Genomic DNA, 396,383 nt, shown 5'->3' with positions numbered 1-396,383 from the left:
CCAATCAACTTGTCAATGAAAAAAGAGCCTTAGTTTTTAAAATTTGGCTGCCTTTTTTCAACAAAGGCTTGAACTCCTTCTTGTCCATCTTCAGAAACGAAGACTTTTCCGAAGTACTCGGATTCTTTCTTTGCCCCCTCGCTGTACTGTCCACGAGCCGCATACTGCAAAAGCTCGAGGGTGTAGCGAATGGACAAGGAACTCTTCGCTGCCGCTTTCGACGCCAGGCTGTAAGCCTTTTCAAAAAGCTCTGCATCAGGATAAGCGGCAGTTGCTAACCCCCATTTCACTGCTTCCTCTCCGGTAATCGGGTCAGAAGTAACGAGCATTTCGGCCGCTTTAGCAGTTCCTACGTATCTTGGAAGTCTTTGTGTCCCAGCAAAACCTGGAATCAATCCAAGCTGCAGTTCCGGCAAGCCAAGCTTGGCTTCACTGGAAACGAGCCGGATATGGCAGGCCATCGCGAGTTCAAGTCCCCCGCCCAGTGCTGCACCGTGAATAGCTGCGATAATCAGCTTTGGATAATTTTCCATTCGGTCAAAGAGCTGCTGTCCAAAAGCCCCCAAATCAGCAAAATCGGCTTCATTTTCAATCGTTGTAAATTCTTTAATATCTGCTCCAGCCGAAAAGAACCGGCCTTCACCTTTGATCAGGATGACTTTTGTTTCGCTGTCATTCTCCAGTTCTTCAAAGACCGCGGACAATTCGCGGATCAGCTGGGTGGACAACGCGTTCGCCGGTGGACGATTCAGTTGAATTGTGGCTATTTTATTCTCTTTTTGAACCTGTAAAAATCCCACTCTCTCACACTCCTTAGTTGAATCTATTCTTGCGCGGGGATAGCCCCTGCATTGTTGCTTAAACCATTAACAAGCATTCGATGTACAGGCTGAGCAAGTGACGGCAAATCATACCTATGATCATTCATAACCCAGTTTGTGGCGGTTTCATCAATGGTTCCAAAAATCATCTGTCGTGCCAGCCGGGTATCCATGTTCTTGTCAAAAGCCCTTTCCTCCATCCCTTCTTTCAGGATGAGGTCGATCAGGGATAAATATCGTTTAAGCACTTCCCCAATCTTTGCCCTTAACGCCCTGTTAGTCTGCCGAAGTTCCAGCTGTGTTACGATAGAAAGCTGGTGGTCAGCATCCAACAGGCAAAAATGCATTTCAATCAGGGTTAACAGTTTTTCAATCGCCGACCCTTTGCTTTTCAGCTCGTTCCCCGTTCTTTCGATAAAGGTTCCCATTTTTTCATTAAAAACAGAAACAAGCAGATCCTCTTTATTTTTAAAATAGAGATAGATCGTCCCATCTGCTACAGACGCCTGCTTTGCAATTTTAGACACTTGGGACTGATGATACCCATGAACTGCAATAACACTAACCGCGGCATCAATTATTTTGTCGTACTTTGGGCCTTTACGTTTCACGATAATCTCCTCACTTCAAAACGAGCTGCTGTAAACTGAATGATTGTTCATTCATAATTTAATTGTAAAACAAGTCGTTTTTTTCTGTCAATTCTATTATTCCTTTGTTTTAACAAAAAAACAAGGACCTTTTTAAAAAAGGTCCCTATATCTCTTGTGTTTGCCGCTCTTTCGCTTTCTCTTCCTCCAATAAAACTCTTCTTAAAATTTTTCCGACCATCGTTTTTGGAAGCTCGCTTCTAAATTCATACACCCTTGGTACCTTAAAGGCAGCAAGGTTTTCTCTGCAATATTTGTTAAGCTGATCCTCCGTACAAACGGCGTTCTCTTTCAACACGACAAAAGCTTTTACAGTTTCACCGCGGTACGGATCCGGGATACCAACAACGACGGCTTCCTTTACCGCTTCATGCTCATAAAGAACTTCTTCAATTTCGCGGGGATATATATTATATCCTCCTGCAATGATCAAATCTTTCTTCCGGTCCACGATATAAAAATATCCATTCTCATCCATATATCCCATATCACCGGTCATGAGCCAGTCATTTTTAAAAACAGCAGCTGTTTCCTCCGGCTGATTCCAATACCCTTTCATCACCTGAGGCCCCCGCACCAATAACTCGCCAACTTCCCCAATTTCCGCAAACTCTCCGCGCTCGGTGGAATAGATGGCCGCTTCCGTATTCGGCCACGGAAGACCGATACTTCCTTTAATCTGCTTTCCATAGATCAGATTGGCATGCGTTACAGGTGAAGCTTCTGTGAGGCCATAGCCTTCCACAAGACTTCCAGAGATAATCGACTGGAACTTCTGCTGAACTTCCATCGGGAGCGGTGCAGAACCACTGATGCAAGCCTGGATGGAAGAAAGGTCATACTTCATCAAATCAGGATGGTTCAGCAACGCAATATACATGGTCGGTGCGCCAGGGAACAATGTTGGACGCTGTTTATGGATCGTCTGCAGCACTTGTTTCGGATCAAAACGCGGAAGGATGATCAGTTTTGCCTGTGTCATGATCGCCTGATTCATCACAACCGTCATGCCATACACATGGAAAAAAGGCAATGCAGCCAGCACAACTTCTTCTCCAACCCGGTGCTTATAAATCCAGATGCTGCATTGTTTCGAATTGACGACCAAATTAGCATGTGTCAGCATCACACCTTTTGCAGGGCCAGTCGTTCCTCCTGTATACTGCAGCAATGCCACATCCTCTTTTGGGTGGACGTCAACAGGGATTCGCCGGTTTTCGCTTTTGCTGATCAGTTCTTTAAACGAGTGGACACTTCCGCCATACTGAACATCAACCACCGTAAATGGCTTTTGTTTTTTCTGAACAAACGGATAGAGCACATTTTTTGGAAATGGCAAATAATCTTTAATGCCCGTCACAATCACATGCTTCAGCTGTGTCAATTCTTTTACAGCAGCTACCCTCGAAAAGAGCTGATCCAGACAAACGATAGCCGTTGCCCCGCTGTCCTCCAGCTGATGGCTCAGTTCTCGTTCCGTATAAAGGGGATTGGTCTGGACCACGATTCCTCCAGCGAGAAGGATGCCATAATAAGCAATAACCGCCTGCGGACAGTTCGGCAGCATAATCGCCACCCGGTCGCCCTTGCCGATTCCGAGTGCAGACAGTCCGTTGGAAAACCGGACAGCACTTTCGTAAAGCTGTTGATACGACATTTCTTTACCTAAAAAATGAAGAGCAACCTTTTCTGGGTTTTTAGTAGCTGCTTCTTCTAAATACGTGAATAAAGGTTGTTCTTTATACTCAACCTCACTGGGGATTTCTGGTGGATAATGGTTAAGCCATCTTCTTTCCACTTTTATCTCCTCCTTAATTCACGCCTTTCTTAAAAAAACTCTCTCATACTTCATTATAAATGAAAACGCATTCAATTTAATATATTTTTTTAAAAATTAAAAATTTTATAGTGCTTTTGGCACTTTTTTGCGGGGATGATGCAGTTTTTCCCGCTGCATACTAAACAATAAAGCAAAGGAGGGAACAGTATGACTCATTCAAAAGCGAGAAGAGATGGGGCTTTGAAAGCCGGTAAAGAAACACAGAATCCACATGGCAAAATCAAATCACAGCAGGAAATCTCGAGTGAAATCGGCATGAAAGACACCAATCAGCTGACCGCACAGCCAGCAGATTATGATGAAATCGAATACTGAGTAACATCGGCAGGTTTCGCTTTCCTTCGATCCCGCACGGTTTACTATAATCATGTTTTGGCGGGTAAAATGTTCGTTTGGCGAGTAAATTTTTATTTTGGACAGTATTTTCTTTATTACGGCGGGTAAATGCCTCATTTTCGCGGGTATTTCCACTGCCACTTAAAAAAAAAACCAGCCTAGAGGCTGGTTTTTTGCTAAAAAGCAGCAGAAATGCAGCTTTCATTCAATTCCATTCCATTATGATAAGAAAAGTAAATAAACGATGCCGAAAAGAATAAAAATTCCGCTGCAAATGAATAAAACTTTCCATAACGTATCCATTGATGCTTCACTCCTATTCAATCCCTGAACCGATCACGAACGACAGGCCAATGGATATGACCATGGAGATCAGGCCCACTGCGCGATTATCGTTTTCGATCTCTTCATCAATGTTAAATCTCGGGGTTAAAAATTCAAAGATAAAATAACCGGCAAGAAGCAGAACAAATCCGAACAGACCCCAAGCCATCATCTGAGGAAGTGAATCGTTCTGTGCGATGGAATAGCGAAAAATATTGGCGATGCCGAATATTTTCCCTCCGGTTGCCATCGCTACGGCCAGGTTGCCTTTTTTAATCTCCACCCAGTTCTCATACCGGGTGACCATTTCAAATACTGCCAGAAAAATAACGAGGAACAGTACGACTACGCTGTAATATGCCGCCGTTTGGATAAACGGATTGTGGGATACGTCCATCTCTAACCTCCAATTATTTTAATAGCGCAACGGTTATGCCGCTTCCACCTTCATTTGCCGCTCCCATGCGTGTCGATTTAACGTTGGGATGTGATTTGAGCAGCTGCTGAACACCGGAGCGCAGAGCACCGGTTCCTTTCCCATGAATAATAGAAACTTGAGGATATCCGGCTAACATCGCTTCATCCAAATACTTATCCACTTCTAGCATCGCATCCTCATACCGCTTGCCGCGGAGATCAAGTTCAGGACGGACCGAGTCATCGCTTCCCTGCACTTTTACAAACGATCTCGGCTCTGGTTTTTTCTCTTTCGTCTGTTTGATCAATTCAAGGTCGCTGAGTGATACGTTCATTTTTAAAATACCGATCTGTACCTGATATTCGTTGTTGCTGACTTTATTGATAATATGGCCTTTTTGGCCGAAACTCAGCACTTTCACTTCATCGCCTGGTTTAAACGAAGCAGATTTCGGTTTGGAAGCTGCTGCCTTTTTCTTCTTCGACCGAAGAGCAGGCGTTGCTTCCTCCAGCTTTTTACGGGCATCGATCAATCGGTGTTCCTTCACATTGCCCGCTTCTTTCTGATATTCTTTAAGTTCTTTAATGACTTCTTCAGCGGTCCTTCGTGCATTCGCTACAGCTTCTTCCGCTTTTCGCTCCGCTTCTTCAAGCAATCGGTCACGATCCCGCTCCAGATGCTGAAGTTCTGCTTCCAGCTCAGCTTTTAGCTGTTCGGCTTCCTGCCTGATTTTAATGGCATTCTCCCGTTCTTCTTCTGCACGCTTTTGGTTATCCTCAAGCGAACGGATCATGTTATCAATCTTGTTGTCCTCATCACTGATTTGCGATTTTGCTTCATCAATAATGGAGGGCTCCAAACCGAGGCGTCTGGAAATCTCAAAGGCGTTGCTTCTGCCCGGAACTCCGATCAGCAGTTTGTAGGTCGGCCGCAGCGTCTCCACGTTAAATTCAACGCTCGCATTGATGACGCCATCGCGGTTATAAGCATAAGCTTTCAACTCACTGTAGTGGGTGGTTGCGATTACTTTCGCTCCCCGTTCAAACACATAATCAAGGATGGAGATAGCAAGTGCCGCTCCTTCCTGTGGATCAGTTCCAGCTCCAAGTTCATCAAACAGAACCAGGCTTTTAAAATTCACTGTTTTCAGGATATCGACAATGTTCACCATATGAGAGGAGAACGTACTTAATGACTGTTCAATCGATTGCTCATCACCGATGTCGGCATGAATGGCTTCAAACACCGTCATCTCAGACTCTTCTTCTGCAGGAACCTGAAGTCCGGATTGGGCCATTAACGATAACAGGCCGATCGTTTTTAAAGTAACCGTTTTACCCCCTGTATTGGGACCGGTAATGATCAATGATTGAAAAGCACCGCCAAGCTCCACATCGATTGGTACTACAGCGTCCTGATCGATGAGCGGATGCCTCGCTTTACGGAGAGAGATGTATTCTCTGTCGTTCATGATTGGTTTCGTCGCCTTCAGTTCACGGCTGTACTGCGCTTTTGCAAAAATAAAATCAATCTCTGCCAGAATCTTCACATTATGGGCTAAAGCTTCAGCTGATTCCCCGACCAGCAATGAAAGTTCTTTTAAAATCTTTTCAATCTCTCTTGCTTCTTTAGCTTTCGCATCTTTCAGCTGATTATTGATCGCAACGACAGCTTGAGGCTCAATAAAGAGTGTGGCTCCTGAAGAGGACTGGTCATGCACCATACCACCAAAGCTGCCGCGGTATTCCTGTTTAACCGGCAGCACGAAGCGGTCATTTCGAATCGTGATGATCGCATCGGATAGCATTTTTTGATAGCTCGAGGAACGGACCATACTTTCCAATTTCTCACGCACTCTAGCCTCGAACGTGCGCAGCTGGCTTCTAATTGTACGCAAAGCCGGACTGGCACTGTCCATAACATGGCCGTTGTCGTCTATGCAAGCTTTAATCTCCTGCTCCAGTTCAATCAGCGGTTCAATCTGCGCAACAAGGCTGTCAAGGATCGGCAGTTCAATTCCATCCTCCGCCATTCCCTCTGTAAACCGCTTAAAGCGCCTTCCGCCATATATTGTAGTCGCAATATCGAGAAGTTCATCCGTATTCAGCAGCCCGCCAATCTGCGACCTCTTCAGGCTTGCACGGATATCTCGTATTCCACCAAGCGGTGCCTGCCCTTTTAACCGGAGGACTTTTGCACCTTCATCTGTGCTGTCCTGCCAATGGCTGATCTCGGCAAAATTTACAGAAGGCTGAAGCTGTTCAACCTTTTGTTTGCCCAGACTTGAACTTGCGTGTTTTTTTAACTGCTCAATGATTTTTGTATATTCTAAGACTCGAAGTACTCGTTCTTGCAAAATTAGTTCCTCCTCCCAGGAGACGTTCTATTCTTTTTTATCATTTCGTTTTAAAAAGGAAGTTAACTCATCAAGTGTCATTGCGTTCAGGACGTTTTCCCGTCGAATATAGCCCTTTCTCGCCACAGAAACTCCTATGTCCATATGCCCCAGAGTATCACGGTAATGGGCATCCGTATTGATCGTGATTTTTACACCTTTATCCTGTGCTTTCTTAAGCCATTCAGGGGCCAGATCGAGCCGGCTCGGATGAGCGTTCAGTTCAAGGGCTGTATTGGTTTCAGCTGCTACATCGATGAGCATCTCCAAATCAACATCATACCCGGGACGCCTTCCGATAATTCTTCCCGTCGGATGGGCAATAATATCCACATGATGGCTTTTGAGCGCTGTCTTCATCCTCTTCATGATCGTCTCTCTGTTTTGAGAAAAAGATGAATGGATGGAGGCGATCACAAGGTCCATTTCGGCCAGGAGTTCGTCATCAAAATCGAGTGTTCCATCCGGCAGAATGTCCATCTCAACGCCTGCCAGAATTTTAAAATTACTATATTTCCCGTTCAGCCTGTCAATCTCTTTCCGCTGCTCACGAAGCCGCTCTGCTGTAAGGCCGTTGGCTACCCTTAAATACTGAGAATGATCGGTAATTGCCATGAACGAGTATCCTTTTTCCCTTGCTGCTTCTGCCATTTCTTCAATCGTGTTGGCCCCGTCGCTCCATGTGGAGTGCATATGCAGATCTCCTCGGATATCCTCCGGTTCAATCAGCCGCTGAGGTTCACGAAACTTTTCAAGTTCATCCCCGCCCTCACGCACTTCCGGCGGAATCCACTGAAGTCCAAAGTGTCCATAGAATTCTTCTTCAGTGGAAAAGGTCGTTATCTCACCTGTTTCTGTATTTTCAACACCATATTCGCTGATTTTTTCATTGCGTTCTTTCGCCAGCTGCCTCATCTTCACGTTATGTTCCATGGAACCGGTAAAATGATGCAAGGCAGAGGCATACTGCTCTTGGGATACGAGCCTGAAATCGACTGAAACAGGATAATCATAATGAAATTGGAGTGAAACTTTTGTATCTCCTTTTGCGATGATATCCGTAACGCCTTCCAGCTGGACGAGCTGTTTTTTCACTTTAGCCGCATCGGAAACTGCGAGAATAAAATCCAGATCCTTGATCGTCTCACGAAAACGGCGGAGGCTGCCTGCCAAGGAAAACTTCAGAATACCTTTTATATCTTTCAGCTGTTCTTCAATTTTTTCTGCGACCGGAAGCATAAATGCAATCGGAAGCCGTTCAGGGCGCTTACCGAGTTCCTCGATCGCTGCCAGTATTTTCTCTTCTGTTTTTGTTCCGAATCCTGCGAGACCTCTAACTTTTTCTTTTTCACACGCTTCTTTAAGGCCCTTGATGTCCGTTACTCCGAGCTCCTGATAAAGCTTCGCAATTTTTTTCCCGCCAAGCCCCGATATGTCGAGCATGGTCAGAAGGCCTGAAGGAACCGCTGCCTGCAATTCTTCAAGCAGCGATGATTTGCCTGTCTCAAGAAGTTCAGTAATGACAGTAGCCGTCCCTTTTCCAATTCCTTTTAATTTGGACGGATCCCCGATCTGCTCCATGTTCCGGTCATCCGATTCCAACGCTTGAGCCGCTCTTCGGTAAGCCGAAGTTTTAAAGGAGTTCTCGCCTTTGATCTCTAAATAAACGGCGATCATTTCAAGTACATTAACAACCTGCTTCTTATTCAAATGAACACCCACTTTCACAAGACTTGTACCACATTGCCGATTACTATGGACGGTAAAAAAACTTCTCTGTTAAAGAGAAGTTTTACCCCATATTTTTTGACCATAAATCTTTAATCGTTTCAGAGAATACTGGAGTATTTTCAACCATTCCCTGTCCGATAAAGGAATCCTGGTAAGCCGTATGGATGGAACCAGACGGAATCAACGAAGCGACATATAGCAATAAGAATAAAATCAGATAAACTTCGATAAATCCCAGGACTCCTCCGAGCCAGCGGTTTACCGTGCGGAGCAGCGGCAGGTCAGCAATAAAGTTAAGCATGTTTCCTACGATCTGCAAGATGATCTTCGTTCCGAAAAACAAGAGAGCAAAGGCGATGGCACGATAGTATACATCCTCTAAGGAAATGCTGCTCAGTATCGTTGACATCGGGCTGTCATTACCGATCGAAGGATATGGAATCCACAATTTTAAATGAGGCGCCAAGTCGTCAAAATATAGATAAGCCACGACGTAAGCCGCTATAAACCCAACGAGATGGACAACCTGCATGACCAAACCTCGTTTCAGTCCGATAAAAAAACCGGCAATCAATATAACAATTAAAATAATATCTAGCATTTATTTATCCTCTTTCCTAATCTGCTGTTGCAATTTTTCCAGCTCTTCTTTAGTCTTTAAGTATTCGTTCATCAGATTAACAGCTGTCAGAACGGCAAGCTGTTTCGTATCCAATACTGCATTATATTGCTGGATATCCCGCATCTTTTCGTCAACCATAGCAGCTACCGAACGAATGTGGCTGGAAGTCTCAGTTCCTATTACTGTGTATTTTTGACCAAAGATTTCTACAATGGTCCTTGCTTTCATATTGTCTTCCGCCACGAAATTACCTCCAATCATAGTTCCACTTGCAAAAAAGCTATGAACTCTAATCATTATCTTAACAGAAAGCGAACGGTTATGAAAATATTTGTTCTAAAACCAGCTATCATTTTATCCAAATTCTACTAAAAAATAAAACGAAAGAAAAGGAACATGAAGATGGCAAATACTGTATTAAAAGTAACATCCCAAGAGATCAATAAAATGAAGGAAGCTTACCAAGCATACATCCAGCCTTCTTCCCCGCCTGGCAGCATATTTACGGCTAAGCCTGCAGGCTGCACGGTAACGGCCTATAAATCAGGCAAGGTTCTTTTTCAGGGAAAGACAGCTGAAATCGAGGCTGGAAAATGGGGTTCTCCTCTACCCGCAGCTTCTCCGAAACCAGCTAAAGCAAAGCCGCCCCATGCCTTTGCTCCTCCCGAAAACGTGAGTACACTCTCTCTTATTGGAAGCGATGAAGTGGGAACGGGAGATTACTTTGGCCCGATTACCGTCGTGGCCTCCTATGTTCCAGCGGCACAGCTTGAACTGCTAAAAGAACTTGGAGTAAAGGATTCAAAATTTCTGAACGACAAACAGATCGAATCCATCGCCAAGGACCTTCTGCATACCATCCCTTACAGCCTGCTCGTCCTTCCCAACAGGAGGTACAATGAACTTCAGGCAAAAGGGATGAGCCAAGGAAAAATGAAAGCTCTTCTGCATAATAAAGCTCTTCTTAACATGCTGGAAAAAACAAAAGACTTCCACGTGGACGGTATATTGATCGATCAGTTCTGCGAGCCGGGTGTTTATTATAATTATCTCTCAAGAGAGGGAAACATCGTAAAAGACAAAGTGTTCTTTGCTACAAAAGGCGAATCGCTTCATCTGTCCGTGGCCGCCTCATCCATTCTCGCCCGCTATGCTTTTATTAAAGAGATGGATAAAATCAGTGCTAAAACAGGCATTGAGATCCCGAAGGGCGCCGGCAGCAAAGTGGATTTAAAAGCAGCGGAAATGATCCGCAAGTATGGTGCAGATTATCTGACTGACATCGCAAAGATTCATTTCGCCAACACAAAAAAAGCACTCAATCTAGCAAACGGCAAGCGGAGCTAAACTTTATTTTCATAACAAAACCCGCAGTCTCAAGAGAGACATGCGGGTTTCTATTTGGCTTACTATTTTCGAAGCTCAGCTCCAAAACGTTCTTCCAGACTGCGCAGGATGTTATCATGAGCTTTTGTCACTTCTTCATCCGTAAGTGTACGTTCCGGATCAAAATATTTCAAAGAAAAGGCGAGTGATTTTTTGCCTTCTTCCATATGTTCTCCTTCGTACAGATCAAACAGGCTGCTTTCCTTGAGGAGAGCTCCTCCCGCTTCATAAATCACAGTGTTTAAGTCTCCTGCAGGCAGGTTCTTATCAACCACCAATGCAATATCCCGTGTAATGGAAGGGAATCTAGGAAGCGGGTGATAAACGGTAGGTTCTACCGTGGCCTGGATAAGCTGATCCAGATCCAATTCAAACACGTACGTCTCGTTTAAATCCCACTCTTTTTGAGTTCCAGGATGAATCTGGCCGATCAAGCCGATGGTGATGCTGTCGAGTTTAATTACTGCTGTTCTTCCAGGATGCATCCCTTTCAAACTTTCGCTTTCAAAGGTGATACGGCTGTACAATCCGAGTTCTTCGAATAACCCTTCAAGGATTCCTTTTGCAACAAAGAAGTCTGTTTTCTTCTTTTCACCTTGCCAAGGATGGATATTCCACAAGCCTGTCAGTGCACCGGAGAGATATGTTTTCTCTTCAGGCAGAACAGAGATCTGCTGTTCGTAGGCAAAGAAGACAGAACTGATTTCAAAGACACCTACATCATCAATTGAACGGTGATGATTGTGGCGCACTACTTCAAGAAGCTGCGGAATCAGTGTACTGCGAAGAGTGCTGCGCTCCTCGCTCATCGGGTGGGAAACCGAGATGGGTTGAACGTTTTCCTGCTCCTCCTTCACAAAAGAGAAACTGGTTGATTTTTCAGGGGTCGTCAGTGCATATGTTACAGCCTGATAGAGCCCGGCGCCTTCAAGATAACGCATAACCTTTCTGCGAGCTGCCTGATAGGGGCTCAATCCTCCTGGACGGCCTTCCGTTACAAGATACGTTGTCGGAATACGGTCATAACCGTAGATTCTTCCCACTTCCTCTACAAGATCCGCATCGATGGTAATATCCGGCCTTCGGGCTGGAACGGTAACCTTGAATGTTTCTCCTTGTACCTCAAATTGGAAACGAAGTCTCGTAAAGATTTCACTGATCTGTTCGTTTTCAATAGAAGTTCCGAGCAAGCTGTTAATCCTTGTTTGGGTGACTTCAGCTCTTCCTTCACTTACCAAGCGTTCGCCATCTTCTACGATGCCTTCTGCCACTTCTCCTCCGGCATATTTCGCCATTAAGGAAGCAGCACGTTGAGCAGCCTCATATACACGGTTGCGGTCGATGCCTTTTTCATAGCGTGCACTTGCTTCACTTCGAAGTCCAAGATCCTTGGATGCTGCTCTTACACGCTGTCCTTCAAAATAAGCAGCTTCCAGCAGTACAGTCGTCGTATCTTCCTGAACTTCTGATGTTGCTCCGCCCATTACACCGGCCACAGCAACAGGTACTTCTCCATTGGTGATCACAAGATGGCTGCTGTTTAAAATTCGTACTGCATCATCAAGCGTCACAATTTCTTCTCCGTCTTTCGCCCGGCGGATAACTACTTCCTTTGATCCGAAACGGTCATAGTCAAAGGCGTGGAGCGGCTGTCCGTATTCGAGCAATACGTAGTTCGTTATATCGACCACATTATTGATTGGACGGATTCCTGCTGCAATCAAACGGTTTTGCAGCCAAAGAGGTGATGGCGCGATCGAAACATTCTTGATCACCATAGCTCCGTAGTAAGGATTATCTTCTTTTGCATCAACTTTTACCGAAATATAATCTGAAGCTTTTTCAGCTGTATAATCTACGGAAACTTCAGGAAGACGAAGCTCCTCATTTAGAATGGCAGCAACCTCGTAAGCCACACCAATCATGTTTAAGCAGTCGGCACGGTTTGGTGTCAATCCGAGCTCAAGAACATAGTCATCCAGGTTCAAATAACTCAAGGCATCGCTGCCAACTTCCGCATCGGAAGGCATAACGAAAATCCCTGTTGAATACTCTTTCGGCACCAATTTCGTTTCCACACCAAGTTCAGTTAGTGAACAGATCATTCCATGAGACGCTTCTCCGCGAAGTTTCGCTTTCTTAATCTTGAAGTTTCCAGGAAGTACAGCACCTACTTGCGCTACCGGCACTTTTTGGCCAGCAGCCACGTTTGGAGCACCGCACACGATTTGTACCGGGTCTTCTTCACCGATGTCGACTTTACAGACACGGAGTTTATCGGCATTTGGATGCTGAACACATTCCAGAACATGTCCGACGACCACTCCTTTAATCCCTTTGTTGAGTGATTCCACGATTTCTACTTCAATTCCGCTTTTCGTAATTTTTTCACCAAGCTCTGCAGCACTGATATTAATATTTACATACTCTTTCAGCCAGTTATATGAAACTAACACAGGGTTCCCCTCCTTATGCCTTTTTAAATTGTTTTAAGAAACGAAGATCGTTTGTGTAAAAATGACGGATATCATCAATGCCATACTTCAGCATCGCAATCCGTTCAGGGCCCATTCCAAATGCAAACCCTGTGTATTTCTTTGAGTCGAAGCCTGCCATCTCCAATACGTTCGGATGGACCATACCTGCTCCAAGGATCTCAATCCAGCCAGTATGCTTACAGATCGAGCAGCCTTTTCCACCACATTTAAAACAGGAAATATCCATCTCGACAGACGGTTCTGTGAATGGGAAAAAGCTTGGGCGCAATCGGATTTTGCGCTCTTCGCCGAACATTTTTTTAGCGAAGGTTTCAAGAACACCTTTTAAGTCACTCAAGCGGACATTCTCATCGACGACAAGTCCTTCGATTTGCATGAACTGATGAGAGTGAGTCGCATCATCGTCATCCCTTCTGTACACTTTCCCCGGAGAAATTATTTTTACCGGGCCTCTTCCGTGATGTTTTTCCATCGTTCTTGCCTGCACCGGAGAAGTCTGTGTACGAAGCAGAATGTCTTCTGTAATAAAGAATGAATCCTGCATGTCTCTTGCCGGATGTCCTTTCGGAAGGTTCAGTGCTTCAAAATTGTAATAATCGGTTTCCACTTCTGGGCCTTCTGCCACCGTGAAGCCCATCGTTAAGAAAAGATCTTCAATCTCTTCAACGACTGCCGTTAACGGATGGGAGTTCCCCTTTCTGACCGGCCGGCCCGGAAGTGTAACATCGATCGATTCTTTTTTCAGCTTTTCTTCAATAGCAGCCTGTTCCATCTGGCTGATTTTCGTATCAAGCGCAGCTGTGATCGCATCCCTTACTTCATTCGCATAAGCCCCAATAACAGGACGTTCTTCCGGAGATAGTTTCCCCATCCCTTTCAGTACTTCTGTGATCGGCCCTTTTTTACCCAAATAAGATACTTTTATGTCCTGTAATTCTTTCAGCTCATTTGCTTGCTGAATTTTCACCAATGCTTCTTCCTTTAATGCCTGCAATCGGTCCTGCATAACATCTTGCCTCCTTTAGAAATAAAAAAACCCCGTCCATAAAAGGGACGAGGATTCGCGGTACCACCCAGATTAATCAAGAATTCAGGCCAACGCCATCATACTTGTTCACTTCGTTTTCATAACGGACTTGGTCCGGTCCACCCTACTTGTAGGTTCAGGCGACTGCTCAGGAGCGAATTCGATAAATTCTACCGGAGAAACACTTTCAGTCAAGGTGTTTCCTCCCTTTGCCGGCGAGCTCTTATTTACTACTCTCCATCGATGCATTTTATTCATGCAGTTGTCTTCTTATTATAGTTGAACTTCCTTATCTGTGCAATTGCCAATCTATTTTATAATGTATTCCTTTTTGTTATTTCCTGTTCTTCTGAAGTTCATACAGCATGATTCCAGCCGCAACAGCAACGTTTAGTGATTCAGCATTCCCGAACATCGGGATATAGACAAGCTGATCTGCGGATTCCATAATTTCCATCCTCACTCCGCTGCCTTCGTTTCCTACAACGAGCGCAAACGTTCCTGAAGATTGCACGTCATGCAATGATTGGGCACCTTTTAGTGCAGAAACGAAAACAGGTACCTGTTCCTGTCTGCATGCTGCGATCCAATCCTGAAGATTTCCTTTTACAACGGGAAGATGGAACAGCGAACCTTGTGTAGAGCGAAGAACCTTGCTGTTATAAACATCGACAGTTCCTTCACCAAGCACAATCCCGTCCAGACCTGCAGCGTCTGCGGTTCTAATTATTGTACCAAGGTTTCCAGGATCCTGAACGCCGTCCACAAGCAGGTATTTTCCGCCGGTTTTTACTTGTAACTCCTTTGAACTCATACGGCAAATTGCCAAAACTCCCTGCGGTTGTTCAGTATCACTTAGGATTCCCATGATTTTTTTAGAAACTACCCATGGGTCCAGGCGAAGCTGTTCCCATTCATTCGGCATCGGGTAGGATTCCTCTATAATCAGATGAGCAATCTGGACGTTATGGTTCATTGCTTCTTCAATCAGATGAGGCCCTTCAATAATGTATTGTCCTAATTTATCCCGTTCTTTTCTCGTGTATAGTTTTTTCCATTGTTTTATGGAAGCATTTTGTTCTGATTCAATCCGTTTCATTTGGTTCAACCATCCTTTAATCTCTTTCAACTTTTTTTATTATATCTTCAAAATGATACATAATCCATCGGCCCTTAATAAAAACTAGGAAATAGTCACAAACTTAATGAAATAAATCTGTTTGAGGTGATAATGATGGATATCGATATCCGTAAAGCAGTTCTTGCCAATGTTTCCGGAAACAATAAAGAACAATTGGAAAGTACAATCGTTGATGCGATCCAAAGCGGTGAAGAAAAAATGCTTCCTGGTCTTGGTGTACTGTTTGAAGTGATCTGGAAAGAATCCGACAACCAGAAAAAAGAAGAAATGCTCTCAACCCTTTCCAGCGGTTTGAAATAGTAAAAGTCCCGGGAGATCCTCCCGGGATTTTTACTATTTAATACCCTTCATCCTGACGCTGATGATTGATTTCATTCTTTTTGTAGTAACCATCCACGATATTTTCTACCGAAAAGCCAAGAAGCTGGCCGAGGCCAATGAATTCAGAAAACAATTGGCTAAACAGGGTTTTGTCTTTTTTGCCTTGCAGGCCGCTGATGAGCCGGTAAAGTGATAGGAATTGGCCTGTCAGGTCTTCATTGATTGCAACTGTATGGATTTCTATGTCATCCATCCCCATGTCAAGCCCAACCGACAGGATAAAATGAAGTCCGTCAACATATTCCTCAAGAATGACCCTGTCTGATGATGCAGGTTTAACACTCCAGTATTTAAAACAACGGGTTTCATTGGCCAGCTCCCCTAGCTCGACAAGCAGGGCGAGCAGACGCTGATCATAAAGGTCATCGTTATGTAAACCATGCTCTTGTATAATTCGATCATTCAGATGCTTCTGCATTTCAAATAGTTCTTTAAAACCCACGATATCCACTCCTTTCGCTCATTATAACAAACATACGATTTCCTTAAAAACACACCAAAAAACCCCAGGTTGGAGTCCCCTGAGGCTGGATCGCGTTATCATGCACTTTTCGCAGGTGTATTCTCTTTTTTTTCAAAAAAGTCCTCCCATTTGACAATCCATTCTTTCTTTCTCAGGAGATGAAACAGGACGAGCATCATGGCTGCAATTCCGATTCCCCAAACCACAGAGAGATGAAAGATATAATGGCCGAACGTAGAGTACATGAAGGCAAGCGGAACGTTGGATACCACGCTTGCTTTTGTATATTCCTTAAAACTTTTCGTTATCTCCAGGACAAACAGAGAGAGCAGGGAAAAATGGATGAAAGGAATTAGCTTTAAAATTGCGATTTGGCCCAATGAGAACTGCATTCGTTTGCCTACGATTTTCCGCTTGATTTTCATGAACCGGTTGAGCGACTTCGGCATTTTTCTCAGCAGTCCGTAGAACAGCAAACTGGACAGGGTAATGCCGATTATCGAATAAAGCGTCCCATAAACCGACCCGAACAAGACCCCGCCTGCCATACAGATCAAACCTACTGGCAGAAAAAGAAACTGCCTCATCATATGGAGCAGAATGAAAAAGACAGGAGCAAAAATACCTGCAAACTTCAAAATTCCAAGGATCTCTGTGAGCTCATGCTGCATGATTCAACCCTCCTTTATCGCCATCTTATGACATAAGACGAGCAGTTATGCTCTTCCTTCTTCCAGATCCATGAATATTTCCATAACTTTTATGACAGGTTAAAGATTAGAAAAGCTGGTTTTCTTTTACAGATAACCATTAGGTTGAGGAGTGGTTTTCATGGATACAGTCGTGTTGGCTCGTGCTTTTTTCGGAACGTCTCTTGCCTTTCATATCATTTTTGCAACGCTTGGTGTTGGTATTCCCCTCATGATCGTCATCGCAGAAATTCTTCATCAAGTAAAAAAAGACAATGATTATGCCATAATGGCTAAACGCTGGACAAAGGCCTTTGCTGTTCTGCTCGGTGTGGCTATCCCTTCAGGAACGATCGTCGGGGTCCAGCTTTCTTTGCTTTGGCCAGGTTTTATGGAGATTGTAGGAAAGGTTATCTCGCTTCCTTTCCAGATTGAACTTTTCGCCTTCTTTATTGAAGCTTTGTTCATGTCCATCTACGTTTACGCAGCAGACAGGCTGCCAAAGTATTTCAGGATCATCTCTGTCATCTTGGTGGCGTTTGGAGCTGTAGCATCCGCCATTCTAATCACCGCTGTCAATACGTGGATGAATACACCTGACGGATTTAAGATTACAAAGGACGGCACTATTTATGATGTCAATCCATGGGATGCCTTTTTCAATCCGAGTTTTCTTTCAACAGCCTTCCATGTATCAGTGACTGCGTATATGACTGGCGGTTTTGCCCTGGCTTCTGTAGGGGCTTATAAGCTTTTAAGAGGGAATCTTACGAAGAAAGAATCTGTCTATCATAAAAAAGGATTTTTAATGGCCATTGTCGTTGGTTTGATTTTTTCATTGATTTCAAGTTTTTCAGGTCATCACTCTGCACAGATCCTGCATGAACACTCACCCGAGAAGCTAGCCGCAGCCGAAGGCTTATTTGAAACCCAGCGATATGCTCCTCTTGCGATCGGAGGTTTCACCGATCCCAAAACAGAAGAAGTGAAATATGGAATTGAGATCCCATGGATGCTCAGCTGGCTCGCTGCCGGCAAGTTTGATACCGAAGTCAAAGGCCTCTATGAATTCCCGCGTGAAACCTGGCCTCCTTTTTATGTGCACACCCTGTTTAATATCATGGTTGGGATTGGGTTTTTCCTGTTGGGACTGGCTGCAGTCGCTTTGTTTTTCTGGTGGTATTACGGCAAAAGAAAACAGAAGCCTTTTCCAAAATGGCTTCTGTTCACCTTAATCTTTTCCGGTCCACTTTCCATGCTTGGCATCGAATTCGGATGGATTTTCAGCTGCAGCGGAAGACAGCCCTGGACGATTTACAGGGTCCAGACCACAGCAGAAGCAGCTACACAATCAGAAAATCTTGCTCCCTTGTTTCTATTGTTCATCGGTCTCTACCTGCTTCTGAGCGTCCTGACGATCCTGATTCTTACAAGCTATTTTAAACGGCATCCGGTATCCAAGGACTTTGAAAAATACTCTGGCTATTAAATGACGAAAGAGGGAGCATAATGAACGAAGAAGTTATTGCCATATTGGTCTTATGGACCTTTATCTTCATCTATAGCATTTTTGGATCGATTGATTTCGGGGCAGGATTCTGGGCGATGATCTACAATGACCATCGGACCTTTGCAGGAAAAATAGCCAACCGATTTCTTTCACCGACCTGGGAAATTACAAATGTTTTTCTTGTTCTTCTCGTAGTCGCCTTTGTCGGTTTTTTTCCGAAAGGCGCCTTTACACTCGGAACCGTGCTGCTGATCCCGATTTCGCTGATCTTGTTTCTGCTTTCCATACGGAGTGCCTTTATGGTTTTTTCTTATTCCGTTCAAGGATACAGAAAGACGATGTTCTTTATTTCCGGTGTGTGCGGAGTTTTGATACCGGCACTCCTGATCACGGTACTCCCTGTAAGCCAGGGTGGTTTTATTGAAGGTATGAACGGAAAAGATACCCTTCTCCTTGGAAAGCTGTTTACGAGCCCTTCCTTATATATGTACATTTTGTTCGGGCTTACTTCTGAACTATTCTTGTCATCCTTGTTTCTCGCGGATTACTCAAGGGTCTCTAAACAAGAAGGCGCCTATAGGCTCTACAGGGGGAACGTACTGATTCTTGGCCCCTCCACCCTTCTTGCTGCTGTGATCACACTGCTGGTCATACAGCCTGAGGCCGGGTGGCTGCTCGATAATCTGTATGATCAAAGGATATGGTTCATCCTTTCCACCCTGGCATTCATCGTCGGCTATGCCTCTCTATGGCTCAGTAACAAAGATGGGAAAGCAGCAGGTAAACCCCGTGTGGCTCTGCTCGCAACTGTCGCACAATACGGCTTGGCGAGTTACGGATATGGAATGGCTCACCTGCCTTACATCGTTTATCCGAGCCTGACCATATACGATGCCTTTACAGCGAAAGAAACCTTCTATTCGCTCATGATCATGTATGCTGTTGGTTTAGCGATCCTTACTCCCGGCTTTTATGTGTTTTGGAGGCTCTTCCTTAAGGATAAACGCTATCTGCAGCAGGATTAAGAGTGCAGATTAAATGAAGTACCTGGCAATGATGAAAATGTCGGCAAGCACAAGCAATGGCACTCCGACTTGAAAGCTTGGATGCTTTGTTTTATGCCGAAATTGCACCATCCCTGCCCAAATCCCGCAGGCGCCTCCTATGATCGCAAACAGCCACAGGCGGCGTTCCGGCGTCCGCCACTTCCCTGCCTTGGCCGCTTCCTTATCATGATGCATCAGCCAAAAGGCAATAACGTTAACGAGAATTAAATAAATGTAGATCATACAAACTAAATCTCCTTTTATAGAAAAAAGCCATTTCCTTCATGGAAAATGGCTTTTTGGTTCTTAATTTATGCTTTTAGGCTGTCTTTTGCTTTAGAAGCAAGTTCACCGAATGCTTTTTCATCAGAAACAGCGATTTCAGCAAGCATTTTACGGTTGATGTCGATGCCTGCAACTTTTAGGCCATGCATTAAACGGCTGTAAGAAAGACCGTTTGTGCGAGCTGCCGCGTTGATACGAGTGATCCAAAGTTTACGGAAATCACGTTTCTTTTGACGGCGGTCACGGTATGCATACATAAGAGATTTGAAAACTTGCTGTTGAGCAACTTTAAATAACTTATGTTTGGATCCGAAATAACCTTTAGCTAACTTTAATACTTTTTTACGACGACGACGTGACACATAGCCACCTTTTACTCTTGGCATTTTAAAACCCTCCTAGATATATACGATCAGTTATTATTATTTTTTCTTGTAAGTTAATAGTGTACGGATACGTTTGTAATCTCCGCTTGTAACAATCTTCGCTTTGCGAAGTTTACGCTTGGCTTTAGTAGATTTGTTAGCGAACATATGGCTTGTAAACGCACGTGCACGCTTAAGTTTACCTGTTCCAGTCTTTCTGAAGCGCTTTGCAGCACCTTTATGTGTTTTCATTTTAGGCATGATTGGATTCCTCCCTGGTAAGTAATTATTTTTCGGTTGTTGGTGCTAAAATGAGGAACATGCTTCGGCCTTCCATTTTTGGTCGAACTTCAACCGTAGCAACGTCTTCACATTCTTTAGCTAATTTTTCAAGCACAGTTTTTCCGATCGAGGAGTGCGTGATGGCACGGCCCCGGAAACGAATGCTTGCTTTCACTTTATCGCCTTTTTCAAGGAACTTGCGGGCATTTTTAAGCTTTGTGTTAAAATCATGCTCCTCAATTGTAGGGCTTAAGCGAATTTCTTTCGTTGTAACAATCTTTTGATTCTTACGTGCTTCTCTGTCTTTTTTCTGCTGCTCAAACTTAAACTTACCATAGTCCATGATACGGCACACTGGCGGTTTAGCGGTTGGTGCAACAAGTACAAGATCAAGATTGGCATTTGCCGCAATATCAAGAGCTTCATGACGTGTTTTAATCCCTAGCTGGCTGCCATCAGCCCCGATAAGTCTTACTTCACGAGCACGTATGCCCTCATTGACAGACATGTCCTTACTAATAGTAAGTCACCTCCAAGAAATTTATGTGAGTAGTCATTAACTCAGCACTTTGTAAACAAATAAAAAAAGCGTCGGCACATACTGCACCCACACGACCTCATCATCATTTCTGAAAGTTCGGTTGACCAGCCAACAGCACAATGCGTTGATCAGGTGAGAAGCGGGTGCTTCTGCTTTTGTTCGAAACTCAACTTATTTAATTACCTAAATTAATATACCATTGACAAGAACCTCTTGTCAACTAATGTTCTTTGTTCTTCACAACAGAATTTATTTTACAGTACTACTTGTTGTTTTGCAAGCACTAAAATAGTTTTTTCCTCGCACTCAAGTGATTAAAGAAGGGAAAATCAATTTACAGGCCAAAATTGATATTTACCCGCCGAAAAGAAGGATTTACCCTCCAAAACATCAGGCTTTACCCGCTAAAACTCAGTTATGTAAACAGGGTGCCAGGCACCGCTAAGGGGCTGCAAAAAAAAGAACTGCGAATGAATTCGCAGTTCTCTAATTTTATCCTCTTTTATTCACTTGCTCAAGAATGCTTGATTTGAACGCATCAAAGGATACAGTTTCTGATTTTTGCTCACCGTATTTACGGACGTTGACGGCTTGATCGGAAATTTCCTGATCACCGAGCACGAGCATGTATGGGATTTTTTGCATTTGCGCTTCACGGATTTTATATCCCAGCTTTTCATCGCGGTTGTCGACTTCGACGCGAATGCCTTCTTCCAGCAGTTCCTCACTAATCTTTCTTGCGTACTCTTCATGAACAGTGGATACAGGAATAATCTGTACCTGTACAGGAGCAAGCCATACCGGGAACGCACCCTTGTATTCCTCGATCAGGAAGGCGACAAAACGTTCCATTGTGGAAACGACTCCGCGGTGGATAACGACCGGACGGTGATCCTTTCCGTCGCTTCCTTTGTACGTTAGGTCAAAGCGTTCAGGCAAGTGGAAATCAAGCTGTACAGTAGATAGCGTCTCTTCTTTTCCGAGCGCAGTCTTCACCTGAACATCAAGCTTCGGCCCGTAGAACGCGGCTTCCCCTTCTGCTTCTATATAATCCAAGTCCATATCTTCCATAGTTTCTTTAAGAAGAGCCTGTGCTTTTTCCCACATCTCATCGTTGTTTACGTATTTTTCTTTGTCCTCAGGATCACGGTAAGAAAGACGGAACCTGTATTCTGTAATGCCAAAGTCTTTGTACACACGCTGGATGAGCTTTACTACGCGGATAAACTCATCTTTTAATTGATCCGGGCGGGCAAAGATATGAGCATCGTTCAATGTCATGGAACGGACACGCTGAAGGCCAGCCAATGCTCCTGACATCTCATGGCGATGCATCGTTCCAAGCTCAGCAATACGGATTGGAAGATCACGGTAGCTGTGCATGCTGTTCTTGAACACCATCATGTGATGCGGACAGTTCATCGGACGAAGAACAAGCTGCTCGTTGTCCATTTCAATCGCAGGATACATATCTTCTTTATAATGATCCCAGTGTCCTGATGTTTTATAGAGCTCTACACTGCCTAGATGAGGAGTGTAGACATGGTCGTAGCCAAGTCTTACTTCTGTGTCGACAATATAACGCTCGATGATACGGCGGATCGTCGCACCCTTTGGAAGCCAGACCGGCAAACCTTGTCCAATCTTTTGGGAAACAGTGAAAAGATCCAGCTCTTTTCCAAGTTTCCGGTGATCTCGCTCTTTCGCCTCTTGAAGGTAGACAAGATGCTGATCCAGCTCTTTCTGGTTAAGAAAAGCTGCTCCATAGATGCGCTGAAGCATCTGGTTATCGCTGTCTCCTCTCCAATAAGCGCCTGAGATGCTCATCAATTTAAAGGACTTGATTTTTCCAGTGGATGGAAGATGCGGCCCGCGGCAAAGGTCAAAAAACTCGCCTTGTTCGTAAATGGTAATAACCGCATCCTCCGGAAGATCACGGATGAGCTCCAATTTTAAATGGTCGTCAATGCCTTCAAAAATCGCGATGGCTTCTTCCCTGGTCACTTCTTTTCGGATGATCGGCAGGTTTTCGCTTACGATCTTTTTCATTTCCTTCTCAATCTTAGGCAAATCTTCCGGTGTTAAAGCTTCTTGAAGATCGATATCATAATAAAAACCGTTCTCAATGACTGGCCCGATGCCGAGTTTGACATCCTTATAGATGCGTTTGATCGCCTGTGCCATCAAATGGGCTGTACTGTGGCGTGTCATCTCGAGTCCTTCAGGTGAATCTTGTGGAACGATCTCAATGGATGCATCCGCCTCGATCGGACGTGTGAAATCGTACAATTCCCCGTTTACTTTACCGGCAACGGACTTTTTCTTCAGGCTGGAGCTGATGGATTCTGCTACTTGTTCTGCAGTGATTCCTTTCGGATACTCACGGATAGAACCATCAGGAAAAGTAAGCTTAATGTCTGTCATTCATAATCTCTCCTTGTTCAAAATAAAATACAAAAAACACCCGTCCACAAAAAGGGACGAGTGTTGTACTCGTGGTTCCACCCTTGTTCCACTGCAGGATTCTGCAATGGCACTCGGTCAAGATTTAACGGCTTTGGGCCGTCAGCGATTACTCTGCCTTCACCGCTGAAGTTCAAAGGGGGTAAGACATTTTTCCGTGTTAGAATGCTTTCAGCCTCAGGCATCCCTCTCTATAAACCGTAAAAAATATCCGTTGTCCTTATCTTTACTGATTTTGGTATCCAATTTATACAATTATTATATTCATACTATCCTGCAAAATCAAGAGCAATCCTTATCTACCGTCCATCTTTTCGATAAATTTGTTTCTTGAACCATAAAACAGCTGAAGGGGCCTTTTAATCAGTCTCTCCTGGAATACGTTCTGCAATGTATGTATCATGCCGTGATTTTCTTCTTCCAGGTACAAATACAACACTTCCGGAGCTAAACCCATGATCGGACCCAGCACTTTTTCGTCGAGATTAAACTCCTTGGTCAGAACCAATGCTCTTTCATGCATAAGCTGAAGCATTTTTTCACTGTATAGCCGGTATTCCTCATCATACAGCTTAAATTTGCCGTCGAAGGCTACGTGAACCTCGGCTGTGAGAAACGGCTGATCGGCTGCACACTTACGCAATTGATCGATGAAGGACTGGTATTCAAGCTCGAGTTTGTATTCATCGATCGCACATTCGACGTAAATTTGTAGAAGATCAAGGTACTCCCGTAAACGGAACTGTACAAAAGACTCAAATGTAAATGATAGCCCTTCTTCGGTTAAGATTTTTCTCCAGGCTTCTTTCACATGATAATCGCACGTATCCAGATCTTTTACCGCCGGCACTTCCTCCCGTTCCTGTTCGATAAATTCCTTGGCGATCGCTGCAATTTCTGCTTGCTCCTGCTTATCCGTGAAATAAAAAAAATGTTCAATAAAAAACAGGATTCGTGATTCCTCCAGTTTTTTACGAGTATAGCAAGCCAGCACCTGAACAATTGAATCCAGATGCTCTTTTGTATTAAATAATAATGAACGGCTTTCGGATTCTAAAAAGGAAGGTTTTATGTTAAGTGATCGAGCCATCTGCTTCAGTTCCTTTTGTAATTGGTTACATTCTTCATGATCTGCAAATATAAGTTCTGCCAACCCTGTCCCTCCCCCAAACACTCGATGTTACACTATATGGGACAACGTCATGAAAAATGAACTCTTTTAAAAGATTAATAAAAAAACAGCAGGTTTCCCTGCTGCCGGTTAATCCAGTGCATATTTGCGTTCAAGAAAGTTTAGCAGTTGTGTCAACGTAAGAGTAAGAATCAGATAAATAAGCGCTACCGTCAAAAAAGGTTCCCAAGGACGATAGTATTCTCCCATCATCGCTCTTCCCCAGTACATCAGTTCTTCAGTCGCAATGACGGCTGCCAGTGAAGAATCTTTAATTAAAACAATGAATTCATTTCCTAAAGGAGGAATCATGCGTTTAGATGCCTGAGGAATGATAATATGCCTCATTGTCTGTCTATGCGTCATCCCCAGCGAACGGGCCGCCTCGGTCTGGCCTTTATCAATAGATTGGATACCCGCCCTAAAGATCTCCGCGATGTAGGCCGCTGCATTTAAGGAGAGAGCCGTAATGGCAGAAACAAGTGCAATAGGAGGCTTCATGAAAAGCGGCATGACCGCAAAGTGAATCAAGAAAAGTTGAACAAGTAGCGGTGTTCCCCGAAAAAAGTTTATATACCAAATGAACGGCTGCCGAATCACCTGGACTGAAGACATTTTTCCGAGTGCGATGAATAGTCCCAAGAGGGTTCCGAAAATAATGCTCGCAACTGAAATTTCGATTGTAACCCATGTTCCTTTAATAAAAAAAGGTAAATATTTCTCTACGAGATCAAATTTATAGAAATCCATGTGTTCCTCCGGTCATTCTGAGTAGGTTTATTTTTTCAGCACATCCAGGTTCGGTTCTACTTTAAACCACTGTTTATAAATTTTGGTGTAGGTTCCATCAGCAATGACCTTCTTCAAAGCTTTGTCAACTTTTGCTTTATCTTTGCTGCCCTTAGGAAAAGCAATACCATAGAATTCAGATTCAAAGTTTGTTTTATCATTTACGACTGAGAGCTTTTTGTCCGGATTGTTTTTTGCATACTCATCTACAACGGTGTTATCAGCAACAACCGCATCCACTTCACCGCTTATTAGTGCCTGAATAGCCAACACATTACTGTCGTATTTTTTGACATTGGTATTTTCTTTCCCAAATTTCTTTTCCAAGGCAGCTTGTCCGGTCGTTCCATTTTGAACACTGACCTTCTTTCCTTTTAAATCATCCACACTTTTTATCGGTGACCCTTCTTTTGTAAGAATCTTATTAATGGACTCAAAATATGGAGATGAGAAGTCATATGATTTTTTTCGATCATCATTAATGGTTATCGCTGAAATACCAGCCTGGACCTGTTCGCTTTGTAAAGAGGTAAACAGAGGATCCCATCCTGTGTTTTTCAACTTATAATCCAGCTTTGCTTCCTTCATAACGGCCTTGAGCAAATCAACATCAAAACCGACAATCTTCCCATCTTTTAAATACTCAAATGGAGCATATGCAGCATCTGTTCCTACAACCAATTTCTCAGACGGGCTTCCTGACGTGGATTTCCCTCCACATGCTGCCAATGTCAGCAAACTCCCAAGCAATAATAACAACACTACTTTTTTCATCTTTGTCCCCCTTAAATTATGTAATCCTCTTTATTATAACAAAATTATCAAAAATGAGAATATTCCAATAATTAATTGCGCAAAAAAAACCCAGCCCTCTACAAGAAAGGCCGGGATTCTATGTTTTTCTATCAGTTCTGCATGACAAAGTCTTTTTCTGCGGTTTCTTCTTCGTCGAACACACGCAGCGTTTCGTATTTGGTGTTGCGCTGTGCCGGGATTTTACCCGCTTCCCGTATGAGGCGCAGTGTCAGATTCGTATTGACTTTATGGGTCGTTCCGGCAGCTGAGACCACGTTCTCTTCCATCATCGTGCTTCCGAAGTCGTTGCAGCCGTAATGAAGAGACTTTTTGCCGACCTCAGGTCCCATCGTCACCCAGGAAGACTGGAAGTTTGAAATGTTATCCAAGAAGAGGCGTGAGATTGCCACATTTTTAAGATATTCTCTTGGCGTTGTTTTCTCACCCTTTAAGTTCGTGTTATCTGGCTGGAACGTCCATGAGATAAAGGCTAAGAAACAGTTGGTCTCATCTTGAGCATCACGGACACGCTGAAGATGCAATGCTCTCTCTTCAAAGGTCTCGCCGAAACCGATAACCATGGTAGCCGTGGAATGAAGACCGACTTTCTTCGCCGTTTTCATGCAGTCGATCCACTCTGTCCATGATCCTTTTAAGCGGCTGATTTTTTTCCTCGTACGGTCATCAAGGATCTCGGCTCCGCCGCCAGGCAGAGAGTCAAGTCCTGCATCCTTCAGCTCTTTTAGGACTTCTTCCAGTGAGAGGCCTGAAACTTCGACCATCTTCCAGATCTCAGCCGGAGAGAAGGAGTGCATCGTAACATCAAAGCGCTTTTTAATATTGCGGAGCAGATCAGTGTAATAAGAGAACGGCAGATTCGGGTTTGTTCCACCCTGCATCAAGATCTCTGTTCCGCCTACATCGATCGTTTCCTGGATTTTTTGGAAGATCACTTCATCATCCAACACATAACCTTCCTTGCTTCCAGGCGGACGGTAGAATGCACAGAAACGGCAGTATGTATCACAAAAATTAGTATAGTTCACGTTTCGCCCGATAACAAAAGTAGTAATCGGTTCTGGATGCCACCGCTTCATGATGACGTCGGCCGCCTCACCCATTTTTTCAACTTCATCACTCTCATACAGAGCAACAGCATCCTTAACGGTCAATCGTGTACCATCAAGGGCTTTCTGCAAAATCGCATCAATGCTCATCTATATTACCTCCAGTTACGGACATCTTATGTAGCATTCTATTATCCTATCACATTTTAAAAAATTTTGCGAAATGAATACAGCTGCAGGAATGCAATGATAAAAGAGAAAGACAAACCGAGCAAGCCGGTTTGTCTTAGTTCGTTTCATCTTAATTATTTAAGGCTTATCCACGGCCTGCCTGGAAAGAAGGATATAATGTCATTCCTCCATCAGCAATGAGCGTATGTCCTGTTACATATCTTGATTCCTTGGAAGCGAGCCACACGGCGACAGAAGAAATTTCGTCAGGTTCAGCGATATAGCCCATTGGAATTAGTTTTTCTACATCCGCTTTTTTGCCAGGATCTGAAAACTTTTCGGCATTGATTGGTGTGTTGATGGCACCTGGCGCAATGGCATTTACCCTGATTTTCTTTGGTGCATATTCCATCGCTAGCGTCTGAGTCATGAGCTTTACACCGCCCTTACTCGCTGCGTAGTGCACAAAGTGCGGCCAAGGGATGATCTCATGAACGCTCGACATGTTAATAATACTTCCTTCAATGTTATTCTTCAGAAAATACGAGATTGCTTCACGGCAGCCAAGAAATTGCCCCGTCAAATTCGTGGAGATAACCTTATTCCAATCTTCAAGAGATAGCTCGTGTGACGGAACCTCATTTTCAATCCCCGCGTTGTTAATCATAATATCCAGTCTTCCAAAGGATTCCACTGTGCGTTCGACCAGATTTTTAATATCTTCTTCCTTTGTCACATCTCCCTGAACGGCGATCGCTTCTCCGCCGAGATCTCTTAATTCCTGGAGAAGTTCTTCCACTTCATTACCCTTTTCACTAAAATAATTTACAGTGATCATTGCTTTTTCTTTTGCAAAACGTTGGGCACAGGCTTTTCCGATTCCTGTACTCGCTCCTGTGATAATGACTGCTTTTCCTTCTAGATCTGTAAACATGTTTTTCATCCGCTCCTTAACGTTTTGTAATCCCGAGCATAACACCGCCCGCGATAATAAGTAGACATCCTGCAATAACGAAGATGATCTGCCGTTTTGATTTCTTTTCTTTTAAAATAAAAATTCCGCCGAGAGTGGAGATGATGATTCCCGTTTGTGAAAGCGAAAAACTTGTCGCTACACCAATCTTCGGCAATGAAAGCAACAAAGTGATGTTTCCTGTACTCCATAGAATTCCGGTTAAAATATTTCTTACAGCAAATTTATTAAACGGTTTACCTGTAAAAGTGAGAAGTAAACCGCCGATAAACATACCCGCTGCCTGTGGAAGTATCGCTTCCCATCCTCCAACCTTAAACCAATTGACAATAACCACATAGCCAACATAGCCTGCGGTGGATAGCAGCAAGATAAGGTAACCTCTTTTATAATTGGTCCCGCCGTCCTCTTTGTTGTTCTTATCCCTGATCGATGTAAAGACGGCTCCTAAAATGATAACAACGATAGCGATGATTCCAATAATGATCTCTGTTTTTGTTTTCCACTCATGAAACACGAGTACGCCAAAGAGTGTTGTCCCAAATAGCTGCATACCCGTTGAGAGAGGCACCGTTTTTGCCACACCGAGGTGATCAACAGTCGCAAATTGAAACCGTTGGCCGACAACCCATAAGGCACCCGAAATCGCTCCTACAATGATTACAAGAGAGTTCATATCAGGTTGAACGATAAAAAATGTAATTACCGAAAAGACAAGGGCACCGATGGTCATCCCCAATGTCTGGCTGTATGAATCTCCCCCCAGTTTTTGGCTGACCAATACAATGCTTCCCCAGCAAACTGCTGTGATGACTGCAAGAATTATTCCCATATTCATTTCCTTTCTGTCTGCTGATTCTATAGGTAGTATTTGCATCTTCCCGAAGATTCATCAGACTAAACAAAAAACCTCTATCTTTTATGATAGAGGTTAATCAAGTGTATCTATTTTACTGAAAAGTTCTGAAGTTTTTATCTCCACCGATAAAGATCGGCACGGCAAGATGGCGAATACGCTCCATGATCCGTTTTGCTTTTGCTTGCTCGAGGCCGCCTTTTTGCGAGTAGGAAAAATGCTCTTCAAGCAAGGTAAAATCATAATTGGAGGAGTACAGCGTCGGCAGCCTCTCCATCATACGATATTGAAGTATGACACCAATGATTTCATCCCTGACCCAATTTGTCATGTTTTCGGCACCAAGATCGTCTAGCATGAGGACAGGAACGGTTTTGAGCAGCTCCATTTTTTCGTTGAAACTTCCGTCAGAAAGGCTGCTTTTCATCTCCCGCAAAAACTCGGGAGTATGAACGAGCAATGAAGGAATCTGCCGCTCAGCCAACGCGTTGGCTATCGCACCCAGCAGATAGGTCTTTCCAACACCAAACTTGCCGTAAAAGTAAATCCCTTTCGCCCCTTCTCCAGAAGAAGCCGCTTTGACAAAATCCCATGCAGCACCAATCGCTTCTCTTCTGTCTTGATCAATGCTGTGAAGACGGTCAAAGGATGCCTGCAGGATATCTTTCGGGATAAAATAGCTTCGGATGAGGGCACTCATCGACTTCTGCTTTTCATCCTGTTTTTTCAGCGAACATTTTTCATAATAAATCTCGATCGTATTTCTTTCTGCCGCCAGTTCCGGCTGATACCCTTGCATCAGGTTTGGGCAAAGATTCAGCCCTGGGCAATTGGAACAATGGTTCTTTTCCTTGGAATATTCATAGAGCTTGGTCAATCCTTTTTCAATGCTTGATTGATTCAAATCAGGGTTCTGCTCCAGGAATGAGATAACATAAGGATCTGTGAGTACATGCTGCTTAATTCGGTCATATTCCTTTTTAAGCTGACCGTACCCTTCCATTTTTTTAACGGCGTCCATAATCGATTCCATTTTCGTTCCCCCCTTTAGATTTCTTTAAGCAGGTTTTCAAGCCATTGCTGGTTTTGCTCTTCAAGCTCATTATTATTATTGTTCTTTTCTTTTTTCTCTGCCGTTGCCTCTTCGTCCTTCAGCCAGTCTGGCAGACGGGCGCTCTTTTTCTGGGTTCCATTACGCTTATAATTTGTATTCTTACGCTCCTGCCACTCTTTGTACTTCTTCTGTTCTGAACGAGCTAGCGCCATGGCTTCCTGAACGGTTTGTACTTTTTTCCTGGCCCAGTGGCTCGCAATTTTTTCGACGAATGAACGTGTAAGTTTTAGATCATTGGTTTTCAGTACATAGTCGATCAAAACATTGACCACACCCGGAGTCATTTTTTGCTCAAGCATGAGATACGTAACAATATTCAAATCCACTTCCGCCGGCTTTGTTCCAGATTGGAGTTCCAGCAATTGAAAAGGTGATACTTCTTCAAAGAATTTTATCACTTTTTCTTCTTCTGTGACAGGCTCTCTGCCTGCAGCTGATTTTAAGCTCTGCGGCTGAGTACGGAGAGCCATCTGCGGCAGCTGGTTGTTGTTTTCAATCCTGTACCATTTTTGAACTTCCTTCCGGAGATTTTCGGCAGTCAACTCTCCATGAAGATGGTACGCGTTTTGGATTTGCCTGCTCATCTCAAGCGGTCCCATCTGGTAAACGTATGCCAGTTTAAGGATGGATTCCCTTATGGAAGGAGTTATGACTTCTTTCGGAAGAATAAAGCTTGAAATGCTGGAGATCAACAAATCAAAATCAAAGTCCTCAGAAGTGATGGACAACGGATTGCCTGGTTTTCTTTCTGCCAGACTTCCGCCTGATCCCTCCTGAATTTCCGAATATGTCCCTGCTGTCATTTCAGAGGGATGAAGCGATACGAAAACATCATTAAATGATGACGTCATCTCCACGTATTCTTCCATCTCAGTTTCTTCTTGAATAAAATGGTCTCGCATCTCGCAATATTTTGTTTTGCCTAATCGATTATAAAGATAGATGTTCAAGACCCCATCGTTGAAAAATTCATCCGGTGACAGAGGGGTTTGCAATTCATATAAGTAAACCCTCGAATCTTCTTTATCCCGTTTATAAGTTTTCAGCAGGCCGATGGCTTCCAGCTTTTTTCGGGCGGCAATAATATCCTTCAATGAAAATTGGGTCACATTCATGAGCCTCTGATGCGTCTGCTCTTTTGGCGTTTTCATTTCGGCATCACACCAAAATGTCATATATAAACTATAGGCAAAAGCGCCTATTAACGGCTGGTACAGCATGGTCAATACTTTGCGGTCTATATTATGGAGATAGCCGCTAAATTGAACCTCATATGTATCCACCGGGACAATTTCTTTCCAGTGTACACTCATGGTTCTCACCTTTCAAAAAAAAGTTTTTTTCTAAGTCTATAGAGAAAAACAAGCATTCCGATAAAAAAAAGCGTAAAACTGGTACTGTCTTACGCAAGTTAGTGCTCGTCTTTTTTTATTAATTCTTTCAGTTCCTGTATGAATACATTGATGTCCTTAAATTGCCGGTAGACCGAAGCAAATCGGACATAAGCTACTTCGTCCGTGTCCGCAAGATAATCCATGACTTTTTCGCCGACTTCTTTGCTGTTTATTTCAGAAACCCCTTGGTTCCGCAGGTCCTTTTCTATGTTGTCCACGATATTTTCAAGAACTTCTAAAGGTACAGGGCGTTTCTCACAAGCTTTTATAAGTCCGCGAAGAATTTTTTCACGGCTGAATTCTTCCCGGGTACCTTCCTTTTTCACAACAATCAGCGGTATTTCTTCAACCGTTTCAAAGGTTGTAAATCGATAGGTGCATGACTCGCATTCCCGCCTGCGGCGAATCGATCTCCCCGAATGGACCGGTCTAGAATCAAGCACTTTTGTACCGTTATACTGACAGGACGGACAACGCAAAGCAGATCAACTCCAAAAATTAATTAACCTCTATTATAATTCTATCTTAGACAAAAGGAGGGCATGTGACAAGAATTAATTGTTTTCAAGCAGAGATGTGCCAATAAATTCAAGCTTTCCTTTCAATCCTTCATTAATAGCAAGGATCACCTTTCTGCTGTATCCAAAATCGATCGGAAGCGGCGATTCAGACGTGACATTAATATCGACTGCCGTTTTAAATGGTCTGAGAGAGGTCGCAGTGATCACGGCAAAAGCCTTCCTTGGAGCTGTAACTTCAAAAGATAGCTCGCCCCGTTCTTTTGATGATCCAAGCAGTTTATAATGGCTTTGCTGCCGGACAAGCTCTTCAACGGCATCCATGACTTTTGTGCGGTTCGCTTTGAAATAATGGGTTTGCAGTAAAGGATCTTGGTGGTTCTCGGAAGTTTCCGAATGATTCTTCAAGATATTTTGCAATTGTCTAAGCATGGTACCCCTCCTCTAAACTCCTCCATGCAAAAGCGGAAAGTAAAAAAAGAGGTGCAAATAACACACCTCTTTTTCGACTTAGCATTCATTTTTATTTATTAGCAGCAACTTTATTTTTAGCAACTTTAACAGGACCCATTCCACGTGGAACTTCTAAATTTTCACGGCTGTTCGCTTCCAAAGCCTGTGAAATGTAATCAGCAGCCACATTTGGATCAATACGATCCCCACAAGTGTATACGTCAATGCTTGCATAACCATGCTCTGGAAAACTGTGGATTGTCAAATGTGATTCAGAAATAATAACAACCCCACTCACGCCATGCGGCGCAAACTTATGAAAAGCAACCTCACGAATTTCTGCACCTGCTTTAAGGGCAGCGTCAACAAACGTCTCTTCAATAAACCTCATATCATTTAGCTTTTCACTGTTGCATCCCCATAGTTCAGCAATTACGTGTCTTCCCATTGTATCCATATTAGCATAGTCCCCCTTAAAAATTTTTCATGCCTTCAAGCATGCGGTATTGAACATCTACCACGGGGGAAAGTTAGTCCTAAGAGGTCCTAACCCTTTAAGTAGAATCCAACGCCTTGGTTTGCTTTATTTGAAGTTCACGAATCATAGTATACTTGTTTTATTTTTCATTTGCAATAATTTGTTTGAAATTTCCCTCTAAATTTTCATATGAAAACTAATGACATAAAATGGGTGGATTTTGTTTAAAAACAAAAAGAACGGACAGCGCCAGAAACCGGCTCCATCCGTTCTTTTTTAATTATTGGTTTTATGAAGGAATCCTCATATCCGCCTTTTGAGCTAAACCTGCAGCAACAAGACCTGCCAGATCAACAACACGGCAAGAATAGCCCCATTCATTGTCATACCAGGCAAGCACTTTTACTTTTTTATTCTCAATAACCATTGTTGATAAACCATCAATGATTGAAGAATTCTCATTACCGTTATAATCAATGGAAACCAGCGGCTGTTCGCTGTATCCAAGAATACCGTTTAATGCACCCTCAGACGCAGTTCTTAAAGCCTCATTTACCATCTCTTCTGTCACATCCGTTTTTAGATCGACCACTAAATCAACTAATGATACATTTGGAGTCGGGACTCGGAGTGCCATTCCATTCAATTTTCCTGTGAGATGAGGAAGAACCTTGGAGATTGCTTTTGCCGCCCCGGTAGACGTTGGAATGATGGATTGGCCGCAAGCTCTTGCACGTCTGAGGTCCTTATGCGGGTTATCAATATTTTTTTGATCATTTGTATAGGAATGTACGGTAGTCATCATTCCTGATTCAATCCCGAACTGTTCATCGAGTACTTTTACTACAGGTGCCAGACAGTTCGTTGTGCATGAAGCATTGGATAAGATATGATGTTCGTCCGCTTTGTAATCGCTGTCATTTACACCCATAACTATCGTGATGTCTTCATCTTTTCCAGGTGCAGTAATAATAACCTTCTTCGCTCCAGCTTGCAGATGGTAGCCCGCCATTTCCTTTGTTTTGAATTTTCCAGTGGCTTCAATCACGATATCGATGCCGAGCCCTTTCCATGGCAGTTCTCTTGGGTTGCGGGAATTAAGCAGAAGCACTTTTTGCCCGTCCACCATTAAGTAGCCTTCATGGGCACTAACTTCACCATCAAACATTCCGTGAATTGAGTCATACTTAATCATATGTGCTAACGTTTCAGGAGGATAGCTTGCGTTGATTGCTACAACCTCAAACTCGTTATTTTCCTCCATCATCTTACGAAATACCATTCTTCCGATCCGCCCGAGTCCATTAATCGCTACTTTTGCTTTCATGGTGTGCTCCCTCCATATATGTTATACTTTTTTGCCTCTTTTTCTACAATTAGTATAGCATATTTAAATAAAAAAAGAACATCATTTTATAAAAACGGGCAAAAAATAAACCCTCTGCCTAGACAGAGGGCTAAATAATATTCCATTCCTTAAGCTGAGCATCCAGTTTCACTTTGAGCTCTTCCAAAGATCCATTGTTTGTGATCACCGCATCCGCCAGCTTTACTTTATCTTTAAGGGGCATCTGGGAAGCAATCCTGCTCCTTGCCTCATCCTCCGTGAAGTGGTCTCTCATAACTAATCGGCTGAACTGGACTTCTTCATCAACAAAGATCAGGAGTGTGCGGTCCACCATATGGGTCAAATCGCTCTCAAACAACAGAGGAATATCCATGACCACATGGCTGAATCCATCATTAAGATAATGTGCTGCCTGGCTCTTCATTTCATGCCGTACAGCCGGATGAACAATCTCATTCAGCACCTTCCGTTTGGCAGTATCATTGAATATGACGCTGCCAAGTTTTTTTCGATCGAGGTTCTTTTCTTCATCTATTACTTCTACCCCAAAGTTCTCGACAATTTTAACGTAGGCGGGCTGGCCTTGCTCCACAACCTGACGCGCGATTAAATCTGCATCAACAACAGGTATGTTATAGCTCCGCAAAAGATTGGAAACTGTGCTTTTTCCACTGGCAATCCCGCCGGTCAGGCCTATGATCATGATTTTACGATCCTCCTGTTACATTTTCAGTAATCCTATAATAATCAGTAATATCCCTGGAAGGAAGGTAAGCTTCTTCATCCACGTAATCCTGGACACTGCAAACCCTAATTTCATGCCACCAAGTACAAATATCGAGCTCATGGAGGCTACCGTAAATGCTGTAAGAAAAGGAGGCATATCAACCATCGCTGCTCCGATTCCCGCTCCGAAAGCATCCAATGAAAGCGCGACGCCCAGCAAGACCGCCTCCCAGCCATTGATAGAGCCGGATTTATCAAGATCTGCGATTGTCGGCTTACTTAAGATTTGAATCATGATTCCCAGAGATTTTATTTCTAATTTTACAATAGTCTTCTCTTCAGGTACAGCCGCGGCCTTTTTTTCAGGCTTGGCTACTTGGTACAAAAAATATGAACCGAGACCTAAAAGGATCAAGCCGCCTGTTACCTGCCCGGCATGCGGCGATAAAAAGCGTTCTAAAAAATGGCCGGACCCCATTGCAATAAAAAAGGTAATGGCCGAACATGAGGAAATGATAATGACCGATTTTAACGGAATCTTTATTTCCTTCATGCCATACGTCAGCCCCGTACCAAAGCTGTCAAGACTTACTGCAAACGCCAGTAAGAGCATCGAAAAGGACACCATAACGGCAAAAGCTCCTTTCATACCACGTTCTGTAGTATATGAAAGGAGCTTGGAAACTGTTATTTTTGGCAGCTGCTGCAAAAATGAGTGCCTCGTCCTGCAACAACGGATCTAGTAATTTCACGGCCGCATTTTTTGCATGGCTCTCCCTTTTTTCCATAAACAAAAAGCTCCAGTTGAAAGTTACCTGCTTTCCCTTCGGAATTCACATAAGAGCGAATCGTACTGCCGCCTTTTTCGACCGACTCTTTCAGGATCGATACCATGTTTTCCTGCAGCTTTTTTAATCGCTGCAGCGATAATCCGTTCGCTTTTTGTTCGGGGTGTATACCCGATGCAAAAAGAATTTCATCCACATAGATGTTTCCCAGACCTGTTATGAGAGACTGGTCCAGCAGGACTGCTTTCACCGGCCTGCTTGTCTTTGAGAACATCTTCTTTAAAAGAGATGGAGTAAGTTCTGCGGAAAAAGGCTCATAACCGAGTTTGGATAACGGCTGCCGCTGTTCTTCTTCCCCTTTTGGATACAGATGCATCGTACCGAATTTCCTGACATCCCGGTACCGGAGTTCACTTCCGTCAGTAAACTCAAAGAGAACATGCGTATGTTTATCAAACGGTTCTTTCTTTTGGTTTAACGCATACTTCCCCTCCATTCTCAGATGGGAAACAAGAACGTCATCATCAAGAAAAATCTTAAGGAACTTGCCTCTTCGCTCTACATGTTCTATGGTCTGGCCGCTGAGCCGGATTTTGAATTCATCGAGCTCAGGATGTTTAATAATATTGCTCCATAAGACTCTAACTTCTTTAATCGTTTTTCCGCCAACCAGTCTGTTCAGTGTGTTTTTTACGTTTTCTACCTCTGGCAATTCAGGCATATCTTTCACCTCAAATCAAACGGAAAACAGCCAAATCGGCTGTTTTCTCTTCTCTTTTTTTTATTTTGCGTCGTACCATGTATCTCCGTAATTCAAATCAACTTTTAATGGAACATCAAGGCCGAGTGCAGATTCCATCACTTGCGGAACGAGAGTACACAGCTTTTCAATTTCATTTTCCGGTACCTCAAAGATCAGCTCATCATGCACCTGAAGCAGCATCAAGGATTCCAGATTTTCGTCTTTCAGCACCTGATCCATTTCAACCATCGCCTTTTTAATAATGTCAGCCGCTGTTCCCTGAATCGGAGTATTCATGGCTGTACGTTCAGCAAAACTTCTTAAATTGAAGTTTCTGCTCGTAATCTCTGGCAGGTATCGGCGGCGGTGCATAAGCGTTGAAACATAGCCGTCCTGTTTCGCCTGTCGGACGATCGATTCCATATATTCTTTTACACCAGGGAAAGTTTTCAAATACTGTTCAATGAACTCTCCGGCTTCTTTTCTTGTAATATTCAAGCTTTGCGACAAGCCATAGTCACTAATTCCGTATACGATACCGAAGTTAACTGCTTTGGCATGCCTTCTCATTTCTGAGGTCACTTCATCCATCCCCACATGAAAAACATCCATCGCGGTCTTCGTATGAACGTCCATTTCCTTTTTAAAGGCTTCCATCAGGTTTTCGTCCTGTGAAATATGGGCAAGGACACGAAGCTCAATTTGAGAATAGTCAGCGGCAAGAATTTTCCAGCCTGGTTTTGAAGCAACGAAGGCTTCCCTGATCTTTCTTCCCGCTTCAAGCCTTATCGGGATATTTTGCAGATTTGGTTCTGTTGAACTCAGCCGTCCTGTTTGAGTCAGCGCCTGGTTAAAGCGTGTGTGGATCTTATCAGTATCTTCGTCGACAACCTTCAGAAGCCCCTCAATATAGGTAGAGCTTAATTTTCCAAGCTGGCGGTAAACAAGGATTTTCCTGATGATCTCATGCTTGCCTTCCAGTTTCTCAAGCACATCCACCGAAGTACTGTAACCGGTCTTTGTCTTTTTAATGGCCGGCAGATTCAGCTTTTCAAACAAGATCTCTCCTAACTGTTTCGGAGAATTTATATTAAAAGATACTCCGGCAAGTTCATGAATCTCTCCTTCAAGTATTTTCAGTTGCTCTGTGAGCTCGTGTCCCATCGCTTGAAGCCTGCCGACGTCCACCTTCACTCCTGTTGTTTCCATTTCACCCAGCACCAGTGATAATGGGAGTTCAAGATCGGCAAAAAGTTCATACTGTTCGTTTTCCTTCAGTTCTCCAGAAAGCTTGTCCTGAAGAGAAAAAATAGCATTCGCTTTGCGAACGAGATGTTCGGATAGAATTTCTTCTTCAGGCACCTTTCGTTTGGCACCTTTTCCGTACACCGCTTCTTCTGTATCAGTGTCATGTATACCGTAGCGTTTTGCAATTCCAGCTACATCGTCCCCGGACTCGGACGGATTCAGCAGATAAGAGGCGATCATTAGATCAAATTCTACACCCTTCAATGAAATACCGTTCCAGTCCAATGCGACGTACGCTCTTTTGGCGTCAAACACGTATTTAATTTTACTTTCATCTTCCGCCCATTCCTTAAACGATGCTGAAGAGAGCGCTGTTTCAGCAGGAATAAAATACTTTCCGTTGCTGTTTACGATCGCCAGCCCGTTGACCGGAGCTTTATGGTAGGTTTCCGGTGTTGTTTCTACTATAAGAGCGGCAGGTGATGATAAGATTTCATGACTGAGTTCTTCAGCCTTTTCAAAGGAAATCTCTTTTTTTTCCTGTCCGCTCAGCTGTGTTTCTTCACTGTCCCCGCCGATTCGTTCCAGCAGCGAGTTGAAGCCAAGATCTTTAAAGAATGGAATCAGCTGTTCTGTTTGGTACCCTTCGTAAAGAGAATCGTTTATGGAGATTTCAATTGGTGCCTCATGCGTGATCGTTGCCAGCTCTTTGCTCATCAAGGCCTGTTCCTTATTGTCCTTGAGTTTCTCCTTCAGCTTTGCACCTGAAACCTGATCAATTGATTCCAGCGTTTCTTCCAGAGTGCCGAACTGTTTGATTAGTTTAATGGCTGTTTTTTCCCCGACTCCCGGAACTCCAGGGATGTTATCGGATGGATCGCCCATGAGGCCCTTCATGTCGATAATCTGGTGAGGAGTTAAGCCATATCTCTCTTCCACCTGTTGAAGGTCATAAGCCTCTACTTCCGAGATCCCTTTGCGGGTCAGTGCAACATTGACGTTTTCTGTTACAAGCTGAAGCAAGTCCTTATCACCAGTAAAGACTTTAACGTCCCAGTCACCATTTTCAGCCTGTTTAGAAAGCGTGCCGATAATATCATCCGCTTCATAATTTTCAAGCTCGTACCGTTTAATTCCGAACCCGTCCAAAAGCTGGCGGATCAGCGGAAATTGTTCGGAAAGCTCAGAAGGAGTTTTCTGGCGTCCTCCTTTATATTCGGTAAACGTTTTATGCCTGAAGGTTGTTTTCCCCGCATCAAATGCAACAAGCACGTGGCTGGGCTTTTCATCTTCCAATATTTTAAGCAGCATCGTCGTAAATCCGTATACTGCATTTGTATAGACACCTTTATCATTGTTGAGCAGAGGAAGCGCGAAGAACGCACGATATGCGATACTGTTTCCATCAATCAAAACTAATTTATTTGCCAAAATAATACCCCCTGATCGGTTGTTTTCTAATCTTTATTGTACCATTCGGCTATAAGAAAAGAAAATTGGCCAGCCAGCGTCTGTTCAAAGATTAGAACAAAAAAAGAGAGAACCCGTAATGGATTCTCTTAAAGGGGGTACTGAAAAAGGATACTTAAAGCATAACGATAAACTGTTAAGCTGGCACGAATGCAGTGTTAATAGTTTGTAAATTCAATCATTAAATTCTTTTTTGAAAACAAGCGTGAATGTCGAACCTTCTCCCGGCTTGCTTTTCACATGGATACGGCCCCTGTGGGCTTCTACCAAGTGCTTGACGATCGCAAGGCCAAGCCCCGTACCGCCAGAGTTCCTGCTTCTCGCTTTATCCACTCTGTAGAATCGTTCGAAAATACGCGAGACTTCCTCTTTATGGATACCAATACCGGTGTCGGATACACTGAAAGTTACTTTTTCACTGCTTTCCTTCAGGCGGATCGTAATCCTTCCGCCTTTTGGAGTGTAGTTTAAGCTATTGTTTATAAGGTTGATGAAAACCTGCTTTAATCTCGGTGAATCACCTTCAATCATGGTGTTCCCTTCTGCAGAATACTTGATCGTTATCTCTTTTTCCTGCGCTTTTGTTTCAAGCATGACGATCACTTCTTCTACGATCGTCGACAGGCTGACTTTTTGCAGGTTCAAAGAAAATCCTTGTTCCACCTTAGAGAGATCAAGCAGATCTTGAATGAGGTGCTGCAGCCTGTCGCTCTCATTCCACATGATTGTAAGAAATTTTTTGCGGATTTCCGGATTGCCGTCCGCTCCATCCAGCAGCGTTTCAGCAAAACCTTTCAAAGAAGTGACCGGTGTTTTCAATTCATGGGATACGTTGGCAACAAAATCCTTTCTCATCTGTTCAAGTTTTTTCAATTCCGTAATGTCATGAAAAACGAGAACAATGCCGCGGAGCTTCCCGAGACTGTTGAGGACCGGTGCGCTGTAAACATCAAAGTTCTTTCTCTCAATATGAATAGGAAGCACGACTTGTTTCCGTATGTTGGTTTCCATAATAAATGTATCTTCAACGATTTCTTTAATTTCTTTATATGGAAAGACTTCATGAAACAAGTGGCTCGTCCAGGAGTCGGTGTACTCTTTAAAAATTTCCTTAAAGGCACGGTTAACAATCGTGATGTAGCCATCAGAATCGATGAGAATGAGACCGCTGCCCATGTTCTCGATCAGTGTCTTCAGACGGTCCTGCTGCGATTCATAGGACTTTGTCATCTTCTCAAGGTTTCTTGCAAGCACATTTAAAGAAAAGTTCAGTTCACCGACATCTCCCTTATATTCATAAGTTCTTGCCTTAAAATTCCCTCTCGCCAGCTCCTTCGCTGTGCTCGTTGCCTCTTCTACTGGTTTAACAATCCGATTCAGCACACGGATTGAGACAAAGAGTATGATGACCAGGCTGATGAGAAAACCAAGAGACATGGCAAGCCAAATGGATCTCTCCGTGCTGTTGGCTGTCTTTTCAGGAATAACTAGCTGGACATACCCTTCAAGTGAACCGGATGTTTGATTTTTAACCGGCAGTGTATAAACGAGACGGTCCATATCTTTCGTTGAAACCAGTGAACTGCCTTTATATTCGTCCAGTCCATTTAAAGGCTGATCAGGAACAGCTTCTTTCTCACTTTTTGATTGCGCCAAAACTTTGCCTTTGGGAGATAAATAGAGAAGTTTTCCACCTAAATCTTTTTCAGCCCGATCCAACTGCTTTTCCAAGAGGCCAGTATCCTTATTAACAGCAGCAAGGGAAACAAGCTGGAGCTCACTTTGGTAAGATTGCAGACGCTTTTCCTTTACGTTATAATGCACCAGACCTCCGACAATTAGAGCAAGCAGGATAAAAACAAGCATAATTCCAACCAGGAAAAAAGAGAGTACCCGGTTTTTAAAATCTGGCATTATTGCGGAACCTCAAGCTTATAGCCCATTCCCCTGATGGTTTTAATATAGACCGGTTTTCTTGTATTCTCTTCTATTTTTTCCCGCAGGTGGCTGATATGCACATCAACAATCCTTGTGTCGCCGACAAAATCATAATTCCATACAGCAGACAGAAGCTGTTCCCTGGTGAGTACCCTGTTTTTATTCTTTGAGAGGTACACCAGCAGTTCAAACTCTTTCGGAGTCAATTCAAGTGCTGTCCCTTTATAAAAAGCTTCATAGTTCTCGGGATAAACTTCTACTTCTCCAATCGTCAGCTTTTCCGATTCCTCTGCTTCTTGAGCAGGTTCCTCAATAGCCGCCTGCTTGGTACGCCGAAGGATGGCTTTCACCCGGGCAACCACTTCACGGGGACTAAACGGCTTTGTCATATAATCATCTGCTCCTAATTCCAATCCTAACACCTTATCAAATTCATCGTCTTTTGCAGTCAGCATGAGTATGGGAATAAAAAGCTGCTTTTGTCTCAAGTTTTTACAAACCTCGAGACCATCCATTTCAGGCAGCATAAGATCAAGAACCATTAAATCCGGTTTTTCCATTTCAGCCAATTCAAGGCCCTTTCGTCCATCCATTGCGGTGATCACTTCAAAACCAGCTTGTTCTAAATTAAATTGCAATAATGTTGAGATCGATAATTCGTCCTCGACTACCATGATTTTCTGGCTCATCTTTTCCCACCCTTTTTTAGTTACGTTTCACCTTATTCATTACAATCATACTATTTTTTTCTTCCAAGCACAAAAGGGTCAGATTAAAGATTTCGTAAAGTTTGTAAATTTTTAAAAAGAAAAGCTGAAGCGCCCAAAGACGAAATGTGTTTATATTTCGTCCTTCGAGGACCTAAGATGAAATAAGACTCATATTTCATCATTTAAGACAAAAATAGAATTCAATTTTCATCCTCGGGCGCTAAAGCTAGACACTGCTTCTATGCCAACAAAATCTTATACTTTCCTTCAATAAAAAAGGCTGTTTTCGTAACCTTTGTTGCTCTTAGGAGTAGTTGATTTCCGTTTCAGGATGCTCGCTTTCCGCGGGGCGCGCGGTGAGCCTTTACCGGCGCCAGCGCCTACTTTCTCGGCGCTTAGCGCTTGTGGGTCTCACCTGTCCCGCTTCTCCCGCAGGACAAGGAAGGCTTCGGCAGCGTTATATCGCACGAAGAAAATGTGAAATTCATTTTCGAGGAGTCTCTGCACCTTGCACTACAATCAACTTGTCAATGAAGACTCTTTACAAAAATGACCCAAAAGCAACAATCTTTTAGAAAAGAGCCATAAAAAAAGACCGGCTGCCCGGTCTAGAAGTTGTCCAACGTGTTGGAGGTTATGGATTTCGGCTGATATGGAGGGCATATTTCAAGATCCCCTTCCATTACCAGCTCGCTTTTTTCATTTTTCCCCTCAACCCTCATCTTGATGGAATGAGCTTCCTGGTCAATGTCTGTCACCTGAAACAAAAAATGAACTTTGCCGTAATGATAAACAGGTTTTGGAAAAGATAAAGATTGTTTTTTAATGCTGCTTCCTGGTCCAGGTAAATACTTGGACACCGCAGCTGTTACCATGCCAATAAGCATAACCTGCGGAACAATTGGTTTTTTAAATGGCGTCATGGATGCATAATCATGTTGAATGAATAAAGGGTTGTTGTCATTGGTGAGTCCGAGGTACAAAAGCAAATCCTTATCTTCAATCGTTTCGGAAAGTTCGAGTTTTTCCCCTGTTTGGATCTCTTCTATTTTTCTGCCCAGTTTACGCTTTTTTCCTAACAACATACAAGACCACCCCTCATTAAGCCCTAAGTAAACGCTTACATTTGTGAAGTGATAAAAAGATCCGGAAAAACCCGAACCTTTTTACCTAATGATTTATGCTAATACGTTCATTACGCTTTTCACAGATTCTGCAGAACGGTCTAGCGCTGCTTTTTCATCTGCTGATAATTCAAGCTCAATGATTTCTTCAAGGCCGTTTCCGCCTACGATTGTAGGAACGCCAAGGCAAATTCCATCATAGCCGTATTCGCCTTCGAGGTAAGCGATAGTCGGAAGAACACGTCTTTGGTCTTTCAATACCGCTTCTACCATTTCAACCAATGAAGCAGCAGGAGCGTAATAAGCGCTTCCGTTTCCAAGAAGGTTTACGATTTCTCCTCCGCCTTTGCGAGTACGTTCAACAATCGCATCCAAACGTTCTTGTGGAATTAATTTTTCTAATGGAATTCCGCCTGCATAAGAGTAGCGTACGAGCGGCACCATGTCGTCCCCGTGTCCGCCAAGAACAAAACCGGTAATATCTTTTACAGAGAGGTTCAATTCTTGAGAGATGAACGTACGGAAACGAGCAGAATCAAGGATACCGGATTGGCCGATTACACGGCTTTTCGGGAAACCGGATTCTTTAAGAACTGTGTAAGTCATCGCATCAACCGGGTTAGTTAGAACGATGATTACAGTGTTCGGAGAATATTTCACGATTTCCTGTGTAACGCTTTTCATGACTTTTGCATTTGTGTTCACAAGATCATCACGGCTCATACCTGGTTTACGTGCAATTCCTGCAGTGATAACTACTACATCGGAATCTTTTGTATCTTCATAGTTGGAAGTACCAATGATGTTCGCATCGAATCCTTGTACAGGGCTTGCTTCAAGCATGTCCAACGCTTTTCCTTTAGTAGGATTTTCTGCTTGAGGAATGTCAACAAGCACTACATCCCCAAGTTCTTTTTGTGCTGCGATAAATGCTGTTGTTGCTCCTGTAAAACCTGCACCAATGACTGAAATCTTTTTGCGTGTGTTCACTGCCATAAAGAATCCCTCCAAATTATCCTGGTTCTATTTAGAAATGCGCAAGCGCTCCTTTTTTGGTTTGACAAGCGCTGGAGCTAGACTTGACTTCCTTGATTTAAACAGTGGCCCCGGCGAGCCGGGGCCATCTTTTATTACATGTTGCTGATGAGTTCGTCGGCAAACTCAGAACATTTCACTTCTGTAGCGCCGTCCATCAAACGAGCGAAATCATAAGTGACTACTTTGCCGGCAATCGCTTTTTCCATAGCATTTGTAATGAGTTTAGCTGCTTCTTGCCATCCAAGGTGTTCAAGCATTAATACACCTGAAAGGATAACAGAAGAAGGGTTAACTTTATCCAAGCCCGCATATTTAGGAGCTGTACCATGTGTAGCTTCAAAGATCGCATGTCCAGTTTCATAGTTGATGTTTGCTCCAGGAGCAATTCCGATTCCGCCTACTTGTGCAGCAAGTGCATCAGAAATGTAGTCTCCGTTAAGGTTCATTGTCGCTACAACATCGAACTCTGCAGGACGAGTAAGGATCTGTTGAAGGAAGATATCAGCAATAGAATCTTTTACGATAATTTTGCCAGCAGCTTCTGCATCAGCTTGTGCTTTATTCGCAGCATCTTTTCCTTGATCTTCAACAATACGGTCATATTGAGCCCAAGTGAATACTTTATCGCCGAATTCTTGTTCAGCAAGCTCGTAGCCCCAGTTTTTGAAAGCACCTTCTGTAAATTTCATGATGTTTCCTTTGTGGACAAGTGTTAAGCTCTTGCGTCCTTCGCTGATTGCATACTGAAGGGCAGCACGAACAAGACGTTTTGTCCCTTCAGAAGAAACCGGCTTAATTCCGATACCTGAAGTTTCAGGGAAACGGATTTTCTTTACTCCCATTTCTTCCTGAAGGAAAGAGATAACCTTCTTCACTTCATCAGAACCGCTCGCATATTCAATTCCAGCATAGATATCTTCTGTATTTTCACGGAAGATGACCATGTCTGTGTCTTCCGGACGCTTAACAGGTGAAGGTACACCTTGGAAATAACGAACCGGGCGAAGACAAGTGAATAAGTCCAGCTCCTGGCGAAGCGCCACGTTTAATGAACGGATACCTCCGCCAACCGGCGTTGTAAGAGGTCCTTTAATTGCGATTATGTAATCGCGGATCACATCAAGTGTTTCTGACGGAAGCCATTCACCAGTTTCGTTGAATGCCTTTTCTCCGGCAAGAACTTCTTTCCAGACGATTTTCTTTTCACCGTTGTATGCTTTGTCTACTGCTGCTTCAAGAACACGTGATGCTGCCGCCCAAATATCAGGGCCAGTCCCATCTCCCTCAATAAAAGGAATAATTGGCTGGTTAGGTACGTTTAATACCCCGTTATCTACTGTAATACGCTCTCCATTTGACATGTTGCTCGTCCTCCTATCTAAAATCTCTTACTTTTCTATCCTACTAAAATAACTTTCAAAAGAGAAGAGTAACCCCTCTTCTCTTTTCTTTCTAAGAATTAGCGTTCAGAAAGCGGTGTGTACTTTTGCATGGATGGTCCGGTATAATCTGCACGCGGACGAATCAGACGGTTATTCTCATATTGTTCCAGAATGTGGGCAATCCAGCCGGATACACGGCTCACCGCAAAAATCGGTGTGAAAATATCGTGAGGGATGCCTAGGCTGTGGTATACGCTTGCAGAATAGAAGTCTACATTCGGAAGAAGTCCTTTTTCTTCTTTCAGCAGCTCTTCTAATTTCACAGACATGTTATACCATTTTTCTTCACCTGTTGTTGTTGTCAGCTGTTTGCTCATTTCACGAAGATGTTTCGCGCGAGGGTCCCCGCTCTTATATACACGGTGCCCAAAGCCCATGATCTTTTGTTTGTTATCGATCGCATTTCTTAAGTAGCTTTCCACGTTCTCTTCACTTTTGATTTCGCTGAGCATTTTCATAACTTGCTCGTTTGCTCCTCCGTGAAGAGGTCCTTTTAGGGCACTGATTGCTGCAGTAACACCAGAATACATGTCAGATAATGTAGCGACCGCAACACGTGCTGTAAATGTTGAAGCATTTAGCTCATGGTCCGCATGAAGAACCAAAGCCTTGTTAAACGCTTCCACTGCAACTTCGTCTGGCTCATTGCCAGTAAGCATGTATAGGAAGTTTGCCGCGAGACCGAGATCCTTGCGCGGAGCAACCGGTTCTTTTCCTTCACGGATCCTTGCAAACGCTGTGACAACTGTTGAAATCTGCGCTTGAAGTTTTACCGCTTTTCTGTAATTTCCTTCGGTAGACATATCCTCAGCATCTTCATCATACATTCCAAGCATGGAAACCGCTGTACGAAGAATGGCCATTGGATGTACACCTTTTAAAGGAAGCGATTTCAAATGTTGGATTAAATCATCAGATACAGCGGCTTGCTCAGCAAGCTCTGCTTTGAATTGATCAAGTTCCTTTTCATTAGGAAGTTTTCCATTCCACAATAAATATACTACTTCCTCAAATGTTGCGTGGTCTGCCAAGTCATCAATACTGTACCCTCTGTATGTCAGTACATCATCAATGATTGAGCTGACAGATGAGGTTGTGGCTACTACACCTTCTAATCCTCTTGTTGCTGTCATGGTTATCTCTCCCTTTCTAAATTCTCTTTCTCCTTTAATAGAAAAGCACAAAACCAAAAAACTCTTATAAGTAAGAGCTTACATTTCTAGCATATAAAGAAATGTAGACTATTTAAAGGAATTGGAACATATAAGTCAATTATAAACAATAAACAGGGCTTTGTGAATGGAAATGGCTTTTTTCGTTGTTTACGCACTGAAAAATTCGACAACTTTCATTGCCATATACGCAATTCCTGCCCCGATTAATGGGCCTACAGCAACTCCGTTTAAGAAAGCTACAGCAAGAATGGTGCCGAAAACAAGAGCTGCTGTTATATGCGGATCATCTTGAAGAAGGGTGATCCCTTTTGATGCGATGATGGCTACAAAAATTCCTGAAAGCAAGGCAATCCACGCAAAGGAGGACTTCAAAGCTTCCTGAAGCTGCTTAAATCCGATGTCACCTGTAGCGATCGGAATCAAAACGGCAATCGTGATTATCGTAACGCCCCAATTGATGCCTTTCTGTTGAATCAGCGGAAAGACCTTATCTCCAATGCCTGTAAATTTAAGGACAAGCAGTACAGAGAGAGCAATAATCAGGGACTGATTTTTCGCTATGATTCCAATGGCCAGCAAGATGACCAAAAATAATGTTGACTGCATGATGGGTAGCCCTTCTTTCTATTTTGCTAGTGACCGGGAACGGATGGTGAAGATATGAACAATGAGTATTTGCACCGAATTCTGCGCTTCTTCCTCATAGTATGTTTATTTTCCATTGTCTTACTTGCCTGTTTTTTTCTTTCCAAAGTGACGTACCCTTTTATCCTTGGTGGAATCATCGCCATGTCGATCAATCCATTCGTTAATTTTTTAGAAGAAAAGGGTAAAATGCACCGGGGATTTGCCGTTTTTACAGCTCTTCTGCTTCTTATTGCAGCACTTGCAGGAGCGGTTTTGCTCCTGATGCGAGAAATTTTTTCAGGTTTCGCCTACTTGGCACATGTTCTTCCTGATTACAGTAAAACGCTGGTACAATACATGGAAATCTATTTCAAAAATAAAATCCTGCCGCTTTATAATGACATCAACCGCATGTTTAACAATCTCGACAACGGCCACCAGCAGACAATCATGAAAAATATCGATGAAGTCGGAACCCACATTACTACAACAGTCAGCAACCTGGCGCAGGATACCGTCAACCTGATATCTGCTGTTCTTGTCAGTCTTCCAAGCCTTGTTTCTGTGCTCGTATTTTCAATTCTCGCTGCTTTTTTTATTTGCAAAGACTGGTATCGTTTTTCCGGATATCTCCGAAAGATTTCTTCCGATAAGTGGATAGCGAGTACCCGGACCGTCTATATCGAGCTCCGCAAAGCACTGTTTGGTTTTGCAAAAGCTCAATTGACGCTCATATCCATTACAGCCTTTATCGTATTAATCGGCCTATTGCTTCTTCGGATAGAATATGCCATTACGATTGCTTTGTTAATTGGTGCGGTGGACCTGCTGCCCTATTTAGGAACAGGAGCGGTATTCATGCCCTGGATCGCCTATACTTTTGTTTCCGGCAATTACCCGTTAACTGTCGGGCTTTCCGTCCTCTATGGCGTGGTCATCATCCAGCGTCAGCTGACTGAACCAAAAATCCTTTCCTCGACCATAGGGCTCGATCCTCTTGCCACACTCATTGTTCTGTTTGTCGGGTTCCAATGGTTCGGATTCCTCGGCCTTCTGATTGGACCAGCCTTCCTTGTTATCATCCGTGCCCTGCACCAGGCTCAGTTCTTTCATGAAGTGTATTATTTTATTAAAGGGAAGAGCTGAAACGCCTGTTTCGGGTTGGTTGTTTACTATAAACGTGTTTTGGCGGATAAAAGAACGATTTTGGCGGGTGAATTTTTAATGTTGGAGGGTATTTCGGCGGGTAAACCTCTCATTTCCGCGCGTATTCAGATGACGCTCCAATTTAAACCCCAGCCAACACCTTGAATAAACTTATTTGTTCAAAAAACAAGAAGAGAGCCTCCGAATGGATGCTCTTTTATCGTTTCCAATAGAAATTATACTGTCCGGACTTAATTTTCCGCTGAAAATAACGCAATAGCTGAACTTTAGCTATTGAACGAGTCGGCGGAAAAAGCAGCAGGAAGCCGAAAATGTCAGAGATGAACCCTGGGGTGAACAAAAATACGCCTCCCGCAAGGATACAGATACCGTCAATCAGTACGGTGCCTGGCACCTGGCCGTTTTGCAGCTGGCTCTGTGCATTTCTGAGAGCGTTAAGCCCCTCTCTCTTGGCCAGCCATGCTCCTAAAAGGCCTGTGAAAATGATTAATGCTACGGTAGGAATCGGGCCAATCAGATTCCCTACCCACACCAATATTCCTATTTCAGCGGCGGGTATGATCAGCAGCAATACAAATAAGATCCTGAACATAAAGGTTGCTCCTTTTAGAAAGGTTTCCATTTTGAAAATCAACAATTTGGATTAACAAAGCCTAAGAAAAAAGAGAAGGATGGACTCCTTCTCTTTTTATTATAAATTATAGAACGTTTTTATGCCCGTCGTAGATATCGCCTTTAGAAGCGTCAACTGTAATTTCCTGTCCGTCTTTTAGAAGCTTTGTAGCGTCTTGAAGGCCGACAATAACTGGTTTGCCCAGGCTGATGCCGACTACTGCTGCATGGCTGGTCAAACCGCCTTCTTCAGTAATGATCGCCGCAGCTTTTTCTATTGCTGGCATCATTTCACGGTCTGTTCCGATGGTTACCAGGATGTCGCCTTCGTTAACGTTTGAAGCTTCTTCTGAATTTCGTGCAATAACAACCTTACCAGTTGCAGATTGCTGTCCGATGCCTTGTCCCTTAGCAAGTACATCACCGATAACGTGAACTTTCATAAGGTTGGTTGAACCTGTTTTGCCTACAGGAACTCCAGCCGTAATTACGACTATGTTTCCATGTGCAACCAGGTTGCTTTCAAGTGAAGAATCGATTGCAATCTGGAACATTTCATCCGTAGTATTGGCTTTCTTCCCTTTAACAGGGTGTACCCCCCATACGAGTGATAGCTTTCTCATTACATCTTCATGGCTTGTCACCGCGATAAGAGGTGCCTTAGGGCGGTATTTAGAGATCATGCGTGCTGTCATTCCGCGTTCAGTCGCAGTGATTACCGCATCTGCTTCAAGATTTAAAGCTGTAAAGGAAACCGATTGAGAAATGGCATCGGTGATCGTTGTTTTGCTTTCCTTGCTGCGCTGAGATAGGATGTTTCGATAATCTAATGCAGATTCTGCACGTTTAGCAATCTTATGCATCGTTTGAACCGCTTCAACAGGATACGTTCCTGCAGCTGTTTCACCAGAAAGCATGATCGCATCTGTACCGTCAAAGATTGCATTAGCCACATCACTTGCTTCTGCACGTGTCGGACGAGGGTTGCGTTGCATGGAATCAAGCATTTGGGTTGCTGTGATGACAGGTTTCCCTAGTTCATTACATTTTTTGATCAGCATTTTTTGTACAAGAGGCACTTCCTCAGCAGGAATCTCCACGCCTAAGTCACCGCGGGCAACCATCAAGCCGTCAGATACTGCCAGAATCTCATCAATATTTTCGACACCTTCTTGGTTTTCGATCTTAGGGATGATTTGAATGCTTTGTGCATTGTTTTTTTCAAGGATCTCACGGATCTCTAGAACATCTGTTGCACGGCGTACAAAGGAAGCAGCGATGAAATCAATTCCCTGCTCGATACCAAACTCAATGTCCTTAGCGTCCTTTTCTGTAATACCCGGAAGCTTCACGCTTACGTTTGGAACGTTTACGCCTTTTTTATTTTTTAAAGTTCCGCTGTTCAAAATCTTTGTCGTGATTTCTTTGGAACCAACGTGTGTAACTTCAAGCTCAATCAAGCCATCGTCAAGCAGGATTTTAGAGCCGACATGAACATCATCAACAAGTCCCGGGTAGGTTACAGAAATCTTCTGGCTTGTCCCCATTACTTCTTCCATAGAAATAACAAGCTCTTCACCTGACTGAAGTTCCGCAACTCCGCCTTCAAGTGTTTGTGTACGGATTTCCGGGCCTTTTGTATCTAAAAGAATCGCAACAGTCTTACCAAGCTTGGCAGACGCTTCTCTAATATTTTTGATACGCGCCCCATGTTCTTCAAAATCTCCGTGGGAAAAGTTTAGACGAGCTACATTCATACCTGTTTCAATGAGCTGTGTTAACTTCTCCACACTTTCACTTGCAGGTCCGATCGTACAGACTATTTTTGTTTTACGCATGGGTCTTCCTCCTGTATTTTGCACTTCATAAAACATGCATTTAGTTAAATTAGATAGATAGTTCTTGAGACAGACGATACATGCCTTGGTCGATCTGGTGTTTGCTTGCCAATACTTCTGTAATGTCATGATCTACCAAAACATTTTTTTGCACACCAACTGTTCGCCCGGCTTTGCCTTCGAGCAGCAATTCAACAGCTCTGGCGCCCAGACGGCTTGCAAGCACGCGGTCAAATGCCGTAGGAGATCCTCCGCGCTGGATGTGCCCCAACACCGTAACCCGTGTCTCAAGGTTTGTTTTTTCTTCGATCTGCTTGCCGATCTCAACGCCGCTGCACACACCTTCAGCCACAATGATAATACTGTGCTTCTTGCCACGTTCAATTCCAAGTTTCAATCGATTGATAATCTGTTCCATTTCATGCTTTTCTTCAGGTATAAGAATGGATTCTGCGCCATCGGCAAGACCAGCCCATAAAGCAAGGTCCCCCGCGTCACGCCCCATAACTTCAATAACATAGGTTCTGTCATGAGAAGTTGCAGTATCACGAATTTTATCAATCGCTTCAATGATCGTGTTTAAAGCAGTATCAAATCCAATGGTAAAGTCGGTGCCCGGAATATCGTTGTCAATCGTACCAGGAAGTCCAATCGTAGGAAAACCGTGTTCAGTGAGTTTCCTCGCCCCTTGGAACGATCCGTCTCCGCCGATCACGACAAGGCCTTCAATACCATATTTTTTTAGCTGTTCAATCCCTTTAGCTTGTCCTTCATGTGTTTTGAACTCTTCACATCGTGCGGTACGAAGCATCGTGCCTCCTCTGTGAATGATATCCCCAACAGAACCAACCTCAAGCTTTGTAATGTTACCAGCGATTAATCCTGCATAACCATTGTATATGCCATAAACTTCAAGATCATGAAAAATCCCCTTACGAACTACAGCACGAATGGCAGCGTTCATACCTGGTGAATCTCCTCCACTTGTAAGAACCCCAATTCGCTTCATCTAATTTCCACCTCTCAAGTATTCTCATCTTATTAAAATATCATGTTCAAAACTTCAGCACAATAGACAACAAAAGACAAAAAATGCGCTCTCTCACTAGGGAGAGAGCACATTCCTTATTTCATTGCAATGGAACCGTTTACAAACGTAAATTGTCCCATTTTTTTGTATTTTTCATATCGCTGTTCAACAAGCTCTTCTTCTGACATTTTTTGGAGGTCGGAGAGTGATTGCTGTAAAACAGCATCGATACGCCTTGCCTGTTCAGCGGAATCATGATGGGCGCCGCCTTTAACTTCTTCGATCACTTCGTCGATTACACCAAGTTTCTTTAGATCAGGAGCTGTAATTTTCATAGACTCTGCAGCCAATTTTGCTTTTGTAGAATCTTTCCAAAGGATTGAAGCGGCTCCTTCAGGAGAAATAACGGAGTACCAGGAGTTTTCCAGCATATGAACATGATTCCCTACTCCAAGGGCTAAGGCCCCGCCGCTGGCTCCTTCACCGATGATGATGCAGATGATCGGTACAGTAAGCCCTGCCATCTCTATAAGGTTCCTTGCGATCGCTTCGCTCTGTCCTCTTTCTTCAGCTGACTTCCCGGGAAATGCTCCTTTCGTATCAAGAAGGCAAATGACCGGGCGGGAAAACTTTTCAGCCTGTTTCATCAATCGAAGAGCTTTGCGGTAACCTTCCGGATGCGGCATCCCAAAGTTTCTTCTGATGTTTTCTTTCGTATCTCTTCCGCGCTGCTGTCCGATCACCGTTACCGGCTGGCCATGGAACATTCCGATACCGCCGACAATGGCTTCATCTTCACCAAACAGACGGTCCCCATGAAGCTCAATAAAGTCTGTAAACAGGGAAGGGATGTAGTCTAGTGTTGTTGGACGCTCAGGATGGCGGGCAACTAGTACACGGTCCCATGGAGTCATATTCTCATACGTATCATTTTGAAGAGCGCTCAGCCTCTCTTCCAAAGAGCTGATTTCATCAGTTAAATCGATGCCTTTTTCCTGCATGAATGACTTTAACTCAGCGATTTTCTTTTTAAGCTCTGTGATAGGACGTTCGAATTCTAATTCTCCGACCATGTCTATTCCCCCCTTCCTGAATGGATTTTTAATACTGTAGTCAATGTATCTTTCATTTCGTCTCTTGGAATAACTTTATCGAGCTGTCCATGCTTAAGCAAGAACTCTGATGTCTGGAAATCTTCTGGCAAATCTTCGCGAATGGTCTGTTCGATGACCCTGCGGCCGGCAAAACCGATCAATGCCTTAGGCTCTGCAAAATTATAATCTCCAACCGATGCAAAGCTTGCGGAAACGCCGCCGGTAGTCGGATGCGTCATGATCGATATAAATAACAGTCCCCGGTCGCTCAGCTTTTTAAGTGCCACACTTGTTTTGGCCATCTGCATTAAGCTAAGAATTCCTTCCTGCATCCTGGCTCCTCCGGAGGCAGTGAAAATGAGAAATGGAATCTCTTTTTCAATGGCTTGTTCGATCGCTCGTGTAATTTTTTCTCCAACGACCGATCCCATGCTGCCCATCCTGAAGCGTGAATCCATGACAGCGATAACGGCCGGATAGCTGTTTATCGTGCCGTCACCTGTAACAACAGCTTCGTTTATCTTTGTTTTTTTTCTGTCACTGTCTAATTTTTCAAGATAACCCGGAAATTCAAGCGGGTTTACTGAGACCATATCCTGATCGTATTCTGTAAAGCTGCCTTCATCTACAAGGCTTCCAATTCTCTCATAAGAGGACATCGGATAATGATAGTTGCAGGATTGGCATACGAGCAGATTCTTTTTCAGCTCTTTTGTGTACATAATGTGTTTGCATTCAGGACACATGGTCATGAGTCCCTCAGGCACATCCTGTTTCATTTTTTCGGTTGGAATTGTGGCATATTTCTTCTTCTTGGCGAAAAAATCCTTTAACAAAATAACACCACCTATACTATAAACTTAATGTCACAATTCACTAGACATTAGCTGAATGACTTTCTTGCTGTCCCCGTTTATTAAATGCTCCACAATCTGTGAGCATTCCCCTGAGTCAAGAAGAAATGTATTCCCATGCAGCGATGAACCATAACCGGACAATTCAATCCAGAGCCTGTAAAGCAAATGATTATCGCATAATTTAATCACAGTATCCTTAAATTGATAAGAAAGCTGCTGAAGTTGATCGGGATGATCCACTTCGTTTATTTGGTGAAGCAAATCATTCAGGCTTTCAACATCTGCATCATTGATTCGTTGTACAGCAAGTTCTATACAATCACGGATGATAATCGATTTTGTTTCTAAGAGATCCTGCTTCGCTTTTTTGTCGTGCAAAATAAACGAAGCAAGAACCTCTACAAGCCGGTGGCCTGTAGCGGGCTTTATGAACGTGCCCTCTCCCCTTCTCGTTTCAATCAGTCCAAGAAGCTCCAGAGACCTTAAAGCTTCTCTTACGGAAGACCGTCCAACATGCAGACGGTCTGTGAGTTCACGTTCTGACGGCAGCTTGTCACCGGCCTGAAGGTTATCTTCTTCAATAATCGTTTTAATCTTCTTTATGATCTCAACATAGACTTTTTCAGATGTGCCTGACAACTGTCCAGCCTCCCCTGAGAACCTTTTATTCTTTTCCAATCAATGAAAGCTGCATCGTTTTTTCAGCAATTTTCTCAGGATCTACTTTAATCCGTGCAACTCCTGTTTCCATAGCTGCTTTGGCAACGGCTGCTGCAACAGCAGGCGCAACACGCGGATCGAATGGAGCCGGAATCACATAGTCCGGATTTAATTCACTTTCGGCAACAAGATTAGCAATCGCGTTAACTGCGGCAATCTTCATTTCTTCGTTAATGTGCGTTGCTCTTACGTCAAGAGCACCCCGGAAAATCCCTGGAAAGGCTAGCACGTTATTAACCTGGTTAGGAAAATCGGAACGACCTGTACCAATTACCATCGCGCCTGCTGCTCTGGCGTTCTGCGGCATAATTTCCGGATTCGGATTAGCCATCGCAAAAATGATCGGGTTCTCATTCATGGAACGGATCATCTCTTCAGTCAGTGCTCCCTCAACGGATACTCCGACGAATAGATCGGTTCCGTCAATAACCTCTTTAAGTGAACCTTCTTTTTTGGAACGATTAGTAAACTTGGCCACTTCGCTTTTTACACTGTTCATTCCAAAAGGACGGCCTTCGTAGATCGCACCTTTAGTATCACACATCACGATGTCTTTTACACCGAAACGGTCCAGCAGCTTAATGATAGCGATACCTGCAGCTCCGGCGCCGTTAACGACAACTTTAATCTCTGACATCGAACGATTAGAGAGTTTAAGAGCGTTAACGAGACCTGCCAATGTAACGATCGCTGTACCATGCTGATCATCATGGAAGATCGGAATATTGGTCTCTTTTTTCAGACGTTCTTCCACAAGAAAGCAGTTAGGGGCCGCGATATCTTCCAGGTTTACACCGCCGAATGTAGGCTCAAGAAGCTTTACGGTCTCAACAATTTTATCCACATCTGTTGTGTTCAGACAAATCGGAAACGCATCTACGCCCGCAAAGCTTTTGAAAAGAACTGCTTTTCCTTCCATGACCGGCAATGCTGCTTCCGGACCGATATTTCCCAGTCCGAGAACAGCTGTACCATCAGAAACTACAGCAACAGTATTGCCCTTCATCGTATATTCATAGACCTTGGACTTGTCATCATAGATATCTTTGCACGGCTCTGCCACTCCCGGAGAGTAAGCAAGACTCAAATCCTTTGCATTTCTGACAGGAACTTTAGGAGTAGATTCCAGCTTTCCTTTGTTCACTCTGTGCATATGCAGGGCTTCTTCTCGTAAAATAGACATCATTTCATCTCCTAATTTTATTAAGTTAAGTAATATCAAATGGTTTGGTGAAGCAATGTCCTTAATCGGCAATGTGTGCTTATATCCATCATAAAACAATCTAATTGGTGGTCAGACCACCATTCATTGACTTATTTATTATAACAGATGCATGCAGGCTGTAAAGACATTACTTCCCTTTTAAAACCACGTTTTCAGCCCCAATAAGCTCTTTAATTTTCGAGAGAAGCTCTGTGGTGGGGGCAATCAATTGGGATAGCTTTACGCTTTTGCGGTCCTGTTCATAATACAGAATGACTTCGGCATTTCCATGGCTGGAACGCAGAAGATCCTTGAGATGATTCAAGCGGGTAGAAGACGGATTCTCTTGTATTTTTAAATACAGCACTTGCTGTTGTTCTTGAACTTCTTCCCGTTCATTGAGGGAGGAGAGCAGTCCCGCTTTATTAAGCAGTACCTGCCTTGCTCCTTCCTTCTCCTCAAGAGTACCTTCAACTAGCAGAAATTCACCTTTCTGCAAAAGGTCGTGATAGGCTTTGTAAACCTTAGGAAAGGCGACAAATTCTATTTCTCCAGACTCATCGCTTCCCGATAAGAAAGCCATCAGTTCGCCTTTTTTCGTCTTAATGGTTCTTGCTTTGGTCACCATGATGCCTAAACGTACTGCGGATTTGGCACTTTGCCTTAGCGCCTGCCCGATCGAAACGGCACTGAATCTGCCAAGGACAGGCTGATATTTTTTCAGAGGATGGCCGGATAGATAAAACCCGAGCGCCTCTTGTTCAAACTTCAAGCGTTCTGTCTCTTGAAAAGGAGGAACTTCCACATATTCCGGCTTCCTGATGCTGTCCTGTTCTTCAAACAGCTGAAATTGATTTTCTTCACGATAAGCCTGCACTTTATCTCCATACTCTATCGCCCGGTCCAAAGAGGCGAGAAGACAAGCTCTATCCTGTCCAAAATCGTCAAGCGCTCCCGCGAAGATCAACGATTCGAGCGTGCGCTTGTTTACAGCCTTGGCAGGAGAAAAGGCACAAACATCGAACAAATCGTGAAACGGATGCTGTTCCCTTGCGGCAATAACATGTTTAATTGCTTGATAACCGGCGTTTTTTATGCACAACAGACCAAATCTAACACAATCTCCTTCAACAGTAAAATGGAGAAAACTGCTAATAATCGAAGGAGGCTTTACCGTGATGTTTTTCTCTGCACATTCTTTAATGTATTGTTCAATTTTTTCAGGATTGCCGGTGACGCTTGATAATAGAGCGGCCATAAAGTAGAGCGGGTAATTGGATTTTAGATAAGCAAGCTGGTAGGCGATGACACTGTATGCTGCAGCGTGGCTTCTATTAAACCCGTAATCCGCAAACCGGACGATTAAGTCATAGAGGCCGTTCGCGGTATGCTCATCATGTCCTTTTGTTAGACAGCCCCGCACAAAGTGCTCCCGTTCCCGATCAAGTACATCCCGCTTTTTTTTACTTACCGCTCGCCTCAGAAGGTCAGCTTCACCAAGAGAGAAACCTGCCATTTCCGAAGCAATTTTCATGATCTGTTCTTGATAAACGATAACTCCGTAAGTGGGTTTCAGGATCGGTTCAAGATCGGGATGGCGGTACTCCACACTGCGCTGTTTATGTTTTCCGGCAATATAATCCGGGATGTTCTGCATCGGACCCGGCCTGTAAAGCGCATTTACTGCCACGATGTCTTCAAATTCTGTCGGCTTTAATTGCTGAAGCACCCTTCTCATCCCGTCTGATTCCAGCTGAAAAATGCCAGTCGTATCTCCTTTGCTCAGCATTTCAAATGTAGATGAATCATTAAAAGGAATTTCGCTAAGATTGATCTTCCTTCCTGTTCCTTTCTGTACCAGCGAGCATATTTCTTCCAGCAAGGTAAGATTTCTCAGTCCAAGAAAATCCATCTTCAGCAGTCCGATCTCTTCAAGCCATTCCATGCTGAATTGAGTCAGAGGAATTCCTTCATTTCCAGCCTGCAGAGGAGTGTATTCGGTTAACGGCCGGCCGCTGATAATAACGCCCGCCGCATGGGTGGAAGCATGACGGGGCAGCCCTTCGAGCGTGCCTGCAACTTCAAGGAGTTTTTGGACCTGCGGTGATTCTTTTATCAGCTTCTGCAGTCCGAATGATTCCTCTGCTGCCCTTGACAGGGTCATCCCTGGACGAGAAGGAATCTGCCTGGATACCGAATCCACCAAGTTTCCCGGCAAATTAAGCACTCTTGCTGTATCACGGATCGCTGCTTTTGCCGCGAGTGTCCCAAACGTAATAATCTGTGCTACACGCTCATTCCCATACTTTTCTTTTACATATTGAAGCACTTCATCTCTTCTGATGTCCGGAAAATCAATATCGATATCGGGCATCGTGACCCTTTCAGGATTTAAAAACCGTTCAAACAGGAGATCATGCTTAATCGGGTCAACGTCCGTAATACGCAATACATAAGCTACGAGCGACCCTGCTGCTGATCCCCGCCCCGGACCGGTTATCATTCCTGATTCATGGGCAAATTTCATAAAATCCCAGACGATTAAAAAGTAATCATCGAACTTCATCTTATGGATAATGTCCAGTTCATAATTGAGCCGTTGAAGTACCTTTTCATTTGTTTCACCGTATCGTACTGCTGCACCCTGCAGACAAAGCTCTCTCAAATATACTGAAGAATCAGTGCCTTCAGGAAGTGGAAACTCGGGAATCAGCTGCTGGCCGAACGCCAATTCCACATTACAGTCGGCAGCAATCTTCGCGGTTGCGTCAATGGCACCAGCCAGATGATTAAACCGCCGTTGCATTTCCTCAGAAGAGATCAAATAGAACTCCTCTGTCGGCAGAACTTCCCGCTCTGGTTCATTGAGCTTCTGCCCGTTCTTGATGCAGAGCAGCACTTCGTGTGATTCGGCTTCTTCTGGATGAATGTAGTATGTTTCATGGGTGGCTGCGAGAAGAATATTTTCTTCTTTCGAAAAATGTTCAATCTCAAAATTTATATTTTTTTCTTTTCCTGTTCCATGGTCCTCTACCCCTAGATAAAAATGAGGGCCAAACCAATTCCGGTATAGCCGGCAAGCCTCTTTCGCCCTGTCTTCTTCTCCCCTTGCGATAAACTGCTGAATTTCCCCTTCTGCTCCGGAAGAAATGGCCAGAAGCCCGCCATTATGGCCCTTCAGCACGTCTTTTTGCAATGTGGGCACCGCAGACGTTTCTTGCATGAGTTTCGTGCTGATCTTCAATAAGTTCTGATATCCTTCATTATTTCTGGCGTAAAGCAGGAGCTTGCCGATCTCCGGTTTTTGCCGTTTGTCAAACACTGGGCTGAGCAGGAGATTTACCTCAAGCCCAATAATCGGTTTGATGCCCTGCTTCATACATTCTCTATAAAAAGGGATAACCCCGTACATGTTCAGCTTATCCGTGATGGCAAGAGCACGGAATCCAAGTTCCTTTGCCCGATGAATAAGCGGCTTCAGCCGGCAGGAACTTTCAAGCAAACTGTATTCTGTATGTATATGCAACGGAACAAATGTCATTGCACCACTTCCTAACATCTCATTTAATTCTTATTATAATACATCATCCTAACGTATAGAAAACATGCATATTCCCTTCAGCGTGTCCATAAAAATAATACAAAAGGGAGGATGGCGTATGAGGGATTTTCTGTCCACGATCATTATTACTTTTTTTATTGCATTCGGCGTCATTCTTGGAGGAGCCATCATCGGCGGCCTTGCTTCTTTTCTTGTTGGAAAAGCCCCCTTGATGGAAACAGTCGACCTGGCCAAAAAGCTGAAGATCTGGGCAATTGTTGCTGCAATGGGCGGTACGTTTGATACCATAACAAACTTTGAGCGCAGTTTTTTAAACGGTGCTACCTATGAAATTGTGAAACAGCTGGTCATCATTTTCATCGCGATGGCAGGTGCCAACACAGCGATGCTGCTGCTGCAATGGCTGACTCAGGAGAATTTGAACTAACATGAGAATTCCTCCTTATTTCAACCGAAAAGGCTATCAGCGTTTCTTTTCAGGAATAATGCTGGGATTCATTATCGGATGGCTCTTTTTCTTAATGCAGTACGGTATGACTGTCGAACATTACGTCAGCACGATAAAGGAACAATCCCATCATATCGCTGATCTTAAAGAGCAGATCGCCCAGTGGAAGAGCACCTATGAAAAAAGCAACGAAGACAATGAAAAAAAGCTGCGCGTACAAAAAATAAAAGTATTCGTCACCAACAATCAAACACTTAAACTTTCACAATTAACGATTTACGAGATCTCTGAATCTGTGCAGGATCAGCTTGAAAACCTGCTTGGAGAAGATATTGAATCCATTTATAAAACGCGGATGCTCCTCTATAAGGCGATTGAAAACAAGAACTATGAAGTTGATGGCGAAAAATACAAAGTTGTCGTCGATCAGTTATTTTTATACACAACCGTGGATGTTCATGTGAAAATCATACCCGAAGGATGAACCGGCATGTCCTGAAAATAATCCAGTTTTACTGTTTTGTGACAATTCAAACAATCTGATAGCATTTTTATGCAGGATTGTTTAAAATATAAGAAAAGAAAGCAAGACAGAGGGGGTATTTTGCTTGATTATTAATCGTAAAGAAATCGCGCGTGAGCAGGTCAAAAAAATACAGAACGGTTTTTCTGCCTTTGCCGAAACAAAAGAAGTAGCCGAACTCATAAAAAAAGAACTGATGAAGCTGAATATTCCCGTTCATGAAGATGTGACGGATATCGGTTCATGGTTCATCCCGGAAAAATCCTAAACAAGAAGACCCTGACTAGCAGGGTCTTTTTGTTTGCTTTCATTTTGCAGATTGATAATCTTTGCATAGCTTTACCAGGTCTTGGACCAGCCGTTTTGATTCTTCTTCACTGTAGATGGTAGCACCTGATGCTCTCGGATGCCCTCCCCCGTTATAACGCATCGCAAGCGTATTGATCACTGGCCCTTTAGAGCGAAGCCGTGCTCTGATCTGTCCGGGCTCGTCAACGAAAAACACCCACGCCAGCATTCCTTCCACATTGGCAAACGCGTTGACAAGCAAAGAAGCTTCACTGACCGTAACGCCATACTCTTTTAAAATCTCCGCCGGCAGATGAATATACCCTGCGCATCCATCAATAATTTTAAAGTTCTGCAGAACATAACCATTCAGCCTTGCCGTATTCTCATGAACTTTATAAAGATTTTCAAATATCTCCTGAGGATTGATCCCTTTCTTTACGAGTTCTCCTGCTGCATAATAGGTTTTCACAGTCGTATTGCTGTATAAAAATCGGCCGGTATCACTTACAATTCCCGCGTACAGCAAACGTGCAGCATCCTTGGTTAAAACCAGTCCTTTTTCCTTCCCATGTTCGTACCATTCATAAATCATCTCGCTCACGGAACTGGCCCCCGTATCGACCCATATCTCATCGCCGTATGGATCTTCATTCGGATGATGATCGATCTTAATCAGTTTCTCTCCCAGTTTAAACCGTTCATCACTGATTCGTGGTGAATTTGCTGTATCACAGACAATGACCAGCGCACCCTTATAGGTCTCATCTGTAATCTCATCCATTTTCACGAGAAAGGTTAGTGAAGGATCTTCCTCACCAGTTAGATAAATTTCTTTTTTCGGAAAGCTTGCTTTGATGATCTCGGCAAGTCCTCCCTGTGAACCAAGTGCATCCGGATCTGGCCGTATATGCCGGTGTATAATGATTTTATCGTAAGCTTTAATCATTTCCAGTATCTTGTCTTTCATCGAATATCTCTCCCTTTTCTTTCCTAAGCTTCTGGCAATTCTTTTCTTCAACGATTACAATGGAATAGGATTACTAACATGGAGGTCAGAAGAAATATGCCGTTATTTGTAATTTTAATTGTGGTTTCTCTTTCATTTTACATCTTTTATAAAGTAAAAGAAGTCCGATCTAAAGCTTCCTATGAAAAAAGCTGGATTGGTTCTAAAGCAAAAGTGGCACTGGGCGTATTCTTACTTTCATTCGGACTGAATGAATTCACGATGGTGGATGACAAAATCCAGCTTTGGATCGCTATCGTTTTTTCAGTGTACGGCTTGTTTATGATGGTTGCCGGATATAAAATGTACAAGCATTTTCTTCCCCTGGCCATTGAGGAAGCAGAGAATTCCCGTTCGGTTCAATGAATAAAAAAAGGGTGACTCAAGTGAATACAAGCTTGAGCCATCCTTTTTTTGAATTTAAGACAAAGAAGTAGTGTCCAGCTTCAGCGCTTGCCGGACCAAAACATGAACGCTTGCGCTTTTCTTATTATGACCGGTGACCGATCAATTGTGCCAGGAGCAGCGCCTTGCCAACGACCGCTCCATCATGATAGAGCTCAACATCCACTTTTCCAAACTTTCTGCTGACCTCAAGTACCCGCGGAACAATCTCAATCATACTTTCCATCTGCACAGGTTTGATAAAATAGAACGTTAGATTCTCGACGACAATGTCGCCTTTTTTTATCTTTCTCAGTGCCCGGCTTGCCCCTTCAATAACCAGTGTTGTCATAACGCCGTAGGATACCGTCCCCAGGTAATTCGTCATCTGCGGAGTCACTTCGAATTTATACCTTGGGCCTTGTCCATCTTTAACCTCTGAGATGGAAGCGGTGATCAGATCGTCAAAGGTTTCACCGACCTGAGGCTGCTTTTGAATCATTTGCAAAGATTTCAGGACATCTTGCCGTGTCAAAATCCCAAGCAGTTTTTGGCTGTTATTAACTACAGGTAAAAGCTCGATCCCTTCCCAGATCATAATGTGAGCGCAGGAAGCTACCGAAGTCTTATGGTTCACTGTGATCGGTGAACGGGTCATGACCTTGTCAACTGGCGTATACCTGTCCATTCCAATAATATCCTTTGACGTAACAATGCCGACTACCTTCATCTGACTGTCAATGACAGGGTACCGGCTATGCTTGGTTTCATGATTCAGCTCATACCACTTTTCTATGTCATCTGCGGTGGTCAGTAAATGGGTGTTCTCAGCCGGTATCAAAATATCGGAAGCCAAAACGATTTCCTTTTTGATCAATTGGTCATAGATGGCTCTGTTGATCATGGTTGCTACTGTAAATGAATCATAGCTCGTTGAAATGACAGGAAGCTTAAGTGAATCAGCAAGCCTTTTCACCTCTTCTGTCGTGTCAAACCCACCCGTGATCAGTACAGCTGCACCGGCGTTCAGTGCCAGCTCATGGACTTTCTCCCGGTTCCCGACAATCAGAAGGCTGCCCGGGTCGACATATTTCATCATGGCATCGAGCTTCATCGCACCGATGACAAATTTGTTCAGTGTTTTATGTAATCCTTCCCTGCCGCCAAGCACTTGGCCGTCCACAATATTAACAACCTCGGCAAAGGTCAGTTTTTCAATGTTCTCTTTTAACTTCCGCTCAATCCGTATCGTCCCCACTCGTTCAATCGTGCTGACGACTCCCTGATTCTCAGCTTCCTTGATCGCCCGGTAAGCTGTACCTTCACTGACAGATAAGGCTTTTGCTATCTGCCGGACCGAGATTTTGGAACCGATCTCAAGAGACTCAATATATTCAATAATTTGCTCATGTTTGGTAGCCACGTTTTTCCACCGTTCCTTTGGCTTCTGTTTTATCTGTTCTACTAAGATTGATTAATACAGATTATACAGACATTAAAACAGAAACTCAATAATTCTTAAGGCGGGTTTCCCTAGAATCCTCATTATATTCACTCTTGCGCTGTTTTGGATCTTCCGATAATTCCCCCAGTGCCATCCAAAAACCTTTCGTCTGTGCTATAAAAGCAATGCAAGCAAATGTGAGCCAAATGACAGAAAATACAAAAGAAGGACTGCCGGACTTTGAAAAATGCAGGTGGGGTATTCCATATACAAGAAGCGCCAACAGACATAAAGCTTTTAACGTACGGTTACTGGCCATAATAAAAACCTCCTTATCTCAGCTTATGCATCATGACAAGGAGGCAGACTAAACATACAGCTATCTTTCGATGGATTCACCCGGTTTCAGAACTTTACCTTCCACTTTTAAAGAAGATACAAACTGATCCGCATCCTGCTCAATGAGTGGGAACGTATTATAATGAATCGGCACCGTAAGCTTGGCGTTCACCCATTCAGCAGCCGTGGCAGCGTCTTCCGGCCCCATCGTAAAATTGTCACCGATCGGCAAAAACGCCACATCAACATTATTTCTCTCACCAATCAGCTTCATATCCGAAAATAAAGCTGTATCACCTGCATGATAGATGGTCTTTCCTTCAGCAGTAAATAGGATACCTGCAGGCATCCCGGTGTATACGACCGTGCCGTCTTCTTCCGTAAAGCTGGAGCCGTGGAAAGCCTGGGTCCATTTCACATGGCCCCACTCAAATTGATGGCCGCCTCCGATGTGCATCGGATGGACGGTCAGCCCCTTGGTTCCAAAATATTCAGCCAGTTCAAATGGGGCAACAATTAGACTGTTATTCTTTCTTGCGATTTCTTCCGCATCGCCTGCATGGTCATTGTGTCCATGTGTCAGCAGGATGACATCCGGCTTTACATCCTCAATATCCACCACAGCAGTATCATTGCCTTTAATAAAAGGATCAATCCAGATGGAATGTTTTTCGGTCTGGATCTCTACCGCAGATTGTCCGTGAAAAGTCAGCTTCATGTTCAACATCTCCTTTTACTTTCTCATTTCTACAATTCGAAATAGTACCTTCATTTCCTTCTCATTTCCGTTTTTTCTGCTTCTTAAACGCCGCTTTTCTTGAGGGGCTTCGTTTACATCCCATATCCATAGTGATACATTGAAAGTATAGGATATCTCCACCGTTACCAATATAATCCGTCATACATAAGAAAGGAAGATAAAGATCATGCAAAAAATTGAAGCACTCTCAACTTGGCTGAAAGAACAAAATATTCAAGGGGCTTTTGTTACGTCAACGGCCAATGTTTACTATTTGTCCGGTTTTCGGTGTTTTCCACATGAGCGCCTTCTAGGAGTTTTTGTTTTCCAGGATAAAGAACCAATTCTTGTCTGTCCCGGAATGGAAGAGCTGCAGGCAAGAGACGCCGGATGGAAGCACGAGATTATTGGTTTCTCAGATACTGACAACCCTTGGGAGATGCTTTCTGAACGCATCAATGACCGAGGCATTACTTCAGTGGATTCCATCGCCGTTGAAAAAGAACACCTTTCTTATCATCGCGGCATGCAGCTGTTGAACCTGTTCCCCAATGCATCCCTCGTTTCAGTGGAGCATGAACTGAACGCCATGCGGCTGATCAAAAGCGAGGACGAAATCTCTATTCTTCGTGAAGCAGCCCGTCTTGCTGATTTTGGAGTAGAAACGGGCATTGCTGCTATCGGAAAAGGCGTTACTGAACTTGAACTCGTTGCTACCGTGGAATACGCACTTAAGAAAAAGGGAGCAGCAGAAATGTCGTTTTCAACCACCATTCTGGCAGGGGAAAAATCGGCCATGCCTCACGGAAACCCTGGAATGAAAGAGATCCAGCCCGGAGATTTTGTCTTGTTTGATCTTGGTGTAGTCGTGGACGGATATTGTTCAGATATTACAAGAACAGTCGCTTATCAGTCTGTTTCTGAAAAGCAAAAAGAAATTTATGAAATCGTTAAGAAAGCACAGCAGGCATCTCTTGATCTCAGTAAACCAGGCACCCGTGTCGGAGATCTCGACCTGACCGCAAGAAAAGTGATTGAAGATGCCGGCTATGGCCAATATTTCCCGCATCGCATCGGCCACGGCCTTGGTCTTGATGTTCATGAGCATCCTTCCATGAACGAAAAAAATAACGATAAGCTGACCAAAGGCATGGTCTACACGATCGAACCAGGGATTTACCTCCCAGAAGTTGGCGGCGTCCGAATTGAAGATGATGTGTATATCACTGAAAACGGCCATGAGTGCCTCACTCAGTTTACGAAAGAACTGGTAATCGTTAAATAAGAACAGACATAAAACGGGGCTGTCCAGAAAGTCGAANNCCGCCGGTGCTTGCACCAAGAAGCTCACCGCACGCCCCGCGGAAAGCGAGCAGCCTGGAACGGAAATCAACAGCTTACAGACTTCTTGAACAGCCCCTTTCTTTATTTATCAATAAACTCGTGCACAGATTTATATTCCAGTCCATGAGCTTCTGCTACGGCTTCGTATGTGACATACCCTTCCAATGTATTGATTCCTTTTAAAAGAGCTTCATTTTTCCGGCAAGCTTCTTTATATCCCAGATTGGCGATCTGCACGGCATATGGGACGGTTACATTCGTAAGAGCGATTGTTGAAGTTCTAGGCACCGCTCCAGGCATATTGGCTACAGCATAATGAAGAACACCATGCTTTTCATAGGTTGGATTGTCATGCGTCGTGATCTTATCTACCGTTTCAAAAATTCCGCCTTGGTCAATGGCTACGTCAACTATCACTGATCCCGGCTTCATGGATTTGATCATTTCCTCAGTAACCAGCTTTGGTGCCCGAGCTCCCGGAATAAGAACTGCACCGATCACCAGGTCTGATTCACTGACCGCCAGTGCGATATTTAAAGGATTGGAGATCAGGGTATTGATTTCCGCACCAAAAATGTCATCCAGATGTCTTAGCCTTTCAGGGCTTAAATCAATGATCGTAACATCTGCCCCGAGACCCATTGCAATTTTTGCTGCATTCGTTCCGACGACACCGCCGCCGATAACGGTTACTTTTCCTCGTTTTACTCCCGGTACGCCGCCAAGCAGAATTCCTTTTCCGCCTTTTGGCTTCTCAAGGAATTGAGCACCGATCTGTGCAGACATCCGTCCCGCCACTTCACTCATTGGCGTCAAAAGAGGAAGTGAACGGTTGGGCAATTGTACCGTTTCATAAGCAATGCCCACTACTTTGTTATCAATCAGCGCTTTTGTTAACTCAGGTTCAGGAGCAAGGTGCAGGTAAGTGAAAAGAATGAGTCCTTCCCTAAAATATCCGTATTCCTCAGGAAGAGGCTCTTTCACCTTCATGACCATATCCATGGACCAAGCCTGATCTGCGGTCTGAACAACCGTACCTCCTGCCTTTTCATACTCGCTGTCATGAAAACCCGAACCTTCTCCCGCACCGGTCTGAATGTATACCTCATGGCCGGAAGCCACTAAGTTCAGGACGCCTGCGGGTGTCATTGCCACACGGTTTTCATTATTTTTCACTTCTGTAGGAACACCGATCTTCATTTTTTCAGCCTCCTCATTGTATGCCAATGATTATTTATGTAAAAACTTGTCAATGTCTATTGTTAACATACCACTAAAAAAATAATATAAAAACCAATTAATTATTTACGATGCCTATTGATCACATCGAGCCCCCCGGTAGCTGAAATGATGCTGCCTGTTACCATGTCTGAGTTCTCTTCGCAGAGAAACGCGATCAGGCGGGCGATATCCTCCCCTGTACCAGAACGTCCAATCGGAGTGTCTTTATCTTTTAAAACTCTCGCTTCTTCAATTCCGGCTTCCTTCATGTCACCGATAATATTTCCTGGACAGACCATATTTGCCGTTATGCCATGTTCTGCTTCCTCTAGCGCGATCGTTTTTGTTAAAGATACGAGACCCACTTTCGCTGCGCTGAAGGCTGAACGGTACACCCAGCCAGGAGTATATTCTGCATCCTGGAATCCATAGGTGATGATGCGGCCAAAGCCATTTTTTCTCATCACAGGAATTGTTAATTTGAGGAAATGGTATACGGAGCTCAGATTGCCATCGATCATCTCATACCATTCATGGTCTTCGTAATCGGCAAGTTTTTTCCGTTCAAACACATAAGGACCTGCATTATTGATGAGATAGTCGATGCGTCCAAACCTTTCCATTGCGGATTCACAAATGTGCCGGATATCTTCTTTTTTTGTCACATCACCTTTTATAAACTGTATCCGGTCCTCATCGCTTTTCCATTCCCGCTTTAGCTGACTCACCGCATTTTCATCACTTCGATAGTTTACAGTGATGGAACACCCCTGCTTGATTAGCTGTTCTGACACTTTTTTGCCCAGTCCTTTAGATCCTGCTGTAACAATGGCATGCCTCACCGTTCCACCTCCCAGAAGCCTCGTGTAATAATAATGTCTGAATGTCTTATCTTACTACTTCATTATCATTGTAACCATTTCCACATAACTAAGTCTATTCAGGACCATAGCGATCCGATATTAAATACAGACAAAAAGGTAAATTAAAAAAAGCAGAATGACAAAGGTCATCCTGCTTTTTCTGTCTTTCTAATTATTGGAGGCTTTCTTCATCTTCAGCTTTTGATTCAGACTTTCCTTGATCGAGGTAGTCCACTACCCCGCTTTGGTAGGATTCGTTGATCTGCTGCTGTACGGTAATTTCATTTTCCTGATCAAAATCCACAAATGATGCTGGTTTTTTTTCTGGCATGCTCATCCTCCTTCATGATTTTAACCATATTGTTCTCTAATGAAGGAGAAAATAGTGTGCCACAATCTGGGTAATCAGATCTTAGTTTTAGCAATCTCAAGCGCAGCTCGAACGGCTTCAAACCCTGTTCCGCCTGCGGAATTTCGTCTAGAAACAACGGTCTTCGCCTGAAGGACATCAAACACATCCTTTTCAAAACAAGATGAAGCCGCTAGGTATTGATCAAACGAAAGATCCAGCAGGTACACGTTCTTCTGGATACAAGTCAGCACCAGTTTACCTACAATTTCATGCGCCTCACGGAATGGGATGCCTTTGTTAACAAGATAATCAGCAAGTTCTGTCGCATTGGAAAAATCGGATGAGACCGCTTTTTGCATGTTTTCCTGGCGGACCGTAATGCTCTCTATCATGCCGGTAAAGATGGACAATGAACCCTTTAATGTTGTAACTGCATCAAATAAAGGCTCTTTATCCTCCTGCATATCTTTGTTGTAAGCAAGTGGAAGTCCCTTCAACACCGTAAGCAATGTGGTAAGGCTTCCATATACACGGCCTGTTTTGCCGCGGATCAGTTCAGCCATATCCGGGTTCTTCTTCTGCGGCATCATGCTGCTTCCTGTTGCAAAGGAATCACTGATCTCAACAAATTGAAATTCCTGAGATGACCAAAGAATCAGCTCTTCGCAGAATCGTGACAAATGCATCATCACAAGGGAAGCATTACTGCAGAACTCGACCAAAAAGTCACGGTCGCTTACTGCATCTAGGCTGTTTTGATAGATATCTTCAAAGCCCAGAAGCTGAGCTGTGAACGCTCTGTCGATCGGAAAAGTCGTTCCCGCAAGTGCACCGGCACCGAGAGGACATAGATCGATACGCTTCATGCTGTCAGAAAGACGTTCCTTGTCACGCTGAAACATCCAGAAATAAGCCATAATATGGTGAGCAAAGGATACAGGCTGAGCTCTTTGAAGATGTGTATAACCTGGCAAGATGGTTTCCACGTGCTCTTCAGCAAGAGACACTAATACTGTTTGAAGCTGATTGATCTGCTCTATGAACGAAGAGACCTGCTTTTTCATGTAGAGGTGGATGTCAGTGGCTACCTGGTCATTCCTGCTTCTTGCGGTATGAAGCTTACCGCCAACAGGGCCCACCTCGTCTGTCAAAAGCTTTTCCAGGTTTAGATGGATGTCTTCATAGTCCACTTTGTACTCCAGTTCACCGTTTTGTGCTTTTTTTAACAGCGTCTGTAGTCCGCCTCTGATTGTCTCTGCTTCTTCCTCTGTAATGATTCCGCATTTGGAAAGCATTGTAACATGGGCAATGCTTCCCGCGAGATCTTCTTCTACTAGTTCTTTATCAAATGAAATGGAAGCACCGAATTCATCGACCCATTGTTCAGCCGCTTCGGTAAATCTTCCTCCCCATAATTTAGTTGTCATACTTTCACCCCGTTATGCTGCACCTTGCTGCTCACTTTTGTGGGAAGCCCCCATAGGGAGATGAAACCAACAGCATCCTGATGGTTAAATGTATCCTGTGTTGAGTAGGTTGCAAGTTTTTCATCATAGAGAGAGAACGGTGACTTACGGCCTTCTACGATGGCATGCCCTTTGAACAGCTTAACTCGTACAACACCAGTCACATGTTTTTGTGTTTCCTGTAAAAAGGCTTGCAGTGCCTGGCGGATTGGAGAGAACCAAAGACCTTCATAAATAACTTCTGTAAGCTTCTTCTCAACGACCGGTTTAAAGTGTGCCACTTCTTTCACAAGCGTGATGTCTTCCAGCTCACTGTGTGCTTTCAGCAATGTAACCGCAGCAGGACATTCATATATTTCTCTTGATTTAATTCCCACCAAACGATTTTCCACATGATCGATACGTCCGATGCCATGGGCTCCGGCCACTTTATTCAATTGCTGGATCAGCTGTTCCAAGCTGTAAGGAATGCCATTTAAAGCTACCGGAACACCTTCTTCAAATGTAATTTCGATCATATCCGGTGTGTCAGGTGCTTCCTCCAGAGGAGCCGTTAAATCATACGCATCCTCTGGGGGAGCCACCCATGGGTCTTCCAATATTCCGCATTCGTTGGCTCTGCCCCAAAGGTTTTGATCGACAGAATAAGGACTGTCCAGTGTGGCAGGAATCGGGATGTTATGTTTTTTTGCATATTCAATCTCTTCATCACGCGACCATCCCCACTCACGTACAGGAGCAATGACTTCAAGATCAGGGTTCAACGCAGAAATGGAAACTTCAAATCGAACCTGATCGTTTCCTTTCCCGGTACAGCCATGGGCCACAGCATGAGCTCCGTACTGTTCTGCAACCTCGACCAATTTTTTAGCGATCAGCGGTCGGGAAAGCGCTGAAAGTACAGGGTATTTCCCTTCATACATTGCATGGCCTTGAAGAGCCGGCAGTACATAGTCCTGAGCAAACTCTTTTTTTACATCTAAGCTAATGGATTCGATCGCTCCAACCATCAGAGCCTTCTCTTTAACAAACTCCAGGTCCTTTCCTTCTCCTACATCAAGACCAAGTGCGATCACATCGTATCCTTTTTCTTGAAGCCATTTAATTGCTACTGAAGTATCCAAACCGCCTGAATACGCTAATACCACTTTTTTATTTGCCATCTATAAAACCCCTTTGCATTAAAATACTTAGTTATAAATTTTTATACATTCATAAATAAAAATAAAAGAAGCTGCTCACTGCAACTTCAGATTATATCTTCTGAAACCACTATAACAACATTTAAGTATTTTTTCAATAATTATTTATCAAAATGTATAAATATTAGTTTTTGTTCATTCGCAGCAACATGCTTTTTCATGTAAAATAAAGAAGAGGTGATACACGTGGCAACCGAATTTGTTTTTAATGAACGGCTTGGCATTGAGCTTCCCTTATTGCAAAAGGCTTGGGAAGACTACGCTCCCGCCAGACAGGAAGGAATATTGGCACAATGGGAATCCATACGGGGTACCATTCCTGACCGTATCCACGACATTGAACAGATCATCAATAAGAAACAGGATCAGCTCGGTGTTGAAGAAAACTTCGAACGCTCATGCAAACTCAATTGGGAGATCGCTGAACTAGCATCTGTAATTAATGATTTATGGCTTTGGTACAGAACCCATCAAGATATTAACTTAAAGCTGCATTTATAAAAAAATAGCACAAATGCCCTGTTAAAATCCTCGCAATGGAGTTATCCATTACATCATTGGATACAAAAACACCCGGATATTGATTCCGGGTGTTTTTGTATGATGTATGCATACTAATTATGATTGTTTCTCCAAGAGAAAACGCTTTTGATAAAATTTTTGAGCGAATTCTGTTACTTCTCTGGACTTTTGATAGTTCATGGCAGCTCCAAACAAAACACCAAGCAAAGGAATACCCTGTACCATCTTTTTCTTGAGCATGGTAATAATGATTCCCTTCATTCCCTGTTTTAGCGGCATAGAAAGCCAGGATACATCGGCAACGGATTCATCACCAACATAAAAGAACGAATCACGCTCACCGTTCGAAATCTCCTCAAGGAGTTCGTTCCAGCTTTCATACTGATACCGTTTTGGAAGCGTGGAAGCATGAAATACCTTCAACGACATCATCATTTCAGACGGTTTCTGTATATCATATCCGTAATTCATTGCGATGTATTGTATGGAACGTACTTGCAAAGCAATCATTGCCGGAATATCCATCCCGAGCAGCAAGAGTCCCCCTGTTCCAGAAAGCCCCCCTTGCGCTAAAGAAAGCATCCGGCTTCTTGCGATTTGCTGCTGCGCAATATATGTAAGCTGATCAATCGTACATGATTGTAAATCTTCAATAATCTCCACTTCGGGATTAAAAATACGTGCTTCTGACAGCAGCCTCTCTCTTACATCCGTTTGGTATCTTGAATTCTGAATCAATGCGTGAACATGAAACAATGCAGAATCAATGAAATTATTCATTTTTTCAATGAGTGCCGGGTTCAGTTGGTTCAGCTGATTTTTAATCCATCGTTCATAGGTCGCTTCAAAATCTGTCGGCTCATAATCAAAATAACTGGACTCCCACTGGGTGATGGATTGCCATACTTTTTCCTCTCTTGAAGTTAAGCTCACAATTCAACCTCCTGCCATTTGCACATTTATAAGATGATATCTGTCGAAGTGCTGTCTAGCTTCAGTGCCTAGGGCAGAAAACATGTTTCTTGTTTTCTGCATTGGTCCTCGGAGGACGAATTGAACAATTCGTCTTTGGTCGCTTCACTCTTACCCCACAACACAAAAAGCGTGTTGCTGTGTAAGAGTTCCAGCGCTTGTCGGACCTAAGCAAGGCACTTACGCTTTTCTTAATAGTATTATACATTCTTTTGATCCATAAAAACAAAAAAACGGCAGAAGAGTGTTTTACCAACGCCTCGTATCCCAACATGAAAAGTGAAAGCTGGATACCTATAAAAAAAGAGCTGGTACCTGATACCAGCTCTATAAACATTATTATTTAGATAGTCTTACTGTATCTCTTGCGATCATCACTTCTTCATTCGTAGGTATGATAATAACCTTAACCGGTGAATGAGGATAGCTTATGAATGCTTCTTTTCCGCGTACTTTGTTTAATGCAGGGTCCCAGTATACGCCCATAAATTCTAAACCGCGAAGAACACGCGCACGAACGGTATCACTGTTTTCACCAATTCCAGCTGTAAAGATAATCGCATCGATGCCAGCCATACGAGCAGCATAAGAACCGATGTATTTATGGATTCGGGAAGCAAAAACTTCCAGAGCAAGTTCTGCTCTTTCATTTCCTTCATTTGCCTTCTGCTCAATATCACGAAGATCAGAAGAGAAGCCTGATACACCTAGCATTCCGCTCTTATTATTCAAAACGTTTAGTACCTCTTCAGCCGTTTGGCCTGTTTTTTGCATGATATAAGGAATCAATGCTGGGTCAATGTTTCCAGAACGCGTTCCCATCGTAACACCCGCCAATGGCGTGAAGCCCATAGAAGTGTCAATGGATTTTCCGCCTTCAATGGCAGCAATACTCGCACCGTTACCTAAGTGGCAGGATAGAAGGCGAAGCTGTTCGACCGGACGGCCAAGCAGTTCAGCTGCACGTTCTGTAACATACTTATGAGAGGTACCATGGAAACCATATTTACGGATGCCGTACTTTTCATAATATTCATATGGTAAACTATACAAAAATGAGAGCTCAGGCATGGATTGGTGAAACGCCGTGTCAAAAACAGCCACAGCCGGTACGTTCGGCAAAATTTCTTTGAACGCTCTGATACCGACAACGTTAGCCGGATTATGAAGAGGTGCCAAGAAAGACAGTTCCTCAATTTCCTCCAAGACCTGGTCAGTGATTACAGCTGAATCATTGAACTTTTCACCGCCATGAACAACACGGTGTCCGATCCCTTCAATCTCATCATAAGAAGAGATGACCTGGTGGGCCGCCGTCAATTTTTCAAGCAGCATTTTAACCGCTACCCCATGATCAGGAATATCTGTTACTTCTTTTATTTTTTCTCCATTTACTTCAATGGTAAAAATGGAGTCATTTAATCCGATACGCTCAACTACACCTTTTGTTAGAACTTTCTCTTCAGGCATTTCAAGCAGCTGAAATTTCAGTGAAGAACTCCCAGCGTTGATTGCGATAATTTTAGCCATTCTTTTTAGCTCCTTAACTGCAATGAAAAAAGAAGTGCATGAATGACATGAACTTCTTTCCCATTATAAATTCATAATATCCTTAACCATTTAAACACCCTTGCACACTTATTTCAAGTTTGTTAAACGTTTTCCAGGCATATTCATTATATTCAGAAATGAATTCGTTTCCACGGAAGGAGTTTTTCATCATTTTTATTATGAACGTTTTAGTTCAGAGCTAAACCACGCATTCATCTGGCTCATTATGCTCCCCATCGCTTGCTTTTTAGAAAAGGATGGCAAATTAACAAGGAGTGCCTGTTTTGGTTTGATGGTGTGTTCTCCGTTTTTTTGCAGCAGCAGAATGCTTTTTGCATGGCTTTCCTGTTTAAAGAGCGACATTGGCAGCTGGATCATGCCTAAAATTACTGCACGTTCCTTCAGCATGTCTTGAAGCAAATGAGCTTGTTCGCTCGAAAACAACGAATTAGGAACGAGGAAAACGCCAAAGCCGGATTCTTTTAAATAATTGATGCTTTGTTCGATGAGTAAATGATGTGCGTACGTATGGCCCTTCTCTGCAAATACCTTGAATTCTTTCGCAGTTTCATCCCCTGGATAAAAGCCAACAGGCAAATCCGCAACAACGATATCTACAGGATCTACATACAAAGGCTTAATGCTGTCCTGATGATATAATTCTACATTATGTTTCTGCAAATTGGCGACGATCCAAGCTAATCGCAGCAACGTCTCATCCACTTCAACACCAAAGCTTTGAACTTCTTCGCCAAACTGGTTCAAAACGGTTGTAAGCAGGTTGCCCGATCCGACTGCGGGATCCAAAAGCACAAATTCTTTCTTCTGCTGCATGAGTTTTTGTACAAGGTACCCAACAAAGAGACCTACAGCATCCGGTGTCATGGCATGATGCGGCTGTATGGCTTCTTTCATTCCTTTTAAGACGGCGAGCTGGAATGCTTTCCGAATTTCTTCCGCTCCCATCGTATCGAGATTGATTTTCGCGTATTCTTTTTCTAAAAAAGCTTTTGTCACTTGTGATACGTCTTCCGGTATCTCTTGATGAAATAAGTTTTCACCTGTATCCACAAGCGCCTCAAGATAGGTTAATTCTTCTTCTTGTTTAATTCTCTCAGATGACTGATCAATAACCGTAAAAAGCTTCTCTACATTCGAAAGGCTGCTCATATTACTTCCTCCTATATCCTTACCCCGCATTCAGCATGCGTTTCGTTATATATTAATCAATGAAGCGTTACATGGGAGATGGAACACCGTTAAAAAACTCCGGAGCATGCCTCCGGAGTTTTTCGTTTAATTAGCAGCTTTTGCAGCTTCGATGGCAGCTTCATAATTTGGATGGTTGGTCACTTCATCCACATATTCCACATAAGTGACTTTGTCTGAACTGTCTACGACGAAAACAGCCCGTGCAAGGAGGCGCAATTCTTCAATCGCCACTCCGTAAGCTTGGCCGAAAGACAAATCACGGTGATCAGAAAGTGTCTGCACGTTCTCTACACCAGCAGCGGCGCACCAGCGTTTTTGAGCGAATGGAAGATCCACTGAGACAGTTAAGATCTTAACATTATCCAATTTCGACGCTTCCTCGTTAAAACGGCGAGTTTGCGCATCACAAACGCCTGTATCAACGGAAGGTACGGCAGAAATCAATCGAACAGATCCTTTAGAATCCGCTAGTGTCACTTCTGACATGTCGTTGGCCAGAACCTTAAAATCTGGAGCCTGGTCACCAGCCTTTACTTGCTTCCCTGCTAACGTAACCGGTTTTTCCTTAAATGTTACTCCCATGAAAAAGCCTCCTTTATTTGATTATGTACATGTTTCATAATATAGCGAAGAAAGCGATTGTGCAAATAATAAAGAAAAGCTGAAGCGCCTGGTTAGAGACGAAAGGCACTGGAGGTCTCTGCCATAAAACGCTTTTTGTTTTCTGGCAGAGAGCGAAGTGACCTAGTCTCTAGGTGCTGAAGCTGGATCAAGTAATGCTGAAACGGCCGTTGAAAAGCGTGAGGCGTTGGAACTCTCAAACTTCAACACGGTCTTTGTGTTGGGGTGAGAGAATGAAACGACCAAGCTTTTGGCCAGTTGAAGCTGGATAAAGAAAAGCTGAAGCGCCTGGTTAGAGACGAAAGGCACTGGAGGTCTCTGCCATAAAACGCTTTTTGTTTTCTGGCAGAGAGCGAAGTGTCCTAGTCTCTAGGCGCTGAAGCTGGATCAAGTAATGCTGAAACGGCCGTTGAAAAGCGTGAGACGTTGGAACTCTCAAACTTCAACACGGTCTTTGTGTTGGGGTAAGAGAGTGAAACGACCAAGCTTTTGGCCAGTTGAAGCTGGATCAAGTAATGCTGAAACGGCCGTTGAAAAGCGTGAGGCGTTGGAACTCTCAAACTTCAACACGGTCTTTGTGTTGGGGTAAGAGAGTGAAACGACCAAGCTTTTGGCCAGTTGAAGCTGGATCAAGTAATGCTGAAGCGCCTGGTTAGAGACGAAAAGCGGTAAAGATGAAAAGAAAAAGCTAACTGATGGACAGTTAACTTAAAAAGGGTTTTGCTGTTGATTTTGCTGTTGATTTTGATTTTGCTGTTGATTTTGATTTTGCTGCTGATTTTGGTTTTGCTGAACGTTTCTTTGTCTGTTTCGGTTGTTCATCATATGCTGAATCTTTTCCACAACACTTGGAGCCAAATCTAGAAGGCGTTCATAAAGATGAGTGCTGTTATCCAAGTGAATGGTTTTGATACCTGTTGAACCAACGATTAAAAAAGCAATCGGAGTGATGGAAACACCGCCGCCGCTTCCTCCCCCAAACGGAAGTTCTTCACCGGAATCCTGCTGGCCCTGCTGGCCTCCACCCTGGCTTTGATGATCACCGCTGCTGAATTCACTTCCTCCTGCTGCAAAGCCAAAACCTACTTTGGAAACAGTTAAGATTACACTTCCATCAGGCGTTTCTACCGGATCGCCGATAATGGTATTCACATCGATCATTTGTTTTAGATTTTCCATCGCCGTTTTCATAAGGCCTTCAATAGGATGCTCAGACATGTGATGTTCCTCCTGCTATATATTTTTTTGATTTTTTACTTTTGCTGGAGCTTATTTTTCTCCAATGTTTCAACATCTGTAACATGACGACAATAGCATGCCCGATTTTAAAAGAAATCATACAGGACAGCCTGGTTTGCGTAAGAGTCCCTCGATAAACAGGTATGACCTGAATGGAAGGCACTCCTTTTAAAGAAACAAAGTGCGACAGCATGCCAAGGGCATTGCCTTTTAAAGCCCAGACCATGCCTGATGCAACAGCTGTTGAAGCCGCATCTCCAAGGCCGAACCGGCTGTCCCACCTTACCTGTGAAATTGTAACTTTCTTTAAGAATCGGCGAAGAATTCTATAAAAGCCCGTCACATGGACAAGGAGCCTGCTGTATTTCCTGTAGCTTTCCTTAATGGTCTGTACGGTGATTTTTGTTTTCTTCCTTTTGACCCCTGCAGCCCCATTTGATTTTTTTTTAGCTTCAATCTTTTTTTCGGAAGTATTGACTTTAACTTCGGGCACCACTACGGAATAGGAGATCACTTTCCACAGGGAAACTTTAATACGCAAAAAATCATCGTCCCCTTTGTGTGTGTATAAAAAGGAAACGTGTACTGTTGAAAAAAGCAGAATGATAAATAAGAGCAGTAAAATAATGAGTACGATAAAAAAAATCATCACAGGCCATACTTCCTTTCATTACCATTATGGTCGGCATAAAGAAAAATAAACCTGTTTCGATTCACAAAAGGATTTACAAAGTGAAAGAGCAATGAGAGAAAGCTGACATTTAAGTTTGAACAGGACAATAACCAGTACCCGATCATCGGCATTGATAATGAAGCACTAAGCATCAGGCATTCAGAAGTGATCCGTTTTGAGCTGTCCGATCGAAAAGTAAAAACGGTTAAACTCAAAGACAACTCGTTTTGGCGTAAAGTCAGGAGAAGTTTCTTATAAGCTCAAAGATAGCTTCTAACAAAAAACAACCAGCCCGGTAGTTGCGGGCTGGTTGTTTTTTTATATGGCTTAGTGGTGAAAGGCGCTGAATTCGATCGAATTATCAATGATCGTATAAAGGACTTTTGCTTCGAGGATTTCATTCGGATCACTGGCAAGGATATCTCTGTCCAGCACAGTAAAATCCGCTTCGAATCCCGCTTCGATCCGTCCTCTTGTATGTTCTTTGCTGATCGCATAAGCACTTCCCGCGGTATACAGTTGAACCGCCTGGTAGGCTGTAAGTTTTTCTTCCTTCTGATACCCTTCATGGTTCTCATCCGGTTTTTTCCTTGTCACCGCAGCGTAAATTCCCTCTAATGGATTCACTGCCTCTATTGGAGCATCGGAACCGCCTGCACAGTGAAGCCCATGATCAATGAGGGTTTTCCATGCTAATGCATACGGTATTCTTTCCAGGCCTAACCTTTCGATCAGCCATGGAAAATCAGACGGAACAAAGCTTGGCTGTATATCGATAACGATCGGCAGCTGTTTCATTTGCTCAATCAGATCAGGCCTGACGAGTCCAGCATGAATGATCCGGTCCCTCTTCTCGGTTAAGGCCGGATGTGCCCGGATCGCCTCAAGTGTGTATTCTAATGAAAGATCACCTATCGTATGGACAGCGACAGCCATCATATGATTTCTTGCAAGGTGAACAAGTTCTTTTAACTCTTCCGGCCGATGGATTGCAACACCTGAAGTATCCGGAGCGTCGTTATACGGTTTGCTTAACAGCGCGGTTCGGCCTCCGAACGCTCCGTCACTGAAGATTTTCATTGCCCCAAATTCAATATACGGAGAATCTGTTTCGGAAAGCTTTGATTCTTGATAATCACTGACCACACTATGATGAACAAGAAGATGTGCTTTAAATTTTATAGAATCACCATTCAGCACTCTCCTGAATGCGGACACCGTCTTTTCAAAGCCGCCGTAATACCCTAAGTCTTCGGTATGTCCTCCGGTAAGCCCTAATGAGAGCAAATCATGCACAGAAGAAGTTAGGGCATTCGATATGTATTTTTCTGTCACAGGCGGCACAGCCTTTTTGACAAGGTCTGCAGCGCTGTCCAGGAGATAACCTGTTGCCTCACCGTTTACATCACGGACGATAATGCCTCCCGGAGGATTTTCTGTTTCTTTCGTAATTCCCGCAAGTTCCAAGGCTGCACTGTTGGCCAAAAAAGCATGTCGGCAAACACGTGAAAGGAGCATTGGATGATGAGGTGACAGCTCATCAAGCTCAAGCCTATGGAAGATCTTTCTGTCCAAAAAATTATTTTCATTCCATCCATCACCGAAGATCCAATTTCCTGGCTTTTCTTTTTCTGCCTCGCTTTTTAGATAGTCTCCCATCTCTTCTGCTGAAGTAAAATGAGACAGATCTCTTCTGATCAGCTTCTCTCCATGTCCGATGATGTGAAGATGGCTGTCTACAAACCCAGGAAACATCACAGCCCCTCCCAGATCAATAGATGAATCAATTTCATCGCTGTACTTTTTTAATAACGACTGAGCTGTTCCAGTTTCTTTTATTGTTTTGCCTGCTACATATACCGCTTCCACGGTCTCACCTTCTTGAGCAAGCGTGTAAATGATGCCATTCGAATATAACGTTCCCATGCCACACCTCTTTATGTCTAAGCTTTCCCTTATTTAACCACAAATTTAGCACGCCGCGGTATTTTTCCGCACATAAAAGGGCAGGCCTTTTGCCTGCCTTCATTTTCAGCTGCCTTTTACTTCTTTTTGCCGCAGTTCGATGCGCCGTATTTTTCCAGACGTCGTTTTTGGCAAATCTGAAACAAATTCAATGCTGCGCGGATATTTATATGGAGCTGTTAATGACTTCACATGCTCCTGCAAATCCTTTATTAAAGTCTCCTGATTTTGTGGTTTCTCATCTTTCAGCACCACATAGGCTTTCACAATATGGCCTCTGATCTCATCAGGGCTGGCTACAACCGCACATTCTTTAACCGCAGGGTGTTTAACAAGAGCATCTTCTACCTCAAACGGCCCAATCGTATAACCTGAACTGATGATAATATCATCACCCCTTCCTTCAAACCAGAAATATCCGTCAGCGTCTTTCTTCGCCTTGTCTCCCGTTAAGTAATATTCACCGCGGAACGCCCTTTTCGTTCTTTCCGGATCTTTATAATAGGTTTTAAAAAGAGCTGGTGAACTTTGATGCACCGCGATATCTCCTACTTCGTTAATTCCGGCAGGCACCCCATCCTCATTAATGATGTCCACCCGATTCCCAGGCGTCGGTTTCCCCATAGAACCTGGGCGGAGCTCCATTCCGTCCATCATGCCGACAAGAAGTGTATTCTCCGTTTGACCGTATCCATCTCGTACAGTGACATTGAAACAGCGGACAAACGTGTCAATCACTTCTCGGTTCAATGGCTCTCCTGCAGAAACCGCACTGCGGAGATGCGGCAGCGAGTACTGTTCGAGGCCATCGGCTTTCGCCATCAGTCGGTATTCTGTCGGTGTACAGCAGAGAACAGAAATTTCTTGTTCCTGCAATAAGCTGAGATACGTTGAAGGATCAAACTTCCCATTATATACAAACCCTGTCGCTCCGCAGCCCAACACAGACACAAAGGGGCTCCAAATCCACTTCTGCCAGCCTGGTCCGGCTGTCGCCCACACTTTATCTCCTTCTTTGATGCCAAGCCATCCTTTTGCGGCTGTCCTTAAATGAGCAAAAGCCCAACCATGTGTATGTACAGCACCTTTTGGCTGGCCTGTCGTTCCGGATGTATAGGATAAAAAGGCCATATCATCTTTTTCGGTTTTCTCCCTTTCATAGAAACCGTTTTCATTCTGTGATAAATCATCAAGTGAGGCCCAGCCGTTCGCATGTCCGCCAACAGACAATTTGTGTTGAAGAGAAGGCAATTCATCTTCGATGGCGTCGATACTGGAAAGGAAAGCAAGGTCCGAGATGACAGCCTTTGCTTCACTATGGCTGATGCGGTAGCTTAAATCCTTTGGCCGAAGCATTTCTGAAGAAGGAATGACAACAATACCTGCTTTCAGGCATGCCAGATATACAACATACGTTTCAATCTTTCTCGGCATCACAACAAGAGTTCTGTCACCTTTAGACAAACCGAGCTTTTTAAGTGCATTTGCCGTTTTGTTGCATGCTTCAAAGAGAGCTTTATAGGTCAATTCTTTGATGGTTCCTTTATCGTCTTTCCAGATCAATGCTTTGCGTGAAGCATCCTGTGCGAATTTCTCCATTTCCTCTGTTACATTATAGACAGGCGGTGCTTGTAAATCTAAAAGATTCTCCATTTCCGTAATCCTCCTCTATGTATGCAAACCGTGTTCTTCTTCTTTAGTATACAATATTTTTGGAATATTTTTAACATTTACTGCAGCAGAAACATAAATGGAGCGGGCAGCAGCCCGCTCCTAAGCCATCTTGTATTCAATTGGTTATTTTTGTTGAGATCCGCTGAATTGCTGCTGAGACATTGCCACTAAGCGTTTTGTGATCTCTCCTCCTACAGAACCGTTAGAACGGGAAGAGTTGTCAGCACTAAGGTTTACACCTAATTCAGAAGCGATTTCGAATTTCATTTGATCAATCGCCTGTTGTACACCAGGTACAAGAAGTTGGTTTGAGTTGTTGTTTGCCATGTTGTTTCACCTCCTGTACCTATAGATTGTGAAGGAAACAAGGATTGCAACCGTGGTAAATATTAAATGAAGTACCAAAAAAAAACCTGCAGAGAGATTCTGCAGGCTAAAATAAATCTTCAAATTCCTTAGCTTCTTTTTGTTCTTCAAACGAGATGGTTTCGATCGTAGAAAGCGCTTCTTCAATCAGCTCTTCCATGTTTTCGATATTCTGCTCAAAACGATTGGCTTTTTCGCGTTTCGGCTTTGTTTTAGGAGCAGCTGGAACAAAAATAGTGCAGCAGTCTTCATAAGGGCGGATGGAGATATCATAAGTCCCGATTTTCTGAGAAATGTCAATGATCTCGAGCTTATCCATCGTAACGACCGGCCGTATGATGGGAAGGTTGGTCACTTCGTTGATCGTATGCATGCTGTACATCGTCTGGCTAGCCACTTGTCCAAGATTTTCTCCGTTTGTGATCGCCATCGCATTTCGTTCCTCAGCCAGCCGCTCAGTAATGCGAAGCATCATGCGCCTCATAATGGTCATGCTGTAGCTTGCTGGAATTTTGTCTTTTATGATTTGCTGTATTTTTGTAAAGTGAACCACATGCAGTTTCATCTTACCGCCAAAGCGTGTTAATTCCTGCATCAAATCTTCTGCTTTCTGTTTGGCGCGGTCGCTTGTGAACGGGGGGCTGTGAAAATGGACAGCTTCTATACGCACTCCGCGTTTCATGGTCAAATACCCGGCAACAGGGCTGTCAATTCCACCAGACAGCATCAGCATCGCTTTCCCGCCAACTCCGATTGGCAATCCTCCGGCACCAGGATAGGTTTTGCAGCTGATGAACGTACCGTTATCTTTAACTTCTACTTTAACTTCAACATCAGGATGATGGACATTGACAGAAACATTTTCTGTGTGAGTTAAAATATAACCGCCGACTTGACGGTTGAGCTCCATCGAACCGACCGGGAAATGCTTATCACTTCTGCGTGCAGACACCTTAAATGTCTTTGGAGCAGCCCCGTTTTCAAGGAAAGCGGCTAATGCCGCTTCCTTGATTGCTTCAATTTCACTCTCCGTTCTGATCGCCAGGCTGATGGCATGAATCCCAAAAACCTCCTGCAATTTAGCGATCATCTTCTCGTGATCTTCTCCATTGATCTCTACAAGAATCCGGTCATATGATTTTAGAACCACTGCATTTGGAAATACAGATAACTTTCTGCGTACCGTTTCCCTAAGCTGGCTCTCAAAATGTCTTCGGTTTTTCCCTTTTAATGATAACTCACCAAAACGGATAACAATGTGATTATATTGCATTCTATTTACCCCATTACTGTTTGCAGCTGAACCACTGCGTTTTTTAATTCTTTAAGCACAACTTCTGCTTCGTCTAACGTATTATCGAACGACAGGCTCATCCGTATAGCTGTACCTGCCTTCTTCTCCCCAAGCCCCATTGCGAGCAGAATCCGGCTCGCTCCTGCCTGTTTAGATGAACAAGCAGAACGGGTGGAAACATAAATTTCCTTTTGATCAAGGGTATGGATCATTACCTCTGGCTTTACTCCATGAATCGAAAAATTGATGATATGGGGAGCAGAGTTTGATGGTGTATTGATCGTTATACCTTCCATAACAGACAGTTCATCCATCATTCTTTGTTTAACCGTCTCCATAGACCGTATTCCGTATTCCATGCGATCAAACGTCATGCGCAGCGCTTTCGCGATGGAAACAATACCCGCGACATTTTCAGTTCCCGCACGCACGCTGGCTTCTTGCTCTCCACCAGTCAGAAGGGGTGAAAGGGTAACACCTTCTCTTTTGTAAAGGATACCCGTTCCTTTTAAACCGTGGAATTTATGCCCAGACATCGTGCAAAGATCGATTGCTGCTTCCTTAAATGGCAATGGTACTTTTCCAATTCCCTGAACATGGTCGACATGAAAAAATACCTTAGGAAAATTCTTCAGGATTTTCCCTGCACCCACGATTGGCTGTATCGTGCCGACTTCATTATTTACATGGATCAGTGAGACTAGAATTGTATCTTTTCTGATGCTCTTCTCCAGTTCTTCCAAGGAAATTTCTCCAGAAGAGTTTACCGGCAGATAAGTCACTTCAAAGCCAAGCGACTCCAGATAATGAAATGTTTCGTAAGAGGAAGCATGTTCTACCTCACTTGTAATCAAATGTTTGCCGCGCTCCTGATGCTTTAATGCAATTCCTTTAATGGCTGTATTATTGCCTTCCGTTCCTCCGGAAGTAAATATAATTTCGGCTGGTTTTACTTTCAGCAGTCCTGCTACAGTTTTTCGAGCCTGGAATATAAGCCGTTCTGTTTCTCCACCCTTGGAATGAATGGAGGATGGATTGGCGAAATAATTCTGAGAAACAGTAACAAATGCATCCAGTACTTCTTTATATGGTTTCGTTGTTGCACTATTGTCAAAATAAATCATGGTTGACTCCTCCGCCTAGCTCACTTATTCTACACATCAATCTATAATACCACAACCGAATAAAAGAAAAAATTGTATTTTAAACAGAAAACTGTTTTTGCATATCTCTCTTTATCCTTCCATAAATCCCTCTAAATTAATGGATGGCATCAATGAATTCAAAAAGATATTTTGATTTTCAGAATCCGATTTCCTCAAGCTGCTGTACTCATTCTATTACGCACAGAAAAAGCTGGAACTTTGAGGTCCCAGCTTTTACATCAAATCTTTTGCTTTAAATTGATTTCCATTTCTTTTAGGATTCCCGGCTGTACGCTTTCGATGGCAGTTCCTGCAATGGTAAGTGCTTCTTCATATTGGTAATTACGGAAAGCAATTTCCGCTTCGATGAGACGTACTGAAACAGATGAATAAGAGCTTCTGTACCGGTTTCCATATTGGATAAGCTTTTCTGCCAGCAGCGCTGTTTCGATAATCTCAGCAGTTTCCCTGTAGCCCTCTTCAACGGCTTCCAGTGCTTTTTCGAGAACTTCTGTTACATCTGCAATTTCCAAAGGCTTATCATCAAGCCGTTTAGAAACTTCTATAATATAGCTTTCAGCTTTTTCAATCGTGACCAGATAGTGATCAGGAAGTCCTGGCAGGTTGCTTTTTTGTACCATTCTTCTTGCCTCAAGCAGCTTCCTGCGGAGTTCTTTCAGCCTTTCTTTTGTCTGTAGCTCATCTTTTCTCAGGCTGATCAGTTTTTCTTGATACTCATGGTTTGATTTTTTCACATCTTCCAGCTGAACCGCCATCTCTTCCATCATTTCACGGATGACCGAATACGAGTCCTTCTTTTCTTCGATAGACTGTTCAATGATGGAGAACCTCGTTTGGAGCTTAGTGAACAATTTTTCTAATCGCTTATGAACTTCTACATCGGAGTGATCAAGCTGGTAGCTGAGCGCTACCATATCAGCTTCGGCACGGATCTTTTCCATATCCAGCTGAAGATCAGAAAGTGATTGAAGGATGACTTCCTTCTCTTTAATCACAAACTGCTTTGAGACCACTTCATTTTCAAGAAGATCGTACAATTGATCGATTTCGGCGTTTAATTGTTCAATGCCTTTTTGCGTTTCATCGATTTCCAGTGCGTATACCTTCTCGAGCAATTTGGTGATCGTCTCATTCATCGCTGTGATTTCTTTATCGATCCCAATGTGATTGAGAACATAGCCTTGCTGTTCCATATCAAAGAATCCATCCTGAAGATCCTTAAGGCTTGAAGGCAAATCAGATAAAAGCATGACTAGCAGTTCAGGAACTGATTCCATTTTCGATCTGGCTTCTTTTAATTTTTCAATACTTTCAACGAGAATTTTTCGGGCTTCGAGGTGGTTGCCCTGTGAGGTCAATTCATCAAACTGAACAAATTTTGCATTGACTTCTGTAAACTCCTCTTCAAACAGTACGGCTGTTTTCCCCAAAGACCGGGAATGTGTCAGAAAGTACTTCTTTGCCTCACTGAATTGTTCCTTGGCCTCAATAATGTCTTCCCTGTTTAATTCTTCGCTTGTGATCAGTTCGTCAATCTCAGCTGATATTGCTTTGATCCGCTCTTCCATGGCTTGCATCCGGGATTCAATATGATGCAGAATCCCTTTTGCCTTTCCAAACCGGTATTTGTCCGCACTTTCCTCGGCATCAAACAGAGCCTCTTCCATATTTGGAAGTTCAACTGTGACCATCTCATCCCAGTCGCTGCGCCATGACTCAAATTTCTCTTCTGTTTCACCAACCATTGTAAGCCCTTTGACCTTTGAAATCTCTTCTGTTAGCGGACGGTTCATGATATCCATTTTCCAGGATTCCAGACGGTCAATCTGCTTATAAATCCGTTTGCGTGAAAAGGAGCCAAAAACAACGACAGCTATTAAAACAACTACTGCGGCAATTATGTATGTCATAGGAAGCACCCTTTCTTCCTTTCTGCAAAACTGCAAAATCTATGTAATAATGATGTTACAATTGTTTAATTTTAATTGTAATAATTAATGAGTGCAATTTTTTTATTGAATGCCAGTGTTTTACAGTGCTTTTCACTTGTCCAAAGCTAACTCAATGTTCTTATGATAACATGTAAAACTGAATTTTGACTAAAAAAAAATGAAAAAAACCATAATTTTTTTCCATAAATATCAAAGCTTTCTTATCCTTTAACAAAACTCAGGAGGTTAACGATGTCTACTTTTTATGATGGCCATGTCCATACCCCGTATTGTCCGCATGGCACCGCCGACCCGATTTCTCTATATATTGAACGGGCAATTGAATTAGGATTATCCGGAATGACCTTTACCGAACACGCCCCCTTGCCTTCAAGGTTCATTGATCCGGTACCAGAAAAAGATTCAGGCATGGAATTAAGCAGGCTATCTTCCTACTTGGACGAACTGGGAGCTGCAAAACAATATTACAGCAAGACGATCTCCATAAATATCGGATTAGAGGTAGACTTTATTGATGGATTTGAAAAGGAAACAAAAGATTTTTTAAATGAAGTCGGTCCCCGGCTTGATGATGCCATTCTTTCCGTCCATTTCATTAAGCAGGAAAGCTCCTATTTCTGCATTGATTACAGCGAGGACATGTTCGGTGAAATGGTTCGTTCATTCGGCAGCACAGACAAGGTGTACAGTGCCTATTATAAGACACTATCAAAGTCCATCACATCAGACTTGGGAAATTACAAGCCAAAACGGATCGGCCATATGACCCTTGCCCAGAAATTTAAGAAGCAGTATCCAACGGATCAATCTTATCAGGAAGAAATCCGAACGATTTTGGAACTGATTAAGCTGCACGGCTATGAACTTGACTACAATGGAGCGGGATTATTCAAGCCATTGTGTGGAGAGTCCTATCCTCCCCATTGGGTGATTGAGGAGGCCATAAAACAGAAAATCCCTTTTGTCTATGGTTCAGATGCCCATAGTGCAAAGGGATTGGGACAAGGCTATGATATACTCATCCACCAAGATCTTTTATCCGTTCCACTTTCCCTGCAAAGAAAATAGCGGATTCTGCACAGCAGACAGAAGCGGATTCTTTTTAGGCGGGATACAAACCGACTGCTCCAGCCATTTATTGATGAAACTCACATAAGACGTAACGAATAAGGGATCATGTGGAGCCGTATAGAAGACTTCAGATATATATAACGGATGAAGGAAAGGCATGATGAGCAGATTTCTCAGCTGCATGGTCAGGAGCATGACAGGCTGTTTATGAAACTCCCTTTGTTTCATGCCTTTTTCAAATAGGGTGTCATAAAAATATTTTTCTTTAGAGAGGTAAGTGGTCATCACTTCCCTTACTAATGTAGAATCAAGCGTCATTTCCCGATGGACAAAACGTGACAGATCAGGCTGCTTCAGCTGGTAATGCAAGACACTTTCAATCATGGTCAAAAGCTGATCTTTAACTGTATAGTCCATCGATGTATGGTACACCACTTCAATCTTGCGAATATACCCTTCATAAAATGATGAAATCAGCTCTTCAAGCAAGCCTTGCTTCCCGCCAAAATGATAGGAAACGAGAGCAAGGTTAACACCAGCCCTCTTGGCAATCTGCCTGACCGAGGTGCCCTGATACCCCTGGTTTGTAAACAATTCAATCGCAGCTTCGGCAATTTTAATTTTGGTAGCCATCTGATCTCTTGACATTTAGTATCCACCACCCTTCTTATTACTTCTTTTTCGTTGGAAAACCTGATATACCCTTTAATAATCGCTCGACAAATACACCTGTTCGGATGTAATCTTCTACAATTTTTGATAAGATAGGGAAAGACGGCTAGCATAAAAAGGGGGATGTTCATGTTTACAGTCGAAAAATACAGTCAAAATCGCGAAGAGGGATACGATCTGCTCCTCAAGCAGCTCCGTGCTCTTTTAGAAGGCGAGACAAGCATTACCGCTAACCTGGCGAACGCCTCAGCGCTTTTAAACCAGTTCCTCCCCGCTATTAATTGGGTTGGATTTTATGAATATGAAGAACTGTCAGACCAGCTCGTCCTCGGACCGTTTCAAGGACTGCCGGCCTGTGTAAGAATCCCTTTGGGAAAAGGTGTCTGCGGTACGGCTGCAAAAGACCAGCAATCACTGGTTGTGGAAGACGTTCACCAGTTTCCCGGGCATATCGCATGCGATGCTGCATCCCAATCTGAGATTGTTGTGCCCATTGTAAAAAATGGCCAGCTGTTTGGCGTGCTTGATATTGACAGCCCTGAAAAAAACAGGTTTGATGAGATCGACAAAGTATGGCTCGAACGGTTTGTTGATGAACTGAACAAGCATATATAGAAAAGAGTAAGCGACCTAAGACGAATTGTGAGTTATTAGATCGTCCTCCGAGGACTAGGGATGATTTCATCATTATGCTGAAAACAAGAAACACGTTTTCAGCCCTGGGTACTGAAGCTAGACATTACTTCTATGTGAAAGAACGGCTCCGGAAAACTTCCGGGCCGTTCTTTTTTTTATCTTACGACCTGATTTTCTTTTTGATAAACACTCTGAAGAGCCTGCTCGAGATCTGCCCATATATCCTGCCAGGCTTCAAGCCCCACGGATAAGCGCAGCAGATTCTGTTTGATCCCCATCTTCTCCCGTTCCTGTTCAGGCACTACGGCATGTGTCATCGTCGCCGGATGCTGGATAAGCGTCTCAGCGTCCCCAAGACTAACAGCAATTTTGACAAGCTTTAATGCATTCATTATCTGCTGAGCTTCCGGCTTGCCTCCTTTTATCAAAAAGCTGATCATTCCGCCTGCCTTTTTCATCTGCCTCTTCCCTGCCTTATACTGAGCAAAGTCCGGATCTCCCGGAAAAAAGATAGACTCAATAGAGGGATGGCGTTTTAAAAGAACAGCGACCCTTTCGGCATTATCACAGTGGCGGTCCATTCTGACAGGCAGCGTTTTAATGCCCCTTAAAAGCAGCCATGCTTCAAAAGGGGACATGATCCCACCGATATCCTTCTGGGCGGTCATTGCAATCTGCTGCATCACGTCCTGCCTTCCAACTGCAACGCCTCCGATGACATCTCCATGGCCGCAAAGATACTTCGTCGCACTGTGCACGACAATGTCACAGCCCTTTTTCAGAGGCTGCTGCAAATACGGAGAACAAAACGTGTTGTCCACAATGACTGGAATGTTCTTTTCTCTGGCAACTCTAGACACCATTTCTAAATCTACAAGTTTCATTGTCGGGTTGATCGGCGACTCGATGTAAATAAGTGAGGTGTTAGGCAAAATCGCAGCTTCTAAAGCGGCTTCATTCTCCATTGGAATAAGGGAGTGCCCGATCTGAAGATGATCTTCCATATATTGCAGAAGCCCGAAGGTACATCCATAGACCCCTTCCGAACAAAGGATATGGTCCCCTGTTTTCAACAGGCCGAGCAATACTGCTGATACTGCGGCCATACCGGATGCAAAAGCCAGACCCTTCTCCCCGCCTTCCAGTTCTGCCATTCGCTCCTCAAACATAACCACTGTCGGATTTTTCAGCCGGGAATAAACATATCCTGCTTCATTTCCGGCAAATCTCCGCTCGCCCGTTTCTGCATCCGGAAAAACAAATGTCGAGGTCTGGTAGATCGGCGGAGACAGACTTCCTCCATGCTTGCTGACCTCATACCCAGCGTGTATGGCATTGGTTTCAAAATACTTGGACTTCATAGATATGCACCCCTTTTTTATTTGTAAGCGCTTTCTATAAACTTTCTCCCACAGAAACGCAATTCCTTCCACTTTGCCATTATTGTATTCAGCCATCACTGCCATGGCGCCTTTATATTAAGACTAGCCCTTGACTTGTTTCCCGAAAAAACATATACTAATCTTTGTGTAAAATAAAGCGGCACTGTGTTCGTCATTTGTTTTATTTTGTTACATGTTTGAAGAAGCATGGTATATCTCGTAGCTTCAAAGGCTGCTGAAGTGAAGGTATAGGCAAATAAAATATGCAGATGAAAAGAAAACAGTCACTGTTGTGTTTTACTAAAACAAAACAAGTGAAGGAGGAGTCATTCATGGCTCGATATACTGGCTCTACATGGAAGATTTCCCGTCGTTTAGGTATTTCCCTAAGCGGAACTGGAAAAGAATTAGCAAAGCGTCCTTACGCTCCAGGACAACATGGTCCTAACCAACGAAAAAAACTTTCTGAATACGGTTTACAATTACAAGAGAAGCAAAAGCTTCGTCATATGTATGGTGTAAACGAGCGTCAATTCCGCCGTATCTTCAACGATGCAGGCAAAATGACAGGAATTCATGGTGAAAACTTCATGATCCTTCTTGAGTCTCGTTTAGACAGCATCGTTTACCGTCTTGGTCTTGCTCGCACTCGCCGTGCAGCTCGTCAATTGGTAAACCATGGCCATGTTACTGTAAACGGAAAGCGCGTTGATATTCCATCTTTCCGCGTAGCACCTGGTTCAGTTATCGGTGTTCGTGAAAAGTCACAAAACCTTAGCGCTATTAAAGAAGCAATCGAAGTGAACAACTTTGTTCCTGACTTCTTGACTTTTGACGAAAACAAACTAGAAGGTACATTCACTCGCTTACCAGAGCGTTCTGAATTACCGGCTGAAATTTCAGAACAGCTTATCGTTGAGTACTACTCTCGTTAAGTTTAAGAAAACGCTCCGTTTTTACGGAGCGTTTTTTTTATTGCAAATATGAGCAAACAGCGAAGAACTGCAGCAGTTCGACTTTTTAGGATCATTTTTTAAAAAAATCGAACCCTTTCATGAGAAGTTTTAAGTGTGCACCTAATAATTCGGCCCTCATTTTGCTAAAAATCCGCCCTTTTGAAGCGAATTTAGTGACAAATCCAGTCCAAAATATAGCTCTCACCCTTCAATAGTGGCATCTCTTTGCATTTATTATCGAAAACGCACTTTTTATTATCGAACACAAAAAAACCGGCCCATTCACAAGGGCCGGTTCTTCTTATTCAGCATAATTAGTATCGGATCAAGAAATATTTCTTCTTCCCTCTTCTGATGACGACGAATCGATCATCAATACGAGAGCTTCTTCCCACCACTTTTTCAAGGTCCTGGCAACGTTCGCCATTGATTGAGATCGCTCCATTGGTTATATCCTCACGAGCTTGGCGCTTTGATGGAGAAATTTTGCTTGCTACAAGCAGGTCGATCAGACCGATATCCTCTTTAGACTCCATTTCAAAGGAAGGCACGTCTTTAAAGCCTTGCTCAATTTCAGCTCCAGTCAATTCAGAAAGCTGTCCGCTGAACAGTGCCTGAGAGATTTTGATGGCTTGTTCCAATGACTGTTCTCCATGCACAAGAGCAGTCAGTTCTTCTGCAAGCGCCTTTTGCGCAGCCCGTTTTTCAGGTGCGCTCTGCACTTGTTCAATAAGTTCGTTGATCTCTTCATGGCTCTTGAATGAGAAGTACTTCAAGAATTTAATCACATCACGGTCATCCGTGTTGATCCAGAATTGATAGAACTCGTAAGGAGTGGTTTTCTCCGGATCAAGCCAGATCGCTCCGCCTTCTGTTTTCCCGAATTTCGTTCCATCACTCTTCGTTACGAGCGGGATGGTTAATCCGAATGCTCTCTCTTCTTCTCCGGCTTTGCGGATCAATTCCAGACCAGCTGTGATATTGCCCCATTGGTCGCTTCCGCCAAGCTGCATCCGGCACCCTTCCTGGCGGTACAATTGAAGGAAGTCATAAGACTGAAGGATCATGTACGTAAACTCTGTAAAAGAAATCCCAGCTTCCAAACGGGATTCTACGGAGTCTTTTGCAAGCATATAGTTCAGCGGAAAGTATTTACCTACATCACGCAAGAATGAAATAACGTCCATGCTGCCGATCCACTCATAGTTGTTGGCGATTTTCGCAGGATTATCCTGAGCGTTAAAGTCCAAAAACTTAGAAAGCTGCTGTTTAATTCGTTCGCTCCATTGTTGAACCACACCGGCCTCATTTAACGTCCGCTCTGCCTTCTTCCCGCTTGGGTCCCCAATCATTCCTGTCGCTCCTCCCACAAGAGGGATCGGCTGATGGCCTGCCTGCTGAAGGCGCCGCATCGTCATGATCACAAGCAGATGGCCCACATGCAGGCTGTCTGCTGTCGGGTCAAAACCGCAATAAAAAGGGGTTTTTCCGCTCTGCAGCTTTTCTTCCAAACCTTCCCGGTCAGTCACTTGATTGATGAGACCTCGAAATTCCAAGTCTTGTAAAATTGTCATTATAGTTGCTCCTTTCAGTTTCTGGATGAAGACAAATAAAAAACGCCCCTGTAATAAGGGACGTGATTACCGCGGTACCACCCTCGTTGAAGGAAACGTATTTCCTCCCACTCATATCCATTAACGGCTTTTCAACCGGTCTTTGCTACTTTCATTTCACAAAGAAAGCTCCAGGGTGTAATTCATAAACAGTCTATGTACTGGTTTGCAGCGGCCACCAGCTTTCTGTAACAGGGAGACGGTTACTACTAAATCCTATCTTCGCTTCTGCTTTATCCAATTGACATATATTCTTCATTTTTACCACAGGTTATACGCATTGTCAATTCCTCATCCACTGACAAAATTGTCTTAAGTCCCCCTTCAAACGACATGGGATATGATATAATTAGTCAGATAGGGGGGAATTTACAAATGTCTCATCTAGAGGAAATTAAGGAAAAATGGAGGCGCTTTATTGCGTATCTAAATGAGAAAAAAATTATACAGGCCGCAGATAAAACATACACATTCACCTGGAACTTATTCTTAATTATCGTGGTATTGTTCTTGCTTGGCGGCTGTTTGGCTGCTGGAGCAGGGGCTGGCTTTCTGGCCTCGCTTGTAAAAAACGAGCCAGTCAGAGCTTACAGCACCATGAAGGATGACATTTACAATTACGAAGAAACGAGTACGATGTATTTTGACAAAGATCAACTGATCGGCAAGCTGCGTGCTGACCTTGACCGCCAGGAGGTTCCTTTAAAGGATATCTCACCATACGTAAAAGATGCCGTTATTTCAACGGAGGATCAATATTTCTATGAGCATGACGGCATTGTTCCAAAGGCTATCCTCCGGGCAACGCTTCAGGAAGTAACAGGCTCCGATAACCGATCGGGCGGGAGTACTCTTACTCAGCAGCTCATTAAAAACCAGATCTTAACGAACGAGGTTTCCTTCGACAGAAAAGCGAAAGAAATCCTGCTCGCACTCAGACTCGAGCACTTGTTTACAAAAGAGCAAATCCTTGAAGCATATTTAAACATCGTTCCATTCGGACGTAACTCATCCGGCAGAAACGTAGCCGGCATCCAGGCGGCCGCTCAGGGAGTTTTCGGTGTTGACGCTGACAAACTGAACTTGCCGCAGGCAGCTTTCCTTGCAGGCATGCCGCAAAACCCGTTTGTATATTCTCCATTTACACAACAAGGAGCAGTTAAAAAAGATATTACATATGGTACCAACCGCATGAAAACGGTTTTGAACCGCATGCTGACAAATGGAGCCATCACACCTGAACAATACGATAAAGCACTGAAATATAATGTGAGAAAACACTTTGTAACGAAGAAGGAATCTTCTTACGAAAAATATCCTTACTTAAGCATTGAAGTCGAGCGCCGTTCAGCGGATATCCTTGCAAGGCTCGCAGCGAAAAATGACGGCAAGAACTTTGACAAGCTTAAGCAGAACACAAAAGATGAATACCGTCAGAATGCTTTTGTACAGCTGCGCCAAAAAGGCCTGAAAATTCATACGACAATCAATAAAAAGATCTATGAGGAAATGGAGAAAACAGCGAAGAACAAATATCTCTTCGGCTCTACCCACCTCGTCCGCGTGAAGAACGCCAAAGGAAAATGGATCTATGAAAAGCAGCCGCAGGAAGTAGGCTCCATACTGATCGAAAATAAAACAGGAGCTATCATCAGCTTTGTCGGAGGGCGTGATTACAACCGTGAACAGCTGAACCATGCAACTCAGGCATTAAGACAGAATGGTTCAACGATGAAGCCGCTGCTCGCATATGCTCCGGCCATTGAGGAAGGTAAAGTGCAGCCGGGTTACATCATTCCTGATACACCGCTGACCATTGGCAATTACGCACCAAACAACTATGATAACCGTTTTCATGGACTCCTTTCCGCAAGGACCGCACTTGCCAAGTCTTATAATATTCCTGCACTGCGCAGCTTCATGAGAGCGAATCGGTCCGATGCTTTCAATCGATTGGAGAAAATGGGATTCACAACAATTACTGATACAGACAGATCGGCTACATCTGTTGCCATCGGCGGGTTGACCCACGGGGTAACCGTAGAAGAGAATACGAACGCTTTCGCAACCTTTGCTAACCAAGGCAAGTTTGTGGATGCCTACCTTATTGAAAAAATTGAAGACAAACATGGAAAAGTTCTATATAAACATAAATCTAAGCCGGTGCCAGTATATTCTCCGCAAACCTCTTATCTTATCCTTGATATGATGAGGGATGTACTGAAGCCAGGCGGAACCGCAGCAAGCATTCCAGGCAGACTGAACTTTTATGCAGATTGGGCTGGAAAAACCGGTACCACATCCTCTGCCAAGGATTCTTGGTTTGTAGCGACAAATCCTAACGTAACGCTTGGTGTATGGCACGGATATGATAAACCTGAAGCACTTCCAACAGGACAACAGCATATTAGCCAGACCCTGTGGGCAGCTTTTGCCAATGATGCCTATAAATACGCGCCATCACTCATGGCCCCGAAGCATCGTTTCTCCATGCCTTCGGGAATTGTCAGGAAAGAAATTTGCGGGATCTCCGGAAAACTTCCGTCTGATCTCTGCCGGTCAGCAGGTCTTGTAACAACAGATCTATTCAATGTAAAATATGCTCCAGATTCAACAGATAACAGCTTGGATACCGGGCTTTATGTTATTGCAAACGGTAAGAAATACAAAGCGTCCGAATCGACACCAAAAGAATTTACTCAAAAAGGCGTCCTCATTGACGATGCGCTGTTTGACGGAGTCGACTTGAAGAAAGTGACCGGAGAAGAAAATTCTGACCATCTTCTTCCTAAGACAAACCTTCCAGAGAACGGAAAAAACCCTGATACAGTCAGCGGACTGTCATCCAAAGGCGGGAAGCTATCCTGGTCTGCGTCAGGAGAAAGTGATGTAGTCGGCTACCGTGTCTATTATTCTGCTACCGGAAACGGTCCGTTTAAGAAAATCGGCAGTCTAACATCAGATAAAACCTCTCTATCTGCCCCATCAGGCGTGCTGTATGTTACAGCAGTAGACGTCTCGGGCAAGGAATCGGCGCCATCTGAGAAGATTAAAAGCGGCAAAGAAAAAGCAGATCCAAAGAAACCAGACAAACCGGGAACGGATGACAAAAAAACGGAAGATCCAACGGCAGGCAAAAAGCCGAAGGATCCTCCTCCCCAAAATGATGATAAAAAGAAACCCAAAAAGCCCGCGAATTAATTCGCGGGCTTTTTGCTTTAAATGATTAGTCTTCCATCGTGGATAAGTCGCCTGTCGGCAGATCCAATTCCCATGCCTTGAGTACACGGCGCATGATCTTGCCGCTTCTTGTCTTAGGCAGCTTGTCTCTGAACTCGATTTCTCTTGGCGCAGAGTGAGCGGCCAAACCAGATTTCACAAACGATCTGATTTCCTGAATCAATTCTTCGCTCGGAGAATAACCCTCACGCAGTGCGATGAATGCTTTAATGACTTCACCGCGAACCGGGTCTGGCTTCCCGATTACCCCCGCCTCGGCAACTGCAGGGTGTTCGACAAGCTTGCTTTCTACCTCAAAAGGCCCTACCCTTTCACCCGATGTCATAATGACATCATCAATACGGCCTTGGAACCAGAAGTAGCCGTCTTCATCCATATAGGCTGAGTCTCCAGACACATACCAGCCGCCAGGGGTAAAGTAAGATTCATATTTTTGAGGATTGTTCCAGATTGCTCTCATCATGGAAGGCCATCCTTTTTTAATCGCCAGGTTCCCCATTCGGTTAGGCGGCAGGATATTATCCTGATCATCGATGATAGCCGCTTCAATGCCCGGGAATGGTTTGCCCATTGAGCCCGGCTTAATTTCAACTGCCGGGAAATTGCTGATGAGCTGAGCTCCTGTTTCCGTCATCCACCAGTTATCATGGATGCGCAGGTTAAAGACCTTCATGCCCCAGCGGACTACTTCAGGATTCAGCGGCTCGCCAACACTCAGGATGTGTCGGAGCGAAGAAAGATCAAAGCGTTTTACGACCTCATCCCCGGCTCCCATAAGCATACGGAATGCGGTTGGTGCACTGTACCAAACCGTTACGCCATACTTTGCGATCGTACCGTACCAATCTTCCGGGCTAAACCTGCCGCCCCGGACCACATTGGAGGCACCGTTCAGCCAAGGCCCGAAAATACCATAGGAGGTTCCTGTCACCCAGCCGGGATCGGCCGTGCACCAGTAAACATCCGATTCTTTAAGATCAAGTACCCATTTAGCGGTCTGATAATGCTGAATCATCGCATTATGAACATGGAGGACGCCTTTTGGTTTACCGGTTGAGCCTGATGTATAGTGAAGGATCAGCCCGTCTTCACGGTCTACCCATTCCAAATCGAGCTCCTTGTCCGCTTTTTCCATTCGGCTGAAATAATCGACATACGGCCCTTCTTCCTTCACGTCCTCACCAACGAGCACAACGTGTTTTAAATAAGGAAGTTCGCTGACTGGCACGCGCTCCAAAAGCTGAGGAGTTGTAATCAGTACTTTAGCTTCGCTGTCTTCCAGACGGTCTCTGACTGCTCCTTCCATAAATGCTTCAAACAGCGGGCCGACGATGGCTCCCAGTTTGATTGCCCCGAGCAGTGAAAAATACAGCTCAGGAGAACGCGGCATAAAAATAAACACCCTGTCCCCTTTTTCAACATCAAGCTGGCGGAGCATATTGCCGGCCCGATTAGATTGTTCCTTCATCTCTTTAAATGTATACTTCTCGTCTCTTTTCTGATCTGAGAAATAAAGTGCTACTTTATTTTTTCTATCGCCTTCTGCATGTCTGTCAACCGCTTCATAGGCTAGATTGACTCGCCCCGTTTCATACCAGGAAAATTCTTTTTCTATGCTTTTCCAGTCAAATGCGTCATATGCTGCTTGATAGTCTTCAAGGTTAAAGTTACCCTTTACACTCGGAAGCGTTTCCACTTTCATTAGCCAATCTCCTCCTATGCCAAGATATTCAAAGCCATTATATCATAATCGTTCTAAATTTTTAAATTTATTAGAATTGTCACACCAAATAAGTTGAAAGCCCTTACAAACAGCCTTGTTTATGTATAATAGAATAGGATAACTTTCAAATTGGGTGGTGTATAAATGAACCATAAGAAAACATACAACTGCCTTGCCATTGATACACCTTTGGGCAAGGTCATTATCGAAGGGCCGATTTCGCCTGAACATCTGGCAGGCTACGAGTTTCATGCCGGCTTAAAGGCGTTCAGGCCCCCGCACCAGCAGCGTGAAGCTCTCATTGAGATTGCAGGACTTGATGAAGGAAGAATCATAATCGCCAGAAATAAAGAGACAATTATCGGCTATGCGACCTATGTCTATCCCGATCCGATGGAAAGATGGTCACAAGGAAACATGGAGAACCTGCTTGAACTCGGTGCCATTGAAGTCATTGCGGATTACCGCAACTGTAAAATAGGGAAAAGCCTATTAAAAGTATCGATGATGGATGATGCGATGGAAGATTATATCATTATCACAACGGAATATTATTGGCATTGGGATCTGAAAGGAACCGGCTTGTCGGTTTGGGATTACAGGAAAGTGATGGAGAAAATGATGAATGCCGGAGGCCTGGAATATATGGCAACAGACGATCCGGAGATCAGCTCACACCCCGCAAACTGTTTAATGGTCAGGATCGGAAAGAGAATAACGATGAATTCTGTACAGCAATTCGATAAAATCCGTTTCCAGAACCGCTTTATGTATTGACCGGAGAAAGGAGAAATAAAGATGATTGTTCAGGACATGATGAATAAACAGGCTGTTACAGCCATGCCACAAACGACGATTAAGGAAGCTCTGCTTCTTTTAAAAACTCACCGCATCCGCCATTTGCCGATTGTTGATGAAGAAGGATTGCTTGTCGGCATTATTTCTGATCGTGATTTAAGAGACGCCAGCCCGTCCATCTTTGATGCTGCCGATCATCCTGAAGAATTTCAGCGGCCCGTTTCTGAGATAATGAAACGTGATGTGATCACTGCACATTCACTTGATTTTGCCGAAGACCTTCTTGGTGTTTTTTACGAGCATCAGATCGGCTGCATCCCCGTCCTTGAGAAGAAAAAACTGGTAGGGGTCATCACTGAACGGGACATGCTGTACACTCTCATACAGCTTACAGGTGCCCATCAGCCCAGCTCACACCTTGAGGTTAAGGTTGAAAATATCGCTGGCAAACTGGCTGATGTTGCTTCTCTGATCAAGAATTTTAAAATTAACATCAACAGTGTTCTCGTCTATCCGGACAAACAAGAAGAACACCAAAAGATTCTGGTGTTCCGGATCGGGACAATGAATCCATACCGCATCGCTTCTGAACTAAGGCAGAATGGTTATGACGTCATTTGGCCGCAGGAACCGGAAGTGGAAAGATGAAGAAACCGGTTTTTATCTATTCCGAGGACATGCTTCGCTATAAATTCAATGAAGATCATCCCTTTAACCAGCTGCGTGTCCAATTAACATATGAACTTCTGCGTTCTTCCGGTGCCTTGGAGGACAGCCAGATCGTAAAACCCAGGATGGCTACAGACGAAGAAATCGGCCTCATACATGACGAAGCATATATTGAGGCAGTAAAAAAAGCAGGCGAAGGAACATTGAACGCTGTTTCCGCTGAAAATTACGGCCTTGGAACAGAGGACACGCCCATTTTTCCCGGCATGCATGAAGCCAGTGCACTTATTGTCGGAGCTACCTTAACTGCTGCAGATATGGTCATGGAGGGCAAAGCTTCTTATGGTTTCAACGCCAGCGGAGGCCTTCATCACGGATTCAGAGGGAAGGCATCCGGTTTTTGCGTCTATAATGACTGCGCGGTGGCTATTGCATATTTAAAAAAGAAGTATGGCGTGAAAGTTCTGTATGTGGATACTGATGCCCATCACGGTGACGGAGTCCAATGGGCGTTTTATGAGGATCCGGATGCCTGTACGCTATCCATTCATGAAACAGGCAGATACCTGTTTCCCGGAACCGGAAATGTGACAGAAAAAGGCCAGAGTGACGGATACGGCTACTCTTTCAATTTACCGGTAGACGCCTTTACGGAAGATGAGTCCTGGCTCAGCCTCTATGAAACCGCCCTGAATGAAGTAACCGCCTTCTTTAAGCCCGATGTGATCCTCACCCAGAACGGTGCTGACGCCCACTACTTTGACCCGCTGACACACCTGTCAGTTACGATGAACTCGTTCCACGCCATACCGAGGATCGCAAAAAAAGCAGCAGACCGGTACTGCGGTGGAAAATGGATTGCTACAGGAGGCGGCGGATATGACATCTGGCGTGTCGTGCCGCGGGCATGGTCGGAAATCTGGCTTGCCATGAACGATATCGACTTAAAAGGATCTTTGCCGATGGAGTGGGTGGAAAAGTGGCAAAAACAAGCACCTGTCACGCTTCCTCTTACTTGGGAGGATCCTGACAAGCTGTATAAACCGATTCCCCGCAAACAGGAGATCACAGAAAAAAATGCGCTGACCCTTTCAAAGGCACTTCACCATATTCGGGATTATACAAAAAACACCTGATGGAATCTCTCTATCAGGTGTTTCATTTTTTCTATTAAATCGTCTTTAGCATTTCTTCAACAATGGAGGATGATCGTTCGGCAGCAAGCTTAGTGAATTCTGTGAAATTTACCGTTGCTTCCCCGTTGGCTTTGTCTGAAATCGAACGAATGACCACAAACGGAACATCATTTAAAAAGGCAGTCTGCGCTACAGCTGAGCCTTCCATCTCAATACATGCGCCATCAAACTGCTGAAAATACTTTTCAACGGTCTCCCGGCTGGCAATGAATTGATCCCCGCTTAAAATTCTTCCTTTGCGGACATGAATATCCCGTATCTTTGCAGCTGCCTGTTCAGCAAGCTCAACAAGGCTCGGACAAGCTGTAAAATCAGATTCATAATCGAACATCGGTATTGTTCCCTGTGGAAAATGCGGCCCAAGAGCCGAAGCATCCATATCATGCTGCAGTGCGCTGGTGGAGATGACAATATCCCCAATCTCAAGCTCAGGATGAAGAGCTCCTGCAACTCCTGTAAATAAAATATGAGTCACTTTAAAACGGTCGATCAAAACCTGTGTGGTAATCGCAGCATTCACTTTTCCCACACCTGATTTACAAAGGACCACTTCTTTAGTTCCATAGGTGCCTTCATAATATTTACCTTTGGCATGAACGCTTTCCCCATAAATATCAAGGGCTTGTCTCATGTAATGAATTTCTTCATCCATGGCCCCAATTATGCCAATTCTCAATTCTTCTCCCACCTTTATCTTCTTGGCTTTGTTAAAACGGCTGATTTGTGAAACAAATGAAGCGCCAGAAAAGCAGATGGGTAGAAGCTTGCTTGTTCCCTTCTGTTTTTCAGAGGCGCTTCAATCACACCAATTTTATTAATCGTTGTTCTTTGTTGTGTTGCGGAACTGAATACGGTGAGGAAGAACGACTGTGTTCTCTTCCACCTTTTCTTTGTTCATCAATTTTGTCAATAGGCGCATCGCAACTGCACCGATATCATACATCGGCTGTACGACGGTTGAAAGGGTTGGTCTGACCATGGTTGCAAGCCTTGTATTGTCAAAACCGATTACTTCAAGGTCCCCCGGTACAGTCAATCCTTTATCCTGTGCGCCGTGGATAACACCAAGTGCCATTTCATCTGTGCCGACAAAAATCGCTGTAGGCATGTTTCCACTCTCAAGGAATGTTTCAACTGCTTCAATACCGGAATCATACGTGTAATCACCGACAAAAATCTGCTTTTCGTCAACTGTTTTTCCTGCGTCCTCCATCGCTTTACGGAAACCCGTAAACTTATGATAGCCATTGATCGGGTCTTCAAGTGGACCAGTGACCATAGCTACTGATTCATGGCCAGATTTCAGAAGATGCTCCACTGCATCATACACGGCTTGCTGATAGTCAATGTTAACGGATGGTATTTCCTTTTCCATATCAACCGTTGCAGCCATTACAACCGGCACAGGGGATTTTTTAAATTCTTCTACAAGCTCTTCTGTGATTTTACCGCCCATAAAAACGATTCCATCCACTTGCTTGCCAAGCAATGTATTGAGAAGGTGTATTTCTTTTTCTTTGTTTTGATCCGAATTACACAAAATAATATTGTATTTATACATCGTAGCAATGTCTTCAATTCCACGGGCAAGTTCAGCGAAAAAGATGCTTGCAATATCAGGGATGATCACACCTACTGTTGTTGTCTTCTTGCTCGCAAGTCCTCTTGCAACAGCGTTAGGACGGTATCCTAGGCGTTCGATTGCTTCAAGCACCTTTTTTCTTGTAGATGGTTTTACATTCGGGTTTCCATTTACGACACGTGAAACAGTTGCCATAGAGACTCCTGCTTCACGGGCCACATCATAAATTGTTGTATTCAATTTGATAATCCTCCTTTAATTCCACAATCCAGACAGGTTATGTAATGTTATTGATATCATACAGTAAAGGACTGCAGTTAGGCAACGAAAAGCAGTGACAGCGCTATAATCCAGCGGGGAAAAGTGAATATTTTACAAATTCTTTTGTATAGTTTTCTCCATTCCCCGTAAGTACATACAAAACAGCAAAAACCGGCTGAAATCAGCCGGTTAATTTTACTGTTATTTTGTTTCTTGGTTTGGGACAATTTTTCCGTCTTTAAAGAATCGGAGTAAGTCTCCATAAACTACTTTATCTGACAGATTCAGGTCTTTTTCAGCCTTTTCTTTTGCAGGCTTACATAGCTTATTAGCCACTTCTTTTCCATCTGTCTGATTGTAGCATTTTTCTTTTTCTCCGGAATAAACATAATCTTTCGTAATCGCACTTCCGTCCCTTTGAACGGTGAAATCATCACGTTCAGGAGAGAAAAGGTCAGAGCCGAACTGAATGTCACCTTTTGTTTTTATACCGAGCAGATGCAGAATGGTCGGTTTCAAATCAACCTCTCCGCCGATCGTATGCATCGTTTTTCCTTTTTGGCCCGGAACATGAATGAACAATGGTGTTTTTTGAAGCTTAAGATGCTCATAAGGTGTAACTTCTTTTCCTAAAATCTTGCTCATCGCTTTATTATGGTTTTCTGAAATACCATAATGGTCTCCGTACAAGATGACAACTGAGTTATCATAAAGCCCTGAAGCTTTCAGCTGCTGGAAGAACTGTTTTAATGCCTCATCCTGGTATCGAGCGGTAACAAAGTAATTATCCACTGTAGGATCTCCTGTGTTAGCCGGCTGGATCGACTTTTCCTGATCATTGTTCAAAATGAAAGGATGATGATTTGTCAATGTGATGAATTTACTGTAGAACGGCTGTTTGAGATTTTCAAGCATCGGCATGGATTGCTTGAAGAACTCCTTATCTTTTAAGCCATAGTTTACTGAGTTCTGGTCCGTCACATGGTAATAAGGCTTAGAATAAAACTTGTTGTAGCCTAACGTATCATACATGATATCCCGGTTCCAGAAGCTTTTATTATTGGCATGGAACACCACAGGATTATAGCCCCTCTGTTTTACAATTTCAGGTGTGGCATGGTATTTGTTCTGAGCTTTTGTTGCATATACAGAACCGCCTGGGAGTCCATATAGCGAGTTATCGATCAAAAACTCCGCATCTGACGTTTTGCCCTGTCCAGTATTATGGTAGAAGTTATCGAAGTAATAACTGTTTTTTGTTAAGTCGTTCAAAAACGGTGTTACTTCCTGGCCGTGAAGCTTTTTGTTAATCAGGAAGTTCTGTGTTGATTCCATCGACACAAGGATCACGTTCTTTCCTTTTGCCGCGCCAAACATTTTATCATCTGGTTTTTTATAATCGGAATCCACATAGTTCTTTACGTCTGATAAGTCGTTGCTGTCCGCTAATGCCCGCTGTGTTGATGATTTTGTGCTTAATACTGCATCATACACATGGTAGTTGTAGATCCCCATCAATTTTACGAGGATCGCACGGTCAAACGTTCTTGTTAATAATTCAGGGCGCTGAATTTCAGCCATTCCAATGTTGGCCAAGAAAATGCTCAGCGCGGAAACAAATACAAGCCCAATGGTTTTCTTTTTGATCTTTTCAACGGGCTTAACTTTTTTAAATAATACAATGGTCAATAACAGTAGAAAGTCCAAGAAATATAAAATATCCAGCGGGTGCATCAAACTTTTGGCACTTCCGCCAATGTCACCAAAGTTTTTAAATTGAAACAGTACCGGTATGGTAATAAAGTCATCAAAAAAACGATGGTAGACAATATTAGCATATAAAATAAATGACATGATAAAATGTATCGTTAACAATGCTTTGTTTCGGCTCTTAACGGGGGCAAATAAACTTAAACCCAAGAAGAATAGTGCCGAACTCAGTGGAGTAATCACTAAAATAATTTGCTGCATCACATTCTCGAGATCAAGATTTAAACTGAAACGAAAAGCTAAGTATGATTTAATCCAAAGAAGTGTAACGGCAAGCAAGAAAAAATTCAATGATTTTTTAGTTGTTGTTTGTGTGTTTTGTTCAAGGTTGTTCATCTGTTTCCCTCCTCTAAAAGGTAAGGACAATGCTACAAATTGACCGAATTGCAGTCTTTTTTTGTTTACCCCACTCATTATACGCACTTAAAAGAGGAAGTAAAAATACCTGTACGTTGATTATCCGGCAAATCCTCTTTCTTATAAAGATGGCGTTTGTCAGAAGGGAACGATTCTTTAAATTCCTTTAATATGCTCGTATATGCTCAGTTATTGCTGTTTTTCTTTTCCTTAATATTCATGGCCATCCATAATCATGAAAAAACTCTCCGCTAGGGAGAGTTTTTGGTTAGGCGAAGGTTTTCGCTTTCTTATATAAACCGCTTGTGACTAAATCATCGACAAACTTTTGAAATTCCAGAAGGTTCATCTGCTGTGCTGAATCGGATAACGCTTGTTCGGGATGCGGATGCACCTCTGCCATAATCCCGTCAGCACCGATCGCCAATGCGGCCTTTGCAGCAGGCACGAGCAGATCCTTCCGTCCGGTCGAATGGGTAACATCCACAAAAACAGGAAGGTGTGTCTCTTGCTTCAGAATAGGCACAGCGGTAATATCCAGTGTATTTCTTGTTGCTTTCTCATATGTTCTTATCCCGCGCTCGCAAAGTATGATCTGATCATTTCCGCCTGCCATGACATATTCAGCGCTATACACTAATTCCTCAATGGTCGCTGCTAGTCCCCTTTTTAAAAGTACAGGCTTTCTGAGCTTCCCCGCTTCTTTCAGGAGCTCAAAGTTTTGCATGTTTCTTGCCCCGATTTGAATGATATCCAAAAGTTCTTCGGCTGCTTCTAAATCCCTTGGATCAACGATCTCACTGATGACAGCCAACCCGTATTTGTCTCCTGCCTGACGCAGCAGTTTAAGGCCTTCCAGCCCGAGTCCCTGAAAATCATAGGGTGAGGATCTAGGCTTAAAAGCCCCGCCGCGCATAAATGCCAGTCCTTGCTCTTTAACAGCCCTTGCCGCCTCATCCAGCTGATGTTCACTTTCCACTGCACACGGTCCTGCGATCAGATGGGGAAGGCCATTTCCAATCTTTTCTCCATTAATGGAAAGCACCGTGTTTTCAGGGTGTTTTTTTCTTGAAACGAGGAGATGTCGGTCATTCTGCTGCCCAGGTTTTTTTTCAGCATCTTCAAGTTGTTTAACAATGTTCAGCAATACGTCTTTCTGCAATGACCCTGTCTTATACTGCTTGGCCCTCTCACGCAGAGCAAATTTACTTTCCAGCCTTAAGGCTTCGTTCCTTTGCAGCAATGCTTCTCGTTTATTCAGCAGTTCAAGCAGCTGCATGTCCAGACCTTCCAAAAGGTCTCTCAGCTCGTCTAACTTTTCTGTGCTCATCCTAACCTCTCCTATGCTCTGTTTTTAAAACACATTCATTATAGTCGAAAGTAACAGGGGCTGTCACCTCTATGAAAATAAAAAAACCCGTTCTGCCCGTGCCAAAGCGGGGCAAAACAGGAGCTTTCACATTATTGATTAAAATGATCCTCAAGCGCAGAATAGGTAATAGCCCAATGAGAGCCGTTCCATTTTACCCCGCCATTTTCAAAAAGCAAGACTTGGGGAGATTCATGTTTGACCCCATAAGTCTCTGCAATCTCGTTGGAAAGCGGCCGCGCTTCCTGAACGTTCAAGTAGTATAGGTTCCCACTTTGATCTTCAGCAAATTTTTTGTACTCTTCAAAAGCCGCATGACTGATCGGGCAAGTTGTGCTGTTCTTCAGTACAAACACTCTCCCATTTTCGCTTATCGCCTTTTTAAAAGCTTCTGAATCTGAAATTTTCGTTAATGGCATATCGTTTCCTCCTTTATATAAAAAAAACGGAGAAGATTCATCTTCTCCGCTTATCATTTCACATTTATTCAGATGGTATCAATATTTGTGCTCAACAAGTTCTTCTTCAGTTACCGTATTCGGCTGACGGTTAACTTCAGTTTCTGCTTGGCTTCCATATGCATCAGCACTCTCATCCATCACATCTTTGCCTTTATTTCTCCAATTATCAAGGTCTCGGCGGATGCTGGTCGTTAACTCCTTCACCTTGCCAGCCACTTGATTGGACTGCTCGGAAACGGTACGAGCAATATTGGATGATTTATCTTTCGCCATCGCAGACCATTCAGTGCTCTTATCCTTAATTGTGCCTGCCTGCTCATTGATGTCATTCCTTAATTCCTTACCGCTTTTAGGAGCCATCAATAGTGCAGAAGCAGCACCTACAATTCCACCCACAAGAGCACCAATAATAAAATCTTTACTGTTAATGTTTTGGTTGTTGTTTTCGTTACTCATGATTCTCCTCCTTATTGGTATTGTTTTCTTCGGGAAGATTCCAATTTGGATTTTTTAATCTTCCATTTTTCCCAAAGGTTGATTGCAACGTTACCCCATTGAACCGCCTGGGAAATATTCTCAGACTGCCGCTCAGCACCAGTAGAAATTTTCTCTGTTACTTTGCGGACAGATTGATTCACATTATGAATAGAGCTTCCTAAATCCTGTACGGCAGAAAACACAGTGTTCAAGGAATCTGCCTTGGTTTGGACATCTTCAGCAAGTTTGTTTGTTTTGTGAAGCAGCTGAGCTGTCTCTGAAGTCACTCCGTTTAATTGAGTTTCTAGCCCATCTAATGTTTTCGCTACGTTATCAAGTGTTCCCTGCAAGGATTTTAAAGTACGGGCTAAGAAAAACACGAGGACAACAAATGCGAGGGCAATGATTGCGACACTTATTGGAATCAGTACGTTCATATTTCCGCGACACCTCCTGATATGATTGGTTTTAAAATTACCCTATGCCCATAAAACTAAACATGTATCCTACTATTCTACAATATTTACCGATTTCCTTCTAGAATTGGGGTTTGAACATTACAAATTGTTTAAATTGAGTTAAAATAGATACGTTAGGCCTATCAACATAATTCGAGGGGGAAATTTCTTTGAGAGATCCACGCATTCAACAATTAGCCAAAAATCTAATTACATACTCTGTTAATCTCCAAAAAGGGGAAAAGGTTCTTATTGAAAACTTCGGCTTTCAAAAAGAGCTTGTCAATGCACTTGTACAAGAAGCATACGCAGCAGGCGGATATCCTTTCGTATTGCTGAAAGACCATTCCGTGATGCGCCAGCAATACATGGAAGCGTCTGAGGATCAGATGAAACTTATCGCTAAGCATGAAGGCGATCTTATGTCGCAAATGGACGCGTACATCGGTCTGCGTTCAGGAGACAATATCAACGAATTATCTGATGTGCCTGCTGAAAAAATGGCGCTCTATGAAAGAACAGTCTTCGCAATGCACCGCGATATTCGTATTAAGAAAACGAAATGGGTCGTTCTTCGTTACCCTAACGCATCCATGGCTCAGCTTGCCAGCATGAGCACCGATGCTTTTGAAGACTTCTACTTCCAAGTATGCAACCTGGATTACGGCAATATGAACGAAGCGATGAAATCTCTGGAAGATCTTATGAACAGAACGGATAAAGTCCATCTTAAAGGACCTGGAACCGATCTTACTTTCTCTATTAAAGACATTCCGGCAATCCGCTGTGCGGGAGCCAACAATATTCCAGACGGAGAAGTATTCACTGCGCCAGTGCGCGACTCTGTAAATGGAACGATCACGTACAATACTCCTTCTCCATATCAAGGCTATACGTTTGAAAACGTATCTCTTACTTTCGAAAACGGAAAAATCGTAAATGCGACTGCCAATGATTCAGAGCGCATCAACAAAATCTTTGATACAGATGAAGGATCCCGCTATATCGGAGAATTTGCCATCGGTGTAAATCCTTTCATCCAGCATCCGATGAAAGACATTCTGTTTGATGAGAAGATTGACGGAAGCTTCCACTTCACACCTGGACAAGCATATGAAGAAGCATATAACGGCAATGACTCTAACATCCACTGGGATATGGTTATGATCCAGCGCCCTGACTATGGCGGCGGAGAAATCTATTTTGATGATGTATTGATCCGTAAGGACGGACGTTTTGTTCTTCCTGAGCTTGACAAGCTTAACCCTGAGAACCTTAAATAAGTGATATTAAAAGCGCCGGAGGATAAACCTTCCGGCGCTTTTTTTACTGGAGTTCATTTTCATTCATATAAAAAAAGGGGGACTCTTCCCGAGTCCCCCTTTTCATCGTTATCCAATTCGTGTACTTTTCCCTTTGTTTTCTTCAACTTCCTGTTCATAGGACTTTTGAAACTTTTGAATATCTCCAGCACCCATAAACAATAGAATACCGTCTTTGTGCTGTTCCAGAATGCCTACTTCATTCTCTGTGAGAAGCTGTGCATTCGGAATTAGGTCCTGCAGGTCTTTTATCGTGAGTGTACCTGCATTTTCACGTGCGGAACCGAAGATATCACACAGATAAACATAATCGGCTTTGCTTAAGCTATCACCGAATTCTTGCAGAAACGTTTTCGTTCTCGTGAAAGTATGGGGCTGAAAAATCGCCACAACATCACGGTCTTTGTACTTATATTTAGTGGCTTCAATTGTAGCACTGATTTCTGTTGGATGATGAGCATAATCATCGACCAATACTTGATTGCCAAACGGCTTTTCAGAATATCGGCGCTTTACACCACTAAACGTTTTTAGACGGTCAGAAATAATATCAACGGGTACATCCTCATAGTGGCACAACGCAATAACCGCTAACGCATTGAGGATGTTGTGGGTTCCATACCCCGTAATCGTAAATGTGTTATAAAAAGTGTTGCGCACAAAAACATCAAATGTAGTGCCGATCTCATCACGCTTAATATTGGCTGCCTGAAAATCGTTGTGTTCTCCAAGGCCATAAAATACGACGGGTACGTTTGCATGGATCTTCTGCAGATGCTGATCATCACCGCAAGCGATGATTCCTTTTGTTACCTGCATGGCCATCGCCTGAAACGCGCTGATCACATCATCGATATCCTTAAAATAATCAGGATGGTCGAAGTCAATGTTCGTCATGATTCCGTATGCGGGCTCATAGGAAAGAAAATGGCGGCGGTATTCACAAGCCTCGAATACGAAATATTCGCTGTCTTCTACCCCTCTGCCCGTTCCGTCACCGATAAGAAACGAAGTCGGCTTCGCTCCTCCAAGAACATGAGCAAGCAGGCCTGTCGTTGATGTTTTACCGTGCGAGCCTGTTACGGCAACGCCTGTATACTTCTTAACAAAGTCGCCAAGGAAGTGATGATAACGGTAGATCGGCAAGCCAAGCTCCCTTGCTGCTATCAGTTCTTCATTGTCATCCGGGAACGCATTTCCAGCAATAATCGTCTGGCCTTCTTTAATATTGTTTTTATCAAAAGGAAGTATTGTAATCCCGCGCTCGTCAAGAGCCTGCTGGGTAAAGAAATACTTTTCAACGTCAGACCCCTGAACCTCATTTTGCATATCATGAAGTATTTGAGCCAAAGCACTCATTCCGGTACCTTTAATTCCTACAAAGTGATAATGTGTCATGTTAAGACCTCCACAATCAAAAACCTTCTCAGAACCGCATGTTCAGGCAGTCCATTTTTCAAGGCCTATTTTCTGTCAGTATATGCCTGCTTATAAAGTAATGATAATCATCAAAAAGCAAAGCGGTAACCGACTCATTTTCTCATTATAGCAAAAAACAATGTCTATCTCCATTACTTCTGGAGGATTGGCCAAAAGAGGCATTTAGTTACAGATTCTTTCCTATTTTGCTCTCGTTTTCCAAATTTATATAGTCCTAAATGAGGGAAAAACTCTTAGACATAAATCTAAGAGTTTCTACTCTACTTTTTCAAGACGGGCATTTGGGCGATAGATCCGGCCCGCTTTCGCTTGAGGCTTTCCATGCATCAAAACGTTATCCCCGGTAAACCCAATATTAATTTTAAGGAGATTGCTCCCTACTCCATATATATCGACTGGTACACCATGTTTTTCAAAAGAAGTGATCCGTTCTTCAGTAAAGCCGCCGCTGACCACGATTTTAACATGCTGAAATCCTTCCTGATCAAGCGCTTTTCTCAATGCAAAAATCAGTTCGGGGTTTACTCCCCGCGGATCGAAGCTGCCTAAAACCTCAGGATTGCGGAAGAAATGCTGATCGACCATCGTTCGGGATGTGTCGATACGCACCCCTTTTAAAACACTGCCAAATTCTCTCGCTACTTTCAGAGCGTCTGTGATCGCATCATTGTTGTAATCAACCAGCGCCATCAGTTCATCTTCCGGATAGGTTTCGTGATAAGCTTTTGTCGCTTCAACAATGTCCCCGCCAAACAGTTGAATAAGAGCATGAGGCATCGTCCCCATTCCCTGCTTCCCCCACCATTCATTCATCGCATGGGTGGCCTGAGCTGTTGAACCGCCGATGTATGCAGCGTAGCCGTCACCCGCCTGCTGAGCGAAGTGGTCGTCGCGGTCACCCATAAAGATAACGGGCTTTTGAACACCCGATATACTGGCCGCTTTAACTACGTTATATACATTTGTCGCCACAGACGTCCTTCTCGCTAAGATCCCATCAAGCATCCCTTCAAGGAATCCAAAATGCTGATAAGGTCCGGTAATGGTAAAGACCGTCTCAAAAGGAGAAATCTTATCGCCATCCTTGAGCGAATAAATTTCCAGGTCATCCGCGTTTTTTGCAAATGTCTTGATTAAGGCAATTGCTTCATCTGTTCCGCAAAGAACAGACTCGTTTTTTTGAAAAAATTGCATCGTTACTATATTGTCGGGCTTGAATTTTTTTACGATTTCACATGTTTTCAGGAAGTACACAGCCGAGAACCAGCCGTCACCCGCCCGTTCATCAAATTTGAACGTCTGATTGGTCAAGCGTTTGATTTTTCCCTGTAACTTCAATTCAATCTCTTTCATATAAACTCCTCATCACCTGGTCAAGAAATTTGCAATTTGCTGTTTTCCTTATCTTAATAAAACCTGCAAGACTCATACTTCCTTATAATATAGAACTACTCTTCAGAAAACAAGAGAAACTGATTAGTATCCTTGCTGGCAATGAAGCCGAAAAAAAGAGGCGTCCTTTGGAAAGCCGCTTGGCTGTCCCAGGACACCTTTTTTAACAATTACAATTAAACTTCTGCTTCGCTGTACATTTTGCTTTGGAATTCTTCTTGTGACATGAGGACGTTTCTCGGCTTGCTTCCCATCGCTTCCGATACAAGACCGAACGCTTCCATCATTTCTACGAGGCGGGCGGCACGGTTATAGCCCACCCTGAACCTCCTCTGGATGCTTGATGACGAGGCTGCGCCAACATCCAGTACATAATAACATGCTTCTTCAAAAAGATCGTCTTCCTGTTCAACCGTCTGATTGGACTGGATCAATTCTTCTCTGCTGAACAAATAATGCGTCGGATACTGTTCTTTGACGAAAGCCGTAACTCGTTCGATCTCTTCATCAGAAACAAAGTTTCCTTGAATGCGGACCGCTTTGCTCGAACCATTTTCCATGAACAGCATATCTCCGCGGCCGAGCAGCCGTTCTGCCCCGCTGATATCAATGATAGTTCTGGAATCAATCGCTGAAGATACAGCGAACGCTGCGCGAGTCGGGATATTTGCTTTAATCAAGCCAGTAATGACGTCAACTGAAGGCCTCTGGGTTGCCAGCAGGAGATGAATGCCGCAGGCTCTGGCTTTTTGGGCAATCCTGCAGATCGCTTCTTCTACGTCCTGCGGTGAGACCATCATAAGATCTGCCAGTTCGTCTATCACCACCACGATGTAAGGCATCTTGTTGGCATAGAGCTGTTCACTCTTCATTTTGTCATTATATCGTTTAATATCGCGAACGCCATTTCTGGCAAAGGCTTCATATCGGCGCTCCATCTCCTCTACTGTCCATTTCAGGGCCGTTGTCGCTTCCTTTGGATCTGTAATAACAGGAGTTACGAGGTGCGGTATGGCATTATAAGGAGCCAGCTCCACCATTTTAGGATCAACCAGAAGAAGGCGAACATCCTCTGGTGATGCCTTATACATTAAAGAAACCAAAATGGAGTTGATGCATACACTTTTACCCGATCCGGTTGCTCCTGCTATAAGTCCATGGGGCATCTTCTGCAGATCGGTCACGATAGGTGAACCTGAGAGATCCAGCCCCAGTGCGACAGTAAGTGGAGAAGAGCTTTCCCTGAATTCCTCACTCTGCAGAATTTCACGCAAATACACGGCCTGGCTGTGACGGTTTGGAACTTCAATTCCTATCGTGTTTTTTCCGGGAATCGGCGCTTCAATCCGGATATCCTTGGCGGACAAGCTTAATTTAATGTCATCGCTAAGATTCGTAATTTTGTTAACCTTTACGCCGGGTGCGGGCTGAACTTCCAGTCTTGTAACGGAAGGGCCCTTGGTCATATTTACTACTCTGGCGTTCACATTAAAGTTATCAAGCGTCAGCTGAAGGAGGTCTCTCTGTTCTTCCATCCAAAGGCTGTCATCCTCTTCCTGTACGGGCGGATGATGCAGCAGGTCCAGCTGAGGAAATGAAGAAGCAGAAACAGGTTCCGGCGAATGTCTTACAGCTTGTTCTTTCTTCACAAGCGAATTTTTCACCTCTGGCTGCCGATCTGCCGGTTTGCGGTCTTTTTTCAACATCAGAACATTAAAGGGAACATAGGAGCCCCCAGGCTTTTTCACCGGCTCTTTTTGGTGCTCAGCAACTTCCCGTTGTCTCTCATCAACAGCGGGTGATAGTATTTCTTCTGGCTGTTCATGATACTCTTCCATTGGTTCTGATTCTGGTTCTGCAGATGCAGATTCCATTACTATAGGTTCTGAATTCAAAGATTCATAAACCGTTTCCGTTTCTAGTGCTGGAAGGCTTTCTTCCATTCTCTGTTCAACTGCTGTTCGTTCTGTCTTAAGTTCCGGGGAGCTCTCCAGCTGAATTACTGGTTCAGATGGTTCAGTCAGCTCGATCGTATCTTTTTTAAATTCATCAAGCAGGAGAATCGGTTCATCTTTGGAACGGACGAGTCCAAGCGGTTGTTCCTCCTTCTCTTCATGCAATACAGGCGGCTCAACTTCCTCATCTCTCTGAAGTACGACAGGTTCTTTAATGGTAATCGGTTCTTTTAACAGCTCTTCCATCAATTCATTATCCGGAATTTTTTTCTTTTGAATTTCTGATAGCTTCCATAGCCCCGGATTTAAAATTGTGTCAGGTCTTCTTTCACCATAACCATATATTGGAGATGGTACCTGTGAAGGCTTAAAATTGCTTTTTGGCCGTTCCTCATATGCAGTGGGAATGCTTTCTTCCTTATTGTCCTTGCTGCTCTTATCCCTGCTGCCAAACCCATAAATGGGTGAAGGAATCTCGGTCGGCCTAAACTGGCTTTTTGAAGAAGGATTGCTGTATCGATTATCAGCCGTATTCGAGTTTTCCTTTCCAATTCGCCCTTCCCTGCTGCCAAATCCGTAGATGGGCGAAGGGATCTCAGAAGGCTTGAATACTCTTGCCTTTTCTTCTTTGGATGCTGATGCCTGTTTTTCCTTAATAGGGATTTCTTTTTTTTGTTCTAACGCAGGTTGATAGGTCTCTTTCACATTCTTATAAGCTGGTGCCTTTGAATAGCTGGGTTTATTCGCTCTGGCTGACCTGTATGTACCTAGTTCTTCTTCATCTGATACGAGCGGAAAACGAAATTTCCCTTCTGATGGATAGCGGCTCACCATCCGTGGTGCAGAATTGTATTGGCCGTTCTGAAAACGTCCAACCGTGCGTTGATTTCCAGATTCTGTTTTCTCTTGCTTATGTATTTCTTGATTTATTGATTCTTCTGTTTCAGAAGGTTCATCATCAAACATAAAATTCATCATCTTTTTAAACCACGACATTGCCATCACCTTCTTTTTTTCTAGGTCTATCTTTTTATTGTAGCGGAATTTGTCACATTCTTTAAGAAAAAATTGCCAACAAATTCAAAAAATATAAAAACCACTAGATTTCTCTAGCGGTTATGGATAAAGGCGAGCTTACCGGCCATTGAACAGCCACCTAAACTGGAGGAAAAAAGCCGCCTAAAACTTCCTGTCATTCAGCAAGATTCGGGTGATTCTGCTTTTCTTCAACATACCTTATAATAAATTTCGGTCTAAGACAAGCTTTTATGACTTTTTTACAGCCATTTTTACCAAGAATTTCTTTGATTCCCTACTCTCCTTCTGTTTCATCGACAGGCTTGTTTTTTGCCAAGATGAAAACAGGTTCAAGTTCACCGTTCTCATAAAGGAAAGGCAGGGCGGTTACTGGCACACGGCCGTTCATAAAGAACTGCATCGCCATCTGAGCCAAGATATCATACCCCTGGTTATTCCGAATATCTGCCAAGATGAGGACGTCCTGATGCGGAACGGCAGCAGCAAGAGTACCTGACACTTCCTTTTCCATTCGGTCAAGCAAAGCCGAGTTGAGAATTCTGCTCGCATCATATCCATCATTATGGTTGATAAAGTAGAAGGTGTTGCCCGCAACCTCATCTCTCTTCATCTCTGTATCCAGGGAACGAACATTAAAACGGGCGATCTCCATTAACTGTTCTCTGCTGATGTTTAAATCCTGAAGCATTTTTTCACTAATAAGCCGGTATGTGTTCCCAAGATCCAGAGCATAAAAGACGGATGTTTCAGCTGTATGCTCCTCATGGATTAAAGCGTCTCCTTCAGGCGATTCTGTCGGAAAAGAAGTTGACCGGATGACAGGAAAGATATTCTTTTCCTTTTTGGTTTCAGGAGATGCCTCGATGGCATTGAGAGCTTCTTCCACATGGTAAACAAGCTCATCCAAAAAGGCGTCCTTTTTCTTTTGCCATTCCACAGTCAGCCCAGGAAGAGAAAGAGTAATTCCCTTCTGATGCTCTTTATGTTCTATTCTAAGCTGTTCGTTTTCACGGTCATACGACAATTGCCATTCAGGCCGGTTCAGTCTTTCTTCAAGCACCTTTTTCAGTTTAAGGCTTGTACTCATGCTATCCCTCCAGTTATGAAAGCATAAAAAACCTCCTGAACGGAGGTTTTTTGAAGTAAATTCGTTGATGTGATGTCCCGCGCAAGTTCTTAATCAGGAAACTGCGCTTTTCTCACTAGTCTTGTTTATATTCTACAACAACTTCAGTGCCTAATCCTCCGCGTGCATTCCATGTTGCGACAATTTTAAGGTACTTTGGTTTAAGAAGGTCAACAAGGTCTTCCTTCATTTTGTTTGTTGCATGCTCCTGATAGATCCCTACGTTTCTGTAAGAAGTCAGATAGTATTTTAATGATTTCATCTCTACTAAATCTCCGTTCGGGATATAGCTGATGATGATGTCCGCAAAGTCAGGAAGGCCAGACCATGGACAAACAGAGGTAAACTCTGTTGTTGGAATGGTAACCAGTGTATCCTTGCCAGCATACTCGTAAGGAATGGTTTCTAAAATATCGACCAAAATGACGCTTTCATCTTCTATATCAAAACGAATGCCTTCGTATTTCTTATGATTTACTTCTACCTTTGCCATTATTAAACGCCCTCTCTAAATGTAATTCCCGACGTATAAACGTACTGTTACGATTTTAACATATTTCTCTTATTCGTTGGCGTTTACAGGCAAATTATTTATAAATGCGGTGATTTGCTCTTTTGTTTTGCGCTCCTTGTCTACATACCTGCCGATTTCTTTTCCTTCATGGAAAGCGACAAAGCTTGGGATACCGAAAATATCAAGTTCCTGGCAAAGCTCGATATGCTGGTCACGGTCAACAAAGACAAATGTATATTGGCTGAATTCCTGTTCGAGTTCAGGAAGAAATGGTTTAATAAACACGCAATCCGGGCACCAGCCTGCCGAGAAAACAGCAATAACGGTTCCCTGCATCGTCAATTCTTTAAATTCTCCGATTGATTCAAGCGTTCTCATGAAAAATCTCTCCTCTTACTGGTTTATTTTCATATCTCCTGGCTTAATGTATCCTTTTTTCCTCATCCATTCTGAAATTACCAGACTAATCAGTATTGGTCCAGCAAAATGCAACAGAAAAATATATAGGATCACATGCCAGCTGAATCCCATGGACCGAAGCGTCATGATCTGTCCAACGAGCCCGCTGGTCCCCATCCCCGCTCCTGCTGGAATGTTGACCGTATGAAATACCAGCGTACCGATTGGGGCCAGTATGATTCCTGCCAGGGTTGGGGGAATTAATATTTTCGGATTGCGGACTACATTCGGAAACTGCAGCTTCGAAGTTCCAATTCCTTGAGTGATCCATCCTCCAAACCCATTGTCTCTGTAACTGATGGTGGCGAACCCGATCATCTGTGCCGCACATCCGATGGTAGCCGCTCCCGCAGCCAAGCCTTCTAATCCAAGCATGATAGCAATTGCTGCACTCGAGACCGGGCCAGTAAGAGCTAAACCGAGCAGTACCGCCACAAGGATGCTCATGATCAGCGGCCGCTGTTCGGTGGCCCACATGACAAGGTGTCCGAACGCTTTCATGAAATGTTCGATGCCTGGCCCTGCAAAATAGGCCACTGAATAACCGGCCAGAATGGTCACTGCCGGAGTAATAAGGATATCCACTTTTGTTTCCTTGGACACCAGTTTCCCGGCTTCAACCGCGACTAATGTTGCAGCAAAACAGCCGGCTACACTTCCAAGCTCGGCTCCTGCAGAACCTGCCACGACTGAAGCAAACAGGACGAGGGGCGGAGCTTCAAGCCCATATGCGACAGCTGCGCCAATTGCTGGACCAAGCAACGTCATGGCAAGACTGCCCATTTTTATAAAGAAAGGCAAGTGTGCCTGCTCTCCGATTGTTTTTAAGATCAAACCGATCACCAGTGACGACATCAAACCAAGGGCAAAGTAACTGAAGCTGGTTATAAAGTAAACTTTTGGTGAAAGGGAAACTCCTTTTCTTTTCATGAAATGACCCACATTTATTCTCCTCTTTTTTCTTAAATGGTTGATGAATAAGTTCAAACACAACTCATTTATTATACAAGAGTAATAACATCTGTAAAGACAGATGGGATTTTGTCGAAAAATTCACATTACAGACCAATACCTTAATAAACAAAATTAAAAAGATTCCGATAGTAAGGATATAAAGGGGGAACACAATGAACATGTCTATACGCAACAGGGTAAGAACCATGCTATTTATGAGCTTGATCGGATTGCTGATTATGATCGGATTTACGGCATGTTATGTCTGGTTAAGCGGGAAAATGGATCATGAAAAGGAACAATTGCAGCAAAACAGCAATCATAGCAAAGAAATATACAATGATCTAACAACCATCCGCAAAAAGGAACAGGATTATTTACGGCTTCCTTCAACAGAAAAAGCAAACGAAATCAACTCTTCTGTTCTTACATTGCAAAAGAAAGTAGAAAATTATTCAAAGAAAGCAAATAATGCTTCCATAAAGAAAGAATATAAAAACATCTCAAAAAAAATTGAACAATATGGTACATCCTTTGACTCTACTTCTTCTATGGCTGCTCAGATCAGCGGGCTGAAAGATTTGATGGCAGAAACGTCTTCAACCTTTGAGAAGAAAGTTTCCGGTATGAAGGACCTTAAACTATATAATGAGTTTCTCATCATGAACAAATACGAAAAAGAATTTTATTTGTCCTTAAACGAAGAGAATGTAGCAAAATTCCAGGAATCTGCCGGCAAGTTTGAAAAACAGCTTGATAAATCCTCTCTTCCGGAAGATGAATTATCCGATTTCAAAACAAAACTATTAAAATACACGTCCTCGGCTGGTAATATCCAAACGACATCTAAGCAGATCAAAGAAATGACAAGTGATTTTGAATCGATTGCAGCCAATGTTGAGACTTCCATCATGAAAATCGAGAAATCCAATGATCAGAAACGAGCAGAGCTGACAGACAAACAATCCGGATTAAAATCATTGCTCACCTGGCTCTTGATCGGTATCTCTGCAATCGTTATTACAGGCATGACTTTAGCTGGAATCTGGCTGACCCGTTCTATCGCCCGCTCCATCTCATTATTAAAAGAAGGAGCCACAGTCATCGGCAACGGAAATCTAGATTACCGGGTACAAACGGCCTCCAATGATGAGATGGGTGAGCTTGCTGAGACCTTTAACGCCATGGCAGAAAAAATGCAGCGGTCCATGAGTGAAGTGCAGCGTGCTTCTGAACAGCTGGCTGCATCCTCCCAGCACCTTGCCGCGATATCTGAAGAAACGACCGCACAGACAGAGGAAGTTTCAGACGCAGTACAGCAAGTATCCATTGGTGCACAAAGCCAGGCGGATCATTTGCATGAAAGCACTCTGCTATTGACGGAAGTTACAGATGCCATCCAAGAAACTGCTTCCATCAGTGAACAGATCGCAATAGATACCCTTCAGGCGGAAGAAGACGGAAAGTCTGGAATGGAGACTGTTCAGCAGCTCAATACACATTCTGAAAAATTCATTTCGCTCGCGAATGATCTTATTTCTGAAATACAAGATGCCAATGCACAGTCCAAACAGATCCATTCTATCGTACATACCATACAAGAAATCGCGAGAAGCACTGATCTGCTTGCTTTAAATGCTGCCATCGAATCCGCGAGAGCCGGCGAGGCTGGCAGAGGCTTTTCCGTTGTAGCGGCTGAAGTCCGAAAGCTGGCTGAACGCTCCAAAAATGAAGCACAGCAGATTCAGCAGCTTGTTAAACTGATGGGAAGCCAGATGGATAATCTTACTCAGGAAACGGCAAGATTTGAGGACTACCGTAATGAGCAGCTTCAGTCTGTTTCCATGACCAAGCAGGCCTTTGAGTCCATCGTTACCAATGTTGCTGCAATTCACGGAAAGATCAGCCAGATCCAGACGTCGATCCGGCATGTTGGTGAAGCGAATATCGGCCTTTCTGAAAAACTTCATGAAGTCAGTGCCATCTCACAAGAATCAGTGGCTACAAGTGAACAAGTCAGTGAATCAAGTATCCACCAGAAACAGGCGATCAATGAAGTGAACTATGCGGCAAACGAACTACAGGAAATTGCGCTTAATTTGCAGAATGAAGTTCAGCAATTCCATCTTGGAGAATCAGTTAATCATGATATCGAAGAGCAAACTGTCCATGAAGCTGTAGAAGAAGCGTTCCTTGAAGCGGCTCCTGCTCAGCATGAGGAGGAAGTTTCCTATAATGAGAGTGAAGAAGAGTTGAATCACGGTGATGAGATATCTCTGAATCCTCCCCTTAACACTGAGGACGATGAAGAAGTAAAATAGAAAAGAAAAAAGGGGCTGTCCAAGAAGTCTGTAAGCTGTTGATTTCCGTTCCAGGCTGCTCGCTTTCCGCGGNNNNTTCTGGACAGCCCCTTTTTTTCTGCTATCTTTTTTGATAATACTCGTATTGCCCGTAGAGCATCTTGACAATATGTTCAAACATCTCGTCTCTCGAAAGCCGGCCATTCGTAAAAATTCCGATGGCACCCGCTTTTTTTCGAATGTCTTTATCTGATGTGAAGCTGGCCATCACATCGCCTAGTTCATGGCCTTTTCTGATTGGTTCAGCGATTTCCTCCGGCAGCGGAATCTTTGCACCGCTTGCCACGAGAACGTTCCCTTCCCTGTCAGACAAAGCCCCCCAGTTGCATAAATAAAGTGTTCCCTCAGTCTCTGAAACACCGCCTTCTAAGCCGAATCCCAGCTCTGCACCGTTTTTAACACAAGCCTTTGCCCGGTTAACGGCTCCCAGCCTAGTCTCCTCGTCGGAGAAAGGCTGGGGAGAAACGCCAGAAGGCACATCCATCGATTGAACAGGCTCGTTCACTACATGTTCAACCGCTTTTATTTTTGCGGGATTTGCTGAACCTACTGCAAACTTCATAACATCACCCTTGTTTGCTGTTAATCGTTCAATATACTGTTCAATGTTGTTTGATCTGTGCTCTTTACGAGCTTGATCAGCAGTTCTTTTGCTGCCGCATAATCATCAATATGGACGATGGATCCGTGCGTATGAATATAACGGGAACAAATACCTACTACGGCTGAAGGAACTCCTTTTCCTGAAAGGTGGACACTTCCTGCGTCCGTTCCACCTGGCGAAACAAAGTATTGATAAGGAATTTTGTTGGTTTCAGCCGTATCTAAAATAAAGTCTCGAAGCCCTTTATGCGTGATCATCGTACGATCTAGGATACGAAGCAAAGTTCCTTTTCCCAAATGGCCAAACTCGTTTTCATTGCCTGTCATGTCGTTGGCCGGACTTGCATCCAGTGCATAGAAAATATCAGGCTCAATCAGGTTGGCGGCTGTTTTCGAGCCCCTGAGACCAGCTTCTTCCTGGACTGTAGCTCCTGAATAGAGCTGATTCGGCAGTTTCGTATCCTTTACTTCTTTTAGAAGTTCGATCGCCAGGCCTACGCCATAACGGTTATCCCACGCTTTAGCAAGAATCTTTTTGGGATTGGCCATCGGTGTGAAAGGACAGATCGGCACAACCTGCTGTCCTGGACGGATGCCGATTTTCTCAGCATCTTGCTTGTTGTCTGCACCGATATCAATATACATGTGCTTGATATCCATTGGCTTCTTCCGCTGTTCCTCAAGAAGCAGATGAGGCGGTACCGAGCCAATCACACCAACGACAGGACCCTGATCCGTGATGATCTGAACTCTTTGTGCGAGCAGGACCTGGCTCCACCAGCCGCCAAGCGTTTCAAAATGGATCATACCAGTTTTCGTAATTCTTGTTACCATAAAGCCGACTTCATCCATATGGCCGGCGACCATTACTCTTGGCCCTTCGCCATGCTTCACACCAAAGATGCTGCCAAGTCCGTCTTGAATAATCTCATCGGACAGCGGTTCAATTTCTCTTCTGACAAACTTCCGGACTTCATGCTCAAATCCCGGAGCGCCAGGAAGCTCTGTTAATGTTCTAAACAACTCCAGCGTTTCAGTATTCATTGTTTCTCCTTTCGGAAAGCTAGTATATGTATATCCCTATTGTAACGCTGGAAACAATAATTTTCCAATGCAGCAATAGGGGTGGTTGTTCAAATAATTATTTATAAGGAATCGGATCAGCGGCGCCTGCTTCTTCAAATCCTTTTAAACGCAGCTGACAGCTGTCACATTCTCCGCACGCTTCTTCTTCTCCGTTATAACAAGAGGTCGTCAGACGGTACGGGACTTCCAGTTCAAGACCCTTTTCGATAGTCTCTTTTTTCGTTAAATGCATAAGAGGTGCACAGATTGAAATCTTTTCACCAGTTGTTCCTGCTTTTGTTGCCAGGTTGATGGTTTCATTCATGCTTTTAATGAATTCAGGACGGCAATCTGGATATCCGCTGTAATCAACTGATGACACACCGATATAAACAGCTTCAGCACCAATCACTTCCGCATAAGCACTCGCCAGTGAAAGAAAAATCATATTTCGGGCCGGTACATACGTTGATGGAATTTCTTCCTTGTCATCCTTTTCAGTCGGCACATCAATCGAGGAATCTGTCAATGCACTGCCGCCGATCTGATTCAGAAACGCGATATCCACAATACGGTGTTCATTCACGTTATAATGTTGGGCTACCTTCTTTGCCTGAAGCACCTCACGGCTATGCCTCTGACCATAATGGAAGGTTAGCGGATACAGCTCATACCCTTCATTTGCCGCAATCCCCATACAAGTTGTACTGTCCAATCCACCGCTTAAAACAATAACCGCTTTTTTCATCTTATACCCCTCTCTTATCCGGATGCCAAATGATTTTATGGAGCTGCATACTGACTTTGATATCTGACATGCGCTCTTCAAGGACTTTGTTTACAAGCTTTTCAGGCGGCATTGTTTCCCAGACCGGACTGAACAATACCTGTCCTTGTTTGTGATGTTGATTGACTACAGTTGCAGCAAGTTCAAAATCTTCATCACTGCCGATTACAAATTTAATTTCGTCCTGCGGTTCCAAATGATCGAAATTCTCATGAACCATGCGATCCATCTCTCCAGAAGCCGGCAGTTTATAATCCATTACAAACCTTGCTTTGTTTTTAATTAATGGGTCGCTCTCCCTTAATGACTGAAACGATTCAAGAGCAATAGCACCATTGGTCTCTATATGAATATCTTCAATTCTTTCAATTTCCGCCATCGCTTTTAAGAGCGCAGCCGATTTTTCTCTGTGGATCAGCGGCTCCCCGCCCGTAAAGCAGATCCGTTTTGATGCAAAAGAATTGATTCTCTGAATGATTTCTTCTATCGTTGCCTCAAATTCCGGCTTGGCTGGCGCATAGCTATAAGGAGTATCACACCATGTGCAGCGTAAGTTACAATGAAATACACGTACAAAAATGGTTGGAAAGCCTGCGGCCATTCCTTCGCCTTCAATAGTCTCGAAGATCTCTACCATCGGGACTTTCCACTGGGAGTAGACATCTGAGGATGGTAAGTTAAAGTGATTCGGCATGTTCCATCCACTCCCTTTTTAAGGTCGCATAGCTCGTGGGGGTTTCATATAAAACGATTTCTTCCAATCGGAATCCTTTATCTTTCCAACGATATTCCGTTAATTTTTTATCAAACTCTTCCCAGATCCAAACGATCATATTTTCAGCCGTTGTATTCATCGGCGGCAGCACTTCATTTAAATAACGATGATCAAGCCTGCTCTCGATCGCCTCTTTATAAATTTTCTTAATGTCCCCAAAATCCATTGAGATTCCTACAGGGTCAACGAATCCGCTAATCGTTAGCACCAGCTTATACGTATGCCCATGCAGATTCTTGCATTTCCCTTCATAACAGTGAAGGTGGTGGGCGGCGTCAAATGTGAATTCTTTCGTTACAGCTACCCGTTTATGATGATACTTCAGCTTGCTTCGCTCAATATCCTCATCTATTTTTTGAACCTTTTTTGGAATTTCAAACTCCATATATTTTCATCCTTCCAAGAACATGGATAACCAATAAAAAAATCCCCATACAAACAGACGTATCGGGAGAGAGTGAAAGATTTTATAAGTTTCCACGCTCCCTAGTTTTTTTTAGCGAGGGGTGGGAATTTCGAACCCTCATTCATTGACTGCCCTTTAAGAATAGCAAAAAAGTCAGAAAAACTAAAGCTTTCTGTTATACTGGATGGGGAAAAGCTTACATAAGAAAAGGAGATGCTGAAAATGAAAGCAAGCAAATGGATTCTTGCCGGAGTCGCAGGCTTCGCAGCAGGATATGTAGCAGCAAAGCGAGCACCTCAGAACCTGACTCCTGAAAAAGCATTAAAACTGGTAAAGAGCCAGACCAAGGACGAATTTATGGTTACCGGTTCATGGATCAGCGTACATCCTGAGGAAGTAAAGCGTTTCGGGCTGCCGTTTACAGTATACAAAGGAGGCCTTTCCAGCATACTCAACTCCACCCTCACTCAATTTGATTTCATGATTGATGCCAAAACCGGAACGCTCCTTGATATCTCTAAACACGGTGAAAAAGCTAAAGTAATGGTATAGACACAAAAAAGCGCCGCAAACACTGCGGCGCCTTTTTTAGTTAAAGTTTTTCATATGATTGTACAAATTGTTTTTAATTTTAAATTTAGTTGTTAGGTACTGGCCTTTCTCCCAAATGGTAAGGAGGTATAGCGGTAAAAGCAAGACAAGGGAAAGAAGCAGTATGATCACAACAAAATCCATCTTCGTGCCTACTTGATCCTCATGTGTTTTTTTGTACTGCTGCAGTTCTGGACCGGCTTTTGCCACTTCCTGCTCTGTCAGCATCTTATTGTCTTTCGCATTGTAAAAGACAATATCTTTGTGTTTGAAGTAAAAAATGTTATCTCTAAGTGTCTTGTAGGAACCCATGCCTACGACGATCTCAGAAGTATCAAGCTTTGGATCATTGTTCGGAACAGTCTTAAGATCTGTAATCTCAATACTGCCCTTCTTGTAATCGTAGTGCTTTTCTTTCAGGCCTTTTTCAATGGCTGCTTTCATTTCATTGTCTGCTGTCGCTCCAGCTGCAGAAGCGATAGAGGCAAAGGAAAAAACAAGAGTAAAAACGGATAATAGTGCAATAATCTTCCTTTTCATTATAATCCTCCTTGCTTTCAGTACAATTCCAATTCTAATTCTAATCTCTTCCATCATATCATATTTTTCCTTTTTATTTACCCGCTTGAATTTGGAAATAATGTGACGGATTTTTGACAACCTAATCCTTTGGGCGAGCAATTCCCTCGATCATCTTTCCTTGGTCATCCCACTTGACTGCTCTGTATACCGCATCATGGTAAAAAAAGTACCACGTATCTGGCTTGATCCATTTTTGTTTTTCATAAATCGAAGTCATTGGATAATCATCATAAGCAAGCACCCAAAGCGGATTTTTATGTGCATGGGTCGGCATGATATCACCCAGATGATAGAGCACGGTTCCTTCTGTCTGTATTTCAATAATGCTGTGGCCGTCACTATGGCCTCCGGTATGAATCATCCTGATTCCAGGCAGAGGCTCAAAGGATTCATTAAACGTTGTCACCTGATGCTCGATGGGCCTCCAATTTTCTTCCCAATATGTATTTCTTGAACGGATATTCGGATCCTTCAGTTCCTTCCATTCGGTTTCAGAGGTATAGATGACAGCGTTTTCGAAAACGGGCTTTAGTTCGCCGTCTGCCATTTTCGTTAATCCGGAGGCATGATCAAAGTGCATGTGTGTCATCAAAACAATATTAATATCCCCCGCTGACATGCCCAAGGCTTCAAGACTTTCTTCAATCACTGATTCTTCATGAACGCCATAGTTCCGCTTTTGTTTGTCACTTAACTTCCCGCTGCCTATTCCTGATTCAATGAGAATATTCTTTCCGAATCCCTGCAGCAAAATCGGTTCTGTTCGTAATTCAATCTGATTCAGCTCATTCACAGCATACTTTTTACTCCATAGCGGTTTTGGAACCACTCCAAACATGGCTCCCCCATCCATATGGGTTACTCCGCCATTCAGCCAAGTTAACGTTAACTTGCCTACCTTCCACTGATCCATTGTGAGACTCTCCTTTGCAACATTAAAAATAATCTGAATTCAGTGTACCATACTTTTTTTAATGCAAGCTACCTGCTGAATGTCTGAAACATAAAAAAACCCGGGAGTTATCCCGGGTTACTTTTTTGAACGGAATTGCGCTTCAGTCCGATAGATCCTGAAGCCTTTGGAAGAAAATTTCTCTTCGTATTCCGTCATGATATTGCCTTCATAATCACTTTTATGCAAATCAAGCCAGACTTGTTTTAGAATCATGCCATATTTTGAGAAACTGTGGAGAGAATACTCAAATAATCCCTGGTTATCGGTTTTAAAATGAATTTCTCCCTCGTCTTTAAGGATGGTTTCGAAAATGGAAAGGAACGATTCGTACGTTAGACGGCGCTTTTCATGCTTGTTTTTCGGCCAGGGATCCGAAAAGTTAAGATATACTCTGTCCACTTCACCCGGCTCAAAAAAATCAGTCAGCTTTTGGGCATTTTCTCTTATCAGTTTAACGTTGTCGATCTCTTCCGTAACAATTTTTTCCAATCCGGAGACAATAATGCTATCGTAAATTTCCATGCCGATATAGTTGATATCCGGATGAGCCTTTCCCATTCCTGTAACAAAACTTCCTTTACCCGTTCCTACTTCAATATGAATCGGACGATCGTTCCCAAAATATTCGTGCCATTTTCCTTTTAAATCAGCAGGATTCGGGGCAACAACCTCTGGATACTCATTTAGCTTTTCTTTTGCCCATGGTTTAAAACGCTGACGCATACTGATCTCCCTTTCTAACATCAAATACCATTTAACACCTTCGACATTTTAACATGAAACGCTGTTCAGAAAAAGGCTTCAATAAAGCCTACGTTCAAAAAAAAGAACCCGCAGCTTTACGTCGCGGATAAATTCTTCCGTATTCCATACCCTATGATTACTGAATTTCATCAACAGTTTAAAAGAAGGACGTGAAGATAAATGCCGCTTGATTATACCCATCAACTGACACTGTTAAGAGACATTCTTCAAGATCATCACACCGATTGCAAGGGCACGCCTCAGGAATGCGCCCAACTGGAACGCCTGGCTACCCGGCTGATGCAGCATGGAAGTTTAAATAATGAAATCAAGGATGTCTTGGGTCTCATTAACACGTACAGTCACGATGGTTCAACTCATGAGAACCTTGAAGAACATATAACAAATCATAAGCCCCATATCGAAAATTGGCTGAATACCATTCAACCCTTTCAAACTTCATAGCAAATTAACAGGGATTACCCGGGCAATAAATGGAAATTGTCGAATTTTTTAATTTATATAATAGCTTTCCTGCAAGACTTGCTTTAAAAAATTGTACCAGTATTCTTTTTCAGCTTCCTGTTTTCTCTCACTGTGCCAAAATACCGACAAAATGGTTTGTGCGATAATATACCAATGCATTCTCCGCTGAAGGTCCACGGTTAGTTCGACTCCATAGGTGGACAGCCATTTAGACCAATTTTCACGAGGAATATACCAGTATAGAAGCATACCAAGATCAAGAGCGGGATCAGCAATCATCGCACCATCCCAGTCTATAAGATATAACTCGTTGGTTTCGCTCAGCAGCCAGTTATTATGATTAACGTCACAATGGCAGACGACTTTATCATCATGCTGGATGACGTTTTTTTGCAATTTTAAATAACGGACAGCCTCCTTTATTTTTGGAGGACATACCTGTTCAGCCTGGATTTTCGTTTCAATATCATCAATAATCAGATCAGGAGTGAGCGGCTGTTTACCCAGGCGTTTTAACATATCAAGAAGTTCAGAAGACTTATGTATTCTGCCTAAAAGTCTCCCTATGCCATCATTCAGCATTTCAGATGCTTTTAATTCCCTTCCGTTCAGCCACTTTTGTGCCGTAATTACATCTCCGTTGCCCAATCTTTTTGTCCATAATAATTTCGGAACAATTCCTTCCGCAGAAAGTACCGCGAGAAAAGGTGACGAATTGCGCTTTAGAAAAAGAGTCTGATCTTCATATTTAGCTTGATATGCTTCTCCTGTTGCCCCACCAGCCGGCATAATCTTCCAGCCCTTGCCTAGTATGTGTTCCAAAACGTTCACCTTCAATCTCATGCGGAAAATTATTATGTCCTCTTTTATATCGGTTAACATACACTTTGTTTAAAATTTAAAACCTCTACGAATACATTATTTTAACACAGCCTGAAGAAAAATCGTACATATTTATGTTTCGTTAAAATTTTTCGCTATACTGAACGGCCATTGTAAATCCAAGTGGCGGAATGATGAGCGTATCGGCATCTGTTTTATACAGCCCATCCTCTTTCACTTCCATTGCCTCTGCCGTAACTGTCCATTGGCCTGGAAACGGCAGCTGGTAAACCTTCTCGCTCTGATGGCCGTTGTATAAAAGGATAATATGCTTCCATGAATCCAGCTCGCCTATGTTTTTGATCATGTACCCGAACAATCCATCAGGCAGGTATTGAAGAAGAGATAAGCAGTCGGCAATTACCTCAGGTTGATCGATTCGGAAGGCGGGATGCTTCTTTCTAATTTGAATGAGTTCAGCCACATATTGTACGTCTGCTTCATATTTTGCTTTCCGTTCCCAATCAAGCCTGTTGATAATATCACCCGATTTATAGCTGTTGCCGTCTCCTTGCTTTGTTCTGAAAAACTCTTGGCCTGCATGAATGAATGGAACTCCCTGTGAAAAGATAGCAAGTGCTGTACCGAGCAAATGCCGTTTTCGCAGGACTGTCTCTTCTTCATAGGGATGCAGCGCACGAAGCCGGTCCCATAACGTGTGGTTATCATGGCATTCAATATAATTAATGCTTTGGCCTGGTGTTATGAACAACCCTTGCTCTCCCGAATTTCCGAATGCATTTTCATACATCCCTGCAATTTGGGAGGCGTCCCCATTAATGAATCCTTCATGTACGTCATGAAAGATATTCCCTTTAACATGGTCACGGAAACGATCATTAAAGAATGAGATTCCCGGCATCTTAACTGCAGAATCAATACATGCCTTTTGGTCTTCATCCAGCCACGTATTCATCTTCCAGCCTTCTCCTAAAATAAAAACAGCAGGATTTACTTCCGCAAGTTCCCTGTAAATTTCGTTCATCGTTTTGATATCATGAATACCCATTAAATCAAACCGGAAACCATCTACTTTATATTCTTTCGTCCAAAACATCACTGAATCCATCATGAATTTCCTCATCATATATCGTTCTGAGGCTGTATCATTTCCTACGCCTGTTCCATTGACAGGATTCCCTCCATAATCAAACCTAAAGTAATAGCCAGGCACAATCTTTTCAAAATCAGATGTCTCCCTGATAAAAACATGGTTATAAACAACATCCATAATGACACGAAGACCATTTACGTGCATAGATGAAATCAGTGCTTTAAATTCCTTGATTCTTGAAATCGGATCTGCGGGATCGGTCGCATAAGAGCCTTCAGGCACATTGAAATGCAGCGGATCATAACCCCAGTTGTACTCCGTATCTGCCTTTGTTTCATCAATACTTCCGTAATCATTGACGGGCAAAAGCTGGACATGCGTAACACCCAGCTTTTTCAAGTGATCGATTCCTGTAACAGAATGGCCAGGACCTGCAGTGCCTGTTTCTGTAAACGCAAGGAATTTACCTTTATGCTGCATGCCGCTTAACGGATGAATAGAAAAATCCCTGACATGGACTTCATATATAATACTGTCTGTCTTTTTGATGGGAGGAGGGGAAAGAGCAGTATCCCAGCCCACAGGATCGGTCTTGCTTAAGTCGATCACAACTCCCCTTTTTCCATTGATCGTCACGGCTTTCGCATAGGGGTCCACAGCTTCATTGACCGCATGATTTACTCTGACAAGGTAACAATATTCATTTAAATGGTGATCACCTGCTATCTCCGTTTCCCATACCCCTCTATCTCCCAATCTCATCGGGTGTTCAAAGGCTGTACTCACACTCGTAAACAGCTTCAGCCGTACAGAAGAAGCGGTCGGCGCCCAGACTTTAAAACTGGTTTTTTCAGAGGTATACAAAGTGCCAAGATCACTTTTTTCATACGCGAAGACTTCATCAAACTCTTTTGTTCTTACAACCGCCCCCGTCTTTAACGGGATTCTTCCTCCGTTAGGGCACACAACCCAATAATCCCGTTGGATAGGAATTTTCTGATCAAGAACCATATGAAAAAGCAGCCGGTCCTCCAACCGCTGTTCAGAAATCTTTTTTAATGGGTAAACCCTTTCAAGGTCTGTTACGTAAAAATAGGCCTCCCTCGGCACTTCGGTAAAAATGACGAGTGTGACCATTGTAAATGTATCAAGATAGGCTTCGATCTGTTCTGCTTCCGCAACACGTTTATGATTGTTCAAAATGCCGATCCACCCCCTAAATAACCAATGCTTTCCGAGAATCATGCAGTATTCACCGTTCATTACAGTCTATGTATAACAGGCTCGTCGGGTTTTTTTGTCCAAAAAAACCCGACGAGCCTATCAGACGATACACTCTTCTTATTTTATCCAAATGATAGAAAAACAGAATTCACTTTGCTCAACTTTCCCGCGAAATTAAACTTTTATAGACAGTGCAGAGGGAATGACGGAACATTCAACAGGTGTTGTGCCGAGCAATTCTCCATCCGCCTGAACCGTTAACGGCTCTTTACTTGCTATGGAGATCCGTCTTCCTTCGAGAATGGTTACACCATCCAGCTCCTTATGGTTACCCGAGAATACGGTAACAAAGAGAAATAGCAGCTTTAATGGGTGCAGGCCGTGGACAATACACAGCTCAAGCAGGCCATCATCCGATCTTGCAGAAGGGCATATTTTCATTCCGCCCCCGTAATAGGGCATATTGCCGGCAGCGATCAGCCAAACCGATGAAAACTGGTGCTCGCAGCCATCCACAGTAACGGCAGCATCCACCGGTGTATAGGAAAAAAGAAGACGGAACATGCTTACGGTATAGGCAAAGTTTCCTGCACCGAAGCGCTGGAACCATTTCTTGTACCATGATCGATTGGTCAGCTTGGTCACTTCCCCGTCAAACCCGATTCCGGCTGTACTCACGAATAATTCATTTCGTCTTTTATTGCCTGGAAAGCTGAGTACCCCAGCGTCAATGACTTTTTTAGGGTTCATTTTATTTAAAAGGCGTCTTTTTAAAATATAGGCCAGACTCTTTTTCTTATTGAACCCCAACCCCCGAATAATGTCATTGCCAGATCCGCCTGGGAGAAAGCCGACCGGTACTTCAGGCATATCCTTCAGTCCGTTGATTACTTCATGGATGGTCCCATCCCCGCCTACCGTAATGATAGCTTCGATCTGATCCCGATTAATGTAGGAGATCTTTTTGGCAATTTCAAGCGCATGACCCTCACTCTCCGTATAGTAGGAGCGGTAAGGAACATCCTCGGCTGAAAGAATCTTTTTTACGGACTTCCAGGTTTTTTGAGCCTTTTTATTGTTTGCATGAATAATAAATAAATAGAGTTTCATTTGCAGTCCTTATCCTTTAAATATGAATAAGATAGAATTCGACATAGACCGTCATTACTCCTCTAATCTGCTGTTTCCTTCCCATTCCGGCTGCAGAAGGGAGTTGGTGACAGAAGCCTTTAGCAGGGCATCGATGAATTTTAATTGGTGGCTCTTCGGCGGGCTTGGATCACCAGCCACTCTGGTATACCAGGATCCAAAGGTACGCTTATCGACCACCTGGACATCACTCCACTTCGGCGGGATATCGACATAACCGTTCTGGCATAAAACTGCTTTTTTCAACTGCAGCCTGTCTTTGAAGGGCTCCAGATAAGGCTTAAGCACAAAATCCATTCTTTCCAGTGCGATAAAAGGATTGACTACCTTTTTACTCTTCTGTCCATCATCAGTACGCTTCCAAAAGTGTTTTGTGTCCTCCTGATAAATGGCATCTTTCCCCTCCAGCAGCACGATACACCAGATCGCCCCCGGCCCAGCCAGAATGACTTCCAATTCTACCGGTGCCGCTTTATGCAGGATAGCTGGTTTGTAAAATAAAAAATAGCTATCCGGAATTTTAGTAGTTAAAAATTGCAGCTGTTCGTCGTTCAAATAGCATGGGTCCAAATTTGAGAATTCTTTAACCGTCGAGCTTGCCCACTTAAGCTGGGAGGTAAAAATCTTTCTTGAAATGGAAGTCCTTTGATTCTTCCCTTCTTCAGCCCGCCTTTTTTTTAGCGCAACAAATCGGCTCTGGTAGTGATAAAGATTTAATTCATACCGAGACACATAGTCTTCAAGTTTTACGAGCTGAGCCAAATGCCATCTCCCTCTCCTTTTAATATTAAGGTGATTCTATAAAAACCATGCCGCAAAAAGCGGCACGAGAACGGAAGCAATAATGCAGCTCAATCCCATTGCCACTGAGCTATATGCCGCTGTTTCTTCACCGAACTCCATCGCTTTGGATGTGCCGATCGCATGGGATGACGTTCCAATTCCTAATCCCCTGGCCAGGGGAGTCTTCAGCCTCAGCCAGTTGAACCACCTTGGCGCAAAAACGGCACCGGAAATTCCGGCAATTATCACAAAAACAGAAGCAAGCGCAGGTGAGCCATGGGTTAATCGGGCAATTTCCATCGCGACTGGTGTGGTTACAGATTTCGGAAGCATGGAGAGGATGATTCTTTTGTTCGTTACGATCGCACTGGCAAAGAGAAAAACAGTAAGAACACCTACAAGGGTACCTGTAAATACGCCTACAATTATGGATACAAGGTGGCGTTTTAAACTTTCTCTGTATAAATACAGAGGATAAGCGAGAGCTACCACACCGGGTCCGAGCAGCTCTTCAATCCATTTTCCTCCTGCCATATACTTCTCATATGGAATATGAGTGAAAAGAAGTAGCAGGATCATGACAAACGTCGTTGTCAGAACAGGGATAAGAAAAGGCGAGTTCCATTTTTCATATACCTTTTTCATAGCGATAAAAAGGAGCACAGTTATGAGAATAAAAATAAGACTAGTCCAGAACATTGCTGACAGACTCCTTCTTTGACATGAGACGTTCACTCGACCAGCCTGTGGCAGCTACAACTAATAACGTAGATACCGCCGTTGCGGCAATGAGCAGCAGTCCTTTCACGGAAAAAAGGGTTGGATAGTTCATGATTCCTACAGTGACAGGAATAAAGAATAGCGGGAGATACGCTAACATAAACCGCGCTCCCGAACTTACCCATCTGCTTTTAAATTTCCCTGTACAGAGGGCTATAAACAATAAAATCATTCCGACAACACTTCCTGGAATGAATAAATGCAAGCTTTCTGATATCCAAACACCTAGCATATGAAACAAATACAAAACACCAATCTGAAATATAATCACAAAGGCTTTCAATGTTCGTCCTCTCCTTTAAGATTAAACTCTTCGATGACATTATACTTAGGCACTTTATCCAGGTGAGTTTCGTAAAGCACAATGGAGCGAACTTCAAACGTCAGCCCGGCAACCGGATTGATCATGTTTTCATCAAAAACGCTATTAATGGAGGCGTCAGCGTCCCCCCACCTCTTAGCAATAGTAATATGGGGAGAATACGGCCTGGTTTCTACCGGAAAGCCCGCTTTCTGGCAAAGGCCGTGTACCGTTCTCTGCAAAGTAAAAAGGCCCGCCTCTTTTTCTACTCCGAGCCAGAATATACGGGGCTGGCCCAGCTTGCCGAAAAATCCTGCTCTTGATACCGTGAGAGAAAAAGATGGAAGATCATGAATATTCATATGAAACGATTCTTTTAGATTGATAAGCTGATTTTGACTGGTTTGTCCAAGAAAAGCCAGCGTCAGATGCAGATCCTCTTGATGAACCCATTGTTTAAAAGGAAGCTTTTCTTTGAGCACTTCGGATAATTCACCAATCGTGCGTTTTACATGAGAAGGAATTGGAACGGCAGCAAAAATATGTCTATTCATACATTCTTTCATCTCCATTAAAAAGGAATTATTCCTATCTTACCAAAAAGCATCACCGTACAACCATCCAAAAGCTTTCATGTTTTATTTTAAAAGTTGGATTTGTTATACTTTTTGTAATTAGTTAAAGACAGGGATGTGCAAATCATCATGAAAGTTGTTCAAAACATAGCCGAATTAATTGGAGATACTCCTCTTGTCCGATTGAATCATATACCTGACCCAGACGGGGCCTCCATCTACGTGAAACTCGAATATTATAATCCAAGCCGGAGCCTAAAGGACAGGGCTGCCTATAACATGGTCATTGAAGCGGAAAAATCAGGTCAATTAAAACCTGGGGATACGATTATTGAACCGACATCCGGAAACACGGGAATCGGTCTGGCGATGAACGCGGCAGCCCGAGGGTACAAGTCAGTGATCGTTATGCCAGATACAATGACGGCCGAGAGAATCAATCTTCTCAAAGCTTATGGTGCAGAAGTCGTGCTCACACCAGGAGACGAAAAGATGCCTGGGGCCATCAATAAGGCAAGAGAACTGCTGGCCGAAAACCCTGAAAACAGTTTTATGCCAATGCAGTTCGAAAACGCTGCGAATCCAGATGCCCACCGCACAACCACTGCCGTTGAAATCATTGAAGCGATGCAAGAGCTGAAAAAGCCGTTGAGCGCCTTCGTTGCTCCTGCCGGCACGGGAGGTACCATTACCGGGACTGGCGAAACACTAAAAGCGGCTTTCCCCGATATGACAGTGCATGTGGTAGAGCCGGCGGGTTCTCCTGTTTTATCAGGAGGCAAACCAGGCAAACATAAGCTGGTAGGAACCAGCCCTGGTTTTATACCGTCAATCTTAAATCAGAACGTCTATGACGAAATCATAAATGTAGAGGATGAACCAGCTTATACGACCGTCAGAAGACTCGCTGCAGAAGAAGGTATCCTCGTTGGCCCTTCGTCCGGGGCAGCAGTCTATGGTGCGGTTCAAACCGCCAAAAAGCTTTCCAAGGATGACGTGGTTGTCTGTATCACCTGTGATTCTGGAGAGCGTTATCTATCCACTGATCTGTTCCAATTCGAATAAAAAGAAAAAAGACGGCTCAAGGTCCACATGTGGGATCATGAGCCGTCTTTTTATACACCAGAACTGAGTCCAAGCTTATCTTTGGACTGCAGCCGCATTAATATTCCAATCATAAAGAGGCCTGCAAAAGAAAGAATACCGAAGAAAAGATAGGTGTTGAAGATTGAATACTTATCAAAGATAATGCCTCCCAAAAACGTACAGAACCATGAACCGAGTCCATTACCTACGGCAGTATATAAGGAAACCGCTGTAGCCCGCACATCAGAGGGAGTATTCTCCCGGATGTATTCCATTGCCGCCGGAATAAACAAACCGACGGAAAAGCCCTGGACAACAGTCGTTAAGAGTACAACAGTGATTGACGGCTGAAAGAAATAAAAGGTCCATCTTAAACCAGAAACCGCTGCCGCAAACATCATGATTTGGATAACACCATACTTTCTCAGTGCGATGCCCGACAGTTTCATGAATGGCGCTTCACTGCCAGCCGCAAGCAGGAATGCGATACCTACTCCAGTCAGGGTTCCGCCAATTCCCTGGATATAAAAGCTGAAATAAAAATTGTTCGCAAAGATAGGACCAAAAATAAGAAATGTGGTTATTAAAAACACCATATACTTCGGCATTCTAATCAACGCAGAAAGGCCGGAAAGCAAATCCACTTTCAGCAACTCACCTTCTCTCGGCATGCTTCTAATCAGCAGCAAACAAAGAAGCAAGCTTAGAGCGAACGAATAAAAGATGATGGAAATGCCCGACATCTCCGATAACTTTCCCATAATGAATACAGCTACTGCAAAACCAATCGCCCCAAACAGCCGGTAATTCCCGTACTCCTGGTTAGTCTGGTTTACGTAATTCAAAAGAATACTGTCTGATATCGGTACGATCGCACTTTGAAATAACGCCAGCAGGATCAGTATGATGAACAGCCAACCGTACGTGCCAATAAACAGCACGGCATAGCCGATTAATCCCGTAAGAAGAAGCGATACAGCGAGTACATGCTTCGGCTTTTTCGTATAATCTGTAATGATTCCCCACATCGGCTGCGCAAAAATCATCACTATAGGGCTTAATGACATTAACGTACCGATCTCAGTTCCCGAAAGCCCGGCCTCTTCCTTAAAGTAAACACCGAGCAAAGGAAACAAGCTGCCAAAGGCAAAGAAAGTAAATAAATAAAAACCTTTCAGGCTTAAAGAAGTTCTTTTCTGACTAACCACTTTTGTCCCTTCTCCCCAATCCCTTTTCTCTCAATCAAACGTATGGACACAGATTATCTGGCCAATTCATAAATAGCCTGTGCATAAATGGCTGCAGCACTGAATAAATCGTCCAGGAACATGTATTCATCTTTTTGGTGAGCAACATCTTCCCTCCCAGGAAATAATGCCCCAAACGCCACACCCGCTTCTAATGATCGTGCGTATGTCCCGCCTCCGATAGCGATAGGATTACCAGGCTGGCCCGTTTGTTCTTCATACACCTTTTTTAATGTCTGAACCAACTCATGATTTTCATCTACAAAATGAGGCTTCGTATGCTTTGTCACTTCTAGGGAAAAACCTTTTACATCCACCAGTTTTTGAAGTGTATTCAATACCGTTTCTCCTGAATGCTTGACAGGATACCTGATATTCAGACCGATAGTCCCTCCGGCTTCCCGGCTGTAATCAAACACCCCTGGATTTAACGTTAAAATTCCGCTAACATCATCCTCTGCCTTAATTCCAAGCTCTTCACCTGAAATGCTTCCAAGATGATCCTTAACAAAACCAATGTAGGCTTTTCCCTGTTCATCAAGATCTGCTCCAGATAAAAATGAAGCAAGCAAGACTCCCGCATTCACACCGAATTCAGGCGTACTTCCGTGCGCAGACTTCCCGATTAGAGTTAGAGTTAGGCCAACATCATTTTTGGAGGAGGAACCGGTTAAATTGCGGCTTTTTAAAAATTGTTGAAAGCTTTCTTCAAGCTCTTCACTGCCTGATATCATCGCTTCCGCCTGATCTGGCACCATATTGAGCCTGCGTCCAGAAGAAAAGGATTCAAGCACATTAGGATGCTGGCGATTATCGGCGGCAGCTCCCTGCTTTAAATCAATGTTAAGCATCCCTTTCTCGGCATGGATAATTGGAAAATCGGCATCCGGTGCAAACCCGGATGAAGGCATTTCTTCATGCTTAAAGTAATGATCCACACAGCGCCATAGGCTTTCCTCATCCGTTCCAAGAATCAGCCTGACTCGCTTGGATAAAGGCAGGCCAAGTTCCTTTATCATCTTCATCCCGTAAAAAGCAGCCATCGTTGGACCTTTATCATCAATGGCACCCCTGGCAAAGATCTTACCATCCTTAATCTCTCCTCCGAACGGATCCACCGTCCATCCATCACCGTCGGGAACAACATCAAGATGGCCGAGAATTCCGATTAATTCTTGTCCTTCTCCTATTTCAATATGTCCGGCAAAGCCGTCAACATTTTTAGTCTGCATACCCTGTGCATTTCCCAGTTCAAGCATGTAATCCAAGGCCATTTCAATCCCAGGCCCAAATGGAGCTTTATCAGTGGCTTTATCTTCATCCAGCACACTCCTGATCTGCAGCAGGCCTTGTGTATCCTTAAGCAGATTTTCTTTCCTTTTTTCGATTTCTTCTTTCCAATTTACATTTTTCATACTGCTCACCTTTCTCCATTCAATTCTTATGTATCATCTCATGTTTCAGTACTACTAGGTACTCGTTCAAACGAAAAACCACTCTTTATTTTAGCTTATATTACCAAAAAGGTAAAAAAACACAGAATAATGACGATATAAAGACTGCTCATTTGCTTTTTTTTCTGAAATAAAGTATAATATCGCGTAAATAGGAGGTGTGGTTGTTAAAACATAAACGATGAATGCTTTGTTTTGTTTATTAAACAAGCGGTCATTACATGCTGCGAAGCCGCCAATCACCTGAGAAATAGAGAGAGAAATCATGATATGAAATCATGGCCAAGCAGCGAAGAACCGGATTGTGGAGTCTTCGCTTTTTATTTTAATCTCATATTTAATGAAAATTTAAACATTTTATCATAATAAATTAATGATCTTTTACTATAATTTATTATGAACGACAATACTGTATAGGGAGTGGTTTTTTGAGTCCTTCAACTAACCGTATGTTGAACCGTGTAAAATCCATGTATCTTTTTATAAAAAGGAAAGGGACTGTTACAACACGAGAATTGGTTGAAGAATTTGGGACTACGCAGCGCACTATCCAGAGGGATCTAAATGTATTGGCTTATAACAACCTGGTCACCAGCCCGAGCAGAGGCTTGTGGCAAACAACTTCTAAAAAAGTAAAAGTATCTTAACTAGGAAAAGCAAAAAGCGCCCCGTTTAAGTCCTCGAGGGCGCTGCAGCCAGACATCACCTCTTGTGAAGTGCTTTTCTAATGAGATAACCCCCATCCACATGGAAAGGGGGTTTTTGTTTGCTTTTTTTTAAAAAAGCGGCTTAATGTCATCCTTATCATTCACCAAGTGGTCTTTGAGCTCCGGCTCAACGACCCACTTCTCTTCCACCCAGTTTGGTTCGCCTGCGATCGGCATGTATTTGTTGCCTTCACCTAAAAGCTTTGACCAAAACCCCTCAGCGAGCTCAAGGGCAACTGCTTTTTTTGAAATGGTATCCAGGATGACATCTTTAATCTTGCCGATTTTTTCTCCGTCAATGGTTTCAACCGTCCACCCATCAAATATGGAGGAGGCCATGCACTCTTCAGGCTCTTCGATTTGACGTTCGTTACCTTGGTAGACAATGTCGTCATCAAGTGAAATGATATCGTGCCATGGAATATAATACGTTTCTTTATAATAAGACCTTGCAGCGACCGGATAGCCTGTACCGCTCAGCGGCGTGCTTTGTGAACCGATGCCGCTCGTTGCTGCTTGCATGTTCAGCACATTTTTATCAATAGGATCAAAAGATTCTTCATTTCCGGGATCGGCAGGAACTGTTTCCTCAAACGACAGGTAACATAGCGAAAAATCATATTTATTCAGAAGAATGCCATTTAAGTCAATGTTATCTTCCTTTGTTTCTGCGTGCTTTACTTTTTTATCGAGTAAATCGTTAGCTTTTAATAGCATAAAACATTCCTCCTTTTTTTAGCTATTACCCGAAATTACCTTTTAAAAAACCTCTCTCTCCGATAAACGTTCCAGTTCTTCTGCTGTCAGTTCTCTGTATTCTCCGAGCTTCAGCTTCTCATCGAGCTTTAGTCCTCCCATTTGAATGCGCTTTAAATAGGTGACTTTTTTCCCGACCGCTTCAAACATTCTTTTCACCTGATGAAATTTCCCTTCTGTAATGATAAGCTCAATTTCTGACACCTCTCCTGAATGAAGAATGGAAAGAGCTCCAGGGTTGGTCTTGTATCCATCTTCAAGAGTAACTCCATCATTGAACGCATCCACATCTTCCTGTGTTACAACTCCTTTAATTTTCGCATAATAGGTTTTAGGTACATGCTTTTTAGGGGATAAAAGCGAATGGGACAATTGTCCGTCATTCGTTAGTATGAGGAGACCTTCTGTATCTTTATCCAGGCGGCCGACAGGAAAAGGTGAAAGAATCTGATCCTGCTCTTCCAGAAGATCGATGACCGTCTCCTGTACATGATCCTCCGTTGCCGATATTACCCCAGGCGGTTTATTCATCATGAGGTAAATGGTATCTTTAAAGACCACTTCTTCTCCGTGTACTGTTACCTTCTGCATTTTAGGATTTACTTTTGTCTTGCTGTCTTTCACAGGTACTCCGTCCACGAAGACAGCACCTTTCTTCAGAAGCTGTTTCACTTCTTTTCTGGTTCCGAATCCCATATTGGCTAATAATTTATCAATTCGCATTTTTTTCTTGGACCTCATTTCTTTTTATAAGTATATTTTCCTATAAATTTACAAAATTTTGCTTTATAATTAGTAAACGCGGGTATTTTAGTACTATAGGAGGAGATTGTTAGATGAAACGGAAAATCGGCCTGCTGGCAACTGCCAGAAAGAAACTGAACCATCCCGCAGCAGCTATAGATTTATACATAAGTCCTTTGTTCTTAAAATCTGTTCATTTTGCAAAGCAGAATTATGACGCATTTTATTTTTACAGCGCAAAAGAAGGGTTTCTTACTCAGGATCAGTGGATCGAGCCCTATAATGTTTCGATTAAGAATTTTTCCCCCAAGGAAAAGCACGATTGGGCGCGGAAAGTCGTAAAAGAGCTGCTAAATCATGAAAAACCGGAAGAATGCACCGTTTATTTGCATGGAGGCTGGGTTTACAGAGAACATCTTCAGCCAGAGCTGGCTAAGGCCGGTTTCCAGTTTGAAGTGCCACTCGAAGGCTATAGTATCGGCAATCAGCTGAAATGGTACGATGAACAAAATGATTAATGCCAGAAAAGAAGGCCCATAAAGGACCTTCTTTTTACGTTGCTTTCTGTTTTTTTCTTTTCAGGAAACTGAACCGCTGTCCCAATACAATCTGTATCAAACCAGATTTGTAGGATAGGACGAAATAAACGAGCCCTCCTAAGAGAATGCCAGCTGCCAGAACGGCAATGCCTCTGGTCTTCGTATAAACCCCATGAAATGAACTTTCAATAGGAGCTTTGATGACATAAACAGCGGCTGCCATAGCCAAACCGAAAGCAATGATCAGGATGGCGCGGCGGAATACCCACTTGAACGAGAATTCTCCATATTTCTTAATCACATACAGATTGATTAAAATGGAAACCGTGTACCCGATGTTGGTTGCAATTATTGAGCCGACGCCTTTCCATAAATAAATGAGAGGAATGTTTAGGGTCAGCTTAAACAAGATGCCGACTAAAAGACTGAACAGCGCGTATTTTTGCCGGTTTAAACCCTGCATGATCGCCGCGGTAACCGTAAACATCGCAAACCATATTCCCGATAGAGAATACCAGCGCAGAAGCTCGCCGCCCAGCTTGATGTCGTTGAGTGTAAAGAGCGTTCCATAGGCTGGATAAGCAAGGACCGATAAACCGACTGCTGCTGGCACTGTTAAAAACAAAGTGATCTGAAAAGATTGTGTGATCTGCTTGTTTAACGCGTCATAATCCCCTTCTGTATAAGACTTTGTGATGATGGGGATAAGGGTTAGAGCAAATGCCGTCGCAAGGGACACCGGAATCATAACAAGCTGATGTGATGTCTGTGTGACCATCGCAAATACATCTTCTGCCTTTGGCTGGCTGTAGCCTGTCCGCTGCAGTGTGTTAACAATCGTAAACTGATCAATAATTTTATAGAGCGGGATTGCAAGTCCAACGGCTACAAAGGGCACCGCATACGAAACAATCTCGCGATAGATTGCTGGCAAGGAAACCCCCGAATCCACAGTGGACTGTTCGTACATTTTTTTCAAATAAGGACGCCGTCTGTTCCAGTACCAAAGGAGAACAAGCAGTCCTCCCACTGCCCCTACCGTCGCTGCAAAAGTCGCAAGGCCTACCGCAGTGGTCAAGGTGCCGTTCAGCACATGGATGACAACGTAGCTCGCAATTAGAATAAATAATATTCGTATAACCTGTTCAACCACTTGGGAAACTGCTGTTGGACCCATGGATTGAAATCCTTGAAAGTAACCTCTGATCAGGCTCATGGAAGGAACAAAGATCAGAGCAGTACTTACCATCCGAATAACAAAGGTAATATCATCTACAGTATTTCCGTTTCCGCCATGTTTTCCAAGGATGTTTGACGATAACACGGGAGCGATGAAATAAAGCACAAGGAATGCGGCAAAGCCGGTCAACGTCATGATGAACAATCCAGATTTCAGCAGCTTCCGGCCTGTGGCGTAATCGCCGAGAGCGTTATATTTTGATACGAACTTTGAAACGGCCAGCGGTACGCCCATCGTTGCGATACTTAGAAGAATCGTGTAAGGATTATAAGCGTATCCGTATAGTGCAAGACCTTTTGTTCCAACAAGAGCATTAAACGGAACAATATAAATCAATCCGATAAATTTTGAAAAGAATGTTGCTGCAGTTAAAATTAACGTTCCTCGCAATAACCGAGACATGAATCCATCTCCTACTATTTAGTGCTGCAAATAAGCATACTTTAATTTAATCTTCTTGAACAACATTAGTATTGTAACATAAGCACTCTGCCGAGACAGAGTTTTTCATTTCACAAAATTTATGGTATCTTTTTGGTTGTAATAAAAGGAAGCAGGTGCATACATGAAATATGATGTAGTGGTTATTGGAGGAGGCCCTTCCGGTTTGATGGCCTCGGTCGCTGCAGCATCAAAGGGCAGCCGTGTGCTGCTCATTGATAAAGGAGACAAGCTTGGCAGAAAGCTTGCTATTTCAGGAGGAGGCCGGTGCAATGTAACGAATCGGCTCCCGATTGATGAAATTATTAAACATATCCCCGGCAATGGGCGTTTTTTATACAGTGCGTTTTCAATCTTTAACAATGAAGACATTATCTCTTTTTTTGAAGGGCTTGGTATCGCTCTGAAAGAAGAAGACAACGGGAGGATGTTCCCTGTCAGCAACAAGGCCGGCGATGTTGTGGCTGCCCTTTTAAAGAAAATTGAATCACTGAACGTAAAAATCTGGACAAACACCCCAGTAGAAACCGTCAATTACACAGACGATCATGTAAAAGAAGTTGTTCTAAAAAACGGTACCGTCATTCCTGCGAATGCTGTCATTATTGCAGTCGGAGGAAAATCGGTCCCTCATACCGGGTCAACAGGAGACGGCTATGCCTGGGCAAAAAAAGCAGGGCACACCATTACAGAACTGTATCCTACAGAAGTTCCGATCACCTCTTCCGAACCTTTTGTTAAATCCAAAACACTGCAGGGTATTTCTCTCCGCCAGGCAGAGCTTTCCGTTTGGAATCCGAAGGGAAAGCTGATTAAATCTCATAGAGGGGACATGATCTTCACACATTTCGGAATTTCCGGACCTGCTGCCCTGCGATCAAGCCAGTATGTTGTAAAAGCACTGAAGAAGTTTGAAACCAAATCGATAACGATGTCCATTGATTCTTTTCCGGATCAAAAAGAAGAAGAACTGTTTCAATCCGTAAATAGCCTCTTAAAAGAAGATCCGAAAAAAGCGATAAAAAATGTTCTGAAAGGCTTTCTGCCAGAACGATATTTGCTGTTCTTATTGGAGAAAGCGAACATATCGCTTGATGTGACGAGTGAACACCTTAACAAACAAAGCCTGCGCCAGTTCGTCTCAATGCTTAAACGGTTTTCATTTGAAGTGAACGGCACACTTTCCATCGAGAAAGCGTTCGTAACAGGCGGCGGTGTTTCCATCAAGGAAATTGAACCAAAGAGCATGGCCTCAAAGAAGAAAGAAGGACTTTATTTCTGCGGAGAAGTTTTAGATCTGCATGGCTATACCGGCGGCTATAACATAACCGTTGCCTTCGTTACCGGACATTTGGCAGGTACGAATGCTGCAACACATTAAGAAAAGGGAACTCCTCAGCTCATGCTGAGGGAGTTCCCTTTTTTTATTCAATATAAATAACCATTATAGAGTAGGAGTATATGGTAGGTTCCTCTTCCTCCCTTAAACTGTCACTGATCGAAACCTGATACTTGATATCTTTGATGTTCGATTCATGGAGGTTCTCCAAAAAGCCGTTAACCGCTTCTTCCAGATCAGCTTCATGTTCTTCATCAAACAACTTTATTTTCAGCATACTCCAGCACCTCCTGGGTATGTTTTCCCTATCACTTAAGTCGAATCCTTTGTAAAAACTCCACTAGTTTTGAAGAGTGAACCCCGTTTTGTCGACAAGGAAAAATGAAATTTATCTTATTTTCACCTTGGTGATAAATGTTTCTGGAAGAATTCTTCGCATTCTGTCGGAGATAACGGCTCGCTGAAAAAATACCCTTGCCCGATCAAACAGCCTTGAGAAAGCAGAAATTCCACCTGCATCCGATCTTCTATACCTTCTGCAATCACATTAAACTGTAAGTTGATTCCCATATCAATAATCGTTTTGACAAGTGCTTGCCCCCGAAAGCTTTCGAGGCTATCATCCAAAAATGATTTATCGATTTTCAAAGTGTCGATCGGAAGCACCTTTAAGTAGCTTAATGAGGAATAACCGGTTCCAAAATCATCGATGGATATTTTTAAGCCTAGATCTTTCAGTCTTTTGATATTAGGAATGGAAGAATCAAAGTCTTGCATCATCCCTTCTGTGATCTCCAGTTCAAGAAAAGAAGGGTCCATGTCAAAAGAAGCAAGAATCTTTTTTATCCTGTCAGGAAATCCCGGATCCTCCAGCTGTTTCACCGAAATATTCACAGCGATGCCCAGTTTTTCATGCCCTTCGTTCTGCCAAACTTTATTTTGCCGGCATGCTTCTTCTATCACCCAATCACCAATGGGAATGATCAGCCCTGTATCTTCAGCCACCGGGATAAAATCAGATGGCGGGATGTTGCCGAATTCCGGATGTTCCCAGCGGATTAACGCCTCTGTACCAATGATCCGCCCCGTCGGCAGGTAAATTAAGGGCTGGTAACAAAGGGTAAACTCTTGGCGATGAACGGCTTTGCGAAGGCCATTCTCCAGATGCATCTTCACCCTCATTGATTCGTTAAGAGCAGCATTGAAAAATTGATAATTATCCCTGCCTTTTTCTTTTGCATCGTACATGGCAGTGTCAGCATTTTTGATAAGTTCGTCCACATCAAGTCCATGTCCCGGGTAAAAGGAGATACCAAGGCTAAGCGTACTGAAAATCTCATGACCTCTGATCAGGATGGGCTTTTTAAACTGATTCAAAATACGCAAAGAAAGCTGTTTCACTTCCGCTTCGTCCGTATTTTCAATCAATAGAATAAATTCATCTCCGCCTCGGCGAAACACGTGGTCCGTAGGGCGGACAAGATTTTTTAGCTGAAAGGAAACCTGCTGAAGCAATAAGTCACCAAAGCGGTGGCCGAGCGTATCATTTATTATTTTGAAACGGTCTAAATCAACAAACATCACAGCGATCCTGCTTTTGCTGATATCTGCTTCAAACATTTTCTGTTCCAGCACTTCCTGAAACCTGTGCCTGTTCGGCAATCCAGTCAAATCATCATGATAAGCCATGTGGTCAATCGTGCTCTCTGCCTGTTTTCGATTGGTGATATCATAAAGGATTGAACTGAAGTCAACCAGTTCACCAGATTCGTCAAGAATTGGTATCCCACGGTCCTGAATCCATCGTATTTCTCCGTTTGGCCGCGTAATACGGTACTCGCTGGTCACCGTTTCTCCACGCGCTATCTTCTTCGCTCTCTTTTCAATGATTGGATAATCTTCGGGATGAATGACTTTCTTCCAAAGTTCAACATCTTGAATGAACGTATCCAAGCTGTATCCATAAAGTTTTTCAATTCCCGGGGTGATCATCAGTTTGTTTTGTTTAAGATTATGTGACCAGATGGCAACATCAATCGTATCAAAAATATCCTGAAGCCTTTCCCGGCTTTTTCTAAGCTCATCCATCGTGGACTTGTGCTCTTCAATTTCTTTTTCAAGAAAAGCGCTGTTCTGCTTATGTTTTTTAGAAACCCGGAAATACATAAATATGAGAATAAGAGCAAACACTGCATCAAATAAAAGGTCAGCCAGATCGTTTTGCAAATAGCCAGTTTGTTCAATAAACATGCGGGCTGCGAATAGAAGTATGAAAAAATAGAGTAGGTTTTGTTTATGCATTCTATCCCCCAGAGTCGTTATATTCTTATATCGGCTCATTCGTTAAGTTTATTGAAGAAAAAATAGAGGTAATTTATGTAAAAAAAACGAAACCGCATGAAAAGAACCGGCTGCTCAATAGCAGCCGGTTCTTTTATGTCTTAACTATAGTTATTCTGAATCCTTGCCATAGGCCCTCATGCCGCCGACCATGTTCTTCACTTTATAACCGTTTTCCTGTAAAAAGTGAGCTACATTCTCGCTTCTTTTTCCTGAGCGGCAGATGAGGATATGCTCCTCGTCTTTGTTGATCTCGTCTAAACGATTTGGAACTTCCATCATTTTGATGTGCTTCGCCTCGGCAATTTTTCCTTCAGCGACTTCTTCATCCTCACGAACATCGATGAGAGAAATTGTTTCACCCTTTTTTAGCTTGCTTTTCACTTCTTCGGGAGTGATCGTATTGATTTGATCTTCCATTCCATTCACCTCTGTCAAAGTCTTTATTAATTGGCTACGATGTTTACGAGCTTGCCAGGAACAGCAATCACTTTACGGACCGTTTTGCCTTCGATGCTGCTTTGAACCGCATCGCTATCCATCGCTGCCTGCTCCATGTCTTCTCTCGTTATATCAGCCGGTACGCTAAGCTTAGCTTTTACTTTACCGTTGATCTGTACAACGATTTCCACTTCTTTTTCCACTAGTTTCGCTTCGTCCCACACCGGCCATGATTCGTATGCGATAGACCCGCTGTGCCCTAGTTTTTCCCATAACTCCTCAGCTATATGCGGAGCGATCGGGGAAAGCAGCTTCACAAACCCTTCAGCAGCATACTTTGGAAGAACGTTTTGCTTATTGGCTTCGTTAACGAATACCATCAATTGAGAGATTCCTGTGTTAAAGCGAAGCCCCTCAAAATCTTCGGTGATCTTTTTCACCGTTTGATGATATACACGTTCAAAGGAATCTGTACCATGCTGATCTTGAATGGACGGGTTAAGCTCTCCATTATCCGCAACAAGCAGACGCCATACACGGTCAAGGAATCTGCGGGATCCGTCCAAGCCGGTCGTACTCCATGCGATGGATGCATCTAGCGGTCCCATGAACATTTCATACATACGCAGAGTATCTGCTCCGTGGGAAGCTACGATTTCATCCGGGTTAACCACATTTCCTTTGGATTTACTCATTTTTTCATTGTTCTCACCAAGAATCATTCCCTGGTTGAACAACCGCTGAAACGGCTCTTTTGTGGAAACTACGCCTAGATCGTAAAGAACCTTATGCCAGAATCGCGCGTACAGCAAGTGAAGTACCGCATGCTCTGCACCGCCGATATAGATGTCCACCGGCAGCCAGTGCTTGATTTTCTCTGGATCTGCTAAAGCTTCACTGTTTTTAGGATCGATGTACCTTAGATAGTACCAGCAGCTTCCTGCCCATTGCGGCATGGTATTCGTTTCACGGCGTCCTTTTTTGCCGGTTTCCGGATCAACGACATTCACCCAGTCTTCTACGTTAGCTAAAGGAGATTCACCTGTGCCGGACGGCTTGATCTCTTTGACGATTGGCAAGCGCAGCGGAAGCTCTTCTTCTGGGACGTGTGTCATTGTTCCATCTTCCCAAAGGATGATTGGGATTGGTTCTCCCCAATAACGCTGGCGGGAGAACAGCCAGTCACGCAAACGGTACGTGATTTTCTTTTCACCCTTGTTATTCTCTACAAGCCAGCTGTTCATTTTCTCAATGGCTTCTTCTTTTTCAAGACCGTTCAAGAAATCTGAATTAACATGTTTGCCGTCGCCTGCGTAGGCAGCTGTCTGTACGTCTCCGCCTTCTACGACTTCGATAATCGGAAGGTCAAATTTCACAGCAAATTCATGGTCACGCTCATCATGCCCAGGAACGGCCATGATCGCACCTGTACCATAGGTTGCAAGTACATAATCAGCGATCCAGATTGGCACCTTCTTGCCGTTTACCGGATTAAAGGCATATGCGCCTGTGAACACACCGGTTTTTTCTTTGGCAAGCTCTGTACGCTCAAGATCAGATTTGGTTGCGACATCATTTTTATATTGTTCTACTGCTTCACTCTGCTCTTCTGTTGTAATCTCATTCACATAAGAGTGCTCAGGAGCAAGGACAAGGTATGTCGCCCCAAATAGCGTATCCGGACGAGTCGTAAACACCGTTACCTGTTTGTCATGTCCGTCAATTCCAAAATGAACTTCCGCACCTTCTGAACGGCCGATCCAGTTTCTTTGCATCTCTTTCAAGCTTTCAGGCCAATCAAGCTCTTCCAAGTCTTCAAGCAAACGGTCCGCATAAGCCGTAATTTTCAGCATCCACTGTCTCATCGGCTTACGGACGACGGGATGGCCGCCCCGCTCGCTCTTGCCGTCGATGACTTCTTCATTCGCAAGTACTGTGCCAAGCGCCTCACACCAGTTAACAGGCACTTCATCAACATAGGCCAATCCTTTTTTATACAGCTGGATGAAAATCCACTGTGTCCATTTGTAGTATTCCGGATCAGTTGTGTTTACTTCACGGTCCCAGTCATATGAAAAGCCTAACTCTTTGATCTGGCGACGGAATGTATTGATGTTCTTTTCAGTAAACTCGGCAGGGTCATTACCGGTATCAAGTGCATATTGCTCAGCCGGAAGACCGAACGCATCCCATCCCATTGGGTGAAGCACGTTATAATCCTGCATGCGTTTCATTCGGGAGAGGATGTCCGTTGCTGTGTAACCTTCCGGATGTCCTACGTGAAGACCGGCTCCAGACGGGTAAGGAAACATATCCAGTGCATAAAATTTCTTCTTGGAGTATTCCTCTTCCGTTTTGAACGTTTTATTCTTTTCCCAGTACTGCTGCCATTTCGGCTCAATCTTTTTGTGATCGTAATGCATATTTTCTCTTCCTCCCTGTCACTCACATTCATCCTTTAGCAAATTAAAGGCAAAATAAAAAACCTTCCGCCCCTAAATCATTCAGGGACGAAAGGTTGTGTTTATGTCATCATAACCTGCCGCGGTACCACCCACATTAGCGCAAAAGAACACGCTCGCTCATTGGTCCCTTAACGCGGGTGTACGGCAAAAGCTAAAGCTTTCTTTTCACTTTTGCAACTACAAGGTGAGTTCAAAAAGGTTCAGGGTTGACTTGCACCGTCCGTCAACTCTCTAGATCCCTCTGCTTTTTTACTGATCCTTATCATCGTAATTTACCATATTTAACTTGTATTGTATGAATTCAAACGTAAAATGTCAAGTCTGTTTGCTACTCAGCTTAGCCCTTTTTTCCTAGTTATATACCAGATTCAAAGAATGGCCGGATCAAGCTGTCCACCAAGTTCGCCACATAAGGAACGATCGTATTAAAAATCGGATAGATGGTATATCTGTCCAGCGGCGTAATGATGAGGATCAAAAAAATGATCACACCAATATGTTCATATTGAATCATCTTGGCCCTGATTCGGTTAGGTGCCAAATCTTCCAGTACACGGTAGCCATCCAAAGGCGGGATCGGCAATAAATTAAACACAAACAGCAGAACATTCAAATAAACGAGCATATTGATCATCTTGTCGATAAAGTCGACTCCCTTTTCCGGCACACTGTCCACTACACCGGTTGAAAAGAGGGCATAAAAGATGATAACTCCTATTATTGCAATTAAAATATTGCTCAGAGGTCCGGCGATCGATACGAGAATGCTATATAAATGAGGACGTTTAAAATTCCTGCGGTCCACAGGCACTGGCCGGGCCCAGCCGAAACCGGCGATCAATAAAAGGATCGTACCGATCGGATCAAGGTGGGCAACAGGTGAGAGCGTCAAGCGCCCCTGGTCTTTAGCCGTAGAATCACCGCACAGATACGCTGCATAAGCATGAGCAAATTCATGAACCGTAAACGCAATAACCAATGAAATAATGACAAAAGGCATCTCTTGTAAGTTAAAAGCCAAGAAGTTTTCCATTCAGCTCTCCTATCTAACCTGTCTTTTTCTGTGAAAGACCTCCAACAGCAATCTTCCGGTCATAGATTTGAGTAAGCACAATACTGATCATAAACAAAACAAAAATTACCCCGAAAACAGTCTTCATTCCCCAAACATCAGCAAGAATGCCGCCAAAAGACGGGCCGATCATCCGCCCCGCCGTCGCCGTACTGTTGACGATTCCCTGATAAAAACCTACCCTTCCTGCCGGAGCCAGATCATTGGCGATGGACGGCACACCCGGCCAGACGAACATTTCACCTATCGTCAAAATAACCATGGCTCCCATAAAACCTGAAAATGCTTCGGCACGGCTGACCGTTACAAATGAAACGATAAAAATAAGATAGCCTACGAGAATTTGAGTTTTCGTTGAAGTAATCCAGTGTTTTAATATGTAGGCCAGCACGGGCTGCAGCAATACGATCAATGCTCCGTTGACCGTCCAAAGCAAGCTGTACAGCTTCAGGCTGATACCTGCTTCCTGCGTGAAAACGGCGATGGTCGATTGCCATTGCACATAGCTGATCCAGGCCAGCAAGTAACCGCCGCACAAAATCAGGAGCCCGGTAAAGATGGTTTTGTTCTTAATCTTAGAATCCTGCGTTAAAATCGTTTCTGGTGAAATTTCGGAAGCTTTATTGCTGATTCCTTTATACCCAAACAGAACGAGCAGGAAAAACAGCGCACAAAGCAATGCGTTACCAATAAAAGACCATCGAAAGGAATAGGAAGCAACAAACCCACCACATGCCGCACCGGCAGCAACACCGACGTTCTGAGCGACATAGATGGCGTTAAACGCTTTTCTTCCTCCTTCTTTCCAAACGGTCCCCGCCATCGCGTACATCGATGGAAAAGTAATACCCATGCCAAAACCGATAACAGCCAGCAGAGAAGCGTAGAACATAAAACCATGATAAAAAACAAGCATAATAAGGGCTGCCAATGTGACAGATACACCAGTGAGTATGGCTCTGTATCCCCCAAGGCGGTCAAACACCAAACCCCCGGCAAGATTCCCAAGAACCCCCGCTCCTGAGTTACACATGAGCACGATGCCGGCGACAGTCAATGACCTGTCTAGATGCTCATGGATATAAATGGTATTCACCGGCCACAAAAACGATGCTCCCGTTACATTCAGGACCATTCCAATCACCAGCAGCCAAAGCGGTCTAGGCAATCAAAGCCCCCCTAACAAGAAAGAAATACCCCTAAGTATTGTAGAGCTTTTTATGCCCGGTGACAATCCGCAGACACGCCTTTTCCCATAAACAGCTCTTTTTCTTCCTGTTGGAGATTTGCTCCCCCCGTGCTAAAATGGCTTGTAGTGTGTAAGAAGGGGCTTGGGTAGCCCGGTATTGGTGTTTGAGTGTCTGGCAGGTTGGCGGCTGGGCGGTGTTTTTTTGCATGGCGCCCGAATGCGGGATTTCAGCTCAAAACGGCCCTTTCAGCTTTTCTGATCCAGCTTCAGCGCCCAGCTCCTCGAGCACTTCACTCCCTCAATGCAACACAAAGAGCGTGTTGCTATTCAGGAGTTCCACCGCTTTTCGGAGCTAAACGGGCGCTTCAGCTTTTCTGATCCAGCTTCAGCGCCCAGCTCCTCGAGCACTTCATCCCTCAATGCAACACAAAGAGCGTGTTGCTATTCAGGAGTTCCACCGCTTTTCGGAGCTAAACGGGCGCTTCAGCTTTTCTAACTAAGGAGTGACACAATGTCTCAATCGATTATTCCCGCCCATTATGGCGATAAACGTTTTTATACATGGAATCAGCATCTGCGGAGCCATTTTAATGAGAAGATTATTAAGATTCCGCTGGATGGCGGGTTTGACTGCCCGAACCGTGACGGGAAAGCTGCTTATGGCGGCTGTACGTTCTGTTCTCAGAGCGGGTCCGGCGATTTTGCCGGAGACCGTCGGGATGACTTGATCACCCAGTTCAACACCGTCAAAGAACGCATGCACCGTAAATGGAAAAAGGGGAAATATCTTGGGTATTTTCAAGCCTTCTCCAACACGTACGCACCAGTTGAAAAACTTCGCGAAATGTTTGAGACGGTCTTGGAACAGGAAGGTGTAGTTGGCCTTGCGATCGCGACCCGCCCGGATTGTCTCCCTGATGATGTAGTCGAATATCTCGCCGAACTGAACGAACGGACCTATCTATGGGTGGAGCTTGGTCTGCAAACGGTCCATGAACGGACTGCTCTGCTTATTAACCGTGCACACGATTATCAAACGTATGTTGATGGCGTTAATAAGCTCCGTAAGCATAATATTCGTGTATGCTCCCACATTATTAACGGGCTTCCCCTGGAAACACCTGAAATGATGATGGAAACCGCAAAGGAAGTCGCCAAGCTCGATGTGCAGGGCATAAAGATCCATCTGCTGCACTTGTTGAAAAAAACGCCGATGGTAAAGCAATATGACCAGGGAATGCTGGAATTTTTAGATTTTGATACGTATGTAAGGCTCGTTTGCGACCAGCTCGAAATCCTTCCCCCTGACATGATGATCCACCGTCTCACTGGTGACGGACCGCCTGATCTGCTGATCGGGCCGATGTGGAGCATGAACAAGTGGAAAGTACTGAATGCCATTGAATCCGAAATGAAACGCAGGGACAGCTTTCAAGGGAAATTTTATAAAAAGGAAACGGTACAACCACTATGAAGATCCAGGGTATACTTCCGTTTGCACGGACATTGCTGGAAAGTGCGGCTGTAAAAGGCAGTGCTGTCATTGACGCCACATGCGGGAATGGCCATGACACATTATTCCTTTCCCGCCTCGTCGGTATCGAGGGCAATGTTTTTGGTTTTGATATACAAGAAGTGGCGATTGAAAACACTAGAAAACGTCTGCTGGAGCATGAGGCCGAAGATAATGTAACGCTTTTTAACACCGGACATCATCATATGAAATCATATATCCCAGATTCGTTTCACGGGAAAATTGCCTGTGCTGTTTTTAATCTCGGCTATTTGCCTGGCGGAGATAAAGAAATTGTAACTCAGAGTGAATCCACCATCGAAGCCATAAATCAGCTTTTTGACCTGCTGGCGCCGGGAGGCCTTGCTGTATTGGTGATCTACCACGGACACCCGGAAGGAAAAGTGGAAAAAGACGCAGTCATGGAATATGCTCAAGGCCTCGATCAGCAAATGGCTCATGTCCTGCAGTACGGATTCATCAACCAAAAGAACGATCCTCCCTATATTGTCGCCATTGAGAAAAGATAAAAAGGAGTGGAAGCTGCCGCAGCAGTTTCCGCTCCTTTTTTAGATGGAAGGTCTTAATCTTTGCATTAGTCTTCGGTTCATATAGAAAAAGAGAGTATAGCTTCCGCCCATTCTCATGATTTTCCCTGCCGTCTTTTTAATTCCCGGATGGCGGTCGACTTTTTGGTCAGCCAGATAGATGCCTAATAGACCACGGTTGATCAATTTATGAAACTTGCGGTCTGGCAGGCGGTCAATGCTGTTATCCGCTTGCTGGACGAAATGACCAAACCGCTCAAGAAGCTGATTGCCATTTTCATAATATGAGCAAAAATTAAGGTCGCCGCCCTCTTTATCTTCTTCCTGATCCACAAAATAGTCGAGCAGTATATGAAGGCCTTGCACCCACGGAAAGTAGCCGTTCTTAATGACTTTCACTTGTTCCTTCGTAAGGTTTTGCTGTGATGCATACGAAACGAGGCAAAAAATACCGAGCGTTGAACCTGTACAAGCTGAAAACTCATACCAGCTCATCGCTGGGATAGAATCTTTATGGCTGCTGAACCAAGCCTGCAGCCGCGGAACTCTTTCTTCAATGATCACGTGCTTATGTATTTGCAGATCACAATAATAGTGAGCCAAATCAAGCAATGAATCCGAGATTGAATCGTAATGCGGTATTTCACTAAGAATGTTCTGACAGGTTTGAACAAGTCTCCATAAATAATCCCCGTCATTCTGATCATCCCTCATGCGATAATAATTTTTGCGGTCTGCACCCGGTGTAAGCGCATGGATCATGGATTCGTGAAGAGCCTCAAAATCCAGCGGGTCCAGCGATGTGCTTCTGTCACAAAGATTATCCAGATAGTCGCTGATCGTCTGATAAGCCACTACAAATTCGATCACTCTTTTTCTTTGATCTCCGGCCAGGAGGGCCAGAATCGCTCCTCCCTGGCAATGAAATTCCTTCGTATCAATGCTCATCAACGCTTGTTTTCTAAGTTCATCGTTCGGAATCAATTCTGCTTTTTCACGCCATTGTTCAAGAAAGAGAGAAACATCGGGCAGAACATTGCGATAGATGCGATACATTAATGCCCATGGTTGATTCGGTACACTCATTCAATTCCCACCCCTAGCAATTATCAAAAATCAAAAATGCAGATTCAAATAGGATTTAATAAATTTAAACACGTCATCCCTTTCCGGTTCATTCAGTACTTCATGATACAGTCCGGGGTATTCTTTGTACATTTTGTCGTGCAGTTCTATCCGGTTAAACCAGTCACGGACAGCCAGTTTGTCGACGATCCGGTCATCTCCTGCCTGAATGACGAGCAGCGGAATGTTTGGAAACCGGCCGGTATGTGTATGGGCCATCTTCATTGCATTCACAAGCTCCCGGTACCATCTGACAGATACACGGTCTACAAGAAGGGTGTCCGTTGAATCTCTGAGCAATACCTGCTCATTCCTTGTTTTATTTACGGGCTCAATGTTTGCAGCAAATTTAACAGATGGCGCCACTTTATTCAATACTCTTGATAAGGTGTCAATTCCCTTTGACGGCTGGCTCGCAAGTCCAAGACATGGAGAAGAAAGAATGATGCCCTTGATATTAAAGGATCTTTCCGTAACCGCACGGATCGAAGCAAGCCCGCCCATGCTGTGTCCGAAGAGAAATACGGGCAGGTAGTAGTGAGCAGCTTCACCAATCCACGTCTCGATGGCCGTGATGTATTCATCAAACGAGTCGATGTGCCCCCTGCGGCGAGTCGTCGTTCCCTGTCCCGGAAGATCTCCCATAAGGACGTGAAAGCCACCCAGATTAAATTGCTGAATGACCCATTCATAGCGCCCATGGTATTCTCCAGCGCCATGAACCATAATGACGACACCCTTAGCTTCCTCCTTAGTTTCCCACTTCCACATAACCCCATCCCCTTCTCGAAATAATTTTCAATTAATCTTTCATTTGATAGAATAAGTTGAAAAGCTGAGGCGGCTTGGTCAAAAGCGAAGGCTGTTGGAGCTCTTGAACACAAATACGCTTTTTGTATTTTGTGAAAGAGCGAAACGACCAAGCTTTTAGCCGCTGAAGCTGGATCAAGAAAAGCTGAAACGCCTGTTTAGAGACGAAAAACACTGGAGGGCTTTGGCATAAAACGCTTTTTGTTTTCTGACAAAGACTGAAGTGATCGAGTCTCTAGGTGTTGAAGCTGGATCAAGAAAAGATGAAACGCCTTGTTTTTATTATTTTATACGAAATAGGATGTGATATTTTGATCTACCCTTACAATGGCAAACACCCGGTTATCGCAGAGACTGCCTATATTGCAGATTATGTAACCATTACCGGCGATGTTACGATCGGTGAATACAGCTCTATTTGGTTTAACACGTCGATACGCGGAGATGTTTCTCCTACCATTATCGGCAATAGCGTCAATGTTCAGGATAATTCTGTTCTTCACCAGAGCCCTAATCGGCCTCTTATTCTGGAAGACGGAGTAACCGTTGGGCACAGCGTGATCTTACATAGCAGCATCATTCGAAAAAACGCACTGATCGGCATGGGATCTCTTGTACTTGATGGCGCTGAAATCGGTGAAGGAGCGTTTATCGGAGCCGGCAGCCTCGTACCTCCGGGCAAAAAGATTCCGCCGAACACCCTTGCATTCGGCCGTCCTGCCAAAGTGATACGGGAACTGAACGCAGAAGATATTGCCGACATGGACAGGATCCGCCGCGAATACCAAGAAAAAGGGCAATATTATAAATCACTTTCAGAAACAGACTGACGCTCTCCGTTAAATTCTATTAAATTTCCATCTGGATCACTGACATAAACCTGATGCCACGGTGTTTTATTATCCGGCTTATTTAAATAAGGTATTTGATGGTGGTCCAGCTTTTTTAACAGTCTCGGAATATCTGTAACACGGATGGCAAAATGGCCATCCCTGCTATCCAATTCATCCGTTCCTCTCAAAGCCTTCCCTTTTGCGTTTGCGATCAAATGAAGCTGTGTTGCCCCAAAATCGTACCAAACACCTGGAAAGCCGAACTGAGGCCGCTCTTTGCTCGCCGAAAAACCCAAGATTCCCTCATAAAAATAAAGTGCTTTTTTCAAATCAGTAACTACTAGTGATACATGATGGACTCCTTCGTACATGGCTTCCCCTTTCTTTCCTCTTTATTTTCCGTTCTTCACTTTTCTGTTCTTGATAAATCATACCATAAGATGTTTTCTTATTTAAATTGTAGGCTTTATCCTGATAAAATCCACATAATTGCCACCGTTAGAAAATAATTTAGTAAGAGTACGATTGTCGGAGGTGAAATCCTTTGAAACATGTAAAATCCTATGTTCCTTTCCATAGCAATTTCGATCCATGCCAGCCGATCGGAAGAAAGTATTATTCTACTCCTCCTCACTTATATATGACATTCCAGCCCTATAACCTGCCGCAGTTCTCACCACAGGAAGCATTAAAAAAAGGAACGCTTTGGCCGGTATTTTATGATTACTATGAAAATCCTTATGAAAGAAGGAGTTGATCAGGAATGGAAACAGGCCTTCCAGCTGAGTATTATCAGCTCCTCGAGGAATTACAGGCGGTTGATTTTGTACTTGTTGAATTAACCCTGTATTTAGATACCCATCCAAATGACACAGCCAGCATCCATCAGTTCAATCATTTCGCCCAGGAACGAAAAAAATTGAAGAAAGCCATTGAGTCAAAATATGGGCCGATGCAGCAATACGGAAACAGTTATTCAGGTGCTCCCTGGGATTGGAACAAAGGACCTTGGCCGTGGCAGGTATAAAAGTAAAACCATGGGAGGGCAACTATGTGGATTTATGAAAAAAAGCTGCAATATCCTGTTAAAGTCAGCACATGCAATCCGAAGCTGGCGAAGTTTTTGGTTGAACAATATGGCGGGGCAGACGGTGAGCTTGCTGCTGCATTACGGTATTTGAATCAGCGGTATACGATCCCTGACAAGGTCATCGGCTTGCTCACCGACATAGGAACAGAGGAGTTTGCCCATCTTGAGATGATTGCCACGATGATCTATAAATTGACAAAGGATGCCACTCCCCAGCAGATGAAGGATGCCGGGCTCGATACCCACTATGCCAATCATGACAGCGCGCTCTTTTATCATAATGCAGACGGTGTGCCATTTACTACAGCTTATATTCAAGCCAAAGGAGATCCGATCGCTGACCTGTACGAAGACATTGCAGCAGAGGAAAAAGCACGTGCTACGTATCAATGGCTGATCGACATGTCGGATGATCCTGATCTCAATGACGGGCTGAGATTTTTGAGGGAAAGGGAGATCATCCACTCCATGCGGTTCCGTGAAGCTGTTGAAATTCTAAAAGAAGAGCGTGATCAGAAGGTTTTCTTTTAACCTCATTTATACCGGAAGCTGCAAACCGCTTGAATTCATCCAGGCGGTTTTTTCATTTATTTACAATTTCTTCACACTGCCTTTAAACAGCGGCAATAAACCTCTTGTAATCTGAAAAGGAAATCGTTATAAAGCAAGGAGGACTTCCATGGCAAGAGTAACCGGCTGGATCTATGAAAAGGAATGTGATGTATTTAAATGGGTGAACGGCAGACTGCAGCACCGTTTGCTGGATAAGTATTTCAATGTGATCACACACATTGGCGGAGCAACGTGCACCATTCTAACTACACTGCTTCTCCTGCTTACCATTCCTGCCGATCTGAAGAAATTTGCTGCTGCAGGAATCCTGTCTCTTATTCTCAGCCATATTCCTGTTGCAATCTCAAAGAAATGCTATCCACGGAAACGCCCTTATCTGATGATCGCGGGTACCAAGACCTTCAGTAATCCGCTGAAAGACCATTCTTTCCCTTCAGGACATACGACCGCGATCTTTTCGGTCATCATCCCGCTCGCTTTCATCCATCCAGGATTGCTTACCTTACTGCTTCCGCTCGGGTTGTCTGTTGGCATCTCGCGTATGTATCTAGGCCTTCATTACCCAACCGACGTGCTCGCCGGTATGATCCTCGGGATCAGCTCAGGAATCTTTTCCGTGTTTTTACTCAACGTTTATCTCGTTCCTTACTTTTTATAAAATTTAGGAGGGGTTACATGAAAAAAGCACCACAGGAAAACCGTTTGATGATTGTGCAAGAAATCAGTCCGAATCTCAATCTAAAAATCGCTCCAGCAGCAATCTTCAAGCTTCCTGTATTCATGAAAACCTTTGAGCATAAACCTCCAGATTTAATTGAAAAGGTGCCAGGCAACCGGCTTTTGACATATGTCAAAAAGCGGTGCCTGGCACCTTTTCAAAAATAAACAAGTCAAAAACAGTCGAAATGTGTCGCGCTTTAACAGATTGAAAATAAAAGTTCCGTTTTTGAACATAAATTTGATTTTTTGAACAAAAAATTAGTTTTTTGAACATAAAACAAAAAAGTTGAAAATAAAAACTAAAAATCATTTAATAAAGTTAGTTCTCCACACTAAACGAGTTAAAAAACTTTCAATTATGACGCTTATTCAAGATTTCCCTCTACCCATTTGCTAAACCAAAACCTTTACAAACGACTAAAAACTAAAAAAACCGGCCCAAAGGCCGGTTTTTCTTAATATTACGCGTTTGCTTGATCTTTAAGTGCTTCTGCTTTATCTGTTTTTTCCCAAGGAAGCTCAACGTCTGTACGGCCAAAGTGTCCGTATGCCGCTGTCTGTTTGTAGATTGGACGGCGAAGGTCAAGCATTTTAATGATTCCCGCAGGACGAAGGTCGAAGTTTTGGCGCACAAGATCAACCAATACTTCTTCAGAAACTTTTCCTGTTTCGAATGTGTTGACTGCGATCGATACAGGCTGTGCTACACCGATTGCATATGCAAGCTGAACTTCTACTTTGTCAGCAAGTCCGGAAGCAATGATGTTTTTCGCTACGTAACGAGCGGCGTACGCTGCAGAACGGTCAACTTTAGTTGCATCTTTACCGGAGAATGCTCCACCACCGTGGCGAGCATATCCGCCATACGTATCAACAATGATCTTACGGCCAGTTAATCCAGCATCACCTTGTGGTCCGCCGATAACGAAACGGCCAGTCGGATTAATGAAGTATTTTGTGTTTTCGTCGATCAATTCTGCAGGTACAACAGGCTTGATGACTTGTTCTTTAATGTCGGCTTGAATTTGCTCAAGTGTAATTTCTGGATGGTGCTGAGTGGAGATAACAATCGTATCGATACGAACCGGTTTGTCATCCTCATCATATTCCACCGTTACTTGAGTTTTACCATCCGGACGAAGGTAAGGAACTTCTTCGGTTTTACGCACTTCAGCCAATCGGCGGGACAGGCGGTGTGCCAAAGAGATCGGAAGCGGCATAAGTTCAGGTGTTTCATTGTTGGCATAACCAAACATAAGACCTTGGTCACCAGCACCGATCGCTTCGATTTCTTCATCAGTCATTGAGCCTTCACGAGCTTCAAGCGCTTGGTCAACACCCATCGCGATATCCGCAGACTGTTCATCAATGGATGTAAGAACTGCGCATGTTTCAGAATCGAAACCGTATTTTGCACGGTCATAGCCGATTTCTTTGATCGTTTCGCGAACGACTTTTGGAATATCAACATAAGTAGATGTGGTGATTTCACCAGCAACAAGCACAAGGCCTGTCGTTACGGATGTTTCACAAGCGACACGTGCGTTCGGGTCGTTTGCAAGGATTTCATCCAGGATCGCATCGGAAATTTGGTCACAAATTTTATCCGGATGCCCTTCCGTAACTGATTCAGATGTAAAAAGACGACGACTTTTAGACAATTGAGATCCTCCTTCTCTATTGAAAGCATAGAGCAATTTTTTTATAAGATACGGTACTCATTCCTATATGGATACTTTGTTTTGTAAAATATTCAGGTTCAAACTGTTTTAAGACATAAAAAAAGCCTTTCCCTGGACCTAAAATAAACGAGGGAAAAGGTCTTATGTCTACGCCTTCACCTCTTATTTTCAAGGTTTTTTCACCTTGCAGGTTAGCACCTTTTCACTTCACTGCACAAGAGATATGTGATGATGAAGTGTCGGTTGCTGGGTTTCATAGGGCCTGTCCCTCCACCTACTCGGAATAAGAGCAGCCGTTCCCGAAATATAATAGCGCAGTTCGACAAACCTGTCAACTTGAAAAGCTATACTCTCCCTCTCCAGCGGGAGTCTGGGCGATCCTTCAAATGGAATTAAGTACCTATTATAAATGAAAGATTATGCTTTTAAAAACAAAGAGCCTGATTTATGAACCAATTTACAATTTGCTAAATAAAATAGTATACATTATTTGTTTCAATGTGTTATACTAATTTCGAATTTACTTACGATATTAATGATAAATATATTTCTTAAAAGGATGGTTTTGCGAACATGAATACGGTTGATTTAACGACGACTTTAGATGACATTCTATCCAGCGCTGCTACTCATGAAAATCTACCTGTACCTATGCTTGTTGAAAAGGCGCTGCTCCGAAATGAAGGCATTTTATCTTCAACCGGTGCTCTCAGGGCCACTACTGGAAAATATACTGGACGTTCTCCCGAAGACAAATTCATCGTGGATGAAGCTAGCACACAAGATAAAATAAACTGGGGCAAAATCAATAAGCCCTTTAACGAAGAGAAATTTGAGCAGCTCTATAAAAAAGTACTTCATTACTTAGGACAAAAAGAGGAATTGTTTGTATTCAAAGGATTCGCTGGTGCCGACCACGCGTACAGGCTGCCTATTCAGGTGATTAATGAATTCGCTTGGCATAACCTGTTTGCCCACCAAATGTTCATCCGTCCGACAGCTGAAGAACTAAAAGGAATCGAAGCGGGATTCACCGTGGTATCTGCACCAGGATTTCAAGCAGATCCTGCTGTAGACGGGACCAATTCTGAAACCTTCATTATTATATCATTTGAGAAGCGTATCGTATTGATCGGAGGAACTGAATATGCAGGAGAAATTAAAAAGTCCATCTTCTCAGTAATGAACTACATTCTTCCTGAAAAAGGGATCCTTTCTATGCATTGCTCCGCAAATGTCGGGCAAGAAGGCGATGTAGCTCTGTTCTTCGGATTATCCGGTACCGGGAAAACTACGCTCTCTGCTGATCCGCATCGTTCATTGATCGGTGACGACGAACATGGCTGGGCTAATACTGGTGTTTTTAACATTGAAGGCGGCTGCTATGCAAAATGCATCAACCTCTCTGAAGAAAAAGAACCGCAGATCTGGAATGCGATCCGTTTTGGAAGCGTTCTCGAAAATGTCGTTCTTGACCATGAAACTCGCGTAGGTGATTATAGCGACGGTACGTTGACTGAAAATACTAGGGCTGCCTATCCAATTCAGGCGATCCCGAATATTATCCAGCCAAGTGTTGCTGGTCATCCGAACACGATCATCTTCCTGACAGCTGATGCATTCGGCGTATTGCCTCCGATCAGCAAACTGACAAAAGAACAGGCTATGTATCATTTCCTTTCCGGCTACACGAGCAAACTCGCCGGAACAGAACGAGGAATCACTTCTCCTCAAGCGACCTTCTCAACATGCTTCGGTGCGCCGTTCCTTCCATTGGAAGCAACTGTATATGCCGAAATGCTTGGAGAAAAAATCGATCATCATGAAGTAGAAGTATACCTGGTGAATACCGGATGGTCAGGCGGTGAATATGGTGTCGGCAAGCGCATGAACCTTTCCTACACAAGAGCCATGGTTCAGGCTGCCCTTCAAGGGGAATTAAAATCTGTAGAGACGATAACCGACCCTATTTTTGGACTGCATACTCCAGTACATTGCCCAGGTGTTCCTGATCAAGTACTTCAGCCGAGAAAGACTTGGGAGAACCCGGAAGATTACGACCGCAAAGCAAAAGAGCTTGCAGGTAAGTTCAAGGAAAACTTCGAAAAATTCAACAATGTGCCAGCAGAAATTAAAAGTGCAGGACCGCTTTGCTAACTAGCATCAACTAAAACCCATCTAAAACCGCTTCCCAGCCGAAGCGGTTTTTTTATTTTCCATAAAAAGGTTGAAGTCGACACTTGTGTCATTTATAATAACGACATAAGTGTCATTTTAATTCCGAGGAGTGATCTCATGGAAAAGAAAGCAGGTAATACATTAAGGCAGAATAAATCTTTTAAGTTTTTAATGTCGGCACAGGTCATTTCCAATCTTGGTGACTGGCTTAGCATCATGGCTATTTTTTCATTGATGGCTTTTAAATGGAACGCCTCACCGCTGGAGATGTCATTTGTCATTATTTCACTTGGACTCCCCATGACGGTTCTTGGACCGGTTGCTGGCGTGATCGCCGATCGCATGAACCGTAAAACCATCATGGTCTGTTCTGATTTTTTCCGCTGTATCATTATTCTTGGTTTGATCGTTGCATCTGTGCCTTGGCATGTGTACATTCTGCTCATTCTTCTGGGAATCTTCTCCTCTCTTTTTACTCCCGCCAAAAGCGGCATGCTGAAAGAAATCGTGTCCGATGACGATATGCAGCAGGCTGCTTCGATCAGCTCTGTCATCCAGGACGCGACGAAGATTATCGGTCCTGCCATCAGCGGATTTTTAGTAACCACGGCTGGAATCAGCAGCGTTTTTATTCTTGATTCAGCCAGCTTTCTCTTGTCCGCTTTGCTGCTGTTCGTGCTTCCAGGTGTTAAACCGCTTCACGTAAAAGAAAAACGCACAAAAGGATCTGTTATATCAGATTTAAAAGAAGGCTTTCAATATATGAAAACCGTACGCTTTATTTTGTTTGGCACTGGTTTCATGTTTGTTTCCATGTTGATCTTGCAGATGGCGGATGCCCAGTTTTCCGTTCTGATCCGATTACTCGAGACGGGCAGCCCGGCATTGGTAGGTTTAGTGGTCACCTGCTCAGGAGTTGGCTTTCTCGTGACCGGCCTATGTTTGACAAAATGGCAGATCAGATCTCCATGGCTGGCGATGACGATCGGTATCTTCTCGCTTGGAGGCGGTTTTATGATCATGGGATATCTGGCTTCTCTCCAGCTTCCCCACCCATTTATCTGGGCTCCTGCGCTAACCTTCTTAGCTGCCTCAGGCGCAGGTTTAATCTTCATCCCTTTCAATACAGCCGTTCAGAGACTAACACCCGTTCATATGACAGGAAGAGTATTTGGCCTGACGGGAAGCATTATAATGCTAGCGACACTTATAGGCCCGGTGACTGGCGGATTTGCTGGAAATCAATTCGGAGTAATCTCCGTATTTATTGTTTCTGGCGCTGGACTTGTTACAATAAGCATAGCGGCATTGTTTTTACGAAAATCGATTGAACGGAGCGATCAGTATGTCACCGAAAGTGCCTCACGAGCACAAGGAACAACGACAGCGTGAAATTTTAATGGCATCTAAAAAAGTGTTTGCCCAAAAAGGCTATGAAGCTGCCTCTATTAAAGACATCATGGATGCCACATCCATTAGCAGGGGCGGGATCTATGCCTACTTCTCAAACAAAGAGCACATCTTTCTTTCTCTTTTGGAACAAATGATGGAGGATAACCGCAAGGAGCTGGATGAGCTCCTTCAAAAGAATAATGGAAGCGTTTGGAAAACTCTCCTTACCATATTGGATGACTACAGAAAAGCTGAATACGAAGATACGGAAAATCTTTTTAGTGCGGCAATCGTTGAGTACGGAATTACGCATTGGCGAAAACCGGAAAACAGAGATTACATCGAAAAACGATACGAAGGTGCTGCCGGTATTTTTAGCGTGCTAATCCAAAGGGGTGTGGACGCCGGTGAGTTTAAACCGATTGCCTCCGCTGATGATATTAGCCGGTTCATGATTAGCTTTCTTGATGGGCTAGCCATTTCAGCGATTAGTCTGACCCATGGCCTCATGCGTACCGGAAAACAGATGGATCTTTTTGAATCCACTTTAAAAATGATGCTCAACGTACAAAAGCCGGACTTGTCACAAAGGTGACAGCTCCGGCTTTTCTTTGTTTTGCGTTTTCATCCACTCACAAAAAGCATAGGTTATTTTCCGGTTTTCCTGCGGCGGAAAATGATGAGTATATTGCGGGTAGAACCAGGTTTCTACGTTTTTCTTTGGCTCCAGGCATTCTTTCAGCATTATAGAATGCTTGATTCCAACATTTTCATCACGGCTTCCATGGATTAATAAGAGCGGAACGTTAAGTTCTTCGCAGAAATATACAGGTGAACGTGTTCTATACCCCTCCGGATTTTTAGCAGGTGTTCCGCCGATGACCCTTTTCATCATTTTGCGGAGGTCTACTCGTTCTTCATAGGTAAGAGCCATGTCAGAAACGCCTCCCCATATGACGAGTGAGCGGGCTTCAGGAAACTTTAACGCTGTAAAAAACGCCATTGGACCGCCTCTGGAAAACCCAAAGATATGGAGCTGATCCTGATCAACAGAAGGCAGTGAACGGAGCACCTCAAACGCATGAAATGCATCACACCGGTCTTCCCCGCAGAAATCTTCTCGTCCCTCTCCCCCTTCATTTCCCCGATAAAACGGAGCCATCACAACAAACCCCTGTGAAGCAAGCTGGATGATTCTCGGAATCCGTACCATCCCTACTTTTTTAATCCCTCCCCGTAAATATAAAAATCCAGGAAGATGCTTTGTCTGATGTTCAGGGATAGCTAACAGCCCTTTTACGGTTAATCCTTCACTCTTATATGTAATCTTGAATAACGTAATCTGTGGATGCGGTGATGGAAATCGTTGTGCATGAGTGATCAGGCTGCTTCCTAACAACGCGCATTCCTCCTTTTTTTCATTAGGCTAACACACAATTTTTCAACTCACATAAAGTATTACATGAAATGCAAAACTTCATTCGAACATAAAGGAGGCACACCGCTTGAAACGGATAAAAGCTCATATCATGCTCTGCTTAACACTGCTTCTCACTGCCTGTCTGCTATTGTCGGCATGCTCATCTGATAACTCCGAAAAGCAAAAACGCGATAAAGTAAGAATTGCCGAAGTGACCCGCTCCATTTTCTATGCTCCCCAATATGTTGCTATAGAAAAAGGGTTCTTTAAAGATGAGGGAATTGATATCGATTTAAAAACCACGTGGGGCGGCGATAAAACGATGACGACCCTGCTGTCTAACGGAGCTGATATTGCCCTCGTAGGCTCTGAAACTTCCATTTACGTTGATGCCCAAGGCTCCAGTGATCCGGTCATCAACTTTGCACAGCTGACTCAAACGGACGGAACCTTTTTGGTCGCAAGGAAAAAGCCAAACTATTTTTCATGGGATCAGTTAAAAGGCAGTACCTTTCTCGGACAGAGAAAAGGCGGAATGCCGCAGATGGCCGGCGAGTTCAGTTTGAAGAAGCACGGCATTGACCCTCATAAAGATGTGAAGCTGATCCAGAACATCGATTTTGCGAATATCGCTAACGCCTTCGCCTCAGGAACCGGCGACTATGTACAGCTGTTCGAGCCCCAAGCCAGTCTTTTTGAACAGAAGGGCATCGGCCATGTTGTTGCGTCATTTGGTGAAGAATCCGGCAAGCTTCCCTATACTTCTTACATGTCAAAACAAAGCTATATAAAAAAACACGGAGATGTACTGAAACGCTTTACGAAGGCACTCTATAAAGCCCAGCTGTATGTTGAAACACATTCTGCAAAAGAAACCGCCACTCTCATTGCTCCGTATTTTGAAGATACATCGGTTGATCTCATCGAAAAGGTAGTCGACCGCTATAAAGGACAGCACAGCTATGCGGTCAATCCGATCCTTGAAGAAGGAGCATGGAGCAACCTGCAAGCCGTTATGAAAGAAGCGGGAGAACTTCCAAAGAAAGCTGATTACAACAAACTGGTTAACACCACTTTTTCCCGTGATGCAACGAAATAAACCATAAATAATAATGGAGGGATCACAGTGGCCTTCTTACAATTAAAATCGGTTGGTCAAACCTACTTTTCCAAGCATACGGCCACGACTGCACTGGAGGACATCACTCTCTCTGTTTCCGAGGGAGAGTTTGTTTCTTTTCTTGGACCGAGCGGATGCGGAAAATCAACACTTCTATCCATCATCTCGGGACTTCTTAACCCCACAGCGGGAACCGTTACACTAAGAAATCAGATCATTAAAGAACCTCATCCCAAGATCGGTTATATGCTGCAGCAAGATTACTTGTTTCCTTGGAAAACCATCAAGGATAATATCGTGCTGGGGCTGAAGCTTCAGCATTGCCTTACTGAAGAACGACTACACTATACATTTTCTCTTATGAAGGAAATTGGACTGTACGATACACTCGACAAGTATCCGAGCGAATTATCCGGCGGGATGAGGCAGCGCGTCGCTTTAGTGAGGACACTGGCGACCAATCCCCATATCCTATTGCTGGATGAACCTTTCTCCGCACTAGACTTCCAGACTAAGCTTAAACTGGAGGACCTGGTATCCTCTACGCTCAATGAACATGGCAAAACCGCCATTCTTGTCACTCACGATATCGGTGAAGCGATCGCCATGAGCGACCGTATTATCTTGTTTTCCACGAAACCCGGCCGTATCTTCCGAACGTTTCCTGTATCCGGCCATCTGCGTAAGCGCCTGCCGTTCGAAGCTCGACAGCATCCGGAATACGCGGTCATGTTTCAACAAATTTGGGAGGAGTTGGAGCAAATTGAGCAAAACGATACTGAATAAAGCCCACTCCGACTACTTACTGAATTTGCGCAGAAGAACGATTAAAGTCAGACTTACACAGCTTCTCATCTTTGTTGTATTTTTTGGCTTATGGCAATACAGCTCGGATCATAAATGGATTGATCCTCTCCTCTTTAGTTCCCCTGCAAAAATAGCAGCCTTGCTGGCGGAAAAAATTTCTGACGGAAGCGTATTTGTGCATATTGGCATGACGCTGACAGAGACAGTCATCGGATTCTTGCTCGGAACGTTGATCGGAACATCACTGGCTGCACTGATCTGGTGGTTCCCTTTTCTGTCAAGAGTACTTGATCCGTACCTGGTTATTTTAAATGCCATGCCTAAGGTTGCTATCGGTCCCATCCTGATTGTTGCTCTGGGGCCGAACCTTTCGTCTATCGTTGCCATGGGTGTGTTGATCTCAGTCATTATTACCACAATCGTCATCTACACGTCGTTTACGAATGTTGAACCGAATTATGTAAAGGTCATTCGATCATTCGGCGGCTCTAAATTTCAGTGTTTTAAAGAAGTCATCCTTCCCGCCTGCTTCCCTGCCATCATCTCTACCTTAAAAGTAAACGTTGGCTTGTCCTGGGTCGGAGTCATTGTCGGAGAATTTCTTGTATCGAAGGAAGGACTGGGGTACCTCATCATATATGGGTTTCAGGTCTTCAACTTCACGCTTGTACTGATGAGCCTTCTGATTATTGCAATTCTAGCGACGGTCATGTATCAGCTGGTTGAGGCACTTGAAAAGAAATTAATCAAGAACCGTGAATCATAACCAATAGACAAAAAAACAGCAGACCGCTAATACAGCTGCTGTTTTTATTTTATAAAAATTTTTCTTTTGTATGCTGAAGACTCTGGATCAGCACTTGATCCTTCATCATGAAACTGAATTTCCTGCTGCCCTCAAAGGTTTCCGGAATCGTTTCAAAGAATACCGGACCATTTGTTTCATAATAGCGCTCTTTCAGCAATATTTTATCTACGGTAGCGTAATAAATATTTTTTATAATAAGGCCGCCCTTTCCGTCTACCTTGTATTGTCCAAGATAGTGAAGGGAAGATACGTGGCCTCCGGTCTCCTCAAAAACCTCCCGGACTGCAGCCTCATCCGCTGTTTCTCCAGGTTCAACCTTGCCGCCGGGAAACTCAATTCCGCGCCGCGGATGTTCAGTCAAAAGCCATTGGCCTCTGAAACGGCACAGCACCCAGACGTGCTTCGGATCTTTTGAGAACGGGTGATCTTCAAAGGAAAGCTTTACCGTATTATCGTAGTAATCTTTAAAAATTATCGGTTCCATTGTTTAGTTACTCCAAATCCCTAGGTTATGTTCATTGTAAAGAAGGAAGCATGCATTTGTCCAATCTCATAAAAGACTTCATGACTATTATTTTATTTTCGTTTCATTTTTATGAAATGATCTTTAGTAACTCAATGGCGAATGCAGGGGATGGGATTGAAGAGCCAATTGAAAAGCAGATGCGGATAAGCGAACTTTTCCACGTCTGCTTTTCAAGCTCTTCATTTTTTTCCACAAAATCCGCTGAATCCAACTGTCGTCAGCTATCCCATCCATTCTCCTGAAAAAAACTTGAGGATTCTTTCAAGCATCAGAATGCGATGCTTGATAGGAAAGAAATTCAACAATATGCTTAACATGGCAAAAGACGCATGAGAGATCTCATGCGTCTTTTGGCATCAGGTCACGGAAGCAAAAGTAATGACCCAATGGCTATTAACTTTTTCAAATCCAAGTGTTATACTATACTCCCCATATAAATCACTCTTATTTTTTTGAATGAGGTGATAAGATGTATCAGATAATTTCTTCAGCTCATAAGGTTTGTCTTTCTCCACCCACGGAGGAAGATCTGTAGGTATGATATACAGTTTACCGTTTTTTTCTTCGAACATTCCATTCACATAATCGCTTGCTACTTTTTTAGAAGCGATGTGGCTCAAATTACGAATAAGTTCCTCTTTACTGGAATAACCTTTCACTTTATATTGATCATCAACTTCAGGAGTAAGCTTATGAATAAATTCTTGGGATAATAATTTGGCATCCGGTTTAGAAGCTGTTGTTTCCTCTGCCAGAGCACGCTGTTCTATAAATGATACCGGCTCACCTTTAGAACCAGGTGAATCTGTCAAATAGTTTGGAGAAGCAAAAACAGCCAACATTGCTATTAAAAAACTGGTTGCATAATACTTCACATCGGTTCACCACCCTGTATTTTTTAATAAAATGTGTACTTAAAGTAAAACATTCCTTAAATGCAGCAAAGGAAAACCTCTTTTTCTGAATTTTTCATTTTTAGATGTTTCAGTATTTCTCCATCTATGCGTCTATTCCTTGTATTCCTGCTGAAATCACATCTATCTTCCCACACAAAAAAATACGACTATGGCTATAGTCGTATCATGCAAGACGATCTATCCTGCTTTCCGGTTTACTTTTCCTGAGCTTCTTTTACCCAGTTCATACAATCCAGTAGCGGCAAGTCCAGCGATTCCTCCGGACCATACTCTAAGAACAACCGTCATTTCGGTAAATGGATAAGCAAGGATTCCGACAAATATTCCAATGAAAAAGCTGATTAATGGAATGAATCTTTTCTTTATAGGGAAAGTACGTTTTAGCAGCTGTACCAAGCCCGTCACTAGAGGCGTTAAAAGTGAGGCAAACGTCACAATATGTCCCATTCCTCATCCTCCTTTGCTTTTTCATCTTCTTATGTTGATTCACAAACGATAGTTAATAAGTTCAACCCCAAGATTAAAATACCTTCTATATTAAAAAATCCGTATTGTCCTGTACCGCTTCAATACCCTTGCATAAACTAAATTTGTTGCAAACGATTTACGATCCGAGGATTTGTGCATACTAAGCGAGAGATATAGAAACAAATCATAACAGGAGTGAAATGCATGAGAAGAGAAGATGATTTGTATTTAATAATGCTAGAATCCAATGAACTGACGTGGTGGGAATATGCAAGAAAAGTATCTCCCAACATGCGGCCCAAACAGTACAAAACCTATTGGTCATTTCTAAAAAACAAAGGCAGGCTTCCTAAAAGATTAGTAAAAGAAGCGGAATGGAGAATGGAAGCCCGGCGAAAAGGATTGCTCGATTCATAAAAAATAACCCCTCTCTTATAAAAAGGGGTTATTTTCGTTTCAATATCCTGTTTTATGTAATACCATAAGCAAGTCGTTCAATTTCTTTACCCGGTCATTTTCCGCTTCTCTTAAACCGAGTTCGATTTCCATCAATTCAGATTGAACCAGTTCTTTCGCATACTTTTGAGTTAACGCAAGATCTGCCAATAACAGCTTGTCAGCTTCGCACAGTTGATTCATAGAAATCCCTCCCTCCATCTATTATATAGAGATAAAGGGAAAAACGGCGTGTTCAAAATATGGTAATTCCAAAGTCCTTACATGCTAACATTGTCTTTGCCCTGAACGGAACTCCATTCTCTTTCCAATTCGGACAATGTAAATTCTTGCAAAAGCCGGTGTTCCTGCAGAATAAAGCCATGGTGAAGCAACTTCTGGATAAGAAACTGTTTTCGTTTTTCAACCGCCCGACGCAATTGTCCTTGAGGAACATTCATCATTGAACAGGTATCCTTTCGTTTTTATATACAGTTCTCTCCAGCTTTTGCATTTTGCATTCCTTTCAAGATTCAAAAAAATCTCTTCAATAGAACGGAACTCATTATTTAGCCTGCGAATTGCTCCATTCTTCCACTACGGATTGAGGAGCACTCCAGCACAGCCAAGATACCATTGTCTTCAATCCAGACTTGCTAACATACCAATATTCATAGCGTCGTTTCGAAAGGTTTTCATAGATGCCCGTTTTCTTTACTTTTCCATCCATCATTAACGCCTCCCGTCTTTACACTATAGAATTCTACCTTGCTCTCTAACTTCCTTCTTAAAACATACCCAAAATTCTGACAATTGCAAACCTGCAGATACGACAGGGTTCCATTCAAAATAAGGGTATAAAAAGGATAAGCATATGTTTTTCGTACTGGAGGATTACTTATGAATGAGAAACTATTTGAACTCCCTACACTAAAGCTCGCTAAAACATTGTTAGGAATGGAACTGGTTCATCAAACAGATGAAGGGCTGGCCTCTGGCATCATCGTAGAAACAGAAGCCTACATGGGGCCCGAAGATATGGCCGCCCATTCATTTGGAGGCAAAAGAACGCCGCGAACCGAGATCATGTATGCAGAGCCAGGCCATGTTTATGTTTACTTCATTTACGGCATGCATACATGCTTTAATATTGTTTCCGGTCCTCCCCATAAGCCTGAAGCCATCTTGATCCGTGCCCTTGAGCCGAAAGAAGGGATTCCCTTAATGATGCACCGCAGATCCATGAAAATCCCTGTCTTGGAAAACGGAGCCTGGAAACCTGGACAATTAAAAAAACTGACAAACGGTCCAGGAAAACTGTGCAAAGCGATGGGAATATCGTTAAACGACTACGGGCTGAAACTCAATGCGGAACATCTTTACCTGAAAGAATACAAGACCTTATCTGAAGAAGACATTGTCTCCGGTCCGCGGATTAACGTGGATTATGCAGGAGAGGCGGTTCACTATCCTTATCGTTTTTGGATCAAAGACAACATCTATGTATCAAAATAAAAGAGCATTCCGCTCAGGAATGCTCTTTTATCATTTTTTCTTCAAAATAAGGATCATCAGACGGTTCTTCATCCGGTTCAAACGGATCGTGAAGCTTTTCATTTAAACAGGCCAGCACAACGCCGTCGAGCTGAGCAAATGTACGGATTCTTTTATTCATCCACAAATGCGCAATCACAAACCAAACGAGCAGAAGCAGAACGGTTTTTACTGTACTCTCCTGAGAAAACGAAAGACCTTCCAGGTGAAGGATATCCATCGCGAAGCTGGTAAACAATCCGATCAGGATCCCAATGGCATAGCCGACCGCCTTTCCGTTCTTCATCGTTCTCGTGTTGGTCTTTAAGTACGTATGAAACAGCCGAAGCTCAGTCGGCCTCATCTGTATTAACCGGCTGCGCAAATAGTTTAAGTTCGGCAGCAGTCCCCGTGAAATCTCACGTTTCATCGAAGTTTGCAGAAAAAGATCTAAATCCGCCGGCGAACCAAGGCTGTTTTTTAGTTTACGATGCACAAAGTTATGGTAATAATAATAACGGATGGAAAGCTCAATGATTTTCACGGTTAACATCCCGATGATAATCGCAGCTGAAAATTGCACCCAGAAATTTTGAAACAAAACTTCAATCAGCACGCCCAGCGCAAAAAATCCAGCTGCGGCTTTTGCCCATAACAGCTTACTCACTAATACGATCAGTTGCCAAAGTTGATCCACTCTATTTCCCCCTGACAGAAGAATTCCTATTTATCATGATACCATCTTTTTTATGCAGAAAGGTAAAATTTTACGTTGATTCAGAAAAAAAGACAGCATAAGAAAAAGACAAATCGAATGAGGATTTTATTCACAAGCTAAAAATATTTTACCAATCTCTTTTTATCTTTTTATCTTTTTATCTTTGGGGGAAGAATAGAGTCATGCTCCTAAATTAAATCATAGATTTACCCCGACAGCTTTTTTAATTAGGGCGAAATATATAAGGAATAGACAGAAATTCCTAAATAGGAGGCAGAACGATGAGAATTGTTTTTTTTGAAAAAGGAGATTTAAGTATTATTGTAGGATCTTCCCGACTAAAAGGTGAGTTGACTATAGAGCAGATCAAGAATGAAAGTGAAAAGAAGGCAAAAGAATTAAGCCAGCTCCTTGGCCGTGAAATTGGCTTTATGATTGATATGAATGGCAAGCTTGAAAACGATATCAAGCGTTAATACTTAAAGAACGATAAGTACTTCTAGTCAATGATGCTAATATTTTTGAGGAATGGGATTTGCATGATCTTCGCCTAACACTTGAGGGTCTCTTTTACCAACAGTATGTGATGCATAATAGAAAGTCCCTCAATACTAAGCGCTTTACTAGCGAGAAACCCCCGGATAGGCCAAGCCTGTCCGGGGGTTTGCATGATAAGAATATTATCTGAGTTTCAGTTCACCGAGCACCCGCTGTGCGATCCGGTAATACCCTTTCGGATTCGGGTGGATGGAGTCTGAGAAATAATTCTGTTTTTGAATGCCTGCGAACAGTTCATAGGTGGAAATGTAAGTTGAGTTCGGTGTCTCTGCGCTGACTTGCTGAATGGATCCGTTCCACCGCTTGATGACACGGGAGGATACCTCATCATAAAAGTTTTCCGTGTAAGGATTATACAAACCGAGAATATAAATATGTGCCCTCTTATTCTGATTTCTAAGCTCGGCAGTTATCTTCTCCAGATTGCTATACAAAACCTTCTGACCGATCGCCATTTCCTTCTGATTAATATTCCTGAAGTTCCACCCCGCCGTTTTTCTGTAATCGTTCGTTCCGATAAACAAGAAGATGTAGTTCGCCTGGCGCACGGATCGTGACACCATTCCATTGCTTAATTGCTTGTACAGCTGGTCAGACCGCTGTCCGCTGATCCCATAGTTGTTTAGCACGACCGGGCGCTTCAATTCCTTTTGCATGCCCTGTCTGACTAAGCCGATATACCCTTTACGCCGAGGATCTCCTCTCCCATAAGTCAGAGAGTCACCAAGCGCGACAATTCTTATTTGTTTTGGTCTAGGTTGTTTAATGTGTGTGTTTGGTGATTTTTTTTGTTCATTCCCCTGATTCTTTTCATGACTTTTTACAGAATAAAAGATAAAAAGAACGGCTGCTGCGATAACAACCGCACTAAGGGTATAAATCACCTTTTTTCGGTTCCCCAAAAAAATCCTCCTCTATCTGATAACCATAAAGCTGTAAAAAACATACGTTCAGCTATGTTATTGAGTTCCCTTTTGCTAATCCATTAAAACAGCAATTCGGCATCTTTTCAAGTTTCATGGCATATTTCGAATAACCAATTCATCATTTCCCATTACGCGCCTGTTGGCTACATGGTTTTGTAAGTTTATAGAAAAAAACTCCTCTTATTAAGGAGTTCTCTCTACTTCAAATTATAGTCATCTGATGTATACTCCCGGTCTTCCTACAAATTATCGATATCATAGCGGCTGGTATCAGATTTTACGAGAGAACTGATCAGCAGGGCGGCGCCTCCGCACACTAAAAAAACAGGCACGAGCACAAGAACAAAGGAACCCATATTCTCACTCCTCTTCTTTTTCTCATTTATATGAATGAAAGGATGAAGATATGAGACATGGCAAAAAGTAAAAGAGAAGAGAAATCTAGTTCTCTTCTCTCCAGATGATCCAATCGTTCATTTCAAGCATTTCAATAAATTTAGCAAGCCTAGGAACAACAGGAGCTGCTTCTTCCCCAAAAGCTCTCTCCAGACCGGCAGCGATATCCTCGATCTTTTTTGTTCCATCGATTTGCGCTGCAACGAACGTACCGAGCGCATCGAGCTTGACCGGAAAGAACGAAGGCTGTTTTAAAAAACGGATAGACAGCCTTTCTATAGGATTGGTCCGGGGAATCATCAGGTATACCTTATCGTCCTTCCGTGTCTCTGTATGAATGCCCTGCTTGAACTGAGGGATCATCTTTAAAAGGTTTTTCTTTGTCTTTTTACGTGATATGAAAAGACCCATTATTTTGTTTTATCCACTTTCGCTCTGGCAGAGAACCAATAGAGCAGCCAGCAAACGAACAAGAAGATCACAAATGGAATTAATCGATTATCCGTCATTGGTGTCGTTGGAATTTTGACCTTAAAGAAGATAAGCACTGCGATTAAGACGCCGAGCAGAGATTCTCCTGCGATCAGCCCTGAGGCAAACAAAACACCTCTATCAGATCTTTCCTGGCGTTCTTCTTTTGATTTTGCCTTCACATCAACGAGCCAGCGTACCGCTCCACCAAACATGACCGGTGCCGATACATGAATTGGAAGATATAAACCGACAGCAACAACTAATGAGTTGAGGCCAAGGAACTCAATAACAATGGCTACAGCTGCACCGATAAAGATCAAACTCCATGGCAGATCTCCGCCAAATATTCCTTGAACAAGTACTTTCATGATCGCAGCTTTTGGAGCCGGAAGCTGCTGTGAACCCATTCCATAGGATTTATCAAGAACAACAAGGATAACTCCAATCACAAGTCCTGATGCGATAACACCGATCATCATGGCCACCTGCTGCTTCCAAGGTGTTCCGCCGACAAGATGTCCAGTTTTTAAATCCTGAGAGATGTCGCCCGCAACAGCAAGAGCTGTACAAACGATAGCCGCAACCGTTAAGGCAGCCTTCATCCCTTCCATACCATGCAAGCCTGTTACTTTATAAACAAGCGTTACAATTAATAATGTAGCAATCGTCATTCCTGAAACAGGAGACGAGGAGCTACCGACAATTCCCACGATTCTTGAAGCTACGGCAACAAACAAGAAGCCAAATATCGCAATAGCGATTGCCCCGATAAATCCAACGTTTGTAATCGGTGCTGCACCAATAATGATCACTAGCGCAACAATTCCTAAGATGACATAACGGAACGGCATATCTTTATCTGTACGCTCAATGCCTCCCCCTGCTGCACCATCTGATAAACCTTTCACGGTTTTGGATGCTGTGGAGATTAGAGTCGGCAACGTTTTAAGCAGTGTAATCAGTCCGGCTACAGCTACCGCACCAGCACCAATGTACTTAATATAGTTGTCCCAGATACCCCAAGCATCTAGTTTCCCGATTGGATCTTCCGCAGGGAAGATCGCCGCAGTGCTGTCCGCACCAAAAAAGGCGATCGCCGGAATTAACACGATCCAGGCAAGGAGTCCGCCTGCCAGCATCTGTCCGGCAATCCGTGGACCGATAATATAGCCCACACCGAGCAATGCCGGGAAGATATCCATACCAACTACCGTATTTTTTAGCTTTCCGATCTGAGTTTCGATTTCTGTTTTAAAAAGCATGAAACCGTCACCTAAAACCTTTACAAGTCCGCCGAACAAAAACCCGATGGCGACCGTTTTGGCATTGGCTCCCCCCTTTTCTCCTGATTTTAGAACCTCGGCACAAGCCGTTCCTTCAGGATAAGGAAGATTTCCATGCTCCTTGACAATGAGCATCTGCCGTAAAGGAACCATCATAAAAACCCCAAGAAGGCCCCCTGTCAGTACGATAAAAATAATAACGGTCTGAGAAAGATTAATATCCAGCAGGAAGAATGCCGGCAGGGTAAACACAGCGCCTGCTCCAATCGCTTCCCCTGCGGTTGTCATAGTCTGTACAATGTTGTTTTCCAAGATGGAATCTCTTCGGAAAATCCCTCTAAGTACACCCATGGATATAACCGCTGCAGGAATAGAAGCAGAAACAGTCAATCCAACTTTAAGTCCCAAATACGCATTGGCTGCACCGAAAACAATGGCTAAAATAATACCAAAAATGATAGCAACCATGGTAAGTTCCGGCAATGAACGTGATGAGGGAACATAGGGAACAAAGGATGAGGACTTCTCTTGGTTGTTGTTCATCATAAACACCGCCTAATCATCAGAAATTTTCAACAGTAACTATTATAGCACAATTCGACAAAAACTGAGTTTTTCAATTATTACTCCAACAGGGGAGTAGCACCAACTCTTACAAGCTTCCCTATCTTGAAAGATTGTTATCCACTTTTTAGAAAAAAATTCAAGATAAGTGATTGTCCTTCTTTAAGCAGCCCGAATGTTTATAAAACGAAACACAGGGTACGTTAATAAATGAACTTAGGAGGGATGACAAGTGGAAAACAATGAGAAGAAATCAAATGAAAATGGAAAGAAAGAAACTAAGAAAGATATAAAAGATATGTTTGAACAAGGCGCAATCGAACAGCGGGAATCCGTTGATACAGATACGCAAAAAGAAAAAGACAAAAAGCAGAAGTAAAGGAGAACTGAAGAAGTGATACGCACTATCTTATTAATTATCGGAATTATTGTCGTTGTAGGATTCATAATTAACAACCTATAGGGAGGACAAACAGCAATGATCCGCACCATTCTTATCATTATAGGAGCCATCGCCGTTATCGCTTTTTTGGCTAATTCCTTATAAAAATAAATGAAAGAAGGACCAGCATTTTCTGCTGGTCCTTCTTTTCCTATTTCATATAAAAACCTGCAACTTTCTCCTGCAGGTTAACAAACATCTTTTATGTAAGTTGGCACAAATTTTAAAAGTATGGAGATGATACTGTTATATTGATCCGGTGATACATGGATGCCGTCTTTCGCGATTAATTCTTCCTTTAATTTAACGATACAGTCTAACTCCTCAACTGTGGCTTCACTCGCCATATAGTCAATGGTATTAATAAGCTCTAAAAGTTGGTTGTTTTTGTTCGTTATATAATATGTGGATTCCAACTTTATCACCCCCTCCACTTTATTATTAAAGATATGAGGTCATTTTCCTACAAAAACATTTCGTCAAATGACGACATATCTTACTTTTTCTGGATTACCGGACCCTTTTTCCTATTGGTCATGTCGTATCTTGTCGTTTTTATCAACTTATTGTCCTATTAAGAGAGAAAATGTTGATGACCAAAGTTTTATAAATATAGTTCCCGAAAACGTTTTGTTTTATCCAAATAATTTAGAAAGCGAGGCAAACGGAGATTGTACTCCATCCTCCTCCTCATCCTTGGACTGATAAACCAGCTTCTCAGGTTCGAAGATTTTCGACTCCAAGAAAGAATTCGGATTCTTCTCAAGCTTGATGTCTTTATGGATGGAAACAAAAATCTTCGCAGTATTCATGGCATCGTCCAATGCCCTGTGCTGAGAACCATCCAGAGAAATTTGAAGCTTGTTCAAAGCACGGGACAGGCCGTAGCGGAAGCCCTTCTCACTGTCATGGAGAATACTGAACAAAAATTGAAGGTCATTGTGATTGATGATCCAATCAATCGGAGTGTTGTGGAACGTGGAATCTGTAATCAGCGCCCATTTATCTTCCGGCCCCCAGGAGCACAGATAATACTCTCCCTCACCGATCCAATCCCTAAACTCTTTAATGACCGCCGTAAACGGCTGGGCATTGATCAAATCTTTCTTCGTAATTCCTGTCAGGTTAGTAATTCTCGTATTTAAAATATCCATCTTAGGCTGAACAAAGGATTGAAAGTGGTCAGTCACTGCTAGTTCCCCATTTGCCATACGCACCCGTACGGCGCCAATCTCAATAATTTCCGATAACCTGTTCGTCATTTCCAGATCATACACAATATAATCCATCATCTTCACTCCATCCCATTCTTCTTGCCTGCAGTGTCTGCTTTTTACTTTCTATTTTAGTTAATTTTTGAAGGTATTGGAATGATGTTGCCATTATTTTTATACGTTCTGCTGGTCATATTTTTTATTGTATGTCGGCAGTGCTGATTATTGCCTATACCATCAAGAAAAAACCTAGGTTGGCAGGCTTCATTTCTTCCGTTATAATATTCAGAAATAAATAATTATTCACATTTGAATAAAAAGGGTGATAAGCATGGCATCTCAACCATGGAATGAAAATGAAGCAATCCTCCATTCTCTTCAGGATGATATTCTCGTTACTAATCTTGATGGTACCATTTTAAAAGTGAGCGAGGCGACTGGAAAAGTATACGGAGTATCCTCTGAAAGTCTGCTCGGCAAATCAGTCTATGACCTGGCAGCAAAAGGCATGTTTACCCCGATCGCTACCCCTATGGTTCTGAAGGAAAAGAAAAAAATCACGTTCGTTCAGACGACAAATACCGGAAAGAAATTGCTTGTGACCGGCATCCCTGTGCTTGATGAGAACGGAAAAATATATAGAGTGGTCAGCTACTCGCATGATGTGACAGAGCTGCTGGAGCTGAAGAAGTTCCTTCAGACGATGGAGGGAGAAATGGAACGGGTAAAAAGCGAGCTGGATCTATTGCGCAGCCGCCAGCTTTACGACAGCGGCATTATTGCCAACAGCACAGAGATGAAGAACGTCATCACCACTTCCCTCCAAGTAGCAGAAGTAGATGTGAACGTCCTGCTGCTAGGGGAATCAGGCGTCGGCAAATCGCTGATCGCAAAATTTATTCATAACAAAGGCAGCCGGAATAAGGGAGCGTTTATTGAAGTGAACTGCGGAGCAATTCCTGAGAACTTATTTGAGGCTGAGTTTTTCGGATATGAAGCAGGGGCTTTTACAGGAGCGAATCGGAAAGGAAAGCTGGGACTGGCTGAACTGGCTGATGGAGGCACTTTATTTCTGGATGAAATCGGCGAACTGCCTCTTGCCCACCAGGTGAAGGTATTGAAGTGTATACAAGAAAAACAGTTTTACAGAGTAGGAGGAACAAAGCCGATCTCCGTCGATTTCCGACTGATCTCGGCGACCAATAAGGATCTTCTCAAGGCCATTCAAGAAAGAACGTTCCGTGAAGATTTGTATTTCCGGCTCAACGTTGTTCCATTAACCATTCCACCGATCAGAAAAAGACCTGAAGATATCATCCCTTTAATCCACTATGTACTCGATGTTTTTCAAGAAAAATATAAACGGGAAAAACGGCTCGATGAAGCGGTTCTCCACCATTTTCTTCAATATGACTGGAAAGGAAATGTCCGTGAACTTATTAATCTCATAGAACGCCTTGTTGTCATTTCCCCCGCCACGCTTATTACAACCGAACATCTTCCCGATTACATAAAAGCCTCTCATTCTATCCCTGCTCCCCCCTCCAATCTGTCAAAGCCTCTGAAAGAAGTGTTAGAGGATGTGGAAAAACAGATGCTGCAAAGAGCGCGCAGAGACTATAAAACTACCGTACAGATTGCAGAGGCGCTAGGGATCAGCCAGCCTTCCGTCGTTCGAAAAATGCAGAAATATGACATTGATTAAACAGATTGGCACAATACTTGCAAGATAAAAAAGTAAGACTGCAAATGTCCCCTTAGAATCAAACACATAAGGAGGTACGTGATTGTGCCACAAGAACTAAACACATTGATGAACGAGCTTTCCGATTTGCTGGCTCCGACCATGGCCAAGGACCACCCAAATCTGCCTGTCGTTAAAGAAGAAGGCTGCTATTACTACGGACTGGATGGCCAAACATACCTGGATTTCACCTCTGGAATTGCTACCGCTAACACCGGCCACCGCCATCCGAAAGTGGTCAACGCCATTAAAAAAGCAGCAGATGAACTGATGCACGGTCCTTCAGGTGTCATCATGTACGAATCCATCCTCAAGCTGGCAAAGGAACTGCGTACGGTCCTGCCTGCAGGATTGGATTGCTTTTTCTTCGCCAACAGCGGAACCGAGGCCATTGAAGGGGCGATCAAGCTTGCCAAGCATGTGACCCGCCGGCCGTATGTCGTTTCTTTCACCGGCTGTTTCCACGGCCGAAGCCTCGGAGCTTTAAGCGTCACCACATCAAAGGCCAAGTACCGAAAGTATTTGCAGCCAAGCGGTCTGACATATCAAGTTCCTTACGCTTCAACAGAAGGATGTCCAAAAGGTATGGACCCCGGCAAATTTGCAGCTGACAAGCTGGAGAAAGACTTAACTTCTCTTTTCAAGCACCAGGTTACACCGGAAGAAGTCGCCTGTATGATTGTCGAACCCGTTCTAGGTGAAGGCGGATATGTTGTGCCCCCTGCTGCATGGCTGAAAAAAATGAGGGAAATCTGCAGCAAGCACGGGATCCTTCTCATTTTTGACGAAGTACAGACAGGTTTTGGCCGTACTGGAGAATGGTTTGCGGCTCAGACTTTCGGTGTAACACCGGATATCATGGCGATCGCTAAAGGCATCGCGTCCGGGCTGCCCTTAAGCGCTACTGTCGCCTCAAAAGAACTGATGAAACAATGGCCGCTCGGAAGCCACGGGACTACATTCGGCGGCAACCCTATTGCCTGCTCTGCCGGACTGGCTACGCTTGAAGTTCTAAAAGAAGAAAAGCTGGTGGAAAACTCAAAGGCGATGGGAGCCTACGCGCGTGAAAAGCTTTTAGAAGTAAAAGAAAGACATTCGGTTGTAGGCAGCATCCGTTCCATCGGGCTGATGATCGGCATTGAAATCATGGATCCGGCTACCGGTGCTCCAGATGGTGAAGGCGTGATCTCCATCCTTAACAAGTGTCTTGAAAAAGGAGTATTGTTTTATCTTTGCGGCAACGAAGGAGAAGTCATCCGGATGATTCCTCCGCTGACCGTCAGCCAGGATCAGATCAACGAAGGCATTGCCGTGCTGGAAGAGTCGATTGCAGAATACGAAGCAGAACGGCTACCGGGGCGCAAACTGCAAAATGTATAACAGCTGAAAGGAGACAGTATCCATGTATAAACCAAAAGATTCTTCAGCCTCTCCCCGCTTTTGCGGTGTGAAGACATTTATGCGGCTGGAACATGTTCAGACAACCGAAGATGTCGATTTCGCGGTGATTGGTGTGCCATTCGATACGGGTGCTTCCAACCGTACAGGCCAGCGGAATGGCCCGCAGCATATCCGCAACTTTTCCACCCTGCTCCGCCCGTACAACCCTGATCAGGACATTAACATTTTTGATCATTGCGGCGGTGTGGATTATGGGGACATCGACGTAGTGCCCGGCAACATCCATCAAACGTACAGCAACATGGAGAACTTTTTGCAGCCTCTGCTTTCTTCAGGGGTCACTCCTGTCATCATGGGAGGCGACCACTCCATCTCGCTCGGCAACCTGAGAGCATTTGCTAAACAATACGGACCAGTGGCACTTGTGCACTTTGACTCTCACAGTGATACGTGGGATCACTATTTTGGCGAAAAATACACCCATGGCACGCCATTCCGGAGAGCTGTGGAAGAAGGGTTGATCGATGTCGAACATTCCATCCAGGTCGGCATGAGAGGTCCTCTTTACGGACAGGAAGATATTCAGGATGCACGCGATCTCGGATTTGAAGTGTTAACTATGAGAGACGTCCGCAAGCTCGGCTACGATGAGGTAATCCGGAAAATCCATGAGCGCACAGGGGACAAGCCTGTTTTTGTATCCTTTGATATTGATTTCGTTGATCCTGCTTACGCACCGGGAACAGGAACACCTGAAGCTGCCGGTCCGACGAGCCATGAAGCGCTCGACCTCGTCCGCAATCTTGATGGGCTAAATCTGGTCGGCTTTGATCTTGTTGAAGTACTTCCTGCCTATGACAGCGGAGAAATCACAGCCATGCTGGCAAGTACTGTGATGTTTGAAATGATTACATTGATTGCTCTGAAAAAAGCAAGACTGACATCAAGAGTGGAACAAGCAGCACAGCAGTAACTATTCAAAAATGAATAAAGGAGGGCATTGAAATGGGGATCTTGGACACAGTTATCATTTTTCTTTATTTTGCAGTGTTAATTGCGGTAGGTATCATCGGTTCAACGAAGGCTAAAACGACAGAGGAATTCGCTCTCGCCGGCCGCAACCTCGGGCTTTTCATGTATCTTGGCTGTTTGTCTGCTGTTATTTTGGGTGGAGCTTCGACCATTGGTACCGCCAAGCTGGGCTATGAATTCGGAATTTCAGGCATCTGGTTCGTTACGATGATCGGTCTTGGCATCATTCTTTTGGGAACATTTTTTATTAAACGCATCTCCAAGTATAAAGTAACAACGATCAGTGAACTGCTCGGAAAAAAATACAAATCCGAAGCAAGGCTCATCACTGCTATCGTCGCCTCCATTTACACACTCATGGTCGCGGTTACCCAGGTCATCGGGATGGGCACAATCATCAATGTGCTTCTCGGCTGGAATTTGACAACCTCCATGTTTGTCGGCGGCGGAATCGTTCTGTTCTACACCATCCTTGGCGGAATGTGGAGCGTTACCGTAACAGACATCATCCAATTCGTCGTCATGACCATCGGAATCTTTGCCATCATGCTTCCAATGAGTATTGTGAAGGCAGATGGAATTGGCAATCTGCTAACAAAATTGCCGGAATCTCATCTCAGCCTGACATCGATCGGCTATCAGCAGATCTTTCAGTACTTTTTACTGTATACGCTTGGCATGGTTGTTTCACAAGACATCTGGCAGCGTGTATTCACAGCCAAAAACCCGTCCATCGCGAAAAAAGGTTCTATGTATGCCGGCCTCTATTCCATCGCCTATGCTTTGGCAGGCAGCATCATCGGGATGTGTGCGTTTATCATCCTGCCAAACATCGACAACACTCAGAATACCTTTGCCATGCTGGCTTTAAAGATCTTGCCAACGGGCATCCTCGGGCTTGTGCTCGCGAGCGTGATCTCAGCGCTCATGTCAACGGCTTCCGGCACCTTGCTCGCTTCGTCCACCCTGATCACTAACGATATTCTGCGCCAATATTTTATTAAAGATATCAGCGACAAGAAGTTTTTGGTGCTCTCGCGTGTGACGACACTTGCTGTCGGCCTGCTCGCCATTACGTTTGCAGTATGGATTCAGGACGTTCTCGTCGCTCTTGATGTTGCCTATGCTATTCTTTCCGGTGCGATTTTCGTACCTGTGCTGCTCATGTTCTTCTGGAAGAAATCAACGGCCAACGCCGGTTTTTATTCTATTCTTGCCAGCACGGTCGTTGTCATCGGCGGATTGCTCATTGAAGGGCTCTCTTCCACCAATCCGATCATGTACGGCATCGTCACTGGCTTCGTGGTTTTGGTAGGAATCTCCCTGATGACCAACTACCGAAACAAAGAATCCCTCGTCGGATCGTTCAGCAACACGAAACAAGGCTAACTTACAGCCGTCGCCGCTAAAAATCCGCTCATGCCTCGGTTTCTCAGCCTGCTTGGTATCATATGATGTATGGAGGAGGAGGGCAACCTCTTAAATAAAATAATCCGGGAGTGAAGATAATGTCTGGTGGTATCTTTAACAACTTTAGTTTAATTGTTGTCCTATTCATCCTGCTGATTATTGTTGGATGCACCTGTTACGGCGGTTACGGCGGCTTCGGCGGCTTCGGCTACGGGTACGGATATTAAAAAGCAGGAAAACCGGTCTTCTATGGAAGGCCGGTTTTTTTGGTTCTTTTGATACATTTTGAGCGTTGCGGTGATAAAGTAAATTGGAGAGACGAAGAAGTGTGAATATTTAGATCGGTTTAATTCCATATTTTCCACCACAAAAAAGAACCCTCAGCACAGCTGAGAGCCCTTTTCTTACCCTATGAAACTCGTTCTTCTTTGGAAATGATCTTTCTCATGGCTTCTGCCACTGCTTCAACGTCCGTTCCGACGACCACCTGGACATCGGTGGAGCTCAATTTGAGTACTGCTCTTGCTCCCGCCTTCTTCAAATCGGGCTCATTCACTTTCGCAACATCTATTACTTTTAATCGCAGCCTTGTGACACAGTTATCCAGAACCTCAAGATTATCTGCACCGCCTAAGGCAGCAAGATAACGCGCCGCAATTCTATCGTACTTGTCATCGCCTACTCCTTCACTCGTATCTTCAACGATGCTTTCATCATCTTCATCTTCACGGCCTGGAGTCTTCAAGTTCAACTTAACAATCAAAGCATAGAAGACGACATAATAAACCGCTGCAAAGACAAGTCCGAGCAGGACCAGAAGCCATGGCCGTGTTGCAAGATCCAGGTTTAAGAAGTAATCAATGGCTCCCGCGGAAAACGTAAAACCATGATGAATGTTTAATAGAACCGCAACCGCCATGGAAACTGCCGTGAGAAGTGCATGAATCACGTATAAAAGCGGGGATAAGAACATGAATGAAAACTCAATCGGTTCCGTAATTCCTGTTAAAAAGGAGGTAAATGCCAAACCAAGGAGCATTCCGGCAACAGCTTTACGCTTTTCCTTTTTAGCCGCCATGATCATCGCGAGACAAGCAGCCGGCAAACCGAACATCATGATTGGGAAGAAACCAGCCATATAGAATCCTGCAGAAGGATCTCCTGCAAAGAAACGCCATAGATCACCATGGGCATTCTTGTAATCGCCGAACACGAACCAGATAAAATTATTTAAGACGTGGTGAAGGCCTAGAGGAATCAAAAGACGGTTTAAGAATCCGAAAACAGCAGCACCAAAAGCACCTGCGTTAACAACCCAGTGTCCGATCGCTTCAATGCCATCCTGAATAGGCGGCCATGCAAACCCAAACACCCCTGCTAGTACGACCATGGCCCCTGCGGTGACTATGGGGACAAACCGCTTTCCTGCAAAGAAGCCGAGATAGTCTGGAAGTTTAATATTATGGAACCGGTTATAAAGAAGTCCTGCCACGATCCCCGAAACAATACCTCCCAGCACTCCAACATTGATGGTCTTATCGATGGCAGTTGCCCCGCTCGTCAAAACAAAATACCCGATAGCACCTGCAAGAGCTGCTGCTCCATTCCCATCCTTTGAAAAACCAATCGCCACACCAATCGCAAACAAGATAGCCAGATTTTCAAAAATGGAATTCCCCGCTTTTTCCATGAACGGAATATGCCATAGTGCACCGAGTCTTAATACAAGCCCCGCTGCCGGCAGTACCGCGATCGGCAGCATGAGCGCGCGGCCGATCCGCTGTAAAAAACCTAACATTGTAGGTCCCCCCTATTTTTAGTTTAGATAATGAGAATTTATCCCTTAAATTCCTTGAGCGCCTGTTTCAGAATGCCGTTTTTCTTTTCCAAAAGTGTTTTCGTTTCACTTGGAGAAAGCTCAGTTAACAGCTGCAGAATCGCTCCTTTCGCATAACCATCATGATCAGAAAGCGCCTGTTCCGCCTCTTCAAGTGAACAGCCCGTCGCTTCGACCACGATATTCTTCGCACGCTGGACGAGTTTTTTATTGGACGGCTGTACATCTACCATCAAATTACTGTACACTTTGCCGATTCCGATCATTGATGCTGTGCTGATCATGTTCAGAACCAGTTTTTGCGCGGTTCCCGCTTTCATGCGAGTAGATCCAGTCACCACTTCCGGACCGACGACCGCAGCGATCGTGTGTTGTGCCACCTTGCTCATTTCGGAATCAGATGAGCAGACTAAAGCAGCACTCACCGCCCCGATCTCATTCGCATACTCCAGAGCACCGATCGCATAAGGCGTCCTTCCGCTGGCAGCGATGGCAACGACGACATCGTCCTTTGTTAGGTCAAGGTTTTTCAGATCATTCATACCAGCTTCTTTGTCATCCTCAGCTCCTTCAACGGCCGTATGGATGGCTTGGCCGCCTCCTGCAATAATGCCGATGACCATCTCAGGCGGTGTTCCATAAGTTGGAGGACATTCCGAAGCATCAAGAATTCCCAGCCTTCCGCTTGTTCCCGCTCCTGTATAGATGAGCCGTCCTCCATTGCGGAACGCTGCAACGACCTGGTCTGCGACAGACGCGATCTCAGGCAGCACCTTTTCAATCGCTGCCGGGACCGTTTGATCCTCGTTATTGATTTTTCGTACGACTTCAAGGCTCGAACATTCATCGATGTCCAAAGTATTTGGATTTCTTTTCTCAGTTGTTAGGTGATTAATTTTCATGAAAATTCCTTTCACAGCACTAAAAATTTTTGTCCCGGACCAATATAGGGAAGCAGCATCAGATCTTCTTCACGAACTTGGCCGAACACGTTCACTCGTTCATCAGCCGGCAAATCGGTCTTCGTAATCTGAAGTTCCCCCGCATATCTCCCGTATTTTTCATTATCGATCGTGATACTTCCTAACGGACGGGGCAACGGCGGATTCTGAGGCGCAGCTTTTTCACCATTGTTCAACGCATACGACCGGGATTCCACGGAACGAATCACATCCCGTGCGGCATCCTGACGATTCGTATGAACCCCCGATACAGACTCTCCCTCCATCCAATCTACTCTCAACGTTAAAATGCCGTCCTTCCATGCTGAAAGTCGCTCCAGCGTCTCGTCACTGGCTTCCACATCACCAATTAAAATGTGATCAGTCTGAAGGCTGTCCAGCTCGACAGCGGCGTGAAAAGGATTGGCTTTCCGGTGCTTTTCAAGAGTCGGAAGCCCTTCAAAAACAGGTCCTCTGAGGGTCTTGTCACCGGGTACAAAAGCCGCCGTTTGGAGCCCGAGCGATTTTAAAAAGATATTTTTCTCCCGCAAGAATGGCGAGGGGATGCCTGTGTTTTGGCGCGGATAAAAATTATGCCACGCTTCCACATTTTCAGTCAGCAATCCGTTATCTTTCCAGTTGTTCACCGTTTCTTCATAAAGGGTACTCGCGTTGATTCCTACTTTCATTTCCTGTGACAAGGTGATGATCTCTTTATCAGAAAAACCGTAATCAGCACGGATGCCATCAATGTTCCATTCACGCAGGTGCCCGATCGAATCCATGCTGATGCCGATGCTCTTCAGCGATTGCGGACCCGCATCCGCCATAATGGCCATTCCGGCCTCTCCTGCCATTTTTCCGAGAAAAATCAGCCTCTCCCGCAAAAGAGAGGCGTCTTCCTCAGGAATATGAAGCGAGGTGAAGATTTTTCGAAAACCGCAGGAGCCGGCTTTTTGGATCCACTTTTTGTTCTGGTCAGGATCATTCCCGAGATAGACTGAAATTCCTAACATGCCTGCCACTCCCTGCTATTTATTGCTTTAGATATTCTTGGCCATTGACTCTTTGTAGCCAAACAGCCATGTGAAGATGAATCCGAAAATATACGCTAGTAAAAGTCCGACGATATAAAGAATGATCTGGTTCGTATTTTTAATCAGGAACGCCAACGGAAGTCCGGAAACACCAATCGCGATCGTGCCAATTTTAAAGAAGGCCTGGAACGCACCACCGACAGCTGCACCCAGACACGCTGTAAGGAATGGACGTCCTAGCGGAAGGGTTACACCGAATATCAGAGGCTCTCCGATTCCGAGGATACCAACTGGCAGGCCGCCTTTGATGACGCGTTTCAGCTTGGCATTTTTTGTTTTGAAGTAGATAGCAAAGGCTGCACCAACTTGGCCTGCTCCACCCATCGCCAGAATCGGAAGCAAAGGATCCACTTTAATCGAGTTCAATAATTCCATATGAACAGGTGTCAAACCTTGATGCAAACCGGTAACAACAAGCGGAAGGAAGGTACCTGCAAGGACGATTCCGGCAAAGATACCGCCAATATCAAGAAGGTTTAATAATCCTTTTGTGATCAAGTCAGAGATGAAGCCGCCGACAGGCTGTAGAACGAACAGTGTCGCGATTCCGGTAGCCAGCAAAGCTAATGTAGGAGTTACAATAATATCAACTGCAGCTGGTACGAAACGGCGGATTCGTTTTTCACTCCAGGCAATAAAGACAGCAGCAAGCATGACACCGATCAGACCGCCTCGGCCTGGCAATAGCTTTTCGCCAAACAATGTGATGTTGGCAAGCGCCGGGTTGATGAGCATGATTCCGGCCGCGCCGCCAAGTGCCGGTGTTCCGCCAAATTCTTTTGCGGTGTTGATTCCGACGAAGATCGCAAGGTAACCAAAAAGCCCCCATCCGATCATATCGAGCATCTGCATAATTGGTACTTCTTTTGGAACACCGCTTCGGACCAAAACGTTAGTAATACCGGCAATCAATCCGGAACCGACAATCGCCGGGATTAACGGAATAAAGATGCTGGCGATTTTACGAAGAAACAGCTTAAACGGTGTAGCGTTTTTCCGGTTGATTTCATCTTTCGTAGTCTTGGCGAGATCATCTTCTCCATCTTCATCCAGTGCTGAAACTTGAAGTCCCGTATTTCTGGACATCTCATCGGCTACCCGGTTGACTGTTCCAGGTCCGACAATGATTTGAAGGGTCTCATCCCCTACAACACCCATGACCCCGTCGATGTCTTTGATGCCTGCTCTGTCCACTTTGGATTCATCCTTCGGCGTTACGCGAAGCCGTGTCATACAGTATGTTAAGCTTTGAATGTTTTCGGCGCCGCCCAGTTTTTCAGTTATCTGCTGCGCCATTAATTGTTCTTTTTTCATGATCTTATCCCCCTTTTAAGAAAAGCGTAGCGTCCCGTTAAGGTCCGACAAGCGCTGGAACTCTTACCCCTCAACATGCTTTTTGTGTTGAGGGGTAATAGTGAAGCGACCAAAGACGAATTGTGTTTTTCAATTCGTCCTCCGAGGACCTATGCTGAAAACAAGAAACACGTTTTCTGCTTTGGACGCTGGAGCAAGACATCACTTCTATGCGAGTTAATGTAAAAAAGCGCTTACATCATCCCCGCTGCATATCGATGATGAATTTATAGCGGTCCCCTCGGTAAATTGACTGCACGAGCTCCAACGGACGCCCGTCTGTCAGGTAGGTGTATCTTCGAATAAATAAAACCGGCGATCCCTTCGCGATTCCAAGAATCTCGCTTTCAGCTTCGCGGGCGACAGAGGCTTCAAGCTCCTGTGTTGCATAATCAATGCTGAGTCCAAGCTCCTCCTCTACGTATTGATAGAGTGAACCTTGTACGATCTTTTCGTTCAGTCCCCTGACTAAGTCAGCCGACAGGAACGTGGTTTCAAGCGCCATCGGTATTTGATCCGCGAGCCTGACCCGCTGGATCTCATACACGGCAGCTCCCGTTTGAATTCCTAAACCTGTGGCCGTTTTCCCATGGGCTTCACTCAGTTTAAAATCCAATAGTTTGATAGATGGCGAGAGCCCTCTGGCCTTCATGTCTTCTGTGAAGCTCGTCAGGCCGACCAGCTTTTGCTCAATCTTTTTGTTGGCGACAAAGGTTCCCTTGCCTTTTCGGCGGGTAAGGTAACCATCATTGACGAGGTTGGTTATCGCCTGTCTGACAGTCATCCGGCTGATTCCGTAAGTTTCAGCGTATTCCCGCTCGGAAGGAATCATCTCCCCTTCTTGAAGTTCTCCTTTTTCAATCCGTCCTTTGATCGCTTCTTCAATTTGATAATAGATCGGCAATGGTGAGTATTTATCAATCATTTCTGTATCACTTCCCTAACGAGTTCACCAGTTTTAATGCCTGTGAATCTGCAATAATGGTTACATTTCCATGCATGTTCAAGGCCGATGCCGGTACGGTTTCTGTAATTTCTCCGCGCAACAGATGGAACAGCGCGTCCTGTTTCTTTTCTCCCGAGGCGAGAAGAAGGATTTCCTTGCTTTGCAAAATGGTGGAGATGCCCATCGTGAGTGCTCGTGTCGGCTGTTTGGAGAGATCTGTAAAATACTCCGCGTTTGCCTCAAGCGTCGATGGCGTTAAGTCCACCACATGTGTTTTTGATGAAAAAGGCGTTCCCGGTTCATTAAACCCGATGTGCCCGTTCTGCCCGATACCGAGCAGCTGCAGGTCGACGCCACCGATGCTCTCAATCAGTGAGTCATAACGCAAGCATTCTTGAAGGAGTTCCTCAGCCGATCCGTTTGGAATGTTCGTTTGATCAAGCGGAATGCTCACCCGGTTAAAAAGGTGCTCACACATGTAGGAATGATAGCTTTCCGGATCGCTTGACGAAAGTCCCACATATTCATCGAGATTGTACGTGTGCACATGGTCATACCGCGTTCCGTTCTCCTCATGATCCCTAACGAGCTCCTTGTACGTGCCAAGCGGTGTGCCGCCTGTCGCAAGTCCCAGTGTGACATGTTCCTGGCTCTTGACTTTTTCCAACATAATTCGGGCACTAACCCTGCTCATTTCCTCGTAATCCGCAACTTCAATGATTTTCATGTTATACGTCCTCCCTCCGCTGATAAGAAAGTTTTCCACGGCAGAAGGTGAAGATAACGTCTTTTTCCTCGTTAAGCACGACAACATCGGCATCCTTGCCTGCTGTCAAACTTCCCTTGCGTTCATAAACTCCAAGCTCTTTCGCCTGGTTAATGGCGGTCATCTGAATGATGTCCTCCGTGGAACACCCGGTAAACTCCCTCATGTTTCGGGCCGCGTCCTTCATCTTTAAGATACTGCCGGCAAGCGTACCGTCTGCCAGCGTCGCTTCGTTTCCATCGACCGTTACGTCCTGCCCGCCAAGTGTATATGAACCATTGCCCATACACTTTGCCCGCATGGAATCGGTAATGAGTACGACCCGCTCGCTGCCTTTGTTGCGGTAGGCGAACTTCACCATCTCAGGCCGGGAATGAATGCCGTCGACGATGATTTCTGTTGTGATCTCATCATGCAGCAGAATCGCTCCTGCCACTCCGGGTTCACGGTGGTGAAGGCCCCTCATTCCGTTATACAGATGAGTCGCATGCGTAACACCTGAATCAATGCTCTTCACAACCTCCTCATACACCGCGTCAGAATGGCCGATCGATGCGACAACTCCAGTTTCTTTTAAATAGGAAGACAGCTCGTATCCACCCGGTTCTTCGGGTGCCAAAGTTACAAGTTTAATCGAGTTGCCAGAAAGCTCCTGCCATTTCTGAAACAGCTGGACGTCCGGATTTTTAATATGGTCCAAAGGCTGGGCTCCTGCACGCTTCGGGGAAATAAACGGCCCTTCTAAATGAAGGCCGATGATCTCCGCCTCCCCGGGAGGATTGTTTTTCCCCATGTACTCTCTGACGTTTTGCAGTGCGCTTTCAATTTCCTTTTCGCCTTGCGTCATCGTCGTTGCAAGAAAGCCCGTCGTTCCTTCTTGTGGAAGGGTAACTGCCATCGTTTTTAGGGCCTCCTCTGTCCCGTCCATCACATCTGCGCCAGCAGCACCATGAATGTGCAGATCAATCATACCGGGAACAACAGATGACTTGCCGGGCAGCTCAAGAACATCATAATCTTCAAGATTTAATGCATCAGCTCCTTTGCCCACCTCTGCTATTTGCTGGTCTCTAATTATGAGGTATCCATTTTCCAGCTCACCATTTTCTGTATAAATGGTACCTCCTGTTAATAGTAATGGTTTCATCTCCACTCACCATCCTTATTATCTCTATGCACAGGGTACCATGCTTATAACTAGTTGTCTATACCAGTCGAACTATTTTGTTAATTCAGAAAATAGGTCTTATCACCTTATTTATAGAGAAGGTAGTGCTTTCTGATCTTTTTGAACTGGTCAAGCTCAGGCATCCACTTCTGTCTGATCTCTTTTAAAGATGTTCCCTTTTCGATTTCTTCCCGTACCCAGCCGTTTCCGATCAGGTTATCAAAATATGAAATCCCCTGGCTGTTTTCTGCTCTGAACTGAAAATCGTTGGGATACAGATCATGTATCGTTTTCACAACCGCAAGCCCTGTATCCACAGAATTATAGGAACCATAATCGGTCACATGAATCTGAACACCGTTCGACAGCACATTTGCAAATTTTGAGAACGTTGGGGTGAAGGAATTTGAACGGAACATCACTCCCGGAAGCTTCAGTTCGTTCAATTTTTGTGCGAGCACATCTCCGTCAATGAACGGGGCTCCGATCGTTTCAAACGGCCTCGTCGTTCCTCTTCCTTCTGACACATTTGTTCCTTCAATCAATCCTGCTCCAGGATAGACGAATGCGGTGTCCACAGTTGGCATGTTAGGCGAAGGCATCACCCACTGAAGCGGTGTTTCGTAATAAGTCTTCCAGCGGTGCCAGCCTTTCATTTTGACAACCTTCAAATCCGCATTGATATTGAACTCCTTGTTAAAAAGCATCGCGAGTTCACCGACCGTCATCCCGTGGCGAAGAGGAATCGGATATAAGCCGACAAACGTTGCATACTTCGGCTCAAGCACCGGCCCTTCCACTGCTTCTCCACCGAGCGGATTCGGACGGTCGAGCACAACAAACTCGATGTTGTTTTCCTTCGCCGCTTCCATCGCATACGCCATCGTATAAATGTACGTGTAAAAACGGGTACCCACATCCTGGATGTCAAAGACGAGAACATCAATGTCCTTCAGCATTTCAGGGGTTGGTTTTTTCGTTTTCCCGTAAAGGCTGTAAACCGGAAGCTGTGTTTTCTTATCAATGTAAAAATCAACATACGACCCTGCCTGCTCGCTTCCCCGAACTCCATGTTCCGGACCGTATAAGGCTTTCAGTTCAAAGTTCGGGTTGTTGTGCATCGCGTCGACGATACTGTTCAGCTTTCCATCAACTCCTGTCGGGTTCGTGATGAGCCCGACACGCTTCCCTTTTAAAAGGTCTTGTTGGTCTTGAAGCAGCACTTCTGCACCCGTTTTAAAATTTTGCGGTGAATTTTTATGATGATTGTCATCCTCTGCCATCGCCGATGACAGTAAGGTGATCACCAAAACAAATAACATCCCTGCACTCAACCACTTTTTCATCTTATTTCTCCCCCCTTAATAAGATAGTCCGTGCCCGTATGGATACAATGTTTCTTTGTTGCTGTTATAGATGGTTACTGGCAGCTTTCCCGACGGATTATTCTTGCCGAAAATAGTATCCGCCACTGCTGCAAAGCTTGCTGTTCGGAAGCTGTATTGTGCGAGATATGCATCTACATCAGGAAACGCCATAATGTCATATGGATTTCGGATCCCGACCGCAATGACTGGTTTGTCACTTTCACTGTTCACTTGATTCACCATTTTCATTTGGGCACTGTCAGGGGCTCTTCCTGCTACAGAAGATGTGTACGTTCCAACGATGACAGCTTTTGCTGATTTTACCGTTTGAAGCTGATCATCCGTTAATGGGCCAGCGGCTTTAATCATGACACTGTTTGGATACAGCCGTTTCACTTGAGCAGCCAAATCTTCTACATACGTGTTGCCGATCACGACAACTGGTGCACCCGCATCCGTACTCAATGGAAGAGTATTTTGGTTTTTAACGAGTGTAATCGACTTTTCTGCTGTTTCCTTTTCGATCTGTTTATGTGCAGGGGAACCGACGACTTGTTGAGCATTTTCAATGAGCTTGTTTACATCTGCAGATTTTTCAGCTTTAAAGATGCTGCGTTTCACTTTCAATGTAAGAAGCCGTTCAACAGACTGGTTCAAGCGTTCCTGTGTAATTTCACCTTTATGAACCGCATCATATAAACCATTCGCTACGGCCTCAAGACCAACAGGCATGAGTACGATATCTGTTCCAGCGTTTACCGCTCGGATGGCTGAGTCTACAGGTCCAAAGTTGTCAGAGATCGCCTGCATGTTCATCGCGTCGGTTGTAATGACACCTTTATAGCCCATGTCCTCTCTCATCAGTTCTGTCAGCACTTTATGGGAAAGTGTGGCTGGGATGGCAATCGTGCTGCCGTCTTTCTTGGAAATAGCAGTGGATGGATCGATTTTTGGGAACGTCACATGAGCAGTCATGATTGCGTCCACCCCAGCATCCATCGCTTTTTGGAAAGGAAACAGCTCTACTTTTTTCAAGCGCTCCAAGTCATAGGGTACTTCCGGAAGGCCGATATGGGAATCAACTGCTGTGTCCCCATGGCCCGGGAAATGTTTTGCTGCACCCGCGGTGTTTGTGGACTGCAAGCCTTTGATGTAAGCAGTTCCTAAATCTGTAACAAGCTGAGGATCTTCTCCAAAGGAACGAGTTCCAATAACAGGGTTGTCCTGATTGTTGTTTACATCAAGCGAAGGTGCAAGATTAAAGTTGATCCCAAGCGCGTTTAGTTCTTCACCAATCGCTTTCCCTACCTTTTCAGCTAACTCAGGAGATCTTGTTGCACCTAGTGCCATGTTTCCTGGAAAATCTGTTCCGCTTTGAAGGCGGGTAACAATACCACCCTCTTGGTCAATCGAAATAAGCAATCCGTTCTTTTCTGAAGCTTCCTGATAATTGGCCACAAGTTTGGTTGTCTGTTCTGTCGTTACAACATTTTCACGGAACAAGATGATGCCGCCTAGATGATATTTCTTCACGAGGGCTTTAATCTCTGGTGTGACCTCTGTTACGTTCTTGCCATTAAACGTTCGGAAGTCCGGCATCAGCATCTGACCGACTTTTTCTTCCATACTCATCTGTTTGATGGCTGCCGGAATCACATTGTACTTTTTCCCTTTTTGCTTTTGGATTACAGCTGTCTTTGTTCCTTTATGGTCTTTCACGGAGATTTCTGTATGGTCGATCTTTCGTCCGTCCGTCACAAAAATGCGAGTGTCGCCGCTGTGGCCTTTAAGTGTTACAAGTCCTTTGGGGTCTACTGTGGCAACCCGCGGATTTGCCGACCACCATCTTAAAGCTTCCGTCTCCGTGAAATGGCCGTCCACTTTATACACATGAAGAGCATGAAGCTGGATTTGATCACCATTAACCTCCTTTAACGCCTGTGGAATGTTGCTGGAGATGATCAAATCTTTTTGATCAGGATGGCTTGCTGCAGCTGTCTGCTTTGGAACCGCTCCAAGGAACGAAGCAACGACGAGCATACAGGCCATCGCATATAAAAACGCTAGTCTTTTCTTCATTGCATGTTATCCTCCTTTAGTTTTATGAACGATACTTCTTTCTGGAGGAATTTGTCGTTTCCTTTCGACTCAGGCGAAAACAAAGCAATAGGCCCAGGAAGGTTTTCTGCCATATAGTTCTAGTTGTCTATACCAGTTAACTTTATTCACAAAAGAGTGGTAATAAATCCTTATAAAGGAAAAAAGCTGTGGAAGAAGCTCCACAGCTTTTAATAACTTTGTCTTTATTGCGTGGGTGGGTTATGAGGAAACTGGGACATGTACCCGGTAAACTGCTGGGCAGCCTGCTGCAGCTTCTGCGGCTGTTCCGGCGTCAGCGCATACCAGCCTTTTTGGAACATAAGCTCATAGAGTTCACGCTGCATGTTCTTCGTCTCATCAAAAATCGAATGAATCTCCTGATAGAGCGCGTCATGGCTCGCTTCATTCATGGCTGTTGAATACGAAGCGGTCATGTACTTTTCATAGGAAAGAATGTCATTCAGGAAATCCCGGTCATTCATCTGAGGCGTTTTCGGCACCTGAGACTCTGGATTTTGAATTTTGTTCTGATTGTTATTCATCTTCCGTTCCCCCTATTGATTCATATTCTGGCTACCGCCGGATTGAAGTTTCTGCAAGATCTGCTGATAATGCTTTTCGTGCATGTGGCACGCCTTCTCAAGCGCCGAACTCACCTGCGGGTCCTGACACTGGCTCGCTGCAAAATGCGCCTTCTTAAATCCAAGCAAATTCCATGAAAGCATGTCGGTTAAGTAGTTAAAGTCTTTCCCTGTGATCACATTCGGCGGCTGTTGATACATCGGCTGCTGGTTCTGTCCCTGATTCGGTTGCTGCTGTTGCATACGTATGTCCTCCTTCTATTCTTTGATTTACCATGTTAGCTTTCCATCTTTTTTGAGAAAGTATGCCAATAATTTGGTAAATTTATGGAACTTGAAAAGATGAGCCCTGTTAAGGCTCATCCCTCATTGAAAGAATTTTTAATAAAGAGGCTTGCTTTTCTTTCTGCTTCTGTTATATAATTTTTCTTGTCAGCAACAACCATCGTGGGGGCTTAGCTCAGCTGGGAGAGCGTTTGGCTGGCAGCCAAAAGGTCAGCGGTTCGATCCCGCTAGTCTCCACCATACATAATCATTCAAACCCTTTGTATACAAGGGTTTTTATTTTTGTTTTAGAATCTAGTTTGGAGTAAGTTTCCGAATTGTCGCCGAAATCAGATTCTTTTTCTTAGGCTGTGAATAAATTATTTTTATTAATAGAACGAATTTTTTTGAGAGTATCCGAAATACATATCATTACTCCATATTAGCATGGACCTCAAAATCCACTCTCAGTTTGGGATAATATTCATTCCTCCAGTCTTTTAATTCATGGTAAGAAATCAGATGATGAAATTGTTGGCCAAACCCAAAAATATCTGTATGGCTTCTTTGTGTTTGCTTAAGTATATGATAAAATCGCTTTTCAGTAATCTTTTCAAGTTCTTTTTGAATCATGTGATCTGTGATTCCTTCTTTTCTTTCTAAAATGTGTATTTTTAAATTCAAGTCGCTTGACACCAGCGGTTGATTACCTTTCATTGATGTTATATTTTGAATGGAGCTGTTTGTGATCATAATACTGGCAAAACCTAGACTCTCTATTTTTCCTTTTCCTTTTTTATTTTCGTTTTGGAATACATTAATTAATTGGTTTTCATCCGGGCTGATTCTTTCCACTATGTTTCCTTTCTTCAAAATATCGGAGCCCTCAAAGATTAACACTGTATCTTTTCCGGAACGAACAACCGGAACGGCGATATCTCTAGTATATAAAAACGGGCTTCGATACACTTCCCAAATAGGGGTACTAAAGATCTCAGGTGCCCACCCAGCCCCTTTATTAAAATAATCATAAATAGAGGAAGCATGGACACCTAACTTATCGTTTATGTTTGATAACACATTTTCGACATTTTCATCTGTAATGGCTACCAACGCTCTTGAGGGAATTTCTTCTGAATCCATTAAAAATTTTATAAGGCCCTTAAATTCCTGTTGGTTATGTGCCAAATTGTTTTGAATGACGATTAATCGTATTTGTGAATAATCAACGGCATCTTCGGAGTTTGTCCGCATTTGTCCAAGCACACTTGCTACAGTTTCGCCTTTCCCTGTTACAATTCTCGATATTTTGCTGTCTTTATTCGGTATAGGGATTTGCAATGTTAATTTATACTCTTTACCATCTTCCTTGGAAATGCCCAGGACTAAAGGAATGGTGCGTTTATTTATATCTTTAATATCCCAACACCCGCAGAGAAAGATTATCGACATGAATACGATCAATAGTTTATATCGTTTATTTTTTTTCATGCCCGACCACACCTCTTTTCGACAGAAAACCGTAGATAAAAATGGTAAACGGAATAATAATCATAGAATAAGCTTGAGCACCTGTACTCCACAGAAACCACTTTTCCATCAAAGTTATGTTCGGAACAAATAACGCGAAAATAAAAGCGATGACAGAAAAAGCAATAATCCAATATGAGGATTCGCCTTTGCTGCATCTAAACATTTTCTGCATGATCCGTCCGATCATCCAAAGTATAACTGCATTAGCCAATATCACTAATCCAACCAACGATACACCGAAGAACACCGTTTGTCGGTTGAACGAAAACCAGCTAATGTCTATTGAATCCATTGCTTCCAAAAAAGGGTGGGTCAGCATAACAACCGTTTCTTGTCCAAATATAAATAACGGTATATACACTACAGATAGAAAAAATAGCGAAACACTAACCCATGCTACAAAAAGTTTGCGAAATGTCAATTTTGTGTCGGAAGTCATAAATCCCAAAAATAAAAACGATGAAAATCCCAAAAGATAGAAAAAATTTTTATTTAACAAGAACTTGGGAGGTGAATTCCAACCAAGCGTAACATTATTTAAATCAAAGTTTATAAAAGAGGAAAAAATATTAAATACCACTAAGGGAATAACAATCAAGAATATAAAAATCGAGGAACGTAAAATTGTGCCTAAACCTTTTATAGCTGTATATACCGAAATGAAAAATAACAGTGTCATTATTGACCAATAAGGAGTCCGAGGCAAAAATATCGAAATAATGACTTCAGTGTGCAGCCGAATATTGAGTGCAACTAGCGCAATCAAGTTGATTACAAATGGGGTAAGAAACAAAATTGCAGCCCATCTCCCCATCTTCAAATAAATATCAATGACATCATTTTCGGGAAAATAATTTAACCCTTTAATGTAAATCCAAATTAAAATCAATTGAAGAAAACATTGACACATCACCACTTCCCAATGTGCTGTTTTCGTTAGCTCATAAATGAGATTAGGATAGACCAAATAGCCAAAACCCAAATTTATGATAATGAAAACTGCTCCAATTTGTATCCTCTGCGTCACTTTGTGTCTCCTTTTTGTTCAATACGAAACGTTGTATAAGGAATATCGTTGGATGTTAAACTTGCCAAATATATTACTGTGAAAATTAAGCCAGTACATACCCCTAAAATACCGAAAAGTGATGCTAAAATTAATATGGGGTATTTTAGCAAACGAATGTACAAGGAGTTTTGCATTCCGATCACTGCCGAACTTGCAATTACAACCGCAGTGATCACAATGACTAACAAATTGCTGACTAATTTGGCTTCAACTACCGCCTGCCCTAGTATGACTCCTCCTACCATTGTAATAGCGGGACCCACGCTCTTAGGGAGCCTCACAATCGCTTCTAGTATTAAATCAACTAAAACGACCATTGCAATGGTTTCAAGAAAGGCAGATAAAGGAATACCTTCCCTGCTTTTAGCGACAAACAGAGCAAGATCAGTTTTAAATACTTCAGGGTTAACTGACACCAAGGCAACATATAAAGCGGGAAGTATAAGAGTGGCCACAACTCCTATTACTCTAAAGATTCGAAGCATAAATGACAGTACAAAAGGGAAATTGCGATCGTTTGCACTACTTAACATATCCCAAAGCAGATGGGGAAAAACAAGCGCGAAGGGACAATTATCTAAAAAAAGCACGATTCTGTTCTTTTTTAAGGAATGAATGGCTTGAATCGGAAGTTCAGTGGCGAATAGATGACTGACAGGACTCAATCTACGTTGACCAAATTGCTTATTAAGATCATCGATTGTTTCAATATCTGATTTAATTTGATTTAACTGCTGGTTCACTTTTTCAATAAGGTCATTCGGGGTTCTTCCTTTAATATAGAGCAATGACAGCTTTCGCTTTTCCAGCTCTCCAACTTGATAGGAACAATGGTACAGACGTTCAGTATCCAGTCTTTTTCGGATCATCCCAACGTTAATATTAATATCCTCTCCAAAGGCATCCATAGAGGATTGAATGGGACTTTCATTTTTAGGCTCTTCAATGCTGCTACTCAGATTTTGGGCGATAGGTTCTATAACGGCATTCTCTTCCCCATCTTTTGAAACGATCACTAGTTTGCCTTCTAATACGGCTTTAATGATTTGTTCTGTATCAACGTTAATTTGGTTACTAAGGTTTCTCAAAAGTGCTTTTAATGAAGTAGTCGGAGCAGCCATTTGTTGAACATATAATTTCGACTTAGTTAAATCAACTAGTGTATTAAATCCAATAAGATAGATTGCTGTTTTATCTACTAGCTCTTCTTCGATGAAAAAATCGTCGTGATTGGAAAACTTGGATTCAATTTCTTTTACTATATTCCTCATTAATTTGCCCCTTAACAACTAGAAATCTAAAGAAATTATTTGCAATATGGAGCGTTTTTATTCGATGAATGAATAACTAGTGCTATATCCAGATGGTTTAACCGAACTATTATAAAGGAAATTTAAGTCTTAAAGCGAATGGTTAGTTGAACATGATACAATTTGAAAGGCTTCTTTAAAAATTTGCTAATTTACGGAGGGAATGGAATGTTTACATCAGTAAATGATTTCTTAAACGAATGGAAACAAGAAGCAGCTGTTACCCAGAAAGTGCTGGATGTGCTGACGGATGAATCGTTGAATCAGGAGGTTTCTCCAGGATTATACAGCATTGGAAGCCTGGCTTGGCACATTACTGGAGCAGCTTACTACTTTCCTTCACAGGTTGGATTAATATTTGAGACTCCTGATCTTCAAAAAGAGACACCCAAATCAGCTGCAGAAATCAGTGAGACATACAAAACAGTAAGTGAGCGGTTAACACAAGAGTTTTCTGAACAGGTTTCAGAAGAAAAAATGAACGAAATGGTGAATTTATTTGGAATGGACATGCCTGTTCAGGCTGTTTTCCGTCTGCTCATTCAGCATCAGGCTCATCATCGCGGACAATTGACTGTCTTAATGAGACAAGCTGACTTGAAAGTTCCTGGCGTATATGGCCCTAGCAAAGAAGAATGGGAAGCAATGAATGCTCAAATGAGCTGAGATCGTCATGGTGAAAAAATGTTTTAAAGGAAATTTTCTCTGGTTCTAAATAGCGGTTCTATCCCGCTGGTCCCCACCATACACAAACCATTAAAGCCCTTGATAATCAATCAGCAAAACAACTGCAACACTTAATCCCTTAACAAAGTTAAACTTCCTAAAGTATAAAAAAACGAAGCCGCTAACTTGCGGCTTCGCTTTCTTATTAAGAACAGAATTTATCAGTTGATTTCGGAACGGATAACCCGAATAACGGACGGATATACAAAGCAAAAAAGGTTCCAAGCATCGCCATAATCGCCCAAACATAGCCATGCAGGCTAAAGGATGCGATACCACTGAAATACGCTCCAATATTACATCCAAAAGCAAGGCGTGCTCCATACCCCATGAGCAGTCCGCCGATGATCGCCGCGGCTGCTGTACGAAGAGGCACTTTCTTTAGAAGGAATACACCTCCAAGCGTAGAAGCAGCCAGTGCCCCAACAATAAGGCCAAAGTCCATTACACTGGTTCCATCCATAAAAACAGATTGATTGAGAGGCGCTGCTTTTTCACCGGCCCAGTAACCCCATTGGGTAACGTCGACTCCCATTGCCTGTGCGGCTTTGGATCCCCATAGGGCAAAAGCGGAAGTAATACCCCACGGGCTTCCTTTTACAAGTAAAGTTGCGGCATTAAGCACTGCCAGGACGACAGCCGCAGTTAATATTGGCCATGAGCCGCGGATGACACGGGTCCAGCCTTTTGCACCTGGAATCGGAGCCATTTTTGGAGGACGGCGTTTCTTTTCAACTTTTAATGTCATCCAAGTTATGCCCCCTAGGATAATCATTTGAATCACCCAGCCTCCAAACCAGCCAAGACCTGTGCTTGTCGCCAAGGAAAAAGGCTTAAATGCAGGGAGATTCATCCAAAAATCGAAGTGGTATGCTCCAAAAACAGAGCCGACAATAAATGCAATTAATGTGAGAAACATTTCAGAACGGCCACCGCCTACAGCATACAATGTGCCAGATGCACAACCGTTGCCAAGCTGCATTCCGATGCCGAAAATAAAAGCACCCACAATTAAGCTTACCCCGACTGGAGAGACGTTTCCAACCGGACTTCCGCCAAATAAGGTAACGTCAGCCGCAAATATAATCGCAAACAACGTACTGGCAACTGCCAGCATCAGCATATGCGCACGAATGGCTTCACCGTTCCCTACTGCCATAAACCGTCTAAATGCAGATGTAAAACCAAACCTTGCGTGAAAGAGTGTAAATCCAAGCAAAAGGCCGAGCCACAAGAGCATTCCTTGTTTTAAACCTCCAGCCTGGATGCTTGCATAGCTCAATATAACTGTTAACAAGCCTGCAAACACAACCCAGTAAGCCTGAACCGACCCAGTGCTTTTCCCTTCACCAGTCGGCTTTCTTTCTTTATTTTGTGACGTATTAGAAGAAGCTAATCCCATCAAATCACCCCTTAATCCAATAAAACTAGTCGGAAATTTTCTTTCTCTGTATACTACAACTTATATTGAAAAAGGGGAACCATTTTGCTTGTGTTAATTTTAGAGAATATTAAAAAAGCCAGAGCCCCCTTTAAAAAGAGGACTAGCTGACTAAATTCAGGTTGATTTGAACATTCCTAACGGTAAGTAAAAAAAAGATTTTGGCAGGCGGAAACAAGCATTTGTTGGACTCGTCCATCAATTGCTATTTTTTTCCTTGCCTAATTACATAATTATTATAAACTACGACAATTACAATGGTTTAGTTTGATAAAGGTATGGCTTGATTCAATACTGTATCCATACATCGCTGTATTTGTTCCTTCTTTTCAGCACTTAATGGACGTGCAGGTGCCAATACATCGGTAGAGATCTCGATTCCCCGCATGCGTATGGCTTCTTTCGCTACATTCACAAAAGGAGAATCGAGTTTGTATAAAAGGGGAAATGGCGCTAACTTTTTGTGTAATTCAATCGCTTTCCCGTAGTTTCCTTCCTTAAAAGATTGATAGAGGCCAACAGTAAGCTCAGGGATAAAATTGGCCGTTAACGGGATGCCACCGTCCCCGCCAACAGATAATGTATTTAATAAGTGATCATCGTATCCAGAGAGAACCGCAAAATCTTCTTTAAAGGACTTCACCGTTAAGATCATTTCCCTGGTATGCCCCACTGATTCAACCGTTTCTTTAATACCTACGATATTTGGATGCGCTTTCACAAGCTTAAGTACAAATTCTGGTGATAAATCTTGTCCTGTTAGTCCAGGGAAATTGTAGAGCAGAATGGGCAGATCAATCGCTTCAGCAATATCGGCATAATGTTGAAAAAGATTCTCCTCTGTAAGTTGCCAATAATAAGGGTTAATGACAACAATACCGTCTGCTCCAGCCTCTTTTGCATGCATACTTAATGAGATGGTTTCTAGTGTGCTTGGAGTACCTGTTCCAATTAGAACGGGTACTCGGCCGTTAACAAACTGAATGGCAAATTCAGTTACAGCTTTTCTTAATTCAACCGTCATCTGGCTGAATTCACCACCTGTCCCTAAAAAGAACAGTCCATCTACTTTTGATTCAATTAAGAAATCAATCAGATTTCCCATACCCTTTTCATCTAGTCGTCCATCTTTATGTAATATGGTTGGAATCGGTGGAATAACACCTTGGAATTTTGCTGACATATGATCTCTCCTTTTTTAAAAATTGATTAATAGTATTAAAGCAGATCTGAGCTATATAAACCTCCTTTCTACCTAAAGGGTTTTATAATATCAAACAAGGTTTCTATTCTCTGGATATATCATAACATCTTTTCTGAAAAATTAGAATTATATGCCAATGGAATTTAAAAAAGATGACCCCTGTTAAATACAGAGATCGTCTTATAAAAACTGCTTAGGCTTTTTTTAATGTCCTTGTTTACTTCATTACAGTTGTGTCTATACTAGTCATCCAGCTTTGCCGCAGTTAAGTTAGCGTCAAAGAGATTAATTTGTGTAGCAGTTGCATTTTTCACTTGGAGAACTTCGTTTTCCTCTAAACAAACGATTTTACCCACTTTAGCCAAAGTGGTGTTAGGGAGAACGGTAACGGAAGCGATCAATCGAGCGTTAGCGAAGATTTCGAAAGTTGCATTTGTACCGCTCTGCAAATTCGCATTAAACGTGATTCCATAGGTTCCAGATTTTTTGATCGCGAGTCCGCCAATTGGAGAAATGTCAGTACACTCTGCAATCACTTCATTGTTTAACGGTATAAATTCATCGGGGTCAAATAATCTTCCGTTATTAGCACTGAACGAAGCATATCCAAGGACTTCATGACACTTTCTGCATTCCTTTTTACACGTAGAGGAGCTAGAGGAACTCTCGTGTTTGCACTTAAATGAACTGGAGCTGGAGCTTTCATGTTTATGAGAATCCAACCTCGCCGCAGTTAAGTTAGCGTCATAGAGTGTAATCGTGGTAGCTGCTTTCACTTGGAGAACTTCGTTTTTCTCTAAACAAACGATTTTAGCCACTTTAGCCAAAGTAGCGAAAGGGTAAACGGTAACGGAAGCGATTAATCGAGCGTTAGCATAGATTTCAAAAACTGCCGGCGTAGTTTGTCCACTGCCTGCTAAATTCACATTAAACGTGATTCCGTAGGTTCCAGATTTTTTGATCACGAGTCCGCCAAGTGGAGAAATGTCAATACATTCTGCAATTACTTCATTGTTTAACGGGATGAGTTCTCCGGGATTAAAAGTCGTACCCCCAAAAGTAGGAGCACTGAACGAAGCAAATCCAAGGACTCCTTTACACTTTCTGCATTCCTTTTTACACTTCGAGGAGCTAGAGGAACTCTCTTTTTTGCACTTAGAGGAGCTGGAGGAACTGGAGGAACTGGAACTTTCATCTTTATGAATATGGCAACGTTTTTTTATAATTTTAACACCTTTCTTTTTAACTCTTCTTTTCGAGGAACTAGAGGAACTAGAGGAACTCTCTTTTTTGCACTTAGAGGAGCTAGAGGAACTGGAACTTTCGTCTTTATGAAAATGATGACTTTTTTTCATAATTTTACCACCTTTTTTTTAAATCTTCTATATTATATTAATTTCATAATCCTATGTATGGTTGAATGATAGAGGACAAACGTACATTTAATAGTAAAGAGTAGCCAATTATGATAGAAACAAGAATAGCGTCCATGTTATCGCTCTTGTGTTACTATCCACTATCGCAAGATCACCCTTTGTGACCATTCCGTTACTTATGCTTTGGTCCTTCTCGGCATGGTCGTCTGGCCCAAGTCTGCAGTATAACCTGGTCTGGCTCGCTCCAGAAGCTTCAGAAATTCTACTTAGCCTGTATGGTTCCTGCATACAGTTAGGCATAGCAGCCGCCGCTGGGGTTGGGGGAATTGCTTTAAGAAACTCATCAGTGCTATCAGTCAGTTGGATCGGGGCCGCATCAGTCGCAATTGCTGCATTATTGCGGCGGCTCTATTTAGCCTAAATAGTAAAGTAACGAAGTACGAGAAAGTCGTTTAGTTGAGAAAAAGCGCATTAATTCCCTACCACTGGGAAAACTTTGATTATGCATAATAGACAAACTAACTATGAAAAGGGGTATGAATCATGAAGAAAGACCACGAACAAAAGCCGTCGGTCGCTCCAGGCATGAATGATGCAGAGGAATTAGACCAAGAGGCTACACAGGAAGAAATTGAAAGAGGCAATTATACAGAAGTAACAACGATGTCTTGGGATGAAGTGGATCCAAGTGATTAAGGCTATATAGCTTTTATGAGCCAGAACAAAGCCTGTACAAACTATAAAAAGGCATTATAATGCCTTTTTATAGTTGTTTTATTTTGCTTTTCTTACTCCTGGCAGCATGAGAGCTTGTATAACTAGACGTTCTGTTCCCTCTGTTCGAAATAATGGATAGGCCGGATCTCAATGCCCCAACCAAACTGCTCACCAGCTCTGACTTGGGTGGTCGGATGTAGTAAGGCTATCCGAATCGCATCCTCCATGTCCTTTGCTTCAATGAGGAACGCACTGCCGATCAGCTCTTTGGTCTCTACAAAAGGACCGTCCGTAACCATTACCTTCCCGTTCTCCCGGCGCAAGCATTTGGTTTCTAAGTCGAGCCCAGCATCCATCATCACTTGACCGCTTTTGTAGAATTCCTTGAGGTGGGGCTGACATTCGCTCATGACAGCCTCAATCTCCGCCTTGGGACGGGCATCCATTTTTTCTTGATTGAAGTAACCTAAACATAGATATATCATTTTAACATCTCCTTTATATCATTGATATTGGCTTACATTTTGCTGTTTGTTTTAAGTCGACGATCGGCATACAGTAAAATGGACACATCACAAATTGTTTTTCTAGACTTTTTCATCGGTTTTACGTGCTATTTCTCCATAAATTCAGACGCCCGCTTCAGAAGCAGTTCCCGCTCGGGTGCATTGCGGGTAAAATCCATGTGGATCTGGCATTCGCATCCGCCCATTCTATTTCTTCTTCTATAGATTTAACCTCTATGAGAGTAAAACCAGCAATCATCTCCTTTGCTTCTGTAAATGGTCCATCTATTACTTTTGGTTCCTGCCAGGTTCGGGGTACGAGATTCGAAATTCGTTTGAGCTTGGATGAAGCCCTTCAGCGGCTAACAGAACACCTGCTTTCAATTCCTCGTTATATTTCATCATGGCATCCATAAGTTCTTTACTAGGCAATACACCTGCCTCTAATCCTTTGTGGCCTTAACAATCATCATGAATCGGATATAAATTCCTCCCACTATTTATTTACTTTGGTTAGATCACTAGGTTATAAAAAACTTTTGAACTCTGCCTATACTATTACAACGAACGAGGAATTACTAAATCGACATGAAAAAATATTTTTTATAAAATATTTTAGACATTCATTACTATCGTTAAATTATTCAATAAAAAAGTGCACAACACCTTTTGAGTGTGCAGTGATATCTATTTTTATCTCATTGAAAAGAAAGTCATTTAAGTTTCAATACTTCATAAACCCCTTTAGTTACAAATAAAAGCTTTACTTCTTATAATGCAATGTTTGAATGTCAAAAGAGAAGAAGTATTATTCATGTCTTCCAACGGCTGGGACATTTCCGGAGCAAAAAACTTTGGATTTCGTACGGCATGGATCAACCGAAACGAGCTGCCCATTGAGGAATTGAACCTTGCTCCTGATACCATATATTCTGATCTTAATGGAATTCTTGAGTGGAAATAATAAAGAGGGAGAAGCCGTCATGGCTCCTCCCTGTATTTTTCCCTGTAATGGCATAGAGCAAGAAGTGGCCAGACATGATTATAGCTATGGTAATAGATATAAAAGCTTCCAGGCAATCCCGCACCTGTTGGGTAGGTCAGGCTTTGAACATTATAATTTCCCCGGTTTAATAGATAATCAATGCCTCTTTTTATGGTGCTGTTCGGTGTGGGACAAGCAGTGATCAAGGCATCAAGTGCCCAGGCTGTCTGGGTTATGGTGCTGTAGGAAAGGGAAATATATTTCTTTTCGATATCACTTCTGCATGATTCTCCCCAGCCACCGTCGGAATGCTGAATTTCTGTCAGCCATCCTATTGCCTTTTGAATGGTGCGGTCTTGCTCACAGATGCCCGCTGCCATCAATCCTGTCACACTTGCCCAGGTTCCGTAAATGTAACTAATTCCCCAGCGGCCGTACCAGGAACCGTCATTTGCCTGATTTCTTTTTAACCATTGCACGGCTGCTTTAATCCGAGGAGACGGCAGCTGCAAACCGTCATAGTTACAAAAAAATTCGAGAGTACGTCCTGTGAGATCAGCAGTGGAAGGATCCGTAAGGGCATCTCCCGCGTTTTCAACAGGCAAAATCTGCAGCCATTTTTTATTGGTGTCCTTCTCAAAAGCCCCCCACCCTCCATCCTTATTCTGCATGGATAACAGCCAGTCTCTTCCTCTTTTATAGGCATGATTCAGGTTCTTGTTTATTCTTTGGTATCGGTTTATTGTTCGAAGGGCAGCCTGCGTATCATCTACATCGGGATGGCGGGTATTGCCTTCACTGAAACCCCATCCGCCTGGAGATGCATCCGGATTATGATACTTCCAATCACCATAGCTTGAATGCTGATTCTTCAGGAGGAACTGAAGGCTTTTTTTCAGACTGGGATGTGTAGAGGCAACCCCGGAAGACAATAAAGCATAGTTTATCAGAGAGGTGTCCCATATAGTGGAAGGAGAATTTTGGATATGAAAGGTCTGACCGTTATAGCACAACAAGGAAATAAGGCCATGAACGGCCTGTTTTACCATAGGTGAATCCTTCTTATAGCCGATTGAGATAAGCCCATACACCATAAGAAAGCTGGTACTTGCATAGTTAAGCAATGTACCGTCAGCTTCAATACGCTTTAAAATATAGTTTTCCAGAAAGGCAGTTTGATAAGAATACGAAGCCTTCCTACGAGTGACCTGTGTCTCATCCCATAAGCCATCTTCCATTTTTGTATACAAATGTTTCAGACACGGCGTGCTGCCGCTTCGTAATTGGAACTTTTGTGACATACCCAACAAAACGGGGGCAAAATGTGCCCTGGCATAGCTGCTGATATCATAAAAGTTTAAGTTAACTTTCTCCATTATTCGAAAAATCCTTGCAGGATCAGCTGTATGTTTCGGCCATGGGTACAGGCCGTTAAACGCAAAAAAGACTTTTGTCATCAAACTTACTTTTTTTAAACCGCCCTGATTTCTAATAAAACTGACGGCTTGCTTTAGACGGTTTGTCTCATTTGGCACGTGCCCTGAAAAGAGGAGAGCGGTATACGCTTCTGCTGTCGCCGTCAAATTCCCCTTTTCCTCATCAGGATAGGCTTTCCACACTCCATTCGTTTCCTGCTTGGACAACAATCGTTGAACGAGCCGCTGAATCAGTTTTTCGTATTTCCATCCCAGAGTCCGTAATAAAATAATCATGTAAGCGTCAGTCATTAAAGCATTTTCGAAGCAACACCTCCATGATCCATCCTGTTCCTGCAGCTCAAGAAGGCAGGAACTGCGGCTGTCAATTTCCCTATTTACCTCAGCAAGTCTGTACATGGCATCCATCACTCCGGTTAAGTCCCTTGGCAGTTGCTTTACTGCCTATAATGTATGTGTGTGCAAGGGTACCGGTGACTGATATCTTTAATGCCAAATTTTTTCTAAGATTTAAAGATTGATATACTATTTACAATCTATTATTTTGCATGCATAAAATAGGTGATCAATAAGGGAGTGATTCTAATCAATAACTTACATAGCAAAATTGCACTCGTAACCGGAGGATCAAAAGGCCTTGGCAAACATATCAGCGCAGCCTTGGCACAATCAGGAGCAACCGTCATCGTCAATTATGCACACAGCCGGGAAACTGCCCTCCAAACCATCGACTTCATTCAATCCAGCGGAGGAAAAGCATTTGCTGTTCAAAGCGACGTAACAAATGAAGAATCCGTAAATCGCCTAGTAAAAGAAAGCGAAGAGATAACGGGCGAGACAATCGATATTCTGGTAAACAACGCTACCGGCCCCCAGCCAGAGTTCTCACTTGAAGAAAGCACATGGGATGACTATTTGGATCAGCTGAACTTTTTTGTGAAAGCTCCTCTGTTATTAACGAAGGCGGTCTTGCCGGGGATGAAAGAAAAAGGAGAAGGCCGAATCATTAACATTGGAAGTGAAGTCATCCAATTAGGGAACGCAAACTTTGCAAACTATGTAACTGCGAAATCCGCTCAGCTTGGGATGACCCGATCTTGGGCAAATGAACTCGGACGTTTTGGAATCACGGTGAACCTTCTGAACCCCGGCTTTATACCAGTGGAGCGGCATGAAGGGATCGATCCAAGTAATTACCAAAAAGGCGTGCCCCTCGGCCGCATGGGAGAACCCCTTGATATCGGAAACGCGGTTGTATTCTTGGCATCCCATGAAGCCAAGTTCATCACCGGACAATCACTATCCGTGAACGGCGGGAAAACGTTTGGTATATAAAACTTCTTCATTCCCTTTTGATTCATGCACCCAGTTAACGGTTCCTTCATATTTTAATGGAAAAAAGGAAGGTCTCTCATGCCCTCTTTTGGCCAGTTGTGTCAGCAATACGCCCAAATATTGAATGGAACTCCCAAGGTTGAACATGGGGTATGCTCGGTAGAGTTCCAGCGCAATCTGCATGTTACCATTCAAGGACGTCCGAGCCGCGGCGAACTTCATGCTGGTCTGATGTTTGAATCTGTGGATCAACAAGGAAACGCCCTTAACCTGGGGGAAGTGGTTTTATTAGAAGAAGAGGTACCTTTGTTCACGAGTATTCTTGTTAAAAATAAAATCATGATAAGCGCACTTCATAATCATTGGATGTATACAAAACCGAGCATCCTTTATCTTCACTTTCAATCTGTTGAATCTCCCTTAACGTTTGCTCATAAAATGTCAGAAGCATTTAGAGCTCTAAAAATTAATGTCTCATGATACTAACTTTACTTATGTCTTTGTCTCTGAAGTAACTATTTCTGGTAATCCGCTCTCTTCCTCTTCCACTGGCAGATTACTTAGCTTTGGAAGAGGTGAAAATACAATCCACCTAGAGCGGTCAGGGTGCCTATCGCGCCTACAACGAGGGTGAGGCGCAACCCAATGAATGTTCCGGGGTACCCTCCCAGAAGTGCTCCAATCGGGGTAACTCCTGAAACGACAATTCGATAGCTTGCATTCATTCTGCCAAGGAGATTCTCAGGTGTGATGGTTTGGCGGAGGCTGATGACATGAACGTTGGAGATGACGACACCCACTCCTCCCAAGAAGAATGAAATGATAAGAATAGGAGATGTGATGTAAAATGGCCCGCTAGCCATAGGAACGAGAAGAGGTGCCAGGCACGCGCCAAACATGGCTCCGAAGATGGTCGGACCCGTTTTAAAGCGTGTGCCGATATAGTTGGCAAGAAGTGAACCAAAGAATGCGCCGACACTTGCCATTGCCAGGATGCCCACGAGTAAAGTGGGTCCGATCTGCAAATCGCGCGTCAGGCCCACGCGGGAGATGATCCGAATGAATGGGTCGAAATCCATGGGCTTTTTCCATCTACTGCTTTACTTTTTTAAACGCCTCTTCTGTATACTTATTCTTCGGATTCCAGAGCAAGTACTCATCCACACCAAGCTCCTGCCCAGCCCGAATCTGATCCTTCACCTGCTGTGGCCCGTATTCAATATGGCCGTCCACCCAGGTGGCAGTGAAATCCTGGTACCACGGACGGATTTCAGCGGCCGGTTTCTTTTGTTTTTCGAGCACCTTATCCCGGTCGACAGCATACTGGAGAGCTTTCTTGATCAGTTCATACGGCTTGGCATCCGGGACACTTATGCCGTACACCCCTGGTCCGTAATGGGACGGGTACGTCATTGGGCTGATCACATCGACGGTCGGAGTAACTGACTCCCACTGCTGGCCGATGCCGGAATCGTCTTTTTGGCTTGTGGACACACCGAACACATCGGCTGATACTTTGACGCCGTATGGCTTCAGATCCTTTTTCGCATAAAGAAGGAAGTCGTGAATGTTTTGCTCTTTAGACTTTTTATCCGGGTTATCAAACTTCACTTCACGATCCACCTGCGCCCCGTTGTCGGGGAATCGGACATAGTCGAACTGAATCTCATCAAACCCTTGCTTTGCCGCTTCTTTCGCAATAGAGGTCACATAGGACCAATACTCTTCATTATACGGATCAACCCAGGGAATGCCATCGTTGTAATATAAGCCACCGCTTTTCTTCTTCATGGCATACTCTGGTTTTTTCTTAGCCATATAAGGATCCTTAAAGGTAACGATCCTGGCAATTGTATATATGTCTTTGTTCTTCAGCACCTTCATCCGCTGAGAGATATTGCTGATTTTCGGGTGCTGATCTGAGCCGTATTGATTAACGGCAGGCACCTTTGAATCGTATGTAATCTTCCCGTCATCTTCTTTTACATCTACCACGAGTGCATTGAGTTCTGTATCATCCACCAGCTTGACCAGTTCATTAAACTTTTCATTATTTCCGGAGGATGCTCCTGACATGTAGACTCCCTTTACTTTCACATCTTTCGGTTTTTTAACAGGAACTTTCCTTTCCTTTGCTGCTTCTTCTTTCTTTACCGGCTGGTCTTTTGCTTTCGTTTCATTCGTTGTGCTTCCCGACGTCTTTTCTGCGGTCCCGCATCCAGCCAGTCCGCCAACTAAAAGCAGACAGGTTAACGAAATGCTTCCGAACGCTCTCTTCATTTGGTGCTTCCCCCCTGATGTAGCATCTAGCTATGTTCTATGGTTCGCAGTGTTAATACCCTCTTTTAGAGAGTTTAAGCGCTTTCTCTGCTTTTTTAACAATCTTTTAATAGAAGGAAGAGAGAACTGATTACCAACTGGTTTTATTTGGTCATACTAAAGGGAAATAAGTAAATAACTCGCAGAAGTTAACTTGCCATATATGTCGCAGGAAAGGTTGGTGCAGGAGTTGAAGAAAGAAGAAGATTTGCAGCGGGGGTTGAAAAATCGGCATATCCAGCTGATCGCCATCGGCGGAGCGATTGGAACCGGTCTTTTTTTAGGCGCGGGAAAATCGATTCACCTGGCGGGGCCGTCCATTATGCTGAATTACGCACTTATTGGAGCTATGCTGTTTTTCATGATGCGTGCCTTGGGTGAAATGCTCATCTACAGCCCGACATCCGGCTCGTTCACTCACTTTGCCGAATCGTTCATCGGACCGTGGGCAGGTTTTATCACGGGGTGGACATACTGGTTCTGCTGGATCGTAACAGGAATGGCAGAAATTACAGCGGTCGGATTGTATGTGAAATACTGGTTTCCGAGTATTCCTCAATGGCTGACGGCACTGGCCGCGGTACTTGTTTTGCTGCTCATTAATATGTCGGCGGTTAAAGCGTTCGGGGAGATTGAATTCTGGTTCGCTCTTATTAAAATCATTACCATTATTGCGCTCATTGGTATTGGAATCGTGCTGATCGTCATGGGCTATGAAAGCCATGGCACTCAGGCTTCATTATCCAATCTCGTAAATCATGGCGGATTTTTCCCGAACGGTTCATCGGGCTTTGTTCTTGCCTTTCAAATGGCACTCTTCGCATTCGCAGGAGTGGAGCTTGTTGGCGTAACAGCCGGTGAAGCACAGGATCCAGATAAAACCTTGCCAAGTGCCATCAACAACATCCCTGCACGGATTCTTCTCTTTTATATCGGGTCACTGATTGTCCTCATGTCCATCTATCCATGGGATAAAATAGATCCAGACACCAGCCCGTTCGTGTCGGTCTTTAAGTTGATCGGCATTCCGGCAGCATCGAGCATCATCAATTTCGTCGTCCTCACTTCCGCAATGTCGTCTTGCAACAGTGGCCTGTTCAGTACGGGACGAATGCTTTACACACTGGCGAATGAAGGAAAAGCACCTAAAAAGCTTGGATTGCTAAACAAAAAGCAAGTGCCGGCACCCGCTCTTATCGTTTCAACATTTTTCCTCTCGTTTGGCGTTTTGCTCAATTATTTATTGCCGGAGGAAGTGTTCACGCTGGTGACAAGCATCGCGACCATCTGCTTCATCTGGGTATGGGGAATCATCCTGGTCGCCCATCTCCGCTTCCGGAAACTAAAGCCTGAGGACGCGAAAAAGAGTGCATTTAAAATGCCGCTTTCGCCGGTGATTAACTGGATCGTACTGGCATTCTTCGCTTTTGTGATCGTTGTGCTTGGTTTTGCGGCAGATACACGTATCGCCCTGTTCATTACACCTGTCTGGTTTGTGATTTTGATCATCGCTTACATGATTACAAAAAGAAACACTGAAAAAAGCGTTCGTTAATTTTAAAACCCCCGAGAACTCATACCGTTCCGGGGGTTATTTGTGATTTACAGTAATTTACATAAAGTGTAAAATAATAGGTAACTTGTGTATATTGTGGAGTGATGTATTTGTTTTCTCTATTAAAAAATTCTCTTTACCTGCGATTTTGGCTTGGGCAAGTCATTTCCCAACTTGGAGATGGAATCACAAGAATTGGGATTACCTATCTTGTGGCAACGCTATCCAAAGATCCGCTATTAATAGGACTTGTCATTTTCGCCCAGTTACTTCCCACTGCAGTCTTTGGAATTTTTCTGGGTCCCCTCGCTGATCAATGGAACAGAAGGTGGCTGATGGTTAGTGCAGATCTGTACCGGATGGCTATGGTTATAGCCATGATTTTTTTCTATGATTCTGTTCCAGCATTAATCATTTTGACTGCTTTTCACGGAATCGGAACGGCTCTTTTTGATCCTGCACGTACATCTTCCATTCCAGACCTGGCCGGAGAATCCAACCTCTCGGAAGCCATTTCACTGTCTCAATCTACAAAAGCTGCAATGGATATCATCGGCCCGTCGTTAGGGGCTTTGCTGTTAATGAGTAAGCAGTATTCCATCATTTTTTTAATTGATGCAGCTACATTCGCCGGCTCTGCACTTCTTCTCTTTACACTTTTTTCTATTGGAAAAGTACATGCCTATTCGCCTGAGGACAAGAAGACCTATTTATCTTTTATTACCTCTGGCATAAAGGAGATCACCGGCATGCCTTCTCTGCGCTTTCTTCTCTTACTGCTGCTTCCTATCACACTGGTCGTCGGTATACTGAATACAAACCTGGTGGCTGTATTGACCACTACATTCCATGTATCTGCGTTTCACTTTAGCCTGATTGAATCTTCCATGGCGATCGGGGTAATCATCGGCGCTGCCTGGTTCGGTCCTTACCTTATGAAACGATTAAAAGCAAATGCACTTTTAATCTCAGGAACGGCTGTTATCGGCATTTGGATGGCACTCATTCTTCCCCTTGACTGGATAAGGGAAGAAACAGGAATTGGAGCGATCTATATTTGGTGCACATTAATAGGAGTCTTTAATGCCCTGATTAATGTTCCGTTAAGTACCCTTTTCCTTCAGGTAACTCCTCCTGCTTTCAGAGGCAGGGGATCTTCCCTATTAGGGCTGACGAGCAGTTCAGCGCAAATGATTGGCATACTGTTCGGAGGCTGGATCGCAAAAGAAACCGGGGTTCTCTACGGCACAGCTCTTTCGGGTTTGCTTCTAATCCTTGTCGCCATTATTCTTCCATTTGGTAAAGGGTATAAAAATTTGTCAAATTCGGATCACAGTAAAAAGAGGAAGGAAGCTGCTGCTCTATAACAAGGTTTCTGTTAAACTCACAATGTATTTGAAACACTTGCCCAACGTGATATAATAAAAAAAGAAAATGTTCATCGTTCTTCGGTAATATCAAATTGCTGGAAGAGCTTGTCATTTAATGGAATAGCGGGATGGATGGCTGGTATTTAAAATGCTTAGCAATTAACCCACTGTAAAGGAGTTTGTGCAGCAAAAGCACAGATTGTTTTATAGTGGGTTTTTTATGTTTTCTAATAGGAGGAAAGTAAAGTGGCAAACAAGATTAGGATTGAAATAAACGGGAATTTACAGGAGGCTGAGGAAGGGACCAGGGTACTGGATCATCTTCTGGCACAGGGTGTAGAGCACCCGCACATCTGCTATTCGGAAACACTGGGGCCGATCCAGACGTGTGATACGTGCATGTGTGAAATCGATGGAAAGCTGATGAGAGCCTGCTCCACCGAAGTAAAGGAAGGCATGAATATTCTTACCTCCTCTCTTTCTGCAAAAACAGCCCAAAACGAGGCGATGGATCGAATTTTAGAGAATCACCTTCTCTACTGTACGGTTTGTGATAATAACAATGGAAACTGTAAGGTCCACAACACGGCAGAACTATTGGAGGTAGAGCATCAAACTCGCCCGTTCCGTGAGAAAGGCTATGAAGTGGATATGTCCCATCCCTTCTATCGCTATGACCCGAATCAATGCATCCTTTGCGGAAAATGTGTAGAAGTATGCCAGGATCTTCAAGTGAATGAAACACTGACGATTGACTGGGAAAGAAAGATGCCCAGGGTTATATGGGACAACGATAAATTAATCAATGAATCTTCCTGTGTCTCTTGCGGTCAATGTGCAACCGTCTGTCCGTGCAATGCCTTAATGGAAAAATCAATGCTTGGGGAAGCGGGTTTCATGACCGGAATCAAGCAGGACCTGCTCAATCCGATGGTCGACCTCATAAAAGAAGTGGAACCCGGATACAGCGGAATTTTTGCAGTTTCTGAAGTGGAAGCCGCCATGCGTGAAACCCGTACAAAAAAAACAAAGACTGTTTGTACCTTCTGCGGAGTCGGCTGTTCATTTGAGGTATGGACGAAAGGCCGCCAGATTTTAAAAATTGAACCTTCCGAAGATGCACCAGTTAACAGTGTTTCTACCTGTATCAAAGGGAAATTCGGGTGGGATTTTGTGAACAGTGACCAGCGCCTCACTACACCGCTCATCCGCAAAGGCGATGAGTTTGTAACAGCAACCTGGGAGGAGGCTCTTTCCCTTATTGGTGAAAAGATGACCCATATAAAAAATACGTATGGAGGCAATGCGTTAGGTTTTGTCAGTTCCTCCAAAACGACAAATGAAGATTCCTATCTTATGCAGAAACTGGCCAGGCAAGTATTTGAAACGAACAATGTGGATAACTGTTCACGTTATTGCCAATCCCCTGCCACCGACGGTTTGCTTGCAACAGTCGGGTACGGCGGAGATTCCGGTACGATCAAAGATATTGCAAGCGCCGGACTTGTCATCATTATCGGGGCCAATCCTACAGAAGGACATCCTGTATTGGCCACACGTGTCAAACGGGCGAAGAAACTTTATGGACAAAAATTGATTGTTTCTGATCTTCGCAGACATGAAATGGCCGAGCGATCCGATCTTTACCTGCACCCGAAACAAGGTTCTGACCTCGTCTGGCTGGCGGCGGTAACCAAATACATCATCGATCAAGGCTGGCATGATGAGGACTTTATCAGGGAAAGGGTTAACCAGTATGAGGACTACCTTCACCTGCTTAGAAAATATACGCTTGAATATGCAGAGGAAGTCACAGGACTTTCAAAAGAACAGATGATCAAAACGGCGGAAATGATTCATGAAGCAGACGGCACCTGTGTTCTTTGGGGAATGGGTGTTACTCAAAATATCGCCGGATCCCATACGTCTGCTGCGATTGCAAACCTGCTGCTGGCTACTGGCAACTTCGGGCGCCCGGGTGCAGGAGCTTATCCGCTGCGCGGGCATAATAATGTACAAGGCTCCTGTGACATGGGAACTCTTCCTCAATGGCTTCCCGGCAACCAGAGACTGTCCGATGATGCTGCACGTGCAAAATTTGAAGAAGCATATGGAGTATCCATCTCCCCTAAAGCAGGATTTACAAACATTGAAATGCTTCAGGAAGTGGAAAAAGGCAATTTAAAATCCATGTATTTGATGGGAGAAGACATGGCCTGGGTGGATTCCAATTCCAATCATGTCCATGACATGCTAGGCAAACTGGAATTCTTTGTCGTTCAGGATGTTTTCTTTACAAAAACGGCTCAATTTGCCGACGTTGTCCTTCCAGCTTCTCCATCACTGGAAAAGGATGGCACATTCACCAATACAGAACGCCGCGTTCAGCGTTTGTATCAGGCGCTTGAACCTATGGGAGAATCCAAGCCGGACTGGTGGATCATCCAGCAGATCGCTAGGCAGATGGGAATGGACTGGAACTATTCACATCCTCGTGAAATTATGGATGAAATTGCACGCCTTGCCCCTATTTTTGCTGGAGTCAGCTATGACCGTCTAGAGGGATGGAACAGCCTCGTCTGGCCGGTGCAAAAAGATGGCAGTGATGAGCCGCTTCTTTACACTGAGCGCTTTAACTTCCCTGACAGCAAAGCACGCTTCTCCCTTGCTGAATACGTGCAGCCAGTGGATTATGAAAAGGAATTTGATCTGATCTTGAACAACGGCCGTCTGCTTGAACATTTTCATGAAGGCAATATGACAAACAAGTCAAAAGGCATCCAGTACAAGCTTCCTGAAGTCTTTGTTGAAGTTTCGCCTGAACTCGCCAGTGAAAGAGGCCTTCAGGACGGCTCTTCTGTCCGCCTGATCTCACCGTACGGTTTTATTAGATTGCGCTGTATCGTCACAGACCGGGTCAAAGGAAATGAATTGTATGTACCGATGCATTCTGTAAGCCACGAAAATGCCATTAATATGCTGACCGGCAGTGTCGGCGACGTCCGGACCCAGACTCCTGCCTATAAGCAGACAAAAGTACGATTGGAACTTATTCATGTTAAAGGCAGAACACCGCTTCCAATGTATAATCCGCGATATGCAGAACGGAACCCTCAGGCTGGCGTTCAGGTCGAACGCAAGTGGGCCCGAGAGGACTACGTGCCAATTGCCGATATTAATGTACCAGTGGGAGGCCGACGATAATGGCACAGCCTATTACAAAGATTGTTCATTCAACACGAACCGAAAAAGAAATGCAGGAGCAGCAAATTGAAACGATTGTAGAGGATCTTGCAAAGAGTGCAGATGGAATAAAGGAACTGATCAAGCTTTTTCAGCAGCTTCATGACAGCGGAATTTTAGGATCGGTGAATGGCCTTGTTGAAGCGAAGGAGAAGGTGGCGGGGATTGCGGTTGAACAGCTGCTCCGCCCCCAGATGACCAATGCCATTAATAATATGATGGCGGCGGCCGGTGTCTTGTCCGATACCAACCCTGAAATGACGAAGAAACTGATGAGCAGCCTTGGCAATGGAATTCAAAGAGCGGAAAAGGGACTTATCAGTAATGATAAGGTAGGCATTTTCGATCTCATGAAAGCCCTAAAAGACCCTGACATTAACAGGGCAATCGGATTCGGTATGAACCTGTTAAAAGGTGTCGGGGAAGGATTGAAGGAGTAAGATGGTCCGCATGCTAGAAATAATCTTACCGGAAAAGTGGAAAACCATCAGTAATGGTTTACAAAAATTATTAAATCTCTCCCTTGTTCTGCTTGGCGGTATGCTGGTATTTTTTCTTTTCAGAGAGCTTATCTATATTTTCATGGACGCCTGCACAGGGAATCACAATGTTCATGATATACTTGGTAAAGTACTCGTGTTTTTCTTATATTTCGCCTTTATTTCCATGATTGTGACCTATTTTAGCGAAAGCCACCACTTTCCGCTTAGCTATCTTCTATACATTGGAATTACGGCGGGTGTCCGTTACATTATCGTCAACAACGCCAATCCATTAGGAAACTTTTGGCTTTCAATCGTCATCCTGCTGCTGGTTATCAGCTATATCATGCTGACGCCTAAAGACAAACGATTAAAGGATACAAGGAGAAGGATACAATGACCAAAAATATAGAGCATCAATTCAGTATGCTTGTCCGTGAAATACGCAAGGAATTTGTCGGCAACGGTCCAAAGGAAATCAGCACACGCTTTGTTGGCTCTTGGGCCGTTAGTGAGATGAAAGGAAACCTTACTAATATCGAAAAATTCATGATGGGTTCAAAAGAAGGCGAGAAAATGGTTCACGAAGCACGTACCGGTCTCGTGAAAAAAATTTATACCGATCTCAGTGTCCGCAGAAAGTTTGAAGATCTTGCTGGTGCAGCCATCCTGCGTATTTTTTCTGATATCGACATTGAGGCTGATATTGCCATGACAATCTTTGTCTTTGACCGCCCCTTATTTTCTAAAGAGAAATAATAAAAACCCGGATCCTTTGTCAGATCCGGGTTTTCTCGATTAAAAAAAGGATTTATCGTACAGAGCTGTTTACGGTTAAAATATCATCAATTCTTTCTAGCTCTTCATCACTGAAATCAAGGTTTTCCAGTGCTGCAATATTTTCTTCAATTTGACTCACTCTGCTTGCACCTATTAAAGCAGAAGTTACCTTACCGCCGCGAAGAACCCATGACAGTGCCATTTGAGGAAGGCTCTGTCCTCTGTCTGCAGCGATTTCATTGAGTCTGCGGACTCTTTCAACTACTTCAGGAGTGACTTCATTCTCTCCCAACGCTCCAGTCGATTTTGCCGCACGTGAATCAGACGGCACACCGCTTATATATTTTTTCGTCAACAAGCCTTGGGCAAGCGGGCAAAACGCGATGGACCCTACCCCGTTTTCCTCTAATACATCCTGAAGTCCGTCTTCGATCCAGCGGTTTAGCATGGAATAGCTCGGCTGGTGGATAACGAGCGGTGTTCCTAGATCATTCAAAATTTTAATAGCTTCCGTCGTTTGTTCCGGGCTGTAGCTGGAAATCCCCACGTAAAGTGCTTTCCCCTGGCGAACGATAGCATCCAGCGCTCCCATCGTTTCTTCAAGAGGAGTATTAGGATCCGGACGGTGGGAGTAAAAAATATCCACATAATCGAGCCCCATACGCTTCAGGCTCTGATCCAGGCTTGCAATCAAATACTTTTTGGATCCCCATTCCCCATATGGTCCCGGCCACATGTAATAACCGGCTTTGCTCGAGATGATCATTTCATCACGGTACGGAGCGAAATCAGTCTTTAACATCCTACCAAACATTTCTTCTGCAGAACCTGCAGGCGGTCCATAATTGTTAGCCAGGTCAAAATGGGTAATACCAAGATCAAACGCTCTTCTCAGCATCGCGCGGCCATTTTCAAAGCTGTCGACTCCGCCGAAATTATGCCAGAGACCAAGAGAAATCGCAGGAAGAAGCAGCCCGGAGCGGCCGCTTCTGTTATATTTCATAGACTCATAACGATTCTTTTCTGCTGTATAGACCATCATTTATCTCCTCCTCAATTCTAGTAAAGCGCTTTCACTTTCAGTCAAAGAAATGAAGTTCAATGCATTCCGCCAATGCCTCCGACCCTTTGCTGCTTGGATGAAGGTGATCCCCCGAATCGAATTCTCGTAAAAGTCTTTCAGGATGATTTGGATCTTGTACAACTGCCTCAAAATCAATGACTTGATCAAATTCTCCAGAGTTCCGGATCCAATGGTTTACCTTCTGCCGCTTGGCTTCCTCGGTATCAGTAACTCCTCTATATCCGCCGAAGGGCAGGAGCGTCCCGCCGAATATCTGTATATTTTTTTCATGCGCCCACTTGATATTAGTTTTTAAGGCTTCAATAATTTCTTCCGCTTCAACTTCTTCTGAGATTGGATTTGATCCACAGGAATGAATGATATCATTCACGCCATGCAGGACAATGACATACTTAACATCTGAAGTTCCAAGTGCATCCTGCTTAAATCGTTTAATGCCCGATACACCAAAATTATAATGTTCTGGGCTGTCAGTTAATACCTTGTTCCCGCTGATTCCCCGCCTCAGCAAATGACACGGTACGGATTCTTTCACCAATCGCTCTTTAAAATAATCCGGCCATTCCATCGCGGTTATCGAGTCTCCGAAAGCAACGATAGAAGGAAGAAACTCCTTCTCCCTCTGCCTCTCCTCGATTCCATTTGTCATATCTTTCTTATCCCCTCGCTTTCAAGGTATACTGTAAGATTCAGGATCACAAACCATACAAACATAGAATAGATGCCCAGAGCAAAAAAAACAAAGAATATGATCATTCGATGACGTTATTTCGATAGATTAACGGTTGTCACATCGAATTATCGGCGAGACTGACCAATGGTTCTAACCCCCAGCCCGCATCTAAAGTCTGAAACCGGACAGATTCCCCTGAATGGATTTGAAGAATTGATTCATAATTCCTTGAAAAAGACCCATGCAAATTTTTTCTTGCAGGAAAGATGGTATTGTTCACTCCTATGTCATCTCCTTGGTCTGCTATTATTTGGAATAACCCGATACTTTCATTATACTTTTTATGACAACCTTATGAGCCATAAACTTTCAAGGAGTTTTATTTGCCTGTTTTTGTATTAAAAGCACAAAGTTTTCATGTATAATTATTCAGTATAAAAAAGTAAAATTTTGTGGACTACTATCCATTCAGAATAGAAGAAAAACAGGTAGATGAGGGGTTGCGATGACCAACGAAATTATTCAATTTAAAAATGTGACAAAGCAATATGACGATGATCCGGCAGTGCTCGATAACGTCAGCTTTGAAATTGAACGGGGAAAATTTTATACGCTGCTCGGTCCTTCCGGCTGCGGAAAAACGACCATACTTCGCTTGATCGCTGGCTTTACGGAGGCATCTGAAGGAGAAATTTATTTTAACAACAAGAAGATTAATGATGTACCGGCGAATAAACGCCAGGTTAATACCGTTTTTCAGGATTACGCACTATTCCCGCATTTAAATGTATTTGAAAATGTGGCATTCGGACTTCGTATTAAAAAGTTGAAAAACAACGAGATACAAAAGAAAGTGAAAGAAGCGCTCAGCTTCGTTAACTTGGAAGGCTATGAGACGCGTGAGATCCGGGAAATGTCCGGAGGCCAGCGCCAGCGTGTGGCCATTGCAAGGGCTATCGTCAACGAGCCGGAAGTCATCCTGCTTGACGAACCGTTATCTGCTCTCGACTTAAAACTGAGGACAGAAATGCAGTATGAATTGCGTGAGCTGCAAAGGAGACTGGGAATTACCTTTATTTTTGTTACCCATGACCAGGAAGAAGCTCTTGCCATGTCTGATGAGATTTTTGTATTAAACAAGGGGAAAATTCAGCAAAGCGGTACGCCAATTGATATTTATGATGAACCGATCAACCGGTTTGTCGCTGATTTTATCGGGGAGTCCAATATCGTAGAAGGAAAAATGATCAAAGATTATCTTGTAGAGTTCGTCGGAGGACAGTTTGAGTGTGTCGATAGAGGACTGAACGCTAACGAACCGGTAGAAATTGTGATACGTCCGGAAGATTTGGAGATTACAACGCTTGAACGAGGAAAACTTAAGGTGCGTGTAGATTCACAGCTGTTCCGCGGGGTTCACTATGAGATCAGCTGCTACGATAAAGACGGCAATGAATGGCTTGTCCATTCTACGAAAAAGGCAGATGCAGGAAACGAAATCGGATTATATTTCGATCCGGAAGCCATCCATGTCATGCGGTTTGGGGAGTCAGAAGCAGATTTCGACCGGCGTCTTGAGGCTTATACTGCTGGAGATGCCCATGAACAATAAGATCACCCGAAATCTTTACCTTTTGCCTTATGCAATATGGATTGTTCTTTTCGTTATTGCACCGCTTCTTCTTGTTCTTTATTATTCGTTTTTTGATATCGAGGGTCACTTTTCACTGGTGAATTACAAGAACTTTTTTACGCCGGTTTATTTGAAGATGACCTTCAGTTCGTTCTGGTATGCGTTTTTGATCACACTTATTTCCTTTATCATCTCTTACCCGACGGCTTATTTGCTGACGAAAACGAAGCATAAGCAGCTATGGCTGTTATTGATCATCGTTCCTTCCTGGATCAACCTGCTCTTGAAAGCCTATGCTTTCCTGGGCATCTTCGGGACAAAAGGAATCGCGAACAGCTTCTTGGAAGCCATAGGTGTTGGATCGAAACAGATCCTGTTCACTGATTTCAGTTTTATATTTGTATCGGTTTATATTTTCATACCGTTCATGATTTTGCCGATTTTTAACTCATTGAATGAAATGAATCCTACCTTATTGGATGCAGCCAATGATTTGGGGGCATCCAAGTGGACAACATTTCGCCGCGTCATCTTCCCTTTGACGATTGATGGTGTAAAGTCAGGCTGCCAGGTCGTATTTATCCCTGCGCTGTCTCTATTCATGCTCACACGCTTGATCGCAGGAAACCGCGTCATTACGCTTGGTACAGCGATTGAACAGCATTTTCTTGTCACCCGTGACTGGGGCATGGGTTCGACGATTGCGGTTTTCTTAATTATTATCATGTTCCTGATCATGAGTGTGACAGGGAACCGGAAACGAGGTGTATAAGTTGGATAATAAAATAAACTCGATGTCACGAATCTTTCTCGTGTTGATATTCCTTATCCTTTATGCACCGATCTTCTTTCTTGTGTTCTACTCGTTCAACACCGGTGGAACGATGTACGGCTTCAAAAGCTTTACACTCGATTGGTACAAGGAGCTCTTTCAGGATTCACGCTTGCTGATCATCGTGCTGAATACGTTTGTGATTGCTCTTCTTTCCTCTTTATTTGCAACCATTATCGGGATTTTCGGAGCACTAGGCATCCACAGCATGAAGAAACGGCAGACGAAAAACACGCTGCTGTCATTGAACAACGTACTGATCGTCAGTCCGGACGTTATAATTGGTGCCTCCTTCCTCATCCTGTTCACGATGGCAGGAGTGAAGCTTGGCATGTTTTCCGTCTTGCTCTCACATATCGCGTTCAGTATTCCGATCGTCGTTCTGATGATCCTTCCCAAGCTGTCCGAGATGAGTCCGACGCTGATCGATGCAGCCAGAGATCTTGGAGCAAGCCACTGGAATGTGTTGACCAAAGTTGTTCTGCCCTACATCACGCCTGGAATTTTTGCCGGCTTCTTTATGGCGCTGACGTACTCTCTGGATGATTTTGCGGTTACGTTCTTTGTTACCGGAAATGGTTTTACTACGCTTTCTGTTGAGATTTACTCATTGGCCCGCCGTGGAATTTCGTTGAATGTCAACGCGCTGTCCACCCTCTTGTTCCTTTTTACACTCGTGCTTGTGGTTGTGTATTATTTCATATCTCAGCGCAACAAGCCGAACGGATGGGGGGTTAAAAAATGAGAAAGCTTGTCCGTTTTTTCCTGGCGATCATTCTTGTTTCTGCGGTTCTCTTTTATACTGTTTCTGAGCTGAACAACTCAGAGGGGTATTCAGGGCGGAATACCCTGACGATCTACAACTGGGGCGATTATATTGATCCCCAGCTGATCAAACGGTTTGAAAAAGAACACGGCATTAAAGTCATCTATGAAACGTTTGATTCGAATGAAGCAATGCTGACAAAGATTGAGCAAGGCGGGACTACGTATGATATTGCTATTCCGTCTGAATACATGATCGATAAAATGAGGAAGGAGCATCTGCTCATTCCTCTCGATCATTCCAAGCTTCCGAATTTGCATTATATCGATAAGCGATTCATGGACCTCCCGTTTGATGAAGACAATAAATATTCTGTTCCTTATTTCTGGGGTACAGTCGGCATCGTCTATAATCCAAAAATGCTTGGCGGCAAGAAGATTACGAGCTGGAACGATTTATGGGATCCCGGCCTTCGGAACAAGATTCTTCTGATCGACGGAGCCCGCGAAGTGATGGGCATGGGACTCAACAGCATCGGTTATTCCCTGAATGATACGAATCATACCCACCTTCAGAAGGCCAAAAGAAAACTGGATACTCTGACACCGAATATCAAAGGCATCGTTGGAGATGAGAGCAGACTGCTGCTTGAAAATGAAGAAGCTTCAATCGGGCTTGTCTGGTCCGGGGTCGCTTCAGAAATCATGAGCGAAAACAAGGACTTAGAATATGTTGTTCCTAAGGAAGGCTCCAACTTGTGGTTCGACAATATGGTCATCCCGAAAACAGCAAAAAATAAAAAAGCGGCACACAAGTTCATCAACTTTATGCTTGATCCAAAGATAGCAGCTAAAAATGCAGAATACGTCAACTATTCAACGCCAAACAAAAAAGCTCTATCTTACATGCCGAAAGAAACCGTGAACGATGAACGCTTTTACCCGTCGCCTCAGCTGACTGAAAAGCTTGAGGTATACGAGAACCTTGGGAAAAAGAATTTGGCGTACTATAACGAGCTATTCTTGGAATTTAAAATGCACCGCAAATAAAATAAGAGGAAGAGCTATTGCTTACAGCTCTTCCTCTTTTCTTATGGCTATTTTCGTAAAGGTTGTGATTCATCCTATTGATTAAGTTTATGTACCTCACGAGCAATGGATTCCAGTATATAAACAACAGGCACTTGTGCAGTAATATTAGCTTCTTCAAAAGATTCCTCGGTTACATAATACGGAATGTTTATATCAGAAATTTTCGCAATGGTAGATAGTTTATTGTTTGTAATACTGATTATTTTACTTCCTTCTTGTTTAAGAATGTTAAGATGAGTGACTGTAAAATTATTTTCTCCTGAGACAGATAAAGCAATGGTTACGCTATTATTGCGGAGTTTGGAGTGAATCGGAAAGATATATAACGAAAATTTACCTAAACTTGAGAAATATCTAGCTCCATATTCAGCAAGAATACCTGAGCTTCCTATAAAAATAAAATTATCTGCTTTGGTGACTAAACTTGCAGCTTTCCTGACTTTTTCTTCTATATCACCTTTTAAAGTCCGTTCAAAAAATTCTACTACTGATTGTTGGGAACTTTTGATCGTCGTCTTTTTATTCTCTTTTAATTGCATTTTAAGTCTTATTTTAAATTCGGAAAAACCCTCACAATTTAGTTTCCTGCAAAATTTACCTGCCCTTCTTTCATGGCAGTGGTGCCGGCAACTTCTACACGTTTACCTATACGGATAGCTCTGCAATATCCTACGACCGGCTCCCACGGTGAACCTGTTAACACCCTTGTTCGATGATCCATTAAAAGCATCCCCGCTCTCTTACTGATTTTTCCTTTTGAGTCTCACGTATCTCCTAAAGACATATTAACCGCTTCAGTTGCATGTATTAAAGCTGTATCAAATAATGGCACTTCTGAATCTTTTGGTTTTACGAGTAATCCAATCTCTGTACAGCCCAAAATAATCCCTTCTGCTCCAGAAGCAACCAATCGATTAATAACCTCTTTATAATAATCCTTTGATGATTGCTTAATCTCCCCTAAACATAACTCTTCATAAATAACTTGATTAATTCTTTCCCTATCCTCTTTGTCTGGTACAAAGACATGAATACCCTGAGACTCTATTCGTGATTTGTAGAAATCCTGTTCCATCGTATATTTAGTGCCAAGCAATCCAACGTTTTTTATTTTTGATTTGTGAATTTGAAAAGCTGTGGCATCAGCAATATGCAGTATGGGTATATTTATTTTTTTCTGTATATCATTGGTTACTTTATGCATGGTGTTCGTACAGATCACAAGGAAATCGGCGCCTGCTTTTTCTAAGGACCCAGCAACATTCCCCAGGATTTTTCCGGCACTTTCCCAATCGCCTGCTGCCTGACAGCGTTCAATCTCTTCAAAATCAATGCTGTATAACAGGCACTCTGCTGAATGCAAACCACCTAATCTGTTTTTAACTTCTTCATTTATTTTTCGGTAATATTCTGCGGTGGATTCCCAGCTCATACCACCAATTAAACCGATCGTTTTCATAGAATCACCCTGTTTTCCTATTTACTTTAATTGAAATATTTTTCAATATCCTGGTTGTTCTTTAATATAATCAGTTTGTGATCATATTGGTTTAGTAGTTTTAATATTTTGGGTTTACTTTCCTTTTCAAAGTAGGAGTTCCATATAAACATGTTCCTGAAGATCTTTAACGTTGGCCTGTAATTTGCCTTTTCGATTTTTAATTTTTGATAAACGAATCTCTTTATGATTCTAATAGTCCGTTTAGAATAATCAGTATCTAAGAGGATAATAACATCTGCATTTTGAAAACTTGGATTCACCCAAGTATGGTGAACTCCCTCTACAATCCATTTGTCAGAGGAAATGATTTCATTCAGATACTGATCCCTCTCTTCATCACTTCTTCTTATATCTTCAGGCTTGTTCCTTTTCCATACGACGTTGTCTAGTTCAATGTACGGAACATTTAAACGAGAAGAAAGTGTCCTTGCTAACGTTGTTTTCCCGCTTCCTACTGAACCAATAATATGTATCTTACTTGGATTTTTAACCATCATTTTTTCCTTAATAACTAACCATCCCTTTTATTATTTTAAAAGCATTGCGGTTTTTCTTCCCTGTTTTGAATCCTTCTTTCGTATCAAGAATAAACACGGTTTTAGCCATCCAGATCCGGAAATAAAGAGAATGAAATTTATTCCCCCTAATGAACACCAAATTAACTTCGATATGAAACCCATTTTTCCTTCTTCAACCACCTAGTGATGGAAGTAACGTTCCGAACCTTGAAATCAGACAGATGAAATTACAGATGATGGCTTTATCTTTCTTGCTTGGGCTAGTCCCTCATGGAGGTGTCTTTTATGCCTTTACTTTGAAAGTCTTCTAGCGAAAAAAAACAAGCACCTCCACTAAGAGGTGCTTGAATGTTCTATTTGCTGTAAACTGCATTGGAAAGCAGGCGGAAAAGATAATCGGTATGATCCCTGAAGCCTGCTTCGATTCCCATAAGCGTGACGTCCTTGGACTGGTCCTTGATGATGACAGCCTGTCCCTGGGCGGCCTGGTGATTTTTCCAATGCCCTGCCATAAAGAACTCGCTGCTGTTTTTAAAAGAAGCGGCCGTTTCATAACCATCCGTATTGGTGTACCAAACTGGGCCGTATACAAATCCGTAATCACTCTCATTGTAGCCTTGAGTCAGGGCGCTATGATTATAATCGACGCGAACAATCCCATTGCTGTCAGGGTTTCCTTTGTTGATGGTCACATTGGTCAGCCCAAGCGTTTTTGTGCCACTTGCTGCTCCAGAACCAATAGCGATATACTTCCCGCCTCCATTAACAAAATCAGTAATGTTCTTTTTTAAGGCTTGGAATTGTGCTTCGTTTTCCAGGCCGAACTCCGCGTTTGCTTTGCTGTTTTTATAGGAAATGAGATTGGATGTTCCGTTATAGAAAAATACATCAGTATTGCCAAGCCCTTCAACTGCGAGATCTCTTGGTGCGAGTTCTCTCACGTTAAAGCCCAGCCGTTCAAGGGCAAGCTTTGTTCCGGAGTGGGACTGAGTTTTACCCATTCCTCCATCTTTTAAAATGGTGACATGCAGCTGTTTTACGTTTTGGGCTTGATTAGGAATGGCCGCACTTTTGACGATCAGTCCAGACTTTCTGACGAATTGCATAAGATCATGGTTCACTCTGCTTTTAATGTAAAAAGAACCGTCTGTCCCGCGTTGGACTGCGTAGCCTCTGTTGATCAGCTTATTTGCAAGTTCAACTGATTTTACTGATGTGTTCGGAATTTTGTATGGCCCTTTCCCGATGAGCTTGCCCTCATCGTGCGCACTTTTGACATCATGTAAAGAGAATTTCAGGTTACTGTCAGCCGGTACCTGAATCGCGTCAAATCCCCACAGTTCCGGGAGACTCCATGCTGAAATGTCGTACATCGCTGGAGTATCATCCGTGATGTCTTCCCCATCCCAAAGCATAGTGTTGGCCAGTCCTGCTTTCGCCTGGCTCATGTTCACGATGTACGTTCCGGCAGGATAGGTCTTGCCATTAAAATTGAACGTTTTTTTTGATTTGCTTACTTCAATATCGTTTTTCATGAGATGGCTGACTGCCTTTTCTGTTGCTGAAGAATCTGTTGGATCAGAAGGCAGGATATAAGCCTTCGGGAAGAATCCTTTTTTATGGAACGGATGATCAAAGTTGATGCCTCGTTTGAAGACTTCAATCTGATCTTTCACCATACCGGTTTTATTTTGGCTGGCGTAGTTCAGAGCACCCATTACCGCGTCGTAATGCCACTTTACGCCATCCCAGTCATTAGTCGGCGTTTCAAGAGTATAGCCGTAAGATCCGTGATACATGGCATACATCGGAGTGAAGATCGGCGGATAATCATCCCAGCCTGCCGTGTCATCCCTCTGCGGTATGTATGCACCCGTCATGTTCTGGTAATCTACTTTTGATGTCAAAGTATTCGTGTTCTTATAGTCTTTACGGTTGCTGACGATTTCAGACTCCATCGCTTTCGCCTGGTTCATCGCCCACTTGGAGAAAAGGTCATACTCATAGTTTGGATTATGAGGCGGCGTACACGGCTCGATCAGCCCTGGTTTATCCGGACCGCCATAATCTTTCACATAACCATGAAGGTCGAGAAACACCATCGGGTTCCACTCTTTAATCAGGGAGACCATCGCTTGAGTTTCCGGCTGGGATTGCGTGATGAAGTCGCGGTTTAAATCAATGCCATTGCCGTTAAAACGAGTAGCGTCGATCCGTCCATCCGGGTTGGCCACTACATTAAAGATAAGGATCTGATTCTTGAGGATCTGCTTTGTGTCTGCGTCGTTGTTTTTCGCAAACCGTTCAATGAGCTGAAGTACGGCATCTGATCCAGCAAACTCTGTTCCGTGGATGGATCCGTTGATCATGACAGGCACCTTGACGTCCGGATGCTTGTCAATAAAGACTTGAGCTTTTTCGGGATTCTTAAACATCTCTTTTCTAAGTTTCTTGTAAAATCCTAATTGCCCCTTTGCTTTTTGGTCAGCGATTGTGACCACATACATATCCCGGCCGTTTGCTGATTTCCCGTACTTGGTGACCGTCATCCGATGGCTTTGCTTCTGAATCTTCAGAAGCTGCTGGCCGATCTTTGAGTATTTCGTAAAGTTATAGTTCTCGCTGTTGAATAAGCTTCCGTCTTTTTCACTTTGAGCTTCAAAAGTATTTACATTGTGCCATTTAACTGGTGCTTTCCCTGGTGATTCTGCCAATGCCGCATATGGTGCTGCCAGGATGCTGAGGCCGATCAGCCCTGCTGCTGCCTGTTTCTTAAATCCCATCTTTCAATCTCCCCTTTTCCAAGAAATGAAAAAAATATACTATATTCATAGTATCGTATATTTATTCGACAAAACATCTGTAGAAAGCCCTAATTTGCATAAATGGTGCCAGGCACCGACAAAGAAGCCTATATTAATTTACTAAAACCTAAAAGGAGAGTTATTGATATGCCCAAAAAAATTCTGATGATCACATCTCTATTTTTTCTTCTTTTATTAACTGCGTGCAATGAGGAAACCCGTGCTGTTGAAAAGTTAAAAGAGGAAAATCCAAGGGATATAAAAAAAGTAGCTGAGGCCTTTCCAAAAGATGTTCAAAAAGAATTGGAAGCTCCAATGAAATTTCCTTTCAAATCCAAAAATGCCGACTTAACTTTTGCAAGTGAGCCTGCGGGAGATCCGAAAGGGAAAATTATTATGACAGAATTTATATTTGGCAATGGAGTCGACTCCGTTTTGCATGCCTCGACCTATCATAATAAAAACACAAGTTTTGATTCAGACGGCAAGAAGCCTAAAACGGTTAAGTTAAAAGACGGAATGAAAGCAACCATAGTAAATAACAGCAAGACTTCAAAAGTAATCCGATGAAAAAAAGACGGCCTTTATCACTCCATCATGCTGATTAAATCACCTAAAAGCAAAAAAGAATATTCCATTAAAGACATCGTAAAAACCGCAGATTCCATGCATCACTGATCCATTCTTTCAGAGCACCGATTTTTTTGGTGCTTTTTCCATTTCTTGCTTTAAACTAAAAGTAAGAATGAATAAATCAAAAGGAGGCCGCTATGGACCGTCTTACCGATCATTTAATCGTCATATCATTCGATTGTCTTTCGTCACTGGACTTCCCTATGCTGCAGGAGCTTCCCCATTTTGCCGAACTCCTGCAGAACGGATCCTATTGCAAGAATGTTGAATCAATCTATCCATCTGTCACCTACCCTTGCCATGCCACGATCGTTACCGGCAATTATCCCAACAGGCATGGCGTTGTGAATAATACCTATCTTCAGCCTGGCCAGCCCTCCCCTGACTGGCATTGGCACCGACGGCATATTAAAGGCACAACCCTGTATGATGAAGCGAAGAAAGCAGGCATGACGACGGGAGCCCTTTTATGGCCGGTGACTGCCAAGGCTGAAATGGATTACAACATGCCAGAGATTTTCGCCAACCGTTCTTGGCACCATCAGATACCTGTCTCTCTTTTTAATGGAAGCGTCAGCTATCAGCTCGAGATGAACCGCCGTTTTGGCCATATCCGAAAAGGGCTTAGTCAGCCTGAGCTTGATGATTTTGTCCTGGAATCAACCGTCCATACCATTCAAACAAGAAAACCGCAGCTCTTGCTCGTTCATTTTACCGATCTGGATACCAATCGTCATTACCATGGCTTTTCTTCAGATGAAGCGATGGATGCACTCCGACGACACGACGCTCGGCTCGGCCGGATCGTAAAGGCGCTCAAGGAGAGCGGTATTTACGATCAATCGACCATTGTGGCACTCGGTGACCACAGTGCCCTCGATGAATCCATTGCCATCCAGCCGAATGTCTACTTCAAGGAACAAGGACTAATTACCGTTAATAACAGAGGAAAAGTAACAAATTGGAAGGCATACTGCCATAGCTGCGACGGCTCGGCATATATATACATAAGTGACAAAAATGATCATGACACAAAACACAAGGTTCAACAATGGCTGCAGGAATTATCACAAGATGAAAGCAGCGGAGTTGAACACGTATTAACTGGAGAAGAAGCCGGAGCCAGAGGTGCGGATGCGCACTCTGATTTTATGCTGGAGGCACGAAGGGGTTATTATTTTAAAGAAGCGCTGAACGGCGGCTTCCTGCATCACATTACAGCTGAAGATGTGAAGGCAAAGCGATACACCTGGGGTTCCCATGGCTACTCCCCTGAAAAGGAAAACTACTGTACGTTCTTTGCAGCGGCAGGCAAGGGAATTGTCCCTCATCAGGCCATTCCGTCCATGCGCCTCGTAGATGAAGGACCAACATTTGCCCGACTTCTTGGTCTTCACTTAGGGAATACAGACGGAGCGGCTGTTGAAGGATTATTAACGCTATAGGGAGAAATAAGAAGCGGAAAGAATGAAAATGGGAATAAAAAGGGGATAAGAGGATGAAGCGTTTCTCGAAGGAAGAAAGCAGCTGGATGTTTTATGATTGGGCTAACTCTGCGTATTCGATTATCATCACAACCGCTGTGTTTCCGCTTTTTTATAAAGCGTCCGCGATGAAAGCCGGTGTAAGTGGTGCTGATTCTACTGCGTACCTGGGCTATACAATTGCCATTGCGACCTTTATTCTGGCCATGCTTGGACCTATCCTCGGAACGATTGCGGACTATCAGGGAATGAAAAAGAAGTTCTTTACCTTCTTCTTTACACTGGGTGTCGTCTCAACTGCTGTCCTTGTTTTTGTTCCAAGTCAGCACTGGCTCCTGTTATTGATCATCTACACGCTCACAGCCCTTGGATTTAACGGTGCTTTAGTTTTTTACGATGCGTTTCTTATCGACATCACGACGGAAGAACGGATGAACCGTGTTTCCGCCCGTGGATTTGGGTTAGGGTATATCGGAAGTACCATTCCTTTTCTCATCAGCATCGCTATCATTATCCTTGCACAAAAAGAAGTGCTGCCCTTCTCTACTCCCGCTGCAAGCAAGATTGCCTTTTTCATTACCGCATGCTGGTGGGCTCTGTTTACGATTCCCATGTTTAAAAATGTTCATCAAAAATATTACGTTGAACAGGAACCTTCTCCTGTAAGAAATAGCTTTAAACGCCTCGGCAAAACCCTAAGGGAAATCAAACAATATCGTTCTCTTTTTCTTTTCTTACTCGCCTACTTCTTCTATATTGATGGTGTCGGCACCATTATTTCCATGTCGACCGCATACGGAACGGATTTGGGAATCAGTTCAACGAGTCTGCTCATCATTTTGTTTGTCACCCAGGTTGTTGCTGCACCATTTGCTATTCTGTACGGCAGACTTGCTGAAAAGTTTACGGGTAAAAAAATGCTGTACGTGGGAATTGCCGTTTATATCATTGTCTGCATTTATGCCTATTTCTTAAAAACAACGCTCGATTTTTGGATCCTGGCAATGCTGGTCGGAACGTCACAAGGAGGGATCCAGGCGTTAAGCCGAGCTTATTTTGCGAAGCTTGTACCGAAAAAGAACGCCAATGAATTTTTCGGATTTTACAACATCTTCGGAAAGTTTGCTTCCATACTCGGGCCATTGCTGGTCGCTGTCACCGCTCAGGTAAGCGGGAATTCAAGCAGCGGTGTATTCAGCCTGATTCTGCTTTTTATTATCGGCATGATCATCCTCGCTTATGTCCCTGAGACAAGAGCAGATGCAATCGATCAGTTCGATGAAAAAAAGCAGACAAAAATAACATAATTTTCCCGGCAACTGCACATAATAATCGCGATATTCATTGAATATCACCCTTGTTTCTTAGGGTCTACTCTTAACGGATGAGGTGAAAAGCAATGAGTTACAAAGATCATTTAGATCCCCACTCAGGTAAGTTTCACCACAATTGGACGAGGCCGAAACGTTCCAAATCTCAAGTGAATGGACATACTGAGATGTCTCAGAACAACATTATCTTGAGAAGCAACGCGAAAGCCCACCACTGGTAAGGATTGCGAATAAGAAACAAAAAAAGAAGGCCTCTGCGCCTTCTTTTTTATATTTTTCTGCATATAAAAGGATTGAAGCTTTCTTTAGAAAGAGGAGATCTGATGGATCCTAACACCAGAACTGTGAGAGTCTTTATCGCCAGTCCTTTCTTTGATCAGGAGCAGCTGGAACGAATTCAAAGGCTTGAGAATGCCTTAACCCGAAATCCATATGTCGCGGAATTCTATTCTGCCCGCTTCCACCAAAATCAGCAATATCCATGGGGATCCAAGGGATGGAGAAAAGTTGTTTTTAAGCTTGATCTCTATTATCTGCGAAGAGCGGATGTAGTAGTTGCCATTCACGATTACGAAGGATTATGTACTGACAGCGGAACGGCATTCGAACTTGGCTATGCCTTCGCCTTTCAAAAACCGATCATCCTTATTAAAGAAAAAACAAGTGTGCCAAATCTTATGCTGATTGAAAGTCTCCACGCCTACTTGACTAAAGTGGACGATATTGCAAGCTATGATTTTCACCGGATGCCATCCAATCGGTATGAAGGTCCACTAATTTAAAACTGCATGTCCAAGCAAATACTAGAATTCCCCATATGATAATAGAGAGAAGAGAGTTATATTCTCTTTTCTCTATTATTCAGTTATTGGGGGATGATTGAATGTCAAGGCGTAGGAAAAAAGTCAAATGCAGAGTGAGAACTAGGCGTACAAGCGGCGGCCGCCGTGTTACCATTATTAAATGCAGAATTAAAAACAGAAGAAGACGCAGATCCAGCTCATTTTAAGCTTACAGGGATGCTACCAATTTTGGTGGCATCCTTTTTTATTTTTTTCTTTACCTTAAGCTTACAAATGCTTCACCCTTTCGTAACTATACCTTCATAATGCACTGTTAGTCTAACACTGCATTACGATAAAGGAGGTTGTTCAATGAAAGTTTTGAAATCACTTATCATGTTTTTTACCATATTTTCTTTCGCTATTCCTGTTACTCAAGCTCATGCCATAAGCGGCGGTGGAAGCCAGGATGGAGGGGTCGGAAATTCAGAGCACTATCTTGATCAGGATTCCAGCATTACAGCAGATCCCACAATTAAAAACATCATCTATCCGCTGATGTCTACACCAGCCATTAAGAAAAAAGGCAGCAGTTTCACTATACAAGTGGATACACAAGGGAAAACACCTTCAGGATGGGGTGTGAAACTTCAGGAGAACACGGCTTCCCAGGTTGATGGAGAGTATGCCCTTCCAGTGACAAAGGTTGAGAAAGGTACATCTTATTGGAAAGACAGCTCATCGATTTACAATGTTACAGTCACGATTCCCGATGACATCCCTGAAAAACTTTACGATTTAAATATTTCTTATTCGGCCGACGGCGCTCAAGTGAGTGATGAAGAACCGAATTCAGTAAAAGTTGTGAATGAATTTAAAAAGGATTTTCGTTTTATTCACTTAACGGATATCCATGTCGGTTCTCCCCGTAATCTAGCTAAGCCGGAAGATGCTGCGGAGGCTGGATTTTGGACTCCTGATGAGTCCAAAAGATGGCTGTACCTGCAAAAGACCATTCGGGAGGTCAATCTGCTCAAGCCCGATTTCGTCGTACTAACCGGAGATTTAATGTTTGGGCAGATGAATCCTAAGGAATATATTTATGAGTATAAAGAAACGTACCGCATACTGAAAAAATTTAATGTACCAGTCTATGTTGTACCAGGCAACCATGACTATTATGCACAGGATGCTACATTAACCGATGGCGCCAAATATTGGGAACAATACTTTGGACCGCAGTATTTCTCTTTTGATTATGGCCCTTATGCCCATATGATCGGATATAACTCGTTTGACTGGGATAAGTTTGACCGGCAAGGACATGGTTCCGTTTCTGTACCAACATGGGGCGGGCAAGTGAGGCAGCAGCAGATGGACTGGATTAAAAACGACCTTGCAAAAAACGCTGAAACTGCCGATGCGGAACAAATAAAAGGTCTCTTCTCCCACCACAATCCATTATGGCGGGACCGTGATATCTGGCCTTCGAGCGATTCACAGGTTGCAGATTATTGGAAGAATTATGATGCTAAGCATGACCCGCAAAATCTTCCTACATTGCTGCAAGGAGAAGTCCTTGGCCAAAAGTATGATCAGCAGTGGCACGGTGAAGGAGCTCAGCAGATGATTGATTTAATGAAACAGTATCATGTGAACTTATCGCTGCATGGACATACACATATTGACAACATTACGAAAAAGGATGGCATTTTATACTCTACAACCTCTTCCATCGAGCTGACCGGGCAGCCATGGGTAGGTTACCGAATCTTCCAAAAGAATCCTGCTAGCCCTGATTTTAGTTCCTATATCTACGAAGGAACAGAGCGTTCTACGCCTGTCTATCAAAATGGGAATACATCAGCGGGCACGGTGTCTTTTGACGCCAATTACACCCAGCCGAATGACGGAACCCAGAGAAAACAGACCGTTACAGCTGTAAATCGTTTGAACAAAGAAGTAACATTGAACATTCCTTTATATATGAAACCCGGCAGCTACAGCTCCACAGAAGGTGAAATCACTGAAAGTAAAGCATATGGACTGAAGCAATGGATGGAAGTAAAAGTTACCGTCCCTGCGAACTCCAGCAAGGACGTCACCATCCAGCCAAAATAAAAAGCTTTGCTTTAAAAGACCCGAATACATTCTTCGGGTCTTTTTTGTGGTTTTCTTTTATCTTTCAATGTCTGCCATTCCTGGCGGAGTCAGCTGTTCTTTTTGTCTTACTAAACGGGCTGCTCCACCCTCTGAAGCATCGTACCGTTCTTTTCAAAGTTGATATGCCAGGACAGCGCTTTTTCCAGGATGTGAGGCGTTTGTCCTCCTCGTTTCTTCGCTTCCTCATAATAGGCCGATAACTGCTCGCGGTACATCGGATGGACACAGTTTTGAATAATCTTTTCCACACGCTCTCTAGGTGCAAGTCCACGCAAATCCGCATAGCCCTGCTCTGTGACAATCACATCCACATCATGTTCATTATGATCCACATGTGATACGAACGGAACAATGCTTGAAATGTTGCCGTTCTTGGCAATGGATTTGGTCACAAAAATGCCGAGGCGGGCATTGCGGGCAAAATCACCGGAACCTCCGATGCCATTCATCATTTTCGTTCCCATCACATGAGTAGAGTTCACGTTTCCGTAGATATCCAGCTCCAGTGCTGTATTGATTGAAATAATCCCCATTCGGCGGATCAGTTCAGGATGATTGGAAATCTCCTGCGGCCTGAGCATCAGCTTGTCACGGTATTTTTCAAAGTTAGAAAAAACCTTGTCCATCTTAGACGAGGATAAGGTGATTGAACAACAAGACGCAAAACGTACTTTATCCGCATCCAGCAGATCGAAAACCGCATCCTGAAGCACTTCTGAATAAACCTCCAGATCGGTAAACTCTGAATCCAGTAATCCATGAAACACGGCATTGGCGACCGATCCAATACCGGATTGAAGCGGAGCAAGTTTATCTGTCAGACGGCCAGCCTTGATTTCTTCCCGCAAAAAAGAGATTAAATGCTGCGCCATGATGACTGTTTCATCATCCGGTTCCACAATAGTTGACGGGGAGTCGAGTTGATTCGTAAACACAATCCCTTTAATTTTATCCACATCTACTTTCATACCGGGTAGTCCGATTCGGTCGTCCGGCTTTGTCAATGGGATGGGCGAACGTTCCCCTTGTTTTTCCGGTTCATAAAGATCATGAATACCTTCTAGTAATTCAGTCTGTGCTGTATTGATTTCTACAATTATATTTTTTGCGTGCTGTGAGAAGACCATGGAGTTGCCGATCGATGTCGTTGGAATAATCATTCCGTCTTCGGTGATTGCAACCGCTTCCAGAATAGCGTAGTCAATAGGTTCCAAAACATTGGAGCGAATCCATTCTGACGTATGCGACAAATGCTGATCAACAAAATGAAAGTCTCCCGCGTTAATGCCTTTTCTCATAGTCGCATCGGCCTGGAAAGGAAGACGCTTATTCAGCATGTTCTTCTCCGCAAACAATTTATCAACATCTGAACCTAACGAAGCGCCTGTATAAACATTCACTTTCAGAGGTTCGTGTTCTGCCCGCTTTGCCAGAGCAAACGGAACGGCTTTCACATCTCCTGCCCGTGTAAAGCCGCTCAAGCCAAGGGTCATCCCATCATGGATCCACGAGGCAGCTTCCTCTGCTGAAACAATCCGATCATGTAAGCGTTGATCTCTAATTCTATTGTAAACGCTTTCCATTCTCTTCACTCCTATCTCGCTCTTTTCATAAGTGTAGCAAAGGATCATTATCGTAAGAAAAGAAGTGAATAAATCACGAAAAATTAGGATAAGACAGAACATTCAGTTCTTGAAACAGAAAAAAATCCGCCTAGAATCCAAGCAGATTTCTGAAATAACTTGCATACGACTGGCTGACCGGAACCTGATCTCCGTTTTTCATTGAAAGTAAAAATGTGGAGTGGGTGTCCGGATAGATCTCCCGGATGTGATGAACATTGACGATGAACGAGCGATGGCATCGGACAAAGTCATCTTTCGGTAAAAGAAAATCAAATTCATTCAGCGTATCCTTATGGCTGCCAGTATGTTTTTCACCAACCACATACGTCTTTCGTTCCTTCGCCTCCAAATAAAGAATATCTGCGAACGGAATCGGAATCCAGCCATCCTCGCTTTTTACGGTAACGACCGCCTTGCCGCTCGTTAATGCCGGAAAGATAGCGGTGACACACCCCTTCAGCTCTCCTTCATCCATCAAGGGGACCGCCATTCCGTAATATGGGGTGCCGAAAATATCACGGTTAATAAACTGCGATACTTTTTGTTTGGAAACCAGCGCTTTATGTGTAATGGTGCCTTCTTTAATTCCATCACCCGGCTTGATCTTCAGGTTGATCCTTTTGCTTGGCTGGTAGTAAATATAATGGTCTGTATCTGTTACTGCAATAGAAGCTTCATGTGAAAACAGGTCACTGATTACGTCAAGAAGTGCAGATGTTTTAAAAGGTTCCATGGCTCACACCTTTTCTTAGTTTAGCTTAGCTTCTTCTTATTCTATCATGAAAAAAGAGAACGGATTTCCGCTCTCTCTCTTCACCCTTATTCTTTTTCCGTAAGCTCAAGAGCAAAATCACCAACAGCGTTCTCTTTGTACAAATCAGTGATAGACGTAGAATACTGGCTGATTTCAGCTCGGAATCGGAGGTCTTTTTCAGGGACTTTTACTTCAAAATCGTTTTTGTAAAGAAGCGTCGTAATGTCGTGATACTCACTATGCTCTACTTTAAACTTGAAACGGATCTTTTTCAGTTGGCTGGCTGTAGTCGTAAGATGCAAATCTGTTACATCAAATTTCCTATCATTGAGAATGACGGTATTCAATATGATAAACAACTCCTAAAATGGATGACTGCCCTTAAATGCTGCAGGAGCCGTCTGAGCATTGATCATCCTTATTTTCTTTCTTCTCACTGCTGCTAATCACTTGGATCGGGCTGTTTTGCTGTTCTTCTTCCTGCACCTTTTCGAGGACTTCGGTAAAGACAGCTTCCGGCTGTGCGCCTGATATACCATACTTTTGATTGAAAACGAAGAAAGGAACACCGGTTATCTTAAGTTGTGATGCTTCCGCCTCGTCTGCACGGACATCGTCTGCGAATTTCCCTTCTCTTAATACAGCAAGTGTTTCTTCCTGATCAAGACCGGCTTCTGCCGCAAGCTTCGCCAGTGTTTCATGCTCACTGATATCAAGGGCTTCGGTAAAATAACCTTTAAGGATACGTTCTGTCACTTCTTTCAGCAGTCCCTTTTGTTTGGCAAAATGAGAAACCCTGTGGGCATCAAAGGTGTTCGTCGGTTTCATATTTTCAAAATCATAGGTCAAGCCAACTTCTGCCGCTCTCTGTGTCATCTGATCATTCATTCCTTTTGCTTGCTCATAAGACATGCCGTACTTTTCAGCCAAAACAGTATGCATGTTTTTATTTGTTTCATTTTTGAAAGAAGGATCGAGTTCAAAACTCCTATAAATGACTTCTACGTTTTCACGGTCTTCAAAGTCGTTCAGCGCGTTCTCAAAACGTCGTTTTCCGATATAACAAAATGGACAAACATAATCTGACCATATTTCAACTTTCATAGTTTTACCCCCTATTTACGTACAACTATTCCCTATTGTATCCATAATCAGCGAATCATGCAGAAATCCTGCTCAAAAAAGTTATTGAGACGGGAAGATTCCTCCGTCCGGGATGGTTACTTGCGAGTTGACAGGACATACTTGCGAAACCGGGCCATTTACTTGCAGTTCGACAAAGATTACTTGCGAAAAACGGCCCGTTACTTGCAGTTCGACAAGCTTTACTTGCCAAACACATCATTTTCATAAAAAAGAGAAGCCAAAGCGCACTGCCTTGGCTTCTTTTTCCTCTTCTTACTCAACATTCTCACTATACCTATGTTTTTCGAGTTCAGACCTGATGTCTTCCGGAATCACTTCCGATTTACCCTTTTTAACATCATGATTTACGTAGACGGCCGTCCCTTTTGCACAAAGCCTGTTGTCCTGGCGAATTTCTTCATACAGCTCGAGGCTGGTATTTCCGATCCGTTTTACCCACGTATACACCTCGGCATCTTTTCCGAAATAGATCTGGTCGACATAATCAACATTCATGTTCAGTATGATCATTTTCCAGTTTTCGAATGAGCTGTCCGGTGTGAACAGTTTAAACAGTTTGTTCCTGCCCGCCTCTAACCAGATGGGTATCGTCGTATTGTTGATATGTCCAACCCCGTCTGTTTCTGAAACGCGCGGTTCGATGATCGTTTTAAACATATTTTTCTGCCCTTTCGATTGGTTTGGTAGATGGAATAGCAGGTTCCCCTGTAGCAGCCGGAAAAATAATCCAAAGCCAGCTTCCTCCACACTTACGAGAATCGGCGTATCTTTTTCAATCTTTTCTACTTCGCTCTGTACTTCTTTAATCCTTTTAAAATAAATAAAAACGAAGCAGCCGAAAGCGGCTGCTTCATTTTTTATATCCTTTATACTTGTCGTGCCCAATGGCGATGCTGCGCCACAGCTTGAATAAAGGACTCGCTGTTCCTGCTTTCCAGGATTACCACTCCAGCGGCCCTGGAGTCAACACCCGCTGCTGCCAGCAGTTCCGTTCCTTCTCCGGCTGTACCGATCGCTTTGAAATGTGCAAATGCCTCATTCACAAATGTCGTTGCTTCTTTTACTGCTTTTAAGCTGTTCACACTGTCTTTTCCGCCGGCCACATAAACGGCGTCATAGAGTACCGAATCGCTCGTAAGCAAAGTTTGATCGACTTCCAGCTCCTGTCCGTCGCTGCTCGAGATTGGATTAAGTGTTTCACTGACAATTTCAGATGTGATTCCAGCCTTCTTCAACGCATCCTTCAACCCGCTGACTTCTTCAAAGTTAAACCCGTCTTCTGCCAGAATGGCGACTTTTCTTGTTGCCGGAGCTTTGATGGTGTTTTCTTGGCTTAATGCCGGTGATGACGCGGTTTCTTGAGAAGGTTGAGCACTGTTCGAGACTTTTACACCCACTCCTGCTGCAATCTGTTCAGCAAGGTCGGCATCAATATTGCTGAACAGATTTACAACCTGCTGCTGAACACTTTTGCTTTTCACCTTTCCGACTTCAAAACGGAACGCTTTAATAATATGCTGCTTCTCGACTTCTGACATGCTGTTCCAGAAGAGCTTCGCCTGGCTGAAATGGTCCTTGAAGCTGTCGCTGCGCTGCTGAACCTTCCGCCCTTCCACTTTCTCCTGATAATGAGCATAGCCGCCCTCTTCCTCAGTGGCTGGCGCTGGATCGTTATTTTCCAAAGAGTTTTTATGATAAGCAACAGGCCCTTGATTAATCGTCATGCGATGCATACCGTCTCGCTGGTTATTGTGGAACGGGCACACCGGCCGGTTAATCGGCAGCTCATGGAAATTCGGACCGCCAAGACGGGAAAGCTGCGTATCTGTATAGGAGAATAAGCGCCCTTGAAGGAGCGGATCATTCGAAAAGTCAATGCCGGGTACGACATGTCCAGGGTGGAAGGCTACCTGTTCTGTTTCAGAGAAGTAATTATCAGGATTGCGATTAAGTGTCATCTTCCCGATAATTTTCACAGGAACAAGCTCTTCTGGCCAGATTTTCGTGGGATCCAGCACATCAAAATTAAATTTAAACTCATCTTCCTCCTCGATCATTTGAACACCAAGCTCCCATTCCGGGTAGTCTCCTTTTTCAATGGCTTCATAAAGATCTTGGCGGTGGAAGTCAGGATTTTTACCGGCAAGACGCTGTGCCTCGTCCCAAACGAGGGAATGCACACCGAGCTTCGGCTTCCAGTGGAACTTAACGAAGCGAGCCTGTCCCTGTTCGTTCACAAAGCGGAACGTGTGCACACCAAAACCTTCCATCATACGGTAGCTGCGGGGAATGGCACGGTCGGACATCGCCCACATTACCGTATGAGCTGATTCCGTATTGTTGGCAACAAAATCCCAGAACGTATCATGAGCAGTGGATGCCTGAGGGATCTCATTATGCTGCTCCGGTTTAAATGCATGAACAAGATCCGGAAATTTAATCGCATCTTGAATAAAAAAGACAGGGATATTGTTTCCTACGAGGTCATAGTTCCCTTCTTCCGTATAAAACTTGGTAGCAAATCCCCGCACATCACGTACAGTATCCCCGGAACCGCGTGATCCGGCAACTGTGGAGAAACGGACAAATACTGGTGTTTTCACAGATGGATCCTGAAGAAATCCAGCCTTCGTAAACTCTTTCATGGATTCATAGACTTCAAATTCACCGTGCGCCGCATACCCTCTTGCATGCACAATCCGCTCAGGGATTCTTTCATGGTCAAAGTGAGTCATCTTTTCACGGAAATGAAAGTCTTCCATTAATGTCGGTCCCCGCACTCCAGCTTTTAGTGAGTGTTCATCCTCAGAAATGCGAAGCCCCTGATTGGTGGTCAGCTTCTTCCCTTTATTGTTCACTCTGAATGCTTGAAGCTGCTTGTCCTTCTTATTTTCCCCGCTGTTGTTTTTCGGATCATTCGTACTCAAAGTTCAATTCCTCCTTAGGGCCGTATTCAGACTATAAATTATGTATATCCATTAGAACGTTTCCCTTCCTTTCCAAAATTAAACTAGTTTATTAGATTGCAGGTTGCATTTAATAAAACAAAAAAATCAGCCGTACAAGGGCTGACTATAATTTTTATCTATTCATTTGATTTTTTTTCACGATGGATTTCACCGCTCCTTCAATTTCCTCATACCCTGTGCAGCGGCATATGTTGGAATTCAGCCACTCAGCGATTGTATCGTCTTTGGCATCTGGAACTTTTTCCAGCATCGCATGGCAGTTCATAATAAATCCCGGAGTGCAGTATCCGCATTGAAAAGCAAAATGCTCAATAAAGGCCTGCTGGATGGGTGTTCCTTTTAAGCCTTCGATCGTTGTAATCTTCTTGCTCAGACTTTCCACTGCGAGCATCAGGCAGGATTTCATCGCGAGCCCATCGACGTTTACCGTGCAGGCGCCACAGTCTCCGTTCAGACATCCTGGCTTTGCTCCGGTTAATCCCATCTTCTCTCTTAACACGAACAGCAAAGTGTCCGTTGGCTTGATGACTACCGCTCTTTCTTCATCATTGACATGTAAGACTGCTGACAGACTCCGTGCTGCATTCATCGGTTATCCCCCTCGAGCTCTTCTAAGATGTCAAAGAGCGTATTTTTCAGCACAAAGAGCCGATATTGCGATGACCCCTCTATATCATCCAGAACCGGTGTGGGCAGGTGCTTGAGAGATGCAAGAATCCGATCCTGTAAAGAAGCACCGTTGGCATTAAGCGCCTTTTCCATCTCTCGAGATCGAAATGGAAAAGGACAGACTCCGCTGAAAGCAACTCTGATTCCCTCTTCCGCTTTGATCGCGGCAATCGTTACCAGTGGGTAGCCGGTGTCCCACTGCTGACGCTTTTTCACACAATGATATGGAAGGTCTAAATAATGTTTATCGGTCTGAAGCTGTACGAGAAACTCTCCTCTTTTCAGACTTAGCGTCTTGTTAAAAACATTCATCAAAGCCACTGTCCTGTTGCCATCCATGCCGGCAGCCACTATTTTACTGTCCGTTAATAGATACGGAAGAACTGCTTCACGGTAAAAGATCTGTCCGCAGATGTTTCCCCCGATCGTAATTTTATTTCTCGCCGTGTGGTCAGCCACACCGCTTGCCGCTTTGCTTAGAAGCGGAAATCCATTATGCTCCTCTATGGCAGTCAGGCTGAGCGCGGCACCAGTGACAAAAGAATCGCCATGGCTTTCCATTACATTGCATTCCGGAATTCCTTTGATGTCAATGACCGCGTTCGTATACACAAGATTCAATCGTCCGAGCGTGATGATTTCCGTTCCGCCTGAGTAATAGAGCGGATATTTCCTTTCCTCGTCCAAAGTGTGAAAGAGCTGCACCGCTTCCTCGATACTTGTCGGATGATAATAATCAAACTCAAAGGAAAGCATGGCTGGCCCCTTCCTTTTCCTTGGTTCTCCAGATCAGCTCAGGGATAAGCGGAAGTTCGTTTAACTTTACACCGGCAGCGATGGAAAGAGCATTTCCAAGAGCTGCAGGCATTCCTAGGATTCCGTGTTCGCCTGCTCCTCTTGCACCATACGCGGCATCGATCTGGGGAGTTACGACAAAATCCACAACGTATTCAGGATGTTCACCATAACGGAGCGGCCGGTACGTTCGGAGCTGAGAATTCAGCACTCTCCCAAACTCATCGAATCTAAAGGTTTCACGGCCGCCAAATGCGAGCCCCATGCTCATCGCTCCCATCACCTGGCCCCTTGCGGCCTTCTCATTCAAAACCGTTCCGATGTCAATAACAGAAACCGCCCGTACGATCCGGTACGTCAATTGCCGTTTATCAAACTCAACCTCAACGGCCTGAGCTCCTACAGACCATTCCGGCCCCGGCTTGCCTGCGCCTGTTTCTTTATTCATATAAGTAAGGTGACGCAGATTGTAATGTCCCCTTCCGATAATCTGGCCGCCGATCGCATTGCCATTAGAGAACTTGTACCCGTAGGCAATATCCTTCACATCGATTCCAATGCTTGGATCGTCCCGTAAAAACACCTTTCCAAACGCTACCATCAGATCTGATGCTTTAGCTCGCAATACACAGGATGCGATGTTTTTCAGCTGGCAAATCACATCGTCTGCCGCTTCAAGGACCGCTCTTCCCGCCAAGAAAGTTCCCCGGCTTGCAACGGTTTTCCAGTGTTCGGGAGTACTTTGAGTATTCACTTTCATCTGAACATGTATCTGGCTTATTTCCATCTGCAGCCGCTCTGCCAGAATTTGTGCAAGCACCGTTTTTGTCCCTGTGCCAATCTCAATGACGCCTGAGATTAAATTGATGCTGCCGTCAGGATTGAAGGTTAAAATAACCCCTGAACCAGCATCCGATTCGATCGTGGAAGTCTTCCAGATGCAGCTCACGCCTTTTACAAGTACTTTGTTGTTCCCTATTTCTTTGGCCACTCCTTCATCCCAATGGATGATTTCTTTCAAACGGCGGATGCAAGCTGGGAGATTCCCTACATTGCTCTTGTTCAGCGGCACTTGTGTCGGTGTTGTATCACCGGGTTTGATCGCATTTTTGTAACGCAGCAAAAGCCGGTCCATCCCGATTTTTTCAGCTAAAGAATCCATTGTCCGCTCGATGGCAAACAAAAGCTCGGAATGGCTGAATCCCCTGAAGGGCGCCGCATATGGGTGGTTCGTATACATGCAGAGCGAATCACACCAGACGTTATCAATATCATAAGGACCAGTGCAATCTGCTGCAGCCGCCTTGCTGAGATCCGCTGCTTTATCCGAATAGGCTCCCCCATCAAACAAAAACTGGAGCTCGGCAGCTTTGATCTTTCCTTCCTTTGTACACCCCAATTTTACCGTGGCATCCAGTCCGATGTGCACCGGTGAAGTCAGTAGATCCTCCTCACGGCTATTAAGCAGTTTAACCTTTCTTCCTCCCACCGCTCTAGATGCTAAATAGGCGAGCAGTTCAAGCTGGATGGACGCCTTCCCGCCATATCCTCCACCGACCAGAGGTGTTTCCACGATCACTTTTCCAATGTCCACATCAAAGTATTCATGAATCAGCCGTTTGATCATAAAAGGAGCCTGGGAAGAAGAGGTAATGATCACATCCCCGTTCGAACGAATCTCACACGATGAACATCTCGTTTCCATGGCGGCATGATCGGAAGGCGAAAATGAAAAGTGCTCTTCCACTGTTACTTCACTTTCTTTCCAACCTTTCTCCATATTTCCTTTCCTGATTTTTGTCTGGTTAGCGATGTTGGTGCCAGGCACCGGGTATACCCGCTCTTCTTTTTTATAGCGGCCCAGATGCTCGTGTACGAGAGGGGCATCCTTTTTTAAAGCTTCTGTTGGATTATGGACAACGGGCAACGGTTCATATTCTATTTCAATCAGATCAGCTGCCTTTTTAGCCTGATGGGGTGTATCAGCTACAACAAGAGCAACAGCCTCACCATGATACCTTACTCTTTCAGTCGCCAATGGCGGACGGTCACGGATTTCTTCGCCCGTGAGAGGGAAATGGTCTCCGGCAAGGATGGCACGGACACCGGATACTTGTAACGCCTTTTCTTTTTTAATGCTCTTTATACGGGCATGTGCATAAGGGCTGACAAGGAGTTTGACATGAAGGGTACCAGGGGATGAGTCATCTGCTGTGTATTTTGCTGTGCCCGATACTTTATCCCAGGCTTCTTTTCGGATTACACTTTTTCCAATGTACTCCACTTCCATCCTCCCCTTTTCATCAGCTTTTTGATCTCAATGTAATCTTCTTCTGTATCAACATCTGCAAAAAGAGAAAGGTCATTATAGTGAATGATTTTACCGTTTAAATACTTTTTATTTCTATATATATGACGTGCACCATGATCTCCTGTTATTCCTTTCACCTGTGCTGCCAGGTGTTTTGAAAAAATCACCGGTGGCCTCAAGCAATTCTTATGGCACGCAGCCACAAACGCTATAGGAGACTCTTTTTTAAAGCAAAGGATCAGTTCATTAATCATTTCTTTTGTAATCAAAGGCTGGTCAGCAAGAAGCACGATTATTCCGTTCGGTAAAAGCTCTTCTGCTTTTTTCACCCCTGCAACAAGAGAAGCAGACTGTCCCTGCACTGAATTTTTGCAGGTCACCTGACTCCATTTTTGGCGATAAGGACGTTTAAAGAATGAAGAGTCCATCCAGTCGAGGAGATCATTCTCTCTCGTCACCACAATGATATGGTCGATCAACGATTGAAGAGCCGCCCGAAATGCCCAGTTTCCAAGACATTCATGACCTAATCGAAGCCACAACTTTTGGAAACCCATCCTCTGGCTGCTGCCGGCCGCAAGAAAAATAGCCACAATCTTTCCCTCTCTCATAAAAAGCTTCCCGCCGGATGCTTTTTTTCCAGCCGATAAACTGCTATCATCTCTGCGAGAATACTGACTGCAATTTCATGGGGACCTGATGAACCGATCGAAAGTCCAATAGGTGAAGAGATGAATGCTGGTATTTCCTTCGTTTCCAAAAGCTTCTCTGTCCGGTTTCGTGGCCCAAGCACGCCAACATAGCGAAGTTTTTGTTTGAGAAGCTGAGACAGAAATTGTTTGTCTTGTTGAAAGTTATGGGACATGATTACTGCAAAATCTTGAGAGTCAAAAGCAAGCTTATCAAAAAGGTCTGGCGGATAACCAACGATTAAGTGATCCGCAAAGGGAAATTCAGCGCGGTTGCAAAATGCTGGACGCCAGTCACAAATGGTTACCAACCACCCAGTCTCGGTTGCCAATTTAGCCACCGATTTAGCATCTTCACCTGCTCCGAATATGACTAGCCTTGGCATGGGTTCAAACAAATAAAAAAAGATCATCTCCACGTCATTCGTTGAAATAAGGCCATTTTTGAAAATGGTTTTCTTATCCGATTTTTCAAAGTGATTTTTAATGTTTAGCCGAGTTTCATCAATAAACAACTCCTTACGATGCAGAACTGGCCTCCCTTCTTCCAAGGACCGTTTTACATCAAGAAGCTGGTGACGAAGCTCTTCATCTACCCTCTCTACTAAAACATGGAGCACCCCGCTGCAGCCGGTTCCCGTTCCCCACAAAAGGTCTTCATCGCTTCTTTGGTTATAGACGGCATATTGAGGCTGGCCATCCAACAGGACCTGGCGGCTGCGTTCCTCCAGATCGCTCTCTACACATCCTGCACTGATCATACCTGTTTTACCATCCTGATGAAAAAGCAGCATCGCGCCTTCCTTTAAGTAAGAGGAACCTTCCACATGAAGGAGTGTTGCGATCACACACCCTTCCTTCAATTTTTTCAGCCTGTAAGCAATCTCGTAAAAATACATCTCTGCGTTCACCCCCTGTTTGGCAACCTGCAAAAACACCTTCTTAGTGAACGGAAATGACCTCATCAGCATGATTATATTCGTGAAGAGCACGACCTTAGAATAGGGGATTTTCATTCTAATAAACTTCTATTGACACCTAAGTACCATGCGTTTACAATGAGAATCGAATCATTGAGATGTAAAAAAATCAGGTCATAAAATAGATAGAAAAACTAGACTCCAAAGGAGAGCAGCATACAGTTTTGTTGTTTGCGAGACCTTTACCGAAGGGCATCGGAAAAGGTTTTTAACTTGATATTGTTACTGGAGGTACATTACGTGTTAAAAAAATGCATGAGCTTATTTAAGCTCGGACAGGCTACGATCGATCTTAAACTCGATTCCTATGAATTAAAGCCTGGAGAAAATGTTAACGGCTTTTTCCTTCTTAAAGGAAGATGGATGAAGCAAATCATCAAACGGCTCGAATGTGATCTGATTGTTCAGAACCAAGAGGATAAAACAGAGCGGATGATTGAGTCTGCCACTACCATCTATATGTCTAAAGAGCTTACTCCTGATGGAAGCATTGAAATCCCGATGTCCTATCAATTGCCCGATGATCTTATTTCTTCCTCTCCTACTGTTACGTACCGTCTCCAAACGCGGCTCATCTGCGATAAATCCCGCTGTGTAGATCATGATGAGATTACAATCTGCGGATAAACAATAAAAATCCAGCCGTATTCATTCGGCTGGATTTATTTTGTGGTTATTTTCAGATGATGTTTCGTAATGATTCTCATTCCGCATTTGCATCGCATGCTGTGTTTCAAGAATTTAATTTCACTCTGGCACTTGGGGCATTCGATATGTTCGGCAACAGCCATGTTCACGAGCCTCACTTTTTCTTTTTATTTATTTCTGCACTCTTTGCATAAACCGTAGAATTCCAATGTGTGATGATGAACGTCATAATCTGTTAATCGGGAAGCTGCATACTCCACTTCAATCAGCCTTGGATAGTTAAAATCAACGATCTTTTGGCAATACTCACAGATGACATGGTAATGTTTTGCATCAACAACTTCATACTTGCTGCTCCCATTTCCAAATGATAACTCTTGGATGATCCCCAAGTTAACAAATGATTTCAGGTTATTATAAACCGTAGCCAGTGTAATGAACGGCGGAAGCTGCCGATGAATCTCCTCTGCCGTCAAATGCCCCCCGGATGAAATGATGGTTTGTAAAATCAAGACTCTTTGAGGGGTAATTCGCAAGCCGCTTTCTTTTAACTTTAATTTGGTCACTTGCTCCGCATCCACGGTCAACATCCTCTTTTCATTCGTTTAGAAACAAGTACCCGCTGTTTGTGCGGGTACTTGTTAATTGAGAATTCACTATACTAATTGAGAAAAAAGTCGAATCATAGCGCTTCTTGCGGAACCGGTAAACCAAGTCCGTCCGCAATCCTTTTTCCATAATCAGGATCTGCTTTATAAAAATGCTGGATCTGGCGAAGTTTAATTTCTTCTTTCTCTACAGGCTTCATAGCTTCCACAATAGTATTTACAAGACGGGAACGCTCTTCCTCACTTAACAGACGGTACAAGTCTCCAGCTTGCGTATAATGGTCGTTATGATCATACCCTACGCTTTCAGCAACTCCGTAAACGGGATAAGCGGCCTGTTTATTTTCAGGTGTTTCTTTAGGGCCGCCGAAGCTGTTCGGTTCATAATAAACAGAACCTCCACCGTTGCTGTCAAAACGCATCTGCCCATCACGCTGATAGTTGTTCACTTCTTTTTTCGGACGGTTGATCGGAAGTGCCTGATGATTTGCTCCTACGCGATAACGATGCGCATCTGAGTAGGCGAACAGGCGGCCTTGAAGCATCTTATCAGGCGAAACGTCGATACCGGGTACCAGTGTTCCTGGTGAGAAGGTTGCTTGTTCCACTTCTGCAAAATAGTTTTCGGGATTTTTATCCAGCACCATTCTTCCCACCTCAATCAACGGATAATCCTTTTGTGACCATACTTTGGTGACATCAAACGGATCGAAGCGATACGTATTCGCATCTTCCAAAGGCATGATTTGAACATACAATTTCCATGCCGGGAAATCACCTTTTTCAATCGCGTTAAACAGATCTTCCGTATGGTAATCAGGGTTCTCACCCGCAATTTTTGCAGCAACATCCGGAGCAAGATTCGCTACACCCTGCTCTGTTTTAAAGTGATATTTAATCCAGACACCGTCACCATCAGCGTTAACCCATTTAAACGTATGGCTGCCGAATCCATGCATGTGACGTAAAGTGGCCGGGATGCCGCGGTCGGACATCAGAATTGAAACCTGATGCAGTGATTCAGGGGAAAGTGACCAGAAATCCCATACTGCGGTCGGGTTTTTCAGATGCGTTTTCGGATCTCTTTTTTGTGTATGTATGAAATCAGGAAACTTAATGGCGTCTCTTATAAAAAAGACCGGTGTATTGTTCCCGACGAGATCATAGTTACCTTCTTCAGTATAGAATTTAACGGCAAAACCGCGAGGATCACGGACGGTATCTGCAGAACCATTTTCGCCGGCTACAGTGGAGAAACGAACAAACAGCGGCGTGCGTTTTCCGACTTCAGATAAAAAGCCGGCCTTCGTATACTTTGAAACGTCGTTCGTTACTTCAAAATATCCGTGGGCTCCGGCACCTTTCGCATGAACAACGCGTTCAGGAACTCTTTCTCTGTTGAAATGTGCCAGCTTCTCCAATAAATGAACATCCTGGATCAATGTTGGTCCGCGTGAACCAGCAGTGATTGAATTTTGATTATCTCCTACCGGTGCTCCCCAGCTGGTCGTCAAATGATTCTTATTCGTCAATGTTATCACCTCATAAGTTATTTAGAATGATTATAATTTAATGATAACACTTATCACTATGAAATCAACACTTTTTTATAATTATTATTAATAAATAACAAAAATTATTTATAGCCTGTCAAAATTGAAAAGCTTTAATGTTTTTCTCCTTTCACTCATAGACTGATTACAGCATACCGATTTCAGCAGATGGAGGATTAATGTATGAGTAAAAAAGTGAATTTCGACTGGGCATCCATACAGGAAAAAGTAGATGGTGTTCTCGGAAATGATTTTTGGCAGGACTTAAACCATGTAGTGCCAAAACGGACGGCTTGTACCGATTTTTATGAAAACGAAACGGAAGGATACCTTGTCGTTGAACTGCCGGGTCTGCGGTCTCAAGAAGACCTGAACATTGTACTTGAAGCGAATAAGCTTGTATTGGAAGGAAACATCCCGTATACGTATCCGGTTGAAAAAGAAGCACTGAAGATGAATGAAAGATTGTCCGGACCTTTCAAAAAAGTCATTCATATTCCCTTTCAATATTCACCTGACGAAGTGAAAGCAGAATACAGACATGGCCTGCTCGAAATCAGACTTGTAAAGATGAAAAAAACGAAACCCATTACGATTTCGTTTACGGAAGAAAATCATAAGGATCCGTCGTAATATGAATCTCCCTGAAAGCATCACTCTAGAAAAGCTTATTCCTATTCTATAATTTTGTGCATTTAAAAAAAGGTGTTTACGAACATATGTTCTTATGTTAGTCTATAAAAGAAGGCGCGGATGGTAGCCGCACCTCCCCCGAATAACTCTCTTTGGCCAGCTTGTTAACCTTGCTGGCCGCTTTTTTGCTTAATTATTCAAAATTTCAACATATAAACATTCCATTTCCCCGGACAAACCCACACTCTTTCCTTTTTCTTTCATAGAAATAATTATCAGAGTATGTGGAGGTATATGTGTGCCCATTGATCTATACATCCAGGGAATAAAAAGAGGGGTAATTTTACGAACAAATCTCCCTCACTATTTGCAATTTTTCAAGCAGTTGGGCTGTACTACTATAACCTGGAATCAAAAACAACAAAGACTTGATATTACTCTTCCTTCTATCGATTCACCGATAAGGATTCAAACACTTTTTCAAAATAATGAAACACCAAGCAGTTTCCATCAAAAAACAATACAGCTTTTTAAGGAACAATTAATCTCGTATGGAGTAACTTGTCCTGTAGAAGGAAGCCAAAAGGATTCAGAAGTTCTCATCCTTAACATCTCCTTTCAAGAAAGCAATAAGTTCGATCGTACAAATCTTACACTTTACAACTATGGACAAACCGGCCATAGCCTGTCTAAAAAATGGGCGAGCTCCTTATGCTCACCAACCTTCCAAGTTAAAGCAAAAAAGCGATGGAGTTTCTTATCCTATCCCATATTGGAAATCCATTGTATCTTTCCAGAGAACTGCGATCCTGACTGCCTCAAGAGGCAAATTGATATACTCGCTCTTACCCTGGCCGTCATTCACCTTGATTTTTATAACTCAAATTAATAATTAAAAGGGGCTGTCCAGAAAGTCGAAAATTGACCTTCAGACAGCCCTTTTTTGGCTTGAAAAATCTTCAATGAAAAGTTAATTGAAGTGGAAGATGCGAGNNAGCAGCCTGGAACGGAAATCAACAGCTTACAGACTTCTTGGACAGCCCCTTTGCTGATTTATCTATCTTTTGAAAACTTCTGAGACAATTTCATAGGAACGCAATCTTTCTTGATGATCAAAAATCTGAGCGTTGACAATCATTTCATCCGCTTGAGTTTCATCAAGGAAAGCCTGAAGTTTTGTTTTAACTGTTTCCGGTGTGCCGATGATGGTTGTTCGAAGTGACTGTTCGACAGAAGCTTTCTCATAATTGGACCAGATTCCTTCCATCGTTTCAACAGGTGGCTTAAGTTTGGAAGGAATGCCTCTGACAAGATTTAAAAACTGCTGCTGCATGGAAGTTGCCAAATAAGCGGCCTTCTCTTCTGTTTCAGCAGCAATCACGTTAACTCCCACCATGGCATACGGCTTGTCCAATACCTGTGATGGTTTAAAGTTTCTGCGGTACACATCAAGAGCAGGCAAAGTATTGTCTGGAGAAAAATGGCTCGCGAATGAAAAAGGCAAACCGAGCTCAGCAGCCAGCCGCGCACTGAATCCGCTTGAACCAAGCAGCCAAATCGGAATGTCCAGCCCCTCACCTGGAATGGCCCTCACCGGATTGCCTGATCCGTCTGGTTTTAAATACGCACGGAGTTCATCCACTTGTTCTGGAAAGTCTTCCCCGTTGCTCATATTTTCGCGCCTAAGAGCTTTAGCTGTCACCTGGTCTGTGCCAGGAGCTCTACCTAATCCAAGGTCTATTCTGCCTGGGAACAATGACTCGAGAGTTCCGAACTGCTCAGCGATGACCAAAGGAGCATGGTTAGGCAGCATAATCCCCCCGGACCCTACTCGGATTTTCTCCGTTCCTCTTGCTACATGGCCAATAACAACGGCGGTTGCAGAGCTGGCAATGCCAGGCATACTATGGTGTTCAGCCAGCCAGAAGCGGTTATAGCCCCACTCTTCGGCGTGCTGTGCTAAATCAAGGGTGTTTTGAAGCGATTCTGTAGCGTTTCCTCCTATTACGATCGGAGATAGATCCAATACAGAAAACGGGATATCTTGGAGCTGCTTTTTAGCAGATGATTGATTTTGCTGGGACATTGTAATTGTCCTCCTTTCTAACGTCTTGCTATAAAAAATGATTTTAGAAAATGATTTATTTAAACCTTGCTTTTTATTGTAACAATTAAAATTAAAGTATCTAAATTTTTTGCTCAAGTTGAGCAAGCTATGCATTCATTGGCAATCAGTTCATAGGAACGAACACGATCCTTTATATCATGTGTAATCGTAACAATCATCATTTCGTCGGCTTGATAGTGTTCTCTCAGCTCCTCAAGACGCCGCTTAACATCAGAGGGGCTTCCGATAATGGACCGTTTTTTCATCGAGTTCAGCATCTCTTTTTCCTCTGGAGTCAATGAATAATGCTTCGCTTCTCCAAGGGATGGGACTCCTTTTCTTCCCTCTCCTTTTGCCAGCTGGATCTTCCAAATTTGATTAGGCAGTGCTAAATCTTCAGCTTCTTCTTTTGTCTCCGCACAAAGAACGGATACGGCTGCAATCGTGTTTGGTACCGGGGACCAATTATTCGCTCTAAACTCAGATTTGTACTGATCAATAATATCGGTAACATCCTGTTCGCTCATAAATTGGCCGAAAGCATAAGACAACCCGTGTTTGGCAGCAAGAATGGCACTCTTTTTGCTCGTTCCGAGAATCCAAGGCTCTGGAAGGATGTCAGGAACTGGTGATGGAGTGATCTTAGAAAACATGTCATCTGAAGGAAAATCATTTTTGAAAAAATGCAGCAACGTGTCTACTGACTCAGGCATCTTTCGGACTTGTTCCAAATAGTTATCCGAGAGTGCCATCGTGGCTTCTGCCGATCCGCCGGGTGCTCTTCCGATGCCTACATCTATTCTCCCAGGAAATAAAGCAGCGAGGAGATTATACGTTTCTGCCACTTTATACGGCTTGTAATGAGGCAAAAGAACCGCTCCGGATCCTAAGCGGATCGTTTCGGTCTGCCCGCCAATATACCCGAGCATCACTTCCGGAGCCGGACAGGTCAGTCCAGGAAAATCGTGATGCTCGGCAATCCAGTATCGCGTGTAGCCTAGTTTCTCTCCTGCCTGCGCCAGGCTCAGCGAGTCATGAAGAGCCTGCTGAGCGGTTTTTCCGCTTGAGGCGGGAGATTGATCAAGAATGCTTAATTTCAATTACGGTTCCTTCTTTCTGCAAAGAACGTTCTTTGCTTATCCTTGCCCCTATTTTATCCAATTCATGTGATTCATCAAAATAAAATGATCTGACAAAAGAAAAGCATGCGCCATGAGTCAGGCATGCTTTTTCGCAGAATGTATGGTTGTTGTTTTGTTTTTCGAAAAAATCTACTTATCCCCAGTAAATTTAATGCCTTTGACAAAATAGCGGTTGAAGAAGGCGTAAAGAACCAAAATAGGCAGGGTAAAGACCATGATATAGTTCCAGAAGCTGAAGAACTGCCCCATTGCCGAATGTATTGTCAACGGGAATATTGCCCTTGTCATCCGTTAATAAAAATAAGTCGTTTTCTTTAATCACCCGATAGTCCATATTGGCGTTTTTTAATCATACACACAAACTAAAATTGAAGGTTATTGTGACAATAACATTAAGGCCATCCAAATCAGGTGGCCTGTTTATTTTTTTTTTTATAAAAAGGTTTGATTACAAAGGAGAAGGGGAATATTTTTATAGTTAATATAAAAACTCTTCAAAAATAAAGGGAATTTAAAATAGGAAAAGAGATAGTTTTTTAACACTGGAAGGAGAACAGCAAATGGACAGAGTACAGCAAAGAGAAATTATTGAGTTTATCATCAGTCGGAGAGAAGAGTTTCAAAATAAGCTGTTATCCGAGGCTGTAGAAGTCGCGCCTAAAATAAATGATATTTTACAATCAGGGAATATTGATCTTTTGAAAAACGCTGAGAAGCTGGTAACGTATGTGGTGGAAAGGAAAGAGAACGAACTCATTTCCTTTGCCAAGCAAGAAGGGGTAGCCTGGGCAGAGCATTCTTTAACTCTTACTCTTAAGCTGGAGTGGGTACATGCGATTAGAAGGACTCTCTGGCACTACCTGTTAAAATACGATCAACTGAATACCCCTGTAGTCAGTATTTCAGACTACAGAGCAATGATTTATGAGATGGAGATGCAGATCAATGACGGCATCGATAAATTTCTTAATAGTTTTTTCATTAGGTATTCATCTTATAAAGATGAATTAATCAGCTCTCAGCGAAAAATAGTTGAGCATTTATCTGCGCCTATTATACCGATCAGTCATCATGTAGCCGTCCTTCCTTTAATCGGTTTAATTGATGTGTACCGTATGGATACCATTGAGGAAAAAATATTGATGGATATTTCAAATTTAAAAATCCGAACGTTAATCATGGATCTATCAGGCATTACAGATATGGATATTGAGGTAATACACCAGTTTCAAAGAGTGATGAGCGGGGTTTCCTTGATGGGATGTGAAGCGGTCATTACCGGTCTGCGTCCAGAACTTGTCAGGAAAATGATTCATTTGGATATTTCGTTTAATGAGTATGCATCAACTAAAGGTACGCTTCAGCAAACATTAGCCGATTATTTAAATGCAAATCTGATTTAATACAGGAACGATCAACAAATTCAGTTTTTACTTTCTTTTTTGAGGGAAAGGAATACTCCTCAAAACTTATTGAACTAATAATTGGGTTTAAGAAAAAGCGATTTTTTCTTAGGTTGAATTTTGATAATCAACAAAGGCGGAGCATCCAAATTGGGTGCTCTTTTGTATGGATTACAGTACTTTGTTGAATAGATTAAAAAATGCCAGTCAAAACGGTGAAACATTTACAATTTTTATAAATACAATTAGTGATCAAGAAGATGATCAAGTAATGAGGACAGCGAAGAATCTCCAAAGTGAATTGTTTATACGTTTAAGAGTTTGTGAAAAACAAAAAGATGGCGTGTTGCTCTCAGGAATGATTGAGCAGCTATAAATTTTTTAGGCAACCTTTAGAGGGTGTTTTTTTGTTGCTGCCTATAGAGAAGACTTTGAGGCCATACCAGGCACTTAATGATCGGGGGGTAGTCGAATCAATTTGTATCCATTAATAAAAATCTCGAATTTTTGGTGTTTATGCCAAATCATTCCGGGTAAACACTATAAAAACAATAGAGCGGGGATTGATATGATAAGAAAACCAGAGGAATATAGACATGAACTCATTGCAGGTAATAAGAAGATTTTTTCAGGAACTGGTGAACAACTTTTGTTATTGCTTTCTAATAATAAACCCATTATATCAATCGGTGACACAATTAAACTGCACGGAAATAAATTTTTTGTAAGGCGAGGTAAGTTTATAAATAAAAAAAATCAAAAAAATCTTATTAGGTATTATTTAGAAAAAGCCTTATAAAAATTGTTTCCTTTTGCCGAAATATGAAAGTATCGTGGGATATTGTTTGAAGGAGAGGTACAAATTGCTTCGGGCAAAAATGAAATGATTGTGCCGCTCATTCCGTCTGAGCGATATGGTCCAGCTCCCAACTCCGGAGATGGAACTGACGAAATGGTAGTTTCCTGCGGGATCGATCCGGGCAGTCGCACCCTCACCAGTATAGGCATTGTAGAAGAGCACGCTACCGCTAGAGGTGCCGGTGATGTGCGTCCAGCGTCCAAATCCAGAGATGGAACCGACATAACGGTAGTTTCCACCGGGGTCAAGTGTATTATACCAAACGTTTATTAATAAGTATTTTACGAAAAGTTAATAAAACTCACCATTAATATAAACCGACTGCTGTCAGACGCTTTTCAGGCGGAAACATCTCTGCCGCATAAACGAAAGAGATCAGAGCAAAAGCTGCTGCAATCAATCTTTCAAGCGCCCGGAGCATCACTAATCCTGAAAATTGATCAATAAAAGCCGCCTGATTGGCCGTTATATGAAAAGTGCCTGTAAATACTGTGGTCAGCGGGATGGTTACATACATGCTCGAAACAATGACCAACCCACTCCACAGTAAAATAAGAGTCATGATTGAATATTTCTTTTCCACTAAAAATCTCCTTTACTTTCCACTGAACGCTGGCAAAATACCGGCAATGACATGGTCCACCAGCTCGGAAATAAAGAGCTCATCCGGTGTTTGTTTATAAATGAGGATACGATCGATAAGCATATCGAGCAGAATATCGATGTTTACTTCGGCTTCAATCCCGTGGCTGAATAATGGCCTCGTTCAGTCTCTCCCTGTCAATTAACGTTTGTATGTAAACAAGCGAAAAAGATGCACCGTTGTTTGTTTGCCTCTGTACGATTTTCAGCATCATCCATTTTCGCTGTTACATTATTTAATAATTCAAGCGTCACAGCTTCATGGCGTAATCCTGTTCTTCTCTTCATTTTTATTTTTTTGATTGGCTGCTGTTCTTTTCTTTTTACGGAACATCAATACAAATGTTCAGGTGAATATATTTTAACCAAAGAAAAAAGCAAGTGCTCCGCCCATGTGCTTTGCCATGCACAAGAAAAACTGCCGGTCATATATAGGTATATCGGTTCAAATCGGATGAGGGAGATGATGAAATTTATGCTGCCTATGGAAAAATATTTCGGTAAGTTTGAACTCGTTCATTCATTTTATGGGGCTATGCCTACAGGAGTTACCGTGTCAGAAACCGGGCGTATTTTCGTTTGCTTTCCGAAATGGGGAGATGACGTGAAATTTACGGTGGCGGAAATTGCCGGGGATCAATTGCAGCCTTATCCAAATTTAGAAACAAATTTGGCCAACCCGGCAAACGTTGCGATGTCATTTATCAGTGTCCAAAGTGTAGTGGCTGATGGAAGGGGAACACTTTGGGTATTGGATACAGCAGCACCCAATTTTTCTGAACCAATTAAAGGGGGAGCAAAACTGGTCGCTGTTGATTTAAAAACAAATACAATCAGAAATGTGTATACCTTTACAGAAGAAGTAATCCTGCCAACCACATATTTGAATGATGTTCGCTTTGATTTTCGCGTAGGAAAAGCCGGTTATGCCTATATTACAGATTCATCCTCCAAAGGTCCAGGAGCGATCATTGTTGTGGATTTAGAAACTGGAAAGGCATTCAGACGGTTAAGTGGAACCCCTCCTACATCACCCGATTCCTATTTCTTGCCAAAAGTAGAAGGTAAAATACTGATGAACCGCAATAAAGATGGCTCTATTTCTCCCTTTCGACTGGCGTCTGATGGTATTGCGATTTCTGCGGATGGAAAGACATTATTTTTTTGTCCATTAACAAGCCGTCATCTGTTCTCCATTTCAACAGAAGCCCTGAGAGACAGAACGATACCGGAGAAGGATTTACTTTCCCGCGTAGAGTATTGGGGAGAAAAAGGGGCTTCTGACGGAATGATCACCGGGGCAAAAGGAAACGTCTATGCAGGGGATTATGAAAACAACAGCATACGAAAGATCATGCCGAACGGAAACATGGAAACCATTGCACATGACCCGAGGATTTTATGGCCGGACACGTTTTCGATTGGCCCGGATCAATACTTATATATCATTGTAAACCAATTACACCGGCAGTCCAGGTTTCATTATGGAAGGGACCTGCGAGAAAAGCCGTATAGTTTGCTTCGCATGAACATAGATGAATTGCCTGCTCCTGCATTCTGACAATAAATAAGGGGCTGTCCTGAATTGACCTTCAGGCATCCCCTTTTTGGGTAAAAAATCTTCAATGAATGAAAAGTTGATTGTAGTGGAAGGTGCGAGATCTTCGAAAATGAAAATCACATTTTCTTCGTGCGATGCACCGCTGCCGCAGCGTTCCTTGTCCCGCGGGACTAGCGTGACAGGTGAGACTACCACCGCACGCCCCGCGCTCGCGCCGATAAAAGCGAGCGGCCTGGAACGAAAATCAACGGCTTCCAGACTTCTTGGACAGCCCGTTTACATGATCTATAGTGTTGGCAAATCCAAAGCGGTCTTCATATTCGTCAAGTTCAATTGGATTTGCTCGTTCGTATCCCAAGCGTGATACCATCCTTTTTCCACGATATAACCGGAAACTTGTTCATGCATCTCAATGGCTTCCTCCAAATGCCGAGTTAACATTTCTTTGATTTCAGGTGTTCCGGCTTCCGTAACAGCCATGGCGTAATTTCTAACTCCACTTTTTGCCGCAATCAATAAATCCATCGCAACAATCTGGTCGGAAAGTGCATCCATTCCTGTTACGTTTTCAATGATTGAATTCAATTTTACTCAGCTCCTAACGATTGCTTTGCATTAGATAAAACAGAAGTATATTCGTTTAACTGTCTGGTGGAAAGATCAATGTCTTGCTGCATAATTTCTTTTAGCCTTGGGTCACTAACCAGTGCTCTCATTGTTTTAGACTTGGTTAAACAATTTGTTTTAAAAGCGGCCATTTCTTGAACCTCAAGTACTTCGTGTAAGGCATAGTTCATTTTTCAATCCTCCTTCCTCAAGGCTTCAAGACGACTTTTATACAATCATCCGTTTTGGTGTCAAAAATCTCATAGCCACGCTTCGCTTCACTGAGCGGAAGGACATGGCTGACCACATCTCCCGGATCAATTTTTCCTGTAGAAACCAGTTCAAACATATAAGGCATATAGTGAATGACTGGAGCTTGTCCGGAGCGGATATTGACATTGCGGTTCATAATATCTCCAAATGGGAAACCGTTATATTTTCCTGCATAAACGCCGGTCACCTGGATATTGCCGCCTTTTCGGACGGCCTGGGTCGCCATGATAAATGCACCAAATGCACCACTCTGGAGTTTTAATCCGCTGGCAAGAAACTCCATATCGGTCATTTTTCCGTCCATACCAACAGCATCAATGACTACATCGGCACCGCCCTTGGTGATTTCCTTCAGGTATTCTCCACAATTTTTATGATCTTCAAAGTTCACAATTTCAACTTTGTTTGTCCGTTTCGCATGCTGCAAGCGATAATTCACATAATCGACTGCAATCACCCGCTTCGCCCCTTTTAGCCAGCAAAACTTTTGTGCAAAAAGTCCCACGGGACCACATCCCAAAACGATAACGGTGTCCCCGTCCTTTACGCCCGCATTATCAACACTCCAAAAACCAGTGGTCATCGCATCCCCAATAACCGTTAACTTTTCATCAGGTTCCTCGCAGGTCTCCGGGATTTTAAAATGAGTAAAGTTGGCAAAAGGGACTCTCAAATATTCCGCTTGCCCGCCTGGATAACCGCCAGTTGTTCCGGAATAACCGAAATAGGCTCCCATATCTCCATTATCATTTGAGTTGTCGCATTGACTTTCCAAATGGTCTTTACAGTAACGGCATTCACCGCATGCGATGTTAAATGGAATGATCACGCGGTCTCCCTTTTTTAGTTTAGTCACTTCAGGACCAACCTCTTCAACGATTCCCATCGGTTCATGTCCAATGACATAGTTCTCTTGCAGGTTAGGGATCATGCCATGAATTAAATGCAAATCAGAACCACATATCGCTGTACTGGTCACTTTAATAATCATGTCATCTGGTTTTTCAATCTTAGGGTCAGGCACTTCTTTCACAACAACATTTTTTATCCCTTGGTACGTTACCGCCTTCATACTATATAACCTCCAGTGTTAATGTTCATCAGGTGTCCGATCAAACATGCCCTTTCGATTGGTCTCAATGGGAAACAGGTTCATTTTGCCAATCTTAATCGTATTGTTGGCCGAAAGCTGATCCAATTGATACTGTTCCGTTAGTTCGTAAGGATGGAACCATTTTTTCTTGATCATCAACTCAGATATTTCCTGATGCATCGCAATGCCCTGCATCAATTGTTTTCTTAATGCGGCACGAACATCAGGTGATGCGGATTCGGTTAATGCTACAGCTATGTTGCGAACGCCTTCTTTGGCACGAAGAAGAAAATCCATTGCAAAGGTGGTGTCTGCTAGTTCAGGCATATGCAGCGAGTTTATCGGGTCCAAATAATCATTATTCAATGAATGGTTCCTTCCTTTCCATTAATGATGGGGGTTGGGCGATTTTGAGGAACAGGAGCTTGAAAAGGTGCTCGTTCATAGAGGGATTGCAATTCAGTAAGATCCTGTATCGATTGTTCAACATCTTTTTTCATTAAATTCCTAAGATCATCATCAAAAACCAATCCTTGCATTAATTTAGACTTGGCGATACAAAGCGTTTTAAAGTTAATGGCCTCATGTAAGTCCAAAGACTCGTGGGCAGCTAATAATTTCTGTTGATCCATTTTGATTCCCCTCCTTTTTATCCTAAATACAATGGTATTGTTCCAAACATAGGATGAAGTATGCTTTACAATATTTTTCACAAAGATCAATTACTTACAAGGATAGAACCACGAAAGGCAAGCAGAATAAATCATCAGCAAATTCAAAGCTCTGTTATCCTTAATAATTTAAAGGACGGTATAAAGCTGTAGCTTATAAATGGCTATCTTAATGAAATATCTTCAAAAGGAGGAATAATGTCTTCAACAATCAAACGTTCTATTCTTGACGGATATGTTTCTGCGAATAGGTAGGATACTATTCCCCCTTGGCGGTCCTCTTCTTCCTTTCCTGGTCTATATCGATTTCAATCGATTTTTTTCTTGTTCACAAAAGGTCTTTACCGTAGATTAATGCCAATATTTTTTACCATTACCTAAAGAGAGATCAGCTTCAGGTATTTTCCCTGTTCATAATACAATTTCTCTCCTGCGAAAAAGTTTTTTTGTCCATTTTAATTAGATAAAAAAGAGACCCTATCCGGTGAACTGCCGGCTAATAGAATCTCCCTGCATTTTTTATTTTGCATTTCTTACGTTAAATTGATCTTCAAGCATGCTCCAGTTATGAGGGAACGGTTCACCAAGCACCCAATAGGCAATTCCACGAAGGTTATAATATTTTACCTGATTGAATTTTGCTTGAGCGCTTTCTTCGTTCTCAAACCAAACCACGTGTTTTTTACCTTTGTCATCTGTGTAGTTAAAATATGGAGAATGAGCTTTGTTGTCGTATTTAATGTCTGCGCCTTCCTTGATGGCAAGTTCCGTGGCTTCCTGCGGAGCGATCCGTTTGGCGAAAGGATTGCCCTTCTTATATGGAAGTATCCAATCATAGCCATATAACGGAGCGCCCATAACGATTTTTTTGCGCGGGATGACCGAGGCAGCATAATCGATAACTTTGCGAACTTGCGGAACAGGAGAAACAGCCATCGGCGGACCTCCAGACCAACCCCATTCGTACGTCATTAAAATAACAAAGTCCGCAAGCTCCCCATGTCTTTTATAATCATGGGCACCGTGCCACGGTCCTGACTGTTCATCACTCGTTTTAGGTGCAAGCGCCGTTGAAGTGATAAATCCTTCCTTTTTCACTCTTGGCAAAATCGTTTCAAGGAATCCGTTGTATAAATCTCTGTCTTTAGCGCGGATGTGTTCAAAATCGATGTTGAGTGCTTTGTATCCTTTTGTTTTCATCGTTTGGATAACGTTTTTGATTAATCGCTCGGATACCGTTTTGTCCGTAAAGATTTTATGTGCTACATCAGGAGAGAAATTCCCTTCTGTAAAATTGGTCAGCACAAGCATCGGAACGGCCCCTTGTTTCCTTGTAGCAGCCAGTGCCTGATCATCCTTGATGCCGATTAAATTACCGTCAGCTTTTACACGATAGCTGAAAAAAGCAACATATGATAAATGCCTGCCCACATCTTTAACTTCTTTGACAGCAGCCCGTTGGTCAACAGGCTCTAAAAAACCAATGGTCGTGATTTTTGTTTTTTTATGAGTGGTCTGTGACGGTGTTATATCTTTTTGTTTGCTGCCATTGTATTTTACTTGCTGCAGCCTTGGGTGTTCTTTCCCTGTCTTGTCTGCATCAGCAGCACCTTGTTCTTGCCCCTTTATACTGCCGCAGCCTGTCAGGGTCAGCGTTAAGGCAAATGTTATTGCGAGAATTTTCTTCAAAGGTGTACCTCCTTTTTTCCTTATGCTTCCTTTCTGAAAAGGCGGATATACGAAGTTGCAGGGAGCAATTTTTGGAAGGGGTCCAGCAAGTCCGGACAATCATACGTCTTCTTTGTTTTTCAGCCGATTCTATACAGGGTCTTCAAAAATGGGTTGAATTGCGATACGCTTGAAAAAAGATAAGGAGAAACGAGGTGGGCAATGAATGAAATGGCCCTATATATGGATTGCAAGCGGTGCGGCTCTATGGGGAACAATAGGTATATTCATTAAGGAACTGTCTTCATTAGGGTTTACCCCGATTCAGATTGTAGTATTGCGTGCATTAGGAGCGGCCATTGCGTTTATCATCATCACGCTTTTTACGGACCGCTCACTGCTAAGGATAAAATTAAGAGATACTCATTATTTTATTGGGACCGGCTTGCTCAGTATCGCGTTTTTTAACTGGTGCTATTTTAAAGCGATGGAAGAAATGTCTCTGTCCGTTGCAGCCGTCTTGTTGTATACAGCACCTGCATTTGTACTGATCTTGTCGCGTATCTTTTTCAATGACTTGATCACAGGAAAGAAATTAACAGCTCTTGGTGTCACGTTCCTCGGCTGTCTGTTCGTTGTCGGTTACATGCCATCTGCTAAGGCAGGCATTACTTTGTCCGGGCTTCTTACGGGTTTAGGAGCTGGACTGGGTTATTCTTTGTACAGTATTTTTGGCAAAGCCGCATCTGCCAAATACCATACACTTACGATTACGACATTTACTTTTATTTTTGCAGGTCTGGCTCTGTTTCCTGTTAGCGGGCTGGCAACATCCATACATTTACTCGAGAATGGAAAAGCATTCCTTTATATTTCAGGACTTGGAATTATTCCGACTGTCTTCGCCTATATCCTTTACACCGTAGGACTCCGACAGGTTGAACCGAGCCGGGCTGCCATCGTTTCAACCATTGAGCCCGTTGTTGCTACACTCACCGGGTTCTTCCTTTTCAAGGAAGAACTGACACTCTTGCAGACCATCGGTATTCTGCTGGTTATCTCAGCTGCAGTTCTTGTACAGGACAAAAAAACATCGGCATCCCTTCATCAGAAGACTACCAACGTTTCATGAAAAAAGGCATAAAAAAGAGGCAGGATCCATTCCATTGAATGAATTCAGCCTCTTTTTTCCTTTATTTTTTCTTGGCCAGCCATTGAGCAACGTTCTCCGCTTCCTTGCCCTGGATTAATCCAGCAGGCATACCTCCACCTCCGTTTCTAATCTGCTTTAATATTTCCGCCTTGGTATGTTCTTTTCCGATGTCTTTCAAAGCCGGCCCCGTACCGCCTTCAAGATTGTTGCCGTGGCAGCTGGCGCAGTTTTGTTTAAACGTTTTCTCCGCAGAAGCGGTATCCATTGAGCCTCCTTTTCCTCCTCCGCTGTCCCCGCCTGAGGAGCAGGCTGTTAGAGCCAGAACGATTCCTAAAACGAACGTAATCTTTTTTATCATGCAAATGACCTCCCAAGTAAAATAGATAAATATTCCATTACAACCACAGTTTCCACAACATTTAACGATTTAAACCTTTTTCCTGTTTAATTATCTTTTCTAGTGAAACTTCTCCATTTTGTTTACAATGATAGTATGACTACTACTTGAAATGAGGAATACAAACGATGAAGGCTTTAACATTTAATGAATTTGGGGGACCGGATGTCTTACAATATCAGGACGTTCCGAATCCAGTGCTGCAAAAGAATGAAATACTTGTTCGCATGAAAGCGATCGGGCTTAACTTTGCGGATGTGTACCGGAGGAAAGGAAACTATCACTTGAAGGGCACCCCTCCGTTTATTGCCGGTTATGAAGGCGCTGGAATCGTGGAAAGGATCGGAGAAGGGGTAAATGGGGTGATGCCTGGAGATAGGGTGGCCTTTGCCGATGTACCGTATGCTAATGCTGAACTTGTCGCTGTACCGGAGGATCACCTGATTCCTTTGCCTGATGACATTTCATTTGAAACCGCGTCCTCTCTGCTGCTGCAAGGCTTAACAGCTCAATACCTGACTCGTGACAGCTATCCCGTAAAACCCGGAACACTTCTTGTTGTCCATGCTGCGGCAGGCGGTGTAGGCCAGCTTCTCATCCAAATTTCCAAGGCACTGGGCGGAACGGTAATTGGGCTGACATCTTCTGAGGCGAAGAAAGAAGCTGCTTTGTCTGCTGGAGCCGATCATGTTTTTCTTTATGATGAAGCCTGGATGCGTAAAGTAAAAGAAGTTTCTCCTGAAAATAAAGGAGCAGATGTCATTTATGATTCTGTAGGCAGTACCCTTAAGGATAGCTTTGAAGCGGTAAGAATCGGCGGAACGGCTGTATTTTATGGAATGGCAGGCGGTGATCCGCTGCCGGTTGATCCACGAATGCTGATGGACACTTCAAAAACACTGACAGGCGGTGATCTCTGGAATGTTATCACCTCCCATTCAGAAAGGGTGTCCAGGTCTCATCAGTTGTTTGATATGATTCGTTCGGGCTCTGTTAAGATACCAGAAACCACTTCATTTAAGCTTGAAGATGGTAAAGAAGCCCACCGTTTTCTGGAAAGCCGGAAAAGCACAGGAAAACTCCTGCTTATTCCTTAAATGTAAAAGCGAGTGGATCAATTTCGTAGATTCCACTCGCTTTTTAATATTTATATAAAAGATTCAATGCCTTCATCCGTTCTTTCGTCATGGATAGCAGCAATTGATTATTGAGCGTCTTTGCCATTTTGTAAGTTAGTCTTAGAAACTTTTCCAATCCTGATTTATATCCTTTCGTAAAAGCCAGTTCATCACATTTCGTTTCTGAATGCAGATCAATCTTCCCTTCCAAAACAGGATATTGCGAATGGCCGATCTCATGCCAAATGATAGCTTGCTTTATGTCCTGATCTTTGCAGAACAGCGAATAATCGTACACTACAATAAACCGGTCAAACTCGGGATCCAAGGAGGAAAAACACAATGTTAAAATTCTATTATCAATATTCCAAAGGCGGAGCCACTGTTCATTTTCCAGGCCAAAGATCCTCATGATCTCTTGTTTATCCTCTATAATCGCTATACGCTCATGATATGTTTCTTCTTTTAAAACTTCACATAAACAGATCACAGCCATTTCTCCTTTTCCCTATCATTTCACCTCTCTCATTTAACTTATGTGACAACCTTTTTAAGTATTCTGCGAGATTTTTTTTCACACAGCAAAAAAGCATATTCTTCTCAGAATATGCTTTTTACTACTCTATCCTTTTGCAGCGCTCTACTTTTTTGCGACAGGCAGCAAGATGGTTACTGTTGTTCCTTCATTAATTTTACTCGAAAATGTAATGGTTCCTTTATGATTTTCAATAATTTTCAAACTGACCATCAAACCGAGTCCAATTCCTTTTTCTTTATTGGAATAGAAGGGTTCTCCAAGGCGATTAAGCCTTTCTTCGCTTATTCCGATCCCTTCGTCCTGGATGGTCAGGCAGACAAATTCTTCTTTTTGCATGGATGTTTTTATTTTAATCGTTCCGCCTTGTGACATCGCTTCAATCGCATTTTTGATCACATTAATCAGCACTTGTTTAATTTGGTTTCCTTCGCTTCGCACAAGAGGGAGATGTTCGGTAAGACATGGATCAAACTGGACATTGTTCAAGTTTGCCTCCGAATCCAGTAAAACGATGGTCTGCCGGATAAATTGATTGATGTCATTCCACTTATAGTCCATATCGCTGTGCGGCTTGGCAAGTATTAGAAATTCATTAATAATCGATTCAATGCGGTCCAGTTCTGAGAGGATAATCTCGCTTATGTGTTCTCTAATGTCTGGTTTGATCAGCTGAATAAAACCTTTAATGCTTGTTAACGGGTTTCGAATCTCATGAGCGATACCTGCTGCAAGTTCTCCTACAACAGCCAGCTTATCAGATTTCCGCAGCAGCTCTTCTTTATCTCTTAAATCGGTAATATCTTCTACAATTCCGGCTACCCTCCAGACCGCTCCCTGTTCATTGAAGATGGGAAAAGCTCTTGAGCGTACCCATCTTATTTCTCCATCCGGCTTGACAATCCGATACTCTATTTCATATTCAGTTTCTGGGACGGATTCAAATGTGTCAGATATCCGGTCCATATCATCTGGAAATACCGTATCGTAAAATGTTTTCCGCTTTTCAAAAATATCACTGACATCCAGTCCCCATAGTTTTTTAAAAGAAGGGCTTAAGTAAATATAATCGCATGTAGCTGAATCTCTCATCCAGAAGACATCATTCGCGTTTTCAGCAAATTGGCGGAAACGCTCTTCGCTCTCCAACAAACCAAGCTCCATCTGTTTTTGCTCGGTCACATCACGCGAGACGCCAACAATTCCATAGACATTTCCCTCGAAGGTTTTTAACGGGGAGATCAGTGCCTGATAATAAAATGTACAGCCCTCTCTTGACCTGTTCCATTCAAAAAACTTGGTGGTTCCTGTTTTCAGAACCTCATAGCAGACTTCTTCATGTCCTGAAGATAACTCACCGAATACTTCGCGTACACTTCGGCCGATATAAAAATCTGGATTTATATTATGCTTCTTCATCCATTTTCCGTACATTCCAGTGTGAACCAGGTCTTTGTCGAGTGTAAATACCGTATCCTCCATAGAAGTTACGAGTGACCTGAACTTCTCTTCGCTTTTACGAAGAGCTTCTTCAATCTCTCCTTTACCTGTGATAGGAGTGATGGTAACTACTACTTGGTGAGGACTTCCTTTTTCAATATACAAAGGTTTGGTGCTGACAACATACCAGTTATATGACATTTTATCGGATAAAACGATACCTATGATCCTTTCCTTTACAGACTCGCCTGTCCTGAATGTAATTTGAGAAGGATAGCTGTAGAAATCAAGAGGAGACCCCGATTCATCCAGTGCCATAAATTTTGCGTTATCGTATGACTGCCCCTCCAAGTCAGCATCGGATAGGCCCAGCATTTTACAGGCAGCTGAATTGATATGCTCGATTATCGCTGAGGATGAAAGGATGAGAATACCGCTTGCCACAGCATCAAAGAGGTTTTTAATATGTTCTGCATTATAGTTGTAAGAAACTGTTCCAGTGCTATTATCTATTATTTTCATAAAATCAACCTTAACTAAATTTATAAGATTTCTCTCTATTTTCCATCCATCATAGCATAATCTCTCTTTTACATAAATTGTCTTTATTCCTATTTTTTTAAAAAAGTGCTTAACAGCGCCTTTTTTTCGTAAAAGAGGTTCTTGTCCCTTTCTAGCAACACACGAAATGAATACAGTATCTCGAAAGGGGTGAAATAAATGCCAAGAAGAAGTGAATCCTCGCGCAGGAGAAGTGAATCCTCGCGCAGGAGAAATGAATCCTCGCGCAGAAGAAGTGAATCCTCAAGAAGAAGTGGATCCCAGCGCAGGAGAAGTGAATCCTCAAGAAGAAGTCGACGAAGCGAGTCCAGCTCAAGCTCATTAATAATGAGATTTGAATCATCTTCAAGCAGTTCCAGCAGCTCTAGCTCCAGCTCTAGCTCCAGCTCTAGCAGCTCTAGCTCCAGCAGCAGTTCATTTAGAATGCGGTTTCCTGTACAGATGCCTGTACAAGGTGCTCAACAAAACCGGAACCGAAACCAGCGGCCGATCCAGGTCGTCCAGAACTGTAACTGCGGACGACAGTCCACTGAAAACCCGGTGATGGGTGCAATGGAGAATAACCAGCAGCCTTCTCTAGCACGGCCTAGATGCCGTCGATTCTGCCAAAACGTATGCCGTTCCTTGTTTGGAAGGAAAAGAGAACAGTGTATTGCAGATTGTTTGGCGTGCCGCGGCAACCAGGGCAATACCATGGGCAGCATGGACGACAATGATGATTGCAGTTGGAGATCTTCCGGTCCAAGAGGCGATGTATTTAGTGTCCAAAGTGATATGAATGACGGACATTATTGGGATTATGAAGACTAAGGTCCAAGTGCTCCCATAATGAATGACCCCTTGTCTCAAAGTGGACAGGGGGTCTTTTACATATTCGGGATAAAACGTTATACACTAGGGAACTCTTTTATTAGAGATGGAGGTGGATGAATTGAAACAGTTTGATTTGGCGCAATTAACGAGTGAGCAAAAAGCTAAATTGGATCATATGGAGAAAGAATTGGATGTTGTACTCATTGCTTGGGACAAGCAGGGTAATACAGACAGCACACAGCAAAGCAATAATTTTGATATCTAAAAAACCCTTCAGCGAAGGGTTTTTCATACGTTTTGTCCTTATTTATGCAAAAAACAAGGACCTTAAGCGGGCTAAAGATCACATGTACTCTCCACGGTATGAATCAGCTGCTTCAATAAGCCAATGGAAGGCTCAAGTGCCAATGAATAGAAGCGCTGTGTTCCTTTTTGCTCAATCGTCACCAGCTGTATGTCCCTCAAAATCTTCAAATGGTGAGAAATAGCCGGTCTTGATAAAGTAGAATGCTCTGTAATTTCATTGACCGTCAGCCGGTCATGCTGAGCAAGCAATAAAATAATATCTTGCCTTGCGGGATCACTTAATGCCTGCAAGAGCGGAATACAGGAACGAAAAACATCTATTGCCTGCTGTCCCATATCCATCCCCCTCTGCGTCTATTTGTTTAATCTCATAAACCTATATATGCTCATAATAGATAACTTCGTGTTCTTTTTCAAGTGGATCATGATTTTTCCTGGACATTTCTCACAGTTGCCGTTACCCACTTCCTCGGTATAAACCGGATGGAGTTAGCGAGCAGCCTGTTTTTAAAACCAGGGATCACGATGGATTTTCCTTTCATTAATCCTTCATAGCCAATGTTAGCTACACGTTCTACATCCATTACGCCGCTCTTAAAGAGCTTTGACTGTCCCAGATTTGCACGTGATTCAAAACCTGTTTTCGTTGGACCTGGACATAATGCCGTAACGGTCACCCCATTGCCCTTCATTTCATTTTCGAGAGCTTCTGAAAATGACAAAACATAGGCTTTTGTTGCATAATATACAGCCATTAAAGGTCCTGGCTGAAAAGCGGCCGTTGAAGCGACATTTAATATTTTCCCATTCCTCCTCTGCTTCATTCCCGGGAGGAATAATTTAGTTAGGGTCGTGAGTGCTTTTATATTAATGTCGATCATGGATAATTCATCCTGTAGATCCGTTTCCGTAAATTCTCCAAATAAGCCATATCCAGCGTTATTCACTAAAAAGTCGACTGTGATCTGCTGTTGCTGCAGTTCTTGAAATAATGCTTCTGCCTCACTGTACTTAGACAAGTCCTTTACATGTACAGTGCATTGAACGTGAAATTCGGCTTCCAGTTCCTGTTTGAGGGTTTGCAGTCTTTGCTCGTTCCTCGCTACTAACACCACATTATAGCCATCTCTTGCAAAACGCTTTGCAAGTTCTAAACCTATACCAGAAGAGGCTCCGGTAATCAAAGCTGTTTGCTGTTTCATACTGATCTGCCTGCCTTTACGTTATATTTTACAAGTATGTCCAAACGTTCAAGATATCGAACGTTTAAACTTTTAAACATATTGTAATTAAGATATCTCGCCGTGTCAAGGAAGCAAAAATAAAATTGGTGCCTGGCACCAATTCTTAAATTATTTGCAATGGAAAGTGACTGGCTGCATGTCAGGTTCAATTCGTTTGAACTGGTAGCCATTTTTCTGAAGATATTCCAGAAGCTTTGGCAGGCTCTCCAATGTTTCTTTCCGTTCGTGCATAAGAATTACGATAGGCTCTTTCCGATGAGCTATTTTCTTTAGTTGGTTTATGGAATTCTCCACATATTTCGGGCTTTGAAACGACCAGTCCATACTGTCGATCGTCCAATCCCACAGCTGGTAACCATGGTCTTTTACCGCTTTCTGATAAGGAGGTTTCATATAAGGCGCGCTGCCGTATGGAGTCCGGATGAGGACCGTTTTTTTGCCTGTCACCTTTTGCAGCGCTGCATTATCTTGATCCATCTCCTGGACCACGGTTTCTTTTGTTCGGTAAATCTTTTTTGGATCATGTGTAACACCATGAAGCCCAAGAGCATGGCCTTCTTGATCCATCCGTTTAACCGCTTCCGGAAATCTTAAAATATTTGGTTCCAGCATAAAGAACGTTGCTTTGGCATTATAGCTGCTGAGCACGTCCATGAGGCCTCCGGATACATTGGATGGACCATCATCAAACGTTAAATAGACCGTTTTCTGCTCGGCGGCACCTACTTTTTGTGGTGGTATAGATTTATGTATAGCAGGGTGCGGAATAGCTTTGGTTGTTTCTTTGTTTTCATTCTTTGATGATTTTTGAACAGATTTGACTGCTGGTTGATGTTTTGCTGCAATCTTGTTTTTTTCTTTTGGTGATTGTTCTGAAGCGGATGGCTGGGAAGATGGCTGCCTGGTTGCTTTCTTTTCAACCTCTGCAATCGAACTGGATGTTTTCACTTTTTTCAGGCTCTTATTCTCATTTGCAGTTTTTTGTTGTGATGTATGGGATGCCGAAGTTTTTGGCGAATAGGATTTCTTTTGAATTTCTTCTTTATGATACTGGCCAACCATGGCGGTTGCTTTTATTTTATTGACATGCCATGTTCCAAAAATCACAAACAAAGTAAATAATGACAAAACTAATACAACCGCAGCTTCTCTTTTGCCGGCCCTTTTTCTTTCTTCCCCTAAAGATCCCCTCACCGCTCCATCACCTTATCTTCACATAACTTTTATACTCTCTCAGTATAAAGGTTTTTTGTAAGAAAAGGTAAAAAAATAGAAAAATTTATGAAAATAGTAAGAACTTCCTCGATGAATGACAGATCATGCGTCTAGTCCTTTTTCACTTGGTCTGCCTGCGGTTCATCAATGGGAAGAAAAGACAAAACTTCTTTTACGATAGCATTGATCTTGCCGTCTATAAAAGATGAACCATACTTCTTTTTCGCCTTCTCAATCTCCTCTTGCACTCCCTTTTCAAAATTGATCAAAGGGATATCTTCTTCCGCTTCATTATAGAGATCAATCATGGCTTCAAGCCCTTCCTGCATGCTGTCGATGGCATCGCTGTAGAGTTTTCTGCTTTTTTTATTAAGCTTCATATTATCACCTGTTCTCATTATTTCCTTTTTTTTATGCCTAAATCATTTTTTATAGACATGTACCCTGTCCGTTTCCGGCAAAATTTCATAAATTGAAAAGTGAGTTAATGATAATTTTAAAACCCAAAGGAGAGATCGTTCATGTATTACGGTTATGGTTGCCATCGTCCGCATGTCGTTGTTCACCCTACTCAGTGCTGTGTTCAGCCGTATTTCCACACTGAAGAGGTCATTCACGTTCACCCTGTTCAAATCCAGCATGTCAATCACCTGCTATATCAGCATGTTCATGAATATCCTGTTTCTCAGTATCAAACCTGTGAAGTATACCACCAAAACATTCAGTGCGGCGCACCTCCTTGCTGCTGATTCCAATTTATGAGCCTGTGTTACCTATATGGTTCACAGGTTTATTTACATAAAATGTGAATAAAATCCAAGAAGTGTTGAAACTCCCTTCAAGGAGTGATATATTGATTTCTTGAATAAGCCGGGCCTTCAGGCAAATCCGGCTAAAAGGACGAATGAATAAGCCAGCCCTTGTGGTTGGTTTATTTGAATGAATTTTTATTGTCAATGAAAGGGGGATTAACATGAAAAGCTATTTGAAAGAGTTGATCCTGATTATTATTGGCTCATTCTTTTTCGCGCTTGGTGTAAACTGTTTCGCTATCCCAAATGAACTGGGAGAAGGCGGAGTTACCGGTATTTCTATGATCTTGTATTATCTCTTCTCCTGGTCGCCAAGTTATACGAACTTTATTATGAACGGCATTCTTTTGATTATAGGGTACAAGCTCCTTAACAAACGAGTGACACTGTACACGATTTTCTGCATTGTTTTCACCTCGGTTTTCCTTCATATGACAGAAGGATTAGGAACACCTGTTAAGGATACAATTCTTGGTACCGTGTTTGCCGGTATTTTCATCGGAATTGGTTTAGGACTTGTTCTACGTTCTGGCGGAACGACTGGAGGATCGACCATTTTGGCGCGAATGGCAAATCAGTATTTGGGCTGGAGCATCAGTGGTGCCATGCTTGGATTTGACCTGTTGGTCGTGCTCAGTTCCTATTTTGTTATCGGGGCTCAAAACACCATGTACACCGTTATTTCTATCTATATCTCTACAAAAGTCCTCGATTATATTATTGAAGGCTTTGATACCCGAAAAGCTGTCACGATTATCTCTCAGCATGCCGAGGAGATCTCAAAAAAGGTAAACGACGACATGGACAGAGGTGTGACGGTGTTTTCCGCCCATGGCAGCTATACGAAGGAATCGAAAGAAATTTTATATGTAGTCATTAATAAACAGGAATTATTTGAACTGAAAAAAATCGTACATCGCATAGACGAAAAAGCATTTGTGGTCATCCATGATGTTCGGGATGTTTTCGGGGAAGGATTCACATTTCCTAAGACAGAGGTCTCCTGACTCTAGTCTGCATGCTAAAAAAGGTCTGCCGTTACGCCCAAGAGGTTACGCCGGCAGGCCTTTTTTGTATTTATACTGCTTGTTTAAGAATAAATTCCCTGATGGCATGAGCTACACCATGCTCATCGTTTTCCAATGTAGTAAAATGGCAGATTTCTTTAATTTCAGGCAGCGCGTTGCCCATTGCAATACTCGTGCCCGCAAACTTCATCATCGGCCAGTCATTCATATTGTCGCCAATGGCCACAGTATCTTGATAAGGTATTCTAAGATGATCAGCCATCCCTTTTAATCCATTTCCCTTGTTGGCATTTTCATGATTGATCTCAAGGTTATGGTCCGCTGAACTCGTAATGGAAAGCCCTTCAAATGCTGAAGCTGATTCACGGATTTCCTCAAGCTTTTCTAAAGAATAAGAAAACGGAAGAATTTTATTGATCACCAGATCTTCTGTCCATATGGATTGGAAGGAAGAAATCGAAATTTGCCCAAATTGTTTCAGATATCCTTGAGCGGCTTTCCACAATTCTTCTGAGTTTATCTCTGGGTTTGCTGACTTTACGATATCAATTTCAACCTGGATTCCATTTTCGCCAAAATCAGGCGTATAGATGCCCTTATTCGTATGAAGATGGTAAAAGACGTTCATGTCCTCCAGTTGGGTAAGGATGTGGTAAGCATGTTCTTTCTGCAGAGGATGGCATTGTACAATTTTCCCTTCATCATAGAGTACAGCTCCGTTCGCCCCGATCACAGGACATTGGATCCCGGCATTCTCGAGCAGATTCAGTACATCTTCCACCGCACGTCCCGTACAGATCGCTACTGTATTCCCCTGAGCTTGAGCCTCTTTTATTGCAATAGCATTTTCTTTGCTGATCGTCCCCTGTTTCATCAATAGTGTTCCATCCAAATCAATTGCGATTAATTTCATGTTTTCCTCCTCTTACAGAATGATCGTTTCTACCTCATACTGCTCTAATATTGTGGTTAAATGTGAATCCATTTCCTGATCTGTAACTAAAATGTCAATATCCTCCAACCGGCATACCTTCTGAAAGTAACTGCGATTAAATTTCGTAGAATCAGCCAGTACGATGACTTGATCAGAACGCTTTATCATTTCCTTCAATAAAAAGCCTTCTTCCTCAAAAGGTATGGTCAGCCCGTTAGATGAGATGCCGCAGGCTCCAAGAAAGAGCTTGTTGACTCTGAAGTCCGACAGATGCTGGATCGTTCTTGCTCCATAAATCGACCGGTGTTCATTGTTCAGCAATCCTCCAAGCAGATGGATCGATACCTTTTCTTTACGTGACAAGATTCCAGCAATGTCGATAGAGTTGGTTACGACAACATTCCGCTCTGTTTTCAGGTTCTCAGCCAAAAACTGTACAGTTGTAGATACATCCAGAAGCAGATGATCTCCATCCTGAATCAATCCAGCTGCAAAGCTGCCAATTCGCTTTTTTGCATCAGAATCCTTTTTCAGGCGCTGGTCATAGTTAAACACTTCATGATAAAAGGTCGGAAATTTAGCACCGCCCCTCGTTCGGACGATCTTCCCATCCTCTTCAAGCTTCACCAAGTCTCTTCTGGCTGTATCACGGGATACGTTATTCATTTTGCAGATGGTTTCCACATCTACCCGGTCATGCTGCTTTATATAGTTAACAATTGCTTCCATCCGTTCATCCTGATACATGCCTTTTTCACTCCTCGCTAAGTAATTATAAGTAAACTTAAGTATTTACGCAACATTATATGCATAGTTTCATAAAAATAAGCAAAAGCGGGCAAAAAACCTCACTTTTGCTTAGGTGGGGAAAAAGACTTTAGGGCATCTTTTAAGCATCAGTATGCGATGCCTAATATGATAGAAAATCACCAATATGCTTTAACAAAGCCTTTATTTAAGAGAAGAAAACGTTTCATTCCAACGCTTAGCTTCTGCAATCGCCTGTTCATCTTTTAAAATGTCATGGGGCGCGTTGGCTGTTCCGATAATATATTCCTGAAAGGACATTCCCATAAAATCAAAAATATGCTGAAATTGCTGGATCAGCGGCAATGCCTTAATCTTTGGCTGATCGCCGCCACACGTGACCACATATGCTTTCTTTTGGGTCATTTTCCTTTTAAATTCAAAACGGCTGTCCCGAAGGCTCTGTGACCAGCGATCTACGAAGTTTTTCATAAGTCCTGACATGCCATACCAATATACCGGGGTAGCAAAGATCAGAATATCATGCTCAAGCACCATATCAATCACCCGGTCATAGTCATCTGCAACCGGCTGAAAACCGCCATCCGCATGCCTCAAATCATCAATTGGCGTAATCTGCTTTTCTTTTAAAATGATCGGCGTGTATTCTAAACCTTCCAGCGCCATTTCCGTCAACTGTTGTGTATTTCCATCCACTCTGGAGCTTCCTATGATTGCTGCAATCTTCATTCCAATCCCACCTAAATAAATAGTTTCTTCCTGTATCATACAAGAGAACTAATCTTTCTGCCCAGCAACTGGACTTCCCGATCAGCGGAAATGCTCTTTTTTACGCAATTTTGCTTTGAACGCACACCACGAGTTTCTGGAAGCCGCATAGCTTCCAATGGCAGCATAGCCGTAAAAAAAGCCCATAAAGATTCCAGCGATCAGATGGTGGCGGTGGCTGTACAGGATGGAAAGCAAAAGGCCGATTAAAAGCGCTGTCGCGGGAATGAACGCCCGCGGTACAGGTGTAAACAGTTTAATCAGCTGCGTCAGGATAAGGACAATCGGGACAGCCAATACTCCGTCCCAGAAATTTGTATGAATAACTGGAAATACTTCCATTAAGAGTTCCTCTCTTTTATTAAAGTACCTACAGTATCACCATAGCTGAAAGGATTTAAAAGGCAATTAGTGAGGTGCCAGGCACCACGATTACACAAGTGTGTAATGGCGGTGCCTGGCACCCCAAGCTAGACATTCAGCAGGCTGTCGACTTTTTGGTTTAAATCTTTCAATTCATCCTGGAAGGACTTCATCTTTTCCATTTTTTCCTGAAGCATATCCCGCTGTTCTATAAGCCCGACTGCAATCTCCTCTAATTCAGACTGCTGAAAGGTCTTGTCCCTAGACGTTTCGTACTGTTCTTTATGTTCCAATATGCGTTCTTTAATGCTTAGAAAATGCTGAAGCTCCTGTAAAGAAAACCCTAGCACTTCTTTCGCATCAACTACTCTTTTTATCTGCTGAACATCCTTTTCAGTGTATAAACGGACCTGTCCGTCACTGCGTTCTGGCTGCTGTATGAGCCCAATCTCCTCATAATAGCGGATTGCCCTTTTGGTAATCCCGGTAATCTTTGCAACTTCGTCGATCTTAATCCAGTTCACCCGTATCACTCCCTTAAAAAAGTATACATTTTGTGTTACGTTGACGTCAACGTAACTTGTTGCCTGCTGGACTTCTGAAGTGGGAAGGCGCCGCAGAGCACGAGTAAATAGTTCGAATTTTAAACGGATCAATTCACGCCGATTAAGGCTCAATAAACATCTGTTTCCGCTCAAATCCCTCACCACAAACTGCCAATCCCCCGCAACAACTAAAGAACCGCCAAAAAAGGGCGGTTCTTCTTTTAATTCAATTAATAGTTTCGCTGTGACCATTGATTTTCTGTAATTTTGCTGTGAATTTCTCTGTCAGAGCTGCTCATAGCTTTTAGGTCTTTCACATACCAGCCTCGGCCATTGACAGAAGCATCTGTTTTATAGAGAAAACGGACAAATTTGCTGTTCGATGGAAGAACTGTAGTCTGCTGTTTCCATCCGACGCTTTTTCCTGTATATGTCGTTTCTGACTTCTGCCAAGTAACACCGTCTGCCGATGCTTCAACAATTCCGTTGTCGCTTCCCTTTTCAATCTCATACCAGGTCTGGAAGCTTATGCTTGCTGCCGGTTCGCTTAGTTCATAAACTAGTGGACGGGAAAGGGAGTCACCATAGCCGGCAAACCACGCTTTTTCGTTGCCTTTTAATGGAATTGAAATGGAGTCAGCGGCTGAACGTGCCACTTCCCTGCGGACAAGATTCAACGATGGTGTGTTTCTCGTCGGATGTACCCTGTTAGTCAGGGTCAGCACAATCATTTTGTTTTTCGGGCTGACGACCATTGTTGTTCCAGTAAAACCAGTATGCCCAAGGGTGGTAGCGTCAGAAAGAGCATCCATGTACCAGCCTTGATCCAGTTCCCAGCCTAGTCCATGTGAATCAGCGGGAAACTGCGGAAGCTGATTTTCTTCAAGCAGTTCGACAGTAGATGGCTTTAGGATGGTCTTATGTCCATATTTTCCTTTTTGCAGAATCATATGAGCAAACACAGCCAAGTCATGTGCTGTGGAAAAGACGCCAGCATGGCCAGCAACACCATCAAGTGACCATGCATTTTCATCATGCACCTCACCCCACACAATTCCCCGGTTAATATAAGGTTCATATTCGGTGGCGGCAATCCGCGGTTTTAAATATGCAGGAGGATTGTACATCGTGTCCCTCATTTTCAGCGGGTCTGTGATCACTTCTTTTACGTATTGATCCAATCGTTTCCCTGATAGCTTTTCCACAAGAACGCCCAGGGTGATCATATTCAAATCACTGTATGTATAGGTTGTACCGGGCGCATTCTTTAAAGGATGCGTCAGCGCAATATGGAGACGGTCCTCTCTGTTGCTTCCCATCTTATATAACGGAATGAACGGCTCAAATCCCGAAGTATGAGTAAGAAGCTGCCGGATGGTCACGTTTTCTTTTCCATTTTCCTTGAACTCAGGAATATAATCAGCCACACGGTCATCCAATTTGAATTTCCCTTGTTCATACAATTTCATAGCGGCTGTGGTCGTGAAAATTTTACTGATGGATGCAAGATCAAAAATTGTATTCCTTTTCATTGAAACCGGATGTTCCATTTCTGTGAATTTATCATCGGTATAGCGGGCGGCATAGCCATAAGCATCCCATTTAGCAATCGCCCCTTTTCTGGCAACCAATACAACTCCGCCAGGCAGCATCTTCGTTTCCATCGCTTTGTTCATGGTTGCATCGATGATGTTTAACGATTCTGGGTGAAGCCCTGCACTTCTCGGAGTTCCGTTATGGATGACTGGTGAAGAAGGGCCAGGATGGTTCCAGTCATTTTGCTGATGATCGTGCTTTGCACTTTGTTCCTTAGCCATTACAGGCACCCCTGCAGATAGAGCAAGATTGATTCCCAACAGAACTGCTGCTGGCTGTTTCCATCTTCTTAACATTGTAAATCCTCCATTTTCAGAATATTCACTTCTTTAAATAAAGGGTAGCAACGTTATACTAAAAAAGCCATGCCGCGAAGGTCCTGATCTATATTTTTCCATTTCCTATTTTCCCATAACTTTCTTGTTTAATAGCCTTTTAATCTACTAAATATATTAGACTTTATTCCCCCTCACAAATTAACAAAGCATGACTATTGTACCTGTTTTTTTCATGGTTTCCATACTATAATCTGATAGTTAATATTTTCTAAATATAGGTTTATAGACAAGAACAACAAATGTTAAGAATGGAGAAATGGAGGGTGGTTTATGATCAGCTGGCTTAAAAGAAGGATATTCATTTCAAATACATACACATTGCCGGATAATGCCAATCCCATAGCTACCAGATCTTCAGCGGCAGCTTGTCTTGAGCCCAAAACCATTTCACCTGACAAAGAAGTTGAACACTATAAAAGCAGGCTTTTGCAATTTGGGATTGATATATGCCAGATGCCGAAATGGACACCCCAAACCAAGAATAGAAGAAAAGAAGCCTTCATCATCGCCTCATACATAGCTAACGACATCGAACTGCGATCATTTTTTCTTAATAAAAAAAGTCTGCCAACCTCCCAGCTTTTAAAAAATTTTCAAAAGAAGAGCATCACTCGATATGCTCCCTATATTATCGCTACGGCTCTTATTGTGATTGAAGACTATCATTATCTTAAAGGCTATTTGCCAGAATAGGAGGCCCCTTTCGATGACTAAGGGAATTGTGGTAGAAGTAAAACGTCGCCATTTGATCGTTCTGTCAGAAGGCGGCATATTTCGTAAAGTTAAAATTTCAAATAGGCAATATTCAGTAGGCAGTGATATTTACTTACCAAACGAACTGGAAAAACAACGGACGTTCCGGCTTCCCACAATTAGCTGGAAAACAACGACAGTGTTTATGATGACCTTAATCTTGTTATTTTTCCAATTTTCTCCTTATACAGGACAAGGAGTTTACGCGTATGTAGGAATTGAGATGAATCCGAGTATCGAGCTTGAAATTGATGGTGACATGCTCGTTCAAAATATCACTGCTTATAATTCGGACGGGAAAAAGCTTCTTGCTATTCTTGAAGATTGGCAGAACCAGCCGATAGAAGAGGTTACCGAAAAAATATTCGAGATCTGCAGAGCAAAAGGCTTTATTAAACCCAATCAGGAAGTAATCGTCACGACCACGATCAATAAAGATGTTTCAAAAGAAAAACAGCGAAAGATCGAACAAAAAATCAATTCTTTGATGGAAAAGAAAGCGCAGGAAAATAAAATTGACATGACTTCATTAATCATGTCAAACCAAGAACGGAAACGCGCTAAGAAAATTGGCGTTTCACCAGGGAAATATGCGATCTTCATCGCTGCAAAAGAAGCAGGAATCGAGATTACAAAAGCGGATATCAAGCAAAAAAGCATTCAGGAACTGTCAGAAGCGGTAGGACCGATCAGTGATCTTCTTTCTAACGCACAATCTCGTGAGTATCACCATGTTTCAGTTTTTGTTCATATTGAAACGATTGCAGGACAAGCGAAAGAGAATGCTGAGCCGGTCTATGCGAATTCCATTACCATTGCAGCTGCTCCAAACATAGTAAAAGTTCCAGTACCAGCAACGGCTGCAAGCCTTCCAGCTGCTGCATCTGGTGGAAGTTCAGATCAAAATCAGACACCGGCAGCAATCAGCACGCCAGATCCTTCTGCAGGAAATGTTTCTGCACCAGCTGAGCAGCAAGTAACGGCACCGGCAGCACCTGAGCTTGCCAAACCATTTGCACCTGCCGTAGAATCTTCCAAACTTACTGTTCCAGTGCCTGCTGCAAACTCTAAGCCGGATGTTATTCCTGCAGCACCTGAAAAAGAGAACAGCAAGTCGGTCACCGAAGATAAAGATCCTGCCCCTGTTACAGTCCCGGCGAGGGAAAAAGAGGGAACCAAAAACACAACACCTTCAGCGGACGTACCCAAGGTGAGAAAAATTGATTTTCCTTTACCAGCAGTACTTAAAGAAACAAAAGCTGAGTTTCCTCCGGCTGCCGGTCTTCCTAAAGAAGAACCTAAACCGGATAAAGGCAAAAACAGGGGTTCTGACTCAGCCATTGACCATCAAGAGTCAGCGCAACCGAATCATGATTCTGAACCTGCCGCAGAACCTGATAAGGCTTATGCAGCATCAGGCTTATCAGGTTACAGAGCGCCAGCCCAAGAAGCAGAGCAAAAAGACAATCAAAATGAGCCATCTTCTTCAGCTGAGGAAGTAACTTCTTCACCAGAGGCCGATTCTCATGAAACAGCACCTGCTGCAATAAAGGATACAGATACCGCTGTTCAAAAAGAACCGCCTGCAGCAACGGAAACACCAGCTGCGGAACAAGATAACAGCTTAGCTCCAGCTAATCCACCAGCCGTTCCAGAAGAACCGTCTGCAGATGCTGAAACTTCAGAGCATAGCGATGAAACTCTAAATCAAGAATCAGCTGAAACGGCTGCCCCTCTCGTAACTGAGGCTGCTGCTTAAAAAAATCCTGTCTGAACATTATTGTTCAGCAGGATTTTTTTATTGCAGACGCGTAAGCCGTTTCTTTAAATATTTATTTCTGTTTTTGATAAAGGCTAGAATAAATTCCGGCTCTTCATCAAAAATGGACAAAGACCGGTGTTTATATGGGTCTTTCACGAGATGCGGACGCAAAGACTGGTGTAAAGCAAGGATTTTTTGTTCCAAAGCCCTGCAAGTAAAGGCATCGTCGAGTATCTCTTCCATGATCCTTTTATACTGGCGTTTATAAGGCTTATGAAGCAAGAGCCGTGCTGTCAGTGTGTTATAGCCTTCAATCGGTACATATTTATTTCCCATGACATCACCGTGGATGTCTCTTCCCCACGTTGCATCATAATCCCAAGGCAGGATTTCAAAGCGTTTATTCTCTCCATTTTTATATAACGCGTAATTATGGATAAAGCCGTCAAAATTTTGTGTACAGACCGCACCTGCAAGCCACCTGAAATATTGATCGATATCCAGGAGGGGTTCAATTCGCGAAGGAAACTCTTTTTCAGATGAATTTAGAATACAATGCATAAGTTCACGGAGGCTGTTGAACGATTTGTTTGGATCAAATTTTATCTCATAACCTGCTGTTACTGATCTCTTTTCTTTTCCAGTCGTCGGATTATACTTCGAAAAGTTTGCATTTTCAGAGATCGCATAATAAATACTTCCTGCCGGCAATCCCCGTTTCTTTAAGAATTTCTGATCAACTGACTCAAGCTGAAGATAAACTCCTTGATAAAGCCCATTAATATACAATGTAACGTGCTGTGCTTCAGGTGACAGGACCCCGATATCACGAAAAAAATCCAAAGAAAGCTTATTTCTTATGAGAGACGGGTCATTGTATTCTGCATTCAAATGAATCCTTCTTGCTCCAAAAAAGGATTGAGATTTCATAAACAAAAGATCATAGGATTTTTTTGGAAATGAGCGAATATGGGCACCTCTGTACTTAATCAGCATTTCATATGGTTTATCCCCTGCTTTAATGACACCAGCAACAGCCTCGTTTGCCCATTTTCCTTTCTGAATCCATTTTACTCCCTTAAAGGGAACAGAAATATTGTACTCCGGTATAGCGTTATTTTGCATTTCTTCATTCTCCCTATCGTTGATACTTATCTCTATGATGAAGAGAATGCATGCGCTACATTCCAAGGTGAAAATGGGGCTGGTCAATTCTACTAACGCCCAAGCACTAATAAAAAATCAACGTACAATATGTTTGAAAAGAGATTGCTCAGTTATCTTCTTTTCGCCTACACAAGGATAGAGGAGGTTCAAGCATGAGCGTATGGCGTAATGATCCGTCTGAAAGTTCAAGTGGAAGAAGCAGTAAGCGTTCTGGAAAAAAATCTAGCAAAAGGTCTGGAAAACGTTCCGGAAAACGTCCCGGGAAGCGTTCTGGGAAACGTTCTGGGAAAAGATCAAGCAAGAGATCAAGCAAGAGATCCAGCAAGAGATCTAGCAAAAGATCCAGCAAAAGATCAAGCAAGAGATCAAGCAAGAGATCCAGCAAGAGATCACACAAGAGATCCAGCAAGAGATCACACAAGAGATCAAAGAAGAGATCACACAAGAGATCAAAGAAAAGAAGTTCATCTTCTTCCGAACACTGTTGCAAGCGCAGCTCTTCCAAAAAGCGTTCTTCTCATAAGAAGACCTGCAAACAAAGCTCGTCTTCTTACGTTTTAGATTGCAAAAAAGTGAAGAAAAAAAAGAAGCGTTCCAGTTCCTGCCACTAAAAATACTATTAATTATAACGGATAGAGCTTTGAGCTCTATCTTTCTTTTTATCCCGGGAATAGTAGGCAAATGTTTCTTTTTCATAGAAAGAGGCGCTTGTACCAGCGCCGAATGATGCTTGTTTACATATATACATACTATGCAACAACAAAAATGAATCTAAAGTTCTGAAAGGAGAACATGAATGTCTGACTATTATATCCAATCGTTGGTTGGCAGAAGGATAAATGTTAATAAAGGGGGGCCAGAAGCCAAGGCAGGGGAATTGCTTTATAGCGGCTATAACTATGTTGTTGTAGGTACAGATAAGGATGGCGTGGTTTACTATGCGACGCGTCACTTAAAGAGCTTTGGAGAGGTAGTCCAAAGTGACAATGAAACAGGAAACGGCGATGAAAATGCCCTTCGCACATGGGATTATTTCAAACCTTCCTGCTTTTCAGCCATTATGGATAACATGCTTGGCGAGAACATCCAGATTAACCGAGGCGGTCCTGAATCAAGACAAGGGAAACTTCTTTTAAGCACTTATGATTATATCGTCCTGTCAACTGAAAAAGAAGGGGCTGTATATTATAAGACCGAACATGTAAAAAGCGTGAGTGTCGTTCAACGGAAAGCGGACGGAGAAGGAGATACTGAATCCAGCAATGAAAGCGGTAGAAAGACCAGCAGAGCTTCTGGAAAGTCTACTGGAAAAGCAAGCGGCAGAGCTTCTGGAGGAAAGACTGGAAAAGCGAGCGGAAAACAATCTGGCAAGCAATCTGGCAAGCAATCTGGCAAGCAACGTTGCGAGAGCAGCAGCCAATCCGCTAACACAATCGCTCCAGATCCAGAGTTTTATCAAGAGTATGGATTCAACGATCTTTTTGACCGTTTAAAACTAAGAAAAGTCAAAATCAACCGTGGCGGTCCAGATGCTATTGAAGGTATGCTAACAGAATATGTCGGCGGCTATGTCGTTGTGTATGGTGAAAAAGAAATTCACCGCATTCTTCCTAAGCATATTAAAAGCCTCAGCTCACTGTAATTTAGCAGCTTACGATAAAGAAAGTCAATTGGGAATTTTCCGATTGGCTTTTTTGTCTTTTATCATTTTTCGGAAACATACTGGGCCAGCTTGGTTTTTCCTTACTTATTCTGGGACATACTTGTACTATCTTGCTCAAGGATGTGCTCCATGAAATTCGAGGATTTCTTTTTTTCATACTTGCGTCTTCCAATGCTGATTCGCTTGTTCAGCATCATCGGCTCACTGATGATTTTGTTTGGTGTTCTCATCCATTTTTTAGAGCCGAAAAATTTCCCTACTGTATTTGAGGGAATCTATTGGTCCGTCATGACAGCGGCAACTGTAGGATTTGGAGATTATGTTCCAAAGTCATTTATAGGCCGGTTTATGGCCATCCTCCTTGTTTTTTTTGGCGGTTCTTTTATCGCCTTTTTCACTGTCCACGCCGCTTCAGCTGTAATTAAAAGGCAAAATAAATACAAAGAAGGGAAATTAATGTTTAACGGAACCGGACATTTATGTATTGTCGGATGGAATGAGCGGGCTAAGCAGACCATCAGCACCCTTGCCAAAGAACCGACAAGACTCACGATTATTCTTATAGATTCATCGCTGAACGAAAATCCCTTATCGAATCAGGGTGTTCTTTTTATAAAAGGCAGCCCGGCGCAAGACCAAACATGGGAGATGGCCAACATTAAACAGGCAAAAGCTGTCCTTCTGACCGCCGACCAAAACATGAAAGAAGCAGAAGCCGACATGCACACCATTCTTTCCATTATTACGGTCAAAGGACTCAACCCTACTGTACATGTTATGGCTGAAATATTGACGCCTGAGCAGCAGAACAACAGCCTGAGAGCCGGTGCTGATGAATTAATTAATACGACATCTCTTGCCAGTGACTGTATGGCCCAGATTAGTCTTCAATCCATAAGAGAAGGGTAAGGAACATGTCCTTACCCTTCTAATCAGCCAACAATTGAGACTCTGTTTTTTCAATAAGCTTTTTGCCAATCCCAATCCATTTGTCATCGATCGACGCATCAGGGTCCTGGGGTTCTGAAAACTGATTTAAGCTTCCCGACAGATTCCCTACACTGACATTGTCATCGAGGCCAATCTGATATTTATGAGCCAGAAGAAACGGTTCTCCCAAGGTCACCATTGCTCCTTGGTCCCCGATTTCTTTTTCATAAGCGGTAAATGGAACTCTGACAAACGTATATCCGACTTCATCATCCAGTTTATAGTCAAAATATCCGTGATCATAATCCCAGTTGCCTCCAATGGTATACCCGAGTTGTTTGAGCTTGTCCTCCAGTTCATTAAAAGCAAACACTTCATTCTCAAGCTTACTTTGTAATGGAATCATGCTTATCTCCTTTTAGAGTAACGGTTTACCTTTTATCATCTCCAAAAGTATAAAAAATAAAGGGGCTGCCCAAGAAGTCTGGTAGCTGTTNNCCGCAGGAGTCTCGCACCTTGCACTCCAATCAACTTTTCATTGAAGATTTTTCACGTCAAAGGAGCTGCCTGAAGGTCAATTTTCGACTTTCTGGACAGCCCCTTTATGGATTAAAGGCGTTTTTCCAATTCTTCTTTTTCTTTCTCAAAGCCTGGCTTGCCGAGAAGCGCAAACATGTTTTTCTTATAGGCTTCCACCCCAGGCTGATCAAACGGGTTTACTCCGAGAAGATAGCCGCTGATGGCACATGCTTTTTCAAAGAAATACACAAGGTAGCCAAAATGATATGGCGTTAATTCTGGAATAGTAACAATTAAATTCGGTACTCCGCCGTCGGTATGTGCAAGCAAAGTTCCCTGGAATGCTTTTTTGTTGACGAAGTCCATTGTTTGTCCAGCAAGGAAATTCAATTTATCAAGGTTTTGATCGTCTTCCTCAATCTTAATTTCTTCGCGTGTATTCTCTACATTCAGTACAGTCTCGAACAGATCACGTCGTCCTTCCTGAACATATTGTCCCATAGAGTGAAGGTCAGTGGAAAAGTCTACAGACGCAGGATAGATCCCCTTGTTGTCTTTTCCTTCACTTTCACCAAACAGCTGTTTCCACCATTCAGAAACATAATGTAATCCTGGCTCATAGTTCACCATCAATTCAATGGTTTTCCCTTTGTTATACAGAGCATTTCGTGCAGCTGCATACTGGTATGCTTCATTTTCAGCAAGGTTCGGATTGGAATAATCCTTGCTTGCTTCTGCTGCTCCATTCATCATTTCATCAATGTTTACTCCGCTTACTGCGATTGGAAGAAGACCTACAGCTGTTAATACAGAATAGCGTCCTCCAACGTCGTCAGGAATAACAAAGCTCTCATAGCCTTCTTCATCCGCCAGCGTTTTCAGTGCACCTTTTGCACGGTCGGTTGTTGCATATATACGTTTGCGTGCTTCTTCTTTTCCATATTTCTCTTCAAGGAACTTGCGGAAAATACGGAACGCGATTGCAGGTTCTGTTGTTGTTCCAGATTTTGAAATGACGTTCACGGAAACATCCTTGCCTTCTAGTACTTGGAACAAGTCTTTAACATAAGTAGAAGAGATGTTTTGGCCTGCAAAAATAACCTGAGGAGTCTTGCGGTCTTCTTTAGAAAGCATATTGTAGAACGAGTGATTGAGCATTTCAATTGCTGCCCTTGCTCCAAGATAAGATCCGCCGATTCCAATAACGATCAATACATCAGAATCACTTTTAATCTTTTCAGCACTTTTTTGAATACGGGCGAACTCTTCTTTATCATATGCGGTCGGAAGGTCAACCCATCCTAAAAAGTCGCTTCCCGCTCCAGTTCTATCATGGATTTGCTCGTGTGATGCTTTTACTAATGCAGATAAATTTGATACTTCTTGCTCACCTAAGAAAGGCAAAGCTTTACTGTAATCAAAATGCAGTTTATTAGCCATGTCTTAAACTCCTCCGTTTTTTGTTCTGGTTTCTTTTACTTTAACCAAATAAAAAATGTTAATCAAGAAAACGGCCGCTTGAAAACGCTTACCCCAAGTAGTCGGAATGTTCTTACTTATTGCAAATAAAAAAGAGGGGAAGCTCCCCTCTTTTTTATTATAGAGACATGCGAAGGATTTCTAAAACATCCTCTTTGTTAAGCTTTTTAAAGTTGCCAAACTCGCCGTTTGCCATCGCTTTATCTGCGATCAGATCAAGTTTGGAATCATCGATGTCATAATCAGCAAGACGGTTCGGTGCACCTAAAGATGTCCAGAAAGCAGACAGTTTGTCGATCCCTTCAAGTGCCACTTCACGATCTGATTTCCCTTCTGTATCCACGTTAAACACGCGAACAGCCAGTTGCTTCAAGCGCTCTGGACCTTGATCAAGTACATGGCGAAGCAAGTTCGGGAACAGGATTGCCAGACCGCCGGCATGAGGAATATCATAAACGGCTGAAACAGCATGTTCAAGGTTATGAGTGGCCCAATCGCCTTGTACACCCATTGCAATAGTTCCGTTCAATGCCATTGTCCCATTATATAGAATGGTCTCACGAAGGTCATAATTCTCAAGATCTTCTACTAATTTTGGAGCTGCTTCCATTACCGTTAATAGAATAGATTCTGCGAAACGGTCTTGAAGATGAGCATTTTCAGTATGGTTCAAATACGTTTCCAGCACGTGCGACATCATGTCTACCATGCCATAAATCGTATGGTCTTTTGGCACAGTAAAGGTATTGACCGGATCAAGAATAGAAAACTTAGGGAACACAAGCGGACTTCCCCAGCCATACTTTTCATTGGTCTCCCAGTTGGTAATAACAGATCCAGCGTTCATTTCAGAACCTGTTGCTGCAAGAGTAAGAACTGTACCAAACGGAATTGCTTCTTTAGGAGTGCTTTTTTTAGTTACAAAATCCCAAACATCTCCGTCATATTTTGCTCCTGCCGCCACGGCTTTTGTACAGTCGATAACACTTCCGCCTCCGACTGCAAGAATGAAATCAATATTGTGCTCCTTACAGATTTCCACACCTTTTTTTACGGTAGTTAATCTCGGATTCGGTTCAACTCCTGATAATTCATGAACGTCTGCACCGATCTTGTTGAGCTCGGCTACTACTTGATCATATAGACCGCTGCGTTTAATGCTGCCACCGCCATAAACAAGCAATACCTTCTTGCCATACGGCTTCATTTCCGCAGACAGCTGGCTAAGTTGCCCTTTTCCGAACACTAAACGGGTTGGATTATAATACGTAAATGAATTCATTTATTTACCCTCCTTGATGTTCCAATACTTTCGTTAGTATTATCTATCAGGGTGAAATTAAAAGTAAAGAAATCGGCTCTAAACATTTTTATGATGTACAAATATTAAACGAAAGATTGAACAAATATTGAATTTTATTCAAAATAATGTTTATATTCGCCTTGAAGGTGGAAATGTATAATCGTAACAGAAAGAAGTCATCCTATTACTGCTATCTATTTAATTCCCTTAGGAGGTAATACCATGAATGGATTACAGCGGACTGCCTTAGCACTAGTTATTATTGGTGCCATTAACTGGGGTCTTATTGGATTCTTCCAATTTGACTTAGTGGCAGCTATCTTCGGCGGTCAAGATGCAGCTCTTTCCCGCATCGTTTACGGATTGGTTGGTTTATCCGGTTTATACTGCCTGACTCTTCTTTTTGCTCCAGCTCATGAAGTTGAACGTGAGGACCGCATCGAAACAAATCGTGTTTAATGAAATTAAAAAATAAAAAAGGTTCTTCCTCATAGGAAGAACCTTTTTTATTTACTTCTTAAGACGTTTGTTCAGTTGAGCTTGTCGGTCAGTTGACTCTTTCAACCACTCTTTAAGCTTTGCTTCAAGTGTGTTGAAACCTTTGGAAGAGTCTTGAGCCGCTTGCTTCTTAGGTGCAGGACGGCGTTCCTTTTTAGGGGCTTGAGCCGGAGCTTCTTGAGTTTGACGAATGGATAAAGAGATCTTTTTAGAATCTTCGTCAACAGAAAGAATTTTAACCTGAACAACATCTCCCACTTTTAATACGTCGTTAATATCTTTAACAAAGCTATGAGAAACCTCAGAGATATGAACTAATCCCTGAACTTCGTCGTTTAAAGCGACGAAAGCACCAAACGGTTTAATTCCTGTTACTTTACCTTCAACGATGCTACCTACTTCAAAATTCATGAAAACACTCCTAACTATTTTTTAACCTATTAAGTATAACACATACAGAAAATAAAATAAAACGTATGAAACAGGATAAAACGTCCTGACCATACTCATTTTCGTGCAAATAGGGCATAAGAATGACATTTGCATCTTTCCCATACCCAATTTTGCATGAAATGGAAACTTTTTTTGTAAAATTAGACCAGTTTTTCTGGATTTAACAAGGAATCCGCTTCTTCTTCTGTAACATATCCCTTTTCCACAGCCACTTCTTTTACCGTCTTACCCGATTTATAGCTTTCTTTTGCTACCTCGGCTGCTTTTTCGTAGCCCGTTTTTGGATTTAGTGCTGTGGCAATCGCAAGGCTCTGTTCCATCAGTTCTCTGATCCGGCTTTCATTGGCTTCCAGTCCATTGATACAGCGATCGGTAAACACGCTCAATCCTGAAGACAGGATGGTGATGGAGTGAAGAAGGTTTAAGCCAATGACCGGCATCATCACGTTAATCTCAAGCTGGCTGCCGATTCCGGCAGTGGTGATGCATGTATCATTGCCGATGACCTGCGCACAGATCATGTACATGTTTTCAAGGATGACCGGATTTACTTTCCCCGGCATGATGGAAGAACCGGGCTGTACAGCGGGTAAAATGAGTTCTGAGATTCCTGTTCTCGGACCTGAACTGAGCAGGCGGAGGTCGGACGATATTTTTATAAGATGAATGGCTAGTTCCTTTAAATGGCCGCTGATCTGGATAGCTGCCCCGTTATTCTGCATAAAGCGGAAACGGTCAGTCGGTGCTTTAAATGGAAGGCCCGATCTGTCGGCAACCTCTTTGATGGCTCTTTCAGCATATTCCGGATGGGCGTTGATTCCCGTACCCACAGCATTTCCCCCAAGTCCGATCTCAAAGAGGAACGGTTCACTCTGTTTTAATGCATCATAAACTTTTTGCAGACTTTCCGCATACCCTCCAAAGGAATGGCCAAGCCGCATGGGAACCGCGTCCTGGAGGTGGGTCCTGCCTGATTTGATAATGTGGTGAAAATCTTTCTGTTTGTTTCTGAGCGCTTTAATCGTTTTTTCAAGTGCCGGGTATAAATTTTGATACAGCTCTTGTGCTGCGGCAATATTGATGGCCACATGGATCGTATCATTTGTTGACTGTGCCATGTTCACATGATCGTTCGGATGGACCTTGCTCCAGTCCCCTTTCGAACCGCCAAGAAGCTCTGAAGCCCTGCTGGCGATGACTTCATTGGCATTCATGTTCTGAGAGGTTCCTGCTCCCGCCTGATACGCATCAACGACAAATTGATCCTTCAGCCTGCCTTCCATTATCTCCTCTGCTGCCTGGATAATCGCGTTTGCCTGTTTTTCCTCAAGTTCACCGCAATCTCTATTTGCTGCAGCTGCACTCGCTTTAATAATCGCCTGCGCTTTTACAAAAGCGAACGGCAGCCTTTGCCCGCTGATCGGAAAGTTCTCGACCGCCCGCTGCGTTTGTGCTCCGTAATATGCCTCCTTGGGCACCTTCACTTCCCCGAGTGTATCCTTTGCAATCCGATATTCCGTCATGACCACATCTCCTCTCTATCGCGGTGCCTTATCGCGGTGCCAGGCACCGCAATTACACACATGTCAAAGAGCGGTGCCTGGCACCCGCTTTTTGACCCGCATTTTGACCCTTTTTTTGACACTTTTATTACACATTCTCTGTATTCCCTTTTTTCCTTTTTTTTATGGTTTATCTTTGGCGGAGCTGTCCATAATGATAAGACAGCATTCAATATTCCCCCTTTTTCTTTTGGCAGGCATGCCACCACATGCCTGTTCTTTTTTGTCGATTTCTTATTCGGGCAGATCTCCCGCGCATACACGATGCAAACAAAAAAAGCCTCCCATGTGCAGAGACCTTGTACATCAATAGTATTATTCAGAAGATGCCCGGTTCGTCCTTTTTTTATGTAAGGCGATCACCCTGGCTGGAGATTTTTTAATTTTTCGGTGTTCCGTCCGAAAGCCTGCCTTTTTTTGTTTCATGAATGTTGCTTTTGAAATGGGACGGGGACGGGACCACGAAATAGACTCCGGATTTTTCCAGGAATCATGGGTGATCAGCTCGGTTTTGTAATAATAACAATTCCCGCTTAAGTATTCTTCACATATATATAATACGGTGTGTTTGCTATGCATCCGCTTTTCGCTCCATTTTTTGATACATTATCCCCTTTTTGATCCGCTTTATTCATGGAAAGAGCCTGAAGCTTAAGATCTTCAAGCCCTTCACTTCCTTATCTAAAGAACCACCATAAAGCTCCAACGATAAGGAGAAGTATAAATATGATAATCAAGACAGCCCATATCCAGCCCCAACCAAATCCAACGCCGCCACCGCCGCCAACACCATAGCCGTAGCCATAGCCATAGTACGGATAACCGCCACCATAAGGATATGCCATATTACAAACCTCCTTCATCTGTTGCGTCCTACACACTAATAAAATATGTAAGTCCAGGGTAAAAAGGAATAGAGGCAAATGCGGATTTTGTGCCTGTTCAAGGAAATTATTTCTTTTGTAAACGAAATAAGATTGGACAAAATAAACGAGACGTAAAGATGATGGAGGAATGCAATGGAAACTAAAACTCAGCCGCTGCTTACTCCGGCATATCGGAAAAGAATAGGCGAACTCGACCTTTATTATGAAGATTACCCACACAGGAATCCTGACGCCCAAGTTTTGATCCTGATACACGGGTTTCTTTCTTCAACTATCAGTTTTCGGAAGCTAATCCCGCATTTAGCTGAAGATTATCATGTAGTTGCCATTGATCTGCCGGGATTCGGTAAGAGCGAAAAGTCAAAAACATTTACGTATTCACTGGCAAGCTACGGCAAGCTCGTTCTATCATTCATCAAAGAAATGGGCTGGAGAGATGTCGTACTGATCGGTCATTCCATGGGCGGCCAGGTGGCTCTTCATGCATCGCGGCAGGATGGAAAACTGATCAGAAAGCTCGTGCTCCTCGGCTGCTGCGGTTACATCAAACGTGCGCGGTCTACCATGATCTGCTGCTCCTATCTCCCTTTTTTCTCATGGGGATTAAAGAGATGGGTGCTAAAAAAAGATCTTCGCAATAATTTAAGCGGTGTCCTTCACAACATTGATCTTGTAACAGAAGACATGATCAAGGAATACCGGGCACAATTTTTAGAAGACGGGTTTTTTGACAGCTTGATTCGTCTGCTCCGACACCGTGAAGGAGATTTAAAGCCATTTGAACTGAATTCAATTGTCCATCCCATTCTGCTCATTCACGGCAATGATGATAAAGTCATCCCCCTCACTACAGGAAAAAGACTTCACAGTGATTTAAAAAATTCAAGACTCATCGTCTATAAAGATGCCGGACACCTCATCATGGAGGAAAAACCGTTAGACTTGGCAAGAGACATCAAACAATTCATCTCCAGCGAAAAAGAAGCGCTTCAGACCTCCGTCTGAGCGCTTCTCGTTTTATTCGTTGTTTTCCCTGCTTTTCATCATCTGCTGCCAGACTGAACCTGCAGCTTCTTCCCCGCTCTGAATGCGTTCAAGCGCAATCTTTGCCTGGAGACGGACTTCAAACTCTGGATCGTCTTCTGCGTCTTCCAATGCCGGTATGGCCGTTTCGTCTCCTACTTCAAACAAAAATCGTGCAGCGCGCCAGCGGACCAGTTTATTTTTGTCATTGAGTGCTTCACACATGGCAGGAATCGCACTCGGATTCCCAAGGTCGGATAAACAGTCTCCTGCCGTTCGGCGAACCGCAACATTTTTATCTTTTAACCCGGCATAAAGCAGCGGAAGAACCGCTTCATCTTCAATCATGCCAAGATAAACGACAGCCAGGCGCCGGATCGAAGGCTTCGGATCCTTCAGTGCCTGCTTTAACACCATAATATCGTTGACCGTCGGGTTCATGCGTTCTAAAGCCGCATAACGGGTCTGCCAATCTTCATCCTGCATCTTTTCGGCAACTTCAGTTGTAGATACTTCTTCTTCCGGCGCTTCTTTCCCGGATTCCATGGAGAAAGCCTGCTTCACAAGCTTCTGAATCCGTTCTTCATCATAAGCGGCGGAGATTTCCTCGACGACTTCTTGTCCGACCTGTTCAAATGTTCCGTAGCGAACACCCTGCTCTTCCCATTTCCGTTCCATGACCAGGTTATCTGATGCTTTTTGAGCTTCGAGCGCCGCATTCATAAACCGCTCTGGAAGGCCTGCGCGCCGTTCTTCATTTTCGGTTTTCAGTTTTACTTGCATCGGCAAGCCTCTGAACATTTGAATGAGAACTGTAATTTCCAGGTACTCGTCTTCCTTTTTCTCCTGTCCGGACGCTTCAGATAGCTGGTCGTCCGAATCCCCGAATACTTCACGGACGCCTGCCAATACATCTTCCCAATCTGCTCTTGGATGACGGTCAAGTGCAATAAAATCTGCCACATGGTAAACGCTTTTCACGCCCTCCACCTTAAAGATTTCTTTAATATAATCAGGTGCATCATCAAGGTTTTCCTTCGTGTAGTTGTAGCGCTCGTTACCCGGCAGTGCTTCGTCCATATTAATTTTCATGGAGTTCGGACTTGGTGTCGGTTCAATGCCTTTAATCTTCAATACACTCACCCCTTATATCAGATCGTGTTCTTTTATATACGAAAGCATTTTCTCTTTCTCCCGGTCGGTAAACTTGTATTCACAGTCGACCCCTTCGTCATGAACAATAAAATCCTGTACCTCGCCATCACGATCGAACACAACGAGTGCACTCGGATCATAAAGATCACCAGGGAGTTTCGTCTCTGCTGACAAATCAAAATTCAGGTACACATTGATCCAATGCTCACCCTTCATTACTTCCGGATAAAAAGCGGTAAAATCAGCTTCAAAATAATTTTGAAATCCATACTTATACATAATGTTCCCCCGTATTGGCTCTATCTTCTTTTTTATTATAAACAATCGGAGGAAAGGAAACAAAGATGGCGGTTGTAGCATAGGAGAGTTTTCAGGTAATGCTGTTTTCTCTGGCTGCCGTTTACATAACTAGGTTTTGGCGGGTATTTAGGAGAATTCGGCGGGTAAACTCCCTGTTTTGGCGGGTAAATGCTTCATTTCGGCTTGTAAATGTATTCCAAGTCCTCGATCTGAATTGAAAAAACGTAAAAAGTGACGATTTCAGCCCGAAAATCATTCGGCTCAACCGTCATCTCTTCATTCACATTATATTTCTCTCAATACCGCACGCACAGGACTGCCATCCGCATCCTTTAACGGCAGCGGCAGCGCGATCAGCTCATATTCTCCTGGCTCCGCATCATCAAGGACGATACCTTCCAGGATATTAATGCCGTTTTGAAGCAAGGCATGGTGTGCAGGAAGCGCTTTGCTGTCGAGGACATCTACAGACGGCACATCAACTCCGATAAGCCTCACACCTTTTTCTGATAAAAAAGCAGCCAGCTTTTCATCTAGATAGGTGATCTTTTCCGGAAACACGGTTCTGTCCTGCCAAGAGCCTGTTTTCAGCAGCACACGCTCCGCTCCATCCAGCGGTTGATCCTCCAAATCCTCTGGAGCGATGACCTCTTTGCCCGTAACATCTATCACTATTGCTCTGCCGGCATAAATTTCAAGATCCAGCTGAAGTACCCGTTTTCCTTCACTATCAAAGTGATACGGCGCATCAATATGGGTGCCGGTGTGCGTGCTCATTTCCACTTTACCGACATTCACGGATCCTGATTCTGTTTTCGTCCAGGCTAAATCAAACGAGTACGGGGTGTCCCCCGGCCAGGTCGGAACGGACGAGGTCAAAGGCATGGAGATATCGATCAGTTTTCCAGCCATTACGCAATCACCTCTCTTACGTTTGAAAACTTTTCATACTGCTTCTCACCCATGATTTTTTTTAGCCGCTGAACCGCTTTATGTACATCTTCAAAAGAGGTATAAAGTGCAACAGGAGCGAGGCGGATCACATTCGGTGCACGGAAATCCGGCACGATGCCGTTCTCTTTTAAACTTTTACAGATTCTCGCTGCTTCGTCATGCTCCAGGCAAACATGGCCACCGCGACGTATATCATCCCTCGGATTCCCGATCGTAAATCCAAAGCCAGCAAGTTCGGTTTCAATCAGCTCCATCATATAGCGTGTCAGATTAAGAGATTTTTCTCTTAGCCGGTCCATTCCCGCTTCCTCAAAAATTTCAAGGGAACCGATTAATGGTGCCGTGCTTAACACGTGCGGGGTGCCGATCTGAAAGGCTCCCGCAGTATCCGCCGCCACGAAGTCATGGTTCATGTCAAACTGTTTATCTTTATTGGAACCAAACCACCCGGCTAGTCCAGGCTCTTTTCCAAAATGTTTAGCATTAATATAGAGTCCCGCAACACTGCCAGGTCCTGCGTTCAAATATTTATAGTTGCACCAGAAAGCAAAGTCAACATTCCATTCCGAAAGTTTATGAGGCACTGCCCCAATGGAATGGCATAAATCAAAACCGATCAATATTCCGCGCTTGTGGGCCTCAGAAGTTAAGCGTTCCATATCGAGCAGCTGCCCGCTTCGGTAGAGCACGGAGGGCAGCACAATAAGAGCTGCTTCATCCGTCATAGCCTTGATGATGTCTTCTTCCTCAATCATCCTGCCATCACGGCTTTTCACTCTGATCAGATGCTGGCCAGGGTCCAAGCTTCTTAATGCCAGCTGGCTTTTCAGTGCATAAATATCTGAGGGAAAGGTCAGCTCATCGGCTAAAATTTTCGATTTTGATCCTGAGGGTTTAAAAAAAGTGGATGTGAGCTGATGGAGGTTTCCAGTGGTGGATCCGGTAATAATGACTTCCTCCGGGTTTGCCCCAATTAGTGGCGACAATTTCTTCCCTAGTTCCTCGCTAAGTGTATACCATGGATGCTTTCCAGCCATCCAGCCATCAATACCGCATTCCTTCCAATCATTCAGCGACTCCAACAGTGTTTTCTCAGCTCTTTTCGACAAAAGCCCCAGCGAATTGCCGTCTAAATATAAAACGCCTTCTTTTAAATAGAATTCGTTCTTAAAGTTTTTCAGAAAATCTTTTTCGTCCAGTTCTTTCCATTTTCCTAGTTCCATCACTCATCCGCCCCTTTTTTGCTCTCTCTATTCATCTTAAACAATTCAGGGAAAAGCATCAATGCAAACGCTTACTTTCCAATAATATTACAGTTATGTAACAGCCAAATTATGACAGATTCCTAAAGAATGAGATACTATAATAAAATTGTGAGTTAAGCACTAGTAATTGGTTAAAATTGTATTTATTGAGTGACTGTCGGAATGCCACCCTCCAGTTAAAGGGCAAACATCGCTGAAAAGCATGGACGCAAAATCACAGGTCTAAGGTGAGTAACTATGATGGCTGGATTACCTGGAAAACCACCAATTTCAGGAGGGAAACATGGAAACCGTAAAAAAAACAGAGCTTGATCGTGAATGGGTAGCATTACTATTACAAGCCAAAAAGCAAGGTTTAAGCTTGGAGGAAATCCGTAGCTATCTTCAAAAAACGTACATACCATCAAATGAGCGAATATTTAAAGCGACATCGATCTGAAGTCGCTTTTGGTCTATTTACAGCCTATCGTCCCTAAATGTATAATAGAAGCAAAATTTGTAGTAAAAAAGAGGGATTAACGTGATTGGTGAACTTGTCAAAAAATATCGCAAAGAAAAAGGTCTATCTCTATCCTCACTAGCAGAACGAGCAGGTATCGCCAAATCCTATCTCAGCTCCCTTGAGCGAAATATACAAACCAATCCTTCTGTACAGCTGCTTGAAAAGCTGGCAGCCGTCCTGGATATTCCTGTTGAAAAATTGCTGAATGAAAAAGCTGAGGTCAATGAGGCGGAGCTGGATTATGAATGGGCAGAGCTCGTAAAAGAAGCTATGGAGTCTGGTGTCAGCAAAGACCAGTTTAAAGAATTTCTTGAATTCAACAAATGGAAAAATAAAAATCAAAGCTAAAAAACCGATGCCTTTTATGGCGCCGGTTTTTTCATACTGAAATATCGATGATCGGAACAAGTTCTTTAAATTGATAATGTCCGATATAGGCAGTGGATAGAGGTTCTCTCTTCTCCCACTTCAGAATTTGTTTTTTTACATAATCAAAAGGTGCTCTTCCTCTTAGCTCATCATTAATAAAAATTTCACAGATGTTGCGGCCCATGTACACGACCTTTACTTTATTCCCCGCTGCTTCACATAAATAGACTCCATTGCCAAGGCGAATCATTTAGCTTCATCATCCTTTGTCTGCTGTTTCCAGCTTTCATACCGTATAAACGTACGGATTTCCTCCTGATTAATTCCCATTTCCTTTGCCTGAATGACGAGTTCCATCCACTCCTGGTCCAATGGATCTGCTTCTAGATTAATGACTTTTTCCACAGGTACCTCCAGGGCTTTCGCCAGCTTTTTAATCATATGCGCGGACGGGTTGTTTTTATGATTTTCTATGCTGCTCAAGTATCCTTTAGAGATTCCAGCCATCTCGGCAAGTTGTGTTACACTTTTCCCCTTTTTAAGACGAATTAATTTTATTTGTTTTCCTATATTAATACTCAACTTTTACCCACTTCTGACTTTTTTAAATTTATTTTAGTATCTATGTACGATAAAGAGCAGGGTGTAACACCTGTGCTCTTTATCGTTTTTCTATTCTTTTATTTGTTTTGTGGCATTCAATTCTTTTGATTGAAATTCTTTTGTTGGTTTAATAGATGATTTTAACTGAACGGAAACATTGTTGGTAAGCTCTTTTGTCTTTGTCGATTCAGTGTTTTCAGAAAGTGAATCGCTTTGCTTATCCTTCTGATCCTCCACTTTCTCTTCTTTCACAGCTTTCTTATCTTCCACTTTTTTGTCATCATACTTGGGTGGTTTTTCTTCCTTGTCGCATTTGTCATGATCACGATTGTTATTTTCCTCGTCATCATGATTGCTATTGTCATGGGGTGTACAACCCTTAAACTCAACACTAAAGAGTTTCTTCTGTGAGGTTGAAACATAGTCGCCGTAAGTAAAGGCTGAGCCGTAGTTCATGGAGATAAAAGCGATTATGATCAGCAATAACGAAAGTTTTTTCATCGCAAACACTCCAATTTGTTGCTAGATTAAGGCTGTTTTGAATGAGCTGTTAAACTAAACTTGATGTACTTACCCATTATTGTATTGTCAGCATCCCTACTCATCTTGATTGTTACATAAAGTGGAGTTTCATAATCGTTCGGATCCAAGTCTGAATTGTAGGGAAGTAAAGTATTCTGATTTAACAATGGTTGCTTGCTGCTTAAAAGATCATTTAACGTACCGGAATAAATCGGTGTATCAGATGGTGATGTTGGTTGTCCGTTATAAATTTTTACATCCAGCCATTTTGTGAAATTCTCTTTTACGGAGTTATCGGTAATATTCGTTTCATCAATGGAAGCCGAAATTCCGTCTAATAGAACATCAACGGAACCAGTGTTTGTAATGACCATTGTCTTTGATTTGGAAATTTTACCTGGTTGCCAGTAACCATCTGCCCAGTTGCCCGGCCTTCCATCTGCAGGAAAAGTAAAAAACAAAGGATTAGGATACTTCTTGCTTACTTCAATCTTCATGAAACCCGTTTCTACCTTATTGTTTATACTGGATGAATCTTTAAAATCAGAAAATGTTCCGGCGGTTAAAGTAAGAGTTGCTCCTACTATGCCTAAAGCCATTAACGTACCTGCTATTTTTCGCTTCATCCTTTGCCTCCTTATTAAAAAGAGCAGGACGAAAAAATTCATCCTGCTCTTTCGCCTAAATCTTTTTAGTTTTCATAAGCTGCTGCAGAAACTTCTACGCTAACTTCTACGGATAAGTTTTGGTATTCGTTTTGGTTAACACCAGGTTTGCGAACCAACTCCATTTGTACAGGGATATCTTGATGAGCTCCACGAGCAAGAGTGCCGCCCACATTGTTTTCGATGGTTGATTTAACGTCTTTCAAAGGAACAGTGTGACCAGCAAAACTTACTTGGAAATCACCATATGGAGAAAGATCAGTTACAGCAGCGCCATCTTTTTTAACTGTAACTGTTGCGACTGCTTTAAGATCTTTGGCATCTAAAGTACCATCGTTTGAAATTGTAAAAGTTTGAGATTCTTTATAACCAGGTGCTTTATTCGTTGCGCTGAAAGTTTGACCAGTTAGACTGATATCAAGTTTTCCAGTTTCGATTTTGTTGCCAGTAGAAGAAGCAGAATCAACGAAATCTGAGAACGTCCCAGTTCCAAATCCAGCTCCTACAGTTACAGCTCCAGCTAACATTGTTCCAAGTAATACCTTTTTAGTTTTGTTCATTTTAATTTTCCCCATTTCATCAGTTTTTTTGTTAAAGCTTCAACAGATAATTCCGTAAGTATGCGTGCGATCCCCTAACCCCTACTATGTAATTGACATCACCCCCTAAAATGGTCACCCAGATCAGACAATATCTTCTTGAGGATATGGCCGATCCTTTCTTCCCTTTTTCTTTGGCCGCTTGTCTTTAAATACTTCACTCAAGACAATCAAGATAGCCGGCAGGATAATAAATAATAGAATGCCGAGTTTTCCACGAGCGAACTCTAAGAAGAATCCTGCATTTGGAATATGAAAGGCATAATCACCAACCACTTGCTGCGGAGCAACCAGCTTGTTATCCTCTACGTTGTTGGCATCTCCCTTTGTCTTGTAATAGACGACCCCATTCTTCTTCACTAAATCAATGACTCGGTGAGTAATGAATTTATCTTCACGCTTATACGTAATGACTTGATCGACTTTGAACTTAGTTAAATCAGGCTCACGATCAATCACAATATCACCTGGCTGCAACACTGGCCGCATACTTCCGGATAAAACCGTCATGATCTTATATCCGAAAAAGCTCGGTATTTGTCCAGGATGCTTATGAGATTGATAGCCTAGAAGAATTGATGTAAGGAATAACATTGCAAGCAATAGTAAGAGCGTATTGCCGATCCAGCGAGAAACCACTTTAACCATCAAAAGCCCCTTTCCAATTTGCACGATGATGCGCGCATTTAAATTATTTTCTTAAAATAAAGTAGTTCTTTTTAACGAACAACTTGTGTTTAGTATAGAACGATATGCCTATTCAGAAAACTTCCAAAATTGGTTAAATTTGTTCTTTTTAACGAACTTTTATCCTGTTTATCTCTCTAAATCGCTAAATATCGTATTTTTTCATTATTTTTTAACGAACAATTTCATTCGTTTTAAAGAACATTCTGATTTTCTCCTTGAATTCCCGGCTCAATCGCATAGTATAGAAGTAGGAGGAAAACGCTTACTATGAAAAAAATAATAATTATTACAAGTGTTGTTGTTGTGATCTTGCTTCTTGCTCTTATTCCTGTACTCAGTAATAAAACAGCCGAGAAAACCCGCCAGGAGCCTGCAAGCAGTGAACAAATTAAAAAGGACACCGATAAAAAAAAGACTGTTAAACCACCGCCAAAAAAGACGGAACCTAAAGAAACCGTCCATACGGCTACGATCGGTGCGGTCGGGGATGTTCTTATCCATGACCGGGTATACAATCAAGCGAAAAAACGGGACGGTTCCTATGACTTTAATCCGATGCTTAAAGAGGTAAAGCCGTATTTGGAGAAGCCGGATATTTCGGTGGCCAACCAGGAGACGATGATCGGCGGAGAAAAGATCGGTCTATCCTCTTATCCCTCCTTCAATTCACCGCAGGATGTCGGGGACGCCCTGAAGAAGAACGGTGTGGATCTGGTGACGATCGCGAACAACCATACGCTGGATCGGGGAGAGAAAGCCATTTTAAGCGCGATTAACCATTGGAAGGAAATTGGAATGCCGTATACAGGTGCTTTCCAATCGTCCAATGATCAAAAGATCATCCGTGTCCTGAAGCGTAATCAGATCACCTTTTCTTTTTTGAGCTATACCTTTGGAACGAATGGCATCCCTGTACCTAAGGGCAAACCGTATCTTGTTAACCTTATCGATGTGAAGAAGATGAAAGCAGACCTTCATCAGGCAGAAAAAATTTCTGATGTTGTGGTGATCAGTCTTCACTTTGGGAACGAATACGAGCGGATGCCAAATGAGAAACAAAAAGAACTTGTCCAGATGGCAGCGGATTCAGGGGCGGATATCATCATCGGGCATCATCCTCACGTGCTTCAGCCGGTTTCCTGGATAAAGAAAAAGAACGGTGAGCGGGCTTTCGCAGCATATTCTCTTGGCAACTTCTTTTCTGGACAGACCGGCCCGTATAAAAACATCGGGGGAATGATGGATATCAAGGTGAATAAGATTCAAAGAGGAAATAACGTTAAAATTGAGCTTGAAAACCCTGCATTTCTCCCCACCTGGGTTGACCGATCATGGCATGTTCATCCGATGCAGGACGTAAAAACGCAGAAAAAACAGTATCGTGAAATAAAAAAACATATGAACCAATATGTGCCTGAATTGCAGTTTTCATTTTAATGAAAAAAGGAGACCCGGTCTGATCTTAACTTCACCCCTATACAATTGGGGAAAAGATCAGACATGGGTCTCCTTTTTATGCTTCGCCTTTTGATTTCGGGCTCTTTGTATCGCGCTTTGGAATATCATCTGCGAACTTATCGTCAGAGAACTCTACGTCTGTCATGCTTTCTGTCGGGGTTTGATTGTTCTTGGCGGCAGCATCTTTGGAATGTTTTCTTTTAGCCATCTGGTATCGTTCCTCCTTTTAAATTCCTTATAGTGTGTGAAGAAATCGAGGATCTGATTCCAAAAGAAAAAGCATTCCGAATAGGAACGCTAATCGCCAATGGCTTTGCTGACACAATGGTCGCAAACGGCTATTTGTCTTTCTTCCCAGCTGGTAAGCTCATTGTTGCAAACCATGCAATGCTCGGACTGCATAGCCCGTTGATCTCCTTGCTGGTTTTCTTCGTTTACAAAGTCCATGATGGAATCCGCCTCCTTCTCCCCTAGTATATTCAAAAAAGAAGACTGCTTATTCTATACTATTGTTTGATATTTCTGACAAAAATCCTGCTTCTTCTAACATTATTTTTAAAAAATAAGCTATGTTAATCCATGTTGTTGTTTTAGTGGGGGTGATTGAACCGCCATATGAAAAGCAGAAGGGTATAAGCCAGCTTTTTCCCATCTGCTTTTCATGCGCTTCATTTGTTTCACAAATCAGCCGGCTCTCCTTTTGCCGCCTTCTGTTCAATAAAGGAGAAGCTCTCCTTTTTGCAGAATGTTTTCTTCTTATACAGGAGGAATAGGATATGACCCGACTTATAAACAAAACAACATTAAAAACAAGACTGAAAAATTATATGACGGCGTATGACCGATTAGGCTATTTTAATGGCTCTGTGCTTGCAGCATATAAAGGAGAAATCTTGATTCATGAAGGATATGGTTCGGCCAGCCGGACGTTCAACATTCCGAATTCACCTCAAACCCGCTTTCCGATTGCTTCCCTGACCAAAAACTTTACGGCAGCGGCTATCCTTTTGCTTGAGGAGCAAGGTTTAATGAAACTCGAGGATACCGTGGCACTTTTTATAGCGGGGCTCACCTACGCTAAACAAGTGACCATACATCAGCTTCTTTCCAACACATCTGGAGTTTCCGATTTTACCTCCATGCAGGATTATTGGACAAAAGAGATGAGGCTTCCCGCAGATCTTACTGGACTGATCCATAGAATCAAAGACAAACCTCTTGAATTTGAGCCTGGTTCTCAATACAGCTATTGCAACTCAAATTACATTTTACTGACAGCAATTATAGAAAAGGTTTCAGGACAATCCTATGCCCATTTTCTTCAGGAAAATCTGCTAAAACCGTTTGGCCTTAAGAACACCGGTGTATTGGACGGAAGAACCATAGTTCAAAATTTGGCATCAAGTTATACGGTAAATAAAGACTTTGTGCATCCTGATTATATTGATATGAGTTTTCCACTTGGGGCATATGGTATGTATTCTACTACTGAAGATCTGTTTAGGTGGACAGAAGCTTTGTTTTCCGGAAAGGTATTGAATAAGAGGTCGCTAAATAATATGCTCACACCCTGCGAAGGCAATTATGGATATGGCTGGGGTTTTGATAAAATTGGCCAAACTGCGGCCGCCTGTCATTTTGGTGATGTGAACGGATATTGTGCTGAAATGCTGAAAAGCCTGGATGGTGAGATCACGGTAATCGTCATGAGCAATTTTAATTTAACCCCTGTTACAAAAATCAATCGTGACCTGGCAAAAATAATACTGCATGAAGAAGTACGAAGTCCCGTATTTCACGAAGAACGAATTAGGGAGACTGAGATTTCTGCACCTGCACAAGGAACGTATTCTTCTAAAACGAATGATGCCTCTTTAACGCTTGAACAGGATGGAAGGACATGGCTCCTGACCATTCCAAAAAGGTATGGAGTTCCATATACAATCCCGTTACTTCTTGTATCTAAAACTGATGCTGATTATGAATTCATCTCCAGCTTCACACCTGAAAAAGTTAAAGTGATGATGAATGAGGAGAACAAAGAAATCGTGGTAATCCACGAGGACACGGACGGAATAAAAACTCATTATACAAAAGATAAAGAAGCAGCTAATAGGTAAGCTGCTTCCTTTTGTTATGTTATTTATAGGTTGGTTTCAATTGTCGTTGATAAAGAGTGATCAGTTCATCAAGCTCTTGGCTGATTTTTACGATGGCAGGGTCTGAGTAACTGTTTGCCGATCGGCATGACTGATATAACTTTTCCTTAACTTTCTCCATCTGATCACAGACGGATTGAAGATTACAGTTCACGGGCACTTCTTTCCTTTCCTTACCGAATAGAGCATAAACTACCTTTAATTACAATATCGGTCCATCTGGGAAAATTTACATGTATTTTTTAAGGTTTTTATAAATATTTTTGATTTTTTTGCTTACATGATCATTGTTTCTTAGTCCCAGCTAAAGCGCTCTTCCTTCCAAGGATCTCCATACATATGATAGCCATTTTTCTCCCAAAAACCTGGCGTTTCCATCGGCAGAAATTCAATGGCACGGAGCCACTTCGCACTTTTCCAGAAATAGAGATGCGGAACCACTGCACGGAGTGGATACCCATGCTCCGGCGTTAACGTTTGTCCATTGTGCGTATGAGCCAGCAAGCTGGTTTCCTTTAAAAAATCATCTAAAGGAAGATTGGTTGTCCATCCTTCTTCTGCATGCAAAAGGACATAATTGGCCAAGGGATGAATACCAATGTCTTTTACAATTTCTTTAACAGCCACTCCTTCCCATACGTTATCCAATCTGGACCAGCCGGTGACACAATGGATATCATTCGTGGCCGATGATTTCGGAAATGCCATAAGCTCCTCGTAAGTAAAAGTTGTCGGGTTCTCCACCATTCCGTAGATTTTCAGATCCCATTCACTTAAATCCTTGTAGTAAGGAACATTACCATAATGAAGAACAGGCCAGCGGGTTGTAACATTCTGATTCGGCGGCACCCTCTCATTATCCTTTTTCTTCGGTATTTTTCCAAAAAACATGTGATGCACCTCCAATAATATCAATATGTAAACCTTATTTAAAAATTAGGTTGACAATAGTCTGTCCTCTGAATTACCATCAATATAGATAAATTACCACATGAGGTGAACCTAATGAAGTTTAGAGCGATTGATCTAACACTGGCCGCCATGTTTGCGGCATTGATGGCAGTAGGAGGTAATATTACAGCATGGATTCCTGCCCTCGTCTTTGGGCAAGTGCCTGTCACCCTTCAAACCTTCTTTTGCATTTTGGCCGGTCTGCTGCTCGGAAGCCGTCTCGGCGCTGTATCGATGATCGTATACACACTTGTCGGTCTGGCTGGTGCTCCTGTGTTCGCAGGATTCTCCGGGGGGCCTTCCATCATTTTCAAACCAACCTTCGGCTTTATTTTATCATTCATTCTTGCCGCTTATGTAGCAGGAAAAATTCTTGAGATGGCGAAAAAACCAAGCCTGCCGGTTTTCTTTCTCGCTTCCTTTGCCGGTTTGATCGTCAACTATTTTGTCGGCACTACTTTTCTCTATGCCGCGCTGACAAATTGGGCAGCTGTTGAAGGTGTCACCTATCTTGGGACTTGGAAAGGAATGCTTCTGTTCCTCCCAAAAGACGTGATCCTGACTGCAGTTACCGCTGTAATCTCACCGCGAATTTATAAGGCAGTCGCTAAAAACCGCCGCAGCACATCGAATTCAAACGCAGCTTAAATACAAAGAGGTACCTCCTGAATGCGGGTGGTACCTCTTTTTTTATGCTGCTTAACCCAACATCCAGTAAGAAAGTTTTGTCGAACAAAAAATTTTGACAATTATATGATGAATCGAATATATTATAACCAGTGGTTAGTAACCAATGGTTAGGAGTGATGTTTTATGGCAAACAAGCAAGAATTGCGTTCGGAAGAAACCAAGAAAAACATCCTTGAAGCAGCTGGAAAACTTTTTGGCAAGCGTGGATATGAAGTAGTAACGATAAGAGAAATCGCAAAAGAAGCCGGATGCTCGCACACAGCTATCTACCTCTATTATAAAGACAAAGAATCGCTGCTCCATCATTTAGCGATGCCGCTCTTACAGGAGCTTAAACTGCAGCTGGAGGATATCTCTCATCGCCAGGATGCGGGCGATTCCGCTAAATTAAAATCCATCTGCCGGACCTTTATTGAATTTTGTCTCTTGCATCAGAGTATGTACACCACATTTATCACTGCCAGTTCTTCCAGAGTGGATGAACAAAATCCAAAACTGCAGATCAACAAAGTCCGGATTGAACTTTTCCAGCTGTTAATGAGTGTATTGAAAGATGTGCTCGGTATTTCTGATAATGAACAATCCCTTGCCTTTGCCCGTATCCTTTTCTACAACCTGCACGGCATTATTAGTACCTACCTCAATCATAAAGAGCCTCTTCAAGAGCTCCTTGTTCGTCTATCACCCACCTTTGAACAAAGCGTAGAAGCCCTTTTTCTCGGTTTTCATGAAATCATAAAACAAGGAGCGAATAACCATGAAAGTTGAACAGATCTCCCCTCATATTTGGAGCCTGAAAACATGGATGATCATACGGATCCATGTCTGGGCTGTTCGCGGTAAAGAAGGAATCACTCTTGTAGACGCAGGAATTCCGATGATGGCGAAAGGAATATTGAATACAATAAATCAGCTGAATGCCGGTCCTCTGCAAAGGATATTGCTGACACACGGCCATTCGGATCATACCGGATCTATTTCAGCCATTCTGAAGGATCATGATGTTCCGGTATACGCCCATTCACTTGAAATTCCTTATCTGGAAGGTGACCTTGCCTATCCCCGCAGAAAGAAGGCTGTTGCATCGGTCTCAAAGGGCATTACCCAGCCCTTGTCTGCTGGAAACGAGGGTGAACTGGAACTCATTGATGGAATAAGACCCTACCTGACTCCGGGGCACTCTCCCGGCCACACTGTTTATTACCACGAAGAAGATCAGGTCCTTCTTGCAGGTGATCTGTTCACTTCCAAGAAAGGAAGGCTTAAAAAACCGATGCCGATGTTTACGGCTGATATGGAGGAAGCCTTCAGGAGCAGCTCCATCGTCAGCCAGCTCAACCCGAAACGTCTTGAGGTTTGCCACGGAGACAAAGTTCTTCATCCCGAAGCACAGATGGCTGACTATCGTATAAAGGCAGGAATTCAATAAGAAAGCGGGGAATCATCATGGCCATATTGGGGCCCTTTCTTTTAGGTGTGCTTTTTTTATCAGAGCTCTTTGTATTGGGAGCCTTTGGATACTGGGGATTTCACATGGTTAGCGGATTTTCGAAATATGTTCTCTGCCTAGCTGCTCCGCTTCTGGTTGCAATCTTTTGGGGAATGCTTCTTTCTCCAAAGGCATCGATTCCGATCCCTATTTCTTTGCGTACCCTGCTTCAGCTCACTGTGTTTGCTGCTGGTGCCATTGCGCTTTATACCTCCGGACACTCTAAATCGGCCCTTATTTTTTTCCTGATCGCCAGCATTGATCTTTTGCTCATCCGGTTTTTTAGATTATAAATTCTTTAGTCCCTATTTTCTTCATAAAAAATCCCGAATAATGAACGTTTTTTAGTGTCCATCATTCGGGATACAGTACATACCTAGGCTAGGTTAGAATACGTTTCTTAATAACGCTACGATAGTAAATACAATAATTAAAATAGGTATCGCTAAAATGATGTACCAAAAAATGCGTGCTGCCAATGATTTCTTTTCGCTCATAGAGAACCCCTTTACGGTTGTAGCATAAGTATTGTCCTCATTTTAATCAATATGCAGCAGTTATGTCCATTTCCTTGCACCCGAAAAAAAGAGCCCTTCACCATTTTGAAGAACTCACAAAAAGAAATTTAGGATTTATGTGTTTCTAAAAACTGCTTGCCGTACTCTCCATGGTGATGGATGGTAGCGTGTTCAATCTGAACGGTTGTATGTTTGAGTTTGTATTTGTCCTTCAGCATCTCATTAATGGCAAGAATGACACAGAACGGCTGAATGTTTTCATTAATGAAAACATGGGCGGTAAGAGAATGGTGATCACTGGTCACCGTCCATAGATGTAGCTCATGAACATCTTCTACCCCTTCTACTTGATAAATATCCGCTCGGATCGCTTCTAGATCCAAACCTTCTGGAACAGATTCCATTAGGATCATGTAGGATTCTTTTATAATCTTGTAGCCGCCTGTAAAGATGATCCCGCCGATGATCAAGCTGATCAGAGGATCAAAGAAATATAGATCGGTAAATTTAATGAGAATAGCAGAGATAATAACCCCGATTGAGCTCAGCAGATCTCCGATAAAATGCCAGAGAGCACTTTTTACATTTAAGTTTTCCTCTTCCTTCATGCTTCGGCTTAGGACAATGGTCAGCACAAGGTTCACGGTGAAGCCGATCACTGCGATGATCAGCATCAATTTAAAATCGATTGTTTCCGGCTTGATAAAACGCTTGATGCCTTCAATAAAAATACCAATGGCAATGATAGCCAGGGCAAGCCCATTCAGAAAGGAAGCGATGATTTCAAAACGCAAAAAACCAAAAGTGAATTTGGCATTCGGCTGCCGGGTAGCGAGGTAAATGGCCAGCATGCTTAAACTGAGTGCCAGCACATCAGAGACCATGTGGGCAGAATCCGATAATAGTGCAAGTGAGTTGGAGATCAGCCCGCCGATTACTTCAACGATCGTAAAAAACAGGGTCAGCAAGAGGGTAATCCACAACGTCTTCTTTGACCGGCTCTGCACTTTTACATGTGGGAGATGGTGATAATCGTAATCAGCCATTGAACAATCCCCTTTCCTTTATGTATTTTAAAATGATTATAAAGTAATAATAATTATATTATAATACAACTCCTGGAATCCTGCAATCCTCTTTTTCTTTTCAGAGTATGTAAAAAAGCATGACAGGTGCCATGCTTTTTCTTGCTGTATTATTTGAAATTCATCGCCAGCCTGGCCAATGTCCGTACCATGACCCCGGTAGCCCCTTTTGGACCGAGGTTCGAAGGCTTGGAGGAATACGCTGTACCCGCAATGTCCAGATGGACCCAAGGGGTCTTCCCAGCGAATTCCCCGACAAACAGCCCACCGGTAATCGCGTGGCCTAACCGTCCTGTGGAGTTATTCAGATCGGCTACATCACTCGACCTCAGCATATCCTTAAAGGGCTGATGGCTTGGCAGAAGCCAAAGGAGTTCTCCTTCATGTCCTGCAGACTGGCTCACCTGTTTGAAAAACACTTCGTCGTTCGTAAGAGCTCCAGTTGTACAATCTCCCAACGCCACTACGACACCACCGGTTAATGTAGCCACATCCACCAGATAGTCAGCACCCATTTCTTTTGCATAGGTGATGGCATCCGCAAGAATCAGTCTTCCTTCTGCATCAGTATTACGGACTTCAATCGTTTTACCGCTGAGTGAAGTAAAAACATCTCCAGGCTTCATCGCCTTTCCGTTAATCAGGTTTTCACTGGACGGAATAACAAAAAGGATGTTGGTCTTTGGTTTCAGCCGCCCCACTGCTTCCATCGCTCCAAGCACAGATCCGCTTCCTCCCATATCACTTTTCATTTCATGCATGTTGGCACCCGGCTTGATGGAATAGCCGCCTGAATCAAACGTCAGGCCCTTGCCTACAAGGGCAAGAACATGATCCCACGTGTCCCGGCCTTTGTATTTCACTGTGATCATTTTTGGAGGCTCATCGGAACCTTGTGACACGGCAAGGAGCGCTCCCATGCCTAGCCGTTCCATATCCTCCCTCTCTAGAATCTCATATTCCATCCCGTATTTGATGGCAATCTCCATCGCTGCCCGAGCGAGGTCTTTCGGAGTCAATAGGTTGCCGGGAGTGTTCACAAGATTGCGTGCTGTATTGATTCCTGCACCAAAAGCATGGCCTGTCGAAAGCCCTGCACCTGTCTGGCTGTCCGAACTATATACCGTAATTTCTGTCAGCTTTTTATCTCTTTCATTGGAACGTTCCTTATAGTTTTCAAAGGCATAGCTGCCCGCCACGACTGCTTCTGCAAAAGCGTGGGCAAGTTTCTCAGAAGACAGTCTGTCGTTTTCAAAGGTTTCCAGAACGATAGCGGCTTTTTCCCGCTTTTCCCGCTTCAGCATCTGAACCGCTTTCCCGAACGCCTCTCTTATGCTCTCATAAGTTGCTTCCGCCCGCCTTCCCAATCCGATAAAATACAGCCGTTTGGCTCCCACGATGCCAAACGTATGGAGCTTTGTGACTGATTTTGCCATCACGGAAACATCCCCTTCCCGCAAAAGCTCGGTGATATGGCCATTAAAGGCCTCATCAAGTACGGCAGCAATTCCATCCAGTTTTTTGTGATCGGACCAGATGCCGATCAACAACGCATCTTCCGCATTGTCTTTATTCCAATTTGCCTTTACGGTGAACATGCACATCCTCCTTTTGCACGGTATGCTAATGTCAGTTTATTCTTCTTCAAGGTCATTTAGTAGCAGGATCAATTCTGGCAAAGCCGGCAGTTTATCCGCATCCTCAAAAGCGACACTGTCCATCTCATGAGGTATTCTTTTCAAACAGGCTTCAATAAAACGATACACCTCTTCAAGATCTATCCCCCAATAAAAAGGCCGATACTCTTGGAGGTAGTTGTGGGCGGCATGCATCATGGCTCTTGCTCCTTTTACATTTCCATACTCATAATGGTAGATCGCTACCGTCATCTGCAGCAGCCCTTTTAGAAAATAATTTCTCTTATCCGTCATCCACATTTCCTCCAGCAGATCATGGCACGTATAATAATCTCCCTCATTGAACGAAATGAAAAACTCATAGTATTCCTTCGGATAATCCATCTGTTCTCCGCCATCCCTTCCCTATTATGATAACAGAAGGCACATTATCTCCTTTCGAATGACGTCATTCATGGCAGAACTATAAGATTGCAAACAACAAAAAAAGGGTATTATGAAAGCATTAGAACAACCTTATCTCGATACATTGTAGAAAAAGGCTGCGAGGAGACGATCTATGGACCTATTTTTCAATTTTCCTTTACTTGCTTCCTTATTAGGAATATTAATGGCTCAATTCTTGAAAATACCGATTACCTACCTGGAGACAAAACAAGTGAGATGGGATTTGTTTATCAGTACAGGAGGCATGCCTAGTTCTCACTCCGCTGCTGTTACAGGGCTTGCAACAGGAGTTGCTCTCAGAGAAGGCCTGGGCAGCTCTATTTTTGCCGTTGCTGCTATGTTTGCCATTATTGTTATGTATGATGCGAAAGGAATTCGATGGCATGCAGGAGAACAGGCTGCCGTATTGAATAAGTTAGTAACTGATTTCCGGGAACATGTGGAAGTCAGCCAGGCAATGAAAAAAACTGACGTGAAAGAAAAGCACAAACAATTAAAGGAGCTTCTGGGACACCAGCCGGATGAGGTATTCTATGGCGCACTGCTCGGAATTATCCAAACACTGATTGTATACTGGCTTTTCTTCGTTCTTTAAGGGGTGACGATTCATGAGATTGATATCTATTTGTCCGAGCAATACAGAGCTTGTTGATTATCTTGGGTTAACTGAACAGCTGGTGGGGGTTGATGACTTTTCCGACTGGCCTGAACGAGTGCGCACCTTGCCTCGGCTTGGCCCTGATCTATCCATCAATATGGACATGGTCGAGGAACTTAAACCGGATCTCGTGATTGCCTCCTTAAGTGTTCCTGGTATGGAAAAGAATATAGAAGAACTGAAACGGCGCAATCTTCCGCATGTAGTTTACAACCCCAATACGCTTGAGGATATCGCTGGGGATTTAAAAGATTTGGGCAGAAGGACCGGCGTGGAGAAGCGTGCCGACTATCTCGTTTCTCAATATAAAGAAACCATTAATGAATTTCAGTCGTTTGCAGCAGGAATAAAGGAGAAAAAAAGGCTGTACTGGGAATGGTGGCCTAAGCCTGTTTTCACACCAGGAAAGCTGAACTGGCTTACTCAGATTTCACACCTTGCCGGAGCTGAGAACGTGTTCGAAGACGTTGAGCTGGCAAGTGTTCAAACAACCTGGGATGATGTTATTAAACGTGATCCTGACGAGATCTGCATCGCTTGGGTAGGAGTAAGAAAACAGAAAGTAAAACCGGAACTTCTGGAGAAACGCCCTGGCTGGGCCGATCTTAGAGCAGTAAAGGAGAACAAGGTACATATCCTTGAAGAACATCTATTCTGCCGGCCGTCACCAAGGCTGATTGACGGTTTGAAGAAACTGCATCAAGTGCTGTGGAAACAGCCGGCTCGTACAGCAAAGTAATTCATAATACAATATAAAAGCTTCAAGCCAGCGGGCTCGAAGCTTTTTTAATACAATTGTTTTCGATAGAACTGCATGGATTTTTTTTCATTCCACGTTTTGAGCTCCTGCTCGGTCAATTTCCCGGATCCTTTTTGAATCACGTAGACCTTTAACGTCTTTTTGCCCCATTTTTCATAGACGTCTTTCGTCGTCTCATAGTATAGGTCTATTCTTTTTCCCTTTATGGCTGAACCCGTATCAGCCACTACGCCAAACCCGTAATCGGGAATGAACAGAATGGTGCCGATGGGAAAAACAGCGGGATCTGCGGCAATCGTGGAATAAAGATCACGTTTTACCTTTAACCCCGATTTTGTGATCCCATAAGCGGGATGAGCTTTATTTTTTCCAGTGGACTCTATCCCTGCAGTATAGCCTGTAGCTGTTACCGTTACTGAGGGGTAGGGAGTTACATCAAAATGATCAAGTGGGGATGCTGCGGTTTCTGCTTCCGGCTCTGTTGTTACAGTAAACTCCCTATCCCAGAATGATGGGACATTCTCAAGGGCCCCGGCAATATACTTTGCCAATTCAATGTTCAATGAACGCAACAATCCATCCTGCTTACCTTTCTGTTCGGAAGATGCCCAATCGGATACATCCTTAGCCTCGACACCCGAGATTGAGTGCAAGGTCGTAAGCAGAGCAAGGATAAACATAGCTGTCATCATAAGCCGTTTTATGGCAGTAGGTATAAAACGCAAACTTTCACTCCTCTCTAAAACGTAGTATTTTCCAAGAAAAGTGAGTTTTATACCGCAGAAGGGGCTTCAGCCCGGCAATGAGCATAAAAAAAAGAACCTTCTATTAATCATAGAAGATTCTAGAACATTTGATAGCCTCTGACGCGCAGCATCTTGATGGCCATGCCGGCAAAAATCGCTCCGACCATTCCGCTAACCAGGATACAAATGTCTACAGCCTGAAGATGGATAAAGTCCTCGCCGAGTTCTGCAAAACTTTTTCCGGGACTTGAAAAGTATTTTAAAAATTTAACATGATCAATAATCATAATCACGACAACCGGATAAATAACAGCCATAATCCATGTTGAACGCAGAAGCATGTTTAAAAGGAAACCGATTCCAAAGAAAAGAACGATAAATAATAGCATGGAAATAAATAATTGCGGTAAGTACATTCCTTCACCCCCATATTCAAAGCTAGTTTACTGAAATAGGGGATTAAAGTCAATATAAGGATAAAGAAAAGGAAGCACCGCATCACGGTGCTCCCTCCTTATTTATCTCTCCCTTTTTCCGCTTCCACAGCACTCTTCACAAGTTTCAGAGCCACCTAGAAGAAGCTGGAAATACCCCTTACCTTCACAATATTGACACTTTTCCTGTGCTTTTGTTCTTGTTGACGATTTCATAAGATGACACTCTCCTTGTTTGAATTTTCTGATAATATATCAAGAATCCAAAAACTTGAAAAGGGAGCATTTCCGGCCATATCACCAATGTAAGCGTAAACATTTTAATTTATCATTAAATATGTCCAAATTCCATACAATTTCAACGATTATCAAAAATTTTATAAGAAGTATAGCCGAATATATCTCCAGGATTTAAATGCTCATTAACGGTTTCTTTTTTCTCATTGAGAAAATGGTGGACCATCATGGAAGTAACCGGATCATCCCTTAATTCCTCCGGAGTGAGAAACCTTGCTTCTTCAATCTCTTCTTGCTGAGGACGGATCTCTCCTCCTATATGCTCCAGCAGAAAAACGATCATATTGTCACTGATTTCGTTCTTTATGACACCAGTTCGTATACCGACCACGTTCACAGCCCTGCTCTGGATCCCTGTTTCTTCTTTCACTTCTCTTACAGCCGCCTCATCCACCGTTTCACCCGGATTCACAAACCCTGCAGGAATGGACCACTTGCCTTTTAGCCCGCCATACTTCTTTTTTACAACGAGGCATTTGCCGTCATGGATGACCAGCCCTGCCGCTGCGAGCCAGACACTTCCTCTCTTTTTCATCGTACTCATAAAATATCTCCTTTTAAAAAAGCTTATGGTTGATTTACATTCCTATCATGCATCGCACACTGATGGCGATTCAATCACACTCCATCAAATTCCAAACCAAAAAAAGAGCAGAGCCCCGAAGGACTTCTGCTCTTATCATATCATGGTGTCATTTATTAAAATAATTTAAGCTTTCCTTTTTTGATGACCATTGGTACTCCGCCAAGCAAGAAAAGGTAACGGTTATCGATGACTTTTTTCATCGCAGATGCTGTTGAACCAAATAGTTTTTTGTTTCCAACGACACCGATTGCTTCACCTTTACCAAGAGAAGCTACAGTACCTTTAATATCCGGTTTGAACTCTTCCATCTGTCCTCCGCCATTAATGAGCGTTTTCAGGTTACGGCCGATTGTATAAGCCTGCTGAATAGCGATTTGAGCTGTTGGAGGGTAAGGACGGTTAATTTCTTCATTAATAATAAGAGCACAGTCTCCAGCTACAAAGATATAGTCATATCCAGGCATGCGAAGGTCTTTCTCTACTTTTACACGTCCGCGCATTGTTTCAAAGCCAGCTTCTTCTACTAAGTGGTTACCGCGTACTCCGCCAGTCCATACAACAGTAGCTGCTTTAATTTCTTCACCGGAAGCAAGAAGAACTCCGTCTTCGCTACATTCTTTGATCGGTGTGTTTACAAGGAATTCTACACCGCGGCGTTCAAGATTATTGATTGCGTACTCAACGAGCTCTTCGTCAAAGCCTGGAAGAACATTAGGAGCCGCTTCAATATTAACGATACGGACTTTTTCACGCGGAATATCGTATTCTTTGCAAAGTTCAGGAACACGGTCAGCCAGTTCACCGACAAACTCGATTCCAGTAAATCCAGCACCGCCGACAACGATGTTGATTAGTTCTTGTTTTTGTCCTTCGTTGTTGTAACGAGCAAAGTTATATTCGATGTGCTCACGGATTTCACGGACAGAGTTGATACTGCGAATGCTGAACGCATTTTCTTTCAAACCTTGAATGCCGAATGTTTCTGGGTCTGATCCAAGAGCAATGATAAGGTAGTCGTACGTTAGCTCGCCATTTGCAAGAATGACACGCTTCTCATCTTTCTTGATCTCAACGACTGTATCTTGTACAAAGTTGATTTTGTTCGTGTCGATAATGTCATCAATCATGATGCGTGTTTTATCATGGTGCAGCGTACCTGCCGCATTTTCATGAAGCCATGTGGTTTGGTAGTGATAGTTGTGCTTGTTCACAAGCGTAACATCCGCATTGTTTAAACCAAGCTCTTTTTCCAGGCGGACAGCTGACATCATCCCGCCATATCCTCCACCAATAATTAATATTTTTGGCTTACTCATATGATCACTTCCAGTTCAGATTTTTTATAGTTTTACCTAACCAATAAGGAAATATGATAGACAAAAAGTTTGTGACGTATTTCACGTAGTAGGATAAAAATAAAGACGAAAACTGTCACAATTCCCCCATGTTTTTTCCTTTTTTATCTTAGTCCTTTTCTTCTTATATTTCAACCGTTTTTTGAAAAAAAGGCATAATCAGTTGACACAGTCTCCTTACCTATTGTATAAATACAGCCTTACAGTACAGTCATCGACAAAGAACGTACATTGGTGGTATTATTCTTTCCTTTCCCTCTCATTCTTACTATAATGGAGGGAAGAATGAAAATATTCTCGGGGGTGGAAGTATGACAGAAGAAAATCTGTATGATGTTACAATAATTGGCGGAGGTCCAACAGGATTGTTTGCAGCATTCTATGGGGGAATGCGCCAAATGAAAGTAAAGATCATTGAAAGCATGCCACAGCTCGGGGGACAGCTCGCTGCCTTATATCCCGAAAAATACATATATGATGTAGCAGGATTTCCAAAGATTCTCGCCCAGGAGCTTGTGAATAACCTAAAAGTCCAAGCAGAGCAGTTCAACCCTGAAATTGTGCTTGAAGAATCCGTTCAAAACGTTGAGAAAAAAGAAGAACATTTTGAACTGACAACAGATAAAAATAAACACTATTCCAAAGCGGTCATCATCACAGCCGGTGTAGGAGCTTTCCAGCCAAGACGGCTGGAGCTTGACGATGCCAAAGCATTTGAAGGAAAGAACCTTCATTATTTCGTGAATGACCTTCAGGCGTTTGCAGGTAAAAAAGTTTTGATTGCAGGCGGCGGTGACTCTGCGGTCGATTGGGCACTCATGCTTGAACCTGTTGCTGATGAAGTTACACTTACCCATCGGAGGCCCAAGTTCCGCGCGCACGAACATAGTGTAGAACAGCTGCTGAGCTCAAACGTAAAAATCAAAACTCCATTTCAGATCAAAGAACTCGTGAATGACGGCGAAAAGATAACCCATGTCATTCTGGAAAACGAAGATGTGGAAGAAAAAGTTGAAGTCGATGCCGTTATCGTCAACTATGGATTCGTTTCTTCACTCGGGCCGATTAAAAATTGGGGACTTGAGATTCAACGCAACTCCATCGTCGTAAATTCAAGAATGGAGACGAACACCAAAGGAATTTATGCTGCAGGAGACATCTGTTCTTATGATGGAAAAGTAAAACTGATCGCTGCAGGTTTTGGTGAAGCACCTACCGCTATTAACAATGCGAAAACTTATATAGATCCAAAAGCAAAAACCCAGCCACAACACAGCAGCAGCTTATTTTAGGAGGAAATTCAATTTATGAATCGCCAATGGACCGAAGATGAACTTTACATTGCTGAACTGCTGCAGGATCTTCAGCGTAAGATTGGATCACTGCACATTACAGATGAATCGTTTCTTGAAAATGTTCAGGCAGCCCTCCCTGAGCTCAAGCAGCTCTTGGAAAAAGTCAAAGGCTCACTGGAATAAAGTGGTTCTTGGTTTTGCCGTGGTAAGTATGCTACAATGACATCAGCAGACAAGTTCTGCTCATAAACCCATAAATATAACCCGGTGTCGGCACACCGGGTTTTTTTCTACATAAATAAGGAGATTACAAATGAACACATTCATCATCATTGGAATTGTTTTCTTTATACTCGGTACCGGATTAATGATGGCAAGCAGCCGGAATGCCGGCAGAAAAAAGTGGATGTATATCGGGTTTTCCGTCTTATCTGACCTTATCGGGCTGTTCTTTCTTTTGTATTTGGGCAACTAAAAATCTTTTATGAAGGTGGTTAGCAGTAAGCTAAACACCTTTTTTCCTTTTTCATTTCGTTTCCGGATTATTATTTCTTTTTGAAATAGTTCTTCATTGATTGTTATGGTTTCATAATCCACCGTTGCTTCCTGACCTTTAACGTAATCTTCATATGTCTTTTGCAGATAGGCTTCCGCTTCTTCCTTCGTATTGAACTCAATCTCTACCGTAAGACCTGGCCTCCCTTTGGATTGCCTGCGTATTTCGATTACATACTTCATTTATGACACACTGCAGTAAAGCAGCACCCACAGGATACTGATCAGCAAGATTCCTAGCCATCCACCCATTGCATAACCTGCTGCCATAACGAGCAGTACCGAAAAACTCGCCAGCAGCCACGACAATATGTTTCCCATGAATCGTAAATTACGGTTCATCATCTCCACTTTTTTCTCTCCCTTTTCAGGTTGATTTTTTTCAAGTGGTATAAACATATTCTCTGCCGCCGGTAAAATTGCACACAGAAAAGCGAAAGTGCCCTGCTAAAGTCCGGTAAAGAAGACACGGCTCATGTTTTTATGAGCCAATGTCGCACTTATGCCCTGTGGGTACAAGCGCTGGAACCAATACACAGCCTCAGGCACTGTAGCTAGACAAAAAAAACCTCCTTGTCAGCCATCAGCGGCTTACGAGGAGGTTTTTTCTATATGATTAGCACTCTTCAGGAGTACCAGTATTGGTTGCAGTTTTAAATGAAGAACCGCATCCGCATGAAGCGATCGCGTTCGGATTATTGATTGTAAATCCTCCGCCCATCATGTTCTGCTTAAAATCAACAGTTGTACCATTTAAAATCTTGGCACTTTCATCATCCACAACAATTTTAAGGCCATTAATCTCCTCTTCATGATCATTGCTCTGGGTTTCTTTATCAAAGCCCATGCCGTATGAGAGGCCGCTGCATCCGCCGCCTTTTACACCGACACGAAGAAAAAGTCCTGATTCCTCTTCAGCTGCAAGCATCTCTTTAATTCTGCCTACTGCCGCATCTGTAAAGTTTACGATCATCTCTGTACACTCTCCTTCATTGAAGGTTTTATAACTATATTATACTAGTGCAAACCAAAACTCTCAAGGTTTAGGCTTGCTCCTTAAAATGAATTTTCTCTTTCAATCTTTAATATGAGGTTATGGGTTTCATCAATTTTACGGCTATAGCTCAATACTTGGGGATGATTCAGACCAAATAGATCAGCCGTTTTAATCATCTCTTGGCGGAGCACTTCTATCTGCTCATTATATTCGATTAGCCGTTCGCAATCAGCTACATTCATCACGGGCAACACTCCCTGGTTCAATACCTGGTGGTTCCATTATTCTACTTCATCTTCAATTTTTTTACAATATAAGACACTCAATATTATGTATTCTGCTATATTTTCACCCTTTTGTCTTTATTATTTCTAAAAAGTAAACAATCTTTAACGTTTGTTACACGAATGTGACATTGATGGTAATTCGTTCCTTCCTTGTCCTCCCAAATAAATGAGCGTATAATAGACTGCGTATTCTTCGGGCGTTTTTACTAGCTCTAGAAAAAAGCTTTTAATCAAAAAGTTTGATTTCGCGGGATTCTTTCCTGCACAATAGAACGTATATACATATTAATTGAAACGGGGGAAAAGGAATGGCAATCATTACACAAGAAACAAAAATTCAGGACATTGCTGAAAAAATCCGTAACGGTGAACGACTTTCAATTGAGGACGGCCTTTTTTTATATGAAACCAACGATATACTGGGTGTCGCTCAATTGGCGAATGAAGTGAATTCGAAGAAAAACGGCGATAATGTTTATTTTATTGAAAATATGTACATTAACCCAACCAATGTATGCGAAGCAACTTGCAGCTTCTGCGGTTTCAAGCGGAAACCTGGTGAAGAAGGCGCCTATACAATGAACGAAGAACAGCTGCTTGAGTATGTTGAAAAGCGATGGAATGATAATATCCGCGAATTCCATATTGTCGGCGGCCATAATAATGAAGTGCCTTTTGACTACTATCTGGACACCATTCGTGTTCTAAAAAAACATTATCCAAATGCTGCAATCAAAGCCTATACAGGAGCAGAAATTGAGTTTTTTGCACGCTTATCTGGTTTGTCCATGAAAGAAGTATTAGAGGAACTTGTTAAAGCAGGACTGGACACGATGCCAGGAGGCGGTGCAGAAATTCTAACTGAACGCTATCGTGAAAAAATGAGTCCGGATAAAGCTTCTACCGATCAATGGCTGGAAGCCCATGAGATTGCTCACGGTCTTGGACTTCGTACTCATGCAACCATGCTGTACGGTTCTATTGAATCAAAAGAAGAACGCTTGATTCATATGGACAGACTTCGAAAGCTTCAAGATCAAACAAACGGATTTATGGTGTTCATTCCGCTTGCGATGCAGCCAAGAACAGCTTCCATGGGGCTTACCCGGCGTACGTCAGCTTTTGATGACATGCGCACGATCGCTATCAGCCGCTTGATGCTCGATAATTTTGACCATGTTAAAGCGTACTGGATCAACATCGGTGTACAATTAACACAGATGGCCTTGACTTTTGGTGCTGATGACATTCACGGAACTTTGATTGAAGAAAGAATTTCTCACTCTGTTGGTGCCCTCACTTCTCAAGGCATTACGCGTAAAGAATTGGTGCATTTAATAAAAACAGCCAACAAGAAACCTGTTGAACGCGATACGTTCTATAACATCATCAAAGAATATTAAACAAAAACTGCCGGAAGCATCCGGCAGTTTTTGTTTAAAGTAAATTCACGGAAGTAATGTCTAGCTTCAGCGCCCCAGTCCATGAGGGCGCTGAAGCTTTTCTTCCTATCTTAATTTTTCTTCTGTCCAGAAGTAATCATCATCTGCGTTTAAGATGGTCAGCTTGCTGTGGCAGCATGGCATGACCAGCAGCTGCTTGATGCCTTCCTTTGCACTGTTCAGCTTTTCTTCAGAGAATGCCGTCAGCACATTGGACTTATGGCAGAACGGGCATTCATTTATATAGATATCGTCCATCATTTTATCGTAAGGCCAAGAATTCTCAAATGTCAGCATAACCACTGGCTTCTTTCTCAGAACAGCCAGATTTCCCCTCCTTGCATAGATTATTTCCTACCTATTGTATACCAGAAGACCAAGCATCTGTGTGATTTCTTTTACCCATTCTTTTCGGTTCATAACCTTATTCTATTTCCAAGGCTTTTTTCAAAAAGCTTGTTGCATTTTGAACATTTCTGCATAGAATCTTCCTTGACAAGTTGATTGGAGTGGAAGGTGCGAGACTCCTGCGGGGGTCGCGTGACAGGTAAGACCCAAAGGCGCTTGCGCCGTGGGGCTTACCGCACGCCCCGCGGAAAGCGAGCAGCCTGGAACGGAAATCAACCACTATCAAGTACAACAATGAAAACGAAACAGCAACTTCCAAAAACCCACTAAACTTTTGTAAGTCAAAATGGTTCCCAAATTCCTTTTTATGCAGTATAATAAGCAATGTATTCTACAAAAAAATAGCGATCCATCTTCGGGGCAGGGTGAAATTCCCGACCGGCGGTATTTGAAGATTCCCTCTTCATCAGCCCGTGAGCTCATGAGAAGAGCTGAAACACATCGTTTCGTTGCTTCTTGTCTGCTGATCTGGTGTAATTCCAGAGCCGACAGTAAAGTCTGGATGGGAGAAGATGACGGTGCATTGTTCAGTTCTTTTACAATAAAGAGATCTATTGTAAAACGACTGAGCCCTCGCTCAGCTGCATTCTAAGGACATACCGTTCTTAAAATGTTTATTTGATGATGCCTGACACTCTCCCTTAGCTTCTATAAAAAGCTAAGGGTTTTCTATTGTTGTCAGGGGTGCACTGCATTTGAAATCAGAGATGGCGCAACAAAAGGAGAGATTTCAACATGCAAAAGGGAAAAGTGTATAAGATGGTGGCTGTTTCCATGCTAAGCAGCATTGCGTACGTATTACAGTTATTGGATTTTCCGTTTCCAGGTCTTCCATCATTCCTGCAGATTGACTTCAGCGAAGTCCCTGCATTGCTTGCAGCGATTGTCTTTGGACCGCTCGCAGGAATTGCCGTTGAAGCAATTAAGAACTTCCTTCATTACGGAATTGTCGGCAACCTGACAGGGGTTCCAGTTGGAGAACTGGCAAACTTTATCGCTGGATCGATCTTCATTGTTCCTGTCTCCTATTTCTTCCGCAAATACCGTACTACGAAGGGCTTATCCGCAGGGTTGGTCAGTGGAACAGTCTTAATGACGTTAGCGATGGGGGTATTGAATTACGTGCTGATCCTTCCCGCTTACACATGGTTCCTGAACTCACCGCAAATGTCCGGTGATGCGATGCTGAACCTGATCTTAGTAGGGATTGCACCGTTCAATGTGATCAAAGGATTACTTATCACAATTTTATTCATTGTGTTATATACAAGGATTCAGCCTTGGCTGAACAGACAATATCAGCATTCTTAAAAAATGCAGAAAAAGCTGGCTCACTCGATGAGCCAGCTTTTCTATTGATCCAGGCAGTTTACATTAAGTTTGATCGGACAGTAAATGTTACGTTTTGGCCAGTATTTCTTTCATTTCCGCCAGTAAAATCTGTTTTTTGGCAAGTAAATTCCCGTTTTGGCCAGTTAATGCATTTATAAGTCGTTTAGAACTTCATCTTTGTTGCCAAACTAACGCTGAATATAAAAAAACACCATTTCCGCGGAGGAAATCGTGTTTTTTATTAAAACATCGGATTTTGTTCTAAAAATTTATAAACGTTCTCGACCAGCTCGTCCGGTGTTTCACCGCGTACAATTTCTCCGTTCACTAAAGCGAATAGAGAACGGGCACAGTGCCCACAATATCCGAGACAGCCGTATTCAATCACATCAAGGTCATAATCCTGTTCCAATTTCTCTAGTGCACGCTGTGAGCCGTTGGCCAGGTTGCTGACACAAAATTCGATAATCGGCTTCATCTTTTCACCTCGCCTTACTTTTCTATCCTATCTTGTACGAACAGGACAGTCAAACCCTTTACCTTGTCCCCTTCAGTTTTTCATTAAAATGGTTGAGAAATTATAGTAAAATGCTATACTTAGAAGTGTTTGAATGTGAAATCGCTTCCGTTGAAGCCTGTAGAAAACGTTGATTTACTGCTATTATTGATGAGATTAGTACACATTGTGCCATAGAAAGAAGGGAAAGACAATGAAACACCTAGTATTGCTTGGCGGAGGATATGGGGGAATGCGCCTAATGAAGCGCCTGCTCAATGCATCTGAGCTTCCATCCGACGTCCAAATTACCTTAATCGACAAGCTTCCTTATCATTGTTTAAAAACTGAATATTATGCGCTGGCTGCTGGAACGATTTCCGACCACCATATCCGGGTTCCGTTCCCTGAACATCCCCAGCTTAAGGTAAAATACGGAGAAGTGACCGGCCTTGATTTTGACGGAAAACAAATCCACCTTTTAGATGATGAAACTTTGACTTATGATGAATTAGTCATTGGCTTAGGCTGTGAAGATAAATATCATAATGTCCCTGGTGCTCCAGAATATACGCTCAGCATTCAAAGTGTGGACAAGTCCCGCGAAACCTACCAGGTATTAAATAACCTTCCGCATAATGCAGTTGTCGGTGTTGTCGGTGCAGGATTGAGCGGTGTCGAATTAGCCAGTGAACTCCGCGAGAGCCGTTCCGATTTGAACATCAAGCTTTTCGACCGCGGACCGATCATACTTAACGGGTTTAAACCGCGCCTGAGCAACTATGTACAAAACTGGTTCATTCAGCATGGTGTTGAAGTTATCAACAATTCGAATATTACGCGAGTAGAAGAAAACGTACTCTACAATCACGATACAGCCATTGAATGTGATGCCATCGTCTGGACAGCAGGCATTCAGCCAAACAAACTCGTTCGTGAACTGGATGTGGAAAAAGATGCACAAGGCCGGGTCAAACTGACTAAGTATCACCAGCTCCCAAACGACGAGAACGTATATGTGGTCGGTGACTGTGCAAGCATGCCATTCTCTCCAAGCGCTCAGCTTGCGGAAGAACAGGCAGAACAGATTTCTGATATCCTTCTTAAAAAATGGAGAAATGAACCGATGCCAGAGCTTGAAGAAATCAAGCTGAAAGGTGTTATGGGATCCCTGGGCAAGAAGAGCGGATTCGGAACGATGGGTGGAGCTTCCCTCATCGGACGTGTTCCCCGTCTTTTAAAATCCGGAATTCTTTGGCTCTATAAATATCAAAACTAACGTAAAAAAATCCATGGGATGATCTTCAATCACACCATGGATTTTCTTTTGTCTCGAAATAGCCCCTTTTATTTCTAATTATTAACTCACCAATTTAGACAACATCCCGATAGCCGTGCTGTTCCATAATTTCATAAATATCCTTCAGTCGTGGATTCCCTTCTGCTACGATTTTATTGTTGATGACAACGACCGGATAGAACAGATCTTCCTCAAGAATCTGAAGAGCAAATTTCTGGTTCTCTCCTTCTGTTGGAGAAAAGATATCCACGTATTCTATACTGAAGAGCTGATTTGGAAATTTCCGTGAGATGGCCGCTTCCAGCCATTCCGCTGTTTCTTTTGATGTAGGGAGATTCACACAGCTCGCACATTTTTGTTCCCCGCCGAATACTTTTATGATGATCTGACTCATGTCCATTTACTCACCCCAATTTGAAGTCCCCTGCTTTCTTTTATTGTAATAGATTCTGCTCCGTTAATAAAGGTGAATTCTTTTCAATGTTGTGATGCGCGCACATGGATTTTTTTATTCAAAACCCGTATAATAAAAGTAAGTTTTTAATGAAAGGAGCATTTTATTATGACTACTGAAATTTCTATGCGTGAGCAAGTTGAAGAAGTTCTAGATAAATTACGCCCATTTTTGCTTCGTGATGGCGGTGACGTTGAACTCGTTGACATCGAAGACGGTATTGTTAAAGTACGTTTGATGGGTGCTTGCGGAAGCTGCCCTTCCTCCACCATTACGTTAAAAGCCGGTATCGAGCGCGCCCTTCTTGAGGAAGTGCCTGGTGTCGTTGAATTGGAACAAGTATTTTAATTAATGCGATATGTAAAAAACCCCGCTCAATGGAGTGGGGTTTTTTATGCCGGAAGAGAAAGCTGTTCGATTCGAACTCCCTTTGAATCAGGAAGAACCATTCTGCAGACATAACCCTCAAACGCTGATGCCAGCCGTTCCCTGATGCGTTCTCCGGAACCTGCCGGCACAAAGCTGATCACTGTCGGGCCTGCCCCGCTTATGGCTGTTCCATAAGCGCCAAGGTCGTATGCTTTCTGTTTAATTGCTGCAAAATCAGGAAACCAGCACTGGCGATAAGGTTCGTGCAGCAGATCTCTTCCCATCATTTTTCCAGCCGTTTTCCAGTCGTTTGTAAGCACAGAAGCAACTAACACGTTGCTTACCGCACTCGCCTGAACTGCCTGAGCGTGAGGCAAGCTTTCGGGCAATGCTTCTCTTGCCTTGCTCGTTGAAAGCTCAAAGGACGGAATGACAAGCACCATTTCCACTGATAAATCATGGATTTGTACCGTTTCTACCGTGTTTTCTCCGTAGCTGCTGACGGCTAAGCCGCCGATCAATGAAGGGACCACATTGTCAGGATGCCCTTCCATTCTGCATGCATATAAGGATTTCTCTTTTTTAGACAAAGAGAGCGAAAGCACACGGTTTGCCCACTCTATACCAGCTACGATTGCTGCCGCACTGCTGCCCAGTCCCCTTGAAAGAGGGAGCTCGCTCTCCACTTCAATGGAGCAGCATGGCAGCTCTTTACCATGATCCTTTGCAACCAGCAAAGCTGCATCATGTATAAGATTCGTTTTTTCTCCGTTCAGTATTTGCAGTTCATTTCCAATGTAAGTGAATTTCCATTGTGAAGACGGAAACACATTCACGGTTAAGTACATTGTGATCGCCATTCCTATTGAATCAAAACCGGGTCCTAAATTTGCTGTGCTGCCCGGAACTTGGATGGAAAATGGGGAAAAGGTCATTGAAGCACACAACCCTTCATGGCCTCCCTCAGCTCTTCAATTTGATTGGAAACTTTGACCGGGTTGACAGAAACCGTCTCCATCGCTGTCTCCGGATCCTTCAGCCCGTTTCCAGTCAGCACGGCGACAACCCTTGTTCCTTTTGCGAGCTTGCCGCTTTTTACGAGTTTCCAAACGCCTGCAATGGATGAGCACGAAGCCGGTTCTGCAAAGACGCCTTCTTTTTTCGCCAGCAGATGGTATGCTTCTACAATTTCCTGATCACTGACACTGTTCACTCCGCCATTCGACTGCTGTACAGCTTCGACCGCGAAGTTCCAGCTGGCTGGATTCCCGATTCGGATTGCAGTGGCAATTGTTTCTGGATTCTTTACTACGGCATTGTTAACGATCGGGGCTGCTCCTTCCGCCTGAAAGCCTTGCATCCTCGGGAGCCCGCTTCCCTTCTTCTCGTGATATTCTTTGAATCCTTTCCAATACGCAGAAATGTTGCCTGCATTGCCTACGGGAATGGCAAGCACATCTGGTGCTGAACCCATCGCGTCCACGATTTCAAACGCGGCTGTTTTCTGTCCTTCCAGACGGAACGGATTGACAGAGTTTACGAGAGTCAGCGGCTCTTCTTCACTTAATCTGCGGACCATCTGAAGTGCTTCATCAAAATTCCCTTCGATCTCAAACACTTCCGCACCATACATTTTAGCCTGTGCCAGCTTGCCGAGCGCCACTTTTCCAGAAGGAATAACTACGATACACAGGAGCCCTGCCCTCGCCCCATAGGCAGCAGCCGCTGCACTCGTGTTACCTGTTGACGCACAGATGATGGCCTTGCTTCCTTCTTCCTTCGCTTTCGCTACGGCCATTACCATTCCCCGGTCCTTGAAGGATCCCGTCGGATTGGCTCCTTCATATTTAACGGAGAGCTCGATACCCCATTCTTTTGAAAGGTGTTCAAGAGGAATAAGCGGTGTGTTTCCTTCCAACAGAGAAAGTTCAGGTGTAGCGGCATTGACGGGTAAGAATTCCCTGTACCGATGAATTAGTCCTTTATAGCTCATTGTGCTCCTCCTTCTACTCTGTAATGGCTCTTAATTACTTTAACGACCCCTGAATCCCGTAACTGCTGATAGATCTGATCATTTTGGTGCTTTGTTGTCGTATGCGTTACGAGAACAACCTCAGCAACCCCGTCTTCACCGACTGGTTTTTGAAGCAGTTTTTCCAAGCTGACGTGATTTTCTGCAAAGACTGAAGTCAGAGATGAAAATGTTCCTGCTTCATCTTTGACATGCAACCGGTAAAAGTACTTCCCTTTAATCTCATCTGCTTGCTTTAATTGTTTTTCAAATTGAGGAGCCACTACACTTTTTCCGTTAACGCCAAGGCGCATATTGCGAACGACTGCTACAAGGTCAGACACGATGGATGTAGCGGTAGGCAGCTGGCCGGCACCCGGACCGAAGAACATGGTCTCCCCAACAGCTTCTCCATAAATGTAAACCGCGTTATATTCGTTTTGTACAGAAGCAAGCGGATGTGTATCCGGAAGCAGCGTCGGTTCCACACTCACTTCGACTTTTCCACCATCTTTTCTTGCGTTGCCGATCAATTTCATTGAATAGCCAAACTGGCGGGCATACACTAGATCATCACTTGTAATATTGGAGATCCCCTTCACTTCCACATCATCAAGATGTATGTTCATAGAAAAACCGAGGGATGCCAGAATCGCCATCTTCCTTGCAGCATCGATTCCTTCTACGTCTGAAGTCGGGTCTGCTTCCGCATAGCCTAAGTCCTGAGCCTCTTTTAATACTTCTTCAAACGTTAAATTTTGTTTGTCCATCTTCGTTAAAATGTAGTTGGTCGTTCCGTTTACGATTCCCATCATCTTCGTGATCCGGTCTGATGCAAGGCCGTCCACAAGAGTGCGGATAATCGGAATTCCTCCTGCTACACTCGCTTCATAAAATAGGTCACACCCATTTTCTTCGGCGGCCGACAGCAATTCTGCACCATACAGCGCCATAAGATCTTTATTTGCTGTAATCACATGTTTTTTATTGTTTAAGGCCTGCAAGATGTATTCTCTTGCTAGTTGGATACCTCCTATAACCTCAATGACAACATCTATTCCAGGGTGGTTCACAACCTCTTCAGCATTGCTTGTCAATAATTCTGGCTTAATCGTACAGGATCTTTCCTTGTCCAGATTTTGTACGAGTACTTTTTCTATGTAGACCGGACAGCCTACACGGTGAAGCAATTCCTCCTGGTGACCCTCCACCATCCGGACGACTCCGCTTCCTACTGTTCCTAGTCCTAATAATCCTACAGATACGCTTTCAACCATTGCCAACACTCCTGTCCTCACTAGAAATACATATGTTTTTATATTAAGGACAATTGTAGACCCTATTTGGGTTTGAAACAACCAAAAATATTGTAAAGATTTTGGCAGCGCTTACATTTTTGTGTGAAACAAAAAGCCTCTTTTGCTAGCTAGAGGCCAAATAGCAGGTTATTATCCGCGTTTGAAACCACCCTCTGAATGTATGATCTGGCCTGTAATCCATTCGCTTTGATCGCTGGCAAGAAAATGAACTAACCTTGCTGCATCATCGGGCATACCAACTCTTCCTGATGGGAAACGGGTAGCCAGGTGCTTATGCGTCTCTTCATTCATCCAGCCTGTGTCTGACGGTCCAGGATTAATTGCGTTTACTGTAATGCCTTGTCCCCCCACTTCCTCACTGAATGTAACTGTAAGCGCATCAATGGCCCCTTTTGTAGCAGCATAGGCAAGTTCTCCCGCCATCGGCCCTTTAGACTGTCCTGACGTCATATTAATGATCCTTCCGCCAGAAACTCCATTCCAGCGGCGGGCGAATTCCACACAAAGCATTGACGTTGCGCGAACATTGATTTCATAGTGTTTGTCCAAATGTTCTGCCGTGAACGTCGCAATCGTGTCATTTACTGAATAACAGGCGTTGTTAACAAGAATAGAAGGTGCCCCAACCGTACGTTCCGCTTCATCAAACAGCCTTGCATAGGAATCGGCCTCCGCAAGATTCAATTCCATCATTCCATGAGTCAAACCGAACTGTTTCAGCTCATGTAAGAGGATTTCAGGATCGCTTTCTTTTTTCCCCCAAGGCATTCCCTTATCATAATTCGACCAATATGTAAAAAAGACAGAAGCCCCTCCCCGGGCAAGTGTCCGGCAAAACGCCGCACCCATCCCTTCCAGCCGGCTTACTCCCGTGACAATAGCAGCTTTTCCTAACAATTCCTTGTTCATTTCTTAATCCCTCATTTATTCATGATTACCTGTATTTACAGCTGCAGGAGGCTTTAAACCCTGCAATACATGAGCAATATTACTCACAGCAAGTCTTGCCATCTTAAGGCGTGTTTCTGTACTTGCACTCCCAATGTGTGGAAGTGCCGTCAAATTAGGATGTCTTAAAAGCGGATGGTCTGGATTGATCGGCTCTTCCCGGAACACATCCAGACCTGCACCATTGATCCAGCCCTCTGATAACGCACGGTCCAGCGCCTCCTCAACCACTACTCCGCCTCGCGATACATTTATAAACAGCGCCGTATCTTTCATCATCTTAAAAGCCTTTTCATTAAATAGATCTTTTGTTTCTGGCGTAAGCGGTGTTAAACAGACAATATAATCCGATTCTTTCAGCAAGTCCTCGAATATCCGGTAAGAGAGCCCCAGCCTTTCTTCAGTTTCAATCTTTCGACGGCGGTTATGATAAAGAACCTTCATATCAAAGCCTGATGCCCGTCTAGCTACCGCTTCACCAATACGCCCCATGCCAACGATTCCTAATGTTTTATAGTGAATATCAGTACCTGCAAGAAGAAGCGGGCTCCAGCTGTTCCATTTTCCATCCTTAATATATTCTGCTGCTTCTGTAATTCTCCTCCCGGCTGCCATCAGCAATGCAAATGCCAGATCTGCTGTTGTGTCTGTAAGCACATCAGGTATGTTGCAGACGGTCACTCCGTATTTTGAAGAAGCTTCCACATTAATATTATCGATTCCCACAGCAAGATTAGCTACAGCCTTTAGGTGCGGCGCCTGGCGCAAGAGCTCCTCATCAATTCGGTCTGAGAGCATCGTCAGCAGTCCTGCTGCCTTATTTGCCTTTTCGAGCAGTATACTGCGCGGAACCGGTTTTTCTTCTTCCATCCACATTTCCACCTCAGCGATTTCCTGCAGTTCGGCAAGTGTTTCTTGTGGTAATTTTCGCGTTATGTACACATAGGGCTTCATATCAGCACTCCAAGCTTTTTCCCTTATTTTCTCATGTTTGTCCTATCAGTTCAATTTAGGAAAGCTTAAGCGCCCTGTTAAGGTCCGACAAGCGCTGGACCTAGACAAAAGAAAAAGCGCTTCACAAAGAGCGCTTTTACGTGCTGGGGAGAAGCCAGTCAACGATTGGAATCTGAAGCCGGTCGGCAGGCAAGCCGATCGATGGAAAAAACGAGCGCAGGAAATTTTCGTTCTGCTCTTCCATCAGCAGATATTCTGTAAATTTGTGCTGAGATAATTCTTTGCCGATCTCCCGTTCATTTTGATAGTGCTTTTCAAGCAGATCAAAATACCATACCGGATATAAAAGACGTCCGTATAACAATCTCCAGCCTTCTCTTTTTAGAGGGATTACCCGCTCGTAATCATCGAGAAACGATGTGATGCTTTCAGGAGTAAAGTTTTTTTGGTATACACAGGAACGGATCCACTCTGCAATATCACGCACAGGATGGTCGAGTACCCAGCCTGTAGGAAGCTTTATATAATCGTCATCAAACTGAAGCCATGAATTCTCCTGAAATCGCTCGTGGCATATGGAGGGGCCGGCCTCTTCTCTTATGGAATCTTCCATATTGTAATCGATGATGTACTGGATCGCATTTTCTGAAAGTCCTTCATAATAAGGAAATGTCGTTAGAAACAATTGGTCAAATTCTGTTTTTACCGGCTTTGCAAAAACTTCCCGGTACCACTCTTTGGCCTGGTCCACACGGTTCATCCACAGGACGGCCCAGCTTCCATACAATAAGCTATCCGACGTAGCCGGCGGAGGAAGCTCTCGGCCGTTTTTATGGAAGGCGGCAAGTTCTTCGCCCAGCGGCCTTTTTTCCGATGCAGTGCGGTTTGACTTTTCAATTTTGAATAATAGGATAGGTTCACCCTCAATATTGGCATTAGGGAGGTTCGACAATGTAGGAAAAAGTCCTGCGATGCCCTTCTCCCCCTTGTACCTTAAATAATCGCTGAAATAAACTATCTCTTCAATGCGGTCAATCGTAATCTTTTTCTGCGGAACGACTAAGTACTGTTCTCCCCCAGAAACAAAATAGCGATATCCACTGATGCTTCTTTTTCCATCACAATATAATTGATAATGATGATAAATGTCCCTCTCGAACATAGCCTCACCCCAACTCCTTCAATAATTATAGTCTATGACCCAACACCTTTGATGGTTATTAAATTTTGGCTGAACTCATAACTTAGGTTTGGACACATATACTATAAAAAGCTTAACGTCGTGAAAGATAAGGAGATCTTTATGAGAGAGAAAAAGGTAGAGAATGTTGAGGAAACAGCACTGCGCCTGCTCAAAGAACGGGGCGTAACATTAAAGGATATCGCCGAACTTGTTTATTTTCTTCAAGTGCCTTACCATCCTGACCTTGAGTTATCTGTCTGCCTTCAGAACGTGGAAAGGGTCGTTGCCAAACGTGAGGTGCAAAACGCTATATTGACTGGAGTACAGCTTGACATGCTCGCCGAGAAAAAGATGCTTGAAGGCCCTCTTCAGGAAATTCTAGAACGAGATGAGAGCTTGTATGGCATCGATGAAGTTATTGCTCTTTCTATTGTTAATATATACGGATCCATCGGTTTTACGAACTACGGCTTCATCGATAAACAAAAACCGGGCATCCTTGAAAAATTGAACGATAAATCCACAGGAAAAGTGCATACCTTCCTCGATGATATTGTGGGTGCGATTGCGGCTGCTGCTTCAAGCCGTCTTGCCCACCGTGCAGCCAATACTGAGTAATCAGAAGAAAACAGCTCCCTCATACGGAAGCTGTTTTTTTCATTTTATTCAAATGCTTTCCATTCATCCAGTCCATTTACCGTGTACTTCGGCTGAATATCAACCTGGCCGAGGTGCTCCTTCTGGGTTACACCCGTGTGAACAAGGAGGGTATCAAGACCAGAACGTATTCCCGCCAAGATATCGGTATCATAATTGTCGCCGATCATCAGGGTATCTTCCTTCGCTGTGCCAAGCTCTTCGAGTGCCATCTCCATAATAATCGCTTCCGGCTTACCAATAAAGGTCGGTTGTACCCGTGTGGAAACAGCCACTACAGAAGTCAGCGAGCCGTTTCCAGGCAGCAGGCCTCTTTCAGTAGGCAGAGCAATATCTCCGTTCGTGGAAATAAACCTCGCCCCATTCCTTACTGCAAGACACGCGATCGTTAATTTTTCATAGTTGATCGAACGGTCGATTCCCATGACGACAAAATCAGGCTGCTCCTCGGTAAGGGTGAAGCCTTTTTCCAATAATGCCTGTCGGATTCCTTCTTCTCCAATGCAATACACAGTTGCGTCACGTTTGATTTTTTCAATATAGTTGGCAGTAGCCATGCTTGTCGTGTACACATGATCGGAAGTGGCCGGAATTTCAAAGTTGTGCAGAACAGAAGCCACGTCTTCCTTCGTTTTTGATGAGTTATTCGTCACAAAAAGATACGGAAGGCCTCTCCTGTTAAGCTCCTGAACGAATTGCACCGCCTCTTCAATCCGTTCCTTTCCTCTGTACATCGTTCCATCCAGATCAATCAAATAGCCTTTATAAGTTTTCATTCCACAAACTCCTTTTTTCATTCACAGGTTAGTGTACCAAAAATGGGGCCATCCTAACAAAAATTTGAACCCCTTGACTCTCCGATTTCCTCTTTATGTATATTGTTCCATTTGAAGTGCACGATAAGAAAAAAGGAGGTCATCTTATGGCTAAAAATACAAATGAAACTGTAGTTTCTGGAGTACAAAACGCATTGAATCAAATGAAACAGGAGATTGCCAGGGAGTTTGGTGTTTCTTTAGGAGCAGATACGACGTCTAGACAGAACGGTTCGGTTGGCGGCGAGATCACGAAGCGCCTCGTACAGATGGCTGAGCAACGGCTTTGAAAGAAAGTAGCTAGACATCACAACTTTTCAAGTTTTCATTGATATCAAAAAAGGGGCTGTCCAAGANNGGAGTCTCGCACCTTGCACTCTAATCAACCTTTCATTGAAGATTCTTCACGTCAAAGGAGCTGCCTGAAGGTCAATTTTCGACTTTCAGGACAGCCCCTTTTTATTTCGGCGTTGCTGGCTGAAAATATTCAATTCTCTCCCGGTCAGGGCCATAGAAGAATATATACTGAGAACCATCAGGCAACGATGTCACCTCATCTTCGACAAACAGGACGCTATGATTCTTCAGCTCCTGAATTTCTTTCGAGAGATCATCTACGGTAAACGCCACATGATTCACTTTTCCTTCTTCAGCCAGCTGTCTATTGTGGCCTGCTACCAGCTCAACCAGGATCTCCCCTTCCATTCCCAAAAATACTAGTTCGATCCCTGGCTTGGAGTGTTTCATTCGTTTGATCACATCCAAACCTATGATGTCACGGTAAAAGGAAATGGATTCTTCCAAGTTTTCAACCATAATTCCTACATGCTCAAGCTTTCTTACAGCCATACCAAACATCCCTTCCAATTTCGATTCATTCACCTGAAAATTTCATACTTGTCTTAAGTATAGTAGAAAGGGTGTTTATTGAACATAACAATTACTGGCCGCTTGGAACCGGACTGATGACCGCTAGTGCCTGCTCGAGATCATAGATAATATCATCAATCGTTTCAATGCCCACCGACAGCCTTACCATCTCAGGCGATACTCCTGCTCTAAGCTGCTCTTCCTCTGTCAGCTGCTGATGCGTAGTGCTTGCCGGATGGATGATTAATGATTTAGAATCACCGACATTCGCCAAGTGAGAGAATAACTTCACACTTTCAATGAGCTTTCTTCCTTCTTCTACCCCGCCTTTTACACCGAAAGTGAGGATGGCACCAGCACCTTTAGGCAAATATTTCTGCGCCAGCTCATTATACTTGTTATCTTCTAATCCAGGATAGTTCACCCAGTCCACAGCAGGATGTTCTTTTAAGTATTTCGCCACCTTCAGGGCATTTTCACTATGCCGTTCTACACGCAGGGCCAGCGTTTCAAGCCCTTGAATAAAGAGGAAGGAGTTAAACGGTGATACGCAAGAACCGAGGTCTCTGAGCAATTGGACACGCGCCTTGATAATATAAGCCAGCGGTCCGACTGCTTCCGTATAAACGACGCCATTATAGCTTTCATCCGGCTCCGTAAGTCCTGGGAATTTGCCGTTCGTCCAATCAAACTTACCGGAATCTATAATTAATCCTCCAATCGATGTGCCGTGTCCGCCAATGAATTTTGTAGCGGAATGAACGACAATGTCTGCTCCATACTCGATCGGACGGCAAAGATATGGTGTTGCAAACGTATTGTCTACGATAAGCGGAACCCCTGCTTCATGAGCAATTTCTGCAATGGCTGAGATATCTGCCACGTCAATTTTCGGATTCCCGATCGTCTCGATGTAAACCGCTTTTGTCTTTTCAGTAATGGCATCACGGAAGGATTGAAGGTTATCCACTTCTGCAAATTTAAAATTGATTCCGAGCTTCGGAAGTGTATTCGCAAACAAGTTATACGTTCCGCCATATAGAGAGCCAGACGCTACAATTTCGTCACCTGCTCCCGCTATGTTTAAAATGGAATACGTAATCGCCGCCTGGCCGGATGCAACCGCCAGCGCTCCAACACCGCCTTCTAGCTTTGCAATCGTCTGTTCAAACGCATCCTGTGTCGGATTCATGATTCGGCTGTAAATGTTCCCAAACTCTTTTAAACCAAAAAGGTTGGCTGCGTGCTCCGTACTGTTGAATTGATAAGACGTTGTCTGGTAAATAGGAACCGCTCTCGCGCCTGTTGTCGGATCTACTTTCTGTCCCTCGTGCAATGAAACCGTCTCAAAACCATATTCTCTTTCTTCACTCATGTTCAATCTCTCCTTCTAAAATGTAGTGGTTTAAACAGAGGCAAGGATCTGAGTAAAATGTTAGCCAACAAGAAAAGCTGAAGTGCCCTGCTAAGGTCCGAGAAGCGCTTGAGTTCTTCTCAAGCAACACGTTTTTTGTGTTGAGGGAGAAGAACGAAGATGACTAAGGATGAAAAGAAAGTCTTACTTTTCATCTATCAAGGACCTTAGCTGAAAACTCAAGTTCGTTTTCAGCATTGGGCACTGAAGCTGGACAATCAAAAAGACCTCTTCTAAAAGAAGAGGTCGCAGTTTTCACCGTCGGCTCTCATCTTTCAGAACATTTGCGTGTTCTGCTGAAATTAGCACCATGCATTTCTGCTGGTTGCCGGGTTTCATCGGGTCAGTCCCTCCACCTCTCTGGATAAGATACATCTGAATATTAAGTTATTTTGAATAATACTGAACTTTAATGTTGAAGTCAACCCTTTTTTTCACGATAAGGAAGTGGCAAAGTTTTTGGCACGCTCCCCCTGGCCGATGTTCGAAACTTTGCATTTTTTATTTTCTGCTGCAGTCAGCAATACCATATCGGTCTTCTGCCCTGCTCCAGTAAGAGAAAAAGTGTGGCCAGCGAGACGATGGAAAAAGAGATCACCCTCGAAGAGCTCTACCTGACGTCCTTCTTACGACAACAGAAGGAAAGAATAGAGGGCGGATGATCGTAAAAATCCAACAAAAAAATAAACCCTATTGGCGGATCAGCCAGTAGGGTTTATGCGTTTTTCTCTTCGGAAATCAAATATTTGCAATACGAGCCGCCTTTAGCAAGACATTCTGTGCGTTCCACATGGTCTGTACCGAGCATTCTCTGGAATAAAGAAAGCTCACATGAGCAGGCATTCTGATATTCATTTGCTACTTTGGCAATCGGGCAGTTGAATTCTTTTAATTCATACTGGCCGTCTTCTGTTTTTTCCCACTCGACCATATAGCCGGCTTCGTTTTGAATGTCGGCGAGTTCGGCCACCTTTTGCTCAAAGCTCTTATTCTCCATCCGTTTCTTATACTTATCATTTAAGCGGTTTTCCCGGCGGACAAACAATTCATGCACAGCTTTCTCACCGGCAATCTCCTGAATGTCTCTCATAAATTCAACGGTCAGCCCCGAATAGTTGCGCGGAAATTGTTCATCCGCAGCTTCGGAGAGCTGATACACATTCAGCGGCCGTCCCATGGCCTGGCGGACCAGGGTGGTTTCAACGAGCCTGTCTCTCTCTAATGTATTTAAGTGGCGCCTGACAGCCATCTCGGTAATCCCAAGGCGGCTGGCCATTTCAGTAACCGTCAATTTTCTATATCGCTTAAGCATATGAATGATTTCAGAACGGGTAGAGGTGTTATTAGCCATAGCCATTAACAATCACCTTCCTTACCCCTATCTTACAGCATTTTCTAGCAAAAGTACATTCTAAACAAAAATGTTTAGAAATAGGGATAGCAGCTTTTACTTCTGCTCCTCTTCAGGCAAAAATGCAGAAACAGGCCCCAATTCTTGTTCAATATAGCGTCTCACATCGGCAGGGAAACTTTCGATCGATCCAGAATTCTCCAAAAGGACCTCGGAAATTTCAGAATGGCTGACACTCGCAAATTGCTGGACCAGCATTTTGCGCAGTGATACGACCTTTTTCAATCCTTTCGCATTTTGCGCGGTGATCACTTTTTCATCCTCAAGGATATCCAATATGTCTTCATAACTGCCCGGATCCCTCATTATGAAGCCATCGATCATCGAATTACCCACATCGATCATACTTTCGATGATAACGTGAGCCGCTCGTTCAAGAGCCAGCTTTTCTACATCGCCTTCCTTGCCGGCCAGTTTCTTTGCCTGCTGATGCAATGATCCCAGATATACTAAATGGTGTTCAATTTTTTTTCTGTCAACAAAATACATATGTATCACCCTGCCTTGTCATTCTGCATAGTCCTTATTAGTTTATCACAAAATTCAAGGAGAATTACGGAAGGAGCCTCCTATTTTCTTATACCGGCTTGTCTGCTATCATGGGGAAGAAAGAAGGAAAGCCCTTGCGGCAAGGAGGACTGAATGTGGCAGAAGAACGCTTTTTTCTGTATGACGATACCGAGAAATCCGAGACACGCTTCGTAAGTTTTATGGGAACGAATACCCGATTTGACCTCGCCATTGTAAAAACAGGAAGACATTACGGCAAGAGCCTGATTCTCGATCTGCAGGGAAGCCGTTTTTCCATCATAGGAGAAGATGACCTTGAAGAAGAGGGATACTTGGAGCATGTTTTCCAGCTTAATGAGGAAGATGCACAGGAGCTTCGGGAGTTCCTATACGAAACACTATAGTTTTGCGGGAAAATTACCCACACAAAAAAAGCCATTTCATGGGCAGTTTAAAAAAGGATAGATGCCTTCTATCCTTAACCTGCCTGAAGGGAATGGTTATTTTGTATAACAAGGATAAAAAAACCTATACGGATTTCTCTAATGTGGAAACCCGCAGGCGCTATGTTCTGCCTGAAGACTTGCCTGAAGGACCATACGGATCTCCAATTAATGCAAAGCTTGGAAAATCTACTCCCTGGGAAGAAAATCAGCGGTATTACAGCGCCTTCAACTATGAATATAAAAATCTTCACGCCGGCATGGAACGCCAATATCCCGGTGCCCATCCGACGCATGATGATCCTGGAGAAGATACAGAAGAACCATACCAAAATTATAAATAAGGCAGGATAAATAACCCCTTGTTGATCAGGGGGTTATTTTCTTTAGCACAAAATAAGGACAGCCAAAGTTACAATACTCATAAATGTATTCCGGAAGCGTACTGATCTTCGTGTCATATGTCGCTTTATCATGTCCGTCTTCGAAAAAGCCGCGCAGCCTGAGCTGTTCATAGCCGATATCACCGACAAGATAATCATATTTATGTAAAATTTCGCTGTACCTTGATTTGAGCAGTTCCTCATCAAAGGCCTCTTTATTATTCTCTATCAGTTCGTAGCAATGCTCACCAATACAAATCATGAACTCACCTCACTTTTATATTTTACCATGTCCCATAAAAATACAGCCAACAATTTCTTTGTAAAAAGTTTTTTATTGTGGTCAACCTAAGGATAAGGAGGTGAATCACATGAACAAGAAAATTGCTGCATTAATGATCCTATCCTTTACCCTGTTTACCGCTGCCTGCTCGGATGATGACACGAGAAAAGAAACAACAAGCGGTTATAAATTTTCCAACACCAGCTACAAAAATTACAAAAATGATAATAATACGATGGGAACCGACAGAAGATACGGGGACTTCGGCTATGTGCGACATGAATATAAGGGAGAGAACAGAAAGCCCCTCTCTGCCAATCAAATACCGAAAATGGATCGCCAAAAACTGGCTGACATGATTACTGACATGGCTGTACGCCTGCCGAACATTAAAGATATGGCTGTTTTGGTTACAGATGAAGAAGTCCTCATGGCTTACGAAACAACCAGCAAAAATCGGATGGCCATGGCGGATAATGTTAAAAAAACAGCTTTTTCCGTCGTCCCCCGCTACTACCATGTCTACGTTTCAGATAAAAAAGGCATGATCGGCAAACTCGAGCAGTACCGCTCCATCAACTATGATACTGAAAACGCCGAGGGCATCATCGACCGATTGGTTGCACAGATGAAAAAATCTCCGCAAGGATACAAAGTAAGCGATGGCGAGAATCAGAACGGGGAAATGAAAGGTGAAATGAACAGCCCGATGAATAAATAAAAAAAGGCTGGCCAAGAAGTCTGGAAGCTGTTGATTTCCGCTTCATGCTGCTCGCTTTCCGCGTGGCGTGCGGTGAGCCTCTTGGTGCAAGCACCTGCGGGAGTCTCACCTGTCACGCTAGTCCCGCAGGACAAGGAAAGCTTCGGCAGCGTTATATCGCACGAAGAAAATGTGAAGTTCATTTTCGAGGAGTCTCGCATCTTCCACTTCAATCAACTTTTCATTGAAGATTTTTCAAGCCAAAAAGGAGCTGCCTGAAGGTCAATTTTTGACTTTCAGGACAGCCCCTTTTTCTAATTAGTTGCTTTGAACCGCTTTGTTGGCAGCATTTACCTGTTCATCTGCATGGTAAGAGGAACGGACAAGCGGGCCTGCTTCACAATGCTTGAATCCTTTGCTAAGAGCAATTTTGCGAAGCTCCGCAAATTCGTCTGGATGATAATATTTTTGAACTTTTAAATGTTTCTTTGTCGGCTGTAAATATTGTCCAACGGTAACGATATCGACATTGTTGGCACGAAGGTCATCAAAAGTTTCAATGATTTCTTCCATTGTTTCCCCGAGGCCGATCATAATGCTCGATTTTGTAGGAATGTTTTCGTTCATTTCTTTTGCACGGCGCAGGAACTCAAGTGTGCGCTCATACGTCGCACGGGCTCTGACTCTTGGTGTCAAGCGTCTTACCGTCTCAATATTGTGGTTCATGATATCAGGCTTGGCATCCATTAAAGTTTCCAGGTTTTCTTGAACGCCCATCATATCGGAAGGAAGAACTTCAATGGAACAGAACGGATTGCGCTTGCGAATCGCTCTAACGGTTTCCGCAAAAACAGCTGCACCTCCATCTTTCAGATCGTCACGGGCAACAGCGGTAATGACCACATGCTTCAATCCCATTTGTTCAACAGATTCCGCTACGCGTTCCGGCTCCTGCAGATCCAGTTCTGTCGGCAATCCCGTCTTTACTGCACAAAAACGGCAGGCACGGGTACACACGTCACCAAGAATCATGAAGGTTGCCGTTTTTCTTACTGCCCAGCACTCATGGATGTTCGGGCAACGCGCTTCTTCACAAACGGTATGTAGCTTCTTTTCGCGCATCATTTTTTTGAGGCCTTTATAGTTGTCGTTTGTGTTCAGCTTTATTTTTAGCCATTCCGGTTTACGGATGTGCTCTTCTTTCTTAGCCAAAATCCTCACTCCAATTCATCGTCCTGCACAAAAAAATCTTGTGCTTTAAAAGGTAGAGATACATTAGAAACTTTAACATAACTGGCGGGAAAACTCCAATCCATGATATTTCCATCATTTATATAATATGAAATTTCTTTTCCCAACCAAACTAAGGATATGATTCAGGAAAGGAGTTGAAGAACTCACCATGAAAAAATGGCTAAGACTTTTCTTGTTTGCTTCCTTGATCGGTTTTATTTTTCCTGAGCGGGAGGCCTTGGCCGCACCAACCTATAATAAAGAAGATGTACAGCGGCTGGCACTATATAAAAAGATGGAAACGGTATCGAGTATTCCCTGGTACTACTTCGCTGGTGTCGATCAGTACGAACGAAGCGTACGGCGTGCCCGAAGAGATCTTCCTGATGCTTCCGGACTTGTCGGCATTTATTTTTCCCCTATTCAATGGTCAGGACCGTTAAATCCAAACATGGAGGACAAAAGCCCTGATTCCATTCGAATATTTGGCGGTGCAGGGATGGATGGGAATAATGATGGAGTCGCCGATAGGAACAATGACGAGGATTTGCTGTACACGTTTGCGAACATTATCCAGAAATACGGGTTTGATCAAGAAAATTTTAAAATTGGATTATGGGAATTCTATAGACGGGATAAGGCTGTCAGCATCATTATGGAGAATGCCCAAATTTACAAAGCCTATGGAACAGTCGCATTGAACCAGCATGCTTTCGTCGTCCCTCTTCGTTCGAATTACAGCTTCAAAAACACTTGGGGTGACCGAAGGGGATATGGCGGCCTGCGTATTCATGAAGGGACAGACATCTTTGCTGACTACGGTGTGCCGGTAAAAGCAACATCATACGGAATCGTTGAGATAAAAGGCTGGAACCGTTTTGGCGGCTGGCGGATCGGAATCCGAGACATCAATAACGTCTATCATTATTTTGCGCATCTCTCCAGTTTTAACAAATCCATTGAAAAAGGATCAATCGTACAGCCTGGAATGGTCGTAGGCTATGTGGGAAGCTCCGGGTATGGCCCGCCAGGTACGTCCGGAAAATTCCCGCCTCACTTGCACTATGGCATGTACAGAGATAACGGGTATACGGAATGGGCTTTTGATCCCTACCCGTACCTCCGAGCCTGGGAACGACAGGAGCGGACTGCAGCACGATTGCATCGCTAATAAAAAAGCCACCCGTGGGTATAAAACGGGTGGCTTTTGCATATTGCTATATTTTTTCGATCACAAGAAAATCATGGGAATATTTATTTTTTTCGTCTACAATTCCCGGTGTTTCGGAAACCAGCTTCCATTCGGATTCATCATATTCAGGAAAACATGTGTCACCATGAAAGCTTTCGTTAATCTTCGTGATATACATCCGTTGGACATGCGGCATAAACAATGAAAAAACTTCCGCACCGCCAATCACACATACTTCTTCTTCCGGCCGCTCCAGTGCCTGGTCTATCGAATGAATGACAGTGCAGCCTTCCGCTTGAAATGATTCATCTCTCGTCAGGATGATATTTTCACGGCCCGGAAGCGGTTTTCCTATGGATTGAAACGTTTTGCGGCCCATAACGATCGGCTTTTTCATCGTTACTCTTTTAAAGTGCTGCAGATCAGCCGGGAGGTGCCAAGGGAGGCCATTGCGATCACCGATCAATCGGTTCTCGTCCATAGCGAACACATAAGAAATCATACTGATACCTCGCCCTTAATCCGCGGATGGTGCTCATAATTCACGAGCTCAAAATCCTCATATTTAAAATCAAAGATAGAAGCCACTTCTGGATTTATCTTCATCAAGGGCAGCGGTTTAGGCTCTCTTGTCAGCTGCAGTTTCACCTGATCCAAATGATTCAAATAGATATGAGCATCACCGACCGTATGTATAAATTCGCCTGGCTTCAGGCCGCATACTTGAGCAATCATCAGGGTTAACAGCGCATACGATGCAATGTTAAACGGAACGCCTAGAAAAAGATCCGCTGAACGCTGATAAAGCTGGCAGGATAATTTTCCGTCAGCAACATAAAATTGAAAAAGGGTATGGCATGGCGGAAGAGCCATTTTTGGAACATCGGAAGGATTCCATGCCGAAACCAAAAGCCTTCTGGAATCCGGATTATGCTTAATATCGTGAATGAGATTGGAAATCTGGTCGATCGTTTCGCCGCTTGGAGTCTGCCATGAACGCCACTGATGGCCGTAAACCGGTCCCAGATCACCATTTTCGTCTGCCCATTCATCCCAGATTGACACTCCGTTTTCATGAAGGTAGCCTATGTTCGTGTCTCCTTTTAGAAACCAGAGAAGCTCATGAATAATGGACCGCAAATGAAGTTTTTTCGTGGTCACTACCGGAAATCCCTCTTCAAGGTTATATCGCATTTGCCTTCCAAAAACAGAGATCGTTCCTGTTCCTGTACGGTCTTCTTTTCTTGTCCCATTTTCAAGGGTATCTTGAAGCAGATTCAAATATTGTTTCATTTCAGCCGAACACCTCTCTTTTCATTACTACTATCCTACACTAAATGATTCGGTGTTTCTAGCCGGAAAAGTTTGTCTCAATTTAATTACAATTATAAAAAATTTATCCATTTTCTTCATATCATTGTTATACTGAATGTGGAGTTAACTTGGTATTGAAATACAGGGGGGATGACCTTGGATTTCAGAAGGCTTTTACAGTGGATGTATTACTTGCAAATCGCCTTTTTTGTAAGCGGAATCTACCTATTATTAGTATACATTCTGACGAGCAATACAAAGCGCATTCAGATCATGAGCGGAGTTCTCTGCTTTAACCTCATCTCGCTTAAGCTTATGAGGGACCGTTATAAAATCTAAAAAACTGTACCCAGGGATGGAGTACAGTTTTTCTTTATACCATCTTCAGCAAGGCATCCCTTCCGGACATTCCTGCCTCGATCCCAATGGCATACGCTTCTGTTGTAATGGATTCCAGCGGCGCATTAATCAGTTGATCTATGGTTCGTACACCTACTGCTCGGCCTGCAATAATTTTTCGGTCTGAGAGCTTTTCATTCAAGAGGGCGACATCCAAAGCCCCGCACATGATATACCCTTTGTCATTATACACGGCAAGCAGGCTTGTTTTCGGCAGCTGGACGGTTACCGCTGTAAATGGGTGGCCGTCAATGATTACCGGGTTTAATTCAATCATGCTTTTCCCCCCCTTTCCTCCTATATGGTATGTACAAGAGGGGAAAGAGTGCGTCCACTACTGCCCATTCATCTTCTTAAGCTTCCATTCGAGCAGATCACGAAGTGTTTCAGGCAGCATAAATGTTTTTGTTTTGTTTCTTGCGATCGCTGGATAAAGCTTGCCGAACGTAAACATATCAATGACGGCAACCTTGTATATCCCCCCATCTATTACAGGTTCACCATTCAGCCAAATGTTTTTAACATGAGACTGCTGATCTTCAAGTACCGCTTCTTCCACTGTGATGCCTGAAAACGCCATACGGCCCATGACCTTTCCTCTGAATCCGAATCCCTTAACCTCTTTATGGATCATCTCACGGCTTAAACCCGCATGGACAATTTCCTTGATCTCATCACCGGTCAGATCGACAATGCACGGATTAATCGGATGTGGACAAATCCGATGCAGATCTCCTTTTGTGACAGGGCCAGCAGGCAGACTTTCCAGAAGTGTTCCCGAATTAACCATGGAATAGGAGGTCTTGCACCACTCTTTAAGTGCGTCCGCCATCAGCTGTGCAAAAGGTGATGGCTCATACCATGAAACATGAAGAGGTTCGCTTAATACGGCTACTTCCCTCTCCAGGACTTTTTCTCCTTTTTGTTTCAGTTCATCCAGAAGCTCGGCACCTTGATTGTCCTCTGCTATATCTGTCAGTTCAATCAGCATTGCTTGTTTTGATGCAATTTTTTTTGTGGATGCATCATACTGAATATTGATTTCACCAAGATACTGACCGAATTTTCCGGTTTGTGCGATCAAAGTACTATTTATCCTTTTTCCTTCTGGGAGCACATGGTGTGTATGGGCACCGAGGATAAGGTCAATTCCGCTTATTTCCTGGGCCATTCTTTCATCAAAGTTTAATCCTAGATGCGAGAGAACAATGACAAAATCACAGCTGTTTTTCAAATCAGCGATAATCTCAGGCAGAATCTTGAACGGATCTTCCACCCGCCACCCTAAAGAGTGATAAAAAGCCTGAAAAGCTACCGTGGCTCCCGTAACCCCTATTCGAATTCCATCCTCTGTCGTGAACACTTCAGAAATTTTTGCCCAATGAGGGCGTTCTCCCTCTTCATTAAAAAGGTTTGCTGCCAGTACCGGAAAATCAGCTTCGGTATAAAGAGAATAAAGTTCCTCTTTTGTAAGTGTGATTCCCTCATTATTTCCGATAGTTACCGCATCTGCACCAGCCTGATTAAGAAGGAGCGTATTCCCTTGTCCAAGCGTTCCTTCTGTCAGTGAATTGGCACGGTCCATAAAATCCCCGCAATCAAAATAAAGCAAGGTCTGTCCTTTTGCGGGAAATTCTGCCCTGCCTGTTTTTATCTGCTTTACGATACGCGGCCAATATTCAAAATGGCTGTGTACATCATTGGTGTGATAAATTTTTAATGTATTTAGCATATTGCCCCCTGAACCTTAAGAACCTGCCCTAATTATCAGCAGCAGGCCATTTCATGCGTCATTTTCACTATGAAATCGAATGACTGTTACTAATCAGTATAAACCAAATGGCGTTGTGCCACCCCTTTTTAAAACAAATCAAGCTGTCTCGGAGATAGCCCTTCATAATCAAGGCTCAGCATATCGATAAACTTCCTGGCGTTATCTGCAGCATCGCCTCCAGAATTGTTGTTGAACAATATGACGATCTCCTTAGACTGTTCACTCAATTTTTCAACATGCTGCTTCCATTCAGCAAGTTCTTTATCATTGTACCGATATAAATACCGAACTTCTCTCCAGTTTTCCTGGCCGTGATTGTTCCAGCCATGAACATTCCTTCCATGCATTCGAATGATGGTAAGCGCTGAAGACGTTGGTTCGATTACAGCAGGGACCGATCCCTGGCCCGCTTGAGGTTCATCACAAATCGTATGAATCCAGCGTTCTTCTCTCATAAACTCCACCGTCTTTTCTCTCATTTCAGGCATAAACCATGATTGATGGCGAAATTCAAGAGCAACCGGGATGCCCTCCATCATTTCCCTCGTAAACCTTAGCATCTGTACACTTTCCTTATTGCATTCAAACCAAGGCGGATACTGAAAAAGCACTGCCTTCATCTTACCTGACTCGATCACAGGCTGGATGGAGGCTTTAAATAAATCAAACATTTCTTTTGTCGATTCAAAAGGAATCTTGCCACGAGAATGTCCCGTCATTCCTTGGTAGGCTTTAATGATAAACGAAAAACGGTCCGGTGTGTCCTTTATCCATTTTTGATAATTTTTTAACGGCTGGATGGCATAGAAGGAGGAATCAACTTCCACAACCGGAAAAAAGCCGCTGTACAGCTTTAATTTTTCAGTGGATTTCGTCCCTTCCGGATATAAAGACTGGTGGTCCCCCCAGCCCGTTACTCCAATCAGTATCATAGTCCTTCTCCTCATTATGAATGGTTACTCTCTCTATTCCCCAAAATTTCATTATGTAAAAAAAAGCGAACCCATAGTGGCGTTCGCTTTTTGATTTGCTATATTAGCCGATAGAACCTTCCATCTCGAATTTGATTAATTGCCGTTTTCAAAATGTTTTAAAGAGATGGAAAAACCTTGATAAAACAACGTTTTTCCCTTTTTCATTTTCAGAACGGTATCAAGTTTTTCAAACTCAATCGGCACGAAATCGGCACGCGAGAATACCTAATAAAACATATTTATATTAATGTTTTGAGTGAATTTATACTAACATAAAGTTGATTTGGAAGATAGTTAGAAGATGTATTATCCCTTTAAAAAATGGACCCAAAGAAAACATAGAGGAAAGGAGAATAACGATGAGTAGAGAAGTGCTAAAAAAACGCATTCATCAGCATTTCGACAGAAAAAAGATTAAGGATGAGCAGCTCGAAACATTGCTGGTACGTTCCATCCTGTCCCTGAAAAAGGAGAAGGGACAACACGGCAGGAGGATGATCGTTGGAAGACATCCTTAATTCCGCCCTACCATACTCATGTAAATCATACTCATGTAAATAAATTAGGTAAAAGAAATGGTAAACGGATTATCTTTTGAGCCATTCAAGGGATAGGAGCATCAGCCATCCCGGCTCCAATAACAAGCAATATAATTTTCTACTTCATAATGAACAAAGAGTAAAAGGCAACGTATAAGCAATACTAAGAAGGAAGTTTTTGAATAAAGGAGGGAATGCAATGACAAGTCGCAATGGCAGCAAAGGAAGCCAAAACCAAGGTTCACCACAAGCACAATACAATCAAGAATTTAGCAGTGAGTTTGTGAGTGGGAATGATAACAAAGGAAAAGAATATCGTTCTAAAAAGGGTAGTAAATCAAAGAGTGATCCAAAGGAAAGCGGAGCTTAAAAAAATCGTGAGGTATACGCCTCACGATTTTTTATGCCTACTGCTGAAAAGCATCAGAATCTGACTCAATGGGATGTTATTCCGTTGCTTGTTCTAGTTGTTCGGGAACATGCCTACTACCTGCAATCCAAATCGTGAATTGGAGAGAAATGGAGCAACGATACAATCAGGCAAAATAAATTATATGGCAGCAGCTATTTTAAAAGGTCAATATTTCGTTGTAGAAAGCGTTATTACCTTTTGGCAGTTTAATTGCTCGTAAAGCTTGAACATGACGTGTTAGAGCGGAAGAAATAAATACTGTCCGTTTAACATTTGAAACCATTATCTTGGCTATTATGATAGAAATCCGAGAAACACGAAATTGGGGATGCCGTCATCTTTTCCTGCGAGCACTACAATACGTTGAACAGAACTACTCAAAGTACATTTCAACACTCAGTGATTTTGCAACTTAAGGGCTTATGTTCCTTCCTGTCCTTCCCGAGTAATAATGTACGTGTCCGTTATTAAAGGTGGTTGTTCCAGAAAACTCATGATAATGTGTCCCATCGCCCAGATGGACAGCAGGTCCCGTCTCTCCTGAAAATCCATGAACATGCCCATTTGCAAAAGTGGTTTTTCCCTCATAGTAATGAACATGAGTAATGGTGTTATTTACTGGTGTTGTTGTTCCCTGTACGTTGTGCGAATGTCCATTATTTATCGTCGTTTCCGTGGCATATTGATGTCGATGAAGAACTCTTTCATTCCATTCTATTTGTTCAATATCATGCTCGTGCACAGAACCCCTCCTCTTACTTGAAATACATCTGAATATATCTATGTAACAAATTAAAAACGTATAACTCCAATCCTTATTTACACAATTAAATTTATGGCAAGTTCCTTGGTGTAATGACCGTCTCTTTGATTCACGTAATCTATAAATCCATCACCCAAGTTATAACTTTGGATGGCGGTTTTTAGATCACCCTTTGCTTTTTTTAGTTGCTGTGCGTGTTTTCCAAAAACATCTATTCTTATACCGCTGACATACCATCTAAAGGCAGCTGAATCTTAAATTAAAGAACCCTTTAGTTTAAGTACGCTGGTGCGGAAAATGGTGCAATGCTTTTTCAGATTCACCGGCGCTAATTTTGTACTAATAGAACATTCTAATCATATTCTTATAAAAGAAAAGAATAAGAAGGAGTGTAGTTAGTTGATTAAAGTTAAGGTTAGTTTACGGCCCATTGTAAGTAAGGTAAATTTACCCACTGTTTTGAAAACAACTATACTTCCGGGTGACTCAATTGAAAGATTATTTATTGCAACCCAGGTAGGAGAGATCTTTTACATAGGAAACTCAAGTTTAAGGACTTTTTTAGATATTCGCCCGCGAATCATAAAACTAGGTGATTCTGAACTAGGTGTTTCTGGTAGTGGATATGATGAACGGGGATTGCTAGGGCTAGCGTTTCATCCAGAATTTTATTATAACGGTCTGTTTTATCTTCATTATTCAGTTGCTGGAACACAAGGTCCAGGTGCTCTTCCTGAACCTTTTATACCTAACCCGTGTGATCCCAGAACTTTAAACCTAAGATGGATAAATAGAGAAACTCAATATGATCATATTGATACCGTTGAAGAATGGATTTTACAATCGAATGGTCAACCTCAAAAACGAAGGACATTACTTAACTTAAGAAGACCATTTTTTAATCATAATGGTGTCAATAGCTTAAACTTTTCACCTGAAACAGGAAAACTTGTTTTAACAACCGGAGATGGTGGATCAGGCAATGATCCATTTAATTTAAGCCAGGATGATATGGAAATCGCCGGTAAAATAATTGAAATTGATGTAGTTAAGAATACATTTACCTATAATCCACCTGTAGTCACACGTTTTAATGAACTTCCCGCACCTATTCAGGAAACGCTTACGGTAATTGCCAAAGGGGTTCGCAATATACCAGGCATCTCATTTCAAAGGTTTAATAATCAGTATATCAAATATGCAGGAAATGTCGGACAGGATTTGGCAGAGTCCATTTTTTCATTCGTTGATTATAAACCAATCCCGGTTACTCAGCTTATTCAAGCTTCTTTAATGAATTCTGAACCTGACCAAGAAGGATTTATTAACTTTGGCTGGCGAGGGTGGGAAGGTGCTTTTCCTGCTTCGATGATAAGGGGCTGTTCTGCAAATCCGACTTTGGATGAGAAAACAATGGCTTATTACAATGAAGCAGTAAAAACTTCAGTGAGGCGTCTTCAGCCCTTAACTTGTTATTTTCATAAAGATCCCCGACCCGATAAGTTTGGAGGAACTGCACTTACAGGAGTGCAAGCATATATGGGGAATGGAATCCCCGATTTAATGGGAAGCGTTGTGTTTACCGATCTTGCCCGGGCAGAAGAATCTCAATCTCCGGTTAGAGGGGTTTTAGCTTATACCAGGGTAAGAACAGATTGTAAACTAAATGATTTTAGTGTTATTAAAACCGATTATAATTTTGGGTCTCAATCAGCTTATTTTGTTAATCTGGGAACGAATCTGGATCAAACCAGACTATATTTAGGGGTTTATGGCTCTATGAAAGTGACTGATTTTAACCAAGGCACTGTTTTTGAAATTGTTCCATGATTCATAATTATAAAATTCTACTTAATACCAGATAAATCTCTTTCTTGGATTTAATTCGAAATATAAAACAAACTAGAGAGCAATCATACTCCGAATTCGAATAAAAAAGGGGCTGTCCAGAAAGTCGAAAATTGACCTTCAGGCAGCCCCTTTTCGGCTTGAAAAATCTTCAATGAAANNCAGCTTACAGACTTCTTGGACCGCCCCTTTTCAGACTTTATCCGATAGGTGTGTGAAATCGTTTACAGTATCGATGTAGCACGGGATCTCACAGAGCAATTCGAGCTTGATCTTAGTGATTCGTTGCAGTTGACCATGGAAGATTTACAGCAGCGCTGTCTTTCACAACGGATAATCCAGCAGGGAGCTCGGCTGCTTTCTCCATTGTTATAAGTAAAATGTAAAAGAAAAAGCATGGGACCCATTTAATTTTACTTTTCCCGGTATGTAAGAAAACATGATGCTGTCTTCACATACGGTACCATAGATATTTGAGGATGATCAATAATCTGTCTGTCCATGTTGACCCCTTTTCCCACGGGTTATATTAAATCCATCCATACCACGGACATCCACAATTAACGGGGTAGCAACCATAGTTTGCAGGATAACCATAGTAATATCCTTTATAATGTCCGGGTGGATGGTGACCAGGGTTAGACCCTGTACTATGATGAGACTGCGTCCCGGAATCAACAAGTTGCTGAATCAGTTGTAATTGCTGTGTTGTAAGTACGTATCCTGTTGATGGCGCCGTACCCCAATACGGAAATTCCCGTGGAAGGATCATCCCCAGCCCCTGTTGTGGGTTATCAACGTAGTTTGTTATCAAATTATGATTATTCATTGTGTCCTCCTTCAAGGTTTCGCTAATCCTCTTCAGTGTATGTGATTTTTGACAAATTGCATTAGGTAAAGCACCAGTTTTGTTAAAGCACTTCCATAGAAAAAGGGAGTGTTTTTTTGTTTATTTGACAAATTCCTATATAGTGTTAAATAGATTTTTTCGCAGTTAAAACTGAACGGGGAACTGTATTTATCTCATAAAAAGCCACTATTGATTAAGAAGACTTAACTTTATCCGTAGGTCTCATTGTGCAGCCTTAATTTATTTTCCAATATCATTCTAACCATCGCTTTTTCAATGCTAAATTTAATAAACAAAAAGATCTGAAAAATTCACACTAGGTTGTATTTAATATCAGTGCTCATATTCCTTACTCAGGCCTAAAAAGGTTGCAATATCTAAATCTTCGTAGGGTGCATCTCCATAATAGAAATACGCTCCCCAAGTCGAGTCACCATTTCGAATGGTCAAAAGAAATTCAACACTTACACCAAGGCTCCTTTTTATAAAATTGAAGAACAATAAAAAGAGCCCAATCCTAGCTAATTCCTTTACTTGTAAAAGATAAAAACAAATTATATAATTAGATTAGAGAAGGCATAATATAAAAAGAACCCTGATGCGGGAACATCAGAGTTCTACAGCTACCCGCAAGAAGTGCGGCGGCTCGAATCGAACATGAGAAGAAAAAGTAATCACCCATTAATTCGTCTGGCCAGACAGGGTGGTTACTTTTTTGTGTTTGAGATGATTATTACGATTAAGGTTGCGAATGCTATCATGAGTGTTAAAGCTTCGTAAGTAGTCATCATCGGTTACACCCCCCTTCTTTCGGGGATGCCACCGCCACCCTGCTTATGTAACTGCATTTTAATTTACCATACCATATCAGCCTTAAAATCAACTTGAAGACCCCATTTTGGCAGGGTTTTAATTAGATACTTTTACATAACCAGCATTACTGACTTTATTATAGTCTCTATTATTAATAATAAAGAATAATACATGATCCTCTGTAACTATAGTTTCATTTTTCCCTAAATCACTCTTCGCAGTTACTAGCGAGTCATATAAGAACCCTCTAACCTTTTCTCCTTCAATACTTAACATCATAAACACTCCAATTAACGATTTACTATATTATTTGAATGATATGCACAAAAAGCGAACATACGCTCTAAGTATACACTATTCTTGTTGGTAAAAGTACAGCTATATATAGCTTTAGCACACACTTTTCTTATTCGAAGAAAATCTCTCCATACTACGATAAACTTCTTCTAGTCTTATGAAACTAATTTAAGCAACGGTCAATAATAATGATCCGGTCCTCTAGTTTTTGCTGCTACAGGACAAACCTGTAGGAAAAAATATCTCTTCAACTAAACCAAATCTAATGTTCCAATTACTTATAAATAAAATTCCTTGTTACGCCACCCAATGGGAGCTAACGGAACGGATCTTTGCCCTTTTGTTGAACACATCCAGTACTCGGTACATATTTAAAATCCTACGAATTCCTCAATATTCAATGATGGAGCATAACTGGGAAGAACAAAGGAGGAAAAAGACAGCCAATCTCCTTTTTACTAACTTTTATTGGTTTATTCGACAAAATACAAATGTACACATAATCGTATATGCAAGCATATACGATTGTAAAATATTTGATCATACAACATGATTATTTAAGTTTTATTAGTTCTCACACATTCAAAAAAACGCCATTTTCCTAGATGAATTTGGTGATATGATATACCATCTCCAGGCTAAGCTGTTGAGGGTTCTGCAGCAAAAAGAGTTAGTCAGAGTCGGCAGAACTGAAGTAATACTTTTGATGTACGTTTGATTGCGGCAACAAATCGAGATTTAGAGACTATAATATAATAATAAAAATGTTGTTTTTGTTGATTTTTACATATGATTTAGGCATTATCATCAGAACAGTTTTTCTATACGTTTATAAACTGATAGAGAAGTCCTTCTATTTCAAATTGAATGAAGGGAGGTTTTTGATTGGTTAATCGACACCAGCAGCCTGGCGCATGGATTCCAGGAGGAGTGATGGTGCAACAACAACATAGTCAGCATAGCAGCCAGCATAGTCAGCATCACATGCCACACACCCAGCACGCTCAATGGCCGCATGGACATCATCCCCATCATGTTCATCATCCCCATCATATCCATTGGTCACATGGACACCATGTACCTCATCCTCACACCCATCCGGCACATTGGACACCTGTACAACATGGTTTGCACACTCATCCAGTACATTGGACACCTGGGCACCAGGGACAGCATCAGTCCCATCCTATACATTTTGTGCCTGGACAGCAGGGGCAGCCCCAGTCACAGCCAATTCACTTTATGCCCGGTCAGTACCGGGCATCGGCCACTAACTGATACTCCTAAGCACAGCTATTCTGCAAGAATTGCAGTGGCTAAGTAAATAAGGCAACAAAAAAGTAACCTATACCTACATTGGCCGTGCAGGGTGGGTTACTTTTTGTGTTGATTAATACTACAACGTTCAGTGATGCGAAAAAAATCATGAGCATTAGTTTATCAGTAACAATAACCATCAGCGACACCCCCTCTAATTAAGGGATTGCCACTTCCCACCCTGCAAATGAAGCTGTACCAGTAAATTAAAAAGTATTTTACCCATAATAAAAACACAACTGTTTACGTATGGGTACAAATAAACAATTTAATTTATGCGGGTTGGAATCGCTCCAAAGTACCAACTTTATTACTTTTTTAAATACTCCTCAGCTGCTTTTTCAGAATATCCATTACCATATTTTATATACCCAAACTCATCATAGTCGTTGTATAAAATAGCTAGATCGTAAAAGATACGATGGGCTATTAACAAACCCTTTTGGTTTTTATTTTTGACTGCTTTTTCAGTAACTAAAAGAGCATTAGTCAGATCTTTTTCAACAGCTTTGTCATCATTGATTTTAATTGTTTGATTGGTATAGTCGATTACAGTATCAAATCGGGAATCACTGAAACTAAGGTCAGCAGCTGCACCAATAGGTTTCATTGTTTGGCTGAATCTATAGCGAACATGAAGTAGACAACTGATTTAGTTCTTTACTGCGGAAAACCTGAGGGACTTACCTGTTTTTTGAACTTTTTTACGAGATACCTCGAAAAGGGATTGTATCTCATTATATTTAATGATAGTATACTATTTAAATAAAATAGTATAACACATATACATTTTAATAAGATAAATAGTATAACATAATTTAATCAAAGGATGAAAAAGTGGATTTGTATTTCATTTAGCAATATCACTGGTAGGTAGTTATTACAAGTTTAATGTTTTACCTTCCTTATCTATTGGGACGAGAGCATTGACTGTTTCAAACACAATAGTGAAGCTTATTTCTATAGCAAAAATTCTAATTAATTGTTAAATAGATTCACTATTTGGTGTAAGTGAATGGAGTACATGTAAGATGATCTTCTTATGGATTACCAAACGACGATTACATAAGAATTGCTGAAGTGATGACATTAAAATGCAAGAATAGGAGATTCGGATGTGAATAAGAAAAAATTTGTCTATGTCGTTTCTGACTCGGTTGGAGAAACAGCTGAGTTGATGGTAAAAGCAGTTGCGTCTCAATTTAATGGGAAAGATATTGAAATCCAAAATTTTTCCTATGTAGAGGATAACAAAGATCTTAATAATGTCATTGCTGTATCGAAGTATAGTAATTGCATCATTGCCTACACGATTGTCATTCCATCTTTAAAGGAATATCTCGATCGAAAGGCACGTGAAGAAGGGATTGTCGCAGTTGATTTAATGAATCCGCTTATGACAGCATTTAGTCAAAAATTTAATAAAGAACCTAAAGGCGAACCTAGATTAATGAGGAAATTGGATGATAACTATTTCCGAAGAGTTGAAGCGATTGAGTTCGCCGTAAAATATGATGATGGACAAGAGGTACAAGGGATTACACGGGCAGATATTGTATTAATTGGGGTTTCTAGAACATCAAAGACCCCCCTTTCTATGTATTTAGCTAATAAGAAGTATAAGGTGGCCAATGTACCTTTAGTCCCTGAAATAACACCTCCTGACGAGCTTTTTGATATTCCAAGAAACAAATGCGTGGGTTTAGTCATTACACCAGATAAACTGAATGAAATCAGAAAGGAACGATTAAAGAATTTAGGGTTAGCAACTCAAGCAAATTATGCAAATTTAGATCGGATTCTTGAGGAATTAGATTATGCTGAGAAAATCATGAAACGCATCGGCTGTCCAGTTATTAATGTCTCAAATAAAGCGGTTGAAGAGACCGCTGATTCAATATTAGCCATATTAAAACAAGAGAGGTATTTGCTGATATGATGACTAAATTTGTATATATGTTTGACGAGGGAAACAGCAAAAAAAAGGACCTATTAGGAGGTAAGGGAGCAAACCTGGCAGAAATGACAAAAATCGGGTTACCTGTCCCTTATGGTTTTACCCTTTCCACTGAGGCCTGTAATTTATATTATGAGGACGGAAAATCGATTTCTACAGAGGTCAAATTTCAGGTATTAGAAGCTCTTGGTAAACTTGAAGAAAAAACAGGTAAAAAACTTGGAGACCCATCGAACCCCCTTCTTGTTTCTGTACGTTCTGGTGCTGTACACTCCATGCCCGGAATGATGGATACCGTATTAAACCTTGGTATGAATGATGACACTGTGGAAGGATTGGCCAAGCTTACAGAAAATCCGCGTTTTGCCTATGACTCCTACCGTAGGTTCATTCAAATGTTTAGTGATGTTGTCCTCGATGTGGACAGTTATTATTTTGAGCAACTTTTAGAGGAAACGAGAGAAAAAAAGGGATATACTTCAGATCCCGAAATGACTGAAGAAGATTGGCGAGAAGTGATTAAAGGATATAAAGAAATTGTTATGAAGCATGCGAGAAGAACTTTTCCAGAGGATCCAAAGGAACAATTATTCCTTTCCATCAGTGCCGTTTTTGATTCCTGGAATAATCAACGTGCGATTGTATACCGCCGTCTTCAAAAAATTCCTGCTCACCTTGGTACAGCAGTAAATATTCAAAGTATGGTTTTTGGAAATATGAGTAACGATTCTGGTACTGGCGTTGCCTTTACACGTAACCCGTCTACAGGAGAAGCTAAGCTTTATGGTGAATATTTGATCAATGCACAGGGAGAGGATGTTGTTGCTGGAATTCGTACACCTCAACCCATTGCGACGCTTCAATATGAAATGCCCGAAGTTTATCAGCAGTTTATTGATACTTGTCAACTGCTTGAAAAGCACTATCAAGACATGCAGGACATTGAGTTCACGGTAGAGCGAGGTGAGCTATTTATTCTTCAGACGCGGACAGGTAAAAGAACAGCTCAAGCGGCCATTCGAATAGCCGTTGAATTAGTAGAAGAACAAATTATTAATAAGAAAGAAGCCATTTTACGTGTAGATCCCGACCAGCTTAATCAGCTACTCCATCGTCGAATTGATAATTCCTATGAAAGAAAACAGATTGCTAAAGGGCTACCTGCCTCTCCTGGGGCAGCAACAGGGGAAGTCGTATTTGATGCGGATGAAGCAGAGAGATTAGCGAAAGATGGCAAAAAAATCATTCTTGTTCGCTCAGAAACTACACCTGATGATATTCATGGAATTGTTGCTGCTCAAGCCGTTATCACAAGCCGTGGAGGAATGACTAGCCATGCAGCCGTTGTTGCAAGGGGTATGGGAAAAGCTTGTATATGTGGCTGTGAATCATTAAAAATTGATTTAAAATCAAAGCTTTTTAAAGTAGGAACTACGACGGTTAACCAAGGCGATATGATTACGATTGATGGTTCAACGGGTGAAATCATGTTAGGTGAGATCCCAATGATCGATCCACAGCTTTCGGACCAGTTCCAAGTGTTGCTTACTTGGGCCGATGAGGAACGAAAACTTGGTGTAAGAGCAAATGCTGACAATCCCGAGGATGCCAAAAAAGCGGTTGAATTTGGTGCAGGTGGAATTGGATTGTGCCGTACAGAACATATGTTTATGGACATAAATCGAATCCCTATTGTTCAGGATATGATTCTGGCTGAAACATACGAGGAGCGTGAAGAGGCTCTTCATAAGCTATTACCAATGCAACAAAATGATTTTGAAGGAATTTTTGAAGCGATGGGAGGGTCCCCTGTAACGATTCGTTTATTAGATCCCCCTCTTCACGAGTTCTTGCCGGATAAGGAAGAACTGCTTGTTGAAGTGACAAAGCTTCAGATGACAGACATAAATTCTAAAGATTTAAAGGAGAAGGAACATCTTCTGAGAAAAGTACGTCAATTAGATGAATTTAATCCTATGTTAGGGCACCGTGGCTGCAGAATGGGCATGATTTACCCCGAAATTTATGTAATGCAGGCAAAAGCAATCTTTTATGCAATCACTGCAGTCATGAAAAAAGGAATCGACGTAAAACCAGAAATAATGATTCCTTTGGTTGGTCATGTTAATGAGTTAAAAGAAATGCGTCGATTGGTCATTAATGCGGGGCTGCAAGTTCAGGAAGAAACAGGACAGGAATACAATTACCTCATAGGTACGATGGTTGAAGTACCACGAGCGGCCTTAACAGCTGACCAAATTGCTCAGGAGGCAGACTTTTTTTCCTTTGGAACAAATGATTTAACTCAAACTACTTTTGGATATAGTCGCGATGACGCAGAGGGTAAGTTCCTTCAGGCCTATATTGACAACAAAATTCTACCAAAAAACCCATTCGCCTCTCTTGACCAAGAAGGCGTAGGGAAACTTGTAGAAATTGGCGTAAAACTCGGTAGAGAAACAAAGCCAGGGTTAAAAACAGGAATTTGCGGAGAACATGGAGGAGAAAAAAGCTCGATCCAATTCTTCCATGATGCAGGATTAGATTACGTAAGCTGCTCACCATATCGAGTGCCTCTTGCTCGCCTAGCAGCAGCTCAAGCTAATATTAAAAATGAACAAAAACAGCGTGTGATTGAACGTCAAACCATCCTAAATCTTTAAGCAGCCAAACGGCTGCTTTTCTTGCTTTTATCATAATCGGAAGTTATTTATACTTTAATTACCCGTTCACGTTCACACTAGCCCAATATGAAAACGAGTTTCAGCTTGCCTCAATGGACATACACAAAAGCTGATGACACAACGTGGCCTCATTATACTGAAAATTTTATACGTAACAAGAGGCATGTCTTAACATTTCCATGCCTTTGTTAACTCAACAGTACAAGCAACTAGTCTCGTTCACATCATAGAAGGACATCTCCTTCTCCCCAAGATAATCATTGAGTTTAAGTGGCTACCAAGTAATAGCAAAGGAATTTTGGAAACTTATATCAATTCGGCTATGGATGATCGTAAGTAATCGATAATAAAAAAATTTAAAAAGAAACAGTCCGAAGCTGGACCTGCTTCTTTTGGCTGAATGACCCGAATCAAAAACATGTAACCGGCTATATTTTTCCGAAGATCTTAATCCATCAATCAATTATTTTGAAACTTTTTCTTTCCTTAATAATTATTGATGTTGAGCAAATTGATTTCATAGATAGTGTTGGATTAGGAGTTTTCGCTGGAGTGATTAGTTCAACGATCAGGAACAACAGTACGTTAATGCTAAAAGGCATGACGAATCGCGTCCGCCGACTATTTGAGATAACAGGGCTTATGGAAATGATGGATAACAGCAAGAACAATAAGACCATAGATACCTTTGCCTAAACTCCGCCTTGTAAAAAAGAAGTATAGCAAGTGAAAGCAATTGTTTATCCACAATGGAAGGCGGCCACTCAAACTGGATTTATACAAACGATTGTGAAACGTGAAGCCTTATGAACTCCTTACCTATTACAACCAACCATGAATTCAAACGATGCTTCGTTGGAGCACAGTGAATCAGATAGTACCCTATCCTTACAAAGATCCTAAAAGTCAAAAATCCGCTCTCAAATGATAATTTGAAAGCGGGTTTTATTATTCATGAAAATCTGGGAATGATATGTTTTACATAAAACAACACAGAAAACAATTGGGTGGAGTGATTAAGTTGAAAAGAAAAAATACGGAACCCCTATTTCCCAATGAAGAGAAAGATGATAAGCAATCATTAGATGGATTATTCGGCCTAGATCCTGAAACAAGTCTTCAATCAGCACGTTTCGCGACCACGGACAACCCTTATATTAATGGAGACAATGAAGATAACATTGATGAACAATAATTTGTGAAACTAAAAATGCAACCATTTATGGTATAAAAACGGACCGTCACTTAAAATGTGTTTTTGTAAAAAAATATAGAAACGGTCCAAGAGCATTGGCTTAACAGCAAAGCTCCACAGCTGCGGCGACAGAACTTGTATTGGTGATCGTTGGAACGTATGTAAAAATGGTCATTGGAAATCTACAGGTACATTTTGCCAGGACGACAATTAAACATTACATGTGTCAAAGTAGATATCGCTTTGACACAAGTTTGTTCGTCTTACCAATTTTTTTGTTAAACTTGGTTGTTTGAAGTGAACTAGGACGACTTAGTAATTTTTATTAAAGCAACTCCCCAGCAGTTTAGCATCCACCGCTTTAACCATTCCCGATCCCCCTTTTGATCGCTATTCTTCGACCTGCCTCTTGAGGTTTAATGGTCTGGCATTCATTGGCAATTTTTTGGATTTGATCTTTAATCGGCAAAGGAAAAGGAGCGGGTCGCCTACTTTCCATGTTCATTCCCATCAGCATTTGTTCACTGGTGGCCAGCCGCTTTCCTTTTTGATCTTTCATCTCAAAAAAAACATGGAGACGTTTTGAATCATAATCCAACCACTGTACAAACACATCAATCGGCTCTCTCTCACGCACTTCAGCTAAATAGCAGAGATGGGTTTCAAGCGTATAGATGGAGTACTTCTCATGCTCCCTGAAGGTTTCATTTAACCCTATGTCTTCCATTAATCGGTCCACGGCTCTGCTGAATACAAGAGCATAGGCCGCATCATTCATATGGGCATTGTAGTCAACCCACTCTTTTTGTACCTTTTCCTTTAAAAGCGGTTTATTGATGTTATCCATAATAGAGTCTCCTTCATATAAGACCTACTTACAGTTTTCCGTTCAGATTAGCAGAGGGCCAATATTTTTCGAGCAGATCTGTTAATTCAATTAGAAAGTCATCACGGCGTTTTTCGAGAATGCTCATGTCCATCCCATCCGTTTGTTTTTCACAACCCTCAATGACTCGCTGGGCAAGTTCTTCCGTTAATTCGGGTGCAACAAGATGTGTCCATGGAAGTTTTAACGCAGGGCCAAACTGCTCAAGCATATGTCTCATTCCTTGTTTTCCCCCTGCCATATGAAGAGTGAGAAACGGACCCATTAAAGCCCACCGCAAGCCAGGCCCATAGACTATGGCCGCATCCACTTCCTCTGTCGTAGCCACTCCATCATTAACAAGATGGAGAGCTTCACGCCAAATGGCTTCCATTAAACGGTCGGCAATGTGACCATCGATTTCACGGGACACGATCAGTGCCTTCATCCGTACTGAATGGTAAAAGGACTGTGCCCGAACCATAACCTCTGAACTCGTTTGTTGTCCACCGACTAATTCTACGAGCGGCATGAGATACACGGGATTAAAGGGATGAGCGACAATGACTCTTTCTGGATGAAGGCAATCCTTTTGAAGGATACTGGGCATATAACCGGAAGTACTCGATGCGATGATGGCATTTGGTTTAGCCGCATGGGATATCATTTTTAATAGGGAGCGTTTTAATTCTTCACGTTCGGGTGCGTTCTCTTGAATAAGATCCGCGTTACTAACTGCCCTTTCAAGATTTGGTTCGAAATGAAGGCGGTCAGGTGCCGCTCCAGCTGCCAGTCCTTGTTTTTCCAAGGAACTCCATGCCGATTTTACCGCTTGTCTCATTTTTTCTTCAGCGCCTGGTGCTGGATCAGTCGCTGTAACATGGTATCCATTAGCTAAAAACCGGCTGATCCAACCGTTGCCAATAACACCAGTCCCTACAACAGTGACGTTTTTTACTAATGACTGCACGTTATTCCACCTGCCCTTGTGGATCTTTTAAGCCAAGATGTTGTCTTGCCTCTTTTGGTGTCATTGGACGAACACCTATATTTTCAATAATGGTTACTGTTTTATCAACGAGCTGTGCATTTGTAGCCAACGTTCCTTTTTCTAAGTACAAATTATCCTCTAACCCGACACGAATGTTTCCGCCAAGAAGCATCGATTGAACGGCAGCAGGTATTTGATGCCTTCCGATTCCAAATGCTGACCAGTGGGAATTTTCAGGAAGTTTTTCTCTCATATACAACATGGTTTCCGCATCGCAATCCGCTCCCCATGGAATACCCAAGCAAAATTGAAACATAGGATCTCCGTCAATTAGCCCTTCATTCACCAATTGTTTCGCAAACAATAGATGACCCGTATCAAAGCATTCTAACTCCGGCTTAACGCCGCATTGCTGAATGAGTTTAGCCTGTTTACGAAGCCAATCAGTCGGGCTTATATACAGCTGGTCTCCAAAATTCAAGCTCCCGCAATCCAGTGTACAGATTTCCGGCAACAGCTGCCCGACCGGATCATGTCGCTCTTCAGGAGTTTGAATATCGGTTCCTGGTCCGCCAACAGCCGGATTTTCTCTGCTGGGTATCCAATCCCCTCCGCCGCCGGCTGTTAAATTTAAAATGACATCTGTGTCCGAGTCCCGCACGCGTTCAACCACTTCAGCAAATAATGAGGAATCATGACTAAGTGCTCCTGTTTTTGGATCGCGGACGTGAATGTGGGCGATTGCGGCTCCCGCTTTTGCGGATTCGATGGCAGATTCGGCGATTTCTTTAGGAGTCACCGGGACATAAGAACTTTTCTTCGTTGTCTCTCCTGCTCCGGTAACGGCAGTAGTGATAATAACGTTATTTCTCATAGTATCCTCCCCTTGTTTGTACATTGTTTATGGTCAATATAAGGATAGAAGAGTTGTGTCAAGGTTTTGGTACGTATTTAAAAATCTCTTCACTTTCGAAGAACTCAACCAGGTTGCTCAACCACTGATAATAATTCAACCATTCTTTTGTTTCCTTTAGCAGGTCATTTATTTTTTCTTCACTTTCTTTGTCTATCTTTTCGTTTTCCAGTAAATCAAGGAGCTCCCTGTTCAGTTTCTTCTCAAACATTTTGTTTTTATTGATAACTTTCCGCCAGTTTGAAGTAAACAGAGAAATGAAAGTTTGATAATAGTCTTGTTCAACATTATACAAATCCTTCCGAACCCCTTTTTCAAAAACCTTCTCCGCAATATTGAACTCTACCATTTCACGAACAACCTGGCTCATACGGGTTTTACTCATTCCCGTTGCATCCGAAAGTTCATCGAGCGTCATTGGTTTCCGATTCATATAGATAATGCCCAGTACCCGACCTACTGTGGGTGAAACGCCATAGGTGTTCATATTATCAGCTATTTTTTCAATAAATTGCTCTTCTACTTGATTGATTTTCTGTACGGGTTTCTCTTCCACAAGGACCCTTCCTTTCAATATCACCATATTTCTTTGCCCACTGTACCATATTCAAGATCGAATAGAAAATTAGGATTCCAAAGGATATCGCCGTAATTAAAAGGAAATGTAACCATATAGAATCTTAAACTTTGTACAATAAATATTTTACATATATTATAAACTATATAAACTTTTTATAAACTTTCTATTACACAACTTTTCTATTAAGCTTATATTGTGAGAAGTTTGGGCGGGGTTATCATTGTGTGATTACATTTCTTTAAAAATATATTGGAGGTGCTTGCTTTTGCTGAAATTTGATCATGTTTCTAAAGCGTATAAAGGCAGTAAAAAAGCAGTTAACGACATATCCATCGAGATTGAACGAGGAGAATTCATAGTATTCATCGGCCCAAGCGGATGTGGAAAAACAACAACCATGAAGATGATTAACCGCTTGATTGAACCTTCAGAAGGAACCATTTCTATTGAAGGGCAAAATATTCTTGAAAAAGATTACGTTCAATTAAGACGAGAAATCGGTTATGTCATTCAACAAATCGGCTTGTTTCCTCATATGACCATCCAGGAAAATATCGCTTTAGTTCCCAAATTATTAAAATGGCCGGAAAGTAAACGACGAGAACGTGCGATGGAGCTCCTGAAACTTGTAAATATGACAGATGATTTCCTCAATCGTTACCCTCATGAATTAAGTGGCGGACAACAGCAACGTGTTGGGATTTTACGTGCGCTGGCAGCTGATCCTCCTCTCATTTTAATGGATGAGCCTTTTAGCGCATTAGATCCTATTACACGTGATTCCCTTCAAGAAGAGTTTAAGAAGTTACAAAAAACTTTAAATAAAACGATCGTCTTTGTTACCCATGACATGGATGAGGCATTAAAAATTGCAGACCGTATTGTCATCATGCGTGACGGAGAGTTTGTTCAGATCGGAACACCTGATGAAATTTTACGAAATCCTGCAAATGATTTTGTGGAAGAATTTATCGGAAAAGAACGTTTAATCCAGGCGAGACCTTCTATCCAGACCGTCGAGCAAATCATGAATACTAATCCAGCAACGGTGACTGCACATAAATTACTCTCTCAAGCGATTACGTTAATGAAGGAAAAACGGGTGGATTCACTGCTGGTTGTCGATGAGCAGCATAAGCTCGAGGGCTATATTGATGTGGAGATGATTGAACAAAATCGCAACAAAGCTGACACAGTAGGTGAAATCATGGAAACCGTGTTTTATAAAGTAGAAACAGATACGCTGCTGCGGGATACCGTTTATAAAATCTTAAAAAGAAGCTTAAAATATGCTCCTGTCGTGGATAAAAATAATCATCTTGTAGGCATCGTAACAAGAGCCAGTCTTGTGGATATTGTTTATGATTCAATCTGGGGTAATGAGGAAGGCCTCGCCGCGGCAGGCCAGGAATAGGGGGGAAGAAACGAATGGAAACCCTAATCAGCTTTTTAAACAGTAATTGGACAGAACTCCTTTTTAAAACATGGGAACATTTTTATATTTCGCTCACTGCTGTGATTCTCGGCATTTTAGTGGCTGTCCCACTAGGTATAAGTTTAACCCGGATTCCTGGAATCGCCGGGTTTGTAATGGGCCTGGTCGGTGTGATTCAGACACTGCCCAGCCTGGCTATCCTTGCGTTTTTTATTCCTCTGCTTGGTGTTGGAAAAATCCCAGCAGTCATTGCTTTATTTTTCTATTCAGTCCTGCCTATCCTGCGAAATACCTATACCGGAGTTAAAGGTTTAGACAAAAACCTATTAGAAGCCGGGCATGGGATGGGGATGACTGGATGGGAACGAATCCTCTATGTTGAAATCCCGCTTGCCATTCCCATTATTATGGCTGGGATCCGTGTATCTACCGTTTATCTAATTGGCTGGGCGACACTTGCCTCATTCATTGGCGCCGGCGGGCTGGGAGATTATATTTTCTCTGGCCTGAATTTATACCAGCCGGAATTTATTATAGCCGGAGCAGTACCGGTTACATTATTGGCACTTCTCTTAGATCTGCTATTAGGACGGCTCGAATACGCAGTAACACCAAAAGGAATGAAAAAAGCGGATCAAACGGCTTAGAAGGGGGACACCAGAAAATGAAAATAAAACAAAAAGGGATCATTGCAATGATGCTTTTGTTCGTATTGGTAATGAGCGGGTGTTCTTTGCCGGGTTTGAGCAAGACCTCTGATCATACGATTGTAATTGGTACGCTCAATACTACAGAATCCCAAATCATGGGGAATATAATCCGTCAAATGATCGAACACGATACGAATCTAAAAGTAGAAATGGCCAATAACCTCGGCTCCTCCATCGTTCAGCATAAAGCGATGATGAATGGCGATGTAGACATTACAGCGACGCGATACACAGGGACAGACCTTGTCGGGGCCCTTGGAATGGAGCCGGTGAAGGATCCGAAACAGGCATTATCGATCGTTCAAAAGGAATTCTCAGAACGCTACCATCAAACGTGGTTCGATTCCTATGGATTTGCAAATTCCTATGCTTTTACAGTGAGGAAGGATTTAGCAGATAAGGAAAACCTGAAGACGGTCTCTGATTTAAAAAAGATCGCTCCGGATTTACGGCTAGGAGTAGATAATGCCTGGTTAAAGAGGAAGGGTGACGGCTACGAGGGATTTGTCCATACGTATGATATGGAGTTTGGAAAAACGTTTCCAATGCAAATAGGTTTAGTTTATAAAGCTGCAGCTAACGGAAAGATGGATGTTGTTCTAGCCTATACAACGGATGGACGTTTGAAATCTTATAACCTCAAAGTGCTGAAGGACGATAAGAAATTTTTCCCACCGTATGATGCTTCCCCGGTTGCTCGGAATGAAGTGTTGCAAAAACATCCAGAAATCAAAAAGATTTTACAAAAACTTCAAGGAAAGATCGACACTGAAAAAATGCAGGAGCTCAATTATGAAGGTGATGGAAAAATGAAAGAGCCGGCTACAGTCGCGAAAGAATTTTTACAAGAGCATCACTACTTTGAGTAACAAGATAAGGAGGTGTTGGCAGGATGGGAACAATAAAAGATTTGTGGCTGTATTATAACCAAAACTTTGACTACGTGTGGACCGAATTCTACCGCCATTTTCTAATGTCAGCATATGGGGTATTATTTGCGGCAATTATTGCGATTCCATTAGGCATCTTGATTGCCCGTTATGCCAAATTAAGCCAATGGGTGATCTCACTGACAAATATCATTCAAACCATTCCGGCATTAGCTATGCTTTCTGTGCTCATGCTGGTTATGGGGTTAGGAACGAATACGGTCGTTATGGCTCTTTTTCTCTATTCACTGCTTCCTATCATTAAAAATACGTATACCGGAATTTGCAGTGTGGACAAAACTTTACTGGAATCTGGAAGAGCAATGGGCATGACGAAAGTGCAAATCTTGCGAATGGTTGAGCTCCCACTTGCAGTTTCTGTAATAATGGCCGGACTTCGGACAGCGCTCGTTATTGCGATCGGAATAGCTACCATTGGTACATTTATCGGTGCCGGCGGATTAGGTGATATTATCGTAAGGGGAACAAATGCCACAAACGGAACAGCCATTATTTTAGCAGGTGCTATTCCAACAGCTTTGATGGCAATATTAGCAGACATTCTAATGGGCTGGATGGAACGGACACTTTCACCCGTAAAAGGGAAAAATCTTCAAAAATCATGATGACATTCATTCACAGCTGGACTTCTTCCATGTTTTTTTTTGAAGGCCGTGTAGAATAGTAAGAACATCTTCAAGTAGATCCTTCGGTGCAATCAGGCCGGTATAAACATCGAAAGAAACATCTGACCATTTGTCCTTAGCAAAAGGTATGTCCTTATATTCTTCAACAACTTTGCTGCCCACGTTCACTAATGGTCGTATTTCACCTGCATCAATTTGAGACTTTGCTTCTTGAATCTGTATTGCTGCTTAGGTTATTTACGGCTAAATAACAATAAATTTTTATACTAAACCGCCGATTCTTCGAGGACCAAATGAAACGCGTTCTGAATAATTTTTTTGACTTTATTGTGGGTGTTTTGTGGGTGAAAATCTTAAATTAAATTTTACTCACAAAACAAAAATCCCTTGATACCAATGGTATCAAGGGATTTTAGTCTTAATACATGCTCATATATTGTTCACGTTCCCAAGGGTGAACTTGTGTGCGGAATATATCCTATGTGTTTTTCTACAATTGATAATTGACTAAAACCGCATCAAATCAATACTTTTAAAAGTAATTGAGTATTAAAATATATTACAGTTAAAAAATTCAGACGGTCAAAAAGTGGTCAATTTGATGGTCAAATTTTTTAACCTTTTTTTAACTACATATTTTACTGAACCTTCTATCTTGAACATATTAAATTTTATCAAAAATTGATGATGAGTTACCGTTAATAACCCGACTCCCAGAAATTATTCGATATTCCATTTCACTTGCACTTGCAATTTCATATGCTGCTTTTTCTTTTGCACGTACAATTGGATCATCAATTTTATTGTCACCCTTAACCTCAACAATCAACAATTTCCCATCATTTTTTTCAATTTAGAAATCAGGATAATAGCTTCGCACTGTGTTAGAGCCAGGATCTATATATTGAATATTAAAGTCCGATTGGCCGAGTGTCATCATACGTAAATTTATGCTGATCTTAAAGATCCAAACGGTACTCTTACCATAATTCCTTATTATGACAAGGGTTTTTAAATTTATCCTATTGATTGTCTTTTCTAATTCAATACCTCTTTCGGAAGCGACAATTATTTAATTATCTTCAGTGTACTGAACAAAAGATTTTGAGTTGGCACGAAACTGGCACGACTCTAATTTTCACATAAAAAAGCCTTGGTATATTCCTTATATACCAAGGCTTTTCAGACTTTATCCGATAGAACCTTCCATCTCGAATTTAATCAGACGGTTCATTTCAACCGCATATTCCATTGGAAGTTCTTTTGTAAATGGCTCGATGAAGCCCATTACGATCATTTCTGTTGCTTCCTGCTCAGAAATACCACGGCTCATGAGGTAGAACAATTGATCCTCTGACACTTTTGAAACCGTAGCTTCATGCTCAAGAGTAATATTGTTGTTCAGAATTTCGTTGTAAGGAATCGTATCTGAAGTGGATTGGTTATCCATAATCAATGTATCACATTTGATATTGGATTTGGATCCTTCAGAACGGCGTCCAAAGTGAGAAATACCGCGGTACGTAACTTTACCGCCATGCTTGGAAATTGACTTCGAAACGATAGTAGATGAACAATCAGGCGCTAAGTGAAGAACCTTCGCTCCAGCATCCTGATGCTGTCCTTTCCCTGCAATCGCGATGGAAAGGATAGTTCCTTTCGCCCCGCGTCCCTTCATAACAACGGCCGGATACTTCATGGTCAGGCGTGAACCGATGTTTCCATCTACCCATTCCATTGTTGCATTTTCTTCTGCAACGGCACGTTTTGTTACAAGGTTATAAATGTTATTCGCCCAGTTTTGAATGGTTGTATAACGAGCATAAGCGTTCTTTTTAACAATGATCTCAACAACCGCACTGTGCAGAGAGTTCGTTGAGTACACTGGTGCTGTACATCCTTCTACATAGTGAACGGAGCTGTCTTCGTCAGCGATGATCAGGGTACGCTCGAATTGACCCATGTTCTCAGAGTTAATTCGGAAGTACGCCTGCAATGGAGTATCACATTTTACGCCTTTTGGCACATAAATGAAAGAACCACCGGACCATACAGCCGAGTTAAGAGCAGCAAACTTGTTGTCAGAAGGAGGAATAATCGTTCCAAAATACTCTCTGAAAATTTCTTCGTGCTCTTTTAGCGCTGTATCAGTATCTGTAAACAGAATCCCTAAGTCAGTAAGGTCTTCTTTCATGTTGTGGTATACCACTTCTGATTCGTATTGTGCAGAAACTCCTGCGAGATATTTTTGCTCTGCTTCAGGAATTCCAAGTTTATCAAACGTAGCCTTAATCTCAGGCGGCACTTCATCCCAAGACTTTTCGGACTTCTCGGACGGCTTTACATAGTACGTAATGTCATCAAAGTTCAAGTCTTTCAAGTTTCCGCCCCATTGAGGCATAGGCATTTTATAAAATTGCTCTAAAGATTTCAAACGGAAGTCCAGCATCCATTGTGGTTCGTTCTTCATCTTGGAGATTTCTACTACAACTTCTTTAGTCAATCCGCGTTTTGAGCGGAATATCGAAACGTCTTTATCGTGAAAACCGTATTTGTATTCACCGATATCAGGCATTTTCTTAGCCATCGTTTCATCCCTCCTTAAAGGATACAATTCTCTTGCAATGGCACAAAAACTTCTTTGAACGGGTGTCTGGCACCAGCACTTTAACCCACTTGGTGCCTGACACCATTTAAAAAGAACTAATTGCTTCAATGAAATAGTAACTTACACCACCAGTTTAACCCAAATGATGCATTACACCAAATAAAAAGTGAAAATCACTTCTCTGAAACGGTGCCTGGCACCAGCAGTTAATCCCAAATCGTGCCTGGCACCCAATTAAAAGAACTAATTGCTTCTTCGAATACTTGATGTTTTATTCTTCTTTTTCGTGCCCTACGCCCTTCTCCATCGCTTTCCAGGCAAGGGTGGCGCATTTTATGCGGGCCGGGAATTTGGAAACACCCTGCAGGGCTTCAATGTCACCGAGATCAAATGTTGTATCATCATAATCTTTACCCAGCATCATATTGTAAAATATATGTGCGAGCTTAACCGCGTCCTCCACAGATAAACCCTTTACCGTTTGTGTCATCATGCTTGCAGAAGCAAGGCTGATTGAGCACCCTTCTCCATCAAACTTTGCGTCAGAAATTTTTCCATCGTCCACCTTCAAATGAAGCTGAATTCTGTCTCCGCACGTTGGATTATTCATGTTGATGGTGACCGAATCATCGGCTAATTGCCCTTTATTGCGAGGGTTTTTGTAATGATCCATAATGACTTGCCGGTAAAGCTGATCTAAATTAGAAGACATGGCCGAAATACTCCTTTGTCGTGACTAATCCCTTTACAAAAGAATCAATCTCGTCTTTGGTGTTATATAAATAAAAGCTTGCCCGTGCGGTTGAAGATGCATTCAGCCATTTCATCAATGGCTGGGCGCAGTGATGTCCAGCGCGCACGGCAATTCCTTCAGCATCTAAAACAGTGGCTACATCATGAGGATGAACATCGTCGATATTAAACGTCACGATTCCAGCACGGTCCTTAGGCCCGTAAATGGTAATGCCCTCAATTTCCGACATGCGCTCAATAGCATACTCCGCAAGATCATGTTCATGCTTTTGAATGTTTTCAAGCCCAATTTCCTGAAGAAAATCAATGGCTGCCCCCAAACCGATCGCTCCTGCAATGATTGGAGTGCCTCCTTCAAATTTCCAAGGAAGCTCTTTCCATGTGGAGTCATACAAATCAACGAAATCGATCATTTCTCCACCGAACTCAACAGGCTCCATTTGGTTCAGCAATGCTTTTTTTCCGTAAAGTACACCAATACCAGTCGGCCCGCACATTTTATGGGAAGAGAAGGCAAAGAAATCGCAATCCAGATCTTGAACATCCACTTTTAAATGCGGTGTGCTCTGCGCCCCATCCACTACCATTACAGCTCCGTTTTTATGAGTGATCTCTGCAATTTCCTTTACAGGATTAATCGTTCCCAGCACATTGGATACGTGCATAACGGATACGATTTTAGTTTGTGGAGTTACGGTATTTTCAACATCCTGAAGATCAATGGATCCATCTTCTTTTAAAGGAATGTATTTAAGTGCCGCACCGGTTTTTTTAGCGACCTGCTGCCATGGAATAATATTGCTGTGATGTTCCATCGGCGTAATGACGATCTCGTCGCCTTCTGACAGGTTCGTTAAACCGTAGCTTGCTGCAACTGTGTTGATTGAGGTCGTAGTTCCACGTGTGAAAATAATTTCCTGTGTGGATTTCGCGTTAATAAAACGCCGAACTTTCTCCCTGGCTCCCTCGTAGCCGTCAGTAGCTCTGGTCCCCAAAGTATGGACACCCCGATGAACGTTTGAATTATATTCCCGGTAATATTTTTCCAGCGCTTCAATGACAGGTACCGGCTTTTGTGAAGTGGCGGCACTATCAAAGTAAACAAGCGGTTTTCCATTGACTTCCTGATGCAGGATCGGAAACAGCTTTCTTACTTCATGTGCGTTCATTATCTGACTTTCCTTTCTATTACCTCAACTAAACGTTTTTTCACGGATTCAAGCGGCATTTCATTGACAACAGGCCCTAGGAAACCATGAATGATCAATCGTTCAGCCTCAGCTTTTGATATTCCGCGACTCATCAAGTAGAACAACTGAATCGGATCAATTCGTCCAACTGATGCGGCGTGGCCAGCTGTAACATCATCTTCATCGATCAAGAGAATCGGGTTCGCATCTCCGCGTGCTTTTTCGCTCAGCATTAATACCCGTTCTGTCTGTTCGCCGTTTGATTTTGTCGCACCATGTTCAATCTTTGTAATTCCATTGAAGATCGAGCTTGCAGAATCCTTCATTACTCCATGAGTTAAGATGTAGCCTTCAGAGCTTTTTCCATGATGGAAAATTTGAGCAACAAAGTTCTGTTTTTGATCACCCTGGCCGATATTTACAGTCTTCGTGTCTGTGAATGAACCGTCTCCGACAAGATGTGTTGTATTATCAGATACTGTGTTTCCATCATTAAGCTGTCCTAATGCCCACTCGATTCGCGCGTCGCGTCCTGCACGCCCTCGGCGGCTGATATAGGAAGTCATTCCTTTGGCCAGATTATCGACAGCTCCGTACACTACTTTAGCTCCTGAACCTGCAAAAACCTCAGATACGATATTGGCAACAGATTCACTGTTTTCGTTTGTTGACAAGTAGTTCTCAACATACGTGACCGAACTGTTGTCTTCCGCTGCGATGATGACATGGTTAACGAGCCCTGTTTGCTCATCATCATGGAAGTAGATCGCCTGAAGCGGAGTTTTTAATTCTACATTCTTTGGAACATAAATGAATGCACCATTGGTTACTAGTGCCGCATGAATGGCTGTAAGGCGGTTTTCGTCAATGCTGACAGCTTCTTTCATGAAATACTTTTGAAGAAGGTCTCCATGCTTTTGAGCTGCGGTTACGAAATCGGTGAAAATGACACCTTGAGAAGCCAGCTCTTCTGTAACCGATGAGTGAGCGACGTTTCCGTTGCGGATCACAAGCAGATTGCCCGCTTCTTTATCACCAATTAATGCTTTCACTTGCTCAGGAAGGTCTGCGCTTTCCTCAGCAGTGCTCACGTGATTGAATTCAGTAAGGTTCCATTTATCAATTTTTGTTTTATCAGGTTTAGGCATAGGAAGCTGCTGTGCCAATTCCAATGCGCGTAAACGAAGTTCTGAAAGCCATGCTGGTTCTTGGCGGCTTTCAGAGAACTTGCTTACATAATCCCTGTCATATTTTAAAGAAGTTTCAACTGACATGTACAAATCCTCCTAACTTGCTTACGCCTCTTGGCCAACAGTTTCGTCTTCAATTCCCAACTCTTCCTTAATCCAGTCATATCCTTCCGCTTCTAGACGCTGTGCAAGTTCAGGTCCTCCTGATTTTACAATGCGCCCTTGCATCATCACATGTACTTTATCTGGAGTGATGTAGTTAAGTAAACGCTGATAGTGAGTAATGATTAAGCAGCCAAACTCTGGGTTTCTCATTTCATTGATGCCTTTAGCTACTACTTTAAGAGCATCGATATCCAAACCAGAATCAATTTCATCCAAGATGGCAATCTTAGGTTCGATCATCATCAATTGAAGAATTTCATTACGTTTCTTTTCTCCACCAGAGAAGCCTTCATTTAAATAACGGTGAGCAAACGCATTGTCCATTTCAAGAAGCTCCATCTTCTTATCCAATTCACGGATAAATTTCATAAGAGAAATTTCCTGACCTTCTTCTCGGCGTGCATTAATAGCAGAACGCAAAAAGTCAGCGTTTGTAATTCCGCTTACTTCACTTGGATATTGCATCGCTAGGAAAAGACCAGCTTTTGCACGTTCGTCAACTTCCATTTCGAAAAGGTCTTCTCCGTCAAATGTAACGTTTCCATCGGTCACTTCGTATTTAGGGTGCCCCATTAACGCAGATGAAAGAGTGGATTTACCTGTTCCATTTGGCCCCATGATCGCATGGATTTCTCCGCCGTTTATTTCAAGGTTTAAACCTTTGATGATCTCTTTGTCATCGATAGAAACACGCAGGTTTTCAATCTTTAAATTTGGTGTAGACATAAAATTTACCTCCATCTTATATTTCAGTGAAATATATTGTTAATGTGAACAAGAATGAAAGCTTCTCTCATTCCATTCTCAATTTATTCTCATTCTAATATTATAACAAATTTATTTTATCTTCAACCTGTAGGAGTCATTGGCAGAAGAAAATGCAAAAACTACATAAATAGAAAATCAGCACCCAGTTCTGAATGCTGATTTCCCTACCTATACTATAGAATTTTTCGTTCCATTTCATTAGAAACTTCTAAACTTTTTTGATATTCTTTATCACGTTCTTGTTCAATAGTGATTCGTTTTTCTAGATTTCGTTCATATTCAGCATAACCAATACCATGATTCTTTTGCATGGCTTTTTCCATTTCAGGAGTGTGGTTAACTTTAATCGAGTGAATAATGAATCATTCCTTTCGTGTATATAACACTTAATCAACGTATATAGCGTAACAAAGCTACTCCTGTGATTCAATTTCCATTCAGCGCCATATATGCAAGGCTCAAGGGTTATTCTTTTGTTGAACCTTAATGACTCATGAATCCTTATATATCCTCCCAAATGCTTGCTTATGTGAGCAAATACAAAAAAGAGTCCCAATTATGGAACTCTTTTATTTTTAATGCATGGGATTGTTTAATTCCTGGATGCATTCCTGAACAAGTGTTACACCTTGGCTCATAGCAGCTCCGCCGCCAAAAGCTGCTGCAACTCCCACAGCCTCAAGAATTTCATTTTCACTGGCTCCCTGATCCAAACAGCCTTTCGTGTGATAGATGATACAGTATTCATCCTGAGAATAAATACTGATCCCTAAAGCCATCAGCTGCTTGTTCTTTTCAGAGATCTCGCCTTCCTTGAAACAATGGCGTGTGAATTCACTGAATGAATGGACCAGTTCAGGCATATTTTCCGTATACTTACCGAGACCTTCTTTATAGCGGATCAGATGGTGCTGCGTTGAGTTTTTTCCAGACATTTCTTGATGTTCCATTTCCTTTTCATCCTCCTGTCCATAAGATAGACAAGATTTAGTATGAGTTATAGCTATTTTTCTTATCCCAATTTTAAAACGGGAGCTGAACTTTTTGCTTCAAGTCTTCTGCAGTCGGGAATATAATAGGCTAAAAGAAACTGGCTGAAAAAAAGGAGTAAAAGATGGAAGAGGAAAAGGTAAAGAAGTCATTGATTGCAGGTTCAATCGGATTGGGTGCCCTTGCAGGCGCTGCAGGAGCGGCAGCTTTTTATTCTGCGTTTATTGAACCGTACTGGTTTGATGTTAAAAAAATCGATATTAAGCTCCCAAGGCTCCCAGAGGCCTTTAAAAAATTTCATATTGTCCATATTAGTGATTTTCATCTGGGCTTTCATTTTAAGGCCAGGCATATTGCTAAGATGGCAGATAAAATACAGAAGCTTAATCCTGATATGATCGTCTTCACAGGCGATTTGGTGAATTCCCACCGGTCGCTGAAAACCGTTATAAAGAGCCTTCCTTACCTAAATAAAATCAAGGCACCCTTCGGTAAATTCGCGATTCTCGGTAATCATGATTACCTTGAAAGTATCGATACCATTTCTGAACTGCTGAGAAAAAGCGGCTTTGAACTTCTAATAAATGAGAAAAGGATGATTAAAAAAGAAAATGATGAGCTGTACCTCGCAGGATTGGATGACTATCTGAGAGGAGAAGCAGATCTCGAAAAAACACTGAATGGTATTCCTTTAGACCGTTTTACTCTTCTGCTTGCCCATGAACCGGATTATTTCAAAGTCAGTTCCAAATTCCCTGTAGATCTGCAGCTGTCTGGCCATAGTCACGGAGGACAAGTCCGAATGCCATTGTTCGGTCCGATCATCACTTCAAAAATGGGAAGGAAATACCATAGTGGACTTTATGAAACAGAAAACAAATTTCTATATACCAACAGAGGAATGGGAACTACTCATCTGCCCTTCCGTTTCTTCTGCCGGCCTGAAATTACATCCATCACATTAAAATAAGACGGCATCTATGAACTGCACCCTCCCATTGTTACCTGTGTCTAACAATAAGGATGCAGTTCCATGCCGCCTTGTTCACCCTTCTTTTTGCGGTGGCAAATGGGTAACATACGTACCAGCGATCAAATCATGGATGCCTCTTTTGTCTTTGCGGATACCGACCATAAAGGCGCTGACAATCAACGCAATTCCAAGGGTTAACCCATATATTAAGCCGCCGACTAACACTCTCAGCACCATTGCCCCAATTCCAAGCTTGCTTCCGTCCGCTTTAACAATCCTGATTCCACAGATTCTCTTGCCAACCACATAACCATTCCAGTAAATGGGCAGCAAAAGCGCATAAAGAAAACTAATCACATTCATGAACCAGTCTCCACCCGGATCTTCTGACACAAAGTTACCTGTGAATAAATAACCGATTAATGATAATGGAATACCAATAATAAGGCCATCCAGTATACTGGCTCCAAACCTGATCCAAAAACCAGCCGGTTGCTGTACTTCCATCCTGCATCCCTCCATCAATAAATTGTTAAATCATCTTACAGTTATTACAAATGGACAAAAAAAAGAACAGCCCAAAGGCTGTCCTTCTTAAAATCATTTATTTGTTTACCGGTACAACAGCACCCTTATATTTCTTTTTGATAAAATCTTGAATTTCTTTAGAGTGAAGCACTTCAACAAGGGTTTTCACCGTTTTAGCATCTTTATCGCCTTTGCGCACAGCAATGATATTTACAAACGGTGAGTCAGATCCTTCAATTGCAATGGAATCCTTTTGAGGGTTCAACCCAGCATCGATCGCATAGTTCGTGTTGATCAATACAGCGTCTCCTTCACCGTTTTTATACGCTTTTGGAAGAAGGCCAGCTTCAACATCTGCTTTAAATTTTAAATGTTTTGGGTTTTTGGCAATGTCTTTAATCTTTGAGTTGTAACCTTTTCCAGGTTTAAGTTTGATCAAGCCTTCGTGCTCAAGCAATGTTAGCATACGTCCGTGGTCAGCAACGGAATTACTCATGATGATCGTTGCTCCGTTTGGAAGTTCTTTTAAAGACTTGTACTTTTTAGAATATACTCCGATCGGTTCGATATGAATACCGCCGGCGTTCTCAAATTTGTAATTTTTATTTTCTTTCATTTGTGATTTCAAATACGGAACGTGCTGAAAGTAGTTGGCATCAATTTCATTGTTTGCAAGTGCTTTATTAGGAAGTACATAATCCTGGAACGTTTTAATTTCAAGATCAATTCCTTTTTTCTTCATTAAAGGTTTAGCTGCTTCAAGAATTTCGGCATGCGGAACATTGGATGCTCCCACAACAATCTTATCGTCAGCTAGTTTTTTGTCTTTCCCTCCGTTTGCACCACATGCAGCAAGGGCTGTTGTCAATGCAAGTAAAAGAACGAGTGTAATGATTTTTTTCATGTTGTTCCTCCTGGTTGTGTAATTTATATTTTAACGTTTATCAAGACGGCGAGTTACATTATCCCCAATAAACTGAATGATAAACACAATGATTAGAATGATAACAGTAGCGACAAATGTAACATCATTTTGCGTACGCTGGAAACCTTCAAGGAACGCCAAATTCCCGAGCCCGCCTGCTCCGACTACCCCCGCCATTGCTGTATAACCGACAAGCGCGATTGAAGTTACCGTTATCCCGGAAACTAATGCAGGAAGGCTTTCAGGGATCAAAACTTTAAAAATAATTTGAGCGTTGCTCGATCCCATCGATTTTGCCGCTTCGATTACCCCTTTATCAATCTCGCGAAGTGCAATCTCAACCATCCGGGCATAAAACGGTGCAGCTCCAATAATCAAAGCAGGCAATGCTGCATTGGCGCCAAGCATAGATCCTACTAACAAGAGCGTAAACGGAAGCAATAAAATGATCAGGATAATAAACGGAATGGAACGGAAGATATTTACGATCGCTGAAAAGACAAAATTTAAAAACCGATTCTCCCATAGGTTCCCTTTACCCGTTAAAAATAATGCTAATCCTAAAAGAAGACCTAAAATAAAAGTGGCAAGAACCGCAACAGCTGTCATGTACAGTGTTTGTCCGGTGGCACCCCACATTCCACTCCATTCCACATTCGGAAAAAGACTATTCATATGAGATCACCTCCACTTCTACTTTCTGCCCATTCATATAGGCTACCGCTTCCTGAATTTCGGTATCTGTTCCTACCAGCTGGATGAACAACGTTCCATATGGCCCGTTTTGTGTTTGTGATACCTTACCCTGCAGGATATTCACCTGAACGTCAAATTTACGGATCACATCTGTAATAACGGGCTGTTCTGCACTTCCTCCAACAAAGGTAAGCTGTACAATTTGGCTCTGAGGTTTTTCAGATGCCAGCTGCTTGATCATGTCTGTCGTTTCTTCTGGCTCTGTTACTTGCTTAACAAAATCTTTTGTAATGGACTCTTTAGGTTGCCTGAATACTTCCAAAACCGGCCCTTGTTCCACTATTTTACCGTCTTCCATAACAGCGACCCGATGGCAGATCTTACGGATGACATGCATCTCATGTGTGATAAGAACAATGGTCAAGCCGAGCTTTTGATTGATCTCAACTAATAAATTAAGGATGCTGTCTGTTGTTTTCGGATCAAGGGCTGAAGTCGCCTCGTCACAGAGAAGAACTTTAGGGTTATTGGCCAGTGCACGTGCGATCCCGACTCTTTGCTTCTGTCCTCCACTCAATTGGGAAGGATACGATTCTCCGCGGCCCTCTAGTCCAACAAGTTTAATCAGTTCATCCACCCGCTTCAGGCGCTCTGTTTTCGGCACACCTGCAATCTCAAGTGGAAATGCAATGTTTTCCCTTACTGTTCTGGACCAAAGCAGATTGAAATGCTGAAATATCATGCTGATTTCCTGCCGAGCTTTTCGAAGCTCGTTGTTACTAAGTTTGGAAAGATTTTTTCCCGCAACGTTAACATCTCCGCTCGTCGGTCTTTCCAGCATGTTCAGCATTCGGATCAGTGTACTTTTACCTGCACCACTGTATCCAATAATCCCGAAAATTTCTCCTTGATCTATAGAAAGATCGACATGGTCAACTGCGTTTACAGCTCCGTCTTTCGTCTGAAAAATCTTTTTTACTGCGTCTAATGTTATCAAGAGACCGGATCCCTCACTTTCTGAAAAATAAAAAATGCCCTTCTGCCAGGTCATGAGCAGAAGGGCATAAAAATTTATATGCACCGTCATCTCATCTCCCAAAGCAGTTTGCTTTGCAGGATTTGGCACCTTTTCAAACAGGAAGCTGCTTAACGGTTGCCGGGTTTCATAGGGCCAGTCCCTCCACCACTCGCGATAAGAACGAATTTGTTATTCGTTATATAGTTAGCATTTCTTAACACGTTTCGAATTTTAACATCACCTTTATGGAGTGTCAATCCATAACTCCTGTTTTTTAGATAGAAGGACCCGATTCTTTTGGCTTAGGACTCCAATTTGCATAAAAACAGAAGAGATTCTAACTTAAGCTGTTCTCTGTATGTTCCCGTAAAAGTTACTCTTTTTATCCTGATTAAATCGCTCAGACGCTGCTGGCCTTCAAACACCTCATGCAAATCATCCATCCTGCCTGTAAGCATGGATATCCGTTCTGATCCGTTATACTTATTTACGAAGGAAAAACATAATCGTTCTCCGTCAGCCGTCACACTGGGAGTCTCCGTGCCTATCAGCGGCTGAAGGAAGGCCGTTTTTTGAACCTGTTCCTGCCAAAGAACCCAATCCATAAACATCCCCCTTTTAAAAACATGTATATCTTAATGTTCGGGAGATGGTTGGTGTCTTCCTTGATTTTTCCTTCGACAGTTTATTAAACGTAGTGTCGACTTTTAGCCAGCCTTTTTATGTATTTCTTTATTCATTTGTGGCTTTTTATGATTTTTCTGCAGTTCTTTTTTCCAGTACTTTTTTTCAGGCCGATGAACGGGAGAATTTTTCTGCTCTCTTTTTTCAAGCCTTTTCCCCTTATCCCATTTATGGTTTTCATGTTTATTCTTTTCATGAACATGCTGTTTCGGAGCAGTATTCAAATTAGTATTTTTCTTTGCTTGCTTGTTGTACATCGGCTGTTCGTGATGTTGCTTTGAAGAATGTGGTTTTACTTTTTTTGATTCATTTTTTTCTTTATCTTCAGCTTTACTGCGGCTTTTTCGATCTTCGTGCCTTTTGGTTTTTGGGACAGCACGTTTATTGTTTGGTTCTAGCTTGGGTTCAATCCTTTCTTCTTTGACTTCTTTTTTCGCATGTTCTTTTAGAGAAGAACTATGCAGGGAACTCGTCTTAATCTTTATGGGTTCAAGATTTCTATGATTGCGAAGAATTTTTTCTGAATGGTTTTTTTTAAAGCCGGATTCTTCCGGCTCTTCATGTACAGGTTTTATCTTTCTCTTTAGCTCGGTATAAGACATGTTCTTCACTTCATTAAGAGAAATGTTTTTATCTTTTCGTCTAGCATCCAAGTACATCATATATTTTCCGGATGATACCCCATTCTTTTGGGCAACATTCCGTTTATTTGTATTAATATTCTTTACCATGATGGCGGCTTTCGAATTATAGATGGATGCATTCCGTTTAATTGAAGATACAGTCTCATCCAATGCAGACAAAAGCTTGTCATTATTTTGGTTCACGATGGTTGTTCCGATCATGACATCCGGGTTTTTCTTCAGATATCCTTTGTTGTCATAAGCATTCAGCAAAGCTGAAGCAAAGTGGGAAAGGCTTATGTTTTTCTTTTGTTTTAATGATTGGAGAATTTCCCGTCCCTCAGCGTTATATGCTTTTACTTTTATGACTTGCAAGTCTTTGTTAACTCCTGCTTCGAGGCTGGGATTTACGTCAAAACTCACATAAGCCGCAACAGTATTGTCGTTGCGGCCCAGTGGATTTACTCCTGAAAATAAAACAAGTATAAGCAATGCTGCTATTGTAAGTGAAAGAGAAGGAAAAATAAATTGGCGTGTTCTGCATTTTGAAAAACTCGAAACGCTGTATTCCATACCTACCACCGGATGCTTTCCGCGTGGTACCTTAACGGTGATGAAACAACCGTCTTTCGTTAATAGGACGGCTTTCCCTTTCTTAACTTCCATTAAAATTCCATTCTTCATCCCACATATCCCTCCTGCTAGGCGAAGGATCTGCTTCGTATCATAACCATCATGGGTTTTGCTGCTCTCTTGCTTTGCTTATTTATTACGATTTCCCCACGAGTAATTACAACCGTTTAACTTCCCCTTATTTAAGGCTGAATATAAGACTTTAACGCTTTAAAGTCCCCTAGATATATTAGCGATACCGCTATTATATATTTTCGATTTCTCTCTATTGTTTTACGACTGCAGGAAACCATACTTAACAAATCTTTTATAGGAAGTTGTTTTTTTTCCAATAAAAATTCAGCCATTTCCTGGTTTTCCACTAACAAACGAGCGATTTCTTTAGCGTTTTCCCTTGCATCCACATGCTTAGGGCAATGTTTGCTTAACACTTTAAAATTAAGGCTGAAATCCTTCAGCAGTTTTTGATACTCTTCGATTTCATACACGCGGTTCTCTGCCTGGATCTTTTCTTCGTAATGTTCCATGGCAGCTTTTTGTTCTGCGTAGCTGTCCTCGACACGGCCTTCTTCATCTTCCTCATCCGGCTGCAAATAAATCAGACGGTTCTGTCTAACTTCTTTTCGGATATAGTCGATAACCCTGCGGCGGATTACCATGTCAGCAAAGGAAAGAAAACGGCTTCCTTGTCCTTCTTGATATTGATCAATGGCTTCATTGAAAGCGTAAAGACCTACACTAAATTCATCCATCGTACGATCTATATATTGACTGCAAACTTTTGAAGTCACTTTTTTAATAAATGGCTGGTAAGCTTCGATCAGCTCATTTCTTAAGGAATCATTTCCTCTTTGAATTCTTAGTACTTTATCCTCAATGTTAATGAGTGGTGTGCTGTTACGAATAGTTGGTACAAATGCAGTAGACATAGTTTCACCTCTTAAATCCAGGTTGTATTGTACTTTTGGATAAAATGATCATACATTCCAAAAGTCGACAGGAGCAAACATGTTTCAAGCTCTCCTATACATTTATACCATTGATTCGTAGGTTTGTAGGATACAGTTGTATAACAATGTTACAGGACTTATAACAATTGTAATGTTTTTGTCACGTTCCTGAAAAGGATAATTTTTGCAGTCTTGACCCATAAATCGTTCGGAAGCGGTAACTTGCTTGCTATTACTGCTGTTTGGAGATATCGTTTCATTTTGTTGCACCTGAATCGTTCTGTAAAATTTATTACACATTTCTTCTTTATTTTACCACATAAACCATGTATTACATTTAAAAAATACCCCCTAAAAACAAAAAAAGACACAATCCGTGTCTTTTACAGGTACTTTTTTACGTTTTGATACAAAAAATCAACAGATTGCATGGCATAAATCTTCTTTACGGCAATGCCCCTGTTTAAAAAAAGCAGGCAAGGGACACTGGTGATGCTGTACTTTTCAGCAAGCTCCGGCATCGCATTTAGGTTGCAAGCACCGATTTTAGGTTCAGACGTTTCTGACTGGCTTATTGCTTCCAATGTGATGTCGAGCATCCGCCTTCCCATCTTACACGTTCCGCAAAGCGGTGTCTGGATATAAAGAGCTGCTGGCTCCTCTGTTGAACCTTTAATAAAATTATGAATTTCTATATTAGTTAAATCCCTCATATCTCTCTCCAATTGCAGTTTTTTACGGATCCATTTTTTCTCTATGTAATTGAATATCCCGGATCTAAGAGGTGCTGTCAACAACCGTGCTTATAACAGTACGTAAAATACAAACTTAAGAAATCCTCCTCAAAGAGGATTTCTTTCGGTTCAATTTTGCTTTCCTTATCCCAGGCATTCTTTATTTACGGTGAAACGAGCGCCAAGCAGAATATTGGCAAGATACATGAGCGGTGTTTTTGCCACTTCTCGGTACATTTTATGAATATAAAGATGTTCTGCATTTGGAAGCTCCCGCTGAAGCATTTTTCTTAATTTTGCTCCAGCTTCGTCCGCATCGACCAGTATATAGACATCTCGGTTTTCAATTTGTATTGCAAGTTCCTCAAGCCGGGAAAGCCCCATTGTGCCATTGGTACAGATGATCTCAACAGGCTCATTTAAAATGGAGAACAGTTTTTCTTTGTCTGATTTCCCTTCAACGATAATCACTTTGTCCAAGTTGTTATTCATCAATCATCTCTCCTATATCTGCTAAAGAACGAGTATTAATGCGATTGATATTTTTTTCTTACTTACTATAATACCCTTTATTTTATTAGAATCCTCCATTGATTGTTAATAAATCAGACAACTATTTATGTATATGTAACCCATTTTCCTACAAGCAGCCAACTTAATAAGGAGTTTCGTACCAACTTCGATTAAAGCTGTTTAACCAATGCGAAAAGGGGATATTGTTTCTCTAAGTCCAACAGCACAAAGTGAATAGCTGTTGGGAACACACTATTTACCATATATAAGGAGGAATTTTGAAATGGCTAAGAATAATGACAACCGAGACGGAATGAGCAGAGAAGAAGCAGGGCGCATGGGCGGTCAAAAAACGTCTAAAACCCGTGGCAAAGATTTTTATCAGGAAATCGGCAAAAAGGGCGGAAATGCTACTTCTAAAAGCCACGATCAAAACTTCTACCAGGAAATCGGTCAAAAAGGCGGAGTATCAACTGCATCCAGCCATGATAAAGACTTCTATCAAGATATTGGCAAAAAAGGCGGTAAGTCGACGGCTGATAGCCATGATAAGGATTTTTATCAGGAGATCGGTAAAAAGGGCGGAGAAGCTACTTCCGACAGCCATAACAAAGATTTTTACAGAGAAATCGGCAAAAAAGGCGGTAACAGCCGCAGCAGCGATTAATATATAAAATTGCAAAAAGGACAAGCCCTGAGGGTTTGCCCTTTTTTACACTTTTCTAACTAACACCAGCCCTCATCGCATCCCTGTACGTAACTTTGGGGATGTTCTGCAGAACTGTTGTCTTTTTTATAAATTTTGTCAGCATCAAATTCAAAGCCTTCAGCCATTTCATACTGATTTCCTTGATCGGAAAAGATGACGCGGCCTATTTTCTGGTTATCATGGAACAGGGACATGTAACCTGTATCCATTTTTCCATACACTTTTGACGTAATGTCCGATTTAGATCCTGAGTTTTTTGAACCCAATGAACACTCACTTCCTTCCATAGAAGTATTGTCTCCGGAAAGAAGCTGAGTACTCATCAAAAATACTTAAAATAAGGGATTAGTCTTCTTTTGTCATTTCCTCATATTGTTCAGCTGTCATTAGGTTTTCTGTCTCAGAAAGATCAGATGCCTCAACAACGATCATCCAAGCTTTTTCATAAGCAGATTCGTTTACAAGCTCAGGGCTGTCATCAAGATCTTCGTTGATTTCAACCACCTTGCCAGAGATTGGAGCATAAAGTTCAGAGACTGTTTTAACAGATTCAACACTGCCAAAAGGCTCGTCCGCTTTAATTTCATCGCCCACTTCTGGAAGCTCTACAAATACGATATCACCCAGTTCATCCTGTGCAAAGTCAGTAATACCGATTCTTACCTTATTTCCATCTTCAACTTTTACCCATTCGTGTTCTTCTGAATAACGCAATTCTTTTGGAAAATTCATTTGTATCCCTCCAGCTTTTCTTGTTATTTATAATAACTATAATATTAAATTTATTATAGTTAAGCAACTAATTACATCACTTACTCCAAGTTTCGTTATATGCACCTTCGTTAAAGCCGACTGTTACCTTGTTTCCATCTGTAGTGATCGGGCGTTTCAGCAGCATGCCGTCAGAAGCCAAAAGATTCAGCAGCTCATCTTCGGAAGCTGTTTTCACCTTGTCCTTCAAGCCAAGCTCCCTGTATTTCATCCCGCTCGTATTAAAGAACTTTTTGATATCAAGGCCGCTCTTTTCTACCAGCTTTTTGATTTCCTCTTTAGAAGGAGGGTTTTCAACGATATGTACGGATTCAAGCTCAACATCATGGGAATCCAGCCACTTTTTAGCCTTTTGGCATGTTCCGCATTTTGGGTATTGATAAAAGGTTATACTCATGCAATTTCTCACTCCTTCCATTCCATAGTAACACAAAATAGTCTAGCCAGGTAAAGGGAAATTAATCACTTATCTCGGTGCCTGGCACTGCTTTTTGACACTTGTGTAATTTCGGTGCCTGGCACCGTATTAAATAAAAAAAGTGCTCCGGTGAATCACCGGAGCCAAATTGAGAGAGTATGTTTCAAGATAAGGCATTATTAGAATAAATTTAGATAACGTAGCGTTCTTCTTCCAAAACAACAGCAGCAATTTCACGTTTCTTCTTGATCACGTTGATCGGTGTGTGGCGGGTAAGCTTACGCAGTGCGGACAGCATCATGCGCAAAGTGTCCCCTTCTTCCACTCCGATAATGGATTCCTTCGCATGTGCTTCGATGCGGTTGAAAGCTTCCTGACAGAACACTTCTGTCATAAGCACTTTTTGCGTGTTTCTTTCAAGACTTGTTCTGTTGATCGCTTTTTCCGTACGAAGAACGACAGATTCCATCGCGTACACTTCACTGACCAAATCCGCCATGTTGGCAAGCAGCTCTTGCTCGTTTTCAAGCTTTGGTCCAAACTTCTGAACTGCGAGACCAGCTACCATCAGGATGACCTTTTTCGCCATGCTTACAAGATATTTCTCCTGCTCAAGCGGCTCCGTTCCTACTTCCTGTGGCATCATCATCATGAGCTCATTCTGAAGCGCGGTCGCTTTCTCGATTAGAGGAAGCTCACCTTTCATCGCTTTACGGACGAGGGTGCCTGGCACCAATAAGCGGTTGATCTCGTTTGTTCCTTCAAAAATACGATTAATACGGGCATCTCGGTACATTCCCTCGACTTCATATTCACTCATGAAGCCATATCCGCCATGAATCTGGACAGCTTCGTCAGCTACATAATCCAGCACTTCAGAGGCGAAGAACTTGTTTATTGAGCATTCAATCGCATATTCAGCAATGGCTTTTCCGATTTGCAGTCCATCCTTTTGAGCTTCTTCACTCAGGCTGCCGAGACGTGTCTCAAACAAACCGACTGTCCGGTAAACCGAGCTTTCTGACGCATATGTTTGAAGCGCCATGTTAGCGATCTTTTCCTGAATCAGGCTAAAGGAACTGATTTTGCGTTTGAATTGAGAGCGCTCGTTCGCATACTTCGCAGAAACTTCGATTCCGCGTTTCGCAGCACCCACGCATCCGATCGCAAGCTTATAGCGTCCGATGTTCAAAATGTTAAACGCGATCACATGCCCTCTTCCCGGCTCACCAAGAAGATTTTCTTTCGGCACGTGAACGTCTTCTAAAATAAGCGTTCGGGTGGATGAAGATTTGATACCCATTTTCTTTTCTTCCGGCCCTGTGGAAACGCCCGGATAATCCCTTTCTACGATAAACGCAGAGAATTGTTCTCCATCAATTTTCGCATACACGACAAAAACATCGGCAAAAGCGGAGTTTGTGATCCATTGCTTTTCTCCGTTCAGCACATAATGTGTGCCTTCAGCGTTCAGCCTCGCCGTAGTTTTGGCACCTAGAGCATCGGAACCAGATCCTGGCTCAGTGAGTGCATAAGCTGCAATTTTTGCTCCTACTGCCAGATCAGGCAGATACTTTTTCTTCTGTTCTTCGTTACCAAAGAGGACAATCGGCAGTGAACCGATTCCGACGTGGGCACCATAGCTGATTGAAAAGCCGCGTCCGCGTGCAAATTTCTCAGTAATTAAGGAAGAAGAAATTTTATCAAGTCCAAGGCCGCCGTATTCTTCAGGAACATCAGCACCAAGAAGACCCAGCTCTCCCGCTTTCGTCAGGAGCTTCCTGGAAATATCGAACTCATGGTTCTCGAGCTTATCAAGCTGCGGAACAACTTCTTTACCCACATAATCCTCAGTTGTTTTGGCGATCATGAGGTGTTCTTCTGAAAAATCCTCTGGTGTAAAGAGGTCCTCTGCCTGAATATCTTCCACTAAAAAGCTTCCGCCTTTAAAAACCTTTTCCATTGTGTTAGACATGTTTATACCCTCCTGTATTGGATTAGCCTACTAATTCGAATACGCCAGCAGCGCCCATTCCGCCGCCGATACACATGGTTACGACACCAAACTGCTCTCCTCTTCGCTTCATTTCGTGAAGAAGCGTGAGAGTAAGCTTTGCTCCGGAGCATCCAAGCGGATGGCCGAGAGCGATTCCTCCTCCGTTGACATTGACTCTGTCTTCCGGAAGACCCAGCTCACGAATCACTTGCACAGCCTGTGAGGCGAACGCTTCATTGAGCTCGAACAAGCCGATATCGGATACTTCAAGTCCCGCAAGTTTTAACGCTTTAGGAACAGCAGCGACAGGACCGATCCCCATGATTTCAGGCGGTACACCCGCCACGGCAAAGCTTCTGAACTTCAGCAGCGGCGTCAAGCCTTCTGCTTCTGCTTTCTCACGGTCCATCACAAGAACGGTCGCAGCCCCATCACTCGTTTGTGATGCGTTGCCTGCTGTTACAGAACCATTAATGGAAAATGCAGGGCGCAGGCGAGCAAGGCCTTCTAATGAGGTATCAGCACGAACGCCCTCGTCCGTATCAACCATGAACTCTTTTTCTTTTAGCTTGTTGTCTTCCCCAAGCCATCGTCTTGTGACGGAGACAGGTACGATTTCATCCTTGAATCTGCCTTCTTTAATGGCTCGTGCAGCATTTTGATGGCTTCGAACCGCAAAGGCATCCTGATCTTCCCTCGTTACACCAAATCGCTTTGCCACTTCCTCGGCTGTGAATCCCATCCCCATGTAATATTGAGGAACTGTTTCAACCAGGTGAGGATTCGGTTTGATGACATGGCCTTCCATCGGCAGCAAACTCATGGATTCCGCTCCGCCGGCTAAAACAGCCTGCGCATGACCGAGCATAATTTTCTCAGCGCCATAAGCAATACTTTGAAGTCCTGAGGAACAGAACCGGTTAACGGTGATCGCCGGAATGGTATCCGGGAGGCCTGCTCTCGCCCCGATCAATCTTGCCATGTTCATGCCCTGTTCTGCCTCTGGAATGGCACATCCCATGATGAGATCGTCAATCGGGCCGTCATAGCCGCCAGCGCGCCGCAGTGTTTCTTTTACGGTGATCGCTGCGAGTTCATCTGAACGCATTTGAGCGAATGATCCTTTTTTTGCTTTGCCTATCGGTGTTCTTGCTCCTGCTACGATTACAGCTTCTTTCAGCATTGTTTCCCCTCCTTTTAGTTGCGAAGCGGTTTACCTTTAGTCAGCATATACTGCATTCTTGCTTGGGATTTTGGCTCACCCGCAAGACTCAGGAAAGCTTCCCGTTCGAGATCCAATAAATATTGTTCATCGACCAGTGTTCCTTCAGGGACTCTTCCGCCTGACAGGACGAAGGCGAGTTTTTTAGCTATTTTCAGATCATGCTCGGAGACGTAGCCCCCAAATCTCATCGTTTCAGCACCGAGTGAAAGTGTCGCATAACCTGCTTCACCAACAACCGGTATCTTTTTGTGTTTCGGCGGCTGGTACCCCTGCTTCGCCAATGAAAGCACGCGCTGTTTGGCATCATACAGAAGATGATCGCTGTTAACAGAGATTCCATCCTGCGGCCTTAAAAATCCAAGCTTTTCAGCTTCTTGTGCTGAAGTAGAAACCTTGGCCATCGCAATGGTTTCAAACACTTGGTTAACAACACCTTGGAGATCCAATTTTGCACCTTTAGGCAGACGTTCCACCTGGCGAAGCAGCAATTCTTTGTTTCCGCCTCCGCCAGGGATTAACCCGACACCTACTTCTACAAGGCCCATATATGTTTCAGACGACATTTGCATCTCAGCTGCAGGAAGAGAAACTTCCACTCCTCCGCCAAGGCTCATGCCAAAGTTTGCGGTGACGACCGGTTTTTTACTGTAGCGCACCATGCCCATCGTATTCTGGAACTGGCGGACCATCATATCCAGCTCATAAAAATTGTCATCTTGTGCTTCCATTAAAATTAGCATCAGGTTGGCACCGACGCAGAAGTTTTTCCCCTGGTTTCCGATGACAAGCCCTTCGTAATTTCTTTCTACTTCTTCCAGCGCTTTATGGATCATCATGATGATATCAGGGCCCATGGCGTTGTTTGGAGACGTAAATTCTAAACAGGCTACCCCGTCCCCCATGTCGATCAGACTCGCACCGTTGTTCTTTGTGATCAGGTTTCCTTTGTTTTTCAGCAATGAAAGGTGAATCGTCTTTTTGTTTTCATTGACTCTTCTATAGTCACCGTTATGGTAGAACGAAACTTCACCCTGCTCTGTCTGGTAGAAAGAATTGTTTCCGCTTTCAACAAACTCATGAATCCAGGATGGTACAGTCTCTCCTTCATCCGTCATGCGTTTAACGGATTCTTTCACTCCGATGGCATCCCAGATCTCAAACGGTCCGTGCTCCCATCCGAAGCCCCATTTCATCGCATTATCGATGGCAACAATATCATCCGCGATTTCATACGCTTTTTCAGCAGAGTAGATCAATACCGGTTTAACGATCGACCAAAGCATCTCTCCTGCACGGTCTTTACTATATAAAAGCGCTTTCACTTTTTGCTCTGTTGTCTTCAATTGTTTTGCCTGTTCTGTGGTGGCGGTCTTCAGTTTTTGGCGCGGCTTGTATTCCAGTGTAGCAGGATCCAGTTCAAGGATCTCTGCTCCCTGCTTGCTCTTCTGTTTTAAATAGAAGCCTTGGCCGGATTTGCTTCCCATCCACCCTTTTTCCACCATTTCGTTCAAGAATGGAGGAACATCAAACACTTCTTTTTCTTTTCCTTCGACTTGGTCATATACGTTTCTTGCCACGTGGAGGAAGGTATCCAATCCTACTACGTCAAGGGTCCTGAAGGTCGCACTTTTCGGGCGGCCGATCAGCGGGCCTGTCACAGAATCAATCTCCCCTACGCTGTACCCCTGTTTCATCATTTCCTGAACCGTAACCATCAGGCCGTATGTTCCAATCCTGTTGGCGATGAAGTTCGGTGTATCTTTTGCTACGACTACGCCTTTTCCAAGTATGTTCTCCCCAAATTCCTTCATAAAAGAAACGATCTCAGGGCTGGTATCCTTTGTTGGGATGATTTCCAACAGTTTTAAGTATCGCGGCGGATTAAAGAAATGCGTGCCTAGGAAATGTGCTTTAAAATCGTCAGAACGATCCGCTGCCATCGCATGGATGGAAATACCTGATGTGTTAGAGCTAATAATTGAACCTTTCTTGCGGAATTGTTCCACTTGTTCAAAAATCTGTCGCTTTACATCCAGCCGTTCAACAACGACCTCAATGATCCAGTCCACATCATTCAGCTTGGATAAGTCATCTGTAAAGTTGCCGACTGAAATTAAATCAAGATTCTCTTTTACCGCCAGAGGTGCTGGTTTTTGTTTAAGCATTCTTTCCTTTGCCTGTATGGTGAGTCTGTTGCGGAACTGGAGGCTGTCTTCCGTAATGCCTTTTGCCTTTTCAGCCTCTGACAACTCTCTCGGCACCATATCCAGAAGCAAAGTAGGGATTCCTACATTCGCGAGATGTGCAGCGATTCCTGCTCCCATCACTCCAGACCCCAAAACAGCAGCCTTTTGAATGGTTATGGCCATCTTATTTCCTCCTTCAGCTATTGAATGAACACTCATTCATTTTTAGGGTAAAAAATAAATGACTACTTTTTAAATTTAGTTCTATACTCATCATAAGACATTTCGATTATTTTGACAACATAGAATTTTCTTTCTTTTTGTAAAGGTTTTTGTCATAGTAAAACCAAGCCCTAATCACTCATCAAAACATCAAAGGAAGTGAAGTCATGTCAGTTAAAGTAGGAGTTCTGATCCTTCACGGAATCGGCAACCAGGATGAAACGTACGCCGATGATTTTATGAATTCATTAAAACATAGCTTCGGACAAAAAATTGCTTCCTTTCATCATGCACCTGAAACGCAAATTGAAATGGTCCCTGTTTTTTGGGGTGGCGTATTCAATGAAAGGGAAGAAGATTTATGGACTTCGATGAATAAGAAGATTTCGCTGAATTATGCCCCTCTTCGTCAGTTTGTCATTCGCTTTTTCGGCGATGCTATCGCTTATCAGCCAGCTCCCGCTTCATCCTCGCATTTAAATCCAAACTATGAAAGAGTTCATGAAACCGTTGCGAAAGGCTTACATACACTGCGGAACAAAACAGGAGATCAAACTCCGCTTTCTGTCGTCTCTCACAGCCTTGGCACGGTTATAGCGAGCAATTATTTTTATGACCTTCAATTTATCCCGGAAAAAATACCTGACAGCATCAAAAGCTTAAAGTCAAATAATCCTCTGGAAAACGGTGAAACCCTAGCCAGCTTTTATATGATGGGGACTCCCATGCCTTTATGGACGTTAAGATATTCAGATTTTGACAGTCCCATCCGCGTCCCATCGCCTCATTTAAAAAAGCATTACAGCCATGTTCAAGGAGAATGGGTTAATTTTTATGATCAGGATGACGTTATTGCATTTCCTTTAAAAACATTAAATGAGGAATACAGCCGGTCGGTGACAAAAGACATTGAAGTGAACACAGGAAATCTTTTTGCTTCTTGGTCGCCCCTCTCCCACCTCTATTATTTTAAAACGGACAAAATCATCGACCATATCAGTTCCTCATTGTCCAAGCTCTGGAAAACCATTAATAAAGTTAATGGATAGTTAAAGTTTATGACGGAGTTTTTCCGGAAATTCGGAATCATTTCCGTTTTTCCGGAATTCGATCCATTCTTAACATACATGGACTTTCATGCCATTCGTCCTCTTTCCTTTCCGGAATTTCGGAATATAATCTTCTTGAAATATTCATAAAAATCTCAAAAGTCTGATAGCGCTTTAATTTCTTCGTTTTGGCACGGAACTTGCAAGATAGAAAACAGAGCAGAAAAAAGGAGTGAATGCTTTTGAAACCTGTAATATCTTCATTTCAAGAAGCCGTAAAGGACATTCAGGACGGTTCCGTACTCATGGTAGGCGGCTTCGGACTGGTTGGTATCCCTGAAAATCTGATTCTTGCCCTTGTTGAGAAAGGGACAAAAGATTTAACAGTCATCTCCAATAACTGCGGGGTGGATGATTGGGGACTTGGCCTGCTTTTGAAAAATAAACAGATAAAGAAGATGGTAGGTTCTTATGTAGGAGAGAACAAAGAATTTGAGCGGCAAGTTTTATCAGGTGAAATTGAAGTCGAACTGCTCCCGCAAGGCACATTGGCAGAAAGGATTCGAGCCGGCGGTGCTGGCATCCCTGCGTTTTATACCCCTGCTGGAGTGGGTACTCCACTTGCTGAAGGCAGAGAAATCCGATCTTTCGGCGGGAAAGAATACATGCTGGAAACTGGACTTCAGGCAGACTTCAGCCTCGTTCGTGCGGCCAAAGCCGACAGAATGGGTAACCTGATCTACCACAAAACAGCGAGAAACTTTAATCCTATGATGGCTGCAGCAGGCAAGGTGACGATCGCAGAAATAGAAGAGCTTAATGAAACAGGATTTTTGGAGGCGGATGCCATCCACACTCCCGGCATCTATGTCCAGTCCCTTATTGTCGGTTCACAGGAAAAAAGAATTGAAAGGTTAACAGTTGCCAATTAACCGGAACGGAGGATATGAATGGGTACGAATGTAATGGATAAGAAAGCGATTAGAGAAAAGATCGCAAAACGTGCTGAACAGGAAATTGAAAGCGGTTACTATGTGAACCTCGGAATCGGAATGCCTACCCTTGTTGCCAATTACATCTCGGCGGATAAAAGTGTCGTTCTGCAGTCTGAGAATGGACTTTTGGGAATCGGACCTTATCCTGATGAAGCGAATGTTGATCCTGATTTAATCAACGCCGGGAAAGAAACGGTCACTGCCATCGAAGGAGCGTCTTATTTTGACAGTGCAGAATCCTTCGGGATGATCCGGGGCGGGCATATTGATATTGCCATCCTTGGAGGCATGGAAGTTTCCGGAAACGGTGACCTCGCGAACTGGATGATTCCCGGAAAAATGATAAAAGGCATGGGCGGCGCAATGGATCTTGTCCACGGAGCAAAAAAGATAATCGTCATCATGGACCATGTCAGCAAAGACGGGAAAAGCAAGATTTTAAATGAATGCACTCTCCCGTTAACCGGGTGTGGCGTCGTTAACCGGATCATCACAGAACGAGCCGTTATGGACGTAACCGAGAACGGTTTGGAGCTTGTAGAAGTCGCACAAGGCTTTTCCGTGGAGGACATCCAGGAATGCACTGAGCCTAAGCTTTCAGTTTCAAAGAATATTAAGCTGGAAGCCTACTGATTTTCTGCAGTATGAAAGGAGTGATGCAGTTCCTTCAACCGTTTTGCAAAATGCTCTTTTCTAAAAGATTGTTGCCTGGGGAACATTTTTGTAAAGAAACTTCATTGACAAGTTGAGAGGAGTGCAAGGTGCGAGACTCCTCGAAAATGAATTTCACATTTTCTTCGTGCGATATAACGCTGCCGAAGCCTTCCTTGTCCTGCGGAGGAAGCGTGACAGGTGAGACACGCAGGCGCGTGCGCCGCGGAAAGCGAGCATCCTGAAACGGAGATCACCAGCTCAATAGCAACAAAGGTTGCGAAAACAGCCTTGCAAAAAACAGAGTGTGGCATTCAGGTCAGAAACACTATAGGGGGGTTACCTAGTGGATATCATTATTATTTTATTGGCTTTATTTTTCCTCATGTTTGTCGCGTACCGTGGCTTCAGCGTCATTTTATTTGCACCGATCGCGGCACTGTTCGCGGTGCTTTTAACAGATCCAGGCCATGTACTTCCGTTCTTCTCGGGAGTGTTCATGGAAAAGATGGTCGGATTTATTAAACTATATTTCCCGGTCTTCTTACTTGGAGCGATTTTCGGTAAAGTCATAGAAATGTCAGGCTTTGCAAAATCCATAACAAGAGCAGTCATCAAATTAATCGGGCCGAGCAGAGCAATGCTGGCTATTGTCCTAGTCGGCGCCATCCTTACCTACGGCGGCGTCTCCCTGTTCGTAGTAGCTTTTGCACTCTATCCGTTTGCTTCTGAATTGTTCAAGGCTGCGGATATTCCAAAACGCCTCATTCCTGGAACGATCGCACTTGGCGCGTTCACCTTTACAATGGATGCTTTCCCTGGAACACCTCAGATTCAGAACATCATCCCTACCCCGTTTTTTAAAACGGATACGTGGGCTGCACCTTGGCTGGGATTGATCGGTGGTCTATTTGTTCTTGCGATTGGTATGACCTATTTAGAATGGAGAAGAAGAAAAGCAGCAAGAGCTGGAGAGGGCTATGGAACAGGCCATATTAACGAGCCGGAACAAATTCCGGATGAAGTGCTGCCAAATGCTTTTATTGCCATTCTTCCCCTTCTTCTCGTCGGTATTTTCAATAAAGTATTTACAAACATGATTCCAAAGTATTACGGCACCGTTTTTGATTTCACAAAAATCGGCATGAAGGATGTGCCGCCGGTTGAAATTCCAAAGCTTGCGGCGGTCTGGGCAGTAGAAGGCGCACTTGTCATCGGAATTGTAACGGTTCTCTTGTTTGCTTTCAGACAAGTAAAATCAAATTTCAACGCCGGCATCAATATTTCAATCGGCGGAGCCCTGCTCGCTACACTCAATACCGCTTCCGAATATGGATTCGGCGGAGTAATTGCTGCACTCCCTGGTTTTGCCTCTGTCAATAAAGGCATGGCTGAAACAATTCAGGACCCGCTTGTTAACGAAGCTGTAACAACAACGGCCCTGGCTGGTATTACTGGTTCGGCTTCCGGCGGTTTGAGTATTGCCCTGGCAACGATGGGGGACAAATATGTCGCCCAGGCCGATAAGCTCGGAATTGATCCTGAAGTGCTTCACAGAGTAGCTTCCATGGCAAGCGGAGGCATGGATACACTTCCTCATAACGGAGCGGTTATTACCTTGCTGGCGGTTACCGGATTAACACATAAGCAGTCCTATATTGATATTTTTGCGATGACTGCCATTAAAACAATTGCTGTATTTTTTGTAATCGCCCTTTATTATCTTTTCGGCATCGTTTAAAAGAAAAGCGCAAGCACCCGAAAACAAGAAACACGTTTTCAGCCTTGGGTGTTGGAGCTAGACATTTCTTCACAGCTTATTCTTACATCAACATGTAAAAGGAGAAAATGGTATGGGAAGCTTAGTACAGGATAAAGTCGCATTTATTACAGGAGCTGCAAGCGGAATTGGACTTGAGATCGCGATGGATTTTGCCAAGGAAGGGGCAAAGGTGGGCATTTGTGATTTAAATGAAGAAAAAGCCAAGGATGCTGCTTCGTCACTTAGAGATAAAGGCTATCACGCTATAGGAACAGCCTGTGATGTCAGTGATGAAGAAGCGCTCAAACGGGCGATGGATGAGACCGTTCACGAATTTGGAAGACTGGATGTCGTCATCAACAACGCCGGCCTGCAGCATGTATCACCCCTTGAAGATTTCCCGACTGAGAAATTTGAGCAACTGATCAAAGTGATGCTGACTGCGCCGTTCATGGCGACGAAACACGCGTTTCCGATCATGAAAAAACAAGGCTTCGGACGCATCATCAATATGGCATCCATCAATGGGCTTGTCGGTTTTGCCGGAAAAGCTGCCTATAACAGTGCCAAACACGGCGTGATCGGTCTGACGAAAGTAGCCGCCCTTGAAGGTGCAGAGCATGGAGTTACTGTAAATGCCATCTGCCCTGGCTACGTGGATACGCCGCTTGTAAGGAACCAGCTTTCAGACTTGGCACGCACCCGAAATGTAGAACTTGAAAAAGTACTGGAAGAGGTCATCTATCCTCTCGTTCCCCAAAAACGTTTGCTTTCAGTTACGGAGATTTCTGATTATGCGATCTTCCTCGCAAGCGATAAGGCTGGAGGAGTTACTGGCCAGGCGGTTGTGATCGACGGCGGATACACCGCTCAATAAAAATCAGTGAGAGAAAAATAGAAATCAACAACGAGAAGAGCCCACCTGTGATCCTGGAGGGCTCTTCTCTATTTAGAATGGAGGAATTGATGTGAGACGGAAATGGATTGGGATTACAGCTGCTGCATCTCTATTGCTTTTTTCAAGTCTATCAGAGGTTCATGCTGCTAAGGGTTCCAGGCAGCCAGTTGATTTTAAAGGTGCCCACGGTGTCACCGAAACTATTTTTGACGGAAAAAACGGGAATTGGATGACAACGAAAAATCCGAAGCAGTATGAAGCCGCAACGGTCTATGGAAACCTTGGTCTTGCTCCATACAATTGGGGAGATAAGTCAAAGGGAACAGGCTGGAACAAGCTGTATCAGCCGGCCGAAATTACCGGCACTCAGGTAAACGGCATTTTTGATGATGCCCATTTTGTGATCAGGGTACCAGATGATTGGAACGGCAAGCTGGTTGTTTCCGGTATCCCTGCTACTCGAAATGAAACCTCAACAGACCTTCTCTTCAGTGACTTTATGCTGGCTAAAGGATATGCATTTGCAGCCATTGATAAAGGGACTCAAGGGACAGCCGATCCTAATGATCCTTTTGCCAAAGTGAAAAATGCTCTTGCCAGTGAGGATGACAGCATTCCCGAATGGCACCAAAGGTTCCGGCAAGTAACCATCGCCGCTCAAAACTATCTCGTTAAACACTATTCTGATCAGCTTATCAAGAGAAACGACAGAAAAAATCCCGCAAGTAAACTGATCACCCCTCATCACAGGGTACCGACGTATGCGGTCGGCATATCCAATGGAGGCTATGTCGTCCGCTATGCGCTGGAGCATGACGGCATGAAAAAAACAGGGCATCCTCCTTTATTTGACGGAGGCATCGATTGGGAAGGTGTATTATGGAGAGCTCATGATCCCAATCTGATCACGTCTCTCACCCCTGTTGTCAACCATGCAGAAAAAGCGCTGTATGGTACTCCTGCAGAACAAAAAGCCGCCCGCGAGGAGTTATATAAAGCCGGCCTTCCGAAGGGATCAGAAAATCTTTGGAGCTACCATGACCAGGTATACTGGTTTGTAACATTAAATATATACAGAGATGAACTGGATCCATCCGCTCCAAACCGTCTCGACTGGAGAAACTACTTAAACTTCACGAACGGTGTCCGCGACCGCACCTATGATTCCATTTTTCAAGGCTATGATTATAACTCCCGCCCGGAACAAGTGAAAAAAAACGTAGAAGGCATTGAAAATACAGGTGAAATCAACGTGCCGCTGATCAGCCTGACTGGTTCATGGGATTCTCTCATCTTCCCGTCTGTCCATGCTGATCCATATGACAAGCTCATCAAAAAGAAAGGCCGGGGCAAGCTTCACCGGCTGTATACCATCGAGAAGGGAAATCATGTGGACAGTTTGGTTTGGAACAGTGCCACAGATGCTAAAAAGGAGCTGCAGCCGCTTCTTCCTTACGTCTATCAATCGTTTGATCTCCTTGTAGACTGGGTCGAGAACCACAAAAAAGCACCTGATAGCAAGAAAGTTGGAACGCCAAACGACGCTGCAAAAGTCATTGATCTAAAAACCGGAAAAGAACGGGAGCCGATGACAACCTCTGTCGACGGAAAATAGGACAGCATCAATAAGAATGAAAAAAGCACCCGGTATGAATACTGCCCGGGTGCTCTCTCGTTTCGATTCAGAAAAACAAAGGGGCTGTCCAAGAAGTCTGTAAGCTGTTGATTTCCGTTCCAGGCTGCTCGCTTTCCGCGGGGCGTGCG

General features: G+C 43.1%; 417 protein-coding genes, 1 tRNA gene, 6 pseudogenes, 5 riboswitches and 5 other annotated features. Of the genes and pseudogenes, 138 read left to right on the top strand and 286 right to left on the bottom strand.

The window, feature by feature from the left end:
- Positions 1-29 precede the first annotated feature (29 nt).
- From P4361_RS04620 to P4361_RS04610, 3 genes are all read right to left on the bottom strand, one after another.
- A complete protein-coding gene (locus tag P4361_RS04620; RefSeq protein WP_328088430.1) occupies positions 30-800 on the bottom strand; it encodes an enoyl-CoA hydratase in 771 nt (256 codons plus the stop codon).
- 23 nt (positions 801-823) lie between these two features.
- Positions 824-1,432, bottom strand: a complete 609-nt coding sequence (locus P4361_RS04615; RefSeq protein WP_053357629.1) for a TetR/AcrR family transcriptional regulator — start codon at positions 1,430-1,432, stop codon at positions 824-826.
- A gap of 145 nt (positions 1,433-1,577) precedes the next feature.
- Positions 1,578-3,269: a long-chain-fatty-acid--CoA ligase gene (locus tag P4361_RS04610; protein WP_328088429.1), complete on the bottom strand. Its 1,692-nt coding sequence runs from the start codon at positions 3,267-3,269 to the stop codon at positions 1,578-1,580.
- Positions 3,270-3,458: 189 nt separating this feature from the next.
- Between P4361_RS04610 and P4361_RS04605 the strand changes: the two genes are divergently transcribed.
- Positions 3,459-3,626 carry a DUF6254 family protein gene (locus tag P4361_RS04605; protein WP_175501797.1) on the top strand — a complete coding sequence of 56 codons (168 nt, stop codon included), beginning with the start codon at positions 3,459-3,461 and terminating at the stop codon, positions 3,624-3,626.
- 337 nt (positions 3,627-3,963) lie between these two features.
- On the opposite strand, the gene P4361_RS04600 is transcribed toward P4361_RS04605, so the two are convergent.
- The 5 genes from P4361_RS04600 to zapA all read right to left on the bottom strand — a co-directional run bounded on the left by P4361_RS04600 (position 3,964) and on the right by zapA (position 9,398).
- Positions 3,964-4,368 carry a DUF350 domain-containing protein gene (locus P4361_RS04600; protein ID WP_053357627.1) on the bottom strand — a complete coding sequence of 135 codons (405 nt, stop codon included), beginning with the start codon at positions 4,366-4,368 and terminating at the stop codon, positions 3,964-3,966.
- Positions 4,369-4,381: 13 nt separating this feature from the next.
- Positions 4,382-6,745, bottom strand: coding sequence for an endonuclease MutS2 (locus tag P4361_RS04595; protein WP_328088428.1), 2,364 nt, complete (start codon positions 6,743-6,745; stop codon positions 4,382-4,384).
- A gap of 27 nt (positions 6,746-6,772) precedes the next feature.
- A complete protein-coding gene (polX, locus tag P4361_RS04590; RefSeq protein WP_328088427.1) occupies positions 6,773-8,494 on the bottom strand; it encodes a DNA polymerase/3'-5' exonuclease PolX in 1,722 nt (573 codons plus the stop codon).
- An 82-nt stretch (positions 8,495-8,576) separates the two neighbouring features.
- The gene (locus tag P4361_RS04585) at positions 8,577-9,116 is read right to left on the bottom strand and encodes a CvpA family protein (RefSeq protein WP_091004043.1); all 540 of its coding nucleotides are present in this window, start codon (positions 9,114-9,116) and stop codon (positions 8,577-8,579) included.
- Positions 9,117-9,398 (bottom strand): cell division protein ZapA, encoded by a 282-nt coding sequence (gene zapA / locus P4361_RS04580; protein ID WP_062233959.1) that lies wholly within the window; start codon positions 9,396-9,398, stop codon positions 9,117-9,119.
- 141 nt (positions 9,399-9,539) lie between these two features.
- Here zapA and rnhC point away from each other — a divergent pair, with 141 nt between their 5' ends.
- A complete protein-coding gene (gene rnhC / locus P4361_RS04575; RefSeq protein ID WP_328088426.1) occupies positions 9,540-10,484 on the top strand; it encodes a ribonuclease HIII in 945 nt (314 codons plus the stop codon).
- Between the two features lie 62 nt (positions 10,485-10,546).
- Here the strand turns inward: rnhC and pheT are convergent, their stop codons facing one another.
- From pheT to P4361_RS04560, 3 genes are all read right to left on the bottom strand, one after another.
- Positions 10,547-12,979, bottom strand: a complete 2,433-nt coding sequence (gene pheT, locus P4361_RS04570; protein WP_328088425.1) for a phenylalanine--tRNA ligase subunit beta — start codon at positions 12,977-12,979, stop codon at positions 10,547-10,549.
- Between the two features lie 13 nt (positions 12,980-12,992).
- Complete coding sequence (gene pheS, locus P4361_RS04565; protein ID WP_053357621.1) at positions 12,993-14,027, bottom strand: phenylalanine--tRNA ligase subunit alpha; 1,035 nt, start codon at positions 14,025-14,027, stop codon at positions 12,993-12,995.
- A gap of 40 nt (positions 14,028-14,067) precedes the next feature.
- Positions 14,068-14,301 (bottom strand) — a binding site (T-box leader).
- Between the two features lie 81 nt (positions 14,302-14,382).
- On the bottom strand, positions 14,383-15,147 hold the full coding sequence (locus tag P4361_RS04560) for an RNA methyltransferase (protein WP_328088424.1): 765 nt from the start codon (positions 15,145-15,147) through the stop codon (positions 14,383-14,385).
- A 135-nt stretch (positions 15,148-15,282) separates the two neighbouring features.
- On the opposite strand from P4361_RS04560, the gene sspI reads away from it, so the two are divergent.
- A complete protein-coding gene (gene sspI / locus P4361_RS04555; RefSeq protein WP_053357619.1) occupies positions 15,283-15,489 on the top strand; it encodes a small acid-soluble spore protein SspI in 207 nt (68 codons plus the stop codon).
- A 37-nt stretch (positions 15,490-15,526) separates the two neighbouring features.
- Here sspI and P4361_RS04550 read toward each other — a convergent pair whose 3' ends face one another.
- Together P4361_RS04550 and P4361_RS04545 are read right to left on the bottom strand one after the other, a co-directional pair.
- Positions 15,527-16,012 carry a dUTP diphosphatase gene (locus tag P4361_RS04550; protein WP_328088423.1) on the bottom strand — a complete coding sequence of 162 codons (486 nt, stop codon included), beginning with the start codon at positions 16,010-16,012 and terminating at the stop codon, positions 15,527-15,529.
- Between the two features lie 98 nt (positions 16,013-16,110).
- The gene (locus P4361_RS04545; protein ID WP_328088422.1) at positions 16,111-16,704 is read right to left on the bottom strand and encodes a TVP38/TMEM64 family protein; all 594 of its coding nucleotides are present in this window, start codon (positions 16,702-16,704) and stop codon (positions 16,111-16,113) included.
- A gap of 160 nt (positions 16,705-16,864) precedes the next feature.
- On the opposite strand from P4361_RS04545, the gene P4361_RS04540 reads away from it, so the two are divergent.
- A complete protein-coding gene (locus P4361_RS04540) occupies positions 16,865-18,211 on the top strand; it encodes a cytochrome ubiquinol oxidase subunit I (protein ID WP_053357617.1) in 1,347 nt (448 codons plus the stop codon).
- A gap of 20 nt (positions 18,212-18,231) precedes the next feature.
- On the top strand, positions 18,232-19,257 hold the full coding sequence (locus P4361_RS04535) for a cytochrome d ubiquinol oxidase subunit II (RefSeq protein WP_256226265.1): 1,026 nt from the start codon (positions 18,232-18,234) through the stop codon (positions 19,255-19,257).
- 9 nt (positions 19,258-19,266) lie between these two features.
- Here P4361_RS04535 and P4361_RS04530 read toward each other — a convergent pair whose 3' ends face one another.
- The 28 genes from P4361_RS04530 to P4361_RS04395 form a co-directional block, all read right to left on the bottom strand.
- Positions 19,267-19,521 (bottom strand): DUF1294 domain-containing protein, encoded by a 255-nt coding sequence (locus P4361_RS04530; RefSeq protein WP_062233929.1) that lies wholly within the window; start codon positions 19,519-19,521, stop codon positions 19,267-19,269.
- 68 nt (positions 19,522-19,589) lie between these two features.
- Complete coding sequence (gene rplT / locus P4361_RS04525) at positions 19,590-19,949, bottom strand: 50S ribosomal protein L20 (RefSeq protein WP_053357614.1); 360 nt, start codon at positions 19,947-19,949, stop codon at positions 19,590-19,592.
- 36 nt (positions 19,950-19,985) lie between these two features.
- Positions 19,986-20,189: a 50S ribosomal protein L35 gene (gene rpmI, locus P4361_RS04520; protein WP_053357613.1), complete on the bottom strand. Its 204-nt coding sequence runs from the start codon at positions 20,187-20,189 to the stop codon at positions 19,986-19,988.
- Between the two features lie 25 nt (positions 20,190-20,214).
- Positions 20,215-20,718, bottom strand: coding sequence for a translation initiation factor IF-3 (gene infC / locus P4361_RS04515; RefSeq protein WP_053357612.1), 504 nt, complete (start codon positions 20,716-20,718; stop codon positions 20,215-20,217).
- A gap of 68 nt (positions 20,719-20,786) precedes the next feature.
- Positions 20,787-20,912: a sequence feature (ribosomal protein L20 leader region), on the bottom strand.
- A 331-nt stretch (positions 20,913-21,243) separates the two neighbouring features.
- Complete coding sequence (gene thrS / locus P4361_RS04510) at positions 21,244-23,175, bottom strand: threonine--tRNA ligase (RefSeq protein ID WP_256226266.1); 1,932 nt, start codon at positions 23,173-23,175, stop codon at positions 21,244-21,246.
- Between the two features lie 49 nt (positions 23,176-23,224).
- Positions 23,225-23,450: a binding site (T-box leader), on the bottom strand.
- 59 nt (positions 23,451-23,509) lie between these two features.
- Positions 23,510-24,367 carry a sporulation protein YtxC gene (gene ytxC, locus P4361_RS04505; protein ID WP_328088421.1) on the bottom strand — a complete coding sequence of 286 codons (858 nt, stop codon included), beginning with the start codon at positions 24,365-24,367 and terminating at the stop codon, positions 23,510-23,512.
- A 108-nt stretch (positions 24,368-24,475) separates the two neighbouring features.
- Entirely contained in the window at positions 24,476-25,135 is a 660-nt protein-coding gene (locus P4361_RS04500) for an amino acid ABC transporter permease (RefSeq protein ID WP_053357609.1), read from the bottom strand.
- Between the two features lie 27 nt (positions 25,136-25,162).
- On the bottom strand, positions 25,163-25,948 hold the full coding sequence (locus P4361_RS04495) for a basic amino acid ABC transporter substrate-binding protein (protein WP_053357608.1): 786 nt from the start codon (positions 25,946-25,948) through the stop codon (positions 25,163-25,165).
- A 131-nt stretch (positions 25,949-26,079) separates the two neighbouring features.
- Positions 26,080-27,186, bottom strand: coding sequence for a cyclic dehypoxanthinyl futalosine synthase (gene mqnC, locus P4361_RS04490; protein WP_328088420.1), 1,107 nt, complete (start codon positions 27,184-27,186; stop codon positions 26,080-26,082).
- 166 nt (positions 27,187-27,352) lie between these two features.
- The gene (locus P4361_RS04485) at positions 27,353-28,141 is read right to left on the bottom strand and encodes a glucose-1-dehydrogenase (RefSeq protein WP_328088419.1); all 789 of its coding nucleotides are present in this window, start codon (positions 28,139-28,141) and stop codon (positions 27,353-27,355) included.
- Positions 28,142-28,157: 16 nt separating this feature from the next.
- Entirely contained in the window at positions 28,158-29,012 is an 855-nt protein-coding gene (locus P4361_RS04480; protein WP_053357605.1) for a GRP family sugar transporter, read from the bottom strand.
- 118 nt (positions 29,013-29,130) lie between these two features.
- Entirely contained in the window at positions 29,131-30,069 is a 939-nt protein-coding gene (gene dnaI / locus P4361_RS04475; protein ID WP_053357604.1) for a primosomal protein DnaI, read from the bottom strand.
- Positions 30,070-30,083: 14 nt separating this feature from the next.
- A complete protein-coding gene (locus P4361_RS04470) occupies positions 30,084-31,463 on the bottom strand; it encodes a replication initiation and membrane attachment family protein (RefSeq protein ID WP_091004008.1) in 1,380 nt (459 codons plus the stop codon).
- A 98-nt stretch (positions 31,464-31,561) separates the two neighbouring features.
- Complete coding sequence (gene nrdR / locus P4361_RS04465; protein WP_053357602.1) at positions 31,562-32,023, bottom strand: transcriptional regulator NrdR; 462 nt, start codon at positions 32,021-32,023, stop codon at positions 31,562-31,564.
- Positions 32,024-32,098: 75 nt separating this feature from the next.
- Positions 32,099-32,494, bottom strand: a complete 396-nt coding sequence (locus tag P4361_RS04460) for a cytosolic protein (RefSeq protein ID WP_328088418.1) — start codon at positions 32,492-32,494, stop codon at positions 32,099-32,101.
- Between the two features lie 91 nt (positions 32,495-32,585).
- Positions 32,586-32,972, bottom strand: a complete 387-nt coding sequence (speD, locus tag P4361_RS04455; RefSeq protein WP_053357600.1) for an adenosylmethionine decarboxylase — start codon at positions 32,970-32,972, stop codon at positions 32,586-32,588.
- Positions 32,973-33,282: 310 nt separating this feature from the next.
- Positions 33,283-34,320 (bottom strand): glyceraldehyde-3-phosphate dehydrogenase, encoded by a 1,038-nt coding sequence (locus P4361_RS04450; RefSeq protein WP_328088417.1) that lies wholly within the window; start codon positions 34,318-34,320, stop codon positions 33,283-33,285.
- Positions 34,321-34,450: 130 nt separating this feature from the next.
- Positions 34,451-35,044 carry a dephospho-CoA kinase gene (coaE, locus tag P4361_RS04445; protein ID WP_328088416.1) on the bottom strand — a complete coding sequence of 198 codons (594 nt, stop codon included), beginning with the start codon at positions 35,042-35,044 and terminating at the stop codon, positions 34,451-34,453.
- 18 nt (positions 35,045-35,062) lie between these two features.
- Positions 35,063-35,695 carry a sporulation membrane protein YtaF gene (gene ytaF / locus P4361_RS04440; protein WP_328088415.1) on the bottom strand — a complete coding sequence of 211 codons (633 nt, stop codon included), beginning with the start codon at positions 35,693-35,695 and terminating at the stop codon, positions 35,063-35,065.
- 59 nt (positions 35,696-35,754) lie between these two features.
- Positions 35,755-36,576: a DNA-formamidopyrimidine glycosylase gene (gene mutM / locus P4361_RS04435; protein WP_328088414.1), complete on the bottom strand. Its 822-nt coding sequence runs from the start codon at positions 36,574-36,576 to the stop codon at positions 35,755-35,757.
- A 60-nt stretch (positions 36,577-36,636) separates the two neighbouring features.
- Positions 36,637-39,276 carry a DNA polymerase I gene (gene polA / locus P4361_RS04430; protein ID WP_328088413.1) on the bottom strand — a complete coding sequence of 880 codons (2,640 nt, stop codon included), beginning with the start codon at positions 39,274-39,276 and terminating at the stop codon, positions 36,637-36,639.
- Between the two features lie 213 nt (positions 39,277-39,489).
- On the bottom strand, positions 39,490-41,229 hold the full coding sequence (pnpS, locus tag P4361_RS04425) for a two-component system histidine kinase PnpS (protein ID WP_091003989.1): 1,740 nt from the start codon (positions 41,227-41,229) through the stop codon (positions 39,490-39,492).
- Positions 41,229-41,942 carry a response regulator transcription factor gene (locus tag P4361_RS04420; protein ID WP_328088412.1) on the bottom strand — a complete coding sequence of 238 codons (714 nt, stop codon included), beginning with the start codon at positions 41,940-41,942 and terminating at the stop codon, positions 41,229-41,231. The genes pnpS and P4361_RS04420 overlap by 1 nt, the downstream gene beginning before the upstream one ends.
- 629 nt (positions 41,943-42,571) lie before the next feature.
- Positions 42,572-43,048: a MaoC family dehydratase gene (locus P4361_RS04415; RefSeq protein ID WP_091003982.1), complete on the bottom strand. Its 477-nt coding sequence runs from the start codon at positions 43,046-43,048 to the stop codon at positions 42,572-42,574.
- A gap of 93 nt (positions 43,049-43,141) precedes the next feature.
- Positions 43,142-44,083, bottom strand: coding sequence for a malate dehydrogenase (gene mdh / locus P4361_RS04410; protein WP_053357591.1), 942 nt, complete (start codon positions 44,081-44,083; stop codon positions 43,142-43,144).
- Positions 44,084-44,217: 134 nt separating this feature from the next.
- Positions 44,218-45,486, bottom strand: coding sequence for an NADP-dependent isocitrate dehydrogenase (icd, locus tag P4361_RS04405; RefSeq protein ID WP_328088411.1), 1,269 nt, complete (start codon positions 45,484-45,486; stop codon positions 44,218-44,220).
- A 98-nt stretch (positions 45,487-45,584) separates the two neighbouring features.
- Positions 45,585-46,700, bottom strand: coding sequence for a citrate synthase (citZ, locus tag P4361_RS04400; protein ID WP_328088410.1), 1,116 nt, complete (start codon positions 46,698-46,700; stop codon positions 45,585-45,587).
- 189 nt (positions 46,701-46,889) lie between these two features.
- The gene (locus tag P4361_RS04395; RefSeq protein WP_062233879.1) at positions 46,890-47,348 is read right to left on the bottom strand and encodes a DUF441 domain-containing protein; all 459 of its coding nucleotides are present in this window, start codon (positions 47,346-47,348) and stop codon (positions 46,890-46,892) included.
- A gap of 54 nt (positions 47,349-47,402) precedes the next feature.
- Here P4361_RS04395 and ytvI point away from each other — a divergent pair, with 54 nt between their 5' ends.
- Positions 47,403-48,515 carry a sporulation integral membrane protein YtvI gene (gene ytvI, locus P4361_RS04390; RefSeq protein ID WP_053357587.1) on the top strand — a complete coding sequence of 371 codons (1,113 nt, stop codon included), beginning with the start codon at positions 47,403-47,405 and terminating at the stop codon, positions 48,513-48,515.
- 217 nt (positions 48,516-48,732) lie between these two features.
- On the opposite strand, the gene P4361_RS04385 is transcribed toward ytvI, so the two are convergent.
- The 8 genes from P4361_RS04385 to P4361_RS04350 form a co-directional block, all read right to left on the bottom strand.
- Positions 48,733-49,128, bottom strand: a complete 396-nt coding sequence (locus P4361_RS04385) for an FxsA family protein (protein WP_053357586.1) — start codon at positions 49,126-49,128, stop codon at positions 48,733-48,735.
- A 106-nt stretch (positions 49,129-49,234) separates the two neighbouring features.
- On the bottom strand, positions 49,235-50,986 hold the full coding sequence (gene pyk / locus P4361_RS04380) for a pyruvate kinase (protein WP_328088409.1): 1,752 nt from the start codon (positions 50,984-50,986) through the stop codon (positions 49,235-49,237).
- A 49-nt stretch (positions 50,987-51,035) separates the two neighbouring features.
- Complete coding sequence (gene pfkA / locus P4361_RS04375) at positions 51,036-51,995, bottom strand: 6-phosphofructokinase (RefSeq protein ID WP_328088408.1); 960 nt, start codon at positions 51,993-51,995, stop codon at positions 51,036-51,038.
- Between the two features lie 116 nt (positions 51,996-52,111).
- Entirely contained in the window at positions 52,112-53,089 is a 978-nt protein-coding gene (locus tag P4361_RS04370; RefSeq protein ID WP_053357583.1) for an acetyl-CoA carboxylase carboxyltransferase subunit alpha, read from the bottom strand.
- Positions 53,090-53,091: 2 nt separating this feature from the next.
- Positions 53,092-53,946 carry an acetyl-CoA carboxylase, carboxyltransferase subunit beta gene (gene accD / locus P4361_RS04365; protein ID WP_328088407.1) on the bottom strand — a complete coding sequence of 285 codons (855 nt, stop codon included), beginning with the start codon at positions 53,944-53,946 and terminating at the stop codon, positions 53,092-53,094.
- A gap of 30 nt (positions 53,947-53,976) precedes the next feature.
- Positions 53,977-54,606 carry a FadR/GntR family transcriptional regulator gene (locus tag P4361_RS04360; RefSeq protein ID WP_091003971.1) on the bottom strand — a complete coding sequence of 210 codons (630 nt, stop codon included), beginning with the start codon at positions 54,604-54,606 and terminating at the stop codon, positions 53,977-53,979.
- Positions 54,607-54,631: 25 nt separating this feature from the next.
- A complete protein-coding gene (locus tag P4361_RS04355; RefSeq protein ID WP_053357580.1) occupies positions 54,632-55,870 on the bottom strand; it encodes an NAD(P)-dependent malic enzyme in 1,239 nt (412 codons plus the stop codon).
- A gap of 169 nt (positions 55,871-56,039) precedes the next feature.
- Complete coding sequence (locus P4361_RS04350) at positions 56,040-59,432, bottom strand: DNA polymerase III subunit alpha (RefSeq protein WP_328088406.1); 3,393 nt, start codon at positions 59,430-59,432, stop codon at positions 56,040-56,042.
- Positions 59,433-59,550: 118 nt separating this feature from the next.
- Here P4361_RS04350 and P4361_RS04345 point away from each other — a divergent pair, with 118 nt between their 5' ends.
- From P4361_RS04345 to P4361_RS04335, 3 genes are all read left to right on the top strand, one after another.
- On the top strand, positions 59,551-59,880 hold the full coding sequence (locus P4361_RS04345) for a YtrH family sporulation protein (RefSeq protein ID WP_053357578.1): 330 nt from the start codon (positions 59,551-59,553) through the stop codon (positions 59,878-59,880).
- Between the two features lies 1 nt (position 59,881).
- Positions 59,882-60,385 carry a sporulation membrane protein YtrI gene (gene ytrI / locus P4361_RS04340; RefSeq protein WP_328088405.1) on the top strand — a complete coding sequence of 168 codons (504 nt, stop codon included), beginning with the start codon at positions 59,882-59,884 and terminating at the stop codon, positions 60,383-60,385.
- Between the two features lie 124 nt (positions 60,386-60,509).
- Positions 60,510-60,692, top strand: a complete 183-nt coding sequence (locus P4361_RS04335) for a hypothetical protein (RefSeq protein ID WP_053357576.1) — start codon at positions 60,510-60,512, stop codon at positions 60,690-60,692.
- A gap of 39 nt (positions 60,693-60,731) precedes the next feature.
- Here P4361_RS04335 and P4361_RS04330 read toward each other — a convergent pair whose 3' ends face one another.
- Positions 60,732-61,682, bottom strand: coding sequence for a bifunctional oligoribonuclease/PAP phosphatase NrnA (locus P4361_RS04330; protein ID WP_328088404.1), 951 nt, complete (start codon positions 61,680-61,682; stop codon positions 60,732-60,734).
- A 96-nt stretch (positions 61,683-61,778) separates the two neighbouring features.
- Here P4361_RS04330 and P4361_RS04325 point away from each other — a divergent pair, with 96 nt between their 5' ends.
- A complete protein-coding gene (locus P4361_RS04325; RefSeq protein ID WP_053357574.1) occupies positions 61,779-62,087 on the top strand; it encodes a YtpI family protein in 309 nt (102 codons plus the stop codon).
- Positions 62,088-62,211: 124 nt separating this feature from the next.
- Here P4361_RS04325 and P4361_RS04320 read toward each other — a convergent pair whose 3' ends face one another.
- From P4361_RS04320 to P4361_RS04310, 3 genes are all read right to left on the bottom strand, one after another.
- Positions 62,212-63,528: a CBS domain-containing protein gene (locus P4361_RS04320; protein ID WP_328088403.1), complete on the bottom strand. Its 1,317-nt coding sequence runs from the start codon at positions 63,526-63,528 to the stop codon at positions 62,212-62,214.
- Positions 63,529-63,613: 85 nt separating this feature from the next.
- A complete protein-coding gene (locus tag P4361_RS04315) occupies positions 63,614-63,868 on the bottom strand; it encodes a hypothetical protein (protein ID WP_328088402.1) in 255 nt (84 codons plus the stop codon).
- Positions 63,869-63,928: 60 nt separating this feature from the next.
- Positions 63,929-64,606 carry a metal-dependent hydrolase gene (locus P4361_RS04310; RefSeq protein WP_328088401.1) on the bottom strand — a complete coding sequence of 226 codons (678 nt, stop codon included), beginning with the start codon at positions 64,604-64,606 and terminating at the stop codon, positions 63,929-63,931.
- A 205-nt stretch (positions 64,607-64,811) separates the two neighbouring features.
- Between P4361_RS04310 and P4361_RS04305 the strand changes: the two genes are divergently transcribed.
- Positions 64,812-65,912, top strand: a complete 1,101-nt coding sequence (locus tag P4361_RS04305) for a Xaa-Pro peptidase family protein (protein WP_328088443.1) — start codon at positions 64,812-64,814, stop codon at positions 65,910-65,912.
- 140 nt (positions 65,913-66,052) lie between these two features.
- Here the strand turns inward: P4361_RS04305 and ald are convergent, their stop codons facing one another.
- The 5 genes from ald to P4361_RS04280 form a co-directional block, all read right to left on the bottom strand.
- The gene (gene ald / locus P4361_RS04300) at positions 66,053-67,171 is read right to left on the bottom strand and encodes an alanine dehydrogenase (RefSeq protein WP_062233842.1); all 1,119 of its coding nucleotides are present in this window, start codon (positions 67,169-67,171) and stop codon (positions 66,053-66,055) included.
- A 101-nt stretch (positions 67,172-67,272) separates the two neighbouring features.
- Positions 67,273-68,034: an SDR family oxidoreductase gene (locus tag P4361_RS04295; RefSeq protein WP_062233839.1), complete on the bottom strand. Its 762-nt coding sequence runs from the start codon at positions 68,032-68,034 to the stop codon at positions 67,273-67,275.
- Positions 68,035-68,227: 193 nt separating this feature from the next.
- Positions 68,228-68,386, bottom strand: a complete 159-nt coding sequence (locus P4361_RS04290; RefSeq protein WP_156316352.1) for a hypothetical protein — start codon at positions 68,384-68,386, stop codon at positions 68,228-68,230.
- 74 nt (positions 68,387-68,460) lie between these two features.
- Positions 68,461-69,834 (bottom strand): argininosuccinate lyase, encoded by a 1,374-nt coding sequence (gene argH / locus P4361_RS04285; RefSeq protein ID WP_062233836.1) that lies wholly within the window; start codon positions 69,832-69,834, stop codon positions 68,461-68,463.
- Positions 69,831-71,036 (bottom strand): argininosuccinate synthase, encoded by a 1,206-nt coding sequence (locus P4361_RS04280; protein WP_053357566.1) that lies wholly within the window; start codon positions 71,034-71,036, stop codon positions 69,831-69,833. The genes argH and P4361_RS04280 overlap by 4 nt, the downstream gene beginning before the upstream one ends.
- Positions 71,037-71,261: 225 nt before the next feature.
- Between P4361_RS04280 and P4361_RS04275 the strand changes: the two genes are divergently transcribed.
- Entirely contained in the window at positions 71,262-71,576 is a 315-nt protein-coding gene (locus P4361_RS04275) for a hypothetical protein (RefSeq protein ID WP_328088400.1), read from the top strand.
- A gap of 117 nt (positions 71,577-71,693) precedes the next feature.
- On the opposite strand, the gene P4361_RS04270 is transcribed toward P4361_RS04275, so the two are convergent.
- From P4361_RS04270 to P4361_RS04245, 6 genes are all read right to left on the bottom strand, one after another.
- A complete protein-coding gene (locus P4361_RS04270; RefSeq protein ID WP_328088399.1) occupies positions 71,694-72,530 on the bottom strand; it encodes an EcsC family protein in 837 nt (278 codons plus the stop codon).
- Positions 72,531-72,908: 378 nt separating this feature from the next.
- On the bottom strand, positions 72,909-74,099 hold the full coding sequence (locus P4361_RS04265; RefSeq protein ID WP_091003936.1) for an acetate kinase: 1,191 nt from the start codon (positions 74,097-74,099) through the stop codon (positions 72,909-72,911).
- 198 nt (positions 74,100-74,297) lie between these two features.
- Positions 74,298-75,290 (bottom strand): class I SAM-dependent methyltransferase, encoded by a 993-nt coding sequence (locus tag P4361_RS04260; protein ID WP_328088398.1) that lies wholly within the window; start codon positions 75,288-75,290, stop codon positions 74,298-74,300.
- A 126-nt stretch (positions 75,291-75,416) separates the two neighbouring features.
- Positions 75,417-75,914, bottom strand: coding sequence for a thiol peroxidase (gene tpx, locus P4361_RS04255; protein ID WP_091003931.1), 498 nt, complete (start codon positions 75,912-75,914; stop codon positions 75,417-75,419).
- Positions 75,915-76,661: 747 nt separating this feature from the next.
- The gene (gene ytfJ, locus P4361_RS04250) at positions 76,662-77,171 is read right to left on the bottom strand and encodes a GerW family sporulation protein (RefSeq protein ID WP_256226292.1); all 510 of its coding nucleotides are present in this window, start codon (positions 77,169-77,171) and stop codon (positions 76,662-76,664) included.
- On the bottom strand, positions 77,164-77,841 hold the full coding sequence (locus P4361_RS04245; protein ID WP_328088442.1) for a DUF2953 domain-containing protein: 678 nt from the start codon (positions 77,839-77,841) through the stop codon (positions 77,164-77,166). Before P4361_RS04245 ends, ytfJ begins: the two co-directional genes overlap by 8 nt.
- Positions 77,842-77,931: 90 nt before the next feature.
- Between P4361_RS04245 and ppnK the strand changes: the two are divergent.
- Positions 77,932-78,123, top strand: a pseudogene (gene ppnK / locus P4361_RS04240) (NAD kinase); the annotation flags it as partial.
- Positions 78,124-78,192: 69 nt separating this feature from the next.
- On the opposite strand, the gene P4361_RS04235 reads toward ppnK, so the two are convergent.
- From P4361_RS04235 to ezrA, 6 genes are all read right to left on the bottom strand, one after another.
- Positions 78,193-79,791, bottom strand: a complete 1,599-nt coding sequence (locus P4361_RS04235; RefSeq protein ID WP_328088397.1) for an amidohydrolase — start codon at positions 79,789-79,791, stop codon at positions 78,193-78,195.
- Between the two features lie 105 nt (positions 79,792-79,896).
- Positions 79,897-81,483 (bottom strand): acyl-CoA synthetase MbcS, encoded by a 1,587-nt coding sequence (gene mbcS, locus P4361_RS04230; protein WP_328088396.1) that lies wholly within the window; start codon positions 81,481-81,483, stop codon positions 79,897-79,899.
- Positions 81,484-81,627: 144 nt separating this feature from the next.
- On the bottom strand, positions 81,628-81,831 hold the full coding sequence (locus P4361_RS04225) for an alpha/beta-type small acid-soluble spore protein (protein ID WP_053357555.1): 204 nt from the start codon (positions 81,829-81,831) through the stop codon (positions 81,628-81,630).
- Between the two features lie 106 nt (positions 81,832-81,937).
- Positions 81,938-83,143 carry a tRNA uracil 4-sulfurtransferase ThiI gene (thiI, locus tag P4361_RS04220; protein WP_091003910.1) on the bottom strand — a complete coding sequence of 402 codons (1,206 nt, stop codon included), beginning with the start codon at positions 83,141-83,143 and terminating at the stop codon, positions 81,938-81,940.
- 5 nt (positions 83,144-83,148) lie between these two features.
- Positions 83,149-84,288, bottom strand: coding sequence for a cysteine desulfurase family protein (locus P4361_RS04215; protein WP_328088395.1), 1,140 nt, complete (start codon positions 84,286-84,288; stop codon positions 83,149-83,151).
- 260 nt (positions 84,289-84,548) lie between these two features.
- Positions 84,549-86,240, bottom strand: a complete 1,692-nt coding sequence (gene ezrA, locus P4361_RS04210) for a septation ring formation regulator EzrA (RefSeq protein WP_053357552.1) — start codon at positions 86,238-86,240, stop codon at positions 84,549-84,551.
- Between the two features lie 273 nt (positions 86,241-86,513).
- Between ezrA and hisJ the strand changes: the two genes are divergently transcribed.
- A complete protein-coding gene (hisJ, locus tag P4361_RS04205; RefSeq protein WP_328088394.1) occupies positions 86,514-87,350 on the top strand; it encodes a histidinol-phosphatase HisJ in 837 nt (278 codons plus the stop codon).
- On the opposite strand, the gene refZ is transcribed toward hisJ, so the two are convergent.
- Entirely contained in the window at positions 87,318-88,001 is a 684-nt protein-coding gene (gene refZ / locus P4361_RS04200) for a forespore capture DNA-binding protein RefZ (protein WP_328088393.1), read from the bottom strand. The genes hisJ and refZ overlap by 33 nt on opposite strands.
- Before the next feature lie 153 nt (positions 88,002-88,154).
- On the opposite strand from refZ, the gene P4361_RS04195 reads away from it, so the two are divergent.
- A complete protein-coding gene (locus P4361_RS04195) occupies positions 88,155-88,640 on the top strand; it encodes a GAF domain-containing protein (protein ID WP_053357549.1) in 486 nt (161 codons plus the stop codon).
- Between the two features lie 176 nt (positions 88,641-88,816).
- Here P4361_RS04195 and megL read toward each other — a convergent pair whose 3' ends face one another.
- A complete protein-coding gene (megL, locus tag P4361_RS04190; RefSeq protein ID WP_328088441.1) occupies positions 88,817-90,028 on the bottom strand; it encodes a methionine gamma-lyase in 1,212 nt (403 codons plus the stop codon).
- A gap of 347 nt (positions 90,029-90,375) precedes the next feature.
- Here megL and rpsD point away from each other — a divergent pair, with 347 nt between their 5' ends.
- The gene (gene rpsD / locus P4361_RS04185; RefSeq protein WP_053357547.1) at positions 90,376-90,978 is read left to right on the top strand and encodes a 30S ribosomal protein S4; all 603 of its coding nucleotides are present in this window, start codon (positions 90,376-90,378) and stop codon (positions 90,976-90,978) included.
- Positions 90,979-91,313: 335 nt separating this feature from the next.
- On the opposite strand, the gene tyrS is transcribed toward rpsD, so the two are convergent.
- The gene (gene tyrS / locus P4361_RS04180; RefSeq protein ID WP_053357546.1) at positions 91,314-92,573 is read right to left on the bottom strand and encodes a tyrosine--tRNA ligase; all 1,260 of its coding nucleotides are present in this window, start codon (positions 92,571-92,573) and stop codon (positions 91,314-91,316) included.
- 53 nt (positions 92,574-92,626) lie between these two features.
- Positions 92,627-92,844: a binding site (T-box leader), on the bottom strand.
- Positions 92,845-92,987: 143 nt separating this feature from the next.
- Here tyrS and P4361_RS04175 point away from each other — a divergent pair.
- Positions 92,988-95,813, top strand: a complete 2,826-nt coding sequence (locus tag P4361_RS04175) for a transglycosylase domain-containing protein (protein WP_328088392.1) — start codon at positions 92,988-92,990, stop codon at positions 95,811-95,813.
- A gap of 25 nt (positions 95,814-95,838) precedes the next feature.
- On the opposite strand, the gene acsA is transcribed toward P4361_RS04175, so the two are convergent.
- The gene (acsA, locus tag P4361_RS04170) at positions 95,839-97,554 is read right to left on the bottom strand and encodes an acetate--CoA ligase (RefSeq protein ID WP_328088391.1); all 1,716 of its coding nucleotides are present in this window, start codon (positions 97,552-97,554) and stop codon (positions 95,839-95,841) included.
- 165 nt (positions 97,555-97,719) lie between these two features.
- Here acsA and P4361_RS04165 point away from each other — a divergent pair, with 165 nt between their 5' ends.
- From P4361_RS04165 to P4361_RS04155, 3 genes are read left to right on the top strand one after another with little or no spacing between them, the layout of a single operon-like run.
- Positions 97,720-98,352 carry a GNAT family N-acetyltransferase gene (locus P4361_RS04165; RefSeq protein WP_328088390.1) on the top strand — a complete coding sequence of 211 codons (633 nt, stop codon included), beginning with the start codon at positions 97,720-97,722 and terminating at the stop codon, positions 98,350-98,352.
- Positions 98,353-98,373: 21 nt separating this feature from the next.
- A complete protein-coding gene (locus P4361_RS04160; protein WP_265409972.1) occupies positions 98,374-99,021 on the top strand; it encodes an acetoin utilization AcuB family protein in 648 nt (215 codons plus the stop codon).
- Positions 99,018-100,178 (top strand): acetoin utilization protein AcuC, encoded by a 1,161-nt coding sequence (locus P4361_RS04155; protein WP_328088389.1) that lies wholly within the window; start codon positions 99,018-99,020, stop codon positions 100,176-100,178. Before P4361_RS04160 ends, P4361_RS04155 begins: the two co-directional genes overlap by 4 nt.
- Positions 100,179-100,212: 34 nt before the next feature.
- On the opposite strand, the gene P4361_RS04150 is transcribed toward P4361_RS04155, so the two are convergent.
- From P4361_RS04150 to P4361_RS04120, 7 genes are all read right to left on the bottom strand, one after another.
- On the bottom strand, positions 100,213-100,914 hold the full coding sequence (locus P4361_RS04150) for a 5'-methylthioadenosine/adenosylhomocysteine nucleosidase (RefSeq protein ID WP_091003861.1): 702 nt from the start codon (positions 100,912-100,914) through the stop codon (positions 100,213-100,215).
- A 138-nt stretch (positions 100,915-101,052) separates the two neighbouring features.
- Positions 101,053-102,060 carry a catabolite control protein A gene (gene ccpA, locus P4361_RS04145; protein WP_053357540.1) on the bottom strand — a complete coding sequence of 336 codons (1,008 nt, stop codon included), beginning with the start codon at positions 102,058-102,060 and terminating at the stop codon, positions 101,053-101,055.
- 222 nt (positions 102,061-102,282) lie between these two features.
- Positions 102,283-104,187 (bottom strand): LTA synthase family protein, encoded by a 1,905-nt coding sequence (locus P4361_RS04140; RefSeq protein WP_328088388.1) that lies wholly within the window; start codon positions 104,185-104,187, stop codon positions 102,283-102,285.
- A gap of 289 nt (positions 104,188-104,476) precedes the next feature.
- Positions 104,477-105,538, bottom strand: coding sequence for a bifunctional 3-deoxy-7-phosphoheptulonate synthase/chorismate mutase (locus P4361_RS04135; RefSeq protein WP_328088387.1), 1,062 nt, complete (start codon positions 105,536-105,538; stop codon positions 104,477-104,479).
- Positions 105,539-105,669: 131 nt separating this feature from the next.
- Complete coding sequence (gene ytxJ / locus P4361_RS04130; protein ID WP_328088386.1) at positions 105,670-105,996, bottom strand: bacillithiol system redox-active protein YtxJ; 327 nt, start codon at positions 105,994-105,996, stop codon at positions 105,670-105,672.
- A gap of 78 nt (positions 105,997-106,074) precedes the next feature.
- On the bottom strand, positions 106,075-106,494 hold the full coding sequence (locus P4361_RS04125) for a YtxH domain-containing protein (RefSeq protein ID WP_328088385.1): 420 nt from the start codon (positions 106,492-106,494) through the stop codon (positions 106,075-106,077).
- A gap of 11 nt (positions 106,495-106,505) precedes the next feature.
- Complete coding sequence (locus P4361_RS04120) at positions 106,506-106,952, bottom strand: DUF948 domain-containing protein (RefSeq protein ID WP_053357534.1); 447 nt, start codon at positions 106,950-106,952, stop codon at positions 106,506-106,508.
- Between the two features lie 191 nt (positions 106,953-107,143).
- On the opposite strand from P4361_RS04120, the gene P4361_RS04115 reads away from it, so the two are divergent.
- The gene (locus tag P4361_RS04115) at positions 107,144-108,256 is read left to right on the top strand and encodes an aminopeptidase (RefSeq protein WP_091003854.1); all 1,113 of its coding nucleotides are present in this window, start codon (positions 107,144-107,146) and stop codon (positions 108,254-108,256) included.
- Between the two features lie 108 nt (positions 108,257-108,364).
- On the opposite strand, the gene murC is transcribed toward P4361_RS04115, so the two are convergent.
- The 7 genes from murC to P4361_RS04080 all read right to left on the bottom strand — a co-directional run bounded on the left by murC (position 108,365) and on the right by P4361_RS04080 (position 117,149).
- Entirely contained in the window at positions 108,365-109,693 is a 1,329-nt protein-coding gene (gene murC / locus P4361_RS04110; protein WP_256226308.1) for a UDP-N-acetylmuramate--L-alanine ligase, read from the bottom strand.
- 297 nt (positions 109,694-109,990) lie between these two features.
- On the bottom strand, positions 109,991-111,088 hold the full coding sequence (locus P4361_RS04105; protein ID WP_091003848.1) for a nicotinate phosphoribosyltransferase: 1,098 nt from the start codon (positions 111,086-111,088) through the stop codon (positions 109,991-109,993).
- A 215-nt stretch (positions 111,089-111,303) separates the two neighbouring features.
- On the bottom strand, positions 111,304-114,078 hold the full coding sequence (locus P4361_RS04100; RefSeq protein ID WP_256226309.1) for a DNA translocase FtsK: 2,775 nt from the start codon (positions 114,076-114,078) through the stop codon (positions 111,304-111,306).
- A gap of 316 nt (positions 114,079-114,394) precedes the next feature.
- Positions 114,395-115,207: a DUF1444 domain-containing protein gene (locus P4361_RS04095; RefSeq protein WP_053357529.1), complete on the bottom strand. Its 813-nt coding sequence runs from the start codon at positions 115,205-115,207 to the stop codon at positions 114,395-114,397.
- 115 nt (positions 115,208-115,322) lie between these two features.
- Complete coding sequence (queF, locus tag P4361_RS04090; RefSeq protein ID WP_062233742.1) at positions 115,323-115,739, bottom strand: preQ(1) synthase; 417 nt, start codon at positions 115,737-115,739, stop codon at positions 115,323-115,325.
- Positions 115,740-115,808: 69 nt separating this feature from the next.
- Positions 115,809-116,138, bottom strand: a complete 330-nt coding sequence (locus P4361_RS04085) for a thioredoxin family protein (protein ID WP_053357527.1) — start codon at positions 116,136-116,138, stop codon at positions 115,809-115,811.
- A 15-nt stretch (positions 116,139-116,153) separates the two neighbouring features.
- Entirely contained in the window at positions 116,154-117,149 is a 996-nt protein-coding gene (locus P4361_RS04080; RefSeq protein WP_425590221.1) for a PTS transporter subunit IIC, read from the bottom strand.
- 197 nt (positions 117,150-117,346) lie between these two features.
- Here P4361_RS04080 and P4361_RS04075 point away from each other — a divergent pair, with 197 nt between their 5' ends.
- Positions 117,347-119,494: a methyl-accepting chemotaxis protein gene (locus P4361_RS04075; RefSeq protein WP_328088383.1), complete on the top strand. Its 2,148-nt coding sequence runs from the start codon at positions 117,347-117,349 to the stop codon at positions 119,492-119,494.
- A gap of 100 nt (positions 119,495-119,594) precedes the next feature.
- Here P4361_RS04075 and P4361_RS04070 read toward each other — a convergent pair whose 3' ends face one another.
- From P4361_RS04070 to queD, 5 genes are all read right to left on the bottom strand, one after another.
- Positions 119,595-120,095: a DUF84 family protein gene (locus tag P4361_RS04070; RefSeq protein WP_053357525.1), complete on the bottom strand. Its 501-nt coding sequence runs from the start codon at positions 120,093-120,095 to the stop codon at positions 119,595-119,597.
- 20 nt (positions 120,096-120,115) lie between these two features.
- Positions 120,116-121,180, bottom strand: a complete 1,065-nt coding sequence (locus tag P4361_RS04065) for a M42 family metallopeptidase (protein ID WP_091003836.1) — start codon at positions 121,178-121,180, stop codon at positions 120,116-120,118.
- A gap of 97 nt (positions 121,181-121,277) precedes the next feature.
- Positions 121,278-121,949, bottom strand: coding sequence for a 7-cyano-7-deazaguanine synthase QueC (gene queC, locus P4361_RS04060; protein ID WP_328088382.1), 672 nt, complete (start codon positions 121,947-121,949; stop codon positions 121,278-121,280).
- Position 121,950: 1 nt separating this feature from the next.
- On the bottom strand, positions 121,951-122,682 hold the full coding sequence (locus P4361_RS04055) for a 7-carboxy-7-deazaguanine synthase QueE (protein ID WP_328088381.1): 732 nt from the start codon (positions 122,680-122,682) through the stop codon (positions 121,951-121,953).
- Positions 122,666-123,148, bottom strand: coding sequence for a 6-carboxytetrahydropterin synthase QueD (gene queD, locus P4361_RS04050; RefSeq protein ID WP_256226313.1), 483 nt, complete (start codon positions 123,146-123,148; stop codon positions 122,666-122,668). Before queD ends, P4361_RS04055 begins: the two co-directional genes overlap by 17 nt.
- Positions 123,149-123,391: 243 nt before the next feature.
- On the opposite strand from queD, the gene P4361_RS04045 reads away from it, so the two are divergent.
- On the top strand, positions 123,392-123,721 hold the full coding sequence (locus P4361_RS04045; protein ID WP_328088380.1) for a hypothetical protein: 330 nt from the start codon (positions 123,392-123,394) through the stop codon (positions 123,719-123,721).
- Positions 123,722-123,757: 36 nt separating this feature from the next.
- On the opposite strand, the gene P4361_RS04040 is transcribed toward P4361_RS04045, so the two are convergent.
- The 3 genes from P4361_RS04040 to trmB all read right to left on the bottom strand — a co-directional run bounded on the left by P4361_RS04040 (position 123,758) and on the right by trmB (position 126,020).
- The gene (locus tag P4361_RS04040) at positions 123,758-124,300 is read right to left on the bottom strand and encodes a hypothetical protein (protein WP_328088379.1); all 543 of its coding nucleotides are present in this window, start codon (positions 124,298-124,300) and stop codon (positions 123,758-123,760) included.
- A 121-nt stretch (positions 124,301-124,421) separates the two neighbouring features.
- Entirely contained in the window at positions 124,422-125,255 is an 834-nt protein-coding gene (locus P4361_RS04035) for a YtnP family quorum-quenching lactonase (protein ID WP_328088378.1), read from the bottom strand.
- Positions 125,256-125,372: 117 nt separating this feature from the next.
- Complete coding sequence (trmB, locus tag P4361_RS04030) at positions 125,373-126,020, bottom strand: tRNA (guanosine(46)-N7)-methyltransferase TrmB (protein WP_328088377.1); 648 nt, start codon at positions 126,018-126,020, stop codon at positions 125,373-125,375.
- Between the two features lie 201 nt (positions 126,021-126,221).
- Between trmB and P4361_RS04025 the strand changes: the two genes are divergently transcribed.
- Entirely contained in the window at positions 126,222-126,506 is a 285-nt protein-coding gene (locus P4361_RS04025; protein WP_256226317.1) for a YtzH-like family protein, read from the top strand.
- A 48-nt stretch (positions 126,507-126,554) separates the two neighbouring features.
- On the opposite strand, the gene P4361_RS04020 is transcribed toward P4361_RS04025, so the two are convergent.
- From P4361_RS04020 to thpR, 7 genes are all read right to left on the bottom strand, one after another.
- The gene (locus P4361_RS04020) at positions 126,555-127,349 is read right to left on the bottom strand and encodes a phosphotransferase family protein (RefSeq protein WP_328088376.1); all 795 of its coding nucleotides are present in this window, start codon (positions 127,347-127,349) and stop codon (positions 126,555-126,557) included.
- Positions 127,350-127,491: 142 nt separating this feature from the next.
- The gene (pulA, locus tag P4361_RS04015; RefSeq protein ID WP_328088375.1) at positions 127,492-129,663 is read right to left on the bottom strand and encodes a type I pullulanase; all 2,172 of its coding nucleotides are present in this window, start codon (positions 129,661-129,663) and stop codon (positions 127,492-127,494) included.
- Between the two features lie 198 nt (positions 129,664-129,861).
- Positions 129,862-130,797, bottom strand: a complete 936-nt coding sequence (locus P4361_RS04010) for a diacylglycerol kinase family protein (RefSeq protein WP_328088374.1) — start codon at positions 130,795-130,797, stop codon at positions 129,862-129,864.
- Positions 130,798-130,851: 54 nt separating this feature from the next.
- Positions 130,852-131,598, bottom strand: coding sequence for a hypothetical protein (locus P4361_RS04005; RefSeq protein ID WP_328088373.1), 747 nt, complete (start codon positions 131,596-131,598; stop codon positions 130,852-130,854).
- A gap of 36 nt (positions 131,599-131,634) precedes the next feature.
- Positions 131,635-132,318 carry an LrgB family protein gene (locus tag P4361_RS04000; RefSeq protein ID WP_328088372.1) on the bottom strand — a complete coding sequence of 228 codons (684 nt, stop codon included), beginning with the start codon at positions 132,316-132,318 and terminating at the stop codon, positions 131,635-131,637.
- The gene (locus P4361_RS03995; RefSeq protein WP_328088440.1) at positions 132,305-132,670 is read right to left on the bottom strand and encodes a CidA/LrgA family protein; all 366 of its coding nucleotides are present in this window, start codon (positions 132,668-132,670) and stop codon (positions 132,305-132,307) included. Before P4361_RS03995 ends, P4361_RS04000 begins: the two co-directional genes overlap by 14 nt.
- A gap of 8 nt (positions 132,671-132,678) precedes the next feature.
- Complete coding sequence (thpR, locus tag P4361_RS03990; protein ID WP_328088371.1) at positions 132,679-133,254, bottom strand: RNA 2',3'-cyclic phosphodiesterase; 576 nt, start codon at positions 133,252-133,254, stop codon at positions 132,679-132,681.
- A gap of 150 nt (positions 133,255-133,404) precedes the next feature.
- Here thpR and cysK point away from each other — a divergent pair, with 150 nt between their 5' ends.
- Entirely contained in the window at positions 133,405-134,340 is a 936-nt protein-coding gene (cysK, locus tag P4361_RS03985; protein WP_091003800.1) for a cysteine synthase A, read from the top strand.
- Between the two features lie 50 nt (positions 134,341-134,390).
- Here cysK and P4361_RS03980 read toward each other — a convergent pair whose 3' ends face one another.
- The gene (locus P4361_RS03980) at positions 134,391-135,569 is read right to left on the bottom strand and encodes an MFS transporter (protein WP_256226325.1); all 1,179 of its coding nucleotides are present in this window, start codon (positions 135,567-135,569) and stop codon (positions 134,391-134,393) included.
- Between the two features lie 53 nt (positions 135,570-135,622).
- The gene (gene pepV, locus P4361_RS03975) at positions 135,623-137,023 is read right to left on the bottom strand and encodes a dipeptidase PepV (RefSeq protein ID WP_328088370.1); all 1,401 of its coding nucleotides are present in this window, start codon (positions 137,021-137,023) and stop codon (positions 135,623-135,625) included.
- 467 nt (positions 137,024-137,490) lie between these two features.
- Here pepV and P4361_RS03970 point away from each other — a divergent pair, with 467 nt between their 5' ends.
- Positions 137,491-137,709 carry a DeoR family transcriptional regulator gene (locus tag P4361_RS03970; RefSeq protein WP_082316176.1) on the top strand — a complete coding sequence of 73 codons (219 nt, stop codon included), beginning with the start codon at positions 137,491-137,493 and terminating at the stop codon, positions 137,707-137,709.
- Positions 137,710-137,838: 129 nt separating this feature from the next.
- On the opposite strand, the gene P4361_RS03965 is transcribed toward P4361_RS03970, so the two are convergent.
- Together P4361_RS03965 and P4361_RS03960 are read right to left on the bottom strand one after the other, a co-directional pair.
- Positions 137,839-138,486: a PRC-barrel domain-containing protein gene (locus P4361_RS03965; RefSeq protein WP_328088369.1), complete on the bottom strand. Its 648-nt coding sequence runs from the start codon at positions 138,484-138,486 to the stop codon at positions 137,839-137,841.
- 42 nt (positions 138,487-138,528) lie between these two features.
- On the bottom strand, positions 138,529-139,248 hold the full coding sequence (locus P4361_RS03960; RefSeq protein ID WP_328088368.1) for a pseudouridine synthase: 720 nt from the start codon (positions 139,246-139,248) through the stop codon (positions 138,529-138,531).
- A gap of 113 nt (positions 139,249-139,361) precedes the next feature.
- On the opposite strand from P4361_RS03960, the gene P4361_RS03955 reads away from it, so the two are divergent.
- Positions 139,362-139,787, top strand: a complete 426-nt coding sequence (locus P4361_RS03955; RefSeq protein ID WP_256226329.1) for a DUF6884 domain-containing protein — start codon at positions 139,362-139,364, stop codon at positions 139,785-139,787.
- A 34-nt stretch (positions 139,788-139,821) separates the two neighbouring features.
- Here the strand turns inward: P4361_RS03955 and P4361_RS03950 are convergent, their stop codons facing one another.
- The gene (locus tag P4361_RS03950) at positions 139,822-141,450 is read right to left on the bottom strand and encodes a polysaccharide biosynthesis protein (protein WP_328088367.1); all 1,629 of its coding nucleotides are present in this window, start codon (positions 141,448-141,450) and stop codon (positions 139,822-139,824) included.
- Between the two features lie 163 nt (positions 141,451-141,613).
- On the opposite strand from P4361_RS03950, the gene P4361_RS03945 reads away from it, so the two are divergent.
- Positions 141,614-142,870, top strand: coding sequence for an NAD(P)/FAD-dependent oxidoreductase (locus P4361_RS03945; RefSeq protein WP_328088366.1), 1,257 nt, complete (start codon positions 141,614-141,616; stop codon positions 142,868-142,870).
- Positions 142,871-142,913: 43 nt separating this feature from the next.
- On the opposite strand, the gene P4361_RS03940 is transcribed toward P4361_RS03945, so the two are convergent.
- The 6 genes from P4361_RS03940 to P4361_RS03915 form a co-directional block, all read right to left on the bottom strand.
- Complete coding sequence (locus P4361_RS03940) at positions 142,914-143,105, bottom strand: sporulation protein Cse60 (RefSeq protein ID WP_053357502.1); 192 nt, start codon at positions 143,103-143,105, stop codon at positions 142,914-142,916.
- A gap of 122 nt (positions 143,106-143,227) precedes the next feature.
- Complete coding sequence (locus P4361_RS03935) at positions 143,228-145,129, bottom strand: putative bifunctional diguanylate cyclase/phosphodiesterase (protein ID WP_328088365.1); 1,902 nt, start codon at positions 145,127-145,129, stop codon at positions 143,228-143,230.
- Between the two features lie 150 nt (positions 145,130-145,279).
- The gene (locus P4361_RS03930; protein ID WP_328088364.1) at positions 145,280-145,588 is read right to left on the bottom strand and encodes a rhodanese-like domain-containing protein; all 309 of its coding nucleotides are present in this window, start codon (positions 145,586-145,588) and stop codon (positions 145,280-145,282) included.
- Between the two features lie 26 nt (positions 145,589-145,614).
- Positions 145,615-148,032, bottom strand: a complete 2,418-nt coding sequence (gene leuS, locus P4361_RS03925; RefSeq protein ID WP_328088363.1) for a leucine--tRNA ligase — start codon at positions 148,030-148,032, stop codon at positions 145,615-145,617.
- 80 nt (positions 148,033-148,112) lie between these two features.
- Positions 148,113-148,349: a binding site (T-box leader), on the bottom strand.
- Positions 148,350-148,429: 80 nt separating this feature from the next.
- Entirely contained in the window at positions 148,430-149,107 is a 678-nt protein-coding gene (locus P4361_RS03920; protein WP_062233662.1) for a site-2 protease family protein, read from the bottom strand.
- A 13-nt stretch (positions 149,108-149,120) separates the two neighbouring features.
- Positions 149,121-150,314 carry an MFS transporter gene (locus P4361_RS03915; RefSeq protein WP_328088362.1) on the bottom strand — a complete coding sequence of 398 codons (1,194 nt, stop codon included), beginning with the start codon at positions 150,312-150,314 and terminating at the stop codon, positions 149,121-149,123.
- Positions 150,315-150,846: 532 nt separating this feature from the next.
- Between P4361_RS03915 and P4361_RS03910 the strand changes: the two genes are divergently transcribed.
- Both P4361_RS03910 and P4361_RS03905 read left to right on the top strand, forming a co-directional pair.
- Entirely contained in the window at positions 150,847-151,809 is a 963-nt protein-coding gene (locus P4361_RS03910; RefSeq protein ID WP_328088361.1) for a TIGR01212 family radical SAM protein, read from the top strand.
- Complete coding sequence (locus tag P4361_RS03905; RefSeq protein ID WP_328088360.1) at positions 151,806-152,378, top strand: class I SAM-dependent methyltransferase; 573 nt, start codon at positions 151,806-151,808, stop codon at positions 152,376-152,378. Before P4361_RS03910 ends, P4361_RS03905 begins: the two co-directional genes overlap by 4 nt.
- Positions 152,379-152,417: 39 nt before the next feature.
- On the opposite strand, the gene P4361_RS03900 is transcribed toward P4361_RS03905, so the two are convergent.
- Positions 152,418-153,482, bottom strand: a complete 1,065-nt coding sequence (locus tag P4361_RS03900; protein WP_328088359.1) for a tetraprenyl-beta-curcumene synthase family protein — start codon at positions 153,480-153,482, stop codon at positions 152,418-152,420.
- Positions 153,483-153,512: 30 nt separating this feature from the next.
- Positions 153,513-154,292, bottom strand: coding sequence for an alpha/beta hydrolase (locus P4361_RS03895; RefSeq protein WP_328088358.1), 780 nt, complete (start codon positions 154,290-154,292; stop codon positions 153,513-153,515).
- A 350-nt stretch (positions 154,293-154,642) separates the two neighbouring features.
- Between P4361_RS03895 and P4361_RS03890 the strand changes: the two genes are divergently transcribed.
- On the top strand, positions 154,643-155,161 hold the full coding sequence (locus P4361_RS03890) for a gamma carbonic anhydrase family protein (RefSeq protein WP_053357492.1): 519 nt from the start codon (positions 154,643-154,645) through the stop codon (positions 155,159-155,161).
- On the opposite strand, the gene P4361_RS03885 is transcribed toward P4361_RS03890, so the two are convergent.
- Positions 155,134-155,535 (bottom strand): VOC family protein, encoded by a 402-nt coding sequence (locus P4361_RS03885; protein ID WP_053357491.1) that lies wholly within the window; start codon positions 155,533-155,535, stop codon positions 155,134-155,136. The genes P4361_RS03890 and P4361_RS03885 overlap by 28 nt on opposite strands.
- A gap of 173 nt (positions 155,536-155,708) precedes the next feature.
- Here P4361_RS03885 and P4361_RS03880 point away from each other — a divergent pair, with 173 nt between their 5' ends.
- The 5 genes from P4361_RS03880 (at position 155,709) to P4361_RS03860 (ending at position 157,712) form a co-directional block, all read left to right on the top strand.
- Positions 155,709-155,921, top strand: a complete 213-nt coding sequence (locus P4361_RS03880) for a spore coat associated protein CotJA (RefSeq protein ID WP_256226337.1) — start codon at positions 155,709-155,711, stop codon at positions 155,919-155,921.
- Between the two features lie 6 nt (positions 155,922-155,927).
- Complete coding sequence (locus P4361_RS03875; protein WP_062233641.1) at positions 155,928-156,191, top strand: spore coat protein CotJB; 264 nt, start codon at positions 155,928-155,930, stop codon at positions 156,189-156,191.
- A 24-nt stretch (positions 156,192-156,215) separates the two neighbouring features.
- Entirely contained in the window at positions 156,216-156,785 is a 570-nt protein-coding gene (locus tag P4361_RS03870; protein WP_062233638.1) for a manganese catalase family protein, read from the top strand.
- A gap of 148 nt (positions 156,786-156,933) precedes the next feature.
- Positions 156,934-157,485 (top strand): phosphatase PAP2 family protein, encoded by a 552-nt coding sequence (locus P4361_RS03865; protein WP_328088357.1) that lies wholly within the window; start codon positions 156,934-156,936, stop codon positions 157,483-157,485.
- 17 nt (positions 157,486-157,502) lie between these two features.
- Positions 157,503-157,712, top strand: a complete 210-nt coding sequence (locus tag P4361_RS03860; RefSeq protein WP_328088356.1) for a hypothetical protein — start codon at positions 157,503-157,505, stop codon at positions 157,710-157,712.
- Positions 157,713-158,008: 296 nt separating this feature from the next.
- Here the strand turns inward: P4361_RS03860 and metK are convergent, their stop codons facing one another.
- The gene (metK, locus tag P4361_RS03855; protein WP_328088355.1) at positions 158,009-159,208 is read right to left on the bottom strand and encodes a methionine adenosyltransferase; all 1,200 of its coding nucleotides are present in this window, start codon (positions 159,206-159,208) and stop codon (positions 158,009-158,011) included.
- A 180-nt stretch (positions 159,209-159,388) separates the two neighbouring features.
- Positions 159,389-159,519, bottom strand: a riboswitch (SAM riboswitch).
- A gap of 283 nt (positions 159,520-159,802) precedes the next feature.
- Here metK and pckA point away from each other — a divergent pair.
- From pckA to P4361_RS03840, 3 genes are all read left to right on the top strand, one after another.
- On the top strand, positions 159,803-161,386 hold the full coding sequence (pckA, locus tag P4361_RS03850) for a phosphoenolpyruvate carboxykinase (ATP) (protein ID WP_328088354.1): 1,584 nt from the start codon (positions 159,803-159,805) through the stop codon (positions 161,384-161,386).
- Between the two features lie 138 nt (positions 161,387-161,524).
- On the top strand, positions 161,525-162,799 hold the full coding sequence (locus P4361_RS03845) for an MFS transporter (protein WP_328088353.1): 1,275 nt from the start codon (positions 161,525-161,527) through the stop codon (positions 162,797-162,799).
- On the top strand, positions 162,753-163,394 hold the full coding sequence (locus tag P4361_RS03840; RefSeq protein WP_328088352.1) for a TetR family transcriptional regulator: 642 nt from the start codon (positions 162,753-162,755) through the stop codon (positions 163,392-163,394). Before P4361_RS03845 ends, P4361_RS03840 begins: the two co-directional genes overlap by 47 nt.
- On the opposite strand, the gene P4361_RS03835 is transcribed toward P4361_RS03840, so the two are convergent.
- Positions 163,383-164,183 (bottom strand): alpha/beta hydrolase family protein, encoded by an 801-nt coding sequence (locus tag P4361_RS03835; protein WP_328088439.1) that lies wholly within the window; start codon positions 164,181-164,183, stop codon positions 163,383-163,385. The genes P4361_RS03840 and P4361_RS03835 overlap by 12 nt on opposite strands.
- A 145-nt stretch (positions 164,184-164,328) precedes the next feature.
- On the opposite strand from P4361_RS03835, the gene P4361_RS03830 reads away from it, so the two are divergent.
- From P4361_RS03830 to P4361_RS03820, 3 genes are read left to right on the top strand one after another with little or no spacing between them, the layout of a single operon-like run.
- Positions 164,329-165,318 carry an ABC transporter substrate-binding protein gene (locus P4361_RS03830; RefSeq protein WP_248254702.1) on the top strand — a complete coding sequence of 330 codons (990 nt, stop codon included), beginning with the start codon at positions 164,329-164,331 and terminating at the stop codon, positions 165,316-165,318.
- 27 nt (positions 165,319-165,345) lie between these two features.
- Positions 165,346-166,125 (top strand): ABC transporter ATP-binding protein, encoded by a 780-nt coding sequence (locus tag P4361_RS03825; protein ID WP_053357482.1) that lies wholly within the window; start codon positions 165,346-165,348, stop codon positions 166,123-166,125.
- Between the two features lie 19 nt (positions 166,126-166,144).
- Positions 166,145-166,912 carry an ABC transporter permease gene (locus P4361_RS03820; protein ID WP_375162202.1) on the top strand — a complete coding sequence of 256 codons (768 nt, stop codon included), beginning with the start codon at positions 166,145-166,147 and terminating at the stop codon, positions 166,910-166,912.
- A gap of 49 nt (positions 166,913-166,961) precedes the next feature.
- Here P4361_RS03820 and ytkD read toward each other — a convergent pair whose 3' ends face one another.
- From ytkD to P4361_RS03805, 3 genes are all read right to left on the bottom strand, one after another.
- Complete coding sequence (ytkD, locus tag P4361_RS03815) at positions 166,962-167,438, bottom strand: RNA deprotection pyrophosphohydrolase (protein WP_091003750.1); 477 nt, start codon at positions 167,436-167,438, stop codon at positions 166,962-166,964.
- A 398-nt stretch (positions 167,439-167,836) separates the two neighbouring features.
- A complete protein-coding gene (locus tag P4361_RS03810; RefSeq protein ID WP_248253488.1) occupies positions 167,837-168,355 on the bottom strand; it encodes a hypothetical protein in 519 nt (172 codons plus the stop codon).
- 219 nt (positions 168,356-168,574) lie between these two features.
- A complete protein-coding gene (locus P4361_RS03805; protein ID WP_091003747.1) occupies positions 168,575-168,844 on the bottom strand; it encodes a holin in 270 nt (89 codons plus the stop codon).
- Positions 168,845-169,069: 225 nt separating this feature from the next.
- Here P4361_RS03805 and P4361_RS03800 point away from each other — a divergent pair, with 225 nt between their 5' ends.
- Positions 169,070-169,282, top strand: coding sequence for a hypothetical protein (locus P4361_RS03800; protein WP_053357477.1), 213 nt, complete (start codon positions 169,070-169,072; stop codon positions 169,280-169,282).
- A gap of 39 nt (positions 169,283-169,321) precedes the next feature.
- On the opposite strand, the gene abbA is transcribed toward P4361_RS03800, so the two are convergent.
- The 3 genes from abbA to P4361_RS03785 all read right to left on the bottom strand — a co-directional run bounded on the left by abbA (position 169,322) and on the right by P4361_RS03785 (position 170,033).
- Positions 169,322-169,504, bottom strand: a complete 183-nt coding sequence (gene abbA / locus P4361_RS03795) for an antirepressor AbbA (RefSeq protein ID WP_053357476.1) — start codon at positions 169,502-169,504, stop codon at positions 169,322-169,324.
- A 77-nt stretch (positions 169,505-169,581) separates the two neighbouring features.
- Positions 169,582-169,764 carry a Fur-regulated basic protein FbpA gene (locus P4361_RS03790; protein ID WP_053357475.1) on the bottom strand — a complete coding sequence of 61 codons (183 nt, stop codon included), beginning with the start codon at positions 169,762-169,764 and terminating at the stop codon, positions 169,582-169,584.
- Positions 169,765-169,865: 101 nt separating this feature from the next.
- Positions 169,866-170,033 (bottom strand): hypothetical protein, encoded by a 168-nt coding sequence (locus P4361_RS03785; protein WP_156316348.1) that lies wholly within the window; start codon positions 170,031-170,033, stop codon positions 169,866-169,868.
- A 167-nt stretch (positions 170,034-170,200) separates the two neighbouring features.
- On the opposite strand from P4361_RS03785, the gene P4361_RS03780 reads away from it, so the two are divergent.
- On the top strand, positions 170,201-170,815 hold the full coding sequence (locus P4361_RS03780; protein ID WP_328088351.1) for a DNA-3-methyladenine glycosylase: 615 nt from the start codon (positions 170,201-170,203) through the stop codon (positions 170,813-170,815).
- Positions 170,816-170,828: 13 nt separating this feature from the next.
- Here the strand turns inward: P4361_RS03780 and P4361_RS03775 are convergent, their stop codons facing one another.
- Positions 170,829-171,530 (bottom strand): hypothetical protein, encoded by a 702-nt coding sequence (locus P4361_RS03775; protein ID WP_091003742.1) that lies wholly within the window; start codon positions 171,528-171,530, stop codon positions 170,829-170,831.
- A gap of 302 nt (positions 171,531-171,832) precedes the next feature.
- Here P4361_RS03775 and P4361_RS03770 point away from each other — a divergent pair, with 302 nt between their 5' ends.
- Positions 171,833-172,027 (top strand): hypothetical protein, encoded by a 195-nt coding sequence (locus tag P4361_RS03770; RefSeq protein WP_053357472.1) that lies wholly within the window; start codon positions 171,833-171,835, stop codon positions 172,025-172,027.
- Positions 172,028-172,231: 204 nt separating this feature from the next.
- On the opposite strand, the gene P4361_RS03765 is transcribed toward P4361_RS03770, so the two are convergent.
- The 3 genes from P4361_RS03765 to P4361_RS03755 all read right to left on the bottom strand — a co-directional run bounded on the left by P4361_RS03765 (position 172,232) and on the right by P4361_RS03755 (position 175,731).
- The gene (locus P4361_RS03765) at positions 172,232-173,011 is read right to left on the bottom strand and encodes a GDSL-type esterase/lipase family protein (RefSeq protein WP_328088350.1); all 780 of its coding nucleotides are present in this window, start codon (positions 173,009-173,011) and stop codon (positions 172,232-172,234) included.
- Between the two features lie 465 nt (positions 173,012-173,476).
- Entirely contained in the window at positions 173,477-173,842 is a 366-nt protein-coding gene (locus P4361_RS03760) for a PqqD family protein (protein WP_256226350.1), read from the bottom strand.
- Positions 173,842-175,731 (bottom strand): OPT family oligopeptide transporter, encoded by a 1,890-nt coding sequence (locus P4361_RS03755; protein ID WP_425590223.1) that lies wholly within the window; start codon positions 175,729-175,731, stop codon positions 173,842-173,844. The genes P4361_RS03760 and P4361_RS03755 overlap by 1 nt, the downstream gene beginning before the upstream one ends.
- A 253-nt stretch (positions 175,732-175,984) precedes the next feature.
- Between P4361_RS03755 and P4361_RS03750 the strand changes: the two genes are divergently transcribed.
- On the top strand, positions 175,985-176,131 hold the full coding sequence (locus P4361_RS03750; RefSeq protein ID WP_156316345.1) for a hypothetical protein: 147 nt from the start codon (positions 175,985-175,987) through the stop codon (positions 176,129-176,131).
- Between the two features lie 251 nt (positions 176,132-176,382).
- Here P4361_RS03750 and P4361_RS03745 read toward each other — a convergent pair whose 3' ends face one another.
- Positions 176,383-176,610, bottom strand: coding sequence for a hypothetical protein (locus P4361_RS03745; RefSeq protein ID WP_053357468.1), 228 nt, complete (start codon positions 176,608-176,610; stop codon positions 176,383-176,385).
- A gap of 219 nt (positions 176,611-176,829) precedes the next feature.
- On the bottom strand, positions 176,830-177,486 hold the full coding sequence (locus P4361_RS03740; RefSeq protein WP_053357467.1) for a 3'-5' exonuclease: 657 nt from the start codon (positions 177,484-177,486) through the stop codon (positions 176,830-176,832).
- A gap of 253 nt (positions 177,487-177,739) precedes the next feature.
- Here P4361_RS03740 and P4361_RS03735 point away from each other — a divergent pair, with 253 nt between their 5' ends.
- The 5 genes from P4361_RS03735 to P4361_RS03715 all read left to right on the top strand — a co-directional run bounded on the left by P4361_RS03735 (position 177,740) and on the right by P4361_RS03715 (position 183,222).
- Entirely contained in the window at positions 177,740-179,113 is a 1,374-nt protein-coding gene (locus P4361_RS03735; protein ID WP_328088348.1) for a sigma-54 interaction domain-containing protein, read from the top strand.
- Positions 179,114-179,197: 84 nt separating this feature from the next.
- Positions 179,198-180,532, top strand: coding sequence for an aspartate aminotransferase family protein (locus P4361_RS03730; RefSeq protein ID WP_328088347.1), 1,335 nt, complete (start codon positions 179,198-179,200; stop codon positions 180,530-180,532).
- 22 nt (positions 180,533-180,554) lie between these two features.
- Entirely contained in the window at positions 180,555-181,526 is a 972-nt protein-coding gene (gene speB, locus P4361_RS03725; RefSeq protein ID WP_256226354.1) for an agmatinase, read from the top strand.
- Between the two features lie 32 nt (positions 181,527-181,558).
- Positions 181,559-182,974: a sodium:solute symporter gene (locus P4361_RS03720; RefSeq protein WP_062233603.1), complete on the top strand. Its 1,416-nt coding sequence runs from the start codon at positions 181,559-181,561 to the stop codon at positions 182,972-182,974.
- A gap of 119 nt (positions 182,975-183,093) precedes the next feature.
- Positions 183,094-183,222, top strand: coding sequence for a YjcZ family sporulation protein (locus P4361_RS03715; protein WP_082683388.1), 129 nt, complete (start codon positions 183,094-183,096; stop codon positions 183,220-183,222).
- Positions 183,223-183,404: 182 nt separating this feature from the next.
- On the opposite strand, the gene nagE is transcribed toward P4361_RS03715, so the two are convergent.
- From nagE to P4361_RS03660, 11 genes are all read right to left on the bottom strand, one after another.
- Positions 183,405-184,793: an N-acetylglucosamine-specific PTS transporter subunit IIBC gene (gene nagE / locus P4361_RS03710; protein WP_328088346.1), complete on the bottom strand. Its 1,389-nt coding sequence runs from the start codon at positions 184,791-184,793 to the stop codon at positions 183,405-183,407.
- Between the two features lie 38 nt (positions 184,794-184,831).
- A complete protein-coding gene (gene murQ, locus P4361_RS03705) occupies positions 184,832-185,734 on the bottom strand; it encodes an N-acetylmuramic acid 6-phosphate etherase (RefSeq protein WP_328088345.1) in 903 nt (300 codons plus the stop codon).
- Between the two features lie 11 nt (positions 185,735-185,745).
- On the bottom strand, positions 185,746-186,789 hold the full coding sequence (locus P4361_RS03700; RefSeq protein ID WP_328088344.1) for a DUF871 domain-containing protein: 1,044 nt from the start codon (positions 186,787-186,789) through the stop codon (positions 185,746-185,748).
- A gap of 27 nt (positions 186,790-186,816) precedes the next feature.
- Positions 186,817-188,184 carry a PTS transporter subunit EIIC gene (locus P4361_RS03695; protein WP_053357460.1) on the bottom strand — a complete coding sequence of 456 codons (1,368 nt, stop codon included), beginning with the start codon at positions 188,182-188,184 and terminating at the stop codon, positions 186,817-186,819.
- 238 nt (positions 188,185-188,422) lie between these two features.
- Positions 188,423-189,148: a GntR family transcriptional regulator gene (locus P4361_RS03690; RefSeq protein ID WP_328088343.1), complete on the bottom strand. Its 726-nt coding sequence runs from the start codon at positions 189,146-189,148 to the stop codon at positions 188,423-188,425.
- Between the two features lie 7 nt (positions 189,149-189,155).
- On the bottom strand, positions 189,156-189,896 hold the full coding sequence (nagB, locus tag P4361_RS03685) for a glucosamine-6-phosphate deaminase (protein WP_328088342.1): 741 nt from the start codon (positions 189,894-189,896) through the stop codon (positions 189,156-189,158).
- 1 nt (position 189,897) lies between these two features.
- Positions 189,898-191,082: an N-acetylglucosamine-6-phosphate deacetylase gene (gene nagA, locus P4361_RS03680; protein ID WP_328088341.1), complete on the bottom strand. Its 1,185-nt coding sequence runs from the start codon at positions 191,080-191,082 to the stop codon at positions 189,898-189,900.
- A 107-nt stretch (positions 191,083-191,189) separates the two neighbouring features.
- A complete protein-coding gene (locus P4361_RS03675) occupies positions 191,190-192,449 on the bottom strand; it encodes an exo-beta-N-acetylmuramidase NamZ family protein (RefSeq protein ID WP_256226362.1) in 1,260 nt (419 codons plus the stop codon).
- A gap of 15 nt (positions 192,450-192,464) precedes the next feature.
- Positions 192,465-194,549, bottom strand: a complete 2,085-nt coding sequence (locus P4361_RS03670; RefSeq protein WP_328088340.1) for a glycoside hydrolase family 3 N-terminal domain-containing protein — start codon at positions 194,547-194,549, stop codon at positions 192,465-192,467.
- Positions 194,550-194,773: 224 nt separating this feature from the next.
- Positions 194,774-195,112 carry a spore coat protein gene (locus tag P4361_RS03665; RefSeq protein WP_053357454.1) on the bottom strand — a complete coding sequence of 113 codons (339 nt, stop codon included), beginning with the start codon at positions 195,110-195,112 and terminating at the stop codon, positions 194,774-194,776.
- A gap of 12 nt (positions 195,113-195,124) precedes the next feature.
- Positions 195,125-195,394, bottom strand: a complete 270-nt coding sequence (locus P4361_RS03660; protein ID WP_328088339.1) for a hypothetical protein — start codon at positions 195,392-195,394, stop codon at positions 195,125-195,127.
- A 206-nt stretch (positions 195,395-195,600) separates the two neighbouring features.
- Between P4361_RS03660 and P4361_RS03655 the strand changes: the two genes are divergently transcribed.
- A tRNA-Ala gene (locus P4361_RS03655) sits at positions 195,601-195,676 on the top strand.
- A gap of 171 nt (positions 195,677-195,847) precedes the next feature.
- Here P4361_RS03655 and P4361_RS03650 read toward each other — a convergent pair.
- Genes P4361_RS03650 through P4361_RS03640 form a run of 3 tightly spaced genes read right to left on the bottom strand, consistent with a single transcriptional unit; the run spans position 195,848 to position 199,288 of the window.
- On the bottom strand, positions 195,848-196,906 hold the full coding sequence (locus P4361_RS03650) for a Ger(x)C family spore germination protein (RefSeq protein WP_328088338.1): 1,059 nt from the start codon (positions 196,904-196,906) through the stop codon (positions 195,848-195,850).
- Positions 196,893-197,975 carry a GerAB/ArcD/ProY family transporter gene (locus tag P4361_RS03645; protein WP_328088337.1) on the bottom strand — a complete coding sequence of 361 codons (1,083 nt, stop codon included), beginning with the start codon at positions 197,973-197,975 and terminating at the stop codon, positions 196,893-196,895. The genes P4361_RS03650 and P4361_RS03645 overlap by 14 nt, the downstream gene beginning before the upstream one ends.
- Positions 197,972-199,288 (bottom strand): spore germination protein, encoded by a 1,317-nt coding sequence (locus P4361_RS03640; protein WP_328088336.1) that lies wholly within the window; start codon positions 199,286-199,288, stop codon positions 197,972-197,974. The genes P4361_RS03645 and P4361_RS03640 overlap by 4 nt, the downstream gene beginning before the upstream one ends.
- Before the next feature lie 207 nt (positions 199,289-199,495).
- On the opposite strand from P4361_RS03640, the gene P4361_RS03635 reads away from it, so the two are divergent.
- Complete coding sequence (locus P4361_RS03635; RefSeq protein ID WP_328088335.1) at positions 199,496-199,993, top strand: DinB family protein; 498 nt, start codon at positions 199,496-199,498, stop codon at positions 199,991-199,993.
- A gap of 205 nt (positions 199,994-200,198) precedes the next feature.
- On the opposite strand, the gene P4361_RS03630 is transcribed toward P4361_RS03635, so the two are convergent.
- The 3 genes from P4361_RS03630 to P4361_RS03620 all read right to left on the bottom strand — a co-directional run bounded on the left by P4361_RS03630 (position 200,199) and on the right by P4361_RS03620 (position 203,663).
- Positions 200,199-201,455 (bottom strand): YeeE/YedE family protein, encoded by a 1,257-nt coding sequence (locus P4361_RS03630; RefSeq protein WP_328088334.1) that lies wholly within the window; start codon positions 201,453-201,455, stop codon positions 200,199-200,201.
- A gap of 301 nt (positions 201,456-201,756) precedes the next feature.
- On the bottom strand, positions 201,757-202,677 hold the full coding sequence (locus tag P4361_RS03625; RefSeq protein WP_328088333.1) for a dihydrodipicolinate synthase family protein: 921 nt from the start codon (positions 202,675-202,677) through the stop codon (positions 201,757-201,759).
- Between the two features lie 263 nt (positions 202,678-202,940).
- Positions 202,941-203,663, bottom strand: coding sequence for a hypothetical protein (locus P4361_RS03620; RefSeq protein ID WP_328088332.1), 723 nt, complete (start codon positions 203,661-203,663; stop codon positions 202,941-202,943).
- 954 nt (positions 203,664-204,617) lie between these two features.
- Here P4361_RS03620 and P4361_RS03615 point away from each other — a divergent pair.
- On the top strand, positions 204,618-204,770 hold the full coding sequence (locus tag P4361_RS03615; protein ID WP_256226374.1) for a hypothetical protein: 153 nt from the start codon (positions 204,618-204,620) through the stop codon (positions 204,768-204,770).
- Positions 204,771-204,892: 122 nt separating this feature from the next.
- Here P4361_RS03615 and P4361_RS03610 read toward each other — a convergent pair whose 3' ends face one another.
- Both P4361_RS03610 and P4361_RS03605 read right to left on the bottom strand, forming a co-directional pair.
- On the bottom strand, positions 204,893-205,276 hold the full coding sequence (locus P4361_RS03610) for a YciI family protein (protein WP_328088331.1): 384 nt from the start codon (positions 205,274-205,276) through the stop codon (positions 204,893-204,895).
- 144 nt (positions 205,277-205,420) lie between these two features.
- A pseudogene (locus P4361_RS03605) lies at positions 205,421-205,779 on the bottom strand (YciI family protein).
- A gap of 302 nt (positions 205,780-206,081) precedes the next feature.
- Between P4361_RS03605 and P4361_RS03600 the strand changes: the two are divergent.
- A pseudogene (locus tag P4361_RS03600) lies at positions 206,082-206,261 on the top strand (haloacid dehalogenase type II); the annotation flags it as partial.
- A 17-nt stretch (positions 206,262-206,278) separates the two neighbouring features.
- On the opposite strand, the gene P4361_RS03595 reads toward P4361_RS03600, so the two are convergent.
- Positions 206,279-208,126, bottom strand: coding sequence for a terpene cyclase/mutase family protein (locus P4361_RS03595; RefSeq protein ID WP_328088438.1), 1,848 nt, complete (start codon positions 208,124-208,126; stop codon positions 206,279-206,281).
- Between the two features lie 168 nt (positions 208,127-208,294).
- Between P4361_RS03595 and P4361_RS03590 the strand changes: the two genes are divergently transcribed.
- Complete coding sequence (locus P4361_RS03590) at positions 208,295-209,053, top strand: SDR family NAD(P)-dependent oxidoreductase (protein WP_328088330.1); 759 nt, start codon at positions 208,295-208,297, stop codon at positions 209,051-209,053.
- Between the two features lie 78 nt (positions 209,054-209,131).
- On the top strand, positions 209,132-209,533 hold the full coding sequence (locus P4361_RS03585) for a DUF1259 domain-containing protein (RefSeq protein ID WP_053357437.1): 402 nt from the start codon (positions 209,132-209,134) through the stop codon (positions 209,531-209,533).
- Positions 209,534-209,613: 80 nt separating this feature from the next.
- Here P4361_RS03585 and P4361_RS03580 read toward each other — a convergent pair whose 3' ends face one another.
- Positions 209,614-210,132 carry a hypothetical protein gene (locus tag P4361_RS03580; RefSeq protein WP_328088329.1) on the bottom strand — a complete coding sequence of 173 codons (519 nt, stop codon included), beginning with the start codon at positions 210,130-210,132 and terminating at the stop codon, positions 209,614-209,616.
- Positions 210,133-210,145: 13 nt separating this feature from the next.
- Positions 210,146-211,333: a putative glycoside hydrolase gene (locus tag P4361_RS03575; protein WP_328088328.1), complete on the bottom strand. Its 1,188-nt coding sequence runs from the start codon at positions 211,331-211,333 to the stop codon at positions 210,146-210,148.
- Between the two features lie 202 nt (positions 211,334-211,535).
- Between P4361_RS03575 and P4361_RS03570 the strand changes: the two genes are divergently transcribed.
- From P4361_RS03570 to P4361_RS03545, 6 genes are all read left to right on the top strand, one after another.
- Positions 211,536-212,927, top strand: coding sequence for an amino acid permease (locus tag P4361_RS03570; protein ID WP_328088327.1), 1,392 nt, complete (start codon positions 211,536-211,538; stop codon positions 212,925-212,927).
- Positions 212,928-213,037: 110 nt separating this feature from the next.
- Positions 213,038-214,294 carry an MFS transporter gene (locus P4361_RS03565; RefSeq protein ID WP_328088326.1) on the top strand — a complete coding sequence of 419 codons (1,257 nt, stop codon included), beginning with the start codon at positions 213,038-213,040 and terminating at the stop codon, positions 214,292-214,294.
- A gap of 249 nt (positions 214,295-214,543) precedes the next feature.
- A complete protein-coding gene (gene fdhF, locus P4361_RS03560) occupies positions 214,544-217,501 on the top strand; it encodes a formate dehydrogenase subunit alpha (protein WP_328088325.1) in 2,958 nt (985 codons plus the stop codon).
- On the top strand, positions 217,501-217,980 hold the full coding sequence (locus P4361_RS03555) for a DUF1641 domain-containing protein (protein WP_062233516.1): 480 nt from the start codon (positions 217,501-217,503) through the stop codon (positions 217,978-217,980). The genes fdhF and P4361_RS03555 overlap by 1 nt, the downstream gene beginning before the upstream one ends.
- A gap of 10 nt (positions 217,981-217,990) precedes the next feature.
- Positions 217,991-218,422: a phosphate-starvation-inducible protein PsiE gene (locus P4361_RS03550; protein ID WP_328088324.1), complete on the top strand. Its 432-nt coding sequence runs from the start codon at positions 217,991-217,993 to the stop codon at positions 218,420-218,422.
- Positions 218,419-218,781: a DUF2294 domain-containing protein gene (locus P4361_RS03545; protein ID WP_053357432.1), complete on the top strand. Its 363-nt coding sequence runs from the start codon at positions 218,419-218,421 to the stop codon at positions 218,779-218,781. Before P4361_RS03550 ends, P4361_RS03545 begins: the two co-directional genes overlap by 4 nt.
- A 52-nt stretch (positions 218,782-218,833) precedes the next feature.
- On the opposite strand, the gene mgrA is transcribed toward P4361_RS03545, so the two are convergent.
- Positions 218,834-219,841 (bottom strand): L-glyceraldehyde 3-phosphate reductase, encoded by a 1,008-nt coding sequence (gene mgrA / locus P4361_RS03540; protein ID WP_328088437.1) that lies wholly within the window; start codon positions 219,839-219,841, stop codon positions 218,834-218,836.
- A 40-nt stretch (positions 219,842-219,881) separates the two neighbouring features.
- Positions 219,882-220,535: a GDSL-type esterase/lipase family protein gene (locus P4361_RS03535; RefSeq protein WP_328088323.1), complete on the bottom strand. Its 654-nt coding sequence runs from the start codon at positions 220,533-220,535 to the stop codon at positions 219,882-219,884.
- 529 nt (positions 220,536-221,064) lie between these two features.
- Here P4361_RS03535 and P4361_RS03530 point away from each other — a divergent pair.
- From P4361_RS03530 to P4361_RS03515, 4 genes are read left to right on the top strand one after another with little or no spacing between them, the layout of a single operon-like run.
- Positions 221,065-222,171, top strand: a complete 1,107-nt coding sequence (locus tag P4361_RS03530; protein ID WP_256226384.1) for an ABC transporter ATP-binding protein — start codon at positions 221,065-221,067, stop codon at positions 222,169-222,171.
- Complete coding sequence (locus P4361_RS03525; protein ID WP_062233510.1) at positions 222,161-222,964, top strand: ABC transporter permease; 804 nt, start codon at positions 222,161-222,163, stop codon at positions 222,962-222,964. The genes P4361_RS03530 and P4361_RS03525 overlap by 11 nt, the downstream gene beginning before the upstream one ends.
- A gap of 22 nt (positions 222,965-222,986) precedes the next feature.
- Positions 222,987-223,769, top strand: coding sequence for an ABC transporter permease (locus P4361_RS03520; RefSeq protein ID WP_425590222.1), 783 nt, complete (start codon positions 222,987-222,989; stop codon positions 223,767-223,769).
- Positions 223,766-224,839 carry an ABC transporter substrate-binding protein gene (locus P4361_RS03515; RefSeq protein ID WP_328088321.1) on the top strand — a complete coding sequence of 358 codons (1,074 nt, stop codon included), beginning with the start codon at positions 223,766-223,768 and terminating at the stop codon, positions 224,837-224,839. Before P4361_RS03520 ends, P4361_RS03515 begins: the two co-directional genes overlap by 4 nt.
- Positions 224,840-224,913: 74 nt before the next feature.
- Here the strand turns inward: P4361_RS03515 and P4361_RS03510 are convergent.
- The 6 genes and pseudogenes from P4361_RS03510 to P4361_RS03485 form a co-directional block, all read right to left on the bottom strand.
- A pseudogene (locus tag P4361_RS03510) lies at positions 224,914-225,477 on the bottom strand (MurR/RpiR family transcriptional regulator); the annotation flags it as partial.
- Positions 225,477-225,602 (bottom strand): annotated as a pseudogene (locus tag P4361_RS03505) (RidA family protein); the annotation flags it as partial. The pseudogenes P4361_RS03510 and P4361_RS03505, both read right to left, overlap by 1 nt.
- A gap of 42 nt (positions 225,603-225,644) precedes the next feature.
- Positions 225,645-226,340 carry an aspartate/glutamate racemase family protein gene (locus P4361_RS03500; protein ID WP_328088320.1) on the bottom strand — a complete coding sequence of 232 codons (696 nt, stop codon included), beginning with the start codon at positions 226,338-226,340 and terminating at the stop codon, positions 225,645-225,647.
- Positions 226,341-226,366: 26 nt separating this feature from the next.
- On the bottom strand, positions 226,367-226,879 hold the full coding sequence (locus tag P4361_RS03495; RefSeq protein ID WP_425590220.1) for an AAA family ATPase: 513 nt from the start codon (positions 226,877-226,879) through the stop codon (positions 226,367-226,369).
- A gap of 7 nt (positions 226,880-226,886) precedes the next feature.
- Positions 226,887-227,036 carry a DUF3977 family protein gene (locus P4361_RS03490; RefSeq protein ID WP_375162198.1) on the bottom strand — a complete coding sequence of 50 codons (150 nt, stop codon included), beginning with the start codon at positions 227,034-227,036 and terminating at the stop codon, positions 226,887-226,889.
- Between the two features lie 217 nt (positions 227,037-227,253).
- Positions 227,254-229,683 carry a M14 family zinc carboxypeptidase gene (locus tag P4361_RS03485; RefSeq protein ID WP_328088319.1) on the bottom strand — a complete coding sequence of 810 codons (2,430 nt, stop codon included), beginning with the start codon at positions 229,681-229,683 and terminating at the stop codon, positions 227,254-227,256.
- Between the two features lie 168 nt (positions 229,684-229,851).
- On the opposite strand from P4361_RS03485, the gene P4361_RS03480 reads away from it, so the two are divergent.
- The 6 genes from P4361_RS03480 to P4361_RS03455 all read left to right on the top strand — a co-directional run bounded on the left by P4361_RS03480 (position 229,852) and on the right by P4361_RS03455 (position 236,055).
- Positions 229,852-230,274 (top strand): hypothetical protein, encoded by a 423-nt coding sequence (locus P4361_RS03480; RefSeq protein WP_328088318.1) that lies wholly within the window; start codon positions 229,852-229,854, stop codon positions 230,272-230,274.
- A gap of 200 nt (positions 230,275-230,474) precedes the next feature.
- A complete protein-coding gene (locus P4361_RS03475) occupies positions 230,475-231,782 on the top strand; it encodes an ectonucleotide pyrophosphatase/phosphodiesterase (protein ID WP_328088317.1) in 1,308 nt (435 codons plus the stop codon).
- Between the two features lie 53 nt (positions 231,783-231,835).
- A complete protein-coding gene (locus P4361_RS03470) occupies positions 231,836-233,128 on the top strand; it encodes an MFS transporter (protein WP_328088316.1) in 1,293 nt (430 codons plus the stop codon).
- A 92-nt stretch (positions 233,129-233,220) separates the two neighbouring features.
- A complete protein-coding gene (locus P4361_RS03465; protein WP_082316169.1) occupies positions 233,221-233,373 on the top strand; it encodes a YpzG family protein in 153 nt (50 codons plus the stop codon).
- A gap of 102 nt (positions 233,374-233,475) precedes the next feature.
- The gene (locus P4361_RS03460) at positions 233,476-233,934 is read left to right on the top strand and encodes a nucleoside 2-deoxyribosyltransferase (protein WP_328088315.1); all 459 of its coding nucleotides are present in this window, start codon (positions 233,476-233,478) and stop codon (positions 233,932-233,934) included.
- 372 nt (positions 233,935-234,306) lie between these two features.
- On the top strand, positions 234,307-236,055 hold the full coding sequence (locus tag P4361_RS03455) for a metallophosphoesterase (protein ID WP_328088314.1): 1,749 nt from the start codon (positions 234,307-234,309) through the stop codon (positions 236,053-236,055).
- Between the two features lie 110 nt (positions 236,056-236,165).
- On the opposite strand, the gene P4361_RS03450 is transcribed toward P4361_RS03455, so the two are convergent.
- The 11 genes from P4361_RS03450 to P4361_RS03400 form a co-directional block, all read right to left on the bottom strand.
- Complete coding sequence (locus P4361_RS03450) at positions 236,166-237,680, bottom strand: acetyl-CoA hydrolase/transferase family protein (RefSeq protein ID WP_328088313.1); 1,515 nt, start codon at positions 237,678-237,680, stop codon at positions 236,166-236,168.
- 130 nt (positions 237,681-237,810) lie between these two features.
- Positions 237,811-238,455, bottom strand: coding sequence for a LytTR family DNA-binding domain-containing protein (locus P4361_RS03445; RefSeq protein ID WP_256226397.1), 645 nt, complete (start codon positions 238,453-238,455; stop codon positions 237,811-237,813).
- Positions 238,456-238,541: 86 nt separating this feature from the next.
- On the bottom strand, positions 238,542-238,823 hold the full coding sequence (locus P4361_RS03440) for a DUF3219 family protein (protein ID WP_256226398.1): 282 nt from the start codon (positions 238,821-238,823) through the stop codon (positions 238,542-238,544).
- 34 nt (positions 238,824-238,857) lie between these two features.
- Positions 238,858-239,580 carry a DsbA family oxidoreductase gene (locus tag P4361_RS03435; RefSeq protein WP_328088312.1) on the bottom strand — a complete coding sequence of 241 codons (723 nt, stop codon included), beginning with the start codon at positions 239,578-239,580 and terminating at the stop codon, positions 238,858-238,860.
- Positions 239,581-239,874: 294 nt separating this feature from the next.
- Positions 239,875-240,507 carry a thioesterase family protein gene (locus P4361_RS03430; protein WP_328088311.1) on the bottom strand — a complete coding sequence of 211 codons (633 nt, stop codon included), beginning with the start codon at positions 240,505-240,507 and terminating at the stop codon, positions 239,875-239,877.
- A complete protein-coding gene (locus tag P4361_RS03425) occupies positions 240,489-242,549 on the bottom strand; it encodes a catalase (RefSeq protein WP_328088310.1) in 2,061 nt (686 codons plus the stop codon). The genes P4361_RS03430 and P4361_RS03425 overlap by 19 nt, the downstream gene beginning before the upstream one ends.
- A 154-nt stretch (positions 242,550-242,703) precedes the next feature.
- The gene (locus tag P4361_RS03420; protein WP_091003609.1) at positions 242,704-243,180 is read right to left on the bottom strand and encodes a (2Fe-2S)-binding protein; all 477 of its coding nucleotides are present in this window, start codon (positions 243,178-243,180) and stop codon (positions 242,704-242,706) included.
- The gene (locus P4361_RS03415; protein WP_328088309.1) at positions 243,177-244,016 is read right to left on the bottom strand and encodes an FAD binding domain-containing protein; all 840 of its coding nucleotides are present in this window, start codon (positions 244,014-244,016) and stop codon (positions 243,177-243,179) included. The genes P4361_RS03420 and P4361_RS03415 overlap by 4 nt, the downstream gene beginning before the upstream one ends.
- The gene (locus P4361_RS03410) at positions 244,003-246,339 is read right to left on the bottom strand and encodes a xanthine dehydrogenase family protein molybdopterin-binding subunit (RefSeq protein ID WP_328088308.1); all 2,337 of its coding nucleotides are present in this window, start codon (positions 246,337-246,339) and stop codon (positions 244,003-244,005) included. The genes P4361_RS03415 and P4361_RS03410 overlap by 14 nt, the downstream gene beginning before the upstream one ends.
- The gene (locus P4361_RS03405; RefSeq protein ID WP_328088307.1) at positions 246,315-246,977 is read right to left on the bottom strand and encodes a nucleotidyltransferase family protein; all 663 of its coding nucleotides are present in this window, start codon (positions 246,975-246,977) and stop codon (positions 246,315-246,317) included. The genes P4361_RS03410 and P4361_RS03405 overlap by 25 nt, the downstream gene beginning before the upstream one ends.
- The gene (locus P4361_RS03400; RefSeq protein ID WP_328088306.1) at positions 246,974-248,071 is read right to left on the bottom strand and encodes an XdhC/CoxI family protein; all 1,098 of its coding nucleotides are present in this window, start codon (positions 248,069-248,071) and stop codon (positions 246,974-246,976) included. Before P4361_RS03400 ends, P4361_RS03405 begins: the two co-directional genes overlap by 4 nt.
- A 204-nt stretch (positions 248,072-248,275) precedes the next feature.
- Here P4361_RS03400 and P4361_RS03395 point away from each other — a divergent pair, with 204 nt between their 5' ends.
- Positions 248,276-248,662 (top strand): sporulation protein, encoded by a 387-nt coding sequence (locus P4361_RS03395; RefSeq protein WP_328088305.1) that lies wholly within the window; start codon positions 248,276-248,278, stop codon positions 248,660-248,662.
- 188 nt (positions 248,663-248,850) lie between these two features.
- Here the strand turns inward: P4361_RS03395 and P4361_RS03390 are convergent, their stop codons facing one another.
- Both P4361_RS03390 and katA read right to left on the bottom strand, forming a co-directional pair.
- Entirely contained in the window at positions 248,851-249,273 is a 423-nt protein-coding gene (locus tag P4361_RS03390; protein ID WP_425590219.1) for a Fur family transcriptional regulator, read from the bottom strand.
- 92 nt (positions 249,274-249,365) lie between these two features.
- On the bottom strand, positions 249,366-250,823 hold the full coding sequence (gene katA, locus P4361_RS03385; protein ID WP_328088303.1) for a catalase KatA: 1,458 nt from the start codon (positions 250,821-250,823) through the stop codon (positions 249,366-249,368).
- A gap of 204 nt (positions 250,824-251,027) precedes the next feature.
- Here katA and P4361_RS03380 point away from each other — a divergent pair, with 204 nt between their 5' ends.
- Positions 251,028-251,477, top strand: a complete 450-nt coding sequence (locus P4361_RS03380; protein WP_328088302.1) for an Hsp20/alpha crystallin family protein — start codon at positions 251,028-251,030, stop codon at positions 251,475-251,477.
- Positions 251,478-251,775: 298 nt separating this feature from the next.
- Positions 251,776-252,366: a hypothetical protein gene (locus P4361_RS03375; protein WP_328088301.1), complete on the top strand. Its 591-nt coding sequence runs from the start codon at positions 251,776-251,778 to the stop codon at positions 252,364-252,366.
- Between the two features lie 168 nt (positions 252,367-252,534).
- Here the strand turns inward: P4361_RS03375 and P4361_RS03370 are convergent, their stop codons facing one another.
- The 3 genes and pseudogenes from P4361_RS03370 to P4361_RS03360 form a co-directional block, all read right to left on the bottom strand.
- Positions 252,535-253,563, bottom strand: a complete 1,029-nt coding sequence (locus P4361_RS03370) for an LLM class flavin-dependent oxidoreductase (RefSeq protein WP_328088300.1) — start codon at positions 253,561-253,563, stop codon at positions 252,535-252,537.
- 113 nt (positions 253,564-253,676) lie between these two features.
- A complete protein-coding gene (locus tag P4361_RS03365; RefSeq protein ID WP_328088299.1) occupies positions 253,677-254,684 on the bottom strand; it encodes an LLM class flavin-dependent oxidoreductase in 1,008 nt (335 codons plus the stop codon).
- A 171-nt stretch (positions 254,685-254,855) separates the two neighbouring features.
- A pseudogene (locus P4361_RS03360) lies at positions 254,856-254,996 on the bottom strand (carbohydrate ABC transporter permease); the annotation flags it as partial.
- Positions 254,997-255,286: 290 nt separating this feature from the next.
- Here P4361_RS03360 and P4361_RS03355 point away from each other — a divergent pair.
- The 3 genes from P4361_RS03355 (at position 255,287) to P4361_RS03345 (ending at position 256,928) form a co-directional block, all read left to right on the top strand.
- A complete protein-coding gene (locus P4361_RS03355) occupies positions 255,287-256,129 on the top strand; it encodes an STAS domain-containing protein (RefSeq protein WP_328088298.1) in 843 nt (280 codons plus the stop codon).
- A 166-nt stretch (positions 256,130-256,295) separates the two neighbouring features.
- Complete coding sequence (locus P4361_RS03350; protein ID WP_091003579.1) at positions 256,296-256,505, top strand: hypothetical protein; 210 nt, start codon at positions 256,296-256,298, stop codon at positions 256,503-256,505.
- 102 nt (positions 256,506-256,607) lie between these two features.
- Positions 256,608-256,928 carry a hypothetical protein gene (locus tag P4361_RS03345; protein WP_256226419.1) on the top strand — a complete coding sequence of 107 codons (321 nt, stop codon included), beginning with the start codon at positions 256,608-256,610 and terminating at the stop codon, positions 256,926-256,928.
- Positions 256,929-257,295: 367 nt separating this feature from the next.
- Here the strand turns inward: P4361_RS03345 and P4361_RS03340 are convergent, their stop codons facing one another.
- Entirely contained in the window at positions 257,296-257,571 is a 276-nt protein-coding gene (locus P4361_RS03340) for a hypothetical protein (RefSeq protein ID WP_328088297.1), read from the bottom strand.
- A 525-nt stretch (positions 257,572-258,096) separates the two neighbouring features.
- On the opposite strand from P4361_RS03340, the gene P4361_RS03335 reads away from it, so the two are divergent.
- Positions 258,097-259,191 carry a major royal jelly family protein gene (locus tag P4361_RS03335; protein ID WP_256226428.1) on the top strand — a complete coding sequence of 365 codons (1,095 nt, stop codon included), beginning with the start codon at positions 258,097-258,099 and terminating at the stop codon, positions 259,189-259,191.
- A gap of 285 nt (positions 259,192-259,476) precedes the next feature.
- Here P4361_RS03335 and P4361_RS03330 read toward each other — a convergent pair whose 3' ends face one another.
- From P4361_RS03330 to P4361_RS03305, 6 genes are all read right to left on the bottom strand, one after another.
- Positions 259,477-259,776 carry a spore coat protein gene (locus P4361_RS03330; RefSeq protein WP_328088296.1) on the bottom strand — a complete coding sequence of 100 codons (300 nt, stop codon included), beginning with the start codon at positions 259,774-259,776 and terminating at the stop codon, positions 259,477-259,479.
- A 2-nt stretch (positions 259,777-259,778) separates the two neighbouring features.
- Positions 259,779-259,988: a hypothetical protein gene (locus P4361_RS03325; protein ID WP_248254138.1), complete on the bottom strand. Its 210-nt coding sequence runs from the start codon at positions 259,986-259,988 to the stop codon at positions 259,779-259,781.
- Between the two features lie 17 nt (positions 259,989-260,005).
- The gene (locus P4361_RS03320; RefSeq protein WP_328088295.1) at positions 260,006-261,142 is read right to left on the bottom strand and encodes a zinc-dependent alcohol dehydrogenase; all 1,137 of its coding nucleotides are present in this window, start codon (positions 261,140-261,142) and stop codon (positions 260,006-260,008) included.
- Between the two features lie 18 nt (positions 261,143-261,160).
- Complete coding sequence (locus tag P4361_RS03315) at positions 261,161-261,529, bottom strand: spore coat protein (RefSeq protein ID WP_062233367.1); 369 nt, start codon at positions 261,527-261,529, stop codon at positions 261,161-261,163.
- Complete coding sequence (locus P4361_RS03310) at positions 261,526-261,795, bottom strand: spore gernimation protein GerQ (RefSeq protein ID WP_256226431.1); 270 nt, start codon at positions 261,793-261,795, stop codon at positions 261,526-261,528. Before P4361_RS03310 ends, P4361_RS03315 begins: the two co-directional genes overlap by 4 nt.
- Positions 261,796-262,353: 558 nt before the next feature.
- Positions 262,354-263,523: a glycosyl hydrolase family 18 protein gene (locus P4361_RS03305; RefSeq protein ID WP_328088294.1), complete on the bottom strand. Its 1,170-nt coding sequence runs from the start codon at positions 263,521-263,523 to the stop codon at positions 262,354-262,356.
- Positions 263,524-263,728: 205 nt separating this feature from the next.
- Between P4361_RS03305 and P4361_RS03300 the strand changes: the two genes are divergently transcribed.
- Complete coding sequence (locus P4361_RS03300; protein WP_328088293.1) at positions 263,729-264,634, top strand: DMT family transporter; 906 nt, start codon at positions 263,729-263,731, stop codon at positions 264,632-264,634.
- Between the two features lie 61 nt (positions 264,635-264,695).
- Here P4361_RS03300 and P4361_RS03295 read toward each other — a convergent pair whose 3' ends face one another.
- Positions 264,696-265,013 (bottom strand): c-type cytochrome, encoded by a 318-nt coding sequence (locus P4361_RS03295; protein WP_062233349.1) that lies wholly within the window; start codon positions 265,011-265,013, stop codon positions 264,696-264,698.
- 167 nt (positions 265,014-265,180) lie between these two features.
- Between P4361_RS03295 and P4361_RS03290 the strand changes: the two genes are divergently transcribed.
- Positions 265,181-266,149 (top strand): quinone oxidoreductase, encoded by a 969-nt coding sequence (locus P4361_RS03290; RefSeq protein WP_328088292.1) that lies wholly within the window; start codon positions 265,181-265,183, stop codon positions 266,147-266,149.
- 43 nt (positions 266,150-266,192) lie between these two features.
- On the opposite strand, the gene P4361_RS03285 is transcribed toward P4361_RS03290, so the two are convergent.
- Complete coding sequence (locus P4361_RS03285; RefSeq protein ID WP_328088291.1) at positions 266,193-266,660, bottom strand: hypothetical protein; 468 nt, start codon at positions 266,658-266,660, stop codon at positions 266,193-266,195.
- 150 nt (positions 266,661-266,810) lie between these two features.
- Positions 266,811-268,667, bottom strand: coding sequence for a PAS domain S-box protein (locus P4361_RS03280; RefSeq protein ID WP_328088290.1), 1,857 nt, complete (start codon positions 268,665-268,667; stop codon positions 266,811-266,813).
- Positions 268,668-269,129: 462 nt separating this feature from the next.
- On the opposite strand from P4361_RS03280, the gene P4361_RS03275 reads away from it, so the two are divergent.
- Positions 269,130-269,516, top strand: coding sequence for a hypothetical protein (locus P4361_RS03275; protein ID WP_328088289.1), 387 nt, complete (start codon positions 269,130-269,132; stop codon positions 269,514-269,516).
- A 121-nt stretch (positions 269,517-269,637) separates the two neighbouring features.
- Positions 269,638-269,784, top strand: a complete 147-nt coding sequence (locus P4361_RS03270; protein WP_156418878.1) for a hypothetical protein — start codon at positions 269,638-269,640, stop codon at positions 269,782-269,784.
- Between the two features lie 71 nt (positions 269,785-269,855).
- Here P4361_RS03270 and P4361_RS03265 read toward each other — a convergent pair whose 3' ends face one another.
- The 4 genes from P4361_RS03265 to P4361_RS03250 form a co-directional block, all read right to left on the bottom strand.
- Positions 269,856-270,161 (bottom strand): ArsR/SmtB family transcription factor, encoded by a 306-nt coding sequence (locus P4361_RS03265; RefSeq protein ID WP_062233339.1) that lies wholly within the window; start codon positions 270,159-270,161, stop codon positions 269,856-269,858.
- 86 nt (positions 270,162-270,247) lie between these two features.
- Positions 270,248-271,027 carry an SDR family oxidoreductase gene (locus P4361_RS03260; protein WP_328088288.1) on the bottom strand — a complete coding sequence of 260 codons (780 nt, stop codon included), beginning with the start codon at positions 271,025-271,027 and terminating at the stop codon, positions 270,248-270,250.
- A gap of 150 nt (positions 271,028-271,177) precedes the next feature.
- On the bottom strand, positions 271,178-272,263 hold the full coding sequence (locus tag P4361_RS03255) for a polysaccharide deacetylase family protein (RefSeq protein WP_328088287.1): 1,086 nt from the start codon (positions 272,261-272,263) through the stop codon (positions 271,178-271,180).
- 131 nt (positions 272,264-272,394) lie between these two features.
- Positions 272,395-272,664 (bottom strand): hypothetical protein, encoded by a 270-nt coding sequence (locus P4361_RS03250; protein ID WP_053357370.1) that lies wholly within the window; start codon positions 272,662-272,664, stop codon positions 272,395-272,397.
- 141 nt (positions 272,665-272,805) lie between these two features.
- On the opposite strand from P4361_RS03250, the gene P4361_RS03245 reads away from it, so the two are divergent.
- On the top strand, positions 272,806-273,033 hold the full coding sequence (locus tag P4361_RS03245) for a CotD family spore coat protein (RefSeq protein ID WP_328088286.1): 228 nt from the start codon (positions 272,806-272,808) through the stop codon (positions 273,031-273,033).
- Between the two features lie 224 nt (positions 273,034-273,257).
- Complete coding sequence (locus tag P4361_RS03240; protein WP_053357369.1) at positions 273,258-274,103, top strand: YitT family protein; 846 nt, start codon at positions 273,258-273,260, stop codon at positions 274,101-274,103.
- A 70-nt stretch (positions 274,104-274,173) separates the two neighbouring features.
- Here P4361_RS03240 and P4361_RS03235 read toward each other — a convergent pair whose 3' ends face one another.
- The 6 genes from P4361_RS03235 to P4361_RS03210 all read right to left on the bottom strand — a co-directional run bounded on the left by P4361_RS03235 (position 274,174) and on the right by P4361_RS03210 (position 279,394).
- Positions 274,174-275,037 carry a Cof-type HAD-IIB family hydrolase gene (locus P4361_RS03235; RefSeq protein ID WP_328088285.1) on the bottom strand — a complete coding sequence of 288 codons (864 nt, stop codon included), beginning with the start codon at positions 275,035-275,037 and terminating at the stop codon, positions 274,174-274,176.
- Positions 275,038-275,049: 12 nt separating this feature from the next.
- Positions 275,050-275,805 carry a DeoR/GlpR family DNA-binding transcription regulator gene (locus tag P4361_RS03230; RefSeq protein WP_328088284.1) on the bottom strand — a complete coding sequence of 252 codons (756 nt, stop codon included), beginning with the start codon at positions 275,803-275,805 and terminating at the stop codon, positions 275,050-275,052.
- 204 nt (positions 275,806-276,009) lie between these two features.
- Complete coding sequence (locus tag P4361_RS03225; RefSeq protein WP_328088283.1) at positions 276,010-276,555, bottom strand: flavodoxin family protein; 546 nt, start codon at positions 276,553-276,555, stop codon at positions 276,010-276,012.
- Between the two features lie 81 nt (positions 276,556-276,636).
- Positions 276,637-276,936, bottom strand: coding sequence for a hypothetical protein (locus P4361_RS03220; protein WP_328088282.1), 300 nt, complete (start codon positions 276,934-276,936; stop codon positions 276,637-276,639).
- 128 nt (positions 276,937-277,064) lie between these two features.
- Positions 277,065-277,481, bottom strand: coding sequence for a MerR family transcriptional regulator (locus tag P4361_RS03215; RefSeq protein ID WP_328088281.1), 417 nt, complete (start codon positions 277,479-277,481; stop codon positions 277,065-277,067).
- Positions 277,482-277,732: 251 nt separating this feature from the next.
- A complete protein-coding gene (locus P4361_RS03210; protein ID WP_328088280.1) occupies positions 277,733-279,394 on the bottom strand; it encodes a serine hydrolase domain-containing protein in 1,662 nt (553 codons plus the stop codon).
- A 312-nt stretch (positions 279,395-279,706) separates the two neighbouring features.
- Between P4361_RS03210 and P4361_RS03205 the strand changes: the two genes are divergently transcribed.
- Both P4361_RS03205 and P4361_RS03200 read left to right on the top strand, forming a co-directional pair.
- Positions 279,707-280,129 (top strand): hypothetical protein, encoded by a 423-nt coding sequence (locus tag P4361_RS03205; protein WP_062233320.1) that lies wholly within the window; start codon positions 279,707-279,709, stop codon positions 280,127-280,129.
- Positions 280,130-280,142: 13 nt separating this feature from the next.
- On the top strand, positions 280,143-281,948 hold the full coding sequence (locus P4361_RS03200; RefSeq protein WP_328088279.1) for an anti-sigma-I factor RsgI family protein: 1,806 nt from the start codon (positions 280,143-280,145) through the stop codon (positions 281,946-281,948).
- Between the two features lie 39 nt (positions 281,949-281,987).
- Here P4361_RS03200 and P4361_RS03195 read toward each other — a convergent pair whose 3' ends face one another.
- Positions 281,988-283,076 carry a CotH kinase family protein gene (locus P4361_RS03195; protein WP_328088278.1) on the bottom strand — a complete coding sequence of 363 codons (1,089 nt, stop codon included), beginning with the start codon at positions 283,074-283,076 and terminating at the stop codon, positions 281,988-281,990.
- Positions 283,077-283,286: 210 nt separating this feature from the next.
- Between P4361_RS03195 and P4361_RS03190 the strand changes: the two genes are divergently transcribed.
- The 3 genes from P4361_RS03190 (at position 283,287) to P4361_RS03180 (ending at position 285,690) form a co-directional block, all read left to right on the top strand.
- Positions 283,287-283,679 (top strand): hypothetical protein, encoded by a 393-nt coding sequence (locus tag P4361_RS03190; RefSeq protein ID WP_328088277.1) that lies wholly within the window; start codon positions 283,287-283,289, stop codon positions 283,677-283,679.
- A gap of 235 nt (positions 283,680-283,914) precedes the next feature.
- Positions 283,915-284,760 (top strand): hypothetical protein, encoded by an 846-nt coding sequence (locus P4361_RS03185; RefSeq protein WP_328088276.1) that lies wholly within the window; start codon positions 283,915-283,917, stop codon positions 284,758-284,760.
- Between the two features lie 150 nt (positions 284,761-284,910).
- Positions 284,911-285,690, top strand: a complete 780-nt coding sequence (locus tag P4361_RS03180) for a potassium channel family protein (RefSeq protein WP_091003448.1) — start codon at positions 284,911-284,913, stop codon at positions 285,688-285,690.
- Positions 285,691-285,709: 19 nt separating this feature from the next.
- On the opposite strand, the gene P4361_RS03175 is transcribed toward P4361_RS03180, so the two are convergent.
- The 3 genes from P4361_RS03175 to P4361_RS03165 form a co-directional block, all read right to left on the bottom strand.
- Positions 285,710-286,117, bottom strand: a complete 408-nt coding sequence (locus tag P4361_RS03175) for a YugN-like family protein (RefSeq protein ID WP_053357357.1) — start codon at positions 286,115-286,117, stop codon at positions 285,710-285,712.
- 203 nt (positions 286,118-286,320) lie between these two features.
- Positions 286,321-287,670, bottom strand: a complete 1,350-nt coding sequence (locus P4361_RS03170) for a glucose-6-phosphate isomerase (RefSeq protein ID WP_053357356.1) — start codon at positions 287,668-287,670, stop codon at positions 286,321-286,323.
- 157 nt (positions 287,671-287,827) lie between these two features.
- A complete protein-coding gene (locus P4361_RS03165) occupies positions 287,828-288,991 on the bottom strand; it encodes an iron-containing alcohol dehydrogenase (RefSeq protein WP_053357355.1) in 1,164 nt (387 codons plus the stop codon).
- Between the two features lie 243 nt (positions 288,992-289,234).
- Between P4361_RS03165 and P4361_RS03160 the strand changes: the two genes are divergently transcribed.
- Complete coding sequence (locus P4361_RS03160; protein WP_062233296.1) at positions 289,235-289,471, top strand: DUF378 domain-containing protein; 237 nt, start codon at positions 289,235-289,237, stop codon at positions 289,469-289,471.
- 51 nt (positions 289,472-289,522) lie between these two features.
- Here P4361_RS03160 and yugI read toward each other — a convergent pair whose 3' ends face one another.
- The 3 genes from yugI to P4361_RS03145 form a co-directional block, all read right to left on the bottom strand.
- Complete coding sequence (yugI, locus tag P4361_RS03155; RefSeq protein WP_053357353.1) at positions 289,523-289,921, bottom strand: S1 domain-containing post-transcriptional regulator GSP13; 399 nt, start codon at positions 289,919-289,921, stop codon at positions 289,523-289,525.
- Positions 289,922-290,103: 182 nt separating this feature from the next.
- On the bottom strand, positions 290,104-291,486 hold the full coding sequence (locus P4361_RS03150; RefSeq protein ID WP_328088275.1) for a class II fumarate hydratase: 1,383 nt from the start codon (positions 291,484-291,486) through the stop codon (positions 290,104-290,106).
- A 716-nt stretch (positions 291,487-292,202) separates the two neighbouring features.
- Positions 292,203-292,370, bottom strand: coding sequence for a sporulation protein YjcZ (locus P4361_RS03145; protein ID WP_248253606.1), 168 nt, complete (start codon positions 292,368-292,370; stop codon positions 292,203-292,205).
- Between the two features lie 174 nt (positions 292,371-292,544).
- Here P4361_RS03145 and P4361_RS03140 point away from each other — a divergent pair, with 174 nt between their 5' ends.
- Entirely contained in the window at positions 292,545-293,417 is an 873-nt protein-coding gene (locus P4361_RS03140; RefSeq protein ID WP_053357349.1) for an alpha/beta fold hydrolase, read from the top strand.
- A 12-nt stretch (positions 293,418-293,429) separates the two neighbouring features.
- Here the strand turns inward: P4361_RS03140 and P4361_RS03135 are convergent, their stop codons facing one another.
- The 4 genes from P4361_RS03135 to kynU all read right to left on the bottom strand — a co-directional run bounded on the left by P4361_RS03135 (position 293,430) and on the right by kynU (position 297,067).
- A complete protein-coding gene (locus P4361_RS03135; RefSeq protein ID WP_328088274.1) occupies positions 293,430-294,569 on the bottom strand; it encodes a conserved virulence factor C family protein in 1,140 nt (379 codons plus the stop codon).
- Between the two features lie 12 nt (positions 294,570-294,581).
- Positions 294,582-294,869, bottom strand: a complete 288-nt coding sequence (locus P4361_RS03130) for a hypothetical protein (RefSeq protein ID WP_062233283.1) — start codon at positions 294,867-294,869, stop codon at positions 294,582-294,584.
- 306 nt (positions 294,870-295,175) lie between these two features.
- On the bottom strand, positions 295,176-295,802 hold the full coding sequence (gene kynB / locus P4361_RS03125) for an arylformamidase (RefSeq protein WP_328088273.1): 627 nt from the start codon (positions 295,800-295,802) through the stop codon (positions 295,176-295,178).
- Entirely contained in the window at positions 295,802-297,067 is a 1,266-nt protein-coding gene (gene kynU, locus P4361_RS03120; protein WP_328088272.1) for a kynureninase, read from the bottom strand. The genes kynB and kynU overlap by 1 nt, the downstream gene beginning before the upstream one ends.
- 214 nt (positions 297,068-297,281) lie before the next feature.
- Positions 297,282-297,366: riboswitch (cyclic di-GMP riboswitch) on the top strand.
- 26 nt (positions 297,367-297,392) lie between these two features.
- On the opposite strand from kynU, the gene P4361_RS03115 reads away from it, so the two are divergent.
- Positions 297,393-297,548: an anti-repressor SinI family protein gene (locus P4361_RS03115; protein WP_256227522.1), complete on the top strand. Its 156-nt coding sequence runs from the start codon at positions 297,393-297,395 to the stop codon at positions 297,546-297,548.
- An 81-nt stretch (positions 297,549-297,629) separates the two neighbouring features.
- Positions 297,630-297,959, top strand: coding sequence for a helix-turn-helix domain-containing protein (locus P4361_RS03110; RefSeq protein WP_053357344.1), 330 nt, complete (start codon positions 297,630-297,632; stop codon positions 297,957-297,959).
- 31 nt (positions 297,960-297,990) lie between these two features.
- Here P4361_RS03110 and P4361_RS03105 read toward each other — a convergent pair whose 3' ends face one another.
- The 6 genes from P4361_RS03105 to P4361_RS03080 form a co-directional block, all read right to left on the bottom strand.
- Positions 297,991-298,230: a hypothetical protein gene (locus tag P4361_RS03105; RefSeq protein ID WP_091003421.1), complete on the bottom strand. Its 240-nt coding sequence runs from the start codon at positions 298,228-298,230 to the stop codon at positions 297,991-297,993.
- Complete coding sequence (locus tag P4361_RS03100; protein ID WP_328088271.1) at positions 298,227-298,562, bottom strand: helix-turn-helix domain-containing protein; 336 nt, start codon at positions 298,560-298,562, stop codon at positions 298,227-298,229. The genes P4361_RS03105 and P4361_RS03100 overlap by 4 nt, the downstream gene beginning before the upstream one ends.
- A gap of 90 nt (positions 298,563-298,652) precedes the next feature.
- Positions 298,653-299,084, bottom strand: a complete 432-nt coding sequence (locus P4361_RS03095; RefSeq protein ID WP_328088270.1) for a hypothetical protein — start codon at positions 299,082-299,084, stop codon at positions 298,653-298,655.
- Between the two features lie 26 nt (positions 299,085-299,110).
- Entirely contained in the window at positions 299,111-299,731 is a 621-nt protein-coding gene (locus P4361_RS03090; protein ID WP_328088269.1) for a hypothetical protein, read from the bottom strand.
- A gap of 65 nt (positions 299,732-299,796) precedes the next feature.
- Complete coding sequence (locus tag P4361_RS03085) at positions 299,797-300,330, bottom strand: TasA family protein (protein WP_328088268.1); 534 nt, start codon at positions 300,328-300,330, stop codon at positions 299,797-299,799.
- A 123-nt stretch (positions 300,331-300,453) separates the two neighbouring features.
- Positions 300,454-301,017, bottom strand: a complete 564-nt coding sequence (locus P4361_RS03080) for a signal peptidase I (protein ID WP_328088267.1) — start codon at positions 301,015-301,017, stop codon at positions 300,454-300,456.
- 309 nt (positions 301,018-301,326) lie between these two features.
- Between P4361_RS03080 and P4361_RS03075 the strand changes: the two genes are divergently transcribed.
- Positions 301,327-302,496 (top strand): CapA family protein, encoded by a 1,170-nt coding sequence (locus P4361_RS03075; RefSeq protein WP_328088266.1) that lies wholly within the window; start codon positions 301,327-301,329, stop codon positions 302,494-302,496.
- A 76-nt stretch (positions 302,497-302,572) separates the two neighbouring features.
- On the opposite strand, the gene P4361_RS03070 is transcribed toward P4361_RS03075, so the two are convergent.
- Entirely contained in the window at positions 302,573-302,725 is a 153-nt protein-coding gene (locus tag P4361_RS03070) for a hypothetical protein (RefSeq protein ID WP_156316334.1), read from the bottom strand.
- Between the two features lie 89 nt (positions 302,726-302,814).
- A complete protein-coding gene (locus tag P4361_RS03065) occupies positions 302,815-302,964 on the bottom strand; it encodes a hypothetical protein (protein ID WP_156316333.1) in 150 nt (49 codons plus the stop codon).
- A gap of 329 nt (positions 302,965-303,293) precedes the next feature.
- Here P4361_RS03065 and P4361_RS03060 point away from each other — a divergent pair, with 329 nt between their 5' ends.
- Entirely contained in the window at positions 303,294-304,637 is a 1,344-nt protein-coding gene (locus P4361_RS03060; protein ID WP_328088265.1) for a serine hydrolase domain-containing protein, read from the top strand.
- 19 nt (positions 304,638-304,656) lie between these two features.
- Here P4361_RS03060 and P4361_RS03055 read toward each other — a convergent pair whose 3' ends face one another.
- Positions 304,657-304,830 carry an aspartyl-phosphate phosphatase Spo0E family protein gene (locus P4361_RS03055; protein WP_082316160.1) on the bottom strand — a complete coding sequence of 58 codons (174 nt, stop codon included), beginning with the start codon at positions 304,828-304,830 and terminating at the stop codon, positions 304,657-304,659.
- A 140-nt stretch (positions 304,831-304,970) separates the two neighbouring features.
- Complete coding sequence (locus P4361_RS03050; protein ID WP_328088264.1) at positions 304,971-305,567, bottom strand: sulfite oxidase-like oxidoreductase; 597 nt, start codon at positions 305,565-305,567, stop codon at positions 304,971-304,973.
- Positions 305,568-305,681: 114 nt separating this feature from the next.
- Here P4361_RS03050 and P4361_RS03045 point away from each other — a divergent pair, with 114 nt between their 5' ends.
- From P4361_RS03045 to P4361_RS03030, 4 genes are all read left to right on the top strand, one after another.
- Positions 305,682-306,275: a biotin transporter BioY gene (locus P4361_RS03045; RefSeq protein WP_053357332.1), complete on the top strand. Its 594-nt coding sequence runs from the start codon at positions 305,682-305,684 to the stop codon at positions 306,273-306,275.
- A 165-nt stretch (positions 306,276-306,440) separates the two neighbouring features.
- A complete protein-coding gene (locus tag P4361_RS03040) occupies positions 306,441-307,085 on the top strand; it encodes a TetR/AcrR family transcriptional regulator (RefSeq protein ID WP_091003389.1) in 645 nt (214 codons plus the stop codon).
- Entirely contained in the window at positions 307,075-307,746 is a 672-nt protein-coding gene (locus P4361_RS03035; RefSeq protein WP_328088263.1) for an MBL fold metallo-hydrolase, read from the top strand. The genes P4361_RS03040 and P4361_RS03035 overlap by 11 nt, the downstream gene beginning before the upstream one ends.
- Positions 307,747-307,763: 17 nt before the next feature.
- Entirely contained in the window at positions 307,764-308,099 is a 336-nt protein-coding gene (locus tag P4361_RS03030; protein ID WP_062233240.1) for a YrdB family protein, read from the top strand.
- A gap of 332 nt (positions 308,100-308,431) precedes the next feature.
- Here the strand turns inward: P4361_RS03030 and P4361_RS03025 are convergent, their stop codons facing one another.
- From P4361_RS03025 to P4361_RS03015, 3 genes are all read right to left on the bottom strand, one after another.
- On the bottom strand, positions 308,432-309,370 hold the full coding sequence (locus P4361_RS03025; protein WP_091003383.1) for a cation diffusion facilitator family transporter: 939 nt from the start codon (positions 309,368-309,370) through the stop codon (positions 308,432-308,434).
- Positions 309,371-309,519: 149 nt separating this feature from the next.
- The gene (locus P4361_RS03020; protein ID WP_256227510.1) at positions 309,520-311,007 is read right to left on the bottom strand and encodes a leucyl aminopeptidase; all 1,488 of its coding nucleotides are present in this window, start codon (positions 311,005-311,007) and stop codon (positions 309,520-309,522) included.
- 36 nt (positions 311,008-311,043) lie between these two features.
- Positions 311,044-311,430: a DUF309 domain-containing protein gene (locus P4361_RS03015; protein WP_256227509.1), complete on the bottom strand. Its 387-nt coding sequence runs from the start codon at positions 311,428-311,430 to the stop codon at positions 311,044-311,046.
- A 175-nt stretch (positions 311,431-311,605) separates the two neighbouring features.
- On the opposite strand from P4361_RS03015, the gene P4361_RS03010 reads away from it, so the two are divergent.
- Both P4361_RS03010 and P4361_RS03005 read left to right on the top strand, forming a co-directional pair.
- Entirely contained in the window at positions 311,606-312,088 is a 483-nt protein-coding gene (locus tag P4361_RS03010; RefSeq protein ID WP_091003375.1) for a divergent PAP2 family protein, read from the top strand.
- Positions 312,089-312,101: 13 nt separating this feature from the next.
- Positions 312,102-312,890 carry a cobalamin-binding protein gene (locus P4361_RS03005; protein WP_091003372.1) on the top strand — a complete coding sequence of 263 codons (789 nt, stop codon included), beginning with the start codon at positions 312,102-312,104 and terminating at the stop codon, positions 312,888-312,890.
- 47 nt (positions 312,891-312,937) lie between these two features.
- Here the strand turns inward: P4361_RS03005 and P4361_RS03000 are convergent, their stop codons facing one another.
- The 5 genes from P4361_RS03000 to P4361_RS02980 all read right to left on the bottom strand — a co-directional run bounded on the left by P4361_RS03000 (position 312,938) and on the right by P4361_RS02980 (position 316,290).
- The gene (locus tag P4361_RS03000) at positions 312,938-313,627 is read right to left on the bottom strand and encodes a 3D domain-containing protein (RefSeq protein WP_328088435.1); all 690 of its coding nucleotides are present in this window, start codon (positions 313,625-313,627) and stop codon (positions 312,938-312,940) included.
- A gap of 128 nt (positions 313,628-313,755) precedes the next feature.
- Entirely contained in the window at positions 313,756-314,073 is a 318-nt protein-coding gene (locus tag P4361_RS02995) for a YuiB family protein (protein ID WP_328088262.1), read from the bottom strand.
- Positions 314,074-314,175: 102 nt separating this feature from the next.
- Positions 314,176-314,307, bottom strand: coding sequence for a YuiA family protein (locus P4361_RS02990; protein WP_175501778.1), 132 nt, complete (start codon positions 314,305-314,307; stop codon positions 314,176-314,178).
- Between the two features lie 142 nt (positions 314,308-314,449).
- A complete protein-coding gene (locus P4361_RS02985) occupies positions 314,450-314,923 on the bottom strand; it encodes an NUDIX hydrolase (protein ID WP_328088434.1) in 474 nt (157 codons plus the stop codon).
- A 164-nt stretch (positions 314,924-315,087) separates the two neighbouring features.
- On the bottom strand, positions 315,088-316,290 hold the full coding sequence (locus P4361_RS02980) for an NAD(P)/FAD-dependent oxidoreductase (protein WP_053357323.1): 1,203 nt from the start codon (positions 316,288-316,290) through the stop codon (positions 315,088-315,090).
- Between the two features lie 350 nt (positions 316,291-316,640).
- On the opposite strand from P4361_RS02980, the gene P4361_RS02975 reads away from it, so the two are divergent.
- The 3 genes from P4361_RS02975 (at position 316,641) to P4361_RS02965 (ending at position 318,099) form a co-directional block, all read left to right on the top strand.
- On the top strand, positions 316,641-317,621 hold the full coding sequence (locus P4361_RS02975) for an NAD(P)/FAD-dependent oxidoreductase (RefSeq protein ID WP_053357322.1): 981 nt from the start codon (positions 316,641-316,643) through the stop codon (positions 317,619-317,621).
- Positions 317,622-317,636: 15 nt separating this feature from the next.
- Positions 317,637-317,807: a hypothetical protein gene (locus P4361_RS02970; RefSeq protein ID WP_156316332.1), complete on the top strand. Its 171-nt coding sequence runs from the start codon at positions 317,637-317,639 to the stop codon at positions 317,805-317,807.
- Between the two features lie 130 nt (positions 317,808-317,937).
- Entirely contained in the window at positions 317,938-318,099 is a 162-nt protein-coding gene (locus P4361_RS02965; RefSeq protein ID WP_156316331.1) for a hypothetical protein, read from the top strand.
- On the opposite strand, the gene P4361_RS02960 is transcribed toward P4361_RS02965, so the two are convergent.
- The 4 genes from P4361_RS02960 to P4361_RS02945 all read right to left on the bottom strand — a co-directional run bounded on the left by P4361_RS02960 (position 318,096) and on the right by P4361_RS02945 (position 319,418).
- Positions 318,096-318,362 carry a hypothetical protein gene (locus P4361_RS02960; RefSeq protein WP_062233224.1) on the bottom strand — a complete coding sequence of 89 codons (267 nt, stop codon included), beginning with the start codon at positions 318,360-318,362 and terminating at the stop codon, positions 318,096-318,098. The two genes, P4361_RS02965 and P4361_RS02960, sit on opposite strands and share 4 nt — an antisense overlap.
- Positions 318,363-318,578 (bottom strand): hypothetical protein, encoded by a 216-nt coding sequence (locus P4361_RS02955; protein WP_328088261.1) that lies wholly within the window; start codon positions 318,576-318,578, stop codon positions 318,363-318,365. It lies immediately after the preceding gene.
- Positions 318,579-318,795: 217 nt separating this feature from the next.
- Positions 318,796-319,152 carry a HesB/IscA family protein gene (locus P4361_RS02950; protein WP_256227505.1) on the bottom strand — a complete coding sequence of 119 codons (357 nt, stop codon included), beginning with the start codon at positions 319,150-319,152 and terminating at the stop codon, positions 318,796-318,798.
- An 83-nt stretch (positions 319,153-319,235) separates the two neighbouring features.
- Positions 319,236-319,418, bottom strand: a complete 183-nt coding sequence (locus tag P4361_RS02945; protein ID WP_256227546.1) for an aspartyl-phosphate phosphatase Spo0E family protein — start codon at positions 319,416-319,418, stop codon at positions 319,236-319,238.
- A gap of 353 nt (positions 319,419-319,771) precedes the next feature.
- On the opposite strand from P4361_RS02945, the gene mqnE reads away from it, so the two are divergent.
- The gene (mqnE, locus tag P4361_RS02940) at positions 319,772-320,866 is read left to right on the top strand and encodes an aminofutalosine synthase MqnE (RefSeq protein ID WP_256227504.1); all 1,095 of its coding nucleotides are present in this window, start codon (positions 319,772-319,774) and stop codon (positions 320,864-320,866) included.
- A 105-nt stretch (positions 320,867-320,971) separates the two neighbouring features.
- Here mqnE and P4361_RS02935 read toward each other — a convergent pair whose 3' ends face one another.
- Positions 320,972-321,202: a hypothetical protein gene (locus P4361_RS02935; RefSeq protein ID WP_053357316.1), complete on the bottom strand. Its 231-nt coding sequence runs from the start codon at positions 321,200-321,202 to the stop codon at positions 320,972-320,974.
- A gap of 458 nt (positions 321,203-321,660) precedes the next feature.
- Positions 321,661-321,831: riboswitch (FMN riboswitch) on the top strand.
- 217 nt (positions 321,832-322,048) lie between these two features.
- On the opposite strand from P4361_RS02935, the gene P4361_RS02930 reads away from it, so the two are divergent.
- On the top strand, positions 322,049-322,624 hold the full coding sequence (locus P4361_RS02930; protein WP_053357315.1) for an ECF transporter S component: 576 nt from the start codon (positions 322,049-322,051) through the stop codon (positions 322,622-322,624).
- Positions 322,625-322,886: 262 nt separating this feature from the next.
- Here P4361_RS02930 and P4361_RS02925 read toward each other — a convergent pair whose 3' ends face one another.
- The gene (locus tag P4361_RS02925) at positions 322,887-323,123 is read right to left on the bottom strand and encodes a YuzB family protein (protein WP_328088260.1); all 237 of its coding nucleotides are present in this window, start codon (positions 323,121-323,123) and stop codon (positions 322,887-322,889) included.
- A gap of 232 nt (positions 323,124-323,355) precedes the next feature.
- Between P4361_RS02925 and P4361_RS02920 the strand changes: the two genes are divergently transcribed.
- Positions 323,356-324,420 carry an NAD(P)/FAD-dependent oxidoreductase gene (locus tag P4361_RS02920; protein WP_053357313.1) on the top strand — a complete coding sequence of 355 codons (1,065 nt, stop codon included), beginning with the start codon at positions 323,356-323,358 and terminating at the stop codon, positions 324,418-324,420.
- A 94-nt stretch (positions 324,421-324,514) separates the two neighbouring features.
- Here the strand turns inward: P4361_RS02920 and P4361_RS02915 are convergent, their stop codons facing one another.
- Positions 324,515-324,841 carry a YuzD family protein gene (locus tag P4361_RS02915; protein WP_062233208.1) on the bottom strand — a complete coding sequence of 109 codons (327 nt, stop codon included), beginning with the start codon at positions 324,839-324,841 and terminating at the stop codon, positions 324,515-324,517.
- A 162-nt stretch (positions 324,842-325,003) separates the two neighbouring features.
- Here P4361_RS02915 and P4361_RS02910 point away from each other — a divergent pair, with 162 nt between their 5' ends.
- Complete coding sequence (locus tag P4361_RS02910) at positions 325,004-325,243, top strand: NifU family protein (protein ID WP_053357311.1); 240 nt, start codon at positions 325,004-325,006, stop codon at positions 325,241-325,243.
- Between the two features lie 44 nt (positions 325,244-325,287).
- On the opposite strand, the gene thrB is transcribed toward P4361_RS02910, so the two are convergent.
- The 6 genes from thrB to yutH all read right to left on the bottom strand — a co-directional run bounded on the left by thrB (position 325,288) and on the right by yutH (position 331,658).
- Positions 325,288-326,199 (bottom strand): homoserine kinase, encoded by a 912-nt coding sequence (gene thrB / locus P4361_RS02905; RefSeq protein WP_328088259.1) that lies wholly within the window; start codon positions 326,197-326,199, stop codon positions 325,288-325,290.
- Positions 326,196-327,257 (bottom strand): threonine synthase, encoded by a 1,062-nt coding sequence (gene thrC / locus P4361_RS02900; protein ID WP_328088258.1) that lies wholly within the window; start codon positions 327,255-327,257, stop codon positions 326,196-326,198. Before thrC ends, thrB begins: the two co-directional genes overlap by 4 nt.
- Entirely contained in the window at positions 327,254-328,552 is a 1,299-nt protein-coding gene (locus tag P4361_RS02895) for a homoserine dehydrogenase (RefSeq protein WP_328088257.1), read from the bottom strand. The genes thrC and P4361_RS02895 overlap by 4 nt, the downstream gene beginning before the upstream one ends.
- Before the next feature lie 171 nt (positions 328,553-328,723).
- Complete coding sequence (locus tag P4361_RS02890; protein WP_328088256.1) at positions 328,724-329,503, bottom strand: SDR family oxidoreductase; 780 nt, start codon at positions 329,501-329,503, stop codon at positions 328,724-328,726.
- Between the two features lie 15 nt (positions 329,504-329,518).
- Complete coding sequence (locus tag P4361_RS02885) at positions 329,519-330,496, bottom strand: D-glycerate dehydrogenase (RefSeq protein ID WP_328088255.1); 978 nt, start codon at positions 330,494-330,496, stop codon at positions 329,519-329,521.
- Positions 330,497-330,632: 136 nt separating this feature from the next.
- Positions 330,633-331,658, bottom strand: coding sequence for a spore coat putative kinase YutH (gene yutH / locus P4361_RS02880; protein ID WP_328088254.1), 1,026 nt, complete (start codon positions 331,656-331,658; stop codon positions 330,633-330,635).
- A 141-nt stretch (positions 331,659-331,799) separates the two neighbouring features.
- On the opposite strand from yutH, the gene P4361_RS02875 reads away from it, so the two are divergent.
- Complete coding sequence (locus tag P4361_RS02875) at positions 331,800-332,297, top strand: phosphatidylglycerophosphatase A family protein (protein ID WP_053357304.1); 498 nt, start codon at positions 331,800-331,802, stop codon at positions 332,295-332,297.
- Positions 332,298-332,341: 44 nt separating this feature from the next.
- Here the strand turns inward: P4361_RS02875 and P4361_RS02870 are convergent, their stop codons facing one another.
- Positions 332,342-333,112 (bottom strand): TIGR01457 family HAD-type hydrolase, encoded by a 771-nt coding sequence (locus tag P4361_RS02870; protein WP_328088253.1) that lies wholly within the window; start codon positions 333,110-333,112, stop codon positions 332,342-332,344.
- 146 nt (positions 333,113-333,258) lie between these two features.
- Between P4361_RS02870 and P4361_RS02865 the strand changes: the two genes are divergently transcribed.
- Positions 333,259-333,441, top strand: coding sequence for an alpha/beta-type small acid-soluble spore protein (locus P4361_RS02865; RefSeq protein WP_256227497.1), 183 nt, complete (start codon positions 333,259-333,261; stop codon positions 333,439-333,441).
- Positions 333,442-333,610: 169 nt separating this feature from the next.
- On the opposite strand, the gene P4361_RS02860 is transcribed toward P4361_RS02865, so the two are convergent.
- The 4 genes from P4361_RS02860 to P4361_RS02845 all read right to left on the bottom strand — a co-directional run bounded on the left by P4361_RS02860 (position 333,611) and on the right by P4361_RS02845 (position 337,335).
- The gene (locus P4361_RS02860) at positions 333,611-334,000 is read right to left on the bottom strand and encodes a VOC family protein (RefSeq protein WP_328088252.1); all 390 of its coding nucleotides are present in this window, start codon (positions 333,998-334,000) and stop codon (positions 333,611-333,613) included.
- A gap of 91 nt (positions 334,001-334,091) precedes the next feature.
- Positions 334,092-335,396: a homocysteine synthase gene (locus tag P4361_RS02855; protein WP_328088251.1), complete on the bottom strand. Its 1,305-nt coding sequence runs from the start codon at positions 335,394-335,396 to the stop codon at positions 334,092-334,094.
- 304 nt (positions 335,397-335,700) lie between these two features.
- A riboswitch (SAM riboswitch) is annotated at positions 335,701-335,806 on the bottom strand.
- Positions 335,807-336,150: 344 nt separating this feature from the next.
- Positions 336,151-336,792 carry a helix-turn-helix transcriptional regulator gene (locus P4361_RS02850; RefSeq protein WP_091003332.1) on the bottom strand — a complete coding sequence of 214 codons (642 nt, stop codon included), beginning with the start codon at positions 336,790-336,792 and terminating at the stop codon, positions 336,151-336,153.
- Between the two features lie 90 nt (positions 336,793-336,882).
- Positions 336,883-337,335 carry a DUF86 domain-containing protein gene (locus tag P4361_RS02845; protein ID WP_328088250.1) on the bottom strand — a complete coding sequence of 151 codons (453 nt, stop codon included), beginning with the start codon at positions 337,333-337,335 and terminating at the stop codon, positions 336,883-336,885.
- A gap of 155 nt (positions 337,336-337,490) precedes the next feature.
- Here P4361_RS02845 and P4361_RS02840 point away from each other — a divergent pair, with 155 nt between their 5' ends.
- Both P4361_RS02840 and P4361_RS02835 read left to right on the top strand, forming a co-directional pair.
- Positions 337,491-337,760 carry a DUF3055 domain-containing protein gene (locus P4361_RS02840; RefSeq protein WP_231689220.1) on the top strand — a complete coding sequence of 90 codons (270 nt, stop codon included), beginning with the start codon at positions 337,491-337,493 and terminating at the stop codon, positions 337,758-337,760.
- 92 nt (positions 337,761-337,852) lie between these two features.
- Complete coding sequence (locus P4361_RS02835) at positions 337,853-338,143, top strand: hypothetical protein (RefSeq protein ID WP_175501776.1); 291 nt, start codon at positions 337,853-337,855, stop codon at positions 338,141-338,143.
- A 25-nt stretch (positions 338,144-338,168) separates the two neighbouring features.
- On the opposite strand, the gene P4361_RS02830 is transcribed toward P4361_RS02835, so the two are convergent.
- Positions 338,169-338,444 (bottom strand): YutD family protein, encoded by a 276-nt coding sequence (locus P4361_RS02830; RefSeq protein ID WP_053357299.1) that lies wholly within the window; start codon positions 338,442-338,444, stop codon positions 338,169-338,171.
- A 109-nt stretch (positions 338,445-338,553) separates the two neighbouring features.
- Between P4361_RS02830 and P4361_RS02825 the strand changes: the two genes are divergently transcribed.
- Positions 338,554-339,186: a YhcN/YlaJ family sporulation lipoprotein gene (locus P4361_RS02825; RefSeq protein ID WP_328088249.1), complete on the top strand. Its 633-nt coding sequence runs from the start codon at positions 338,554-338,556 to the stop codon at positions 339,184-339,186.
- A gap of 297 nt (positions 339,187-339,483) precedes the next feature.
- On the opposite strand, the gene lipA is transcribed toward P4361_RS02825, so the two are convergent.
- Complete coding sequence (gene lipA, locus P4361_RS02820; RefSeq protein WP_053357297.1) at positions 339,484-340,377, bottom strand: lipoyl synthase; 894 nt, start codon at positions 340,375-340,377, stop codon at positions 339,484-339,486.
- Positions 340,378-340,567: 190 nt separating this feature from the next.
- On the opposite strand from lipA, the gene P4361_RS02815 reads away from it, so the two are divergent.
- The gene (locus tag P4361_RS02815) at positions 340,568-341,569 is read left to right on the top strand and encodes a M23 family metallopeptidase (RefSeq protein ID WP_053357296.1); all 1,002 of its coding nucleotides are present in this window, start codon (positions 340,568-340,570) and stop codon (positions 341,567-341,569) included.
- Positions 341,570-341,615: 46 nt separating this feature from the next.
- On the opposite strand, the gene P4361_RS02810 is transcribed toward P4361_RS02815, so the two are convergent.
- Both P4361_RS02810 and P4361_RS02805 read right to left on the bottom strand, forming a co-directional pair.
- Positions 341,616-342,092: a dihydrofolate reductase gene (locus tag P4361_RS02810; protein WP_091003325.1), complete on the bottom strand. Its 477-nt coding sequence runs from the start codon at positions 342,090-342,092 to the stop codon at positions 341,616-341,618.
- Positions 342,089-342,883: a thymidylate synthase gene (locus tag P4361_RS02805; protein ID WP_062233167.1), complete on the bottom strand. Its 795-nt coding sequence runs from the start codon at positions 342,881-342,883 to the stop codon at positions 342,089-342,091. Before P4361_RS02805 ends, P4361_RS02810 begins: the two co-directional genes overlap by 4 nt.
- Before the next feature lie 177 nt (positions 342,884-343,060).
- Between P4361_RS02805 and P4361_RS02800 the strand changes: the two genes are divergently transcribed.
- Entirely contained in the window at positions 343,061-343,243 is a 183-nt protein-coding gene (locus P4361_RS02800) for a hypothetical protein (RefSeq protein WP_062233164.1), read from the top strand.
- Between the two features lie 34 nt (positions 343,244-343,277).
- On the opposite strand, the gene P4361_RS02795 is transcribed toward P4361_RS02800, so the two are convergent.
- From P4361_RS02795 to P4361_RS02785, 3 genes are all read right to left on the bottom strand, one after another.
- Positions 343,278-343,580, bottom strand: coding sequence for a YunC family protein (locus P4361_RS02795; RefSeq protein ID WP_062233161.1), 303 nt, complete (start codon positions 343,578-343,580; stop codon positions 343,278-343,280).
- A gap of 57 nt (positions 343,581-343,637) precedes the next feature.
- Positions 343,638-345,035, bottom strand: coding sequence for a bifunctional UDP-sugar hydrolase/5'-nucleotidase (locus P4361_RS02790; protein WP_328088248.1), 1,398 nt, complete (start codon positions 345,033-345,035; stop codon positions 343,638-343,640).
- Positions 345,036-345,163: 128 nt separating this feature from the next.
- Positions 345,164-346,009 carry a DUF72 domain-containing protein gene (locus P4361_RS02785; protein WP_256227490.1) on the bottom strand — a complete coding sequence of 282 codons (846 nt, stop codon included), beginning with the start codon at positions 346,007-346,009 and terminating at the stop codon, positions 345,164-345,166.
- A 401-nt stretch (positions 346,010-346,410) separates the two neighbouring features.
- Here P4361_RS02785 and P4361_RS02780 point away from each other — a divergent pair, with 401 nt between their 5' ends.
- From P4361_RS02780 to P4361_RS02770, 3 genes are all read left to right on the top strand, one after another.
- A complete protein-coding gene (locus P4361_RS02780) occupies positions 346,411-346,569 on the top strand; it encodes a hypothetical protein (RefSeq protein ID WP_256227489.1) in 159 nt (52 codons plus the stop codon).
- Between the two features lie 220 nt (positions 346,570-346,789).
- The gene (locus tag P4361_RS02775) at positions 346,790-346,960 is read left to right on the top strand and encodes a hypothetical protein (RefSeq protein ID WP_053357289.1); all 171 of its coding nucleotides are present in this window, start codon (positions 346,790-346,792) and stop codon (positions 346,958-346,960) included.
- Between the two features lie 33 nt (positions 346,961-346,993).
- Positions 346,994-347,098 carry a Fe-Mn family superoxide dismutase gene (locus P4361_RS02770; RefSeq protein ID WP_234293215.1) on the top strand — a complete coding sequence of 35 codons (105 nt, stop codon included), beginning with the start codon at positions 346,994-346,996 and terminating at the stop codon, positions 347,096-347,098.
- Between the two features lie 316 nt (positions 347,099-347,414).
- Here P4361_RS02770 and P4361_RS02765 read toward each other — a convergent pair whose 3' ends face one another.
- Together P4361_RS02765 and P4361_RS02760 are read right to left on the bottom strand one after the other, a co-directional pair.
- Positions 347,415-347,744, bottom strand: a complete 330-nt coding sequence (locus P4361_RS02765; RefSeq protein WP_053357288.1) for a YmaF family protein — start codon at positions 347,742-347,744, stop codon at positions 347,415-347,417.
- A 77-nt stretch (positions 347,745-347,821) separates the two neighbouring features.
- Positions 347,822-347,980, bottom strand: coding sequence for a lysozyme family protein (locus P4361_RS02760; RefSeq protein WP_256227545.1), 159 nt, complete (start codon positions 347,978-347,980; stop codon positions 347,822-347,824).
- A gap of 184 nt (positions 347,981-348,164) precedes the next feature.
- Here P4361_RS02760 and P4361_RS02755 point away from each other — a divergent pair, with 184 nt between their 5' ends.
- Positions 348,165-349,595 carry a PQQ-dependent sugar dehydrogenase gene (locus P4361_RS02755; protein ID WP_328088247.1) on the top strand — a complete coding sequence of 477 codons (1,431 nt, stop codon included), beginning with the start codon at positions 348,165-348,167 and terminating at the stop codon, positions 349,593-349,595.
- Between the two features lie 547 nt (positions 349,596-350,142).
- Here P4361_RS02755 and P4361_RS02750 read toward each other — a convergent pair.
- The 3 genes from P4361_RS02750 to P4361_RS02745 form a co-directional block, all read right to left on the bottom strand.
- Entirely contained in the window at positions 350,143-350,442 is a 300-nt protein-coding gene (locus P4361_RS02750; RefSeq protein WP_256228232.1) for a hypothetical protein, read from the bottom strand.
- Positions 350,443-351,170: 728 nt separating this feature from the next.
- Entirely contained in the window at positions 351,171-351,251 is an 81-nt protein-coding gene (locus P4361_RS23190) for a putative holin-like toxin (RefSeq protein WP_353051232.1), read from the bottom strand.
- Between the two features lie 121 nt (positions 351,252-351,372).
- On the bottom strand, positions 351,373-351,552 hold the full coding sequence (locus P4361_RS02745; protein ID WP_062234592.1) for a hypothetical protein: 180 nt from the start codon (positions 351,550-351,552) through the stop codon (positions 351,373-351,375).
- A gap of 640 nt (positions 351,553-352,192) precedes the next feature.
- On the opposite strand from P4361_RS02745, the gene P4361_RS02740 reads away from it, so the two are divergent.
- Positions 352,193-352,291 (top strand): sigma 54-interacting transcriptional regulator, encoded by a 99-nt coding sequence (locus P4361_RS02740; RefSeq protein WP_425590218.1) that lies wholly within the window; start codon positions 352,193-352,195, stop codon positions 352,289-352,291.
- 171 nt (positions 352,292-352,462) lie between these two features.
- On the opposite strand, the gene P4361_RS02735 is transcribed toward P4361_RS02740, so the two are convergent.
- Both P4361_RS02735 and P4361_RS02730 read right to left on the bottom strand, forming a co-directional pair.
- Entirely contained in the window at positions 352,463-352,729 is a 267-nt protein-coding gene (locus P4361_RS02735) for a hypothetical protein (protein ID WP_328088246.1), read from the bottom strand.
- Positions 352,730-353,200: 471 nt separating this feature from the next.
- On the bottom strand, positions 353,201-353,500 hold the full coding sequence (locus tag P4361_RS02730) for a hypothetical protein (RefSeq protein ID WP_328088245.1): 300 nt from the start codon (positions 353,498-353,500) through the stop codon (positions 353,201-353,203).
- A 507-nt stretch (positions 353,501-354,007) separates the two neighbouring features.
- On the opposite strand from P4361_RS02730, the gene P4361_RS02725 reads away from it, so the two are divergent.
- The 4 genes from P4361_RS02725 (at position 354,008) to P4361_RS02710 (ending at position 358,726) form a co-directional block, all read left to right on the top strand.
- On the top strand, positions 354,008-354,829 hold the full coding sequence (locus tag P4361_RS02725) for a pyruvate, water dikinase regulatory protein (protein ID WP_328088244.1): 822 nt from the start codon (positions 354,008-354,010) through the stop codon (positions 354,827-354,829).
- Complete coding sequence (gene ppdK, locus P4361_RS02720; protein ID WP_328088433.1) at positions 354,829-357,510, top strand: pyruvate, phosphate dikinase; 2,682 nt, start codon at positions 354,829-354,831, stop codon at positions 357,508-357,510. The genes P4361_RS02725 and ppdK overlap by 1 nt, the downstream gene beginning before the upstream one ends.
- 489 nt (positions 357,511-357,999) lie before the next feature.
- Positions 358,000-358,227 carry an STAS domain-containing protein gene (locus P4361_RS02715; protein WP_328088243.1) on the top strand — a complete coding sequence of 76 codons (228 nt, stop codon included), beginning with the start codon at positions 358,000-358,002 and terminating at the stop codon, positions 358,225-358,227.
- 325 nt (positions 358,228-358,552) lie between these two features.
- Positions 358,553-358,726, top strand: a complete 174-nt coding sequence (locus P4361_RS02710; RefSeq protein ID WP_256224361.1) for a hypothetical protein — start codon at positions 358,553-358,555, stop codon at positions 358,724-358,726.
- Between the two features lie 361 nt (positions 358,727-359,087).
- Here P4361_RS02710 and P4361_RS02705 read toward each other — a convergent pair whose 3' ends face one another.
- Genes P4361_RS02705 through P4361_RS02690 form a run of 4 tightly spaced genes read right to left on the bottom strand, consistent with a single transcriptional unit; the run spans position 359,088 to position 362,078 of the window.
- Complete coding sequence (locus P4361_RS02705; RefSeq protein ID WP_328088242.1) at positions 359,088-359,573, bottom strand: thioesterase family protein; 486 nt, start codon at positions 359,571-359,573, stop codon at positions 359,088-359,090.
- Positions 359,574-359,601: 28 nt separating this feature from the next.
- On the bottom strand, positions 359,602-360,561 hold the full coding sequence (locus P4361_RS02700; protein WP_328088241.1) for a 3-hydroxyacyl-CoA dehydrogenase NAD-binding domain-containing protein: 960 nt from the start codon (positions 360,559-360,561) through the stop codon (positions 359,602-359,604).
- A 1-nt stretch (position 360,562) separates the two neighbouring features.
- Entirely contained in the window at positions 360,563-361,456 is an 894-nt protein-coding gene (locus tag P4361_RS02695) for a 3-keto-5-aminohexanoate cleavage protein (RefSeq protein ID WP_328088240.1), read from the bottom strand.
- Between the two features lie 58 nt (positions 361,457-361,514).
- Entirely contained in the window at positions 361,515-362,078 is a 564-nt protein-coding gene (locus tag P4361_RS02690; RefSeq protein WP_305583684.1) for a GbsR/MarR family transcriptional regulator, read from the bottom strand.
- Positions 362,079-362,340: 262 nt separating this feature from the next.
- Here P4361_RS02690 and P4361_RS02685 point away from each other — a divergent pair, with 262 nt between their 5' ends.
- The 4 genes from P4361_RS02685 to P4361_RS02670 are packed head-to-tail and all read left to right on the top strand — an operon-like array spanning position 362,341 to position 365,775.
- The gene (locus P4361_RS02685; protein ID WP_328088239.1) at positions 362,341-363,489 is read left to right on the top strand and encodes a betaine/proline/choline family ABC transporter ATP-binding protein; all 1,149 of its coding nucleotides are present in this window, start codon (positions 362,341-362,343) and stop codon (positions 363,487-363,489) included.
- A gap of 14 nt (positions 363,490-363,503) precedes the next feature.
- A complete protein-coding gene (locus P4361_RS02680) occupies positions 363,504-364,157 on the top strand; it encodes an ABC transporter permease (RefSeq protein WP_328088238.1) in 654 nt (217 codons plus the stop codon).
- 17 nt (positions 364,158-364,174) lie between these two features.
- The gene (locus tag P4361_RS02675) at positions 364,175-365,089 is read left to right on the top strand and encodes an osmoprotectant ABC transporter substrate-binding protein (protein WP_328088237.1); all 915 of its coding nucleotides are present in this window, start codon (positions 364,175-364,177) and stop codon (positions 365,087-365,089) included.
- Positions 365,090-365,112: 23 nt separating this feature from the next.
- Complete coding sequence (locus P4361_RS02670) at positions 365,113-365,775, top strand: ABC transporter permease (RefSeq protein ID WP_328088236.1); 663 nt, start codon at positions 365,113-365,115, stop codon at positions 365,773-365,775.
- Between the two features lie 6 nt (positions 365,776-365,781).
- Here the strand turns inward: P4361_RS02670 and P4361_RS02665 are convergent, their stop codons facing one another.
- The 9 genes from P4361_RS02665 to P4361_RS02625 all read right to left on the bottom strand — a co-directional run bounded on the left by P4361_RS02665 (position 365,782) and on the right by P4361_RS02625 (position 373,420).
- Complete coding sequence (locus tag P4361_RS02665) at positions 365,782-365,964, bottom strand: hypothetical protein (protein WP_328088235.1); 183 nt, start codon at positions 365,962-365,964, stop codon at positions 365,782-365,784.
- A gap of 496 nt (positions 365,965-366,460) precedes the next feature.
- Positions 366,461-366,625 carry a hypothetical protein gene (locus P4361_RS02660; RefSeq protein ID WP_328088234.1) on the bottom strand — a complete coding sequence of 55 codons (165 nt, stop codon included), beginning with the start codon at positions 366,623-366,625 and terminating at the stop codon, positions 366,461-366,463.
- 360 nt (positions 366,626-366,985) lie between these two features.
- Positions 366,986-368,383 carry a Fe-S cluster assembly protein SufB gene (sufB, locus tag P4361_RS02655; protein ID WP_053357276.1) on the bottom strand — a complete coding sequence of 466 codons (1,398 nt, stop codon included), beginning with the start codon at positions 368,381-368,383 and terminating at the stop codon, positions 366,986-366,988.
- A 292-nt stretch (positions 368,384-368,675) separates the two neighbouring features.
- Positions 368,676-369,116 carry a Fe-S cluster assembly sulfur transfer protein SufU gene (gene sufU, locus P4361_RS02650; protein ID WP_328088233.1) on the bottom strand — a complete coding sequence of 147 codons (441 nt, stop codon included), beginning with the start codon at positions 369,114-369,116 and terminating at the stop codon, positions 368,676-368,678.
- Positions 369,106-370,326, bottom strand: coding sequence for a cysteine desulfurase (locus P4361_RS02645; RefSeq protein ID WP_328088232.1), 1,221 nt, complete (start codon positions 370,324-370,326; stop codon positions 369,106-369,108). The genes sufU and P4361_RS02645 overlap by 11 nt, the downstream gene beginning before the upstream one ends.
- Positions 370,326-371,621, bottom strand: coding sequence for a Fe-S cluster assembly protein SufD (gene sufD / locus P4361_RS02640; protein ID WP_265409782.1), 1,296 nt, complete (start codon positions 371,619-371,621; stop codon positions 370,326-370,328). Before sufD ends, P4361_RS02645 begins: the two co-directional genes overlap by 1 nt.
- A 21-nt stretch (positions 371,622-371,642) precedes the next feature.
- Positions 371,643-372,428 carry a Fe-S cluster assembly ATPase SufC gene (gene sufC / locus P4361_RS02635; RefSeq protein ID WP_053357272.1) on the bottom strand — a complete coding sequence of 262 codons (786 nt, stop codon included), beginning with the start codon at positions 372,426-372,428 and terminating at the stop codon, positions 371,643-371,645.
- Positions 372,429-372,643: 215 nt separating this feature from the next.
- Complete coding sequence (locus P4361_RS02630; protein WP_175501739.1) at positions 372,644-372,781, bottom strand: hypothetical protein; 138 nt, start codon at positions 372,779-372,781, stop codon at positions 372,644-372,646.
- A gap of 264 nt (positions 372,782-373,045) precedes the next feature.
- Positions 373,046-373,420 (bottom strand): carboxymuconolactone decarboxylase family protein, encoded by a 375-nt coding sequence (locus P4361_RS02625; protein WP_082683377.1) that lies wholly within the window; start codon positions 373,418-373,420, stop codon positions 373,046-373,048.
- Positions 373,421-373,584: 164 nt separating this feature from the next.
- Between P4361_RS02625 and P4361_RS02620 the strand changes: the two genes are divergently transcribed.
- Positions 373,585-374,430 (top strand): metallophosphoesterase, encoded by an 846-nt coding sequence (locus tag P4361_RS02620; RefSeq protein ID WP_328088231.1) that lies wholly within the window; start codon positions 373,585-373,587, stop codon positions 374,428-374,430.
- A gap of 75 nt (positions 374,431-374,505) precedes the next feature.
- On the opposite strand, the gene P4361_RS02615 is transcribed toward P4361_RS02620, so the two are convergent.
- From P4361_RS02615 to P4361_RS02575, 9 genes are all read right to left on the bottom strand, one after another.
- Entirely contained in the window at positions 374,506-374,940 is a 435-nt protein-coding gene (locus P4361_RS02615) for an RDD family protein (protein ID WP_062233104.1), read from the bottom strand.
- 97 nt (positions 374,941-375,037) lie between these two features.
- Positions 375,038-375,865, bottom strand: coding sequence for a MetQ/NlpA family ABC transporter substrate-binding protein (locus P4361_RS02610; protein ID WP_062233101.1), 828 nt, complete (start codon positions 375,863-375,865; stop codon positions 375,038-375,040).
- A gap of 30 nt (positions 375,866-375,895) precedes the next feature.
- A complete protein-coding gene (locus tag P4361_RS02605; RefSeq protein ID WP_053357268.1) occupies positions 375,896-376,561 on the bottom strand; it encodes a methionine ABC transporter permease in 666 nt (221 codons plus the stop codon).
- Complete coding sequence (locus tag P4361_RS02600) at positions 376,554-377,579, bottom strand: methionine ABC transporter ATP-binding protein (RefSeq protein WP_328088229.1); 1,026 nt, start codon at positions 377,577-377,579, stop codon at positions 376,554-376,556. Before P4361_RS02600 ends, P4361_RS02605 begins: the two co-directional genes overlap by 8 nt.
- A gap of 88 nt (positions 377,580-377,667) precedes the next feature.
- A riboswitch (SAM riboswitch) is annotated at positions 377,668-377,781 on the bottom strand.
- Positions 377,782-377,902: 121 nt separating this feature from the next.
- Positions 377,903-378,205: a hypothetical protein gene (locus P4361_RS02595; protein ID WP_053357267.1), complete on the bottom strand. Its 303-nt coding sequence runs from the start codon at positions 378,203-378,205 to the stop codon at positions 377,903-377,905.
- 102 nt (positions 378,206-378,307) lie between these two features.
- Positions 378,308-379,591, bottom strand: a complete 1,284-nt coding sequence (locus P4361_RS02590; protein WP_328088228.1) for an anti-sigma factor domain-containing protein — start codon at positions 379,589-379,591, stop codon at positions 378,308-378,310.
- A 131-nt stretch (positions 379,592-379,722) separates the two neighbouring features.
- On the bottom strand, positions 379,723-380,469 hold the full coding sequence (sigI, locus tag P4361_RS02585; RefSeq protein ID WP_091003296.1) for an RNA polymerase sigma-I factor: 747 nt from the start codon (positions 380,467-380,469) through the stop codon (positions 379,723-379,725).
- Between the two features lie 404 nt (positions 380,470-380,873).
- On the bottom strand, positions 380,874-381,203 hold the full coding sequence (locus P4361_RS02580; protein ID WP_053357264.1) for a thioredoxin family protein: 330 nt from the start codon (positions 381,201-381,203) through the stop codon (positions 380,874-380,876).
- A 165-nt stretch (positions 381,204-381,368) separates the two neighbouring features.
- Positions 381,369-381,716 carry a toprim domain-containing protein gene (locus P4361_RS02575; RefSeq protein ID WP_062233090.1) on the bottom strand — a complete coding sequence of 116 codons (348 nt, stop codon included), beginning with the start codon at positions 381,714-381,716 and terminating at the stop codon, positions 381,369-381,371.
- A gap of 304 nt (positions 381,717-382,020) precedes the next feature.
- Between P4361_RS02575 and P4361_RS02570 the strand changes: the two genes are divergently transcribed.
- Positions 382,021-382,404, top strand: a complete 384-nt coding sequence (locus P4361_RS02570) for a KGG domain-containing protein (protein WP_062233086.1) — start codon at positions 382,021-382,023, stop codon at positions 382,402-382,404.
- A 59-nt stretch (positions 382,405-382,463) separates the two neighbouring features.
- Here P4361_RS02570 and P4361_RS02565 read toward each other — a convergent pair whose 3' ends face one another.
- The 6 genes from P4361_RS02565 to P4361_RS02540 all read right to left on the bottom strand — a co-directional run bounded on the left by P4361_RS02565 (position 382,464) and on the right by P4361_RS02540 (position 389,225).
- Positions 382,464-382,733, bottom strand: a complete 270-nt coding sequence (locus P4361_RS02565) for a YusG family protein (RefSeq protein WP_328088225.1) — start codon at positions 382,731-382,733, stop codon at positions 382,464-382,466.
- Positions 382,734-382,791: 58 nt separating this feature from the next.
- Positions 382,792-383,178 (bottom strand): glycine cleavage system protein GcvH, encoded by a 387-nt coding sequence (gene gcvH, locus P4361_RS02560; RefSeq protein WP_053357260.1) that lies wholly within the window; start codon positions 383,176-383,178, stop codon positions 382,792-382,794.
- Between the two features lie 76 nt (positions 383,179-383,254).
- A complete protein-coding gene (locus P4361_RS02555; RefSeq protein ID WP_328088223.1) occupies positions 383,255-383,614 on the bottom strand; it encodes an arsenate reductase family protein in 360 nt (119 codons plus the stop codon).
- A 211-nt stretch (positions 383,615-383,825) separates the two neighbouring features.
- Positions 383,826-385,610 (bottom strand): acyl-CoA dehydrogenase family protein, encoded by a 1,785-nt coding sequence (locus tag P4361_RS02550; protein ID WP_062233074.1) that lies wholly within the window; start codon positions 385,608-385,610, stop codon positions 383,826-383,828.
- 22 nt (positions 385,611-385,632) lie between these two features.
- Positions 385,633-386,811, bottom strand: coding sequence for an acetyl-CoA C-acetyltransferase (locus P4361_RS02545; protein ID WP_062236897.1), 1,179 nt, complete (start codon positions 386,809-386,811; stop codon positions 385,633-385,635).
- A gap of 17 nt (positions 386,812-386,828) precedes the next feature.
- Entirely contained in the window at positions 386,829-389,225 is a 2,397-nt protein-coding gene (locus P4361_RS02540; RefSeq protein WP_328088220.1) for a 3-hydroxyacyl-CoA dehydrogenase/enoyl-CoA hydratase family protein, read from the bottom strand.
- Positions 389,226-389,431: 206 nt separating this feature from the next.
- Between P4361_RS02540 and P4361_RS02535 the strand changes: the two genes are divergently transcribed.
- The 6 genes from P4361_RS02535 to P4361_RS02510 all read left to right on the top strand — a co-directional run bounded on the left by P4361_RS02535 (position 389,432) and on the right by P4361_RS02510 (position 396,234).
- A complete protein-coding gene (locus P4361_RS02535) occupies positions 389,432-390,313 on the top strand; it encodes a hypothetical protein (RefSeq protein WP_091003283.1) in 882 nt (293 codons plus the stop codon).
- A gap of 242 nt (positions 390,314-390,555) precedes the next feature.
- A complete protein-coding gene (locus P4361_RS02530) occupies positions 390,556-391,245 on the top strand; it encodes a CoA transferase subunit A (protein ID WP_256224394.1) in 690 nt (229 codons plus the stop codon).
- Between the two features lie 18 nt (positions 391,246-391,263).
- The gene (locus tag P4361_RS02525) at positions 391,264-391,941 is read left to right on the top strand and encodes a CoA transferase subunit B (protein WP_328088218.1); all 678 of its coding nucleotides are present in this window, start codon (positions 391,264-391,266) and stop codon (positions 391,939-391,941) included.
- A gap of 364 nt (positions 391,942-392,305) precedes the next feature.
- A complete protein-coding gene (locus P4361_RS02520; RefSeq protein WP_328088217.1) occupies positions 392,306-393,700 on the top strand; it encodes a GntP family permease in 1,395 nt (464 codons plus the stop codon).
- 112 nt (positions 393,701-393,812) lie between these two features.
- A complete protein-coding gene (locus tag P4361_RS02515) occupies positions 393,813-394,598 on the top strand; it encodes a 3-hydroxybutyrate dehydrogenase (protein ID WP_328088216.1) in 786 nt (261 codons plus the stop codon).
- Positions 394,599-394,689: 91 nt separating this feature from the next.
- Positions 394,690-396,234 carry an alpha/beta hydrolase gene (locus P4361_RS02510; protein WP_328088215.1) on the top strand — a complete coding sequence of 515 codons (1,545 nt, stop codon included), beginning with the start codon at positions 394,690-394,692 and terminating at the stop codon, positions 396,232-396,234.
- Positions 396,235-396,383: the final 149 nt, after the last annotated feature.

It is taken from the genome of Fictibacillus sp. B-59209 (assembly GCF_036216745.1).
Lineage (GTDB): Bacteria > Bacillota > Bacilli > Bacillales > Fictibacillaceae > Fictibacillus_C > Fictibacillus_C marinisediminis.
Note: the sequence above shows the minus strand (reverse complement) of the source record. Positions and strands in the feature narration are given on the sequence as shown.

Coding starts and splice junctions, on each gene's coding strand:
- P4361_RS03230 (WP_328088284.1), bottom strand. CDS start 275,805: ATGTATCAGGATGAACGGATGGAAGCAATTGTTAACTATATAAAGCAG.
- nagA (WP_328088341.1), bottom strand. CDS start 191,082: ATGAAACCATTACTATTAACAGGAGGTACCATTTATACAGAAAATGGT.
- P4361_RS04260 (WP_328088398.1), bottom strand. CDS start 75,290: ATGAGCAGCCTTTCGAATGTAGAGAAGCTTTTTACGGTTATTGATCAG.
- P4361_RS04195 (WP_053357549.1), top strand. CDS start 88,155: ATGTTTACAGTCGAAAAATACAGTCAAAATCGCGAAGAGGGATACGAT.
- P4361_RS03860 (WP_328088356.1), top strand. CDS start 157,503: ATGAAAAAAGCACCACAGGAAAACCGTTTGATGATTGTGCAAGAAATC.
- P4361_RS02775 (WP_053357289.1), top strand. CDS start 346,790: ATGACAAGTCGCAATGGCAGCAAAGGAAGCCAAAACCAAGGTTCACCA.
- ytxJ (WP_328088386.1), bottom strand. CDS start 105,996: ATGCCATTAACGAAAATTTCAGATTCAGAAGCTTTTAAAAAGGCGATA.
- P4361_RS03780 (WP_328088351.1), top strand. CDS start 170,201: ATGAATGAGAAACTATTTGAACTCCCTACACTAAAGCTCGCTAAAACA.
- P4361_RS03035 (WP_328088263.1), top strand. CDS start 307,075: ATGAAAGTTGAACAGATCTCCCCTCATATTTGGAGCCTGAAAACATGG.
- P4361_RS03455 (WP_328088314.1), top strand. CDS start 234,307: ATGAAAGTTTTGAAATCACTTATCATGTTTTTTACCATATTTTCTTTC.
- P4361_RS03130 (WP_062233283.1), bottom strand. CDS start 294,869: ATGTATAAGTATGGATTTCAAAATTATTTTGAAGCTGATTTTACCGCT.
- P4361_RS04225 (WP_053357555.1), bottom strand. CDS start 81,831: ATGGCAAACAACAACTCAAACCAACTTCTTGTACCTGGTGTACAACAG.
- P4361_RS04290 (WP_156316352.1), bottom strand. CDS start 68,386: ATGCCAGAAAAAAAACCAGCATCATTTGTGGATTTTGATCAGGAAAAT.
- P4361_RS03585 (WP_053357437.1), top strand. CDS start 209,132: ATGCCCTCTTTTGGCCAGTTGTGTCAGCAATACGCCCAAATATTGAAT.
- kynU (WP_328088272.1), bottom strand. CDS start 297,067: ATGGAACTAGGAAAATGGAAAGAACTGGACGAAAAAGATTTTCTGAAA.
- P4361_RS04385 (WP_053357586.1), bottom strand. CDS start 49,128: ATGTTCAGGATCTTATTTGTATTGCTGCTGATCATACCCGCCGCTGAA.
- P4361_RS03210 (WP_328088280.1), bottom strand. CDS start 279,394: ATGTTAAGAAGATGGAAACAGCCAGCAGCAGTTCTGTTGGGAATCAAT.
- P4361_RS03150 (WP_328088275.1), bottom strand. CDS start 291,486: ATGACGGAATATCGGATTGCAAAGGATACACTCGGGGAAGTGAAGGTG.
- P4361_RS04540 (WP_053357617.1), top strand. CDS start 16,865: ATGGATACAGTCGTGTTGGCTCGTGCTTTTTTCGGAACGTCTCTTGCC.
- P4361_RS04585 (WP_091004043.1), bottom strand. CDS start 9,116: ATGCTAGATATTATTTTAATTGTTATATTGATTGCCGGTTTTTTTATC.
- P4361_RS03625 (WP_328088333.1), bottom strand. CDS start 202,677: ATGTCAGCAAAATTCCAAGGTGTTATTCCACCGATTCCAACCATATTA.
- P4361_RS04055 (WP_328088381.1), bottom strand. CDS start 122,682: ATGCCGAATCACTTTAACTTACCATCCTCAGATGTCTACTCCCAGTGG.
- P4361_RS02590 (WP_328088228.1), bottom strand. CDS start 379,591: ATGAAGAATGGAATTTTAATGGAAGTTAAGAAAGGGAAAGCCGTCCTA.
- P4361_RS03415 (WP_328088309.1), bottom strand. CDS start 244,016: ATGCTTTCCTTTGAGTTTGATTATTATCATCCGACAAGTATCGAGGAA.
- thrS (WP_256226266.1), bottom strand. CDS start 23,175: ATGACAGACATTAAGCTTACTTTTCCTGATGGTTCTATCCGTGAGTAT.
- P4361_RS03445 (WP_256226397.1), bottom strand. CDS start 238,455: ATGGAACCTTTTAAAACATCTGCACTTCTTGACGTAATCAGTGACCTG.
- P4361_RS03515 (WP_328088321.1), top strand. CDS start 223,766: ATGAGAAAGCTTGTCCGTTTTTTCCTGGCGATCATTCTTGTTTCTGCG.
- P4361_RS03720 (WP_062233603.1), top strand. CDS start 181,559: ATGGGGATCTTGGACACAGTTATCATTTTTCTTTATTTTGCAGTGTTA.
- P4361_RS03420 (WP_091003609.1), bottom strand. CDS start 243,180: ATGAATGCAGCACGGAGTCTGTCAGCAGTCTTACATGTCAATGATGAA.
- P4361_RS03115 (WP_256227522.1), top strand. CDS start 297,393: ATGGAAACCGTAAAAAAAACAGAGCTTGATCGTGAATGGGTAGCATTA.
- P4361_RS03005 (WP_091003372.1), top strand. CDS start 312,102: ATGAGATTGATATCTATTTGTCCGAGCAATACAGAGCTTGTTGATTAT.
- P4361_RS02550 (WP_062233074.1), bottom strand. CDS start 385,610: ATGTCTAACACAATGGAAAAGGTTTTTAAAGGCGGAAGCTTTTTAGTG.
- P4361_RS02930 (WP_053357315.1), top strand. CDS start 322,049: ATGCAAAAGGGAAAAGTGTATAAGATGGTGGCTGTTTCCATGCTAAGC.
- queF (WP_062233742.1), bottom strand. CDS start 115,739: ATGGCAAAGGTAGAAGTAAATCATAAGAAATACGAAGGCATTCGTTTT.
- hisJ (WP_328088394.1), top strand. CDS start 86,514: ATGTCTACTTTTTATGATGGCCATGTCCATACCCCGTATTGTCCGCAT.
- acsA (WP_328088391.1), bottom strand. CDS start 97,554: ATGAAAGTGGAAACGCTTCCGAGTGTAAAGGGTAACTTTAACCTTGAA.
- kynB (WP_328088273.1), bottom strand. CDS start 295,802: ATGGCTGGAAAACTGATCGATATCTCCATGCCTTTGACCTCGTCCGTT.
- P4361_RS04105 (WP_091003848.1), bottom strand. CDS start 111,088: ATGAAAGAGATTGAATTGAAGTTACAGGGAAAAATCAAACGCTTGACC.
- P4361_RS02985 (WP_328088434.1), bottom strand. CDS start 314,923: ATGAAAAAGAGAGGAAGTGTCTGGCTCGCAGCGGCAGGGCTGGTCATC.
- P4361_RS03785 (WP_156316348.1), bottom strand. CDS start 170,033: ATGATGGATGGAAAAGTAAAGAAAACGGGCATCTATGAAAACCTTTCG.
- ytaF (WP_328088415.1), bottom strand. CDS start 35,695: ATGGTGTCCTTTTCGATGCTCTTACTGGCGTTTGCAGTAAGTCTTGAC.
- P4361_RS02865 (WP_256227497.1), top strand. CDS start 333,259: ATGGCTAAAAATACAAATGAAACTGTAGTTTCTGGAGTACAAAACGCA.
- sufD (WP_265409782.1), bottom strand. CDS start 371,621: ATGTCAGTTGAAACTTCTTTAAAATATGACAGGGATTATGTAAGCAAG.
- P4361_RS02970 (WP_156316332.1), top strand. CDS start 317,637: ATGAATCGCCAATGGACCGAAGATGAACTTTACATTGCTGAACTGCTG.
- P4361_RS04480 (WP_053357605.1), bottom strand. CDS start 29,012: ATGGGAATAATTCTTGCAGTCATCACAGCAGTTTGCTGGGGAAGCATT.
- P4361_RS03015 (WP_256227509.1), bottom strand. CDS start 311,430: ATGGATTATCCGAAGGAATACTATGAGTTTTTCATTTCGTTCAATGAG.
- dnaI (WP_053357604.1), bottom strand. CDS start 30,069: ATGGAATCGATTATGGACGCCGTTAAAAAAATGGAAGGGTACGGTCAG.
- P4361_RS03875 (WP_062233641.1), top strand. CDS start 155,928: ATGGAAACAGGCCTTCCAGCTGAGTATTATCAGCTCCTCGAGGAATTA.
- P4361_RS02525 (WP_328088218.1), top strand. CDS start 391,264: ATGGGTACGAATGTAATGGATAAGAAAGCGATTAGAGAAAAGATCGCA.
- P4361_RS03870 (WP_062233638.1), top strand. CDS start 156,216: ATGTGGATTTATGAAAAAAAGCTGCAATATCCTGTTAAAGTCAGCACA.
- yugI (WP_053357353.1), bottom strand. CDS start 289,921: ATGAATTTTGAAGTAGGTAGCATCGTTGAAGGTAAAGTAACAGGAATT.
- P4361_RS03335 (WP_256226428.1), top strand. CDS start 258,097: ATGAAATTTATGCTGCCTATGGAAAAATATTTCGGTAAGTTTGAACTC.
- P4361_RS03640 (WP_328088336.1), bottom strand. CDS start 199,288: ATGAGGAATATAGTAAAAGAAATTGAATCCAAGTTTTCCAATCACGAC.
- P4361_RS04070 (WP_053357525.1), bottom strand. CDS start 120,095: ATGAAGTTTGCAGTAGGTTCAGCAAATCCCGCAAAAATAAAAGCGGTT.
- nagE (WP_328088346.1), bottom strand. CDS start 184,793: ATGTTAGGTTTTTTACAGCGGATCGGCCGCGCGCTCATGCTGCCGATC.
- P4361_RS02705 (WP_328088242.1), bottom strand. CDS start 359,573: ATGGATAACATCAATAAACCGCTTTTAAAGGAAAAGGTACAAAAAGAG.
- P4361_RS03460 (WP_328088315.1), top strand. CDS start 233,476: ATGGATCCTAACACCAGAACTGTGAGAGTCTTTATCGCCAGTCCTTTC.
- P4361_RS03635 (WP_328088335.1), top strand. CDS start 199,496: ATGTTTACATCAGTAAATGATTTCTTAAACGAATGGAAACAAGAAGCA.
- P4361_RS03950 (WP_328088367.1), bottom strand. CDS start 141,450: ATGTCTCGGTTATTGCGAGGAACGTTAATTTTAACTGCAGCAACATTC.
- P4361_RS04600 (WP_053357627.1), bottom strand. CDS start 4,368: ATGGACGTATCCCACAATCCGTTTATCCAAACGGCGGCATATTACAGC.
- P4361_RS03630 (WP_328088334.1), bottom strand. CDS start 201,455: ATGGGATTAGCTTCTTCTAATACGTCACAAAATAAAGAAAGAAAGCCG.
- P4361_RS03080 (WP_328088267.1), bottom strand. CDS start 301,017: ATGGTTAAAGTGGTTTCTCGCTGGATCGGCAATACGCTCTTACTATTG.
- thrB (WP_328088259.1), bottom strand. CDS start 326,199: ATGACCTTTTCCCCATTTTCCATCCAAGTTCCGGGCAGCACAGCAAAT.
- P4361_RS02790 (WP_328088248.1), bottom strand. CDS start 345,035: ATGCTAAATACATTAAAAATTTATCACACCAATGATGTACACAGCCAT.
- P4361_RS04165 (WP_328088390.1), top strand. CDS start 97,720: ATGAACCATAAGAAAACATACAACTGCCTTGCCATTGATACACCTTTG.
- P4361_RS03700 (WP_328088344.1), bottom strand. CDS start 186,789: ATGTTAGGAATTTCAGTCTATCTCGGGAATGATCCTGACCAGAACAAA.
- P4361_RS04395 (WP_062233879.1), bottom strand. CDS start 47,348: ATGCAGTCAACATTATTTTTGGTCATCTTGCTGGCCATTGGAATCATA.
- P4361_RS02730 (WP_328088245.1), bottom strand. CDS start 353,500: ATGAAACCTATTGGTGCAGCTGCTGACCTTAGTTTCAGTGATTCCCGA.
- P4361_RS03040 (WP_091003389.1), top strand. CDS start 306,441: ATGGCAAACAAGCAAGAATTGCGTTCGGAAGAAACCAAGAAAAACATC.
- P4361_RS02860 (WP_328088252.1), bottom strand. CDS start 334,000: ATGGCTGTAAGAAAGCTTGAGCATGTAGGAATTATGGTTGAAAACTTG.
- P4361_RS03090 (WP_328088269.1), bottom strand. CDS start 299,731: ATGAAGCGAAAAATAGCAGGTACGTTAATGGCTTTAGGCATAGTAGGA.
- argH (WP_062233836.1), bottom strand. CDS start 69,834: ATGACAACTAAATTATGGGGAGGAAGATTTACCGAAGCGGCTGAACAA.
- P4361_RS03840 (WP_328088352.1), top strand. CDS start 162,753: ATGTCACCGAAAGTGCCTCACGAGCACAAGGAACAACGACAGCGTGAA.
- P4361_RS03220 (WP_328088282.1), bottom strand. CDS start 276,936: ATGGAAGTATTTCCAGTTATTCATACAAATTTCTGGGACGGAGTATTG.
- P4361_RS03025 (WP_091003383.1), bottom strand. CDS start 309,370: ATGGCTGATTACGATTATCACCATCTCCCACATGTAAAAGTGCAGAGC.
- trmB (WP_328088377.1), bottom strand. CDS start 126,020: ATGCGTCAGCGTTTTAAACCATGGGCAAAAGAAAAGCTAAATGAGTAT.
- P4361_RS03570 (WP_328088327.1), top strand. CDS start 211,536: ATGTCGCAGGAAAGGTTGGTGCAGGAGTTGAAGAAAGAAGAAGATTTG.
- thpR (WP_328088371.1), bottom strand. CDS start 133,254: ATGAATAGACATATTTTTGCTGCCGTTCCAATTCCTTCTCATGTAAAA.
- P4361_RS02625 (WP_082683377.1), bottom strand. CDS start 373,420: ATGGAACATCAAGAAATGTCTGGAAAAAACTCAACGCAGCACCATCTG.
- P4361_RS02580 (WP_053357264.1), bottom strand. CDS start 381,203: ATGAGGGATTTAACTAATATAGAAATTCATAATTTTATTAAAGGTTCA.
- P4361_RS02990 (WP_175501778.1), bottom strand. CDS start 314,307: ATGAAATCGTCAACAAGAACAAAAGCACAGGAAAAGTGTCAATATTGT.
- P4361_RS04310 (WP_328088401.1), bottom strand. CDS start 64,606: ATGAAGCTGACTTTTCACGGACAATCTGCGGTAGAGATCCAGACCGAA.
- P4361_RS03180 (WP_091003448.1), top strand. CDS start 284,911: ATGAAATTCGAGGATTTCTTTTTTTCATACTTGCGTCTTCCAATGCTG.
- P4361_RS03690 (WP_328088343.1), bottom strand. CDS start 189,148: ATGATTGATAAATACTCACCATTGCCGATCTATTATCAAATTGAAGAA.
- P4361_RS02535 (WP_091003283.1), top strand. CDS start 389,432: ATGTCAGTTAAAGTAGGAGTTCTGATCCTTCACGGAATCGGCAACCAG.
- P4361_RS03845 (WP_328088353.1), top strand. CDS start 161,525: ATGGAAAAGAAAGCAGGTAATACATTAAGGCAGAATAAATCTTTTAAG.
- P4361_RS04100 (WP_256226309.1), bottom strand. CDS start 114,078: ATGTCGTGGTTTAAAAAGATGATGAATTTTATGTTTGATGATGAACCT.
- P4361_RS03105 (WP_091003421.1), bottom strand. CDS start 298,230: ATGATTCGCCTTGGCAATGGAGTCTATTTATGTGAAGCAGCGGGGAAT.
- P4361_RS03475 (WP_328088317.1), top strand. CDS start 230,475: ATGGACCGTCTTACCGATCATTTAATCGTCATATCATTCGATTGTCTT.
- P4361_RS04500 (WP_053357609.1), bottom strand. CDS start 25,135: ATGGATTTCTATAAATTTGATCTCGTAGAGAAATATTTACCTTTTTTT.
- P4361_RS03380 (WP_328088302.1), top strand. CDS start 251,028: ATGAGTAAAAAAGTGAATTTCGACTGGGCATCCATACAGGAAAAAGTA.
- P4361_RS04120 (WP_053357534.1), bottom strand. CDS start 106,952: ATGAACGTACTGATTCCAATAAGTGTCGCAATCATTGCCCTCGCATTT.
- P4361_RS03865 (WP_328088357.1), top strand. CDS start 156,934: ATGGCAAGAGTAACCGGCTGGATCTATGAAAAGGAATGTGATGTATTT.
- P4361_RS03770 (WP_053357472.1), top strand. CDS start 171,833: ATGAGAATTGTTTTTTTTGAAAAAGGAGATTTAAGTATTATTGTAGGA.
- P4361_RS03240 (WP_053357369.1), top strand. CDS start 273,258: ATGAAAAGCTATTTGAAAGAGTTGATCCTGATTATTATTGGCTCATTC.
- leuS (WP_328088363.1), bottom strand. CDS start 148,032: ATGCATTACGATCACAAAAAGATTGAGCCGAAATGGCAGCAGTACTGG.
- pepV (WP_328088370.1), bottom strand. CDS start 137,023: ATGAAAAATGTAAATTGGAAAGAAGAAATCGAAAAAAGGAAAGAAAAT.
- P4361_RS03070 (WP_156316334.1), bottom strand. CDS start 302,725: ATGGCTAAAAGAAAACATTCCAAAGATGCTGCCGCCAAGAACAATCAA.
- P4361_RS04460 (WP_328088418.1), bottom strand. CDS start 32,494: ATGCTTAGACAATTGCAAAATATCTTGAAGAATCATTCGGAAACTTCC.
- P4361_RS03930 (WP_328088364.1), bottom strand. CDS start 145,588: ATGGAAGATCAAATCAATACGATCACTCCCGAAGAAGTGAAAAGCAAG.
- P4361_RS03500 (WP_328088320.1), bottom strand. CDS start 226,340: ATGAAAACGATCGGTTTAATTGGTGGTATGAGCTGGGAATCCACCGCA.
- yutH (WP_328088254.1), bottom strand. CDS start 331,658: ATGTTCGAGAGGGACATTTATCATCATTATCAATTATATTGTGATGGA.
- ytrI (WP_328088405.1), top strand. CDS start 59,882: ATGAGAATTCCTCCTTATTTCAACCGAAAAGGCTATCAGCGTTTCTTT.
- P4361_RS02770 (WP_234293215.1), top strand. CDS start 346,994: ATGCCTACTGCTGAAAAGCATCAGAATCTGACTCAATGGGATGTTATT.
- P4361_RS02895 (WP_328088257.1), bottom strand. CDS start 328,552: ATGGTTGAAAGCGTATCTGTAGGATTATTAGGACTAGGAACAGTAGGA.
- P4361_RS04350 (WP_328088406.1), bottom strand. CDS start 59,432: ATGACATTTGTTCCGTTGCATATACATACAGAATACAGTTTGCTTGAA.
- P4361_RS02910 (WP_053357311.1), top strand. CDS start 325,004: ATGACTACTGAAATTTCTATGCGTGAGCAAGTTGAAGAAGTTCTAGAT.
- P4361_RS02830 (WP_053357299.1), bottom strand. CDS start 338,444: ATGATTTGTATTGGTGAGCATTGCTACGAACTGATAGAGAATAATAAA.
- P4361_RS03610 (WP_328088331.1), bottom strand. CDS start 205,276: ATGATATATCTATGTTTAGGTTACTTCAATCAAGAAAAAATGGATGCC.
- P4361_RS04545 (WP_328088422.1), bottom strand. CDS start 16,704: ATGCAGCATGAGCTCACAGAGATCCTTGGAATTTTGAAGTTTGCAGGT.
- P4361_RS03245 (WP_328088286.1), top strand. CDS start 272,806: ATGTATTACGGTTATGGTTGCCATCGTCCGCATGTCGTTGTTCACCCT.
- P4361_RS04560 (WP_328088424.1), bottom strand. CDS start 15,147: ATGAAACGGATTGAATCAGAACAAAATGCTTCCATAAAACAATGGAAA.
- pfkA (WP_328088408.1), bottom strand. CDS start 51,995: ATGAAGCGAATTGGGGTTCTTACAAGTGGAGGAGATTCACCAGGTATG.
- P4361_RS04485 (WP_328088419.1), bottom strand. CDS start 28,141: ATGTTTACAGATCTAGAAGGAAAAGCAGTCATTATCACAGGAGCGAGT.
- P4361_RS03900 (WP_328088359.1), bottom strand. CDS start 153,482: ATGAGTGTACCGAATCAACCATGGGCATTAATGTATCGCATCTATCGC.
- P4361_RS03205 (WP_062233320.1), top strand. CDS start 279,707: ATGATCAGCTGGCTTAAAAGAAGGATATTCATTTCAAATACATACACA.
- P4361_RS03290 (WP_328088292.1), top strand. CDS start 265,181: ATGAAGGCTTTAACATTTAATGAATTTGGGGGACCGGATGTCTTACAA.
- P4361_RS03190 (WP_328088277.1), top strand. CDS start 283,287: ATGATCCGTCTGAAAGTTCAAGTGGAAGAAGCAGTAAGCGTTCTGGAA.
- P4361_RS03355 (WP_328088298.1), top strand. CDS start 255,287: ATGGACAGAGTACAGCAAAGAGAAATTATTGAGTTTATCATCAGTCGG.
- P4361_RS04605 (WP_175501797.1), top strand. CDS start 3,459: ATGACTCATTCAAAAGCGAGAAGAGATGGGGCTTTGAAAGCCGGTAAA.
- P4361_RS02690 (WP_305583684.1), bottom strand. CDS start 362,078: ATGGTGATATTGAAAGGAAGGGTCCTTGTGGAAGAGAAACCCGTACAG.
- murQ (WP_328088345.1), bottom strand. CDS start 185,734: ATGAAAATTAATCACCTAACAACTGAGAAAAGAAATCCAAATACTTTG.
- P4361_RS04125 (WP_328088385.1), bottom strand. CDS start 106,494: ATGAGTAACGAAAACAACAACCAAAACATTAACAGTAAAGATTTTATT.
- P4361_RS04215 (WP_328088395.1), bottom strand. CDS start 84,288: ATGATTTATTTTGACAATAGTGCAACAACGAAACCATATAAAGAAGTA.
- P4361_RS02890 (WP_328088256.1), bottom strand. CDS start 329,503: ATGAACAAGGAATTGTTAGGAAAAGCTGCTATTGTCACGGGAGTAAGC.
- P4361_RS03805 (WP_091003747.1), bottom strand. CDS start 168,844: ATGGGACATATTGTGACGTTTGCCTCACTTTTAACGCCTCTAGTGACG.
- P4361_RS02680 (WP_328088238.1), top strand. CDS start 363,504: ATGGAAACCCTAATCAGCTTTTTAAACAGTAATTGGACAGAACTCCTT.
- mdh (WP_053357591.1), bottom strand. CDS start 44,083: ATGGCAGTGAACACACGCAAAAAGATTTCAGTCATTGGTGCAGGTTTT.
- P4361_RS03555 (WP_062233516.1), top strand. CDS start 217,501: ATGGCACAGCCTATTACAAAGATTGTTCATTCAACACGAACCGAAAAA.
- P4361_RS03755 (WP_425590223.1), bottom strand. CDS start 175,731: ATGAACAACAACCAAGAGAAGTCCTCATCCTTTGTTCCCTATGTTCCC.
- P4361_RS02995 (WP_328088262.1), bottom strand. CDS start 314,073: ATGTACTTACCGCAATTATTTATTTCCATGCTATTATTTATCGTTCTT.
- sufU (WP_328088233.1), bottom strand. CDS start 369,116: ATGTCTTCTAATTTAGATCAGCTTTACCGGCAAGTCATTATGGATCAT.
- P4361_RS02965 (WP_156316331.1), top strand. CDS start 317,938: ATGAACACATTCATCATCATTGGAATTGTTTTCTTTATACTCGGTACC.
- P4361_RS04140 (WP_328088388.1), bottom strand. CDS start 104,187: ATGAACAACCTTGAACAAAACACACAAACAACAACTAAAAAATCATTG.
- P4361_RS04045 (WP_328088380.1), top strand. CDS start 123,392: ATGAAAGCAAGCAAATGGATTCTTGCCGGAGTCGCAGGCTTCGCAGCA.
- P4361_RS02570 (WP_062233086.1), top strand. CDS start 382,021: ATGGCTAAGAATAATGACAACCGAGACGGAATGAGCAGAGAAGAAGCA.
- P4361_RS03145 (WP_248253606.1), bottom strand. CDS start 292,370: ATGGCATATCCTTATGGTGGCGGTTATCCGTACTATGGCTATGGCTAC.
- P4361_RS02960 (WP_062233224.1), bottom strand. CDS start 318,362: ATGAAGTATGTAATCGAAATACGCAGGCAATCCAAAGGGAGGCCAGGT.
- P4361_RS03575 (WP_328088328.1), bottom strand. CDS start 211,333: ATGAAGAGAGCGTTCGGAAGCATTTCGTTAACCTGTCTGCTTTTAGTT.
- P4361_RS02610 (WP_062233101.1), bottom strand. CDS start 375,865: ATGAAAAAAATCATTACACTCGTTCTTTTACTTGCATTGACAACAGCC.
- P4361_RS02540 (WP_328088220.1), bottom strand. CDS start 389,225: ATGGCCATAACCATTCAAAAGGCTGCTGTTTTGGGGTCTGGAGTGATG.
- P4361_RS04370 (WP_053357583.1), bottom strand. CDS start 53,089: ATGGTCGGAGAATTAGAATTCGAACGTCCTATCACAGAGCTTAAAAAG.
- P4361_RS23190 (WP_353051232.1), bottom strand. CDS start 351,251: ATGACTACTTACGAAGCTTTAACACTCATGATAGCATTCGCAACCTTA.
- tpx (WP_091003931.1), bottom strand. CDS start 75,914: ATGGGAGTAACATTTAAGGAAAAACCGGTTACGTTAGCAGGGAAGCAA.
- rpsD (WP_053357547.1), top strand. CDS start 90,376: ATGGCTCGATATACTGGCTCTACATGGAAGATTTCCCGTCGTTTAGGT.
- P4361_RS03660 (WP_328088339.1), bottom strand. CDS start 195,394: ATGCAACAGCAGCAACCGAATCAGGGACAGAACCAGCAGCCGATGTAT.
- P4361_RS02920 (WP_053357313.1), top strand. CDS start 323,356: ATGAAACACCTAGTATTGCTTGGCGGAGGATATGGGGGAATGCGCCTA.
- ppdK (WP_328088433.1), top strand. CDS start 354,829: ATGACTAAATTTGTATATATGTTTGACGAGGGAAACAGCAAAAAAAAG.
- icd (WP_328088411.1), bottom strand. CDS start 45,486: ATGTCAAATGGAGAGCGTATTACAGTAGATAACGGGGTATTAAACGTA.
- P4361_RS04135 (WP_328088387.1), bottom strand. CDS start 105,538: ATGAGCACAGAAAAGTTAGACGAGCTGAGAGACCTTTTGGAAGGTCTG.
- P4361_RS03650 (WP_328088338.1), bottom strand. CDS start 196,906: ATGAAAAAAAATAAACGATATAAACTATTGATCGTATTCATGTCGATA.
- P4361_RS02565 (WP_328088225.1), bottom strand. CDS start 382,733: ATGGAAGGAAGTGAGTGTTCATTGGGTTCAAAAAACTCAGGATCTAAA.
- P4361_RS04010 (WP_328088374.1), bottom strand. CDS start 130,797: ATGAAACTCTATTTATTTATTATTCATGCAAACAATAAAAAGGCTCAA.
- P4361_RS03060 (WP_328088265.1), top strand. CDS start 303,294: ATGACCCGACTTATAAACAAAACAACATTAAAAACAAGACTGAAAAAT.
- P4361_RS02515 (WP_328088216.1), top strand. CDS start 393,813: ATGGGAAGCTTAGTACAGGATAAAGTCGCATTTATTACAGGAGCTGCA.
- P4361_RS03670 (WP_328088340.1), bottom strand. CDS start 194,549: ATGAAGAAAAGACTAGCGTTTTTATATGCGATGGCCTGTATGCTCGTC.
- P4361_RS03300 (WP_328088293.1), top strand. CDS start 263,729: ATGAAATGGCCCTATATATGGATTGCAAGCGGTGCGGCTCTATGGGGA.
- P4361_RS04355 (WP_053357580.1), bottom strand. CDS start 55,870: ATGTCTATTTTACGAGAAGAAGCCCTGCATATGCACAGAGTGAACAAA.
- P4361_RS03485 (WP_328088319.1), bottom strand. CDS start 229,683: ATGGGATTTAAGAAACAGGCAGCAGCAGGGCTGATCGGCCTCAGCATC.
- P4361_RS04470 (WP_091004008.1), bottom strand. CDS start 31,463: ATGAGTGTACACTGGAAAGAAATTGTCCCGGTGGATACATATGAGGTT.
- P4361_RS02745 (WP_062234592.1), bottom strand. CDS start 351,552: ATGTTAAGTATTGAAGGAGAAAAGGTTAGAGGGTTCTTATATGACTCG.
- tyrS (WP_053357546.1), bottom strand. CDS start 92,573: ATGACAATTTTACAAGACTTGGAATTTCGAGGTCTCATCAATCAAGTG.
- P4361_RS03200 (WP_328088279.1), top strand. CDS start 280,143: ATGACTAAGGGAATTGTGGTAGAAGTAAAACGTCGCCATTTGATCGTT.
- P4361_RS03295 (WP_062233349.1), bottom strand. CDS start 265,013: ATGATAAAAAAGATTACGTTCGTTTTAGGAATCGTTCTGGCTCTAACA.
- nagB (WP_328088342.1), bottom strand. CDS start 189,896: ATGAAAATCATTGAAGTTGCGGATTACGAGGAAATGAGCAGGGTTAGT.
- rnhC (WP_328088426.1), top strand. CDS start 9,540: ATGGCAAATACTGTATTAAAAGTAACATCCCAAGAGATCAATAAAATG.
- pheS (WP_053357621.1), bottom strand. CDS start 14,027: ATGCAGGACCGATTGCAGGCATTAAAGGAAGAAGCATTGGTGAAAATT.
- P4361_RS03175 (WP_053357357.1), bottom strand. CDS start 286,117: ATGATTCCATTACAAAGTAAGCTTGAGAATGAAGTGTTTGCTTTTAAT.
- sufB (WP_053357276.1), bottom strand. CDS start 368,383: ATGGCTAAGAAAATGCCTGATATCGGTGAATACAAATACGGTTTTCAC.
- P4361_RS02595 (WP_053357267.1), bottom strand. CDS start 378,205: ATGGATTGGGTTCTTTGGCAGGAACAGGTTCAAAAAACGGCCTTCCTT.
- rplT (WP_053357614.1), bottom strand. CDS start 19,949: ATGCCAAGAGTAAAAGGTGGCTATGTGTCACGTCGTCGTCGTAAAAAA.
- P4361_RS02950 (WP_256227505.1), bottom strand. CDS start 319,152: ATGATCGTAAACTTTACAGATGCGGCAGTAGGCAGAATTAAAGAGATG.
- P4361_RS02870 (WP_328088253.1), bottom strand. CDS start 333,112: ATGAAAACTTATAAAGGCTATTTGATTGATCTGGATGGAACGATGTAC.
- rpmI (WP_053357613.1), bottom strand. CDS start 20,189: ATGCCTAAAATGAAAACACATAAAGGTGCTGCAAAGCGCTTCAGAAAG.
- P4361_RS03550 (WP_328088324.1), top strand. CDS start 217,991: ATGCTAGAAATAATCTTACCGGAAAAGTGGAAAACCATCAGTAATGGT.
- P4361_RS03910 (WP_328088361.1), top strand. CDS start 150,847: ATGTCTCAATCGATTATTCCCGCCCATTATGGCGATAAACGTTTTTAT.
- refZ (WP_328088393.1), bottom strand. CDS start 88,001: ATGTCAAGAGATCAGATGGCTACCAAAATTAAAATTGCCGAAGCTGCG.
- mgrA (WP_328088437.1), bottom strand. CDS start 219,841: ATGGTCTATACAGCAGAAAAGAATCGTTATGAGTCTATGAAATATAAC.
- P4361_RS02885 (WP_328088255.1), bottom strand. CDS start 330,496: ATGAAGCCCTATGTGTACATAACGCGAAAATTACCACAAGAAACACTT.
- coaE (WP_328088416.1), bottom strand. CDS start 35,044: ATGATCATAGGCCTGACCGGCGGGATTGCCAGTGGAAAAAGCACAGTT.
- P4361_RS02645 (WP_328088232.1), bottom strand. CDS start 370,326: ATGAACGCACATGAAGTAAGAAAGCTGTTTCCGATCCTGCATCAGGAA.
- P4361_RS03030 (WP_062233240.1), top strand. CDS start 307,764: ATGGCCATATTGGGGCCCTTTCTTTTAGGTGTGCTTTTTTTATCAGAG.
- P4361_RS03405 (WP_328088307.1), bottom strand. CDS start 246,977: ATGAGAGAGGGAAAGATTGTGGCTATTTTTCTTGCGGCCGGCAGCAGC.
- ald (WP_062233842.1), bottom strand. CDS start 67,171: ATGAAGATCGGTGTTCCTACAGAAGTGAAAAATAATGAAAACCGTGTG.
- thrC (WP_328088258.1), bottom strand. CDS start 327,257: ATGAGCTATAAAGGACTAATTCATCGGTACAGGGAATTCTTACCCGTC.
- P4361_RS02855 (WP_328088251.1), bottom strand. CDS start 335,396: ATGAGTGAAGAAAGAGAATATGGTTTTGAGACGGTTTCATTGCACGAG.
- gcvH (WP_053357260.1), bottom strand. CDS start 383,178: ATGAATTTTCCAAAAGAATTGCGTTATTCAGAAGAACACGAATGGGTA.
- pckA (WP_328088354.1), top strand. CDS start 159,803: ATGAATACGGTTGATTTAACGACGACTTTAGATGACATTCTATCCAGC.
- P4361_RS04325 (WP_053357574.1), top strand. CDS start 61,779: ATGCCGTTATTTGTAATTTTAATTGTGGTTTCTCTTTCATTTTACATC.
- P4361_RS02670 (WP_328088236.1), top strand. CDS start 365,113: ATGGGAACAATAAAAGATTTGTGGCTGTATTATAACCAAAACTTTGAC.
- P4361_RS03695 (WP_053357460.1), bottom strand. CDS start 188,184: ATGAAAAAAGAACAATTAATGGCGCAGCAGATAACTGAAAAACTGGGC.
- P4361_RS03170 (WP_053357356.1), bottom strand. CDS start 287,670: ATGGCTAATAAACTGCATTTTGATTACAGTAAAGCTTTGCCTTTCTTA.
- P4361_RS03580 (WP_328088329.1), bottom strand. CDS start 210,132: ATGGATTTCGACCCATTCATTCGGATCATCTCCCGCGTGGGCCTGACG.
- P4361_RS03760 (WP_256226350.1), bottom strand. CDS start 173,842: ATGGGTCTTTTCATATCACGTAAAAAGACAAAGAAAAACCTTTTAAAG.
- cysK (WP_091003800.1), top strand. CDS start 133,405: ATGAAAGTTGTTCAAAACATAGCCGAATTAATTGGAGATACTCCTCTT.
- P4361_RS04000 (WP_328088372.1), bottom strand. CDS start 132,318: ATGTTCTGGACTAGTCTTATTTTTATTCTCATAACTGTGCTCCTTTTT.
- P4361_RS04265 (WP_091003936.1), bottom strand. CDS start 74,099: ATGGCTAAAATTATCGCAATCAACGCTGGGAGTTCTTCACTGAAATTT.
- P4361_RS03140 (WP_053357349.1), top strand. CDS start 292,545: ATGGAAACTAAAACTCAGCCGCTGCTTACTCCGGCATATCGGAAAAGA.
- P4361_RS03450 (WP_328088313.1), bottom strand. CDS start 237,680: ATGGAAAGCGTTTACAATAGAATTAGAGATCAACGCTTACATGATCGG.
- P4361_RS02915 (WP_062233208.1), bottom strand. CDS start 324,841: ATGGACATGAGTCAGATCATCATAAAAGTATTCGGCGGGGAACAAAAA.
- P4361_RS02850 (WP_091003332.1), bottom strand. CDS start 336,792: ATGGCTATGGCTAATAACACCTCTACCCGTTCTGAAATCATTCATATG.
- P4361_RS03545 (WP_053357432.1), top strand. CDS start 218,419: ATGACCAAAAATATAGAGCATCAATTCAGTATGCTTGTCCGTGAAATA.
- P4361_RS02955 (WP_328088261.1), bottom strand. CDS start 318,578: ATGTTTATACCACTTGAAAAAAATCAACCTGAAAAGGGAGAGAAAAAA.
- P4361_RS02615 (WP_062233104.1), bottom strand. CDS start 374,940: ATGGAAGTACAGCAACCGGCTGGTTTTTGGATCAGGTTTGGAGCCAGT.
- P4361_RS04315 (WP_328088402.1), bottom strand. CDS start 63,868: ATGGCCAGTAACCGTACGTTAAAAGCTTTATGTCTGTTGGCGCTTCTT.
- P4361_RS04535 (WP_256226265.1), top strand. CDS start 18,232: ATGAACGAAGAAGTTATTGCCATATTGGTCTTATGGACCTTTATCTTC.
- thiI (WP_091003910.1), bottom strand. CDS start 83,143: ATGCAATATAATCACATTGTTATCCGTTTTGGTGAGTTATCATTAAAA.
- murC (WP_256226308.1), bottom strand. CDS start 109,693: ATGACACATTATCACTTTGTAGGAATTAAAGGTACCGGAATGAGTGCT.
- P4361_RS03595 (WP_328088438.1), bottom strand. CDS start 208,126: ATGGATGCCATGTACAGACTTGCTGAGGTAAATAGGGAAATTGACAGC.
- ytkD (WP_091003750.1), bottom strand. CDS start 167,438: ATGGAACCGATAATTTTTAAAGATTACTACGATAATACGGTAAAGCTT.
- P4361_RS02980 (WP_053357323.1), bottom strand. CDS start 316,290: ATGAGTAAGCCAAAAATATTAATTATTGGTGGAGGATATGGCGGGATG.
- P4361_RS03530 (WP_256226384.1), top strand. CDS start 221,065: ATGACCAACGAAATTATTCAATTTAAAAATGTGACAAAGCAATATGAC.
- mqnC (WP_328088420.1), bottom strand. CDS start 27,186: ATGAGCATTGATGCGATTTTGCAGAAAGCCCTTGATGGTACACGATTG.
- P4361_RS04080 (WP_425590221.1), bottom strand. CDS start 117,149: ATGAAAAGAAAAGGAGTTTCCCTTTCACCAAAAGTTTACTTTATAACC.
- P4361_RS04280 (WP_053357566.1), bottom strand. CDS start 71,036: ATGGCAAATAAAAAAGTGGTATTAGCGTATTCAGGCGGTTTGGATACT.
- P4361_RS03740 (WP_053357467.1), bottom strand. CDS start 177,486: ATGATGGATTATATTGTGTATGATCTGGAAATGACGAACAGGTTATCG.
- P4361_RS02675 (WP_328088237.1), top strand. CDS start 364,175: ATGAAAATAAAACAAAAAGGGATCATTGCAATGATGCTTTTGTTCGTA.
- P4361_RS04175 (WP_328088392.1), top strand. CDS start 92,988: ATGTCTCATCTAGAGGAAATTAAGGAAAAATGGAGGCGCTTTATTGCG.
- P4361_RS02750 (WP_256228232.1), bottom strand. CDS start 350,442: ATGAATAATCATAATTTGATAACAAACTACGTTGATAACCCACAACAG.
- sigI (WP_091003296.1), bottom strand. CDS start 380,469: ATGTCTACTGCATTTGTACCAACTATTCGTAACAGCACACCACTCATT.
- P4361_RS03790 (WP_053357475.1), bottom strand. CDS start 169,764: ATGATGAATGTTCCTCAAGGACAATTGCGTCGGGCGGTTGAAAAACGA.
- P4361_RS03085 (WP_328088268.1), bottom strand. CDS start 300,330: ATGAACAAAACTAAAAAGGTATTACTTGGAACAATGTTAGCTGGAGCT.
- P4361_RS03250 (WP_053357370.1), bottom strand. CDS start 272,664: ATGAAGCTTAATAAAAAAAGCAGAAAACTCTACAGCGATGCCATCGAC.
- P4361_RS03895 (WP_328088358.1), bottom strand. CDS start 154,292: ATGTGGAAGTGGGAAACTAAGGAGGAAGCTAAGGGTGTCGTCATTATG.
- P4361_RS02825 (WP_328088249.1), top strand. CDS start 338,554: ATGAACAAGAAAATTGCTGCATTAATGATCCTATCCTTTACCCTGTTT.
- P4361_RS03320 (WP_328088295.1), bottom strand. CDS start 261,142: ATGAAGGCGGTAACGTACCAAGGGATAAAAAATGTTGTTGTGAAAGAA.
- P4361_RS02740 (WP_425590218.1), top strand. CDS start 352,193: ATGATATACCATCTCCAGGCTAAGCTGTTGAGGGTTCTGCAGCAAAAA.
- P4361_RS04495 (WP_053357608.1), bottom strand. CDS start 25,948: ATGAAAAAAGTAGTGTTGTTATTATTGCTTGGGAGTTTGCTGACATTG.
- P4361_RS03495 (WP_425590220.1), bottom strand. CDS start 226,879: ATGATGGTTAAAAATCCAAGTAAGATACATATTATTGGTTCAGTAGGA.
- P4361_RS03050 (WP_328088264.1), bottom strand. CDS start 305,567: ATGTTTTTTGGAAAAATACCGAAGAAAAAGGATAATGAGAGGGTGCCG.
- P4361_RS02935 (WP_053357316.1), bottom strand. CDS start 321,202: ATGCTGACATTTGAGAATTCTTGGCCTTACGATAAAATGATGGACGAT.
- P4361_RS03885 (WP_053357491.1), bottom strand. CDS start 155,535: ATGTACGAAGGAGTCCATCATGTATCACTAGTAGTTACTGATTTGAAA.
- P4361_RS02780 (WP_256227489.1), top strand. CDS start 346,411: ATGAGTAGAGAAGTGCTAAAAAAACGCATTCATCAGCATTTCGACAGA.
- P4361_RS03185 (WP_328088276.1), top strand. CDS start 283,915: ATGTCTGACTATTATATCCAATCGTTGGTTGGCAGAAGGATAAATGTT.
- P4361_RS03350 (WP_091003579.1), top strand. CDS start 256,296: ATGGATTACAGTACTTTGTTGAATAGATTAAAAAATGCCAGTCAAAAC.
- queC (WP_328088382.1), bottom strand. CDS start 121,949: ATGAAAAAAGCGGTTATTGTTTTAAGCGGTGGATTGGACAGTACAACT.
- P4361_RS04085 (WP_053357527.1), bottom strand. CDS start 116,138: ATGAGAACGCTTGAATCAATCGGAGAATTTAAAGAATTGACGATGCAG.
- queD (WP_256226313.1), bottom strand. CDS start 123,148: ATGGAGTTTGAAATTCCAAAAAAGGTTCAAAAAATAGATGAGGATATT.
- P4361_RS03615 (WP_256226374.1), top strand. CDS start 204,618: ATGAAGAAAGACCACGAACAAAAGCCGTCGGTCGCTCCAGGCATGAAT.
- P4361_RS04095 (WP_053357529.1), bottom strand. CDS start 115,207: ATGAGTACAAGCCTTAAACTGAAAAAGGTGCTTGAAGAAAGACTGAAC.
- P4361_RS03075 (WP_328088266.1), top strand. CDS start 301,327: ATGAAAAAAATAATAATTATTACAAGTGTTGTTGTTGTGATCTTGCTT.
- speB (WP_256226354.1), top strand. CDS start 180,555: ATGTATAAACCAAAAGATTCTTCAGCCTCTCCCCGCTTTTGCGGTGTG.
- P4361_RS03020 (WP_256227510.1), bottom strand. CDS start 311,007: ATGTTCACCGTAAAGGCAAATTGGAATAAAGACAATGCGGAAGATGCG.
- P4361_RS03010 (WP_091003375.1), top strand. CDS start 311,606: ATGGACCTATTTTTCAATTTTCCTTTACTTGCTTCCTTATTAGGAATA.
- P4361_RS03935 (WP_328088365.1), bottom strand. CDS start 145,129: ATGCATAAACAAAACCTACTCTATTTTTTCATACTTCTATTCGCAGCC.
- P4361_RS04530 (WP_062233929.1), bottom strand. CDS start 19,521: ATGATCTACATTTATTTAATTCTCGTTAACGTTATTGCCTTTTGGCTG.
- P4361_RS03535 (WP_328088323.1), bottom strand. CDS start 220,535: ATGACAAATGGAATCGAGGAGAGGCAGAGGGAGAAGGAGTTTCTTCCT.
- P4361_RS02785 (WP_256227490.1), bottom strand. CDS start 346,009: ATGATACTGATTGGAGTAACGGGCTGGGGGGACCACCAGTCTTTATAT.
- P4361_RS02815 (WP_053357296.1), top strand. CDS start 340,568: ATGAAAAAATGGCTAAGACTTTTCTTGTTTGCTTCCTTGATCGGTTTT.
- P4361_RS03325 (WP_248254138.1), bottom strand. CDS start 259,988: ATGAACTATGCCTTACACGAAGTACTTGAGGTTCAAGAAATGGCCGCT.
- P4361_RS02605 (WP_053357268.1), bottom strand. CDS start 376,561: ATGAATAGTCTTTTTCCGAATGTGGAATGGAGTGGAATGTGGGGTGCC.
- P4361_RS03715 (WP_082683388.1), top strand. CDS start 183,094: ATGTCTGGTGGTATCTTTAACAACTTTAGTTTAATTGTTGTCCTATTC.
- P4361_RS04345 (WP_053357578.1), top strand. CDS start 59,551: ATGAGGGATTTTCTGTCCACGATCATTATTACTTTTTTTATTGCATTC.
- P4361_RS03045 (WP_053357332.1), top strand. CDS start 305,682: ATGAAGTTTAGAGCGATTGATCTAACACTGGCCGCCATGTTTGCGGCA.
- P4361_RS02555 (WP_328088223.1), bottom strand. CDS start 383,614: ATGAGTATAACCTTTTATCAATACCCAAAATGCGGAACATGCCAAAAG.
- P4361_RS02630 (WP_175501739.1), bottom strand. CDS start 372,781: ATGCAAAAGAATCATGGTATTGGTTATGCTGAATATGAACGAAATCTA.
- P4361_RS03470 (WP_328088316.1), top strand. CDS start 231,836: ATGAAGCGTTTCTCGAAGGAAGAAAGCAGCTGGATGTTTTATGATTGG.
- P4361_RS03160 (WP_062233296.1), top strand. CDS start 289,235: ATGAATGGATTACAGCGGACTGCCTTAGCACTAGTTATTATTGGTGCC.
- P4361_RS04025 (WP_256226317.1), top strand. CDS start 126,222: ATGCCGCTTGATTATACCCATCAACTGACACTGTTAAGAGACATTCTT.
- P4361_RS03735 (WP_328088348.1), top strand. CDS start 177,740: ATGGCATCTCAACCATGGAATGAAAATGAAGCAATCCTCCATTCTCTT.
- P4361_RS03165 (WP_053357355.1), bottom strand. CDS start 288,991: ATGAATTCATTTACGTATTATAATCCAACCCGTTTAGTGTTCGGAAAA.
- P4361_RS03225 (WP_328088283.1), bottom strand. CDS start 276,555: ATGAAGATTGCAGCAATCATAGGAAGCTCCAGAGTGGATGGAAATACA.
- P4361_RS03960 (WP_328088368.1), bottom strand. CDS start 139,248: ATGCGAATTGATAAATTATTAGCCAATATGGGATTCGGAACCAGAAAA.
- P4361_RS04245 (WP_328088442.1), bottom strand. CDS start 77,841: ATGATTTTTTTTATCGTACTCATTATTTTACTGCTCTTATTTATCATT.
- ytvI (WP_053357587.1), top strand. CDS start 47,403: ATGAACAATGAGTATTTGCACCGAATTCTGCGCTTCTTCCTCATAGTA.
- P4361_RS03260 (WP_328088288.1), bottom strand. CDS start 271,027: ATGAAACAGCAAACAGCTTTGATTACCGGAGCCTCTTCTGGTATAGGT.
- P4361_RS03675 (WP_256226362.1), bottom strand. CDS start 192,449: ATGAAAAAGTGGTTGAGTGCAGGGATGTTATTTGTTTTGGTGATCACC.
- P4361_RS03195 (WP_328088278.1), bottom strand. CDS start 283,076: ATGCAAAATAACGCTATACCGGAGTACAATATTTCTGTTCCCTTTAAG.
- P4361_RS04075 (WP_328088383.1), top strand. CDS start 117,347: ATGAACATGTCTATACGCAACAGGGTAAGAACCATGCTATTTATGAGC.
- ezrA (WP_053357552.1), bottom strand. CDS start 86,240: ATGACATACATAATTGCCGCAGTAGTTGTTTTAATAGCTGTCGTTGTT.
- P4361_RS04420 (WP_328088412.1), bottom strand. CDS start 41,942: ATGAGCCAGAAAATCATGGTAGTCGAGGACGAATTATCGATCTCAACA.
- P4361_RS03920 (WP_062233662.1), bottom strand. CDS start 149,107: ATGGAAAACTTCTTGGCTTTTAACTTACAAGAGATGCCTTTTGTCATT.
- pnpS (WP_091003989.1), bottom strand. CDS start 41,229: ATGCCAGATTTTAAAAACCGGGTACTCTCTTTTTTCCTGGTTGGAATT.
- mbcS (WP_328088396.1), bottom strand. CDS start 81,483: ATGGAGAATCTTTTAGATTTACAAGCACCGCCTGTCTATAATGTAACA.
- mqnE (WP_256227504.1), top strand. CDS start 319,772: ATGGCAATCATTACACAAGAAACAAAAATTCAGGACATTGCTGAAAAA.
- P4361_RS04235 (WP_328088397.1), bottom strand. CDS start 79,791: ATGGGAACGTTATATTCGAATGGCATCATTTACACGCTTGCTCAAGAA.
- mutM (WP_328088414.1), bottom strand. CDS start 36,576: ATGCCTGAATTGCCAGAGGTAGAAAACGTAAAAAACACACTGAACAGA.
- P4361_RS02805 (WP_062233167.1), bottom strand. CDS start 342,883: ATGAAACAATATTTGAATCTGCTTCAAGATACCCTTGAAAATGGGACA.
- P4361_RS03800 (WP_053357477.1), top strand. CDS start 169,070: ATGAGAAGAGAAGATGATTTGTATTTAATAATGCTAGAATCCAATGAA.
- P4361_RS02925 (WP_328088260.1), bottom strand. CDS start 323,123: ATGAAGCCGATTATCGAATTTTGTGTCAGCAACCTGGCCAACGGCTCA.
- P4361_RS03280 (WP_328088290.1), bottom strand. CDS start 268,667: ATGAAAATAATAGATAATAGCACTGGAACAGTTTCTTACAACTATAAT.
- P4361_RS02845 (WP_328088250.1), bottom strand. CDS start 337,335: ATGTATTTTGTTGACAGAAAAAAAATTGAACACCATTTAGTATATCTG.
- P4361_RS02695 (WP_328088240.1), bottom strand. CDS start 361,456: ATGAGAAATAACGTTATTATCACTACTGCCGTTACCGGAGCAGGAGAG.
- P4361_RS02575 (WP_062233090.1), bottom strand. CDS start 381,716: ATGAATAACAACTTGGACAAAGTGATTATCGTTGAAGGGAAATCAGAC.
- P4361_RS04035 (WP_328088378.1), bottom strand. CDS start 125,255: ATGGATCAGTGGAAGGTAGGCAAGTTAACGTTAACTTGGCTGAATGGC.
- P4361_RS02975 (WP_053357322.1), top strand. CDS start 316,641: ATGACAGAAGAAAATCTGTATGATGTTACAATAATTGGCGGAGGTCCA.
- P4361_RS03830 (WP_248254702.1), top strand. CDS start 164,329: ATGCTCTGCTTAACACTGCTTCTCACTGCCTGTCTGCTATTGTCGGCA.
- P4361_RS04450 (WP_328088417.1), bottom strand. CDS start 34,320: ATGAAAGCAAAAGTAGCGATTAATGGACTCGGGCGGATCGGAAGAATG.
- P4361_RS04160 (WP_265409972.1), top strand. CDS start 98,374: ATGATTGTTCAGGACATGATGAATAAACAGGCTGTTACAGCCATGCCA.
- P4361_RS03390 (WP_425590219.1), bottom strand. CDS start 249,273: ATGTTGACCGTGGATGCGGAGCAAGTGACCAAATTAAAGTTAAAAGAA.
- P4361_RS03265 (WP_062233339.1), bottom strand. CDS start 270,161: ATGGGACAGCAGGCAATAGATGTTTTTCGTTCCTGTATTCCGCTCTTG.
- P4361_RS03480 (WP_328088318.1), top strand. CDS start 229,852: ATGCCCAAAAAAATTCTGATGATCACATCTCTATTTTTTCTTCTTTTA.
- P4361_RS03955 (WP_256226329.1), top strand. CDS start 139,362: ATGAAACGGAAAATCGGCCTGCTGGCAACTGCCAGAAAGAAACTGAAC.
- P4361_RS03370 (WP_328088300.1), bottom strand. CDS start 253,563: ATGTCCCAGCAAAATCAATCATCTGCTAAAAAGCAGCTCCAAGATATC.
- P4361_RS03275 (WP_328088289.1), top strand. CDS start 269,130: ATGCGGTTTCCTGTACAGATGCCTGTACAAGGTGCTCAACAAAACCGG.
- P4361_RS03310 (WP_256226431.1), bottom strand. CDS start 261,795: ATGGATCAACAGAAATTATTAGCTGCCCACGAGTCTTTGGACTTACAT.
- P4361_RS02795 (WP_062233161.1), bottom strand. CDS start 343,580: ATGATTGAATTAAACCCGGTAATCATTGACGGCCACCCATTTACAGCG.
- P4361_RS03905 (WP_328088360.1), top strand. CDS start 151,806: ATGAAGATCCAGGGTATACTTCCGTTTGCACGGACATTGCTGGAAAGT.
- P4361_RS03435 (WP_328088312.1), bottom strand. CDS start 239,580: ATGAAAGTTGAAATATGGTCAGATTATGTTTGTCCATTTTGTTATATC.
- speD (WP_053357600.1), bottom strand. CDS start 32,972: ATGGATACAATGGGAAGACACGTAATTGCTGAACTATGGGGATGCAAC.
- P4361_RS03940 (WP_053357502.1), bottom strand. CDS start 143,105: ATGCTGAAAATAAAGTTGTTTGATGAAGAACATGAAGCTGATCTGGAA.
- P4361_RS03525 (WP_062233510.1), top strand. CDS start 222,161: ATGAACAATAAGATCACCCGAAATCTTTACCTTTTGCCTTATGCAATA.
- P4361_RS04065 (WP_091003836.1), bottom strand. CDS start 121,180: ATGAATACTGAAACGCTGGAGTTGTTTAGAACATTAACAGAGCTTCCT.
- P4361_RS04415 (WP_091003982.1), bottom strand. CDS start 43,048: ATGTTGTTAGGAAAAAAGCGTAAACTGGGCAGAAAAATAGAAGAGATC.
- P4361_RS04040 (WP_328088379.1), bottom strand. CDS start 124,300: ATGAAAAGGAAGATTATTGCACTATTATCCGTTTTTACTCTTGTTTTT.
- zapA (WP_062233959.1), bottom strand. CDS start 9,398: ATGATTGGAGGTAATTTCGTGGCGGAAGACAATATGAAAGCAAGGACC.
- infC (WP_053357612.1), bottom strand. CDS start 20,718: ATGTCTGTCAATGAGGGCATACGTGCTCGTGAAGTAAGACTTATCGGG.
- P4361_RS03965 (WP_328088369.1), bottom strand. CDS start 138,486: ATGCTATTAAAAGCTAACGATTTACTCGATAAAAAAGTAAAGCACGCA.
- P4361_RS02835 (WP_175501776.1), top strand. CDS start 337,853: ATGGTTATTTTGTATAACAAGGATAAAAAAACCTATACGGATTTCTCT.
- P4361_RS03400 (WP_328088306.1), bottom strand. CDS start 248,071: ATGAAAATCCCCTATTCTAAGGTCGTGCTCTTCACGAATATAATCATG.
- sufC (WP_053357272.1), bottom strand. CDS start 372,428: ATGTCTACACCAAATTTAAAGATTGAAAACCTGCGTGTTTCTATCGAT.
- P4361_RS02945 (WP_256227546.1), bottom strand. CDS start 319,418: ATGAATGTAGCTGATTGCGAACGGCTAATCGAATATAATGAGCAGATA.
- P4361_RS03465 (WP_082316169.1), top strand. CDS start 233,221: ATGAGTTACAAAGATCATTTAGATCCCCACTCAGGTAAGTTTCACCAC.
- P4361_RS03945 (WP_328088366.1), top strand. CDS start 141,614: ATGAAATATGATGTAGTGGTTATTGGAGGAGGCCCTTCCGGTTTGATG.
- P4361_RS03520 (WP_425590222.1), top strand. CDS start 222,987: ATGTCACGAATCTTTCTCGTGTTGATATTCCTTATCCTTTATGCACCG.
- P4361_RS03235 (WP_328088285.1), bottom strand. CDS start 275,037: ATGAAATTAATCGCAATTGATTTGGATGGAACACTATTGATGAAACAG.
- P4361_RS02810 (WP_091003325.1), bottom strand. CDS start 342,092: ATGATTTCTTATGTGTTCGCTATGGACGAGAACCGATTGATCGGTGAT.
- P4361_RS02620 (WP_328088231.1), top strand. CDS start 373,585: ATGGAAGAGGAAAAGGTAAAGAAGTCATTGATTGCAGGTTCAATCGGA.
- P4361_RS04330 (WP_328088404.1), bottom strand. CDS start 61,682: ATGAAAGACAAGATACTGGAAATGATTAAAGCTTACGATAAAATCATT.
- P4361_RS03065 (WP_156316333.1), bottom strand. CDS start 302,964: ATGGACTTTGTAAACGAAGAAAACCAGCAAGGAGATCAACGGGCTATG.
- P4361_RS04155 (WP_328088389.1), top strand. CDS start 99,018: ATGAAGAAACCGGTTTTTATCTATTCCGAGGACATGCTTCGCTATAAA.
- P4361_RS03665 (WP_053357454.1), bottom strand. CDS start 195,112: ATGAATAACAATCAGAACAAAATTCAAAATCCAGAGTCTCAGGTGCCG.
- citZ (WP_328088410.1), bottom strand. CDS start 46,700: ATGACAGCAACAAGAGGATTAGAAGGTGTAGTAGCCACAACCTCATCT.
- ytfJ (WP_256226292.1), bottom strand. CDS start 77,171: ATGTCTGAGCATCCTATTGAAGGCCTTATGAAAACGGCGATGGAAAAT.
- pyk (WP_328088409.1), bottom strand. CDS start 50,986: ATGCGTAAAACAAAAATAGTCTGTACGATCGGACCTGCAAGTGAAAGT.
- P4361_RS02875 (WP_053357304.1), top strand. CDS start 331,800: ATGAGAGAGAAAAAGGTAGAGAATGTTGAGGAAACAGCACTGCGCCTG.
- P4361_RS03095 (WP_328088270.1), bottom strand. CDS start 299,084: ATGAAAAAACTTTCGTTATTGCTGATCATAATCGCTTTTATCTCCATG.
- abbA (WP_053357476.1), bottom strand. CDS start 169,504: ATGAATCAACTGTGCGAAGCTGACAAGCTGTTATTGGCAGATCTTGCG.
- sspI (WP_053357619.1), top strand. CDS start 15,283: ATGGATATCGATATCCGTAAAGCAGTTCTTGCCAATGTTTCCGGAAAC.